The sequence below is a fragment of the Actinotalea soli genome (genome assembly GCF_017565425.1).
In the GTDB taxonomy this organism is placed as follows: domain Bacteria; phylum Actinomycetota; class Actinomycetes; order Actinomycetales; family Cellulomonadaceae; genus Actinotalea; species Actinotalea soli.
In genome coordinates this window covers 111,327-562,874 of the sequence record NZ_JAGEMK010000002.1, presented here as the reverse complement: position 1 = coordinate 562,874, position 451,548 = coordinate 111,327, and the positions used below count along the sequence as shown (strand labels likewise).

Below are 451,548 nucleotides of genomic sequence, written 5' to 3'. Positions count from 1 at the left end.
AGGCCCGAGGCAGGGGCGCGGCTCGGGAGCTCCGCGGCCGGGGCCGGGGGCTGCTCGACGGGGGTGCGGCGGGCCGGCAGCGGGGCTGCGGGCTCGACGACGGGAGGCGTCCAGGCGTCCTCGGCCCGGACCTGGGCCGCGCCGGCCAGGGCGTCGGCCCGCGGGGCGAGCGGGATCGAGGGGGCCGCGGCCGCGTCGTCCTGCTCGCGGTGCTCGCGCCGGGTGCTCGGGGCAGGCGCGTCGGCGTCGGCCCCTCGCGAGCGGCGTCGGGGCAGGCCCAGGCCGGTCTGGCCGTCGGTAAGGGCGTTGAGGTCGACCTCCTGCGCCGGGTTCTCGGCCGAGCCGAGGCTGCCGGGGGCGACGTCCTGCACGCCGGCCGGGACCGGCGCCCAGGCGGGCTCGGGGGCGGCGGCGGGAGCGGGCGGTGCGGCGGGGGCCGCCGGCGGCGCGGCGATCTGCTCCGGGCTCGGAGCGGCAGGCAGGGCGGGGCTCTGCGCGGGGGGCAGGGTCGCCGCGGTGTGGGCCGGCGCCGTGGGCGGGAGGCTCGAGGCGTCGACGAAGAGCGAGACGGGGAACCGGACGGTGGCGAGGGTTCCCGTGCCGGAGGGCCCCTGGGCGAGCTCGACGATCGCCCCGAGTCGGTTGGCGATACGCCCGACGACGAACAGGCCGAGGCGCTGGGCTCCCAGCACGTCACCGGCCGAGGTCGTACGGATCTTGTTGTTCGCGTCGAGGATCTCCTCGGGGGTCATGCCGAGGCCCTGGTCGAGGACCGTGACGAGCACGTGGTGCTCGTCGACCCCGGTCGAGACCTGCACCGGGGTGCCTGGGTCGGAGAAGACCGTGGCGTTCTCGAGCAGCTCGGCCAGGAGGTGGGCGGCCGGCAGGGCCGTGTGGCCGAGCATCGTCGGGTCCACGGGCAGGTCGAGCTGCACCCGCTCGTAGTGCTCGATCTCCGAGGAGGCGGTCCGGATGACGTCCGAGGTCGGCAGGGTCTCGCGGAGCCGGCGACCCGTGTCGATGCCGGCGAGCACGAGGAGGGACTCGGCGTTGCGGCGCATCCGGGTCGCGAGGTGGTCGAGGCGGAAGAGGTCCGCGAGGGTCTTCGGGTCCTCCTCGGAGCGCTCGAGGGCGTCGATGAAGGACAGCTGCCGGTTGAGCAGCACCTGGTCGCGACGGGCCACGTTGACGAACATCTCGGCGATCGACCCACGCAGGGCCGCCTGCTCCTGGGCCACCTGGATGGTCGTGGAGTTGACGTCGTTGAACGCGGTCGCGAGCTGCCCGATCTCGTCCCGCGAGGTCACCGGGATGTGAGCCAGGGTGAGGTCGGGGCCCTGGCCGGGGATGGCCACCTGGTCGACCAGGCGCGGCAGCTCCTCGCGGACCTCGCCCGCGGCCCGGGTCAGGCGGCGCAGCGGGTTGACGATCTGGCGGGCGATGGTGAGCGCCACCGCGATCGAGACGACGACGGCGAGCACGGTCAGCGAGATGGTCAGGACGGCCGTGCGCAGCGCCGCGGCGGCGACCTCGTCGGCCTGGGCCTCCTCGGCCGCGGTCAGCTCGGCGACGACCGGGTCGTACAGGTCGATCTGCGCCTGGGAGGTCGCGGTCCACTGCGCGGGGTCGATGAAGCTGAGGTAGTTCTCCTGGCCCGAGGTCGCGAGGCTGCGGAAGTTGCCGTACGTCTGCAGGCCGGTGACCAGGCCCGGGACCTCGATGCCCAACTGGAGCTGGTTGACGGTCAGGATGGCCGACTCCTGCTGGATGTCCGTCGCGGGGAAGAGCGCGGCGAGGAGCTGCAGGTCGGGGCCCGAGCGCGCGGAGCCCTCGAGGACCTGACCGCCGAAGACCTGCTCCTGCTCGTACTTCTCGGCGAGGCTCGCGACGGCGGTCTGGCTGGTGATGATGGCCGCGAGCTCGCGGTCGTCGAGGGCGTTCGCCACGACGTTCGGGAAGTCGGTGACCCGCTCGACGACCGTCGTGTAGCCGGTGAAGGCGACGCGCATGGTCAGGTCGCCCGAGTCGACCGCTCGGCGCAGGGTGTCGAGCTCGGTCAGCTGGTCGCGCAGGCCGGTCACGGCACGGTCCGTCAGCGCTCCGAGCTCGATCTCGGCCGCCTCACGCGAGGCGGCGCCGATGGCGTCGTTCGTCGTCGCACGGACGCGTCCCAGCTCAGCACTGGCGTCGGCACGTTCCTCGGGCGCAGCGGTCACGACCGCGAGGGTCGCCGCGCGCTCGGCCTGCATGGCCGCCGTGAGCTCGCGGGTGCGGTCGAGGGCGCTGAGGAGCTGGGTGACGGTCCGTGAGGTCTGGACGTCATCGATCGCCTGGAGACTGACGGCGCCGGCGAGGACGAACAGCACGAGGACAGGCACGGAGAGGGCTGCGAGGACCTTTCCTCGGATGCCGAGCCTGCGAAGCATGGTGTCTCCTTCACTGTGCGGAGTGCGCACTGCCGCACGAGGTGCTGGATGACGGCTGGGGACCGGGGTTAGAACCCGCCGTCGCACAGTCATCGGCTCGGAGGGCCCCTGGCATGAGGCCTATTCACAAACTCGTCGACCGCAGCACACCATATCGGGGCATTTTCACCCGGCTGCAAGACTCGCCTCATGAGAGCTGTCGTCATCTCCTCCTCCGGGGGGCCTGAGGTCCTCACCCCGGCCTCCCTGCCCGACCCTGCGGCGGGCCGTGGCGAGATCGTCCTCGACGTGGCGGCCGCCGGGATCAACAACGCTGACCTGCTGCAACGCGCCGGCCACTACCCGCCCCCGGCGGGCGCCCCCGACTGGCCGGGGCTCGAGGTCTCGGGCACCGTCGCCGAGATCGGGCCCGACGGCGGGCCGTGGCGCGTCGGTGATCGCGTGGTCGCCCTGCTGGACGGCGGCGGCTATGCGAGCCGCGTCGTGGTGCCCGCCGCGCAGGTGCTGCCGCTGCCGGACGGGGTCGACCTGGTCGACGGTGCCGCCCTGCCCGAGGCCGCGTGCACCGCGTGGTCGACCCTGCGGGCCGCGCGGCTGGCCCCCGAGGAGTGGCTGCTGGTGCACGGGGGCTCGGGCGGGGTCGGCTCCTTGGCCGTCCAGCTCGGCACGGCCCTGGGTGCTCACGTCGTCACGACGGCAGGCGGGCCCGAACGAGCGGCCCGCTGCCTCGGGCTCGGTGCGGTCGCCGCGGTCGACCACCGCAGCGAGGACTTCGTGGACCGCTGCCGGGAGCTGACCGGCGACCGCGGCGTCGACGTCGTGCTCGACGTCGTCGGGGCCGCCTACCTGGGACGCAACCTCGAGGTGCTGGCGACCGGCGGGCGTCTCGCGGTGATCGGCCTGCAGAAGGGGCGACGGGCCGAGCTCGACCTGGGTGCCCTCCTGGCCCGCCGTGCCACCGTGCTGGGCACGACCCTGCGCTCGCGCCCTCCCGCCGAGAAGGCCGCGATCGTCGCGGAGGTGCTCGAGCACGTGTGGCCGCACGTGCTCAGCGGCGCCGTGCGGCCCGTGGTCCACGAGCGTCTCCCGCTCGAGGACGCCGCGCGCGCCCACGAGCTCATGGCCGCCGGCGAGGTCTTCGGCAAGCTCCTGCTGGTCCCCTGACCTCGGTCGGCCCAGCAGACCGCTGACCCGCCTCGGCCCGGCAGGCCGTCAGCCCAGCAGGCCCCGCGCGAGGGCCGGGGCCAGGGTCGGGGTGAGCGGCAGCCGTGGGATGAGGGTCGCCTGGACCGCGTGGTAGAGGTCGGCCTTGCCGGCCCACGTCGTGGTGGACACCTGGTGGTCGGGGGCGAGCTCGTGCCACCACGAGCCACCCTCCAGGTCGAGGAGGTGCTCGGCCGCGTAGTCCCACCACTGCTGGTACCAGTCGTCGTAGCGCGCGTCCCCGGTGGCGGCGAACAGCGCCGCGGCGGCGCCCAGGGCCTCGCACAGCACCCAGTGCATCCGCTCGCGCACGACCGGGCTCCCCGACCAGTCCACCGTGTAGACGAACCCCGGAGCCCCGTCGACCTGCCAGCCCTCGCGGACGGCGGCGTCGACCAGGCCGACGGCGTCCTCGAGCATCCAGGTGGGCGGGGTGTCCCCCCGGGCCTCGAGGGCGGCGCGCACGTGCAGGGCGAGACGCGCCCACTCGAGCCAGTGCCCGACGGTCGCCCCGTACGGCCGGAAGGGGTGAGCCGGGGAGTCGACGTTGTAGTCGAGCAGCGGCTGCCACGCGGTGTCGAAGTGCTCGGGCAGGCGCCACTGGTTCCCCCGCGCGAACCCGTGGACCACCCGCTCGGTGATCCGCGCCGCGCGGTCCAGCCAGGCCCGGTCCCCCGTGACGTCAGCGGCCGCGAGGTACGCCTCGACCGTGTGCATGCCGGCGTTGACCCCGCGGTAGTCCTCGCAGGTGGTGAAGGTGCGGTCCCAGGACTCGACCACCATCCCGGCCTCCTCGTCCCAGAAGTGCGCGAGCGAGACGGCGAGTGCCTCGTCGAGCAGCCCTCGGGCCCCGGTCCGGCCGGCGGCCGCGGCGCTCGCCGTCGCGAGGACCACGAAGGCGTGCGGGTAGGCCCCCTTGTCCGTCTCGGTGGGCCCCTCCGGCCCGACGGCGGCGAACCAGCCCCCGTGCTGGGTGTCGCGGAACGGACCGTCCAGGGCCGCGAGCCCGTGGTCGGTCAGCGCCCCGGCCCCTGGTCGCCCGAGCAGGGCCGCGAGGGAGTTGACGTAGGTCATCCGGCAGGTGATCCACAGCGCGGTGTCCCGGTCCGTCTCGAGCCGCCCGCGCTGGTCGAGCCAGCCGAAGCCCTGCGGGGTGCGCGCGGCCCTGCCGAAGTCGAGGAGGCGGTCGGTCTCCCCCTCGAGCCAACGGTGGTGCGCGGGGGAGGTCAGCCAGGACATCGCATCTCCTTCGGGGCGGGCGGCCGTCTCAACCTAGCGGGCGCCTGTGGGCGGGGCGGGGACAATGGGGCCATGAGCGACCAGCCCGTGCCCCCGAGCGATCCCGCCGACACCCCGCCCGCACCCGCCGGGTCGGCCGAGGCGGTTGCGGCGGCCGCGGACCCCACCGTCGTCGGGCAGCCCGCGAAGGTGATGCGGATCGGGACCATGATCAAGCAGCTCCTCGAGGAGGTGCGCAGCGCCCCGCTCGACGAGGCCGCCCGGGGGCGCCTGGCCGAGGTCCACGCACGGTCCCTGCGCGAGCTCGAGGACGGCCTCTCCCCCGACCTGGTCGACGAGCTGCGACGCATCAGCCTGCCCTTCCCCGAGGACTCGAGCCCCTCGGAGGCCGAGCTGCGCATCGCCCAGGCCCAGCTCGTCGGCTGGCTCGAGGGCCTGTTCCACGGCCTGCAGGCCGCGCTCGTGGCCCAGCAGATGGCGTCCCAGGCACAGGTCGGTCAGAGGCGTCGGGCACTGCCACCGGGGTCGATGCCGGGGGGCCTCGACGGGCACGGCGCGGGCGCCGGTCCGGGCCAGGCGGGGCCGTCGCACCGGGCCGACGGCGCAGGCCGGGAGGAGCGCCACCCCGGGCAGTACCTCTGACGGCGCTCCTGCCCACCACCCGGGCCCCTGCGCCACGGCTCGGCACCGCTGGTCGGGCCGTGGCTCAGGCGGGAGGTTCGGCGAGCCGTGGGCGGCGCCGCACCGAGGTGAGCGCGATCGCTGCCGAGACGAGGACGAGCCCGACGAGCTCGACCCCGTGCGGCCACTGGCCGAGCACGACCGCGCCGACCACGGCCGCCGTCGCGGGGAGCAGGGCGAGGAGCACCGCGAAGGTCGCCGGGCTCACCGTGCGGAGCACCAGCTGCTCGAGGCCGTAGGGCACCACCGAGGAGAGCACCGCGACCACCACGAGGGCGAGGGCCAACCGCCACGAGGCCAGGGCCGGGGCGGCGGTCGCGGCGAGGAAGGGGGCGAAGGCGAGGGAACCGATGGCCATCGCGACCGCGAGCATCGTCACCCCGTCCCCCCGCACGGCCACCCGGCGTCCCAGCAGGATGTAGCCGGCCCAGCAGGCCGCCGCGATCCCGATCGCCACGAGCCCGATCACCACGCCGTCCCCGCCGAGGGTCAGGGTCACCCCGGCCAGGAGCACCACGCCCACGGCGGCGAGGCCGATACCGACCCGCTCGCGCCACCCGCTGCCCGTGATCGCGGCGACCGCCACCGGCCCGATGAACTCGATGGCCACCGCGGTGCCCAGGGGCAGGTGCTCGATCGCGACGTAGAACGAGATGTTCATCGCGGCCAGCACCACCCCGAAGAGCGCGACCGCGAGCAGGTCGCGCCTGGTCCAGGTCATGCGCCAGGGGCGGCGCCAGAGCAGCAGCACGAGGGCCGCCACCACGAGCCGGGACCAGGCGACCCCGGCGGCAGCCATCTGCGCGAAGAGCCCGACGGCGACCGCAGCCCCGCCGTACTGGGTCAGACCCGAGACGACGAAGAGGGCCGGGGCGGGGACCCGGCCGACGGCCCCTGCCCCTGAGGTGCGCACCCGAGCACTATGCCCGACCGCCTCACCGCCGAGGGCACCCGGCGCCGGCCCGCACGCGACGACGCCCCACCCCTGGTGCCGGGGTGGGGCGTCGTCGTGCCGTCTGGGGTGTGCGCGTCAGCCCTTGACGGACCCCGCGAGCAGCCCGCGCACGAAGTAGCGCTGCAGCGACAGGAAGACGATGACCGGGACGATCATCGAGATGAAGGCGCCGGCCGAGAGCAGGTGCCACGTCTGCCCACGGGTGCCTGCGAGCTCGGCGATGTGCACCGTGAGCGGCCGGATGTCCTGCGAGGAGCCGAAGACCAGAGCCACGAGCAGGTCGTTCCACACCCAGAGGAACTGGAAGATGGCGAAGGCCGCGATGGCCGGCATCAGCAGAGGAAGCAGCACCTGGAAGAAGATCTTCACGTGGCCCGCTCCGTCGACGCGCGCCGCCTCGACCAGCGACTTCGGGATGTCCTTCATGAAGTTGTGCAGCAGGAAGATCGCCAACGGCAGCGCGAAGATCGAGTGCGAGAGCCAGACCGTCCAGAACGACCCGGCCAGGCCCCAGTCGTTGTAGGTGCTGAGCAGCGGGATGAGGGTGATCTGGATCGGCACGATCTGCAGGGCGAAGACCGCGACGAAGAGCAGCTCGCGCCCCTTGAAGTCGATCCACGCGAAGGCGTAGGCCGCGAGCAGAGCGAGGCTGATCGGGATGAACACGGCCGGCAAGGTGATCACCAACGAGTTGATGAAGTAGTCGACCATCCGCGTGGACCCGGTCATGGCGTCCTGGTAGTTCTGCAAGGTGAAGGACGGGCTCGTGACGACGTTCCACCAGCCGTCCTGCCGGATGTCCGCGGACGGGCGGAACGAGGTGACCAGGAGGCCGAAGGTCGGGACGGTCCACATGATCGCGATCACGATCGCGATGCCCGAGGCCCACGGGCTGCTCAGGCGCTCCTTGGCGATCGCGCCGCGGCGGGGGCGCGACACCTTGCCGCGCCCGTTCCCGCCCGGCCCGAGGGACGCGCCGGGGTCCGTCTCGCCGGGGACCCGCGTGGCGATGGTCTGAGGGGGAGGTGGGGTCGTGGTCATCGGATCTCCTCCGAGATGCGCATCTGCCGGACGTTGTAGATCACGATCGGGATCACGAGGACGAACAGGATCACCGCGAGAGCGGCCCCGAGCCCGGCGTTGAGCTGGCGGAAGCTCTGCTCGTAGAACTCGTTGGCCACGACGGAGGTGCCGAAGTTGCCGTTGGTCATGGTGCGGACGATGTCGAACACCTTGAGGGTCGCCATCGCGATCGTGGTGAGCACGACCACCAGTGCGGGGCGGATGCTCGGGATCGTGATGTACCGGAACATCTTGATCCCGGTCAGCCCGTCGAGGCGGGCGGCCTCGACGATGTCGTCGGGGATGGCGCGGATGGCCGCCGCCAGGATCGTCATCGCGAAGCCGGCCTGGATCCAGACCATGACGATGATGAGGAAGAAGTTGTTCTCCGGGCTGTCGAGGAGGAACTGCTTGGTGTCCAGCCCGACCATGACGAGCAGCTGGTTGAGCAGACCGGTCTGCTCGGCGCTCGTCTGCTTGTAGTCGTACATGAACCGCCAGATGATGCCCGCGCCGACCATCGAGATGGACATCGGCAGGAACATCAGCGTCTTCGCGAACTTCTCGAACCGGGTCCGGTCGACGACGACGGCGTAGATCAACCCGATGAGTGTGGCGAGCACGGGGACGAGCAGCACCCACAGCGCGGTGTTGCGCAGCACCAGCTGGAACTGGCTCTGCGTGAACGCCTGGATGTAGTTGTCCATCCCGATGAACTCGCTGCCGTTCCGGTTGAAGAACGACGAGTAGATCGTGCGGAGCGCGGGGTAGATGAGACCGAAGGTGATCGCGGCGAGCGCAGGGCCGACGAACGCCACGGTGACGAGCCAACCGGGTGCGCGCCGGCTGCGGTCGACCAGGGCGAGGATGCCGCCCATCACGCCGACGAAGAGCAGGATCGCCACCACCATCAAGGCGAGCTTGTGCCCGGCACCGTCAGCGTCGAGGAGCCACTCGCGGACCGGCCGCGTGTAGTACTCGATCCACAGCCCGGCGTTGTTCAGGATCTCGTCCACTCAGTCCTCCGTTGGCCCGGGCGCGCACGCGCCGGTCGGGATCGAAGCAGGCGGAGCGGCGGAGCCGCCCCAGGTCGGGGTGTGAGACCGCGGCAGGGGCTGCCCGGTGGGAGCAGCCCCTGCCGCGGACAGCTCATCACGGCCAGGCGGCCTCGATGTCGTCGAGAACGGCGGCGTTGTCCTTGTCGCTCGCGATCCAGTTGACCATCTCGGTCCAGAAGGCCGAGGTGCCGATCTCACCAGGCATGAGGTCGGAGGCGTCGAAGCGGAAGGTCGCGCTCTCGTCGGCCAGCTGCTCAGCCGAGAGCCGGTCGATGGGCGAGGCGTACAGCGTCGTGTCCTGGTCGGAGTTGGCCGAGACCCACCCACCCGTGGTGTGCAGCGGGATCTTGGTGTTCACCCACTCCGGGCTCGTCAGGTAGGCCTGGAAGGCAGCAACCTCAGGACGGTCCGCGAAGGCCACGGTGAACTCGCCGCCACCGAGCACGGGGCGCTCGTCGGTGCTCATCGCGGGGAAGTAGAACGCGAAGACGTCGCCGTCCTCGGCCACGGTCGTGCCCGGCTGGGCGGACTCCCAGTTGGCCGCGTAGAACGAGGCCTGACGGTGCATCCAGCACTCACCGTCGAGGATCGGGAAGCCCGCGTCGGCGAACGGGGTCGAGGCGATGGACTGGACGTCGCCGTACCCGGCGTTGACGTAGTCCGGGTTCTTGAGGATCGAGCCGACCGCCTCGAGGGCCTCGGCGACCTGCGGGTCGTTGAAGGGGATCTCGTGGCTCAGCCACTGGTCGTAGACCTCGGGACCAGCGGTGCGGAGCAGGACGTCCTCGAGCCAGTCGGTGGCCGGCCACCCCGTCGCGTCACCGGACTCGATGCCTGCGCACCAGGGCGTCCCGCCGTCGGCGACGATCTGGTCGGAGAGAGCGATGAGCTCGTCCCAGGTCTGGGGGATCTCGTAGCCCGCGTCACGGAACATGGACGGCGAGTACCAGACGAAGGACTTGACGTTGGCGCCCAGGGGCGTCCCGTAGAACGTCCCGTCGACGCTGCCGTACTCCCGCCAGGACGGGTCGTAGTACTCCGCGACGTTGGACTGGGCGAGCTCGCCCACCTCGACCGCGGCGTCGGGGAAGTCACGGACCAGGCTCGCCATCAGGCCCGGCTGGGGGATGTAGGCGATGTCGGGGGCGTTCCCCGACTGGAGCCTGACCGGGAGCTGAGCCTCGAACTCGCGCGAGCCGTCGTACTCGATGGTCGCGCCGGTGCAGTCCTCGAAGGGCACGTAGGAGTCGATGTGCGGCTGGTCCTCGGGGGCCGTGATCGAGGTGTAGACCGTCACGGTCGTGCCGGAGAGGTCGCCGTACTGCTCGAAGGCCTCGCAGCCCTCGGCGATCTCGCGGTCACCGTCGTCGCCGGCGTTGTTGTCCTCGTCCGACGGCGGCGGGGTGCACGCCGCGAGGGTGAGGGCGAGGGCGGCGAAGCCCCCGACCGCGGCCACGGATGCCCCGCGGCTCCTTCTGCTGATCATGGTGGTCCTCCACGTCGTTGTGGGCGTCCTGCGCCCGCGGGCTGTCCCCACACCGGCGTCGAACAGCACGCGGCGTCGGGCACTCCCGCTATGCAAGCGCTTACAGCGACCTCGAGGCAAGTGGTTCCGGCTACGTACCAGGCACGAGGTCGTAACAATTCGGTCACGAGCCCGGGGCGCCTGCGCTCTGCGGGAGCGCTCCCACCCTAGCGCTTCCGCGAGCCTCCGGGGAACGCCCTGGCCCGCTCGGATGTCAGACGTCGGGCTGCGGCGGGACGGGTGCACCCCGGGGCGACGGGATGCCGGCCCTCCGCGGCGGAGCCGTCGAGCTCCGGACGAGCAGCTCGGTCGGCACCACCAGCTCGCGCGGCGGGACCACCCCGGCGATCATGTCCAGGACCAGCTGGGCCGCCATGGCCCCCTGCTCGGGGGCGGGCTGCACCATCGTCGTCAGCCCGACCAGCTCACCCAGGTCGTGCCCGTCGATCCCGACCACCGAGACGTCGTCGGGGACGCGCAGCCCCAGGTCACGGAGGGCGAGCACCGCGCCCATCGCCATCTCGTCCGAGGCGACGAAGACGGCGGTGACGTCGGGCCGGGCCTCGACCAGCCGGCGCATCGAGGCCCGCCCGCCCTGCACGTCGAAGCCGCCGTGCACCATGAGGTCCTCGCTCACCTCGAGCCCGGCGCCCTCCAGGGCGGCACGCCACCCGGCCTCGCGCCAGATCGGCGGGGACCACGGGGCGACGTCGTCGGGGGAGCCCGTGATGTGACCGATGGTCCGGTGCCCCAGGTCGATGAGGTGCTGCGTGGCCTCGACCGCGGTCGTGTGGTCGTCCAGGCGCACCGTGACCTGACCGAAGCCGCCCCAGCCGATGCAGACCAACGGGTGGCCCAGGGCCAGCAGGGCCTCGACCTCGTCCTCCTCGAGGGGCAGGCCGACCACCAGCACGCCGTCCACACGGCGGCGCAGCACGTCGGCGTCGACCCGCACCCGACCCTCGGCCCCGCGCAGCTCGAAGGTGTAGAGCAGGACGTCGAACCCCTGGGACCGCAGCGCACGCTCGGCCCCCTCGATGACGTTCGAGAAGTACCAGCGGTTGACCATGGGGCTGATCAGACCGATCGTCCGGGTGCGCCCGGAGGCCAGGCTCGCGGCCGACGGCGAGGCGACGTAGCCGAGCTGGGCCGCGACCCGCCGCACCCGCTCACGGGTGTCGTGGTTGACGTTGGGCAGACCTCGCAGGGCGCGCGAGACGGTCGCGGTGGACACGCCAGCGGCGCGGGCAACGTCGTCGATGCCGGAGGCCATGGCGGCTGATTCTGCTCCTGGGCGGGGGGTTCGTCCACCGAGCCCGTGGGGGCGACGCTCGGGGACGGACCGGTGGAGGCGCCCCCGCCTGCTCAGAGCAGCGAGCGCAGCACCGTCGCGGCGCCGTCCTCCTCGATCGAGCCCGTGACCTCGTCCGCGGCGGCCTGGACGGCCTCGCCCGCGTGGCCCATCGCCACCCCCCGGGTGGCCCAGCGGAGCATGTCGAGGTCGTTGCTGCCGTCCCCGACGGCCACCGTGCCGGCCGGGTCGACGTCGAGGGCGCTGCGCACGATCTCCAGCGCGCTGGCCTTGGTCACCCCGGCCGGGGCGACGTCCATCCACGCCGTCCAGCCGATCGCGTAGGTGACCTCCGAGAGGCCCGTCCGGGCGACCAGCTCGTGGAACTCCTCGGGGGTGTGGCCGGGGCTGCGCACCACGAGGCGGGTCACGTGACGGCCCGCGAGGTCCTCGAGATCCACGACCTCCTGCACCCCGGAGAGCTCACCGTCGGGGAAGGGCTTGTTCATCCGGAAGCCGACCCCCACCTCCTCGACCGCGAAGTGCGCCTCGGGCATCTCGCGGGCCATGAGGCGCAGGGCCGGGCCGGGGTCGAAGGTGATCACCTCGTGCACCACGTAGCCCTCGGGCAGTGCCGGGTCCAGGCGCACCGTGACCGACCCGTTCGAGCACACCGCCCAGCCGTGCTCGATGCCGAGCTCGGTGGCGACGGGGACCGTCGCGTGCACCGAGCGCCCCGTGGCCAGCACCACGTGGTGCCCGGCCGCACGCACCGCGGCGACGGCCTCCCGGACCCCGTCCGCGAGATCCCCCTCGTAGGTGAGGAGGGTCCCGTCGATGTCGAGGGCGACGAGCAGCGGGCCGCTCACGCGGCAGGTCCCGGGGTGAGGACCTCGAGGCCGCCCAGGTAGGGCCGCAGCCCCTCGGGCACCCGCACCGAGCCGTCGGCCTGCTGGTGGTTCTCGAGGATCGCCACGATCCAGCGCGTGGTGCCCAGGGTCCCGTTGAGGGTCGCGACCGTCCGGGTCTCCCCCTCGGCCGTCCGCTCGCGCACCCCGAGGCGCCGGGCCTGGTACGTCGTGCAGTTCGAGGTCGAGGTGAGCTCGAGCCACCGCTGCTGGCTCGGCAACCAGGCCTCGCAGTCGATCTTGCGGGCCGCGCTCGAGCCCAGGTCCCCCGCCGCGGTGTCGATCACCCGGTAGGGCAGCTCGACCAGGCCGAGCATCTCCTCCTCGAGGGCCAGCAGTCGGGCGTGCTCGTCCTCGGCGTCCTCGACCGTGGTCCAGCTGAACATCTCGACCTTGTGGAACTGGTGCACCCGGATGATGCCGCGGGTGTCCTTGCCGTACGAGCCCGCCTCGCGCCGGTAGCAGGCCGACCACCCCGCGTAGCGCTGGGGCCCGGCGCCCAGGTCGAGGATCTCGCCCTGGTGGTAGCCCGCGAGCGCGACCTCCGAGGTGCCCACGAGGTAGAGGTCGTCGGCCTCGAGCCGGTACACCTCGTCGGCGTGCGAGCCCAGGAACCCGGTGCCCTGCATCACCTCGGGCTTGACCAGGGTCGGGGTGATCATCGGTGTGAAGCCGTGCGCCAGGGCGCGGTCCATGGCCGCGGTGAGCAGCGCCAGCTCGAGCCGGGCGCCGACCCCGGTCAGGAAGTAGAACCGCGCCCCCGAGACCTTGGCCCCGCGCTCGGTGTCGATCGCCCCGAGCCGCTCACCCAGGTCGAGGTGGTCGCGGACGGTGAACTCCGGGCCCATCTCGGCGGCGAAGTCTCGCGGGGTGCCCACGTGGCGGAGCACGGCGTAGTCCTCCTCGCCGCCCCCCGGCACGCCGTCGATCACCACGTTGCCGATGCGCAGCAGCACCTGGTCGAGCTCGGCCGCGGCGGCCTCCGACTCGGCCTGGGCGGCCTTGACCTGCTCGGCGAGCGCCTTGCCGCGGGCCAGCAGCTCGGCCTTCTCCTCGCCCTGGGCCTTGGCGACCTGCTTGCCCAGGCCCTTCTGCTCGGCGCGCAGCTGCTCGAAGTCCGTCAGCGAGGCACGCCGACGCTGGTCGAGGTCGAGGGCCTGGTCCACCAGGGAGGGGTCGTCACCCCGCAGCCGCTGGCTCGCACGGACGACGTCGGGGGTGTCCCTCAGGAGGCGCAGGTCGATCACCCCCCGAGCGTATCGACCGCGTCCACGCCTGCCGAGCCGATTCACCAGGTGAGGCCGGGGCGCGGGCCGTACGGTGTCGCCATGGAATGGGTCGCCTGGGTGAGCGTCATCGCCGCACTGCTCGCTGTCGTCGCTATCACTCTCGCGATCCTCAACCGTCGGGCCCTGGTGGGGCACGGGGTGCCGGTCAAGCCCTCCGCCGCGGGACCGGGCGCCCCGGGATCGGCCGGGGGCAAGGACGACGCCGCCCACACCCAGGTCGCCTTCGTCGCCAACCCGACCAAGCCGGGCGTCCCTGCCTTGCGCGATGCCGCCGTCCAGGCCTGCGCAGCGCGCTACCTGCCCGAGCCGATGTGGTTCGACACCACGGTCGACGACCCGGGCATCGGCCAGGCGCGGGACGCGGTGGCCGCCGGGGCCCAGGTGGTCATCGCCGTCGGTGGCGACGGGACCGTGCGTGCGGTCGCCGAGGGGCTCACGGGGACGGACGCCGCGATGGGTCTGGTCCCCCAGGGAACGGGCAACCTCCTCGCCCGCAACCTCGACCTGCCGCTCAACGACGTCGACGCGCTGCTGCGGATCGCGCTCACGGGGCACACCCGGGCCATCGACGTCGGATGGATCCGCGTCGTGCGTGACGAGACCGAGGTCGCCGACGACATCGCCGAGGCCGACCCCGCCGCCGTCGTCCCCGAGGAGACCCCGCCCGACGCCGCCGAGCCCTCGCGGGACCACATCTTCCTGGTGATCGCCGGGCTGGGCTTCGACGCCGCGATGGTCGCCGACACCGACGAGGACCTCAAGGCCAGGGTCGGCTGGATCGCGTACTTCGTCGCGGGGATCAAGCACCTGAGCGGTCGACGGATGCGCCTCGAGATGCGGCTCGACGACGGCCCCTGGCGGCCGTTCCGGCTGCGCAGCCTGCTGTTCGGCAACGTGGGGCGGCTGCCCGGCGGCATCACCCTGCTCCCCCAGGCCGTGATCGACGACGGGATCCTCGACATCGGTGCGATCGACACCCGCGGTGGGATCGCCGGCTGGGCCCAGCTGCTCGGCGAGGTGGTGTTCCAGCGCTTCGGCATCAGCAACGACCTGCCCAACAAGATCGGCAAGATCGACCACCTGCAGGCCCGTGAGGTCCGCGTGCGGTCACGCGAGCCGCAGCAGCTCCAGGTCGACGGCGACACGATCGGCTCGGCCCTCGAGGTCTCCGCGCGGGTGGACCAGAGGGCGCTGCAGGTCCGCGTCCCCTGATCGGTGGGCTCAGCCGGTGGTACCGGCCCGCAGCCCCTCGAGCCAGGCCCGCGCCGCGGTGAAGTCGGCGTCGGACGTGCCCGGCCGCAGGTCCCCGTGCGGGGCGTCGACCCGCGGGTAGGAGCCCAGGAAGCGCACGTGCGGGCACATCCGGTGCAGGCCCATGAGCGCCTCGGCGACCCGCTCGTCCTCGACGTGCCCCTCGGCGTCGACCGAGAAGGAGTACCTGCCCAGGGAGTCCCCGATGGGCCGGGACTCGATCCGCGAGAGGTTGACCCCCCGGGTCGCGAGCTGCTCGAGCATCTCGAGCAGGGCGCCGGCCTGGTTGCTCGGCAGGTGCACCACGAAGGTGGTCTTGTCCGCCCCGGTGCGCGCCGGCATGTCCCCCGGGCGCCCGACCACGACGAAGCGGGTCACGGCCCTCTCGTTGTCCGCCACGTGGGTCGCGAGGGTCGCGAGCCCGTAGTGGTCGAGGGCCGACGGCGGCACGAGGGCCGCCTCGAAGGGCAGGGCCTCCGCGGAGCCGCTCAGCAGCGCCGCCGGGGCCGTGTTGGAGGTGGCCGGCACGTGCACGACCTCGGGCAGGTGCGCGGCGAGCCAGCGACGGCACTGGGCCCAGGCGTGCGGGTGGGCCGAGATCCGGCGGACGTCGCTCAGCGCGGTACCGGCCCGGGCCGCGAGGCTGAAGGTCACCGGCACGAGGACCTCGCCCAGCAGGACCAGCCGCTCACCGCTCGCGAGGGTGTCGAGGACCGCGTTGACCCCGCCCTCGATCGAGCTCTCGATCGCGACGACCGCGAAGTCCGCGATGCCGGACCGGACCGCCTCGATGGCCGAGACGACGTCGACCTGGGGCAGGTACTCGGCCTCCTCGGGGGAGGCGACCTGGCGCAGGGCGGCCTCGGTGAAGGTCCCCGCGGGACCGAGGTAGGCGTAGCGCGGGCGCCCGGGGGCCTGCTGGCCGGTCATCGTGCCTCCTCCGCGAGCCCCCGTGCGCGGCCTCGGCCGATCGAGGTGGGCAGGGCGTCGCCGCGCCCGAGACTAGTGCGCCCGTAGGCTTGCCCGATGCCCCGTCCACCCGCGCTGCTCGGCGTTCTCGTGCTGCTGATGGGCATCCTGCTGCCCGCATCGGGCGCGACGGCCGCCCCGGCAGCCACCCCGCTGGCCGTCGACCCCGCCGAGACCCAGGGCCAGCAGGAGGGCCCCGCCGTCGTGCTCGTAGGCACCGCGGGGCTGCGCTGGGACGACGTGCACACCCTGTCGACACCGGCGCTGTGGGACCTCTCGCGGGACGCCTCGATCGGCACCGTGGCCGCGCGCAGCATCCGCTCCTCCGCCTGCCCCGCGGACGGCTGGCTGGCGGTCTCGGCCGGGTCCCGGGCCGGTGACCTGCCCGGCGAGGGCTACGGCGAGTGCCGCACCCTGGTCACCCCCCTCGCCGGTGGCGCCGTCCCCGGGTGGGACTCCTACGAGGCCTCGGCCGCCGAGGAGAGCTACGACCCTGTGCTCGGGCTGCTCGGCCAGACCCTCGACGACGCCGGCGTCCCCGCGACGGGCTTCGGCCCCGGGGCTGCCATCGCGCTCGCCGACCAGCAGGGCCAGGTCGTCGGCGATCACCTGCCCGTGCCGGCCGACGCCGCCGGGCTGACCGACGCGGTCGGCACCGCCCTCGAGACCTCCCGCCTCGTGGTGGTCGACGCCGGGACCGTGCGGGACACCGGCCGCGCGACCATCGCCCGGCGCGACAGCCTCCTGGGCATCGAGACCGAGGACGACCCTGCGCAGGACGAGGCCTCGGCGGACGAGGAACCCCTCGAGCCCGCGCCCACCGGGGAGGAGCCCGCCGGCCCCGACGTCATCAGCGAGCCCACCCGCGCCGAGCAGGTGCAGCCCGTGGACGCACGCGTCGGGGCGGTGCTGGAGGCCGCCCACCGGGCCGACCAGGAGGTCGTCGTCCTCGTGGTCTCCCTCGCCGACTCGGGCACGGTCGCGCGCATGCAGCTCGCGGCGGCCCTCGGCCCGGCCCCGGGGGGCGGCGAGTACCGCGAGTCCCTGCTCGCCTCGAGCTCGACCCGCCAGGACGGCATGCTCCAGACCACCGACGTGACGCCGACCCTGCTGCACCTGCTGGACCTCAGCGACGAGGTGCCCCTGGGGGCGCTCGTCGGTGCGCCCGTGCGGCCGGTCCCGGCCGCCGAGAGCGCCAACGCACGCTTCACGGCCGTGCTCGACATCGACCAGCACTCCCTCGCGGTGCGGCCCCTCACCCCGACCTCGTACACCCTGCTCATCGTCGTGAACCTGGTCTTCTACGCCGTCGTCACCCTCGGGCTCAACGCCCGCGTGATGGGTGCGACACGGCGCCTGGTCGCGCGGCTGCGCCCGGGGCGACCCGCGCGGACCGAAGGCCTCATCAGGCACCCCCGCGCCGTCCTGCACGGGCTGCGCACGGCCGGGGTCGTGGTCGGCTCCTTCCCCGTGGCCACCATGCTCGCGAACCTCTCGCCCTGGTGGCGCGCGCCCTCCCCCGGGTGGGCCCTCACGGGCCTGGTGGCGGGGTGGATGGTCGCGGTCTCGGCCGTGGCCCTGCTGCCCCGCTGGCGGTCGCCCCTGCTGGCCCCCGCCGCCGTGGTCGCGAGCGCGACCGCGCTGGTGCTGCTGATCGACGTGATGCTGGGTGCGCCGCTGCAGATCTCGGCCCCGCTGGGCGTCCAGCCCGTGGTGGCTGGTCGGTTCTACGGCTTCAACAACACCGCCTTCGCCCTGTTCGCGGCCTCGGTGCTGATCTCGGCGGTCGCCGTGGCCGACCCCTTGGTGCGTGCCGGCCGACGCCGCCTCGCGGGGGTGCTGGTCGGGGTGATCGGTGCCGTGGCCACCGTGGTCAACGGCATGCCCGGGCTGGGCAGCGACTTCGGTGGCCCCCCGGCCCTGGTGCCCGCCTTCGCGATCCTCGCCCTCATGGCCGCGGGGGTGCGGTTGTCCTGGTGGCGCGTGGTCGGGGTGCTGGGCGGCGCTGCCGTCGTGGTCATCTCCTTCGCGGTGATCGACTGGCTCCGACCGGCCGCCGAACGCACGCACCTCGGACGCTTCGTCGAGACCGTGCTCGACGGCGGCGTGTGGGGGGTGGTGAGCCGCAAGCTCGCCCAGAACCTGGCGAACCTGGGTGGCACCTGGCTGACCCTGCTCGCCATCGCGGGGATCGCCCTGGTGGTGCTCGTGCTGGTGCGACCGCTGCGCTTCGCGGCGAGCGCCCCCGACGGCGGACCCTTCGGATGGTTGTCCTCGGGGGCTCCGCTGACCTCCTTGGGCACCGAGGCACCGATGCTGCGCCCCGGGGTCATCGCGCTGGCGATCGCCCTCGGCATCGGCTTCGCGGTCAACGACTCGGGGATCGTCATCCCCGCGCTGGGGGTCTCGATCGCGGTCCCGCTGCTGGTCACGATCTGCGCGAGCTGGTTGCTCGAGATGCGCGCCAGGCGCACCGAGCCGGTCGGGGCTGCGGACCCGGCCTAGCCCTTCTTGCGGACCGTGAGGGCGCGACCGGCGCCCCGGGCCACGCCGCGCATCCGCCGGGCGTTCACGGCCATGAAGACGTCGCGGTACTGGGCGGCACGGTGCATCTGGCCGCGGAAGTCCGTCCCGGAGGGCCGGTGGCGCAGGTCGCAGGGCACCTCGACCGCGACGAAACCCTTGGTCAGCAGGTCGATGGTCATGCCGGTCTCGACGCCCCAGCCACGGGCGAGCGGGGTGGCTGCCTCGAAGGCCTCCCGGGTCAGGCACCGCATGCCCGAGAGGGGCTGGGTCGGCGTCCACCCGGTCATCGCCTGGATCGAGCGGCGGGCCAGGCCCACCACGATCCCTCGGCCGCCGGCTCCGGGCTGGGGCGGCAGCACCGCGATGGACACGTCGGCCGTCCCCTCGAGCACGGGCTGCACGAGCGGGGTCGCGTTGACCGCGGACTCCCCCAGGTCGCCGTCGATGAACAGCAGCAGACGCGCCGGGCGGTCGGCCGTGTCCCGCATCGCGACGACGGCGGCCCCGGTCTCCATGGCCGAGGCCTTGCCCCGGTTGTGCGAGTGGCGGACCACCACGGCCCCCGCCTCGCGGGCCACGTGCTGGGTCGCGTCCTCGCTGCCGTCGTCGACCACGAGCACCAGGTCGACGTTGGGGATGGCGCGCGCCGCGCGGACGGTCGGGGCGATCCGGCGGGACTCGTCCTTGGCGGGGATGACGACGGCCACCCGCTGCTTGGGGGCGACGGAACCGCTGCCGCTGGTGCGTCGTCCGCGTGCTGAGGTGGCCACGACCCCACCCTAACGATGCTCCGCGGACTCGTCATCATCACGCCACGTGATGGTCAACGAGGAGTCACCCGGAGGGCATCACCGCAGGGTGAGCTGCCTCGCGACGAGCCCGGCCCGGGCACGCCGCTCGTTGGCGTCGAGCGGCCCCTCGACCGCGAGGGCCTCGGCCAGACGCCCGCCGAGGGCCTGCACCGGCTCCTCGAGCTCGGCCGCCTCGGTGCCGGGGGCGAGGTCCCACACGGGGACCAGCACCCCGCAGGAGCGGAAGGCGCCGATGAACTTGCCGACCGAGCCCTGGTCCCCCAGGCCCGACTCGCGCCGCACGTGCAGCCGGGCGAGGGCGTCGAGGAAGTCCTGCTCGTCGTGGGGCACGGCCCAGCGCAGGTACTCACGCTCCCCCATGCGCGCCCAGTAGGCGGCGTCCACCGACGTGAGGCGGTGCGTGGGGATGATGGTCTCGTTCATCTGCTCGAGGGCGGGGCCGACGTCGGGCCCCAGGTCCGTGCCGCCCTCGGTCCAGAAGTCGAAGCCCTGGTGCACGGTGACCTCGAAGGGCACGTCGAGGTCCAGCACGTCCTGCAGCCGGGGTCCGGGCTCGGGCAGGGGGGCCGAGGTGATCGGGGTGCCGGCGGGGAGCTCGAGGGCCCGCAGCAGCAGGTCGGCGAGGTCCCGCGAGGCGTCGCCCGAGCCGGCGTGCTGCTGCAGGGCGATCATGATCGTGCCGTCCGCGCGGTGCAGGGCGGGCCACGCCATGGGCAGCACCGTCGCCACGACCACCTCGCGCGCGCCGTGCTCCGCGGTGGTGCGGGCGGTCCCGGTCGCTGCCGGCACCACCTCGCGCATCGCCACCCAGTCGGGCTCACCGGGAAGCCCCTCGAAGGGGCGCAGGACGAAGTCGACGGTCGCTCTCTTGGCCATGGCCGCGAGGTTACCCGCAGGGCCCGACCCCGTGCGCGGGGCGCCCCTCTGGTGCGAGGATCGAGCCATGCACCCGCGCGCCGGAACACCTGCCCTGCCCGAGGACCTCATCGACGTCGACGCCGTCGTCGGCGCGTACTACGACCGGCACCCCGACGTCGACGACCCGGCCCAGCAGGTCGCCTTCGGCACCTCGGGCCACCGGGGCGCGAGCCTCGACAGCGCCTTCAACGAGGACCACATCGTCGCGATCACCGCGGCCATCGTGGAGTACCGGCGCGCGCAGGGCACCGACGGCCCGCTGTTCATCGGTCGCGACACCCACGCCCTGTCCGAGCCAGCCTGGCGGACGGCCCTCGAGGTGCTCGCCGCGGCCGAGGTGCAGGTCCACGTCGACGCCCGTGACGGCTACACCCCGACCCCCGCGGTCTCGCACGCGATCCTGCTGCACAACGGCGCCGCGACCTCGGAAGGGGTGCGGACCTCGGGCGGGGCGGGGCTGGCCGACGGCATCGTCGTCACCCCCTCGCACAACCCGCCGCGCGACGGCGGCTTCAAGTACAACCCGCCGCACGGCGGGCCCGCGGGCTCGGAGGCCACCGGGTGGATCGCGGACCGGGCCAACGAGCTGCTGCGCCAGGGCATCGGCTCGGTGCGCCGGGTCAGCGTCGAGACCGCCCTCGCCGCCTCGACCACCCTGCGCCACGACTACACCAGCGCCTACATCGCGGACCTGCCCAACGTGCTGGACCTCGACCTGGTGCGGGCCAGCGGGGTGCGGATCGGCGCCGACCCGCTCGGCGGCGCGGCGGTCGCCTACTGGGGCGAGATCGCCGAGCGTCACGGGCTGGACCTCACGGTCGTGAACCCCGACGTCGACCCGCGCTGGTCCTTCATGACCCTGGACTGGGACGGCAAGATCCGGATGGACTGCTCCTCCCCCTCGGCGATGGCCTCCCTCGTCCAGACGATGGCCGGGACGGCCGGCGCCGGCGCCCCCTTCGACATCGCGACCGGCAACGACGCCGACGCGGACCGGCACGGCATCGTGACCCCCGACGCGGGCCTGATGAACCCCAACCACTACCTCGCGGTCGCGATCAGCTACCTGTACGGCGGCGGCCGCCCGGGCTGGCCCACGAGCGCCGCGATCGGCAAGACCCTCGTCTCCTCCGCCCTGATCGACAAGGTCGCGGCGGACCTCGGCCGGACCCTGCTCGAGGTCCCGGTGGGCTTCAAGTGGTTCGTCCCCGGGCTGCTCGACGGGTCGGTGGGCTTCGGCGGCGAGGAGTCGGCGGGGGCCTCGTTCCTCCGGCACGACGGCAGCGTGTGGACCACCGACAAGGACGGCATCCTGCTGGCCCTGCTGGGGGCCGAGATCACCGCCCGCACCGGCCACTCGCCCTCCCAGCTGCACGCAGGGCTGGTCGAGAAGCACGGCGAGTCCTGGTACGCCCGGGTCGACGCCCCCGCGACCAGGGAGCAGAAGAAGGCCCTGGCCTCGCTGCGCCCCGAGCAGGTCACCGCCTCGACCCTCGCCGGCGAGGAGATCACCGCCCGGCTCACCGAGGCCCCGGGCAACGGGGCGGCCGTCGGCGGCCTCAAGGTCACCACGCCGAACGCCTGGTTCGCGGCCCGCCCCTCGGGCACCGAGGACGTCTACAAGGTCTACGCCGAGTCCTTCGTCTCGGCCGAGCACCTCGGCGAGGTCCAGGCCGCGGCCCAGCAGCTCGTCACCGAGACCCTGGGCTGATCGACGCGGACAGCTCGGCGCGGAACTGCTCGGCCGGGACCGGCCGCGACCACAGGTACCCCTGGCCGGCCTGGCACCCCAGCCGCTTGAGCTCGTCCGCCTGGGCCTGGGTCTCGACGCCCTCGGCCACCAGGTCCAGGCCCAGCGCCTCGCTGAGCCGCAGCAGGGTCGTGACGATCGCGCGGCTGCGGACGTCCTCGAGCATGGTGCTGACGAAGCCGCGGTCGATCTTGACCATCGACAGGGGCAGCTCGATCACCCGGGTCAACGGGCTGTACCCGGTGCCGTAGTCGTCCGCCGCGAGGCCGATACCCGCTCGGCGCAGGCCGGCGAGGTCGGCCAGCAGGGTGTCGCTGACCTCGTCGAGGTAGGTCTCGGTGAACTCGAGCACCAGACGCTCGGGGGCCAGCCCCGTCTCGGTCAGCACGCGACGCACCTCGTCGACGAACCCCGGCTCGTCGAGCTGCCGGGCCGAGACGTTGACGTGCACCGCAGGGGCCGCGCCGTCGCACAGCGTGGGCCAGGTCGCGGCCTCGGTGCAGGACCGCTCGAGGACCCACGCCCCGATGCGCGGCATCAGTCCCGAGCTCTCGGCGACGTCGAGCCACTCCCCCGGGGCGAGCAGGCCGCGCTCGGGGTGGTTCCACCGCACGAGGGCCTCGGCGGCGACCGGGAGACCGTTGTCGAGCTCGATCACGGGCTGCAGGTAGACCTCGAGCTCCTCCCGCTCGAGGGCGGCCCGCAGCTCCTTCTCGACCCGGACGGCCCGGAGCACCCGGGCCCGGTGCTCGTCGGAGAACACCACCACCCGTCGCTTGCCCTCGGCCTTGGCCGCGTACATCGCCGAGTCGGCGTCACGGAGCAGGTCGTCGGGGGAGGTCCCCGTCACGCCCCAGGCGATGCCGATGCTCACACCGAGGCTGAAGGAGTGGCCGCCGACGTGCACGGGGGCCATCAGGGCGTCGAGCACGGCCGTCGCGAGCTCCTCGGCCTCGGCCGGGGTCCCGACCTGCGGCCGCAGGACGACGAACTCGTCCCCGCCGAGCCGCGCCGCGACGTCCTCGGGCCGCAGCAGGGAGGTGAGCCGCTCCGCGACCTCGACGAGCACCGAGTCCCCGCCGGGATGCCCCGTGGAGTCGTTGACGTGCTTGAAGTCGTCGAGGTCGCAGTAGAGCAGCACGGCCCCCGAGCCGTCCGCGGGGAGGGTCCGCAGGGCGAGGTCGATCCGGTCACGCAGCAGGGTGCGGTTGCCCAGCCCGGTGAGGCCGTCCTGCAGGGCCTGGGCCGTCAGCCGCTCCTCGGCGGCCCGCCGTGCCGTGACGTCGACCATCTGGCCGACGAACATGCCCTCGCCGTTGGCATCCGTGAGCGGGGACAGGGCGACCTCGACCCAGCGGGTGCTGGTCTCGACGCCGAGCGCGACCTCGCCGTGCCACCCGGGGAGGTTGCCCGCGTGCATCTCCCGGACGGCGTCGGCCACCACGGTCCGGTCCCCGGCCTCGAGCCGCGCGGTCCACGACTCCCCCACCAGCTCCGGCTCGGTCCCCCCGAGGATCCGCGCGGAGACGGCGTTGAGCTCGACCACCTCGAGGCCGTCGGTCGCGTGCGGCCGTCCCGCCGTCCGGGGCGCCGGGAGGTGCAGGTCCTCGCTCGTCCGGCGCAGCAGCAGCATGCCGAGCAGCGCCTCGGAGAACCCCTCGCGGAACAGCCGTTCGCTGGCCTCGACCCGCTGCAGCACGGCGCGCCGCTGGGCCACCGACACCGCGAGGGGCAGCACCACGAGGGCCGAGACCACCAGGTACGCCTGGACCAACGAGGCGGTCACGGTCGCCCCGCCCCCCAGGTTCCACGCGAACGGCCCCCCGCCGAAGCGGTTGAGGACGCTGACGAGCACGGCGAGGACCACGAGTTGGATGGTCACCGTGCGGGTACCCAGCCGCAGGGCGCCCCACACGAGGAAGGGCATCGTCAGGAACGTGACGGGCAGGGCCTGGTCGGGACGGAAGATCAGCGCGGAGACCCCGAGCAGGGCCACCCACTGCACCAGTCCCTCGGCCCGGCTGCCCGCCGCCCGCGGGGTCAGCACCCGCAGCCCGAGGGGAACGGTCACCAGGATCGCCGCGCCATGGCTCGCCATGACCGTGCGGGCCGTGATCCAGGGATCGCCGTCGGCCAGGATCGCGACGGTGGCCGCTGCACCGAGACCCATGACGAGGCCGCCCAGCAGGGTGCCCGTCATCAGCCGGAAGACGTCCTCGAGGGTCATCAGTCGAGGTCGCGCGCGACCGCGCAGCAGCCATGCCGCGACCACCCAGGCCTCGAGCGCGTTCGACAGGCCGAAGCCCAGGGCGACCGGCCACTCGCGCCCGGCCACGGCGTTGGCGACGCCGCTCGCGACGGCGACCGTCAGCACGACACCGAGCCGTCGCCGACGAGGGGCCCACGCCACCGCGAGCACCGACAGCCCCGCGGCCGGCCACCACGCGGCCACCCGGTTGTCCACCGGGGCGAGGCTCACCGCGACGTAGGCGAGCAGGAAGACCGCCGCCCCGAGGAGCACCATCACGACGGGACCGAAGCCCAGCACCCACCGGGTCAGGCGCGAACCGTGGGAGGTCTCGACGGTCTCGACCACCGGAGCGGCCCGAGGGGCGGGCGCGACGAGGCGACCCTGCCTGCGCCCGATCGCCATCGTTCGGGCCCTCCCTCCCTCGGCCGTCCCCCGCGGGAGACATGCTGGTGGCATCCTTCCACGCGGCACCAGCCCCCGCCCCGGGTGAACCTGCGCCCGCCCGCCGGCCACGCTGCGAGAATGGCCCCGTGCTCCAGCCCTATCGCGAGATCCTCGCGCACCCCGGTGCGCGGGCCTTCTCGTCGGCCGGGGTGCTGGCGCGGCTGCCCATCTCGATGGTCGGGATCGGGATCATCCTCATGGTCTCGGAGGTCTACGGCTCCTACGGGCTGGCCGGCCGGGTCTCGGCGGCCTACGTCGTCGCGCACGCCGTGTGCGCCCCGCAGCTCGCCCGGCTCGTGGACCGGCGGGGGCAGGCCCGGGTGATGCGCCCCGCCCTGGTGGTCGCCTCGGTCGGCCTGACCGGGCTGGTCCTCACCGCCTCGGCCGAGGGCCCGACCCTCGCGCTCTACGCCTGGGCCGTGCTGGCCGGGGCCACGACGGGCTCGATCGGCGCCCTGGTCCGCGCGCGCTGGTCGAACCTCCTCTCCGACCCGCGCGGCCTGCACACCGCCTACTCCCTCGAGTCGGCCCTCGACGAGATGCTCTTCGTCATCGGACCGGTCCTGGCGACATACCTGGCGACCACCGTCGTGCCCAGCGCGGGCCTGCTGGTGCCGCTCGTCGGCCTGCTGGTGGGCGGCATGCTGCTGCTCGCCCAGCGCGGCACCGAGCCACCCCTGGTCGAGCGGGACCCCGCTCAGCCGCACCGGTTCGTCATGCGCTCGGGCGGCATGGTGCTGGTGGCCGTGGTCTTCGTCGCGGTCGGGGCGATGCTCGGCGCGACCGACGTCGCGACCGTCGCCTTCGCCGAGGAGCAGGGGGCCAGGTCCGCCGCCGGGGCCATCCTCGGCACCTTCGCCCTGGGCTCGATGATCTCGGGGCTGGGGTACGGGGCCCGGCACTGGTTGAGCCCGCTGTGGCTGCGCTTCGCGATCGGGGTGGTAGCCCTGGCCGCCGGCGTCTCGCTCTTCCTCCTCGTCACGAGCCTGCCGGTGCTCGCCGCGGTGATGTTCGTGACGGGGTTCGCGATCGCCCCGACCATCATCAACGGCAACGGCCTGGTGCAGCACTTCGTCCCGCGGCGCCAGCTCACCGAGGGGCTGGCGTGGCTCGGCACCTCGCTGGGCCTGGGCCTGTCCGCCGGGGCCTCGACGGCCGGGGCCCTGATCGACCGTCAGGGGGCCCACGGCGGGTTCCTCGTCGTCGTCGGTGCGGGCGGCGCCGCCGTGGTCGCCACCCTCGCCGCCCTGAGCACCCTGCGCAGCGGGACGGCGGTCCAGGACCCCGCCCCCACCACCCTCGAGCCCGGACCGGAGGCCCACCCATGACCAGCGCCGACGACGCGACCAGCCGCCCTCCCCGAGGGGCCGGGGAGGGGACGCCCGCGGACGGACCGGTCGAGCACCTCGTCGTCATGGGGGTCTCGGGCTCGGGGAAGTCGACGGTCGCCCGCCTCCTCGCCGAGCGGCTCGACCGGCCCTTCGCCGAGGGGGACGACCACCACCCGGCCGAGAACATCGCAGCGATGGAGGCCGGGACCCCGCTGACCGACGACCACCGGGCCCCCTGGCTCGTGATCCTGCGCGACTGGCTCGCCGAGCGGACGGCGGCGGGGACCAGCACCGTCATGGCCTGCTCGGCGCTGCGGGTGGCCTACCGGGACGTGCTGCGCCAGGCCCCCGGACGGGTGCGCTTCGTGCACCTGGTGGGCGAGGCCGAGCTGGTGGCCGACCGTCAGGCCGCGCGTACCGACCACTTCATGCCGACCTCCCTCATGGAGTCCCAGGTCGCCGCCCTCCAGCCCCTCGGGCCCGAGGAGGACGGGGTGAGCGTCACGGTCGAGGCGGGGCCCGAGGACGTCGCCGAGGCGGTGCTGCGCGAGCTGGCCGCGGACGACGCGCGCGAGGCCTGACCCCACCTGCGCCCGACCGGGTGACTCCCGTCACGTCCTGAGCGTGGGACCGTCCTGCGCAGGGGGTGATAAGCCGGTGGACACCTCATGTTCGGGTCGTCCGCGTCGTTAAGGGGGTGTCCCCGGGGCCGCCGTCGCCCCGCCCCAGACCGGAGGTATCACCATGACCAACGTCGACGTCGTCCTCAGCGAGACCCTGACGATCGAGGGCGCGGTCGCCGCCGCCCTCGTCGACTACGAGTCCGGGATGAGCCTGGGCCAGGTGGGCCACGGGGTGGACCTCGACATCGCCGCCGCGGGCAACACCGACGTGATCCGCGCCAAGCTCCGCACCATGGAGCACCTGGGGCTGGACGACACCATCGAGGACATCCTCATCACCCTCGGCAAGCAGTACCACCTGATCCGGCTGATCCAGTCGCAGGGCGGGCTCGGCCTGTTCCTCTACGTGGTGCTCACCAAGGGCCAGGCGAACCTCGCCCTCGCCCGTCGCCAGCTCGCCAACATCGAGCGGCGCCTCGAGATCTGACCGGCCCCGTACCGAGCACCACCCGCCACCCATCGACCCACGGACCCCGAGGACCCTGATGCTCGTCCGGCAGCACGCGATGCACCTCTCCGCGGCGATCCGTCATGCCATCGACGGCGTCACCCGCGTGGTCGTGGCACGGACCGACGGCGTGGCCTTCCACGACGACGGCCCCGAGGAGGACCGCGAGAACGCGGCGGACCTCGCGGCGGCCGTCCTGGACCTCGGCCGGGTGGCCGGCCGCGCCTACGGCCTGGGTGGGCCGGTCGCCACGACCCTGCGCGGTCCCGAGGGCTGCCTGGTGGCCTACGAGGTCGACGGCCTGCACGTGCTCGGCGTGGTCACCGAGCCGACGGTCAACCTCGTCCTGCTCGACCGCGTGGTGCGTCGCGAGCTGCTCGTCGTCGCCCCCGGCGTGGCGAGCGCCGCACCGACCCACCGCGCCTGAGCCGGAGGGGCCGCGTCCCGCGCGCTCCTGGCGCGGGCGCGGGGCTCAGCCGAGGGTCGTGCCGAAGATGGTCCCCAGCACGTGGGTCACCCCCGCGGCACCGGCCCCGATCGCGAGCTGACGCAGCGCCCGCTGCACGGGCGGTCCGCCCGAGATGAGCCCGACCACGGCACCTGTCGCGAGGAGCGCGACGCCGACGGCCACCATCGCGACCAGCAGGGCGACCCCACCCTCGAGGCCGAGCAGGAACGGCAGCACCGGGATGACCGCCCCCGAGGCGAAGAAGCAGAAGCTCGAGAGCGCCGCCCCCACGTCGGTCCCCACGGCCTCGTGCTCCTCGACCCTGGTGTCGGCGTGGAACTCACGGCTCGCCGGGCCGAGCAGGGCGATGTCGGCGAGCACCTCGTCGGCCCGCTGCTGCGCGTCCTCGGCGGACATGCCGCGCGCCCGGTACACGAGGGTCAGCTCGTTGGCGTCGACGTCGAGGTGGGGCAGCGCCTCGGCCGCGTCAGGAGAGGGTGTCGAGGCGGCGAGCAGCTCGCGCTGGGACCGCACCGAGATGTACTCCCCGGCCCCCATCGACAGGGCCCCGGCGAGCAGGCCCGCCAAGCCGGTGAGGAGGACCACCGAGGTCGAGGTCCCGGCCGCGGCGACGCCGATCACCAGGGCGAGGTTCGAGACCAGCCCGTCGTTCGCCCCGAAGACGGCGGCCCGGAAGCTCCCCGCGAGGCGGTTGCGTCCCCGGGTGGCCAGCGCCCGGACGACCTCCTCGTGGATCCGCTCGTCCGCGGCCATCGTCGGGGTCGCGTCGACGTCGGCCTCGTAGGTGGCGCGGGCCTCGGCCCGCTGGGCCAGGGCCAGCACGAAGACCGAGCCGAAGTGACGCGCGAGCCACGCGAGGACCCGGAAGCGCACGTCCCCGCGGCGCGGCTCACCGACGTGCTCGCCGAGGAGCTCCTCCCAGTGCGAGGCGTGCCGCCCCTCGGCCTCGGCGAGGGCGAGCAGGATCTCGCGTTCCTCCCCCGTCCGGCGCGAGGCGAGGTCCCGGTAGACGGCGGCCTCGGCACGCTCGTCGGCCAGGTGCCGTCGCCAGCGACGCAGCTCGTCGGAGGTAGGTGCGCTCACGCGGAGGATCCTCCCACGGGCCGTCGCGCGGCCCGTCCTGCGGGCCGGCCCCGGTCAGCCGACCGCGAGGGCCGGTCGGCCGGCCTCCCAGGTGAGGGGCAGGAGGTTCATCCCCCGGTAGGTCTGCTCGCCGTACCAGGAGTGGAAAAGGAGGTGGGGCTCGCCGTCGGGCCCCAGGATGACGTCCTGCCCGCCGGGGCCGACGTACCTCCCGTCGAGGTCCGCCGAGCTGAAGAAGGGGTCGGGGTCCTTGGTCCACGGGCCCTCGAGGGACGGGGCCGTGGCGATGCCGATCGTGTACTCGGGACCGCCGTAGCCGTTGGCCGAGTACAGGAGCGTGAACGTGCCCTCGTGCTCCAGGAGGGTCGGGGCCTCGACGAGGTCCCCCTCCCAGGGCAGGTCCTGCTTGATCAGCCGGACGGGCTCCTCGGCCAGGGCCGTGCCGTCCTCGTCCAGGGCCGCGCGGTAGATCCAGGTGTCGTGCCCGCAGCAGTTGCCGTCGTTCTTCCACAGCAGGTGCAGGGTGTCGTCCTCGGCCCGGAAGGTCGCGGCGTCGATGGCCCCGCCCTCGTCGGGCGGGCAGAGCAGCATCTCGTCGCCGACCACCGTGAACGGGCCCTCGGGGGAGTCTGCGGTCGCCACACCGATGCACTGCAGGGACTCCCGGAAGCTCGTCGCCGTGAAGTACATGACGTACCTCCCCGGCTCGAGCTCGGTGACCTCGGGGGCCCAGGTCTTGCCCGGGATCACCCACGAGGGGAGCTCGGGCAGGGCGTCCGGCAAGGGCTCCCAGGTGACCAGGTCGGTCGAGCTGGCGAGGCGGACGTTCTGGTTGTTCCCGTTGGTCGCGTAGGCGTAGTAGACGCCGTCGACCTCGAGCATGTCGGGGTCGGGGAAGTCGTCGGCGATCACCGGATTGGGCTCGTGGGGGTCGTCGGGGGTCCCGGTCGCTGGTGCAGCGTCCGTGGGAGCCGGGGCTGGGTCGCCGCCCTGCCCCGGTCCTCCGCCGTCGCAGCCGGCCAGGAGCAGGGTGGCGCCGAGGGCCGCGGTGACGAGCGCCGCGCGGGCCCTCATCCCTTGAGCCCCGAGCGCGAGACACCCTCGATGATGAACCGCTGCAGGAAGACGAACAGGACGAGCACCGGGACCGAGGCGATGACCGCACCGGCCATGAGCAGGTCGTACCGCACGGCGTTGGCCGACTGGAGGGTCGACAGCCCGGCGGGCAGGGTCTGCATCTCGGGGCTGAACAGCACGTAGACCGGCCACAGGAAGTCGTTCCAGTTGGCCAGCAGCGCGAGCAGGGCCAGCGTGGCCAGGGCCGGCCGGGACAGCGGCAGCACCACCCGGACGAAGATCTGCAACGGGCTCGCGCCGTCGAGCCGGGCAGCCTCCTCGAGCTCCTCGGGGATGGCGAGGAAGAACTGCCGCAGGAAGAAGACGCCGAAGGCCGAGGCCGCCGTCGGGATGATCACCGCGGCGAGGGTGTTGAGCCAGCCGAGCTCCCCGACGATCAGGTAGTTCGGGATCACCAGGATGACCGGGGGCACGAAGAGGGTCGCGATGATCAGGCCGAAGACGAGGTTGCGCCCGCGGAACTCCATCCGGGCCAGGGCGTAGGCGGCGAGGGCCGCGGTCACCACCACCAGCGCCGCGTTGGCCAGCGCGGCCACGAGGCTGTTGGCGAACCAGCGCAGCACCGGGGTGCCCGGGGCGCTGAGGATCGACTCGTAGGCCTGGGTCGAGAACGGGTTCGGGATCCACGAGGGCGGGAACCCCGTGGCGTCCCCGCGGGTCTTCAACGAGGTGATGAGCATGAACACGAGCGGGCTGATGAACACCAGCCCGAGCACGACCAGCAGGGTGTAGCGCACCGCGGTGCGTGAGGTCCTCATCTCAGCCCTTCCTCTCGCGGAACAGCCAGAAGATCCCGACGCTGAGCACCATGAGGGCCAGGGTCAGGACGTAGCTCATGGCGGCGGCGCTGCCCATCTGGAAGTTGCGCAGCCCGGTCTCGGCGATCTGGTAGATCGCGGTGCGGGTCTCGCGGCCCGGCCCGCCCTGGGTGATGAGGTAGGACTGCCCGAACATGTTGGCCGAGGCGATGATCGTGATCATCGTGACGAAGGCCAGCACGGGCCGCAGCCCCGGCAGGGTCACGTTGACGAACTGCTGCCACGCGCTCGCCCCGTCGACCCGGGCGGCCTCGTAGAGCTCGCGCGGGATGTCCTGCAGGGCGGCGAGGTAGATGACCGAGTTGTAGCCCAGGGTCCACCAGACCGTGACGCCGACCAGGGCCACCCAGGCGGCCGGGGTGGACGTGGTCCAGGCCGTGCCGTCCGGCAGGCCCAGGAGCCCGGCGTAGTAGTTGATCAGACCGATGTTCGCGTCGAGCAGGTAGCGCCAGACGACGGCGACGACGGCGACCCCGAGCACGTACGGGGCGAAGTAGACGGCCCGGAACAGGTTGCGCCCGGGGAAGCGCTGGTTCATCACCAGCGCCACCAGCAGGGGGAGCACCAGCAGCAGCGGCACGCTCGCCACCGTGAAGATGCCGGTGGCCCGCATCGAGCTCCAGAAGGTCTGGTAGATCGTGGAGCCCGGGTCGAACAGCGCCTGGTAGTTGTCCAGCCCGACGAAGGGGCGCCCGGGCAGGGTGTAGTCCCACCGGTGCAGGCTGATCCAGCCGCCGAGGACGATCGGCAGGATGACGAAGGCCCCGAAGAGCAGGAGGTAGGGGCTCAGGAACAGCCACGGCGTGGCCTTCCCGTGCTTGGCGACGCCACGTCGTGGCGTCCGAGGCCCCCGGTCGACGGCGTCAGCGGTGCTGACGGCGTCCCCGGGCGCCACGACAGGCGTCGTCCTCATCTCAGCCTCCGAAGCTCTCGCGGTTCTGCTCGATGAGCTCGGCGCCCTGGGTCTGGGCCCGCTCGAGGGCAGCTCCGGGCTCGAGGGAGCCGAGCACCGCCTCGGCGATCGCCGGCTCGAGGGCGTCTGCGGTCACGGTGCCCAGGCCGGGGACCGAGGGCAGGAACCGCATGTCCTCGATGAGCTCGGCGATGGGCTCCTGGAAGGTGCCCTCGAGGCCACCCTCGTCGCGCACCGACTGGCGGGCCGGGATCATCGCGGCGCCGGCCCACTCGGCCGAGTGCTCGCTCATCCAGGCGATGAAGACCTGGGCCGCGGCGTACTTGTTCTCGTCCTCGCTCGCCTGGCGGGTCATGAAGAACTGGTGCGAGCTGGCCCAGACGGCCGCCTCGTCGAAGATCGTCGGCACGGGGGCGATGCCCCACTCCATGCCCGACCCCTCGAGGTCGTTGATCTGCCAGATGCCGTCCCAGGTGATCGAGGTCTCGCCGTTCTTGAAGGCGACGTACTGCGAGTCGATCGCGACGTCGGAGGGGCTGTAGCCCTCGTCGACGATCATGCGCTGCCACTCGAGGGCCTCGACGGCCTCGGGGGAGCTGAGGGTCGCCTCGCTGCCGTCGGCCCCGTAGGGCGCCCCGCCGTTCTGCCACAGGAGGGTCAGGAACATGAGGTGGCTGGGCCACAGGGAGGGCATCCAGAACGGGTCCTCGTAGCCCGCCTCCTGGAGCGCGTCGAGGGCGGCCATGAAGGAGGCCTCGTCCGTCGGCGGCTCGGTGATCCCGGCCGCCTCGAAGTGCTCGACGTTGTAGTACATCGCCAGGGAGTGGACGTCGAGGGGGATGCCGTAGCGCTGGTCGTCGTAGGTGCCGGCCTCCCAGACCTCCGCGGTGAAGTCGTCCTCGGTCAGCTCGAGGGCCTCGGCGACCTCGTCGAGCGGGACGATGACGTTGCGGGCCGCGTTGGTCGAGAGCTGGTCGACGTGCATGACACCGACGTCCGGGCCCTCCCCCGCGTTCACGGCGGCCGGCACGCGCTGGTAGAAGTCGGCCCACTGGATCGTGTTGGGCGTGATGGTGATGTTTTCGTGCTCGGCGTTGAACTCGTCGACGAGGCTCTGCATGAAGGGCCCGTCACCCCCGGTGAAGCCGTTCCAGTAGGAGAGCTCGACGGCCGGACCGTCGTACTCCCCGGTGAACTCCCCGGCCCCCTCGGGGGCGCCGCCGCCCTGGGCGGCCTCCTCGGGGGTGGTCCCGCCACCGCAGGCCGCGAGGGCCAGGACGGCGGTCAGGGTGGCTGCTCCCGCGGCCAGTCCCCGCCGGGTGCGGTCACGCCGTGGCGCTGTGGTTCTCATCATTGAGCTCCTCGTCAGAGGTCGACCGGGCACTGCCCCCAGCGGACGTCGGTGCCGGCTGGGTAAACCTTGTACCGATGTTCTTACCCCATCCGGGTAAACCTTGTACAGACCTCGTGGTAAACCTTGTACCGCTGGCCGGGACTGGCTAGCGTGAACCCGCCGGGTCGGTCAGCCAGCCGGGCACCCCCATCGGCACGAGGAGGCGACGATGACGCGGATCCGGTTGCAGGACGTCGCCGAGCGCGCCGGGGTGTCGATCAAGACCGTGTCCAACGTCGTCAACGGCAAGGGCGTCATCACCGAGGCGACCAGGCTCCGCGTCGAGGAGGCCCTCGCCGCGCTGCAGTACCGCCCCAACGTCGCCGCCCGGCACCTGCGCCAGGGCCGCAGCGGGATGATCGCCGTCGCCCTGCCCGAGCTGAACCAGCCCTACTTCGCCGAGATCGCCAGCGAGCTCGTGCGCGCGGCCAAGGCCCGCCAGCTGACCGTCCTGCTCAACCAGACCGACGGCGCGGCCGGCTCCGAGCGGGCCATCAGCGACGGCATCGACATGCCCCTCATGGACGGCCTCATCATGAGCCCGCTGGCCCTGACCGCCGAGGACCTGCGGCACCGCGTGGACAGCGCACCCATCGTGCTGCTCGGTGAGCACGTCGGGGACGACTCCCCCTTCCCGCACGTCGCGATCGACAACCGCGCGGCAGCCCGGGCCGCGACCGAGCACCTCCTCGGGCTCGGCCGGGACCGCGTCGCCGCGATCGGCGCCAAGCGTGCGGGCGCGACGGACGCCACCCCGGCCGAGACCGCCGAGCTGCGGCTGGCGGGGTACCGCGAGGCCCTCGAGGCCGCCGGCCAGCCCTGGCGGCACGAGCTGGTCGCCGAGGTCGGCGACTTCCACCGGTCCGACGGCGCCGCGGCCATGCACCGGCTCCTCGACCTGCCCGACCCGCCCGACGCGGTGTTCTGCTTCAACGACCTGCTCGCGCTCGGCGCCCTGCGCGCCCTGCGCGACCGCGGCCTGACCGCCCCCGACGACGTCGCGGTGATCGGCATCGACGACGTCGAGGAGGGCCGCTTCGCCACCCCGAGCCTGAGCACGGTCGCGCCCGACAAGCGCGGGATCGCCGAGACGGCCATCGACCTGCTGCTGGGCACCGGGCACGCACCCCACGACAGCCCCCGCGATGCGCCGCGCACCGCGATCGCCGCCCACCAGCTCATCGCGCGCGAGAGCACGCTCGGCCCCGGAGGACCCCCGTGACCACCACCACCGCTCAGGCGACCACCACGACCCCGGGGACCGCCGCCACCCACGCGGCTCCCCGGGCCAGCACGCAGGACGGCACCTATCCGCGCCCGCAGCTGCTGCGACCCCGGTGGGCCGACCTGGGCGGGCCCTGGCGGTACGCGACCGACCCCGAGGACCTCGGCCTGGACGCGCGCTGGTGGGAGGCCGCGGCGCATGCCCCGTTCACCCGCACCATCCAGGTGCCCTTCCCTCCCGAGTCGGCCGCGTCGGGCATCAGCGAGACGGCTCACCAGCGCGTGGTCTGGTACCGACGCACCCTGTCCGCCGCCGAGCTGGCCGAGGCCGGCCGCGGCTCCCAGGGCGAGCGCGTGCTGCTGCACCTCGGAGCGGTCGACCACCGGGCCGACGTCTGGCTCGACGGGCAGCACCTCGGCAGCCACGAGGGCGGTCAGACGCCCTTCTCCTTCGACGTCACCACCCACGTGGCCCGGCTCGACGTCGACGCCGCAGGCCTCGAGCTCGTGGTGCGCGCCGAGGACGACCCCCTCGACGTCGCCCAGCCCCGCGGCAAGCAGGACTGGCGCCACGAGCCGCACTCCATCTGGTACGACCGCACCACGGGCATCTGGCAGCCCGTGTGGCTCGAGGCCGTCCCGGCGCTCCACCTGGCCGAGATCACCTGGGAGGCGGACCTGCCCGACGGCTCCGTCACGCTGACGGCCCGGCTGAGCTCCCCACCGCCCTCAGGCACCGCCCTCACGGTCAGGCTCGAGCACGACGGCGAGCTCCTCGCCGAGCAGCAGGTCGCCGCCCTGACCCGAGACCTGCGCGTGCGCATCGACCTGCCGCGCCAGGCCAACGGCCAGCAGTACGAGGAGCTGCTGTGGTCCCCCGAGAGGCCGACCCTGGTCGACGCTGTCCTCAGCCTCGAGGCGCCTGGGGAGGAGTCTGCCGACGTCGTCGCCTCCTACCTGGGCCTGCGCAGCGTGGGGGTCGCGCACGGCTGGTTCCTGCTCAACGACCGTCCGTACTACCTGCGCTCGGTGCTCGAGCAGGGGTTCTGGCCCGAGAGCCACCTCGCCGCGCCGAGCGCCGAGGCCCTGCGCACCGAGGTCCAGCTGATCAAGGACCTCGGGTTCAACGCGGCCCGCATCCACCAGAAGGCCGAGGACCCGCGGCTGCTCTTCTGGGCCGACCGGCTCGGACTGGCCCTGTGGGCCGAGACCGCCAACGCCTACGCCTACTCCCCGCGCTCGGTCGAGCTCCTCACCCGGGAGTGGCTCGAGCTGGTCCGTCGGGACCGCTCGCACCCCTCGATCATCACCTGGGTGCCGCTCAACGAGAGCTGGGGGGTGCAGCACGGTGCGCACGACGTCGCCCAGCAGCACTACGGGTTGGGCCTGGCGCACCTGACCCGGGCCGTCGATCCCTCCCGCCCGGTGGTCTCGAACGACGGCTGGGAGCACACCGACTCCGACATCTGGACCGTCCACGACTACGCCGAGCGCGGAGACGAGCTCCGCGAGCGCTACGGCACCCCCGAGGCCGTCACGGGCCTGCTGGCCGGGATCGGTCCGGCCGGGCGTCGCATCCGCCTGACCGACGCTGCGCCCGTCCACGACCGTGGCCAGCCGCTCATGCTCACCGAGTTCGGTGGCGTCAGCTACGCCGGAGGGCGCGACGACGCCTGGGGCTACTCGACGGCGACCGACGACGACGACTTCGCCGAGCGGGTCGGGGACCTGCTCGCCGCGATCCGCGCGTGCCGACCCGTCGCAGGGTTCTGCTGGACCCAGCTGACCGACACCGGCCAGGAGACCAACGGCCTGCTGCGGGCCGACCGCACCCCCAAGCTCCCGGTCGAGGTGCTGCGCCGGCTGGTGACAGGCGAGTCGGGGTCGACAGGGGCCAGGTAACGCCCCCGATCGACCCCGATCGCGGCGCCCCCCTGATCGGGGTCGGTTCGGGTCACATGGCGACCCTGATCGACCCCGATCGCGCGCCCTTCCGGGGCCGCCCCCGGCGCTGAGCGACCCCGAACCCGCCACGCCGGTATCAGTCACGCTCCCAGGGCGGTTCGTCGCCCATCGCGTCGTAGTACTTCGCAAGGTGGCTGCGCACGCGATCGATGTCCCGGGTCGGTAGGTCGATCCCGCCGCGCGAGCCCTGCATGACGGCTCCGGCTGCCATGACGCCTCGCGGCACGGCGTGGAGCTCACCGTCGATCACGTCGGCGATCAGCATCTTGTACGAGCCGAAGTTCTCCTTGGCGTCGACGTCGTACCAGACGTGCGCGTCGCGGTACTTCTCGTTCGGCCCCTCCTCAGCACCGGCCCACGACCGCACGCGACTCTCCGCGGCGCCGCCGTCCCACTCGCGGTCCCGGTCGGCCAGGGGCAGGTCCTGAAACGCGGTGACAGCCATGGCGATCCTCCTTCGTCGCTCGGGGTGGTGGTGACGTGCTCGTGTCAGGCGCTCGGCGTCAGCCCTCGGAGCTTCTCCAGCAGAGGGCCGGCCGCCTCGTCGAGGAACTGCTGCTGCTTCTCGTCGCCGATCTGGACGACGGCGAGGTCCGTGAAGCCCGCGTCGACGTAGGCCTGGGCCGACTCGGCCACCGCGTCGAGGTCCGGCCCGCAGGGGATGGAGCCGGCGACGTCCTCGGGGGTGACGAACTGCGCGGCGGACTCGAAGGCCTCGGTGGTGGGCAGGTCGGCGTTGACCTTCCAGCCCAGGCCGAACCAGCGGAACTGGTCATGGGCCCGCGCGACCGCGGCATCACGGTCCGGGTCCCAGCTGATGGGCATCTGCGCGATCTTGCGTGAGGCCCCCAGGCCCGCCTCGGAGCGCACCGCGTCCCAGCGCTCGATGATCGCGGCGTCGGGCTCGGTGGTCACGAGGTGGTCCACGGCCGCGGCGAACCGCTCGATCGACTGCGGGCCCGAGACCGCGGCGCCGACCTCGATGCGCTCGTCGGGCAGGTCCCACAGCTTCGCCGAGTCGACCCGGAAGTGCGCCCCCTGGAAGGTGAGGCGCTCCCCGGCGAGCAGCGCCCGGATGATCTCGATGGCCTCCTCGAGCATGTCGTGCCGCTCGCCCACGGCGGGCCAGCGCTCACCGATGACGTGCTCGTTGAGGTTCTCCCCCGCGCCGACGTTCAGCAGGAAGCGGCCCTCGCTGAGCACCCCCAGGGTCGCGGCCTGCTGCGCCACGAGGGCCGGGTGGTAGCGCATGATCGGGGCGGTCACGTAGGTCATCAGCTCGATGCTGCTCGTGGCCTGCGCCGCGGCGCCGAGCATCGCCCAGGCGTTCGGGGCGTGGCCCTGGCTGTCGAGCCACGGGAAGTAGTGGTCGCTCGAGACGGCGAAGTCGAAGCCGCTGCGCTCGGCGCCGGTCGCGTAGCGGACCAGCTCGCGCGGGCCGCTCTGCTCGGTCATGAGGGTGTAGCCGAATCGGGTCATGCTCCGAGCCTCACCCCAGGGTGGACGGGGCGCATCTCGAGCGGGCGCCGTGCGGCGCGGGCCCGTGTCGGCCGCTCAGCACCCTGCCGAGTCGTAGCGGCAGAGCCCCTCCCACGCGGCCATCGACTCAGCGACGACGGACTCGCGCACCTCGGCCACATTCCCCTCGCCCCCCTCGGAGGCGACGAGCGCGACGGCGTTCCCGCGACGGAAGGCGACCAGGTAGGTGCCGATCACCCCGTCGAGGTCACCGCCCTCGGCCGTGCCGTAGTAGTCCGTCGCCAGCCCGTACCCCTGAGCACCGACGTCGACGGGCTCGAGGAGGTAGGTGGTGTTGGCCTCGGCGGGAGCGTCGGCGCACTCCTGCATCGCGGCGGCCAGGTCGTCGGCTGCGGCTGTGGCCTGCTCGGCGTCGGCGAAGACCGCGACCTGGTGCACCGCGACGGGGGCCTCGAGCTCCCCCGTCCCCCAGGACACGGTGCGCATCGCCGTCGCGTCCGCGGGGACCTGCTCGCTGCACCCCAGGCGCCAAGCGGTGACCTCGTCGTCCTCCTCGCGGGGCTCGGCCTCGACGGCGAGCCCGCTGGTCGTCGGCAGCACGTCGGCGGGCAGGTCGGTCGGGGTCGCGGCGGCGTCCTCGGTCGGCTCGGGGTCCGGGGCCTCCGTGGTGGGCTCAGGGCCCGGGGTGTCGGTCTCGGGGGTCGTCGCGGCGGGCGTCCCCTCGGGGCCGTCCTGGGCGGTGCACCCCGCGAGCACCACCGTGAGGACGGCCAGGGCGGTCACGGCTCGCGTCGCTCTCATGGGTCCCACCCTGGAACAGCCCGACCGCGGTGTCATCCGCCCGCAGGCCGACCCGCTGGCTCCCGGCCGCCGACGGCACAGACGGTCAACCGGCCCAGGCCTCGCGCTCGGTGGTGATCGGCTGTCCGGTCCCCGCGGCCTCCTCGACCGCGAGGGAGATCAGGTGGTCCTGGCTGCCCTCGGCGAGCGGGTACGGCGGCTCCCCCTGCCCCCGCACCCAGGCCCCGGTCCGGTCGAGCAGGGTCGCGACGGCGATGTCGTCGTCGCTGAGCCGGGCCCCGACGAAGGGGTTGCGGTAGACGACCTGGCCCTCGAAGGACAGGTGCTGCAGGTCGTAGCCGTCGAGGTCCTGGCCGATGCCGCTCTGGCTCCGCACCAGCGGCGAGTCGATCGTCGTCTCGCCGTCGAGCCAGCGGGTGACGCGGTCGTCGAGGAGCTCGCCGTGGCTGCCGCGCACCAGCAGCCGGTCGGCCCGCAGCGGGTTGTGCCACTGGTTGTCGGTGAAGTCGTAGACCGCGCTGCGCCCCTCGCCGAGGTCGAGCAGCGCGAGGATCGTGGAGGCCTCGACGGGGTCCCTGTCCCCCGTCCATCCGGCGCGGGTGCGCGGGTTCATCAGGGGGGCCGCGAAGCGCTGGGCCGTGATGCGCACAGGCTCGAACCCGGCCCCCAGCAGCCGCCGGATCACCGCGACCGCGTGGTACATGTGCGTCGAGGAGATCTGCACCGAGGTCACCTGACCGATCGCCCCGTCCTGGAGCAGCCGGTGGCGAGCGGCGTGGGCGGGCATGACGGGGCTGTGCTCGGCGACCTGCACCAGGCCCGAGGCGCCGACCTGCTCCCACAGGGTGCGCAGGCCCGCCGCGTCCGGAGCCGGTGGGGTCTCGGCCAGCACGGGCGTGCCTGCCTCGACGAGCTCGCGGGTCACCACGGGGGTCACGTCCCACGGCACGGAGACCACGACGAGCTCGGGGTCGGTCGCGGCGAGCAGCTCGCCCACGGTGCGGAAGGTCGGGGTCCCCCACCGGGCGGTCACCTCGGCGCCCCGCTCCGCGGTCCTGGACACCACCCCCACCACGGCGAACCTCTCGGGCATCAGCACGGCCATCCGCAGGAAGAACTCGGCCCGCCACCCGCTGCCCACCACCGCGAAGCGCACCGGCCCCGCGGCGCCCTCCTCGGCGGCGGGGCTGGTCAGGCCGAGGGCTGCCGCCCGCTCGGAGGTGGCGTCGGGGGTGGCGTCGTCGCTCATGGCACCATCCTCGCCCGGTCCACGGCTCGGGGCCCGCCCAGCGGGCTCCCAGGATCTCGACGTAGAGTCGTCGCGTCCGCGCGAGCGGACCATCACCGCGGGGCCACCCGCGTCCGACGACGAAGGAAGTGCCGTGCGCCGACTGGCCGCCGCCCTGATCGCCAGCAGCCTGCTCCTCGCAGCCTGCTCCTCCGACGAGCCCGAGGAGTCCACCGAGACCTCCGAGGAGGCTCCTGAGGAGACCACCGAGGCCACCGCCGAGGACGTCGCCGCCCTCGAGGCCGTCACGGTCGAGGGCGAGGTCGGCGAGGAGCCGACGCTGACCTTCGAGCAGCCCTTCGAGATCACCAACCCGGTCGCCCGGGTCGAGACCGAGGGCACCGGCGAGGAGTTCCCTGCCGACGCGCAGCTCGCGGTCGACGCCGTCACCTACTCGGGGGAGGACGGCACGGTCGTGAACTCCACCTGGGAGAACGGCGCGACCGACTCGCTGCCCCTCGGCGACCCGCAGATCTTCCCGGCGATCATCGACGTGATGGCCGGTCAGTCGGTCGGCTCGCGGGTGCTCTTCGCCTCCCCGGCGATCGAGTCCGAGCAGGGCACCCAGCCCGCCCTGGTCATGGCCATCGAGGTCGTCGGCGTCGTGCCGACCCGCGCCGAGGGCGAGGCCGTCGAGCCCCCCGAGGGCCTGCCGGGCGTGACCCTCGCCGAGGACGGCACCCCCACCATCGAGATCCCCGAGGGCTACGAGGACCCCACCGAGCTCGTCGTCCAGCCCCTGATCGAGGGCTCCGGGGACGCGGTCGAGGCCGGGCAGACCGTGACCTTCCAGTACCACGGCGTCACGACCAGCGACGGCGAGGTCTTCGACTCCTCGTGGGCCAACGGCTCGCCCTTCACGACGACGATCGGCACCGGTGCGGTCATCGCCGGCTGGGACGAGGGCCTGGTCGGCCAGACCGTCGGCAGCCAGGTGCTGCTGGTCATCCCGCCCGAGCAGGCCTACGGCCCGGCCCCCGAGGACGAGGAGGCCGCGGAGACGGCCCACGCCCTCGCCGGCGAGACCCTCGTCTTCGTGGTCGACATCCTCGCGATCAGCTGAGGCGGGCGCATGGACCTGACGCTCTGGTGGGACGGCTGGGACCCGATCATCCGGATCGGTGTGATCGGCACGCTCGGCTACATCTGGCTCGTGCTGCTGCTGCGGACCACCGGCCCGCGCAACATGGCCAAGATGACGCCGTTCGACTTCGTGCTGACGGTCACCCTGGGCTCGGCCTTCGGGCGGGTGCTGACCGCCCGTGAGGTCACGGTCAGCGAGGCCGTCATGGCCTTCACGCTGCTCATCGCACTGCAGTGGCTGCTGGCCTACCTGCGGCGCAGCTCGCGCGGCTTCACCACGCTGGTCGACCCCGGCCCCACCCTGCTGTTCCACGACGGCCAGCCGGTCGAGAAGGCCATGCGTCGGCACCGGTTCACCGAGTCCGACCTGCACTCCGCGGCGCGGGAGAACGGCCTGGGCTCCCTCGAGGACGTCGCGGTGGTGATCCTGCAGGCCGACGGGACCTTCGCCGTCATCCCCGCCTCGGCGATGGGGGACGGCTCGGCGGTCAGGCCCTACCTGGGGTCCTGAGCCCGGCCGGCCCGCGCCCCTGAGGTCTCAGCCCTCGCAGACGGGCAGCTCGCCGGGGGGCTCGACGGCGAACCACGAGGCGAGCTCGACGTCCAGCGTCCGGGTCGTCGTGCCGGCCCAGGAGGTCACGTCGACCTCGACCCCCCGGACGGCACGCTCGACCGTCGTGCCGCCCCATCCGCACTGGCGCTGGCTCAGCCCGAACCAGATCTGCGCGTGCTCCCCCGGCCCGAGGACGACGCTCTCGACGGCGCGCTCCGAGGAGGCCGGACGCAGCTCGACACTCACGTCGAGCCCGTCGTCGACCTCGACCACCCGAGGCCCGCTCAGCTCGATCCTCGTCCGGCCACGGTTCGTGACGTGCACGCCGGTCATGTTGGTCCCGGCGACCTCGTCGGTATCGACGATCTCCTCGTCGGCACTCACGGTGATCCCTCCGAGCACCTGGCGCTCGCCGGCGCCCTCGGCCTCGAGCCGGGGTGCCGCCACCGCCCACGCCGCCACCCCGAGGAGGAAGGCCACGCCGAGGGCGACAGCGACCAGGGCACCGCGGCGCGATCTCAGGGCGGTCCTCACGGTCGTCACGGGTGCACTGTCCCAGGTCCGTCACCCGGGCGCCACGCTCGGTCTCAGCCGGTGGCGAGGGCCAGGCTGATCTCGCCCGAGCGGCTCTCCCCCGGCGCCAGCTCGACCAGACCGTGGCCGGGCACGCCGTCGGCCCGGAGGGTGAACGCGTCGTTGGCGTTGCTGACCGGCTCGACGGCGACGAAGGGCCTGCCGCGCGGGGCGTAGACCACCAGGTGGGAGAACACGTCGTCGGCGTGCATCTGCACCTCCACCCCGGACCGCGGCCACGCCATCCGCACCGGGTCCGCCCCGCGACGCCCGGTCAGGCAGTCGTCGAGGGGCACCTCGCCGAGGGGGCGCAGGCTGCGGTGGTCCAGGGCCGCCGGCAGCGGCCCGGCCGGCCCTGTGGCCATGCCCCGCTCGAGGGGGTAGGCGCTGTCGAAGGGCAGCTCGAGCTCGATCTCGCTGACCTCGGGGTCCAGGAGCCCGCGCCGGAAGAAGGGGTGGTGCCCGAACCCCGCCGGGAAGGTCTCGCCGTCGGCGTTGGTCACCACGGTGCGCACCACGACCCGCGGGCCGACGACGGCGTAGGTCACCTCCGCGCGGAAGGCCCAGGGGAAGTTGACCCCCACCACGGCCGTGGCGTCGAAGGTCAGCGTGACGGACTCGGCGCTCTTGTCGGCGACCTGCCAGGGCCACTCGTGCGCCGCGCCGTGGATCGCCGTCCCGTCCGGGGAGTTGGGCCGCAGCTGCCAGGAACGGTCCCCGTCCCGCAGCAGGCCGTCGCGCACCCGGTTCGAGAAGGGCACCAGCACGTAGCTCGCGCAGCGCGGGTACCGGCGCAGCCCCTCAGGACGGGTCGGGCGCAGCAGGTCCACCCACCGGTCCCCGAGCCGCACCTGCCCGAAGGCCAGCGAGGCCCCCGTCCCGGGCAGCACCCCGAGCCGCCAGTGGTCGTTGCCGACGGTCAGGACCTCGGGGCGGGCCGGCGCCACGGCGTCCTCCCCCTCAGAGCCGCGCGGTCACACGGACCGTGGCCCCAGGTGCGGCGTAGGGGACCTCGTTGCCCTCGATCTCGGTGCCGTCGACCGTCAGGCGGGCCCGGGCGCCGTCGGCCCCCGAGTTCACGACCGTGATCTCGTAGGTCGCGCCCCGGGCCACGCGCCGCACGGTGAACTCCGGGACCTCGGGGCCGATCTGCGGGTCGACCACGAGCCCCTCGTACCCGGGCCGCACCCCCAGCAGGTGCTGGCTCACGGTGACGAAGTTCCACGCCGCGGTGCCGGTGAGCCAGGAGTTCTTGGCCTCCCCGTGCCGCACGGCCTGCTTGCCCGCGATCATCTGGGCGTACACGTACGGCTCGAGGCGGTGGACGTCGCTGATCTCCTCGCGGTAGGCCGGGGTGATCCGCTTGTAGTAGTCGAAGGCCCGCCCCCCGCGGCCCAGCACCGTCTCGCCGATGATGACCCACGGGTTGTTGTGGCAGAAGATCCCGCCGTTCTCCTTGTACCCCGGCGGGTAGGTCGAGACCTCGCCCAGCTCGATCCGGTACGTGGTGTACGCCGGGTACTGCAGCACCATGCCGTGGTCGGTCGCGAGGAGCTCGTTGACCGCGTCCAGGGCCTGCACCGCCGGGCCTGAGGCCACGCCGTCGGCCTGGCCCTCGGGGCGCTCGACGCCGATGCCGGCCATCACCGCGAAGCCCTGGGGCTCGATCCAGATCTTGCCCTCGTCGTGCTCGTCGGTGCCGATCTTGTTGCCGAAGTAGTCGTAGGCCCGCAGGAACCAGCGACCGTCCCAGGCGTGCTCGAGGACCGCGGCGCGCATCTCCTCGACCGCGGCCCGCGCCTCGGCGGCGACCTCGGTCAGTCCGCGACGCTCGGCCAGCTCGGCGTACTCGGCCCCGTAGAGGACGAACTGCGCCGCGATGAACACCGACTCGGCCGCGCCGCCGCCCTTGTTCTCGGTGGTCTGGAAGGACTCGCCCGGCTCGCTCGAGAAGCAGTTGAGGTTGAGGCAGTCGTTCCAGTCCGCGCGCCCGATGAGGGGCAGGCCGTGCGGTCCGCGGTGGTCGACCGTGTAGCGGAAGGAACGCGTCAGGTGCTCGAACAGCGAGTCGGCCAGGGCCGGGTCGTTGTCGAAGGGGACCTGCTCGTCGAGGATCCCCCAGTCGCCGGTCTCCTTGACGTAGCCCGCGACCCCGGCGATCAGCCACAGCGGGTCGTCGTTGAACCCCGAGCCGACGTCGTTGTTCCCGCGCTTGGTCAGCGGCTGGTACTGGTGGTACGCGCTGCCGTCGGGGAACTGGGTGGCCGCGATGTCCAGGATGCGCTCCCGGGCGCGCTCAGGAACCAGGTGCACGAAGCCCAGCAGGTCCTGGTTGGAGTCGCGGAAGCCCATGCCCCGGCCGATGCCCGTCTCGAAGTACGAGGCCGAGCGGGACATGTTGAAGGTCACCATGCACTGGTACTGGTTCCACACGTTGACCATGCGGTCGAGCTTCTCGTCGCTCGAGGAGACCGAGTACGTCGACAGCAGCCCGGCCCAGTGCTCGCCCAGCCGTGCGAAGGCCGCGTCGACCTGCTCGGTGGTCGCGAACCGGCCCAGCAGCGCGTGGGCGCGCTCCTTGTTGACGACCTGGTGCTCGTCGTCGGCCCACTTCTGGTCCTGCGGGTTCTCGAGGTAGCCGAGCACGAAGGTCACCGTGCGGGACTCCCCCGGCGCGAGGTCCACGTGCAGGTGGTGCGAGCCGATCGGGTACCAGCCGCTCGCGACCGAGTTGGCGGCCTTCCCCCGCAGCGGCACCTCAGGGTCGGCCAGCCCGCGGTACACCCCGCCGAGGAAGGTCTCGCGGTCGGTGTCGAAGCCCGCGGCCCGGGTGTTGACCCCGTAGACGGCGTAGTGGTCGCGGCGCTCGCGGTACTCGGTGCGGTGGTAGATCGCGGTGCCGTGCGGGCCCTCGGGCTCGACCTCGACCTCGCCGATCGACAGGTTGCGCTGGTAGTTGGTCTGGTCGTCCTGGGCGTTCCACAGGCAGAACTCGACGTAGCTGAACAGGTCGAGGGACTTGGGCCCGTCGGAGGTGTTGGTGACCGTGACCTTCTGCACCTCGGCGTCCTCGCCCATCGGCACGAAGAACAGCGACTCGACGCGGACCCCGCGCCGCTCGCCCGTGATGCGGGTGTAGCCCAGGCCGTGGCGGGTCTCGAAGTGGTCGAGCTCGGCCTTGACCGGGGTCCAGGACGGGGTCCACAGGTCCCCGCCGTCGTTGACGTAGAGGTAGCGACCGCCCTCGTCGGTGGGCACGTTGTTGTAGCGGTAGCGGGTCAGCCGGCGCATCTTCGCGTCGCGGTAGAACGAGTAGCCCCCGGCCTGGTGGGAGATCAGCGAGAAGAACTGCTCCGAGCCCAGGTAGTTGATCCACGGGTAGGGGGTGTGCGGCGTCGTGATGACGTACTCGCGGGTCTCGTCGTCGAAGTGCCCGTAACGCATGGTGCTGCCTCTCGTGGAACCCCGCGGGGCGGGAGCGCTCCCACGGCCGCTCAACCATACCCGAGCAGGCAGGCGGGACCAAGCATCTTTCACCCGCTGCCGGGTCAAGGGCCGTCCGTCACGTCCCGATAAGGCATGGGATGACCACGACAGACGATGTGCGACGGACCGAGCACCCCGAGGGCACGCACGGGATCATCCCGACCCCGCGCGGTGAGGTCGACCCCGCGACCCTGGGCGGCCCGGCCCCGGCCACCCCGCCCCAGCGCCCGCGCCGGCAGTGGGGGGCCGAGAAGCCCCGGCCGCCGCTGCCCGTGATCGACCGGCCCGCCCGGCCCTCCTCGACCTGGCTCGGCGGCCTGGCCCTGGTGCTCACCGTCACGGCCTGGGCGGTCTACATCGCGCAGACCGTCGTCGGTCACCTCATCGACAACGGCGTCCACGACAGCCGGTTCCTCGGCCAGACCATCGCGTACGTGCTGGTCATGAGCCTGCTGACGTTCTCGGCCTTCAACTACCTGCTCGCCCGTCAGGGCGCCCTGTACCGGTCCCGCGGGCACGTGCGCGTCCCCCGGGCCGAGATCGACGCCTTCATGGCCGAGACCCGGCCGAGCATGACGGTGCTCGTCCCCTCCTACTGCGAGGACCCCGCCGTCGTCCGCTCGACCCTGCTCTCGGCGGTGCTCCAGGAGTACCCGGGCCTGCGCGTCGTGCTGCTGCTGGACGACCCGCCGAACCCCGGGGACGCCGCCGCCGCCGAGAGCCTCGCGGGCTGCCGCGCCCTGCCGGGCGAGATCATGGCCCTGCTGAGCGAGCCCCACGCACGGTTCTCGGCCTCGTTGCGCGTCCACGAGGCCGCCGCGGCCGAGGGAGGCGCCAGCTCGACCGACGACCTGCGCGCCCTCGCCAAGGACTTCGTCTGGGCCGCCCAGTGGCTGCGCGACCAGGCCACCGCCTACCCGCGTGCCTCCCACGCCGACGACTTCCTCGCCGACGAGGTGCTCGGCGGCCTCGCGCTGGACTTCGAGATCACCGCCAAGGCCCTGTTCGGCGCCCTGGACAACGGCGCCATGGTGCCGGCCGAGCGCCTCAGCCAGCTGTGCCGCCGTCTGGTGTGGACCTTCGAGGCCGAGGTGAGCTCCTTCGAGCGCAAGACCTACGCCCACCTGCCGCACGACGCCAACAAGGCGATGAACCTCAACGCCTACATCGGGCTCATGGGCCGCCGGGTCCGTCAGATCGAGACCCGCATGGGCCTGGTGCTGCGCGACACCACCGACGAGGACGGCTGGGAGATCCCCGACAGCGACTACCTGCTGACCCTCGACGCCGACAGCGTGCTGCTGCGCGAGTACTGCCTGCGCCTGGTGCACCACCTCGAGCTGCCCGGCAACGAGCGCATCGCCGTGACCCAGACCCCGTACGCCGCCTTCCGCGGCGCCACCACCCGCCTCGAGCGGATCGCCGGGGCCACGACCGACATCCAGCACATCCTCCACCAGGGGCTCACCTACTTCGGGGCGACCTTCTGGGTGGGCGCCAACGCGGTGATCCGCAAGGTGGCCCTGGACGACATCGTCGAGGTCTCCTACGTGGGTGGCCAGGAGGTGCGGCGCTACGTCCAGGACCGCACCGTCATCGAGGACACCGAGTCGAGCATCGACCTCATCGCCCACGGCTGGACCCTGTTCAACTACCCCGAGCGCCTGAGCTACAGCGCGACCCCGCCGGACTTCGGCTCCCTGGTCGTGCAGCGTGCCCGGTGGGCGAACGGCGGGTTGCTGATCGCCCCCAAGTTCTTCCGGTACGCGCGCCGCGAGCGCAAGGCCGGGCACCGCGTGCCCCGCGCCGCGGTCGCCCTGCGCTTCAACTACATGGCCTCGATCTGCTGGGCGAGCATCGGCCTGGTGTTCCTGCTCGTGTTCCCCTTCGACGACCAGCTGCTCAGCCCGCTGATCGTCGCGGCGGCGGCGCCGTACTTCGTCGCGATGAGCTCGGACTTCAAGCGCCTGGGCTACAAGCGGACCGACGTCTTCCGCGTCTACGCCTTCAACCTGGTGCTGCTGCCGGTCAACCTGGCCGGGACCCTCAAGTCCCTGCAGCAGGCCGCGGCCAAGTCCAAGATCGCCTTCGCGCGGACCCCCAAGGTCAGCAACCGCACGGCCGCCCCCGCGCTGTACGTGCTCGCGGCCTACCTCATCGCCCTGTTCTCCTTCTGGACCCTCGCGAACGACGTGATCGACCGGAACTGGACCAACGGCACCTTCGCCCTGGTCAACGGCGTGCTCACGACCTACGCGATCGTCGCGTTCATCGGGGTGCGCAACTCGATCGTCGACGTCGTGCTCGGGATGGCGCACTGGGTGCGCGTGCCCGCCACGGAGCGCCCGCGCCGCAACAAGGCCGAGGACGCCGCCCCGGAGGGCCCGCCGCCGGTGGACTGGGAGGCGGTGCTGTACTTCGGTCCCGACCACGAGACCGCCCCCGACGCGCGCCCCAAGGTCGCGATCACCTCGGCCCCGCTGCCCCGACGCGGGGACACCCGCGCCCGCCAGCGCACCTGAGGCCGCCCCTCCTCGTCCCCCTGACCTCCCCCTGACAGGACCGGCACCCCCGATGAGCACTCCCGCCCTCGCCCCCCAGCGCCCCCGCACCCGCATCTCCTGGCTGCGCGTGCTCGTCGTCCTGGTCTGCACCGTCGCGGTGAGCTGGGGCGGGTACCGCACGGTCTCGGCCGCGGTCACCCAGCTCGACGAGCCCGACCCCGCCGTCTTCGCGGCCTACGTGGACGTCACCGCCTGGCCGCCCTACCCCTTCGAGACGCCGAGCGGGCCCGAGGAGGCCAACGTCGTCCTGTCCTTCGTGGTCGCCGACCCCGAGCGCGGGTGCGCCCCGAGCTGGGGCGGGTACTACTCCCTCGACGAGGCCGCCTCGGAGATCGAGCTCGACCGTCGCGTCTCCCAGCTGCGGCTGACCGGGGGCCAGGCCCGGGTCTCCTTCGGTGGGCAGCTCGGCACGGAGCTGGGCACGGCCTGCACCGACACCGAGGACCTGGTCGACGCCTACCAGGAGGTCATCGACCGCTACGAGCTCACCAGCATCGACCTCGACCTCGAGGGAGCGACCCTGCAGGACGTCGAGGGGTCCGAGCGCCGCGCCGAGGCCATCCGGCAGATCCAGGAGGAGGCCGCAGCGGCCGACGAGTCCCTCGCGGTGTGGCTCACCCTGCCCGTCGCGCCCACGGGTCTGACGGCGGAGGGCCTCGCAGCCGTGACCACCATGCTCGCGGCAGGGGTCGACGTCGCCGGGGTCAACGGCATGACGATGGACTTCGGCGTCGTGACCAGCGAGTCCGCCCCGTTGTCCGACGTCGTGGTCGAGGCGTCGAAGGCCCTGCACGGCCAGGTGCGGGCCGCGTTCGCCGACGCCGGGCAGAGCCTCAGCGAGAACGACGCGTGGGCCAAGGTCGGCATCACGCCGATGATCGGCCAGAGCGACGTCGCCACCGAGGTGTTCACGGTCGAGGACGCCGAGGTGGTCAACCAGTTCGCGCAGGACGTCGCCGTCGGGCAGGTGGCCATGTGGTCCCTCAACCGCGACTCGACCTGCACGGCCCCGCTGCCCACGGTCCTCACGGTGGTGCAGACCTCGTGCAGCGGGATCGACCAGGGGGCCTCGAGGTTCGCCGAGGTGCTCTCGGCGGACCTCGCCTCGAGGCCCGCCGTGCCCGCCCCCGAGAGCGCGCCGAGCGCGAGCCCCGCCGTCGTGCCGGCGCCGTCGACCGGTCCGGCCGGGGAGGTCGTCGACGACCCGGAGACCAGCCCCTTCCCCATCTGGGACCCGCTGGGCACCTACCCGGGCGGCACCAAGATCGTCTGGCAGAAGCAGGTGTACCAGGCCCGGTACTGGACCTCGGGCGTGACGCCAGGGGCGGCCGGGGCCGGCGGGGACGCACCGTGGACCCTGGTCGGGCCCGTGCTCCCCGGGGACACCCCCGCGCCGCTGCCCACCCTGCCCGAGGGCACCTACCCCGCGTGGGACCCCGAGGAGCCGTACACCGCAGGGACCCGCGTGCTGCTCGACGGCGTGCCCTACGAGGCCAAGTGGTGGTCCCAGGGCCAGGAGCCCGGCACCCCCGTCCAGGGCGGATCCCCCTGGGTCCTCATCCACCCCGGAGCCTGACCCCACCCCACCCCCGCCCCCTCCCCCTCCTCTCGTGTCAGAACCTGGGATACCCCTGGGTACCTGGGCTTCTGACACGAGATGGCGCTCACCTCGTGTCAGAACCTCGGATACCCCTGGGCACCTGAGGGTCTGACACGAGGGTGGGGAGGGGGAACGGTCGTTGGTCCTGTCGGGACGGGCGCCGGGTGGCTAGCCTTCGTCCAAGGGCCACTCCGACGAGGGAGATCCGTCATGGACCAGGCGACGACGCCGAGGATCCGCACCGTGGCCCTGGTCGGCCACAGCGGGGCCGGCAAGACCACGGTGGCCGAGGCGCTGCTGCACCGGGCAGGCGTGATCCCCCGGGCCGGGCGCGTCGAGGACGGCACCACGGTGTGCGACACCGACCCCGAGGAGATCCGCCGGGCCATGTCCCTGACCCCCGCGGTCGCCCCCTTCGACTGGACGGCCACCGACGGCCAGACCTACGCCATCACCCTGATCGACACCCCGGGCTACGCGGACTTCGCCGGCGGGGTCGACGCAGCCCTGGCCGTCGCAGACCTCGCGGTGGTCGTGGTGAGCGCGGTCGACGGCGTCGAGGTGGGCACCGAGGCGGTGTGGCGCCGCTGCGCCGAGGCCGGGGTGCCGCGGCTGGTCTTCATCACCAAGGAGGACAAGCCGCGGGCCGACTTCCACCGCGTGCTCGCGCAGCTGGAGGCCGCCGTCGGGCCTGGCCTGGTCTGCCTCGAGCTGCCCCTGGGGGAGGAGGAGGCCTTCCGCGGGGTGGCCGACGTGCTCTCGGACCAGGGCTTCGCCTACGACGCCGACGGCAGCCACCACGTCGAGCCCCTGCCCGAGGACGTCGCGGTCGAGGAGCGCGCCCTGCACGAGCAGGTCACCGAGGAGATCGTCTCGGGGGACGACGAGCAGCTCGAGCGCTACCTGACCGGGGAGGTGCCCAGCGCGGCAGACCTCGAGCGGACCCTCGCCCACGAGGTGCTCGACGGCGTGGCCTTCCCCGTGCTGGTCGGCTCGGGGACCACCGGCGTGGGGATCGACCGGCTCGCGGACCTCATCGGCGAGCTCGGGCCGGCGCCACGCCCGGTCGAGGTCGAGATGGGCGGCACCTCCCTCGAGGTGGTCCCCGACCCCGACGGCGAGCCGCTCGTGCACGTGTTCCGCACCGTGACCGACCCCTTCGTCGGACAGGTGTCCGTGTTCCGCGTCCTGAGCGGCACCGTGCGTCACGACGACCGGCTGGTCAACACCACCACGGGGCACGAGGAGCGGCTGCACGGCCTGTTCCGGCTGCGCGGCACCGAGCACCTGCCGGTCCAGGTGGTGCCCGCCGGGGAGGTCGCCGCCGTGGCCAAGCTCGCCGACTCGCCGAGCGGGTCGCTGCTCGCCGTGCGTGGACGCCCCGTCCGGCTGCCCGCTCCCCCGCGCCGTCCGGCCTCGTACGCGCTGTCCCTGGTGCCGGTCACCCAGTCCGACGACGACAAGCTCGCCGGTGCCCTGCAGCGGCTGTGCGCCGAGGACCCGACCCTCGTCGTCGACCGGGTCGTGGACGTGCGACCGGTCCAGACCGTGCTGCGCGGGCTCGGCGACCTGCACCTCGCCGTCGCGGTCGAGCGGCTCGCGCGCAAGCTCGGGGTGCAGGTCACGACCGAGCCGGTGCGGGTGGCCTACCGGGAGACGATCGCGGGGGCGGCGCAGGCCGAGGGCAAGGTCAAGAAGCAGTCGGGTGGGCACGGGCAGTTCGCCGTCGTGCAGCTGCGGGTGCGGCCCGCGGAGCCCGGGGCGGGCAACGCTTTCGTGGACTCGGTGGTCGGCGGGGCCGTACCGCGGCACTTCCTGCCGGCCGTCGAGCGCGGGGTCATGGAGGCGCTGGCGGCCGGCGGACCGCACGGCTACCCCGTGGTCGACGTGGTCGTCGAGTGCTACGACGGCAAGCACCACGCGGTGGACTCCTCGGACATGGCCTTCCGGACCGCCGCCGGGAACGGGGTGCGCGAGGCCCTGACCCGGGCCGGCACGGTGCTGCTCGAGCCGGTGCACGAGGTCGAGGTCACGGTGCCGAACGACCTCCAGGGCGAGGTGCTGGGCGACCTGTCGGGACGGCGCGGACGGATCAGCGGCTCGGACCTGCTGCCCGACGGCCGCTGCCGCATCCAGGCCCTGGTCCCCGAGGCCGAGCTCGCGCGCTACGTGCTCGACCTGCGGTCCCTCACCGGCGGCCGCGGTGCCTTCACCGCGACCCCCGCCCACTACGCCCCCGCCCCGACCCCCGCCCTGACCCCCTGACCCCGGCCCCCCACACCCCTCTCGTGTCAGAACCCTGGATACCTCTAGGTACTCCAGCCTCTGACGCGAGATCGCTCAGGCCTCGTGTCAGAACCTCGGATACCCCTGGGTACTCCAGGTTCTGACACGAGGTTCCGGATGCCGATCGGGCGGGCGCGTGGTGTGCTCGGGGCGACGCGTCCCCCGAGCACCCGGAGTCCCCATGCACCGCCGCCTTGCCGCCCTGACCTGCGCCGCCGCCCTGGCGTTGACGGCCTGCAGCGCCGACGCCCCCGACGACGTCGAGATCGACGGCGCGACGGTCGACGGCACCGACACCTCCACCGAGAACCCGACCGAGGGTGATGCCGTCGAGGGTGAGGAGGGCGCCACCGACGACGAGGGCCAGGGCGCCGTGCCCGGTGCTGGACCCAGCCCCGCCCCGGGGGAGTGCGTCACCCTCGAGGTGCCGGAGGACGGCATCTACACCGTGGCCGACGCCGGGACCGCGACCATCGGCGTCGAGGGCGACCGCCTGATCGTGGGCGGCATCAGCCCGGCTGCCGGCTGGGAGCACGAGGTGACCGACGCGGACGGGGACGACGTCGAGGTCGAGTTCCGTCGCGAGGGGGTCGAGCTGGACCTCGAGGTCGAGCTCGAGGACGGGCAGGTCACCGCCGAGCTCTGCCAGGACGACGACTGACCCACCCCCACAACCTCGTGTCAGAACCTGGCATACCCCTAGGTACCCCACCTTCTGACACGAGATCGGGCCCATCTCGTGTCAGAACCTCAGATACCCCTGGGTACCCCAGCTTCTGACACGAGAGCGCTTCTGACAACGAGGTGGGCGGGTCAGCCGGTGCAGACGGCGACGGGGCGGCCGCCGAGCTGGTGCACGACGACCTCGACCTCGTAGACCGCGCGCAGCACCTCGGTGCGGATGATCTCGTCGGGGGTGCCCTGGTAGGCGACCACCCCGTCCCGCATGGCCACCACGTGGTCGGAGTAGCGGGCCGCGAAGTTGATGTCGTGCAGCACGACGACGATCGTCCGCCCCAGCTCGTCGGCGGCCCGGCGCAGCAACCGCATCATGGCCACCGCGTGGCGCAGGTCCAGGTTGTTGAGCGGCTCGTCGAGCAGCACGTAGTCGGTGTCCTGGCACAGCACCATCGCGACGAAGGCCCGCTGCCGCTGCCCGCCCGAGAGCTCGTCGAGGAACCGGTCCGCGAAGGGCGCGAGCTCGAGGAAGTCCAGGGAGCGGGCCACGTGCTCGGCGTCCTCGAGGGTGGGCCGGCCCTTCGACCAGGGGAACCGTCCGAAGGTGACCAGGTCCCGCACGGTCAGCCGGGCGGTGAGGTGGTTGTCCTGCCGCAGGGTCGCCAGGCGTCGGGCCAGCACGTCCCCCGGGGTGCGGGTCACGTCGAGACCGTCGACCGTCGCCGACCCGGCGTCCATCGGCAGCAGCCGGCTCATCATCGACAGCAGGGTCGACTTGCCCGCGCCGTTGGGCCCGATGATCGAGGTGATCCCCCCGCGCGGCAGCCGCAGGTCGACCTCGTCGACCACGCGCACCGTGCCGTAGGCCTTGGTGGCGCCGGTGACCTCGATCATCGTCGCCCCCCTCGCAGCAGCAGGACGATGAGCACGAGCCCTCCGAGGAAGTCGATGATGACGCTGAGCGCGGTGTCCAGGGAGAAGACCCGCTCGAGCACGGTCTGACCACCGACCAGGCACAGCGCGCCGAGCAGGACGGCCACGGGCACGACGGCGCGGTGCCGGTGGGTGCCGGCCAGCAGGTAGGCGAGGTTCGCGACCAGCAGCCCGAAGAAGGTCACCGGACCCACCAGCGCGGTCGAGACCGAGACGAGCACGGCGACGACGACGAGCACCCGGGTCACCACACGCCGGTGGTCCACGCCGAGCATGGTCGCGGTGTCCCGCCCGAGGAGCAGGACGTCGAGCCGTTCCCGGTCCTGCCAGGCGAGCACCGAGACCCCCGCCACCATCACGGTCGCGGCGCCCAGGAGCGTGGGGTCGACGGCGTTGAAGCTCGCGAAGAAGGAGTCCTGCAGGACGGCGAACTCGTTCGGGTCGATGAGCCGCTGCATGAAGCTCGACAGGCTGCGGAACAGCACCCCGAGGATGATCCCGACGAGCAGCAGCAGGTGCAGGCTGCGCCGCTGCCCGGTGAACAGCCAGCGGAACAGCAGCCCCGCGAACCCGACCATGAGCACGACCTCGAGGACGAACCGCAGGTTCGGGTCCACCCCCGCCAGCCGCGCCGACCCCAGGGCGAACAGGAGGGCCGTCTGGAGCAGCACGTAGAGGGCGTCGAAGCCCATGATCGAGGGGGTCAGGATGCGGTTGTCCGTCACGGTCTGGAAGAGCACCGTCGAGACGGCGATCGCGTACGCGACCAGGAGCAGCGCGAGCAGGCGGACGCCGCGGAAGGGCAGCACGAACCCCCACGCCCCGCGCGCCTCGAGGGTCATGAACGCGACGGTCGCGAGCCCGAGGGCGACCACCAGCCCGGCCATGACCCACCGGTGCCGCGGCCAGGTCCGCCAGCCGCGGGGCGCCGTCGTCGGGCCGGGGTCGGGGTCTGGAGCGGGACCGGGGGCCGGGTCCGGGGCGGGGCGGGTCTCGACCAGCTCGACGTCACGCAACGCGGGCCCCCTTGCGCAGCAGCAGGACCAGGAAGATCACGCTGCCGACGACGCCGACGACGACGCCCACGGGCACCTCGTACGGGTAGCGCACCACGCGGCCGAGCAGGTCGCAGACGAGCACGAACCCCGCGCCGAGCACAGCGACCCACGGGGCGGTGCGGCGCATGTTGTCCCCCAGCACCAGGGAGACCACGTTGGGCACGATCAGCCCGAGGAAGGGGATCGCCCCGACGGTCACGACGACGACGGCGCTCACCAGGGAGACGATCACCAGCCCGAGGTTCATCACCGCGCGGTAGGAGAGGCCGAGGTTCGTGGTGAAGGCCTCGCCGAGCCCCGCCACGGTGAACCTGTCGGCGGCGACGTAGGCGACGACGGTCAGGACGAAGGTCAGCCAGAGGAGCTCGTAGCGCCCACGCAGCACCCCGGAGAAGTCCCCGGTCATCCAGGTGCCGAGGGTCTGCAGCAGGTCGAGCCGGTAGGCGACGAAGGTCGTGACCGCGCCGATCACGCCGCCGAGCATCAGGCCGACCAGGGGGACGACGAGCACCGAGCGCAGCGGGATCGCCCGCAGGACGCGCAGGAACAGCGCGGTGCCGGCCAGGGCGAACAGGGCGCTCACGCCCATCTTGCCGATCAGCGGCATGCCCGGGGCGAGGACCGTGACCACCAGGATGCCCAGGGCCGCCGACTCGACGGTCCCCGCGGTCGAGGGCTCGACGAAGCGGTTGCGCACGAGCATCTGCATGAGCATCCCGGCGATGGCCATCGCCGCGCCGGCGAGGAGCACCGCGAGGGTGCGGGGCACCCGCGAGACGACGAGCACCATGGCGGTGCGGCCGTCGTCGTCCGAGGAGGTCAGGGCCGTCCACAGGGTGCGGGGGGTGACCTCGGAGACCCCGACGAAGAGGCTGACCACGCTCAGGGCCAGCACCATCGCGGCGACCAGCACGAGCCACCGCCGCCGGGCCGGGCCGAGGGAGGCCTGGGGGCGCGCCGGGGCGGACCGGGCGCCGTCGTCGGGCCGGAGCGGGTCGTCGGGCTGGGACGCACCGGCACCCCCCGCGACCGGGGAGGACGCGGGGGGTGCTGATCGAGCGGTGAGCGACATGGGGTGGCGGGGTCAGCCCGCGAGCGCGGACGCGACCTCGTCGGTGATGCGCTGGAGGGTGCCCAGGCCGCCGTTGACGATGTACCAGTCGACCGAGTCGACGTAGAGGACGTTGTCCTCGCGCCACGCGGTGGTCTCGGCGACGAGCTCGTTGTCGAGCACCTCGGCGGCAGCGGCTCCGGCGTCACCCGTCGCGGAGTCGCGGTCGACGACGAAGAGCCAGTCGGGGTCGGCCTCGGCGATGAACTCGAAGCTGATGGCCTCGCCGTGGGTGGCCTCCTCGACGTCCTCGACGGCGGGGGTCACGCCGAGCTCGTCGTGCACGAACCCGAAGCGCGAACCGGGTCCGTAGGCGGTGACCTCCCCGCCGCTGGTCAGCACGATGAGGCCCTCGCCGGCGTCGGCCGCGGCCTCGCGGGTGGTCTCGATGTCGGCGTCGAGGGCCGTGATGAGCTCCTCGATCTCGGCCTCGGCGGCGAAGATCTGGCCCAGGGTGCGGGCGTTCTCCTCGATGCTGCCGCGGAAGTCCTCCCAGTCGTTGGAGAGGTCGATGGTCGGGGCGATCGCCGAGAGCTCGGGCAGGGCCTCGGAGGAGCGGCCCGCGACGATGATCAGGTCGGGCTCGGCGGCGTTGACGGCCTCGTAGTCGGGCTCGAAGAGCGTCCCGATGTCGAGGTAGTCCTCGGTGTCGTAGGCGGCGAGGTCACCTGGGAGGTTGGACTTGGGCAGCCCGTCGACCTCGACGCCGATCGCGGCGAGGGTGTCGATGGTCGCGAAGTCGAAGACCAGGACGGTCTCGGGGTCGACCGGGACCGTCGTCTCCCCCTGCGCGTGGGTCACGGTGACCTCGGCGGGTTCGACGTCGGTCTCGGCGGCGGCGGCCTCGGTGGTGGTCTCCTCCGCGTCCCCCGCGCACCCGGCGAGGGCGAGGGCGGCAGCTGCAGCGAGGGCGACGGGGCGCAGGAGGCCGGTCGTCGAGGTGGATCGGGTCCGGGTCGTGGTCATGAGACTCCGTTCGAGCACAGGGGTTGAGGTTAGGCTTACCTTGCTGCAGCGAGGTGAGGTTAACCTAACTTCGCCCCGACCCTGCAAGCCCGTCTCAGCGAGGACCCATGACCGCACCCACGGCTCCCGCCGCCAGCACCGCCCCGGCCGACGCGGCCGCCGAGCCCGCCGTCCGTCGGGTCGGCCACCCTCTCGTCGCCCGCCGCCTCGAGGTGACCCGGGTCGAGGAGCTCAGCCGCTCGATGCGCCGCATCACCCTCGACGGCCCCGACCTCACGGGCTTCGTCGCCCTGGGCCCGGCCGACCACGTCAAGGTCTTCTTCCCCGGCCCGCTCCCCGCCCTGGACGGCCTCGAGGGCCTGGCCCTGCCCGTGGTCGAGGACGGGCGCTGGGTCAACCACGGCGCCCCCGGGCTGCTGCACCGCGACTACACGGTGCGGACCTTCGACCCCGCCGTCGGGCTGGTGATCGACATGGTGGTGCACGCCCACGGGCCGGCCGGTCGGTGGACGGGGCAGGCGCGCCCGGGGCAGACCCTCGGCGTCCTGGGCCCCCGCGGCTCGATGCTCCCGCCGACCGACCGGGAACGCTACGTGCTCGCCGCGGACGAGACCGGGCTGCCCGCCCTGCTCAACTGGCTCGACGTACTTCCCGCCTCGGCGGAGGTCGAGGCCTTCGTCGAGGTCGACCGCCCCGCGGACCACGTCGCCCTCCCGGAGCGTCAGCGCACGCGGGTCACCTGGCTGCACCGCTCGGCCGCCGAGCCCGGCACGACCACCCTGCTGCCGGACGCCGTCGCCCGCGTGCAGGACCTCGAGCCCGGCCGGGTGTGGGCCTGGGCGGGGGCCGAGACCACCGCCGTGCGCGCGATCCGTCGGGACCTGTCGGCTCGGGGCCTGGGGCGCGAGTCCTTCGCGATGACCGGCTACTGGCGCCGGGGCGTGGCGAACTTCGACCACCACTCCGAGGACGCCTGACCCCGAGCCGGCCCTCCGGCGTGACGGCGCGAGACGGGGACCTGACGCGGGGTGAGAGCGAGGGTGAAGACACTCCCGTAGCCTTCCGGGCGTGCCTTCCTCCTCGATCCACCGCATCACCCTGGACGCGCGGCTGCGCCGTCTCACCGTCCGGCGGGTCGTCGACCTCAGCGCGACCATGCGACGCGTCGAGCTGGTCGGCCCGGACCTCGAGGGCTTCGCCTGCCACGGCCCGACCGACCACGCCAAGGTCTTCTTCCCCGTGGAGCCCGACGGCGCGCCCTCCCTGCCCGACCTCGCCGACGGCCGCTTCACCGACCGCTTCGACCCTCGCTACGTCTGCCGCGAGTACACGGTCCGCACCCACACCCCCGGGGACGACGCCATGGTGCTCGACCTGGCCAGCCACCAGCACGGGCCCGCCGGACGATGGGCGGCCGCCGCGGAGCCCGGCCGCGAGCTGGGGGTGTACGGCCCGAAGACCTCGAAGATCCCGCCGATGGACCGGCCCTGGTACCTCCTCGCCGCCGACGAGGCCGGCCTGCCGGCCCTGACCAACTGGCTCGAACGCCTCGCTGAGCGGCCCGGGCAGGTCCACGCGCTCGTCGAGGTCGACGGACCGGCGGACGAGGTCCCGCTGCCCACCCGACCGGGGGTCGAGGTCACCTGGGTGCACCGGGGCGACCTCGAGCGTGGGACGGGCTCACCCCTCGCCGACGCGATCGCCGCAGCGGGGCTGCCCGGCGAGGTCGGCGAGACGGGCGACGTCGGCTGGGTCTGGGCCGGGGCCGAGGCCTCCACCATCCGCGCCGTCCGCGGGCACATGACGGCCCTCGGCATGAGCCGCGACGCGATGAACCTCACCGGCTACTGGCGCCACGGCGTCGCGAACTTCGACCACAAGGCCCCCGAGGCCTGACCGAGGGCGCCCCCGGGCACCCTCCCCGCACCTCTCCCCGCGCCGCCACCCCCCGCGCGTCGAGTGGTCACTTGGTGCCGCATCGCGACGGGCCTGCAGCGACGAGGAGTGACCACTCGTCGGGTGGAGGGGCGCTGGTGGCGCAGACTAAGGGCATGCGTTCGCCGAGCCGTTGGGAAGCCAAGGTCGCTGCCGACCCCGAGCACTCGCACTGGTACGTCGAACGGTTCCGCCGCATGCGGGCCGAGGGCGCCGACCTGGCCGGCGAGGCGCGGCTGATCGATGCGATGGTGCCGCGGGCGTCGCGGGTGCTCGACGCCGGGTGCGGCCCTGGCCGCGTGGGGGCTGAGCTCGCGGCCCGCGGCCACACGGTGGTGGGCGTCGACGTCGACCCGGTGCTGATCGAGGCTGCGGAGGCGGACCACCCGGGCCCGCGCTGGCTGGTGGGAGACCTCGCCGAGCTCGACCTGCCGGCGCGAGGGGTCGAGGAGCCCTTCGACGTGATCGTGTGCGCGGGCAACGTCATGACCTTCCTGGCCGACGGCTCGCAGGAGGAGGTGCTGCGGCGGTTCGCCGCGCACCTGGCCCCGGAGGGCCGTGCGGTCGTGGGCTTCGGCGCGGGGCGCGGCTACGCCTTCGATGCCTTCTTCGCCGACGCGGAGCGCGCGGGCCTGGTGCTCGACGTCGCCCTGTCGACCTGGGACCTGCGCCCGTTCGGGCCGCGCTCGGACTTCCTGGTGGCGGTCCTGCGAGGTCGTAGCTGACGCCTCGGAGTGCGCCCCACCTGAGGCGCGCGCGTCAGGCGGCACGCCGGTCGGGCGAGGCAGGGGTCAGCCGACGGCGGCTGGTTCCCGCTCGTCCGTGTCGCGTCGGCCCAGGTGGCCGCCAGGGATGGCCGTCGGGCCAGCGAGTCCGCGGGCCCGGAGCCACCTCTCCAGCGGGATGGTCGTCAGCGGTGGGACGGCGGCTGCGAGGGCAAGGCCGGTGACCCACCAACCCCAGCGGAGCCGGTACGAAGCGACCAGCGCGACCACGACGTAGACCAAGAACATGATCCCGTGCAGCTGGCCGAAGACCTGGACGCCCAGCTCGGTGGTCCGGGTGACGTGCTTGAGGACCATGCCGATGAGGAGGCCGGCCCAGGTGGCGGCCTCGAGGAGGGCGACCACGCTGAAGGCCCGGCCGAGGCGGCTGGTCGTGACGTCAGGCATCAGGCGGGGGCTCCTTCCGAGAGACCGCGATGGTACCCAGGTCAGGGCAGCGGCTCGTCGACGAGCCTGGCCCGCGCCGACTCCACCGTGACCTCGAAGGCCGGCGACACCGTCGTGGCGGTCCCCCCGACGGGCAACCATGTGCCCGACCCGTCGACCTGGAACTGGCCCGACCACTCCGTGGTCAGCTGCACCACGAAGCTCCCTGTCGAGGGGTATGCGTGGGCCACCGTGTGGTCCGGGTACGCGGCCCCCGGATCGGCCGTCTGCAGGACCGTCCCGTCCCCGAAGTCCCAGCTGAACTGCGCCGGCGTGGCCCGCACCGCGACCGGGACCCCCAGCACCGTCGTGCTCAGCTCCTGCGCCTCACCGGCCGTGAACACGATCAGGTCGGTGTTGATCAACGCCCGCCCATGCCCTGGCTGCACCTCCATCGCCGACGCCACCAACGGCAGCTCCCGGAACTGCTCGACCGTCAGCACCACGGGCTCGGCCACCTCCGGGTCCTCCGGACACCCCTCGTCACCCGGCACCCGCTCCCACCCGCCGATGGGAGATCCCGTTGTCGCGTCGAGCGCGCGTCGGAAGAGAGGGTCCAGAGCGACCGACCCGTCCTCACAGGTCCGCACCCACTGCCCCGACGGTGCACCATCGACACACGGGGCCCCGTTGCTCCAGGCGTCGGCAGTGCCGCAGAAGCGCAGCGGACGACGCGCATACTCGTAAGCGGGACGCGAGGCAGTAGCTGGCTCTGCAACCGCGACGGGGGTCTGACTCGTGCGATCACCTCGCAGAAGCACGGACCCGCCGCCGGAGTTCGCATCGAGCCACGAACCGTCATCGGAGGATGCAGGCTTGGCCTGCGCTGCTGCTCGGTCGAAACCGGCATGTCCCACCGAGCCGACTGGGCCCAAGCCCAACGCCACCGCAAGCACCGCGAACGCGGCGACTGCCACCGAGCCAGTCACGCTTGGCTCTCGTCGTGTGTGCTGCCCTCCAGGATCTGCCAGCCCCGCACCCCTTCGGCAAGATCGAGGACGATCCAGCCGCTCTCCTCAGGGAGCTCGCGAACCACTGTCCCGTCGGCATCCTCTTCGGCGCCTGCCGCAACCCGGTACTGAGCCTCAACCGCGAAGGCGACCAATGTCTCCTCGAACAGGAGAACCTCGATCGACGAAACCTCGACCCCTCCGCCGACGATTCGTCCGCCCTCCGAGTAGGTCGCGTCCACATCCTCGCGAACGTTCGCGCAGAACGAGCACGTCTGACCGCTGACCCGGTCCCACTCCTCGAGGTCTCCCGTCGCCATGACGTAGGCGAAGAGCTCCATGAAGTACTCCGCCGCGGCCATCGCGCCGACCTCGTCGGTGCGTTCCATCTCGGCGGGGCGCTCGGGAGCGGCGAGCTCCTCGGGGGTCTCGCTCGGCGTCGGCGCGGGTGTCGCGGTGACCGGAGGCGGGCTCGGCTCGGGCTCAGCCTCGCTGCACCCGGTCAGCAGCGCGCCCAGCACCGCGGCACCCGCGAGCCACGACGCCGCGCGGCGGCCACCCCGCACCGGCCGGCCCCCGCCCGAAGGCGACAGACCGCCCCAAACCTCCCCCTGCTCCATGGGCACCGGACCCTAGCAATGCCGAGCCGCGCCGTGTGGCCCTGGCCCAGCCCCTGTGGACAGCCCCCTCGCACCCACACCCCCTCCGCACACCCGTCCGACGGTGTCGGCGCGCTGTGGCACCGTACGGGCGTGAGCCGCCCCCGTTCCCGTCGTCGTAGCCCCCGGCGCAGGCACGTCCACGCCCGCCTCTCCTCGATCGCGACGGCGGTCGTCGTCCTGCTCGCGGGTGCACTGCTGAGCGCGACGCAGACGGGCGAGGAGCTGGGCCTGCCCGACGTCCTGGGGGCGCGTCCTCCGGGGTACCTGGTCACGGTGAGCGCCGAGCGCCTCGCCTCTGTCGAGGCTGCGCTCGGCACCATCGAGATCAAGGGCCGCGCACCACGGACGGGGTACGAGCGCGAGCAGTTCGGGCCCGCGTGGGCCGACGTCGACCGCAACGGCTGCGACACCCGCAACGACATCCTGGCGCGGGACCTCACCGACATCACCGTCAAGGACGGCACCCAGGGGTGCGTCGTCCTCACAGGCACGCTCCTGGACCCGTACTCGGGCGAGACCATCGCCTTCGAGCGGGGCGAACGCAGCGCCGAGGTCCAGATCGACCACGTCGTGCCGTTGTCCGACGCGTGGCAGAAGGGCGCCCAGCAGTGGACCGCCGAGGAGCGTCAGGAGTTCGCGAACGACCCCGCGAACCTTCTCGCCGTCGACGGGGACCTGAACCAGCAGAAGGGCGCCTCGGACGCCGCGACGTGGCAGCCCCCCAACCGGGGGTTCCGCTGCGCCTACGCGGTCATCCTCATCGAGGTGAAGGCGGCCCACGGCCTGTGGGCCACCCAGGCCGAGCACGAGGCCCTCGACCGTGAGCTCGGCCGCTGCGAGGTCACCTGAGCGACGACGCGCACACAGGCCTAGGCTCGGACCATGGCCAGGTACTTCGACGTCCACCCCCAGGACCCGCAGCCGCGCAGCATCGGCCAGGTGGTGGCGATGCTGCAGGACGACGCACTCATCGCCTACCCGACTGACTCCTGCTACGCCTTCGGAGCGAGCATGGACAGCCCGACGGCGGTCGAGCGGATCCGGCGCATCCGTCGCCTCGACAGCAAGCACCACTTCACGCTCGTGTGCGCCGACTTCGCCCAGCTCGGGCAGTTCGTGCACCTCGACAACAGTGCCTTCCGCGCGATCAAGGCCGCGACCCCGGGGGCGTACACCTTCATCCTCCCGGCCACCAAGGAGGTACCCCGGCGCCTCTCGCACGAGAAGAAGCGCACCGTCGGGGTCCGCATCCCCGAGCACCCCGTGACGCAGGCCCTGGTCCGCGAGCTCGGCGAACCGCTCCTGTCGAGCACCCTGCTGCTGCCCGACCACGACGAGCCCATGACCGAGGGCTGGCAGATCAAGGAAGAGCTCGACCACCTCGTCGACGCAGTCGTCGACGCCGGGGACTGCGGCACCGACCCGACGACCGTCGTCGACTGGTCCGAGGGGTACGCCGAGGTCGTCCGCGTCGGCGCCGGCGACCCGAGCCGCTTCGAGTAGACCCGCCCTAGCGCTGAGCGGCCAGCAGGTCCTCGAGCTCGGCCACCCGGCGCAGCGCCGCGAGCCGGCTTCCCGCCTGCAGGCACAGGGCCTCGACCGCGTCCACGACGTCGGGGGCCACGAAGGACCGCGCTCCGCTGGTCAGCACCAGCATGTCGGTGAGGTCCCAGCCGTCCCTGATCGGCACGAGCACCACGCCCCGCGCCCCGCGCTCGCGCAGCACGTGGGTCGGCGGCACGGCCAGGCTCAGGTCGGTCCCGCCGCTGTAGCAGGAGGCCAGGTCGGCCACGAGGTCCCGCAGGGCGAGCACCTGCGCGTCGGGCAGGCCGGTGAGCCCGGCAGCCCCGTCGCCGATCGTCCCGGCCACGTCGAGGGCGCCGTCGTCGTCGAAGCTCCACACGCACCCGGCGTCGAAGCCGGTCAGCTCGGCCACCGCCGCGAGGGTCGCGTCGACCAGGGCCTCGGCGGACCCGGCGACGGCGAGGGTCGGCATCAGGCGGCTCAGGTCGTGCAGGATCGCGCTGGGCGAGCCCGAGGCGTCGAGCTCCTCGAGCCGTGCCTCGAGCAACCTGCCGCACAGGCGCACCACCTCGACGTGCCGGGGCAGGATCGGCGCGAGGGCGTCGACGTTCAGCACCCCTACCACCCGGCCCGCCACGGTGAGCGGCACGGCCATCTCGCTGCTCACCCCGGGGACGGCCAGGCGGTACCGCGGGTCGCTCGCGACGTCGGTCGACAGGATCTCGCACCCCTCGGCGAAGGCCGTGCCGCTGATGCCCGCGCCGGGACGGAGCCCGTCCATGACGAGCCACTGACCACGCCGCGACTGGCAGCGCAGCACGCCGCCGCGCTCGAGGTAGACGCTGGGCAGCAGACCGCCCTGGTGCGAGAGGTACCGGCTGACCAGCTCGCACGCCTCGGTGGGCGTCCGCGCGCCGTCGAGGGCCGCCGCGAGCTGCTCGGGCTCGAGGGCCTCGGGCGCACCCGGCTCGGGGAGGAGGACGTTGCGGGCCTGGGCGCTGACCTCGACCCACGGCTCCTGCGGCCGGGCCAGGAGGTAGCCCTGGACGAGGTCGATCCCCGCGGCGCTCAGGGCGCGCAGCTCGGCCTCGGTCTCGACGCCCTCGGCGATGGTGAGGGCGCCGCTCGCCGCGGCGAAGGCCTGCAGGGCCTCGACCAGGGCCCGACGTCGGGGATCCCCGTCGAGGCCGCTGACCAGGGAGCGGTCGAGCTTGATGAAGGAGGGGCTCAGCTGCAGCACGTGGGACATCGACGCGTAGCCGGCACCGACGTCGTCGACGGCGACCAGGGACCCGCCCGCCCGCAGCGCACGCAGGCCCTCGAGGAGCGGCTCGTAGTCCTCGACGGCGACGTGCTCGGTGACCTCGATGACGTGCCGGGGCAGGGCGCCGCAGAGCTCGGCGAAGCGCGGGTCCACCGCGACGTCGGGGCTGGCGTTGAGGAAGATCAGCGCACGGTCCGGCGGGTCCCCCGCGTCGGACACCGCAGCCATGCAGGCCAGCTCGACCTCCAGGCGCCGTCCGACGGCGTCGGCCGCCTCGAGCCAGGCAGCGGGCGACAGGTGGGGCATCGTGGTCGACCGGGAGAGCGCCTCGTAGCCGATGATCACGCCGTCGGCCACGCGCACCACGGGCTGGAAGACCGTCCGGATACCTCCCGGGTGGAGCAGGGAGGCCACGAGGTCCTCGACGTCGGCCGGCAGGTCGAGCACGTCGCATGGGGTGGTCACAGGTATGCATCGGCACGTCCCGGGATAAATTGACCGGCCACCCGAGTGATCGTGTTCACGTCATCACCCGGCGCCCGGCCCGACCTCCGCCATGGCACCGCCACGGTCCGGCCGCAGTCCGGCCACGGTCCGGCCGCAGTCCGGCCGCGGGAACAGGTTCGGCGTCGGACGTGTTGCCCGAGGCATGCCTCTGACTGGTGAGTACGCCCCTAGCCCCTCCGACTGGGCCCGCGAGCAGGCCGAGCGCTTCGAGGCCTCCGGCGGCGCCGAGGCCAACACGCTGCGCGGGGTCCCGATCATCCTGCTCACCTCGGTCGGCGCGAAGAGCGGCAAGCTCCGCAAGACTCCGCTGATGCGCGTCGAGCACGAGGGCGAGTACGCGGTCGTGGCCTCCAAGGGCGGCGCCCCCGAGCACCCCGTCTGGTTCCACAACCTGGTCGCCCACCCGCACGTCGAGCTGCAGGACGGCGCCGTGACGCGCGACTACATGGCACGCGAGCTCAGCGGGGCCGAGCGCGAGACCTGGTGGGAGCGGTCCGTCGCCGTGTGGCCGGACTACGCCGAGTACCAGAAGAGCACCGACCGGCTCATCCCGGTGTTCGTGCTGACCCCGTTCGACCCCTCGTGACCCCGCCCGCGAGCCCCGCCCCGGTGGGCACGACGGAAGCACCCGCGACGGGCGCCTCCACCACGAGCGTCCCGCCGGGCCAGATGACGGGAGCCCCGCGGCAGCGCATCGCGGCGGGCTTCGTGCTGCTCGTCTCGGCTCTGGTCGCCATCGGGCCGCTGACCATCGACCTGTACCTGGCGGCCTTCCCCGACATCACCGCCGAGCTGCAGACCACGTCGGCGCAGGTCCAGCTGACGATCACCGCGACCCTCGCCGGCCTGGCCCTGGGCCAGCTCCTCATCGGGTCGCTCTCGGACACCTACGGGCGCAAGCCGCCGCTCGTCGCGGCGCTGGCCGTGTACGTCCTGGTGTCCGTGGCGATCATGGCGACGCCCTCGGTCGAGGTCCTGACCATCCTGCGGTTCGTGCAGGGGTTGTCCTCGGCGGCCGGCATGGTCGTCTCGATGGCCATCGTGCGGGACTCCTACGAGGGCGTCGCCATGGGCAAGGTCATCGCCCGGCTGATGCTCATCGTCGGAGTGGCGCCGATCCTCGCGCCGACCCTCGGGGCGCAGCTGCTCCTGGTCGGGTCCTGGCGCACGATGTTCGGCTTCCTCGCCGCCTTCGGCGTGCTGCTCCTGGTCCTCGTGCTGACCGTCCTCAAGGAGTCGCTGCCCGTCGAGCGGCGGCGCACCGGGGGCACGCGAGCTGCGCTGGTCTCCTACAAGGGGCTGCTCGGCGACCGGGCCTTCCTCGGGCTGGCCCTGCTCTCGGGCTTCTACATGGCGGCGATGTTCACCTACGTGTCGAGCTCGACCTTCGTCTTCCAGGAGGGCTTCGGCCTCTCGGCCCAGGAGTTCGGCCTGATCTTCGGCGCAGGGGCGATCGCAGTCACCGCGGGCAGCCAGATCAACGGCGCGATGCTCGGCAAGGTCACCCCGCAGCAGATCCTCGCGGTCGCCGTCCCGTCGGGGGTGGTGCTCTCGGCGGGGCTGGTCGTGGTGGCCATGGCCGACGGCGGGCTGTGGATGATGCTGGCGCTGCTGGTCCCGACCCTCGGCACGGTCGGCTTCGTCCTGCCCTCGGTCCCGGCGATCGCCCTCGAGGCCAACGGCCACCGCGCAGGGAGCGCTGCGGCTCTGCTCGGGGCGTTCCAGTTCGGCATCGGCGCGGGCATCGCCCCCGTGACCGGGCTGTTCGGTCAGTCCGCCCTGTCGATGGCTGCGGTGATGTGCGCGGTCATCGTCATCGCCGCGGTGCTCCTGCTCGCGGTGTCACGCGTGTGGCGCCGCGCCGAGGTCGCCCCGGCCGGCTGAGCCCCGCGGGCCGTCCCGCGGAGCGAGTCCCAAAGGTCCCGGGTCGAACTCCCCATCGGTACCTAATCTCTCGGCAAAGACAGTGCCGGGCCTGCACCCCCGCGAGGCCCTCGCACCACGAGCCGTGCAGGGCGGCGAACCCGCCTCCGCGCGCCACGTCACGTCGTCGAGCGAGGAGCACCACCGATGAGCGGGATCCTGACCGGCCCCACCACCAGCCCCACGGGCACCAGCGCCACCACGACCGCTGCACTCGCAGCCCTCGACCTGCCCCCCGCGGTCCGCGCCGCCCTCGAGGCGAGCCCCCGCGTCGTCGTCCCGGCCTCGCGGGAGGAGCTGTACCGGCTGGCGCTCGGGCCCGACGGCGGGCCGACCTTCGCGGTCGAGTACGAGGCGAACGGGAGGACGGTGCGCGAGGCCGACGTCGTGCGGTGCAAGAACGGCGTGGCGGTGAACTACCCCGAGGACTACATGCGCCGCCGGGACCCGGACTGCATGCGCATCGCGGACGACCTGCCGACGGACAAGCCGCGCTACCGCGACGTCTTCGGTGCGCAGTTCGCGCCGGTCAAGGCCGAGACCCTCGACTGGCTGGCCGAGCAGGAGGTGGTCCTCGTCCCGTTCAAGGCCGGTGGCCTGCGGTTCGGCTACCCGTCGGTCGCGATCGTCCCGGTCAACGCGGCCTTCTTCGCCCTGGCCCTGGTGGACCTGCAGGGGTGGGTGACCTTCGAGCAGCTGGCCGCCGAGACCACCGCCGCAGCCCAGGCCACGGCCAGCGACGAGCCCGCGACCTGGGCCCCGCGCTCGATCCTCTACGTGGCCCCGCCCTTCCGGCACACCCACTTCGAGGGGCGCCAGGTCGTGGTGCACGACCGCACCCCCGAGCTGCACGAGGTCTTCGCGTACAACCTGTACCCGGGTCCGAGCGCCAAGAAGGGCGTGTTCTCGGTGCTGCTCGACGTCGGGCAGCAGGAGGGCTGGCTCACGGCGCACGCCTCCTCGGTGCGGGTCACGACCCCGTACGAGAACGAGACGATCGTCATGCACGAGGGCGCCTCGGGCGGGGGCAAGTCCGAGATGTGCCAGGAGATGCGACGTCGCGAGGACGGCCGGATCCTGCTCGGCACCAACGTGGTGACCGAGGAGCCCTACGTCATCACCCTCGGTGAGACCAGCGCCCTGGCCCCGGTGACCGACGACATGACCCTGTGCCACCCCTCGGTCCAGACCGGCAGCGGCAAGCTCGTCGTCGCCGACGCCGAGGACGGCTGGTTCGTCCGGGTCGACAACCTCACCGAGTACGGCGAGGACGTGCACCTCGAGCGCGTCTTCATCCACCCCGCCGAGCCGCTGGTCTTCTTCAACCTCGCGGGCATGCCCGACGCGACGTGCCTGCCCTGGGAGCACACCCTCGACTCGACCGGGAAGCCCTGCCCCAACCCCCGCGTCGTCGTTCCCCGTCGCCTGGTCGGCGGGGTGGTGGACGGGCCCGAGGAGGTCGACGTGCGGACCTTCGGGGTGCGCATGCCGGCCTGCACCAGGGACAACCCGACCTACGGGATCATGGGGATGATGCACCTGGTGCCGCCGGCGCTGGCGTGGCTGTGGCGGTTGATCGCCCCGCGCGGGGACAAGAACCCGTCGATCGGCGAGAGCGCGACGGCGGTCGCGGCCCTCACCCACGGCGGCATGGTCTCCGAGGGGGTCGGGTCCTTCTGGCCCTTCTCGACCGGGACCAAGGTGGCCGGGGCCAACCTCATGCTCCGCCAGCTGGTCGACAACCCGCGCACCCGGTACGTGCTGACCCCCAACCAGCACGTGGGGGCCTACAAGGTGGGCTTCGCCGCGCAGTGGCTGACCCGCGAGTACCTGGCGCGCCGGGGCGGGGGCACCATCCGCCGCGAGCACCTCACCGCCTCGCGCTGCCCCCTGTTCGGCTACACCCTCAACGAGCTCAAGATCGACGGGCAGCTCATCCGGCCCACCTTCCTGCGCACCGACCAGCAGTCCCAGGTGGGCCCCGAGGCCTACGACGTCGGCGCCCGGATCCTCACGGACTTCTTCAAGGCCGAGCTCGCGCAGTACCTCACCGAGGACCTCGACCCCCTGGGCCGGGCCATCATCGAGGTCTGCCTGCGCGACGGCAGCATCGAGGACTACGAGGCCCTCACCCCGATGGTCGGGTGAGGCCGGCCCGGCGTGCTCGATCACGCCGGGCCAGGGCCAGGGCCGCCGTCGTCAACGCCGCCCCGACGGCGTACGCGGCCAGGTCCGGCGCGTGGAAGGTGGTGCCGAGCACGTACCGCACCGGCTCCCAGACCTCGACCAGGGCCGCGGGCACCGGGGTGAGCTGGGCGAGCTCGACCAGCACGCAGACCGCGAGCGCCACGGCCCCGATCACCACGGGCCGACGCCGCGGTGACACGAGCGCGACCAGCAGGGTGACCAGGACGGCGTAGAGGACCCCACCACCGAGGTCGGCAGCGAGGCCGTCGCCCCGCGAGACCACCAGCCCCGCCCCGACGACGGCGACGGCAGCACCCCCGACGGCCACGCGGGGCAAGGGCTCGGGAGGGGCGAGGACGTGGTCCGCGGAGGTCTGGCTCGGCACGCGGCGAGCCTAGGCCTCTCCTGGGCCAGACCTCCCAGGCCTCGCCCAGGACCGTCGGGGATGATGGGGCCTCGAGGGCAGCACGCCCCGCGGACCGGAGGCCTCAGCATGAAGGACGACTCGGCGCGTCAGCACACCATGCCCCTGCCCCCCGGGGCAGCCGTGCGCCTCGCCGGGCTGGACCGAGGCCTGGACGCCGGGACCCTCGACGACCTCACGGCCCTGCGGGTCGAGTTCACGCGCTTCATGCTGCAGTACCAGTTCGGGATCGACGAGGTCTCGACCAAGATCAGCATCCTGCGCGAGGAGTTCCGGCACCTGCACGACTACAACCCGATCGAGCACGTCAGCGCGCGGTTGAAGTCCCCGGACTCGCTCATCGCCAAGGTCGCCCGCAAGGGCTGCGACCCGTCCTTCGCGGCGATCCGCGAGAACATCACCGACATCGCCGGCATCCGCGTGACCTGCAGCTTCACCTCGGACGTCTACCGGGTGCGGGACATGCTCGCCGCGCAGTCGGACATCACGGTCCTCGACGTCAAGGACTACGTCGCCGAACCCAAGCCCAACGGCTACCGCTCGCTGCACGTGCTGCTGGAGATCCCGGTCTTCCTGTCCCGGTCGGTGGTGCCGGTGACCGTGGAGGTGCAGATCCGCACCATCGCGATGGACTTCTGGGCGAGCCTCGAGCACAAGATCTACTACAAGTACGACAAGGAGGTGCCCGACGACGTCCTGGCTGACCTCCGCGAGGCCGCCGAGCAGGCGAACCGGCTCGACGACGCCATGGAGGGACTGCACCGTCGGGTGCACGGCGAGGTCGACCTCAGCCAGCGGGCCGACTACCCCTTGGTCCCGGACGACGACGTCCTGCAACGGTTGCGGTCGATCCGAGCGCTGCGAGACCCGCACGGGCCCACCGGCTGACCCGTCCGCAGGTCACCGTCCTTCGAGCCCCGACCCCAGCGCCGTCGCCGCCTCGATGAGCGCCAGGTGGCTGAGCGCCTGGGGCAGGTTGCCGAGGAACTCCCCCGTGCCCGGGTCGATCATCTCGGTCCAGATGCCGACGTCGTTCGCCGTCTCGAGCAGCTCGTCCATCCACTGGCGCGCCTCCTCGGTGCGGCCCACCTGGGCGAGGGCCGCGACCCCCCAGAACCCGCAGGCCACGAAGGCCCCCTCCTCCTCGCGCATCCCGGTGTAGCGGTACAGGTGCGGGCCGTGGCCGAGCTCGCGGCGCAGGGCGTCGATGGTGGTGCTCATCCGCTCGGTCCGGTCGAACCCGCTGTGCGCGTGCAGCAGGATCGAGGTGTCGAGGGAGTCCGAGCCCGGGTACATCACGTAGGCCTGCAGCTCGGGGGACCAGCACTCCCGCTCGACCCAGGCCCGGATGCGCTCGGCCTCGGCCGCCCACCTGTCAGGGCTCGCGGGCAGGTGCCCCTCCTCGGCCAGGTGCGCCGCGCAGCGCAGGGCCTGCCAGCAGCCAAGCTTCGAGGTCGTGTAGTGCCGCAGCTCGGGCAGCTCCCACATGCCCGAGTCGGGCCTCCGCCAGGCGTCGCAGGCCGCGTCGGCCAGGGCGGCGAGGGTGCGGGCGGTCTCGGCGTCGAGCAGGTGCCCGTGGTCGACGTAGGTCCGGACCACGCCCATGACGTCCCCGTAGACGCCCAGCTGCAGCTGTCGGGCCGCGGGGTTGCCGTCCACCACCGGTCCGACGCCCCGCCATCCCGGCAGGTCCAGCTCGCGGGGCGGTCGGGGCTCGGACCCGTCGAGCTCGTAGAACACCTGCATGTCGGGGTTGCGCAGGGTCCGCAGGGTCCAGCTGATCGCGGCGTGGGTCTCCTCGCGCAGCCCGAAGCCGAAGAGGGCGTCGACGGTGTGCGCGGTGTCCCGGTGCCAGGAGTACCGGTAGTCCCAGTTCTTGCCCCCGGCCCAGCTCTCGGGCAGGGAGGTCGTGGCGGCCGCGGCGACCGACCCGGTCGCGGACTGGATGAGCAGCTTGAGGGCGAGGGCCGAGCGCTGCACCGCCTTGCCCCAGGGGCCGTCGTAGTGGAACTCCCGGCTCCACACCCGCCAGTTCGCGATCGTGCGGTCGATCCCGGCGTCGACGTCCTCGGGGACCGGGACGTGGACGGGCTCGTCGTGGGTCGCGGCGAGGCCCACCAGGTGCCGGGACCCGGGGGAGGTGGTGAAGACGCCGCTGATGTCCTGCTCCTGGGCCACGGTGGTCATCTCGCCCAGGGTCGGCACGGCGACGGTGACGCAGCCCGCACGCAGCACGGGCCCGTGCGGGCTGTGCTCGACCCACGGGGACCGCTCGCCGAACATCGTGCCGGGGGCCACCCGCCAGGCCATCGACACCTCCCCCTCGACCCCCTCGACCCGACGACCGAGCTCGCTCCAGGGCAGCCGCCCGGCCACACCGGTGTTGAGCGAGTCGGTCACCCGGACCGTGCCCGTCGCGGTCACGAAGGTCGTCACCAGCACGTTGGTGCCGACGACGTAAGCCCGCCTCATGCGGTACTCGTCGACCGGCGCCAGGTCGACCTGGCCGCCGTCCTCCTCGTCGAGCACCGCCGCGAAGGCGGGGGGCGAGTGCAGGTCGGGGGTCGGGTACCAGTCGATCCGACCGTCCTCCGCGATCAGGGCGACGGTCCGGCCGTCCCCGATCGCCGCGTAGCTGCGCAGCGGGGCGTAACCGTCCACGCGGGGCGCGGGGGCCCGCAGGTGGTCCTCACCGTCATGACCCGAGCCGGCCGTCGCGTGGTCACGGTCGCCGTCGAGGTTGTCCAGGGGCTGGTCGTTCATGGGGCCTTCCGGTGGGGGCCGACGGGGCGGGAGCGTCGGGCGGAGCCCTCATCCTCGGTCGGCCCGGCCCGCACCGCACCCGCACAACTCGAACGACACCGGCGCGCAACGCCCCGGACACCTGCGGCTCGTACCGTCCGGACATGGACGTCGACCCGTTCATCGGGACCGAGATCACCGACCTGCCCCCACCGACGGGGCTGGCGGCGACGTGGTGGGCGCCCAAGCCCCAGGTCGGCAACACCCACCCGGGGGCCACGTACCCCTTGGGCATGGTCTCGGCCTGCGCCTACTCGGGGGCCTACCCCACCGGTTACGGGCGCTACGACCTGAGCACCGAGGGCCTGCCCACGGCCCTGCACGACCGGCAGGTGGCGTCCGGGTTCACGCACTTCCAGCAGTCGGGCACCGGGGCGATCCGCAAGTACTACAACTACCTGCGCGTCACGCCGATGCTGCAGCCCCTGGACGACCTGGGCCAGCTGTGGGACCTCACCGACGAGGAGGCCGAGCCCGGTTGGTACGCGGCGACCCTCGGCTCGGGGGTGCGCTGCGAGGTGACGGTCGGCCCCAAGAGCGCGATCCACCGCTACACCTTCCCTGCGCACCGCGACGCCCGCGTGGTGATCGACCTGTCCCTGGGTGGGCTGGCGATCCCCTTCGGCCAGACCGTGCCGCTGCGGGCCCACCTGCACACCCTCAAGCCCGGCGTCGCCCAGGGCGAGGTGGTGGTCGAGGGGGCGCCGCTCGCGGTGCACGTCGAGTGCGACGCCCCCTGGCGGCAGATGCTCTGGTACGACCGCCGCCTCATGCCGGGCGGCACCCGCCTGGACTTCGACCACATCCGCCCGACGACGCTGCGTCCCTTCGGCCTCATGTGGGCGGGGCCCAGCGAGCCCGGCCAGGTGGTCGAGGTGAGGCTCGGGTTCTCGCTCCGGGGCGTCGAGCAGGCCCGCGCCAACCTCGAGGCGGACTGCGGCCCGGCCCGGAGCCTGGCTGGTGGGTTCGACGCGCGCCGTGAGGCCACCGCGCAGACCTGGAGCGAGCACCTGGGCACGGTGACCGTGGACTCGCCGTCGGCCGAGCGCAGCACGGTCTTCTCGACGGCGCTCTACCACTCCCTCATCAAGCCCTGCCTGGCCCCGGGGGAGAGCCCCTTCTGGCCCGCCGACGGCGCCTTCGCCTTCGACATCGCGACCATGTGGGACATCTACCGCACGCAGCTGCCGCTGCTGACCCTGCTGATGCCCGAGCGCGCGGTCGAGCTCGCGCAGGCCCTGCTCTACATCTCCGAGGAGGAGGGCAACCTCCCGATCGGGTACCGCATGGCCCGGGGGGCCGACCAGTTCTCCCGACAGGCCAGCGCCCTGGCCCACACCTTCCTGGCCGACCTGTGCGAGCTCGGGCTGCCCGGCATGGACTGGGACTGGGCCCTGGTGCACATGCACAACGACCTGCGGCGCACCTACGGCGAGGACTTCCTGCTGCGCGGGAAGGTGCACCCCATCAGCCACACCCTGGACCTGGCGTTCGGGTACTGGTGCACCGCCAAGGTCGCCGAGCACGTGGGTGACCGCGCCCTGGCCAGCCAGTTCACGCCGCTCGCCGCGCAGTGGGCCAACGCCCTGGACCCGGCCACGGGGCTGCTCCAGGACTCGACCTTCTACGAGGGCGGGCCGTGGAACTACTCCTTCCGCCTGGTGCACGACATGGCCGCACGGATCGGCCTAGCGGGGGGCGAGGGCGCCTTCATCGACCTGCTCGACCGGTTCTTCGGCGTCGGGGCGCCGCCGGTGACCCAGCCCGGGGTGCGGCCCTCGGTCGCGGAGATGGCCGCCGGCTACGCCCTGAGCCGCTTCGAGGGCCTCAACAACGAGCCCGACATGGAGGCCCCGTGGGCCTACCAGTACGCGGGTCGCCCGGACCGCACGGCCGACGTCGTGCACGCGGCCGTGCACCAGCGGTTCGGCACGGGCCGTGGTGGTCTGCCCGGCAACGACGACTCGGGGGGCCTGAGCTCCTGGTACGTGTGGGCCTCGCTGGGCCTCTTCCCGGTCGCGGGGCAGAACCTCGCCCTGATCAATGCGCCGTCGTGGCGCGAGGCGCGGATCGACGTCGGCGGGGCGGGGAGCGACGCGAGCCTGACGATCGAGACCTCGGGGTTCGTCGAGCCCGAGTCCGACGGCCCGGCCCAGTACGTGCGCGCCGCCTCCCTGGACGGCGTCCCGCTGGACCGCACCTGGCTCACCGGGAACGAGCTGCACCGCGGAGGCCGCCTGCACCTCGAGCTCGGTCCCACGCCGACCGGGTGGGGCACGACCACCCGGCCCCCGTCCTCCCCGGGGCCGTCCCGGTCCTCGCGGGAGCCCACCCCACCCAGCGACCCCCTCACCACTCAGCGCACCGGAGGCCCACGATGACCCGACCCACCCGGCGCCTGGTCATCGTGGTGCGCGCCGACCCGGTGATCTGCGGGCACTCGGGCGAGGCCCGCAACCTCGCCGAGGCAGCCCTGGACCGTGGCTTCGACGAGGTGCGCATCGTCACCTGGCCGATCGACCGGCTGGTCGAGACCGGGCTGCCCCTCAAGCCCTTGGACCGGGTGCTCCCCTACAGCGCCGGGATCCACGTGGAACGTCCCGAGCCGGTGGGCGACTACAAGGTGCCCGACGGCCGCTACCTCGCGGGGCTGACCGGGCGACTGGTCGAGCTGTTCACCGACGGGGTGCCGACCGTCGCGATGTCGCTGTACCTGAGCCCTCACGCGATGGCCGTGGCGGACGCGGTGCGCATCGCGAGGGCCACGGGCCTGCCGGTGGACGTCACCACCGTGGCCGAGGCCGTGGGCTCGGACGTGACCAACGTGGTCCGGGCCTGCGTCGAGGAGGGGCGTTGGGGGGCCGCGGCCCACGTGCTGACCAGCTACCTGGAGCACGACGTGTGCCTCGCGGTCTCGGAGTACACCCGCGAGATCATCGTCGCCGAGGCCGAGGCGATCGACGCCCGGCACGGCACCACCTTCGCCGCCCAGTGCCGTGAGCGCGTGGCGATCTCCTACCCGGCGATCGACACGAGCGCCTACCTGGACCTGGACCCCCGGGACGGCCGCGAGGTGCTCGAGAGGCGCGGGCTCGAGCACGACGGCTACCTGCTGTTCCTGTCGCGGCTGAGCGCCGCCAAGGGGGTCGACGACCTCATCGCGGGCTTCGAGCACAGCCAGGCCCACCACGACGTGCGCCTGGTCGTCGCGGGGAACGGCCCCGAGGCCAAGCGGCTGCGGGCGATCGCCTCGACCTCGACCGTCGCGCACCGCATCACCTTCCTCGACGACGTGGACGACGCCGAGAAGCCCCACCTCATGGCCCACGCCGCGGCCTACGTGCTGCCCAGCAAGCCCCTGCCCGAGTTCACCGAGACCTTCGGCATCGCCCTCGTCGAGAAGATGCTCGCGGGCGGGGGCCCCGTCATCACCACCGACACCGGCGGCATCGGCGAGGCCGTCGGGGACTGCGCCGTCATCGTCCCGGTCGAGGACCCGGCCGCCATCGCGAAGGCCCTCGACGAGGTCCTCGCCCTGGGCGCCGAGCAGCGGGCCGAGGCCGAGGCCGCGGCGCGCGAGCACGCCCTCCAGTTCGACCGCGTGGCGATCCTGGACCGGATCCTGGAGCGGCTCTGACGGGTGCCGCTCACCCCTCCGGAAGGATGACGCCCGCGTCGGCGAGGACATCCTCAGCCACCTGCAGCTGCGCCTGCTCCACGGCTCCGCGTTCCTCGAGGTACTCACGCCCGCCGCGCTCGAGGTAGGCGGTCTCCTCGGCGGCGTCGATCTCGGCGAGGCGCCGCACCAGGTCCACACGATCCTTGCAGGCGACGTCGATCAGGCCGATGCGCACCTGCTCCTCGAAGGGCGCACCGAGGGCCCCCTCCGGGACGCCGACGGGGATGCGGTCCCCGTCCTGAGCCGGGGGGTCGACGTCGTTCTCCCGCAGGCATGCCGCCCACTCCTCGACGATCGCACGGGCCTCCTCGGTGTACCCGGTCGGGGTCACGCCGCGGGGGGCGACGGCGTCCCACTCGTCCGCGACGCTCTGGTCGGAGAACAGACCCGCCTCGAGCGGTGCGCGGTGGCAGCCCTCGAGCGCCTCCCGCGCGGGGGCGTCCAGCGGGAGCCCACGTCGCGGGGAGTCCAGCGCGGACCTGGTGCCCTCGTAGCCGTGCTCGCGGACCTCGTCGGCGAGCCAGACCCCGTAAGGGCTGTCGATCCCGTGGTCCTCGGGGCCGGTCGGCATGACCACCCCGGCGAACTCCCAGTACTCCCCGAATCCGGCCTCGGCCATACAGGTCGCGGTGACCAGCTCGGCAGCGGCCTGGATGACGGCCTCGTCCCGCGCTGACCGGGTCAGCTCGTCGAGCGGCAGGGTCACCGTGCCTGTCGCGTGGTCGACGACGACCGGGGGGATCTCGGGGGAGGCGGCCGGAGCCGGGTCGGTCGGCACCGTGGTCCCGGCCGGGACGACGGTCTGGTCACCCTCCGGCGTGGACCCACCGGGCAGGGCCACCACCCCGACCGCGAGACCGCCGACGGCGAGCACCGTGACGACCGTCGTACCACCGGCGCGGAGCACGCGCCGCCGCCGGCCCGAACGGAGGATCGCATCCGGGTCCACCGCGATGGCCGGGACGGGGTCGGCGAGCGACCTCAGGTGCCGCCCGAACTGCTCGTGCTCATTCATCGGTCGTCCTTCCGCGTGCGGCTGGGGGTGGCGTGGTCGGGGTGGGGAGCGACGTCGGCCAGCAGGCCACGCAGCTGCTCGAGACCGCGATGCGCGGTCGACTTGACGGTGCCGAGGGAGATGTTCAGGTCATCGGCGACCTCTCGCTCGGAGAGATCCATGAGGTACCGCAGCACGACGACGCGGCGCCGTTGCGGACTGAGCCGGAGGAGGGCCCGCACCAACGCGTCACGCTCCGCGTGCTGCTGCGCCGACGACGGCGCCAGCCCACCGGGCATCTCCTCGGGTGGCAGCAGCGTCTCCGGGCGGTGCTTGCGCCAGGTGTCGATGCGCAAGTTGCTGAGGGTCCGGCGGGCGTAGGCGAGCGGGTCGCCGCCGCGGGCTCGGGGCCACGCCACGTAGGTGCGGACCAGCGCCTGCTGGACCAGCTCCTCGGCACGGTGGACGTCGCCGCAGAGCAACCACGCCATGCGCGCGAGCAGGGGCTGGGCTTCGGCCATGAAGGTGGTGAACTCGGCATCGCGACCGACCGGTCGGTCCATCACCACGACCGGCACGAACGACGCCGTCGCCGTCGCCGTCGACGGTCCGTCGCCCTGGACCACGGCGCCCTCCCCTGCTGCGGTTCTCATGCATGGAAGACGGGCGAGCGCGGCGCAAGGTTGCTCGGCGCCATCGACGACGTCGCGACCTCAGCCAGCCACGTTGGTGCGCCCGAAGACCCGGTGGACGAGCCGGGTGACCGGCCCCACCGGCACCTCGTCGGGCCACGTGGGCACCGGCTCACCCGGTGCCACCAGGGCGGACAGCACGGCCACCCGCACCCCGTCCGGGTCGATCCCCATCGCCTCGAGCAGCCGCGGCGCGCGAGCGGAGGGCTCGAGCACCGCGAGCCACAGGACGGCGCTGCTCAGCGTGCTCTCCTTGGGCAGGGCGCCGGTCTTGCGCAGGTGACCCCACGTCGCCGTCGCGCGGTTGAGGGCTGCCTGCAGCTCGGGCGCGTGCTTGGTGCGCGGCCTCCTGCCACCGGCCGGCCCCTCGGCGCGCGACGCACCCTCCGGGGCGTGGACGTCGATCCCGAGCCGAGCCAGGTGCGGCGCGTCGTCGAGCCCGCCGTGCACGGCCTCACGGACGGCCGTCGCCGTCAGGTCGGGGAAGGTCCGCGCGACCTGCTGGGTCAGCCCGTCGCCGGCGGCGAGCAAGCCCAGGAGCACGTGCTCGGAGCCGTAGGCGCGCGCACCCAGGGCCGTGGCCTCGTCGCTGGTCGCGGTCATGACAGCGACGAACGAGTCGTCATAGATCAGCATGGTTCCCCCATCTGCGCGGTCCGCGTGGTCGGCTGTGCTTCTTGTGCACCGTCTGGCGCGTGACCTGGAGCTCGACGGCGATGTCCGCCCAGGACATCCCCTGCTCCCGGGCCCGTGCGACGTGCAGGTCCTCCAACCTGTCCGCCAGCCGGTGCAGTGCCAGGACCATCCGCAACCCCTCCTGAGGGTTGTCGGTCGACGCCGCTGCTTCCACCTGTCTCAGGTCCATGAGTGTCAGCCTGGTCTGACATAGGCGCGTTGTCAACCCAATCTGACAACGCGACGCATGCGCAGGCTCAGGCCGCACCGCGCCCAGCAACGAGGGCCCCTCGCCCCGCACCCGGCCCGGTCGCCAGGATCAGCGACGAGCGGCGGCGATCACACCGAGCAGCCCGTCGCGCAGCTGCTCGACCTCCGAGAGGCCCATCCCGAGCGCGGCCATCACCTGCTCGGGGATCTCGACCGCCTTCGCGCGCGCCGCTCTCCCGGCGGGCGTCAGGGTCACCGCGAGGGCCCGGTCGTCGCGGGGGTCCCGCTCACGTGTGACCAGTCCGTGCGCCTCGAGGCGCTTGAGGAGCGGGGAGAGCGTGGCCGGCTCGAGGCTGAGCCGGTCGGCGAGCTCACCGACTCGCATCGGCGCCCGCTCCCACAGGGCGAGCATCACCAGGTACTGGGGGTGGGTGATCCCGAGGGGCTCGAGCAGCGGCTTGTAGAGCGCGATGACCTCTCGCGCCGCGACGGCGAGCGCGAAGCAGACCTGCCGGTCGAGGGCCAAGAGGCCGAGGTCAGAGCTCTCGGAACCCTGGGTCGACATGTGTCCAGCCTACGGGGATGGTCAGGGCGCATATAGTTAGGCCACTAACTACTAGCGTGGCGGAGGTCAGGGATGCGCACACCCCGGAAGACGGGCGGAGCGGGGAGGACCGGCCGTTCGGTCGGCATGAGGTTCACGGAGCGCTTCTTGCTGCCCTTCACCGGCCCGGCAGATGTCGCAGACGCGCGCCGCGCCACGGAACCCACCGAGGAGCAGCGCGCCCGGGGCGCCCAGCTCGAGCGCGAGTTCCGCCGCGCCCCCGGGCCCGGCGGCAGGTCCTACCTCGTCATCGACGACGCCGCGACCGACGCATCCCCCCTGCAGCAACCGCCGGTGCGATCTGACTGATTCGACGACTGCGCAGCGACCCGACGGCATCGCCGTCGTCCCCCTCGGCCTCCTCGCCCCGTAGCCGACCGTTCACCCCTGCGGCTGGCTACCTGCGCCGGTGGTCCTCGATCGCCAGCCGCGGTCCCCGCCTGGGCTCACGCCCCGCCCCGCTGAGCAGCAGGTGCCTCACGGCGCGGTGCCGGTGGCCGCGGTAGGGCTCGAGGAGCTCGAGCATGCCGGCGTCGTCGGTGCGTCGGCCACGCAGGGCGTAGCCGATCTGGTGAGGCAGGTGGTAGTCGCCGACGGTCACGGCGTCGGGGTCACCGAAGGCCCGTTGCGCGGTCTCAGCCGCAGTCCAGGGCCCGACGCCGGGCACCAGCATCAGCCTGGCCAGCGCGTCGGTGGGCTCGAGCCCGGCGGCCTCCTCGAGGCGCCGTGACCACCGGGCCGCCGCCACCACGGTCCGGGCTCGGCGCGGGTCGACGCCGGCACGGTGGAAGTCCCACGAGGGCACTGCGGCCCAGCCCTCGGGCGAGGGCGGCACCCGCATCCCCTCGGGCGCAGGGCCAGGCGCCGGTGACCCGTGGGCGAGCAGCAACCAGCGCCAGGCGTCGGTCGCGGTGCGGGTGATGACCCGCTGCTCGAGGATGCACGGCACCAGGGACTCGAGGACCCGGCCGCTCCGCGTGAGCCGCACGCGGGCCGTGCGTCGGTACGCCTCGCGCACCGGCCCCGCAGGTGGGTCGAACCCCGCGACGTCGTCGTGCTCGCCGAGCAGCCCGGGGGCCAGGGTCACAGCCTCGGCGGCCCCCTCGCCCCAGGCCTGGACCTCGATGGTGAGCGGGTCCCGCTGGGCCAGGCGCATCGTCGTCGGGCCCGTGGCCAGCAGGGTGGCGCGCCAGACGGCGCCGTCCGGGGTGGAGCGGTGCGCGGGGTCCAGTCCGCCGTGGCGCAGGGGCAGAAGGGTGCGGTGCAGGTCCAGCGGGCGGGTGAGGGTCAGGACGGCCTGCTCGGGCTGCACCCCACCATCGTCACACGCGGGTGAAACCTGCCTCGCAACCGGGTGACACCCTTGAGTGAGATCTGCCACGAAAGCCGCGAAAGGGGCGCGGGTCCCACGTCGGACGTGCCATGATCGAGCCCAGATCGGCAGCGCTGCCACGGCTGAGCTTCACACCACCAGGCCTGGGCCCTAGCGCCCCCCTCGGAGGCGGCTGACGACCTTCGTCCCGCACCCCGCGGCCCCCTGAGGGCGATGCTCTGCCTCGCCCAAGGTCGCCACCTCAGACCCACCACAGCGGGAGAAGAATGTCCACGTCCATGCCTCGGCCCAGCTCGTCCCACGTCACGACCCGTACCCGGGCGGTGGTGGGCGCCGGCCTCGTCGCAGCTATCCTCGTCGGGTGCTCGGGGGGTGACGACGCCTCGGAGGAGAACCCTGCCGGCAACGAGGTGTCGGCCTCCGAGACCTCCGTCGACCCGTCGGCCCCCGACGAGCCCCGCGCCCCCGCGGTGGACCTCCTCGACGCCTCGAGCCGCATCGCGGTCATCACCTCCTGCGAGGGCCTGCTGCCGAGCATCGCCCCGGCCCTCACCGCGAACCACACCCTGACCACCGACTCGGTGAGCTCCTACGGGTCGACGACGGACAACGCGTTCAGCTTCACCTGCGTGTTCACCGACTCGACCAACCCGAACGACACCGTCACCCTCGAGGGCGCCGCCGGTCGCAGCACCACCACGCGCGAGGAGGTCATCGAGCTCAACCCCGAGGAGGAGCTCTTCGCGACCGACATCGCGGAGCACACCCCCTACGGCAACGTCACCTTCCTCAAGCCGACCGACAACGGCGAGCTGACGGGCACCTTCGCGGCCCACGTGTGGTCCCCGACCCCGGACCAGTCCTCGATGACCGGCACCGTCCGCCTCACGTACGACTACGCCACCGAGGTCGCCGAGGGCGACGAGTACCAGGTCGAGCCGACCCGCGCGGTCCCGACCGACGACGCCGCCGTGGTCGCCCTCACCGGCGTGCTGCAGGCCGTCGACTGAGCAGCACCCGCCGGCCCGACGGCGCCTGACCTCCCAGCCACCGCTCGTGCTGGCAGCATCTCCTGGGTGACCATCCCACCCGAGGTGCCGCTGGCCGGCGGTGGCATGGGGGGCGCCGTCCGGGTCGGGGACTCGGTGCGCCGCACCGCCGGCCCGTGGACCCCGACCGTCCACCGGCTGCTGACCCACCTGCGCGGCCACGGCCTCACCGAGGTGCCCCAGCCCCTGCGCCTCGACCCGCCCAGCCTCGACGAGCACAGCCTCGACGAGCAGGGCCGTGAGGTCCTCTCGTACGTCGAGGGTCTCGTGCCCCACTACCCCCTGCCCGAGTGGGTCTGGCAGGACGACGCCCTGGTCGACGCCGGTCGGCTGCTCGCGGCCGTGCACCGCGCCTCCGCGAGCTTCGACCTCCGCGGCGCGACCTGGCAGATGCCGGCCCACGAGCCCGTCGAGGTCGTCTGCCACAACGACGCGGCGCCGTACAACATGGTGTTCCGGGACGGCCGGCTGGTCGGGCTGATCGACTGGGACACCGCCTCCCCCGGGCCGAGGGTCTGGGACCTGGCCTACCTCGCGTACCGGCTGGTCCCGTTGACCGACCCCGCCAACCACGACGGTCTGCCCAGCCCGCTGGCCGAGCGTGCCCGCCGGCTGGCCCTGCTCTGCACCGCGTACGACGGCGACCTGACCCCGGGCGAGGTCATCCCGGTGGTGGCCGATCGGCTGCGGGAGCTCGCCGCCTTCAGCCGCGGACGGGCGCCGCAGGACGGAACGCACCTCGAGGACCACGCCCGCCTCTACGAGCAGGACGCCCGGTGGGTGGTCGAGCACGCGGAGCATCTCGCGCGTCGCCCGCAGTGACCGACGGGGACCTTCGTCCCACCGCTTCCGCACCGCGCAGCGAAGCGGCCGACAAGGCCGTGACCTGATCGCGGGTTCGCCCCCGCGGCACCTCCCTGGCCTGCCAGCATCGCCGTCGTGCCTGCCCATCCCCGCGCCGTCCGCTCCGTCCGTCACGACCCGGCCGACCGGCCGCTGCTCGTCATCTGGGAGGCGACGCGGGCCTGCGCCCTGGCCTGCGTGCACTGCCGGGCGGAGGCCCAGCCGGGGCGGCACGCGCGTGAGCTCGACACCGAGGAGGCCACCGAGCTGATGCGGCAGGTGGCGTCCTTCGGCAGGCCGTCGCCGATCTTCATCATCACCGGAGGTGACCCCTTCGAGCGGCCGGACCTGACCGAGCTGGTGCGTCGGGGACGCGCGCTCGGGCTGGCGATGGCGGTCTCGCCGTCGGGTACCGCCAAGCTCGACGGCGCAGCCCTGGCAGGGCTGCAGGAGGCGGGGGTCACGGCCATCTCGCTCTCCCTCGACGGCGCGACCGCCGAGAGCCACGACGGGTTCCGGCGGGTGCCCGGCACCTTCGAGCGCACCATCGACGCGTGGGCGCAGGCCCGGGCCCTGGGGATCCGGGTGCAGGTCAACACGACGATCTCGCGCCGCACGGTCGAGCAGCTGCCGCAGGTCGCGAGCCTGGTCCGGGAGCAGGGGGCGATGACGTGGAGCGCCTTCATGCTCGTGCCCATGGGCCGCGGCGCTGACCTGGGCGCCCTGAGCGCGGCCGAGGCCGAGGACGTCCTCAACTACCTGTACGACCTGGGCCCGCACGTGCCCATCAAGACCACCGAGGGGCACCACTTCCGTCGGGTGGCCCTGCAGCGGGCGGTGCTGGCCCAGCGCGGGGTCGACCACGTCGAGGCCCTCGGGCTGGGCGGGCTGTACGCCGACCTCACGGCCAGGACCGCGGCCCTGGGCTGGGGCCCGGGTGACCGGTCGCGTCGCCCGCCGCTCAACGTCAACGCGGGGTTCGGTTTTGCCTTCGTCAGCCACGTGGGCACCGTGCACCCCAGCGGGTTCCTGCCGGTGGCCGCGGGCGACGTGCGCGAGCAGTCCCTGCCCGAGATCTACCGCACCTCCCCCCTGTTCACCGGTCTGCGCGACCCCCGCCAGCGCACCGGCCGGTGCGGGGCGTGCGAGTTCGCGGCGATCTGCGGCGGCTCACGCTCCCGCGCCTACGCCATGACGGGCGACCCCTACGCCACCGACCCGCTGTGCGGCTACGAGCCCGGCACCTTCCCCTACCCCGAGGACGTCGCGGCGCTGCTGGCGTCCTGAGCGGTCCCGCCCCGGGGCGCCGCGCCGTCGTACAGTGACCGCGATGCGTCTGCCCACCGCCCTCGTCGCTGCCCTGAGCCTGGTCCTCGGGTTCGCCGTCGCGCAGGTGACGGACCTGCGCTGGGCCGGGGGCGTCGTCGTCCTCGCGGGGGCGGGATGGTGCGTCGCGAGAGAGAGACGGCGCACGGCGTGGTGGCGGCTGGTGCTCGTGCTGCTGGTCGGGGCTGCAGCCTTCGTGATCTCCCACCTGCTCGCCGGCGCCCTCGGGGCGTGGGGGGCGGTGCTGGTCGCCGCCGCGGTGCTGGGCGGCGCGACGCACCTGCTGGTCGGGCGAGGGGCACCCGGATCACCGGGCGCACCCGCCGCACGCACCGGCCGCGCCACCCTGACCTCCGGCGACGAGGCCCCTCACCCGTGACCGCCGACGGACGCGTCCCGCCCTGGCAGCGCGGGACGACGCGCCCCCGCCTGGCCCTCGAGGTCGGCGTCGGCAGCGACGCGGCGCTGCGTGCCCTGGCCGAGGCCGGCTCGCGCGGGCGCCTGCGCACCACCCCCGTGGACGACCGGACCCTGCGCCTGCAGGACCGGCTGACCCGCGCGACCCTGTCCGTGAGCGCCACCGAGGACGGCGTGGGGGGCTCGGGCGTCGAGGTCACCCTCGCCGGCCGTGACCTGCCGGGCCTGCGCGCGCGGGCGGCCGAGGCGCTGAACCGCTACGTCGAGGCCCTCGAGTCTGCCGGGACACGGGTGCGTGTGGGGATGTGGCGGGACCTGGGCCCGGAGGGGGGCGAGGAGCCCGTGCCGGACCCCGAGGCGTGGACCGCTGAGGGGGCGCGGCTGGGCGCGATCGCCGCGAGCGAGGGCCTCGACCGTGAGGCCAGCGGCGGCCCCGAGCTCGGTCGGCTGGCCCTGGCGGAGGGCTCGCGCGCCTGGGCCGACGAGCTCGCCACGGCCTGCGGCGTCGAGGACCTCGCCCTGACCGCGGAGACGGCCCGGACGTGGATCGACGGCCTGGTGCGCACCGGCCGTGGCCGGTTCCGGCAGCCGAAGCCGGCGTACGTCGTCGACGCCCTGCTCGACGTCGCCAGGGTGGAGGGGGTGCTGCGGCTGCCCGAGCCCGGGGTGCTCCGCCTGGCCCACACCGAGCGCGACGCCGAGGGGCGCCAGGAGGTCGCCTGGGGGTGGGGGTTCAAGCCCGCGGCGACCTCGGCGCTGACCCTGCACGCCCGGCACGCCTGCACCGCCGAGCAGCTCGAGACCGAGGCCGTCGGCGGCGCGGCCGTGGTGCACGTGCTGGGCGAGGTGCTCGCGAGCCTCGCCCAGGTGCGGCCCGGCCCGGTGGACGAGCTGCGCTGCTGGTGACCCCTGCGCTGCTGCTGGCGCCTCACCCCACGTCGCGGCGGCGGAACACGAGGGTCGCGAGGACCAGGATCACCGCCGCGCCCACCCCGAGGTAGATCGACGCCGCGCCGAGGCTGAGGGTGTGCTCGACGCCCTCGCAGAACACGCCGTCGGCGCTGTCCCGGCACTCGTTGATCCAGTACTCCGTCCCACCCTGGACCCAGGCGAGCAGGTTCGTGGTCAGCAGGTACGGCTGCAGCCGGGGGACGGTGCCCCGGAGGATCTGCTCGACGACGACCGACCACACGAAGACCAGGCCCAGGGCCACCGCGGTGTGCCGGAGCAGCACCCCCAGGGCTGACCCGACGGCTGCGGCCGCGGCGCCCAGACCGACGGTGCGCACCGCGATCCACGCGACCTCGGTCCAGAGCTCGGCCGAGATGGTGCCGGTCGTGCCGTGAAAGGCGTAGACCCCGTAGAAGCCACCGACGACGACGCCCATGATCAACGCGGTCAGAGGGAGGGCGACCAGCGCGGGCGCGGCGATCTTGGAGAGCACCACCCGGGTGCGCCGGGGCACGAAGGTCAGCCAGGTGCTCATGGTGCCGGTGCTGAGCTCGGCGGCCGTGGCCGTCACCCCGATGATCAGCATGAGCAGCACCGGGATGAACGCCACGCTGGCGAGGCTGGAGGTGAAGATCTCCTCCAGGGGCGGGGCGTAGGGCAGAAACCACTCGAGCTGCGGGGCCATCTGGTCGCAGCCGAAGTCCACCTCCTCACCGAGGCGCTCGCTCTCCTGCTCCTCGGACTCGAGGCAGTCGGCGACCATCTGGTCGCCCTCCTGCTCCCAGTACTCGAGCTCCTGCTCGAACATGGTCTGCGCCTCGGCGAGCTGGGCCTCGGTGGGGGGCTGGGCCGTGAACCACGCCCCGACCACGACCAGCGCCACGGCCGCGAGGCCGCCGAGCAGCACGAACCCGATGAGCCGGCGCGCGGCCAGCCTCCGCAGCTCGACACCGAGGAGCCTCATCGCACGTCCCCCTCGGCGCCGAGCGTGCTGCTCCCCGTGAGCTCGAGGAACACCGACTCCAGGCCCACGCGCACGGGGGCGAGCTCGTTGACCCACAGACCGTTGGTGCCGAGCAACCAGGAGATGCGGGCGGGATCCCGTTCGCCGTCGACCATGAGGTGCTGCCCCTCGACGCGCACCAGCAGGCCCGCCGTCTCGAGCACCTGGCGGGCGCGCTCGGGCTCGGCCACGCCCACCCGGACCCCGGCCGTGCGGTCCCCGATGACGTCGGCGACCGGTCCGGTGGCGAGCAGCCGGCCTCGGCCGATGATCGACACCGTGTCGGCGACCTGCTCCACCTCCGCGAGGATGTGGCTGCTGACCAGCACGGTGCGCCCCTCGTCGGCGAGGCGACGCATCGTGCCGCGGATCTCGTGGATGCCGGCCGGGTCCAGGCCGTTGGTGGGCTCGTCGAAGATCAGCAGGTCGGGCTGCTTGAGGAGGGTCGCGGCGATCGCGAGCCGCTGCTTCATGCCCAGGGAGTAGCCGCGGTACCGGTCGGCGCCGCGCTCGCGGAGGCCGGTGGCCTCGAGCACCTCGTCGACCCGGCCGTGCGGGGCGTCGATGGCCCGGGCCAGGAGGTCGAGGTTGGTGCGGCCCGTGAAGGACGGGAAGAACTTGGGTGACTCGACGATCGCCCCGACCCGCCCGACCACCTCGGGCAGCTGCTCGGGCACGTGCTGGCCGAAGATGCGCATGCGACCGGAGTCGGCGCGCACCAGGCCGAGGAGCATCCGGATGGTCGTCGTCTTGCCCGAGCCGTTGGGCCCGAGGAACCCGTGCACCCCGCCGACGGGGACGCGCAGGTCGAGGCGGTCGACCGCGACGTGACGGCCGCGCGCTCCCCGGTAGGTCTTGCGCAGATCGCGCGTGCTGATGGCGTAGTCGGTCTGACCCACGAGCTCCCCCTCGACGTGCCGCGGCTCGTGGGGCGTCGTCGTCGGGCCTGGAGCGCGTGCTGGCGTGCGGTCAGTCTGGCGGATCGAGACCGGTGTGCGCGAGGCCCTTCAGGTTCGCGTCGTGCTGGCCGATGAGTACGGCAGGGCCGACGCCGCGGCCCGGTGAGGGGTAGGGCATGTCAACCGGGTTCGACGTCGAGGACGGGCACCTCCTCACGGCCGCGATCGACGCTCTCAAGCAGCACGGCTGGACCGCTCTGGACGACCTGCAGTGGCCCGGCCAGCCCCTCGCGATCATCGACCACGTGGTCCTCGGGCCGGGTGGGGTGGTCGTCGTCGAGCACAAGCGGTGGTCCGGTCTGGTGACCGCGCAGGACGGTGACCTGCTGCAGGACGGGCAGTCCCGGCACGCCGCCGTCGAGCGGGCCGCCCAGGCTGCTGCCGCACTCACCGCGCCCCTGTCCCCCAAGCACCGCTCGACCGTGTCCGCGGTGATCTGCCTCGACGGCCAGGACCTCGCGCCGACCACCGTCGGACTCGGGGTGTCGGCCGTCGGCGATGCGCAGCTGCCTGGTCACCTCGCCGGGCTGGCGCCCGTGCTGAGCCCCTTCGACGTCGTGGACATCGCGCGGCACTTCATGCGTTCGCTCATCGCGACCCGCACCTCGGTGCAGGCGACGACGGCGGACTTCGTCATCCCCGACAGCTGGCCGGCGCAGCCCCCGCGTCAGCGTCGGCGCCGCGGGGTCCTGGGGTTCGGGGCCTGACGACGCACGGGCTGGCCGCTGGCCGTCCCCACCGCGCCTCGACGGACAGCGCGGCCGCGGGGAGCTCCTCGGCGGGGACGGGTCGGGCCAGCAGGTAGCCCTGGGCGCCGTCCATGCCCAGCTCACGGATCTGCACGAGCTGGGCCTCGCGCTCGACCCCTTCGGCGACGACGGCGAGGCCGAGGGCGTGGGCCGCGTTCACCACACCGGCGAGGAGGTGGCGCTCGGCGGCGTCGGTGTCGACGCGAGCCACGATGCTGCGATCCACCTTGAGGGTGCTGATCGGGAGCTCGCGCAGCATGGACAGGGACGAGTAGCCGGTGCCGAAGTCGTCCAGGTGGATGTGCACGCCCGCGGTCTCGAGGGCGAGGAGCTGAGCGGTGGCGCTGCGGGCGTCGGTCACGGCGACGCCCTCGGTGACCTCGACCTGCAGCAGGTCCGGGGGGACCCCGTGCCGCGCGAGGGTGTCCAGCACCTCCTGGGCGACGTCGGTCGCGGCGAGCTGGGCCGGGGAGACGTTGATCGCGACCCGGAGCGGGGTGCCGTCGTCGAGCCACCGGCGGGCCTGGGCGCAGGCGGCGTCGAGCACCCAGCTGCCGATCGTGGTGATCTGGCCGCTGCGCTCGGCGACGGCGATGAACTCGGCCGGGGCCACGGGGCCGAGCTCCTCGTCCGACCACCGGATCAGCGCCTCGACCGAGGTGATCTGACCGAGCACGAGCTCCAGCTTGGGTTGGTAGTGCAGGGTGAAGGCGCCGCGGTGGGTGGCGTCACGGAGCCGACGGCGGATCGCGGCGTGCCGCGCCGGCTGCACAGCGGCCCCCGGGGCCTGGAGGCGGGCGACGCGGGACTTGCCGGTGTCCTTGGCGTGGAGCATCGCGTCGTCGGCGTGGCGCAGCAGGACGTCGAGAGGGGTGAGCGCGGCCTCGTCGGCGACCTCCTCGGCGAGGGCGAAACCGACGCTCGCCGAGATGTGCACCGAACGGCCGTCGACGACGAAGGGGTCGCTCGCCAGGTGCACGATGCGTTCGGCGAGGGCGACAGCCTCCTCCTCGGTCACATCCACGAGCAGCACGGCGAACTCGTCGCCGCCGAGCCGCGCGGCGAGGTCCTGGGAGCGGATCCCCGCGACGAGGCGGTCGGCGAACTGGACCAGGAGCTGGTCCCCGGCCTGGTGGCCCAGGGTGTCGTTGACCTGCTTGAAGCCGTCGAGGTCGACGTAGAGCATGGCCAGGCGGGTGGCGAGCGCACCGTCTCGCGGGGTGTCTGCGTGCTCCAGGACCTCGGCCCCGCGCTCGTCGAGCATGCGGCGGTTGGGCAGGCCGGTGAGCGGGTCGCGCAGGGCGATCTCGCGGAAGGACGAGGAGAGCTCCTGGAAGATCCGCGCGACGGTCACGACCCCGGGGGTGCCGTCCGCGCCGAGCACGAGGAAGGACTCCTGGCGGCGCTCGGCGGGCAGCCGCAGGACTGCCTGCGCGGCGTCGGTGAGGGGGAGGGCTGCGGTCAGCACGAGCTGGTCGCCGAGGTCGAGGTCGCTCACCGCAGACCGGAAGTGCAGGCTCCGGCCGTAGCCGAAGACCCCGGTGAGCTCGGTGTCGAGGGCGGTGCGGGTGAGGAGCGCAGGCCCGTCCGGACGTGCCACGACGACCGCAGCGAGCCTCTCGTCCCGACGGAACAAGGTGTCGACGTCGGCCACGGGCGTCCAGGCATCGATCACCAGGCAGGGCTCGACCAGGTGAGCGACCGTCACGCTGCGCAGCCTGCGGCCGTTCGAGGGAAGGTCCACCTGGGGTTCATCGACCCGTGGCGCGATTCCATGATCGACACGCAGGGGAACAGGAGATGAACGATCAGAGGTCAGCGCCCAGGACGTCCGACCGGGGTCGAATCGGGTCAGATAGTGACCCCGATCGACCCCGACCCGCGCACCCTGCCCCTGACCTAAGTCGACCCGCGCGCCCCACGACCGACCGGGGCCGATCAGGGTCAGATGGTGCCCCTGATCGACCCCGATCCGCGCGCCCTCGTCGGGAGGAGGGGCGAGGGCTGGGGCTGGGACCCGACCCTCGCCGCCGCGCAAGCCCTAGGCTTCTGATCACACATGCTCGGTGAGGCACGGCAGGCATCACGTGAGGGTGACCATGGGACGACGACCACGCGCAGCAGCACCCGTGACGGCTCCGCCACGATCGCGCGGCGAGCTGCGCCCCTCGCGCCCTCGCCTCCGCACCGTCACGGCCGCCGCCGCAGCCCTCACCGCCACCCTCGCGCTCACGGCCTGCGAGAGCCTCGACCCTGCCGCCCCCGACAACCCGCCGCAGACCCTCTACGCAGCCCCGGCCGACCAGCTCGGCGGCATCGAGCCCTGCGCCGGCGTCACCTCCTTGACCGCCGACCCCGCCCTCTACGCGGACGAGCCCAGCTACGGCAACGCGACCGACCTGGTCGAGGAGGTCCACGCCTGGGCCGATGAGCAGGACGCGTTCGTCGAGCTCTGGCTGGACCGCGAGCGCCACGGCTGGGTGCACGTCGGCGTCGAGGAGGACGCGGCCGACGTCGAGTCCCTGCAGGCCGAGGTCGCCGACCGCTTCCCGGGCGAGGGGGTCGTCGTCGTCCCGGTGCCGTACACCCTGGCCGAGCTGACGACCGTGGCCGACGACGTGATGGCCGCCCTCGACGACGGCGGCGTGGAGTGGGCGGGCGTGGCGCCGAGCCCGCACCTGGGAGTCGTCGTCCTCGACGGCGTGGTCGACTCCCCCGAGGCACGCGAGGCCCTGACGCCCTTCGCCGACCAGCCGGTGTGCGCCGACCCGGTCCCGGCGGAGGACGTGGTGCCCGACGGCGAGCAGCCCCCCGAGGGTGAGGGCTGGCGCCTGCTCGGGCATGCGGAGGGCGCCGGCGAGCCGTACCGCACGGGGGTCGCGACCACCGAGGAGCAGCTCGTGAAGCTGTGGGGCAAGTCCGGGCTCACTCCCCCGGCGCCGCCCGTCGACTGGGAGCAGGAGGTCGTGGTGTGGTTCGGGGCCGTGTGGGGCAGCGGCTGCCCCGTCCGGCTGGACGGCATCGTGACGACGGGCAGCACCCTGCACGGGGAGATCGTCACGCCGGGCGCACCGGGCGCGTGCAACGCGGACGCCAACCCGCACGCCTTCGTCGTCGCCGTCGAGCGCTCGGCCCTGCCCGCGGGGCCCTTCCAGGTCCAGCTCACCGCGCAGGACCCGCCCGAGGGCGCCCCGGAGGAGCGCACCATGGTCGACGTCGACCTGACCGAGCCGGGGTCGACCGCCACCGACGAGCAGATCCACACCGACCCCGAGGCAGGCCCCCAGCTCGGTGCCCTCATCGAGGACGGCCACCCGCAGCTGCCCGAGAACGGCGACCGCTACGCGTGGCACGACCGCCCGGAGTGCGAGGGTGTCGTCATCGGACCGATCGACGGCACCCTGTGGCGGCTGGCCGACGGCGAGGCCGAGTGGACCGAGGCGGAGGGGCAGGAGCTCATCGTGCACCCGGTCGACACCGAGACCCTGGTCCTGGCGAGCGCGTCGATGGACTACCTGTTCGTGCGGGCGACGGACGGGGTCTGCGCCGACTGAGCCCCGCACCGGGCACGGCGCACGGGCTGTTCACCGAGCCTTTCGTTCTCGTATGGCCGGTCTCGGAATTCCTCGTCACCTTGGCGCGGTCGACTGACGGAGTCCTCGCAGACGGCGGGGATCAAGGCTCAGCCTCGACCGAAAGGCCCCACCGTGCGCCTCACCCCCTCGTCAGCGTTCGCTGCCCTCGCGGCCGGCTCCGCCCTGCTCCTGGCGGGCTGCTCCACCGCCAGCTCGGTGGAGACCTCCGCCGAGGAGACCTCCACCGACGGCGGCGCGGCCGACGACGGCATCATCCGCTTCGCGACCCTGCCCCTGACCGACGACCCGACCGCCGAGACTCCCATCGACGCGATCGTCGAGCTGCTCGAGGCCGAGACCGGCTACACGGTCGAGGTGACGGACGTCCCGAACTACTCCGCCGTGATCGAGGCGATCCGCGCCGGGCACGAGGACATCGGCATCATGAGCGGGTTCCCGTCGGCCCTGGCGGTCAACACCGGTGAGGTCGACTCCCTGGTGGCCTGGCCGGGGGACGACGAGCCCGTCTCGACCTGCCTGGTGCTCGACGACTCCCCGCTGCACTCCCTCGAGGACATCACCCCGGACACGACCATCGCCTTCGCGGACCCGTCGTCGAGCTCGGGGTACTTCATGCCCGTGCACATGCTCGACGCCGCCGGCCTCGTCATGGACGAGGACTTCGAGGTGCTCGTCTCGGGCGGCCACGACCGTAGCTTCCTCGCCCTGCAGAACGGTCAGGCGGACGTCGCCTGCACCTCGACGATCTTCCCGTCGATGGCCGGTCAGGGGGACCCGATGTTCCCGTTCGAGGTGGACGAGACGCGGTCCATCGGCGAGAGCATCTCGATGCCCGTCTCCATCTCGGTCCTCGGCAACCAGGGCATGAGCGAGGCCAAGCGGGAAGCCCTGCTCAAGGCACTCCCGGTGGTGTTCTCCGCGGAGAACGAGGAGCGGCTCGGCCTCTACGGCGAGGGCATGACGGCCGGCGTCGACCCCGTCGTCGAGCCGGGGCGTGACCTCTTCCAGCCCTTCGTCGACATCGCGGCCGTCGCCGATGTCGACATCTCCGACCTCGGCTGACCGACCTCGCGCACGCCGAGGACGAGGAGACCTCATGAGCATCATCGCCAAGGCGACCCCCATCACGGCGACGCCACTGCCGGTCGGCCCCTCCCTGGCCCGGCCCGCTCCTCCCCGGATCCACATCCGCGACCTCACGGTCCGCTACACCCCGGACACCCCCGTGGTGCTCGACGGGATCGACCTCGACCTGCACGCCGGCGAGACCGTGGCCCTGCTCGGCTCCTCGGGCTCGGGCAAGTCGACCCTGATGAAGAGCCTCACGGGGTTCGCGCCGATCACCTCGGGCACGGTGCACGTGGGCGAGGTCGACGTCGCACGCGTGCGACCACGCCAGCTGCGGGCGCTGCGGGCCGAGGTCGGCCAGGTGTTCCAGCAGTTCAACCTCATCGGTCGGCTGTCGGTGCTGACGAACGTCCTCGCGGGGTCGTTGCACCGCGCCGGTCCGCTCAACGCGCTGGGCACCTTCCGCGGCGCGGATCGCCGTCGGGCCCTCGAGCTCCTCGACCGGGTGGGGATCGCCCACAAGGCCTCCGACGCCGCCCGCACCCTCTCGGGCGGGCAGCAGCAGCGCGTGGCGATCGCCCGCGCGCTCATGCAGGACCCGACGGTGATCCTCGCCGACGAGCCGGTGGCCTCCCTCGACCCGCGCATGAGCCGGGTGGTGCTCGACCTGCTGCGGTCGATCTCCCGCGACGAGGGGATCCCCGTGCTGGTCAGCCTGCACGTGCTGCCGCTGGCCATGGACCACTCGGACCGCGTGGTCGGGCTGCGGGACGGCCGGGTGGTCGTCGAGGGCCGCACGGCCGACCTCGACGCCGAGGGCCTGGCCACCGTCTACGAGAACGACGACGAGGAGGTGGAGGACTGATGGCCACCCTGCAGGACCGCCGGTCCACCCCGCAGCCCCAGCTCGATCCGCGCGAGCGCGACCGCCTCGAGCGCGCCGTGACGGTGCCCCGCTCCCGCGTCGTCCTGGGGGCGGTGGTCGGCCTCGCCCTGGTCCTCTGGTCGGCTGACGGCGCCCAGTTCGACTTTCTCAAGCTGGGCGAGGGTGCCGCGAACGTGGGCGAGTTCGTGACGCGCTTGTTCCCGCCTGACTTCACCAAGCTGTCCCTGATCGTCGCCCTGCTCGTCGAGACGCTGCAGATGGCGATCGTCGGGACGGTCCTGGGCGCGGGTCTCTCGCTGCTCATGGCCTTCGGGGCGGCGAGCACCATCGCCCCGACCTGGCTGTACTACCCGTGCCGCTGGGCGATGAACATCATCCGCTCGCTGCCCGACCTGGTGATCGCGCTGATGTTCGTCTCTGCCGTGGGGCTGGGCCCGTTCGCGGGGATCCTCGCGATGACCGTGGGGTCCATCGGGTCGATCGGCAAGATCTTCGCCGAGGCGATGGAGTCCGTGGACCGAGGGCCGATCGTCGCGATGGAAGCCGTCGGAGCCTCGAAGCGGCAGGTGGTCCAGTACGGGATCCTGCCGCAGGCCCTGCCCATGCTGACGAGCTACACGCTGCTGCTCTTCGAGGGCAACGTGCGGGGCGCGACCATCCTCGGCCTCGTGGGCGCCGGAGGCATCGGCCTCGAGCTCACCACCGCCATGAACCGCTACGAGTACGGCCACCTCGGCGCCATGGTCCTCTGCATCGTCGTGCTCGTCACGATCATCGACCAGGCCAGCGCCATCATCCGAAAGAAGCTCACATGACTGTCATCGACACCTCCCCCGAGCTGGACCTGTCTCCCCCCGCGAACCTGCGAGACCTGGGGGGGATCGCGGTCGACGGCGGCACGGTGCGCCCGGGCTTCGCGATCCGGGCGGACGACCTCTCCCTGACCGACCCCGCCTCGGCCCAGCAGCTGGTGGCCGAAGGCCTGACGACGATCATCGACCTCAGGTCGGGCGACGAGGTGGCGGTCACGGGCCGCGGGCCCTTCGGCTCCCTGCCCGTCACGTACCACCACGTACCGCTGCTGACGAGCATCGGGCACGCGACCCAGGCCGTCGCGGGCGGCTCCATGACGATCGACCAGTCGCAGTTCGAGTCGCTGTACATCCGCCTCGTCGAAGGGTCGGCCGCGCACATCGTCACGGCCCTGGGTGTGCTCGCGTACTCGCCCGGGACCGTCGCCTTCCACTGCGCCGCAGGCCAGGACCGCACGGGGGTGCTCGCGGCCTCGCTGCTGCTGGCCCTCGGCGCAGACCCTGAGGCCATCGTCGCCGACTACGTCGCGACCGGCCGCAACTCGGCAGCGGTCATGGCGCGGACCCGCCAGGTGGTCGGACCGTTGATCGCACGATACGGGCTCGACCTCGACGAGGCCGCGCAGCAGGCGGCTCGGGCCGAGTTCTCCCCCGCGCCCATGCGCGGGATGCTCGCGCACCTCACCGAGAGCTATGCGGACCCGCTCCAGCCGCTGCGGGAGGCAGGCCTGACCGACGGGCTGGTGCAGCGCCTGCGCGAGAGGGCGGCGGGATGACGACGGACACGGCCGGGACGAGGACGCCCGACCTGCCAGCCGCCCGGCCCGGGCGCCCGCGCACCGAGGGGCACGACGAGAGGATCCTCGACGCGGCCCTCGCGCTGGTCGACCGGGACGAGGCGGTCACCGTGAGCGCCGTGGTCGCGCTGAGCGGCGTCTCGCGAGCGGCGCTCTACCGGCGCTGGCCGAGCATGAACGACCTGATCGCCGCTGCCCTGGACCGGGGCCGCGCCGACATCGTGATCGACACCTCGGGGGACGTGAAGGAGGCGATCGTCGGCGTCATGTTCCACCACCAGGTGGCCAGCCGGGGCGGGGGCTTCAGCGAGCGTCGCTTCCGACGGCGGCTGGCCCTGGTCATGGAGAACCGCGAGCTGCAGCAGGCGTACTGGACCTCGCACGTGAGCCGACGTCGAGTGGCGATCGCGAGCGCGCTGCAGGTCGCGGTGGACCGCGGGCAGCTGCGCGGGGACCTGGACCTCGAGGCCTGCATCGACGCCATCAACGGCGTGTACTACTACCAGGCCGTGGTGCGGGGCAGCAGCCTGGACGACCGCGAGACCCTGCGTCGCTGTCGTGAGGCCTTCGAGGTGGTGTGGCGGGGGATGTCCGCCGGGGAGGGCTAGCGGCCGTCCCCTTCCCCCAAAAGATGGCACCCCCCGGGTTCATCCTTCGGCCCCAAGACCTGGGCCCAGTGCGCTGACCAGCATGGACGCAGGCCGTGAGACCCCGCCCGGAACCTCTCCGGGCACTCGCGGCGATGGAGGTCCCTGTGGTCACCCAGCTGTCCGCGACACCCCGCCGGCGCACCGCGCTCGCAGCCCTCGGCGTGGTCGTCCTCACGGCGCTCGGCGCGTGCGGGGCGGCGGAGCCGTCACCGAGCCCACCCCCCACGCCACCGGTCGCCACCGGGGAGCTGACCCGCGCCGACGTCGACGGGTGGCTCGACCGGACCATCCCGGCGGCGATCGAGACCGGCCGGATCGCGGGGGCGACCGTCTCCGTGGTGCACGACGGCGAGATCCTCACCTCCCGCGGGTTCGGGGAGGCGGACGTCGCCGGCGGCACGGCTGTCGACCCGGAGACCACCCTGTTCCGGGTCGGCTCGGTGTCGAAGGTCGTCACCGCCACGGCCGTGATGCAGCTCGTCGAGCGCGGGGAGGTCGACCTGGACACCGATGTCGAGCAGTACACCGGGCTGGACCTCCCCCACGAGCACCCGGTGACGCTGCGCCACCTGCTCAGCCACACCCCCGGCTACGAGGAGCGCGCCGCGGGCCTCATCGGCGCCCCCGGGGTCGCGGTGGACCTGCGCCAGGCCCTGGTGGAGGACCCACCTGCCCAGGTGTACGAGCCGGGCACCACGCCCGCGTACTCGAACTACGGCAACGCGCTGGCCGGGTACGTCGTCGAGGCCGTGAGCGGGATGCCCTTCGAGGACTACGTCGACCAGAACGTCCTCGCCCCCGCGGGGATGACCTCCTCCACCTTCGCCCAGCCGCTGCCGGACGGCCTGGCGGCGCGCGTCGCCCAGGGGTACCCGACGTCGGACGACGCCCCCATCCCCTTCGAGATGGTCGGCACGCCCCCCGCCGGGGCCCTGAGCTCGACCGCGACGGACATGGCCCGGTTCATGCTCGCCCACCTGGGCCACCCCACCGGGGAGGAGATCCTCAGCGACGCGACCCGTGAGCTCATGCGCGAGCCCGCGCTCGACGCCAGCACCCTGGGGTCCCTGGCCTCCGGTCCGCGGATGGGGCTGGGCTGGTTCGACGAGTCGCGCCACGGGCGGGCCGTCGTCGGGCACGGTGGTGACACCACCGCCTTCCACTCCCACCTCCAGCTGTGGCCCGAGGACGGCACGGGCCTGTACGTGTCCTTCAGCAGCACCGGCGCCGACGGCGCCGCCCACCTGCTGCGCGAGGAGGTGCTCGACGGCTTCGCCGACCGGTACTTCCCCGCCGAGGTCGCCACGCCCAGCACCGTCGACGCCGCCACCCGGGCCGAGCACGCCCAGGCCCTGGCCGGCCGCTACGAGAGCACGCGCGGGTTCCACACCACGTTCCTCACCGTCGCCGGCCCGCTCCAGCCGATCACCGCCGAGGTCGTCGAGGGGGACCGGGTGCGCTTCTCGGCCGGGGTGGGTCTGCTCCCGGCCGTGTACGAGGAGGTCGAGCCGTGGGTGTTCCACGAGGTCGACGGCCACGGCGTCCTGGCGGTGCGGACGGACGCCGAGGGCGAGGTGGAGCTCGTGGGCTTCGACTCGGCCATGTCGCTGATGCCCCTGACCACCGGCCGGGCCGTGGCGGTGCCGGCCCTCGCCGCGGGTGCCGTGGTGCTGCTGCTGACCGCCATCGCGTGGCCGGTCGGAGCCGTCGTCCGGCGGGTGCGGGCACGCCGGGAGCGAGCCCGGGGCGACGTCGTCCCCGCCCGCACGCCCGTCCGCCTGCCGCGCACGCTGACGCGGGTCGCGGCGCTGTCGGCGGTGCTCGGGCTCCTGGTCTGGGGGTACGTGCTCGTCACGGTGCTGAGCACGGCGCCGTTGGCCGAGGCCGTGATCCGGGTGGCGCAGGGGCTCACCGCCCTCGGGGTGCTGGGCTTCCTGGTCGCGGTGTGGCGGCTGACTGCCGAGGTCCGCACCCGCACCGGTTGGTTCCGGGTCACCACCGCCGCCGTGGTGCTGCTCGGGTTCGTCGCGCTCTCGATCGGCGCGAACGAGCTGCTGCTCCTGTCCCCGGACATCACCTACTGACGCCCGGGGCCGGTGCTGCTCAGACCGTGGGGGCGCGCCCCTCGCCGTGCCCCTCGTCCCCGGCCGCACCCACGTGCGCGAGCAGCCTGCGGAGCATCCCGTCGAGGGCGTCGACCTCGCTCGCGGTGAGGGCGTCGAGCAGGCGGCTCTCGTTGCGGGTGTGGTCGGTGACGGCGGCGTCGATCACGGCGAGGCCCTCGGGGGTGAGGCCGACGAGGAGGCTGCGGCGGTCCTCGGGGGCGGCGCGCCGGGTGACGAGGCCGCGGCTCTCGAGGCGGTCGATGCGCTTGGTCATGCCGGCGCGGGTGATGAGCAGGATCTCGGCGAGGTGGGACGGGCTCAGCTCGTAGGGCACCCCGGTGCGGCGCAGACCGGCGAGGACGTCGAACTCCCCGCGGTCCAGCCCGTGGGCGGCGAAGACGGCGTCCACCTGGCGCCCGCCGACGAGGTTCAGGCGGGCGAAGCGCGCGAGCGTCCCCATGGCCCGCAGGTCCAGGTCGGGGCGCTCGCGCTGCCAGTGCACGACGGCGATGTCCGCGAAGTCGGGGGTGTGCTCGGAGCCGGAAACCATGACTCATCTTAACGCGACCGGCTTATAGTCAACCGGGACACTACTCTGGAGGCTCCCGATGAACCCCGTCACCATCCGCTCCTCGATCGACCTGGCCGTCCCGGCGGCCACAGCCTGGGCGTACCTGAGCGACTACTCCCACGACCTGACCTGGCGCGCCGGGCTGGAGCGCATGGCCCAAGACCCACCCGGGCAGGTCCACGACGGCGCCCGGGTGGAGGAGGTGCTCACCGTGCTCGGCCGCCGGGTCGAGAGCCTCGTCGAGGTCTCCGAGGTGCAGGCCGGCCGCTCGTTCCGGTGGCAGGTGGTCGGTGGCGCGACGCCGCAGGGCAGCGCCCCCACGGCACAGGGCACCGCCCCCACCGCACAGGGCAGCCGCACGGTGACGCCGACCGGCGAGGGGTCCTGCCGGGTCGACGTCGTCAAGGAGCTGACCCTGTCCGGGGCCGACCGCCTGCTCCGCCCGCTGATCGCCGTCGTGGTCACGCGCACCGAGCGCGGAGACCTGCGACGCCTCAAGCAGAGGCTCGAGCAGCCCGCGCGCACAGCAGCTCAGTGACGGCCGTCTCGAGGGCTGGCTCGAGGCCCAGGGCCTGCAGGTGGGTGAGCCGGACCGCGAGGGGCCGGTCCGCCGTCGCGACCTCGTAGACCTGGGACTTGGTCGCGTACTCGATCTGGGCGCGGTCGAGGAGGGCGAACAGGCGGGGCGCGACGTCGTTGGGACGCAGGGCCCGCGCAGCGCCCAGGTGGACCCGCAGCACGGCGGCGCGGGGCACGTCCTCGACCGTCACGCTGGTCCGGGTCGCCTCGCGCGTCACGCGGACAGGCACGGCCCGCCCCTCCACCTCGGCGGCGGGCTCTGCCCCGTCCGCGAGCGCGGGGAAGGTCAGGGTCCAGGAGCGCACCTCGGGCACGACGTCGGCCGCTCCCTCGGGCGGGGAGATCTGCACGGTGCCGCTCGCCTGCTCGTAGGCGATGCGGGTGCGCGCCGTCCCTCCCGCGGCGGTGTCGTCGTCCTCGACCAGCTCGAAGCCGCCGTCGGCCCCCACCACCACGAGCACCTCGAGGGCGTCCGGGTTCCGGGGTTCGTTCTGGGGCACCTGCTGGGCGTCGAGGGGCACCACGGCGCCGGCCCGCGCGAGCACGGGGATCGAGGCCAGGTCGCGGTGCAGGTAGGTGAGGCGGTCGCCGTCGTAGACGAGGTCGGTGAGCAGGTCCACCCAGGTGCCCTCGGGGAGCCAGGCGCGCACGCGGCCCAGGCGGGTGCGCGGGTCGGCGGGCTCGGTGATGGGCGCCACGAGCAGCTCGGTGCCGAAGGTGTACTGGTGGGGCACCTGGTAGGCCTCGTCGACCTCGGGGTGGTCGTAGTACATCGGCAGCACGAGGGGGGCGCCGTCGTCGGCCGCGCGGTGGTTCATGGTGTGCAGGTAGGGCAGCAGGCGGTGGCGCAGCCGCAGGAAGCTCGTCATCACCTCGCGGGACTCGGCGCCGAACGTCCACGGCTCCTTGGTGATGAACGGGTCCGCCCCCGAGTGCAGGCGCATGATCGGGGAGAGCACCCCGAGCTGGAGCCAGCGGGTGGCGAGCTCGTCGTCGCGGGTGCCGAAGAAGTGCCCGCCGATGTCGTGGCTCCACCAGCCGTAGCCGATGTTGCTCGCGGCCGCGGTGAAGCCGGGCTGGAAGGCCAGCGACGCCCAGGAGATCACCGTGTCCCCCGAGAACCCGACGGGGTACCGGTGGCTGCCGGGGCCGGCGTAGCGCGAGAAGGTCAGACCGCGGCGGCCCTCGCGGGAGTTGTCGAGGTAGTGGACGTGGTTGAGCATCCACAGCGGGTCGATCCCCGGCACGCGCGAGTGCGGGCCCTGCTGCCAGTCCAGCCACCAGAAGTCCACGCCGTCCTTCTCGAGGCCGCGGTGCAGCACCTCGACGTACGCCTCGAGGAAGGCGCGGTCGGTCACGTCGAAGGCGATGGGCTCGCCGTCCTCCGGGTTGCGGCCCAGGGCGCGGGCCATCGCGGGGTAGGCCTCCTCGTAGGAGCGCACGCCGTCGGCCGGGTGCACGTTGAGGGTGATGCGCAGCCCGTGCTCGTGCAGCCACGCGAGCAGGCCCGCGGGGTCGGGGAACAGGTCGCGGTTCCACGTGTACCCGGTCCAGCCCGAGCCGTGCACCGGGTCGACGTCGACCAGGTGCCAGTCCATGTCGATCACGCTGACCGAGAAGGGCAGGCCCTCCGCCTGGAAGCGCTCGATGAGCTCGCGGTAGCCGTCGGCCGTGTACGGGTAGTAGCGGCTCCACCAGTTGCCCAGGGCGAACCGCGGCAGCACGGGGGTGGGGCCGCTGACCGCGTAGAAGGCCTGCAGGGCCTGGCGGTAGTCGTGCCCGTAGGCGAAGACGTAGAGGTCGTGGGCCGTGCTGGCTGAGGTGCCAGCCGCTGTTCCGGCCCCCGCCCGGGGCGCGACCCAACCGTCCTCCTCGAACAGGAACGACGTCGAGTCGTCGATCACGGCGTACCCGTTGCGGGAGATGACCCCGGGCTCGAGGGGCACCGCGCCGTCGGCCTCGTCGAGGGTGCGGGCCGTGCCGCCGAGGTCCTCGACCTCCTGGCCGAAGCGCCACACCGAGTTGTAGTGGCTGATGCCGCCCAGCACCGCCAGGCTCAGGCCGCTCGCCGTGAACGGGCCCTGGTCGTAGGTGAGCCGGAAGCGCGAGGTGACGATTTCGAGGTGGTCGCCGTCCTCGATCACCCGGAACTCGGGCACCGGCAGCTCACGGTTCAGCGCGAAGGTCGACGCGCGGTCCTCGAAGCTCCCCGACTCCGACCACTCGAGCCGCACCAGGCCGTCGGTCAGGACGGTGATGCGGTACCGGTCACCCTGGACGACGGCGTCGGGGTGGGCAGCGGGACGGGAGGGCAGGCGGGAGGGGAACGTCATGGGGATGATCCTCTCGGGATCGGGGAGCGGATGCACGTGAGCCCCCCTCCCCACCGTCTCAGTTCGCCGACGTCGCACATCTGCATCCAGGACGCACTTGCGCACGTGCGACCTCGCTGCAGATGTGCGACCCGGGCAGCGAGACCGCGGGCACGGGTGGCGAGGGGGCGCGAGCGAGAGCTCGAGCGGCGCGGCCCGACGCTGGCCCCTAGGTTGGGGATGTCCGATTCGTCGGCTTGGGGAGGGCACGTGGCGTCAGTTTCCGGCAGTCCTTGGTGACGCGTTCGTCTGGATGGCCGCAGGCCTGTGGGTGTACGCGATCGTTGTCGGCGTCCTCATGTGGGTGGGGCGCCGCGAGAGGCGGCCCAAGGCAGAGCGCGACGGACTGACCCGGACCCCAGCCGCGGAGCACGGGCACTGGCTCCTCGAGCGCGTCGAGCACCGGGTCGGGGTGGACGACGACGCGCTGCGGGCCGTGCGTGAGCTGATCGACGGCCTCGTGCCGCCCGGGGAGAGCGTCGGCGCGGCTCCGGCGTCGAACGCCGAGGAGGCAGAGCTCCGCAGCATCGGCTTCGACCAAGGGCCAGGGAGCTGGGGCAACCTGCTCCTTGAGCGGTCGGGGAGGCCGCGCGACGTCGCTCTCTGAGTTGAGGCGCCCGCCCCGACGTCTCGCCCGCGCCTACCCCGACTGGAGCGCCACGCGGACCGTGCCGACGTCTCGCGTCTCACCGCGGGGCCCACCCTGGCGGCGGTAGCGGACCAGCAGCATCGCGACCTTCCCGGGGTGTGCGGACATGCCGCCGACGTCGATCCGGACCGCGTCGCCGTCGGTCAGGCCGAGCCGGATGACGCCGTCGCGGAGCACGTCGACCCGCGTCAGCTGGGCCCAGGGCACGGCCTGCCGGCGCGATCCCGCGCGATAGGTGATCGTCTCCTCGTCGAGCTGCAGCTCGCGGACCACGAGACGTCGGGTCGCCACGAGCACGGGGACGACGAGCAACGCGAGGGCGAGGAGCGTGCCGAGCAGCAGGGCCCCCGGCGAGGAGGCGAAGAGAGCCACGGTCGCGACGGTGCCGACGGCCAGGGACGCCAGCGCCACCGCTCCCATCCGCAGCCTGACCGACGAGCAGCGCAGCACCACCCCACCGCGAGGCGTCGTAAGGGCGCCCGGCCCCTCAAGCGCCGCCAGCTCGGGCGGCCGCGGGGAGACCAGCCCGAGGGCGATCGTCGTCAACCCCGCCGCGGCGAACGCACCGAGGGACACCGGGCCCCACGGTCCCGGCTCCCCGAACGCGGAGACCCCCGGGAGCCCGACCAGCAGACCGACCGCCACCCACAGCCTGCCGTTCATCGACTGCTGGACGCCGCGTCGCGCGTGCTCGTCCGCGGACGGCTCCCACAGCGGCAACCACGCGCCGTCGTCGGGGTCGACCGTGGCGTGGTCGTCGTCGGTCGAGGGGCGGTCGACCCCGACGACCCACTGGTCGGCCCGGTGCAGCACGGGTCGGGTGGTCAGGTGGCCCCAGCGGGCCGCGGCGGCGGGCGTGCCGAGCTCGCTGCGCTCGGTCGGGTTCTCGGCGTAGTGCAGGACGAGCCGCCCGACGTCGGTCGCGAGGGTCCCCCAGTCCTGCAGCATCGCCGTGACCACGCCGTCGGGGTGGATGCGCTGGCCCCGCGGCCACGCCCGGTAGCGGTGCTGCGCACTGGTGTCGGGCGCCGGGTGGAGCACGAGCAACCGCTGCCCCTCGAGGACCGTGACGGCCCCCAGGTGCTCCCACGCGATCATGGACTCGAGTCCGAGGTGGCGGTACCGCACGCCCGAACCGGTGAGCGCCACGTTCCCCGGCACGTAGAGTCCGACGGCCGCGAAGGCCAAAGGCCAGGCGAGCCCCAGCCCGACGACGGCGAGCCCCGCCGCGAGCACAGAGCTCCCGGTGGACAAGGCCCCGACGGCGAGGAGCAGAACCGCACCGGCGACCACCCCGAGCACGCTCATGCCTGCCCAGAACCAACCCGCCCGTCGCCGCAGGACGGTAGCCGGGGCGCCGTCCACCTGCTCGGTGCGCAACGGCAGGTCGCGGTTGCGGTGCCGCAGCACCGCCGAGGCCAGGCCCGACACGCCCAGGGCGGCGGCACCCGCACCGGCCAGGCCCATCCCCGCATCGCCGTCGGCGGCGAGCAGGAGGCCCGCACCGAGCACGAGCATCAGCACCGCCCCGGGGATGACCGTGCGCAACCGTTGGCGCCGCACCTCGTCCTCGACACCGGCCAGGAGGGGACGCAGGTCCGCGGGGTGGGCCTGCACGGAGGAGTCGGTCACGACGGGAACGGTAGCGGCCGGGGCGGGTCCGGTCGGGACGATCCACAGGCCCCCGTCCTCGGACCCGGCACACGGTCAGGGCCTAACTCACAGCCCGCTTGGGACCTCCGTCCCGGATCACACGGCACGCGACAGGAGAAACCCGGGCGTCGCGCCCTCGCCCCCGACGGGCCCCCTCACGGCATCTGGGGGGCGGTCGATCCACGAGGTATCCGCCCCGTCGTCCTTGGAGCACCTCCGTGATCACCGCCCTGCAACGCTTCCCCATCGGTCAGCGACTCATCGCCTTGGTCCTGCTTCCGCTCCTCGCGCTGGTCGCGGTCGCAGGCCAGGGGGTGCTCGACCGTGACGCCGAGCGACGCGATGCCGAGACGGTGGTCATGCTCACGGGGCTGGCCGGGATGGCTGGCGACGTCGCTCACGCGCTCCAGCGTGAGCGCGGGGCGACGAGCCTGTACGTGTCCTCCCGGGGTGAGCGGTTCGGTGCTGAGCTGAGCGGCTTTCGAGCCGAGGCCGACGACGCCGTGGCTGCCCTCCTCGCCTACGCCACCGAGCACGCCGACGCCCTCCCCGAGGCGGTCGGCGCGGCCACCTCCGCCGCGACCGACGGGACATCCGCCCTCGACGGGCTGCGGTCCGCGGCCGACGGGTTCTCGCGTCCGGTGACCGAGCTGATCCCCGAGTACACGGTGGTGGTCACGGCCGTGCTGGACGTGCTGCCGCCCGTCGTCGCGGCCACCACCGACGCAGTCGAGGCCCGCCGTCTCGCCGCCCTCGACGCGCTCATGACCGCCAAGGAGCGCGCCGGCGTCGAACGCGCCCAGCTCTCCAACGTGTTCACCAACGACGAGTTCGGCCCAGGTCAGGTCGTTACGGTCGCGAGCCTGGTCGCCGGGCGCGAGCAGAGCCTGGCGACCTTCGCCTCCCTCGCCGACGACGAGGCCCGGGCGAGCCTCACGGTCCTGCTCGGTGATCCCGCCGTCGTCGCGGCCGCCGAGCTCGAGGAGTCGGCTCTCGCCCGCCCCGAGGGTGGCTTCGACGTCGACCCCACGGAGTGGTTCGAGCAGGCGACGGTGCGCATCGACGCGCTCAAGGCCCTCGAGGACGGGTTCGCAGCGCACATCACCGACCGTGCCGCGACCGTGCGGGACGACGCCCGGAACGCCATGCTGCTCGCCGTCGGGACCGCGGTGCTGGCCCTCGTGCTGACGGTGGGGCTCGCCGTGGCGATCATCCTCAGCATCCGGCGGCCGCTGCGCCGCACCGTGGAGGTGCTCGAGGGAGTCGCTCGCGGTGAGCTGGACCACGAGCTCGTGGTGCCGGCCCACGCCCGGGACGAGGTGGCCGAGATGAGTCGGTCGCTCAACACGGCCACGGCCTCGCTGCGGGACACCCTGCGCCGCATGCGGGACACGTCTCACGCCCTGGCCTCAGCCGCGACCGAGCTGGACCAGGTGAGCGCGACCGTCGGGGAGGCCGTGGACGCCTCCGCCGAGCAGGCCCGGGCCGTGAGCGCCTCGGCCGGAGAGGTCTCCGCGAACGTGGACTCGGTGGCTGCGGCGACTGAGCAGATGGGGGCTGCGGTGCACGAGATCGCCCGCCACGCCTCCGAGGCGGCGACCGTGTCCTCGAGCGCGGCCGCGATGGCCCAGACGGCGAACAACTCGGTCTCCGCGCTGGAGGCGTCGAGCTCGCGCATCGAGGAGGTCGTCAAGACCGTCGCGAGCATCGCGAACCAGACGAACCTGCTGGCCCTCAACGCGACCATCGAGGCTGCGCGGGCCGGGGCCTCGGGCAAGGGCTTCGCGGTGGTGGCCGGCGAGGTCAAGGAGCTCGCGCAGGAGACCTCCACCGCCACCGAGGACATCGCCCAACGCATCACTGTGCTGCGTGAGGACGCGCGCGTGGCGGTCGACGCCATCGGCCAGATCACCGCGATCGTGGCCCGCATCGACGAGAGCCAGGCGCAGATCGCGGCCGCCGTCGAGGAGCAGAGCGCGACCACCGCGTCGATCACCGAGCACGCCCTGGGGGCTGCGGGGTCCACCGACCGGATCGCGTCAGGCGCCTCCCGGGTCGCAGAGAACGCGGTGCAGGAGACCGAGAGCCTCGGCGGTCTCAACGACGCCGCCCGCGACCTCGCCGCGATGGCCGTCGAGCTCGACGGGGCGCTGCAGGGCTTCCGCTTCTGAGCGGCCGGCGGGGGTGGGGACGCACGCGACGGCCGCCCCACCCCGCCGGACAAATCCGACGAGGACCTGCGCTAGGTTCGCTGCTCCTACGCCGGCAGCCGACGACGTCCCGCTGCTGGACGCCCCGCTGCTGAAGGAGACGAGCATGACGCAGGTCAAGATCTTCGGTCAGCGCGACGTCCTCGCGCCGCTGCGCGCCGAGATGTCCGACGTCGTGCACGCGGCGGCCGTCGAGGTGCTCGGGCTGCCCGAGTCCAAGCGGTTCCACCGGTTCTTCCCCATGGCGCCGGAGGACTTCCCCGTGCCCGAGGGTCGTACCGAGCGCTACACGATCCTCGAGGTCCTCATGTTCGAGGGCCGGCTGGCCCTGACCAAGAAGGCGTTCTACGCGCGGCTGTACGCCGACTTCGAGGCGCAGCTGGGCATCGGGGCGGTGGACCTCGAGGTCACGATCATGGAGACCCCGCGGCACGACTGGGCGATCCGGGGGACGGCCGGGGACGAGCTCGAGCTCAACTACGAGGTCGAGCAGTAGGGGCCCTGAGCCACGTCCTTCCACTGATCGACGTCTCGCGGCGCATCGGCCGAGGGTGGATCAAGGCTTGACCACTGGTGGCTAGTGGCCGTAGCTTTGCGCTACTAGCATTAGCCACTGGAGGACGCCATGCTCGAGCACTTGACCATCGGCGAAGGCACCATCGCCTTCGACGTCACAGGATCGGGTCCGTTGGTGGTCCTGGCCCACGGGATGGGCGACACCCGCCACTCCTACCGGTTCGTCGTCCCGGAGCTGGTCGCCGCCGGCTATCGCGTGGCGAACGTCGACATCCGCGGGTGCGGGGACTCCAGCGCCACCGGCTGGGCGGGCTACGAGCGGGCGGACATCGCCGGTGACCTGCTTGCGGTCGTGCGTCACCTCGGCGGCCCTGCTGTGATCGTCGGGCAGTCCATCAGCGGAGGTGCGGCCACCATCGCCGCGGCGACGGCGCCTGACCTGGTCGTCGGCATCGTCGAGCTCGCTCCGTTCACCCGCAAGCAGTCCTTCGACCTGCTCGGCGTGCTGCGCACCAAGCGCGTCCGCACCGGGATGACCCAGCTCATGAAGGTCATGCTGAGCAGCAGCCTGAAGGGGTGGATGTCCTACCTCGACATCGCCATCCCGACCAAGCTTGCCGACTGGGCGCAGGAACGCGCCCGCATCGAGACCATGCTGCGCGAGCCCGCTCGGATGGCTGTGCTGAACGCCATGACGAAGACGTCCCCGACCGACGCCGGCGAGCACCTCGCCGGGGTCCGGTGCCCGGTCCTCATCGTGGAGGGCAGCGCCGACCCAGACTGGGCCGACCCGCGCGTCGAGGGCGAGAAGATCATCGCCGAGCTCGCCGACGGTCTCGGCGAGCTCGCGGTCATCGACGGCGCCGGCCACTACCCGCACGCCGAGACGCCGAAGGAAGTCCTCGAGCTGCTGCTGCCCTTCCTCCGCACCACCCTCACGACGGCGGCGACCGGTGCCTAGGGCCGGCCTGGTCCCCGCCACGGTCACCGAAGCCGCAGCGGATATCGCCGATGAGATCGGCTTGTCGCAGCTCAGCATGAGCGTCGTCGCGGAACGCCTCGGCGTGAAGGCGCCATCGCTCTACAAGCACGTCGACGGTCTCGCCGACCTGACCCACCGCATCGCCACCCTCGGGGCCCTCGAGCTCGGAGACGCTCTCCGCGACGCCATGCAAGGTCTCGCCGGTCGGGACGCCCTGGCTACGGCAGCCCAGACCGTTCGTACCTACGTCAAAGAGCACCCCGGTCGGTACGCGGCGACGACGGGCGCCTCGCCCACCGGCCCGGACGACCCCCTGGCCGGCGCGCTGGACCGCGTTCTGGGGTCGTTCGCTGCGGTCCTTCACGGGTACCACCTCGACCCCGGCGAGCAGATCCATGCCGTGCGCATGCTCCGCAGCGCCCTCCACGGCTTCGCCACGCTGGAGACCAGCAACGGGTTCCAGATGGACACCGACATCGACGACAGCTTCGCGTGGATGATCACCTTCATCGATCGCGGCCTCACCGCCGCAGGTGCGCCATGACCCACACGCGGCCGACGGCGATCGCTGCGGGGCCGGATGCGGGCCGCGCTCCGCGAGCACCGCGCCACCAGCCGCCAGGTCACGACTACGTCCGCGGTGGTGCGCGGTTCGCCGCAGAGCTCATCGCCTGGATAGCCACCCCCTGGGCGCTGTGGCAGCACTCGATCCCGCTCGCCATCGTCTCGGTCGCGGTTCTGATCGCGCTTCCTGCGGTCTTCAGCACTCCCGGGGACCGACCTGGCGGAGATGCCCCGGTCTCAGTCCCCGGCGGCGTCACCGTCCTCATCGTGCTCCTCTACCTCGGCGCCGCGACCACCGCCGCGTGGGTGGCCTGGCCGTTCTGGGTCGCCGTCGGCGTGACCGCGCTCTGCATCACAGCGGTCTTCACCGAGCAGACGCGATGGAAGGCCCTCACTCGAAGGCTCACGTAGACGCATCAGCGCGATTGCGCGGATGCCAGCGGGTCAGGGGCGTGTGCGGCCGGTCTGGGTCAGCCCTCGACCAGGACCGGGGCGAGGCCCTCGAGCACCCGCTCGAGGCCGAAGCGGTAGGCGTGCTCGGGGTCGTGGGCACTGCCCTGTGCCTCCCCCGCCGCGGTGCCGATGCGGGTCGCGCGAGGGTAGCGGGCGGGGTCGACGTAGCGGGCGAGCTCCTGCCCGGCCTCCGCCCACCACGCGGCGTCGTCGTGGCCGCTCTCGGCGACCGCGCGCGCAGCGTCCTCGGCGTCGCGCGCGCAGGTCCGGACGAAGCTCAGCAGGTGGGTCAGGCTCGCGTCGACGATCACGTCGGGCGCGGCACAGCCGTCGAAGGCCGCCAGCTCGTACTCGTACTTGGCCAGCGCGCCAGGGCCGAGGGAGGGCCGCAAGGTCGAGACGGCTGCCGCCCACGGGTGCGCGGCGTAGAGCAGGCGGTTGTCCTCGGCGACGGCTCGCAGACGGTCGAGCAGTGCCGGAGACGCGGGCTCGCTGCGCGCCATGGCGGCGTACACGGCGTCGAGCATCAGGTCGAGGAGCTCGGCCTTGCCCGGCACGTAGGTGTAGACGCTCATCGGTGCGACACCGAGCCGGTCGGCGACCCCGCGGATGGTCACCGCCTCGAGTCCCCGCTCATCCGCGAGGGCCACGGCCGCGACGACGACCTGCTCGAGGTCGAAGGCGCGGCGCGGGCCACGCCGCGGGGTCGCGCTCGGATCGCGCCACAGCAGCGCGAGGGTCCGGGCGGGATCACCCGCGCTCGACCGATCAGGGCTCACGGGAACATTCTGCCGTCGAGGTCGTTGAACTCCATACGCCGTACGCCGTACAGCGTATCGAGTTGGAAGGACACCGCCATGAAGATCACCGGAAGTGCCGTCTCCCTCAACGTGGAGGACGTGCCCGCCTCGGCCCAGTTCCTCGTCGACCACCTGGGCTTCACTGTCGCGATGCAGGCCGACGGCTTCGCCAGCCTGACCCGGGAGGACGCCGGGATGAACGTCGTCTACCTGCGGCGCGGCCTCGCCACCCTGCCCGAGGACCAACGCGACGACCATGCTCAGGGGCTCATCCTCGCCTTCGAGGTGGACGCCCTCGAGGCCGAGCTCGAGCGCCTGCAGCGCGAGGGCGTCGCGATCACCATGCCCCTGACGGTCGAGGAGTGGGGCGAGCGGGCCTTCCAGGTGCGCGACCCCAACGGGGTGATCATCCAGCTGGTCGACTGGAAGGGGGCGGAGGGGTGAAAGTCAGTCGCTCCGCGCAGCCAGGCGGCCGTCCCTGCCGATCAGCACGTGGTCGCGGACGTCGGTCGTAGATGCGTCGACCACCCACCGTCGGGTCGGAGGTCGGGCCACCCCGGCCGGCCCTGCCGACGGGGGTCACGGAGTGCCCGGCATGCCGGCACTCCTCGGCGACGTCGCGAACCACCGCACGACAGGCCCCGAGTAGGAGGGCCTCCACCCCCGCTGCCCGGGGGCGCGTACCGCGACGAGACGCGGCGCCCAACGGAACAGCAGTGGGATGGCGCGCGCCATGGGACGCGGCACGACCGGAGCCTTCAACGTGGACAACTCGAAAGGAAGAACTAGGGGCAATAGCCCAAACTCATGCCGGGGTCAGGCTAGGACAACCTCACGGTGCGTCGGCTTGCGTTCGAGATAACCAAGCTGGCTCAGGAGGGCCCTAACCACGGCTTTCCCGAGTTCAAGAGGCACAGCATTTCCGAGCTGACGCTGCACGTCAGAGCGAGCGCCTTCGATCTTGAAGTCATCGGGGAACGACATTAGCCGGAGAATCTCGTCTACCCGGAGACGCCTGGCCCGCATCTCTCCGGTTGGGGCACGGACATTCTCCCAGTGGAACGGTCCAACCCACGGTCCCGGCTGGGCCTGGAGGGTGGTCGAAGGTCGATTGGGATCTAGCCGAAGGAGAAACGTCCAATAACGACTTCTCCACTCGAAGAAGTCGCGGCCTCCATAGCGGTCAGTGTGCCAGAGGTAATTCTGCCCTGGAGGCACCTCAGCAGCGAGGCTTCCGTACTGCCCATCAACGAAATCATCCAGGTCATCGGACAGGCCACGGGCTAGACCCTGGAACGCCTCAGAGGCAGTCACATGAGGAGCCTTGGAGGCATCGATCGTACGGTCCCTCTCACTCCATCCCGAGTGAGAGGGCTCAGGGAAATCAAACTTCTTTCCGTCGCGGCGCCCCACTACGAAAACCCGCCGACGCAGCTGCGGCACGCCATAGTCAGCAGCAAGCAGGACCTTCCATTGCGGATTGTATCCCAGATCACTTAGGCTCCTGAGCAAGCGCTCAAACTGCACCTTGTGCGTCTTATAGGTCAGGCCCTGAACATTTTCTAGGACAAAACCTTCCGGGCGGGCGTCGCTTACAACCCGTACATACTCGTCAAGAAGCGAGGCATTGGGGTCGCGGCTCGCCCGCTTCTCCTCCAACCAAAAGCCCGACTTGGAGAACGGAGTGCACGGAGGCCCCCCAACGACCAATACTGGCTCCTCGGATCTCATGCCCGCCGCGTCGAGGAGGCGCTCGGTCGAGATCCCGCGGATGTCACCCGATACGGTCGCCGCACTCCGAAAGTTCGCCTTCAGAGTCCGCAGAGCCGGCTCGTTGTAGTCCGTAGCCACGGCAACGCGCAACAGCCCGCTTCCCGGGTCACCGGGGACCAGCGGCTCGCCGTCGGCGCGCTCGACGGCAAGGTCGAGCCCTCCAGCACCGGAGAACAGGCTCACGACCGGGAGCTGCTCGCCCATATGCCACCTCGTTCCTATGTGGACGCGCCCGGCCAGCCATCTGACGGCCGTGCGTGTCGGACCAGTATCGTCGACGACAGGATCGCATCAGCCACCGACATGCCACCTGGCCCGGCGCGGGCCCGTGGCGAGCCGAGGGGGAGCACATGCAGCACCCGCCGCTAGCCGCCCGTGCCTTCGGTGAGGTCTACCGCGTACAGGGTAGGTCAGACCTCCACACGTTCCTCGTCGAGGCCGTCGAGGCGTCCGGGGGGCGCGTCCTCTACGCGAGCGACCCTCGGCTCGCGCCGGTCTACCTCGGCGTGCAGCTCGACTCAGACGAACGGATCGGGATGCTCATCTACCCATTCCGTATCACACGGAACTCAATCAAGAACCGTCCGGCAGACGAGGTCCGAGGTCAACTGCGATACGGATCACAGGCCTCATGGAAGCGAGCGCATCCGATCGGACGCGATGTGGCCGGCGTCGACGTAAGCATGATAGTCGGAATCGATACGGCCGGAGGTGTGCTTCTAGGGCTAGACGCGAACCTATGGGACCCATTGCCAATGGGCATTTCATTCTATGCTAAAAGTGCGGAAGTCGACCGAGCCGCCTCATCAGGGTGGCACGTGTGGGAAAAGACCAATAAGCCGGGAGCCAAACGCTCTGAGCCACGTTCCCCGACCAATTTCGAGACAGTCGTCGGATTCACGCAGGACCGACTAATTGACTACGCACGTCTCGAGCGCCGCGCAACCTCACTACGCCTGGACTCGCCCCTCCGGTACTCGGCAGCGGTCGCATTTGCTGGCGGGGAAACAATCGACTCCCTCCCCCACCGCCATGTACTAGAAGAACAGTTCGCACTTACCAGCGAGCAGATTCTCGACATAATCCGAGGTCGCAACCGCCTCTCGGTAGCCGTGCGCGGCGGAGTAGCCGAGCACCATCTCGAGAACTTGCTTAGAAGAACAGTAGGAGTCGCTGCGGTAGACCGCCTAGACACGGACTCGATGCACGACTTTAATGTCAGAATGTCTGACGGGCGGGTCCTGAGGGTCGAGTGCAAGAACGCTAGTCCGAAGATCTCGGCGGACGGAAGGTTCAAGGTAGAGGTACAAAAGACACGAAGCTCCAAGAATGACCCGGCTTCGCGCTTCTACCCACTAAGCGGGTTTGATGTCGTTGCGGCATGCCTCTTCTCGCCTACCGGAAAATGGGAGTTTCGCTACGGCGCGACCTCCCAAATGCGGACCCATGCCGGCTTCCCTGACCGTCTCGCTCCGATCCAGGCCATCACTGACGACTGGGTGGAAAGGCTCGATGATGTCGGGCATCGCGACCCTACGCGATTGTCCTGAGGCAGTGACCGCCTTCAGAACGGCACCCAAATCTACTCGGTCTCGACAGCATCCTCTTCGATGCTAGACGTAAAGAAGACCTCGCCGTCAGACGCGCGATCTAGTACGTCCTGACCGAACTCGGACAGGGGCGCTTCGGCCGCCGAGAGCGGAGCGGGGAGGGCCGGACGCGGCCAGAGTTCGAGCACTCGCGCAGCAACATCTTTTGCGCGTGAGCGAATTGCTGCACTCGCCCAGGCACCGCCATTTTGCTGCGCGAACCGCTTCACATCGCGCGTCATCTTGTAGTCAACCGTTGCGTATATCTCCGCTTTCAAAACGAAGGCCTTAGAACCCAATGCCGAGTTCGTCTCGGGTGCTACCAAGGTGAGATTTGCCAGCGAATGAAGGTAGCGCTCTTGCACGGAATGTAGCTCCTCCCCTACGGCTCGCAGGTCACCGATCCAGTCGTTTGTCCGCGCCTGGGGCAAGATGTGCTCGATGCTTTTGTCGCTTGCGACATAGTTTGGCGGCAGCTCATAGCCGTAGGTCGAATCGAGAGAACGAAGGATCCGCATGCGCTGGGTGGTATCACCGTTGTGATAGAAGTCCTCACTGAGAACAGCGCTTGAGATAGCCTCGTCGTCCGGCCAGTCTTTCGCCGAAATGAGCATGACTCGCTGGAGGCGAGATCGAACTTCCTCTTCCATGAGTGCCTGTTCATTGAGACGAGCCAACATAGTCCCGAACTGACTGTTCAGGTTATTTGGCGCGAGGCCGGCAATGAATCGGCGGACGAGGTAACTCTCAATATCCCGCACGCAGGCCGCGGCGGTGGAATAGTCACAGCGCTCACGATGGATCTGCTCATAGAGCCATAGCACAACTGGACGCGCCGTTCGTCCACCAACGTCGTTGAGGCGAGTGAGCGCGGCGCGGAGGTCGTCGTGCTCTTCGTTCACGGGATGAAGTATCTTGCGAAAATAGAGCGACTTCCGGTGAAGTTCCTTGACATACTCCTCAGCTATCTGTCCAGTACCCCCTTGCTCCCGGAGCTGCGCTTGTACCGTTCGATAAGACCGCTTCTGTAGTACATTGGTACCGCGGCTCACCAGGTCCGCCCACACTAGTTGCTCTACTTCGGCCGGCCTTAGATGGATCGTCTCCATCGGTTCCCAGACATCTCGCAGGACCTCGTGTGCGCGTCCCCGAAGGAGCATGAAGACGTAGTTCCTGAGCAGGTCAAGTTGCCCGAGGGGCTTGCCTTTTGCATTCAATGACTCGAAGATCGCATTTGTATCGTCGAGGCTTTTGGTCTCGATTGCGATGAATGACATCCGGTGAGCTATCACTTGCTCGAGGACGTCAAAGTCCAGAGGAAAAAGGTTGCTGAAACGCGCGAGCTGCGGGTTGGTGCTCGGGTTGACGGCCTTTCTCCGCATTTCAGTGTGGAAGAACTTGTACGCCTGGATCACGCGTTGGGAATGCCCGTCGCTCAACTCGAGCGCTTCCGCGTCGATCTTGCCACTGCCACTATGGTGCACAATGCCACCAAAGGCCTTGCGGTCGATAGTCAGAGGAATTAGCCGGGCGCGCTCGTCGCCCCGAGCCCCGGCGTTGCGCAAGTACGTGTCCGTGAGTACGCGGCGCTGCTCTGCGGAAGCCTCAACATCAGCGACTCTTCCAGGACGCGAGATGGACGTACTCCACGCGTCACGGAGCGCACAGATGGCGAGCATCAGCGTCGTGATGCGCTGTTGACCGTCAATCACGTCGGATCGCGGTACGCCCAGCGCGCTCGGACCGCTCAGAACAATGGTCCCCAGATAGTGGCTGGGCATCGTTGAGATGCGCTCGTCCCGCTCATCGCGCTCGAGGTGCCAGACATCGACGAGCCGCGCGTACTGTGTGAGCATGTCGAGCCAGAGGGTCTCCCGCTCCTCTCGTTCCCATGAGTACGCCCGCTGGAATGGCGGAATCCGGTACTGACGTGGTCCACTGATCAGCCCCAGGAACGTAAGCGTCTTGCTGTCCACGTCGCCCCCTAGGTTTGATAGGTCATACTGACCATATCGTCGGGAGGGACCCGCCGTAACCCCTCAAGCCCATCGCGGTCTGACGCGTCACCCGTCTGGCCTAGCATGCAGGTCCGGCCTGGCGTATCGCTTTCGGGCGCAAGGGAGCGCGACTAGGCTGGGGCGTCCCTTCGATTGGTGCAGTCCTCGGCCTATCGGCAGTGACCACGTCGAAGAGTACGGACGGACTAGAAGCATTGGAGTCAGATATGGCGTGTTGACGAATGGCCTCGTTTGCGCGCAGGAATTCCAAGGGCGAACTTCGTCGGCCTAGAAGCCAGCTCGATGTCCTCAGGTCCCGCAGCGGAGCACAGGGCGGCACCGTCAGGACTGCGCCGGCCAGCACCGCGCCTCGCCCACGGTGGTGCGTTCTCAGTCCCCCAGCCCCAACGTCTCCGTGATCCCCCGCCGGGCCCCGCGCACCTCGGTGTTGTTCGCGCCGCGCATGCGGGAGTTCGAGACGCCCTTGATGGACTTGATGCGGTCGTCGCGCACCTTCAGGTCGTGCATCTCGGCGCGGGTCTCGGACTCGTGGCGGTGGCGCTTGTCGGAGTTGCGGTAGCGCAGGTACATGAGGCCGTAGAAGACCGGCCCGGCCAGCAGGAGCAGCAGACCGAAGTTCGACCCGTCGCCCCCGTCGCTGCCGGTGCCGATCGTGAAGGAGATCCCCGTGGCCGCGTCGGCCAGCACGCTCATGTCCATGATCACCCTCCCAGCACCATGACGACGATGCCGGCGATGGTGCCGACCACCTGGACCACGGCCGAGACGCCCAGGAGCTTGGCCTGGTTGATGGGCACGCTGCCCATCGTCTCGCCGGTGCGGGCGTTGACCGCCACGTAGTGCAGGAACGTCCTGCCGTTGGACTTGGTCTGGTGGTAGCTGTACAGCCACACCGGCAGGTACGCCGACACCCACCGCTGACCGTTCACGCGCACCTGCTCGTGGTCCCACCGCACCCCGCGGTCGTAGAACTGCAGGGTCTCGTTGGCCTTGTGGCGGGCGATGTCCCCCGCCTGGACGTGGGCGATCGGCGTCAGCTGGTCGATGTTGCTGTCCCGGCGCTCGGAGTGGAACCCGGCGAGGTAGTTCGAGTCGTACCGGACGGAGTTCTCGACGTCGAACGGCATGATCGAGTTGATGATGTTGTTCGAGTTCGCCGCCGTCTGGTTGAGGCGCTCGCTCGAGGACTCCACGGTCAGGTCATCGACGTGCAGCTCGAAGTCCCGCACCACGTGGTAGACGTCCGCGTCGTACACCCGACGGTCGTTGTCCCCTTGCTTGACCGTGTAGGAGCGGGTCTGGTGCTCGCCCTGCCCGGTGAGGGTCACGTGGGCGTTGACGTCCACCACCATGTACGGCAGGTACACGCCCATGACGTTCTCGGGGTTGAACTCGGCCGTGAACCGCGGGTGGGCGAAGAACTTCCGCTTCGTGACGAACTCGCGGATCTTCGCGACCGCAGCGTCCTTGGGGAGCTTGAACGGCAGCACGACGTCGGGCACCGCGCCGTTGGGGACCTGCTGGTTCATCGACAGCTTGTTGCGGCACCAGTGGCAGCGCGCCTGCGTGCCGTGGGCCGTGTCGATGACGACCTCAGCCCCGCAGGCCGTGCACTTGAAGGTCAGGACCTCATCCGTCGAGGGGACGATGTCCGCCGACCCCGAGCCCATGACGATCCCGGACAGCTCTCCGATGTCACCGTCGAGGCCGAGGTTCGCCAACCCCGCCTCGCCCTGCCACTCGAACCGGCAGAAGTGGCACCGCAGCTGGCCCGTCGCGACGTTGAGGGAGATCTCCGTGGCGCCGCAGCGCAGGCACTTGACCAGGCCGTCCTTGGCGTCGCCGTCGGTGTGGACGACCCGCGGTCCGGTCGGCTCGGGCTGGAGGGGCCCGGGCTGCTCCGGGGTGGTCGAGTCCTCCGGGTAGGGGTGGCTCACCGTCGCCTCTACAGACCCAGGACCTTGGCCTTGGCCGCCTCGAAGTCCGCCTCGGAGATCAGCCCCTGGTCGAGCATCGCCTTGAACTGCGCGAGCTTGGCGACAGGGTCCTCCGCGGCCGGGGTGGGTGCGGCGGCCGCAGCCGGGGCGGCGGGCTCCTGCGGGGTGGGCACCGGGGCCTGCTGATTGGGCTGCGGCTCGTGCGGCTGCTGCAGACCGCTCGCTGCCCCCGCCGTCGCGTTGACGCCCATGCCGAGGAAGGCCATGCCTGCGCCACCGCCGGCGCCGCCCGGGTTCTCCCCCGCGGCCTGGAAGCCACGGGCCGCGGCCTGCTGCATGAAGGAGTTGCCGCGGGCCCCACCCAGGGCGTCGGCCTTCTTGACGTCCGAGAGCAGCGCGCGGGTGTCCTCGTCGTACTCGATGGCCTGCAGGGCGACCTTCTCGATGGTCAGCCCGCGACCCGTCGTCCACCCGTAGCCGTCCTCGACCGCCTGGGACAGCGACTGGGCGAAGCCGATCGCGTCACCCTGGATGCGGGTGATGCGGTTCCCCTTGCTCGGGTCGTTCGTGTAGTTCGAGAACGCCGCCGACAGGGACCCGACCACCTCGTTGAAGAGCTGGCTCGCGGCGTCGTTGTCGAGGTCGGTGAAGTCGAAGACCCTGGGCGTGGCCCCCAGGTACGTCAGGGGCACGAACTGCTTGACCAGCAGGATCGGGTCGACGATGCGCAGCGTGTACGAGCCGCGGGTGATCGCCCCGACCTGGGCGCCCAGGTACGCGTCATCCCAGTAGATCTCCGACTGGGTGCCGAACCGGTTGTTCGGGATCTCCTTGAGGTTCACGTAGAAGGCCAGCTGCTGGGACCCGGGGCGCCCGCCGAACTTGAAGCGCTCCCAGGACATCTTCACCGTCGGGCTGAGGATCCCGTCCCCGGCGAACAGGGACTGGGAGTTCAGGTCCTCCGAGGTGAAGATGAAGCCGCCCGGCTCGGCGACCAGACCGGTGAGTTCGCCGTCCTGGAAGGTCATCAGGCCGTAGCCCTCGGGCACCACGATGCGGCTGCCGTTGGTGATGATGTGCTGCGAGCCGGAGGTGTTCGACCCACGGCCGGCGTTCTGCCCCTGCGGGACGGCCGGGAAGATCGCGGCGGTCGGCGCGAGACCGGGCGGCGGGGCCAGGAAGTCCTTCCACTGGTCGGCGAGCATCCCGCCGACGGCACCGGAGAAGGCCTTGATGAATCCCATGTTGCGTCCTCTGCTCGACCCGTGATCCAGGCGACGGCATCTTCGCGATCGCGCGGCACACTATCGCGGGCAGCATGCCGGACGACAGGGCCGGGCGGGTGGAGCAGCCCCACGGGCCCACGCGGACGCCGCCGCGCGCGTCCTCAGGGGCGGGTGACAGGCAGGCCTGGCGCACGACGCGCGAGCTCGGCCAGAAGGCTCTGCGGCTCGTCGACCCTCACCTCGTAGGCCATCCCGTCGGACGCGACAACGCGGATGCCCGGGCCTGCGTCGAAGAGGAGACCCATGCGCTGCCCTGGAGCCCGCCGCAGACCCACGCCGCCATAGCTCGTGGGACGGATGCGCTCCACCTCCCCGACCTCGATGATCGCTTCGGGAGCGAGGTGCGCACGCCACAACGGGCGGAACGCCATCTCCAGACCCTCGTCGGACCACGCGAGACGGATCTCGGCTCGCAGGAGGGCGACCCCCAAGGCGACGCCCACCAGCGAGGGCACCGTTGACGAGATGAGCAGGCCCGGGTTGTCCCACGGGACGAGCGCCACGACCAGGCCGACCGCACCGAGGCTCAGGGCGACGACTCCCCACGCGACAGCGCGAAGCCAGCCTGGGGCCGATCGAACGTCCAGGGCGGGTTCTGCCATCAGCGGCTCCTTCGTGCGGTGACATCAGCGCTTAGGCTCGGCGGGGCAGGAGCGCACTCCTGCACTCCGTGCTCGTCGGTCGCGAGCGGTAAGAAGAAGGCAGCGGTGGAGCCGACGGCACTGAGCAAGGACGGCAGCGTCCACGTCACCGATGAGCGGATCAACACCGTCTCCCACCTGGCTGCGACCTGCTTCGCGCTGGTCGGCTCGGCGCTGCTCATCGCGCAAGCCGGGGCCCAGGGCGACCCGTGGAAGATCGTCGGGTTCAGCGTCTACGGGTTCTGCGTCCTCATGCTGTTCGGGTCGAGCACCCTGCACCACGGCCTCGACCGGAGCCCCCGGGTCAACGAGGTGCTGCGCACCCTCGACTACGACTCGGTGTTCCTGCTCATCGCGGGGTCCGTCACGCCCCTGGTGCTCGTGCTGTTCCGCAACACCTACGGCTGGACCATCCTAGGTGCGGTCTGGGCGATCGCCGCGGCGGGGATCGTGCTGCGATCGCTGCGCCGGGACCTGCCCAAGCACCTGACCAACACCCTGTTCATCGTGCTGGGCTGGATCCCCGTGCTGCTCGCCGGCGCGGGGGTGCCGCTGCCCTTCGGCGCCTACGCCCTCATGGCCGCGGGCGGCCTGATGTACAGCGCCGGGTTCGTCATCTTCGTCATCGAGAAGCCCAACCCCGTGCCCGGGGTGTTCGGCTTCCACGAGATCTGGCACATCATCGTGGTGCTCGCGGCCTTCCTGCACTACCTGCTGATGTACCTGTACGTGCTGCCGGCGTAGGTGCCCGACGACACCTCGCTATGCGTCGTACGCAAAGGTTATGCGATCGTCGCATAACCTTTGCGAGTGGATGCAAACCAGGTACGCGCGCTGGCAGCCGCGGGCGAGTCGCTCACCGTCGAGTTCAAGTCAGACCGTGCGCGCCTCTCCGACGGCCACCTCGTCGAAGCAGTCGCATGCATGGCCAACGGCCCGGGCGGGGTCGTCCTGCTCGGCGTTGAGGACGACGGCACGATCACGGGAACCAAGCCGCGGCACAGCCCCAGCACCAAGGCACCGCTGGTGCAGGCCCTCATCAGCAACACCACCGTGCCGCCCTTGAGCACCACGGTCACCATCGTGCCGGTCGACGGACACGAGGTGATCGCCATCGAGGTCGAGCAGGCGCGCACCCCGATCGGGACCTCCCGGGGCGTCTACACGCGCCGGGCGATCAAGACCGACGGAGGACCCGAGTGCGTGCCCTACGCGTTCCACGAGATGTTCGGGCGAGCCGTGGAGGTGGGGCAGACGGACCACGCGCGGCTCCCCGCACGTGGAGCGACGTGGGATGACCTCGACCCACTGGAGTTCGAGCGCCTCCGCTCGCTCACGGCCGCTGGCGGAGACACAACTCTGACGAACCTCGAGGACGTGGACATCGCACGAGCTCTCGGCGTCCTGGGCCCTGATGGCGACGTGCTCTTGGGAGCGTTGCTGCTCTTCGGGAGCCACGCTGCGTTGGCTGACCACATTCCAGGACATGAATCTCAGTTCCAGGTCCTGCGGGGCACCGCCGTGGAGACCAACGTCAGCACCCACGCACCGCTCCTCGCCACAGCGCAGGACCTCTACGCCCGGATCGAGGCCTACAACAGGGAAGAGGAGGTCGACTCGGGCCTCATACGCATCGCCGTCCCACTCATCTCACCCACCGCCGTGCGCGAGGCACTAGCCAACGCGCTCGTCCACCGCGACTACGCACGGCTCGGTGCGGTCCAGCTACAGCTCGACGGCGACGCGTTCACCGTCACGAGCCCAGGGGGCTTCCCCGAGGGCATCACGACGGCCAACTTCCTCAGGACCAACCGCCCGCGAAGCCCCCTCCTGGCTGAGGCCTTCAAGCGAGCCGGCCTCGTCGAGCGATCCGGTCGCGGGATCAACCGCATGTTCGAGACCACGATCCGCCTGGGCCGCCAAGCTCCGGACTACTCGCAGACCACCAACAGCAGCGTCGTCGCGACCTTCGGTCTAGGCCACGCCGACCTTGAGCTCGCGCGCTTCGTCTCCGAACGTGAGCGAGCAGGCGGATCACCCTTCACCTTGGCTGACCTGCAGGTGCTCTCGCGCCTCCGTCAGGGCGGGAGCCTCCGTCTGGTCGATGCGAGCGAGATGCTTCAGAAGACCGAGAACGAGACGCGCATCGCCTTTGCGCGGATGTCCGCGAGCGGCCTTGTCGAGCAACGCGGATCAGGCAGAGGCACGCGCTACCACTTGTCTGCGTCTGTCTACCGTGCGCTAGGCGACAGGGCCGCCTACGTACGGGTCCACGGGTTCTCCCACCTGCAGGCCGAGAGCATGGTCCTCGCCTTCGTCGCCGCACATCGCCAGATCACACGATCCGAGGCGGCGGATCTGTGCTCTCTGACGCCAGCGCAGGCGTCGACACTCCTACGCAGACTCGCCAAGGAGGGGCGGCTCACCATGCATGGCGAGCGACGCGGCGCGCTCTACCGCCTGCCCGATGAGACTGAGGACCCGCCGAGGCCCAACTCCAACGTCTGACGGATCGCTGCCTGGCGACACGAGACACCGCCCCGACAGCTGCGGCATGCTCGAGTCACCGACCACGCCTCGGAGGAACCGTGTCCTGGATCGATTCGCTCTCCCTGATCTTCGCGTTCCTCGGTGCGGGCATCGGCGCGGGCCTCGCCGGGTGGTTCGCCACCCGCACGAGCCGCCACGAGCAGCGCGGGCGACGGTTCGAGGCCGCCCTCGAGCTGCTGGCCTCCCACGAGTCCCGCCAGCGTGCGCTGGGGCGGGCGCGGGTGGTGGAGATCGCCAGTCAGGGAGCCAACTCCGACCCCGAGCGGGAGGAGGCCTTGGCCGTTCTCCGTGAGGACGTCCGGGTCTCCTGCACGAGCGAGGTCCTGTCCCAGCTCTCCGCACAGCTCGCGGGCGGCGCGGGGTCCGTCCGCATCGCCGGCGACGTGACTAACGCCCGGGTCGAAGGAGACGACGTGCTGGTCGGCCCGTCCCTGGTCGACACCGCCCAGGCCTACGTGGACATCGCCGGTGGCTCCGACGCGGCCGGGGACCAGCTCGTGGTGCTCATCGCGCAGGCCGAGCCCCAGCTGGTGCGCTCCGCCTCGGACGAGAGCCCGGTGCGGGCCCGGGTGCAGACCGAGGCCGGCAGCGGGTCGAGCGAGGGGCTCCGGGGCCGGGCCGAGGGTGGTCACCCCCTGCCCACCGACCGCCGCCTGATCCTCGTGAAGCTCAACGCCGAGGCCGAGGGCATGACCCCGGCCGAGCTCAAGGAGCGAGCACGCAAGGCCTGGGTGCTCTCCCTGCCGCGGGTGCAGGGCTTCGCCCCCGAGGCGGTGGTCGCCGTCGTCCGGCAGGAGGTCCGTGGTGCGTGGCGCTTCCGGGACGTCCACCTCAGCGATGAGCCCGGCCGCGTCGAGTTCGACCTCGGTGAGGAGGTCCCCGACCTCATCGGCCGCGAGTTCCTCGACACGGGGCAGAACCCGGTGCGCTACTGGCCCTGAGCGACCGCTCAGCGCAGCGCGTCGATCTCCGGGGGGACGTCGTCGCGGTCCTGCGGGCCGAGGAAGCTCTGGGTCCACCCGTCGCCGTCCGGCTCGATCCGTGAGGTGCCCACGTCGGAGGACAGCACCCACAGCACCTCGCCGGAGTCCTGCCAGGCGATGGCCACCCCGTGCCGGGTGCTGTACGCCTGCTCGGACCGGAACAGCTCGTCACCTGCGTCCCCGCGGATGACGACGTGCAGCATCGCGACGCCGCCGTCCGGCGCGCCCTCGACCAGGGCGGCCTCGAGGGTCCCCGAGGGCGCCGCCACCGACTGCCCGGGGCTGTTCGCCAGCTCCGGGCCCTCACCGCGGCCGCCGCACCCTGCGACGACCATCGCCGCGACGGCGGCCGAGGCCGCGACCAGACCAGCTCGGACCACTGCCCTCATCCTGGGTACCCCTCGATCGAGATCACGCGTCCGCTCCCGTCGACGACCACCGTCGTCGGGGCGGTCCAGCCGATGTGGATGTCATAGGCGTCGGCCTGGCCGAGGGTCAGCACCTCGGCGACCCAGCTCTTCCGCTGGTCCGTCGTGTACTGCGGGTTGGGGTCGATCACGTCGTTCCACCGGTAGCTCGCGTCGATCACCACCTCGAAGGTGCCGTCGGACCGGGGCGTCACCCTCGTGCTGCCGCTGTGCTCGAAGCCGCCCACCTCGGCGTTGGTGCCGTGGAGGTACTGGTAGCCGACGATGCCCTCACCGTTCTCGATCGCCTGCGAGAAGCTCTCGTCGAAGGAGCCCGTCCGCCTGCCGGAGCTGAGGTAGCGCTCGACCGCAGCCACCGCCTCGTCGCCGGTCCGCAGCTGCATGTCCGCCGCGAGGGCGTCGTTGGCCATCATGTACTCGGCCCAGTCCGCGTCGTCCTCGATGACCCAGTCGCCGCCCCCGCGCAGGTAGCGCTCGAGGATCGCCCGGCCGGCCCAGTCGTTGGACAGGTGGCCGTTGCCCGGGTCGTCCCGCCGGGAGAGCTCGTCGGAGCGGATGCGCCGCCCCCCGCGCTCGTCCGGGGTGCGGCGGTCCTCGACCCGATCCCCCAGGGAGGTCGTGACGCCGCCGATCGCGACGACGAAGGCCGCGTGGGCGTCACCCACGGCCACCCTGACCCGGACGATCTCGCCGAGGAGCCGGATCACGTCCGGGGTGCGCTCGGGCTGTGCCGCGAGGAACAGGCCGACCGCCACGGGGTTCGAGGTCAGGGCCGCGCCCCCCAGGCCCATCGCGTTCGCCGAGGCGAGCACGCGCCCGGCGTCGGCCCGCAGCTGCTCGAGGGCGTCCGCGAGCGCGTCGCACGCCTGCGCGGCGGTCCCGGCGAGGGTGCCAGCCGCCTCGAGGGCCTGCTCGTGCACGGCGGCATGCGCTCGGAACCCGTCCCCCGCGGCCCCGGTCCACGACGACCCGGTGGCCCGGGACGCGGCACCCAGGTCCTGACCTGCGGTCCCCACCAGGCGGCGTGCGTCGGCGTGGGCGGTGGCCGCCGCACGCAGCGACACCAGGTCCCCCGGGACGAGGGCCTCGGCACTGCCGTAGAGGGCCATGTCACTCCACCCGCAGCAGGGCGGCGACGCCGGCGTCCACGGACCGGTAGGCCTCGGCGGAGGCGATGAGCTCGGTCGACGCACGGGACAGGACCGACGACAAGCGCTCCAGCTCCTCGGTCAGGGCGCGTGCAGCCGACGCGGCCAGGGCCGTCGTGTCCGGTCGCCCGGTGCTCGGGGCCGACCCCCTCAGCCGCGCGACCGCTGACCCCACGCCGTCGGCGCAGGACCGCACCTGCGCGGCGCACCGGTCGAGGTCCTCGACCATCACCTCGAGCTGGTCCACAGCCCTCCCCCTTCGCCCCCTGCAACGATCCAGGGCCGATGCTAGCGGCCCTGGATCGTGGGGGGTGGGGCGCCGCTCACGCCTCCCGCAGCGCCTCCGTCAGCTTCACGCGCCCACCGAGGCGCAGCAGCGACCGCTCGTAGATCTTCGCCCCCACCGCGATGACGGCCACGGTCGTCACCCCGAGGATGCCCAGGGCCACCAGCGGCTCCCACCACGCGGCCTCCCCGAGGAAGAGCCGCACGGGCATCGCGACCGGGGCGCTCACGGGGAAGAAGGACGCGATGCGCAGCACGGTGTCGTTGTCGTTGAAGAAGATGACGAGGAAGTACGGCGCCATCGTCATCATCATCACGGGGGTCAGCACCGGGCCGGTGTCCTCGATGCGGGAGACCAGCGAGGCGCTCGCGGCGAAGATCGCGGCCAGCAGCACGAACCCGACGACGAAGAACAGGGCGAACCACACCAAGGGGCTGCCGAGGGTCCCGAGCATCTCGTCCTGACCGATGACCATCAGCCCCGCGACGCTCACCGCGGCCAGGGCCGCCGTCTGGGCGAAGGCCAGCACGCTGTTGCCGAGGATCTTGCCCGCGAGCAGCGCCCGCGCCGAGACGCTCGACAGCAGGATCTCCACGATCCGCGACTGCTTCTCCTGGACGGTGTTCTGCGCGATGGTCCCGCCGAAGGTCATCGCGGTCATCATGAACACGAGGCCGAAGGCCAGCGAGACGAGGAAGCGGAGCCCGAAGCCTGGCGCCTCGTCCCCGAGCAGCTCGACCTCGGGGGTCGCCGACAGGGCGGCGAGCACGTCCTCGGGGACGCTGTCGAGGGCCAGCACCCGGATCCCCAGCACCCCGGCCGAGCTGTCCGGGATCACGGCGGCCTCGACCTCCTCGTTCTCGACGAGGGCGCGGGCCGCGGCGTCGTCGGAGGCCGGCACCCCCTCGAGCCCCTCCGACTCGGCGACCATCGAGGCCACCTCCGGCACGACGGCGACACGGGTCGGGTCGGTCTCGCGGCCGGACAGCACCGAGCCCAGCACGATCGCCGCGAGCACCCCGAGCAGCAGCACCGCCGCCGAGATGAGGAAGGACTTGGACCGGAGCTGGGTGACGACCTCCCGTTCGGCGACCAGCATCGTGGCCTGCAGGGTGCCGGGCACCGCGGGCCGGGGTGCCGTGGAGGCGGTCGACGGAGCGGGGGTGCGGGACGGCTGGGTGGTGCTCATCGGACCGGCTCCTCGATGGTCTCGTGCTGCTCGTTCAGGTCAGGTGCTGGGGCCTCGCCCGCAGCGGTCCCGCTCGTCTCGCTCTCGTCGCGGACGATGTCGCGGAAGATCTCGGCCAGGGTCGGGCGCACCGGCGTGAACTCGAGCAGCGGGGCCTGGGAGATCGCGGTGCGCACCACGCGCTGGGCGGTCTCCTCGTCGGCGTCGAACAGGGCCCAGCCGCCCGCGAAGTCGACGACCTGGACCCCGGGCTCGGCGCGCAGCCAGCCCATGTCCCCCGCGGAGCTGATCTCGTAGCGGGGCTCGGCGTATCGCTCGCGCAGCTCCTCGCGCCCCCCTGCGGCGCGAACCTGCCCTCCCGCGATCACCACGACGTCGTCGCACAGCCGCTCGACCACGTCGAGCTGGTGGGAGGAGAACAGCACCGGCACACCGCGCGCGGCCCGCTCGGTCAGCACCCCCACCACGGTGTCCACAGCCATCGGGTCCAGGCCCGAGAACGGCTCGTCGAGGATCAGCACCTCGGGGTCGTGCACCAGGGACGCGGCGATCTGCACGCGCTGCTGGTTGCCGAGGGACAGGTCCTCGAGGTTGTCGTCAGCGCGCTCGCCCAGGTCCAGGCTCTCGAGCAGCTCACGGGCCCTCCGGTCGGCCACCCCCCGGTCGTAGCCGTGCAGCCGCGCCAGGTAGGTGAGCTGCTCGGCCACCCGCATCTTCGGGTAGAGCCCACGCTCCTCGGGCATGTACCCGAAGGCCCGGCGCCCCTCGGCGTCCAGGGGTCGGCCGTCCATGGTGACCTCCCCCGAGTCTGGGGTGAGGACGCCGAGGATGATGCGCATGGTCGTCGTCTTGCCGGCGCCGTTGCCGCCGACGAAGCCCGTGAGGCGGCCCCGCTCGACGCCGAAGTTCACATCGTCGAGCACGAGCCTGTCCCCGTAGGACCGGTGGATGCCGTCGAGCCGCAGCATGGTCACTCCTTGGTGGGTCCGGTGATGGCTCCACGCTAGGCAGCGCCCGGCCTGTGCGGCTCAGGCGCGAGGCTGAACCTGGCGGCCCGCCCGCCTCCGCCTCGAGGGGGAGGCGACGGCGAGGGGTGGGGCGGCTCAGTGCCGGACGAGGCCGTGCTCGTAGGCGAAGACGACGGCCTGCACGCGGTCCCGCAGCCCGAGCTTCATGAGGATGCTCGAGACGTGGGTCTTGACCGTGGCCCGGCCCAGGTACAGCTCGGTGGCGATCTCGTCGTTGGCGAGGCCGCGGGCCACGAGCAGCAGCACCTCGTGCTCCCGCTCGGTCAGCGCTGCGAGCCGGCCGGTGGGCACACCGTCGGGACCCCCCGAGCCCTCGGCGCGGCGACCGGCGACGGCGCGGGAGATCACCGCCCGCGTCACCTCGGGGGCCAGCAGCGCATCCCCCGCGGCCACCGAGCGCACGCCGTCGACCAGCTGCTCGGGGCGGGAGTTCTTCAGCAGGAACCCCGAGGCCCCCGCGTCGAGGGCCTCGACCAGGTAGTCCTCGCGGTGGAAGGTGGTGAGGATCAGCACCCCGGCGTGGATCTCGGGGTCGGCGACCACCAGGCGGGTGGCCTCGAGGCCGTCCATGTCCGGCATCTGCACGTCCATGCAGATGACGTCGGGCTGCAGGGCGCGGGCCTGATCCAGGGCCTGCCGACCGGTGCGGGCCTCGCCCACCACGGTCAGGTCGGGCTGGATGTCGAGGATGGTCCCGATCCCGGCACGCACCAGCTCCTGGTCGTCCACGAGCAGCACCCGGTACGGGCCTGTGCGGGTGGGCTGGTCGTCAGTCGTCACGGTCGCTCCTCAGCGGTACCTGGGCTCGGACGAGGAACCCGCCGCGCTGCCGCGGTCCCGCCTCGAGGGTCCCGCCGTCGGCGGCGACCCGTTCACGCATCCCGACCAGCCCCAGGCCCGAGGAGGGCGTGCTCGCCCGTCGGCCGCCCGCGCCGTCGTCGGCGACCTCGAGCTCGACCGCGCCGGGCAGGTAGCGCAGACGGACATCAGCCCGGGCCCGCACACCGCCGTGCTTGCGGGTGTTGGTCAGCGCCTCCTGGGCGATCCGGTACAGGTTGAGCGACACCAGGGGCGGCAGGGGCACAGGGTCCCCGACCACCTGGTACGTGGCCCCGAGCCCAGCCTCGACCGTGCGCTCGACCAGCTCGGGCAGGCGCTCGACGCTCAGCGACCCGACGCCGTCGGGCGCGTGCCGGCCGACCCGCGCCGTGAGGTCGCCCGCAGGTCCCTCGCCGAGGGCAGGGTCGTCGCCCGTCGCCGGCTCGCGCGCCGTCTCGCGCAGCATGCCGAGCACGCCCTGCAGCTCGTCGATGCTCTGGCGGGCTGAGTCCTCGACCTGCTCGAGCGCACGGGCCGCACGCTCGAGGTCGGTTCCCAGGAGCGTGCGGGCCGCAGCCGCCTGGACCCCCATCATCGACACGTGGTGCGCGACGGCGTCGTGCAGCTCGCGGGCCAGCCGCAGCCGCTCGAGGGTCACGGCCTGCTGCTCGACCACCTGCCGCTCGATCTGCAGCAGCCGGCCGCGGTACGCCGTGCGGGCACGCTCGCGGGCCGAGGCCCAGGCGTGGTCCCCGAACCAGTACGCCCCGGCGAAGTACAGGATGTTGGTGAGCAGCTGGATGAGCATGAAGGCCACCAGCGGCGAGAACACCCCCGCGCGGGACAGGTCGGGCATGGAGTCGGGGTCCGTGACGCTCCGGAAGAGCGAGATGATCAGCCACGCGAACATCACCACGACGATGCCGAGCCGCACCGCGGTGGCCCGACGTCGGTCCGGCTCCCACGCGCCCACCGTGTACAGGGCCATGAACAGCGTGATGTTGATGAACAGCGTCTCGGGGACGAGCAGCTCCGCGGTCACCACGAAGGCCACCGTGATCACCACGGCCACCGCGCTCGGGTACCGGCGCCGCAGGGCCAGGGGAAGCGTCGCGGCGGCCAGGCACAGCAGCGCGACCCACCCCTCGGCGGGCTCCCCGTAGAACCCGGTCGTGCGTTGCAGGACCATGCTCAGCAGGGCGCCGACCAGCAGGGCACCGGCCACCGCGGCGTCGTTGCGGACCTGGTCGGGACCGACGGCCTCCCGCCGCCAGCCGGGCTGGTCCGGGTCCGGCGCGGCGACCACCAGCTCGGACGGTTCGCCCAGGGCCCGGGGCGCGACATCGGCCTCGGTGGTCGTCGGTGAGCGGTCCACGGGCGCAACCGTAGAGGACTTCCGGGTCACCCGCGGGACCCGTCGAGCCAGGTGAGCACCGCCAGCACACGACGGTGGTCCGCGGAGGAGGACGGCAGGTCCAGCTTCATGAACAGGTTGCTGATGTGCTTCTCGACGGCACCCTCGGTCACGACGAGCCGCCGCGCGATCGCGGTGTTCGACCGGCCCTCGGCCATGAGCCCGAGCACCTCGCGCTCCCGCGGGGTGAGCGCCACGAGGGGGTCGGCGGCCTGCCGGGGCACCAGCAGCTGGGCGACGACGTCGGGGTCGAGCACCGAACCGCCGGCCGCGACGCGCTCCACCGCGTCCGACAGGGCGTCCAGGTCCTGGACCCGGTCCTTGAGCAGGTACCCGACCCCGCCGGCACCGCCCCCGCCGTTCCCGCCCGACGGCGTGGCGAGCAGGTCACGGGCGTAGGACTCCTCGACGTACTGCGACAGCACCAGGACGCCCGTGCCGGGCGCCTCCCGGCGGACCGCCACGGCGGCCCGGAGCCCGTCGTCGGTGAAGGTCGGTGGCATGCGGACGTCGACCACGGCGAGGTCCGGTCGGTGCTCGAGGACCGCGGGCAGCACCGCATCGGCGTCACCGACAGCAGCCACGACCCTGTGACCGGCCTCGTCGAGGAGCCGGACGAGGCCCTCGCGCAGCAGCACCGAGTCCTCGGCCAGCACGATCCGCATGGGGTCAGTGTGGTGCACGCGGGCCTCGTCCGGTGCGGACCAGCCGGTCAGGTCCAGGGCAGGGTGGCGGCGATCCGCGTCGGACCGCCGTCGGGGCTGTGCACCGAGAGCTTCCCGCCGAGCCCGTCGACCCGGTCGGCCAGGCCCGCCAGGCCGTGCCCCTTGCTGAGCATCGCGCCACCGGCGCCGTCGTCCTCGACCGTGACCTGGAGGCTCCTGGGCTCGCCCTGGACCGCCCCCGGGCCCTCGGGGCCGTCCACCACCGAGACGGTCACCGCGGCGGTGGAGGCCGACGCGTGCTTGGCGACATTGGTGAGCGCCTCGGTGACCACGTAGTACGCGGCGCTCTCGGTCGCGGCGGCCGGGCGCCGACCCTCGGGCAGGTCCACCCGCACCGAGGTCGGCACGGCCGAGCGGGCGACCACCGCGGTGAGCGCCGCCGCCAGGCCGCGATCGGTGAGGATCGGCGGGGCGATGCCGCGGGAGAGACCACGCAGCTCGGCGAGGGCCTCGGCCGCCTGGGTGCGCGCCTCGGCGATCATCGCGCGGGCCTCGTCAGGGTCGTCGGCCAGGCGGCGCTCGGCCGCCGACAGGTCCATGCCGAGCCGGACCAGACGCTGCTGGGGACCGTCGTGGATGTCACGCTCGAGCCGTCGCAACGAGTGCGACTCAGCCGCCGCTGCGACCGCGCGGCGACTGGTCAGCTCGTCGACCTGGGCCGCGAGCGCCGCCCGCGAGGAGCCGGTCAGGAGCAGCCGGGCCCACCCCACGTGCACCTGGGCGCAGGCCCGGGTCACCGGCACGAGGCTGAGCGCGAAGAGGATCCCAAGGATCAGGTTGAACTGGGCCTCGCTGATCGGCAGACCGAGCAGCTCGACGAGGGTCGTGTTGGTCTCGGGGTTGGGCAACCACCGTTCCCAGAACCAGAAGGTGAGGCCGCCGAGGGTCCCGGCCCACCAGGTCAGCACCACCGAGAAGGTCACGACCGAGAGCGTCAGCCCTCCGATGCCGTGCAGCACCGCCGCCCAGCGGCGGGGGTCGGCGAGCAGGCCGAGCATCCGGCGCAGGCCCGAGCCGCGGCGCGGGGCGTAGCGCACCGGCGCGAGCGTGGTCCCGCGGGCGGCGAGGCGATGGCGTTCGAGCCGCCCGAAGCCCACGGCAGCGGCGAGGGTCCCGGCAGCAACCGGCACCCCGACCACGGTGATCAGCAGGGCGGCCGCGAGGGAGAGCCCGGTGACCAGCACCGTGAAGGAGACCAGGGTGATCGGCAGGCCCCCCAGCACGTAGGCCGTGTCCCGACCGAGGCGTGAGAGCGTGCTGGAAGGCGTCGTCAAGGTCATGTGCTCGATCCTGCCGAGGGAGCAGTCATGTGCACGATCCTGCCTCCCGGTGGACCGGAGGTAGGGCTGGCCCCACCCCCCCGGGTCCCCTCCCTACGGCGTGGGCGGCCTACGCGCCGTCGCGCGCCCCTGCGGCGTCGGCCTCGGGCGGGTCGATCACCGAGGGACGGTCGTAGTCCTCGCCCGGTGTCGTCTCCCACTCGTGGCAGCCGGTCATCACCAGGATGGTCGAGTTGGTGGCGGTACCGAAGTACACGCGCCCCCCGAACTCGTCCTCAGCGACGCGACGCACACCGTCCGGGCGTTCGACAACGGTCGTGACCTCGCTGAACCCGTGTCGAGCACTGACATCCTCGACCACCTCGAGGAAGCGGTCCCGGGCCTCACCCTCGTAGCTGCCCCGGGCCAGGAGCCCACGGAAGGTCGCCGTCTCGGCCGCGGCGGACACCTCCGGACATCCCGAGCGGGTCAGCCCAAAGCCCTCCGCGTCGGGCTCCCAGACCAGGCCGCCCGGGTCAGCCTCCAGCGCCTCGACGATCTCGACCTGCATCGCCTCGTACCTGTCCAGCACCTGCTCCATCGACGGCCGGGCATCCATGGTGACCTCCTCTTCGCTCTGGGACCCCCCCTGCGCTGCACAGGCAGCCAGCACAGCGACCACGACGAGCGGCACAGCCGCCCGCCATCGGCACAACCTCGTCACCGGTCCACCTCGATCATCCTGTCCTCCGCACCGACGACGACCGCCGCGATGTTGTGCTGGCTGGTCGTGTCCTGGGTCAGGTACGCACTGTGCCCTGTCGACCGGTTGAGCGTCGCGCCGTCCATCTGCGACTCGTCGGTGGACAACGAGCGCAACCCGTCCATGCGGCTCGGGTCCCCACCGAACCGGCCGAGGTCCGCAACACCGTCCCAGTCTGCCTCGAGCTGGAACACCTGGCCCGAGGGCACCTGCAGGTCGGTGACGTCACCGGTCGCGATGCCCGGGGAGCCGAAGATCACCGCTGAGTCGACGCCGGTCGACTCCTGGAGGGCCACCCCCGTCGTCGTCGAGCCGTAGGAATGGCCCAGGGCCGTGAGGTTCGGGTTCACCGGGCGCGAGGCGTCGATACCGCGGTAGAAGTCGGCGAGGGCCGCGCCTCCGGTGTTCGCGGAGTCCTGGCTGGTGACGAAGTCACTGCCCGGACGGTGCCACTCGCTCCACTGCGGGGCCTCGTAGCCGAGCCACGAGACGGTCGCGACCGTGCCGCCGTCGCCGTGCCACAGCGACTCGTCCCGGGCCACACGCGCCAACTTCTCCATGTCGCGGTCGTAGCTGGCCATGCTGCCCCCGACGGTCGATGTGAAGCCCGGGGTGAACACAGCCACGTGGTCCGCGCTGTCTACGTCCCCGACAGCGACGGCCGCCATGAGCTGGCGAGCGCCTGTCGGGTCGAGCACGAGGAGCTGTCGACCTCCGCGGGACAGCACCTCCTCGATGGCGTCGAGCCCGGCGAGCTTCTCCTCGACGATCTTCAGTGCAGCGTCGTCGTTGGTGAACGTGCCGCCGAACCAGTTGCTGTCGAGGTTCGCGCGCAGCCGCTCGGCCTCGGCCTCGAGCTCGGAGCGGTAGGTGTCGATGAGCGCCCGGTTGGCCTGGTCGCGGATCCCGGCCGGGATGCCGTCGGTGTTGCCGAGCCACTCCGGGTGCTCGGCCAGCACCCAGGCCTGCTGCTCCTCGGACATGGAGCGCCACCAGGCGTTGGCCTCCCCCGGGCTGGCCCCCTCCGGCATCGGCGGCACCGAGGCGACGTCCGAGGCGGAGACCAGCGGGCCGTCCGACTGCGCGACGCCGTCCAGCGCTGCTGCCAGGGTGGCGTCCGCGTGCTGCGCGGCCCGCACGGCCTGGGCGATGCGGTCGGCGATCTCCGCGATCGCGATGTCCCGGTCCCGGGCGACCTCGGGCTCCCAGCACGCGATGTCGCTCACGGCCCCCGTGCTGCGGTCGACCCGGAAGCCCTGGCCCGAGGCCCACTCGAGGGCCGACTCGAGCTCGGCCTGGGCCGCGCGCAGGGTCGCCGCGGCGTCGTCGGCGGCCGCGGCGACCGACCCGGCCTCGGCCGCCATGCGGGACAGGTCGCGGCCGAGGCGGTCGTGCACGCGGCGGGCCGGTTCGCGCGAGGTGCTGACCCAGGTGGTGGGGGGCTGGCTCCGAGTCAGCTCGTCCTCGGCGACCAGCAGGGAACGTCGGTGCTGCACCAGCGCGTCCGCGATCGCGGCCACGTCGTCCGGCCGCCAGGACAGGACCGTGTCGATGGCACTCATCGGGGCGTGCTGCCCAACCGCGAGGTGAGACGGGAGAGGCTCGCGCCGCTGCGCTGGTCCGTGGCGGCCAGGGCGTCGGCGGACGCCTGGAGGTTCTGGGCGTAGGCGCGTGCGTCCGCCACCCAGGCCTCGGCGGCAGCCGACCACACCGAGGAGAGCCGACGCGCGCTGGCCGCGCTGGTCGACCCGGGCAGGGCCGCCGCGAGGGACGTCGCCTCGCGGTGATGGGGGACCGCAGCAACAGCCTCCGCCCCCTGGTCGGCCTGGCGGGCTGCGTCGCGGACGTCGCCCCCGTCGATCTCGACCCGGTCCCCCACGTTCGCCCCCTCGTCCGTCGTCAGCCCCCCGCGTGACGACCGGCTGATCGTGCCAGGGCCCCGGCGTCGTCGTCCAGACGGACCCTCACTCCCAGCCCCGTGTCGCCTCCTCCAGGCGCTGCCTCCCGAGCCGCGCCGTCGTCCGGCCGCGCTCGAGGAAGGTCGCCGCGAGCACCACGGCCAGGCCGAGCACTGCCACGAGCACCCACATGCCTGCCTGCCCGACGCCGGGCAGCAGCGCGACCAACGGCACGACCACCGCGAGGGCGAGGCCCGCGAGCACCACCATCGCGCCGGTGACCAACCGCCGTCGGACACGGGTGGCGACCCCCCACAGGGCGAGGGCGACGCCGATCGCCGCGGCGACCAGAGCGTGCACCACCGAGTCCGTCAGGGCTGACACGAAGGAGGAGACGACGAGGAACGCCATGCCGGCGAGCTCGAGCCAGGCGATGCCGCCGTCGACCACGGGCTGGTCGCGGTCGCGCCGGTCGGCCCGCCAGACCGCGACGACGACCAGCAGGGCCAGCCCGACAGGGACGGTGAACCAGACGGGGCTCGTGCCCACGGACTGCGCTGCGTACACGGCCCACGCGATCCAGGCGATCACGGGGGCGGCCATGCGCAGCCCGAGCACCCGCCAGGCCACGCCGAGGGCAGCAGCCTGGACCGCGGCGGCCGCGAGGACGGCTGCGCCGAGGATCACGTCCCCGACCGAGGGCAGGGCGAGCAGGGCGAGAGCCACTGTCGCGATGCCCAGGGCGGAGGCGGAGCGGCCCCACGCCGAGCCCGCGCGACGCAGCAGGACGGTGGCGACCGCCGCGGCGACGCTGACCCCGACGAGCACCAGGACCCGCGTACCGCCCGGGGCCTGCGCGGCCGCCAGCCCGGCGAGCAGACCGGCGGTGGCGGTGGCCGCGGCGACCTCGCGCCACCACGTCCACGGCCCCACCCGCACGAGCACCACGGCGGTGACGGTCAGCAGGGCCCAGGCGAGGACGTGCCACCAGCCGAGGACGACGGCCTCACCCATCGGCGCCTCGACGAGCAGATCGGCCCCCGAGGGCTGCGTGGTCGACCCGAGGACCACGGACCCGAGGGCGGTGGACGCCGGTGAGGTCGCGCCGACGGCGGCCCCCACGCTCAGCACCGCGGCCACGGTTCCCCACGGGAGCAGCCATGACCGACCGCGGCCCAGGGCCTGGACCGCGAGCGCCAGGGCGAGCAGGCCCGCGGCCCCCGCGACGGCGGTCGCCTCCGAGGCGAGCTGGGTCGACCAGTCCGCCGCGGTGGGCACGACGCCCCAGGCGGCGGCCGCGGCGACAGCGCCGATCCACTGCCGCACCCGACGGGTGGTCCCGTGCTCCCGCACGACGGCGAGCGCGGTGTGCGCGGCCGCGAGGGCGACCAGGGCCAGCACGGTCCACCACGGGCCGGCGTCGACCGTCGCGCTGAGGACCAGTGCGGTGCCGGCCCAGCCGAGCACCTCGCTCAGCCCTCGACGTCGGCGCAGGCTGACGGCCGCGGCGACCACGGTGGCGCCGATGACCAGGCGGACGAGGACCCGCTCCCCGGGCTCGGCCTCCGCGAGGGCGACGACGGCGGGCAGCACGGCACCGGCGGCAAGGGGCACGTCCCACCGCGCCCAGCGTCGGGTGGGTGTTGCGGGTGGGGTGGGTGTTGCGGGTGGGGTGGTTGCGGGTGGGGTGGTCGCGGGGCGGGGCCAGCGGCGGGCGATCAGCTGCGCCGCGCCCGCCATGGCGAGGACGGTGGCGACGTGCAGCCAGGCCCCCGGGTGGTCGGCGCCCAGCAGCCCGCCGGTGGCGAGCCAGGCGAGCAGCACGGCGATCATCCCGATGGTGCCGACGCCGGTCAGCGCGGACACCCCCGCGACGACGAGGGCAGCACCGGCGATCACGAGCCCGGCGCTCCAGGACCGGCTCGAGCCCAGGGCGACGAGCACCCCGAAGGACACCTGCACCGCACCCACCAAGGCAGGGGGCAGGGCCGCGGCACGGCGCGGCAGCAGGCGGGGGTCCCTGGGCCGGGCGCGGTCGGCGAGGAAGGCACCCAGGGCGAGCAGGCCACCTGTGCCGACGAAGGTCGCGGCCAGGAGAGTCCCCCCGGCGACCTGGTCCTGCGGGGTGAGGAGCAGGACGACGAGGACGAGCGGCGTGACCACGGTCCAGGCCGTCCAGGTCAGCACCGGGTGCCGCCGTCGGGTGAGCAGGGCCTGCGCGATCACCGCCGCGAGGGTGACCGCCTGCGGCGCCCCCCAGACCGAGGTCGCAACGGCCAGCAGCACCAGGCCGTAGCCGAACCACGGCAGCAGCGGGACCACGCGGCCTGCGCGGATCACCCGCGTCAGCGCGGCCAGCACCAGGCCGGCCCCGGCGGGCAGCACGGACCACCACGGGTGCTCCACCGGGAGGACGCCGGTCACGTGCGCGGCGAGCACCGTGGAGGTCACCGCGCTCGCCAGGGCCAGGGCCCAGGGGCCGTGCCGTCCGGCAGCGCCCAGAGCGTCGAGCAGCCTGACCACGGGCGAGCCGCCGGTGGTCGGGATCTCTCCGGGCGCCCCGACGGCCGGTCGGTCCGAGGCGAGGGCTGTCACGAGCCAGCCCGCGGTGGCGGCCAGCGCGGTCGCGGTGAGGGCGACCAGGAAGGCGGGTTCGTCGAAGAGGTGCGGGAGGCGGGCGGGGGGCGCCGGGTCGAGGGCGACCAGCGCGGCCACCACGGCAGTCACGTGGCCCGCGAGGCCCAGGGCCCCGCGCGCGCGGCTCGCGGAGGAGCGGACCTCGGCCCCCGGGGGGACGCGCCGGTTGCCCAGGACCACGGCGAGCAGGCCCAGCACCGCGAGCACCCCGGCGCGGACCACGACGTCGACCTCGAGGGCCGCGGCAGCGGTGAGCCACCCCCACCACACGACCGGGGTGGCCACCCCGACGGTCCAGACCCGCGGGAGCGGGCCGGCGACGAGCGCCCCGAGGAGCAGGAGCACCACGACGGGGACGGCGGCCCGCGGCCACCACTCCCCCTCGGTGAGCCAGCCGTCCGCGGTCCCCGCCACGGTCGCCAGCAGCGTCATCCCGCCGACGGCCCCCCACCACCAGATCCACAGGTCCGGTCCGCCGGGTCGCCGGAGCCAGCCGCGGGCCAGAGGGGTGGCCGCCAGGACCAGGCCCGCGGCGACCAGCAGCGTCGCGGGTCCGTCGAGCAGGTCCGCCACGGCCGCGAGGGCGAGCAGCGGGGCACCAGCCGCAGCGACGTCGAGACCACCACCGAGCCCGCGCACCACCGTGGCCTCGGTGCGACGCCAGGTCGCCCACCCTGCGAGGAGGGCGATCGCCCCGACGGCCCACCACCCGTCGGCCACGGCGAGCAGCGCCACCGTGGGCAGGGCCCAGGCGAGCACCACGCGCCCGGGGCCCTGACCGCGGACCAGCAGACGTTCCGCCAGGACCACGCCGACCACGAGCACCCCGGGCAGCAGCACCGGCAGCAGTGCCGGGCCGGCCGCGGAGGGGTGCTCGGCGGAGAGCAACGGCGTCCCCGCCTCGGTCGCGAGCAGCCGCAGCACGACCACGAGCCAGGCGAGCACGAGCACCAGGTCTGCCGAGGCCGCGGCGATGCGTCCCGAGGCCCGCAGCACCAGCGCCAGGGCGAGCACCGTCACCACGAAGGGCAGCACCGGCCAGCCCTCGACCAGACCCGCGACGACCGCGAGCACGCCCACCACCACGGCCCCGGGCAGGGCAGCGGTCAGCGCCCCCTGACCCAGCCGACCCCGCAGGCCGTCGCGCGCAGCCCAGGCCCGTCCGAGCAACGTCGTCGCGAGGGCGGTGAGGGTGACGACCGCGATCTGTGCGGCCCCGGGGACGGCGACGTCCTCCCCTGCGGGCACCGGGCGCCCGAGGCCGACGGCTCCCATCGCGGCCGCAAGCCACAGCACCGGGGCGACGACGGCGACCAGGGCCGTGGTGGGCCAGCGCCGGGCGAGCAGCACGTAGACCAGGGCCAGGGCTGCGATGCCCAGGCCTGCACCGATCGGCAGAGCTGCGCCGTGGAGGTCGGGCGGGAACGGGGCGCCGTCGACCATGGAGGTCACCAGCATGAGGGCGAGCAGCAACCCACCCAGAGCCACCATGGCCCGCGCGACGAAGGTCGCCCCGCTGCGTCCCAGCAACCAGGCCGCCACGAAGGGCACGACGGCGACCGCGAGCTCGGCCACGGGTCGGATGGTCGGAGCGACGTCACCGAAGGCGAAAGCCACCAACCCGAACACCCCGACGAAGAGCAGCAGCACCCCGAGGTAGGCGAGGCCGTGCACCGTGAGGTCGAGGTCCAGGCGCCGACGGACCGTCGCCCACCAGCGCGCCGCCGGGCCCGGCTCGGCCGGTGGGCGCGGTGCGAGCGGCAGGGCGGGACCCCGCCCGGCGGGCACAGGCGGGAGGGCCTGGGCTGGGGCGGGAGCAGCACCGGAGGCAGCGGGCGCGACCGTACCCGGGAGGGGCAGCGACGGGGCTGGCGCCTGGGCTTGGGGCTGCTGGGCGTGCGAGGGCTGGGCCGGCGCCGTGGGCTGGGCCGGAGGGGTCGGCGGAGCGAACGCGGGCTGGGCCTGCGTGGTCGACGGGTCTGCGGTGGGCGGAGCCGTGGGAGTGGCAAGGCTCGGAGTGGTGGGGCTCGGAGGGGCGGGGGCGGCCGGGGCGGCCATCGGGGCGGCGGCGTGCTCCCCTCCGTGTCGCGCTTCGGTCGCCAGCTCGTCGGTGAACCGCGCCAGGGCGTGCACGACCGCGTCGGTGGCTGCGCCGCGTCGTCGGGCCTCGGGCAGGTAGGTGTCCCGGACGAAGCGCAGGCTCTCCAGGTGCTGAGGGCCGAAGGCCGGAGGGCGACCGTCCCAGACACGGGCGCCGTCCGACTCCCAGGGGGTCCACTGCGCACCGTCCCACCAGCGCATGGCGGTGATGCGGTGCGGATCGGGATACCACCCGGCGTTCCATCGTCCCTGCACGTGCCCTCCTGCGGTCGGCTGGGCGCCATCCTGGCCTACCCGGACCACGAGCGGGGCGCAGGACCACGACGACCTCGGCCGGCGAGCCCGCCGAGGGCCATCCCGATCGTGACGGGCGGGCCCGTGCCCACCGTCCACAGGCCGCTCTTCGCGGCCGTCCTCCACAGGTATGCGGTCCCGCCCCACGGCCCCCTCACCCCCTGGCTAGCTTCGGTCTCCGTCAGACCAGACGGCCAACGACGAGCAGGGGGACCACGTGGATCACGAGATGGCGGTCAGCGCCGACGAGCTCCGGCGGGTCGAGGACCGCGTGGCCACGGGGGCGGACACCCTGCGCGGGGGCATCAGCGACGCGGGGCCCACCATCAGCGGGGTCGGGAGCGAGGAGATCGCGACCCTCCTCGGACTGCACCGCGAGGAAGGCCGAACCCTCGTCGCCGTCCTCGAGGGGACGGTCGAGAAGCTGCAGCAGACCCGGGCCGCCTACTCAGAGACCGACACGAGCGTCTGGACCCGCCTGCTCGACCTCGAGCAGGGCCAGGTGACGGCCTCCTCGCACCGCATGAGCGTGGCATGAGCATCTCCACGGTCCTCGAGGTGGACCTCCCGGGCTGCTCGGCGGCCGCCGAGGAGCTGCACGCCCTCGCCGGCGAGCTCGAGGGGGCGGGCACCGTGGTCGCCACCGCCCGGCAGACCGAGTGGGACGGTGACGCAGGTGACGCCTACCGCAGCCGCATGGCCACGGTCGTGACCCACCTCGACTCGGCCGCCGCCTGGTGCGAGAGCTCCGCGAGCGCGATCGAGACCTTCGGCGACGCGGCCCGGTGCGCTCGTGCCGCGATCGACGGTGCCCGCGACGCGGCCGCGGCGGCGGGCCTCACCGTGACCGCGAGCGCCGTGCTGGCCCCTGCTGCGGCACCGGTCACCGTCGGGGCCCAGCTCGTCGGCGGGCCAGCGGTCGCGACGCTGCTCGAGGCCGCGCACGCGGTCACCCGGGCCGAGGTCGACCGGGCTCGGGGCGACCTCGAGGTGGCGCGGCAGGAGCTCGTCGAGGCCCTCCGCTCGGCGGAGCAGGCCCGGTTGCCCTCGGTGGCCGAGCTGTTGCCCGACGGGGGGACCTCGCTCGCTGCGGGGGTGGTGCGGTCCGACGTGTTCGGGGCCTTCGTGCTCCAGCCCTCGAAGGACGCCCTCGCGCGGTATCGGCGCTTCCCGCTCCTGGTCCCGAGGGCCGACGCCCCCATGATCTCGATCGTCCCGCGGCCCGCGGTGACCACCGAGCTCGGCATCCCGCTCGTCCAGCACCGGTCCGGGCTCTTCCTGCCGCAGTACTCCTCGGCCGACCCGGCGGTCCTCCAGCTCAAGGAGGCCTCCCAGGGGCCGACGTTCCACCGCCTCGACCGACCGACTCTCGTGACCGACGCCGGCCTGGGCCGTCCTCCGACCTGGGCGCGTGTGGGCGGTCGCTCGCTGGGGGCCGCTGGGACCGGCCTCACGGTCTATGACGCCTACGCGAGGCAGTGGGAGGAGGACCGGTTGGCCCACCCCGGATGGACCGAGGACCAACGGGTGCTCAGCGCGACGACGACAGCCGCGGTCGAGGGCGGGGCCACGGCTGGAGGGGCCTGGGTCGGTGCCAAGCTCGGCGCTGCGGCGGGCTCGTTCTTCCCCATCCCCGTGGTCGGCACGGTGGGGGGAGCACTGATCGGGGCTGCCATCGGGGCTTTCGTCGGAGGTCGGCTGGCCGCGGAGGCAACCGCCCAAGGCCGCGAGATCCTCGCTGGCGATGCACCTCCGCGATGATGGCGACATGCTGCCCGCCCTCGCGTCCTCACGAGGGAGGTCTTCATGCTCCGGATGATCCTTGCCTACGCCTTTGCCTTCGGGATGCTGGGCCTGGGGCTGGGCCACTACGCCGGGCGCCTGCGCTTCCTGATGCGCCACGTGCAGATCCATCGCTACGAGTCCCTCTCCTTCGCCTGGATCGGCGGTGGCCTCCTCATCCCCCTCTCGGCCCCCCTGGTCCTCGGGATCGAGGAGCCGTGGGCCGCAGGGGCGGTCGCCGTGATGTTCGGCACCCTCGCGGTGCTGCACGCCTCGACCGTCGCGGTGATGTCCGTCGGCGTGCTCGGGCTCTTCTGGATGCCGCCCTTCCTCCGCCCCGCCTGGATGAAGGAGGCCCGCCGCCCGTCACTCCCCCCACCCCCGGAGGCCCCATGACCACCACCACAGCGATGCCGACCGTGACCTGCCCGACGACGGGCGTGACGCTGCCCGTCCCGCCTGGCTGGGAGCAGGTCGACGCACCCGGCTGCACCCTCGCCCTCGCGGGCCCACCCCGACAGGCGGCGCGGAACGGCACCGAGATGCGCGCGAGCGTCGTGGTGACGGCCCACCCCCACGCCGACGGGACCAGCACCGACGTGCACGCCCTCGGCCACGCCGCCCTCGCCGCTGCCACCCTCGACCCGGGCAGCCTGCCGATCGCCTACGACGTGCTCCCCCTGCCCCGAGCCCTCGGCAGCCGGCGGCTGATCGTGAGCGCGACGCAGGGAACGCTGCCGGTGGAGATCACCCAGGTCCTCGCGGTCACCGACCGCCACGCCCTCAGCATCACCGCGACCCGGCCCGTCGGGGACCTCGGGGACCCCAGCGCGACGACCAGCACCGTCCTCGGCGGCATCGAGCTCGGGGAGGGAGCATGAGCGAGGTCCCCCTCGACACCTACCTCCTGGAGGTCGACGAACCCGTCGAGGACCTCGTCGAGATCCTTCCCGAGCGACCCTTCGCACCGAGCGGGGTCCAGGTCCCGGCCGAGCTCCTCGACCAGCTGGGCCCGACGCTGCGCCTGCGCCGCACCCCACCGGCACTGGTCGAGGCCGGCCTCGCGCAGCGCAGCGGTGCCCTCACCCCGATCGGGCAGCACCTGTCCCGGCTGCACCGCAGCCCCGACCACCGCCTGCGGGTCGACGCGACCACCGCGGACGGCCAGGCCGGACACCTCGAGGCCTCGTTCCGCGAGGGCTACGCCGCAGTGCTCGCCACCCCCTCCCCCCTGGCCCCTCAGCCCAGGGGCCAGCGGTACGACGTCGACCCGTTCGTCGACGTGGTCGACGCCGCGCAGGTGCCCGGGGTGCTCGCAGCGTGGATCGGGCTCCGACCGGCGTGGAGCCTGGCCACCGAGCCGGCGACGTTCCCCCGCCACTACCTCGACGACCGGCTCCGGTCGCCCACGGCCCCGCCACCGCCCGACGCAGACCCGCACCTGCGCCACGTGTGGAACCAGACGTGGACCCGGTGGACGTTGCGCGTCACCGCCGGACCGACCGTCCGGGAGATGCTCCGCACCACCCGCACCGGCATGGTCGAGGTGCGGCCCGCCGAGACCCCCGGCGACATCCACCTCGACGCCGCGCACTCGAGCGTGGTGTGGGCCGAGCTCATCCGCTGCGCCCACGCCTGCACCCTGTGACGACGGCTCTCGTCTCGGCGGCTGGACGAGGGGTTGGGCTCAGCCCGCCACCCTGGTTCCATCGTGCGCATGGCACGTGAGGCGATCGTGAGCGCAGCGCTCACCCCTGCCCGTGCCTCGCTCCGACGCCGAATGCCGTAGGGCGCGCGCCGTCCCACGCCCCACCCCACCGTCCGGCTGCCCGCCGGCCGGTCGGTGCGCGTGGGCATGCTCCCTGAGCCACGGTCGCGCCCGCTCCACGACGGCCGACCCGACGTCGCGCCGTCGACGCCCCCACCCGGCACGGACCACCGTGCGGGGCCCGTCGAACGCAGGAGCACTCCCATGACCACCACCGCATCCACCCCGCAGACCACCCAGACCGCCGCCGCCCTCGCGGAGCACCGTGAGCAGACCCTCGGTGCGATCCTCTCCGCCACGACGAGCGCCGTGGGTGAGGACCCGACCCGCGCCGCCGTCCAGTTCAGCGCGAGCGGTACCGCCACCGGCTCGGTCGCGACCGACGTCCGCACCCGCCAGCACACCTTCGTCGTCGACGAGCCCGCCTCCCTGGGTGGGGACGACTCGGCCACCAACCCGGTCGAGTACGCCCTCGGGGCGCTGATCGGCTGCCAGGTGGTGACCTACCGGTTCTGGGCTACGCGCCTGGGCATCCAGCTCGAGGACGTCCAGATCGAGGCGGTGGGGGACCTCGACGTGCGCGGGTTCTTCGGCCTCGAGGAGGGCGTGCGCCCGGGCTTCGGCGAGATCCGCCTGGACGTGCGGCTGACCGGGCCGGAGAGCGCCGAGCGCTACGCGGAGCTGCACCGCGCCGTCGACGAGCACTGCCCCGTGCTGGACCTGTTCACCGGCACCACGCCGGTGACCACCAGGGTGACCTCGGCCCCCGCCTGATCCCTCGTCCAGCCTCCTCGGCCCGGCCTCGGTCAGTCCGGGGCCGGGCCGTCCGGCGCTGTGCCGTCCCGCGCAGAGCCCGCGCGCCTCGGCCGGAGCACCATCCACCAGAAGGCGACGGGCGACAGCACGACGACGACAGCAAGCCCGCCGAGCATCATCGCGACGGTGACCCGCAAGGACCAGACCCACCCCACGAAGGCATCCTCGACCTGCATGGCGTCCTCACCGAGGAGGACGGCGCTCCAGACGCCCCGCGGCAGGTAGACGGCGTCGTCCCAGGTCAGGACGATGTACGGGACACCGAAGGTCGCCGTGCCGATCAACGAGGTGCCGAGGGCCACGAGCATGGCGCGGAAGACCACGGGGCGGCGCTGGTTCATCTCCTCGGGCGCGGCGGGGACGTCGACGAGCGGCTCGTCCCCGCCCGACCGCGTCGCCATGACCAGCACCATCACCCCGAGCCACAGGATCCCGCCCAGCAGCACCACCAGGGCGGCGACGACCCCTCCGACGGCGGGGAAGAGCGCGAGCGTGCGCCAGCCCTCGTCCCCAGGGAGCGGCATGAGGAGCAGGCCGAGGGCGAGAGACAACCCTGCCTGGGCCAGGCCCCAGGTGATCACCCGCGTCGCGACGTCCGCGGCCACCGATGCGGGCATCACCGGGGTCTCCCCGCGCGGGGCCACCGTGTCGAGCATGCGCTGGTAGCCGGGCTTCGTGCCCGGCGGGGTGCGACGCGCGGCGCGCACCGCGTCGACGACAGCGGCCACCAGGCCCGGAAGCGTGGTCAGCCCGAGGAAGACCAGGAGCACCGTCTCCCCCGACTCACCTGCCGGGTAGTCCTCGTACGCCGCGCGGCCGAGCAGGATCACCAGGGCCGCGGCGAGGGGCTGGACCCAGGTCGGTAGCCAGGAGGTGCGGGTGGACACGGTCGGTCACCGTACCGGCCGGCCCCGGCCGGCCCCCGCCGCGGGTCGGCGAGGGCCCCGCCCTACGATGGTGCCTCGCCCAGCCCGACGAGGAGTCCGATGAGCCCCGACCCCGTGCTGGCCGCCCTCGAGCGCGCCGTGCAGGCCAGCCCCGCCGACGTCGACCTCCGCCTCCACCTGGCTGCGCTGCTGCTCGACGCGAACCGCGCCGAGGAAGCCCGCGACCACCTCACGGAGGCGCGGCACGCCCAGCCCGACCACCCAGACCTCGCGGCCCTGACCGCCCGTCTCGCCGAGCAGACGGCCTTCGACTGGTCGGCGGCCGCAGCCCAGCTCGGGCCCCAGCCCGCCTTCGTCGACGAGGCCCCTGCTGATCCCCCGGCCGAGGTCAGCGAGGAGGATCCCCGCCTGCCCGTCGAGGAGGCGCCCGCCGGCCCGCCCGACCTCGACGCCGAGGCCCCGACCATCACCCTCGCCGACGTCGGCGGCCTGGAGGAGGTCAAGAAGCACCTCATGGCCTCCTTCCTCGCCCCGATGAAGAACCCCGCCCTCACCCGCCTCTACCGCAAGAGCCTCAAGGGCGGGCTGCTGCTGTACGGCCCGCCCGGCTGCGGCAAGACGTACCTCGCCCGCGCGGTGGCCGGCGAGCTGGGCGCCTCCTTCCTCACCGCGACCACGGCCGACCTGCTCGACGTCTACATGGGCGCCTCCGAGAAGCTCATCCACGAGTACTTCCGCAAGGCCCGCGCGGCCGCCCCCTGCGTGCTGTTCCTCGACGAGATCGACGGCCTCGGTGGACGTCGCTCGACGATGCGGCACTCGCCGGGCCTGCGCAACGCCCTCAACCAGCTGCTCGCCGAGCTCGACGGGGTCGGGGCCGAGAACGAGGGCGTCTACGTCCTGGCCGCGACCAACCAGCCCTGGGACGTGGACCCCGCCCTGCGACGGCCCGGGCGCCTGGACCGCACCCTGCTCGTGCTGCCCCCTGACGCCCCCGCCCGAGAGGCGATCTTCGCCGTCCACCTGCGCGACCGCCCCCTCGAGGGAATCCACCTGCCCTCCCTCGCCCAGCGCAGCGACGGGCTCTCCGGCGCGGACATCCAGTACGTGTGCGAGGTCGCCGCCCAGGACGCCCTCCTCGACTCGCTCACCACCGGCCAGGCCCGGCCCATCCGGATGCAGGACCTCTACCAGGCCCTCGACGTCACCACCCCCTCGACCCGGGCGTGGTTCGACACCGCACGCACCGCCGTGACCTACGGCAGCGACGACGGCACCTTCCGCCAGCTCAAGGCCTACCTCAAGAAGAACCGTCTGTGGTGAGTGCGGGCGGACAGCCCGGTGCGGACGCCTCGCCGGTCGAGCGGGCCGCCGCCCTGATCGAGGCCGGCCAGGCCCGCGTCGGGATCGAGATGCTCGAGCGGCACCTCGCGACCGCACCGACCGACACCGACGCCCTCGTGGAGCTGGCCCGAGCGCGGCTCAGCCTCGGCGAGGCACAGGTTGCGAGCGACGTCGTCGGCCGCGCGGTGGGCCTCGCCCCGGACGACCCCGCGATGGCCATCACCTGGGCCCGCTGCCGCTCGGTGCTGGGCGATCACCACGGCGCCGAGGCAGGCGCCCGTCGCGCCGCCGAGCTCGCGCCCGACGACCCCGCCGTGCACTGCCTGCTGGCCGTCGCGCTGGGCGACCTCGGCCGGCTCGACGAGGCCCACGTCGAGCTGGCCGTCGCTGCGGAGGTCGCCGACCCCACCGGGCAGGACCAGGTCACCCTCGAGGTCGCGAGCGCCTCCGTCCTGAGCCACCGACGGTCCGACCGACGCGCGATGCTCCGTGCCGCGCGACGGGCTGCCGCCCTCGCCCCGGGCGACCCGGCGGTGCTGCAGATGCTCGCCGCGCGAGGGACCCAGGCGCACCGCTGGTGGCTGGGGTTCGGCGCGGCGGCCGACGCGATGCGCCTCGACCCCGGCAGGGCGGGGAACCGGCCGATGGCGCTGTTCTGCCTCGGCAGGGCCCATCGGCGTCTGATCTACCTGCAGCTGCTCTCGACGGTCGCCCCGCTCGTCCTCGCCGGGATCGTCCTGGGCGAGTCCCAGGCGACGGCCACCCGGGGCGCCGCGATCGCCAGCCTCGCCGGCCTCGCCCTCGTGCTGCACTCGTGGCACCGGCAGCGCCCGATGGACCGCACGATCCTGCTCCTCGCGTGGCGGACCCTGCGCCGGTTCCCCGGCACCGTCCTCCTCCTCGCCCTCCAGGCCGCCGTCGTCGTGGGCCTGGTGGTCGCCGTCGCCCTGGGTGAGGTCCGCGTCCTGGGGCCCGTGGCGATGTCCACGATGGGCGTCGCGTGGCTCTCGTTCCTGCTGGGGTGGGGGCCGTTGCGCACGGCCAGCCGTGAGCTGGACGGGATCTCCCCGGAAGGGCCGCACGGCACGGCCCGACGGCGGCGTCGGGGCCGCACACCGCCCGCCGCGCCTCCCCCGCCACGCCCCTCCCGTCGCTGACCTGGCGGCCCTGGGCCCCCACGCCTACGCTCATCCCACTGCACTCGAGCGAGCAAAGGGGCCCGCCGTGGAGCTGCACCCGATCGATGCTGGCGCGACACCAGCCGCACCGCCTCTCATGCCTGCGCCGCCGCCGAGCACGCCGCACGGCAGCGTCAGGCTCGAGGTGCAGGACGAACGGGTCCACGTCGTCCTGCGCGGTGAGATCGACACCACCGTCAAGGAGCCGCTCTCTGACGCCCTCGACGGCGCGGCGCACCTCGCCCTGCCCGTCGAGGTGGACTGCACCGGCGTCGCGTTCATCGACTCGAGCGGCCTGAGCGCGCTGCTGTGGTTGGCGAACGTGGCCGCCGAGCCGCCGCGGCTGCTGCACGTGCCCCCGTCCATGCACGACCTGCTCACCCTCACCGGGACCGCGCAGGCCTTCACCCTCGTGCCATGACCGCGGCCGCCGAGCCGGCAGTGCCCGCCTCCGCCGCCTCGCTCGTCGCGCGCTGTGCGCCCCGCCCTCACGGCGAACGGGTGGAATCGGGGGCCGAGCCCTTGATCACCGCCCGCGACGGTCGATGCGCCTCTCGTGCCCACCCACCCCCGCGACATGTCGCGCCGTGATGCCGGACGCCGGTCCGCCGACGCCCAGCCACGACGCACCCCGGGGCGCCTCTCCACCAAGGCCTTCGGGGCGCTCGGCCTGGCCACCGTCGCCGTAGCGACCGCCGGCGCGGCGAGCTCGTGGAGCGTGGAGCGGACCGGGACCGGCCTCGGGATCATGTTCGCGGGCGCTCCCTGGGCCGAGACGATCGAGCAGCCGAGCGTCGTCGTGCCGCCGACCGCCGAGGTGGTCGCCCTCGCCGACGAGGCCCATCTCGCCGCGGAAGGACGCGAGCTGCTGTACCGGGCGCAGCCGCAGGTCCTCGGCGCGGCGGAGTTCGCCGGCCGCTGCGAGCAGCACCGCGCACGGGTCATCACCGGGGCGGTGGGCTGCTTCAACACCGGGACGGGCGAGATCCTCGCCTACGCCCCGACCGACCCGCGCCTGCGCGGGTTCCTCGTCGAGACCGTCGCCCACGAGACCCTGCACGCAGCCTGGGAGGAGCTCGAGGAGGACGCGCAGCAGAAGCTGACGGGCCTGCTCGAGGCCGAGCTGGCCGCGCTGCCGGAGGACGCCCTCATCCACGAGCAGGTCGCGGGGTCGGTGGGCTCCTCCGCCGAGCACCGCCCGACCGAGATGTTCGCCTACGTCGGCACCCAGGTGTGGCGCGACGGCGGGCTCGCCCCCCAGCTCGAGCGCACCTATGCACGGTTCGTCGCCGACCGCGCCGCCCTGGTCGCCGTGCACACCGGGTGGCGCACCACCCTGACCGAGACCACCGAGGAGATCCGCGCCGCCCAGGCGGACCTCGCCGAGCGCCGGCAGGCGGCGGCGCAGCAGCGCGCCGAGCTCGACACCGACCTCGCCGCGGTGGACTACTACCGCCAGGCGCACCAGGAGCAGACGACCGACGTCGCGGCGCTCCCCCATGAGGAGCAGCAGCGGTTGGAGCTGTCCTGGACGTGGTGGGACGGCACCGAGCTGCCCATGGCCCCGGCCGCGACCACCCTCGCCTCGGCCGCCGACCTCCTCGCTCGCGACGAGGCCGCCCTGACCTCCCGCGGGGCCGACCTCGACGTCGAGGACGCGGCCATCGCCGCCGAGCGTGACCGCATCGAGGCCCTCATCGACGACCTCGAGACCCTCCACGAGCAGATGAGCCCGCCCCCGGCGTCGTGACCCCCCGCCCGGGCGGGACGAGGCTGGTCGAGCGCGGTGAGGACCGCCTGCTCACCGACCGCCGCTCACCGACCGCCCGGCGCACCGTCCGCACCGCGACCGGCGAGCCCAAGGACCGAGCGGCGCCGCCGGGAGACGAGCAGGAGCACCGCGCCGACCACGACGAGCCCGCCAGCGAGCCCGCCCACGGGACCGGGGTCCGCGCCTGTCACGGCCAGTGCTCGAGCAGCGGGGACGACCGCGGCGGCGACGAGCGTCGGCAGGGTGGTGACCGCGTCAAGGACGACAGCGGTCGTGTAGGCCGCCCCCGGCTCCAGGGTGAACACGGAGGAGCTCTGCGTGCCGTCGGGCAGCTCGAGGACGTAGGACCCGTTCGGGAGGCCGGCGACCACGAGCCGTCCGTCGACGACCGTCGCGACGACGAGGATGTCGTCGTCGGTCCCGAGGACGCCGTCCACGCCGGCCCACCGCAGCACCACGTCGCCGTTCACGGGCGCACCGCTCGGCAGCCGGACGTCGACCTGCATCGAGCTGTCACCTGCGAGCCCGACGTGGGCCTGCTGGCCGGTGCCCTCGAGCAGCGACAGGTCCGCGGAGGCGTCGGCCGCACCCTCCGAGTCCCAGGTGACGCTCAGTCCTTGCGGCTGGGTGGCGACGACGCGGTACTCGCCCGCGGGCATCGCGCCGAACGAGAACGCACCCGAGGCGTCCGTGGTCCGCGTCGCGATGGCCGTCGGGCGCCCGGAACGCGGCGCCTGGGTCGCGACGCGCCCCAGACCAGCGCCCCCACGAGGAAGGCCCGCCAGGCCGCGGTCGAGCCGGAAGAGCTGCACCCGCACCCCCGGGAAGCCCGGTTCCCGGCCGCCGCGAACCCCGTCACGGTCCAGGTCCAGCCAGACCGAGCCGTCGATGACCTGCGTCACCGCCGGCGCAGGGGGCGGAGTGGGGGTAGGCGTCGGAGGCGACGTGGGGGTCGGGGTCGGCGTGGGGGTCGGGGGTGAGGTCGGCGTCGGGTCCGGAGTCGGGGGCGAGGTCGGGTCCGGGTCGGGGACCGGGGCCGGGTCGGGGACCGGGGCCGGGTCAGGCACCGGGCTCGGGTCAGGCACCGGGGCCGGGTCAGGCACCGGGGCCGGGTCAGGCACCGGGCTCGGCTCGGGCGCCGGGCTCGGGGCCGGGCTCGGGTCCGGGTCAGGCGTGTCCGCGCCGGTCTCCTCGACGACGGTGATGTACCCGTCGTCGGGTCCCAGCGTGGGGTCGTAGGTCATCGCAGCGAGAGCCGTCGAGGGCGGGTCGTCGAGCGTGCCCTGCTCCTGCAGGTCGGCGATGATCTCGGCGTGCGGCACTCCGGCGTCGGCCTCGACGTTGTAGAACTTCTGCGCGGTCATCCCTCGGCAGTGCGTCGGCGCGAGCCCGTTCCCGGCCAGTGCCTGCTCGATGGTCGAGGCCCCTGCCGGCCAGTTGAGACCGGCGTGGCTGATGTTCCCCTGCACCAGCGGTCGGATGATGTCCCCCCACCGCTTGGTGTTCCCGGAGTAGGCGACGGACGGGTTGAACGGTTCACCGGTGTGGTACATGTGGTCACCGTTCTGCCGACCGTCGGCCGCCGACTTCGCCACCGTGATCCGGCGATACGGGTTGCTGACGGAGTGGGTGCGGTGGCAGATCGTCACCTTGTTGCTGGGCGCTGCCGACGCAGGCTGCACCGTCGCGACGGGAACCCCGGACAGGACGAGGGTGGCGAGGGCAGCGAGCGCGACGACGCGACGTGAGACCGGCATGAGGGGTTCCTGAGGTTTCTCCAGGGCCCTACGTCTGGGCCGGTGGCTCTCTATCGGCCGGGGAAGGCTCCCGCATGACAGCCTGACGAGGATTTTCACCCGGGACGGATGCTCCTCCGTCTGCGGAACATCCCCGCGCCCCCGTGACGTTCCCCGAGCATGAGAGCCATCACCTTCTCCCGCTACGGCGGCCCTGACGTCCTCGAGCTGACCGACCTCCCCACCCCCAAGGTCGGCCCCGACTCGGTCCTCGTCCGCGTGCACGCGACCTCCGTGAACCCCGTGGACTGGAAGGTCCGCGAGGGCTACCTCGACCAGATCCTGGAGACCGTCTTCCCGGCGGTCCCCGGCTGGGACGTCGCGGGCGTCGTCGAGCAGGTGGGCCTGGACACCCCCGAGCTGGAGGTCGGCGACGAGGTCTACGGCTACGTGCGGACCGACGTCGTGCACGGCGGGACGACGGCGGAGCTCGTCGCCGCCCCGGTCCGCACCCTGGCGCGCAAGCCCACCACCGTCTCCTTCGAGGAGGCCGCGGCCCTGCCCCTCGCCGGCCTGACCGCCTACCAGGCCCTGGCCCGGCTCGAGGTCGGCACCGGTGACACCGTCCTGGTCCACAACGCCGCCGGGGGCGTCGGTGGCTTCGCGGTGCAGATCACCCGAGCCCTGGGGGCCCGGGTCATCGGCACGGCCTCCCCGGCCCGGCACGAGTACGTGCGCAGCCTCGGCGCCGAGCCCGTCCCCTACGGCGACCCGATGGTCGCTGCCGTCCGCGAGCTGGCCCCCGAGGGGGTCGACGTCGTCCTGGACCTGGTGGGCGGCGGGGTCGTCCGCTCCACGCCCGAGGTGGGCACCGCCGACGTGCGGGTCGCCTCGATCGCCGACCCCGAGGTCGCCGAGCTGGGCGGGGTCAACATGTGGGTGCGACCCGACAGCGCCGACCTCGCGGCCCTCGCCGGCCTGGTCGACCAGGGCAAGGTGCGGGTCGAGATCGCCCAGACCTTCCCCCTCGAGGAGACCGCCGCCGCCCACGCGCTGAGCGCCGAGGGCCACGTGCAGGGCAAGGTCGTCATCCGTGTCTCCTGACGGCGGCGCGTGGCGGCCGCGGACCCCGCCGCCGGGGGGCGTCCCCGCGACGCCCCCCGGTCCGGGCCAGGAGTCGGCGTGGGACTACCCGCGCCCGCCCGCCGTCGAGCCCAGCACCGAGCACGTCGTCGTCCGCCTCGGCACCACCGTGGTGGCCGACACCCGGCGTGCGGTGCGGGTGCTCGAGACCTCCCACCCGCCGACCTACTACCTCCCGCGCGAGGACGTGCCCGACGGCGTCCTGGTGCCGGCCGAGGGCAGCAGCTTCTGCGAGTTCAAGGGCCGGGCGGCGTACTTCGACGTCGTCGGGGTGGACGAGGGCGGTGACCGGGTCGTGGTGCCCGGCGCGGCCTGGACCTACCTCGACCCGACCCCGGCCTTCGCCGCGATCGCCGGCCACATCGCCCTCTACCCGGGTCGCATGACCGAGTGCACCGTCGACGGCGAGGTGGTCCGCCCCCAGGAGGGCGGCTTCTACGGCGGCTGGATCACCGACCGCGTCGTCGGCCCCCTCAAGGGCGCCCCCGGCACCCTCGGCTGGTAGACGCCGAGGCCTGCCCGCCGACGCGCGGAGACCTCGTCACGGATGTCGTGACGAGGTCTCCGCGCCGGCGCGCGTCGGTCAGGCGACCTCTCGGCGGGCGGTGCGCCAGAGGCCGATGGCCAGCGGGAGGGCCACCCAGACCCCGACGGAGGCCGCGAGCCGGGCCCAGTCGCCGTCGCCCATCTCCCCGGCCATGAGGGGCAGCATCGTCATGTTGATGTCGAGCCACTCGGACGGACCGCGCAGACCCTCGACCAGGGCGCTCAGCACCGTCCACGCCGTGGGCAGGGCGAGGTAGGCGACGATCGCCCCCGGGGTGCTCAGCAGGGCGAGCCCGAAAGCCACGCCCTGGGTGACCAGGATCGCCAGGGCCAGGACGGTGCCGCCGACGAGGGCGAGGTCCAGGGTCCACGCGCCGTCGCCGTCGCGGGCCACCAGCCCCACCACGTTGAGCAGGGCCGCGGCCGCGAGGGTCGCGACCATCACGCCGAGCCCGAGCACGACGGCGGCCAGCAGCTTGGCCCCGTTGACCCGGCTCCGCCGCGGCTCGAGGACGAAGGTCGTCACGGCGGTGCGCTGGGACCACTCGCTGGTCGCCGCCATGATCCCGATCAGCGGCAGCAGCATGATCTGGCCGAAGGAGGCCGTCTCGGTCAGGCCCATCCACGTGAGGGCCCCGGGCTCGGCGGTGGTGAGCATCAGCGTGATCAGCGCGGCGTTGACCAGCACGATCACCCCGAGCAGCCAGGCGCCGGCGCGGGTGTCCAGCTGCTTGCGCAGCTCGACACGGGCCAGCCGGAGGAACGGGATCCCCCGACGGGCGTCCGCGGCGCGCGCGGCGTCGTCGGGCCGGGCGCCGGACGGGCGGGTGGGGACGTGGGTGGTGGTCGCGGCGCTCATGCGGCGATCCCCTCTCGCCCGTGCTGGGCGGTCGTGTCGAAGAAGAGCTGTTCGAGGCCCGTGCTGGTCGCCGCGCGCAGCTCGGTCAGGACGACCTGCGCGGCGAGGGCCACCCGGCCCACCTCCTCGGGGGAGGCGGCGGTGGCGAGGGTGCCCTCGTCGGTGCGCTCGACGGTGTGACCCGCCGCGGTCAGGGCGGCCGTGAGCGCACGGTCGTCGACGCTGCGGACCCGGGTGCTCGGGCCGCTGAGCAGCTCGCTCGCAGACCCCTGGGCCAGGATGCGCCCCCCGCCGATGATGACGAGGTCGTCGCACACGGCCTCCATCTCGCGCAGCAGGTGCGAGGACAGCAGCACGGTGCCGCCGTCGGCCGCGAACCCGCGGAGCAGCTCCCGCATCCACCGGATGCCCGCGGGGTCCAGGCCGTTGGCCGGCTCGTCGAGGACGAGCACCGTGGGGTCGCCCAGCAGGGCGTGGGCCAGGCCGAGCCGCTGCCGCATGCCCAGGGAGTAGGAGCGGGTGCGCTTGCGTGACTCGGCGTCGGTCAGCCCGACCGTCTCGAGCACCGCGCCGACCCGCGAGCTGGGCAGGCCCATGAGCTGGGCCGAGAGGCTCAGGACCTCGCGCCCGGTGCGCCCGGCGTGCTGGGCGGAGGCGTCGAGCAGCACCCCCACGGTCCGGCCCGGGTTGGCCATCGACCGCAGCGGCCGGTCCACGACGGTCGCCTGCCCGGTGGTCGGGGCGGTGAGGCCGCAGAGCATCCGCATGGTCGTGGACTTGCCGGCCCCGTTGGGACCGAGGAACCCCGTGACGCGTCCCGGTCGGGCGGTGAAGGACACGTCGTCGACCGCGGCGTGGTCGCCGTAGCGCTTGGTGAGGTGCTGTGCAGTGATCATGGCTCCAGCCTCCGCGCCGCGAGCCGCGAGGGGATCCGCCGTCGGCCTCGACCTGCCTCCACCTTTGGTCGCACGCCGCAGAGCCGTCCGGGGGAGGGCGCGGGGGCCCGCGCGGCCTAGCCTGGACGGCATGCCCGCCCCCGCCCCGCCACCGCTGCGCCCCTGGTCACGGGTGTGGCGCTACCTCGTGGTCATCAGCGTCGGGCTGGCTACGTGGGTCGCGGTGACGGTCGACCTCATGCCGCAGGACGAGCAGGCCCCCGACGACGTCGTCGGGCCGCTCGGCGCCGCGATCATGCTCGACCTCGTGCTGGGCGTGATCGGGGTCGCCCTCCTGCCGCTGCGCCGTCGCTACCCCACGGCCATCGCCTCGGTCACCGGTGCGCTGTCCGCCTTCTCGGGGGCCGCCGTCGGGGCCGCGGCGTTGTCCGCCGTGTCGATGAGCACCCACCGCCGGTGGCGCGGGGTGATCGTGACAGGTGCGGCCTGGCTGGTCGCGGCCATCATCTACGAGGGGCTGTACCGCCCGTCCCTGCCGGGGATCGAGACCTCGACCGGGTACTTCGTCCTCGCCGGCTCCCTGGCCCTGGTCGCGTACGCGGCGTGCGTCTCGACAGGCTTCTACATCGGCGCCCGGCGCGAGCTGCTCGAGACCTTGCGTGAGCGCGCCGAGACCGCCGAGCGCGAGCAGTCCCTCAAGGCCGACGCCGCCCGCGAGGCCGAGCGCACCCGCATCGCCCGCGAGATGCACGACGTCCTCGCCCACCGCATCTCCCTGGTCGCGATGCACGCCGGGGCCCTGGCCTACCGCACCGACCTGACGCCGGCCGAGACCACGCAGACCGCGACGATCATCCAGGACAACGCCCACAGCGCCCTGGCCGAGCTGCGTCAGGTGCTGGGGGTGCTGCGGGCCGACAGCGGTACGGGGTCGGCCGGGACAGGGCCGGCTCGCGCGGGGCTGGGCGGTGCGGGCGCCCACGACCCGGGGCCACCCGAGCCACCCCAGCCGAGCCTGCGCGAGCTGCCCGCTCTCCTGGCCGAGAACGCCGAGGCCGGGACGGTCGTCGACCTCGACCTCCGCGGGCTCGCCCAGGGGGACGTCGACCCGCTGGCCCTGCCGCCGCCGACCCTGTCCCGCACCGCCTTCCGCATCGTCCAGGAGGTCCTGACCAATGCCCGCAAGCACGCCCCCGGCGCCGCGGTGAGCCTCAGCCTGGCCGGGGCCCCCGGTGACGACCTGCGCCTGCGGGCCAGCAACCAGGTGCCCGAGCACACGCCGGCCGGTCCCCCGGGCGCGGGCATGGGGCTCACCGGGCTCGAGGAGCGCGCAGCCCTGGCCGGCGGCGTCCTGGAGCACGGGGTCGACGCCGCGGGTCGGTTCGTTGTCACGGCCGCCCTGCCGTGGAGCGCGCCGTGAGCGGCGCGGTCCGGGTGGTGCTGGTCGACGACGACGCCCTGGTCCGGACCGGCCTGCGGCTGATCCTGGGCGGGGACCCGCTCATCGAGGTGGTGGGCGAGGCCGGGGACGGCGCCCGAGGCATCGAGCTGGTCACCGCGACCGCGCCCGACGTCGTGCTCATGGACATCCGCATGCCCGGCACCGACGGGCTGACCGCGACCCGGCGCCTGACCGAGGCGGGCACCCGGTCCCGGATCATCGTGCTGACCACCTTCGACACCGACGAGATGGTGCTGACCGCCCTGCGGCACGGGGCTGCGGGGTTCCTCCTCAAGGACACCCCAGCCCCCCAGCTCGTCGAGGCCGTGCGCCGGGTCGCCGCCGGCGAGCCGATCCTCTCGCCGAGCGTCACGGCCCAGGTGATCGCGGCTGCCACCCAGGGCGGGCAGGACGACGCCCCGCGGCGCCAGGCCCGCGAGCGCCTCGCCCAGCTCACCCCCCGCGAGCGCGAGATCGCCGTCGCCGTGGCCCGGGGTCTGTCCAACGCGGAGATCGCCCAGCAGCTCTACCTGGGCCTCGCGACGGTCAAGACCCACGTGGGGAACCTGTTCACCAAGCTCCACGCGACGAACCGCGTCCAGATCGCCCGCTGCGTCCACGAGGCCGACCTCGACTGACCAGTCCCGCCCCCACTCCCCCTCCCCCCTCCCCCCTCCCCCCTCCCCGTTGAGATGTCACTTCTTGTCGCCTCGTTTGGGCGGCGTTCCGACAACAAGTGACATCTCGACCGTGGGGCGGAGGGGCGTGGGGCGGTCGGGCGGTGGGGCGTGGTCGTGACCTGTGGCACTCACGGGTCTGCGGGGTGGTGTCTAGCGTCGAGGCGGTCACTTTCCCCGTCGACCGGAGTCCGATCTCGTGGAGCACGCCCTGTCCTTCCCTCGGCGGTTGCCGGAGTCGCCCGTCGACACCCTGCGTTGGGTAGGTCCCGTGCTCGGCGTCGTCGCGGTGGCGGTCGTGGCGGTCGCCGTTGTCGTCGGTCCCGTGGAGGTCGCCTGGTCTGCGGGGATCGACCTTGCCTCCGCCCTGCTCCACCTCGCGCTCCTGGCGCCGCTGGCTCTGATCGCTGCGCGTGGCAAGCCCGGGGCGCGGCGGGCGCTCGTGACAGCTGGTGGGTTGCTGTGCGTCACCTTCGTGGTTCACGGCCTGCCGAGGGTCGGGCCCTTCGCCGACCTGGACTGGAACTGGCAGGGCAAGACCATCGAGCTCGTCTGGCTGACCGTCCTGCTGATGCTCCTGGCGGGATGGGCCCGGGAGGAGGTCGGCGTGCGCAGGCCGCTGCCGGGTACCTCGGCCCGCGTGCTGCCGGTGATCGTCGGGATCTTCCTCGTCCCTGCCGGCCTCGTCGTCCTCGCGCACGTGACAGGCGAGGGCACCACCGGCGAGGTCTCCGCCGAGGGCTTCCTGTACGACTCCGGCCACGCCAACCTCGTCGAGGAGCTGCTGTGGCGGGGGGCGCTCCTCGCCCTGCTCGACCGCGCCCTGGGCACACCGAGGCGGTTCTTCGGCGCCCGCGTCGGATGGGGACTGGTGCTGACCACGCTCAGCTTCGGGTTGGGTCATGGACTACTCGTCACCGCCGACGGCCTGGTGGTCTCCCCCGGCCAGGTCCTGGTCACCGGGGTCCTGGGACTGCTCTTCGGCTGGGTCCGGGCCCGCACGGGCTCCGTGTGGCTCGCCTACCTGGCCCACTGCGCCCCCGAGCTGGGCGTTCACGTCGGCCAGGTGGCATCCAACCTCCTGTGAGACATCCAGCCCAGCCCGCTGTCGAGATGTCACTTCTTGTCGCCTCGTTTCGGCGGCGTTCCGACAACAAGTGACATCTCGACGGATGCCGTCCGCGGTGGAGCGGTGGAGGCGTGGACGGTGGGTGCCCGGTATGGGTGGCGTTCGCTACTCTCCGGGTCGACATCCAGCTGGGGAGCACGCGCATGAGCAACGAGAACGAGAAGCCCACCGACGGCCAGCCTGAGGACGAGCGTCCTGAGCAGGCTCCGGCCGACGGCGCACCCGGCACCGACGCGCCCACCGCTGCGTGGACCCTCGGACCGGGGGTGCACAGCGATGCGCCGTCGGCCACGCCCGACACCTCGCAGCCCTCGGACCAGCCGCAGCACCAGCCCGACACCTCGGCCTCGGCGGCCGAGCCCGCCGCTCCGGCAGACCCGTACGCGCAGCAGGCCTCCGGGCAGCACGACCCCGACCAGCCGCCGCCCCCGCCGCAGGGCTATCCGACCCAGGGCTACCCCCAGCAGCCCCACCCCCAGCCCGGCTACGGCCAGCCAGGTCACCCGCAGCAGGGCTACCCCCAGGCCGGTCCTCCCCAGCAGGGTTACCCCCAGCAGGGCTATCCCCAGGCAGGCTTCGGCCCCCAGTACGGACAGCCCTACGCCGGCACCGCGCCGAGCGGGCCCAGCAGCGCCCTGGCGGTCACCGCCCTCGTCGTCGCCGTGCTCTCGATCCTCGGTGCGTGGGTGCCCTTCATCGGGATCCTGGGCCTGATCGGCGGCATCATCGCCGTGGTCGTGGGCATCGTGGCCCGTCGTCGCGCACGGACCGGACAGGCGGGCAGCCCCGGCATGGCCCTGGCGGGGATCATCGTGGGAGCCGTGGCGATCCTGATCGGGGTCGCCTCGACCGCCTTCGCGTTCTGGGTCATCGAAGAGGCAGGGTCCGCGACCTCGGACTGGACCCTCGACCCCGAGAACTTCGACCTCGAAGACTTCGACTCGGGCTACGACCCCGACGACTACGCGACCGAGATCGACCCCGTCCCCGCCCCCGAAGGCGACGACCTCGAGCGAGAGGACGCCGGCATCCCGCTCTTCAGCTGGGAGCGCGAGGCCTACGAGGCGAGCTCACCCCTCGCGCTGGGTGAGGCGGCCACGCTGGCCCTGGCGACCGTGACCGTCACCGGTGTCGACCTGGACGCCGACGAGGAGCTCGCCGCCACCAGCGAGTACAACCCCGCCCCGGCCTTCGGCTACGTCCTGGTGGACATCGAGAGCCGCTACGACGGCGACGAGTTCGCCCGGGTGGACGAGGGCTACGACGTGCAGCTCGTGACGACCGACGAAGTCGTGTACCGACCCTCCAGCTGCTACGCGACGTATCTGCCGGGCGGGCAGTCCTGGGACCTGCCGGACCTGCGCCCCGGGGAGAGCGCGGCGTACCAGCTCTGCTTCGACGTGCCGGCCGAACGCCTCGACGGCGCCCAGATCATGGTCACCGACTACGACGACTACGACGCGCTGCCCGTGTTCTGGGCGGCGGAGTAGCCGTCCCGCCTCTCGTCCCCGACCCGCGGCTCGGTCCCGGTCTGGCTCCGCCAGCGCTGTCGGAGCACCCCGAGGTTCCGCTCGAAGGAGTCGTCGAACCATGAGGACTTCATGAGGGCGGTGACAGGCTCGCCGCCCTCCGGTACGAGCATCACGACGTCACCGCTCCAGAAGCTGCGTCGCACGACGACGGCCCGGACCTCGCCCCACGGGATCCTCGTGCTGCGCCGGTGCCGCTCGACGACGACCGCCTCCGAGGTCATGCGCACCCGCAGGCTCGCCCGCCGCCAGGTGTTGACGCCGAAAGCGACACCGAGGGCCAGGAACACCCACCCGAGCAGTCCGTCCTCGAGCACGAGCCACGCCAGGCCGATCCCGACGTAGATCAGCGCTGCCGCGAGCTGCGGCCCCCACGTCGTCCCCGGGATGGAGAGCACGGTGCCGACCTCGTCGTTCACCTCGGACGTCATCTCGTCGAGGCTATCGATGCCGGACGAGCACGCAAGGGCGGGCGCAGGGCCGCCGGGCGAGGCTCGCGGTCCGTAGGTAGCCTCGACGAGGTCGTCCAGCAAGGGATCTCGTCGATGAGCACCACGAACCACCCACCCGGCAAGGACCACCCCGCGGGCCCGTACGCACCGCCGTCGTCCGTGCAGCAGCCCGACGTGCCGCGGGCGTACGCCGGCTACGGCGCGACGGCGGAGGCCGGGGGCGACAGGCTCGGCGGCGCGGGGGCCGGGAGCCCCAGCAGCACCCTGGCCGTCGTCTCCCTGGTGGTCGCGGTGCTCTCGCTGCTCGGCGCGTGGGTGCCCTTCGTCGGGATCCTGGGGCTCGTCGGCGGGGTCGTCGCGGTGCTCGTCGGCGTCACCGCCCGACGGCGCGCCCGACGTGGCGAGGCGAGCGGCCCGGGCATGGCCCTCGCCGGGGTCGTCGTCGGCGCCGTGGCCGTCCTCCTTGGCGTCGCCTCGACCGCCCTGGGGGTCTGGTTCGTCAACCAGGGCAGTTTCTCGGTCGACGAGGAGTGGTCCTTCGAGATGGGGCAGGGCGAGCGATCGGTCCCGGCCACGGACCCGGTCCCGCCCCCGACGGACGACGAGCTCGGGCGCCAGGACACCGGGGTCCCCCTCACCCCGGAGGAGCGCGACGCCCTCGCGGCCGCCTCGCCGCTCTCGGTGTGGGACCACGCGACGGTCGGGACCCACGAGGTGACCGTCACCTCGGCGAACCTCGACGCCGACGCGGCGATCCAGGACGCGAGCGAGCACAACGTGGGGGCCGCCTACGGGTACGTCCTCGTGAGCCTGGACGTCCGCAACGACTCGACCGAGCCGGTCGGCCTCCGCGAGGGGCATGAGGTCCACCTCGTGACGAACGAGCAGGTCAGGTACGAGCGATCGAGCTGCCACGCCTCCCTCCTGCCGGGGGACCAGCCCGAGATCACCCTCGACCCCACCGTGGAGACCTTCTACGCGGTCTGCTTCGACGTGCCCGAGGAGCGGCTCAGGCAGGTCCAGGTCGTCGTCACCGACACCCAGGACCCCGACGCCGCTCCGGCCGTCTGGGACGTGAGGTAGCCAGACCCCCGCTCGGCTCGGCCGAGGATCGCCACCCGGAGGCGGTGGGACCGAGCGCCGCACAGCGCCACGGCACGACGACGACGCCCCGGCTTGCGGGTCATCGGGTGCGGTTGTCCCCTGGGGACATGGCATCCACCGAGTTCTCCGACCTGACGGCCCTGTTCATCAACTGCACGCTCAAGCCCTCCCCCGAGCCCTCCAACACCGCGGCGCTCATGGCCGACTCGGTCGCGATCATGCGCTCGAACGGCGTCGTCGTCGACGAGCTGCGTGCGGTCGATCACGCGATCGCCCCCGGGGTCCAGCCGGACATGCGCGAGGCGGGCTTCCCCGACGACGGGTGGCCCGCGCTGCGCGACCGGGTGCTCGGCGCCGACATCCTGGTGCTCGGCTCGCCCATCTGGCTCGGCGAGAAGTCCAGCGTGTGCACCCGTGTGGTCGAGCGCCTCTACGCGCACTCGGCCGAGACCAACGATGCCGGACAGTACGTCTTCTACAACAAGGTCGCCGGCTCGGTGATCACCGGGAACGAGGACGGGTACAAGCACGTCGGCATGAACCTGACCTACTCGCTGCAGCACCTCGGCTACACCGTGCCCCCGCAGTCCAGCGCGGGCTGGGTCGGCGAGGCCGGGCCTGGCCCCTCCTACGCCGACGAGGGCTCCGACGGCCCCGAGAGCGACTTCACCCAGCAGACCCTGACCTTCATGACGTGGAACCTCATGCACATGGCCGCGATGCTCAAGCGCTCCGGGGGCATCCCGGCCCACGGCACCTCGACCACGGCCTGGCAGGACGGCGAGCGGTTCGACCACCCGCGGGGCTGAGGAGCCGAGAGGGCTGGGGACCGCGCCGAGGTCCTCAGCCCTGGTCGGCGAGGATCTCGTCGGCGTTGGCCAGGACCCAGTCCATGAGCGGCAGCAGGCGCTCGGTGAGCTCGCGCCCGCGGTCCGTCAGCGAGTAGTCGACCCGCGGCGGGATCGTGGGCGAGGCCTCGCGGAGCACGATCCCGTCGCGCTCGAGGGTCCGCAGGGTCTGGGCGAGCATCTTCTCGCTGATCCCCTCGACCACCCGCCGCAGCTCGCCCCAGCGCAGGGTGCCGCGGGAGAGCGCCACGAGGACGAGCACCCCCCACTTGCTCGTCACGTGATCCAAGACCACGCGGCTGGGGCACTGGGCCGCCAGCACACCGCCACCGCCGCGGGGCAGGAGCAGATCAACACTGCTCGCCGTCGTCGTACCGTCACTGACCTGGGAACTCACCGTCATGTCAGTACCTTACCCAGAAGTGGGTACCTGCCAGGAGGAAGGGTTGGACGACGGGGCTCGTTGACCCCGTCGAGGCACCACCCGGTGCCCCGCACCTGAAGGAGATCACCCATGACCGTCGTCGTCACCGGAGCCACCGGCCACCTCGGACGCCTCGTCGTCGAGGACCTGCTCGCCCACGGCACCCCGCCCGAGCAGATCCTCGCCACCGGCCGCCGCACTGAGGCCCTCGAGCAGCTCGCCGCCCGTGGCGTACGGACCGCGACCGTCGACTACGCGCGGCCCGAGACCCTCGCCCCGGCGTTCGAGGGCGCCGACACGGTGCTCCTGGTCTCGGGCAGCGAGGTCGGTCAGCGGGTCGCCCAGCACGGCAACGTCATCGAGGCGGCGAAGGCTGCCGGCGTGCGACGCGTCGTCTACACCAGCGCCACCGAGGCCGACACCTCCGCGCTGATCCTGGCCCCCGAGCACAAGGCCACCGAGGAGCTGCTCGCGGCGTCGGGCCTGGTCACCGTCGTCCTGCGCAACGGCTGGTACACCGAGAACTACGTGGCCGCCGCCCAGCAGGCCGCCCAGACCGGCGAGCTGGTCGCGAGCGTGGGCGAGGGCAGGGTCGCGAGCGCCTCGCGCATCGACTACGCCCAGGGCGCCTCGGCCGTGCTGCGCACCGAGGAGCACGACGGCGCCGTCCTCGAGCTCGCCGGCGACACCAGCTGGGACCACCACGAGCTCGCGGCCGCGATCACCGAGGTCACCGGAACCCCGGTGACCTACCGCCCCGTCTCGCCCGAGGAGCACCGGGCCGGGCTGCTGGCTGCGGGCCTCGACGAAGGCACCGCCGGCTTCCTCGTGGCCCTGGACGGCAACATCCGCGACGGGCTCCTCGCCGGGACCGGTGGCGCGCTCTCGACGCTGCTCGGCCGACCGACCACTCCCCTGGTCGACGGGCTCCGCGCAGCGCTCGTCGAGGCCTGAGCCGGGCGTGACAGGCTGGGCTCGTGCCGACTCCCACGAGCCCAGCCACCTGGTCCGCCTTCGAGGAGGAGCTGGCGGTCACGCTGCAAGGCCTCCAGGACGGTGCGTCCGTGGTGATCGAGGCGACCGACGCCGCCCCGGGTACGTCGTGCCGGGCTACCAGCGAGAGTGGGTGCCCGAGCGCGGGGCCACCTATGCCGAGGCCACGCACACGGCCGAGGCTGCGGCGCTGATGGTCCGGACGCTCCGGGAGGCCATGGGCTGCTCCGAGCCGGCCGACGCCCGGGTCGCGACCGTGGCGGGCTGACCGGTGGGCCTCACCCTCTCGCTGTGCGGCCTGGTGCTGCTGGCCCTCACGCTCTGGTGGCGCGCGGCTCCGGCCCCGGGCCGAACTCGCTGGTGGACCGGCATGGACCTCAACGAGCGGAGCGTCCTGCTGGGACTGCCCGGCTTCGCCCTGATGCTGGTGGCCGCCGGCCCCATGGGCACCTACGAGGGCGAGGCCTGGAAGCTGTGGTTCAGCCTGGTCTTCGCGGTCGGCGGGGTGATGGCGATGTGGGCCTGGCTGTTCCTGCCCCTGCCTCGCTGGCTCCTGCCCCGGTGGTTGCGGGCGAGGCGCGGAGGCTGACGAGGGCTGCTCAGCCGTGGCACGAGGTCCGCCAGCCGGGTTCAGCGCCGCCGGTGCGTGGCCGCGCGGACGAGCCGAGAGACCTCGGGAACGCCGAGCACGGCGACCTCCTTCTCGGCGAGCTGCCAGGCGAGGTCGTCGGTGATGTGCCCGTCGGCGCGCTCGACGACGAACTGCGCCCCGGCGGGGCGCCGGCCGGCGCGTGCGGGGACCGTGGGCAGAGGGGTGAGGTGCCAGGTGACCGCGTACCCGCGCAGCGGGTGGATGCCGTAGAGCACGACGGCGGATGCGACCGCACGAGGTTCGTGGCTGAGCGTGGTCATCATGACCTCCCTGGAACCGGGCCCCGCCTCCTGCGTCGCCCTTAGGAAGGACATCGGCACCTCCACCCGCCACGTGACGTGTCGACAGGGTGAGATCGGCCGCGGGCCCGCCAGGCTCAGGTGATCCACCTCGTCCACAGGGACAGGTCCCGCCCCTCGTCCACAGGTGACACGGTCCGCGCGCGGCCGTGCGGCCCCCGGCAGGGTCGGATGGGGGTCATGGCTCAGCATCCCCGTCATCGGTTCCGCCTCCTCGCCACGGTGCTCCTCGTGGCTCTCACGTCGACCGCGTGCTCAGCGGGCGGAGACCCCGCGCCGACACGGCCGACGGGCGAGGCCCGGGCCGACGCGGGGGGCAGCGAGGTCGAGAGGTCCGAGGCCACGACGACGCGTCCGGCCGGGCCTGAGCAGGCCTCCGACGGCAACCCCTCCCCCGACGCCAACGCCCTGGCCCGCGCTGCCGGGTCCCGGCTCGCGGCGGAGCTCGGCGAGGGCATCGACGTGGGGGACGTCCCCCTGACCGCCGAGGAGGTCGCGACCCTGCGCGCCGACCGGACGGACCTCGGTGCCGTCGGTGCGACCTACCTGTTCCTCATGGCGTGGCGCCAGGCCCTCGCCTCCGGGGACCCCGAGCACCTGCGGACCTTGGCCGCACCGGGCTGCAGCTACTGCGTCACCGAGGCGGACCGCACGGACGGCGCCCCGGTCGCCGGGTCCGCCGAGGTCTCGCTGGTCGCGTGGCGGCTGAGCGAGGCGCTCCCCGACGGCACCTACCCGCACCACCGCGTCCAGGTCGGCGTCTCGGTGCTGGTGTGGGAGCCCTCGACCGACGGCTCGACCGCGGCCCGGGTGACGCACCTGGACGACCGCGACCTCACCATCGCCCTCTCCCTCACCGAGGCTGGGTGGCAGGTGGAGGGTGTCGCGAGCGCGCCGTGGGCCGGGTGAGGACCTCGACGGGCGCTCGACGGGCGACGAGCGCGTGGCGGTCGTAGCGTCGCAAGGGTCCACCGACACCGAGCCGAGGGTCCTGACCGTGAGCGACCGCAGCACGACCAGCCCGCACGACACCGACCGCACCTCGACCGGGAGCGACGCCGAGGGCCACCAGAAGCCCCTGATCCTCGTGCTCCACGGCGCCCGGGGCGACCTCTCCCGTCGCCTGGTCTTCCCCGCCCTGGCCACCCTCAACCGTCGCGGCCTGCTCCCCGAGCACTGGGCCCTCCTCGGCACCGGCCGCGGGGCCAAGACGGACGAGGAGATGGCCGAGGTCATCCGCGAGGCCCTCGACGAGTTCGGCGCGGGGGACGACCAGGTCGAGGACGACGCCGAGGTCCTCACCCGCCACACCCGGTACGCCCAGGAGGTCACCGAGGAGGACCCCGGCACCCTGCCCGACGTCCTCGACGAGCTGCACCGCACCCTCGAGGAGGCCGGCAGCGAGGGCGAGGTGAACGTCGTGCACTACCTGGCGATCCCACCGGCGGCCTTCATCCCCGCGACCCGCGCTCTTGCCGCGCACGACCTGACCGACGGTGTGCGCATCGTCTACGAGAAGCCCTACGGGGAGTCCCCCGAGTCCTTCCGCGAGCTCGACGCCGTGGTCCACGAGGCCTTCGACGAGGAGCAGGTCTTCCGCATCGACCACTTCCTCGGCATGGAGGCCACGCAGAACCTGCACGTCCTGCGCTTCGCCAACGACCTCTTCGGCACCGTCTGGGACCGGCACCACGTCGAGCAGGTGCAGATCGACGTCCCCGAGACCCTGGACGTCGCCCAGCGGGCCGAGTTCTACGACGGCACGGGCGCCGCCCTCGACATGGTGGTCAACCACCTGTTCCAGGTCGCCGCGCAGGTCGCGATGGAGCCCCCGCGACACCTCGCCTCGACGGACCTGGTGCGCGCCCGTGAGGAGGTCATCGGCTGCTTCCGGCCGCTGGACCCCACGCAGGACGTGGTCCTCGGGCAGTTCGAGGGCTACCGCGACATCGATGGCGTCGCCGAGGACTCCACCACCGACACGTTCATCGCGGCGCGGCTGTGGATCGACAACCCGCGGTGGCAGGGCGTGCCCTTCCTGCTGCGCACCGGCAAGCAGATGGCGGCGTCAGCCCAACGGGTCAGCCTGGTGCTGCGCCGCGACCCGGAGAAGCTCTTCGGCGACGAGGTGGAGCACGGCGTGATCACCTTGTCCCTCGCCGGGGACGGCGCGATCGAGATCACCACCACGGTCAAGCGTCCCGGGCCGGACCTCGCCCTCGCGACCGGGACGGCGCGGCTGGACCTGCACGATGTCGACGGCGACCCGCTGCCCTCCTACGCCTCGCTCCTGGTCGACGTGCTGCAGGGGGACCGGACCCTCTTCACCACCCCCACCGGGCTCGAGCACGCGTGGCAGGCCTTCGCCCCGCTCCTCGGCGAGGACCGGCCCGAGGTCCACCCGTACCCGCGCGGGAGCTGGGGCCCCGCCGCGGCCGAGGACCTCGCGAGCCCCGTCGGCTGGCTCCTCGGGCGGGACGACGCCTCTTGATACGTTGATCACGCACCACGTTCCCGCGCCTGCGGGCCGTCGGGCGAGGGCGCAGCGCTCTCGCTGACGCGTGGTCCACGACCGACGTCACTGGGGGAACGCGCGTGAACGCGCTCGAGATCGACCACCTGAACAAGGCCTACGGCAGCCTCCGAGCCCTGACCGACCTGACCTTCGACGTCCACGCCGGGGAGATCTTCGGCTTCGTCGGCTCCAACGGTGCGGGCAAGACGACCGCCATGCGGATCATGCTCGGTGTCCTGGCGGCGGACTCGGGGCAGGTCCGGTGGAAGGGCAGCGAGCTCGACCTCGAGGCCCGCCGCCGCGTCGGGTACATGCCTGAGGAGCGAGGCCTCTACCCGAAGATGAAGGTCGGGGAGCAGCTCGAGTTCCTCGCCGGGCTGCACGGCATGAGCCCGACCGCAGCCAAGGGCGCCGTCGAGCACTGGACCGACCGCCTCGGCGTCGGTGAGCGGCGCGGGGACGACGTCGAGAAGCTCTCCCTCGGCAACCAGCAGCGGGTCCAGCTCGCCGCCGCCCTGGTGCACGACCCCGACGTCCTCGTCCTCGACGAGCCGTTCTCGGGGCTGGACCCGGTCGCGGTCGACGTCATGAGCGGGGTGCTCCGCGAGCGCGCCCAGGCGGGGGTCCCGGTGATCTTCTCCTCCCACCAGCTCGAGCTGGTCGAGCGGCTCTGCGACCGGGTGGGCATCGTCCGCGCGGGCCGCATGGAGGCCCTCGGCAGCATCGACGAGCTGCGCGCCACCGACCACCCGACCTGGTTGCTCGACGTCGACGCCGCGCCCGATGCCGTCATGGCCAGCCTCGCGACCCTGCCCGGCCTCACCACGACCCCGGTCACCGAGCACCCGGGCCAGCTCCACGTCGTGGCCACCACCCGCGACGCCGAGGCCCCCCGGGCGATCCTGCGCGCTGCGCTCGAGCTCGGCGCCGTGCGCGAGTTCAGCCCGGTCCGCCCGTCCCTCGCCGACCTCTTCCGTGGGGTCGTCTCGGCCGGGGAGGACCCCGCCGTCGACCCGTCGGCCTCCGACGCGAAGGAGGGCGCGCGATGAGCAGCCCCGTCTGGATGGTCACCAAGCGCGAGTTCCGCACGCGGATGATGACCAAGTCGAACATCATCTCGCTGTCGATCATGCTGGCCGTGATCGTCGTCGGCGCGGTCGTCGCGAGCTTCTTCCTCGACCGTGAGACCGAGGGGCCCAGCTCCTCGGTCGCCGTCGAGCAGGGCGTCACCGACCTGCAGCCCCACCTCGAGCAGGCCGCCTCCGAGCAGGGCCTCGCGCTCGAGCTCAGCACCCTCACCACGGACGAGGCCGAGCAGGCCCTGATCGCGGAGGAGGACCCGCTCGACGCGTACCTGTCGGGCGACCCGTCCGCGCCCCGCATGCTCGTGGCCGAGAACGCCGACCCCGCCGTCGTCGAGCTCGTGACCGATGCGGTCAACGCGTACGTCCTGACCGAGCAGATCGGTGCCCTCGGCGGGGACCCGGCCGACGTCGGGACCGCCCTGGCCACCGCCGCCCCGCAGGTCGAGTCCCTCGTGGCCCCCGAGGAGAGCGAGTTCGACGGCCCGGCCTTCGTGGTCTCCGTCGTGATGATCTCGCTGCTGCTCTTCGCCCTCATCGGTGGGGGGTCGATGATCTCCATGGGCGTGGTCGAGGAGAAGACCTCGCGCGTGGTCGAGCTGCTGCTGTCCACCATCAAGCCCACCCAGCTCCTCGCGGGCAAGATCCTGGGCATCGGCGCGTACGCGCTGTTCCAGATCGTCGTGCTCGGCGGCGCCCTGACCCTCGCCGTCACCGCCCTGGGACTCACCGAGGACATCGCGGTCGACGTCGGCGCGGCCCTCGGCCTGCTCATCGTGTGGTTCCTGCTCGGCTACACGATCTACGCCCTGCTCTTCGGCGGGTTCGCAGCCCTCGTCTCCCGGCAGGAGGAGATCGGCTCGGTCACGACCCCGCTGATGTTCCTCCTCTTCGTCCCCTACTACGTGACGATGTTCGTCGTCGTGAACGACCCCGACAGCACCCTCGCCCGGGTGCTGACCTTCGTCCCGTTCTTCGCACCCTTCGTCGTCCCGGTGCGCGACGCCCTGGGCGGTCTGCCGCTGTGGGAGCTGGGCGTCTCGATCGGGCTGTGCCTGGTCACGATCCCCGTGCTCATCTGGCTCTCCGCGCGGGTCTACCAGCGGGGCGTGCTGCACACCGGCGGCCGGATGAAGCTCACCGAGGCCCTCAAGGGCTGAGCACGACCACGACCCGCCGCTCCGGCAGCCGTCCGGGCCGGCGGGTCGCGTGTCCGGGGTGACCACTAGCGTCGAACCATGTTCCTCCTCGACGACGGCACCGTCGTCCACAGCGCGACCGACCTCGCCGCTGCTGCTGCCTGCGAGCTCGCGCTCCTGCGCACCTTCGACGTGCGGCTCGGACTGATCCCGCCGCTGGACCTGCCCTCCGACGCGATGCTCGAGCGGACCGCGCACCTGGGGGACCGGCACGAGGAGCGCGTGCTGGCCGAGCACCTCGACCGCTACGGGCCGTGGGACCCGACCACCGGTCGAGGGGTGGCCGTCATCGAACGGCCCGAGCGCGCCGTGGGGACCACCCGCGCCGGCCTCGAGGCCAAGCACGCCGAGACCTTGCAGGTGCTGCGCACCGGGGCCGACGTCGTCTTCCAGGCCGGGTTCTTCGACGGGCGCTTCGGGGGCTGGGCCGACTTCCTCGTCCGCGAGGACGACGCCGAGGGCTCGGGCGCGCCCGGGGCCGCCGGCAGCACGGCCAGCCCGGTGTACGCCGTGCACGACACCAAACTCGCGCGGCACGCCAAGGTCACGGCCCTGCTCCAGCTCGCGGCCTACGCCGACCAGCTCATCATGGCCGGGCTGCGACCCGCCCCGCAGGTGCACCTCGTGCTCGGGGACCGCACCACCACGAGCCACCGCCTGGCCGACCTGCTGCCCGTGCTCCGCGACCGCCAGGCCCGGCTGCAGCGCATGCTTGACGAGCACCAGGCCGCTGGCACCCCGGTCGCCTGGGGGGACCCTCGCTACCGGGCCTGCGGACGCTGCGAGGTCTGCGCCCCCGAGGTCGAGGCCCGCCGGGACGTGCTGCTCGTCGCGGGGATGCGCACCACCCAGCGGGCGCGCCTGCTGGCCGCCGGCCTCACGACCGTCGAGGACCTCGCCACGAGCACCGGCCCCGTCGAGGGCATCGGCGGCCACGCCCTGGGCGCCCTGCGCGCCCAGGCCAGGCTCCAGGCCGAGCAGGACGCCACCCTCCCGGCGCGGGACGCGGGACCGGCGGGCTCGAGCCCGGCCGCCGTCGTGCACGAGCTCTTCGCCCCCGAGGTGATCGGCGCCCTGCCCGCCCCGGACCCCGGGGACGTGATCCTCGACTTCGAGGGCGACCCGCTGTGGACCGAGTCCGGCGGCACGGACTGGGGCCTGGAGTACCTCATCGGCCTGGTCGAGGCCCCGTCCACGCCCGGCGCCGCCCCGGTGTTCCGTGCCTTCTGGGCCCACGACCGGGCCCAGGAGCGGCAGGCCCTCCTCGACGTCCTCGCGTACCTGGCCCGTCGTCGTGCCGAGCACCCCGGGATGCACGTCTACCACTACGCCCCGTACGAGAAGACGGCCCTGCTGGGCCTCGCCGGGCGGCACGGCGTGGGCGAGGAGGCGGTCGACGACCTGCTGCGCGACGGCGTGCTGGTCGACCTCTACGCGACGGTGCGGGCGAGCCTGCGCACCGGCCAGCGCTCGTACTCGATCAAGAAGCTCGAGCCCCTCTACATGCCGGCCCGTACCGGGGCCGTGACCACCGCGGGGGACTCGATCGTCGAGTACGCCGAGGCCTGCGCCCTGCGCGACGAGGGCCGCACCGCCGCCTGGGAGCAGCGGCTGCAGCAGATCGCGGACTACAACACCGACGACTGCGTCTCGACCCTGCTGCTGCGGGACTGGCTCCTCGAGGAGGCCGCCCGCCACGGCGTCCACCCGGCGCCCCGCCCGACCACCCTGGACGAGGAGCTGGCCGACGGCGGTCCGGCTCCCGAGGAGGACCCCCTCGTCCCCGCCCTGCTCGAGGCCGCCGCGGGGCTCGAGCCCCGGGACCGGAAGGCCGTCGCCATGGTCGCGGCGGCCCTCGGCTACCACTGGCGTGAGCGCAAGCCCTTCTGGTGGGGGCACTTCGACCGGCTGACGAGCCCGCCGGAGGAGTGGACCGACCCGCGAGGCACCCTCCTCGTCGAGCAGGCGAGCGTGGTCGAGGACTGGCACCGGCGCACCTCCCGCCAGCTCCCGCGACGACACCTGCGCCTGGTGGGCCGGCTCGAGCCCGGCAGCGAGCTGCGCCCCGGGGCAGCGGCCTTCGCGCTCTACGAGGCACCTCTGCCCGCCGGGGCCAAGACCTCGAGCACCGGGACCCGCGGCTGGACCGAACGCATCACCGTGCTCGACGTCCGCACCGAGGCCGGCCCCGACGGACCGCGGGACGTGCTGCTCGTCGAGGACGCCCTGCGGCGCGAGGAGGAGCCGCACGACCACCTGCCCATGGCCCTGTGCCCGGGCCGCCCCCCGGCTACCGCCTCGATCGAGGCGGCCCTGCGCGCCCTCGGCGAACGGACCCTGGCCCACCTCACCGCAGCAGACGGACCCACGCTGCCCGGGCACCCCGCCCTCGACCTCCTCCGACGGGTCCCGCCCCGCACCGCGAGCCCGCTGCCCCGGCCGGAGGACTCCGGGTACGTCGACGCGATCCTCGCCGCCCTGCGCGACCTCGACCGCTCCTACCTCGCGGTCCAGGGACCGCCCGGCACGGGCAAGACCTTCGCCGGGGCGCGGGTCATCGCCCGGCTCGTGGCCGAGGGCTGGCGGATCGGCGTGGTCGCCCAGTCCCACGCCGTCGTCGAGAACCTGCTGCGGGGGGTCGCGGACGCAGGGGTCCCCGAGCACTGCATCGGCAAACGACCCGCAGGCGCCGACCCCGCGCCTGCGCCGTGGACCTGGCTCACCACGCCTGGGCAGTTCGCCGCCTTCCACGAGCAGGACGGCGGCTCGGTGCTGGGCGGCACCGCCTGGGACCTGACCAACCCCGGGCGCCTGCCCACCGCCCCCCTCGACCTGCTCGTGGTCGACGAGGCCGGGCAGTTCTCCCTCGCCGGCACCCTCGCCGTGGCCGAGAGCGCCCGCACCCTGCTGCTGCTCGGCGACCCCCAGCAGCTCCCCCAGGTCAGCCAAGGACGCCACCCCGAACCCGTGGACCGGTCGGCCCTCGGCTGGCTCACCGACGGGCACGACACCCTGCCCCCCGAGCTCGGCTACTTCCTGGACCGCACCTGGCGCATGCACCCTGCGCTGTGCGCCGCGGTCTCGCGCCTGGCCTACGAGGGCCGCCTCGGCAGCGAGCCCCGGACGGCGCAGCGGTCCCTCGAGGGCATCGAGCCCGGCGTCCGCACCGAGCTGGTCCCGCACCAGGGCAACGCGATCGCCTCCCCCGAGGAGGCCCAGGCCGTGGTGCGCCTGACCCGCGACCTGGTCGGCCGGCGCTGGCAGGACCCTGTCGCCGACGTGGACCGCCCGCTCGAGCCCTCCGACGTCATCGTCGTCGCGGCCTACAACGCCCAGGTGTGGACCGTGCGCCAGGCCCTCGACGCCGCGGGGCTGGGCGAGGTGCGGGTCGGCACGGTCGACCGGTTCCAGGGTCAGCAGGCACCCGTGGTCCTGCTCACGACGGCGGCCTCCTCCGCCGAGGACGTCCCCCGGGGCATGGAGTTCCTCCTGGACCGGAACCGCATCAACGTGGCGATCTCCCGGGGCCAGTGGTGCGCCGTCGTCGTGCGCTCCCCCGCCCTGACCGACCACCTCCCCGGGCGCCCCGACCTGCTCGAGGAGCTCGGGGCCTTCCTCGCCCTGGGGCACGGCCCGCCCCGTTCCGGTTGCCGCACCGCCCAGGTCGACGTTGGATCTGTTCATGAGCCGTGAGCCCCAGGACGACCCACCCTCTGAGCCCACCCTGGACGGGCCCGACGCCGCCCACCAGGTCCCCGACGGGGTCGACGAGGAGACGGTCGAGGCCGTCGGCCAGCTGACCGCGGCCCTCGAGGTCGTCGAGCAGGCACGCGGGATGCTCTACGGGTTCCACCGCATGACCGGCCGGGGGGACAACGACCTCGCCGCTGCCCTGGACGCCCTGGCCGAGGCCGGGCACGGGGAGCTCGCGGAGCGGATGCGCGCCGACCTCATGGGCCGCAACGTCCTGGCCAAGCGCTGGACCTTCCAGGTGGTCGAGGACTACGACGACCACTACTGGGAGCCCTTCCGCACCTGGGAGCGGACCGTGCGCGAGGAGCTCATGGCAGGCAGACGCCACGTCTACGAGGCTCAGCTCAAGGAACGCAACCGCACCCACGGGCGCCCGCACCATGAGGCCCGGCCAAAGGAGGACGAGTGACCCGCCGTGGTGAGGTCCTGCACGACAGACAGATCCCTGCTACAACTGCACGGGCCGAACACGGTCCCCGTCCGGAGCAGGTCCCGGGCCATGGCCCGGACCGCCACCCCGACGTCGGACTAGGAGTTGCCGCATGGAAGAGATCCCCTCCTCCCTCCCACCCGAAGACTTCCACCAGGTCGACGAGTGGATCCTCGACAAGCCGGGTGAGCTGACGACCCTGCGCGCCTCGCTCCACCAGGCCCTCACGGGCAAGACCCTCGAGCAGGGCACCGGCCTGGCGCGGATCCCGGAGAAGCTCGTGCTCGTGGCCAGCGAGCTCGCCACGAACGCACTGAAGCACGGCATCCCGCCGACGATCGTGCGGCTCCTGTCAGACGGCACGGACTGGCTGCTCGACGTCGCCGACCACGACGTGGACGGGCGACCCTACATCGCTGGGCAGCGCGCGCCCGGGCAGGGCGGGTTCGGCCTCTTCCTCGCCGACCAGCTCTCCCTGAGCGTCGGCTGGTACCAGACCGAAGACACCAAGAACGTATGGGCACGCTTCGGGACCGAGTCCACCCAGGCCGTCCCCTCGGCCGATCAGGAGCCCAACCCGATCGGGACCGTGCTCGACCCGCGGTCCGACCCCACCCCCTGACGGGTCACCGCGCGGGCTGTCCTCAGCCGGCCGCGAAGGCCGCCAGGCCGTAGGCCACCGAGCGGTCGAAGAGCAGCTCCCTCTCGGCCGCCGACAGGGACGCGTCGGAGAACAGCAGGTCGGAGATCGTGCAGATCGCCAGCGCCTGACCACCCTCGGCGTCAGCCGTCGCGTACAGGCCAGCAGCCTCCATCTCCACGGCGAGGGTGCCGTGCGCGACCAGGGCCTCCATCGTCTGCGGACGGTCGGCGTAGAACGCGTCCGAGGTGAAGACCGGGCCCACGTAGGCCTTGGAGGTCTTGCCCCGCCGACGACGACGGCTCGGGGTCGGCTCGGTGCCCGCCGCGCCGGATGACCCCTTGGTCACGGTGGCGATCGTCGTCCCCGAGGCGCCGCTGCCCGCCGCCTGGGCCCGGGAGCCGGAGTCCTTGGCCCGCGCACGGCCGCTCGCGTCGCGCTTGCCCGCCCCCGCGGCGGTCGCGGCTGCGGCGAGCAGGGAGAAGCTCGGCGCGTGGCTGTAGTGCACCCCCGGCACCCGGTTCGCACTGAGCCCGCTGTCGGTGTGGGCGGCGCTCGCGATGACCACGTCACCGACCTGCAGGTGCGGGGCCATGCCCCCGGCGGTGCCGATGCGCACGATGCGTTGGGCCCCGAACTCACGGAACAGCTCGGTCGCGTAGATCGAGATGGACGGCACCCCCATCCCCGAGGCCAGCACCGAGACGGGTCTGCCGTCGAAGGTCCCCGTGTACCCGAGGATCCCGCGGACCTCGGTCACCAGGCGCGCGTCCTCCAGGACGGTCTCGGCGATGCGGGTCGCGCGCCGGGGGTCACCCGGCATGAGGATGTCCGGGGCGAAGTCTCCGGGCGCGGCGTCGATGTGCGGCGTAGCCATGGGTGGGACCTTAACCCCGACCCGTGACGCCCGCTCTCGCCCCGCGGCCCAGCGTGCGCAGACGGTCCGCGACGGCGAACCATTCGGCCGAGTGCTCGGGGGCGAACGTGTCGACGCCGGCGTGCCGGTGCGCGCGCAGCACGAGGAAGAGCCAGCCGCGCAGCAGGTGCACCCCGGCCCAGGTCGGGACCTGCCCCGTGGCCTGGAACTCCTCGCGGGCCGGGGCCAGCACGGCCGCGAGGTGGGCGGGGTGGGAGGCCAGCAGCTCGTAGCCGTTGTAGCGGCTCGCCCAGTCGACCCACTGCTCCCGGCTCGCCCCTGGCCGCGGGACGTCGGTCCACGCCGCGACCTGGGCGTCCGTCACGGCTGCGGCGCCCCGCCCGGGGGTGGGGCTGAGGGCCCAGGCGTCCCGGCATCGGCGCCGGCGCCGGCGTCGGCGTCGGCGTCGGCGTCGGCGTCGGCGTCGGCGTCGGCGTCCTGCCGGGTGTCGCGACGCAGCCGCCAGATGCTCAGGGCGAGCCCGCCCCACACCACCAGCAGGGACACCACCATCACCAGCACGGCCGTCGTCGTCATCGCTGCTCCCCCTGCTCGGGTGTCCGGTCCCTCGTGACGGGGCTCGGCGGGCCGGCGCTCGTCGCGCGTCGCAGGGCTCTGGGTGACAGCTCCGCGGGGGTGAAGTCGTCCGGGGAGCGTCGCCACCGCAGCGCGGTCATGACGACGGCGACGAGCAGCGCGAGCCCCACCACCCCCCAGCCGAAGGCGTTGAGGAACCACCACGGGTACCCCTCGTAGGGCTCACCCAGCAGGGATCTGATGCCCTGGACCAGCATGAAGGCCAGGACGGCGGGGGCCACCACCCCGACGAGCACCGACCACCAGGCCCCCAGGCGCAGCCCCGGCCGGTCGTTGAGGTGGGCGCGCTGCTCGCCCAACCGACGCAGCACGAGCCCCAGGACGAGGGTCATCACCACGGCCGAGCCGACCACGCCGACCTCGTTGATGTACTTGTCCATGGTGTCGAGCAGGAAGAGCGCCGTGGTGGTCGAGAACAGCGCGATCGACAGGACGGCCGCGACCCCGCCGATCCGCAGCGCGGCCTGACGCGGGGTGATGCCGAGCTTCTCCTGCACAGCGGCTGAGACCACCTGCAAGATCGACAGCAGCGAGGTGAGCCCGGCGAGGGTGAGCGAGCCGAAGAACAGCACGCCGAAGACCGGGCCCCCGGGCATCATCGAGATGATCTGCGGGAAGGCCACGAAGGCCAGGGTCACCCCGGCGATGTTCTCGACCTCGGAGACGTCGACCCCCGTCTGGAAGGCCATGAAACCCAGGGCCGCGAACACCCCGATCCCGGCGAGCAGCTCGAAGGAGGAGTTCGCGAACCCGACGACGAACCCGGTCGAGGTCAGGTTCGCGCGCCGCTTGAGGTACGAGGAGTACGTGATCATGATGCCGAAGGCGATGGACAGCGAGAAGAAGATCTGGCTGTAGGCCGCGATCCACACCCCGGGGTCGCTCAGCGCCGACCAGTCCGGGGTGAAGAAGGCGTTGAGGCCGTCCATCGCGCCGTCGAGGGTCACCGCCCGGATCACCAGGCCCAGGAACATGACGAGCAGCAGCGGGATGAACACCTTGTTGGCGCGCTCGACCCCTTTCTGCACACCCAGGGCGAGGATGGCGATGGTCACGACCCACACGAGCACCAGCGGGACGAGCACCTGGGGCACGACGTCGAGGCTGATGCCGGGCTTGGTGGCCTGGAGGTACTCGGTCTCGAGGAACGCACCCGGGTCATCACCCCAGGCCCGCGTGAAGGAGAACACCAGGTAGCTGGCCGACCAGGCGATGATCACCGTGTAGTACAGGATGATCACGCAGGAGACGCCCACCTGGAACCAGCCCAGGGGCTCGGCGCGGCGGTGCAGGCGTCGGAACGCCGTGGGGGCCGAGCCCCGGAACCGGTGCCCGATCGAGTAGTCGAGCAGCAGGATCGGGATGCCCGCGGTGAGCAGGGCGACGAGGTAGGGGATGAGGAAGGCCCCGCCGCCGTTCTCGTACGCGACCCCAGGGAAGCGCCAGATGTTGCCCAGGCCGACGGCTGAGCCGATCGCGGCGAGCACGAAGCCGAGCTGGCCGGACCACTGCTCGCGCGGGGCGTGGCCCTCGACCGAGCCGCCCTTCCCGGGGTGCACCCCGGCGGGCGTCGGGCTGTCAGACGGGGTGGCGGACATGCGGGGCCTCGATCCTCGGCCGGTGAACGTGCCGAAGGAACATAGCGCCACGACCACCCGGTGGCGAGGCGGGTCTCGCCTGCCGACCCGCGGGCCTGATCAGGCTGTTCCGATCACTCGGTGGTGGGGGCTCGGTGGTGGGCCTCGGCGCGGCTCAGCCGGCGGTCGCCCGCTCGAGCACGACGTCGCTCCCGGTCGCCGTGACCGCGAACCCGTCCCGGTCGACCACCACCTCGGTGAGCTCGATGCCCTCGGGCAGGCCGTCGAGGGGGATGGCGATCGCGTCGAGCTGGTCGCTGATCCCCGCGGGCAGGTCCTCCGCGGCGATGGTCGCCCCGGCGAGGGTGAAGGTCTCGATGTCGATCCCGATCGACCGCCCCTCGGCGCGGGGGACGAGCTCGGCGTCGAGGGGCAGGCCGAAGACCTCGGCCGTGGCGGTGAGGGCCCCGTCGACGATCGCGACCTCGAGCGGCAGGTCGACCGCCTCGAGCAGGCCGGCGAGGGGCACGTGGGCCGTCATGCGGGCGTCCTCGGCGGTGATCGGGCTCTCGGTGGTGACGCCCTCGAGGTCGACGACGACGTCCTGCAGCGACACCCCGTCGACGGTCACCTCCTGGGCGGTGGCGTTGACCGTGCTGATCCGCCCGGCGAGGTACTGGGTGATGAACGGGAAGCCGCCGATGGTGACCTCGGGGCTCTCGTCGAGGCCGTCGAGGCCGGTGCGGAGCTCCTCGGCGACGCGGTCCTCGGCCTCACCCCGGGCGAAGCCGTCGGCGACGTACGCGCCGCCCACGAGCACTCCCACGACGACGACGGTCCCGATGACGGCGCGCGCTCCCATGCGCGCACTGTACGGAGGTTGGCTGACAACGGCCTGTCGGTCGACTGTCGGGGCGGCCGTCCCGGTCGTAGGCTGGAGACCTCGAGGACGAGGTCCGGCCATGGTCATCCAGTCGCTGATGTGGGTCGCCCTGCCGCTGGTGGTCTACGGGGTCCTGGCTGCGTGGTTGCCGGGCCCTGGGCCACCGGCGCGGTGGCGGGTGCGCTGGCGCCGTCGGGCCGCCGAGCGCGAGAAGCGCAAGGCTCCGCCTCCTGCTCCCCCGCCGGACCCTTTTGCGGTGCTGAGGCTGCAGCTGCGTCTGGGGGCCTTGGCAGCACAGCTGCGGGCCTTGGACGCCGATCCGCACCCGTGGGCACGGGGGCGTCGCCAGCTCGCGGTGCAGGCCGCGTACGACGCGCTGCTGGCTGAGGCGTGCCGGTTGGCGGATGTCGAGATCGCCGAGTCGGCGGAGGGGGGCTCGTCGCTGCGCGAGGCGGGGTTGCCGGTGGACGAGGCGGAGCGTTTCCGTGAGGAGCTCGCGCTCACCGAGCGCGGCTGGTCGTGGTGAGCCCTCGTCCGTGAGTGCTTGTCGATGAGCGCTCTTCCGTGAGAGCCGCGCCGGTCGAGGGGCTCAGGCGCGGACGGTGAGGGTGCTGGAGCCGCTGGGCAGGCGCCGCACCTCGATGCGCTCGGCGATGGACTGCTTGAGCTGCTCGACGTGAGAGACGACGCCGACGATGCGCCCGCCGTCGCGGAGCCGTCCGAGCTCGGCGAGCACGACGTCGAGGGTCTCGGGGTCGAGGGAGCCGAATCCCTCGTCGACGAAGAGGGTGCCGAGGTCGATGCCGCCGGCCTCGGCGGTGACGACGTCGGCCAGGCCGAGGGCCAGGCACAGTGAGACGTAGAAGGTCTCGCCGCCGGAGAGGGTGCGGGGGTCTCGCTCGGTCTCGGTGCGGTGGTCGATGACCTTCATGGCGAGGCCGGTGCGCAGGGTGCGGACGGCCTCGCGCTCCTCGCTGCGGACCAGCTCGAACCGCCCGCTCGACATCGCGACGAGGCGCGCGTTGGCGGCGGCGACGACGTCCTCGAAGCGGCGGACGAGCACGAAGGTGCCGAGGGTCAGCCGCTTGGTGTTGTCCCCGCCGTTCGCGGAGGCGAGGTTGGCCATCCGGACCACGGGCTCGGCCTCGAGGGCGACCTCGCGGTAGGCCTCGACGGCGCGGACCAGCTCGGCGAGGGCCCGCGCGGTCGAGGTGGCACGGTCCTCGAGGCGCGCGGCCTCGGCGGCGGCCTGGGTGGCGGCCGTGTCGGCGACCTGGTGGGCCTCGAGCAGGGTGTCGAGGTTGATCTCGAGCTGCTCGGGGAGGTCCTGCACCTCGGGCTCGGCGAGCCCGGTGGTGACCCGCTCGAGGGCTGAGCGGTACCGGCTGACCCCGGCGTCGAGGGCGGTGAGCTCGGCGGCGGGCAGGTGGGCCGCGCGGGCGGCGTCCGCGTCGGTGAAGCCGTGGTCGGCGAGTCCCATGGAGAGCTCGTCGGCCCGGTCGGCCTCCTGGGTGAGCCGGTCCTCGACCTCGGCGAGGGCGTCGATCCAGGCCGTGAGGCTGCGGACGCGATCGTCGAGGGCGGCGACCCGCTCGTGCACGGTGGGGGCGCCCTCGCGGGCGGCGTGCACCTCGGCCTCGTCGGCGGCGATCTGGGTGCTGAGGCTGGCGGCCTCGGCGACGTGGGTCGCGATCTGGGTGCCGAGCTCGTGGACGTGCGCCTCGAGCCGTCGGGTCTCGCCGTCGTGCTCCTGGACCTTCCGTTCGAGGACGACGGTCCGGTCGGTGGCGGCCTGCGCGGTCGCGACCTCGGCGCGGACGGCGTCGAGGGCCGCTTGCGCCTGCTGGACGTCGAGGCCCTCGGCCGCGGCCGAGCGGGCACCGAGCTGCTCGCGCGCCTGGGACCGTGCGGTCGAGGCCGCCTCGAGGTGCTGCTGGGCGGCGAGGCGACGAGCCTCCGCGGCCTCGACGGCCTCGGGGGTGACGTGCTCGGGGTCGAGGGGCGCGGGGGCGGGGTGCTCGGTGCTGCCGCACACCGCGCAGGGTGCGCCGGGCTCGAGGCCGCGGGCGAGCTCTCCGGCGATCCCCGCGATGCGCGCCTGCTGGGTCCGCGCGGCCTTCTCGACGGCTGCGGTGGCCGACGCTGCTGCCTCGGCCACGGCCTGCTCGGCGGTGGCCAGGGTCGCAGCGAGGTCGACGACCTCGCGGGCTGCTCGGAGTCGGCCCTGCGCGAGCTCGATCCGCTGGGTGGCCCCGCCGAGCTGCGCGGCGACGGACCGGGCCTCGGCGAGCTCCTCTTCGAGGGCCTTCCGGAGGGCGGGGCGCGCGGCGACCTGCTGGGCGAGCCGGTCTCGCTCGGCCTCTTGGGCGACCCGGGCGGCGTGGGCGGCGGTGACCTCGGCCCGGCGGGCGGGGAGCCCGTGCTCGATCGTGACGAGCCGGTCGAGGGACCCGCGCAGGGTGGTGCACCGGTCGCGCTCGACGCCGAGGGTCTTGCGTCGCACGCTCGGGTCGGTGACGTCGACGACGAGGGCCTGGAGCTCGGCCTCGGCGCCCAGGGCTGTGGCGCGCTCGGCCTCCTGGGCTGTGGTCAGCGCGCGCCGGGCCTGCTCGAGGCCGGTGATCAGGGGGTGCACGGCCTGGGCTCGGCGTCCGCCGGAGCACCGGTCGGCCTCCTGCTGGTGCTCCTCCGCGCGTGTCTCGAGGCTCGCGAGCTCGGTGCGCAGGACGGTGCGGCGGCGTAGAAGGTCGAGCTGGCGGCGCCCGTCGTCGAGGGCCTGCTGCGTGCCGGCGCACGCGGTCTTCGCCTGGTCCGCGACGGTCCGGGCCCGCCGTGCCCGCTCCTCGAGGGCGTCGGCGTGGGCGCGTCCGAGGGTGAGGAGCCCGCCCTCGCCGTCGGGGTCCTCGAGGGAGCCGCCCGCGGCCTGCAGGGCGGTGGCCTCCTCCTCGACGAGCCCGGCGGCACCGAGGAGGTGGGCGGTGCTGCGCGCGACGGCCTCGCGGCGGTCCTCGACCGCGCGTCCCACCTCGGCCCGCATGCGCACGAGGCGCTGCTCGACCTGCTCGTAGACCGCGGTGCCGAAAACGCGTTGGAGCAGTCCGCGGCGGTCCTCCGGCTTGGCCCGCAGGAACCCGGCGAACTCGCCCTGGGGCAGCACGACTGTCTGGACGAACTGGTGCCTGTCGAGCCCGACGATGCGCTGCAGCTCGAGCCCGGCCTCGTCGAGGCGCGCCGAGAGGAGCTCGCCGTCCTCGGGGGCGTCGGGGCTGCTCAGCCGCCAGAGGCGCACCGAGGCCTGCTGGAGGGTGGTTCCCGAGCCCCGCTGCTTGGGCCGCTGGTAGGCGGGGGTGCGGCGGACCCGGTAGATCCCTGAGCCGCACTCGAACACGAGGTCGACGACCGTCTCGTCGGCGGGGCTCGCATGGGCCGAGCGCAGCCGCTCGTCGCTCGCGTCCTTCGAGGCGACCTTGCCGTAGAGCGCGAAGACGAGGGCGTCGATGAGGGTCGACTTCCCGGCCCCGGTGGGCCCTTCGAGGAGGAAGATCCCCGAGGCGCCGAGCTCGGCGAAGTCGATGGTGTGGGTGCCGGCGAAGGGACCGAGGGCCTGCAAGGTCATGGTGTGCAGGTACATCAGGCGCTCCGCTCCGCGGCGAGGACGTCCTCGTAGGCGCGGCGCAGCACCGCGAGCTCGGCCTCGGTCGGTGCGGTGCCGGTCACGTGCTCGACGAAGTCGGCCGTCACCTCGAGGGGGTCCCGCGCGGCGGTGACGACCGTGGCGCGGTCGCTCACGGCTCCGCCGGCCGGTCGGTGCTCGACCGCGAGCGCGTGCGGGAAGCGGTCCCGCACACGGGCGTAGAGCTCGCTCGGCCGGGACGCGTCGGTCACCACGACGCGTACCCAGTCCTGGACGTGAGCCTCGCCGGTGGCACCGAGGAGCTCCTCGAGGGTCCCGGTGACCTCGGCCAGACGGCGCGGGACCGGAGCGGGGATGAGCTCGGGCTCGCCCACCACGCCGTCGGCGCCGAGCTCGACGAGCACCGAGGCCTTGCGTTGGTTCCGCTCGGAGAAGGAGTAGGCGAGGGGTGAGCCTGAGTACTGCAGCACGGGCCCGCGGTCACCCTCGGCCTGCTGGGGGGAGCGAAGCCGCTGCGGTCCGTGCAGGTGCCCCAGCGCAACGTAGTCCACCCCGGCGAACACGCCCGCGGGCACCGAGTCCACCCCGCCGACGCGGATGTCCCGCTCGGACTCCGAGGCCTCACCCCCCACGACGAAGGCGTGGGCCATGACCACCGAACGTACCGGCCCTGCCGTGCCGGAGCCCGTGCTCCGTGCCGCGCGGTCCGCGCGCACCCGGCGCATCGCGGCCGCCATGACGGCTTCGTGCGAGCGAGGCAGGGGACGCACGGAGCCGTCCTCGTCGTCCTCCTCGGCCAGCTCGCGGCGGACGACGTCGGGGTCGAGGTAGGGCAGGGCGTAGACGAGGGTCGGGGCACCGTCCTCCCCGTGCAGCTCGACCGGGCGCCCGACGTCGGCCACACGGGCCCGCACGTGCACGCCGTCGCGCAAGAGGGAGGAGGCGAAGCCGAGGCGGATCGCGGAGTCATGGTTGCCCGGAGTCACCACGACCTGGGCGTGGGCAGACAGACGGTCCAGCGCATTGGCGAGGAGCTGGACAGCCTCGACCGGGGGCACCGCACGGTCGTACACGTCCCCCGACACCACGACGGCCTCGACCGATTCGCTGCGCACGAGCTCGACGAGGTGGTCGAGGTACTCGGCTTGGTGCCCGAGCAGATCCACGCCGTGCAGCGTGCGACCGAGGTGCCAGTCGCTCGTGTGCAGGATCCGCATGGGGCCGACGGTAGCTCGGACCACCGACACGACCCTGCACCCGTCCCCGTGCGTCGAACCTCCCGGGCGGTCCCCGCGATCCTGGACGCCCCGGATCTGTGCGGGTGACCTCGAGAAGGCGCGGCCGGTCCGGAGCGGGTGCTCGACCCCCGCGCCATCGCCCTGGAGGAACCGCCCTGGTGGTGGAACCCGCTGCCCGACGTCACCGACGAGGGCCGCGCCACACGGCTGGCCGAGGACGGTGGCCGCGGGTTCCGGACAGGCGCTCCTACGTCGGGCCTTGGGCTCGGTCGTACCATGCTCTCTGGTGCCCACGTCGCGGCCAGATCCAGAATCGCTGCTCGCGGCGCGGTGGGAGCCTACGAACTCGGCGTCCTCGCATACTCGGAGTGCAGGTGATGATCCCGATCGACTGGTTCGACTGGGCTCTGACGCTGGTACTTCTCGCCCTGGCTTTCGAGTTCATCGCCGGAGGTATGGTCCGCGGAATCTCGCCGATACCGAGCGACACCACATTCCGGAAGCTGTCTCGGGTCACATGGTGGGTCAGCCCACTGTTGCTCGTGGCTGCCGGCGCTGGCGCAGGTTGGGCGCTACGCACGAACCCTCCGATCGTCACCTTGCTTCTCGTCGTCACCATCATCGAGGCGACACTCTCCTGGCACTGGCGCCCTGCGCGAGCTGAAGACCTCTGGGTGCCCCAGTGGCTGGCGACGATGCGGGCCGCGGTACCCGTACCCATCCGAGACGCGGCAGCGTGGCGGCGTCAGGCGGTCGGGATTCTCGTGGGCATCGCCATCCTCGCCGCTGCCGTGACACACGTCGGCGCCTAGGTTCCGACGGGACCTACCGCCGACCCGTGTCTCATGGCACTCTGCCGTCAGACTTCGTGGCTCATCTCACTGAACTGCCCCGGCTTCCGTAGAGGCTGTGGTGTGTGCCGGTGGCGCCATCTACCCGACCTGTACTCCCACTACGGGTCCCGGGGGATCGTGCTCCTCCTCCCGAGGTGCTGTTCGCCTCGTTCTCAGAGCCATCTGGGTGAAGATCAGCATCGTCACCCCTACAGACCTGGCGTGGGCTCTACGGTCCAAGCGGTCGCACTAGCGACCAGCGGGGGAGCACGACGACGAGCGCGCCTGGTGGCGCGAAGGGCCACGCGGTACTTGACCAGCGCTACGCGCGCTGTAGGAGCCACACAGCACCTGATATCCCGCTCTGGCTGACGCAGGGGGATACGTGTTCGCGATCAACGGTCGAGCCTGGACCGCCCACCTGCTCTCCGCGCTGACCGTCCTGGCGGTGACCCTGGACACGACCAGCATCCCCGCCGACGCGTGGATATGGGGCCTCACCGCACCTTTCACAGCAGTCCAACCTCTTTGCACCCTGCAGGGCAAGTAGATGACACGCCCCTATCACCCCGTCCGTCCGGAGAGTTTCGTCTGGTCTTGTGCGCGCCTCGTCGTCAAACCCTTCTTCCGGCGCAATAGTCAGGTCCGGTCCGGAGAGAAGACCGCGCGAGAGGCGGCCGACGCCGCCCTCACGCGCTCCTTAGGGAACGAACCTGATATGCACCAGCGTGCGGAGCTGCTGGGGATATTGGCAAGTGTGGCTGTTGCTTTCGGTACGGCCATCACGATCATCATCGCGCTCGTCGGAGCTGCGGCGCTCGAAGTCACGGGAGGCGACGCAGTTGTTTCGATCATGCGACTACTTTTTGCCCTAATGACGGCGCCAGTCCTTGCCGTCGGCTGCGTGTGGTCGGTGCGCTGGATCTTGGCCCGCCGCGATCTCCGGCAGCAGCGGCTTGCGCCCTCCCGTGGGTCGCAACCCGGAGCAACCGACTTCGTTCTCGCCGCACCACCCTGCGCTCTCTTCGCCCTCTTCTTCCTGAACGTAGGGCTCTAGTTTCTAGTGAGAACAGATTGTCCACCGGAACTGGTAGCGTCCGGGTCTGCTGCACCGCACCCGGCTGCTGGAGCAGGAGAGTGAGATTCTGCGCCGAGCGGCGGCCTACTGCGCCCAGGCGCATCTGCCGGGAAAGCGATCGGTCCGCTCGTGATGAGCTCGCCGGTGACGGGATCCCCGTCGCGGTGACGTGCCGGGTCCTCAAGCTCGCCAGACAGCCCTACTACCGGTGGCTCGCCGCACCGGTGACCGCCCGCAAGCTCGAGGAGGCATACCTGGCCAACGTGCCGTTCGACGCCCACCTCGACGACCCGGAGCTAGACCTGCAGCAGTCCCCACCTGTCCCGCCACGCCAACGACGCGAGGCGAACGTTCTGGCGGTGACTCGTTGGCGAGGCCGAGACGGCAGTATGGGGGCTCGACCGACTCTGGGACTTCTGCGGCAGGTGGTGAAACGATGATCGAAGCCTTGGTTCTCGTGGGCCTTGCAGCAGCATGGGAGACCGTCACTCACGCAGGCCCCTACGGCGTCACAGGTCCGCCGTTGGTGTACCGCTGGACGTGGTGGTTCTCGCCCCTCGCGCTCGTCATCGCCGGCGCACTTGCCGCGCGCACAGCTGACGAACCGCTGGCATCTACCGTCGCTGCCCTCGTGGCCGCTAGCGTAGTGTTCGTCGCCGTTCGATATCCGCTCAGGCGTATCCGCGGCGACTCCAGCGACGTGTCTCGGCGGAGCGTCAGCAGGGACCCCAACCGGCGTCGAAGGCTCACTGCGCTTCCAATCATCAGCGTGGTCCTAGTCGCAACATTGATCATCAGCAACTAGTTCGCGCGCGCGCTTCTTCCCTCCGGATGATGGTGAGCCCGCACGGTACAAGGCAAGGAGGGGAGCATGAGGTACACCAGGTTGATTAGCGCGCGCCCGAGGGCTGCGAAGACGCTCATCTTTCCCGCCTTCGGTGCCATCGTCCTCGGTATCTTCGTCGGCGCAGTGCCGTGGATTCTCCAGAACCCTGACGCCGCTCGCGCGTACGCCGACCCAACCGCCAAGGCCGTCTTCGTAGTAGTGGGCGCGCTGTGCGCTCTTGCGTTCTTGACCTTCGCGGTAGTCCAGATCGCGGTCGGTCTCGGCCTCATCGCGAGCCTGTACGGGCGCCCCACGGCGCGCGGCAGGGTCGTGCTAGCCAGTCCGTGGGGGATGCTCGGCCACCCGGAGCAGCGAGTCACCTTAGAGCCTGGTGAGATCACTGTTCGGCTCGTCGACGAGCCGCCCGCCTTCCAGGTCTACAGCTACGGCGTCCAGCGGCTGTGCCTCACCCAAGACGCGACGACCCTTCAGATCATGAGCTTCGTCAAGTACAACGCAACCAGCCGTGCCCGCCTGGTCAACTGGCTCACGACCCAAGGGATCACACCTCGATTCGAAGGCGACCAGGCTGTCCTGCCCCTTCAGTAGGAACGAGACCCCGACGACCAGGCAGGGCCGGCGCCGTGGCCCAGGTGCCGCCGGTCAGGAGACCGCGAGCACCAGACCTCCGGCCACCCCCGCCGCGACGAGGGTCGAGCCCGCGCCGAGCACCGCGGCCCGCCCCCCGGTCCGCACCAGCCGCGCAACGTCGACCCCCGTCCCCAGGCCGACCATCGCCGCGGTCAGCAGCGCCGTCGTCACGAGCTGCGCGACGTCCAGCACCCCGGCGGGCACCCAGCCCGTCGAGCGCACCGCGACCATGACGAGGAACCCCGCCACGAACAACGGCACGAGCGGCGGTCGGGACCGCGCTGGCCTCCCGGTCGCTGCGCCCTCGCCCACCTCACCGTTCCCCCTCGAGCCAACCCCAGTCCGCCGTCGGGCCACCCCCACCCCCGCGACGAGTGGAGCGAGCAGCACGACGCGCCCCAGCTTGGTCAGGGTCGCGGCGCTCAGGGCCACGCTCGAGACCAGCCCGCCCGCGGCCACCACCTGGGCGACCTCGTGCACGCTCGCCCCGATCCACAGCCCGGCGGCGCGGTCGTCCATGCCGAGCACCGGGACCAGCAGCGGCAGGGCCACGAGGGTCACGGTGCCGAACAGGGTGACCAGGGCGATCGCCGTCGCGGTGTCCTCCTCGCGCTCGCCGTCGGGGTCGACCACGGCGGACATCGCCGCGACGGCCGCGGCCCCGCAGATCGAGAAGCCGGTCGCGATCAGCAGGGTCATCGGTCCCGGGACGCGCAGCAGCCGGCCCAGCAGGAGGGTCGCGGCGAAGGTCACCGCGACGGTCACGACCACCACGAGCACCCCGCCCACGCCCAGGGCCAGCACCGCGGGGATCGAGAGCTGCAGGCCCAGCAGCACGATGCCGGTGCGCAGCAGCTTCTTGGACCACCACACCACCCCCGGCACGCCGACGGCGGGCAGCAGCCGGGCGTTGCGCAGCACCACCCCGAGCACGATCGCGACCAGCAGGGCCGAGACCGCAGGGAAGGGCGCGGCGACCAGGAGGCTCGCCGCGGCCGCGAGGACCAGGAGCCCGAGGCCGGGCAGGAGGGGGCGCACGACGGTCAGTCTCGCGCACCCACGGCCCTCGCCGAGGTGGCAGGATTCCGGGTGAGATCCAGCGCACGAGGTCAAGGCTGGCCCGTGCGCGCCGATACAGAACGCAGCCCTGCCCGTCGCACACCGGAGGTACAGATGACGTCCACCCACGAGAACGGTCCCGGGCTGCGGCTCGTCCCGGGCACAACCTCGGAGGAGGACGGCACCTTCCCCACCCTCACCACGGCCTTCCACGACCTCGACGAGTACGTGGCCCTGCCGCGGATGTCCGGCCTGGTGCTCTCCCCTGACGGCTCGCGCCTGGTCACCCAGGTGTCGACCGTCAACCACGACGCGACCAAGGTCCACACCGCCCTGTGGGAGGTCTACCCGACCCGCGCCCGGCCGGCCCGCCGTCTGACGCGGAGCGCCCAGGGCGAGTCCGGGGCCGCGTTCACCCCCGACGGCGACCTGCTCTTCACCTCCTCGCGCCCCAACGCCGACGCCCCCGAGGACGCCGAGAAGCCCCTCGACAAGCCGGCCCTGTGGGTGCTGCCCGCGGGCGGTGGCGAGGCGCGCATCGTCGCGACCCGCCCCGGTGGCGTGCAGGGCGTGCGCACCGCGCGCTCCTCGGCCGCGGTGGTCTTCGCGACCGACATGCTGCCCAGCGCGACCGACGGCCCCTCGGACGAGAAGCTCCGCAAGGGCCGCAAGGAGCGCAAGGTCTCGGCGATCCTGCACGACGGCTACCCCGTGCGGTACTGGGACCACGACCTCGGCCCCGACGCCCCGCACCTGCTCGGCTGGCACTTCCGCACCGGGGACGACGTCGCCCGGTCCGTCGAGGTGGCGAGCCAGAGCATCGAGCACCTCAAGGTCACCGACCTGACCCCCGCCCCGGGCCACGCCCTGCGCAACGCCGACTACGACCTGTCCCCCGCGGGCTCCTTCGTCGTCTCGACCTGGCAGGTGCCTGAGGCCAAGGGCGCGCACCGCAGCATCCTGGTGCGCATCGACCTCGACACCCAGCAGCGCACGGTCCTGGTCGACGACCCGTCGGCCGACCTGGGGGACCCGGTCATCTCCCCCGACGGCGCCGCGGTGGTCTTCGTCCGCGAGTCCGTCTCGAGCCCGACCGAGGCTCCGCGCCGCACCCTGCACCTGCTGCCCCTGGACGTCGAGGGCGCCGAGCCGAGCCCTGTCGTCGCGCACTGGGACCGCTGGACCAGCTGCACCCAGTGGCTCCCCGACGGCTCGGGCCTGCTGGTGACCGCCGACCAGGACGGCCGCGGCCCGGTCTTCGCGATCGACCTCGAGGCCGACACCGTCGAGCAGCTCACCCAGGACGACTACACCTACACCGACCTGCAGGTGGCCCCCGACGCCTCGGTGGTCTACGCCATGCGCGCCTCCTACCTGGCCCCCGCGCACCCCGTGCGGATCCACCTGGTCAGCGAGGAGCACCGCCCGCGCGGCACCGTGACCGTGCTGCGCGCACCGGCCCCGCCGCCCACCCTGCCGGGCACCCTGACCGAGGTCCGCACCCTCGTGGGGCCCGACGGCGCCCCGGTGGCGGACGGCGGCGAGGGCACCGAGGTGCGTGGCTGGCTCGCCCTGCCCGACGCCGCCGACGCCGAGCACCCCGCCCCGCTGCTGCTGTGGATCCACGGCGGGCCGCTCGGCTCGTGGAACTCGTGGTCCTGGCGCTGGAACCCGTGGCTGCTGGTCGCCCAGGGCTACGCCGTGCTGCTGCCCGACCCGGCGTTGTCCACCGGGTACGGCCAGGAGTTCATCCAGCGCGGCTGGGGTCGCTGGGGCGCCGAGCCCTACACCGACCTCATGGCCATCACCGACGCCACGGTGGCCCGTCCCGAGATCGACGAGACCCGCACCGCGGCGATGGGCGGCTCCTTCGGCGGGTACATGGCCAACTGGGTCGCGGGGCAGACGGACCGCTTCGAGGCGATCGTCACCCACGCGAGCCTGTGGGCCCTGGACCAGTTCGGCCCCACCACCGACGCCTCGTTCTACTGGGGCCGCGAGATGACCCCCGAGATGGCGGCGAAGTACTCCCCGCACGCCAACGTCGAGAACATCGCCACCCCGATGCTCGTGGTCCACGGCGACAAGGACTACCGCGTCCCGATCGGCGAGGGCCTGCGTCTCTGGTACGAGCTGCTCTCCTCCTCCAAGCTCGCCGCCGACGACGAGGGCCGCACGGCCCACCGGTTCCTGTACTACCCGGACGAGAACCACTGGATCCTCAGCCCCCAGCACGCCAAGGTCTGGTACCAGGTGGTCAGCGGGTTCCTCGCCGAGCACGTGCTGGGCCAGGGCGCCCCGGAGCTTCCCGACTCCCTGGGCTGACCCGCCACGCTCACCCGGCGCGGGCGACCACCCCGGTCGCCCGCGCCGTGAGCGGTCCGGCGACGGGGGCGCTCAGAGCACCCGCGCCACAGCCTCCAGCGCCGCCATCGGGTCGGGCCCGATGGGCACCATGACGACCACGGTGGCCCCGGCCTCGTGGCGGGCGTCGATCTGCCCGCGCACCTCGGCCGGGGTTCCGGCGAGGGCGAGCCGCTGCACCCAGGCGTCGGGCATCGCCGCGACGAACTCCTCGCGGGTCACCGACCGTGCGCGCAGGGCACGGAACTCCTCGGCGAAGGGCAGCGGGTCCAGGTGCGGGGACCAGTCGGTCTCACCAATCCACTCGAGCCCGCCCCGCACTACGTCCCGCGCCGCGGCGCCGTCCTCGTCCACGGCCGCGACGTCGTAGGTCACCACCCGGTGCGGGCCGGGCGCATCGATCTGCGCGATCGCCTGGCGGATGTACTCGGGGGCGCAGGGCTCGGCGAGGACCGTCCCGTCGGCCGCCCGGCCAGCCAGGGCCAGGGAGCGGGGGCCGCGCACGCCGGCGAGCACCCGGGGGGCGACCGCAGGGACGGCGCTCGGTTCGAGGCGCACCCCCTCGGCCTCGACGTACCCGTGGCCGCCCTCGACGGCGTCCCCTCCCAGCAGGGCCCGGACGCTGCGCAGGTGGTCCTCGAGGAGGCGCAGCGGGCTCGCCGGCCAGGCCCCGACCGACCGCATCCAGCCCGGCATGCCGTGACCGATGCCGACGTCGACCCGGCCGGGGAAGAGCTGGGCGAGGGTCGCGACCTCCATCGCGGTGAAGGCGGCGTTGCGCACGGCGGCGGGGAGCACGCCGACGCCGACCCGGATGCGCTCGGTCACGGCGAGCACCGCGGCGGCCTGCGCGACACCCCCGCGGAAGCCGAGGTCCTCGACGACCCAGAGCTCGTCGAACCCGAGGCTCTCGGCGCGGCGGGCGTAGTCGAGCACGACGGCGGCCGGCAGGTCACGGGGCAGCATCACCCCGACGGCACGGGTGTCGGACATGGGTTCTCCCTCGTTCGTGATTCCTCAGTCGTCCTGGAGCGCGAGGCGCAGCGCGTCCGTGGCGATGCCGACCATCGTCGTCACCGGCAGCCCGCCCGCGGGGTCGCGCGAGGCGGACTGGAGGGTGACGACCACCGGGTCGCCCTCCGCGTCCTCGGCGTACCAGGCCCCGGCCATGACGCCCGTGACGCTGCCACCCTTGAAGGCCAGGTAGGCGGGAGCGCCCGCGTCGGCCGGCACCACGCCGGGGTTCAGGGCGAGGATGTCCCGCACGGGCGCGCCCGCCTCGGTGCCGGCGAGCTCGGCGAGAGCGGCATGGGCCAGGCAGAGGTCCTCCGCGGTCGCGAACCAGTCGACGTCGCGGTGCCACACCGTCGCCCGGGTGACCTCGACGACGTCGATGTCGATCTCGCCGTCGGGCAGCTCCTCGAGGAGGGCACGGCGCTCCTCGGTCCCCGCGTCGCGCCACTGGTTGCGCAGCTCGGCACCTCCGCCCCAGCCGAGCTGGAAGAGCTCGCGGGTGCTCGGGAACGGGGTGTTGGCCGCCGGGTCGCTGTGCCCCATGGACGTGAGGGCAGCCTCGACCTGCTCGCGCCCGACGGCGTCGATGAGCAGGTCGGTCGCGGTGTTGTCGCTGATCGAGATCATCGCCTCGGCGGCGGCCTCGACCGTGACCGTGGTGCCCGCGGGCTCCTCCTGGAGCTCCCCGGAGGGCAGGGAGCGCAGGTCGTCGGTCAGCGTGAGGTCCGTGTCCCAAGCCAGGTCACCGGCCTCGACGGCCTCGACCACGGCGCCGAGCACGTACAGCTTGGCGACCGAGCCGACCGGCAGCTGCTCCCCCGCGGCCGAGCCGACAGGACCCGCCGGGCCGCCGTCGAGGGCGACGCAGCCCTGGTCCGCGGGCCGGGCGACCAGCATCGACACCGAGCCCGGCAGGTCCTCGACCTCCTCGACGAGCTCCTCCCAGGAGGCCGCGGGCTCACGGTCCGGGGCCGGGGTGGCGAAGAACAGGCCCTGGATGAGCTCGTCCTCGTCGAGGGAGAGCTGCAGGTCGAAGGACTGCACCCCCTCGATCCGGGCCACGAGCTCGCTCTCGGTGCCCTCGACCGCGGTGACCGTCCACGGCCCGAAGGTCCGCAGCTGGTCGATCACCTCGGCGAGGGCCTCGACGGGCAGCTCCTCGAGGAACTCCGGGGCGAAGCGCTCCTCGGCCTCGGGCAGCGGCGCCCCCGGCTCGTCGTCGAGCAGGCTCATGACCCAGGCGGCGGCCCGCCCGGCGGCGTGGTCCGGGAGGGCGACCTCCTCGGGCCCGGGCTCGGGCTCCGCCGTGCTCGTGGGAGCAGGATCCGTGGGCTCAGGGTCGGGCTCGGTCGAGGTGCACCCGACGAGGAGCGCCAGCCCGACGGCGACCGCCACCCCTCGGAGCGTGGTCGTCGTGCGGTGCGTCATCCCTGGCCCCCTGCTGTGTCTGTGCTGCTGCCGAACCGTCGGGCCGCACCCCTCGACGCGGTCGAGCGGCTGTGCGGTCGAACGGCCGTGCGGTCGAACGGCTATGCGGTCGAACGGCTACGCGGTCGAGGAGGCGAGATCCTCGGCCTCGGCGGCCGCGATGCCCGCCCACGGGTCCTCAGGATCGCCGTCCCCCGGGGTGAAGGCCAGCGGGATCTCCCCGCCGAGCCCGACCATCTCGAGCATCTCCAGGACCAGGTCCGGCGGGTTCAGCAGGGTGCAGGGCTGGGTCTCGTCCTCGACGCCCAGGCGGTGCAGCTGGATGACGAAGGCCAGGCCCGAGGAGTCGATGAAGGTCACGCCGGACATCTCGACCAGGACAGGGCCGCCGTGGGCGAGCACGGCAGCCATGGTGAGACCGGCGTCGTCGCGCAGGGAGGCGTCGACCTCGCCGCGCAACGTGACCACCGAGCCCTGCTCGTCGTGCCGCACCGCGACGCTCCCGGGCAGGGGCTGGTCGGACTGCTGATCGTGGGGGTCCACGGAACCTCTCATCGTCGTGACGGTGGGGCGCAAGATCAGACCCACCTCTGGGTACTACGTGCGGGAGGGCTCGGATGTTCCCGGTCCGGGGCGATCCGCGGGCTCGTCCGGCGGCCCGCCCTCGGAATCGGTCACGTCGGCCACGGTCGCCCCCAGGGCCAGGACCAGCTTGCTGCCGTCGACCGTCGCGGCCACCCCGTGGCCCCCCGCACCGATCGACACCGGGTGCCCGGGGACCCGGGCGTCGGCGACCACCGGCCACGGGTGGGTCGAGCCGAAGGGGGTGATGGTGCCGCGCTCGTAGCCGGTGACGTCCCGGGCGGTCGCGGCGTCGGGCATGGACAGGCGTGAGACGCCCAGGGTCTCGCGCAGCTTGGGCCAGGAGATGGTCCGGTCCCCCGGCACGAGCACGAAGAGGTAGTCCTCCTCGCCGCGACGCACCACGAGGGACTTCACCAGGTGGGCGGGGCTCACCCGACGGGCCTTGGCCGCCTCGGCGAGGCTGCTCACCGGACCGTGCCGCAGGATGCGGTGCCGCAGCCCGCTGGCCTCGAGGGCCGCGAGCGCCCGCGCCTCGGGTTCCGGTACGCCGTCGTCCACGGGTCAACTTCACCCCACCCAGGTCCAGGCCCGCAACCCCGGTGGGGGTGAAGTGACGACGGACACTCGGCGCCCGGCGCTCGGCACTCAACGGATGCGCACCACGGCCACGGGGCACGGCGCGTGCAGCACCACGGTGTGCGCGACCGACCCCAGCAGCATCCGCGCGACGCCGTGCCGACCGTGGGTCCCGACGACGAGGAGCCTGGCCCCCTGAGCCGCCTCGATCAGCGCCGTGGCCGGCTGCCCCTGGACCAGGTGCTGCTCGACGACGAGGTCCGGGTACTGCTCGGCGAGCCCCGCGACGGACTCGGCGAGCACCACCTGCTCGTTCTCGATCATCTGCTCGTCGAACCCCCCGGCGAGGTACTCGACCGACACGTAGACCGCGGGCTGCTCCCAGGTGTGGACCACGTGCAGCTCGGCGCCGGCCCGGTCCGCCTCGGCCGCGGCGAAGGCCACGGCAGCGACGGAGTCGGGCGACCCGTCCACCCCGACCACCACCCGGGTGGCAGATGGGTCGGGCAGGTGCGGGACGACGATCACCGGGCAGAAGGACCCGGCCGCCACCTGGTAGCTCAACGAGCCGATGATCACCCTCTCGAGGGGCGTCAACGGGTGCGAGCCGACGACGACGAGGTCCGCGTCGTGCGAGCGGTCGCACAGGGCGTGGGCCGGACGCCTCGGGTCGAGCACGATCCGCGGGACGATCGGCACCGCCTCGCGCACCCGTTGGGCCTCCTGGGCCAGGAGGTTCCGGGCGCCCTGCTGCACGGCGTCGTCGTACAGCTCGACCGCGATGGTCGGGAACCCGGTGGCGTGGACGAGCACGAGCTCCTCGCCACGGTCGTGTGCGGCGTGGGCCGCCCACAGCACGGCGTCATGGCTCGAGGTGCCCCCCTCGACGCCCACGATGATGGTCCGGGACATGGCCGTCCTCCTCCCGCGCGGGGCGGGCGCACGACCATGTGGGGGTGCGGGGACCCGCACCGACTCGCTGCCCTCCCAGGCTCCTCCTGAGGGGTGGGCCGGGGCCAGGGCCGATGGTCCCCGGCACGACGGCGACCCCGCGCCTCAGGCACCACGGAACGCGTCGGCGTGCTCCTGCGCCCACTGGGCGAAGGTGCGGGCGGCCCGGCCGGTGACCCGTTCGACCGTCGGGTGCACCACGGCGGCCTGCTCGGGTGGCTGGGTGGCGAGCTGGATGCCGAACTCGACGTACTCCTCGGGGTACCCGTAGGCGCGCAGCCGTTCTCGTTCCTGCTCCTCCGTGAGCTGCTCGAAGCCGATGTGCCGCCCTGCGGCTGTGCCGAGGAGACGGGCCCTCTCGGCAGGGGTCAGGGCCTGCGGCCCGGTGATCGGGTAGGTCATGCCGGCGTGCCCGTCCTCGGTGAGGGCCACCCTCGCGACAGCCGCGATGTCGGCCTCGTGCACGACGGCGCTCGCCCACCCGGCCATGAGTCGCACCGCACCGTGCTCCCGGACGGAGCCGACCCACTCCAGGGCACCGGACATGAACTCGACCGGTTCGAGCGACGTCCACCCGAGGTCGCTCGCGCGCAGGGCCGGCTCGACCGTGCTCTCCTCCCACCCCCCGAGCACCGTGACGCGTCGCACCCCGGCCCGGGACGCGAGCCGGACCAGCTCCGCCCCGGTGGTCAACGGAGCCCCGTCGCTTCCACCGAAGGTGATCAGGTGCACCGCGGTGACGCCGTCGAAGGCCAGCGGCAGGGTCGCGGGGTCGGTCAGGTCCCCGGCGACGACCTCGACGCCGGCCGGCAGCTCTGCCGTGGCGGGGTCCCGGGTCAGGGCGCGGACCTCGTGGCCGGCCTCCGTGAGCTGCTGGACGAGGTGGCGGCCGACGGTGCCCGTCGCCCCGGTGATCAGGATGGTCATGTCTGGCTCCTCGGTGTCGTGATGTCCTCCACGATCCAGCGGATTCCGGTCAGTTGATGACCTCAATCCTCGGTAGCGTGACGGGATGTCCACGAGCGCACGGATGCTGCAGCTCCTCGCCCTCCTGCAGAACCACCGGTACTGGCCCGGGCACGAGCTGGCCACCCGGCTCGAGGTCAGCCCTCGGACCCTGCGCCGCGACGTCGACCGGCTGCGGGACCTCGGGTACCCGGTCGACGCCGACCGGGGCGTCGGCGGCGGGTACCAGCTCGCGACGGGGGCGGCCCTGCCTCCGCTGGTCCTCGACGACGAGGAGGCCGTCGCGATCGCCGTCGGCCTGCAGACCGCAGCGCACGGATCGATCGCCGGGATCGAGGAGGCCGCGGTCCAGGCCCTGGCCAAGGTGGTGCAGGTCATGCCTGCGCGGCTGCGGCACCGGGTGGAGGCCCTGCGAGCGGTGACGGTCCGCGGGACATGGGGACCCGGCGCCCCCGGCCCACCCGGGGAGACGATGGTCGACCCCGACCTCCTGGTGACGGTGGCTCAGGCCTGCCGTGACGACGAACGCCTCGACGTGAGCTACGCCGCCAGGTCCGGCGAGAGGACGGTGCGTCAGGTGGAACCGCACCGCCTGGTCTCGCTCGGGCGCCGCTGGTACCTCGTCGCCTACGACCTCACCCGGCACGACTGGCGCAGCTTCCGCCTGGACCGCATCAGCGAACCCCACCGTTCCGGGGTCCGCTTCCGGCCCCGCGAGCTCCCCGCCGAGGACGCCGCAGCCTTCGTCCGCGCAGGGATCGAGACCCTCCCGCAGCGCTACTCGGTCGACGTCCTCGTGCACGCGCCCGGCGCCACCGTGCGGTCGGAGGCCGACCGCTGGGGCACTGTCGAGGACCTCGACGACGACCGCTGCCGGCTGCGGATGAGCACCGACAGCCTCGACTGGCCGGCGATGATGCTCGGAGCCGTCGGTGCCGACTTCGAGGTGGTCGCCCCGCCCGAGCTCGTCGACCTCGTCGCCGACTGGGGACGCCGGTTCACCCGTGCCGCGGAGCTCACGCGGGAGGCTCCGCCGGCGGTGTGAGGGGAGCGGCCTCGAGGGGGTCAGCCCCGCAGGGCCAGGTACGTGCGTGCGCCAACGACGACGTAGGACGCGACGATCGCGAGCAGGATCACCGAGGACGTGAGCCCCCCGCGCTCGAGCAGCGCCACGACCGACAGCACCCCGAGACCCACCGCGACGGCTGGGGCCTGCGGATCCAGGTGGTCGGTCATACGCGCTCCTCTCGCCCGCTCGAACACTAGCGGCGGCCTTCTGCCGAGCAAGGGGCCTCGAAGACGCGGACCAGGGGCGACGCCGGCCCTACCCCAGCCGGCCCGCGGCGTGCCGGGCGGCCGCGTAGCCGAAGGTGATGCCCTGGCCGACGGTCGCCCCGGGCCCGGGGTAGACCCTGCCGAACGCGTTGCCTGCCGCGTTGCCGATCGCGTACAGCCCGTCGATCGGCGAACCGTCCGGGCGTAGCGCTCGGGCGTACCGGTCGGCGCGCACCCCGCCGCAGGTCCCCAGATCACCAGGGACCACCTGCACCGCGTAGAACGGGCCGCGGTCGATCGGCCCCAGGCAGGGGTTGGGTGTCACCGACGGGTCGCCGTAGTAGCGGTCGTAGGCCGAGTCGCCGCGACCGAAGTCGTCGTCACGCCCCGCGTTCGCCAGGAGGTTGAACCGCTCGACGGTCAAGGGCAGGTCAGGCATGCCGAGGGCGGCCGCGAGCCCGTCCATCGAGTCGGCCTTCATGGCGATGCCGGCGTCGTACCACTCCTGGGGCAGGGGTTGCCGGGGGAACAGCCCGCCGCCGTACAGGTACCGGTTGCGGTAGCGCTGGTCGAAGACCTGCCACGCAGGGACGTGCGGATCCTCGGGCCTGTGCTTGGCCGTGATGATCTGCCCGGCACTCATGTAGTTGATCGCTCGTTCATGAACCGGTGGCCGTGGCCGTTCACGATGATCTGGCCGGGCAGGGAACGCTCCGCCAGCAGGACACCGGGCATGGGGCCGGGCACGGGGATCGCGGGGAACCACCATGCCGCGTCCATGAACGCCAGGTCCGCACCGTGACCCTGCGCGATCTGGATGACCTCTCCGGTGTCGCCGGGAGTCCCCAAGCTCCACGAGCCGTCGACGACGTCCGACTGGTACTCCTTGCGCATCGCGGGGTTCCGGTCGAAACCGCCCGAGGCGAGGATCACCCCGCGCCTCGCCCGCACCATCAGGTCGGTGCCGTCCTGGTCCAGCACGACTCCGACCACGCGCCCGTCCTCGAGGCTCAGGTCCTTGAGGGCGGTGCCGGTCCAGATGGGGATGCGACGGGCCAGCAGACCGGCCAGCATCCCCGCGGCGAGGGCCTGGCCACCTGCGACGTACTCCCGCTTGAGGGCCAGCCCGCCGAGACCGAGACCCACCAGAGGCGCGGCCGTGAGGACACCGCGCGGCGAGCGCGCGACTAGGTTGAGCCACTTGTAGCCGCGGGAGGTGATCGGCATCGGGAAGGGCGCGGCGAGCGCCGGGGCGATGATCTTGTCGCGGTGCACACCGAGGGTCTTGGCGTCGAAGGGCTTGGGCTCGCAGGCACGGCCCGTGGCCGACCCGCCCTCGAGCTCGGGGAAGTAGTCGGCGTACTCGGCCATGAACTGAAAGGACAACGGCGTGAGGCGCCGGATCATGTCGACCGCCGCCGGGCCCTCGTCGATGTGCGTCTGCCACCGCTCGTCCTCGACCTCACCGCGGGTCACGGCACGCAGGTAGGCCTGCAACCGCTCGGGGTCCTCGCGCTGTCCGCTCTCCCGCAGGATCGAGTTGCCGGGGATCCAGAACCCACCGCCCGACAAGGCCGTCGAGCCGCCCACCGTCGGCCCCTTCTCCACCAGGAGCACCGACATCCCGGCGTCGACCGCCGCGAGCGCGGCCGCCATCCCCGTCCCCGAACCGACCACGACGACGTCGAACTCATCCATCGGACTCTCTCCTCACCGTTGCGGAGCGATGGGACGCGGCAGACTCGTCCCGACCCCGAGCCTGGCACCGCCGGGGCTGGACGGCGAGGGTCGGTGGTCCTGGGTGTCAGTTGTCCTGGGTGCCAGTGGTGCTCGGCGGGGTCCTCACGTGAGAGTGAGCACTGCGGTCGCCGTGGACCCGTCACGGAACGTCGCCTCGAGCTGGACTCCCTCGGTCGCCCCGTCGCGGAGCTCGTCGCCAGGGAACCAGAGCGCGAAGTGCCCGCCGTTCACGGTCGCGTGCACCTCGCCGTGCGTCGTGCTGCGGTACGCCACCGCGACGACCTCGGCCCCGGCGGTCCCGGCCACCAGGGAGATGTCACCGGCGCTCATGGTCCCCGCACCGAGGTCGGTGGCGACCAGCTCGCGGGGGCCGGGAGGGGCGTCGTCGGCGGGGGTCCCGATGGACCCGATCATCCCGGCGGTGAACAGGCCCGCCGACTCGTCCGTGACGCACAGGGCCGAGAACCCGTCCGGGTCTGCGAGCAGCACGGTGGTCCAGGAGGTGGAGGCGCAGGGCCCGGCGGGCCCGGCTCAGGCGCAGGCGGAACGCGACCGGTGAGATGCCGAGCACGGCAGCGGCGCGCGGCGCGTCGAGCCCGTCGAACACCGCGAGGGCGAGGGCCTCCTGGTGGGTGTCGGGCAGGCGGCGCCACGCCCTGGTCAGATCCACCTGGCTGGCGACCCCGTCGACCTCGTCCGGGGCGGAGAGCGTCGTGACGTCCGCCAGGCGGACCCCCCGGTGCGCGACGACGCTGCTCGCCACGGTGGTCGTTGAGCAGCAGGTTGCGCGTGACACCGAAGACCCACGCGCGGGCGTCGTCCTCGGACCGGGGCAGGTCGTCGAGACGACGCCACACGACGAGGAAGGCCTCGGCGACGACGTCCTCGGCGTGGTCGGGATGGATCCGCCGCTGCACGAAGCGCACGAGGTCCGCGTACACCGCCTCGTACAGCGATCTGAAGGTGCGCTCCCGCTCCGGGGCGCCTGGTCCGTCGCTCATACCTCTACCTGTCCGCCACGGGGTCGAGTGTGTCGGACGCGCTGCGCCAACCGTCGCGTCCGAGGACCGGGGCGCTCAAGTTCACACAGGTGTCACCCGGGGGGCCTACGGTCGGGGGATGGCCGAGATCCGCATCACCACCCCGCGGGGGGTCGCCTTGTCGGGCACCCTCGACGCCGCGGAGGTCAGCGCGGGCACCTCGGCCGACCCCGCCGAGGGTCGCACTGCGACCGCTCCAGCCCGCGCCGTCCTCTTCGCGCACGGGTTCCTCGCCGACCGCTCCTCACGCGGCCGCACCGACGGGCTGGCCAAGGCCTACCGCGCGGCTGGCTACGCGACCCTGGCCTTCGACTTCGGCGGGCACGGCGACTCCGAGGACGACGTCGTCGAGGTGTCGCACGAGGTCGAGGACCTCGAGGCCGCGAGCACCCACCTCGCCGCGGCCGGGTACACCCACCAGGTGGTGCACGCGCACAGCATGGGGGCGCTGGTCGCCCTCCGCGCGGGCTCCCCGCACGTGCGGGCCATGGTCCTGACCGGTGCGGTGTCCGGCCCGATCGAGCACCCCTGGGAGGAGGTGCTGTCCCCCGCCAAGATGGCCGAGCTCACGAGCACGGGCCGCACCACGGTGCTCGACGACGGGCCCTCGGGGCGTGAGGAGCTCGAGATCTCCGAGCAGACCCTCGCGGACTTCACCGAGGTGGACCAGGCCGAGCTGCTCGGCACGGTGGCCTGCCCGGTGCTGCTGCTGCACGGCGGGGCCCTGGTCGACGGCGAGGAGCACCCGCTGCTGACCCAGGCCCGCATCGGCCTGCCCCTGCTGCCCGAGGGCTCCCGGCTCGAGGTGCTCTCGGGCGGGGAGCACGCGTTGCTCGACCGCACCGAGGAGGTCGCGGCCCGGGCCCTGGCGTGGCTCGAGGAGGTGACCCCGTGACCGATGCACCCGCCCTTGCCGTCACCGGGGCGACCGGGAAGGTCGGGGGCTTGGTGGCCCGCGCCGTCGCCGCGGCCGGAGTGCCCCAGCGCCTCCTGGTCCGCGACCCACGCCGCGCCCCCGACCTGCCCGGGGCCGAGGTCCGTCAGGTCGCCTACGGGCAGGACGCGATGCACGCCCTCGAGGGGGTCGAGGTCCTCTTCATGGTCTCGGGCGCGGAGTCCGCCGACCGGGTCGCCGAGCACCGGGCCTTCATCGACGACGCGGCCGAGGCGGGGGTCGACCACGTGGTCTACACGTCCTTCCTCGGCGCGAGCCCCACGTCGACCTTCCTGCTGGGCCGCGACCACGCCGCCACCGAGGAGCACCTGCGCCGCGCGGGCCTGCGCCACACCCTGCTGCGGGACAATCTCTACCTCGACGTGCTCCCCGAGTTCGTCGGGCCCGACGGAGCCCTGCGCGGCCCGGCCGGGGACGGTCGCCTCGGGGCGGTCGCCCGGGCCGACGTCGCCCGCGTCGCGACCACCGTGCTGCTCGACCCTCGACGGCACGCGGGGCGCACCTACGACCTCACCGGCCCCGAGGCCCTGAGCCTCGACGAGGTCGCCGCGACGATCACCGAGGTCACGGGCCGCGAGGTCCGCTACGTCCCGGAGACCCTCGCGGAGGCCTACGCCTCGCGCAGCAGCTACGGCGCCCCCGACTGGCAGGTCGACGCCTGGGTCTCGACCTACACCGCGATCGCCGCCGGCGAGATGGCCGCCGTCACCGACCACGTCGAGCGCGTCACCGGCCAGCCGCCCCTCAGCCTCCGCGCGCTCCTGCGGCCCTGAGCCGGGCCAGGCCCTCGTCGATCGTGACCTCGGGGGTCCAGCGGAGGTCGGCACGGGTGCGGCGCTGGTCGAACCAGTGGGCGGTCGACAGCTGCTCGGCGAGGAACCGGGTCATCGGTGGCTCGTCCTGCCCCGGGCGCACCCGCCACACGGCCTCGACCGCTCCCCCGGCCGCGCGGGCCAGGCCCGCCGGGACGCTCCAGCGCGGGACCGGGGCGCCCGAGGCCGCGCAGATCCCCGCGAGCATCTCGGCCACGGGGCGGGGCTCACCGTTGGTCACCACGTAGGCGTTGCCGTGCACGGCGTCGTCGGCCGCGCGCTCGAGGGCCGCGGCGATCGCGGAGGCGGCGTTGTCCACGTAGGTGGTGTCGATCAGCGCCCGACCACCGTCGAGGAGGGGCAGCCGGCTGGCCCGGGCCCGCGCGACGATGCGGGCGACCAGCTGGGTGTCCCCCGGGCCCCACACCAGGTGGGGGCGGACGGCGACCACCCGCATCGCGTCGCCGTCGGCCGCGAGGGCGAGGAGCTCGGCCTGGGCCTTGGTGCGGGCGTAGTCCCCGCGGGCATGGACGGGGTCGGCGGGCAGGGCGCCGTCGCCGACGATCGAGCTGCCGCTGTGCGCGACCGACGGGGAGGAGACCTGCACGAAGCGCGCGACGCCCTCGCGCGCCGCGGCGGCCACCAGGCGTTCGGTGCCGCCGACGTTGACCCGCTCGAAGTCCGCCGGGTCCCCCGCGAGGGAGACCTTCGCGGCCAGGTGGACCACGGCCTCGACCCCGTCCACGGCCCGCTCGACGTCGGCCGCCACGGTCATCGAGCCGCGCAGGTCCTCGACCCCGGGCACCGTGCTGGGGCTGCGCTGGAAGGTGCGGACCTCGTGGCCCGCGGCCAGCACGCGCGCGGCGACGGCGCGGCCGAGGAGGCCGCTCGCGCCGGTGACCAGGACCTTCACGGTCGCCTCACCCGCCCCCCGGAGAGCACGCCCTCGGCCCAGCGGGCGAGCCGGGTCCGGTCGATCTTGGAGTTGTGCCGCACGTCCGTGGGCAGGTCGGGGACCACGAGGACCGCGGCGAGCGGCCGCCCGACGGCGCCCCGCACCTCCTCGGCGAGCTCGGGGTCGGCGAGGGCCACGCGGCGGGCCGGCGTCGTGGTCTCGACGACGGCGACGAGCAGCTGGGTGCCCTGCGGGCCGATGCCCACCACCCCGGCGCGGACCACGCCGTCCACCTGCTCGACCGCCTGCTCCAGGCCCACCGGGGTGACCACGCCGTCGGCCGTGGTGATCACGTGCGCGAGCCTGCCCTCGACCCACAGCCGACCCTGCTCGTCGAGGTGCCCGACGTCCCCGGTGCGGTGCCAGCGGTCGTCGGGCACGCCACGGGTGGCGGCGCGGTCGGTCAGGTGCAGACGGAAGTAGCCGCGCTTGAGGTGCGGGGCCGTCACGAGGATCTCGCCCGTGCGGCCGGGGTCGGTGGTCGGCTCCCCGGTGGCCGCGCCGTCGGCGTCGAGGGGGCTGATGCGCACCTCGGTGGTCGGGGTGGGGCGTCCGACGCAGACCCCGCCCCGGTCGCCGTCGGGCCGGGTGCTGGTCGCGTCGCGGATGACGTCGAGGGTGACGTCGGTCATAAGCAGACCCTCGGTCATGCCGTAGGGGGTGTGCGGCTCGGCGTTCGGCATGAGGCGGCCCGCGGCAGCCAGCAGGGGCTCGGGGACGGGGGCGCCCGCGGAGAGGAAGATGCGGACCTGGGCGAGGGCCTCGTGGTCAGCGGGGGTCAGCGAGTCGGCGGTCGCGACGACGTTGGCCAGGGCCGCCGGGGAGAGGAAGAGCACCGTCGCGTCGACCGCTGCCGCGGCGGCGGCCACGGCGGGGGCGGTGAGGGTCCGGGGGGAGGTCACGTCCATGTCCGGGGTGACCGACCGTGCGCCGAGGGCCGGGGCCAGCAGGGCGAAGGGGGCGAAGCCGGCGACCAGGCCGGTGCCGACGCCCAGGTCGTACTGGTCGCGCAGGGCCCCGGCGACGGCGGCGAGCTGGCGGTGGGAGTAGACGACTCCCTTGGCCGGTCCGGTGGACCCCGAGGTGAACAGCACCGCGGCGGTCGCGTCCGGGGCGGGCTCGGCCGGGGTGTCGACGCCCTGCCCGAGGTCGACCAGGTCGACCAGCGCGTACCGGACGCCCAGGGCGCGGGCGGTCGCGCGGGGCAGGGGGGTGGTCGAGATGCGCCGCCCAGGCCAGCCCAGGGCCCGTGCCGCCGACAGCCCGGGCAGGGCGCCGATCACGTGCTGGGGCCTCGAGCCGCGGACCGCGCGGGTCAGGCCACGCAGGCCGAGCCCGGCGTCGGCCACCACGACGACGGCACCGATGCGCAGGCACGCGTACAGGACGGCGGTGAGGTCGGCCCCGGGCGGGACGAGCAGGGAAACCCGATCCCCGGGGCGGACGCCCGCAGCGGTCAGCCCCGCGGCGAGCTCGCGGACCCGGCGCGCCAGCAAGGACCACGTGACCACACGCGGGGAGTCACCCCCGGGCGGGGCCATCTCGACCAGGGCGGTCTCGGTGCTGTGGCGCTGCTCGTCGAGCTGGTGCCACAGCGGGTGGTACGTGGGCTGGGCCGGGCGTGGTGAGGCGGAGGCCGCCTCGGCCCCGGCGTCGTCCGACCCCGCGGTCGGCAGGTCTCCCAGCCAGGTCAGGGCGGCGGCGGCGTAGTCGACGTCCTCCGCAACGAGGTGGCTGGCGCCCTCGAAGCGGTGCACGTCGGCGTGGGGCAGCCGGCCGACGAGGTCCTCGAGGTACTGGTCGCCGAACACCGGGTCGCTCGGCCCCCAGAGCATGAGCGCGGGCACCTGCAGCCCGCTCACGGCGGTCGCGATGCGGTCGAGCTCGGCGGCGCTGGGGTGGGCGGCGTCCACGGGGATGTCCGCGACGAAGCCGCCGATGCCCCCACGCCGCGCGGCCTCCCGGTACGGGGCGCGATAGCCCTCCTTGACCGCGGCGGTCAGGCGCGGGCGGCCCAGGGCGAGGGTGGTCTCGAGGAAGGCGGGGGTCGCGACGGTGGCCCGTCCTAGGACGGCGGGCCGCAGGGCCAGGCGCAACGGGGCGGGGATGCGCAGGTGCTCGGGCTGGTGGACGGCGGTGTTGAGCAGCACCACCCCGGCGAGCTGGTCGGGGTGGTCCACGGCCCAGCCGAGGCTGATGACCCCGCCCCAGTCGTGGCCCACCGTGACCACCGGGCCGGTCACGCCCAGGGCCGTCGTCAGGTCGTCGAGGTCGGCGACGCGCCGGGGCAGGCCACGCAGCTCACCGGTGCGTTCGGAGTAGCCCATCTCGAGCTGGTCGACGGCGATCACGCGCCACGCCACGCCGTCGGCCGCGGCCTGGGCGGTCGCCGCGGTGACCAGGCGGCGCCACAGGTAGGACCAGGTGGGGTTGCCGTGCACGCACAGCAGGGTGCCGACGGGCTCGACGCCGAGGCGGGCGAGGTGGTCGGCGTTGTCCAGCAGGTGCCAGGTGCGGCCCGGGTCCCCCGCGGTGACGAGGCGGGAGAAGGTCGGGTCGAGGCCGTCGAGCCCGTCGGGGGGCAGGGAGGCCGGGGCTGTCGAGCCGACTGCGCTCGGCAGGGGGGTGGTCACCAGGCGATCTCCATCATGGCCGTGTTGATGCCTGAGCCCACGCCCATGAGGAGCACCCGGTTGCCGGGCTCGAGGGTGGTGGCCTCCTGCGCGAGGGTCATCGGGATCGACGCCGGGCCCACGTTGCCGTACATCGGGTAGGTGAGCGGCACGCGGGTGCGGTCGAGCTTCGCGGCCTTGATGATCGCGTCGGTGTGCACGTCGGAGACCTGGTGGAGGATGTAGCGGTCCATCGCGGACCAGCTCCAGTCCTCCTTGGCCTCCTTCCAGGCTGACATGACGAGCTCGAGCCCACCCTTGAGCAGGGCCTTGGCGTCGGTGAACATCCCGTTGACGCTGCCCACGCACAGCTCGTTGAACTGGGTGGCGGCCCGCGTGACCCCACCGAGGATGCGGTGGCCCGAGGGGTGGGCGTCGGCCGGGCCGATCACCGCGGCCACGGCCCCCGAGCCGAGGGTCAGGGTCGGGAACTCGCGCATGAAGTCCTTGCGGGTCACGCCCGGGCCGTTGAGCCGGTCGATGGTGGCGTGCTGGATCTCGTCGGCGTCCTCGCCGTCGATGACCACGGCGTAGCGGATCTGCCCGGCGTCGATGAGCTGGGAAGCCAGGGTCATGCCGTTGACGAACCCGAGGCAGGCGTTGGCCAGGTCGAAGTTCACGGCCGAGGGCGGCATGCCGAGCCCGTGGTGCAGCCGGACGGCTACCGAGGGCTCGAGGTGCTTGCGGGTCACCGAGGTGTTGATGACCATGCCCACGTCGCTGCGGTCGATCCCCGCCTCGGCGAGGGCCTTCTCCCCGGCGGAGACCGCGGCGGCGTCGAAGGTCTGCCCCTCGGCCCAGTTCCGGCGCTCGTGGACCCCGGCGATCCGCTGCAGCAGACCCTCGGGCATCCGCAGACGCTCGAGCACCGGGGCCAGCCGACGGTCGATGTCCGCGGAGGTCGTCACCCGGTCGGCCGTCGTGGTCGCCAAGGACAGCAGAGCCGCATTGCGGTGCACCGACGTCGCGTTGCCCTTCACACCACACCCCTCTCGTGAAGCGCTCCGGGCCGCGCCTCGCCCGCTCCGATCGTGCCACCCCGGCGACGGGGGCGCTCCCCGGGCCCAACGGGTGGGAGGGACGGGGCGTTCCCGGTGAAGGGGGAGGGGCCTTGCCGCCGGGCGCCAAGGCGACCCCCTCACATGGTGGTGCGCAGTCTGAACCGAGCGTCAGACACCTTCGCCGGGATGCCTCCGTGTGGCAGGCGTGACCGTGATCGGCAGCCCCTCGACGTCCGTCGGCTCGCAGTTCCCGGACTGCACGACCAGGTCCTCCAGTCGCGGGAGACCGGCGACCACGTCGACCCCACGCAGCCGCGCGGCGCGCCACAGCTCGATCCAGTCCAGCTCACGGCAGTGGCGCAGGTCTCGCAGGTCGAGCACCGGACGCGCGCGGCGCGGGTTCGGGACATCGACGATGAGCGCGCGCAGGGCGGGCGTCTCCACGAAGGCCTCGAGGCCTCCCAAGTACGCCCCATGCAGCGCGAAGTAGTCCAGGGAGGCAGGGAGCGCCCCCGGACCCGCTTGGACGACCTGCCCCCGCCCGTGAGCTTGACGACCTCAAGGTTGTGACACCCCTCGAGTATCGCCAGGCTCTCGTCAGCAAAACTCCCGAGCACAGGCTGGGACAGAGTCGGAAGCTGCGCGAGGCCGCCCTCCAGCGAACGTGCCGTCCGAAGCGCCAGGCACCGCAACCCGGTCACCGATGCGACAGGAAGCATTCCCTTGCACGGGGCGAGGGAGTGCAGCACCTCGAGGTTGTCACCTGCGCCCGCCGGCAAACTCCAGGACTGACGACCAAAGACCTCCAGAAAGCGCAAGGTGATCGCATCTTGCGCAAACTCTCGACCTCTACCCGGGCACCGACGCGCCGACCGCTCCCCGCGCCACCTGGCCGCGACTACACCCTCAACTGGGAAGAGCCCGATAACCTTGCGGCTTTAGCGTGCAGCACGCGGAAGCAGTAGAGCTTGCCCTTACGGATGGGGTGCTCGGTGATTTCGGTGACCCGGAGCTCGTTCGGCCGCACCCGGTGGAACCCGCGGTTGACCAGGTCACCGGCAGTGGCGAGGCCTCCCCCACCTCGGACGCTGTTCGCTGTCCCCTCAAGAGCGGGCGCGATCCCGCCAACAATGGACGGCAGGCTCCTCTACGGCCCTGCATCCTCTTATCAGGAGCCCTGCGCGCGGACCGCCGACAGCCGCAATCGGGCATCGTGACGCACTCTTCGAGTCCCCGAACTGGCGAGCCTTTGCAGGAGCTCCAAGCACGTACTCTCGAGCGCGCATGCTCGTTGAAGAAAGACGCTCATGTCTGAGACTGGTACAGATGAGAGACAATCGCCGGACCTCGCCAGGTCGCGCAGTTCGAGATCGCAAATATGGCGCGAAACGTCTTCATGATCACCCCCCTCTGGGAGGAGACGCAGGGCCCTTCGCCTCAAGCTTGGGATCTCCACAACCTCCCATACGACAGCACGAACCAGAGCCGGTACTGGCTCAACAGCAATAACAGCCAGAACGTGTTCCAGCTCTCCGCCCTTGATTGCTTCGCGGTATATCCGCCAGCGCTCGTGCTCATCCGGCACATAGCTGTCCAAGGGCCTGCTGTCTAGGTCACAGGTCACCAGACGCTGGATCGACCATCCCTGGGATCGATCACCTTTCTCTATCACTACACCGCCCTAAGCGTGCCGATTTGATGCTTTACCGCGTGACGGACAACTCTGATATTTGCCGTGACAACCTCCCGCTGAACTCGCGACAGCTCCGAATTGTTCTTTAGAGGCTTGCCGTTCATGCCTACCCGAACGTGCGCGCCAGAGCCGTGAGTGCCTGGCCCGCTTCGCTGCCTTCCGTGGCGGCGGTCGCGCTCGCTGCCGCCTGCTCGTCGACCGTAGCCGGGACCGCCGCACCCGCCGGTTGTGGAAGTGGTGCACCAGCAACGATCAGCGTCGTCGAGCACAGCGCCGCGACCCCGAGCACACGCCGTCGCCACGCACCAGGGACGCCAGCAAGACCGATGAGAAGCTTCACGAGAGTCCCTTGAACGATCCACACCGGACGCCCATGGAAACTCACGCCCCGCCATCAGTCGCTGACCGACAGGGGGAACCTACTGAGTTCTTGACTGAAGATGATCACGTCAATGACATGTCACTCGTTCGGAGCAACGGGCTCCCGGAGAGTGAGATGAACCTGACGGGCAAGCCTCTGGACTTCCTCCTTACAGAACTGCTACCAGGGGCATCAGTCGATGCCTGAGTGTTCGATAGCCGCCGCGCACTGCCACTCGCCGCTGGCGCGAGTTCGGGCCTCGGTGTTCGGTGTTCGGTGTTCGGTCCGAACCAAACACCGAACAGTTGCCATCTATCCACCTGCCTGCAGACTCAATCGGCTCAGCCGCCTACGACGACCTGGCTCGCGACGAACTCCCGGACGTGATCGACCTCGTCCGCATTGATCCCGTGGGCCAGCCCCGGGTACACGTGGGCGGTCAACGTGGTGTGCTGCGGCAGCCACCTCTCGGTGCGCTCGACCGCCTGCGCGGCGATGACCTGGTCCTCGGCGCCGCGCCCCCAGAAGGCCGCGGGTCGGAGGCGGGCCAGCTCCTCGTCGGCGGGCTGGGGTGCGTCCAGCACGAAGCCGCCGAGCACTACCGCGGCGAGCACCCGCTCGGGCCGGGTGCGCAGCAGCTGGGTGGCCATGAGCCCGCCCTGGGAGAAGCCGACAGGAACCACGGGCGCTGCCGGGTCGAGGTGAGCGTCGACCCACGCCCAGATCGTTTCGGTCGCCTCGAGGACGAGCCCTGGGTCGGGGCGGCCGGGGGTCGTGATCGGGACCCAGGCCGCGCCCCCACCAGGCAGGCCGATCGGCGCGCGCAAGGAGGCCCAGGGCAGGTCGAGGCCGAGCTCCGGGACGAGCGGAGTCAGGTCGTTCTCGTGCGACCCGTACCCGTGCAGCAGGAGCATGACCGGCCCGGGGCCCTCGAGCCCACCGGGTGACCGGACATCACGCAGGGCGCCGCTCACCGACCCATCAGCTCCTCGGTCGACAGGTCGGGCAGCGCGACGGTGACCTGTGTTCCCCACGGGTCGACGACGCCCACGCTCCGCCCGTCGGCGCGGAACGGGATCGACCGGGCGCGCAGCCGCCCCGCGAGGACCTCGAGCTCCTGCGTGTCCGGGACGGTGACCGCGACGTCGCCGAGCCCGAGGCTCGCGGCGCGGGGGCCGGACCCCCGGCTGTTCCACGTGTTCATCGCGATGTGGTGGTGGTAGCCCCCTGCTGAGGCGAACAGCGCCCCCGGGTAGTCGGTCTGGGTGGCCTCGAACCCGAGCGCGTCGACGTAGAACGCCCGCGCGGTCTCGATGTCGCCGACCTGCAGGTGCACGTGGCCCACGCGCCCGGCCGCGGCGGGCCCGGCGTCGAGGGCGTCCTGGCTGAGGTGCCGGTCCAGGTACTGCTGAGGGTCGAGGTAGCGCGTGTCCATCGCGATCTGCCCGCCGCGCCGGACCCACTGGCTGCGGTCGCGGTCGGCGTAGAGCTCGACGCCGTTGCCCTCGGGGTCGGTGAAGTAGAAGGCCTCGCTCACCAGGTGGTCGCTCGAGCCGACGAAGCGGCTGCGCTGGTCCTGCGCGGCGCGGTACACGGTCGCAGCGAGGCTCGCGGGGTCCTCGAGGAGGAACGCGGTGTGGAAGAGGCCCGGCTGGCGCGGGTCGACGCCCGGAAGGTCGGGGGTGTGGATCAGGCGCACCAGCGGCGTGGTTCCGCGGCCGAGCACCCGGTGCACCTCGCGCTGCCGGGCGTCCTCGGCGAGGGGTTCCATGGCGAAGGCCCGCGCGTAGTAGTCGGACATGCCCTCCAGGTCGCCGACCCGCAGGGTCACCGCACTCATGGAGGTCTCGGGGTGGAGGATGCGCTCGTCGACGGCGTCAGTCATGAGGGGCTCCTGGTGAGGCGGGGGTGGGGCTCGTCGAGGGCCCCACCCGTGGGTGGTCAGCGGGCGACGGCGAACCCGCCGGTCCAGGCGATCTTCTCGCCGGCCGCGAGGGTCAGCTGGAGGAAGCCGAGGGCCTCGAGCTCGTGGGCGCGGGCCAGGGCACCGGCGTCGATCGCTGTGACGCCACCGGCCGTGATCGCCGCGGCGAGCGCGTCCTTGGCGGCGGTGTCGTCGCCGGCGATGAGGACTGTCGTCGGGAGGCCGCCGACCTGCTTGCTCGCCAGGGTCCCCGCGAAGGTCGTGTTGAAGGCCTTGAGGACGCTGCTGCTGGGCAGCTTCTCCTGGATCTGCGCGGCGGCCGAGCTGCCAGCGGGCACGACGAGGGAGTCGAAGGTCTCGAAGTTCAGGGGGTTGGTGATGTCGACGACCGTCTTGCCCGCGAGCTGGTCGCCGTAGGCCGCGATGATCCCGTCGACGGCACCGTAGGGCACCGCGAGGACGACGACGTCGCCCGTCAGGGGCGCGGTGCCGGCCTCGGCGTGGGCGATCCGCGTGACGTCGCTCCCGCCGGCAGCGAGGACGCCACCGATCGCGTCGCCCATGTTCCCGGTCCCGATGATGGTGAAGCTCGTCATGGCCTGCCTTCTCTCGTGCGGCGCCAGGGTTGGCGACGGTTAGTTGTAGGCGCAACCATACACCAATTGCTTGTAAGTGCAACTACCTCGTAGGATGGGCCCGTGACGGAGCTGAGGCAGGACGAGCGCGTGGCTGTCGCGCGCCTGCACGCCCTGCTCGAGCTCCTGCCCACGGCCCTGGACCGTCAGCTGGCCGCGACCGGCCTGACCTCCTTCGAGTTCACGCTGCTCGAGGCTTTGCACGAGGCCGACGCCGGCCGGCTGCGTCTCAGCGCCCTCGCCTCACGCACCAACGCGACCCTCCCGCGGCTCTCCCGCGTCGTGACAGGTCTCGAGCGCAAGGGCCTCGTCGCCCGCATGGCCTGCGAGGTGGACGGGCGCGCGACCAACGCCGTCCTGACCGAGGCCGGTGGCCGCGCGTACCGGGACGGCCGCCCGGTCTACGACGACGCCGTGCGCCGGATGGTCCTCGACGGCCTCGACGAGGAGGGGGTCGGCCGCCTGGCCGACCTCGCCTACGCCGTGCTCACCAAGCTCGACCCGGACCGTCGTCTCGCCGTCACGAACGAGGGGCCCGAGGCGCCCTGCTCGGCCGACCCTGCGCCGACGGAGTGCGCCGCCGACCCAGCCCTCCCCGACCCGGCCGCGTGCCCGGCCGATCCCCCTGACTGACTAGAGCCGCCCGTCCCGGACCACGACCTCCTCCCCCACCCACCGCCGTCGCAACCACCGGTCGTGGCTCGCGACCACCACCGCCCCGGGTCCGACCTGCAGGGCGTCCTGAAGCTCGTCGGCCAGGGCCAGGGAGATGTGGTTGGTCGGCTCGTCGAGCAGCAGCAGCCCCGGGCGCCGCGCCACCACCATGGCGAGGACCACCCGCCGTCGTTGCCCGACGCTGAGGGTCCCGACCGGGCGGTCGACATCGCGGGGCGGGATCAGCCCGAGCTCGACCAGGCGCGGGGCGTCAGGCAGCCCAGCCGTGGCCAGGGCGTAGAGCTCGCGCGGCGTGCGCTCCTCGGCCGCGAGGTGGACGTCCTGCTCGAGCAGCGCGACCTCGACCCCGCGACGGCGCTGCACCGTGCCCTGAGCCGGTTCGAGGTCCCCCGCGATCACCGCCAGCAGGGTGGACTTCCCCGAGCCGTTGGGCCCTGTGACGAGCAGCGGCCGCCCCGCAGCGACCTCGAGCCGCGGCGCCACCAGCCGACCCGGGACGACGACGTCCCGCAGCCAGACGACCAGCTCGCCGGCGGCGTCGGGGTTCGGGGCGCCGCCCGTCGGGGACCGGAAGGTCAGCCGCGGTGGAGGCTTGCGGACCTGGGCGGCCTCGAGCTCGTCGAGCCGGCGCTGGGCGTTGCGCACCCGCCGTGAGAGCTGCTGCTGCACGCGGCCCGCCTTGAAGTCGAACTGCATCTTGTCGCCGTCGGTCGGGCCACGACCGGGGGCCACCCGCCGCGCGACGCCGGTCACCGCACGGCGCAGGTCAGCCAGCTCCTCCTGCTCGGCGGCGTGCCGCTGCTCCCACTGCTCACGGCGCACCTGCTGCTCACTCCGGTGGTCGCCGTAGCCGCCGCGGGTCAGCACCGGGCCACCCGGCGTGGGGTCAAGATCCAGGACGCTGGTGCACACCTCGTCGAGGAGCACCCGGTCATGGCTCGCCAGAAGCACCGCACCAGGCAGGGCGCGGACCTGGGCGGCGAGGAACTCCGCGGCCTCGTCGTCGAGGTGGTTGGTGGGCTCGTCGAGGAGCAGTGCCCCCGGGCGCCGGACCAGGAGGGCCGCGAGGGAGATGCGGGTACGCTCGCCGCCCGAGAGCTCGAGCAGGCGGCGGTCCCGGGCGAGGTCCGCGACACCGAGCCCCTCGAGGAGCAGGTCGAGGCGGTGGTCGACGTCCCACGCGTCAGCCAGCTCGGCACGGCGCAGGGCGAGGTCGTAGGCGTGGGTCGCGGCGTCGTCGGCCGTGGGGTCTGCGAGCGCGGGGTCTGCGAGGGCGAGGCCGGCCCGTTCGACCACGCTGACCAGGGCGCGGACCTGGGTGAGGGCGTCGTCAAGCAGGTTCGCCACGGTGGTGCGGGTGGTGAGCGGGACCTCCTGGCGCAGCCAGCCGAGATCCGGCGGGCGGTGCACCTCACCGACGTCGGGGTCGAGGTCCCCCGCGAGGACGCGGAGCAGGGTCGACTTGCCCGAGCCGTTCTCCCCGACCAGGCCGACGCGGTGACCGGGGTCGACAGCGAGGCTCAGGTCGGTCAGGACAGGACGGCCGGCGAAGGACACGCTGATGCCCTCGGCACGGAGGACGGGGCCGGTGGTCGGCGTGAGCGGGTCAGCGCTGTACGGGCCGGTGCTGTGCAGACCGGCGGACGCGGCGGAAGGGAGGGATCGGGGCATGGGACACCTGCGCACGGGAGTCGGGACGGGACTCGGGGCAGGTCAGATCCACATGAGGTCGACCGTAGGTGGGGCGGCACGGTGTGGCTAGGGGTTTTCTCGGGTCTGCTCGTCCTCCCACGCGCGGAACCTGCCGAGCTGCAGGAGGCACAGCCCCGCCGCGAGGAGGAACAGCCCGCCGGCCACGGCGAACGGGGTGCGCAACCCCAGCACGCTGGCGAGCACCCCGCCGACGGCGGCCCCCGCGGTGAGCCCGAGCAGCCCGACGAGGCGGCTGAGCGCGCCGACCCGCCCCATCATCGCGACCGGCGTGGCCCGTTGACGGACCGAGGTCGCCAGGACGTGCCACACGACGGCGTGGGCGATGTAGAGGGCGAGGGCCACCGCGACGACCACGAGGTTCGTCGTCAGGGAGATCACGGCGAAGGAGGCCGCCCCCAGGGTCAGCGCCGCCACGATCGCCCCGCCGTACCCGAGCAGTCGACGCAGGTGTGAGGCGACCACGCTGCCCAGCAGGCCACCGAGGGCCGAGAAGGACAGCAGCAGCCCGTACCCGGCCGCGCTCAGCCCCAGCTCGTCACGAGCCCAGAGCACGAGGTAGGAGAAGGGGATCATGTACGCCACGCTCGCCAGGCCACCGACGACCACGAGGAGCCGCACGACGCGATGCTGGGCCGTCCACGTCGCGCCCTCCCGGATCGCTGCGACCACACCCTCGGGGCGGGCCAGCCTCTCGTCGGGAGGCACCACGTAGGGGCCCTGCAGCCTCCAGTACGCGAAGCCAGCAGCCAGGAAGGCACCCGCGGTGACAGCCGACGGCGCGAAGGCAGCCATCGCGAAGAGGAAGCCGCCGAGCGGGGGCCCGACGAACTCGTCGACGACGGTCTGCGTCCCGGCGATCTGCGCGTTCGCCCGGTCCAGCCGGTGCGCAGGCACCGCTTGGGGCAGGACGGCCACCGCAGCCCCGTCCGAGACCGACTCGAGCATCCCCATCGCTGCGTAGACGACGTAGAGCGCCACCAGCGGTGCGGCCTCGCCAGCACGAGCGCGCTCAGCAGCGCGAACATCGCCGCACGCGAGAAGTTGGCGAGGTGGAGCAGGCGTCGGCGGTCGACCCGGTCGACCAGCACCCCGATGCCCAGGACCGTGAGGACCCGTGGGGCCGAGTAGGCGATCGCCAGGCCGGAGATCGCGAGAGGGTCGTCGGTCAGCGTGGCCGCGAGCAGCGGCAGGGCGATGAAGGTGATCCCGTCGGCCAGGTTCGACGCCGCGTTACCACGCCAGATGCGGCGGTACTCGACTCCCAGCCCCACGCGTGGCCCCCTGCCCTGGCACCGCGCCCACCGGCGGCAGCGCCTGGCGAGGATAGCCGCCGGCTCAGCCCTGCGTGACCTGCAGGACCCAGGTGCCCTGCGCCTCGGTCTGCACGGCGAGGTGCACCCGCTCCCCCCCGGGTACCCGGCGGTGGAAGCCGAGCATCCCTTCGCTGCAGTCCTGCTGCTCGACGACCTCCTCGCCGTCGATGGCGAACGCGATCGTCATCTCAGCGTCCAGGCACCGGATCTGAGCACCCCACGGGCCGTCGGGTGTGAACTCGATGACCTCAGGCCCGCGACCGAGACGCGGTTCGACGACCGGCTCGCCGTGCTCCCCGGTCCGCAGGGTCTCGGCGGCCTCGATCGCGAGGTCGACGGTGGGGTCTGACGAGGCGCATCCCGCGAGCGCGATCGCGACCACAGGAACCGCTGCGAGGACTCGTCGGCGACTCATCGTCCGACCGTAGAAGCGAGGCCGACGGAGAGCAACGGCCGGGAGCGCGCCGCCACGCCTACGCTGCCACCATGCGCCTGGCCCAGCGGCCCCTGACCGACCTGGACGGCGCCCCGGGCGTGGCCATGAGTCTGCTCTCCCGCGGTACCACCGCCGAGCACGTCCGGGTCGACCTCGCCGTCCTGCAGCCCGGGGCGAGCCTGCCCAAGCACCCCGCGGGTCAGGAGCAGGTCTTCTACGTGGTCACGGGCGAGGGGCGCGTGGCGGCGGACGACGGCGTCGAGCACCCGGTCTCGGCCGGGTGGGCCGTGACGTGGGAGCCGGGCGAGCAGCACACCTCCTGGGCCGACACGACCATGACGGTCGTGATCATCCAGCGGCGCGGTGGGAGCTGAGCACCTCGAGGGCAACCTCGGCGGCCTCGGCGACCAGCGCGTCGTCATAGCCAGCGTCGACGCCGTCCCGTGAGGAGAGCACCGCGATGACCACCGGTGCGCCCTCGGGCGGGTGCACGACGGCGAGGTCGTTGCGGGTGCCGTACCCGGCGGCCCCGGACTTGCTGCCGACCACCCAGCCCTCGGGCGCCCCGGCGCGGATGAGGTCGTCGCCGGTGACGCTGCCGCGCAGCCACTCGAGCAGCACGTCGCGCTCGGCCGCGGGCAGGGCGTCGTCGACGGCGTAGGCCCGCAGGGTCTCGACCAGGGCGCGGGGCGTGCTGGTGTCGCGGGCGTCCCCGGGGGTGGCCTCGTTGAGGTCGGGCTCGGTGCGGACCACCTCAGTGGTGGTGTCGCCGAGGTCCGTCAGGTCGTCGTCGAGACCCTGGGGCCCGCCGAGCACCTCGAGGAGGAGGTTCGCCGCCGTGTTGTCGCTCTCCTGGACGGCGGCCCTGGCGAGCTCGCCCACGCTCAGACCCGCGCCGACGTGCAGCTCGGTGACCGGGGACCAGCTGACCAGGTCGTCCTGCCCGTAGGTGATGACCTCGTCGAGCCCGTCCACACCGACCGCAGCCAGGACCGCCCCCGCGGTGAGCGCCTTGTGGGTCGAGGCGTAGGCGAAGCGCTCCTCGGGCCGGTGGCTGATCTCTAGGCCCGTGCCGGTGTCGACCGCGTGCAGGCCGAGCCGCGCGTCGTACCGGTCCTCGAGCTCGGCGAAGGCTGCGGTGAGCTGCCCGGCCTCCGCGTCGGTGAGCTCGGCCGCGGCCGGGGTGGGGCTGGGCTCCGCCGTCGGCTCGAGCGAGGCCTGGGTGGGAGCGGGGGCGACGGGCACGTCCGCGGGGGCACCCCCGCAGGCGGTCAGGCCGACGAGGAGGAGCATGACGGCGGCCGGGCGGAGGGTGGCACGAACGGCGGTGCGGGTCACCGCACGAGGGTAGGACCACCCGCCGTCGGGCCGGTGCCGAGATTCCCGGTGCGCCGCCCGCGCCCCGTCGACGACAATGGTGCCTCGTGACTCCTGGGCCCCCTGAGCAGCAGCCGTCGTCGGACCGACGTCGGCGGTCCTCGCGCGGGCGCGGCCGGGGCGGCACCCGGGGCGCGGGTCAGGGCCGTGGGCCGGACCAGCCGGAGAACGCCAACCGCCAGCGCGGGGCCGAGCGGGGCAGCCGCGCACCGGATCCGCGCCGTGAGGCCGAGCGTCGCGCCCGCCGGGCGGAAGCACGTCACGCCGTCGACCTGCCGCCGATCACCTACCCCGAGCAGCTGCCCGTCTCGGCCCGGCGCGAGGAGATCGCCGAGGCCATCCGCGACCACCAGGTCGTCATCGTCGCGGGCGAGACCGGCTCCGGGAAGACCACCCAGCTGCCCAAGATCCTGCTCGACCTGGGCCGAGGCCGCGACGGGCAGATCGGCCACACCCAGCCCCGCCGGATCGCCGCCCGCACCGTCGCCGAGCGCATCAGCGAGGAGATCACCGGCGGGGCCGGGGCCCTGGGCTCGGTGGTCGGGTACCAGGTGCGGTTCACCGACCAGTCCTCGGAGGACACCCTCGTCAAGGTCATGACCGACGGCATCCTGCTCGCGCAGATCCAGCGTGACCCCGAGCTGTGGGCCTACGACACCCTGATCATCGACGAGGCCCACGAGCGCTCCCTCAACATCGACTTCATCCTCGGGTACCTCACCCAGCTGCTGCCGAAGCGCCCCGACCTCAAGGTCGTCATCACCTCGGCGACCATCGACTCCGAGCGCTTCGCCCAGCACTTCGCCGGCCCGCCCACCGACGAGCACCCCGACGGCGTCCCGGCCCCCGTGGTCGAGGTCACCGGGCGCACCTTCCCCGTCGAGATCCGCTACCGCCCGCTCTCCCCCGACGTCGACCCCGACGCCCCGGCGAAGGCCAAGGGCGAGGAGCGGGACCTCATGACGGCGATCTGCGAGGCCGTCGACGAGCTGTCCGTCGAGGGACCGGGGGACGTCCTCGTGTTCCTCTCCGGGGAGCGGGAGATCCGTGACGCCGAGGACGCGCTGCGCGGGCACCTGGGCGAACGCGCGGTCGGCTCGGGCCGGGCCGTGTCGCCGCGGTCGGTCGAGATCGTGCCGCTGTACTCGCGGTTGTCCTCGGCCGAGCAGCACCGCGTCTTCGAGGCGCACTCGACCCGGCGGGTGGTGCTCGCGACCAACGTCGCCGAGACCTCGCTGACCGTCCCCGGGGTCCGCTACGTCGTCGACCCCGGGACCGCGCGCATCTCGCGGTTCTCCAAGGCCACCAAGGTCCAGCGGCTGCCCATCGAGCCGATCAGCCAGGCCAGCGCCAACCAGCGCTCGGGCCGCTGCGGGCGCGTGGCCGACGGCATCGCGATCCGGCTGTACTCCGAGGAGGACTTCGGCTCGCGGCCCGAGTTCACCGAGCCCGAGATCCTGCGCACCTCGCTGGCCTCGGTGATCCTGCAGATGGTCGCGGTGGGCGTGGCGGGCAGCCCCGACGACGTCGCGCGGTTCCCCTTCGTCGAGCCCCCCGACACCCGCGCCGTGCGCGACGGCGTCCAGCTCCTCACCGAGCTCGGCGCCCTCGAGACCCGCCCCCGCCCCACCAATCTCGTGTCAGAACCTGGGATACCTGGGGCAACCTCAGGTTCTGACACGAGATCCGGACCTGACACGAGGTTGACGGAGGTGGGGCGGGCGCTCGCGCTGCTGCCGATGGACCCGCGGCTGGCGCGGATGATCGTCGAGGGCGGACGGCGTGACGTGGCACGCGAGGTCATGATCATCGCGGCGGCCCTGTCCATCCAGGACCCGCGGGAGCGCCCGGCCGAGCTGCGCGCCCAGGCCGACCAGTCCCACGCGAGGTTCGCCGACCCGACGTCGGACTTCCTCACCTACCTCAACCTCTGGAACTACGTCCGCGAGCAGCAACGCGAGCTGTCCGGCAGCGCGTTCCGGCGCCTGTGCAAGGCCGAGTACCTCAACTACCTGCGCCTGCGCGAGTGGCAGGACGTCGTCACCCAGCTCAAGGAGATGGCCAAGCCCCTGGGCATCACCCTGCGCCCCCCGGCCCGCACCTCGAACCTCGTGTCAGAGGCTCAGGGTGCCCCAGGTACTCAGGCTTCTGACACGAGCTTGAGGTTGGCGTGGGACGCGGACCGGATCCACCAGTCGCTGCTCGCCGGGCTGCTGAGCCAGATCGGGATGCAGGAGGTCACCGAGGTCCGCGTCGGGGCGCGGGGCGGGGCGCCGCAGGCCAAGGGCGGCAAGCCCGCACGCAAGCAGTCCCGCAACGAGTACCTCGGGGCCCGCGGCGCCCGGTTCGCGATCTTCCCCGGCTCGCCGCTGTCCAAGAAGCCCCCCGCCTGGATCATGGCCGGGGAGCTGGTCGAGACCTCGCGGCTGTGGGGCCGGGACGCCGCGCGCATCCAGCCCGAGTGGGCCGAGGAGCTCGCGGGGCACCTGGTCAAGCGCACCTACTCCGAGCCCGCGTGGTCCACCAAGCAGGGCGCGGCCATGGCCTCGGAGAAGGTCCTGCTCTACGGGGTGCCGATCGTCGCCCAGCGCCGCGTGCTGTACGCGAAGGTCGACGCCGAGCACGCCCGCGAGCTGTTCATCCGCCACGCCCTGGTGCAGGGCGAGTGGAGCACCCACCACGCCTTCTTCCACGACAACCGGGCCCTGCTCGACGAGGCCGAGCAGCTCGAGCACCGCACCCGACGCCGCGGCCTGGTGGTCGACGACGACGTCCTGTTCGCCTTCTACGACGAGCGCGTCCCCGCCGACGTCGTCTCCGCCCGCCACTTCGACACCTGGTGGAAGGGCGCCCGACGCCACGAGCCGGACCTGCTGACCTTCACCCTGGCCATGCTCGTGGCCGACGACGAGGCCCACGCCGCCGCGGCCGACCCGCACCAGTTCCCCAGCACCTGGCCCCAGGGCGACCTCGAGCTGCCGCTGACCTACCAGTTCCAGCCCGGCACCGAGGCCGACGGCGTGACCGTCCACGTCCCCGTCGGCGTGCTCAACCGGGTGCGCCCCGAGGGCTTCGACTGGCTGGTGCCCGGCCTGCGCGAGGAGCTCGTCACCGCGACCATCCGCTCCCTGCCCAAGCCCGTGCGCGTGCAGCTGGTCCCCGCCCCCGACGTCGCCCGCGAGGTCACCGCCTGGATCGCCCAGCACATGCCCACCTGGGCCGACGTGGTGCGCGCGGCGGACATGGCGCCCAGCTTCCGCGAGGCCTTCACCCAGGCGGTCCGCGCCCTGCGCGACGTCGAGGTCCCCGAGGACGCCTGGGACGACGAGCGCCTCCCCGCCCACCTGCGCATGACCTACCGGGTCACCGAGGCCCGCGGCGCCTCGACCTCGATGGTCGACGAGGGCACCAACCTCCTGGCCCTGCAGCGCCGCCTCGCCGCCCAGACCCAGCGGGCCGTCAGCTCGGCCGTGCGCGACGCGGTCCGGGCCGCCGTGGCCGAGGCGGGCGGGGCCCGGGGCACCGCCGTCGACCGTTCTGGCGGGGCCACGGCGAGCACCGCGCCCGACGGCGGCGCGGCTGGGCCGAGCGCCCCGGCCGCGCCACCGGCCGCGCCGGCCCTCCCCGAGCAGGCCGCGCTGCGCACCTGGCCGACAGGCCTGCCCGACGGCGCCCTCCCGGCCGTGGTCAGCACGCGGGCCGGCGGGCACACGGTCGAGGCGTACCCGTCGCTCGTGGTCGAGAAGGCCCCGACAGCGGTCGGCAAGGGCAAGAAGCCTGCTCAGGGTCCCCGGCCCGTGGCCCTGCGGGTGCTGGCCGACGCCGCTCAGCAGGCCCGCCAGCACCCGGCGGCGGTGGTCGAGCTGCTGCTCACCGAGCTCGCCCTGCCCACGGCGCGGATCACGAGCCGCTGGTCGGGCACCCAGTCCCTGACCCTCGCCGCGAGCCCCTACCCGAGCACCGACGCGCTGGTCACCGACCTGCAGCGCGCCGCCGTCGCCGCCCTGGTCGCCGAGACCGACGCCCCGACGACCGTCCGCGACGCCACGACGTACGCGCGGCTCCGCGACCGGCTGCGCGACCGCCTCGAGGACCGCACGGCCCAGGTCGCCGCGGACGTCGCCGTCGTGCTCGGGGCAGCGCGCGAGCTCGACGGCGAGGTGCGGGGCTCGAGCAGCCTGGCCCTGCTCAACACCGTGACCGACGTGCGCGACCAGCTGGCCGGACTGGTGCACGACGGGTTCGTCAGCGAGGCCGGGGCCCCACGCCTGCCGCACCTGGCCCGCTACCTGCGGGCCGCGCGGCACCGCCTGACCAAGGCCGCCGAGAACCCGTCCCGCGACGAGGGCCTGGCCTGGCAGGTGCACGAGCTCACGCAGGCCTACGAGGACGCCGTGTCCGCCGCCCGCGCCGGTGCGCCCGACCCGGGCCGCGAGGCGACCCTGGTCGAGGTCCGCTGGCTGCTCGAGGAGCTCCGGGTGAGCCTGTTCGCCCAGCAGATGGGGACCGCGCAGCCGGTCAGCGCGAAGCGGATCCGGACCGCGCTCGGGGTGTGAGGGCCGCGGGCCGACGGCCCCACCGCCCCGGTGACCATCCGGATAATCCCGCGCCTCCCGCGCCCGCTCCGGGCTACGGTCCTTCTCGCTCCGGGTCAGCAGCCGGGCGGCGTCGCCGTCGCGGGTCCTGCGCGTCGACCCGGGGCTCTGCCAGGAGCAGCGCCTCTCACGCGCTCGGGTTCGACTCCCGACGCCGTCCGGCGCGCGGTCACCCGGCGCAGCCGTGGTCTGCGGCCCCCGGTTCGCCGGGAGGTCCCCCGCGGCTGCCCGACCGCGCGTCGGCCGGCACGCGGTCGGCGCGCGCCGCGGCAGGACGGGACCGACCGAGGGACGGCGGACCGGACGGGAAGGAGGGTCGAGCAGTGCGTGTGGTCGTTCGAGAGTGGGAACGGGTCCTGGTGTACCGGGACGGGGGCTTCGAGCGTGAGCTCGACCCCGGCGCGCACCAGGTCCGCCGGTGGCGGCGGAGGGTCGTGCGGGTCACGATCCGCCCGCAGCAGGTCGTGGTGCCTCTGCAGGAGGTCGTGACCGGGGACGGCCTGCAGGTCAGGGTGAGCCTCGCGGCCGTCACCCGCGTCGCCGCGCCGCGCACCTGGCACGAGGCGGTCGAGGGGCCCGAGGGCTTCGTGTACACGGCCCTGCAGGTCGCCCTCCGTGAGGCCGTCACGAGCCGGACCCTCGAGGAGCTGCTCGCCGAGCGCGCGCAGGTCCCCGACGAACTTCTCCCCGCGGTCGCGGCGTCGGCAGCCGGGGTCGGTATGGCCGTCGACGCGGCCGTGCTCCGCGACGTCGTGGTCCCGGCCGAGGTCCGCCGGGCGGCCACCGACCTCGCGACAGCACGGGCGCAGGGCCTGGCGGCCCTCGAGCGTGCGCGGTCCGAGGTCGCCGCCACCCGGGCGCTGGCCAACGCCGCCAAGCTCGTCGACGCGCACCCCGGGCTGCTCCAGCTGCGCACCCTGCAGGCCGTCGAGGCCGGGGGCGCGACGGTGGTCCTGTCCGCCGACCCCTCGGGTCGACGGGTCGGGTCTCAGGCCGGCGAGGTCGGGTAGGTCAGCTCGACCCGCCGGTTCTGGGCGCGCCCACCGGGGTTGTCCGCGCCGTCGGCCTCGTTGGGCGCGACCGGGTCCGCGCTGCCGTGCCCCTCGACCGTGAGCACCAGGTCGGGGCGCGCGGCAGCGATGGCGTCGGCGACGGCCTGGGCCCGGCTCTCCGAGAGCGGGAGGTTGATCTCGTCCCCACCGAGGGAGTCGGTGTAGCCGTCGACCTCGACCGCGGCGTCCTGGGGCACCCCGTCCAGGAGCTCGGCGATCGCGGCGGAGGAGGCCGGTGTCAGGTCAGCCTTCCCGAACGCGAAGAGGAGATCGCTGGTGAGGGTCACGACGGTCTCCTCCTCCGTCTCGACGGTCCGTTCGACGCCGGTCACCGAACCCTCGACGACCAGGGGCAGCACCGCGTCCCGAGCCGTGCCGGCCAGGTCCACGACCGCGTCGTCGAGCATCGCACCGGTGATCTCGGCCTCCTCGAGCCGGTCGAGGTCCGGGTCGGTCGTCGCCGCGGCGGGCATGGCCATCGGGGCGAGCACGAGCACCGCGGCGAGCCCGGGTCCCACGAGGTGTCGCCGCATCAGTCGACCTCGAGCGGGGTCAGGCCTGCGAAGCTGGGCGTCTTCTCCGAGATGGGGAGGTCGAAGGACGCGCCGTCGTCCTGCGGGGCCGCGAAGACGGCCCAGCCCTCGACGACCGCGTGGTTGGGCAGCTCGGCGTAGATCGCGTTCCGCGGCGACACGAGCGCGTTGTAGCCGCACTGCTGGCTGTCGAGCATGCCGCCCTGCCACGAGCCCTTGGTGCACAGAGGCAGGTACTGCTTGAGGTTCACGGTGTCGGTCAGCTGCGGCAGCGCCGACATCCCGAGGTCGTACATGCTCACGGCCGCGTCGTCGGCGGCCTCGTCGTGGTCCCAGCGCATCGCCCAGCGCAGGGTCATCGTCTCCCCGGAGACCTCGAGCGAACGCACCATCGCGGTCACGGTGCCGCCAGGATTGTCCTCCCCCTCACCCTCGGCCCCCGCGTCGAAGGTCTGCTCCGCGAGCACGGCGTCCGTCGTCCCCCGCACGCCAGAGTCCTCGCCCGACCCCTCCTGGCCAGCGTCACCGGCCTCGTCCGGAGCCTCGCCCGACTCCGCGGCGGCGGAGTCGGTGGGCGCCGGGGCCTCGTCGGTGCTGTCCGCGTCGGTGCAGCCGGCGAGACCGACGAGCAGCGCGATCGCAGCCGCGGGGAGGAGGAGGCGATGGCGGGTCACGGTGTCAGCTCCGAGGTCGGCAGGTGAGGCGGGCGGGACACAGGATGCACCACCCGGACACCCCTCCGCGCACTCGCTCCAGCCTGCGGTCCGGACCCGGCCGCTACTCCGCGGGGGTCCGCAGCACGTAGGCGAGGAGCCCGAGGGCGACCACCACCATCACCCCGTTGAAGATCAGCGGGGGCCACACGTACGGCACGTCCTGCGCGAGGTTCCGGTAGACCTGCCACCCGATCCCCGCGAGGCCTAGCAGCAGGATGACGGTGTTCAGCACCACGACCCGGACCCTCTGCCACCGCTTCATGACCGCCACCGTAGGTGACGCCACAAGCCCGACGGTGTCCCGTCCGCGGCGACGGCGTCGGGGGCCACGGGACGAGCGCCACGCCGAGGATCGGACGTGGGGTGCCCTTGACCCCCTCGTGGTGGGTACATTTTGGACATGCTCAGCCATCATCGTCCCCAGACCGGTGACGAGGTTGCGGTCGCCGAGGCCCGCCACGCACTTCGCACGCCCACCGCAGCCCCCGACGCCCGCGTGCTCGGTGCCGTCCACCACGGGCTCCTGGCGGTCGACGCCGACGACGCCCCGGCCGAGGTGACCGTCGAGGACCCCTACCCCCAGATGGCTGTCCGCCGCCGGGACGGGCTCTGACCCCCACCCCCGTGCCCGACGCCCCTCCCGCGGAGGTGACCGGTCGCTGCTTCGGCGACGGTGACCCGCTCTACGCCGAGTACCACGACTCCGAGTGGGGCCTGCCGGTCCGCGGTGAGCAGGAGCTGTACGAACGGGTGTGCCTCGAGGCCTTCCAGTCAGGCCTCGCCTGGATCACGATCCTGCGCAAGCGCCCGGCCTTCCGGTCGGCCTTCGCAGGGTTCGACCCCGAGCAGGTCGCCCGCTTCGACGAGGACGACGTCGCCCGGCTGCTGGCCGACGCAGGGATCGTCCGGAACCGCGCCAAGATCCACGCGACCATCGCCAACGCCCGCGCCCTGCTCGCGCTGTGGGAGGCCGACCGGACCCTGACCGACCTGATGTGGTCCCACGCCCCTGAGCCTCGCACCCACCGGCTCGAGACCTTCGCCGAGCTGCCCGCTCAGACCGAGGAGTCCCGGGCGCTGGCCCGCGAGCTCAAGGCGGTCGGGTTCCGGTTCGTCGGCCCGACCACGGCCTACGCGGCGATGCAGGCCTGCGGGCTCGTCGACGACCACCTGGCGGGGTGCCCGGTGGTCACCGGGGCGAAGCCAGCAGCGCGTCGCGGGTGAGCTCCATCTGACCGTGGTGCTGCGTGAGCTCCTCGAGCACGTGCAGCAGCTCCTGTGCGGTGATCATGGCGACAGTCTGCCGGTCCGCCCTCGCTAGGGTCGGCGCCATGCATCCTCGGGCCGTTCCGCACACCTCCGGGCTCCTCGACGTCGGCGGCGGTCAGTCGGTCTACTGGGAGGAGTCGGGGAACCCCCGGGGCATCCCCGCCCTGTACGTCCACGGCGGCCCGGGTGGGGGGCTGGGCGCGGGCGGCTACACGATGAAGCTCGATCCCGAACGCTTCCGCGTCCTGGCCTTCGAGCAGCGCGGCTGCGGGCGGTCGACGCCACGGGCCGGGGACCCCGCGCACGACCTCGACGCGAACACCACCGCACGCCTGGTCGCGGACATGGAGCTGCTGCGGCGGGACCGGGGGGTCGAGGCCTGGGTGCTCAACGGCGTCTCCTGGGGCTCGACCCTGGCCCTGGCGTACGCCCAGGCCCACCCCGGGCGCACCCTCGGGCTCGTGCTCATGGCGGTGACCACCACCCGCCGGGCTGAGGTCGACTGGATCACCGAGGGTGTGGGCACCCTGTACCCCGAGGCGTGGGACCGGCTAGCCACCCACGCCGAGCTCGCCGCCCCCGGGTACCGTCGCGGCCAGGGTCGGCTCGTCGAGGCCTACGCGGCCCTGATGCGCGACCCGGACCCCGCCGTCCGCCGGGCCGCCGCGAGCGCGTGGGGCGCGTGGGAGGACACGCACGTGTCGATCGGTGCGGGCGGCCTGCACCGGGACCCCAGCTGGCAGGACGAGGCCTGGGCGGTCCCGTTCGCGACCCTGGTCACCCACTACTGGGCCCACGACGGCTTCCTCGAGCCGCCGGTCCTGGACCGCGTCGCCGAGATCGCGCACCTCCCCGCGTGGCTGATCCACGGTCGGCTCGACGTGAGCGGACCCGCGAGCACGCCGTGGCTGCTGCACCAGCGGTGGCCCGCGAGCACCTTGGTGGTGGTCGAGGACGAGGGTCACGGCGGCCCGCGCATGGTCGAGGCCTGGTGCGAGGCGAACGACACCCTCGCCGACCGGGTGGCCTGAGCCCGGCCCTCAGCCGGCGATCAGCTCCCGCAGGGCGTCGAGCCTCGCGGACCAGGAGTCCTTGAGGCCGACCAGCGCCTCGCCGTCAGGCAGGCCGTGGTGGGTCACCGTGACGCGGGTGCGGCCCTGCGGCAGCGGCTGGAAGGAGACGGTGACGCGGGTGCCGTCGGTCCACGTCCAGCGGATCGTGCGGCTCACCCCGCGCAGCTCGGGGACGACGTCGAGCCAGCGGGCGAGTCGCTCCTCCTCGAGGAACCAGGCCTGGCAGGCCTCGGGGGTGGCGTCCATCGCCCGGCTCACGCTCGCCTCGAAGGTGCCGTCGGGGCGCTGCCCGGGCGCCCGCAGGCCCCGGGCCTGCTCGTAGGCGACGGTCACCGACTGGGCCCACCAGCCGTCGACCTCGTGCTCGGTGGTCAACCAGCGGGCGATGGCCGTGTGGCCCCAGGTGCGCGCCCCCGCGGCATCGAGCAGCTCGAACCACTCGGCACGCCCACGGCCCGTGCGCTCGACCACGGCTCGGTCGCCGATCGCGTCGGCCTGGCGGCGCAGCGGGTCCTTGACCATGGTCAGCGCAGCCCTCCCGCGAGCCGGGCCCGCTCGGCGAGGGCCTCGACGATCGCGACGTCGGCGTCCAGCCAGTCGACCGAGAGCCATGCACCCGGCTCGAGCCAGGTCAACGCGTCGTGCTCGACGAGGGGCTGAGGTTCGCCGTCGGTGCGGGCGGCCCACAGACGCAGGCGGTACCGGGTGGAGATGGGCCAGGCGCCGTCCTCCGGTCCGGGCAGCTCGGCACCGAGCTCGACCTCGACCCCGAGCTCCTCACGGATCTCCCGGTGCAGGGCCTCGACCGGGCCCTCACCCGGGTCGACCTTGCCGCCCGGGAACTCCCAGCGGCCTGCCAGGGCGGTCGGGCGGTGACGACGCGCGGCGAGCAGGCGGCGCGGGGCGTCGAGGTCGTCGACGAGGGCGGCGGCGACCACCAGGACGGGGCGGTCTGCGCGGCTCATGGGACCAGTGTGGCTGACGTGCCGCCTCAGCGGGGCAGGTGCCAGGACCCGTGGGCGGCCTCGGCGAGCTCGGCCGCGAGGAGGGTGGGGTCCTCACCGGTGCTGCGCCGCCACCGGCTGACCCGGCCGGTGGCCAGGACGTAGAGGTCGACCGTGCGCCCCGCACGGGCCTCGGCCACCACGAGCCGGTTGAGGCGGCACCGCTCCTCGGCGGTGGCCTGCTGGCAGTCCCGGCGCGAGATGTCCCCCAGACCGTGACGTACGCCGAAGGTTCGTTCCAGGTGCGTCGAGGCCCCGACGTATCGCACCGTCCCGCCCTGCACCAGGGCGAAGACGCCGGCAGCCGCGGGGAGCGCGTGCTCGGGCTCGATCCGTCCGAAGGGCCCCATCGCCCAGGACGGGTAGCGCTGCTCGACCGCCGCCATGCCGGCGAGCGGGGAGTGCTGGAACACGGTGCCGTCGGGCTCGAGCTCGACCAGCAGCCGACCCGCGTAGGTCAGGGTGCGTCGGGCGAGGACCAGGAGGTCCGGCGCCCAGTGCTCATCGCCCGGCGACGGGACGGCCGGACGGTCCACGTTCACCTGCCTCGGACGAGGCCCGTGGCGGGCCGGAGACTGAGCGCTTCGACACTACCCGCGCCGTCGTCGGTCCGCGTGACGGGCCTCGCAGACACGCCTGCAGCCCGCTGTCGCTCCGGCCGTGACGGCCGGTCGCCGGACCGCCAGGCAGCCGATCAGCGGAGGCCGAACTCGCGGGCGCAGGCCACGGCGTCGGCCCGGGTGGAGACGCCGAGCTTCTTGTAGACGCTGCGCACCTGCGACTTCACGGTGTTGCGCGTGACGAAGAGCTTGGAGGCGATCTCCTCGAGGGTGACGTCCTCGTCGAGGTTCGAGAGGATCACGCGCTCACGGCGGGTGAGGGGCTCGGCCGAACGCTGCGTGGGGAGCATGTGCTGCAGTTCCATCGTCATGAGAATCTCCAGGGGGCGGCGGCGCTGGGGGGCTCCGCGAATCGTGCTGACACCTGAAGAGAGCGGTGAGTTCACCCGCCATGACGCGGTTTTCACCCGCGATTTCGCGACTCTGGGGTTGCGGACCATGATCACCGTGAGATTTCAACCCCCCGGACGGGCGTTGCCGCAGGTCACGGGAGCGTGATACATCACCGTATCGAGTGAGAGGTTCACCTGATCGGAGCAGTGGATTTGCCGCGTCCGGGGCGTGCGCGGGGGGCCGGCGACGGCTCGGGGCGCCCCCGCGCGGGGCCTCGGCTCAGGCGTCGAGCAGCGCCGAGTACTCCTCGGCGCTGAGCAGCCCCGTGGCGTCCTCGACGTCGACCCGCAGCAGCCAGCCGGCCGCGTAGGGCTCGTTGTTGACCAGCTGGGGCTCGTCGACCACGGCCTGGTTGACCTCGGCCACGGTGCCGGTGACGGGGGCGTAGATCTCCGAGACGGACTTGGTCGACTCGACCTCGCCGCACACGGTCCCCGCGGTGATGCGGTCGCCCACGGCAGGCAGCTCGATGAAGACCAGCTCGCCGAGGGCCTCGGCGGCGTTCTCGGTGATGCCGATGGTGACGGGGGTGCCCTCACGGACCCACTCGTGCTCGGCGGTGTACTTCAGCTCAGCAGGCACGTTGCTCACGACGATCTCCTCAGATCACTCTCGTGTCAGAAGCTCGTGGTGCCCCAGGCACCCGAGGTTCTGACACGAGATCAGGGCAGGAACGGGTCAGGGACGGCGGTAGAAGGGCAGGGGGACGACGCGGGCGGGCTCGGGCCGGCCGCGCACCTCGACGGCGAGCTCGGTGCCCTCGCCGCTGACCTCGGGGGTCACGTACGCCATGGCGATCGGGTAGCCGAGGGTCGGGGACGGCGCCCCCGAGGTGACCTCGCCGACGACGGGGCCGTCCGGCACGAGCACCGCGTAGCCGTGCCGCGCGGCCCGACGGCCGAGTCCCTGCAGGCCGACCAGCACCCGCGAGGGCTGCGACCCGGCCCGGGCCTCGAGCGGGCCGCGACCGACGAAGTCCAGCGGCTCGCCGTCCTCGTCGACCTTGTCCAGGCGGACGACGCGTCCCATCCCGGCGTCGTGCGGGGTGGTGGTGGTGTCGAGCTCGTTGCCGTAGAGGGGCATGCCCGCCTCGAGGCGCAGGCTGTCGCGGCAGGCCAACCCCGCGGGCACCAGCCCGTCCTCGGCACCGGTCTCGAGCAGAGCCCGCCACAGGGTCGGCGCGTCCTCGGGACTGACGTAGAGCTCGAAGCCGTCCTCCCCCGTGTACCCGGTGCGCGCGACGATCGCCTCGACCCCGGCCACCAGGGCGGCGGTGCACGCGTAGTAGCGCAGGCCGCTCACCCCGCTGCGGCCGTCCTCGCTGATGAGCCTCTCGAGGATCCCTGCGGCGGCCGGCCCCTGGACGGCCACCAGGGCCGTGGTGGCGGACTCGTCGGTCACCTCGACGTCGCTGCACCGCTCCTGCAGCTCGGCCAGGACCGTCTCGACGTTCGAGGCGTTCGCCACGACGAGGTAGCCCTCGGGCCCGGTGCGGTACACGACCAGGTCGTCCAGCACCCCGCCGTCGGGGGCGCACAGCATCGTGTAGCGGGCCCGGCCCACCGCGAGGGAGGAGAGGGTGCCGACCAGGGCGCGGTCCAGGGCACGCCCGGCACCGGGCCCTGCCACGCGGATCTCGCCCATGTGGGACAGGTCGAACAGCCCGGCCGCGGAGCGCACCGCGTGGTGCTCGGTGAGGTCCGAGGTGTAGCGCAGCGGCATCTGCCATCCCGCGAAGGGGGTCAGCGTGGCGCCGAGGGCCAGGTGCTCCTCGTGCAGCGGGGAGCGGCGCGGCTGCTCCTCACCGAGCTCGACGGCGTCGTCGGTGGTGGTCGTCATGCGTACTCCTCGATCGGCGGGCACGAGCACACCAGGTTGCGGTCCCCCGCAGCCTGGTCGATCCGACGCACCGGCGGCCAGTACTTGTCCTGGCGCAGGCCCGCCACGGGGAAGGCGGCGGTCTGCCGGCTGTACGGGGCCGACCACTCCTCACCCGTGACCATCGTGGCCGTGTGCGGCGCGTTCCGCAGCGGGGAGTCGGCGAGGGACCACGTGCCGGCCTCGACCTCGGCGATCTCGGCACGGATCGCGATCATCGCCTCGCAGAAGCGGCCGAGCTCGGCGAGGTCCTCGCTCTCGGTGGGCTCGACCATGAGCGTGCCCGCCACCGGGAAGCTGAGGGTCGGGGCGTGGAAGCCGTAGTCGATGAGCCGCTTGGCGACGTCCTCGGCCGTCACGCCCGTGGCCTTGGTCAGGGCGCGCAGGTCGAGGATGCACTCGTGGGCCACCCGCCCGCCGGGCCCGGTGTAGAGCACGGGGAAGTGCTCGGTGAGGCGGGTCGCGAGGTAGTTGGCGCCCAGCACCGCCATCTCCGTCGCGCGGCGCAGGCCCTCACCCCCCATGAGGGCGACGTAGGCCCAGGAGATCGGCAGGATCCCGGCCGATCCCTGCGGCGCGGCGGAGACCTGGGTGACCCCGCGGCCCGGCAGGAACGGCACCAGGTGCTCGGCCACCGCGACCGGCCCGACGCCGGGGCCTCCACCCCCGTGCGGGATGCAGAAGGTCTTGTGCAGGTTGAGGTGGGAGACGTCGCCGCCCAGCTCACCGGGCTGCGCGAGGCCGACCAGGGCGTTGAGGTTCGCCCCGTCGATGTAGACCTGACCGCCCGCGGCGTGGACGAGCTCGCAGACCTCGCGCACGTGCTCCTCGTAGACCCCGTGGGTCGAGGGATAGGTGATCATGATGGCGGCGACGTCCTGCGCGTGGGCCTCGAGCTGCGAGCGCAGGTCGGCCATGTCCACCTCGCCGTCGGCCGCGGTCTTGACCACGACCACGCGCATCCCGGCGAGCACGGCCGAGGCCGCGTTGGTGCCGTGGGCCGAGGCCGGGATGAGGCAGACGTCCCGCTCGCCGTGGCCGTCGGCCTTGTGGAACTCACGGATGGCCAGCAGGCCCGCGAGCTCGCCCTGGGAGCCAGCGTTGGGCTGCACCGAGACGGCGGCGTAGCCGGTGATCTCCGCGAGCCAGGTCTCGAGCTCGGTGATGAGCTCCTGGTAGCCGCGGGTCTGGTCCGCGGGGGCGAAGGGGTGCAGGTTCGCGAACCCGGGCCAGGAGATCGGCTCCATCTCGACCGCGGCGTTGAGCTTCATGGTGCAGGAGCCCAACGGGATCATCGTCCGGTCGAGCGCCAGGTCCCGGTCCGCGAGCCGTCGCATGTACCGCATGAGCGCCGTCTCCGACCGGTACCGGTGGAAGGTGGGGTGCTCCAGGTAGCTGCTGGTGCGCCGCAGGGCCGCCCCCAGCCCGAGCTCGCCCTCGTCGCGGGCGGGCCGGCCGTCCTGGGAGCTGGTCTCGCCGGCGTGGGCGAGGACGGAGCGGACGGTCTCGATCTGGTTCTCGGTGGTGGTCTCGTCGGTGGTGACCGAGACGTGGTCGGCGTCGACCTGGTGCAGGTTGATGCCGAGCTGCAGCGCGTCGGCCAGGGCCTGGTCGGCCTTGCCGGGGACGCGCACGAGCACGGTGTCGAAGAACTGCTCGTGCACCACCTCGACCCCGGCCGCCCGCACCCCCTCGGCGAGGGTCACGGCACGGGCGTGCACCCGCTCGGCGATGGCGCGCAGCCCGTCGGGCCCGTGGTGCACCGCGTAGAAGGAGGCGACGACGGCGAGCAGGGCCTGAGCGGTGCAGATGTTGCTCGTGGCCTTCTCGCGGCGGATGTGCTGCTCGCGGGTCTGCAGGGCCAGCCGGTAGGCGGGGGCGCCGTCGGCGTCGGTGCTGACCCCGACGAGCCGACCCGGGAGCATGCGCTCGAGGCCTTGCCGCAACGACATGAAGGCCGCGTGCGGGCCGCCGTAGAACATCGGGACCCCGAAGCGCTGGGCCGAGCCGACCGCGACGTCGGCCCCGAGCTCCCCGGGCGGGGTGAGCAGGGTGAGGGAGAGCAGGTCGGCCGCGACCGTGACCAGGGCCCCGCGCTCGTGGGCCTGCTCGACGAGGGGGGCCAGGTCCCGCACGGCCCCCGAGGCGCCGGGCTGCTGGACGACGATGCCGACGACCTCCTCGGGCAGGTCGGCCGGGAGCCCGTCGCTCAGGTCGGTCACCACCAGGGGCAACCCGATGGCCTCGGCGCGGCCGCGCAGCACCGCGAGGGTCTGCGGCAGGGTGTCCGCGTCGACGACGACGACGCCCTCGGGCCGGCCCTTGACCGCGCGGCGCATGAGCAGCACGGCCTCGGTCACCGCCGTGGCCTCGTCGAGCAGCGAGGCACCGGCCACCGGCAGGGCCGTGAGATCGCTGATCACGGTCTGGAAGTTGAGGAGGGCCTCGAGGCGGCCCTGGCTGATCTCGGGCTGGTAGGGGGTGTACGCGGTGTACCAGCCCGGGTTCTCGAGCACGTTGCGCCGGATCACCGGCGGGGTGGTGGTCCCGTGGTAGCCCTGCCCGATCATCGAGGTGAGCACCTCGTTGCGGCCCGCGATGCGCTGCAGCTCGGCCAGCACCTCGCTCTCGCCCCGGGCGGGAGGCAGGTCGAGGGGGCGCGGCTGGCGGATGCTCGCGGGGACGGCCTGGTCGATCAAGACTTCGAGGGACTCGGCGCCCACGGTCGCGAGCATGTGAGCGGTCTCGGCGTCGCGGGGGCCGACGTGGCGGTCCACGAAGCCCTCGGCGGCTGAGGTGTGCGGCAGGTTCACGAACGCTCCGGGGGGACGTGCCCGGCGCGCGCCGGACGGGGTCAGGGACCTCCCCGCTCTGTCATCCACCGGCCCGGAGGCAGGCGACCTGAGAGTTTTGCCGGTCCGCCGTGTGCCTCGTGAGGCACCGGGGCGCGCCGACTTGCACCGTCGGTGAGCCGCACCCGAGGGCACGGCCGCTTTCCAGAGTTGCTTCGCCACGGCGGTACGTGGGCCTGAGAGATTCCCGGGGAGGGTTGCTCCTTCGGCGCCTTGCCGACGTGCGGGAAGGACTCTCCCGCCGTGGTTCGAGCAGCGTGTTCGATTGTGGGGTCGACTATAGGCCCGAAGCACGGGCCAGGGGCAGCGCCGCTCAGCACAAGGGCGCCCGCAGAATCGCACCTCCGTCCAACGTCAGGGCCTGTTCGACGTCTCACCTCGCCACCTGGGTCGAGCAGTGGCTCCTGCCGCACTACAAGCGCGACCTGCGCACCCACCGCTGGGACCCGCGCTGGTGGGAGTACACCGAGATCATCGCCCGCCTGGAGGCCCTGTGGCAGGCCTGGGAGTACCAGCGCACCGACGGCATGACCGGCCTGGCGGTGTTCTTCCGCGACTACCTCGACCCGGCCATGCGCGAGATCACCAGTCCCGAAGGCCCGTTCTGGAGGCTCTCCGACGTCCAGGACCGTGACCTGCCCGAGCAGTGGCCCCACGACCCGCCACCGGCCGGGCTGTTCCGGGCCGCGGACCACCCCGCCGAGCAGTGACCTGAGCGCCAAGGAGAGGATGAAGCGATGAGCATCACCAGCAGTGAGGACGAGGTCGGCCAGGACGTCGACCGCCTGGTGCGGTCCGCGCTCATGGCCGCCGGGCAGATCGGCGAGCAGGCCTCCCGCCACGGCCAGACCAACGCCTGGGCCCAGCAGCAGCAGATGACCGCCGCGGTCGCCGAGCACCGCGAGCACACCCAGCTCGTCTACGACCGGGTCCGCCGCGAGGACTTCTGGCAGCAAGCCAGCCCCCAGCAGATCGCGGACCTGACCACGTTCACCACCGCGATCGCCCCCCACGATGCCCGCGGCCGCGAAGCCCACAACGTGATCCGCGAGCAGCTCGGCTCACGCTTCGGCGTCAACCTCGACGCCCTGAACGCCGCCCACCACGACCCCGCCGACCGGCGCAACGCCCTGGTGCACGCCCTGGACGACCACCGCGCCGCGCTACGCGAAGGGGACTGCTGCAGGCCTGGTTGACACTCCATCTGTGGGACTTGGTCCCGCTGGAAGGATGTCTCTGCGCCCAAGAAGTTCCCTCCCGAGTTCAAGCGTGACGTCGTGCGGGTCACCCGTCGCGGCGACCTGAGCCACCCCGAGGTCGCCGCCGACTTCGACATCTCCGTGGAGTCGGTCAGGCGCTGGGTGCGCCAGGCCGACATCGACGACGGCGTCGTGGACGGCCAGACGACCAGCGAGCAGAACGAGCTGGTCCAACTTCGCCGGGACAAGCGCCGGTTGGAGATGGAGAACGAGATCCTGCGCCGCGCGGCGGCCTACTTCGCCGCTGGATCGCTCCCAAAATGAGCTACCCGCTGGTCCGTGACCTGGCCGCCGAGGGGATCCCGGTGCGGTTGACCTGCGGGGTGCTGGGCCACTCCAGGCAGGCGTTCTACGCCTGGCTGGCCGACCCGATCAGCCAGCGTGAGCTGGAGGACGCCTACCTGACCAACGCCTTGATCGACGCCCACGGCGACGACCCGGAGTTTGGCTACCGGTTCCTGGCCGACGAGCTCGAGCGCGCCGGTCACGAGGTCGGCGAGCGGAGGGTCTGGCGACTGTGCTCGCAGCAGAGGCTGTGGTCAGCGACGGTCCGTAAGGGCCGTCGCGGCGCGGGGAAGTCTCCGGGGCCGGCGGTCCACGACGATCACGTCCAGCGGGACTTCACCGCGCAGCGGCCCGACCAGGTCTGGGCCACCGATATCACCGAGCACCCCACCGGTGAAGGCATGCTCTACTGCTGCGCGATCAAGGACCTGTTCAGCAACCGGATCGTCGGCTACGCGATCGACGAGCGGATGACCGCCCAGCTCGCTGTCACCGCGCTGCGCACGGCCGTCGCCAGGCGCGCCCCGACCGGTGTCGTGGTGGTTCATTCGGATCGAGGGTCGCAATTTCGAGCGCGGACCTTCCGGGCGGTCCTGACCGCAGCAGGGCTGCAGGGCTCGATGGGTCGCGTCGCCTCCGCCGGGGACAACGCCGCCATGGAGTCCTGGAACGCGCTGCTGCAGAAGAACGTCCTGAACCGCCAGCGCTGGCGCACTCGCGAGGAACTGCACCAGGCGATCGTGTTCTGGACCGAGCGCACCTACAACCGCCGCCGACGCCAGCGAGCTCTCGGCAAGCTCACTCCCGTCGAGTTCGAACTAGCATTCACTGCCCAGACCGCAGCCATTGCGGCATGATCACCACTCACCCGGTGTCAACCGACCTTGCAGCAGTCCCGGCCGTACTCCTGCAGAAAGTAGGGGTAGCCACCAGCAGCGGACAAGATCACCGCGAGCCCATCCGGGACGTACTCGGCCCCCAGGCGCTTGGCCGGGTCCACCAGAGCCCGCGCCGCTTCGGTCTCGGGCAGTCGACCGATCGACCGGTAGGTGAACAACCGCTCGGCGTAGGAGCGCGCTTCGGTCAGCACCCGAGGCAGGTTCGGCAAGCCGGCGCCGACGACGTAGAAGGGCCATCCTCGCTGGCCGGCCAGGTGCTGGGCTGCGATCACCGCACCCATGGTCTCGGCGTCCAGGTCCTGCATCTCATCGATGAACAGCCCGAAGGCCTTCCCCTGCTCACCCAGAGCGATCGCGACGTCCTCGACGAGCTCGACCAGGTCCAGCTCGGTGTCACCGGAATCGGCCCGGCCGTCCGCGAGGTCCACGCCCAGGGAGACGCCGGTGGCGCCGATCTTGGCGTTGAAGGCTCCGATGGTCGCCAGGGCTTGACGCATCCGCTCGGTTCGTGAGGTCCGCGTGAGCTTGCGGGCCGCAGCCACCAGGTCGCGGGCCAGGGCACGGCGTACGGCCAGGACCCCGGCCTTGTCTCGGCGGGCCTCGAGGCGCACGGTCAACCAGCCGTACCCGTCGGCCTGGGCGTGCATCTCGTTCAGCAGGACCGTCTTGCCCACACCCCGCAGTCCGGTCAGGACGATCCCCCGGTCGGTGAGCCGGTTGCCCGCACGGGCAAGTAGCGTGTCGAACGCCTCGAGCTCGACCGTGCGACCGACCAGCTCGGGCGGTCGCCGACCAGAGCCTGGGCTGTACGGGTTCAGAGCCGGGTCCGTCTAGCGACGTCTAGTGATGTATTGCAGAAACACCAATACCGCCGTAGATGCCCTAGCCCTGCGTGAACCACACGGCCCGTGGACGTAGAGCAGCTGGTTGGCCGAGTGCGAGCGCAGCATCACCGCTTGACCGGTGGGGTCGTTCTCAACGAACGCGCGCTGAAAGTCGACCTGGACCTGCTCGATCACTGGGCGGCCCACCTGGTCGGTGCGCCCGTAGGTGTAGGTGCAGTCCCCCTCAGGGATGGGCTGATGGACCAACCCTTTCAGCGCCTCCCTACTTCCCCTTTCGCACCAGCCAAATCCAGACACCAATTGCAACAATGAAGAACACTGCCGCGCCAATTCCGCCAAGTGGTGTATTGAAGATGCCAGATATCCCAACCATTCGAAATCCCAACTATGAAGAGCTTGCGAGCGAAGCAATCCCGGTATAGCCGAGATCGACCCCAAATGCCGCCGCGCTACTGACTCCAAGTTGGGATGCTGCCACCCCGAAGCCTGCTGTCGTCGCGCCGATCACGGCAGTCACGGCGGCTCCTTGCGTGTCACCTGCCGCCGCTTGAGAGCCTACGCTGAGGCCGGTGCCAGCGATCGAAAGACCCACACTGACTGCCGCAGGCGCCCCGAACCCCGTCGCCGCGAGGCCCGCTACCGCAACTGCAGTGGCCGCGTAGCCGAGCCCTTCGGCAAGCGTCACGGTTCCCGTGGGGTCGATGTAGTTGATGGGGTTGTTGGCGGCGTAGGCGTACCTGTTGGCGTTGGCGGGGTCTAGGGGTGCGTCGAGGGTGTCGTGCTGGGTCCAGCGGCCTTCGGTGGGGTTGTAGTAGCGGGCCCCGTTCTTGATCCACCCCGTGGACCGGTCGAACGTCCCGGCGGTGAACCGGTGCGGGGCGAACTCATCGGCCGTCCCGCCGGAGTCGCGGATGGACTGGTGGGCACCGAAGGGGTCGTACTTCCACCCGAACGCGTGGAACCGTGAGTCGGCGATCAAGGCGATCGGTGAGCCGAGGTGGTCGTGGACGTAGAGCAGCTGGTTGGCCGAGTGCGAGCGCAGCATCACCGCTTGACCGGTGGGGTCGTTCTCGACGAACGCGCGCTGGAAGTCGACCTGGACCTGCTCGATGATCGGCCGGCCGACCTGGTCGGTGCGTCCGTAGGTGTAGGTGTAGTCACCTTCAGGGGTGGTCTGGTGGACGAGCTCGTTCTGCCCGACCCCGGCGTAGGTGTAGTCGTAGGTGTCCCCGTCGCGGGTGACCGATGCGGTCTGGTCACCGGCGGTGTAGGTGATCGTCCCGGCCTCGGGGTCGGTCAGCTGGTTGCCGGCCCCGTCGTAGCTGAACCCCGTGGTCGTGGTCTGGTTCGCGGCGTTGTGCTCCCGGGTCTGAGTCGAGGTCACCGCCTCGGTCCCGGTGCCGGTGGTGGTCACCGCGGTGGTGCGGTTGCCCCGCGGGTCGTAGGTGTAGGCGTGGGTCACCGCCGGCAGGGGGTTGTTCTCCACGTCCTGCCCGGCGGTGGTGTCCACCCCGGTCAGGCGGTTGGCGCCGTCGTAGGTGTAGGTCGAGATTTGCCCGGTGACCTCATCGGCCATCCACTGCACCAGGGACCGGTCATCGCCGGCCGACATGGAGCAGTCGGGGTAGGTCGATCCGGCGGCGTAGCAGTAGTTGTGGTCCACCACCGTCACCGGCGAGAGCTCACCGTTGCGGATGTACCCGTACTGGCCCAGGACCCGGGTGACGCGCCCCGAGGAGTCGTACTCGGTACCCGAGTGAGCTGACCAGTCGGTGTTGTTCGCGTTGGTGTCCATCCACGTGTTCGTGCGCCGGCCCTTGTCGTCGATCGCGAACCGCGTGGTGCGGGTCTGGCCACCGATCTCGTAGTTCATCGCGACCAACGCCCCGCCCTGGTCGTAGTCGTAGCTCGTGGTCCCCCGGGCGTCGCTGGTCGCGGCCAGGCGCGCGGCCTTGTCGTAGGCGTAGCTGACCGTCACGTCATCCAGGGAGTGGGTGCGGGAGGTGAGGTTGCCCAGGTCGTCATAGGCATACGTCGTGGTGCCCGAGGCATCGGTGCGGGTCGCGGTGCGCCCGGCGGTGTCGTAGGTGAAGGCCACGTCCGGGCTCGCGGTGGTGGTGGAGTAGTCCATCCCGGTGGTGCGGTCCAACGCGTCGTAGGTGTAGGTCGTGGTCACCCCGGCGCCGTTGCTGATCGTGGCCATCCGACCGAACCCGTCATAGGTTGCCTCGCGCACCCCCAGGCTCGAGCCCGACACCGGGGTGACCTGGGTCAGGCGCCCCTCGGCGTAGGAGTAGGCCGTGGCGTTGGTGCCGTTGCCCGGGGCCGTGGCCGTCGCCACGGTCCCGTCGGGGTTGTAGGTCAGGTCCGCCTGGGCGCCCATCGCATCGGCGGTGCTCAGCTGGTTGCCGGCGCCGTTGAACGTGTACAGGCTCTGGTTGCCCGCGTCGTCGGTGCTCGAGGTCGCCAAGAAGCGCGTCGCGTCGTCGGTGTTGTCATACCCGAACGCCGAACCCGCCCCGCCAGGGCTGGTGACGCCCGTCAAGGACTCCCCGTCGTTCGCGCCGTAGGTGCCTGTGGTGGTGGACGCCTCGGTGCCGGTGCCGATCGTGGCGGTCTCGGGGTCGAAGTTCGGGGTGAACGTCGTGGACTGCTCTCGGCCCTCGGCGTCGACCACGTCACTGACCCGCCCGGTCATGTCCTCGGTCAGGGTGTAGGTCGTGCGCGGGCCCGAGGTCGGTGAGTCGGCCTGCTCCTGGGCCCCGTCAGAGACCAATACCTCGGTAGTCGAGGGGTAGGCCAGGCGCGTCCAGGTGTCCCCCGGCGCCCCCGCCGCGGTATTGACCTGACGCACCGAGGTCACCCGCGCCCGATCGTCGTAAGCGAAGTGCGTGGTGATCCCCCCGGGCGCCACGACCTGCACCAGCTGGTGGTCGTCGTAGGTGAACGTCGTGGCCCGTCCGGCCGGGTCGGTCACCGAGACCAGGTCCCCCGCGCCGTCGTACCCGTAGGTCACCGACCGCGACCCGCCACCGGTCGCGCCCTGCGTCAGCTCGGTGATCCGAGACCCGGACTCCGTCGCGGTGATCGCCCGTGCGGCCGCCGGGCCTGCGGTGCCGGTCACCGTCAACGGCGAGGTGCTCACGGTGGTCTGGTTGCCGTTGCGGTCGGCCACCGCGGTCAGGACCGTGTCGGTGAACCCCAACCGCTGCTGGGAGGCGTGATCGGTCAACGTGTACGTCGTGCCCGACACGTGCACCAGGTCCACCGTCATCCCCGCCGGGGCGGTGAACCCGCCCGGGGTCGGCACGAACGTGCCCGAGACCCCACCGGGCCCGATGTAGACCTGGGACCCGTCGTCCTGGGCCAGCAGGCGCACCTGGTCGCTGAACGTGTGCGTCCACCCATGCCCCAACGGGCCCTGGACCTGCGGGTTCTCCCCCCGCAACGCCAACGAGTTGTAGACCGCGCTGACCGGCAGATCACCGTTGACCCCCGGCGCGGACAACCCCGTGGCCACCACCTGCAGGTTCCCCGTGCCCACATCCACCCGGCCCTGCACCCGGTCACCCAGCTCGAACGGCAACCCCGTCGCGCCCTTGCGCTGGCCTGCGCCCAACAGGCCCGAGACCACGTCGCTGCGCTCCGGTGCGGTGTCCGAGCAGCTGACCGTGTCACACGCCTGAACCGTCCACTGCACCTCATCCCCCGCCGAGACCGCCGGCAAGGTGAACCGCGCGACCTGCCCCGAGGCCACCTCCACCTCAGCCCCGTCAGCAAGGCCCCATCCCGACGTGCCGGCCTGGCGGGCGAAGAACTTCGCCGTCACCGCCCCACCATCAGGATCACTGACCACCGCCGCCAGCACCGGCGTGTGCGACACCGCCCGCTCGAACGCCAGATCCGTCGGATCCCCAGGGACCGCGGCCACCGCCGGCAACGCCCCACCGATCAACGACCCCGCAGCAACAGCAGCGATCAAACCCACCCGTGCACGCATCCCTAGCCCCCGAGGAAATGCCGACCACGACGGAGTGCGCGACCGATCAAGCACCATGACTAACAGTCACAGTGTGATCTACAACACCCCCGGAACCCATGATCAGCCAATCGGCCCAATGCGCGACTGTATCGAGCACACCGCCCGTGCCGGCACAACCCCTGTCATGACAAACATTTGGCGAAAGGGAGCTCCGTGGCTGGGCCGTCCTCGGACGTCAGCGGTTGTCGTAGGCGGTGCGGACCTCGCTAGGGATGCAGCCACGGTCGGTGACCTTGTAGCCGTTCGCCCGGGCCCACTCACGCACAGCAGCCGAGTCGTTCGCGCCGCGGCTCGAGGAACTCAGGCTTGGACGGCACACGATCGACCACGACGTTCAGCCCATCGGCCGGCGTCGGTCAGCCCCGCGGGCTCACCGGCCCGGTCGACTCGCGGACCATCAGCTGCGGGCTGATCGCGATGCGGTGCACCGGGCGGTCCGGGTCGGCGATCCGCTTCGCGAGCAGGTCCACCGCGGCGTGCCCGACGGCGGCGCGTGGTGGTCGCACCGCGGTGAGGGCGGGGGTGAACAGGCCCGCGACCTCGTCGTCGTAGGAGACCACCGACAGGTCCCCGGGGACCGACAGGCCACGGTCCTGGGCGAGCTGCACGATCGCGGACGCCTCGGGGTCGGAGTGGGCCAGCAGGGCCGTGGTGCCCGAGCCGAGGGCCGTCTCGAGGACCTCCGCGATCGCGTTGCCGAAGGCCGGCTTGTGGCGGTCGGGGGCGAGCCGTTCGAAGTGCTCCTCGCTGGCCAGGCCGAGCTCGTTGCACGCGGCCCGCCACCCCGCGGCGATCTTCCGCGAGGTCGGGGACCGGCGCGAGAGCACCAGGCCCACCCGCCGGTGGCCCAGGTCGGCGAGGTGGTGCACGGCCATGAGGGCACCCAGGGCGTGGTCGGAGACCACCGACTCGAGGGCCTCACGGTGGGGGGCGAGCGCGGCCTCCCGCTCGACCAGGACGTGCGGGACGTCGAGGGTGCTGAGCCACTGGACGAGGTCCTGGGCGTGCGGTCCGTCGGTGCGGGGGGCCAGGACGAGCCCGCGCAGGTTCTCGGTCTGCACCAGGCGCGCGAGGGCCGGGCGCTCGTCGGCGGCCTCGTAGGAGGAGCCGCGCAGCACGATCCGCATGCCGTGCTGCTGGGCCTCGGCCTCCATGCCCCGGACCACCCCGGGCCAGTAGTAGTCGAGGGAGGGCACGAGCACGCCGATCGCGGCCGTCGGCCCGGACCGCTCGGTGCCAGACCCGGCCGCGTCCCCCGCGGCGGCGACGGCCCCGCCGTGGACCCGGGTGAGCAGGCCCTGCCGCTCGAGCTGGGCGATGTCCCGGCGGATGGTCACCGCGGTGACCCCGAGGCTCTCGGTCAGCTCGGTCACCCGCAGGGCGCCGTCCCGCTCGAGGGCCGCGAGCAGGTGCGCACGCCGCTCGGCCGCGAGGGGCGCGCGCGCGGTCAGGTCCTCGCTCATGCGCGCTCCTCGCGCTCGGGGGTCTGGGTGATCTCGACGGTGAGCTCGCTGCGGTCGTCGGCGTCGATCCTCACCCTGGTGAGGCTCTCACCCCACACGCTCGTCAGCATCGGGTCCTCGAGGGTCCGGTGCTCGAGCGTGACCCGCGCACCCTCGGGCCAGGTGACCCGGACGGGGGTGGCATCGTCGAGGGGCCGCACCGTGGCGCCGTCGGGCGCGAGCTTCACCTGGCCGGCGAGGACGAGGTGGACGCAGGTCCCGGGGCCTGCCGACGGGTCGAGGTCCCAGGAGTCCCGGACCGCGACGCGGGGCGCAGGCGTGTCCCGGTCGAGGCGCACCTCGCGGTGCCAGGCCCGCAGACCGGGGACCGGGTAGGCGGCAGCGAGGTCGAGGGAGACCTGCGGGCCGTCGACGACGACCTCGCGTGCGGCGTACCGGCTCCCGACCCCCTGCGCGACCCCGGCGACCTCGGGCACCGTGTGCCACGAGCTCTGCATCATCCACGCCTCGTACCGGTCGGGGCCGAAGGTCTGGGCGGTGTACGTCGGGCGACCGGCGTCGACGAGCACGGGGACGCCGTCCGAGGCGACGACCACCGAGCCGACGTCGTTGTGGTTGTGGTGCTCGCCGTTGTGCCCGCCCTTGGTCACGACCGTGAGCCCGCGCGGGCTGCCGGCGTGCTCGCGGGCGAGGTGCACCTGGGTCGAGCCGAGCCAGACCTCACGCGGCAGGGGCGGGGCGGCGGGCCCGGCGGCGCACCAGGCCTCGTCGGTCACGGCCCGCAGCAGCCGGCCGAGCCCTTCGCGCTCCTCGGCGACCGGGGTGCCCGGCACCCGGGCGGCAGCCGCGTGCTGCTCGGCCTCGCCCTGCCCCGCCCGCCGCGCGGCCTGGTGCAGGGCGTGCCAGGGCTGGTCGGCCGGGGGGCGGGCGCGGCCGTCGGCGTGGTTCACGTACCAGGGGCCTCCCAGGTGCATGCGGTGCGGGAAGGCCAGGGTGGCCCGCAGGCTCGGGACGGCGGCCTCGGGGGCCAGGGCGTCGAGAGCTCCCCCGGTGGAGTGGGCGAGCAGGTCGAGGGCCTCGACCGCGCGGCACGCCCCGTTCCACCAGTACTCGTACCCCTCGTCGATCGCCCCGTCCTCGGGGAGCACCGCGACGTAGCGGTCCAGCCCCTCCATCACGAGGCCGACGACGACGGCCCGCAGGGCGCGCTCGGCCGGGTCGTCGAGGAGGCGCAGCGCCGCGACGAGCACGTTGCCGTGGATCCAGGGGTTCCAGTTGTGCACGTCCCCGTCCAGGCCGATCCAGTGCCAGTCCCGTCGCTCGCAGAAGGGGTCGAGCACCCGCGAGCGCACCTCAGACCGCACGCGCTCGCGCAGGCCGGGGTAGCGCTCGGCCAGGGCGCCGCCCAGCAGGTGGTCGATCCAGGCCAGCTGGCCGGCGACCTCACCGGCTCCCAGGTCGAGCACGGGCAGGTCCGTCGCGGGGAGCACCCACCCGCGGCGCGCGGCCGCCTCGTCGTGCGCGGGCCAGCACCACGAGCTCTGCTCGCACAGCTGCCACACGCCGTCGGCGACCTCGTCGAGCCATCGGTCCTCGAGGGTCGTGGCCGCGGCGAGGGTCGCGCGCGAGAGCCGGTGCTGGCGGTCGAGGACCAGGGCCTCGTGCTCGGCGCGGTCCCCGTCACGGTGCACCCGTGCCGCGGTGCTGGCCCGCGGCGTCAGCCAGGGCTCGGCGAGGTCCCCCTGCGCCCTCGCCAGCCCTGCCCGGAGGGTCGCCTGGTCGGCGGTGCCCGCCCCCAGCGCCCACACGGCCCGCGTCGTGGCCGGGGGGACGGGCAGGGCGCCGTCGGGCGGCAGCAGGAGGTCTACCAGCGCCTCCGCGGCGCTCTGCTGGCCTCGTCGCCCTCCGAGCCCCAGCCGGCGCGCGAAGGCCCGGGCGAGCGGACCCGTCGCGTCGTCGGACATCTCTCTCCATCGAGAAGGTGGTTCGTCGAGCACGGCGATCCATCCGAGCCATGCGCCAAGAACTTTGGACAAACGATCAGAAGTGATCATAACAGAATGCACATCTGCTTGACGGTGTGGGTTTGTGAGCGCTTGACTCCCTCAGGTCGGGTGAATGGCCACCCGACCCGGGAGCTCCCGACGACGGAGACGGCGCCCCGGCAGATCGCGGAGGAGCACCATGCGCGTCGAGGGCATCGGGTCAGCGTCCTCGCTCCCGGCCGCGTCCACGACGCCGTCCCGGTCGGCGAGCAGCCCGCTGACCGGGTGGGACCGGACCCGCTGGGCCTCCCTCGCGGACGACCTGCTCACCGCGGTGCGCCCCTACGCCTCCCCCGACCACGCACGCATCGAGCTGCCCGGACCGGCCGGCGGGTACGGCCGCGACGTCGACGGGCTCGAGGGCTTCGCCCGCACCTTCCTGCTCGCGGGGTTCCGGATGGCCGGCGAGCGCGGCGCAGACCCGCGCGGCGACGCCCAGTGGTACGCCGAGGGCCTCGCGGCCGGGACGGACCCGCACGCCCCCGGCCGGTGGCCCCGCCTCTCCGAGCACGCGCAGGCCAAGGTCGAGGCCGCCTCCCTGGCCCTGGTGCTCGACCTCACCCGCCCCTGGCTCTGGGACGGGCTGGCCCCGCTGGTCCAGGAGCAGCTCGTCGACTACCTCGCCGTGGCGGTCGGGGACGACACCTACCCGCGGATCAACTGGGTGTGGTTCCGGCTCGTCGTGCAGACGTTCCTGCGCTCGGTGGGCGCACCGCACTCCCTGACGGAGATGCAGGAGGACCTCGCCACCCACGACGGGTTCGTCCGCGAGGACGGTTGGCTGGCCGACGGCGACCAGCGGTCCTTCGACCACTACTCCGGGTGGGCCCTGCACCTGTACCCGACCCTGTGGGCCCGGATGCGTGGCGCCGAGGACCTCGCGGCCCCGCGCCGCGAGCGCGACGTGCAGCTCCTGGACCGCTACCTGCGGGACGCGCTCGCCCTGGTCGGCGCTGACGGCTCACCGCTCCTGCAGGGCCGTTCGCTGACCTACCGGTTCGCCGCCGCGGCGCCGTTCTGGGTCGGCGCGATGGCCCAGGTGCCCTCCTCCTCCCTCGGGGAGCTGCGGCGCGCCGCCTCGGGGGTGCTGTCGCACTTCGTCGAGCACGGAGCCCCCGACCACCGTGGCCTGCTGACCCAGGGCTGGCACCACGAGTGGCCCGCGATCTCGCAGACCTACACCGGCCCCGGCTCCCCCTACTGGGCCAGCAAGGGCCTCCTCGGCCTGGCCCTGCCCGCCGACCACCCCGCGTGGACCGCCGTCGAGGAGCCCTTGCCGGTCGAGCGGGGGGACCAGCTGCGGGCCGTGCGCGCACCGGGCTGGATCGTCAGCGGCACCCGGGCCGACGGCGTGGTGCGCGTGGTCAACCACGGCACCGACCACGCCCAGGAGGGCGACGTGGTGGGCGACGCCCCGCTGTACGCCCGTCTCGGGTACTCGACGGCGACGAGCCCGCTCACCGACCCCGCGAGCAAGGCCTCGCCGTCGGACCAGGGCGCCGTCCTGGTCGACCACGCGGGGCGGGCCACGCACCGCGCGGGGTGGCGGGCCCTGGGCGCCCGCATCGACACGACAGAGGGGCAGGTGCCGGTCGGGGTCGCAGCCTCGACGGCCCAGGCCCGGTGGCTCGCCCCCGGCCCTGAGCCGCGGGACCACGGCTCGGGCCTCGACGGCACCTTCACCGAGGCGGGCACCCTCACGACCGTCTCCCTGGTCCGCGGGCCGTGGGAGGTGCGGCTGTGCCGGGTCGACCAGCTCGCCGCAGGCCTGGACCCCGAGGCGCTGCGCCTGCGCCTGAGCGGATGGCCGACGGTTCCCGGGGACGGGCTGCACTCCGCCGTCCTGCCCCTGCTCGGCGCCGCCCGCGCAGGCAGCGTCCATCGCGCCGAGGCGAGCATGCTCGGCCCCGCCGCGGAGGTGCCCTGGGTCGAGACGGCGGTCCGTCCGGGCACCTGGGTCGCGGCCCTGGTGACCCTCGAACGGCCGAGGCCCGCTCCGGGACCGACGCGGGTCCCGCGGCCCACCGCGACCCTCGAGCTCACGGCAGCAGACCGCACCGCTGCCGTGCACTGGCCGGACGGCGAACGGACCCGCACCGCCCTGCCCTGACCCCCGACCCTGCACGCGCCCTCCGGCCCGTGCCGTGGACCAGGCCCGACGACGGGCCGCCGAACTCGAAGGAGAGTAAGGAATGAAGCGCATCACCCCCGCCACGATCGGTCTCACGGCCGTCGTCGCCCTGACCCTGACAGCATGCGGCGGCACCGACGAGGGCGACAGCCCGGGCACCGACGGCGCGGCCGCCGAGGGCCCGGTCACCCTGACCCTCGCGGGCTGGAGCCTGTCCACGACCCCCGAGTTCCAGACCCTCGCCGATGCGTTCCACGAGGAGAACCCGGACATCACCGTCGAGCTCCAGGAGTACGACGCCACCAACTACGACACCCAGATGACCGCCGACCTCGCCGCGGGCACCGCCCCGGACGTGTACGTGCAGAAGAACCTCAGGAACTTCTACACGTACCAGTCCGGGAACCAGCTCCTCGACGTCTCCGACGTGGTCGCCGAGCTCGACGAGGGCACCGGCGGGGCGGAGTTCTACGAGGTCGACGGTGCGAGCTACGCCGTCCCCTACCGCCAGGACGCGTGGGTCCTCTACTACAACAAGGACCTCTTCGCGGAGGCCGGGGTCGACGAGCCCGACGGCTCGTGGACCTGGGACGACTACGCCACGGCCGCGACCGAGCTCACCGACGGCCTCGAGGCAGCCGGCAGCGAGGCCCTCGGCACCTACCAGCACAACTGGCAGTCCACCCTCCAGGGCTTCGCCCTCGCCCAGACCGAGGGCGCGGACCTGGCGAGCGCCGACTACGGGTTCTACGAGCCGTACTACGAGCGGGTGCTCGACCTGCAGGAGGCCGGGGCGCAGGTGGGCTACGGCACGATCACGACGAACTCGCTCACCTACCAGGCGCAGTTCGGCACCCAGCAGGCCGCGATGATGCCGATGGGGACCTGGTACGTCGCGACCCTCATCGCCCAGCAGGAGTCCGGCGACGCCGAGGAGTTCGCCTGGGGCCTGGCCCCCGCGCCGCAGTCGGACAGCTCGACCACCGGGACCAGCAGCACCCCGGTCACCTTCGGGGACCCGACCGGCCTGGGGATCAACCCGGCCATCGACGAGGAGAAGGCCGCCGCTGCCAAGGAGTTCCTCGCCTTCGCCGCCGGAGAGGGCGGCGCGACGGCCCTCGCCGAGATCGGCATCACCCCGGCCCTGCTCAGCGACACGGTCGTGGAGACCTACTTCGCCCTCGAGGGGGTGCCCGGCGACGACCTCTCCCGGTTCGCCTACTCCACCCATGACACCCGCCCGGAGAACCCGGTCGCGGAGAGCACGGCCACGGTGCAGAACATCCTCAACGACATGCACTCGGCCGTGATGTCGGACTCGGCAGGGATCGCCGCCGCGATCGAGGAGGCCGAGAACCGCGCCGCCTCGGAGGCCGGTCTCGGCTGACCCACCACGGGCCGGGGTGTGCACCCGGCCCCTCCTCCCGGGGTGCCCGCCACGCGGGCACCCCGGGACCCGCCCGTCCTGCGACCACCACGCCCGGTCCTCCGACCCAGCCACCCGGTCCCCCGACCAAGGAGCCCCACGATGTCGACCCTCGCCGCCGACGAGAGGCCGCGGCCCACCGCGCCCGCTCCGGCAGCGCCCGAGCGTCCCCCGGCCCGCCGTCGGCCCGGGAGCAGGCTCGCGCTGCGCAACACCCTGATCGGCTGGAGCTTCATCCTGCCGAACTTCCTCGGCTTCGCCGTGCTCACCCTCGTCCCGGTCGTGACGCTCTTCTACGTCTCCTTCACCGACTGGAACGTCTTCGGGGTCGCGACCTGGGTAGGCCTGGACAACGTCACGCGGCTCGTCGGGGACGCGAGCTTCCACCGCGCCCTGCTCAACACCCTCTACTACGCGGGGGTGCACATCCCGCTGACCCTGGCGGCCTCCCTCGGGCTGGCCCTGCTGCTCAACCGCAAGATGCGCGGGGTGGCCTTCTTCCGCACGGTGGCGTTCTTCCCCTACATCACCTCGGTCGTGGCGATCGCCGTGGTGTGGAACATGCTCTTCAGCCCGGAGTTCGGTCCGATCAACCAGCTGCTGCGGGCGATCGGCCTGGCCGACCCGCCGGGGTGGACGACGAGCTCGACGTGGGCGATGCCGGCGATCATCCTCGTGAGCGTCTGGCGCGAGATGGGCTACTACATGCTGCTGCTCCTCGCGGGCCTGCAGACCGTCCCGGCCCAGCTCTACGAGGCGGCGCGGATGGACGGCGCCAACGCGTGGCAGCGGTTCCTCAACGTCACCCTGCCGGGGCTGCGCCCGACGATGTTCTTCGTCACCGTGATGCTCACGATCCAGAGCTTCAAGGTCTTCGACCTGATCCTCGTGATGACCAACGGCGGGCCCGGTCAGTCGACCCTCGTCCTGAGCCAGTACATCTTCCAGAAGGGCTTCGTCGAGAACCAGTTCGGCTACGCCTCGACCATCTCGGTCGCGCTGTTCCTCCTGTGCATCTCGATCACGGTCGTCCAGTTCCTCGTCAACATGAGGAGGGACGCCTGATGGCCACCCTCGACACCGCCTCCCCCGCAGCGGCGCCGGTGCCCGCGACCATCGCCGACGACCCCCGTCCGCCCCGCCCCGACGCCCAGCGCCTGACGGTCGGACGCGCCCTGGGCTACCTGGTGATGCTGGTGGCAGCGGCCGCGATCCTGCTGCCGTTCGTCTGGATGGTGATCTCCTCCCTCAAGACGAACAACCAGGTCTTCACCGTGCCGGTGCAGTGGATCCCGGACCCTGTGGTCTGGCAGAACTACCTGGACATCTGGTCCCGCTCGCAGATGACCACCTGGCTCAAGAACACCCTGATCCTGTCGGTCGCGGTGACCTCGCTGCAGGTGATCACCGGCAGCTTCGCGGCCTACGGGTTCTCCAAGGTCAGGTTCAAGGGCCGGGACGCGCTCTTCCTGCTCTACATCGGGACGATCGCCGTGCCGTGGCAGTCCTACATGATCCCGCAGTTCATCATGCTGTCCGAGCTGGGCCTGTCGAACACCCTCTGGGCGATCATCGCCCTGCAGACCTTCAGTGCCTTCGGCGTCTTCCTCATGAAGCAGTTCTTCGAGACGGTGCCCGAGGAGCTCAGCGAGGCCGCGCGCATCGACGGGCTGAGCGAGTACGGCATCTGGCGGCGCATCATGATGCCGCTGTCCGTGCCGGCCATCGCGAGCCTGACCCTGCTGACCTTCGTCAACACCTGGAACGACTACCTCGGGCCGCTCATCTACCTGCGCAGCCCCGAGCTGTGGACCATCCAGATCGGTCTCAAGACGTTCATCAGCCAGTACAACGCCGAGCACGCCCTGATCATGACGGGGTCGGTGCTGTCGGTGCTGCCGATCGCGATCGTCTTCCTCCTGGGTCAGCGGTACTTCGTCCAGGGCATCGCGACCACCGGGCTCAAGGGATGAGCGCCGTGACGACGGCCTCGAGCCGCAAGCCGCTCGTCTCGCACGAGACCTACCTGCTCGTCTTCGGCACCGCCTACGCCGGGCTCGCCACGAACCTGCTGCTGGTGATCACGTCCGCCCCGCTCCTCCTGCTGCTGCTCACCACGGACCCGGCGCAGTCCTGGCCCGCGCTCGTGCTCGCCACAGGCCTGAGCGCCCCGGGGGTGGTCGCCGCCTTCGCCGTCTTCGGGGCGTTCTCGGCGAACCCGTCGGCACCGATCGTGCGGACCTTCGTGCGCAGCCTGATCAGGCACGCCCGCCGAGCCCTGGCCATCGGGCTGCTCACCGCCACGGCGGTGCTGGTGCTCGCGGTCGACATCCGCGTGGTGTGGGGGCTGACCGTGGGCGCCGTCGCCATCCCCGTGCTCGCCGTGCTCCTCGTCGTGGTGGCCCTCACGTCCGTCGTGGCGCTGGCCGCGCTCCCCGACCACCCCGAGGTCCGGCTGCGGGCGCTCCTCAAGGCCTCGCTCTTCGCGGCGCTGCGGCGCTGGTACCTGACGCTCGCGGCCCTCGTCGTGCTCGGGACCCTGCTCGCCGTCGTGGCCGAGCACCCTGCCCTCGGGCTGGGGCTCGCCGCGGCCCCGCTGCTCTACGTGGTGTGGGGCGGCTCGAGGCATGCCCTGCACGTGACCCTCACCGCTCCCGGCCCGCCGCGCCCGCGCGCCACCTGACCACCCGGACAGACCACCCGCTCCACCCGCCCCGCACCCGGGCTCACCGGTGCACGGGCAGATCGGAAGACCTTGATGACCCTCGCCACCGGGCTCGCGACCGAGCTCGCCCCTGCCGTGGACGCCGCGATCGCGACCGTCCGCCGGAACATCGCCGCCTTCGGCCGCCGCTACCCCGACGACACCACCACCGACGGCCGGTACCTGCCGCGGCCCGCGACCGACCGCTTCGCCGAGGGCGCGAACCGGGGCTGGACCACGAGCTTCTGGCCCGGGACGCAGTGGCTGGCCTACGAGCTGACCGGCGAGGACGCCTTCCGGGCGGCGGGCCGCGAGCACGTCGTGGACTTCGCCCGGCGCGTCGAGCAGGGCGAGGACCTGCACACCCATGACCTGGGCTTCCTGTACACGTTGTCCGGTGTGGCTCCGTGGCGGCTCACCGGGGACGAGCAGGCCCGGCAGGCGGCCCTCGCCGCGGCCGACCACCTCATGGTCAGGTTCCTCGAGCCCGCGGGGATCCTCCAGGCCTGGGGGGACGTCTCCGACCCGGCCCAGCGCGGCCGCACCATCGTCGACAGCCTGATGAACATGCCGCTGCTGACCTGGGCCGGTGAGCAGACCGGGCAGGAGCGCTACCCCGACGCCGTCCGCCGGCACACGGCCCAGCTGAGCGAGCACGTGCTGCGGCCCGACGGCACCACCTTCCACACCTTCTACTGGGACCCCGTGACCGGCGCGCCCCTGTACGGGGCCACCGAGCAGGGGGCGGGGGACGACTCGTGCTGGGCGCGGGGCCAGGCCTGGGGGATCTACGGCTTCGCCCTCAACCACCAGGCCACCGGGGACCCCGCCCTGCTGCGCTCGGCCGAACGCTGCGCCGACCGCTTCCTCGCCGACCTGCCGCAGGACGGTGTGCCCTACTGGGACCTCGTCTACACCGACGGCAGCGACGCCCCACGGGACAGCTCGGCCGCCGCGATCGCCGCCTGCGGGCTGCACCACCTCGCCGCCGTCGAGACCGACCCCGCCCGACGCGAGCGGTACGCGACCGCGGGCCTGGACATGCTGCGCGCCCTGGTTGCCGGCTACACCCCGGCCGCCGAGGGGGTCGAGAGCGACGCCCTCCTGCTGCACTCGGTCTACGACGCCCCCAAGGGCATCGGCGTCGACGAGGGCAGCCTGTGGGGCGACTACTTCTACCTCGAGGCCCTCGTGCGGCACACGGACCCGGGATGGGTTCCGTACTGGGTGCGGGGCGCGTAGCGGGGGTGACCTCCCTGGACGGAGGCTTTGCGGCCTCAAGTCTGCGCATCGACTGTCGATATGCCTGGAACAGGAGCACATCGACTATCGAGATGGAGACGCCATGGATGCCGCGACACAGGAGGAGCACGCAGCTGCCAAGCAGCTGATCGGCTCAGCGATGGCTGTGGGTACGTTGGTGGTCGTCGCTTGCCTGCTCATCGGGGCCGGGATCGTCGCGGCGCTGATGGTCGCCCGTGGCGGGGCGCCGGTTCCCGTCGAGGTGATGGCACCGGCGCGCCAGGAGGTCGTCCTGCCGTGCGTCGAGGGCTGGTCGATCGACGGCATCAGCGGGTGCGCCCCCGCCGTCTCGGCCGAGGATTGGCCCGGCGGCGAGCCCCTACCGGTCCACCGGTCGGGACCGCTGACGATCTACGGGGACCACCAGTCCCCTGCGATCGGCCTGATGGCGGGCGCAGGCCCGTGGGCAACCTTGCTGGCCAGCGGTCTGGTGATCCTGCTGCTGGTCCCCGTCCTGCGGTCAACCGCAGAGGCCCGCCCCTTCGCTCCGGGCAACGCACGACGCCTCGCCGTCGCCTCGGCCGCGACGGCCACGGCCTGGGCCATGGCCACGGCCCTGCCTGCCCTCGCAGCACCCCGGGCCGTCGCATCCTTCCTCGCAGCCTGGACCACCCCGCCCACCGCGACCGGAGAGACCGCGCCCGTGCCCGCGGGCTGGATCGTGCCTGACCCTCAGGTTGCCTGGTGGCCGCTGCTCGTCGCCCTCCTGCTGGGGGCCCTGGCTGCCGCCGTAGCTCGAGGGACCCGCCTGGCCGACGACGCGGAAGGTCTGGTGTGAGTGCGGAGGACGCCGCGACGCACCGGGTCATCTGTCATCTCGGTCAGCTGCTGGCCGAGCGCGACATGACCCTGGTCGAGCTCTCGACGAGGAGCGGCATCACCGTGGCCAACCTCTCCGTGCTCAAGAACGACCGAGCCCGGGCGGTACGGTTCTCGACCCTGACCGCGGTCTGCGACGCGCTCGGATGCGAGCCGGGGGACCTCTTCACCCTCGTCCCGACCTCGCGCGGCTAGGACCGAGCAGAGGCACAGGGTGGCTGTCAGCCCGCTCAGCGGTCGACCCCGGCGATCCCGAGGACCATCACCGCGGTCATGACGGCCCCCTCGCGGCGGGCCCGCTCGACGACGGTGGTCACCTGGGTGAACGGTCCTTCGACGAGCACGGGGCGCCCGGCCGAGGCGTCCCCCGACCACTCGAGGTCGGCCGCGGGGGCCGGGGAGAACGGCACGCCGTCGGGCATGCGGACCACGCCGGCGGCACGGACCTGCGGGTCCTCGACGGGGCGCGCGACCACCGAACGGACCACCGAGAGGCGTTCGACGGTGCGGGCGAGGAGCCGCGCCCGCCGGCTGGTCGCGCAGAAGGTCACCGCGATGCTGCCGACGTCCCCGTCCACGCCCCCGGTCGCCAGGGACGTGAAGCTGACGCCGCGGGTGGAGAAGACGCTGCTCAGGGCGGTGAGGGTGCCCGGGCGGTCGTCGCCGCGGATCAGGGCCACCCAGCGCTGCTCGGGCTCAGGGCTAGGGCTGGGGCTGGGGCTGGCCTCGGCCGGCACCTCGGGGCCGGGGTTCATGCGGGCACCTCGCGGCCCAGGCCCCACGGCCGGAGCCCGGCGTCGATGTGCTGCTCGCACTCGGTGAGCCGGGCGAGCTCGTCGGGGGCGGGCTCGTCCAGCAGCACCCGGGTCCACCCCTCGGGGCCGAGGACCACGGGGGCGCCGATCACCCCGCGCAGCGGCACCCCGCCGAGGGACACCTCCCCCTCGAGGGCCAGCTGCCCGGCGACGACGATCTCGCGCCCGTCCAAGACCGTGTCGACGAGGTCGACGGTCGCGTTGGCGGTGCCGGTCGCGGTCTTCGCGCCGCTCTGGTGGGTCATCCACGGCCGCGCCACCGCGCGCACGTCGGGCGGCCAGGTGTCGATGAGGTCGAAGGCCGCGCCCACGTCCCGCGCCGCGCGGTCGAGCAGCTCGGTCTGGGCCCGGGCCACCTCGTCGCCGAAGTGCGCGAGGGAGCGTCCGCGCCGCAGCCCGTCCACGGCCCGACGGCGCTCCTCGGGGTCCAGCCCGCTGATGCGCACGGTCGACCACAGCGGGACCAGGTCGGCGCCGTGCTGCCCCGCGACGAACCCACCGATGCGGTGCCGTCGCAGGCCGAGGGAGACGGCGATCTCACGGCGGAAGCGCAGGGTGTCGAGCCAGGCCCCCATGCCGATCACGCGGTGCCGGCCGAGCTCGCGCGCCATGACCGCCACGCCCAGCTCGACCGGGTTGGAGACCACCACCACGACCTCGTGCCCCGACCCGTGCTCGGCCAGGGCCCGCGCGTACGAGGCGAAGACGGCGTGGTTGTCGGCCGCGAGCGCGGCGCGGTCGGTGGGCGCTCCCGTGGTCGCCGGGGCGGTGCGGCCCGCGGTGAGGATCACGACGTCGGCCACGACCTCCTCGGGACTGAGTGCGACGTCGATCAGCGGGGCGTGCTCGTCGAAGGCGTCGACGAGGTCCTCGCGCAGGCCGTAGACCGCGCGGCCCGAGCTGCCGCCGGGACGGCCGACCAGCTGCAGGCGCGAGGCCCGGGGCAGCACCCGCCGCTCGATGAGCTGGGTGCACACCTGCCGTCCGACGTCCCCCGTCGCGCCCAGCACCGCTACGTCCACCTGCTGAGGCTAGCCGCGGCAGGTGTCGGGGAGGTTGCGGGCTGTCAGGTGGCGTCGAGGAGCCCGCGCTGCCACGCCACGATCCGGTCGATCGCCTCGTCGATCTCCTCGGGGGTGCATGCGAAGGACAACCGCACCCAGCGCCCGCCGTCGACCCCGTCGAAGTCCGTCCCGGGGGTCATCGCGACCCCGGCCTCGTCGAGGAGCCGGGCGCACCAGGTGACGGCGTCGAGCCCTGAGGCTGCGATGTCGGCGTAGAGGTAGAAGGCGCCGTCGGGCGGGGCCACGCGACCCCAGCCGAGCTCGGGCAGCCGCTCGAGCAGCACCGCGCGGGTGGCCGCGTACCGGGCGACGTCGGCCTCGGCCGAGGCGTACCCCTCGGGGCTGAAGGCCGCGAGGGCTGCGTGCTGGGCGAGGGCGGGCGGGCACAGGGCCACGTTGCCCGCGAGGGCGTCGACCGGGCCGCGCAGGTCCTCGGGCAGCACGAGCCACCCGAGCCGCCACCCGGTCATCGCCCAGTACTTGGAGAAGGAGGAGACGACGACGGCGCCCCGATCCAGGTGGTGCGCGGCCGTGGCCTGCTGGGTGGCCGCGTCGGGGTAGGTGATGCCGTGGTAGATCTCGTCGCTGATCAGGCGCACGCCGTGGGCCGCGCACCAGTCGGCGAGGGCGGTGAGCCCCGCGGCGTCGACCATGGTCCCGGTCGGGTTGGCGGGGCTGGCCAGGACCAGGCCGGCGAGGGGGGCCTGGGCGTGGGCCCGTTCGAGGTGCTCGACCGTCGGCTGGTAGCGGGACCCGGGGCCGCAGGCCAGCTCGACGACCTCGCAGCCGAGCGAGGCGAGGATGTTCTTGTAGGCCGGGTAGCCGGGCCGGGCGAGGGCCACCCGGTCGCCCGGGTCGAAGGCCGCGAGGAAGGTCAGCAGGAACCCGCCCGAGGAGCCCGTGGTCACAGCCACCTGCTCAGGAGGGAGGTCCACGCCGTACCAGCGGCCGTAGTGCTCGGCGATCCCACGGCGCAGGGCCGGGATGCCGAGGGCCTCGGTGTAGCCGTGGTCCCCCGCGGCGAGGAGCTCCCTGGCCCGCTCGCGCACGACCGTCGAGGCCCCGCCCGAGGGCTGCCCCGCGCACAGGTTAATGATCGACTCCCCCGCGTCCCGCCGGGCGTTGGCGGCCGCGAGGACCTCCATCACCGCGAAGGGCGGGACCTGCGCCCGGGCCGAGACCTTCATCCCCGGGATGCTGCCTGACCGAGAGAGGCACGCACGTGGTCGACGATCGCGTCGGCCGCAGCCTCCACCTCGGCGAGGGTGACGACGAAGCCGTCCTCGTCCCCGTACCAGGGGTCGTCGACGTCGAGCTGGTGCTCGGGGCCGCCCTCCGGGGCTGCGGGGTCGAAGCTCCGGTACATGCGGACCCGGCCCTCGAGCTGGGCGTCCCCACGAGCGAGACGGCGCAGGGCCTGGGCGTGGGTCGCCGTCATCGCCAGGACCAGGTCCCGTGAGGCGAGGTCCACCGCGCTCACCTGCCGGGCGCGATGGTCCCCAGGCACCTCGAAGCCGTGGTCGGCGAGCACCCGCTGGGCACGCCTGTCGATCGGGTTGCCGTGCTCCTCGGCGCTGATGCCCGTCGAGTCGACCACCACCTGGTCCCCCAGGCCTGCGGCCTCGAACCGGGCGCGCAGCACGACCTCGGCCATCGGAGAGCGGCAGATGTTGCCGGTGCAGACGGTCATGACCTTGTACACGGACGGGCCTCCGGGGTGCAGCAGGGTGACGGCGGGCGAGGAAGGAGCGGCGCCCCTCAGGCCAGCATGCTCCGCAACATCCACGCCGCCTTCTCGTGGACCTCGAGCCGGCGGGTGAGCAGGTCGGTCGACACCTGGTCGGGCGCCCCCTCGGCGACGGGCAGCGCCTCGCGGATGGTGCGGGCCGTGGCCTCGTGGGCCGCCACGAGGCGCGAGACCATCTCACGGGCCTCGGGCTGGTCGGTGTCCTCGACGAGCACGGACAGCTCGGTGAACTGTCGGTAGGTACCGGGGGCCGGGGCGCCGAGGGCGCGGATGCGCTCGGCGATCTCGTCGACCGCGAGGGCGAGCTCGGTGTACTCCTCCTCGAACATCGCGTGCAGCGAGTGGAACATCGGGCCGACGACGTTCCAGTGGTAGCTGTGCGTCTTGAGGTAGAGCGTGTACGAGTCGGCCAGCACCCTCGACAGGCCGTGGACGATCTGGACCCGCTGCTCATCAGGGATGCCGATGTCGACAGGGATGCTCATGGGATCTCCTCCGGGCGTGGGGGAGGCGTGGTTCACGCCGTCCTCGCCACCGTACCGGCGCGCGGTGACGCGGGAGGGGCGAGCAGCACCTGATGGTGCCGGGCCGACGCACGGGCACGGCTGCGTCCGGGCATGGAACAGCCCGTGGGCTGCCGGTCAGGAGGATCGGCGTGCCGTGCTGGACGGGGCACGGCGCCCACGGGCTGCGGTGACTGCCGTGGTCTCGCTGCCGCAGGAGCGGTTCGGGACCGGTGCAATCCGTCCGAGCTGATCGGGCGACTAGCGGACAGTCACCTCACGCGTCCAAGAAGAATTCATGTTCTGGACCACCTCCTTTCCCGTGTCCGACGACGGTACGACGACGTCCCCCGCCTGCCAAGGGGTTTTCCGCCGCGTCTCGCGGCTCCTCCCGCAGGCCCACGCCGGGTCGGCCTCCTCGCGGCGGTGCGGAGCGACCACCCGGCTGCGGCCCCAGGAGCACCGGCCTAGGGTTGGGGCCTCCCCGTCCTGCCCTGAAAGGCGTCATGCGTTCCTCGACCACCGGTGCCGCCCTGCTCTGCCTCGCGCTGAGCGGAGGCCTCCTGCTCGGCTGCACGCCCGACCAGGGACCCGACGACGAGACGCCCGACCCCACCCCCACGCCGTCCCCCGAGCCGGTGCGCACCGCCGAGCTGAGCCTGCCCGAGAAGCCCGCCGTGGTCCTCGACGGACCGGGTGCCGACGAGCTGGCCGCCGCCACGAGCACCGCGCTGTACGCCTCGGCCCCGGTCGCGGTCGTCGCCCCCGCCCAGGACGAGGACGCCCAGCTGCGCGCTGCCTCGATCGCCGTCGGGCTGGGGGCCCCGTTGCTCCTGGCGGACGCCGAGGCCGATGGCGCAGGGGCCTCGCCCGCCCAGGCCGAGATCGAGCGGCTCGGGGCGCTCGCCGTCGTCACCGTGGGCGAGGTGCCTGCCGAGGCCCTCGGCGACATCGAGACCGTCGCCGCCCCCGCGGAGGACGCCGAGCTGCGCTCCCTGCTGGGCTGGGAGGCGGCCACCGACGACGAGGGTGCCGCCGCCGAGGACGCCACCGAGGAGAAGGACCCCGAGGACGGCGCCGAAGACCCCACCGACGGCACCGAGGGCGTCGCGACCGTGATCGCCCTCGACCGCGAGGTGCGCACCCTGCTCGGCGGGGAGGGAGGCGCCGAGGACGGACCGACCGACGACGAGCCCTCCCCCAGCGCCGAGCCCACCACGAGCGAGCCCACCCCGGAGGATCCTCCCGGCCCCGAGGACTCCGCACCGGGGGGCCCTCTGCCGCCCACCGAGCTGGCCGAGCCCACCGAGGGCGGCGTCGTCCTCACCACCGGCGAGCCCGCCCAGGTGGCCGCGGTCGCGACCGCCCGCGCCGCCGGCGTCCCCGTGGTGACCGTGCCCGACGGCGACCCGCGTCGCGAGAGCAGCGTGGTCCAGGCCATGGCCGAGATCGCTCCGAGCACGGTGATCGGCCTGAGCGAGACCTTCGTCGGCGCCAGGACCCTCGCCTGGAAGGCTGAGACCGCCGCGACCGGCGTCGAGCTCCCGGGCGGCGGGCAGGTCCTCTTCCCCGGGCGGCGGATGATCGCGATCTACGGCACCCCGGGCACCCCCGCGCTCGGCCTGCTGGGGGAGCAGGACCTGGACCAGAGCATCCGCCGCGTGCAGGACATCGCCGCGCGCTACGAGCCGCTGACCACGGGCACGGTGGTGCCGGCCTTCGAGATCATCGTGACGGTGGCCTCCGCGGAGCCCGGCGAGGACGGCAACTACACGCGTGAGCTTCCCGTCGAGAGCTTCGTCCCGTGGGTCGAGGCGGCGCAGGAGGCCGGCGTCTACGTCGTCATCGACCTCCAGCCGGGGCGGACCGACTTCCTCACCCAGGCACAGCGTTACGAGGAGCTGCTGCGCTACCCGAACGTCGGGCTCGCCCTGGACCCCGAGTGGCGGCTCGAGCCGGACCAGGTGCACCTGCGCCAGATCGGCTCGGTCGAGATCGACGAGGTCAACCAGGTGGTCGACTACCTCGCCGACCTCACCAGGGAGGAGGCGCTGCCGCAGAAGCTGCTGGTCCTGCACCAGTTCCGGCTGTCGATGATCCGCGACCGCGAGCGCCTGGACACCTCCCGCGACGAGGTCGCGGTGCTGATCCACGCGGACGGTCAGGGCAGCCAGCCCGCCAAGCAGGACACCTGGCGGGCGCTGCGGGCCGGCGCCCCGGAAGGGGTCACCTGGGGCTGGAAGAACTTCATCGACGAGGACACCCCGACCCTGACCCCGACCGAGACCTTCCGCGACGTGCAGCCGACCCCACGGTTCGTGAGCTACCAGTAGGTCTGGCCGCCCCGCCGCGCCGGGTTCGCTGCGGCTCGGGCCGCTAGGCCGTCTGCTGCGGGAGGAAGCCCTGGTACGAGCGCTGGCTGGCGAGCGCCGCCCAGCGGGCGAGGATCTGCGGCGGAACGGGAGCCGCGTCCGGCAGGAGGACCGAGCGGTCCTCGTCGAAGGACCGGTAGACGGACTGGCCCAGCGTGTTGTCCTGCATGGCGCACCACTTTCGTTCGGTAGCCCGGCTGACCGCATGGGTCCCGTGGCTTTGCGTCCCCGCCTCTCGACGGGTTTGCCGTTGTCGCTGACGGGACGAGCGTAGGACGGATCGGCCGCGCCACGCCGAGATCGGGCGCCGACCACCCGTTCGGACGAGCCTTTTCACCCACCCACCCCTCACAGCGTCCCGGGACCGGCCGATGGGAGAGAGGTCCGCCCCCCGACAGGAAGGACCCGCGTGGAGGCCATCGCCGGGATCACCAGCCGGATCGCCCAGATCCAGTCGCAGATCGCGACCATCTCCGCCCCCACCGTGCGCGGCGCCCCCGTGCTCGGCACGGTCAGCACCGCGACGACGAGCTCGTCCGCGGGCTCCTTCGGCGCTGCCCTCGAGAAGGCCGTCGCCACCCAGAACAACGTCATCACCCACGCGACCGGTGCGACCGGCGTGGCCGCGACGGCGGGCGCCGCCGGCACGAGCACCACCGGCAGGGTGGACGAGAAGGGCATCCCCCTCGAGCTCAAGCAGTACGGCAACGGCAAGATCCCCGACGAGGCCCTGAGCCAGATCGCGGGCAGCGGCCACAAGCTCTGGTCCCCCGCTGCGCGGTCCTACGAGGCCCTGCAGGCTGCGGCCCAGCGCGACGGCGTGACCATCGGCATGACCGACTCCTACCGGACGTACGCGTCCCAGGTGGACCTGGTCCAGCGCAAGGGCCTGTACTCCCAGGGCGGCCTCGCGGCCGTGCCGGGCACCAGCGACCACGGCTGGGGGATCGCCGTCGACCTCAGGCTCGACGCCAAGGCCCAGGCGTGGATGCGCGCCAACGCCAAGGACTACGGGTTCGTCGAGGACGTCCCGCGCGAGCCCTGGCACTGGGCCTTCAAGCCGCACAAGGTCTGACCCGCAGCACCTCCGCCTGCCCCCGCACCACCCCGGGCACGGGCGAGCCGCACCGGGCACAGCACGAGCCCCCGCCGACCGAGGTCGAGGCGGGGGCTCGTGCGTCCGTGGTGCCCGGCTGCCGGGACGACCGGCCCTCAGGCAGGGGTCAGACGACCAGGACCGAGATGTTGCCCTTGCCGTAGCCGGTCACGTCGAGCTCCATGTCGAGCCGCTGCACGTAGGCCAGGACCCACTTGTCGATGTCGGCCGGCAGGGTCTCGCGCGGGGCGTACGTCTCGTACAGCCGCAGGTGCGGGCAGCCGTCGTGGTTGAACAGCGAGGCGCCCACGTTGAGGATCTCGGTGGTGTTGTCGAACAGCATGGGCGAGATGAGCCCGGCCTCGACCGAGTCCTGGGCGGTGCGGGCCGGGATCAGCGCGATGGCCGCCCCCGTGTACGCCGCAAGGGGCATCTCCATGACGACGATGGCCCGCAGCTTGAGCAGGTCGTCGACGTACACGCCCACCACGGCACCCGGGTCCTTGTGCGGGTCCACCACGGGCGTGCCGACGGTGCCCTCCACGTCGCGCCCCAGCAAGCCCTCGAGCAGCTCGCGGACCTCGAGGGCCGCGGGCAGCGGGGTCGGACGCGTGACCTCGCCGGCGCTCATGCGAGGAAGGGATCGATCGTGTCGCGGAAGATCTCCGCGGTGAAGGGCTTGGCGATGAGGAACAGCGCGCCCGCGGCGTCGGCCTGCTCACGCATCTCGGTGGACCCCTCGGAGGTGACGAAGCCCAGCGGGGTCTCGATGCCCTCGGCGCGCATGCGTCGCAGCATGTCGATGCCGGTCATCTCGGGCATGTTCCAGTCCGAGAGCACGAAGTCGGGCTGCTCGGTCTTGACGTGCTCGAGGGCAGCGGCGCCGTCGGCGACCTCGCTGATCTCCCACCAGTCGTAGCCTGCCTGACGCAGGGTACGGATCACGATCTGCCGCATCACGCGACTGTCGTCAGCGACCAGGACTCTCATCGGTTCCACCTCGTTCGTGCTTCGTGCTGGGAAGGTCGCGGGTTCACGGCAGCTTCCACAGGCTGATGACCAGGGCACTTCCGCGCCAGTCGAGAGCGAGCTCGTAGATCAGGGCGTCCGGCAGCGTCGGCGGGCGGTCCTGGGTGACCTGGGGCAGCGTCAGCACCCCGGGCTCGGGGACCAACGACTTGACGTTACCCCCGACGACGTTCGCCACCTCGCCCAACGCGTCGACGAAGTCCTCCGGGGAGACCGGCTCGTCGGGCGTCATCTGGAGCAGCGCCCGGGCGAGCTTGTCGGCGGTGCCGCGCTCGGTCGTCAGCAGCACCCGACCCGAGGTCGTGCCGTTGACGTCGACCCAGGCGTGCATCGGGTCGACGAACACGGGGTCGGGCCCGTCCCAGTGACGCAGGTAGCCCTCCTCACCGTCGATCATCGCGGTGAACACCTCTTCGGTGATCACGTAGATCGGGTCTGTCCCCGCGAAGGCGGCGAGGTCGATGTCCATGCTCATGCTGACTCCTCGAGGTCGACCAGCCCCAGGAGCTGGAGCTTGTCGCGGACGGCGTCCGGGGTGAACGGCTTGATCAGGTACTCATGGGCCCCGGCCGCGAGGGCGCGGACGATCTGGCCCTGCTCGCTCTCGGTCGTGACCATCATGAGAGTCATGTCCCGCCACTCACGGTTCTGGCGGACCGAGGTCACGAACTCCAGACCGTTCATGACGGGCATGTTCCAGTCGATGCAGGCGAGGTCGATCTCGGTGCCCGACTCGAGGACGTCGAGGGCCTGGCGGCCGTCGCCGGCCTCGACCGTCTCGAAGCCCATGGATCCGAGGACCCCCGAGACGATCCGCCGCATCGTGCGTGAATCGTCGATGACCAGTGCTCTCATGCTGCCCTCCGCGCGGTGCGCCGGTAGACGGAGCCACGACCGACCGGGACACGTTCCCAGCCTTCGTCGACGCCGATGGTGGTCTCAGCCGCGCCGAGCAGGAGGTAGCCGCCGGGGCGCAGGACTCCCTGCACCTTCCGCAGCACGTCACGCTTGGTCGCGATGTCGAAGTAGATGAGGACGTTGCGCAGGAACACCACGTCGAACGGCCCTCCGGACGGCGGCGCGTCGAGCAGGTTGTGCCGCTGGAACGTCACCGCCTGCTTGAGCTGCGGAGCGATCTCCCAGTCCGCGCCGACCCGCACGAAGTGCTTGACGAGCATCGGAGCAGGGAGACCGCGGTTGACCTCGAGCTGGGAGTAGCGGCCCTGACGGCCGCGGGTCAGCATCTTCTCGTTGAGGTCGGTGGCCGTGATCCGCAGCGACTGCGGGGGCACGACGTCGGCGAGGGCCATGGCGATCGAGTACGGCTCCTGCCCGCTCGAGCAGGCCGCCGACCACACCCGCAGGCTCGGGGCGAACCCCGGGAGCCCGCCCTCGAGCAAGGAGGGCACCACGTGCCCGGTGAGGGCCTGGAAGGGCTGGGCGTCACGGAACCAGGAGGTCTCGTTGGTCGTGAGCGCCTCGACCACGGCCTCGAGGGCCGCGGGGCTGGGCGCGGCACGCAACGAGCGCACATAGGCGTCGACGTCGGCCGCTCCGGCCGTCCGGGCCAGGGGCAGCAACCGGCTCTCGACCAGGTACTCCTTGCCGGCCTCGAGCTGGATCGCACTGCGCCGCCGCACGAGGTCGGAGACGAACAAGAAGCTGTCGTTCGCGAGAGTCATCGCACCGTCACCCCCGCCTCGACGCCGCGCACCATGGCGGCAGCCATCTCGTCGAGGGGCAGCACGGCATGCGCGAGCCCCCCGGTTGCCACAGCACCAGGCATGCCCCACACCACGCTCGTAGGCTCGTCCTGGACGAGCATCGTGCCCCCGGCCAGGACCAGGTCCTCGGTGGCGGCGCGACCGTCGGATCCCATGCCCGTGAGCATCACGCCCAAGAGGTCACCGCCGAACACCTTGACCGCCGACCGGAACATGACGTCGACCGAGGGGCGGCAGAAGTTGACCGGCAGGCCCTGGGTGAGGACCGTGCGGGCCCCCGAGGCCGAGGGCTCGAGGGTGAGGTGCAGGTCGCCGGGGGCGATGTAGACGGTGCCCGGGCGCAGGTCCTGGCCCGCGGTGGCCTCGACCACGGTGCTGCCGCCGAGCCGGTCGAGGCGTGCGGCCAGCTGCCGGGTGAACACCGGCGGCATGTGCTGCACGACGACCACCGGCACGGGCAGCGGCGCGGTGATGCCGCGCATCACGTGCGACAGGGCCTCGGGACCGCCGGTCGAGGAGCCGACGACCACCGCGCGGACCTTGCGGACCTCGGGGCGGGGGCGGAGCACCACGGCACGGCGGGCAGGCGGCGCCGGGGCGGTGCGGGGGGCTCCCGCACCGGGGCGCTCGGGGGCGCCGGCGGGGCGGGGCACCAGGGCCTTGATCCGGGGGATCAGCTCGCTGGCGACCCGCTGGAGGGACTCGGTCACGCTGCCGACGTTCGCGGGCTTCGTGACGTAGTCCGTGGCACCGGCCGAGAGGGCGTCGAGGGTGGCCGTCGCCCCACGCTCGGTCAGTGTGGAGAACATGATGATGGGCATGCGGTGGCCCGCGCCGCGCAACGTGCGGACCGCGTCGATGCCGTCCATGACGGGCATCTCGATGTCCATGGTGACCAGGTCGGGGGCCAGCTGGCCGACCTTCGTCTGGGCGATCTGACCGTTGGCCGCGACCCCCACCACGTCGATGACGGGGTCGGAGGAGAGGGCGTCGGTCACGAGCCGGCGGACGACGACCGAGTCGTCGACCACGAGCACCCTGATGCGTGCCATCACACCTCCCGTTCGGCTGAGGGGACCTGCTGAGACCTGCTGTCTGCCGGTCCGCCTACTGATCGACCGCAGGGCGGTGGATGTGAGTGCTCGGCGGGGGTGTCTCAGAACCGAAAACGACCGACCTGCTCACGGAGCTGGGCCGCCATCGTCGCGACGTCGTCGGACCGGCCGCCCATGTGCTCGGCGTGCTCCGAGGAGGCCCTCGCCCCGCCCGCGACCTCGGCGATGGTCCCCGCGATCTCGGTCGATCCGGTGGCCGCCTCGGTGATCGAGCGGGCCATCTCGGCGGTGGTCGCCGTCTGCTCCTCGACCGCGCTGGCGATGGTGGTCTGGTAGTCGCTGATGCGGTTGACCACCTGGGTGATGTCCTCGATGGCGGTGATGGCGGCCTCGGTGCGCTCGGCGTTCCCCGCGATGCGCTGGGCGATGTCCTCCGCGGCGCGGGCGGACTCCTGCGCGAGCTCCTTGACCTCCCCCGCGACGACGGCGAAGCCCTTGCCCGCCTCACCGGCCCGCGCGGCCTCGATGGTCGCGTTGAGGGCGAGGAGGTTCGTCTGACCCGCGATCGAGGTGATGACCTTGACCACGTCGCCGATCTCGGCCGAGCTCGCTCCCAGGTCTGCCACGGTCGTCGAGGCCTTGCCCGAGAGGGCCACCGCCTCGTTCGCGACGGTCGCGGCGTCGTCGGCGCTCTGGGCGATCTCCCGGATCGAGGCGCCCATCTGCTCGGTGCCGGCGGCCACGGACTGGACGTTCCGGCTGACCTCCTCGGCCGACGCGGCCACCATCTCGGTGCGGACCTGCTGGTCGGCCGCCCCCGAGGAGACCTCGTGGGCCGAGGAGGCCATCTCGCGCGAGGTGCCGTCCAGAGCGGCGGCCCGCTCGACGACCCCGGCGAGGGTCGCACGCAACGAGGCCTGGGCGGTCGTGAGGGCCGTGGCCATACGCCCGATCTCGTCGCGGGTGGACACGTCGGCCGGGACCGTCAGGTCACCGTCGGCCATCGCCTCGAGGGAGCGCTGGACGCTGCTGACCGACCGCCGGATCGAGCGGGCGGTGGACACGCCGTAGATGATCACGATGAGCACCGCGATGCCGACCGTGGCGCTGATGATGCGCAGGCTCAGCGCAGCCCGGGCCGCGGCGGCGTCAGCCATGGCGTCCATGCGGACGGTCAGGTCGGCGAGCACCTGGTCCAGGGCGTTCTGGTAGCGCAAGGTGAGCGGCTCGGCCGAGATGCCGAGCACCCGCTCGTAGGCACCCTGGTCGTCGCCGCGGGCGGCAGGCAGCAGCTCGGTGTCGCGCACCTGGACCCACTGGGCACGGGCCTCGACGAACTCTGACCAGCCCTCGAGCTCGGCGCCCCCGGCAGCCTCGACCGCGGCGATCGACTCCTCGACCCGGGCGTCGGTGGTGTCCAGGCGCGCCAGCCAGGGTCCCCGCAGCCCCTCGGACTCGGCGGCCGCGACCTGCGCCACGATGCCGGTGCTGTGCGCCTGGTCCTCACGGATCCGGGTGATGGGCTGGGCGAGCTCCTGCTGCATGCGTGAGAGCTCGGCGGTCCCGCCGGCCAGCTCCTGCATGCCCGAGGCCGCCCGGACCCCGAGCCCGACGCCGACCACGGCGAAGATCGCCACGAGGGCCAGGATCTTGACCAGGATCGACAGGTCGGCGAACCACGAGCCGAGACGGCGCCGCGGCGTGGGCTCGCGGAGCTCGTCACGCGCGCCAGGGTTCTCGGGGGCAGGGTCGACATCGATCCCGCGCGTCCCCGAGCGTCGGCGGCCCTTCATCAGCATGACTACCCCTAGCGTCGTCGCGAGTGCAGCTGAGGGCAGGGCCGGACGCGGAGCGGCCTGGGCCTCCCTCTCCCGTGTGCCATCGACGCCGGGGCTCGGGATGTGACCGTTCTGCGAAGATCAACGGCTGGCGAACGGGTGATCATGCCCGGGGGCGGCCCGCACCGTGCGTGCGGACGCAGGACGGCCCGGCCCCCGGGGGTCGGGGCCGGGCCGTGGTCGCTGCGCGGGGTCGGGAGCCCCGCTGGTCTCAGTAGGTGAAGGCCGAGACCCGGGTCCTCAGGTCGGCGCTCATCTCCGCGAGCTCGGAGATCGCCGAGCCCATCTGCCCCAGGACCTCGGTCGAGGTCTGCGCCGAGGACGCGACGCCGGTGATGTTCGTGGCGATCTCCCCCGACCCGGTCGCTGCCTCGGTGACCCCGCGGGACATCTCGTTCGTCGTGGCGGTCTGCTCCTCGACCGCCGAGGCGATCGTGAGCTGGTAGTCGTTGATGCTGGCGATGATGTCGCTGATCTGACCGATCGCCGCGACCGCCCCCGTGGTGTCGCCCTGGATGGCCTCCACCCGGCGAGCGATGTCCTCGGTCGCCCGCGCGGTCTCCTGCGCCAGCTCCTTCACCTCACCCGCGACGACGGCGAAGCCCTTGCCCGCCTCACCGGCCCGCGCGGCCTCGATCGTGGCGTTCAGGGCCAGCAGGTTCGTCTGCTCGGCGATCGAGGTGATCACCTTCACCACGTTGCCGATCTCCTGGCTGGAGGTGCCCAGCTTGGCGACCGTCTCGTTCGTCGACGCCGCCACACCCGTGGCCTGCGAGGCGACCTTCGCCGCCTCGTTCGCGTTCTGCGCGATCTCCCGGATCGAAGCACCCATCTGCTCAGCACCAGCAGCAACAGCCTGCACGTTCCGCGACACCTGCTCCGCAGCAGCCGCCACCACACCGGCCTGCGCCGAGGTCTCCTGCGACCCGGCAGAGACCTGCGACCCCGAGGCCGACAGCTCCTCCGAGGCAGCAGCGATCGTCTGCGACGCCTCAGCCACCCCCGACAAGATGGCTCGCAGCGAGGTCTGGGCCGTCACCAGACTGTCGGCCATCTGACCGATCTCGTCGCGGCTGCTCACCGCGGGGACCACCGTCAGGTCCCCCTCGGCCAGGGCGTCCAGGGAGTCCTTGACCGTGCTGATGCCGTTGCGGATCGAGCGGGCGAGGAAGAAGCCGAGGAGCACGACACCGATGAACGAGGCGACGAGGAGGCCGATCACCAGGGTGGTCGCCTCGCGGGCCTCGGCGTGCGCACCCTCCGTGACGCTGTCCGTCTCGGTCATGATCTCCTCGGCGATCGCGTCGAGGCCGTCGAGGTAGGCGTTCTTCGCAGGCTCAGCCTCGTTGATCAGCACCTCCTGGAAGGTGGCCGCGTCCCCCGCGAGGGCCGCGGGGACCAGCTTGCTGTCGCGGATGTCGAGCCACTCGGCCCACCCCGTCGTGAAGACCTGCCAGTTCTCCGACATGGCGTCCGCCTGAGCCTCGACGAGGGCGATGTCCCCGGCGATCTCCGCGTCGTTCTCCGCCTGGGAGTCCAGCCAGGACTGCTTCTGGGCGTCGGTGTCCGCCGCGGCGACCTGGGCGATGATCATGCGGGCCTTGAGCTGGTTCTGGTGGACCAGCTGGACCGGGCGTCCTACCTCGCTGTTGATGTAGGCGAGCTCTCCCGTGTACCCGTCCAAGTCCTGAAGGTGGACGATCGACACGACACCGGTCACGGCCGCCGAAGCGGCGAGGATGCCGATGACGCTCAGGATCTTGGTACGGATCTTGAGGTTCCCGAACCACGAACCATGCGTCGCAGGCGCAGCGGGGGCGCCTGCCTGGGCGGCGCTGGTGGTCGTGGTCATGGGAAGCTCCTTCATCACTGGCGCCGGCGAGGGCCCGGCGGACGTGCACTTCCCATCGGCGAGCGCTGCAGGCTTGTGAGCCGAACCCTGCCGCGCACGGGTGAAATGCGACAAGGCGTTCGATACAGGGACGCATGGGATACGGGTGTGTATCGAGAAGTGTCGGCGCGGGTGGGGCCAGGCCTCCCCGGCACGGGGGCCAGGCCCCCACCCGTCCTGCGTCAGTAGGTGAAGGCCGAGACCCGGGTCCTCAGGTCGGCGCTCATCTCCGCGAGCTCGGAGATCGCCGAGCCCATCTGCCCCAGGACCTCGGTCGAGGTCTGCGCCGAGGACGCGACGCCGGTGATGTTCGTGGCGATCTCCCCCGACCCGGTCGCTGCCTCGGTGACCCCGCGGGACATCTCGTTCGTCGTGGCGGTCTGCTCCTCGACCGCCGAGGCGATCGTGAGCTGGTAGTCGTTGATGCTGGCGATGATGTCGCTGATCTGACCGATCGCCGCCACCGCCCCCGTGGTGTCGCCCTGGATGGCCTCCACCCGGCGAGCGATGTCCTCGGTCGCCCGCGCGGTCTCCTGCGCCAGCTCCTTCACCTCACCCGCGACGACGGCGAAGCCCTTGCCCGCCTCACCGGCCCGCGCGGCCTCGATCGTGGCGTTCAGGGCCAGCAGGTTCGTCTGCTCGGCGATCGAGGTGATCACCTTCACCACGTTGCCGATCTCCTGAGACGAGACCCCCAGCTTGGCCACGGTCTCGTTCGTCGTGGCAGCCACACCGGTCGCCTGCGAGGCGACCTTCGCCGCCTCGTTCGCGTTCTGCGCGATCTCCCGGATCGAAGCACCCATCTGCTCAGCACCAGCAGCAACAGCCTGCACGTTCCGCGACACCTGCTCCGCCGCAGCCGCCACCACACCGGCCTGCGCCGAGGTCTCCTGCGAACCCGCCGAGACCTGCGACCCCGAGGCCGACAGCTCCTCCGAGGCAGCAGCGATCGTCTGCGACGCCTCAGCCACCCCCGACAAGATCCCCCGCAGGGAGGTCTGGGCCGTGCGCAGGCTGTCAGCCATCTGACCGATCTCGTCGCGTCCGTCGACCCTCGCCTCGCGGGTCAGGTCACCCTCGCCCAGGGCCTCGAGGGCCTCCTGCATCGGCCGCAGCCGTCCCACGATCCCGCGCGAGAGCGCCAGGCCGAGAACGATCGCGAGGGCAACCCCCACGACGCCGATCCCGATCATCACGGCGGTGGCCTGGGCGACCTCGGCGTCGGACTCGGCGATCACCTCGTCAGCGGCGAGGTCCACCGAGTCGATCACGCCCTGGAGCGCGTCGCCGACCGCGGAGGTGAGCGGACGGACGTCTGCGACGTAGGCGTCGTGGTAGACGGTCGGGCCGTCCTCGACGAGGGGCTGGATGGCCGCGGCGCTCTCCTGGTACTGGGTGTAGGCCTCCTCGAGGGCCGAGTAGGCCACCGCGTCGGTGACGAACGGCTCGTACGCGGCGATGGCCGCGAGAGCGTCGGCGTCGAAGCCGGCCATGTCGTCGAGGATGCCGGCGCGGTCCGCGGGGGCCACGAGCCCGTACTCGAGCACCCGAGCTCGGCTGGCCTGGAACCAGCGCTGGGTGTCGTTCAGGTGCACCTGGGGGGTGATCGCGGTCTCGTTGAGGTTCGCCGCGTTGTCCCCGACCTGACGCATCGACCCCGCTCCGACCGCGGTCACGACCGCCAGGAGGAGGACGAGCATCGCGAAGGACGCGCCGATGCGGCGACCGACGGAGGCGTCGGACAGGCGCCCTCGACGCCGGGTCCCTGCGGACGTGGTGTTCTCGGGCATGCTGCTCCTCACATCGGACGTCCGGCACGAGCCGGGCGGTTGTCATCCCCTCCATCGGTCCGGTGGCCGGGGGGTTGAGCGCCCCGCCGCCCCAGGCGCGTGAGGAGTGCCACAGAGCGCCCCGAGGCGCGCTGCTCGGCGGGCGCACGGCGCAGGGCCCCGCCCTCCGAACGGAGACGCGGGGCCCTGCGGGTGTCAGGGTGCCCGGCACGGGCTCCCTGCGGTGGTCCTGACAGTCGGTGACGGTCCTCAGTAGGTGAAGGCCGAGACCCGGGTCCTCAGGTCGGCGCTCATCTGGGCGAGCTCGGAGATCGCCGAGCCCATCTGCCCCAGGACCTCGGTCGAGGTCTGCGCCGAGGACGCGACGCCGGTGATGTTCGTGGCGATCTCGCCCGAGCCGGTCGCGGCCTCGGTGACCCCGCGGGACATCTCGTTCGTCGTGGCGGTCTGCTCCTCGACCGCGCTGGCGATCGTGAGCTGGTAGTCGTTGATGCTGGCGATGATGTCGCTGATCTGACCGATCGCCGCGACCGCACCGGTGGTGTCGCCCTGGATGGCCTCCACCCGACGAGCGATGTCCTCGGTCGCCCGCGCAGTCTCCTGCGCCAGCTCCTTGACCTCACCCGCGACGACGGCGAAGCCCTTGCCGGCCTCACCGGCGCGGGCGGCCTCGATCGTGGCGTTCAGGGCCAGCAGGTTCGTCTGCTCGGCGATGCTCGTGATCACCTTCACCACGTTCCCGATCTCCTGGGACGAGACCCCCAGCTTGGCCACGGTCTCGTTCGTCGTGGCAGCGACCCCAGTCGCCTGGCTCGCGACCTTGGCCGCCTCGTTCGCGTTCTGCGCGATCTCCCGGATCGAAGCACCCATCTGCTCAGCACCCGCAGCAACAGCCTGCACGTTCCGCGACACCTGCTCCGCCGCAGCCGCCACCACACCGGCCTGCGCCGAGGTCTCCTGCGAACCCGCCGAGACCTGCGACCCCGAGGCCGACAGCTCCTCCGAGGCAGCAGCGATCGTCTGCGACGCCTCAGCCACCCCCGACAGGATCCCCCGCAGGGAGGTCTGGGCCGTCACCAGGCTCTGCGCCATCTGACCGATCTCGTCCTGCGAGTCCACCCCGGGCGCCACGGTCAGGTCCCCCTGAGCGAGGGCGTCCAGCGAGACCTTCACCTTGCCCACCGAGCGGGCGATGCTGCGCGCGACGACGACGCCGAGCGGGATGGCGATCGCGAGGCCGATGAGGATCGCGGCGAGGCTCATGATGCGCGCCTGGGTCGCCGTCGCCTGTGCCTCGGCCGCCACCATGCCGATGTAGCCAGCCAGACCGTCCTCGACGAACTCGAGGTCGGCCACGAAGGCATCGATGAGGGGCTGCCCCTCGGCGAGCCGAACCTCCTCGAAGGTCACCCGGTCCTCCGCGAGCGCGGCGGGAATCATCTGCTGGTCACGGACGGCCTTCCACGCCTCCCAGTTGGCCAGGAAGCTGTCCCACTCGGGCATCCGCGCGTCGGCGGCGTCCAGCGCCGTCGTGACATCGGTGGCGGCGGTCTCGAGGTCGGCATCGGTATCGTCGATGCGGCCGATCCACTCCTGGCGCTGCTGCTCGCTCGCCGCGGCGGCGACCTGGGCGATGAGCATGCGCGCCTTGAGCTCCTCCTGGTGCACGAGAGCGATGTTGGTGCTGAGACCCACCTGGATGTCGGCGAGGCTCTCAGCGTCCGCGGCCACCCCTCGCAGGTTCGTGTCCGCGACCACGCCCGCGACGATCGAGGTCAGCGCGAGCACCCCGACGACGGCGAGCACCTTGGTCGCCACCCCCAGGTCGGTGAGGCGGCGGAACCCACGCCGAGGGGTGCGATCCGCAACGGTGGCGGAAGACGAGGACGTGCTGGACATCGGGGCTCCTTCGAAGCTGTTCGTTGAGGGGGACTGCCTCTCTCATCGGCCCCGGACGGCGGCTTGTGAGATGCGACAAGGCGGTGGTAACCGATGTCACCCGGTTCCACCGCCTCGTCGTCCCTCGGCGCCCCACGGCGCCCGGATCACCTCAGTACGTGAACCCCGAGACGCGTCCGCGCAGGTCGGCCGCCATGCGGGCGAGCTCGCCCATCGCGTCCTGCATCTGGGCCACGACCTCGCTCGAGGTCGAGGCCGAGCTCGCGACCCCGGTGATGTTGATCGCGATCTCCCCCGAGCCGGTCGCGGCCTCGGCGACCCCGCGGCTCATCTCGTTGGTGGTCGCGGTCTGCTCCTCGACCGCCGAGGCGATCGTGAGCTGGTAGTCGTTGATCGCGGCGATGATCGTGGAGATCTCGCCGATGGCCGCGACGGCCGAGGCCGTCTGGTTCTGGTTGGTCGCGATCCGCGCGGCGATGTCCTCCGCAGCGCGGGCGGACTCCTGTGCCAGGTCCTTGACCTCCCCCGCGACGACGGCGAAGCCCTTGCCCGCCTCCCCCGCGCGGGCTGCCTCGATGGTCGCGTTGAGGGCCAGCAGGTTGGTCTGCTCGGCGATCGAGGTGATGACCTTGACCACCGCGCCGATCTCCTTGGCGCTGGCCCCGAGCTCGCTGACCGTCGTCGCCGTCGAGTGCGAGAACTCCACGGCCTGGGCGGCCACCTTCGCGGCCTCGTTGGCGTTCTGCGCGATCTCACGGATCGACGCACCCATCTCCTCGGCGCCCGCGGCGACCGACTGGACGTTGCGGCTGACCTGCTCGGCAGCGGCAGCGACCACCCCGGCCTGGGCGCTCGTCTCCTCCGACCCCGCCGCGACCTGGGCGTTCGAGGCCGAGAGCTCCTCGGAGGCTGCCGCGACCGTCTCGGCGGTCTCGATGACCCCGCCGAGGGTCTCGCGCATCGAGGCGAGGGCCTTCGCGGAGGAGGCGGCCATCTGGCCCAGCTCGTCGCACTCGTGCACCTCGGCGACCACGGTGAGGTCCCCGGTGGCCATGGCGTCGAGGCTCGCGCTCACCGAGCGCAGGCCCCGGGTGATGCGGCGCGTCACCTGCACCGCGAGGAGGGTCGCGGCCACGGCGGCCACCACGAAGCCCACCGAGAGGGCCACGAGGGCCATCGCGATCTCAGCCCGTGCGTCGGCCATGATCTGCTCGACCCGGTTGCTGATCTGGCTGTCGGCCAGGCTCAGCGCCCGGCCCGCGTGGTCCGGGTCGCCCGCGGCCGAGCCACGCAGCGCGGCCTCGAGGCCGGCGAGGTCTCCGTCCATCACGAGGGGCATGACGGTCGTGTCGCGGTAGGCGGTCCAGGCCTCCCACCGGGTCACGAAGTCGGCCCACTGCTGGGTGTCGGACTCCGGGTAGCTGCTGACGGTACCGATGAGGTCGGCGGCCGTGCGGTCGTTCCACGCCGAGGAGGTCAGCACCTGCTCGCGCGAGGCGTCGTCGGGGGCCGAGGCCGCCCGGCGCACCAGGAGGTGGCTCTGGGCCTGCGCGGTGCGCAGCTCGGCCATCGAGGTCTGCAGCTCTCCGGTCAGCCGCTGCATGGTCGCGAGGTTGTCACCCGCACGGACCAGGGCCACGGCCCCGAGACCGCCGACGACGGCGAAGGCCAGGCCGAGCACTGCGACAGCGGCCCCCACCTTGACGGCCACCGGGCGGTTCCAGAACCACGCCGCCCTGACCCGCGGCGTCGTGCCGGTCCCGACGTCCGTGGACGTCTGGTGCTGGTCCTTCTGCTGGGCGCTCACCGGAGCTCCTCCTCGCTGTAGTAGCCGCTCTCGACGAGGACGGGCTGGTAGTTCTCGGCCGTGACGACCTGCGGGGCGAGCAGGTACGAGGGCACGACCATCACGCCGTTGTCGTAGGAGGTCACGTCGTTGGTCTCGGGCTCCTCACCGCGCAGCAGGGCGTCGACCATGGAGACCGCGACCTCGGCGAGCTGGCGGGTGTCCTTGTAGATCGTGGAGTGCTGCTCACCCGCGATGATGGACTTCACGGAGGGGACCTCCGCATCCTGCCCCGGGACCACCGGGTAAGGCTGGGCCGAGGTGCCGTACCCGGCCTCGGCCGTGACGCCGAGCAGGGCCAGGCTGATGCCGTCGTAGGGCGAGAGGATGCCGTCGAGCCGCAGGTCCGCGTAGGCAGGCATCAGGGTCTGCATGCGCTCGGCTGCGGTGTCACCGCTCCAGCCCTGGGTCGCGATCGCCGCGAAGTCGGTTTCCCCCGAGGGGACGACGAGCACCCCCTCGTCGAGGTAGGGCTGCAGGACGCTCATCGCGCCCTCGTAGAAGACGGTCGCGTTGTTGTCGTCCGGGGAGCCGGCGAACAGCTCGACCGCGAACGGGCCGTCCTGGTCGGTGTCCTCACCGTTGGCGTCGACCGCGCCGAGCCCTTCGAGCAGCGAGGTGGCCTGCTGCACACCGACCCGTGCGTTGTCGAAGGTCGCGTAGTAGTCGATGTCCGCCGAGTCGCGGATCAGGCGGTCGTAGGAGATCACCGGGATGTCCGCGGCGCCGGCCTCGGCGAGCACGCCCTTGAGCGCCGTCCCGTCGATCGCACCGATCACCAGGGCGTCGACCCCCGCATCCACCATCGCCTGGACCTGCTCGACCTGGGTCGGCACGTCGTCCTCGGCGTACACGAGGTCCACCTCGTGGCCGAGGGACTCCAGCTGGGCGGTGACGTTCTCCCCGTCGGCGATCCACCGCAGCGAGGTCGTGGTCGGCATGGCGACGCCCACGCGCTGGGTCGCGGTGGACCCCTCGTCCACGCCGGCGACGGCACACCCGCCGAGGGCTGCGGCCAGCCCACCCACGACGACGGCGACGGCCGCGGTCCTTGCTCTGCTCACGGTTCCTCTTCCTTCGACAGCTCGATGGAGGAGCGTTCGAGGACGGGTCAGCGGTGCGACCCACCCTCGGCGGTCCTCGGTGACCACATGCTGGATCGGCCACCGCGACCCCGTGATGAGGGGGACGGCTGGACCCGAGGGTCACGATCGGGTCGCAGGGCACGGGTACGCACCGGGCACTCAGGACCAAGGGCCCGGACGCACGAGCACCCCTGCCCGGTCCGGGCAGGGGCGCTGGTGCGTGCGTCGCCGGCGTCGGGGGGCCGACGCGAGGACCTCAGTAGCGGAAGGTCGAGACCTTGGCCCGCAGGTCGGCGCTCATCTGGGCGAGCTCGGCGATCGAGGTGCCGACCTGGCCGAGCACCTCGCTCGAGCTCGACGCCGAGCTCGCGACGCCGGTGATGTTGACCGCGATCTCCCCCGAGCCGGCGGCAGCCTCGGTCACCCCGCGGGACATCTCGTTGGTGGTCGCCGTCTGCTCCTCGACCGCGCTGGCGATCGTGAGCTGGTAGTCGTTGATCGAGGCGATGATGTCGCTGATCTGACCGATCGCCGCCACCGCCCCCGTGGTGTCGCCCTGGATGGCCTCCACCCGACGAGCGATGTCCTCAGTCGCCCGAGCCGTCTCCTGCGCCAGCTCCTTGACCTCACCCGCGACGACCGCGAAACCCTTGCCGGCCTCACCGGCGCGGGCAGCCTCGATCGTCGCGTTCAGCGCCAGCAGGTTGGTCTGCTCGGCGATCGAGGTGATGACCTTCACCACGTTGCCGATCTCCTGCGAGGAAACACCCAGCTTGGTAACCGTCTCGTTCGTCGTCGCCGCCACACCCGTGGCCTGCGAAGCGACCTTCGCGGCCTCGTTCGCGTTCTGGGCGATCTCCCGGATCGAGGCACCCATCTGCTCCGCACCAGCAGCAACAGCCTGAACGTTCCGCGACACCTGCTCCGCAGCAGCAGCCACCACACCAGCCTGAGACGACGTCTCGTCGACCCCCGCGGCGACCTGCGAGCTCGCGCTCGACATCTGCTCCGAGGCGGCAGCGATGGTGGCCGAAGCCTCACCGACGGAGGACAGGGTCGACCGCAGCGACCCCTGGGCGGCAACGAGGGCCGAGGCCATCCGGCCCACCTCGTCACGGCTGCGGACGTCGAGGTTCGCCGTGAGGTCACCCGCGGCGAGTGCTTCGAGGGCTGCCCCCACCTCGTTGACCGGGCGGACGATCTGGCGCGTGACCAGCAGGGCCACGCCGACACCGACCACGACGCCCACCAGCAGCAGACTCACGAAGACGGTGATTGCCCGGCTCGAGGTGCTGGCGGCCTCGCTGGCGATGCCACCGACGTAGGCATCGAGCCCGGCCTCGGACTCGTCGAGGGCGGCGACAGCAGCATCGATCAAGGGCTGGGCCTCGGCGAGACGAGCGGTCTCGTAGACCCCCACCTGCCCGGCCAGGGCCGGCGGCACGAGCCGGGTGTCGCGGACCTGCTTCCAGGCCTCCCAGTTCTCGACGAAGACGGGCCAGGACGGCTCGGCGTCGCCGACCAACGTGGTCACGCGGGTGATGGCGTCGTCGATCACGGCGTCCTGCTCCGGGATCATGTCCGCCCACTGACGCTTCTGACCGCCGCTGGCAGCGCCGACCACCTGGGCCATGATCAGACGTGCTTCGTTGACCTCGGCCTCGATGAGCGAGAGGTCCTTGCCCACGCTGGACTGCACGTCGACGACGGTCTGCGTCGAGGCAGCAGTCGCCGCCATCGACGTCACCGCTAGCGCTCCTGAGCCCAGGGCGACCACGGCGAGGGTCGCCACCGAGGTCAGGATCTTGGTGCGGATCGAGCGGTTCGAGAACCAGGACCCCCGGGGGGTCGTGGTGGGGCCGTCCTGGCCACCGGTCTGCGCAGTCATCCGTGCTCCTCGCGAGGTCGGGCGCCCTCCTGGCGCCGGAGACGACATCGGCCGGGATGCCCTCGCGATGAGGGCATCCCGGCCGGGCAGACGAGTGATCTTCATCCGGTCCCGTCGGACGCCGAACGGTCAGACGCGGAAGGCGCCGACCTTGGTGCGCAGGTCCTGAGCGATCTGCGCGAGCTCGGCGGTCGCGGCGCCGACCTGGCCGGTGACCTCGCTCGTGGTGCTCGCTGCGGTGGCGACACCGGTGATGTTGACCGCGATCTCCCCCGACCCGGTCGCGGCCTCGGTGACCCCGCGGGACATCTCGTTCGTCGTGGCGGTCTGCTCCTCGACCGCCGAGGCGATCGTGAGCTGGTAGTCGTTGATGCTGGCGATGATGTCGCTGATCTGACCGATCGCGGCGACCGCACCGGTGGTGTCTCCCTGGATGGCCTCCACCCGACGAGCGATGTCCTCGGTCGCCCGCGCAGTCTCCTGGGCGAGCTCCTTGACCTCACCGGCCACGACCGCGAAGCCCTTGCCCGCCTCACCAGCGCGGGCAGCCTCGATCGTGGCGTTCAAGGCCAGCAGGTTCGTCTGCTCGGCGATGCTCGTGATGACCTTCACCACGTTGCCGATCTCCTGCGAGCTCGTGCCCAGCTTGGCGACCGTCTCGTTCGTCGACGCCGCCACACCCGTCGCCTGGCTCGCGACCTTCGCGGCCTCGTTCGCGTTCTGCGCGATCTCGCGGATCGAAGCACCCATCTGCTCCGCACCAGCAGCCACCGCCTGCACGTTGCGGCTCACCTGCTCCGCAGCAGCCGCCACCACACCAGCCTGCGCCGAGGTCTCGGAGGATCCGCTGGCCACCTGCGCGTTCGAGGCCGACAGCTCCTCCGAGGCAGCTGCCACGGTCTGGGCCGTCTCGACCATGTCCGAGACGAGGGTGCGCAGACGCTCCTGGGCCTCGCCGAGGGACTCCGCGAGGCGCCCGAGCTCGTCCCGGCCCGCGACCTCGACCGTGTGGGTGAGGTCGCCGTCGCCCAGGGCGGTCACACCGGCCTGCACGGCGTCCAGGCGCCGGGAGATCGAGCGCGAGACCACGAAGGCCAGGCCGAACGCGATGAGAAGGCCCAGCACCCCCGCGATGACGACCTCGCGGACCACGGAGCTGGCGATGGCGTTGTTGTCAGCACGCCGCTGCGCGGCCTGCTCCTGCTGCGCGACCGTCTCGACCTGGATGGCCTCGACGACCCCTGTGGTCAGAGGCCGGATCGTGGCGTTGAAGTAGCTGGCGAAGGCCTCGTCCTCCCCCGCGTCGGCGAAGGGGAAGAGGTCGTCGTACGCCGCCGCGTAGTAGGCGTCGAGGGCGGCGACGATCGCGTCGACCCCGCCGGGCACGGCCTCACCGGCGCGGTAGGTCTCGATCTGCGCGTCGAGGTCGGCCTCGCGCTCCACGAGCTCGCTGACGAGCTCGGCGCGCGTGGCGTCGTCGGCGATCGCGTACTGGATGACCCGCGCCCGGTCCCCCTGGTAGGAGCGCTGGATCTCGGTCAGCTGCTGCATCGGGACGACGTCGTCGACGTAGAGGTCCTCGGTGCTCGCCGCGAGCTGGGACACGGACGCGACGGACACCGCGCCCACGACCACGGTCGCGACCGCCATCGCCGCGACCGAGGTCAGGATCTTGGTCCGGACGGCGCGGTCGGCCCACCACGTGCGTGGACCGGTCGAGGGGGTAGACATGAAGAGCTCCTAGATGTGCGGCCTCGCGGACGCCGGGGCGACGTCGATCAGCAGATCGGCCGGGGTGCCCTCGATGTGAGGGCACCCCGGCCGCGGCTCGGGACGAAGGACCTGGCGCTGGGTCGGTGCTGCCGACCCGAGCGGGCGCCCGGTCAGAAGGTGAAGGATCCGATGCGGGTGCGCAGGTCCTGGGCCATGCGGGCCAGGTCGTCGGTCGCCGAACCCATCTGCCCGGTGACCTCGCTGGTGGTGCTCGCAGAGCTGGCCACACCGGTGATGTTCGTGGCGATCTCGCCCGAGCCGGTGGCAGCCTCGGTCACCCCGCGGGACATCTCGTTGGTCGTGGCGGTCTGCTCCTCGACGGCCGAGGCGATGGTCAGCTGGTAGTCGTTGATCGAGGCGATGATGTCGCTGATCTGACCGATCGCCGCGACCGCACCGGTGGTGTCGCCCTGGATGGCCTCCACCCGACGCGCGATGTCCTCCGTGGCCCGAGCCGTCTCCTGCGCCAGCTCCTTGACCTCACCGGCCACGACGGCGAAGCCCTTCCCCGCCTCACCAGCGCGGGCGGCCTCGATCGTGGCGTTCAGGGCCAGCAAGTTCGTCTGCTCAGCAATCGTCGTGATGACCTTGACCACGTTGCCGATCTCCTGGGAGGAGACCCCCAGCTTGGCGATCGTGTCGTTGGTCGTGGCAGCCACACCGGTCGCCTGCGAGGCGACCTTGGCCGCCTCGTTCGCGTTCTGAGCGATCTCCCGGATCGAGGCACCCATCTGCTCGGCACCCGCAGCCACCGCCTGCACGTTCCGCGACACCTGCTCCGCAGCAGCCGCCACCACACCAGCCTGCGCCGAGGTCTCCGCCGAGCCGCTCGCCACCTGCGCGTTCGACGCCGACAGCTCCTCCGAGGCAGCCGCAACCGCCTCCGAGGTCTCCCGGACCCCCGACAGGATCGCCCGGAGCCCGACCTGCGCCGTCTCGAGGGAGGCCGCGACATGGCCGATCTCGTCACGACTCGTCACCCCCGGAGCCACGGTCATGTCACCGCGGGCCAAGGCCTCGGCGGTGCGCTGGACCCCGGCGAGGGAGTTCCGCGCCCGACGAGCGGTCACCAGGGCGAGGACGACGACGACCGTGCCGGCAAGCAGCACCACGAGGGCGTTACCCATCATCGCCGCGGTCTGCGACGCCTCGGTGGCTGCGACGAGCGCATCGCTGCGGGCGTCGAGGGAGGCCAAGAGCTCAGTGGTCAGCGCACCGATCTGGTCGTAGATCGGGTAGACGACGTCGATGATCTGCCGGTCGGCCTCCGCGATGCTCGCGTCGGAGTCGAGGGCGTACATGGCCGCGACGTCGTCGTCGGCCACGAAGAAGTCGGCCCAGAGCGTCTCGATCTGCGCCATGGTCTCGGCCTCGGCCGGGGTCAGTACCGAGTGGTCCACCGACGCGAGAGCCGCGCGCAGCCCGTCCGCCGAGGCGAGGTAGCCCGCCCGGTTGAGGTTGTCCGCCGCGACGGCCTCGGCCCCACCGATCTTGTGGGCGTCAGCCGCATAGGCCACCTGCCAGCCGGTGACGTCAGAGTTGTAGACACGCACCTCCTGGACGGCCGCCTGGGCAACGGCGAGGTCCTGGACCTGCTCGACGTTCGCGATGAGGCCCTGGCTCGAGAACGTGGCCCCGATCCCCACCAGGAGCGCCGCGCCGAAGCCCACCGCACCGACCAGGAGGATCCGGCCCCGCAGGCCGAGGCGGACGCCGCGCGCACCGCCCGACGCGCTCATGCCGCGGTGGCGGCGTCGACGTCCAGGGCGAGCAGGAGGCCGCGGTCGAGCTTGTAGGCCCCGACCACGACGTCGCGCAGTCCACCGTCGAGGGTGTCCGGCGGCGTCTCGAACTGCGAGTCCTCGACGTCGATCACGTCACCGATCTCGTCGACCAGGAGGCTCACCGGCTCCCCGTCGACCTGGACCACGACCATCATCGGCTCGGCGTCGGGCGCGAGGGGCTCGAGCCCCAGCCGCACGCGCAGGTCCACGGTCAGGACCACCTGGCCGCGCAGGTTCACCAGGCCCGCGATGCCGGGCGGAGCCACGGGCACGGGGGTACGGACCTGCGAGCGCAGGGCCTCCTGGACGTGCAGCACGTCGACGCCGTAGTGCGCGCCGTCCAGCACGAAGGTCGCCAGCTGTCGACTCATCTCACACCCCTACCAGTGCGCCACGGCCGGCGGCCGGGCTGTTGATGTCGTCCGGGTCGAGGGGCCCGTGCTGGGACGGGACCTCGACGTCGGTGAAGAAGTACGGGTCCACGGCCACGACCGCCGACTGGATGTCGAGCAGCTCGGTGACGCGGTCCTTGAGGACGGTCGAGCCCATAAGCCCGTGGTCGCCCAGGTCGTAGTGCTTGGCGGCGTCGTCGTCCACGATGTCGACGATCTCCTCGACGACGATCGCGACGCTGCGCGCACCGCGGGTGTAGACCACGACGGTGAGCTCGTCGTCCTCGGCCACGGCCATGCCGTAGGAGGAGCCGAGGCGGACCACCGGGGTGATCGAGCCGCGGTACTGGACGACCTCGCGCCCACCGGCGTGCTCGATGGCGGTCGCAGGGATCTTCTCGAGCCGGGTGACGGCCGAGAGGGGGATCGCGACGCGGCGGCCGTCGCCGACCCCGGCCACGAGCACCTGGACCGTCTCGACGGCCTCGACCGTGGCACTGGCCCGCGAGCCACGCTCGGCCTCGCCGATCTCCCCGGCCATGGACCGGCGGGCGATCGCCTGGACGTCGAGGATCAGCGAGACCCTGCCGTCGCCCAGGAGCGTGGCGCCCGCGTAGAGACCGATGGACTTCAGACGCGCGGAGAGCGGCTTGACGACGATCTCCTCGGTGTTGAGGACCCGGTCGACGATCAGGCCGAAGCGCTGGGTGTCGGCCTGGAGGACGGCGATGACGGTGCGCACACCCTCCTCGCGCGGCCCGGAGCCGAAGACCTCACGCAGGTCGACCAGCGGCAGCAGGTCCCCGCGCAGGCGGTAGACCGGCGCGGACCGGATGTACTCGATCGAGCTCTCGTTGGTCTGGGCGTCCAGCGCCACGAGCTCGACCAGGCTGACCTGGGGGATCGCGTAGAGCTGCTCGTCGCAGACGATCGTCAGCGCAGGCATGATCGCGAGGGTCAGGGGGATGCGCAGGCGCCAGGTGGTGCCCTTGCCGACGCTCGAGTCGACGTCGACGGTCCCGCCGATGCCCTCGATCTTGGTGCGCACCACGTCCATGCCCACGCCGCGGCCCGAGACGTTCGTGACGGCCTCAGCCGTGGAGAAGCCGGGCAGGAAGAGCAGCTGCAGCAGCTCGGCCGGGGCCATGGCCGCGACCTGCTGGGGGGTGCGCAGCCCCTTCTCGACGGCCTTGGTGGCGACCCGCTCGTGGTCGATGCCCTTGCCGTCGTCGGTGACCTCGACGACGACCTGGCCGCCCGCGTGGTAGGCGCGCAGGGACAGCAGGCCCTGGGCCGTCTTGCCCGCGGCGGTGCGGTCCACGGCGGACTCGATGCCGTGGTCGATCGCGTTGCGGATGAGGTGGGTCAGCGGGTCCTTGATCGCCTCGAGGAGGCTGCGGTCGAGCTCGGTGTCGCCACCGACCATCTCGAGCCGGACCTGCCGGTCGCAGGCGGCAGCGAGGTCGCGGACCATGCGCGGGACCTTGGACCACACGTGCTCGATGGGCTGCATGCGCGTCTTCATGACGCCCTCCTGCAGCTCCGAGGCGATGAGGCTGAGGCGCTGCGAGGCACGCACGAGGTCGCTGCCGGCGCTGTCGTCGGCGAGGCGGGTGATCGCGTTGCGGGCCAGCACGAGCTCGCCGACCTGACGCATCAGGGCGTCGAGCAGGTCGACGTCCACGCGGATCGAGGCGTCGGCGGCCGAGCGGCTGGGCTCGCCGGCGGACTCGTTGCCCGCAGCCTTGGCCGGGGTGGCCTTGGCGGGGGTCGGCTTGGCGGCCGGGGTCTCGGCGACCGGAGCAGGCTCCGGGGTCGGCGTCGGCTCGGGGGTCGGCTCGACGGTGGCCTCGACCGACGGCGCGGCCGGGGCCTTGGCGGCGGCCGGGCGCTTGACCGCACGGATCTTGCGCGGCGCCTTGGCCTTCGCGGCCGGCTCGGCGGCCGGCTCGGGCGCCGGGGCGGCGACCGGCTCGGCGACGGGCGGGGCGACCTCGGCCACGGGAGTGGGGTCGGCCGGCGCCTCGGGGGCGGGGGTCGGGTCGGGCACGGGGGTCTCCTCTACCTGGTCTCGCTGCTCGAGGACCACGCGGATCCGCTCGACGGTCGGGGCGACGTCGACGTCGCCCTCGGTCGACGTGGACTCGATCGCCTGCAGGATGGAGCGCACGCCGTCGACCATCTCGAGGAGCACGTCCGTCGTCGGCAGGTCCATCGAGCGGCGGCCGTCGCGGAGCTCCACGAGGAGGTTCTCCCCCGCGTGGGTCAGCTTCTCGAGCTTGCCGAAGGCCAGGAACCCGCTGGTGCCCTTGATCGTGTGGATCGTGCGGAACACGCTGCTGAGCAGCTCGCGCGACTCCGGCGAGCCCTCGAGGGCCACCAGGTCCGAGTCGAGCTGGTCGAGGTTCTCGTGGCTCTCCACGAGGAACTCGCGGACGATCTCGTCCAAGTCCTCCACGTCAACCTCCAGGCCGAACGGTGCGACGGTTCTCCGTCACATGCTGGAGGTGTATTCGGCCGTCCCGCGAGGCTTGTGAGTGATCCCGCCGGGTGAGGCCGCGGCACTCCCCAGGCTGCCCCACCCCACCCACCCAGCCCACCCCAGCCACCCTGCCCCGCCCACCCCAACCCCCCTGCCCGGCCCACCCCAGCCGCCGAGGTCGCACCTCTGCACCGAGGACGCACATGCGCAAGGACGACCTCGGTGCAGAGGTGCGACCTCACCGCTCGCGGAGAGGATGCAGCGAAGGGGGCTGGGGCGCCAGGGGAAGAGCCACGATGAGGGGCGGGCAGGAGCTCAGGGGGGCGCTCGGCCCGGGGGTCAGGCCTCGGGGGTGGGGGGGCGCAGGGCGCGCAGCGCGTCGGCGACGGCGTCGTCGGCCGCGGCGGCCTCGGTGTTGGCCTTCTCGACGGCCTCGAGGACCTCGGCGCGGTTGACGCGCACGTCACGGGGGGCGTCGATGCCGATCCGCACCCCGTCGTTGCGCACGTCGATCACGGTGATGACGATGTCGTCACCGATGACCAGGCGCTCTCCGACGCGTCGACTCAGGACCAGCATGCTCGCGAGGGTAGTCGCTCACGTCGCGGGCGGCTCGGTGCGTCCAGGGCGCGGCGCGGTGGATCAGTCCCAGCGGGCGTCGTCGGCCAGTCGTTCGCTGAGCACCGCGGCCCACACGACGGGGGTCGCGGGCAGGCCGTCGAGCCATCCGACCGGGACCCCGAGGGACAGGACCATGCCCGGGGCCTGCGCCTCGAAGGCGGCCACCGCGGCGACGGCGTCGAACCGGCGCCGCAGCCCGACCGAGCGCAGCCACCGTCGCAGGTCGGCCGGCTTGGAGCGAGCGTCGAGGGCTGCCCACGCCTGGTCCGGCGCGAGGGCCTCGAGCATCGAGGCGGACTCACCCCACCGGCTGCGGTCGGTCGGGACCCCCAGGGCGATGACCGTCAGGGCGTCCCCGGGGAGCCGGGACCGCACCCGCTCGACGGCCGAGAGGGTCTGCAGACGGCGGCCGTGGCCGGGCACGGCGTCGATCTCCCCGGCCAGCAGGATCTCGTGGGTGGGCAGGCCTGCGCGGTGGGCCATCTGGGTCGCGGTCCGCAGCGCGGCATCTCCCTCCCCAGCGACGACGAGGACCCCGGAGGAGAGCTGCACCGTCGGCGGGCGCTCGAAGCGACGGACGAGAACAGACAGCGGGGCGGCCGCCGTCGGGTCGGCGAAACCCGAGAGCAGGCGCGTGGGGATGCCCAGCTCGAGCAGGGCCGTGACGCTCGAGCCTCCGGCCTCGACGGGGACCTCGGGCGTCGGGGCCACGGCGGCCGGCGGGTCGAGCCGCTCGGCTGCGACAGCCGCGCCGCTGCCCACGACGGCCGCGAGCTCGGCCCCCTCGACGGGCACGGGAGCCTCGGCCGGGGCGGGCTCAGCCTGCGCACCAGCGGGCGCGGTGACGTCGTCCTCGGCGGCAGGCGTCGCGGCCTCGTCGGGGGCGTCGACGACCGGGGCCGTCGTGACGTCGGCCCCGACCATCTGCCGGACCGAGTCCAGCACGGTCGCGAAGGAGTCGCTCGCGGTCGAGACCGCTGGACCCGGCTCGGGCTCGGGGGCCGTGACCTCGGCCCCGGCCTCCTCGGCCTCGACCGCGTCCGCGGCGGCGAGGAGCGCGTCGAGCCCGACGGCGCCCTCGGTCGCCCGACGAGGACGGGCCCGACGCGCGGGACGCACCTCGGGCACCTCGACGGTCAGCTCGTAGCGCTCCTTGGCGAAGAACCCGGCGATGCCCCCCGAGCGGATGCGCTCGGCCTTGATGATGCGGGCGTCGGGCCCGACCTCCTCGCGGACGCGGAGCATCAACGCGCGCAGGTCCTCACCGTCAAGCAGCAAGCGCGGCGGCATCGCTCACCACCCCCACGGTCTCGATCTGCAGGCCCGCACCGGTCACCTCGCTGTAGGAGAGCACGGGAAGGGTGGGCAGCGCCAGCACCACGGTGCGACGCAGCGCGGCGCGCAGGGCCGGCGCGCACACCAGGACGGCCTCGCGGCCCGACACCTCACCGGCTGCGGCGATCTGCCGCAGGGACCCCAGCACGCGGTCAGCCTTGGTCGGGTCGAGGAGCAGCTGGGCACCGCCGTCGGCCGGGCGCACGGCCTCCATGAGGCTCTGCTCGAGGGTCGGGTCGAGGGTGATGACCCGCAGCACGCCGTCCTGGGCGTACGGGGCCGCGAGCGCGGGACCCAGAGCCGTGCGCGAGGCCTCGATGAGGCCCTCGGTGTCGGTGCTCACCTTGGCGCGCAGGGTCAGGCCCTCGAAGATGCGGCTCAGGTCGCGGATCGGCACCCGCTCGGCGAGCAGACCCTGCAGCACCCGCTGGACCTCACCGAGGGTCAGCAGCCCAGGAACCAGCTCGTCGACCACCGACGGGTTGACCTGCTTGACGCCCTCGGTGAGCACCCGCACGTCCTCCCGGGACAGCAGCCGCGGGGCGTTGGCGTCGATGATGGCGCCGAGGTGGGTGATCAGCACTGAGACCCGGTCCACGACCGTGGCGCCGACCATCTCCGCCGCGTGACGCAGCTCGCTGGGGATCCACTTGCCGGGCAGCCCGAAGACCGGCTCGACGACGGTGGTCCCGCCGAGGCTCTCGAGGTTGTCGCCCAGGGCCAGCAGGCGCCCGCCGGGGGCCTCGCCACGGCCGACCTCGACCCCGGCGATCCGCACCACGTACGTCGAGCGTGGCAGCTCGACCGAGTCACGGGTCCGGACCGGGGGGACGACGATGCCGAGGTCCATGGCGATCTTGCGGCGCAGGCCGCGCACCCGGGCCAGGAGGTCCTGGTCGCTGCCGCTGCCGACCATGTCGACCAGGTCGGGGGCCAGGAGGATCTCGAGGGTGTGCACCCGCATCTGCTCGATGAGGGCCTCGGGGGTGTCGGCCGACGGCGAGGTCGTCGCGGCCGTGGCCTCGATCTCGCCCGCGGCGGCCTCGGCCTTGGCGTGGGCGCCGATGCGCTGCCCGATGATCAGCAGGGTCGCGCCGACGAGGATGAAGGGCAGCTTGGGCAGGCCGGGCACGAGGGCCAGGGCGATCGCGGCGCTGCCGGCGATCATCAGGGCCGTGCGGCTCTGGGTGAGCTGTCCGCTGGCGGCCGCGCCCAGGTCCCCCGAGGCGGTCGCGCGGGTCACGATGAGGCCGGTCGCGACGGACATCAGCAGGGCCGGGATCTGGGTGACCAGGCCGTCACCGATGGTCAGCAGGCTGAAGCGCTCGAGGGACTCCCCGGCGGACATGCCCATGTTCAGCATCCCGACGCCGAACCCGCCGAGCAGGTTGATGACGGTGATGATGATGCCGGCGATCGCGTCGCCCTTGACGAACTTCGAGCCACCGTCCATGGCGCCGTAGAAGTCGGCCTCGGCCGAGATCTCGGCACGGCGGGTGCGCGCGGTGTCCTCGTCGATGAGGCCGGCGTTGAGGTCGGCGTCGATGGCCATCTGCTTGCCGGGCATCGCGTCGAGGGTGAAGCGCGCCCCGACCTCGGCCACACGCCCAGCACCGTTGGTGATCACGACGAACTGGATGACCACGAGGATGAGGAAGATGACCAGGCCGATGATGAGCGAGCCGCCCACCACGATCGTGCCGAAGGCGTCGATGACGTCCCCTGCGTAGCCGTCCCGCAGCACCAGCCGGGTCGAGGCCACGTTCAGACCGAGCCGGAACAGGGTCAGCACGAGCAGCAGCGACGGGAAGACCGAGAAGTCCAGGGGCTTCTTCACGTACATGGCGGTGAGCAGCACCACGAGGGCCATGACGATGTTGATGACGATGAGGAAGTCGAGAAGGGCCGCGGGCAGCGGGACGACGAGCATCATGACGATGCCCACCACGCCGACCGGGACGCCGAGCTGGGTGATCTGCTTGGCCTTCATGCTCGGGCCTCCTCGGGGTGGGTCGTGGTGCTGGCAGTGGTCTGGGGGTGGGGCGGGCGTGCGGGTCGGGATCTCACGCCGCCTCCGGGATCTTGGTGGGCCCGTCCGGCGGCTTGTGCATGCCGGTCGCGGCACCGCGACGGCGGAGCGCCATGACGAAGGCGAGGATCCGCGCGACGGCGGTGTACAGGTGGGCCGGGATCTCCTGGTTGAGCTCGCAGGCGGCGTGCAGGGCCCGGGTCAGCGGGATGTCCTCGACCATGGGGACGTTCTTCTCGGTCGCGACCTCGCGGATCTTCGCCGCGATGTGGCCCGCGCCCTTGGCGACGACCTTGGGGGCACCCGTCCCCGGCTCGTAGCGCAGGGCCACGGCCACGTGGGTGGGGTTCACCAGGACGACGTCGGACTGGGCGACCTCGGCGATCATGCGGTTGCGGCTCATCGCGATCTGCTTGGAGCGGATCGCTCCCTTGAGCAGCGGGTCGCCCTCGGACTGCTTGTGCTCGTCCTTGACCTCCTTCTTGGTCATCTTGGTCTTCTTGCGGTTGGCCTTCCCGATGACCAGGAGGTCGAAGACCGCGAGCACGAGACCGGCGACGACGGCGGTGCGGACGAGGTTGCCGACCCCCGAGCCCGCGGCACCGAGGATCTGGCTGAGCGAGTGCATGCCCGAGCCGAGCAGCAGGGGGATCAGCCCCTGGACCACGACGTACAGGACCGCGCCGATCGCGAAGGCCTTGAGGGCGGCCTTGAGGCCCTGCCACCAGGCCTGCATGCCGAACTTCTGCTTGACGCCCTTGACGAGGTTGAACTGCTTGAAGGTCGGCTTGAGCTTCTTGGTCGAGATGTGGATGCCGCCCTGCAGCGCCGAGCCGATGATCGCCGCCAGCACCACGACGGCGAAGAGCGGCGCCATCGTCCAGATGATCGAGCCCATGCCGTCGAAGAGCGCGGTCACCGCGAGCTCGGGGTCGGGGTTGGCGATGGTCTCCTGCACCAGGCTCATCTGCTCGAGGGCCGCGCCCTGCCCGCTGCTCAGCACGAACGTGAGCATGATCGCGCCGGTGCCGATGCCGATCCAGGCCGAGAGGTCCTGCGAGCGCTGCAGGGAGCCCTCCTTGCGGACCTCCTTCATCCGCTTCGGGGTGGCGTCCTCGGTGCGGTCCTGACCGCTCTGCTCGCTCATCGCCCGACCTCCAGCACGCGGGTCACCGCGGTGTCGCTCAACGCGGCCACGATCTGCGGCAGCGCCAGGTAGGCGGTCGCCCCGAGGGTCAGGGCGAGCAAGATCTTGAGCGGGAAGCCCAGGGCGAAGGCGTTGAGCGCGGGGGCCACACGGGTCAGCAGGCCCAGGCCGGCGTCGGCGAGGAAGAGCACGACGATCAGCGGGCCGGCGACCTGCAGGGCCGAGAGGAACAGGTCGGTGATGCCCTCGGTCACGGCCTGGCTCATGGCCGCGAAGTTCAGGGGGGTGCCGAGCGGCAGCGCGTCGAAGCTGCGCATCAGGCCGGCGAGGATCACGTGGTGCGCGTTCGAGGCGAAGAGCAGCACCAGCGCGGTCATCGTGTAGAGCTTGGAGAACTGCGCCCCGTTGGTCATGCTCATCGGGTCGAAGGCCTGGGCCAGCTGGAAGCCGCCGAAGAGGTCGATCATGTTCCCGGCGGCCTGGACCGCGGCGAAGACCATCGCGACCAGGAAGCCCAGCGCACCACCGATCACCACCTGCATGAGGAGGTCGCCGATCAGCTGGGCCGTGCCCGAGGCGATCGCGGTGCCGACCGTCTCGCCCCCGGCCGCGATCGCGCGCGGCGTGGCCAGCAGCCCCAGCGCCACGGCGAGCATCGCCTTGATCCGCCCGGGCACGGCGCCGTGGGAGAAGGGCGGCGCGATGACCAGGAAGGCAGCGACGCGCACTCCGGCGAGCATCATGACCTCGAGGGTCGCGAGCGGGATGGTCAGGCCCATGTCAGCCCCCCAGCAGGCTGGGGATGCGGGAGAACATCTCCTCGGTGAAGGAGATGGTCTCGGCGATCATCCAGTGGCCCGAGACGAGCAGCGCGATCGCGACCGCGATGGCCTTGGGCACGAAGCTGAGGGTGACCTCCTGGACCTGCGTGATCGACTGCAGCAAGGAGACCGTGAAGCCCACCACGAGCGCGGTGATGAGGATGGGCGCGGCGAGCTTGCCCGCGAGGAGCATGGCCGAGAAGCCGATGTCGAGGACGGCCGTGGTGTCCACTAGACGTAGCTCCCCACGAGTGCCGTGACGATCAGGCCCCAGCCGTCCACGAGGACGAAGAGCAGGAGCTTGAACGGCAGGGAGATCATCACCGGCGGGAGCATCATCATGCCCATGCTCATCAGGGCGGCCGCGACCACCAGGTCGATGACGAGGAACGGCACGAAGATGACGAAGCCGATGATGAAGGCCGAGCGCAGCTCGGAGAGCATGAAGGCCGGGATGAGGGTCGTCATCGCGACGTCCTCGACGGTCTCGGGGTTCTCCATGTCCGCGGCACGCGTGATCAGGGCGAGGTCCTCCTCGCGGGTGTGGGCCAGCATGAACTCGCGCAGCGGGCCCGAGCCGACGTCGACGGCCTCGGAGAAGGTCGCGTCGCCGTTCAGGTAGGGCTGGACGCCGATGTCGTTCACCTCGCCCACGACCGGGGCCATGATGAACAGGCTGAGGAAGAGGGCGAGGCCCGCCAGGATCTGGTTCGGCGGGACGCCCTGGAGGCCCAGGGCGTTCCGGGTGAGGGCCAGCACCACGAAGATCTTCGTGAAGCTCGTCATCATGAGCAGCAGGGCCGGTGCGACCGAGAGCAGCGTGATGGTCAGCAGGACGACGATCGAGCTGTTGGGCGTGCCGTTGACGCCGTTGATGTCGATGGTGACGGCCGGGTCGCCCTCGGGGTCGACGGGCTCGGTCGGCGCGGTGGGCTCGACAGGGTCGATGGGAGCGGCCTGCGCGAGGCCGGCCAGCAGGACGGTCGCCACCAGGGCGACCAGCAGCACCACCAGGGCACGCAGCGCGGTGGCGCGCAGCCGGGCGGCGCGCGGGCCCTCAGGGGCCAGCGGGTCGCGCAGCACTGCGGGCGGGCACGAGGTGCCGCCCGGGAGGCTCACGGGGCTCAACGACGGATGGTCCGTTCCTGCACCGCAACCATCGCCCGGCGCCACAGGGTGGCGTCCAGGATCGATCCCTCGAGAGGGCTGCGCTGCTTGGGGACCGCGGGCATCCGTGCCGCGGGGGTGGACGGGGAGAGCTCCACGCCGTCCGTGGCGTGGGGGGTGAGGCTCGAGACGTCGGAGGGGACCTCGGCGACGAGCCGTTCGATCGCGGCCGGGTCGAGCGGGGTGCGCTCGTGCCCGAGGCCGGTGCCGGCCTCAGCCGGCTCGTCGTCCTCGCTCAGCACGAGGGCGACCGGGGCGGGGGGCTCGACGGGCATGTCGACCTCGGTGAGGAGGTTGACGCCCTGCTCGCTCACGCCGAGCAGCAGGCGACGCCCGCCGACCTCGACGAGGGCCAGACCGGTCTTGCCGCCCAGGGACTGCTTGCCGATCACGGCCAGGTCCGTGGCCCGACGTCGCACCGCCTTGGTCCCGCTGAGCCGGCGCGCGAGGAACCACAGCAGCCCGAGCACCACGGCCAGGGACAGCAGGACCCGCAGGCCGAGCATCAGGGAGGAGGTGTCCATGGTCGATCAGGCGTTCTCGGAGCCGACGATCTCGGTGATCCGGATGCCGTAGTCCTCGTCGACGACGACGACCTCGCCGCGGGCGACGAGCCGGCCGTTGACCATGACGTCGGCCAGGGATCCCGCTGCCCGGTCGAGCTCGAGGACCGTGCCGGGCACGAGCTCGAGGACCTGGCGGACGGGGAGCTTGGTGCGGCCGATCTCGGCCGTGAGGGTCATCTCGACGTCGTGCAGCAGGCGCAGCGGGGAGACCTGCGCGGCGCCGGGCGCCGCGGCACCGCGCTGCTGCGGGACGGCCTCGGGGCGCTGACGCATCCGCAGGCCGAACCACGCCTGGGGCGTGCCGTCGGCACCCGCGAGGGCGAAGGCGATGACGCCCTCCTCCTCGAGGCCGCCGGCGAGAGCTGCCGAGCGGGCCTCGTCGAGCACCCCGGCGCCGAGGGTCGCGGTCGCGGCGTCGAGGGCCGGGCGCAGGGCGTCGGCCACCGAGATGGTCGCGTCCGTCCCGGCGAGGGCCTCGGCCACGGCCTGGTCGGCGACCACGAGGAGGTCGGCGCTGACGGCCCCGACGAAGGCGGCGCGCACAGCCACGGCGTCGTCGGCCGGGCCGGAGGCGGGGTCGTGCTCGACGACGGTCAGAGCATCGGTCGAGGGCAGCAGGCGGGCGAGCTCGGTGGCCGCCGCACGGGCGATCGTGACGGACTCGGCGTCCAGCGTGGGCAGGGCAGGCATCAGTGCTTCTCCTCGGAGGTGACGACCAGGCAGGCGAGCCGGGAGCCGTTGCTCCCGAGCGCGGCACGGGCAAGGACGACGTCGCCGACGACGACGTCGAGGGGCTTGTCGGCGCGGTGCCGCAGGGGCACGAGGTCACCGATCTGGAGCCCGGCGATCTGCGCCGGGGTGGTGGTGTACGGGGTGAACTGCACCGAGACGTCCATGGGGACGTCGTGCACCTGGTCGGCGAGCCGACCGGTCGCGATCGCGTGCTCGAGCAGGGCCTCGGCCGAGCGGCTGTCGGTCTGGTCCCCCGAGTGCAGGGCCGCCATCACGATCTCGGCGGGCAGCATGAAGGTCGCCGTCGTCTCCCGACCGGCGACACCGAGGTCGAAGGTCGCGATGATCACCGGCTCGGAGGCCGCGGTGGCCTGCACGAACTGGGGGTTGTACTGGACCGTCTTGACCATGACGCCGATCTGGCCGACCGACTGGAAGGCGTAGGTCAGGTCGGCGACGGCGTGCTGCAGCAGGTCGCGCAGCAGGTGCCACTCGATCTCGGTGAGCTCACGCTCGGCGTCCTGGGTCGCGATGCCCGGCCCGCCGAGCAGGTAGTCGATCCACAGCATGGTGGAGTCGAGCGGCAGCTGCAGCACCGCGGTCGCGCGGCCCTGGTCGACGTCGCACAGCACCATCGTGGTCATGTCCGGCAGGGAGCGCACGTACTCGTCGTACGAACGCATCTCGACCGTGAGGAGGTTGACGTTCGCCACGACGCGCAGGCGTGAGGTGAGCTGGGTCCCCCACTGCCTGGCGTACGTCTCGAAGGCCATCTCGAGGACCCGCCCGTGCTCACGGGCGAGGGTCATGGGGCGTCGGAAGTCGTACGCCTCGGGCTCTGCTGAGCGCTTGCGGCGCGCGGGGGGCGCCGTCGTGTCCTGGACCGTCACGGGGTGCTCATCGGCGCGCGCGCCAGGGTGATGAGGAGAACCGCGCAGGAAGTACGAGAACCACCCGGGGTGGGACCGCGTACGGCCGGACGTGCTCCGCGGGTCGCTGGGCCCCGCGGCAAGGTGGCGCCCTCCATGGCGCCGCGAACGCACCGGCATCCGTGCCGGCTCAGTGCAGTCCTGAGCGTACCCAGGGACGGCCTGCGGCGGGGTGGTTCACCACCCCGCCACGCCGTCGGGCTACATCACTGGGTGACGTAGTCCGTGAAGTACAGGTCGATCACCTCGCCGTGGTAGGCCTCCTCGAGGTGGGTGAGGAGCTCGGCCTTGAGGGCCTCGCGTCCCTCGGCGCTCGCGACCTCCGACATCGGACGACCCGAGAACAGGTCGATCGCGAGGTCGAGGGCCGGGGCGGGGCTCGGCTTGCCGTGACCGCCGGCGTCGGCGGACATCTGCAGGCCCATGCCGAGGCGCAGGTAGTGGCCCTTGGCCAGGTTGATGGACACAGGCTCGACGGCCAGGATCTCGCCGGGCTCGGGCTTGTGCTCCTTCTCCTCGGCGTGACCCTCCTCGGCGGTGGCGTCGCCTGCGCCCGGCCCCATGAGGAACCAGTAGGCACCGCCACCGCCCAGGACCAGGACGGCCGCGAGGATGATGATGAGCTTCTTCTTGCTCTTGGCGGGAGCTTCCTCGGCGGCGGGCTCGGGGGGCGCACCACCCGTGGGGCGGGCGCCGATCTTGGGCTTGGACGCGATGACGCGCTGCTCGGTAGGCATCAGGTCACTCCTGGGTCGGTGGCGGCGATTCGGGGGAGGAGCTCGCGAACGGTCTCGGGGGCGTCGCTGAGGACCACGAGGTCCACGCGACGGTTGGCCTCGAGGTCGTCGGCCGAGTCCAACGGGCGGGACTCGCCGAAGCCGACGGCCGCGATGCGCTCCCCGGGGACCCGTCCGGTCTCGACCAGGCGCCGCAGCACCTGGGTCGCCCGGTCGGAGGAGAGCTCCCAGTTGGTCGGGTAGCGCGTGCTGGGCAGGACGTTGGCGTGCCCCTCGACCGAGATCTCCTCGTCGAGGCCCACGAGCACCGGGGCGATCGTGTCCACGACCTGCTCGGCCGTGCCGGTCAGACGGGCCGCGTCGGCGCTGAAGAAGACGTCGTCGGCCACCATCCCGATGAACAGACCCCGCTCGGTGATGCGGAACCGCACCCGGTCGGCGAGGCCCTCGTCGTCCAGGGCGTTGGCGATCTGGGTGGCGATGCCCTCGAGCCTGCCGTACTCCTCCTCCGCGAGCCGCATGGTGCGCGCGTCCGCGGCCGTGGTGTCGGCCTCCTCGGGGGCGTCGGGGTCCTCGACCGCCGGGCCCGCCTGGGCAGCGGCGACGTCCTCGCGCAGGGAGGGGGAGATCTCGAAGCGCTCGACCCCGTGCAGCACGCCGACGTTGCCCTCGAGGATCGAGGGCTGGCCGTTGCCGAAGCCCGCGGCCAGGGAGTCGCGGAGCTGCTCGTACTTGACCTGGTCCACGTTGCTCATCGCGTACAGGACGATGAAGAGGCCGACGAGCACGGTCATCATGTCGGCGTAGCTGACCGCCCACCGCTCGTGGTTCTCGTGCTCCTCCTCCTCGTGCTTCTTGGCCCGGCGCCCGCCGTGACCGCCCGAGCCGCGTCCGCTGCTCATGCGGCCTCCTTGACGAGGTCCGGCGGCATGAGGCTGCGCAGGCGCTGGCCGACCAGGCGCGGGTTGGCCCCGGCCTGGATGGCGAGGAGGCCCTCGATGGACATCTCCATGTGAGCGACCTCGAGCTCGGAGACACGGGTCACGCGTGCGCCCAGGGGCAGGAAGATGAAGTTCGCGGTGAGGAGTCCCCACAGGGTCGCGACGAAGGCGGCGGCGATCATGTGCCCGAGCTCGTCGGGCTGCGCCAGGTTCTCGAGGACGTGGGTCAGCGAGACGACGGTGCCGACGATGCCGACGGTCGGGGCGTAGCCGCCCATCGTGTTCCAGTACTTGGCGATGGTCTTGTCGAGGGACTTCTTGCTCGACACCCGGTCCTCGAGCATCTCGCGCAGGTCGTCCGGGTCGGTCCCGTCGATCGCGGCCTGGAGGCCCGACTGCAAGAAGGGGTCGTCGACGTCGCGCGCGGCGTCCTCGAGGGAGAGCAGGCCTTCGCGCCGTGCGCGGTCGGCCAGCCCGACGACGGTCTCGACGGTCTTGTCGAGATCAGGCTTCTTGAAGAAGAGGAACTTCGGCAGGCTGCTGTACGTCCGGATCGCGTCCTTCATGGTGCTGCTGGCCAGACCGATGCCGAGGGTTCCACCGATCACGAGGATCATCGGGGCCGGGAGCACCACGGACATCGGGCTCGCGCCCTCGACCAGGATGCCCATGAGCACCATGCCGAAGGCGATGGCTAGGCCTGCCAGGGTTGCCGGATCCATCAGTCAGCCTCCGGGACGGGGGGCAGCGACCGCAGGGAGGGCCGCTTGAGCTCGGTGACCGCGGAGACGGTGGTGTCGCCCAGGGCGTCGTCTGCCATCTCCATCATCGTGGCGATGACGCGGGCTCTGTAGGCCACGACGAGGGAGGTGATCTCCTCCATCGACTCCGCGACGATGTACTTGGTGCCGTCGATCAGGGTGAGGATCGTGTCCGGCGTCGTCTCGACCCGTTGGAGCAGATCAGGGTTCACCGCGAACTGCGGCCCGTTGAGGCGTGTCACGACGATCACGACTGGTTCCCATCCCTGGTGTGGTGCACGGGCCGGGTCGCGGCCACGCACGGTTCCCGACCCACCAAGGGCCGGCATGACTACCTGATCGGCCGCACGCAGTCCCGACTGAGCCTTTCGGGTAGGCCCGCACCGGTTGTCCCGGTCACAGCCCGGATCGGGGACCCGAGACCCAGCACGCGGTCGTCCGGGGGCGGGCGGGGTCAGCGGGGGCGGGCGGGGTCGACGGCGTCGAGCGGGGTCGGCCGGGGGCGTCCGGGGGCGTCCGGGGTCGAGCGGGGTCGAATAGTGACCCTGATCGACCCCGATGCGTCGCGTGCCCTCGCCCGCGGGCCCCGTCCGCCCGCCCGCCGTCCCATGCCCCGGGGTTGCTGGCGCGGGCGCGGTCGGTACTGGGGTGGGGGGGGGGGGGGGGGGGGCCCCCCCCCCCCCACCCCCGATGAGCGCGACTCCCCGGACCCGCGGGGCTGTCCACCGGGTGCCCTCGGCGTGGTCGGTCCACAGGGGTGGTGGGCAGGCCACGCGGCAGCGCAGCACGAGCACCACAGTCGACGCATGTCGCCACCTCATCCGTCGATCATGCGTCTGGCCGAGCGGCAGCTCGGGGTGGTGACCACGGCGCAGCTGCTGAGACTTGGTGCTGAGCCGTCGTGGATCAAGCGGCAGGTGCGGCACGGACCGTGGAAGCGGCTGCACCGCGGTGTGCTGGTGGTCCACTCGGGGCCCGTCGAGTGGCGGACCCGCGCCCAGGCGGCCCTGCTCCACGCCGGGCGCGGGGCGGTCCTGAGCCACCGGGCCGCGGGGTACCAGCACGGGTTCGCCGACGTCCCGCCCCGGCTGGTCGACGTGAGCGTGCCGCACGGACGCCACGTCGCGGGCAGCCCCGGCATCGTCGTGCACCGACGCCGCCATCTCGGTGCGGAGGGCTGGGCCCACCTGGTGAACCGGCTGCCGACGACCACTCGTCCTGGCACCGTCCTCGACCTGCTCACCCTGGCCCGCTCCGACGACGAGGTGATCAGCCTGCTGTGCGCCGCCGTCCGGGCGCGGACTCTCCCGGCCGAGATCCGCGACGCCGTCACGCAGAGCGCCCGGATGGCCCACCGCAGGCTCGTCCTCGAGATCCTCGAGGACGTCGAGGGAGGGGCAGAGTCTGCGCTGGAGCGCCGTTACCGCCGCGACGTCGAGCGACGTCACCGACTCCCCCGCTCCCGTCGGCAGGTCCAGCATCGCCTCGGGGACGGGCGTCGCATCCGCGCGGACGCCGTGTACGAGAGCCTCGGCGTCCGTGTCGAGCTCGACGGGGAGCTCGCCCACCCCGGCGGCCGGACCGACCAGGACACCTGGCGTGACAACGCGGTGCTCCTGGAGCGAGGCGAGGTGACCCTGCGCTACCGGTGGCGCCACATCCGAGTCACGCCGTGCTCGACGGCGGCCCAGGTCGTCGCAGCACTGCGCAGCCGCGGGTGGCGCGGTACCCCGCGACCCTGCGGCCCGGACTGCCTCGTCACCTGAACGCCCTCCCCGCACCCCCGACACGGTCCCACCGGCCAACGCGTGGCCGGGAGGGCCGAGGGCGGTGACCGACAGCCACCCATCAGGCAGCCCAGCGGCGCGCGGCTGGGTGGGCGCGGCGCGCGGCTGGGGTGGGCGCGGCGGGCAGCTGGGGTGGGCGCGGCGCGCGGTGGGCGCCGGTCGCATGCGGCGGTCGCATGCGGCGGGCGGCGCGCGGCGGCAGTGCCCCGGCAAGATCGGGGTTGATCAGGGTCAGATAGTGACCCCGATCGACCCCGACGATGTGGACCGGGGGTGCGGGGGGCGGTCGGGGTGGGGCGCGCGCCGCGAGAGGGGGCGGTCGGGGTGGGGCGCGCGCGGCGAGAGGTGGCGGGCGGGGCGGGCGTGAACGGGGCGGTCGCCTCGGGCCTGGGCGTGGGGGGGGGGGGGGGGGCCAGGACGGGGTGGGCCAGGGGCCGCACGTCCTGGCGCGAGGGTGGGTCAGCGCTTGAGGTTGACGAGCTCCTGGAGCATCTCGTCCGAGGTGGTGATGACGCGGCTGTTCGCCTGGAAACCGCGCTGGGCGATGATCAGGTTGGTGAACTCGGCCGAGAGGTCGACGTTCGACATCTCGAGGGCTCCACCGGTGAGCGAGCCACGGCCGTCCGTGCCCGCGGCACCGACCTGCGGGTCGCCCGAGTTGATGCTCGTGCGGTACAGCGAGCCGCCGGCCTTCTCGAGGCCCGCGGGGTTGGCGAAGGTCGCGAGGGAGACGCGCCCGATGGCCTGCTTGAGGCCGTTGCTGAAGGAGCCCATCAGGGTGCCGTCCGCGTTGATCGTGAAGGACTGCAGCGAGCCCGCCGCGCGCCCGTCCTGCGTCGCGGCCTTGATGGTGTCGAGCCCCGCGAAGCCGGTGGTGGTGCTCAGGTTGACCGCGATGCCCCCGGCGTTCAGGGTGCCACCCCCGGTCAGCTGCCCCGCGGCGTTGAAGGTCATCGCGCTGGTGCCGACGACGGCGCCGTTGCGGGTCGCCTCGACGTTCCAGCCTGCTGCGGTGCGGGTGAAGGCGAGCTGCAGGGAGGTCATGTTGCCCGCGCCGTCGTAGACGTCGACCTCACGGTTCAGCACGGTGCCCGCAGCCGCCTCGGAGGGCAGGTTGCCCTCGAAGGTCGCCGCCGTTGTGGCCGTCGCGCCCATGAGGGTCGCGATGGGCAGCCGCATGTCGGAGAGCGGCCCGTTGGTGTCGACGTTCCCGTTGGCGTCGGCCGCCCAGCCGCGGACCAGGCCGCCGTCGGGGGTCACGAGCTGACCGGTCGCGTCGAAGCTGAAGGCCCCGGCCCGGGTGTAGAACTGCTCGTTGCCCTTGCGGACCATGAAGAACCCGTCGCCCGAGATCATCATGTCGGTCGAGCGGTTGGTCAGCTGGGCCGCGCCCTGCTGGAAGTTGGTCGTGACGCCGGCGACCTGCACACCGAGGCCGACCTGCGCGGGGTTGGTGCCACCGAGGCCGGGCTGGGCCCCTCCGGCGTTGGTGAGCACCTGGGAGAGGGTGTCCTGGAACTGGGTCTGCGAGGCCTTGAAGCCCGTGGTGTTGACGTTGGCGATGTTGTTGCCGGTGACGTCGAGCATGGTCTGGTGTGCCCGGAGACCGCTGATGCCGGAGAAGAGTGAGCGCAGCATGGGAATTTCCCTTCGAGTGGTGGAGCGGCCTGGTCAGGCAGCGGTTCCGGCGCTGCCGGAGGTGGTGGTCGAGGAGTCGGTGGACGGGGCGGTGGTGCCGGAGGAGCCGGCGGTGGCGCCACCGGCCTGGTTGCCTGCGGCACGCACGAGGGCTACGGCGTCGAGCGGGACGGTCCACTCGCCGACCTTCACCTGAGGCACCTCGTAGGCGAAGGAGACGGACTCGGCGATGCCGGTCTGCGTGACGCCGTCGGCGTCGACGAAGCTGACCTCCTGGCCGACCATCCCGGCGGCCGCGACACGCATCTGGAGGGCGAAGCTCTCCCGCGAGGTGTCCGTCAGGGCGGTCAGCTGCTCCATGGACGCGAGCTGGGTGGACTGGGCCATCATGTCGCTGGTGTCCATGGGGGACGTGGGGTCCTGGTTGCGCAGCTGCGCGACCAGGAGGGCGAGGAAGACCTCGGAGTCCATCTCCTTCTTGGCCGCGGTCGCCGGGGTGGCGGTCGCGTGCAGCGAGGTGGCCTGGACGGTCGTCTCGGTGGGCATGATGCTCATGGGTGGTCTCCCTGTCAGACGATGAGGTCGAGGCCGCGGTGCAGCCCGGTGGGTGCCGAGGCGTCGTCGCCGTCGTCGGTCTCGGTCAGGTCGGTGCCGCCGGCTGCGGCCTTCTTGCCCTGGGCGTCGGCGCCGGTCCCGTCGCCCTTGAGGCCGCCCTTGCCGTCACCGCCCAGGCCGAGGTCGGCGGGGAAGCCGGCAGCGACGAGGTCACGGCGCAGGTCCGGCAGGGCCCCGCGCAGCGCCTCACGGGCCTGCTCGGTCGCCCCGAGCAGCTCGATCCGCACCCCCTCGGGCCCGATGTGCGCGACCACCCGGATCGGTCCGATGCTCTCGGGGTCGACCCGCAGGGTGAGCACGTGCTGCCCCTCGCCCGCACTGCGCAGACCGGCGAGCCGGACGCCGAGCTGGTCGGCCAGCGGCCGGGCCTGGTCGGGGGACGCCGGAGCCGGGGGCGCGGGGGTCGACGACGGCGCGCTGGTCTCGGTCGTCGGTGTCGCCACGGTCGGGACGGGGGTGGGGGCCAGCGCGGTCGAGGTGGTCGTCGTGGGCGTCGGCGCGACGGACGCGGCCTCGACACGCACCGGGGCGACCACCGGCTCCCCGTCGGTCGTGGCAGGGGTGAGCGGACCGGTCGCCGCGGCGGCTGCCTGGGCGGCCTGCTGGGCCTGCGCCCCGCCCGGGACCGCGGCGGCGGGCACCGCGGCGGGGGTGGACGCGGCGTGCTTGCCGGCTGCGTGCTTGCCGGGGGCGTCGGCGTCCGCCTCGGTCCCGGCTCCCTGGGTCGCGGCGGCGAGCGCGGCCTGGACGGCCTCGGCCTGGGTCGCCGATCGCTGGGTGGGCACGGTGCCGGTCCCCTCCTCGGCGGCCAGGGCTGCGGCCAGGCGGGGGGTCAGGTCGAGCACCTGGGCCATGCCGTCCTCGTCTCCGGCAGTCTCGCCGTCGACGGTCCCCTCGACGCCCGGGGCGGGCACGCCGGTGCCGAGCCCGGTGCCGCCGACCTCGGCGAGCAGCCCGGAGGCGGCCTGGACGATCTGCGCGACGGTGACCAGCGCGCCGTCGGCCGCGGCCTGGGCCTCCCCGCCCTCCTGCTGCCCGCGCTGCTGGGTGCCCGGCTTGCGCACGGAGCCCTCGACGACGGCCTCGAGTGCCGCTGCGAAGTCGCCGGGGCCGCCCGAGCCGGAGGCACCCGCGCCGGACGAGCCGCTGCCGCGGCCGCTGGTCGGCACAGGTGCCGGAAGCATGATGATCGTGCTCATCGTTCCCCCTCGATGGGTGGGTTCGTCGTGGTGGTTCGACCACGCAGAGCGGCCTCGTCGAGCACGAGCTGCTCGGCGTGGTCCTCCTCGGTGCGGAGGGCGGCGGAGTGCCGGTCCTCGAGCTTCTCGAGCGCGGTGGCCCGCGCCTTGGCCTCGGCCCAGTGGGCCGTGGCCTGCTGCACGCGCGCCTGGGCGGCGCCGACCGCGGCGACGGACTCCGAGGCGAGGCCCGTGAGCGCGGCCCGGCTCGCGATGGCCGCGCGCCAGGTGAGCTCATCCCCCTCGCGGGGCAGGGCCGCTCCGGCGAGCATCACGGCGGTGTCGTAGCGGCGCTTGTCCGCGGCACGACGCTCGGCGTGGGCGCGGGCGGCCTCTGCCTCGGCCTGCTCCTCCTGGAGCTTGCGCAGGCGCAGCAGGCCACCGAGACGGAAGGCGCGGGCCATCACTGACCCCCGATCGCTCGGACGAGGCTCGCGAGACGAGCCCAGGAGTCCTCGGGCTCGGCGGTGTCGTCGAGGGGCTGCTGGAGGAAGGCGTCGATCGCCCCGGCGTGCTGCACCGCGGCGTCGACCAGGGCGTTGCTGCCGGCCACGTAGGCACCGACGTCGAGCAGGTCCTGGGCACGGCGGCGGGCCGCCATCACCTGGCGCAGCACGACCGCGGCCTCGCGCTGGTCGGCCGAGGTGACCCGGCCGGCCACCCGGGAGACGGAGGCGAGCACGTCGATGCTGGGGAAGTGCCCGGCGACCGCGAGCTCGCGGGTCAGCACGACGTGACCGTCGAGGATGGACCGGGCTGCGTCGGCGATGGGCTCGTTGTGGTCGTCGCCGTCCACGAGCACGGTGTAGATGCCGGTGACCGATCCGCGCTCGGCGGTGCCGGCCCGCTCGAGGAGCCGGGCGAGCAGCGAGAAGGTCGACGGCGGGTAGCCGCGGGTCGCGGGGGGCTCGCCCACCGAGAGGCCGATCTCGCGCTGGGCCATCGCCACGCGGGTGAGCGAGTCCATCATCAGCACGACGTCCCGGCCCTCGGCGCGGAACCCCTCGGCGATGCTGGTCGCGACGAAGGCCGCGCGCAGGCGGACCAGCGGCGGCTCGTCGGAGGTGGCGACCACGACGACGCTGCGGGCCAGGCCCTCGGGGCCGAGGTCGTCCTCGAGGAACTCGCGGACCTCACGGCCACGCTCACCGACCAGGGCGATGACCGAGATCTCGGCGTCGGTGCCCCGGGCGACCATGGAGAGCAGGCTCGACTTGCCGACGCCCGAGCCGGCGAACAGGCCGAGGCGCTGACCGCGGCCTGCGGTGACCATGGTGTCCAGCGCGCGCACGCCCAGGGAGAGGGGGGTGTCGACCCGGGCGCGGCCCAGCGCCGAGGGGGCCGAGCCGTCGACCGAGACCTGGCGGGCGCCGGTGAGCGGGCCCTTGCCGTCGATCGGCCGGCCGAGCCCGTCGAGCACCCGGCCCAGCAGGGCGTTGCCGGTGGGGACCGTGAGCGGCCGACCGGTCGAGCGCACGGGCATGCCGACGTGCAGGCCGGCCACGGCGCCCAGGGGCATGCAGCGGAGCACGGTGGGCGTGGCGGCCACGACCTCGACCGACACCTGCCCCGCGCCGGGCTCGCCGACGAGCAGCAGGTCGCCGACGGCACCGGTCACCCCGGCGACGTCGATCGACAGACCGACCACCGCGTTGACCCGGCCGACGCGCTCGGGGGCCGCGGCACCGAGGGCTCGCCGCAGCACGGCGTCCTGGGAGCCGGGCACCGGGGCGGTGGCGCGCGTGGGCGCGGTGGTCGTGGTCATGCCTGGTCCTCGCTGAGGACCGCGCGGGCGCGGTCGAGGGCGGTCTGGACCTGGGCGTCGAGGAAGCCGTCCGGGTACTCGCTGACGGTGTCCCCCGGGGCGAGCCGTGGGTCGGCGACCAGGCGCGCGCCCTCGGGGAGCCGGGCCTGACCGGCGCGGAGCACGGCCTCGCAGTGGGTGAGGTCGACGGGGTTGACGCGCACGGTGTGCACGCCGAGCTCGACCGGCAGGTCGAGGGCACGCTCGAGCAGCACACGGGCCGAGTCGGGCCCCGGGCGCAGCTCGTGCTGGAGCACGGCGGCGGCGAGGTCGAGGGCGGTCGAGTGCAGGGTGGCGCGTGCCTCCCTGACGATGGGGATGGTCCGGGCCTCGACGGCGTCGACGGCAGCCGAGAGCACCGCGAGGGCGTGCTCGAGGGCTGCCTGACGACGGGCCTGCTCGGCGGCGGCCTGCGCCTCGAGGTGACGGGCCCGCTGGGCAGCGGTCTCGGCAGCCGCACGGGCACCGGCGGTCCATCCCGCGGCGTACCCCGCGGCGCGGGACCGCTCGTCGCGGTCCTCGCTCGCGCGGCTCGACGGCCCGGGCAGGGCTGCGGGCCGGAACGTGGTGACGGTGGACTCAGGCAACGTACTCGTCCTCGCCCTCGCGGCGGATGACGATCTGGCCGCTCTCCTCGAGGCCACGGATGGCCTGGACGACGACCGAGCGCGAGTCCTCGACCAGCGAGAGGCGCACCGGGCCGAGCAGCTCGATCTCCTCCTCGAGGTTCTCGCGGGCACGCTCGGAGAGGTTGCGCAGGATCTTCTCGCGCACCATCTCGTCGGCTCCCTTGAGGGCCGTGGCGAGGACGGACATCTCGACGCCGCGCAGCACGAGCTGGATGGCGCGCTCCTCGAGCAGCGTGATGTCACCGAAGACGAACATGCGGCTGCGGACCTCGTCGGCGAGGGCCTCGTCGCGGGCCGCGAGGCCCTCGAGGATGAGCTTCTCGGTCGACGGGTCGGCCCGGTTGATGATCTCGACGAGGGGCTGCACGCCGCCGACGGCCGAGAGCTCGGTCGGGCTGAGCACGGCGGTGGCCTTGCGCTGCAGGTTCTCGGCGACCACCTGGACGACGTCGGGCGAGGCCCGCTCCATGAGGGCGATGCGGTGCGCGACCTCCCCCTGGGTGGCCGGCGGCAGGCCGGTCATGATCGCCGAGGCGTGCTCGGCGCGCAGGTGGGCCAGCACCAGGGCGATCGTCTGCGGGTGCTCGCCGCTCAGCAGGGAGACGACCTGCCGGGCGTCGGCGTACTGCATGAACTCGAAGGGCTGGCCCTGGAGGGAGGTCTGCAGGCGCTCGAGCATCGCGGCGGCGCGCTCGCGCCCCACCGAGGCCTCGAGGACCTGCTGGGCGTAGGCGAGTCCGCCCCGGCCGCTGAACCTCTGGCCGCCGAGGGTGAGGAGGTGGAACTCCTCGACCACCGTGTCGGCGACGGCGCTGTCGATGCGCTCGAGCCGGGCGATCTCGGTGGTGAGCTCCTCGATCTCGGCGTCGTCGAACTGGGCCATGACCCTGGAGGCCTGCTCGCGGCCCAGCTGGATGAGGACCAGTGCGGCCTTCTGCACCCCGGTCAGCATGGCGGTGGGGGCGTCGGTCGTCGTGACGGTCATCGCCGGCCTCCCACGAGCCAGCCGCGCAGGGCCTCGGCGACCTCGGCCGGCTGCTCGGCAGCCAGGGCCATGAGGTCCTCACGCTTGGCGTCCATCTCGTCGACCTCGGGCTCGACCTCGGGGGCCGGCAGGGCGAGGGTCTCGTCGGGGAGCTCGATGATCTCGGGGACGGTGTCCTCGACGATCTCCAGCCCGCCCAGGTCGATCGCCTCGCGGCGGGCCCGGCGGCTGCGGCGTGCCGCGGTCACCAGGGCCAGGATCACGGCGAGGAGGATGACTCCGGCGATCACACCGTTGCGGATGAGGGCGGCGGTCTGCTCGGCCTCGGCCTCGGCGGCGGCAGCGGCGAGGGCCTCCTGGGCCGCGAGGGCCCCGGCCTCGTCGAAGTTCAGCCGCGTGACCGCGACGACGTCGCCGCGCTCCTCGTCGACCCCGGCGGCGGCCGTGACCATCTCCTCGATGGCGGCGAGGTTGAGCCCACCGCCGGCCTGCTCGGAGATGACGACCGAGACGGACTGGCGGCGCACGGCACCGGGCGCGGTGGTGAGCTGCTCGGTGACCCGGTTGAGGGTGTTGTTCACCGTCTCGGACTCCTTGGTGTACTCCCCCGCCCCGTTCGCGCCGTTGGGGACAGCGATGTTGTCCGGGCCCAGCACGCCTGCAGCGGCGCCGCCGGTGCCGACGTACTCCTCGCTCGTCGTCGCGGAGGACAACGGCGGGAGGTCCTCGGGGGCGTCGTAGGTCTCCGAGGTGCGGGCGGTCTGGTCGAAGTCGAGGTCCGCGGTCACGCTGACCACGGCGTTGCCGTGCCCGACCAGGGGGTCGAGCATCGACTGGATGTTGGCGGCGATCCGCTGCTCGTAGTCGCCGGTCTGGCCGTCCTGGAGGCCCGTGCCCCCGGTGCCGACGGCCGAGAGGACCGTGCCGGCCGCGTCGATCACGGCGACGTCGGTCGGGGACATGCCCTCGATGCCGGCCGAGACGAGGTGGACGATCGACTGGACCTTGTCGTTGCTGAGGTTGGTGCCGCGCTGGGTCTGCACGAACACCGACGCCGTCGGGTCGGCCTGCTCGGAGACGAAGACGCTCTCGGTGGGCAGGGCCAGACGGACCGTCGCGGCCTCGACACCCTCGATCGCACCGATGGTCTTGGCGAGCTCGCCCTCGACGGCGCGCTGGTAGGTGACCTCCTGCTGGAACTCCGAGGAGGTCATGCCCATCTCGTCGAGCAGCGAGTAGCCCGCGCCGTCCGAGGCGGCCGGCAGACCGGCCGAGGCCACCGCGAGGCGCATCGGGTAGAGCTGCCCGGAGGGGACCATGATCGTCGAGCCCCCGTCGGTGAGCTCGTAGGGCACGCCCTCGGCCTCGAGGTGGTCGACGATCGCGCTCGCGTCCGCCGAGGCCAGGCCCGAGAAGAGCGGGCTCATGGTGGGCTTGGTGGCCCAGGTGGACAGGGCCACCAGGCCCAGGACCAGGACGGCCACGCCGATGATGGCGAGGGTGCGCTGGGCGAGGGTGAACTCGCGCACGCGCTCGGAGAGGCGGCCCAGCAGGCCGCTGATCTGGGCGGGCATCAGGCCTGCATCCTCATGATCTCGGTGAAGGCGTCGACGGCCTTGTTACGGATGGCGGCGGTGAGCTCGAGGGCGACGGCGGCCTGGCTCGAGGCGATCGTGTAGTCGTGCACGTCGTCGAGGTCACCGGTCACGGCCCGGACCGCGAGGGCGTCCGAGGTCGCCTGCATCCCCTGCAGGTTGTCGATGGCACCACCGACGTCGAGGCTGAAGGTGCCGGCTCCGGTGGCGGGCGGGGCGGCCTGGACGCCGAGGGCGCCCTGGGCGCCGATCGCGTCCATGACGCCGCCGACGGGGAGGATGCTCATCAGTTGCGTCCGATCTGCAGTGCGGCCTGGTAGGTCTCCTTGGCGCGGTCCACCACGGCGGCGTTCGCCTGGTAGCCGCGCTGGGCCATGATCAGCTGGCTCATCTGGCTCGCCATGTCGATGTCGGGGTACTTGACGTACCCCTCGGCGTCAGCCAGCGGGTTGTCGGGCTCGTACACGATCCGGCCCTCGGCCGAGCCGAGGGCGATGCCCTGGACCTGCACGCCGCCGGTGTCCCCACCCATGGCCTGCGCCACGACGTACCGGGCCTGGAAGGCGTCCTCCCCCGTGGGGCGGACGGTGTTCAGGTTGGCGAGGTTGTCGCTGACCGCGTCGAGCCACTTGCGGTACACGGTCATCCCCGTGCCGGCGACGCCGATCGCACCAAAGGTCGTCATCAGGCGCTCCTCATCGCGCTACGCATCTTGGAGAAGGTGCCGCTGACCGCCTGCGTGGCGAGCTGGTAGCGGAGGTTGGTGTCGACGTTGAGCAGGGTCTCGGTGTCGAGGTTCACGTTGTTGCCGTCCAGGCGCGTGGGCTCGAGGGAGCGGTCGACCTGGGCGGTCGCGGCGCCGGTGCGGCGCGAGCCGCTGCTCACGGCCTCGGCGAGGGATGCCTCGAAAGAGACTCGACCGGCGAGGAAGCCGGGAGTCTGGATGTTCGCGATGTTGTCCGCGATGACGCGCTGGCGCATCGCGAGGCCGTCGAGGGCGCTGTTCATCGCCACGAACGTCACGGAGTCGAACACCTGTGGATACACCCCACCCGTTGAGAAATCCTGCGAGCGGCCTATCCATGGCCTACGTGATGAGCGATCCGTGCTCGGGTTGCTCATCGGCCCTGGTCGGGGGCGCATGAGGAGTTCGGTGGGGGCTTCACCCGCGTTCCCCCATCCGGCCCAACGCCCACACCGATCTCGTGTCAGAACGTGGGATACCCCGGGTATCCCTACGTTCTGACACGAGATCCGGTTCGGGGGACAGCAGAACCCCGCGGCCCTCAGGGCACGCGGGGTTCTGTCGTCGGTCCGGGGGTCTGGGGTCAGGCGGGGGTGTCGAGGTAGACGGGGCTCGACGGCGGGGCGCTGCGCAGGGTCTGGGCCGCTCGGCTGTGCCGGCGGCTCAGGTCGGCGGCCTCGGCGAGCCGGCGACCCACCTCGATCTGACGGTCGAGCACGGCCTTGGCACGCTCGACGAGGGTGACGGGCAGCGGGCCCATGTGGACCGGCGGGGACCACGGGTCGTGGGCCGGGAGGTCCGCGAGATGGTCGAGGGCGAGCATCGCCTCGGCGGCGTCGACGTCGAGCTCGAGGGCCCCGAGGGCCTCTTCCCAGGCCGTGCCCCAGTCCGTCGTGCCGTCGTCGACGGGGCCCGTGGTCTCGGTGGCCATCAGCCCACGCCCAGGTCACCGAGCGAGCGGCCGGGCGCGGCCGTCCCGACGGGCTCGAGGGGTGTGGCGGTCACGGCGATCTCCTGCGCGGCCTGGTGCCATGCCTCGCGCAGCGGCTCGACCATCTCGCGGCAGGCCGCGGTGCGCTCGGCGTCACCGGCGACGTTGGCGCCGATGAGCTCGGTCAACAGGTACGTGTAGACGCTCATGAGCTGCTTGGCGCCGTCCCAGGACCCCACCTCGAGGGTGGCCGCGAGCTCGGAGACGATGTCCTGCGCGTGGGTGAGGTGCGGGCCGGCCGCGACCTTGTCCCCCTCGCGCTGGGCCGCCTCGGCACGCTGCAGGTCCAGCACCAGGCGGTCGTAGAGCATCGTGAGGAGCTTGGCCGGGCTCGCGGTCGCGACGGTGTCGTCGACGTAGCGCGTCCGGAGAGCGGCGTAGTTCATGACGTCCTCAGCTCAGCGGTTCGAGTAGGAGGGCAGGGAGGCCAGCTGGCTCGCGAGCCAGCTCGACTGCGACTGCAGCCCGGAGAGCCTGACCTCGAGGGCCGCGTAGGTGCGCTCGAGCCCGGACCGCCGGTTGTCGAGCCGACGGTCCCAGCTCTCGATCTGGTTGCCCATGTCACGGACCTGGCCCTGCTGACCCTCGATCTTCTTGGTCAGCGTGCCGTCGTACTTGTCCGAGATGCCCTTGGCGGCCGTGGCCACCCGCTCGGCGATCTGGGTGACCATCGACTGCACCTTGGCAGGGTCGGCGGCGAGGGCCGCGGTGAACTTCTCCTCGTTGAAGGTGAAGCTGCCGTCCCGGTTGAGGGTGATCCCGACCTCGGCGGGCGAGACGCCGTCCACCGGCAGGGACATGGCTGAGGTGAGACGGGACTGGATCCCGCGCACCGCGCTGTCGCCCGTGAACACCCCACCCTTGACCGTGGACCTGCCGTCGGTGCCGGGCGTGGTCGAGATGGCGGTCTTCGAGGAGATCTCGGAGAGCACGACGCCGAAGCTGCCGACGATCCCCGACGTGAGCTTGGCCAGGGCCGCGTCGTCGCGGGCCACCGTGACGGTGACCGGCTCGTCCGTGGGCCCGGTGACCTTGGCCACCGTGACGTCGACGCCGCTCATCAGGGCGGTGAAGGTGTTGGTGGACGAGGTGACGGGCACGGCGGCGTCGGTCCCCGGGAAGAGCATGATCGAGGCGTCGGCCGCGGCACGGATCTGCGTGATCCCGGGCTGGGCCGCGGAGTCCTCCGAGGTGATCGTGAAGGCGTTCGCGGCGCCGGTCTGGGCCCCGGTCAGCTGGAGCCGGTACTCGGGGGCGGCGGAGGTGCCGACGTTGATGACCGAGGCGTTGACGCCCGAGCCTGAGCTGTTGACGGCCTTGGCGATGTCGTTGATCGACGTGCTGGAGGCCGTGATGGTGGTGGTCTCACCACCGCGGGTGATGCTGAACGTGGGCGTGGCCGAGGTGTACTCGGTCGGCAGGGTCAGCAGCGAGGACTGCGTGGCCGCGACGCTGGTCACGGTGAAGCTGACGTTCCCGGCCTGGGCGTTCGCGCCGACCTTGGCGGTGGCGGCGTCGCTGCTGCTCGTGGGGGCGTAGGCCTGCCAGGACTCGGCCTTGGCGGCCTTGCTCGCGGCGTCGGCCAGGGAGGCCACGCGGGTGTTCAGGCCCTGGAGGGCCGAGACGAAGGTCTGCGCCGTGGACTGCTTGGCCTTGAGCAGGGTCTGGGGCATGGCCTCGACCTGCATGAGCTTGCTGATCAGAGAAGTCGTGTCGAGGCCGCTGGCGAGGCCGTCGATGCCGAACATGGCCATCAACGTGCTCCTTCCTGATCGGGACGAGAATGGGTCCGGCCGGTGACGGGTGACGGTCCAGGTCACCCCGCCACCGGCCGGAATCGTGCTGGTACTACCTACTGCTGGTCGTGCTGGGTACTGCTACCGCTCAGATCAGCGCAGGAGCGAGAGGACGCCCTGGGGGATCTGGTTGGCCTGCGCGAGCATGGCGGTGCCGGCCTGCGACAGGATCTGCGCGCGGGTGAAGCTGACCATCTCCGAAGCCATGTCCGTGTCGCGGATCCGGCTCTCCGACGCGGACAGGTTCTCCACCGCGACGTTGATGTTCTTGATGGTGTGCTCGAAGCGGTTCTGGACCGAACCGAGCCCGGCACGAGCGGTCGAGACCTCGGCGATGGCGGTGTCGATGGCCTCGATCGAGAGCAGGGCGTTGGCAGCCGAGTCGAACTCGAGCGCACCGATGGTGGCGCCGAGCGCGGAGATGTCGGCCAGCTCGACCGTGATCTGGTTGGTGCCGGCGTCCGAGCCGGCGCCGACCTGGAACGTCATCTCGCCACCCTGGAGCAGGTTGGCACCGTTGAAGTTGGTGGACTCGGCGATCCGGGTCAGCTCCTCGGAGAGGCTGTCCGACTCGGCCTTGATGTTGGCGCGGGCGTCGTCGTTGTTCGAGTCGTTACCGGCCTGCACAGCAAGGTCGCGCTGACGCTGCAGGATGGCGTGGACCTCGGTCATGGCGCCCTCAGCGGTCTGGACCACCGAGATGCCGTCCTGGGCGTTGCGGGCGGCGACCTTGAGGCCACCGACCTGCGAGCGCAGGCCCTCGGAGATCGCGAGACCGGCAGCGTCGTCCGCGGCGCGGTTGATGCGGAAGCCCGAGGAGAGCTTCTCGAGCGACTTGCTCAGGTCGTTCTGCGTGTTGGACAGGTTGCGGTACGAGTTGACGGCCGCGATGTTCTGGTTGATCGAGAGACCCATGGTAGTGCTCCATCCTTGATGTGGGGTCGAAATCGCCGCCCCTCCATGGGCGAGCACCCTGAAGATCGGCCCCCCTGCCGGTGTGATGAGGTTTTCGCAGAACTTTTTCTGCGGGTTCCTGGTCCGGGGTCACAGATCGAGGCCCGCGGACCCTTGACGAGGCCCCTGACCTGCGGCGACACCCCTGAGGCCGGCAGGCGTCCGGTCCGTGCGCCGGCCACCAGGAGGGTGCCCGCGGCGCCAGCACCCGGGTGAGGGAGGCACTCCCCACCCGTGCCGCCGCTGTGCGCCCGCCACCTCGGGACCCCGCGGGGCGCGCCCGTGACCCCCGCCTCGCGCGCGCCCGCGGAGAACACCTGTGAGGAACGACGAACGCCGGCCCTCCTGGAGGAGGACCGGCGTTCGTCGGTGAGTCGAGACAGCTCGGGCTGAGGTCAGCCCACGGCGGAGAGCGGCGCGACCTGCTCGTGCTGCCCGGAGTGCTGCTGGGGCACGGCGACGACCGCGCCGGCCTGGGCGTTCTGCGCTGCCCGTGCCGCGACCTGGGCGAAGTAGGCACGACGGCGGCGCTCGGCGACACCCTCGGGACGGGCGGCGACCGGGACGAGGGAGGGCTCGAGGCTCGCGTTCATGCCGTCCTTGAGCAGGGCGAGGGCCTCGGTACGCAGCTGGCTGATGCGCGACTGCGTGACCCCGAGCTCCTCGGCGAGCTCGACCACCGGGCGGTCCTGGAAGAAGAGCTGCTCGACGACATGGCGCAGGCGCTCGGGGAGGCTGTCGACCCCGGCACGCAGGTACTGGAGCTTCTCGTTCGCGACGAGGCGCTCCTCGGGGCTGAGGTCGTCGTCGACGACGGTCTCGGCGCCGGCGGCCTCGAGACCGTCGATGCTCAGGACGCGCACGTCGGCGTCGCTGCGGGCCGTGTCGACCTCGCTGACCGCGACGCCCATGGCCTCGGCGAGCTCCTCACGCGAGGGCACGCGGCCCATGGTCGCGGTGAGCTGGTCGGAGACCTCGTTGACCTGGCGGACCCGGCGGCGGGCGCCGCGGGAGATCCAGTCCATGCCGCGCAGCTCGTCCACGAGGGCCCCGCGGATGCGGAGCGCGGCGTAGCGGGCGAACGGGACGCCGGTGGACTCGTCGTAGGCGCGGCTGGCCTGGACCAGCGCGAGGTGCCCGGCCGACGCGAGGTCGGAGCGGGAGACGTAGGACGGCACGCGGCTCAGCATGGAGTTCACGTGGTAGCCGACGAGGGCGAGGTGCTCGACGACGAGCTCGTTGGCTGCGGTGGTTGTCTCGTTCACAGACCGGGTTTCGTCGCGGCGGGCCCAGCACTTGAGGACCAGGAGCGGGTGAAGGATGGTGGTTACGCCGAACGGGTCACGGCCCCGTCCTGCGCGCACCGCAGCGTTGTCCGGTTCGTCCCGGATGGCATCGGCGCAGAACGGGCAAGTCCGACTTGGGATGTGAGCCAGGTCACAGTCTGGGAACCAAGACGTTCCCGTACCGAACTGGTCCAGCAGAATCCGTCACAATCACCAGGGCCGGGTCGATGTGCTCTCTGACCGGCGCACGACCGAGGGCCGGCACACGAAGGAGTTGGCGTATGGGCCTGAACGAGCTGTCCGGGGTGCTGTGGCGTGAGCGCCAGCTCCTGGAGCTGCTGCTCTTCAAGCTCGAGGAGGAGCAGCTGATCCTCACGAGCGGACGGACGCAGTGGCTCGGCCACGCCACCCGCGAGGTCGAGAGCGTCCTGGACCAGATCCGTGACGCCGAGCTCGGCCGCGCGGTCGAGGCCGACGACGCCGCTCGTCAGGTGGGCGCCCCCGAGGGCAGCAGCCTGCTGGTCCTCGCCGATGCCGCCCGCCCGCCGTGGGACGACCTGCTCAAGGAGCACCACGAGGCCTTCGTCTCCCTGACCGACCAGATCAATGCGCTGGCCGAGGGCAACCGCGACCTGCTCGCGACCTCGCACCGCGCCGCCCAGGAGACCCTGATGACCCTGCAGGAGAACGTCCAGACCTACGACCCGCGCGGCGCGACCACCGGTTCCACCGGTGGCAGCATGCTGCTCGACCAGGCCCTGTGATCCCCCGATGAGCTTCTCCGGCCTGTCCATGGCCCTCTCCTCGATGATCGCCCAGCGTCAGGCGCTCGAGGTCACCGGGCAGAACATCGCCAACGCCAACACCAAGGGCTACACCCGCCAGCGCGCGGACATGCTGTCCATCGAGGCGCTCTCGGCTCCGTCGATGCACTCGGCCGGCCTGAGCGCCGGCAACGGTGTCAAGGTCAGCGGCATCACGCGGATCGGCGACATCTTCCTCGACGCCCGGGTCCGCTCGGAGACCTCGGGCTCCTCGTTCCAGGCGGCCCAGGCCAAGGCCCTCAACCGCCTCCAGTCGACCCTGACCGAGCCCTCGGACACGAGCGTCGCGGCCCAGCTCGCGAAGTTCTGGGCCGGCTGGCAGGACGTCGCCAACAGCCCCGACGACGCCGCCGCCCGCAACGTGCTGATCGGCCAGGCCAACGCGCTCGTCGGTCAGATCACCACCGGCTACCGTGCGACCGAGACCCAGTGGTCGCAGATGCGCACCGAGGCCTCGACCCTGGTGACCGAGGTCAACACCACCGCCCAGGCGGTCGCGCACCTCAACGAGCAGATCCGCTCGATCACCGTCTCCGGTGGATCGGCCAACGAGCTCGCCGACCAGCGCGACCTGCTCATCACCAAGCTCTCGGGCCTGGTCGGGGCCGAGGCCCGCCACCGCGAGGACGGCACGGTCGACGTCATGGTCGCCGGGAACGCCCTGGTGCGCGGCATCAGCGCCAAGCCCGTCGCCCTCGAGGGCTCGGTGCTCATGGAGGAGGCCACCGTCACTCCCCCGACGGGCGACCAGGTCCGCCTGGTGTGGGCCAACAGCCCCGACGTCCCGCTCAACCCCCAGGGCGGCACCCTCGCGAGCCACCTCGTGAACCTCGCTCCCGGCGGGCTGCTGGCCTCGGCCGCCAACTCCTGGAACGAGCTGGCCACCACCCTCGGCACGATGGTCAACGCCCAGCACGCCACCGGGGTGGACGTCGCCGGGAACCCGGGTGGCGCAGTCTTCGCCTTCGCCCCCGGGGCGGCCGCGGCCGGGATGTCCGTCGCGATCACCAACGCGGACCAGATCGCCGCCGGCTCGCCCGGGCAGGGCGCCTTCGACGGCTCCGCCGCCGACGCGATGTCCCAGCTGGCGAACCTGCCGGGTGGTCCAGACGCCTTCTGGCGGGCCTTCGTCGTCGACATCGGCGTCAAGACCCAGGCTGCGGACCAGCGAGCGACGGTCACGGCCGCCGCCCGCGCCACGGCCGAGAACCTCCAGCTCTCGACCACGAGCGTCGACCTCGACGAGGAGTCGATCAACATGCTCGCGTACCAGCGGGCCTACGAGGGTGCCGCTCGGGTCCTGACGACGATCGACGAGATGCTCGACGTCCTCATCAACCGCACCGGACGGGTGGGCAGGTAGCCATGATCTCTCGCGTCACGCAGCAGACGGTCCAGAAGTCGACCCTCGCGAACCTCCAGCTCAACCTCAGCCGGATGTCCGACCTCCAGGGTCGGCTGTCGGGCGGCAAGCTCATCACCAAGCCCTCCGACGACCCGGGCGGCACGGCCAGCGCCCTGCAGCTGCGCGCGAGCCAGCGCGCCGCGGAGCAGGTCGCACGCAACGTCGACAACGGCATCGGCTGGCTCGGCACGGTCGACTCCGCCCTGCAGACCTCGCTCGACTCGCTGCGCCGGGCCCGGGACCTCACGGTCCAGGGGGCCAACGGCTCGATGAGCGCCCAGGCCCGCGACGCGATCGCCGTCGAGATCGAGGGCATCCGTAGCGCGATGCTCTCCGAGGCGAACACCTCCTTCCTCGGCCGCAGCGTCTTCGCCGGCACCTCGAACACCGGGGTCGCCTTCGCACCGGACTACACCCACCAGGGCGCACCGGGCTCCTCGGTCGAGCGGCGGATCTCCTCCGACGCGACCGTGCGCGTCGACGTCGACGGCTCGGCGGTCTACGGCCAGGGTCCGTGGGACCCGGTCACGGCGACGGGGTCGGTCTTCGGCCTCCTCGACCAGATCGCTGCGGACCTGCGCGCCGGGCTCCCCATCAGCGATCACATCGCCCACCTCGACACCCGGCGCGACAGCATGCTGGGTGAGCTCGGGGCCGTCGGGTCACGATACGGGCGGCTCGAGACCGTCCAGCAGGGGGTGCAGAAGACCATCATGGATCTCAAGGGGCAGGTCTCCGCGATCGAGGACATCGACCTGGCGGAGACGATGGTCGAGCTGCAGTCGCAGGAGGTCGCCTACCAGGCTGCCCTCGGCGCCACGGCACGCGTCCTGCAGCCGAGCCTGCTGGACTTCCTCCGATGAGCGCCACCGTCACCGTCGGGACCACGGCCACGGCCGCCCCCGGGCGACGGTCGGTCACCGCGAACCTCGACTTCGCCGAGGCGATGCCGGGCATGGCGGGGCTGCACAGCTTCGAGCTCGCCCCGCTCGACGACACCGGCTTCCTCTTCGCCCTGCGCAGCACCGAGGACGCCGGCACCCGGCTCTTCGTCGTCCCGCCCCAGGCCTACTTCCCCGAGTACGCACCGGCGCTCTCCGGGGCCCGCCACTCCCTGGGCACCACCGAGGACCCCGTGCTGCTCGTCGTCGTGCACCCCGGTCACGACGGCGCCTCGCCGACCGCCAACCTGCTCGCCCCCATCGCCGTGGACCCGTCCACCGGCCGGGCCGTGCAGACCGTGCTCGACGGCGACGAGTGGCCGCTGCGCGCCCCCCTGGGTGCCGGTTCCTCCGCGGCCTGAATCACCGAATCACCCGTTCGCCGTGCGCCCCGAGCGGGCGAAACCGTCACAACCCGTCCCCGCGTGCCGATGGGTCGGCCAGCTACCCATCCGCTCGAGGAGCACCCGTGAACACTGCCCCGCCGGCCGCCCCTGCCGCCCCGTCCGTCCTCGTCCCCGCGACCACAGGTGCGGTAGCCCCCCGCGTGCAGATCCCCGCGGGTGCGGTGTCGACCGTTCACCGTGACCCGGTGGCCGACCTCAGCGGCCGCGTGATCGGCTACACCGTCGCCGTGAGCGTCGACATGACCCACGTGCCGACCCAGCAGACGGCGCAGCGCCGCACAGGACCGGTCCCGGTCCCTACCGACGTGCTGCACGAGCACTACCTGACCCTCGACCTGCCGAGCCTCGTGGCCGACCGGTACGTGTTCCTCCCCGCGACCCCCCTCATGCTCGACGGGTTCGTCCCCGGACCGGTCACCCCCGGGCGCCTGGTCCTCGAGCTGCCCGCACGCTACGAGCACAGCGACGAGGCCGTCGAGCGCGCCGCTGCCCTGCGTGCGCTGGGCGTGCACCTGAGCCTGCTGCACTACCGCGGCGAGGCCGAGCAGGCCGCGCTGCTGCCGCACCTGAGCTTCGTCGTCGTCGACGCCAACGAGCCCGACCTGCCCCTCGCCCGTCTCGTCCACCAGGCCCACCAGGCCGGGGTGCGCGTGCTCGCGGCCGACGTGCAGACCAGCCGGGTCGAGAACGACTGCCGCGCGGCCGGGGTCGACGGCCTGCGTGGCGGGTACGGCGCCCGCGCCGACGCCCAGGCCGCGGGCGACCCCGAGGGGGACCCGCCCACCGGGCCCCGCGTGCTGCGCGCCGGCGAGCTCCAGTGCCTCGCGCTCATGCACCTGCTCAGCCAGCCCGAGGTGGACTTCGCCGCGGTCTCCCAGGTGGTCGACACCGACCCCGTGCTGACCCTGCGCGTGCTGCACCTGGTCAACTCCGGCGCCTTCGCCCTGGTCAGCCAGATCGACACGGTGCACCAGGCCGTCGTCCTGCTCGGGGTGCGTGAGGTCACGACCCTGGTCTCGGCACTCATGCTCGACGCCCGGCCCGACGCGATGGACTCGCTGTGGTTCATCCTCGCCCGCGCCCTCGCCTGCGAGACCCTCGCCGAGGACTCCGCCGCGTACACCGTCGGCATGCTCTCCGGCCTCGCCGTGCAGCTCGGGGTCCCGGCCGACGTGATCCTCGAGACGGTCGGCGTCTCCGACGCGGTGGCCGACGCGATCCGCGCCGAGGAGGGCCCCTACGGCCCGGTGCTGGCTGCGGTGCGCGCCCACGAGCGTCGCGACGAGCCCGGGGTGCTCGCGACCGGCCTGCAGCCGTCCGACGTCTCCGCCGCCTACGTGCGCGCCGTCGCCGACGCCCTCGAGACCGCCCAGGCCGTCACCCGCGACGGCGGCGCCTGACCCTCCGGGCCGCAGGCCCGCCCTTGCCCAGCCGTCCTCGGCACGCCCTCTTCCTCCCATGCGGGCGCCGTCGCCGTCCTCGGCCGACCGGGGTCGACTGGGGTCACCATGCGACCCTGACCGACCCCGATCCCCGCGGGCGGTCTTCGGCACTTTGTCGACGTCGCACATCTGCACCGCGGACGCACGTGTGCATGGGCGTCCTCGGTGCGAAGGTGCGACCTCGGCGTGAGACGGCGCGCGCCTGGGTGGCAGCTGACGGGTGCGCAGGGTCGGGGTCGATCGGGGTCACCATGTGACCGTGATCGACCCCGGTCTCCGCAAGCCGTCCCTGGCGCTCGCCCGGCGTCGCACATCTGCACCGAGGGCGCACGCACGGCCTCTGGCGCCCGGGTCCTGGGTCTGGGAACGTCAGGGGCATGAGCTCATCGACGGAGTCCCCCCGGGCTGGCGCCCCCGTCATCCAGCGGCACATCGCGCTGGTCGCGCACGACAACATGAAGGTCGAGCTGCTGCGTTGGGCGGATCACAACCGCAGCACCCTCTCCCACCACGTGCTCTACGCGACGGGGACCACGGGCACCATGCTCGAGTACGAGCTCGGCCTGCCCGTGCACCGGTTCTTGTCAGGCCCGGTGGGCGGGGACCAGCAGATCGGCGCGAAGATCGCCGAGGGTGGCATCGACGTCCTGATCTTCTTCTGGGACCCCCTCGAGGCGCAGCCTCACGACCCCGACGTGCGCGCCCTGCTGCGCATCAGCACCGTGTGGAACGTCCCGACCGCGACCAACGTCGCCACAGCCGACCACGTCATCTCTTCCCCCTTGCTGGGCAGCGACTACGAGCGTCGCCGGCCCGACGTCGGCCCGCGGACCTGGGAAGGTGCGTCCCCCACCGAGGGCGACGGGGACGACGCCGAGTAGGCCGCACTGGTTCGCGCCGGGAGTCACCCCGACGACCTGGTCCCGCGGCTCGGGCATCAGCCCAGTGACCGCGTCCCGCCGCTCAGGTCTCGGACCAGACTCCGAGCTCGTTGCCCGCGGGGTCGCGGAAGTGGAAGCGCCGACCGCCGGGGAAGGCGTACGGCTGCTGGACGACGTCGCCCCCAGCCTGCTCGACGGCCTGCACGGTGGCGTCGAGGTCGGTCGAGAACAGCAGGATCAGCGGGCCGACCGTGCCGGACAGGGCCGCGGGGTTCAGGCCCCCCACCTCGCCCTCGCCGTCGGCCGACCGGATGCCCGCGTAGGCGCCGTCGCCGTAGTCGTTGAAGCTCCACCCGAAGGCCTGAGCGTAGAAGGCCGTCGAGGCAGCCAGGTCCGGGGCAGGGAGCTCGACGTAGTCCAGGGCGTGATGGGTGTGCACCATGTGGACCACGCTACGCGCGGGCACCGACATGCTCAGGCCGGGGCGGCGGCACTCCCGGACACCTCAGCGCGGTCGGCGGCTGCCTGCTGCAACCCCTGCTCGAGGACGGCGGGGTCCTGCGCCCCCGAGACCCCGTACCGCCCGTCGATCACGAAGAAGGGCACCCCGGTGATGCCGTAGGCGCGAGCCTGGGCGATGTCGGCGTCGACGTCGGCCTCGTAGGTTCCGGCGCGCAGGGCCTCGAGGGCCTCGGTGCGGTCGAGCCCTGCCTCAGCGGCGAGGTCGGCGAGCTCCTCGTCGTGGCCCAGGTGGCGGCCCTGCTCGAAGTAGGCGCTGAAGAGCTTCTCGACCAACTCGCGCTGCATGCCGCGGGCCTTGGCCAGGTGGGTGAGCTGGTGGGCCTTGCGGGTGTTGGCGTGGTGCAGGGCCGCGAAGTCGTAGCGCAGGCCGACGCCCGCGGCGATCTCGGTGACCTGGGTGAGCATCTGCTGCACCCGGTCGGCGGGGACGCCCTTGTGGTGGGCGAGGAAGTCGATCTCGCTGCCCTCGAAGTCCACCGGGGTGTCCGGGGCGAGCTCGAAGGAGTGGAAGGTGAGCTCGACGTCGAGGGCGTCCTCGGTGAGGGCGTAGCGGCGCAGGGCCTCCTCGAGCTTCCGCTTGCCGATGAAGCACCACGGGCACGCGATGTCGGACCACACGTCTACGGTCAGGGCTGAAGGCATGCCGGTGCCAACATGGCTGGTCGTGGCGGCATTCCGCGGCGATCACGCATCGGGGCACACGTCGCAGCAGAGCGTGCGGAGGTGAGGGTGACCCAGGTGGTGTCGAGCCATGAGCTGTCGCTGCTGCGTCTGGTCGCGCAGGGGTTGGCGGGCCCAGGCCCGTGGGCCGACGACGGCGCGGGGTCTGCCGGTCCGGTCGAGCGGGCGACGGCGGTGGTCGAGCACCTCGCGGCGGTGCAGGCCCAGGATCTCCCCGGCGCGCTGGCCTCGGTCGCGCTCCGCGCGGGCTGCTCGAGGAAGGACGTCGTCGCGGCCCTCGACGCCGGGAGGGTGGTGCGGTCCTGGCCGATGCGCGGCACCCTGCACCTGACACCCGCGCGGGACCTCGCGTGGATGGCGGCGCTGATGACCCCGCGCTCCCTCGCAGCCGCAGCCAAGCGGCGGGCGGAGCTGGGACTCACCGACCAGGACCTGGTCCGTGCGCAGGACGCGCTGGTCGCCGCCCTGAGTGGCGGCGGGGCGATGACCAGGGCGCAGGTCCTCGCCCTCTGGGAGGAGGCCGGCCAAGGCACCACCGGTGGCCGGGGCTACCACCTGATCGTCCGCCTGGCCGAGGGCGGCGTGATCTGCCAGGGCCCGACCGCCGACGGCGAGCCCCAGTTCGTCCTGCTCGAGGAGTGGGTGCCCGAGCCTCGACACCTCGACCGCGAGGAGGCCCTCGCCGAGATCGCGCTGCGGTACTTCCGCAGCCACGGACCCGCGACGATCCAGGACCTGGCCAGGTGGACGAACCTCACCATGGCCGACGCCCGGGCAGGTCTGGCGGCCGTGACCGACCAGCTCACGACCCTCGAGTCCGACGGCCGCACCCACTACGTGGACCCCGCCGTGCCGGACCGCCTGACCGAGCACCGCGCCCAGGCCCGCCGCACCCTGGCCCTTCCGGGCTTCGACGAGGCGGTCCTCGGCTACGCCGACCGCACCTGCCTGGTCGCCCCCGAGCACGCCCAACGTCTGGTCCCCGGCAACAACGGCGTCTTCCGCAACACCATCGTGCACGACGGCGCCGCGGTCGGGCTGTGGAAGTGGACCGGGCGGGGGAAGAAGCGGGAGGTCGAGGTCGAGTGGCTCGCGGAGGTCGGCGCGAGGGTCAGGGGACGCGTGCCAGGGCTGGTGAAAGCGATCGGGCCATAGCACCCCTCGCCAAACAGCATGATGCGAGACAAAGACAAGGCTCATCACAGTCGCGGGTGTAGTTGGGGTGTGGACGCCGCGGCTGACGGAGGCGATGACCGCGGTGATCATCGTCGGGCCCGTGGCGCGGTCGGGACGTGACGGCGCTCGTGATAGCGATCGGCACTGGGCGGGTCCTTCGCGAAGGAAGGCAGGTTCACTCGCGGGCTAGCCACGCGATCTCTCCAATAGTCGGGTCGCGACCCAGAGCATTCCACTCCTGAAGAGCCCGCTCGACTCCGCCTTGTATTGGCCAGGCAGTAAATGAACCGGAGCGCTCGTCGAGGGTCCCGAGCCGTACGGCGGACCCGACGAGACTCTCCAGAACGGCTCTTGCCACCCTCCGTACCTGCTCGTCATCAGCTCCCTCAAGGGCGCGCCTTGTATGCCACCGGACCACCCACAGCCCAACGTAGTCATCGTCGAGTTCACGACAGATCACGTCCCGAACCGCTGCGACGACCGCCGCCTCGGACGGCGTCATGGATTGAACTTCACTTTCCTGATATCAACGCCCGGGATGTCGACGTCGATTGTTGCCGCCGTGTTCGGGCTCTTTGGCGACATAATGGTCCGCAACTGCACGAATCCACCCTCGGGCAACTCGACACGAGTCAGTTTTTGGTTTTGGGCCACGACGACCCCCCCTTGTCTCAATTGCGCGAATGCGGCTTGCGCCTCAGGGAGCCCGCCCGCAACGACGCGGATGCTAGCGTCCGTGCCAGCTCGTCCAATCGGCGATCCGCCTGGCATCAGTAGATCGTCAACGCTACTACTCACTGCAGTGCCACCAGTTGCGCCAGTTGCGCTCCTCAGACGCGACGCGGCAGCGGCTCTGCCGACGGCGCTGGCGATCCCTCGCGCGGCCAGGGCGCCGGCTTGCCCTCCGAGTGCGGTGGCTAGCGCCGTCGCGAGACCCTCGAGCTCGCAGCTGAGTTCGCGGCACGGCGGTGCGCAGTCCTGCTCGCTACAGATCTTCTCGTGCGAGAGGGCGTCGTCGTACAACGTCCAGGCGACCTGCACGTTCGGGTCGTTGGCTAGTTCCCTCTGGACCGCCGGGGTCCAATCCCTGATGACTCCAGCGTAGTCACCGGCGTTGTACTTGATTGCTATGGAGTTGACGGTCGTGCGTGCGGGCTTGCCCACCGTGATGGGTCCACTGCTGGCCTTCGCAGCGGGCGCACCGCCCGCAGACGACTTCTTGGTGGAGTACTTCTTCCACACCGCACCGAACTGGCCGTCGATCATCGCGGATCCCGGGAGGTACCCGGTGGGATCTGTCAGCGTGAGCGGGTTGTTGTTGGCGTAGGAGTACCCGTGCCACTGCTGGGGCTGGCTCAGATCAACGACGGGGTCCACCGAGATGAAACGTCCGACGGCTTCGTCGTAGTACCGCGCCCCCAGCAGGGTCAGTCCTGTGACGTTGTCCCGGACCTTGCCCAGGAACTGCCGATCCCCAGGAACCGACTCAGTCGTCGACTCACCGCGCGCCCCGCCGTACGGGTCGGTGTACATCCGCGTCACGCTCTGGGCGGTCCACACCGTGTTCGGCACCGCTGCCAGCGGTGTGCCGTGATGATCGTTGACCAGAGAGGTCACTCCGCCCAGACCGCGGTCGGTGCGGACCGCGACCGTCTGGCCCGCGAAGGAGTAGTACCTGGTCGCCGAGACACCACCGGTCGGATCGACGTGCAGCTCCTGGCCGCCCGGCAGGTAGACCGTCGTCCCACCGCTGTCCGTCCTGGCGAGCCGGTCGCCGTTCGCGTCGTAAACGAACCTCGCGCGACCATCCTCGAGAGAGTCCTCCCCCTCCGTACCCCCGTCAGGGATGTCGACCTGGGCAGTTCCCCCTCCGCGTCCCAACCCAGCAACTGCAAGGGCACGTCCGGCAGGTCACGCCTGACCTGATTCCCGGCGCCGTCGTAGGTGTACGTCGCCGACTCGCTGCCGTCGGGGCCCACGCTCGAGGTCGAGGGCAACGCGTGCGGGCCGGCCGTTCCGGTGCCGTACTCGTACGCCGTGGTGGTCGCCCCCGTGGTGCCATCAGTCGCGTGCTCCACCAGGCGTGTGCGGTTTCCCAACGGGTCGTACTCGTACTGGGTCCAGTACGGAGCAGCACCACCCACGTGCTCAGGACGGACCTGGCTCTGCGCCATCCCGCAGTTCGCCGCGTCCGCAGCCGTCCACGCCGAAGTCAGCCGCCGCAGACCGTCGTACCCGAAGCACTGGTTGTCCTCGAACTGCGCCCCTGCCAGGACGGCGTTGGTGGGCTTGTCCTTCACGCTCGTGACGTTCCCCACGGCGTCGTACCCATAGCAGACCGCCAGGCCGGTGCCCACCACCTGCTCGCGCTTGAGCGCGACATGGGTGAGGCGGTTGGTCACGTCGTCGTACTGGTAAGAGACGACGGCGCCGTAGCCGTTCCCGACGTCCATGAGCAACGGCTGGCCGTAGGCGGTGTACCGCGACTCCGCGACAAGCGTGCCCCAGCCGCAGGAACTCGCGCTGCCGGGAGACCTCGGCCCCTACCCCAGCACCGCCAAGCCGCCCCTCACTACACCCTCATCTGCGAAGAACCCCACAAGGGTCAAGTGGCCCGAGAGTCCAAGGCGCCAACTCTACGAAAGGTGGGGCAGACCGGAGTCGGATTGCCGGGCCGGTTCGGCGCAGCCGGGCTTCGACGTCGCGAACACGTCGATGACGGCGGCAGGATCGTCGAAACTGCCGCTAATGAAGACGGGCATAACTGACCTGACCAGAAGCTCAGGAATTACACCACCCCAAGAGACCTGGGAGCATTGCCCCGAACACCCGAAGGACCAGTCGAAAATATCGCCCGCAGGAGGAAACTCCGCGGCCGAGTCGGCAATTAGCAGAAATGCAGTACGCGAGCGACGTAGCACTGTCGCGAGCTCGAGCGTATCGCTTGGGTCCAGGGAGACGACATGGGAACGCTTCACTTTTTCTCCGTCGCGACTCAGGTGATGGCTGAGAACTGATTTCCGTGGCACGTCCGGAAGTAAAGTGCGCACAAGCGCCAAACCGTCCGCGTACTCTGCACGGGTAACGCTTGGCTGCCAAGCCGAGTCAGCCACGAAAAGCCCGAGACTCCCCGTGCCCAGACTCCTTTCAGGTGACACGAAGTTCAGCATCCGTCGCGTGGCCTGCACCGCGGCTCGGTCCAGATCGAGGTTGGTACCGACCTGCGTTGAAATCGTCAGAACACCTGCATCTTCAAGCCCGTAGGCCGCCGCGCGCTGATGTGCCTCGGCGAAGATCGGCCAGTCCGAGGTTCGACGGAAGACACCAGGCTGCCACTCGACGCTAGTAGTCATATTGCCCTCCGTCTTCGGTGTTGAAGTGAGGTCCCCGATTCTGGACAGGATTGTCGGGATAGGCATGACCTCCTGCATCGTCGCGGATACTAATACGCCTCGGACCTGCCGGGCCAGGGACCTCGAACTCATAGGTGCGGCCGGGTTGAACCTGGCCTCTGCGGTCGACATTCGGGCCCACTCTCGCGGGCTGCTGCCCTACTGGGATCCCGCTATCCCGCTTCGCCTGACCGAACGCACCGTGCCTGCCCGACCCCGGCGGTGACAAGTTCGCTGGAGGGCTCCCAGCCGTCCCGCAGTTGTGGACTAGCACGGCCTGCGCCGCGCCGGGCGGGCCACGCTGGGGTTCTGCTGTTGCGGGTTGCCCGGTCAGCACATGATAGGTGTGCAGGTCAGCCACTGTCAGCGTGTAAGCCGGGGCGAACACCACATCACTGGTGTCCACCCCATCCACCGTGGCAACCTCACCGGTCGCCGTCAGGACCTGCTCACCGGGCTCAAGGTGATCAGCCCGCTCGAACTGCTGATCAGTCACCGACCAGAACGGGTGATCCTCCGTCGTACGCGCCACACGACCGTCGATCACCAGCGACACCATCACGTCGTCATGGACGTGCACCGCCTCCACATCCCTGGCCCCGACCTCGCCGGTCTCCGGGTCTGCAGCCTGAACCCGGTCCCCCGGCTCCAGCTCACCGATCGGCTTCGAGGACCCATCAGCGAGCAGCACCCCCGTCATTCCCGCGAACGAGCATCCGGACCGAGCCGACACCGCTGGTCGCGAGTTCGTGGAGGGCCTCAGGCGTTGCGCAGCCGACTGCACGCTGGACGCTGCCGACCGCGCGTTCGCTGCGGCGGTCCGCGCGGTCGCGGCCACGGCACCGCTTGCGTTCGGCGCGACCGCTCGCACCGCCGAGGCCACGGCCGAGGCCGCGCCATAGGCCGTCGGGGCGGTGTATCGAAGGACGGTCCCACCCACGGCACCCGCCGCGCCACCGACCGCGCCTGCCGCCGCGCCGAAGACGGTGTCTCGCGCCAGGGACCTCCACGAGAACGGTTGCGTCTTCTGCACCTTCGACTTCCACAGGTTCGACGCTGCGCCACCCACCGCACCCGCGGCGACGGCACAACCGATCGAGCCCGCACCGGCTGTCACCGCCATGCACCCGGCGAAGGTCACGCCGCCGGCGACAAAACCGACGATCTCGCTCTGGTGCTTCTTGACGAACTTCTTTGTCGAGTTCCACGCGCTCTTCAGCCACGACAGCCCAGAGGGGTCACTCCAGGTCAACGGGTTGTTGCCCGAGTACACGTAGGCGTTGAACTGAGCCGGTGTGCCCGGGTCCAGCTGCGGGTCCACCGAGATGAAGCGCCCCACCAGCTCGTCGTAGTAGCGCGCGCCCAACATCGTCAGGCCCGTGGCGTTGTCTCGAGTCTTGCCCAGGAACTGCCGGTCGCCAGCCACAGAGTCCGGCGTCGAGGCACCGCGCGTAGCCCCGAACGGATCGGTGTACAGACGGGTCACGCTCTGGGCCGTCCACACCGTGTTCGGCACCGCGGCAAGCGGCGTGGCATGCGGGTCGTTGACCAACGAGGTCACGCCACCCAGCCCACGGTCGGTGCGCATCGCGACGGTCTGGCCTGCGAAGGAGTAGTACCTGGTCGCCGACACACCACCGGTCGGGTCCACATGGAACTCCTGCCCCCCAGGCAGGTAGACGGTCGTGCCGCCGTTGTCACTCCGGGCCAGGCGGTCACCGTTCGCGTCGTACACGAACCGCGCCTCGCCGTCCTCGAGGGTGTTCTCCCCCTCCGTGCCGGGGCCCGAGGTGTCTACCTGCGCGAGCTCGCCCTCCGCGTCCCAACCGAGGAGCTGCAGAGGCACATCCGGCAGGTCACGGTTCACTTGGTTCCCGGCGGCGTCGTACGCATAGGTCGCCGACTCGCTGCCGTCCGGCCCCACGGTCGAGGTCGACGTGAGCGCATGCGGGCCCGCCTTTCCCGCGCCGTACTCGTACGCCGTGGTGGTCACCTCGGCGGTGCCATCGGTCGCGTGCTCCACCAGGCGCGTGCGGTTTCCCAGCGGGTCGTACTCGTACTGGGTCCAGTACGGCGCAGCACCACCCACGTGCTCTGGACGGACCTGACCCTGCGCCATCCCGCAGTTCGCCGCGTCCGCAGCCGTCCACGCCGAAGTCAGCCGCCGCAGACCGTCGTACCCGAAGCACTGGTTGTCCTCGAACTGCGGCCCTGCCAGGACGGCGTTGGTGGGCTTGTCCTTCACGCTCGTGACATTGCCGGCCGCGTCATACCCGTAGGAGACCGCCAGGTCGGTGCCCACCACCTGCTCGCGCTTGAGCGCGACATGGGTGAGGCGGTTGGTCACGTCGTCGTACTGGTAAGAGACGACGGCGCCGTAGCTGTTCCCCATGTCCATGAGCAGCGGCTGGCCGTAGGCGGTGTACCGCGACTCCGCGACAAGCGTGCCCCAGCCGAACCCACCACCCATCCACCGCGGCATCGACGCAGAGTCGAAGTAGGTCGTGACCTTCTCCTGGCCCAGAACCGTCGCCCCACCCGCAGACCCCGCCTCGGTCACCTTCGGCAGCGTCACCGCAGCAACCTGACCGTCCGCGGTGTACTCGTACTTGGTCGTGAAGGAACGGGACTCGAGCGACGCCAGATCACCGACGGCAGGCAGGCTCACCGTGCTGCTCAGAGGCTTGTAGCTGTCGTCATGCACATTGCGAGACTTCGGGTATGACCAGGAGTAGCATCGCCGGTATGAAGCTCTCGGTCAGCCTCGCGGAGGACGACGTCGCGACCCTGCGCGCGTTCCTCCAGGCCCACCCTGACGTCAAGGGCATGTCCGGCGCGGTGCAGGAGGCCGTGCGTGCGCTTCGCGAGCAGCTCGTCATGGACGACTACGACGCCGCCATGGACGAGTGGGACGACTCCGAAGACGGGGCACTGTGGGACGCCACGGCCGGCGACGGTCTCACGCGCGGAGCGCAGCCTGGCGTGGCCGCGCCGTGAGGGGTGAGATCTGGCGGGTCAACCTCGATCCGGTGATCGGCTCGGAGGCCAGCAAGACTCGCCCAGCGGTCGTCGTCGGGCGTCCGGGGACCGCTCATCGCGCGATGGCTGCGGGCCGCGGCGTCATTCCTGTCGTCCCCGTCACCACCGCCATGTCCCGCGTCTACGCCTTCCAGCTGCTGCTGCCCGCAGGGCGCACAGGACTGCGCGAGGACTCCAAGGCGCAGGCCGAACAGCTGCGTTCTGTCGACGTCGGGAGACTCGTCGAACGGGTGGGCTCCGTCCCAGCCGACCTCTTGGTGGACCTCGACGCGCGGATCAAGATCTGGCTCGACCTACCCTGACGTCAGGGCTGCGCAGGCAGGTCCCGCACCATCACCGCACTCGCATACCGCTTGCCCGGCCAGCAGATCCGCTCGACCTCGGCGAACCCCCACCCCCGGTACAGCTCAACCAGGTGCGTCGCCGGCTCCGCGGTGTCGAGCCCGACGTGCGTCGCCCCGGCCTCCTGAGCCCAGGCTCGACCCTGGGCCCACAGCCGCGAGGCCACGCCCGTCCCGCGCCGTGACGGGTCGACGGCCAGCTGGTTGAGCCAGGCGCGGCCCGGTCGCCGCGCCTCCGCACAGAGACCCTGCAGCTCACCACCCGGCGGCATCGACATCGTCAGGCTCCCGAAGAGCCCTGCCTCGTCCTCGACCACCCACGTCTGACCGGCGGACGCGCGGGCGAGGGTCGTGGCCTCGTCCTGGTCGACGGCCGTGAAGTTCAGGCCACGCTCCCCGAGCTCGGCGTACGCCCGGTGCAGCAGGGCGGTCAATGCCGAGGCGTCCCTTGTCGCGAACCGTCTCAGCACCAGGTCCACGTGCCCCCTCAGCGCCCCCTCGTCGTCGCGAGGAGCATAGCCAGCCCGGTCAGAGCACCGCCCCGGCGACCGGCTCGGGCGCCCGCACGGCCTTGGGCTCACCGAGCTTGACCACCACGACCCCGGCCATGATCAGCAGGCCGCCGAGCAGCTGGATGGTGCGCGGCAGCTCGCCGAGCAGCACCCACGCGAAGCCGATCGCGGCGACCACCTCGAGCAGGGCCACGAAGGAGGTGAGCCGGGACCCGAGGCGTCGTCCGGCTGCGATGCCCGTGGTGTAAGCGATCGCTGCGGTGACGATGCCCAGCACCACCAGCGGCACCCACCACTCGACGGTGCGGCCGTCGTAGACGGCGGGGGCGGTCGAGGCCGTCATGGGGAGCACGCCGACCAGGCCGAGCAGCCCGAGGACCACGCTGCCGACCACGAGCCCGCCCGCGGCGAGGGTCAGGGGCGGAAGGCCGTTGCCCTCGTCGGCCGAGATGATGAAGTAGGCCGTCGCCCCGACCATGGCACCCAGGGCCCACAGCACGCCCACCGGGTTGAGGGCGGCGCCGGTGATGAGGTCGAGCACGAGGACCAGGCCCAGGGCCGCGAGGCCGGCCCCGACCAGCGTCATCAGGCTGGGTCGCTGGTGGTGCCGCAGCCACATCCACACGACCACCGCGGCTGGCGAGGTGTACTCGATCAGCAGCGCGGGCCCGACCTGCATGTACTGCACGGCCGAGAAGTAGCAGAACTGCGCTCCTGCGACCGCGAGCACCCCGTACATGACGATCAGCCCGGTGTTGCGGCGCAGCAGCGACCACCGCCCCCGCAGGGCGATCAGCCCGAAGGGCACGACGACGAGGGCCGCGAGCCCGACCCGCACCAGCACCACTGCCCCGGGGCTCCACCCGGTGTCCAGCAGCCCTCGCGCCCACGCCCCGGACATGCCGAAGGCCGCAGCGGAGGCGACGGCGAAGCCCAGCCCCGCGGCGAGGCGCGAGGGCGGTGCGCTCACCGGGCCGGAGGAGGTCACGTCAGGGGCCACAGTCGTCATGGGTCGTGACGCTAGAGCCGCGTCGAGTAATGTGTCAACATGCTTTTTGCTCATGAGACCGAGCTCGCCCTGCAGGCCGCCGTCGTCCTGGCCAACAGCGCCGAGCCGCCGGACACCATGACCACCGTCGCCGAGCTCGACGCCTTCTTCACCGAGTACCTCTACACGGGCCGTCACGACCACGACGCCGCCGAGCTCGCGGAGGTCCGGGCCCTGCGCCCGGCCCTGCGCCACCTGCTGACCAGCGACGCCGAGGCCGCCGCCGCCCAGGTCAACACGATGCTCTCGACAGCCCGCGCGACCCCACGCCTCGTCCGTCACGACGACTTCGACTGGCACATCCACGCTGTCGACGACGACGAGCCCCTCGCCACCCGCATCGTCGTCGAGACCGCGATGGCGATGATCGACCTGATCCGCGCCGACGAGCTCTCCCGCCTCGGCCTGTGCGCCGACGCCGACTGCGAGGGCATCGTGCTCGACCTGTCCCGCAACCGCTCGCGCCGGTACTGCAGCGTCACCTGCGGCAACCGCAACGCCGCCGCGGCCTACCGGGCCCGCCAGTCCCAGCAGACCCAGCCGGCCCAGGACCGGTAGGCCCCGGTCTCGACGACCGGTAGTCCCCAGGCCCGGGCTACTGTGCCTGCGTGCCCACCCCTCCACCCCGCACGACGACGCCCCCCGAGCCCGTCGTCCCCCACGCCGACGGCTTCGCGGCCCGGCGCGCAGCGACCAGTCAGCAGATCCTCCAGGCGGCGGCCCAGGTCATGGCCGACCGGGGCTACGCGGGCACGTCGCTGGACGCCGTCGCCGAGCTCGCCGGCGTGGCCAAGGGCAGCATCTACAACAACTTCGGCTCCAAGGAGCGACTCTTCGAGGCGCTCATCGCCCACACCATGGATCGCTTCAGCGCGACCCTCGCCGCGGCCCCCGACGGTCGCACCGGTGCAGCGGCCCTCGAGGCCGTGGTCTCGGCCCTGCTGGTCGAGGTGCGGGACAACCCTGCGGGCACCCAGCTCCTAGCGGCCGAGCTGTTCCGCATGGGCCGCACCTGGCAGGAGTCCCTCGAGCCGGTGCGCGAGCGCATCGTCTCGGTGTTCCGGGAGGTCATCGCGCAGGCCAACCCCGCCGCGGACGTCTCCGTCGTCGGGCCGGCGGTGTTCGGGGCGACGCTGATCGCCGGGCTCGAGTGGCGGACCTTCCAACCCGAGCGCACGCTCCCGGACATCACCGGCGTGGTGATGGGGAGCGTGCGCTCGGTGCTCGAGCCCGCGGGCTGAGGGCCCGGCCTACAGCGCGCGGCCCGCAACCCGCCGTCGGCCGCGGCGCTCAGGCCACCGGGACCGGCCCTCGGTCGGCACCGCGCGGGGAGCCGCCCGTGCTGCCGGACCCAGCGCCGGCGTCGGCCTCCTCGACCATCGGCGGGTTGTCGCGCAGCACGCGCTGGTAGGCGGCGAGGTCGGTGAAGAGCTCATCGGTCAGCGGGTTCTTGCGCCGCACCACGATGCGCCGCACCTGGTAGACGACGACCGCGACGTTCGCCACGAGGGCCAGCGCGCTCAGGGTGAACAGCGCGCGGGGGTCGTGGGTGGACTGCACCGCGAAGGTCGAGCTGCCGACGAAGGCCGGCACCGCCATGGTGAACATCATCCAGAAGGCCAGGGTCTGGGCCCGGTGCTGCAGCCACGAGCCCTTGGTGATGAAGAAGGCCGGGATGGTGCAGGAGACGAGCAGCGCGGCACCCGCGTAGAAGGCGTGGTCACCGACGGCGTTGTAGACGTAGGCGAAGTTCCACAGGTCGTAGGCGATGATCCAGAACCAGAGCATGTCCGGCCAGATCATGGTGCGGGCCCCGCGGCGGCTCTGGGCGATGTAGATGCCCGCCCAACCGCAGATCGTGAGGATGTTCAGGATCCCCGCGACCCCGTTCATGATGTTCCACGGCCCGCCGACCATCATCACGCCGTCGTGCATGCCCTGGAGGCCGTACACCTCGAAGTCGCGGATCACGGCCTCGAGGATGTTGATGGCCAGGATCGCCGCCGGGAACATGAGCCAGTAGCGGTTCTTGGCGAACCGCGGGATGTAGCGCAGGGCCATGAAGCCGAGGCAGCCGGCCAGGGCCGAGTACACCTTGACCCAGTGGAACCAGCTGCCGGTGGCCGACCCCCCGGTGGCGGTGTGCGGCCACACGAAGATCGTCAGCACGATCGGCAGGACGACGAACAGCGCGATCCCGGCCTTCTTGCTCACGCGGGTCAGCTCGCTCAGGCCGATGAGGACCGCCACGACCACGACCCACATGAGGGCTGAGTACCAGGGGATGGACTCGAACAGGAACATCGTTCCGCACTCCTTCGGGGGCAAGGAGCCACCTCAGCGTGGCTTTGTGTACTCAACAGTACAAATCTTGCCGCGGGGCGGGACGGGTCGGAGGTCCTAGGGGGGTGAGACCACGGACGGCCCCCCGCAGCAGGTGCGAGGGGCCGTCCGTCCAGCAGGGTCGAGGATCACTCAGCCACAGGGATCGCCTGCGCCTCGAGGGCCGACACGGTCGAGGACTCGGCCGCCGTGAGGGCGTCGGGAAGGGTCCCGCTGCCCGAGATCGCGCCGGCGAAGCCGTCCGAGACGTCGTTGTAGACCTGCGTCATCGTCGGGCCCCACACGAAGTCCGCGGAGACCTGGCCGCTGGCCTCGGCGAAGACGTCGTAGATGGCCTGGTCACCGTAGAACTCGACACCCTCGGACAGCACCGGGAGCTCGAGACCCGCGGTCGTGGCCGGGTAGAGGTTGGCCTCCTCGTTGAGCATGGTCAGCGCCTCCTCGGAGGTGTTGAGCCACAGCGCGAACTGGCTGGCCTCGTACAGGTGCTCCGAGCCCTTGAGGACGGCGATGGTCGACCCGCCCCAGTTGCCTGCGCTCTGCTCACCCTCGCTCCACTGCGGCGACGGCGCGACCGACCAGTTGCCCGCGGTGTCCGGGGCCCCGGTCGCGATCGAGTTGGCGCCCCACACGGCCGAGTTCCAGGTCCACACCTCGCCCGAGTTGTAGGCGTTGTCCCACTCGGTGGTCCAGCCCGGGTAGGTCGAGACCAGGTCACGCTCGATCAGGTCGTCCCAGTACGCCGCGACCTCGGTCGACTCGGCGCTGTCCAGGTCGACCGTCCACGCCTCGCCGTCGTTGGTGAACCAGCTGCCGTTGGCCTGCCACACGAAGCCCGCGAACTGGTTGATGTCCGCCTGGGAGAAGTTCGTGATGTACCCGCCGGTCTCCCGGACCTGCTCGGCCGCCGTGGCGAACTCGTCCCAGGTGGTCGGCACCTCGATGCCGTTCTCCTCGAAGAGGTCCGAGCGGTAGAACATGGCCATGGGGCCGGTGTCCTGCGGGACGCCGTACAGTGCGCCCTCCTCACCGAGGGAGGCCTGGGCCCAGGTCCAGTCGACGAACTGGTCCTGCGCCGCAGCGACGTCCTCGCAGACGCCGATGTTCTCGAGCCCGTCCTGCACGCGGAAGTTGGGCAGGGCGTCGTACTCGATCTGGCCGAGGTCAGGGGCGTTGCCGGCCTCGAGCTGGTTGAAGAAGTTCTGGTAGGTGCCGCCGTTGCCGTTGGGCCCGGTCTGCACCGACACCTGGATGTCGGGGTTCTCCTCGTTCCAGACGTCGACGACGCCCTCGATGCCCGGGATCCAGGAGGTGAAGTCCAGCTCGACGGGGCCGTCGGCGGGCTGGCAGGCGCCGGCGTCGGTGCTGCCGCCCTCGCCCCCGTCGCCCGGGTCGCTGCTCGAGCAGGCGGCCAGGGCCAACGGGGCGAGCAGGGCGACGCTGACCGCTCGTGTGGTGATGCGCATCCTTGATCCTTCTTCCGGTGGGTCGGTGATGGAGATGGTGTGGGGGGTTGCTGGGGGGTGGTGCTGGGGGTGGCTACTTGAGGGCGCCCGAGCCGAGGCCCGTACGCCAGAACCGCTGCAGCAGGAGGAAGACGATGATCAGCGGCACGATCGACAGGAGCGCGCCGGTGAGCACGTACAGCCGCAGCTCGGGGACCTGGTTGACCTGGGTGTTCCAGGTGTAGAGACCGAGGGTCACCGGGAACAGGGACTCGTCCCGCAGCATGATCAGCGGCAGGAAGAAGTTGTTCCAGATCGCGACGAACTGGAACAGGAACACCGTGACCAGCGCGGGGAACATGAGCCGCACCGAGACGGTGAAGAACGTCCGGACCTCCCCCGAGCCGTCGAGCCGTGCGGCCTCGAGCAGCTCCTCGGGGACCGCCGAGGCCGCGAAGATCCGGGCGAGGTACACCCCGAACGGGCTCACGATGCTCGGCAGGAAGACCGACCAGAACGTGTTGGTCGCGCTGACCTGGCTGAACAGCAGGAACAGCGGCAGGGCCAGGGCCGTGGCCGGCACCAGCACGCCGCCGAGCACCACGTTGAACACGAGCTCACGGCCCGGGAACACGTACTTGGCCAGGGCGTAGCCGCACATCCCCGCCAGGACGGTCGCCACGAGGGCACCGACCCCGGCGTAGAGCACGCTGTTGAGGAGCCACCGGGGCAGCACCCCGCCCCCGTAGGAGGCCACCGCCGCGATGTTCTCCCCGAGCTGGATGTCGGAGAACCACAGCGCGTTGGTGGTGGTCAGGTCCCCGCGGCTCTTGGTCGAGGCGACCAGCAGCCACCAGATGGGGGTGAGGAAGTAGACCGTGAAGACACCCATGACGAGCATCGCGGCGGTCCGCGGCAGGAACCCCTCGCGCGGTCCGTTGCGGCCGTTCCCCTTGCGCCCCGTGGTCCGGGCCCTGGCGCGGGCCGACGGCGGGACGGCTGCCGTCGTGGTGCTCACTGGAACGCCTTCCGCTGGGTCACCTTGAGGAAGGTGAAGGACAGGATGAACGTGGCGAGCGCGAGGACCACCGAGTAGGCGGCCGCAAGGCTCACGTTGGGCACCGAGGAGGTCGTGTAGACCAGCAGGTTCGGGGTGAAGGTGCTGCTCACGGCCGAGGTGAAGGTGCGGAACACCTGGGGCTCGGCGAGCAGCTGCAGGGTGCCGATGATCGAGAAGATCGCGGTGAGGATGATCGCCGGCATGACCAGGGGGATCTTGATCGCCCAGGCGATGCGCGCCTGGGAGGCGCCGTCGAGCCGCGCGGCCTCGTAGATCTCGGTGGGGATCGCGAGCAGCGAGGAGTAGATGATCAGCATGTTGTAGCCGACGTAGACCCAGGTCACGACGTTGGCCATGGACCACAGGACGAGGTCCGCCGAGAGGAACCCGACCTCCTGGGTCAGCGGCTTGAAGGGCGACAGGTTGGGCGAGTAGAGGAAGCCCCACATGATCGCCGCGATCACCCCGGGCACCGCGTAGGGGGCGAAGAACGCCAGGCGGAAGAACCGCCGTCCCTTGACCAGAGGCGAGTCGAGGAGCAGCGCGAAGAGCAGCGCCAGGCCCAGCATGACCGGCACCTGCACGACGCCGAAGAGCAGCACCCGGCCCACCGACTCCCAGAAGGGCCCGCTGTCCATGACCTGCGCGTACTGGCTGAGACCGCCGAAGACCTCGCGGGGCTCGCCGTAGGTGCCCTCGCGCTCGATGACGAGCATGGACTGCCACACCGCGTACCCGATCGGGATCAGGTAGAAGAGCGTGAACAGCGTGGCGAAGGGCGCCACGAAGATCGCGATCGCCTTCTTGTGCGGCACTTTGACCCTGGCGCGGTTGCGCGCCTGGACGTCCAGGACTGTCGTGCTCATGACGCCTCCTCCCTGATCACACGGACCGCACCGGCCGGCACCCGCAGGGCCTCGGTACGGACCGCCTGGGTGAGCTCGAACCCGGCCACGGGGAGCTCGACCTCGCCGCCCCCGTGGTTGATGACGAACAGGTAGCTGTGCTCGGCGCCCCGGCGGCGCACCACCTCGACCTCGGCGCCGGCCCCGGGAAGCGACCTCGCCCCGGCCTCACGAGCCACCCGGCCCAGCAGCGCGGCCGCGGGCTCGGCGTCCAGGGCGGTGGCCACGTACCAGGCGACCCCGGCGCCGTGCTCGTTGCGGGTCACGGCCGGGACGCCGGGCAGCGGGCCGTCGGCGTAGCGGGTGATGACCTGGGCCGTGACGGCACGAAGGTCCTCGGTCCACAACCGCGCCGTGCCGCCGTCCTCGAGTCGAACCTGCTCGTGGGCCTGCAAGGGGTGGAACTCCTCGGTCACCACGCCCAGCAGGTCGCGGAAGGCCCCGGGGTAGCCGCCCAGGCGCACCCGGTCCTGCTCGTCGACCACGCCGCTGAAGAAGGTCACGGCTGCGTGCCCACCCGCGGCCACGAAGGCCTCGATCTGCGCCGCGTGCTCGTCCCGCACCAGGTAGAGCTCGGGCACCACGACCATGCGGTAGCCGGTCAGGTCGGCGCCGGGGGGCAGCACGTCGACCGTGAGCCCCTGGGCCCGCAGCGCGAGGTAGGCGCGGTGCACCTGGTCCAGGTACTCGACCTCGGTCGAGGGGCGGTTCTCGGCGTCGGCGGCCCACCAGGTCTCCCAGCTGAACAGCAGGGCGACGTCGGCCTCGACGCGGCTGCCCGCGACCTCCTGCAGCGCGGTGAGGGTGCGGCCCAGCTCGAGGACCTCGCGCCAGGTGCGGCTCTCGGTGCCGGTGTGGGGCAGCAGGGCGGAGTGGAACTTCTCGGCTCCCTGGACCGAGGCCCGCCACTGGAAGAAGCACAGCCCGTCGGCCCCGCGGGCCAGGTGGCCCAGGGAGTTGCGCAGCATCTCGCCCGGCCGCTTGGCCACGTTGACCGGCTGCCAGTTCACGGCGCTGGTCGAGTGCTCCATGAGGATCCAGGGGCCACCCTGGGCCAGGCCACGGGTCGCGTCGGCCGCGAAGGCGAGCTCGGCGGTCGGGTCGGCCAGGCGGTGGTCGAGGTAGTGGTCGTTCGCGATGACGTCCATGTGCGGGGCCCAGGACCAGTAGTCCACGTCCCGCCGGTGCGCGGTGACCATGAAGTTGGTGGTGACGGGCACCGTGCTGTGCCGGCGGAGCACCTCGGCCTCGGCGAGGTAGTGGTCGAGCAGCTCGTCGGAGCTGAACCGCTGGTAGTCGAGCGCCTGGCCCGGGTTGAGGGTCGAGACCGTGAGCCGGGGCGGGAGCACCTCGGCGAAGGAGGAGTACCGCTGGCTCCAGAAGCTGGTGCCCCACGCCGTGTTGAGGGCGTCGACGTCGGTGTAGCGCTTCTCGAGCCACCCGCGGAAGGCCGCGGCCGAGGCGTCGCAGTAGCAGAGCGCGTTGTGGCAGCCGAGCTCGTTGGACACGTGCCACAGGGCGACGGCGGGGTGGGCGGCGTAGCGCTGGGCGACCTGCTCGACCAGGCCCAGGGCGTAGCTGCGGAACACCTCCGAACTGGGGCACCAGGCCTGGCGACCCCCGGGCCAGCGGGTGGTCCCGTCGGCCATGACCGGCAGGATCTCGGGGTGCCGAGTGCTCAACCACGGGGGCGGGGAGGAGGTGCCGGTGCCGAGGTTGGCGCTGATGCCGTGCTCGTGGAGCAGGTCGAGCACCTCGTCCAGGCGGGAGAAGTCGTACTCCCCCGGCCGCGGCTCGACGTCGGCCCAGCCGAAGACGTTGACGGCGACGAGCGAGACGCCGGCCTGCTGCATGAGGACCATGTCCTCGCGCCAGACCTGCGGGTCCCACTGCTCAGGGTTGTAGTCGCACCCGAGCACGAGCCCGTCCGCGGGCCAGTGCCGCGCGGGGACGTCGGGGACTGCGCTGCTCATCGTGCTCCCTTGCTCGTGAGCCCTCGGGAACCGCGATGTCCCAGGGGTTTCTGTGACCGTTCACAGAAGGATCAAACCGACACGAGGTGTGTGCTCTGTGACCGGGCACAGATTAAGTACGGGTTTCTCTCGGTGTCAACACTCTCGTCCTCGAGCGGCGCTGCGGCGAGCGTTCTCCACGCTCATGGGCGATACGATCCCGGCATGTCCACGGCCGGGCCGCGACCCCGTCGCGCCACGATCCGCGACGTCGCGCTCGAGGCCGGCGTCTCGCGGGGGACCGTCTCGCGCGTGCTCAACGGTGAGCCCTACGTCTCGGCCCAGGCCCGTGAGGCCATCGAACGGGCGGTCGCCCGGGTCGGCTACGTGCCCAACTCCGCCGCCCGCAACCTGGCGACCCGCCGCTCCCAGGCCATCGGCTTCATCGTCCACGAGCCCCACGAGCTCTTCCTCGAGGACCCGAACATCGGGGCGATCCTGCTGGGGGCCAACCGGGTGCTCTCCGGCTCGGACCACCAGATGGTGAGCCTGGTCATCGACTCCGAGCGGGACAGCCGGCGCGTGGCCCGCTACCTCAGCGGCGGGTTCGTCGACGGCGCCGTCGTCGTCTCGGCGCGGCAGGACGACACCCTGCTCACCACCATCGCGCGGCTGAGCATCCCCGCGACCCTCGTCGGCCGACCGCCCGCGACCTCCCGCGTGCCATGGGTCGGCATCGACAACAAGGGAGCGGCCCGCGCGATCACCGAGCACCTGGTCGGCACCGGGCGGCGGCGGGTCGGGATGATCGCTGCCGCGCTGGACCGCGACTCCGGGGCCGACCGCCTCGCCGGCTTCCGGGACGCCCTGGGCCCGGCCTTCGACCGTCGGCTCGTCGTCGAGAACCAGCTCTACGAGTACACCGCCGGCCGCACCGGCATGATCGAGCTGCTCGAGCGCGAGCCCGAGGTCGACGGCGTGTTCGCGGCGTCGGACGCGATCGCCGCAGGGGCGCTCGACGCGTTGCGGGCCGCGGGCCGCAGGGTTCCCGAGGACGTCGGCGTGGTGGGCTTCGACGACAGCTCGTGGGCCCTGCGCTGCCAGCCCCTGCTCACCACCGTGCACCAGCCTGCCCGCCAGCTCGGCGAGGCGGCCGCGGCGTCGGTGCTGGCCCAGCTGCGCGGGACGGCGACCGACGAGCCCGCGGGTGGGCTGCTCGAGACCCACGTGGTGGTGCGGGAGTCGACCTGACGAAGGGACGCCGTGCAGGGCGGGCCCGATCGCGTCACGACGGCACTCTGGCGGGTACGGGTCGTTCTACGCTGTCGCCATGGTGGGGAAGGGTGAGGGCATGGCAGCAGGCGGGTGGACCTTCCTCACCAACCACGCCCACGTGCTCCTCGTCGTGCGACGGGACCCGCACGCGCGACTGCAGGACATCTCGGCAGCCGTCGGGATCACCGAACGCGCCGTCCAGCTCATCCTGGGTGACCTCGAGAGCGCGGGATACGTCCGACGCACCCGGGTAGGACGCCGGAACGAGTACCTCGTCCTGGGGGGTCCGTTGCGCCACCCTCTGGACCAGGGCCAGGCGGTGGAGGACGTCCTCGATGCGCTGGACGACAGCCCGGGCTGATACACGTAGCGCGTTACGCGTAGTACAGTTCATATATGCACTCCTTCCTCCTCCCGCGGAGCTGAGGCGCGTCCGTGCAGGCCGCCCTCGACACCGTCACCTCACCTGCCGTCCTCGCCTTCCTCCTGGGCGTCCTCGCAGCACTGCTGCGCAGCGACGTCCGTCTGCCGGACGCCGTCCACACGGCGCTGTCGTCCTACCTCCTGCTGGCGATCGGCCTCAAGGGCGGCGCCGGGTTGCGACAGGCTGGGGTCGGAGAGGTAGCACTGCCGGTGCTCGCCGCCGTGGCGCTCGGCATCGTCACGCCGATGCTCGCCTGGGTGGTGCTACGAGCCCTCACCCGGCTGAGCCCCGTCGACCGGGCCGCCGTCACGGCCCACTACGGCTCGACGTCCCTGGTGACCTTCACCGCAGCCGTCGCCCTCCTGGACAGCAGGGGCGACGCGTACGAGCCCTACGCGGCCACCCTGCTGGCGGTGCTGGAGGTGCCCGGGATCCTCGTCGGACTGCTGCTGGCCGGCGGGGCTGCCGCGGCCGCCGGTGCGGGTCGGGCAGAGGCCGTCCGCGAGGTGCTCACCGGCCGCAGCATCATGCTGCTCACCGGAGGCCTCGCGATCGGCGCCCTCGCCACGCCGTCCTCCTACGACACCGTGGCCCCCCTGTTCGTCACCCTGTTCCCCGGCGTGCTCGTGCTCTTCCTGCTCGATCTCGGCGTCCTGGCAGGGCGCCGGCTCCGCGACGTCCCAGCCGCCGGCCCGGGCCTGGTCGTGGCCGCCGTCGTGATCCCGGTGGTCAACGGCTCCCTGGGAGTGCTGGTGGGCACTGCCGTCGGCCTGTCACCGGGAGGGGCTGGACTGCTGGGAGTCCTCACAGGCAGCGCGTCCTACATCGCCGCGCCGGCCGCCGTCCGACTCGCACTGCCCCAGGCCAACCCCGCCTACTACCTGACCACGAGCCTCGGGGTGACGTTCCCCTTCAACCTCGTCCTGGGTATCCCGTTGTACTTCGCGCTCGCCCGAGCGCTCGGCTGAAAGGCTCACCAGCATGCGCACCGTGCCCGTCGCGTGCCTGACGATCGTCGCCGAAGCCGTCGTCGAGGCGCGCCTGCTCCGTGACCTCGAGACCGCCGGCGTCCGCGGCTGGACCGTCACCTCCGGCCAAGGCAGAGGCACCAGCCACATCGACGCCAGCGACTGGGAGGGGGCCAACGTCCGCATCGAGACGTTGCTGTCGACCACCGCCGCCGACCGGGTGCTGGCGATGCTGTCCCAGGAGTACTTCCCCCGGTTCGCCGTCGTGGCCTGGGTGACCCCCGCGCAGGTGGTCCGGGGCGACAAGTTCCTCTGACGACGACCACCCCGGGACCACGGCGAGCGACCCAGGCGGCGCCGACCCGCGACTCGAGTGACCCCGGCCCTCTCCGCACCGCGCGGCCCGAGCCTCGCCCCTCACCCCCCGACGAGCACCTGCACCAGCAGGATCTTGACGATGATCCCCAGGGCGAACAGCGCCGCGTACCCGGCCTCGACGCGCTCGTCGACCACCCGCGAGCTCGCGTAGGCGAGGATCGCCGGCTGCCCCACCAAGCCCGCGAGCGCGCCCGAGGCGCGAGGTGCGCTCACCCCGAGCCACCGCGCCCCGGCCACGAACAGCCCGCAGGCCAGCCCCACCACCGCGAGCGCCAGCACGACCACCCGCAGCCCTGTCCCGGTGAAGGCCTCGCTCGCGAACGCCTGCCCCGAGGAGAGCCCGACGGCGGCGAGGAAGAGCAGCAGCCCGATCTGCCGGATCGTCAGGTTCGCCGCCTGCGGCATCCCCCACACGAGCGGCCCGGTGCGCTCGACGTGCCCGAGCACCATCCCGACGAGCAACGGCCCGGCGGCCGAGCCCAGCGCGAAGGCGATCCCGCCCGGCAGCGGCAGGGTCACGAGCCCGACGGCCAGGCCCACCGCGAGGCCGATCCCCGCGGTGACGGCGTCGATCTCCGAGACGCGCCGCTCGGAGTCCCCGAAGAACCGGGTGACCTCCTCGAGCCGGTCGCGGGGCACGACGGCGAGCACCCGGTCCCCGAGCTCGAGGGTGAGCTCGTCCCGCGCGAGCAGGTCCAGGTCGCCCCGGCGCACCCGCGTCACCACGCCGTCGAACCGGCCGGGGATGTCGAGCTCGGCGACGGTGCGCCCGGCCACGCGACGGTCCGAGACGACGAAGCGCTGGTGGTCCACGACGGTGCGGTCGTGCGCGAGGTGGGCCTCCACCCGGTGGCCGAGGTGAGCGATCGCGGCGTCGACCTCCTCCCCCGGACCGACGACGACGACCTGGTCCCCCGGGCGCAGCTCCTCACCCTCGTCGACCACCCGCATGCGCCCGTCCCGGGCGAGGTAGGACATCCGGACCTTCTGCTCTCGGTAGCCAGGCACCTCGTCGAGGGCGGTGGGGCGCTCGACCTCGGCCGTGGCCGCGTCGAGGCCGACCCCCGCTGCGGGCTCGGGGTCCTTCCCGGCTGGCCACCGACGCCGGACCGTCGCGGCGACCACGAGGATCGCGACCGTGACACCGACCGGGTAGGCCAACGAGTAGCCGACGGCCGGCTCGGAGCTGTCCGCCGCGGTCTGCGCGGCGGCGAGGGCCGGGGTCGAGGTCAGTGCCCCGGTGAAGGCCCCGGCCTGGAGCGGACCACCCAGGCCGAGGACGTTGCCGAGCATCGCCGTCGTCGCTGCGACCACGAGCAGCACCGCGACCCCGAGGCCCATGAGCGGGAGCTGACGCCGCAGGTCCCGGAAGAAGGTGCTGCCCGCGGCCAGGCCCACCGTGTAGACGAAGAGCGCGAGGCCCAGGGTCTGCACCAGCTCGAGCCCCTCCCCGAGCCGCTCGTCCACGGCGCCGACGGCCAGGCCGACGAACAGCGCCCCCGCCGCCCCGAAGCGCACCGGGCCGAAGGGCACCGCACCCAGGGCCGTGCCGAAGGCCACGACGAGGAAGATGGTCAGCAGCGGCGACCCGGCCAGGACATCCACCACGGGGCTCATGCCCTGACCGTACGGCGGGACAGGCGGTCGCGGGCGCCAGCGGCCCGAGCCGCCCTCCTCGACCGTGCAGGCAACCCTCGACCCGCTGGGGGCAGGCTGGGGGCATGAGCTCCTCGGCAGCCGCCGGACCGGCGCGATGGCACGGGCAGGGTGCCGGGTGAGCCGTCCGCACCTCGACCCACGGCTCGTGGCCCTGGTCGCCGTGGGCGGCATGGTGGGCACGACGGCCCGGTTCCTCCTCAGCACGTCCCTTCCCCACACCGAGGGGGCCTGGCCCACGGCGACGTTCCTCGAGAACCTGGTGGGGGCCTTCCTGCTGGGCCTGCTCCTCGAGACGCTGGTGCGCCGAGGGGCCGAGAGCCCGCGCGGTCGATCCGTGCGGCTCGGGCTCGGGACGGGAGCCCTGGGCGGGTTCACGACCTACTCAAGCCTGGCCCTCGAGCTCGAACGGCTGCTGACCGACGGCGCGTTCGTGATCGCAGCCGCGTACGCGACGGCGACCGTGGTCCTGGGCCTCGCGGCCTGCTTCGCGGGGGTCACCCTGGCCGCTCGGCGGGCGGGGGCAGACCACCCGACCTCCCCTGCGCCGGGAGCAGGGCCGACCGTCGACGGCCCGGGGGCGGTCCGGTGACCCTGCTCCTCGTCGCCCTCCTCGGTGGGCTGGGCGCGGCCACGCGCTTCGTCCTGGACGGTCTGGTGCGCGGCCGGTGGACCCACGTGTTCCCGGTCGCGACGACGGCGATCAACGTGAGCGGCTCGGCCCTGATCGGGCTCCTCACCGGCGGGCTGCTGTTCCACGACCTCGACCCCACCGTCTACCTGGTGCTCGCCGTGGGGTTCTGCGGCGGGTACACGACCTTCTCGACAGCGATGGTCGAGACCGTGCGGCTGCTCCAGACGGGTGAACGTCGCCGCGCCGTCGCGAACCTGCTGGTCTCCCTGCTGGCGAGCCTCGCCGCGGCAGCCGCGGGGGTCGCGGCGCTCTGGCTCATGGCCTGAGCCTGGCCCCGCCCGGGACCCCTGGACACCCTGCCCCCACCGGAGCACAGTGGACGGACCAGGAGGTGTGCCATGGGAGACGTCATCGCCCTGCCGGTACCGGGAGCTGCCTCGCTGCCGGACGTCCGTGGGCAGCACCGCGCCCTGCAGGTCACCTGGCACGACGAGGGCGACGTGGTCGTGCTGAGCACGTGGCGCTTCGGTCGCTGCGTGGGCACCGTTCGCCTGACCGCCGAGGACGCCGCCGCGCTGATCAGCACCCTGGCTCAGGGCCTCGCGCAAGGTCGGGGTCGTGCGCCGAGCGCAGGGACCGGCTGAGCTGCCCTTCCGGTGGAGAGCGGGCCCTGCGCGGGGGAGGATCGCGGCGTGGGCCCCGTCGTCGTGCGGCGTCCTGACCTGACGGACGGATGACGAGGACGCATGAGCTCGACCGACACCAGCCCCGCCGACGCCCTGCCCACGATCGACTGCGCCGACGAGCCGATCCGCATCCCGGGCTCGATCCAGCCGCACGGCGTGCTCCTCGCCGTCGAGCCCTCGACCCTGGCCATCCGCGTGGCTTCGGTGAACGTCGCCGAGCACCTCGGCGCGACGGCTGAGGAGCTGCTCGGGCGGGACGTGCGCGACGTCGTCGGGCCGGAGACGGTTCCTGCCCTGCCGTTGAGCGACGACGCCCTCGAGCCGCGCCGCGTGACCCTCGCCGTGCCCGGGGGCCGGACCCAGACCTACGACGTGCTGGTGCACCTGGCTGACGAGCTGCTGGTGCTCGAGCTCGAGCTGGTGCGGGACGCCCAGGCCGACCGGCCGCGCCGGGCCCGCGTCGCCCTACGGTCCTTGCAGGGAGCTCGGGACCAGGCCGAGCTCGCCGAGATCGTGGCCCGGGAGGTGCGCGCCGTCACGGGCTTCGACCGGGTGATGGTCTACCGCTTCGACGCCGACTGGAACGGCGAGGTGGTTGCTGAGGAGGCCCGTGAGGACCTCGACCCCTACCTGGGTCTGCACTTCCCCGCGTCGGACATCCCCGCCCAGGCTCGCGAGCTGTACACCCACCAGTGGCTGCGGTCGATCCCCGACGCGACGTACACCCCGAGCCCGTTGCTGCCCACCGACGCCCCCACCACGGGACGACCGCTGGACCTGTCGGGCTCGGCCCTGCGCAGCGTCTCCCCCGTGCACCTGGAGTACCTGGCGAACATGGGGGTGCGCGCCTCGATGTCGGTGTCCCTCATCGTGCACGGGCGCCTGTGGGGGCTGGTCGCCTGCCACCAGGTGGACGGACCGCACTACCCGGGCGTCGCGGCGCGGTCCTCGGCCGAGTTCCTGGGGCGTACCGCCTCGCTGCTGCTCCAGGGCAAGGAGGACGAGGCCCGGTACGTCGACAGCCTCACCATCGCGGCCACGGCCGCCGAGCTGCAGCGCGAGCTCACCGCCCAGGCCCGCACCCCCCTGCTCGCGCTGACCGCGGAGGACCGGGTGCTCGACCTGGTGGAGGGCGCGACCGGCGCCGCGGTACGGCTCGACGGCCAGCTGCGGCTGCTCGGCGAGACCCCCGACGCCGAGCAGGTCACGGCCCTCGCCGAGCAGCTCTGGGCCGAGGGCGGCGGCACCGTCGCCAGCCACCGCCTGGCCCACGACCTGCCGGGCAGCGACCTGCCCGCCCAGCTCGCCGGCACCGCCGCCGGGGTGCTGGCGGTGCGCGTGGCTGCCGGGGCGAGCCGGGACGCCCTGATGTGGTTCCGCCCCGAGGTGCTGCGCGAGGTTCACTGGGCCGGTGACCCCGAGGCCAAGGGCACCGAGGCCACCCCGGACGGTCTGCGGCTGACGCCCCGGAACTCCTTCGCGGCCTGGGTCGAGCAGGTGCGGGGCACCTCCGAGCCGTGGACCGCCTCCCAGGTGGCCGCGGTCGAGCAGCTGGCCCTGGACCTGGGTGACCTGCTGGTGCGACGCAAGGCCGAGGAGGAGCGCGTGGCCTCGGCGCTGCGACGGATCGTCCTGACCGAGCGCCCGCCGACTCCCGAGGGCTACACCCTGGCTCAGCGGTTCCTGCCCTCGAACCACGACGCCCTGGGCGGGGACTGGTACGACGTCACAGCCCTGCCCGACGGCCGCGTGGTCTTCATGGTGGGTGACGTGGCCGGCCACGGCATCGCGGTCGCGGCGATCACGGCCCAGATCCGGCACGCCCTGCGCGCCTACCTCATCGACGAGGGCAGTGCGGCCAAGGCGCTGCGCCGGGCGGGGGCGCTCGTGGCCACCCTGCTTCCCGGCGAGCTGGCGACCGTCATCGCGGTCGAGCTCGAGCCCCGCACCGGCCGGGTGCGCGTCAGTCGTGCAGGCCACATGCCGGTGCTGCACCTGACCGCCGAGGGCGAGGCCTTCGTCCAAGGCACCCGCGGCCCGGTGATGGGGGTCGAGGTGCTGGGCGACGCCGCCTTCCAGGAGGCCGAGCTGCAGCTCGAGCGCGGGGAGTGCCTGGCCCTGTTCACCGACGGCCTGGTCGAGGAGCGCGGCACCCGCGTGATGGCCAGCCTCGACGGCCTGCTCACCCGGGCTCAGGGGGTCGAGCGGGAACCTGAGGCCCTGTGCGACGCCCTGGTGGCCAGCGCGCCGGCCGGGGACGACGACGTCACGGTCGTGGTGCTGCGACGGGACTGAGCGCGGGACTGAGCACAGGCCGGTGCACGCCGCCGAGGTCGGCGAAGAGGTCGGTGTTGAGGTCGAAGGCGGTCCGTGCCTCGGCCAGGACCTCCTCGGTCGCGGCCTCGTCGAGGGGGAGCGCGTCCAGACGGCCCCGGTACTCGTCCTTGAAGAGCTTGGGCTTGGGGATCTCCCGGAACCGGTAGAAGCCCAGCCCCTCCTCCGCCACTCCGTACTCGCGCCCGACGGCGACCCGGATCGACTGCCCGCCCGAGAGGTCACCCAGGTACCGGGTGTAGGCGTGAGCCGCGAAGAGCCCGACGTCGTCCCTGGTCAGGGCGTCGAGGCGGGCCGCGTACCGGTCGGTGGCGGGGAGCAGGCGGACCTCGTGGCGCCAGCCGGCGCCGAGCAGGTGGGCGAGGTCGGCCTCGAGGGCCGGCACCCTCAGCAGGCTGTCCACGACCATCCCGCCGCCGACCTCGGTGGCCGCGACGCGGCGGCCGGCCTCCTCGAGGGCGGTGTAGACCCGGTGCAGCTGGGCCTGGAGGTCGGCGTAGGCGGCGACGTCGAGCCGCCCGCCGACGAGGTCCCCGACGAAGGGCATGCTCTCGGCGCGCTCGTGCTGCTCGCGGGTGGCCTCGCGCAGGAGGACGGAGAGGGTCACCGACCCACCTCACCACGCCCGGCGCGGACCGGGGAATCTGCCGCACGGCTCGTGGCGGAAAGTCGACGCATGATGTCTTCTCTGCCACTGGGCGTGCCCACGCGACGGAGCGAGGCTCGAGGCATGGGCACCGTCATCTTCCTCGTCCTCCTGCTGGGGTTCCTGCTCGCTCTCGGACGCGTCCGCACCCCCTGGGTCGACCGTCGCCCGTGGCGCGAGCACACGGCCCGTGACGTCGGACGCACGGTGCTGCTGGGCGCCCGCAGCATGGTCGACCTGCGACAGGGCTGAGCGCCTCGCGACCCCTCAGACGCCGAGCCACCACCGCAGCCGCGGGCTCCCCGCGACGGTGGTGCGCAGGTGCTGCCGGGCCCGGTCGGCGAGCAGGTGCACCGCGGTGCGTGGCCGGCGCGCCACCCCCGCAGCGAGGCCCCCACGCGCGACCTCGGCCGCGGGCCACCTGACCGACGGGGCCTCAGGGTCGGCCTCGCGCAGCTGGGTCCAGGCGTGGACCTCCTCGCGGGTCGGCACGGCCCAGAAGAGGTTGGTGACCTCGTCGACCGGTGCTGAGAGGTCCAGGTGCGCGGTCGGGCTCCACGCCGCGGGGTCCAGGTGGGTCAGGTAGGCGTCCACCGTGCGACGCACCACCTCCCGGTCGCGGGCCGTGTCCCGTGGCCCCCCCTCGGCCAGGCCCGGCGCGCACAGCTCGAGCACGCGGCGCCGGCCCCGGGGCATCGCGGCGTCGTCGAGGCGGGTACCGGGCTCGATGCGCAGGGGCAGGTCCGGCCCGAGCCGCACCGCGAGGCGCATGAGGGTGCGACCGGGGGCGTCGTCGGTGAAGGTCAGCTCGGCGGCCTGGGTGGCCCGGGCGTTGCGCAGCTCGGAGGCCAGGTGGCTGGTCAGCACCGGGGCGAGCACCCCGGCCGCCACCTCGATGAGGGCTCGCTCACGGCTCGTCCACGCGCGCACGTCGAGCCGTGCCAGGCGCGAGGCCCCCGCCATCGCCGCCGAGAGCCCGTCGGTCGTCTCGCGGTGCCGCTGGAGGAGGACCTCGAACCGGCCCGGGTTGCCGTCGGGCAGCAGGACCCCCTGGGCCCCGGCACGGCGGGCCGCGCGGACGTCGGCGTCGTCGTCGTTGCCGTGGTGGCGCAGGTCCCGGGGGCGCACCCCCTCGCTGGCCGCCACCGTCGCGAAGAGGGTGCCCGAGCGCTTGGAGGTGCGGTGCGCGTGGGACACGTAGAGCACGTCGCCCTCGTGCCACGCCCCGTGGCGGCGCAGCTGCTCGGTGATGAACTCGGCCGGCAGGTACATGTCCGAGACGAAGACCACCCGCCCGGCGGCCTTCCGGGCCTCGCGCAGCCGCGGCAGGACGGCGGGCACCGGGTGCAGCAGGTCCGCCTCGGTGGCCATCTCGAGCTCGGCCAGACGCTCCTGGGCCACAGTGGTCAGGCCCAGGGTGGCACCGAGCTCGGCGTGGATCTCGGCGAGGCCCGTGCCCTCGGGGTCGCTGGCCAGGGCGCGCTGCTCGGCCCGGACCCGGGCACGGCTGAAGGCCTGGGGCGAGCAGGTGATCAGGCCCGCCTCGGCGGCACGCGCCCCGAGCACGTCGAAGACCGCCTGGGCAGGGCTCACGGACCGTACCAGGACCGTCTCGAACACGTCGAAGGTCGCCAACGGGTCGGCGCCGTGGCGGTGCGCACCGGCCGCCGCCGCGGACCGGCCACGGGCCTCCGGCTGGGACGCGGGGCCTCGCTCGGTGGTGGTCACCTGACCAGTGTCACCACGGATCGGACCCGATGGCGCGGTCGGGGAGCAGCCGTCGTGAGGACTTCACGTGCCGTTCACCGACGAGCGGACAAACCCGCACAACCGTGGCACCCGGCCCCCGACCCGAGGTCGGAGGGGAAGGGTCAGACGGCGCGGGCGAAGTCCTCGGCGTGCTGGACGGCCGAGGCGACCTCGGGGTCCGCCGGGTCGACGTCGGCCGTGAGGGCTGCCTCGAGCACCGGCATCTCGGCGAGCACGGGCTCCTCACCGTCGGGCATCTCCTCGGGCACCAGTGCCTGCAGGCCCTCGTTGACGATCGCCGCGGTCTGCGAGCGCCGCACCAGGTAGATCGTCAGCAGGATCACCGGCACGTTGATCACGCTCGGGGCACCGAGCCAGAAGGACCCGATGCCGATCGCATGGACGAACCACAGCACGTTCCCGGCCAGCGACAGCACCTGGGTGGGGATCGAGACCCCGGCCAGGCGGGCCGGGTCCTTGCGGTCCCGCCACACGCGCCGGGCCTGGGGGAGCCAGACGAGGAATCCGGTGATCGAGGCCAGGAACCCGCTGGCCTCGGTGATCAGCTGCACGACGTACTCCATGACGAGGGCAGCACCATGAGGGTGCTGCGAGGTGAATGGGGGTGGGCACCGCTCGGGGGGAGCTCGGTGACCGGGTGTCGCGCCCTGGCGGGAGCGTCACGATCTTAGTCGACATCCCGGGGTGGACCTTGATGAGACGTACGTCATGCCACTCGGCCGAACGGGTGCTTCTGGGCAGGTCAGGGGCCGGTGGTGTCCTCGGTCGGCACCCAGAGGTTCGGGTGGACGGCGGTCCAGCCCTCGGGAGGGCTAGGGGCGCCGTCGGGGACGAGGGTGGCCTCGAGGTGGACGCCGCCGCCGCTCGTGCTCGCCCACTGCCCCTCCGGGCTCCGTGCCAGCCGCCACGGCTCTCCGCAGGACGAACCGATCAGCTCCTCGGCCACCAGGATCAGGCACACGTTGCCCTCACGGTCCGCCCCCGCGTACGCCACCCCGTCGGGCAGGTCAGCGAGGTAGTGGTACCCGAGGATCTCCTCAGACAGGTCGACCTGGCTCTCTGGCGGGTCATCAGGGGGCTCGCCGAGGAGTGCCACGACGTCCTCGGCCGTCGGCTCCCCCCACCACCCCGCGACGTCGACGACGGCGGTGTGCGGGGTCAGCACCTCGGCCGTGGCCACCCCACCCACGGCGAGCACGCAGACGGCGCCCAAGCCACGCAGCGCCGTGCGACGACGCCGGCTGCGCCGGGCCGCGGTCAGCACCTGCCCGGCGTCGAGGGACATCGGCGGGCTCATGGCCTGGACACGGGCGCGCAGGGCGGTGGTGCCGAGGTCCTCATGGGTGCCGGTCACGGGTGCCTCCTGACGATGCTCGCCTCGCCGTGCTGGGTCGTGATCGTCTCCTCGGACGACAGGACCTGACCGGCCGCAGAGCGCCGGAAGGCGTCGTCGGGCCCGATCTCGCTGCGCAGGCGGGCCAGTGCCCGGGAGGCGGTGGACTTGACGGTGCCGACGCTCACGCCCAGGTCGTCGGCGACCTCGGTCTCGCTCAGCCCGACCATGTGGCGCAGCACGAGGATGCGTCGCTGGCGCACCGGCAGGGAGCGCAGGGCCCGGACCAGCTGGTCACGGTCACCGACCGTCGCCTCGTGACCGTCGGCCTGCCCCTCGGGCAAGGCGTCCGGAGCAGCCAGCACCTCGCGTCGGCGTCGACGCCAGGTGTCGATCCGGGCGTTGGCGAGGGTGCGCCTCGCGTAGGCCAGCGGGTCGGTCTCGCGGGCCCGGGGCCAGGCGAGGTAGGTGCTCACCAGGGCCTGCTGGGTGAGCTCCTCGGCGCGGTGCGCGTCGCCGCACAGCAACCACGCGGTGTGCAGGAGGGCGCCGGCGTCAGCGCCCATGAAGGCCGCGAACTCCGCATCTCTCTCGTCCCGCACACCACACCTCTCCGTCGGTCTCTCAGTAGTACACGCTCGGGCGGCCCGGAAGGTTGAGTGCGAGCATCGGCCGGTGACGCGCACCCGACAGATCCCCTGGTGGGCCGTGGCCTCGGCCGTGACGGCGCCGATCGCGATGATCGGCGGCTTCCTCCTCGCCGAGTCCCTCCAGGCTGGTTTCGACCCTGTCGAGGAGACCATCAGCGCCCTGGCGGCGACGACGGCGAGCGCCCCCGGGGTGATGACGGCCGGGCTCGCCGTCACGGGGGTGTGCCACGTGATCACGGCGCTCGGACTGCGCGGGGTGCCGCGGGCCGGGCGGGTGGTGCTCGCAGTGGGCGGCGTGGCGACGGCTGCGGTCGCGGCGCTCCCGGTCGACGTCGCGGGCGGGCCGCACGGCCTCGCGGCGGGGGTGGCCTTCGCGGGCCTCTCGCTGTGGCCGCTCGGCGCGTGGCGGCGCGAGGGCACCGGTCCGCTGCGCCGCGAGGTGGCCTGGGGGGCCGCTGCCGTGCTGACCGGGCTGCTCGTGTGGTTCGTCCTCGAGCTGCAGCAGGTCACGTCGACCGGCGGGGCGCTGACCGGGGCGAGCGAGCGGGTGGTCGCCGGGGCGCAGGCCGTGTGGCCGTTGGTGGTGGTGCTCTGGTTGCGGCGTCTGATCACCGGAGGCCGCGCGGCACGTCCACCAGGACGGCGTGGAGCCCGCACCGCGAAGGACGGGTAGACCGTGCTGGCGAGGGGTTCGTCAGCGTCGGAGCTGGGAGGTCGTGACCCAGCCGACGACGCCGTTACCCAGTCGCACCTTCGTTCTGGTACCAGACGCGGTGACGGCGAGGCGGGACACCGTGGCGCCCTCGCGCGCGGTCGTGGCCAGCGACGACGATGGCGAGACTCCTGTCGTCACCCGGGCTGTCGCCGAGGCCACGTGACGGGTCCCGCTCGCGTTCTCGAGCGCGGTCGCCGTGAGGTCGCTCGCCTGGACCCAACCGACCCAGGTGCCCGCCCGGACCTCGACCCAGGATCCGTCGACCGTCTTGGCGCGAAGGGTGACCGACGTCCCCGAGTCGAGCACCGTGAGGCGCCCGGCGCCGGACACCGGTCGTGTGCGGAGTGCTGGGCCCTCCCTCCGTACCCAGCGAGTGCCCGACACGGCCTTCGTCGTGGCGACAGCAGGCGACGTCTTCGTGAGTGTCACAGCTCCGTCCACCACTGCGGACACCCTCACCGTCACGGACCTTCCAACGACGCCCGAGGGGATCGTGTAGCTACTCCGCGTCGCGCCCGCGATCGGCTTGCCGTCAGCGAACCACTGGAACCTCAACGAGCCGACCGTGCGCCAGTCATGTGTCCGGACGCGCAACGGTCTGCCCGGCGCCGCCGTACCGGCGACGGTCACGTACGGTCGCGCGTCGACACCCTTGTGACCGATGGAGACGTCGGCGAACGGCCGGTAGGCGGGATGGGTCAACGCCAGCTGTACGGAGACGTACTTGCCCACGTCAGCCGTCCTCAGGGCGTAGGTAGAGCTCGAGGCTCCTGCGATCGGCACGCCGTCGCGCAGCCACTGATAGGTACGTGCTGCGTCTGCCGGGCGCTGGTTCGTGACTCTCGCGCTTTGGATCGCGCCGATGTAGTCGTCACCGGTGTGGTCGATCATCGCTGACATCTCCCCCGGCTCCACCTTGACGGTCGGGGACGTGGCGACGGCATCGTCGTATCCCTCGAGCGTGTACGTCGTGCGCAGGGAGACCCCGGTCCTGAAGTCTGCGACGGTCAGCTCGTAGGTCTCCAGGGTCGCGCCCGGGATCGGCTGACCGTCCCGGAGCCACTGGTACGTCCGGGATGCCCCCGCGGGACGAGAAAGGGACTGTTGCCTCAACGTCCCGCCGACGAAGGCCCCGTTCTCGACCTGTGAACGCCCGACGATGACTCCGCGCCGGACCGTGAGGCTGTCCGACGTCACCCTCGACGTCGCCGCGCCGGGCGCGTCGAAGGTCGCGCGGACCGCCACCCCGTGGCCGATGTCCGCGAGCTCGGGGACGTAGCTGTCGGAGGTCGCCCCCGCGATCGGCTGGCCATCCCTCAGCCACTGGTAGGTAGCGGTGCTGGTCCGCGGATAGACGTCTACGGCAGCTTCGAGGGAGGATTGATATCTGGGATGGCCCGCGATCCTCACGTCTGCAGAGATCACCGACGGGTCGACGAGACGAGCCGGGGTCGTCACGGTTGCGCTCTCGTACTCCCATGCCCGGAACGTCGCGGACACGCTGATGGCGCGTCCCGTGTCCTCCTCCGTGACCGTGTAGAGCCTCCCTGTCGCTCCGACGATGGCGTCCCCGTCGCGAAGCCACTGGTGCGTGATCGACGCGCCAGAGGGGATGTCGCTCGACCGGGCCTCAAGGCGCTGCCCCACGTACATGTGGCCGTCCATGGCCAATGACGGAGTCATGGTTCCAGGGCCCAGAGTGCCCACCACAAGGTCCGTCGCGGGCGCGCCAGGGATGCTCGGACGGACCCTGACCGCGAGGACCCCGCCAAGACCCCGGTTCACTCTCCAGGTCGCAGACCCGCCGTAGACCTGCGGGCGGCCATCGACGAGCCAGGAGATCTCGTGCCGGAGGTCCGACGGGACGGCTCCGGTGATGGACACGGTCACGGCCTCGCCGATGCGGGGAGCCGCGGTCGACACAGAGAGCTCACCGGGGTACACGGCGATCACCGGTGTCGAGCGAGCCGTCGTGTCCGTGCGGCCGAAAGCCTGAGCGACGACCTCGACGTCGATCGCGTGACCAGCGTCCGCCATCACGAGCGCATACACCGGGCCGTCCGCGGCGTCGATCGTGGCGCCGTCCCGGCTCCACCGGTAGCTGACGTCCGCTCCCTCGGGCGCTTGCGCCACCACAGCCCTGAGGTTCTCACCGACGACTGGAGCACCCTCGACGGTCACCGAGACGGGTGCAGGCATCTCCGCCGCTCGAGCGGTGCCGACCGTCGCGTGAGCTCCCGCGGGCGCGCTCGGGACGACCAGTCCGAGCGCGCACACGGCCGCCGCAGCCAAGCCTGCCCAGGTCCGGAAGAGGGCAGGGGTCCTACGGTGATCGGCCATGTCGGTCCCGCCTCGACGTCTCGTGCTAGGTCACGCCGAGGCGCCTTCGCACGTCGGTGGACGAAGGGTAGCGGGGCCGAGGCGCCCGATCCGCGTCGTCGACCTCGTGCGGAGGGTGAACTTCTGAACCGTCCGAGGTGGTGAGTCTCCTCTGATCCACCATTGATCCAGGATCGGATGACGCCGCACCCATCGTCACCGGGAGCCCTCCGGCGCGTCATCCCACCGACGCAGAAGACCCCCGGCGGACCGAGGTCCGTCCCGGGGGTCTTCCAAGCTCTGACGTCTCCACGAACCCGAGACGCCTCTGTGCGCGAGGGGGGACTTGAACCCCCACGCCCTTTCGGACACTGGCACCTGAAGCCAGCGCGTCTGCCATTCCGCCACTCGCGCGTGGCGGAGCATCATGCTCCGCGACGCAGAAGGCTAGCACGATCCGGCCGCCGGCCCGCAGGCGTGGGGAGGCAGCCCTGAGAGGCTCTGGCGGATACCATCGGCCAGGACCACTGGCCGGTCCTCTTGTTCGCGCGCGACGCGTGGTGCCCTGGGCGCCCCTCGTCCGCAGGGCGAGGCGCCGACCAGCAACGACGTTTCAGCGGGCCCCCTGGCACCGCCGCTGCAGACGGGAGGAGGTGGCATGGGAGTTCTCGACAAGTTCGAGAAGGGCGTCGAGCGCGTGGTGAGCACGGCGTTCGCGAAGGCGTTCCGCAGCGAGGTCAAGCCGGTCGAGCTGGCCAGCGCGCTGCGCCGTGAGGTCGACGACCGTGCCGCCGTCGTCGGGCGGGACCGCACCGTGGTGCCCAACGAGTTCACCATCGAGCTCTCCGAGGCCGACCACGCCCAGGTCGAGAGCTGGGGCGCCGAGCCGCTGGCCGACGAGCTCGCGGCCAACGTCACCGAGCACGCCACCAGCCAGCGGTACGCCTTCGTCGGCCCGGTGACCGTGTCCTTCACCGAGTCCGCCGAGCTCGAGACCGGCCGCTTCCTCATCCGCAGCGCGACCGTGCGCGGCGCCGTCGCCCCCGCCACCGCCGTCGCCGCGAGCGCGCGCCACCCCCTGGTGGACATCGACGGCCAGCGCTACCTGCTCACCGGCCCGGTCACGGTGATCGGTCGCGGCAGCGAGGCGGACATCATCGTCGACGACCCCGGCATCTCCCGGCGGCACCTCGAGATCCGCGTCACCCCCGACGGCGTGGTCGCGACCGACCTGGGCTCGACCAACGGCACCTTCGTCGAGGGGCACCAGGTCCCTGCAGCCACCCTCGTGGACGGCAACACCCTGACCATCGGCCGCACCCGGATCCTGTTCTGGACCGGGGCGGACGAGGACGAGGACCGGTGATCGGCGGGTGAGCGAGCTCACGATCACCCTGCTGCGGCTGGGATACCTCGTCCTGCTGTGGGCCTTCGTCCTCTCGGCCATCGGGGTGCTGCGCCGCGACCTGTACGGCACGCGGATCGTGAACCGCCGTCGGCCCGGCTCGCGCAAGCCCGTCGCGGCGAGCGCCCCCGCGGCGGCGAGCGAGCGGTCGGCCCCCATCCCCCGGCGCGACGTCGGCCCGCGTCGCCTGGTCGTCACGGCCGGCCCGCTGCGCGGCACGACCCTCCCCCTGGGCAGCTCGGCGATCCTCATCGGCCGCGCAGCCTCCTGCACCCTGGTCCTCGACGACGACTACTCCTCCTCGCGCCACGCCCGCGTGTTCCCGCAGGACGGCGAGTGGCTGGTCGAGGACCTCGGCTCGACCAACGGGACGTTCCTGGGCCGCGACAAGGTCGAGCAACCGACCGTCGTGCGCCCCGGGACCCCGATCCGCGTCGGTCAGAGCACCCTCGAGCTGCAGAGGTAGCCGCGCCCCATGACGATCGCCCTGCGCTACGCGGCCCGCTCCGACGTCGGTCTGGTGCGCGCCAACAACCAGGACTCCGCGTACGCCGGGCCCCACCTGCTGGTGGTCGCCGACGGGATGGGTGGGCACGCCGGGGGTGACGTCGCCTCCTCGGTGGCCGTCGCGCACCTGGCCCCCCTCGACGACGAGGCCCACGGGCCCGACGACGCCCTCGACGAGCTCGGCAAGGCCATCAGCACCGCGCACGACGAGCTCCTCCAGCGCGCCGAGGAGAACCCCGAGCTCGCGGGCCTGGGCACCACCGTCACGGCCCTGCTGCGGACCGGCAACAAGCTCGCCATGGCGCACATCGGGGACTCGCGGGCCTACCTGCTGCGCGAGGGCGAGCTGACCCAGGTCACCACCGATCATTCCTTCGTCCAGCACCTGGTCAACACCGGGAAGATCACCCCGGAGGAGGCCGAGCACCACCCGCAGCGCTCGGTGCTGCTGCGGGTGCTGGGTGACTTCGACATGGAGATCGTCCCCGACCTGTCGGTGCGTGAGGCGCGCGCGGGCGACCGGTGGATGCTCTGCTCGGACGGGCTCTCGGGCGTGGTCTCGAACGACACGCTCGCCGAGACCCTGCGCGGGGTGGCGGACGTCGACGCCTGCGCCGACACCCTCGTCGAGCTGGCCCTGCGCGGTGGCGCCCCGGACAACGTGACCCTCGTGGTCGGCGACGTCGTCGAGGTCGACGCCATGCGCGACGGCGCGGGGCCGGCGACCACCTCGAGCGTCGTCGGGGCCGCAGCCCTGGACCGCAACCGGCCCACCCTCGGCGGGTCGAGCGCCGCCGCCCGTGCCGCCCAGCACTCGGCACGCTCCCGCGCCGACCAGCCGCCGCTGCCCGAGGAGGAGGACGACGAGCCGCCCCGCCGCACCGGGCGCCGCATCCTCACCGCCCTGGGTGTGCTGCTGGTGCTGGCCGCCGTCGGGGCGGGGGTCTACCTGGGCTACGGCTGGACCCAGGACCAGTACTACCTCGGGGTCGACGACGACCGGGTCGCGATCTTCCAGGGGATCCCCCAGTCCGTGGGCCCGCTCGAGCTGTCCTCGGTGGTCGAGACCGGCACCACCGAGCTCGCCGACCTGCCCGGGTTCGTGCAGGACCGCGTCGAGCAGACGATCCCCGCGAGCAGCCTCGACGACGCACGGGACCGGCTCGAGACCATCGAGTCCGAGGCAGCGGGGGACTCATGAGCCCCGCCGGCGCACCTGCGGCGGCCAGCACCTGCCGGGGGGTGCTGTGATGGCCACCGTCCTGACCCACCGCGAGCGCAACGGCCGCACCCTCGAGCTCGGCCTCCTCGCCATCGCCCTGGCCATCGGCGTGGGCGCCTACGCCCTGGTGGGCCTCGCGACCGCGGACACCCTCCCGGTGGACATCGTCGGCTACAGCCTGGGCCTGGTGGGGCTCAGCCTCGGCCTGCACCTGATCATGCGGTGGCGGGCGCCCTACGCGGACCCCGTGATCGTGCCCGTGGTGATCGCGCTCAACGGCATCGGCCTGGCGATGATCTACCGGATCGACATGGCGTACGTCGACCGCGGGCGGGACAGCGCCTTCGCCGAGCGACAGCTGGGCTGGACCGCCCTGGGCATCATCCTGGCCGCGGTCGTGCTGGTGCTCCTACGCGACCACCGCACGCTGCGCCGGTACACGTACACGGCGATGGTCGCGGGGCTCGTCCTGCTGATGCTGCCCCTGGTCCCCGGGCTGGGCGCGGAGATCAACGGTGCGCGGATCTGGATCCGCGTGGCGGGGAACTCCTTCCAGCCCGCCGAGCTCGGCAAGATCTGCCTGGCGATCTTCTTCGCCGGCTACCTGGTCACCACGCGCGACACCCTGGCCCTGGCCGGGCCCAAGGTGCTGGGCCTGCAGCTGCCCCGTCCGCGCGACCTCGGGCCGATCATCCTGGCGTGGGCGGTCTCCCTGGGGGTGCTGGTCTTCGAGCGGGACCTGGGCACCTCGCTGCTGTTCTTCGGGCTGTTCGTCGGGATGCTCTACCTCGCGACCGAACGGATCAGCTGGGTCGTCATCGGCATGGTGCTGTTCGTCGGCGGGGCGGTGCTCGCCGCCCAGGTGTTCTCCCACGTGGCGGCACGGTTCGAGGGCTGGCTCAACGCCTTCGACGACGACGTCTTCAACGCCTCCCCCGGCGGCTCGGGCCAGCTGGTCCGGGGCCTGTTCGGCATGGCCAACGGTGGGCTCTTCGGCACCGGCTGGGGGCAGGGGCGTCCCGACCTGGTGCCCTTCGCCGAGTCCGACTTCATCATCGCCTCGATCGGTGAGGAGCTCGGCCTGACCGGGCTGCTCGCCGTGCTGGTCTGCTACCTCGTCCTCGCCGAGCGGGGCATGCGCACCGCCATCGGCGTGCGCGACGGCTTCGGCAAGCTCTTCGCCGGGGGCATGGCCTTCGTGGTGGCCTTCCAGTGCTTCGTCGTCGTCGGCGGGGTGACCCGGCTGATCCCGCTCACCGGGCTGACCATGCCCTTCCTCGCGTACGGCGGCTCCTCCCTGCTGGCCAACTGGATCATCGTGGCCCTGCTGCTGCGGATCTCCGACAGCGCGCGCCGACCGGCGGCCCCGGCGGGCGGCCCCGTCTCCCCCGAGCCCGAGGTCCCGGGTGACGAGGCCGAGCCGGGTGACACCCAGGGCTTCAGCACCGGGCAGGGTGGGGGCTCGGACCACCAGACCGAGGTCATCGGGGTGGGTGAGCTGCGCCGATGAACACGCCCCTGCGACGGCTCGCGAACGTCACCATCGTCATGTTCCTGGCCCTCATGATGACCAGCACCTGGGTCCAGTTCGTCCGGGCCCCCGACCTGAACAGCGACGGACGCAACGTGCGGACCCTGTACCGGGAGTACGACAACTCCCGCGGACCGATCGTCGTCGGGGGGGACTCGATCGCCTCCTCGGCCCCGGTCGACACCCCCTTCGGGTACCAGCGCAGCTACACCCAGGCCGAGCTCTACGCGCACGTGACGGGCTACTACTCGGTCATCTACGGCCGGTCCGGCATCGAGCAGGCGATGAACACCGAGCTCAACGGCTCGGCCGACTCGCTGTTCTACTCGCGCCTCCAGGACCTCATCACCGGCCGCCAGCCCCAGGGAGCGGCGGTCGAGCTCACCATCGACCCGGCGGCCCAGCAGGCCGCCTGGGACGCCCTCGGGGACCAGCGCGGCGCCGTCGTCGCCCTCGACCCGACCACGGGGGCCATCCTCGCGATGGTCTCCAAGCCCAGCTACGACCCGAACCTGCTCGCGGGGCACACCACGAGCGAGGTGACCGAGAACTGGACCGCCCTCAACGAGGCCGACGGCCAGCCGCTGGCGAACCGGGCCATCGCCGGCAACACCTACCCGCCGGGCTCGGTGTTCAAGCTCGTCACGGCCGCGGCGGCCCTCGAGGACGGGTTGGCCGTCGACGAGCAGATCCCCGCCCCCGACGAGCTGCCCCTGCCGCTGAGCTCGGCGGTGCTCGGCAACTTCGGCGGGGCCAGCTGCTCGAGCAGCGGCACCCAGACCCTGGGCGACGCCCTGCGCGTCTCGTGCAACACGGCCTTCGCCCAGCTCGGGCTCGACCTCGGAGCCGAGCTCATCGGGGAGCAGGCCGAGGCGTTCGGCTTCGGAACCCGCTTCACCGTGCCGATGGAGTCAGCAGAGAGCTACTTCCCCCCTGACCCCGACGCGCCGTCCACCGCTCTCTCGGCGATCGGGCAGTACGAGGTGCGCGTGACCCCCCTCCAGGTGGCGATGGTCTCGGCCGCGATCGCCAACGGGGGCACCCAGATGTCCCCGTACCTGGTGGACTCGGTGCGCAGCCAGGACCTCGACGTCGTCACCGAGACCTCGCCGAGCGAGCTCGGGCAGCCCATCTCCCCCGAGACGGCCGCCGCCCTCCAGGAGATGATGCTCGGCGTCGTCGCCGACGGCACCGGCCGGGCCGCGCAGATCCCGGGGGTCCAGGTGGCCGGCAAGACCGGCACCGCCGAGACCTCCTCCGACGTGCCCCCGCACGCCTGGTTCACCAGCTTCGCCCCGGCCGACGACCCGCAGATCGCCGTCGCCGTCATCGTCGAGAACGGCGGGACCCTGGGCAGCGAGGCCACCGGGGGGGCCGTCGCGGCGCCCATCGCCCGGGCCGTCATGCAGGCGGTGCTCGAGTGAAGCCGGTCGCCGGGATCGCCCTGGGCGGCCGCTACCGCCTCGAGTCCCGCATCGCCATCGGCGGGATGGGTGAGGTGTGGGTCGGCCACGACGAGTCCCTCGCGCGGGACGTCGCCGTCAAGGTGCTGCGCGAGGAGTTCGCGGGGGACGCCGGGTTCCTCGAGCGGTTCCGCACCGAGGCCCGCAACAGCGCGGGCCTGTCCCACCCCAACATCGCCCAGCTCTACGACTACGGCGAGCAGGAGGGATCGGGGTTCCTCGTCATGGAGCTCGTGCTCGGCGAGCCGATGTCCGACCTGCTCGACCGTGAGCCGGTGCTCCCCACACGGCGGCTGCTGCCGATCCTCGCCCAGACCGCCCGCGCCCTGCACGCTGCCCACGCGGGCGGCGTCGTGCACCGGGACGTCAAGCCCGGCAACATCCTGCTGGCCCGCTCGGGCCGGGTGAAGATCACCGACTTCGGCATCTCGACGGCCACCAACCAGGTGCCCATGACGGCCTCGGGCATGGTGATGGGCACCGCGCAGTACCTGTCCCCCGAGCAGGCCATCGGCAAGGCCGCGACCCCCGCCTCGGACATCTACTCCCTGGGGATCGTCGCCTACGAGGGCCTGGTCGGGAACCGCCCGTTCACCGGCCCGACGGCGGTGGACATCGCCGTCGCGCACGTCAACACCGCGGTGCCGCCCCTGCCGGACCAGATCGACCCCGAGCTCGCTGCCCTCGTGATGCGCATGCTCGCCAAGGAGCCCGAGGAGCGCCCCCGGTCGGCAGCCTCCCTGGCCCGCACCCTCGACGAGCTGCTCGACGGCACCCCGCCCGGTGGGATCCCGGTCACCGCCACCCGCCACACCCGCGCGGTCGACGTGCTGCACGACGACATCACCACGAGCTCCCAGCGTGCCGTCCCCGTGCCCGGCTCGGAGGCCACCCCCGGCGCCGCCCCGGCCGAGCCCCCGCCGCCCACCATCGCCCCCACGGACCCCCCGGGGGACCCGGCGCGAGCGACCGGCACCGCGCCGGGCCCCTCCCCCTCGGCCGAGCCGCCCGCCCCCGGTCGCACCTCGGGACGACGTCGGGCCGTGACCGCCCCAGGGCCCACCCGCACCTCGACGACCACGGGCCTGCGCTGGGGCCAGATCTCCCGGCCGCTGCTCGCGCTCATCCTCATGGTGCTCTTCGCGCTCCTCGGCGCGGCGTTCGCCGATACCCTCTGGGGACCGTCGCGCTCCGCGCCACCTCCGGTGGGGTCCGACCCGGTCAGCATCGCGATGGTCACCTCCCCCGGTGCCGAGCGGACAAGTGGGATGATCGGCCCACGCCCCGGCAGTGACCAGGCACTTCACACGACGACAGCGAGGGACCAGTAGTGGTGGACAGCGCACCTCGGATCCTCGGCGGCCGCTACGAGGTCGGCGAGCTCATCGGGCGCGGCGGGATGGCCGAGGTCCACATCGGCCACGACACCCGCCTCGGCCGCACCGTGGCGATCAAGATCCTTCGCTCCGACCTCGCCCGCGACCCGTCCTTCCAGGCACGGTTCCGCCGCGAGGCCCAGGCCGCCGCGAGCCTGAACCACCCGGCGATCGTCGCCGTCTACGACACCGGTGAGGACGTCTTCACCGAGGCCGGCGGCAGCGTCGCCCACGTGCCCTTCATCGTCATGGAGTACGTCGAGGGCCACACCGTGCGGGACATCCTGCGGGACGGCTCGGCCGTGCCGATCGAGGAGGCCGTCGAGATCGCCGCCGGGGTGCTCTCGGCCCTCGAGTACTCCCACCACGCGGGCATCGTGCACCGCGACATCAAGCCCGCGAACGTCATGCTCACCCCCACGGGCGCGGTCAAGGTCATGGACTTCGGCATCGCCCGGGCGATGGCCGACTCCGCCGGGACCATGACCCAGACCCAGGCCGTGATCGGCACCGCGCAGTACCTCTCCCCCGAGCAGGCCCGCGGCGAGCAGGTCGACTCGCGCAGCGACCTCTACTCGACAGGGTGCCTGCTCTTCGAGCTGCTCACCGGTCGGCCGCCCTTCATCGGTGACTCACCCGTGGCCGTGGCCTACCAGCACGCCCGCGAGGAGGCTCAGCCGCCGAGCACCTACGCCTCGGACGTGCCCGAGAGCCTCGACCGCATCACCATGAAGTCCCTCGCGAAGAACCGCGACGACCGCTACAGCAGCGCCGCCGAGTTCCGCACCGACCTCGAGGCGGCCGTGCGCGGGGGCAACGTCACCGCACCGATGCTCGGACTTCTCGGCGCCGCGGGCCTCGGCGCGCAGCCGGCCGACGCGACCCAGGTCATGGGTGCGGCCAGCTCGCCCACGCAGGTCATGCCCTGGCAGCAGACCGGATCCACGCCGGCGGTCGGCGACCCCGACCCCGAGGCCGAGGAGGACGAGGAGAAGCCCAAGCGGCGGTGGGTGCTGTGGGTCCTCATCGCCATCGCCGTCGCCGCGATCGTCGGCATCATCCTCGTGCTGACCTCCGGGGGTGAGACCGAGCCCGAGACCGTGGCCGTGCCCGACGTGGTCAACATGGAGGAGGCCCTCGCCCGCGAGGAGATCGAGGACGCCGGGCTCGAGTTCGAGCCCGTGGCCGAGGCGAGCACCGAGGTCGAGGAAGGGCGCGTCATCAGCACCGACCCGGGCGCCGACGAGGAGGTCGAGGTCGGCAGCACTGTCCGCGTCGCGATCTCCCAGGGGCCGGACGCCGTCGAGGTGCCCACCGTCGAGAACTTCACCGAGTCCCAGGCCCGGGCCGAGCTCGCCGAGCTGGGCTTCGAGAACATCAGCATCCAGACCGAGAACCACCGGACCATCGAACGGGACCGTGTCACCCGCACGGACCCCGCCGCCGGGGAGAGCGTCGCGCCCAGCGCCCAGATCACGATCTACCTCTCGACCGGGCAGGTCACCCTGCCGGACCTGGTCGGCATGACCGAGGACCAGGCTCGGACCGCCCTGAGCGACCTCAGCCTCTCGATCGACCTCAGCCGCGAGGAGAGCGACGCCGAGACCGGGACCGTGATCCGTCAGGGCCGCTCCCCCGGACCCGTCGAGCAGCGGGCCACCATCTCGATCGTCATCGCCGAGGAGGCCGGGCCCGAGGAGGTCCAGGTCCCGGACGTGTACAACCTGCTCCAGGACGATGCTGAGGCCCGCATGGGCAACAACAGCCTCAACTCGACGATCGTCGAGCAGTTCGACGAGGACGTCGTCCGGGGCCGGGTCTTCCGCACCGAGCCCGCGGCCGGGGCCTCGGTCCCCGAGGGGTCGACCGTGACGATCTACGTCTCCCGCGGCCCCGAGGAGTCGCAGGACAACAGCAACAACGGGAACGGCAACAACAACGGCGAGGGTGACGGGGACTGACCCGCTCGTCCCGAGGACGGAGAACGCCCCCGGCCGGGGAGATCCTGGCCGGGGGCGTTCTGCGTTCAGGGGGCGCTGCCGGTGCCTCGCGTCGCACGCGGCCCGCGGCTACGGGTGGGCGCTCTCCCGCACCAGCGGGGCCATCCCCGCCGAGGCCGCGACGGCCCCCTCGAGGCCGCACAGCTCGAGCCAGTTGGCCAGCAGCCGGTGACCGCCCTCGGTGAGCACCGACTCGGGGTGGAACTGCACCCCGTGCAGGGGCAGGTCACGGTGCTGGAGCCCCATGATCACCCCGGGGCCGTCCGCGGTGTGGGTGCGGGCGGTGACGACCAGCTCCCGGGGCACCGTCCCGTCGACCACGGCGAGGGAGTGGTACCGGGTGGCGGTGAAGGGCGTGCCGAGCCCGGCCAGCACCCCCGCGCCCTCGTGCTCGACGGCGCTCGTCTTGCCGTGCATGAGCTCGGTCGCGTGGGTCACGGTGGCCCCGAAGGCCTCGGCGAGGGCCTGGTGCCCGAGGCAGACGCCCAGCATGGGCGTGCCCGACTCGGCGCAGGCCTCGATCACCTCGAGGCTGCTGCCCGCGGCGCGCGGGGTGCCCGGCCCGGGGGAGATGAGCACCCCGTCGTACTCGGCGCGCTCGGCGGCCGAGGGCACGGCGTCGTTGCGGACCACGACCGTCTCGGCCCCGAGCTGGTCGAGGTAGCCGACGATCGTGTAGACGAACGAGTCGTAGTTGTCCACGACGAGGATGCGGGTCATCTCAGTCCACCGTGATGTCGTTGAAGGGCATGAGCGGGGCGATCGCGGGGAACACCCAGGTGAAGCAGGCGGCGACCACCCCGAGCGCGAGCACCGCGACGAGCAGGGCTCGCACCGGCGTCGGGCCGGGCAGAGCACGCCACAACCATCCGTACATCATGCGCCTCCGTCCAGCGCGGCGGGGGTGCCGTCCGCGACAGGCATCCAGTGGTCGAGCTCGGCGTGCACGATGAAGCGCTCCTCGGCCGAGAACATCGGGTGGCAGGTGGTCAGGGTCATCCGGCGCTCGGTCGGCACCGCCTCGGGTTCCCCCGGCACCGGGGCGATCACCTCGACCTGGTGGGGCAGGACGATCTCGGTCGAGGTGACCCGGTACACGTACCAGGTGTCCTCGGTGCGGACCACGAGCGGGTCCCCGAGCTCGAGCTCGGCCACCCGGTTGAAGGGCTTGCCGTACGTCACCCGGTGCGCGGCGACCGCGTGGTTGCCCACCCCGCCCGGCATCGCCGTCCCCGGGTAGTGCCCGACGCCCAGGTGGTCGAGCACGTCCTGGCCGACCCCCTGGGTGATCGGCTGGACGTAGTCCTCCCCCCACCGCGGAACCTGGAGGGTCGCGAAGGTGGTGAGCTCCTCGGGCTCCTCGAGCACCGGTGGCGCGTCGGTGCGCTCGACCGGTTCGGGGACGGTGACCGGCTCCTCCCACCCGAGATCCGCGACGGCCTGGGCCTGCTCCTGCCCCGCGGCGACGTCGGTCCACCACAGCTGCCAGACGACGAACAGGCCGATCAGCACGCCGAGGGTCATCAAGACCTCCCCGAGCACACCGAAGGCGGCCCAGCCCACGGCGCTCGCACCGCGCGGCCTGGCCCGCTGGTCTCGTCGGGAAGGCACCGACGTCTCGGTCCGGGTCACGGGACGCGAACGGTCCCGCTGTCGACCCCTTCGAGGGGGAAGACGGCGGTGCCCTCGGGCAGGCTCGCGTGACGCAGCTCGAGGCTGCCCTCGAAGGCAGGGACGGCGACGGCCTCGAGGGCCTCGACCGACCAGCCCAGGCCCACGTTCTCGACGTAGTCGAGGTACACCTGGATGCTTCGCGAGGCATACAGGGCCGCCTCGAGCCGCTCGGGGTCACCGATGGCCCGCACCACGTAGGGCGGTGAGTAGTGCCGGCCGTGCAGCAGGAGCACGTTGCCCACGCACCGGAACGCCGTGGTCGAGATGACGCGCTGGTCCTGCAGGGTCATGGCCTCGGCCCCACCAGCCCACAGGGCGTTGATCACGGCCTGGAGGTCCTGCTGGTGGATGACGAGGTCGTCGTTGACCACCCAGTCGGGCTGAGGTCGGTTGGTCGGGGCGTCGGTGAGCTCGACCGTGAGGCCAGGGCCGGTCAACGGGGTGCGCCCCGCCGCGATCTCGACCAGGGCCTGCTGGTCGCTCGCCTGGATCGGGTTCTGCATGGTCGCCGCATCGGTGAGCTCGTCGACCTCCGCGCGGAGCCCGTCCACCTCGGTCGCGAGCTCGTCGGCCCGGTCGAGCTCGACCTGCACGAGACTCGGCAGGTCCGCGGCGTGGCGGGCGTCGTCGCCGCCCTGCAGACGAGCGTTCGCGACGAAGAGGACCCCGGCGAGGACGAGCACGAGCACCACGCCCAGCGCCCCGGCGGTCGGCGTGCGGCGTCGCGGCGCGGCGACGGCGTCGTCCGTCGGCGGGCCCTGGCCCTCGTCGGCCTCCGGGACCGCGGGGTCGTCAGCCGCTGACGCCTCCGTGGGCTCGCTCATGTCTCTCCTCTGCGTCGCGCCGGACCGGGCGGACGGTGCAGCGCTGTTGCGCGTACGGTGGCCACTACGCTAGTTGACGAACGACGGGCACGGATCGTGCCCGCAGCCCGCCTGCCTTGGAGACGGACCGTGCCCGAGTCGAAGTCGCGCAAGAAGCCCAGCTACGAGCCGCCCCCCTCGGGCAAGCCCAGTCAGGCGAACCCGGCCTGGCTCGTTCCCACGATGCTCACCCTCCTGCTGCTGGGCCTCGCCTGGGTGGTGGTGACCTACATCTCGCGCACCGCGTTCCCCGTCCCGGGGATCGGCAACTGGAACCTGGCGATCGGCTTCGTCTTCATGATCGCGGGCTTCGCGCTCACCACGCGCTGGCGCTGAGCCAGCACAGCCTCCGCGGGGAGGGTCCGGGTCGTCACGGCGACCACGGGCCCTCCCCGTCGTCGTCCCTGTCCACCTCGCTGTCCACGGGTTTGTCCACAGGTGGGAGCAACCGTGGTGGCGGCCGCGGCGAGCGTGCACGGGGGCAGAGTTCTCCCCAGCGGTGGACATCTCTGTGGATAACTACACGGGTGTAGTTCCACAGCTGTGAGCAACCCTGGGGACAGCCGCTGCGAACCACAACCTCGTGTCAGAACCTGGGGGTGCCAGGGGTATCCGAGGTTCTGACACGAGGTGGGGCGTCAGCCGACGGCGGCCCACCAGGCGGCGACGCTCGCGTACTTCAGCGCCGCGAGAACCACCAGAAGGACGGCGACGCCGACCGTCGCTGCCACCGCGACCTGGCCGCGGCGTGGTCGGGGGGCGTAGGCGTAAGCCACCCCGAGCACGAGGCCCACGAGGAACCCGCCCAGGTGCGCCTGCCAGGAGATCCCGGGGACCACGAAGCCGAGCACGGCGTTGATCCCGAGGATGACGACGATCTGCCGGGCGTCCCGGCCCAGACGTCGCAGAACGATGAGGATCGCGCCGAAGAGACCGAAGACCGCCCCCGAGGCGCCGACGAGGCCGCGGCCCCACTCGACCGTGGCCGGGCTGGCGAGCAGGGTGACCATGAGGCTCCCGCCGATCGCGGCCAGCACGTAGAGGCTGATGAACCGCCACCGACCGAGGGCCTGCTCGAGGGAGGGCCCGATGATCCACAGGGCGAACATGTTGAACCCGATGTGCAGGAAGCCCGGGCTGTGCAGGAAGGCCGCCGTGAGGAAGCGCCAGGGCTCGGTCTCGCCGAGGAAGGGCGCGAAGATCAGCGCGTCGGTCCATGCGCGACCCAAGGTCTGCTGCAGCACGAAGCTGAGCACGCTGAGGCCGATCAACGTGAGGGTGACCACGGGACGGCCGTCGCGCAGGGTGGCGCCGAAGACGGTCCGCGCCTGCGGGGCGTTGCGGCTGGCCTCGCGCACGCAGTCCACGCAGTGCACGCCGACGGCGGCCTGGACCTGGCACTCGGGGCAGGCTGGGCGGCCGCAGCGCTGGCACCGCACGTAGGAGACGCGGTCGGTGTGCCGGGGGCAGACCGGGACCTCGCCCGGCTCGGGCCCCGCTCCGGGCGCGGACGAGGGCGGCGGGGGCGTGGTCATGCGGCTCCAGCGGGTCGAGGGCATGACGCCCGGCCCGAGGGACCGGGCGTCATGCCGGGGAGTCAGTCCTCGACCGTGACCGAGGTGATGGTGATGTCCTCGACGGGGCGGTCGGCCGCACCGGTCCGGGTGGTGGCGATCGCGTCGACCACGGCCTTGCTCTCGTCGTCGGCCACCGAGCCGAAGATCGTGTGCTTGCCGTTGAGGTGGGGCGTGGGCGTGACCGAGATGAAGAACTGCGATCCGTTGGTCCCACCGACCTCGCCGGTGACGGGGTCGCGGCGCTTGCCGGCGTTGGCCATGGCGAGCAGGTAGGGCTTGTCGAAGACGAGCTCGGGGTGGATCTCGTCGTCGAAGGTGTAGCCCGGGCCGCCCGTGCCGGTGCCCAGGGGGTCACCGCCCTGGATCATGAAGCCCGAGATGACGCGGTGGAAGACCGTGCCGTCGTACAGCGACTCGGTGCGCTCGGCGCCCGAGGACGGGTCCTTCCAGGCCTGGGTCCCCTGGGCCAGGCCCACGAAGTTGCGCACCGTCTTGGGTGCGTGGTTGGGGAAGAGCTCGATACGGATGTCACCAGCGGTGGTGTGCAGGGTCGCGAACATGCTGTCATCCTCGCACGCACCCCTGACGCGCACGTGTCGGGGCGGGAACCCTCGCGCGCGCCGAGCCCAACGGTGGCAACATGGGGAAGAAGTACCTGAGGGACCTGCACGCCGTCCGACCACCGACAGGGAGTCGAAGATGCACATCCGCCGTTCCAGCCGTTCCAAGCAGGCGCGCCTGAAGAAGAAGGCCGCCGGGACAGGCGCCGTCCTCGCCGCGACCTCGGCGCACGCGGGCAAGCAGGCCGGCAAGACGGCGTCGCAGGTGGCCGACCAGGCCAAGGACGCCGCCGTGCACGCCAAGGACTGGGCCACCCCGCACGTGGGTGCGGCCGTCGACTGGGCCTCGCCCCGCGTCGAGAAGGCCTGGCGCGAGAGCGTCAAGGCCGCGGCCCCCCGTGTGGAGAAGGCCGCCGAGCGCGCCGTGCCCGTCGTGGACACCGCCCACGACCGCCTCGTCGACGACGTGCTGCCGAAGCTGGTCGCGGCGCTCAACGCCGCAGCGGCCTCCGCCGCTCTCGGTGCGGACAAGGCCCGCGACGTGACCTCGGCGAAGCTCAACGACCTGGCCCACATCGAGGTGCCGAAGAAGAAGAGCCACAAGGGCGCCAAGGTCTTCTGGTTCCTCACCAGCGTCGCCGCCGTGGCTGCCGCCGTGGCGGCCTGGCGCGCGAGCCGGCCCACCACCGACCCGTGGGCCGAGCAGCCCTGGGACCAGGCAGGACGCCACGAGGCCGGCGGGCGTGACCGCTTCAAGGCCGCGGCGGCGGAGGCCCGCGACGAGCTCGGCGAGGCAGCCGAGGCCGTCGGGGAGGCAGCCGGCGTGAGCGTCGCCAAGACCCGCGAGGCCACCGAGAAGGCGCGCGAGGCGACCGAGAAGGCCGCCGAGAAGGCTCGTGAGGCCACCAGCAAGGCGGCGCCGCGGCGCAAGTCCTCGACCGAGGCCGACGCGACGACCACCTCCGCGGTGCCCACCGCCTCGGACACGGGCAGCACCGAGACGCCCGGCGCGGCTGCCACCAGCACCTCGACCGCAGCCAAGCCGCAGGGTGGCTCGGGCACCAGCGCCGCCAAGACCGGTCGCAGCTCGTCGACCACCTCGGCCGCGTCCAAGCCCACGCCGAAGACGGCGAACCCGAAGGGCACGGGCGGCTCGAGCTCCTGAGGCCGCGGCCGTCCTGGCCGGGACCCACGCTCGCGGGGCTCGCGGTCCGGGCCGACGCACCAGGTCATGACGAGAAGGGCCCCACCCCGTCCAGGGGTGGGGCCCTTCCGCGTGCCCGGAGGCGGCGTCACTCAGGCGGCGTCGCTCAGGCGGCGAGGCGCTCCGCGATCCGGATGGCGCGCTCGGCCAGGTGGTCGAGGGCCGCCGTCGTGCTGTCCTCGAGCGGCAGGTCGCCCTCAGCCCCGGAGACGTGCGAGGCCCCGTAGGGGTTGCCGTCGACGAACTTGAGCGGGTCGGTGTACCCCGGGGGGACGATGATCCCGCCGAAGTGCGCGACCATCGTGTAGATCTGCTGGATGGTGCCCTCCTGGCCGCCGTGCGTGGTCTGCGTGGAGGTGAAGCCCGCGTAGACCTTGTCGGCCAGCCGGCCCTCGGCCCACAGCGGCCCGAGGGTGTCGATGAACTGCTGGAACTGGCTCGTGACGTTCCCGTACCGGGTGGGCGAGCCGAGCAGCACGACGTCGGCCCAGGCGATGTCCTCCGGGCTGGCCTTCGGCTCGTCCCGGATGGCCTCGACGTGCTCGGCCCACGCCGGGTTGCCGTCGATGGCTGCCTGCGGGGCGATCTCCTCGACGTGGCGCCGGCGGACGGTGGCCCCCGTCCCGGTGGCGGCCTTCTCGAGCTGCTCGGCCATGGACTGGAGGTTGCCGGTCGAGGAGTAGTAGATGATCGCGACGTTCGTCATGGGCTGGGCTCCCAGCTGTCGGGGACACGGTCGTCCCACGATCGTGCGGTGCGCAGCGGCCCCCCGCATCTGGGGGCTCAGCCGACGGGCAGCTCCACGGGCAGCCCGAAGGCACGGAACAGGGCGACCCCGAACCAGACCGTCACGTGCGAGACGCCGTCGGGGGAGCCGACCAGGTGCTGGAGCTGGAAGGCCCGGTGCACCCCGTCAGGCTCACGCATGTAGATGGCGACCACCGGTTGACCGTTGGCCGAGCTGCGGATCGCACGCATGTCCCCCGCCCCGCGAGCCGGGCAGCGCGTGGCGATGAGGCGGCCGATGTCCTCGGCGCCGCGGTACCACTCGACGAAGGGCGGCATCTCCCAGACGGCGTCCGCGGTCAGCAGGGTGACGATCCGCGCGACGTCGTACTCCTCGAAGGCCTGGACGTAGCTGTCCAGCAGCTCGCGGGTGCGGGGGTCGGCCTCGTCGAGGGTCGGCTGCTCCGCGACCTGGGCCACGTGCGCCCGGGCGCGCTGCAAGGTGCTGTTGACCGCGGCCACCGAGATCTCCAGAGCCCCGGCCACCTCGGCAGCCCGCCACTTGAGCACGTCACGGAGCAGCAGGACGGCGCGCTGCTGGGCGGTGAGGTGCTGCAGCGCGGCGACGAAGGCCAGGCGCACCGAGTCCCGGTCGACGACGACGCTCGCGGGGTCGGGGGAGGGGGAGCTCCACAGCAGCGAGTCGGGGGCCGGCTCGAGCCACGGGGTCTCCCGGCTCTCGCGCAGCTCGGCGGTGGGATCGGCGGGGGGCTGACCCAGGCCGGTGGGCAGCGGACGGCGGGTACGGCCCTCGAGGGCGGTCAGGCAGGTGTTGGTCGCGATCCGGTACATCCAGGTGCGCAGGGAGGACCGGTTCTCGAAGCCGTGGAAGGCCCGCCACGCGCGCAGGTAGGTCTCCTGGACGAGGTCCTCGGCGTCGTGGACGGACCCGACCATGCGGTAGCAGTGCGCGAGGAGCTCGCGCCGGAGCGGCTCGACCTGGGCGAGGAAGGTCGCCTCGTCGAGCGGGGGTGTCACCTCGGTGGTGGTCACCCGATGAAGGTAACCCGATGAGTCCTGGCCCTGGCAAGGGTCTTCTTGGACAGGTCTCGCGCACTGCGAGCCACCACGAGCGGAGGAGCACCCATGAATCGCATGATCTTCGTCAACCTGCCGGTCAAGGACGTCGGGACGTCGCGCAGCTTCTACACCGGCCTCGGGTTCGGCGTGAACGAGGACTTCTCGGACGACCGCTGCGCCTGCGTCGTCGTCTCCGAGAGCATCTACGTGATGCTCCTGGACCGGGGCCGCTTCGCCGACTTCGTCGACGGGGAGATCGGGGACGCCACCCAAGCCACCTCGGTGATCAACTGCCTCTCCGCGTCCAGCCGTGCCGAGGTCGACGAGCTCGTGCTCGCCGCCGTGGCCCACGGCGGCGCCGAGGGACGCCAGACCGAGGAGGGCCCCATGTACGGGCGCAGCTTCGCCGACCCCGACGGCCACGCGTGGGAGGTCGTCTTCATGGAGATGCCCGACGCCGGGTAGCCGGCCGTGCGGTCCTCCCCGCGCGAGGGCGTCACTGCCAGCGGAAGAACCGCGCCCCCACGGCCGAGCAGACGAGAGTCGTCGCGGCGAGGGCGAGGACCGGGGTCGCGTCGATCCCTCCGCCCGCCCAGGCCGTGCCGAGCACCTCGACCGTCGCCCCGAAGGGCAGCACCTCCCCGACGCGGGCCACCCCGTCGGGGAGGTTGGTCGTCGGCCCGAACATGCCTCCCGTCGCCCCCATCCCGAAGAACAGGACCAGGCCCATGGCCACCGCGGCGTTGCCGCTCGGGGCGACGGCCGCCACGAGCACCCCGAGGGCGTACATCGCCGCCGCGGCGAGCAGTCCGAGGGCGAGGGCGACCCCCGGACGGGCCGGGAGGTTCGCCCCGAACCCGACCACGGCCACCGTCAGGGCCAGTCCGATGCCCACGGCCGCCTGGAGCAGGCTGGTCAGCACCTGGGCGACGAGCACCATGCTCGGGTGGGCAGGGGTGACGGCAAGGCGGCGCAGGACCCCGGTACGGCGGTAGTACGCCAAAAAGCTCGGCATGTTCACGACCCCGATGACGGCGATGACCATCGTGAGCACCAGGGGCAGCACATAGATGTCGAGCACGGTGCGTCCCCCGGTCCCGGGAAGCACGTGGTCGGTCTCGCCCAAGGCGTTCATCACGAGGATGAGCAAGGGCAATCCGACCGGGATGAGGAGCCCGGCCGTGTCACGCACGACCATGCGCACCTCGGCACCGGTCAGGGTCATCCAGGCACGCAGGCCCGGGGCCCGCAGGTGCGCCTCGGTGGTCGGGCTCATCGGTCCACCTCCGTGTCAGGTCCGGCCTGGCGGCCGGTCAGTGCGAGAAAGGCGTCCTCGAGGGTGGGGCGCTCGACGCTCGCTCCCGTGACGACCACCCCGTGCCTGGTCAGGGAGGTGCTGACCGCTCGCTCGAGATCGCCTCGGCCGCGCACCACGACCCCGCGGCCTCGCACCTCGACCTCCTCGACCTCGGGCAGGGCCCGCAGCAGGGCCGCGTCGAGGCCGTGCTCCGCGTCGAAGCGCACCCGTTGCGGGAGCGCCGCCCGGGCCACAATCGTGGCGGGGCTGCCGGTCGAGGCCACCCTCCCGGCGTCGAGCAGGGCCACCTGGTCGCAGAGCCGCTCGACCTCGTCCATGTGGTGACTCACCAGGAGGACCGTGACCCCGTCCGCCCGGAGCCCGTCGACCAGGCCCCACACCTCACGGCGCGCCTCGGGGTCCAGCCCGGTGGTGAGCTCGTCGAGGATCACCACCCGGGGACGGCCGATGATCGCGAGGGCGATCGACAGTCGTTGCTGCTGACCGCCGGAGAGCTTCTCGAACCGTGTCCCCGCGCTGCGGCCCAGCCCGACGGCCTCGAGAGCTGCCGCCGGGCCGAGGCCCGACCGGTACAAGCTGCGGTAGAGGGTCACGAGCTCGAGGGCGGTCAGGGCGCTGTGCAGCTGACTCTCCTGGAGCTGCACCCCGAGCACCTGCCGCACCGCGCGGCGGTCCCGCCGCGGGTCCAGGCCGAGCACGCTGACCCTGCCGCGGTCGGGCTCGCGCAGCCCCGCGGTGATCTCGACCGTGGTGGTCTTGCCGGCGCCGTTACGCCCGACCAGCCCCATGATCGAGCCCTCGGGCACCGTCAGGCTCACCCCGGCCACGGCCGTGGTGGACCGGTACGTCTTGTGCAGGTCGTGCATCTCGATCGCGGACATGTGCCCTCCTTCGCTCCGGACCGACGCTAGGCGCGGGCAGTGCCGCGCCACCGGTGCCGGGGGTCACCTCCGCGGGGCATGACTTCTGGCAGGGTCGCGGTCTGGAGCTCGCGCCGTAGGGTGCGGGGATGGCGCGGTTCGACGCGGATGTCTGGTCGGGGATCCTCGGCACCGTCATCTGCGCGGCCGTGGGCGTCCCCGTGGTGGTCCTCGTGGCACAGGGCACCGAGATCACCGTGGGCCCTCCGGCGCTGTGGTTCGTGGTCTTCGGCGGGTTCCTCGCGGCCCTCGTGACGGGCACCTGGTTCGAGGGAGGGCTCCACCGCTGGCGCGCCCGGGCGATCTTCGGGGTGCAGGTAATCCTCGGCGCCGCCGCCGTGCTTCTCGCGCCGCGGGCGGGGTTCTTGCCCATCGTGCTCGTCTTCACCTCGGCCCTGAGCTGCTACGTGCTGACTCGCCGGGAGACCACCGGTCTGGTGGTGCTCAACACCGCGGTGGTGGCTCTGGCCGTCTCGACGGGGCCCGCCGGGCCGCTCGAGGTCGTGCTCTCCGCTGGCCTCTACCTCCTGCTCCAGAGCGCGAGCGTGCTCAGCGTGCTGGCCTTCCAGCGCGAGGAGCGGTCCCGACGCGAGCTGGCCGAGGCGCACGTCGAGCTGCGGGCGGCGACAGCGCTGCTCGAGGAGTCCTCCCGCGCCGCCGAGCGCCTACGGATCTCCCGGGACCTGCACGACCTGCTCGGGCACCAGCTGACCGCCCTGACCCTCGAGCTCGAGGTGGCGAGCCACCAGAGCACACCGCCCGCGAGCGAGCACGTGACCCGTGCGAGCCGGATCGCCCGCGAGCTCCTCGCCGACGTGCGCACGACCGTCGGCGAGCTCCGACGCCGGACCCCCGACCTGACGGCCGCCCTCGAGGCCCTGGTCGCCGACCTGCACGAGCCGACCGTCCACCTCTCCGTCGAGAGCCCGCCCGCCCTCGACGAGGAGACCACGACCGTGCTGCTGCGGTGCGCCCAGGAGGTCGTCACCAACGCGATCCGCCACTCCGAGGCCACGAACCTGTGGATCGAGATCGCCCAGGACGAGCAGGGCGGCACGCTGCTGACGGCCTGGGACGACGGGCGAGGGGCGCACCCGGTTCTGCTCGGTCACGGTCTGCGCGGCCTCACCGAGCGCATCGAGGGCCTGGGCGGCCGCGTCGTCCTCACCGGCGACCATGGCTTCCGGGTCAGCGCCGTGGTGCCGACGGCATGATCCGCGTCGGGCTCGTCGACGACCAGACGCTGGTCCGCCAGGGGATCCGCAGCCTCCTCGAGCTCGCTGAGGGGGTCGAGGTCGTCGCCGAGGCCGAGGACGGGCACGCCGCGCTGGTCCTGGTCGCCGAGCACACCCCAGACGTCCTGCTGCTGGACCTGCGGATGCCCGGCCTGGACGGCATCGGCACCCTCGAGGCCCTCCGTGACCAGGGCGAGGACCTCCCCGTACTCATCCTGACCACCTTCGACGACGACGAGCTCACCCTCCGTGCCCTGCGCGCCGGGGCCAGGGGGTACCTGCTCAAGGACGTGACCCTCGACCAGCTCGTCGGCGCCATCCGGCAGCTCGCGGCGGGTGGGACGCTCATCCAGCCCGCGGTGACCGACCGGCTGCTGCGGGCCGTCGGTCGCGGCGAGGTCCCCGCCGCCGCGGAGGACGGCTCTGCCGGGCTGGTGCAGCCCCTCACCGATCGCGAGGTGGACGTGCTGCGGATGATGGCCGGGGGCTACAGCAACCGGGAGATCGCCGAGGCGCTCTTCCTCGCCGAGGGGACCGTGAAGAACTACGTCTCGAGCGTGCTCCTCAAGCTCGGCACCAGGGATCGGACGCGTGCGGTGCTGCGTGCCCTGCACCTCGGCCTCCTCGCTCCCTGAGCGCGGCTCGCCAGGTCGTGATGCTCAGGGCAGCTGCACCTGCTGCGGCTCGCCGTCGAGGACGAGGGGCACGAACTCACCGCGGGCGCTGACCTCGTAGTCCCCGCGCCACCCGCTCACGGTGACACGTCCGGCGTCGTCGGTGCGCAGCGGGGTGGGGGAGAACCACCACTCGTCCTTGATGAGCCGGCGCAGCACCTCGTAGGCGGGCTTGGGGGTGCCGTCCTGGCGGACGAGGCCCGCCGGGGCGCCCAGCCACGCGCCGTCGTCGGTGATGCCCCAGTAGGTGATGGACTCGACCGACGGGTGGGAGAGCAGGGTGCGGTAGTGCCGCTCGATCTCCTGGGCCTGACGTTCCTCGCCGGCCGGGGTCGAGGGCCAGTGGTCGACCTGGTGGTCGTTGAGGTCCTCGATCTCGGGGGGCATCAGCTCACCGGAGAGCAGGGTCGACTCGGTGAGGTGCAGGGGCAGGCCGTAGCGCGAGAACCGCTCGAGGATCGCGAGGGTCTTCTCCTCGCCCCAGTAGCCCTGGTGCATGTGGCTCTGCAGGCCCAGGACGTCGACCTGCACCCCGGCCTCGAGGACTCCTTCGAGTAGGCACTCGTAGGCGGTCGAGAGGTCGAAGTCGTTGAGCAGCAGGGTCGCATCAGGGTTGGCAGCACGCGCCTCCTCGAAGGCGAGGCGGACCGTCTCGATGCGTCCCTTCTCTCGGCACAGGCGGGTGATGCCGTTGTCCTCCTTGTCGAAGACCGGCATGATCACCGCCTCGTTGATCGCGTCCCAGGTGTCGATCAGGCCGGCGAAGTCCGTGACCTCGCGCCGGATGCGCTCCCGCTGCACCTGCTCGATCTCGCTGGTGCTCAGCTCGAGGAGCCACGGCGCCGTGACGGTGTGCCACAGCAACGGGTGGCCCTTGACCGTGACCCCGCGGTCGACGAACCACTGCGCCGCACGCAGCAGACGTCCGGTGGCCGGCCTGCCGCGCACCGGCTCGAAGGTGCCCCAGTAGAAGGGCAGGGTCGCGGTGCTGAACACGTCGAGCCAGAGCAAGGCGAGGTGCTCGAGCTCGGCGGTGCGGGCCGCGTCATGACCTGGTGCGCCCGCAGCGCTCGGCGCCGGCCCTCCGTCGGCGAGGTCCACGAGGTCGAACCCGATGTTGCCGAAGCCGAAGGCATGGCGATGCTGGGTGACTGTGACCTCGGTCTGCGGCAGGGGCTGGCCGTCGGGGCCCAGCACGGTGACCGTGCTGCGCAGGGTGCGGTGGCTCAGGGACGGGTCCGGGCTGACGGTGACCGGTGCGCGCATGGTGTCCTCCTCGTCGAGTGGCGCCCATGATGCCACGTTCCTCGAATCGATTCGAAGGAGTCGAGCCCTTAGCCTCGACCCATGGACCGCATCCCGCTGACCGACCACGACGACAGGTCCCCCCGGTGAACCGGGCTCTCCTCTTCACGGCCACCACGGGCTACCGTCACGACTCGATCGAGCGCGGAGCAGCGGTGCTGTCGGCGCTCCTGACCGACCTGGGCCTCGAGGTGGACCACACCGAGGACCCGGACGTCTTCACCCCGATCGACCTGACCCGCTACCGACTCGTCCTGTGGCTCTCGGTCTCCGGGGACGTGCTCAGCCCCGCCCAACGCTCCTGCCTGGCGAGGTGGCTGGCCGACGGCGGGGCGTGGCTCGGCGTGCACGCGGCGGCCACGGCTGAGCCCACCTGGCCCGAGTTCGAGCGCATCGCCGGGGCACGATTCCTCCAGCACCCCGAGATCCAGGACGCGACGGTCGACGTCGTGGAACCGACCCACCCGTCGACCGCCCACCTGCCGGCGCGGTGGTCCTGGACGGACGAGTGGTACGACTTCGTCGCGCACCCCTCCGAGGACCACACGGTGCTGCTCACGGTCGACGAGTCGACCTACGAGGGCGGGACCATGGGGGAGAAGCACCCGATCGCCTGGTCGGGCCGCTACGGCACCGGTCGCACCTGGTACACCGCGCTGGGCCACGCCGCCGAGAGCTACGAGGACGAGGCCTTCGTCGCGCACCTGCGCGGCGGGGTGGACAGCGTGCTCGAGCCCTAGCCGTCCAGGGTGGCGTGCCGTGCCTGCTGCATGCGCGCGGCGGTGACCGCCGCGTCGTCGTCCGTCCAGCTGCGCTGGACGCTGCCCTCCAGGACGCGCAGCATCGGCACCCAGCCGGCCCAGCCGGGGGCTGACCATCCGGGCGCGGGGCTGAGGTGCGTGATCGCGTCATACCTGTCGATCCGGACGCGGTCCCAGGCGTGGATCACCAGACCGTCGCCCAGGCTCAACCCGACGTGGCCCCAGTTCCGACGCCGACCGGCGAGGGTGCCGTCGCAGTCGTAGAAGGCGAGCACGCCCCTGGGTGGCTCATCCTGCCGGTCCGAGCAGTGGTACAGCACGGCTGACGCATGGGCATCATCACCGCCGAACACCTCGAGGTCGTTCGAGCGTTCGATGGCGTCCTCGACGAAGGCGAGGCACCGCGTGCCGTACGCGGTCGAGCCGAGTCGTTGCGTGGCCCAGGCGATGGCGTTCTCCACCACGCCATCGAGATCGTTTCGCATCTCGGCGAGGCTAGCTCGGCCCTGCGCCACCCGACACGTGTATTTCCCGACGCTCGTGCGCTACGCCGAACCCTCGACGGCGTACACGAGCCTGGCGAACTGCCCGACGGCCGTCGCGGAGACGAGCCGCAACCGGGACGAGGTGATGCGCCGAGGGAGCAGAGGTGCCCCGCCGGTCAACGCCACGGGCGCCACCGAGAGCGCGATCTCGTCGAGGGCGCCGATGTCGAGGAACTGGCCGGCGAGGTCACCACCACCGACCACCCAGACGTCCCGCGCTCCCGCTGCCGCACGGATGGCCGGCAGTGCGTCGGCCACCGCACCGGACACGAAGCGGACGTCGGCTCCCGCAGGCACCGGGAGCTCACGGGTGGTGAAGACGAAGGTCGGCTTCTGCCCGTGGAACTCAACCCAGCGCTCCGGGTTGGCGAGGACGTCCTGCTCGGCGAGGATCCACTCGTAGGTGGTCGATCCCTCGACGAGCACCCCGGCGTCCGAGGGAAACAGACCCTCGTCCGGAGCGTCCCCGTTCTCGACCTCGAAGAGCCAGGCCAGGGAGTTCTGCTCGTCGGCGATCCACCCGTTGATCGTCGTCGCGGTGTCGAACACGATGCGTCCCATGGTGGCGACGCTACGCCCGGGGACCGACACTCCTGCGGGTTCTCCCCGGGTCCTCAGGGCAGGTCGATGGTCCAGCGACCACGGTGGTTGACACTCACCATGGACGGTCCCGGGGAGAGCTCGCCGGCGAAGTCCGCCTCGGCCACCTTCTCGGCGATGGTCTCGCGCGTCCCGCTGTCCCCGGTCCGGCCACCGCCCGAGGCGATCTCCGTGATGGACATGCCCACCTCGGTGTCGGGCTTGCTGCCCACGTACGGCCCACCGGGCCCGCTGTAGAGGTAGATGCGCGTACCCTCGCCCTCGCTGGGCAGCGGATCGGCCGCGGCCGCGGGAAGCACGGTGATCTCCCACCGGCCGTCCGCCTCGATGCGCAGGCTGGAGGGCGGATCGTTGATCCCGGACCACCCCGTCTCACCGTCGAACTCGCCCGGATCGGCCGTGAGCAGCTGCGCCCACGTGTCCAGCAGGATCATGTAGCCCTCGCCGGCGTCGTCCTGGGCCCACACCACGATCGGCTCGGACCCTCCCGTATAGGTCACACGAATGATCCCGAAGGACGCCGCGGTGACCTCTGCGGGAAGCTCGACCTGGCCGTCCCCTTCTCCCTCGGCATCGACCGGCGCGAACGTCCCGTAGCTCTCCTCGGCCCAGGCCGTCGCCGCCTCCTGCTGGGAGGCCCCGTCGCCCGAGGCCTCCGTCGAGCCCGAGGCCGCGGGGTCGACAGGATCGGCGGGGGTGGCTGCGGGCTCTCCGGAGGTCGACGGCGAGGAGGTCTCTCCGCGCGCCCCTCCGCAGGCGGCCATGAGGACGACGGCGAGCAGGACTCCCACGGTCTGGGCCGCGCGGCGGTTCACCGTGAGCGACCGACCTGCGGATCGGGGACCGGGCATGGTCGCGACTCCTTGCGTCCCGCGGCACCCTCGAGGCGCCGACCGTGGGTGGAGCCAAGGGGACTCGAACCCCTAACCCCCTGCTTGCAAAGCAGGTGCGCTACCAATTGCGCCATGGCCCCGTGCGGCCGGGGCCGCGGGTCTCCGAGCCACAGGCCCGGAGCGATCTGAGGTCACGCGATGTCGTCGGTGACCTCGGTCCAGAGGTCGCGCTCGTCGCGGTCCTCCGCGTAGGTGCGCCACACGACGTAACCGGCCGCGCTGGCGAGCAGCACGATCAGGAGCTTCTTCATCGTTCCTCCGGATCCATCGTCAGGAGTGGGCCTAAGAGGACTTGAACCTCTGACCTCTTCCTTATCAGGGAAGCGCTCTAACCGTCTGAGCTATAGGCCCCTGCGCACGATGATGCTGCGCGCGCCGCACGAGACTACCCCAGTGATGGGGTCGCCCCCAAACCGTCAGTCGTCGGTCAGGGTGAGGTGGATGCCCCCGACCAGGGCCGCGACGATGTTGTAGAGGAAGGCCCCGATGGTCGACAACGCCGTCAGGAGGACGATGTCGACCACCGCGATGAGCATCGCCAGGGCGATCACGCGGTCGAAGGCGACGTACTCGAGCAGGTTGAAGAAGTCCGGAGACCCGGTGACCTCGGCGATGGTGTCGTTGACCTGGGAGAAGATCGCCAGCTCGTCGAGGGTGAACCAGACGACCGCGGAGGCGACCACGATCATGATGCCGATCGCGAAGGACAGCAGGAACGACAGCTTCATGACCGACCACGGGTCGATGCGGGAGACCGCGAGGCGCACCCGACGCGGTCCGCCAGCGGCCTGCGGCTCCTCCTCGACCGTCGTCGTGCGGACCGTGCGCGCGGTCGTCGCCGAGGTCGCCGTCCGCGCGGTGCTCTCCGAGGAGGGCAGGGCGCTGCGAGCCGACTCCGCGGCGCTCCGTGCAGCGTTCTTGACCCGATCGCCGACCGACGGACCGGTCGACGTGGTGCTGCCCGTGCTCTGCTCGCCGGTGGGCTCTGCCGGAGCCTTCGGCCCGGCGGCCTTGCCTGCGGCCGGCCCGCCTGCTCCGGACGTCGCACCGGTCGACGGTGCCTTGGCCCCGGCAACAGGGGCGGACGCCGGACGGGCACGAGGGGCGTCGGTCTTGCCGGTCGAGGCCTCCTTCGGCTTGGTCGACGGGCGACCGCTGGGCCCTGCTGGCTTCTTGGGGGCGATCGAGGGTGGCTTGGGCCCGTCCGTGCTCATCGCTCTCCCTCGTTCGCTTCCGGCTCGACGGCCTCGTCCTGCTGATCGATCTGCTGCTCGTCCGTGGTCTCCGCGTCCACGGTAGCCGCATCGGGCGCGAGGTTCCGCTCCACGTTGCGTGCCACCGCGAGGATGCGGTCGCCGTTGTCGGGCTTCGCGAGGATCACGCCGGTGGCGTCGCGCCCGTGCACAGGGATCTCGCCCACCTGGGACCGGACCACCTTGCCGCGTTCCATGACCACCAGGACCTCGTCGTTCTCCGCTGCCATGAGCGCCCCGACCAAGGACCCGCGGTCGTCGGGGAGCCGCGCCGCACGCACCCCGAGCCCACCGCGCTTGGTACGGCGGTAGTCGAGGTTGCCGTCGGCGTTGACCCGGTGCATGTCGGAGCGCTTGGCCGTGCCGCCGTCGGTCACGGTCACCAGGTAGGAGTCCGGGCTGATGACGTCCATGGCGAGGAGCTCGTCCTCCTCGCGGAACTTCATGCCGGTGACCCCGGAGGTCGCACGGCCCATGGGGCGGAGCTGATCGGCGGTCGCGTGGAAGCGCACGGCCTGACCCTTGCGCGAGACCAGGACCAGCTCGGAGTCCTCGTGGACCAGCGCCGCGGAGACCAGCTCGTCGGCCAGGCCCTCCTCGTCCTCGCGGAGGTTGATCGCGATGAGGCCGCCCGTGCGGTTCGAGTCGTACTCGGAGAGTCGGGTCTTCTTGACCAGACCGCGGCGCGTGGCCAGCACCAGGTAGTCCGCGACCTCGTAGTCCCGCAGGTCGAGGACCTGCGCGATCTGCTCCCCGGGCTGGAAGGCCATGAGGTTGGCGACGTGCTGGCCCTTGGAGTCACGGCCGCCCTCGGGCAGCTCGTAGGCCTTGGCCCGGTAGACGCGACCGAAGTTGGTGAAGAACAGCAGCCAGTGGTGGGTCGTGGTGACGAAGAAGTGCTCGACCACGTCGTCGGCCCGCAGCTGGGCGCCGCGCACCCCCTTGCCGCCACGCTTCTGCACCCGGTAGCTGTCGCTGCGGGTGCGCTTGGCGTACCCGCTGCGGGTGATGGTGACGACGACCTCCTCCTCGGCGATGAGGTCCTCCATCGAGACCTCGCCGTCGAAGGGCAGGATCTCCGTGCGACGCTCGTCGCCGTACTTCGCGACGATCTCCTCGAGCTCGTCACCGACGATGTCCCGTTGACGCTGGGGGCTGGCGAGGATGTCCTTGTAGTCGGCGATCTTGACCATCAGACCGTCGTACTCGTCGGTGATCTTCTGCCGCTCGAGGGCCGCGAGCTGGCGCAGCTGCAGGTTGAGGATGGCTCGGGCCTGGATCTCGTCGACCTCGAGCAGGTCCATGAGCCCGTCGCGGGCCTCCTCGACGGTGTTCGACGCGCGGATCAGCGCGATGACCTCGTCCAGGGCGTCGAGGGCCTTGAGGTACCCGCGCAGGATGTGGGCGCGCTCCTCGGCCTGGCGCAGCCGGTAGGTGGTGCGTCGCACGATGACGTCGAGCTGGTGGGTGACCCAGTGCCGCACGAAGGCGTCGATGCTCAGGGTCCGCGGCACGTCGTCGACGAGGGCGAGCATGTTCGCCCCGAAGGTGTCCTGCAGCTGGGTGTGCTTGTAGAGGTTGTTCAGCACGACCTTCGCGACGGCATCCCGCTTGAGGACGACGACGAGGCGCTGGCCGGTGCGGCCCGAGGTCTCGTCGCGGATGTCCGCGATGCCCTGGACCCGACCCTCCTTGACCAGGTCGGCGATCTTGGCCGCGAGGTTGTCGGGGTTGACCTGGTAGGGCAGCTCGGTGACGACCAGGCAGATGCGGTTCTGGATCTCCTCGACGGTGACCACCGCGCGCATGGTGATCGAGCCGCGCCCCGTGCGGTACGCGTCCTCGATGCCACGCCGGCCCAGGATCGTCGCCCCGGTGGGGAAGTCCGGCCCGGGGATCCGCTGGATGAGAGCCTCGAGGAGCTCTTCCTTCGTGGCGTCCGGGTTCTCGAGGTGCCACTTCACGCCGGCCGCGACCTCGCGCAGGTTGTGCGGCGGGATGTTGGTCGCCATGCCGACGGCGATACCCGCGCTGCCGTTGACCAGCAGGTTCGGGAAGCGCGAGGGCAGGACCGAGGGCTCCTGCGTGCGGCCGTCGTAGTTGTCGCGGAAGTCGACGGTCTCCTCGTCGATGTCCCGCACCATCTCCATGGCCAGGGGCGCCATCTTGCACTCGGTGTACCGAGGGGCGGCGGCGGGGTCGTTGCCGGGGGAGCCGAAGTTCCCCTGCCCGGAGACGAGCGGGTAGCGCAGGGACCAGTCCTGCACCAGGCGCACCAGGGCGTCGTAGATCGCCGTGTCACCGTGCGGGTGGTACTTGCCCATGACGTCGCCCACGACGCGGCTGCACTTGGAGAACTGACGATCGGGCCGGTAGCCGCCGTCGTACATCGCGTACAGGACACGGCGGTGCACGGGCTTGAGGCCGTCCCGGACGTCGGGCAGTGCCCGGCCCACGATGACGGACATCGCGTAGTCCAGGTAGGACCGCTGCATCTCGAGCTGCAGGTCCACAGGGCTGATCCGGTCGGTGATGACACCCACCGGGATCTCGCCGGGGATCTCGCCCTCGGGAGGAGTCTGCTCGGTCACGCTGGTCTACCTCGTTCTGTCGGGGGGTGCTGCTGGGAGGACCGTGCTCGCGCCTCAGATGTCGAGGAAGCGGACGTCCTTGGCGTTGCGCTGGATGAAGGAGCGGCGGGACTCGACGTCCTCGCCCATGAGGACCGAGAAGATCTCGTCGGCCGCGGCGGCGTCGTCCAGGGTGACCTGGAGGAGCGTGCGCTCGTCGGGGTCCATGGTGGTCTCCCACAGCTCCTTGTAGTCCATCTCGCCCAGGCCCTTGTAGCGCTGGATCCCGTTCTCCTTGGGGATCCGCTTGCCCGTGGCCTGGCCCTCGGCGAGGAAGGCGTCCCGCTCGCGGTCGGTGTAGACGTAGTTGTGCGGGGCGTTGGACCACTTGAGCTTGTAGAGAGGCGGCTGCGCCAGGTAGACGTGGCCCTTCTCGATGAGCGGCCGCATGTACCGGAAGAGCAGGGTCAGCAGCAGGGTCGAGATGTGCTGGCCGTCGACGTCGGCATCGGCCATCAGCACGATCTTGTGGTACCTGAGCTTGGCGAGGTCGAAGTCCTCGCCGATACCCGTCCCGAAGGCGGTGATCAGCGCCTGGACCTCCTGGTTGCCCAGCGCACGGTCCAGCCGGGCCCGCTCGACGTTGAGGATCTTGCCGCGGATCGGGAGGATCGCCTGGGTGCGGGGGTTGCGCCCACGGACAGCCGAGCCGCCGGCCGAGTCACCCTCGACGACGAAGACCTCGCACTCGACGGGGTTGTTCGACTGGCAGTCGCGCAGCTTGCCGGGCATGCCCCCGGACTCGAGCAGTCCCTTGCGCCGCGTGGCCTCGCGAGCCTTCCGCGCGGCCAGGCGGGCCTGGGAGGCCTGGATCGCCTTGCGGATGATGTCCCGCGCCTCGTTCGGGTGCGCGTCGAGCCAGTCGCCGAGCTGCTCGTGGACCACCTTCTGCACGAAAGTCTTGGCCACGGTGTTGCCGAGCTTGGTCTTGGTCTGACCCTCGAACTGCGGCTCACCGAGCTTGACCGAGATGACGGCGGTCAGGCCCTCGCGGACGTCGTCCCCGGTCAGGGCGTCGTCCTTCTCCTTCAGGAGGTTCTTCGCCCGGGCGTACCTGTTGACCAAGGTGGTCATCGCCGCGCGGAAGCCCTCCTCGTGGGTGCCTCCCTCGGTGGTCGAGATCGTGTTGGCGTAGGTGTGCACCGACTCGGAGTAGGCACCGGTCCACTGCAGCGCGATCTCGACCGAGATCTTGCGCTCGGTGTCCTCGGCCTCGACGTCGATGACGTCCGGGTGGATCAGCTCGACCTTCTTGGCGCTGTTGAGGTGCTTGACGTAGTCGACCAGGCCGCCGTCGTACCGGTAGGTCACCGAGCGCGCGGTCCCGCCCGAGGGCGCCGTCGTCTCGGCGACCTCGTCCTCGGCGTCGTGGGAGTGGTCGGGCTCGGTGACCTCGTCCTCGGTGCCCGTGTGCTCGGGACGCTCGTCGGTCAGCGTGATCTGCAGGCCCTTGTTGAGGAAGGCCATCTGCTGGAAACGAGCCCGGAGGGTCTCGAAGTCGAAGTCGACGGTCTCGAAGATCGAGTCGTCGGGGTAGAAGGTCTGCGTGGTGCCGGTCTCCTGGGTCGCCGCGCCACGCTCGAGCTCACCCACGGGCTTGCCGCCGTCGGCGAACCGCTGGGTCCAGACGTGCCCGTCACGCTTCACGACCGTCTCGACCCGCGTGGACAACGCGTTCACGACCGAGATGCCCACGCCGTGCAGGCCGCCCGAGACCGCGTACCCGCTGCCGCCGAACTTGCCGCCAGCGTGCAGGATCGTCATGACGACCTCGACGGTCGGGCGCCCCTCGGTGGGGTGGATCGCGACCGGGATCCCGCGACCGTCGTCGCTGGTGCGCACACCGCCGTCGGCCTGGAGGGTGACCTCGATGTGGCTGCAGTACCCGGCGAGGGCCTCGTCGACCGAGTTGTCGACCACCTCGTAGACCAGGTGGTGCAACCCGCGCGGTCCGGTCGAGCCGATGTACATGCCAGGACGCTTGCGCACCGCCTCGAGCCCCTCGAGGACCGTGATCGCGCTGGCGTCGTAGCTGTTGCTCGAGCCGTTCGCCGCGGGGGTCGGAGGAGTGCTTCCGGACGGTGTCGAGCTCTGGTCAACCACGGGCGCGGGTGCTCCTTCAGGTGTCGCGCGCGCGGACGCGAGGCCGGGACCGACCCTGCCGCACGCACAGGTGTTCCCGGCGGCGTCGGAGACGGGCACGCGGATGATGGGCGCGCTCGTCGTTCGGGCGTCCCACCCCCCGCACGTCTCCGAGCGCCAGGAATGACAACCGTCAGTCTACCCCGTGACGCCGCTCAGAGCGGCGTCCACGCCCATCCGGCGCGCTAGGGATGCGCGAGGGTGATCCGGAGGTATCGAGGATCGCGCGGGAGGCTCCCAGGGGCCTTCCCGCCGATGGGCGATCTTCGTCCACCCGTGACCGGGCGCGGTCAGCTCAGCCGTAGGTGTCGCGGGGTCCCCGCCCCGGGACCCGACGCTGGCCGCGCTTCCAGCTCGGCCCCGACGGACCCAGCACCTGGACCTCGACGACGACGTCGGGCCCGACCTCCTCGGCGAGCCGGCTCAGCAGGGTGGGACCCAGCAGACGCAGGTTGGTGGCCCACGTCGTCGAGTCGGTTCGCACCACCAGCACCCCGTCCTCGAAGGTCTCGGGCGTGCAGTGGTCGGCGACCTGGTCGCCCACCACCTCCCGCCACCTCCCGACCACGCTGCCCACCGAGAGCTCGGTGCGCCAGCCACGCTCGGCCGCCAGCCGCGAGAGGGTGTCGCCCAGCAGGGCGGGGTCACGCCCGTCTCGCCCGGCCCCCGAACGCTGGTCGGCCACGGGATGGCGTCGTCCCGGCTGACCCGGGCGGAAGCCCCTCGCCCGAGCCGCTGCCTTGGCACGGTTGAGGGAGGCCCGGGCCACCTCGGAGGCAGGGGTCAGACCGAGCTGCTCGGCGACGGGACGTGCCGGGTCCCAGTGGTCGGTCGTCGATCCCACGTGCTCGTCCCGATCTGCCGGCCCCTCACCGGGGCCGCTGCTCGGCGGGTTCGCCGGGTCGGTCGGGTCGGTGGGCGGACCACCCTCACCGGACACGGGTCACCTGCCCACCCATGACGTCGATCCGCGCCCCGTCGAGCTGCTCGGGCACGTCCTCCGCGACGGCCGCCGTGACGAGCACCTGCTCGGCCTTGGCCACGAGGGTCGCGAGCCGGCCTCGGCGCCGGGAGTCCAGCTCGGCGAAGACGTCGTCGAGGATGAGGACGGGCTCGGCACCATCCCCCCAGCCCGAGATCCCCGTCTCGTCCTCGGGGGTCCCGTGGGTCAGCAGCTCGTAGGAGGCGAGGCGGAGCGCGAGGGCGTAGGACCACGACTCCCCGTGGCTCGCATAACCCTTGGCGGGCATCCCACCCAGGTGGAGCAGCAGGTCGTCACGGTGCGGGCCGACGAGGTTGACCCCGCGCTCGATCTCCTGACGCCGCATCCTGCTCATCGCCTCGAGCAGCTGTGCCTCGAGCAGCTCGATGCTCACGTCCAGGTGGGGGACCCCGGGCTCGTCGAGGGGGGAGGGGGCGGGACGACCGTCGTCCACACTGGCCTCGAGGGAGGACCGGTACCCCAGGACCGCGGCGCCCTGACCGTCACTGACCTGCTCGTATGCCCGCGCCACGTGCGGGCGCAGCTGGTCGACGAGCCGGACACGGTTCCGCAGGATCTGGGCACCGATCTGCGCGAGCTTGGCATCCCACACGTCGAGGGTGCGCAGGTCGGGTGCGGAGTCCTCGGCTGATCCTCCGCGGCGGCCCCCACGCCGGGCCGCGCCGGCGGACTTGAGCAGGGCACCTCGCTGACGGAGCACCCGGTCGTAGTCGCTCAGCACGGCCACGATGCGTGGTGAGACCTGCACCGCGAGTTCGTCGAGGAGGCGACGCCTCCCCTCAGGGTCCCCCTTGACCAGGGCGAGGTCTTCGGGGGCGAAGAGCACCGTCCGCAGGATGCCGAGGACGTCACGGGGGCGGCGCACGGGGGAGCGGTTCACCTGCGCCCTGTTGGCCTTCCCCGGGTTCAGCTCGAGCTCGACCAGGGTCGACCTGTCGTTCCGGTCCGCCCGGAGCCTGACGACGGCGCGCGACGCGCCGGCCCGCACGAGGGCGGCGTCCGAGGAGACGCGGTGGCTGCCCAGCGTGGCGACGTAGCCGACCGCCTCGACGAGGTTGGTCTTGCCCTGCCCGTTGGGACCGACCAGGGCGCTGACCCCGGGCTCGAGCGGGAGCTCGACCTGCTCGTAGGACCGGTAGTCGGTCAGGGAGAGATGGCTGACGTGCACTACGCGTCGCCCGCGGGGCGGACCGCGTGACCTCCGAACTGCTGGCGCAGCGCGGCCACGGCCTTCATCGCCGGGGAGTCGACCTGGCGCGAGGAGAAGCGCGCGAACAGGGCGGCCGAGATCACCGGGAGCGGAACGGCCTGGTCGATCGCCTCGTCGACGGTCCACCGGCCCTCACCCGAGTCCTCGACGTAGTCGTCGATGGACCCCAGCTGCGGGTCCTCCTCGAGGGCTGCGACGAGAAGGTCGAGCAACCAGGAGCGGACGACGGTCCCCTGGGTCCAGGCCTTGAGGGTGCCCGTGACATCGGTGACGATCTCCTGGGCCTCGAGCAGCTCGTACCCCTCGGCATAGGCCTGCATCAGCCCGTACTCGATGCCGTTGTGGACCATCTTGGCGTAGTGACCTGCACCGATGGCCCCGGCGTGCACGAACCCGTTGGCCCTCTCCCCGGGCGGGCGCAAGGCGTCGAAGACGGGCATCAGGTGCTCGACGTCGTCCTTCTCGCCGCCCGCCATGAGTCCGTAGCCGTTCTCGAGGCCCCACACCCCGCCCGAGACGCCGACGTCGACGTAGCGGATGCCGCGCTCGGCGAGCTGCTCGGCGTGCTTGCGGTCGTCCAGGAAGTGCGAGTTCCCACCCTCGATGACGATGTCGCCCTCGGCGAGGAGATCCGCGAGCTCGGTCACGACCCCCCGGGTGACGTCACCCGCGGGCACCATCACCCACACGGCGCGCCGACCAGCGGGCAGCGTCTCGACGAGGGCGGCGAGGCTGGCGACGTCCGAGACCTCAGGGTTGGGGTCGTAGCCGGTGACCTCGAGGTCGTGGTTGCGCAGTCGCTGACGCATGTTTGCGCCCATGCGACCCAGTCCGACGATTCCGATGTGCATGCGGGGCACCTCCTGGTGCGCGGCTGCTGGTGCCGGTTGGCGCGGGAGCGCTCAGCTGGCGAAACGGATGGGCACCAGCAGGTAGCGGTAGCTCGAGTCGTCATCCCCGTCGAGGGCGGCCTGCCCGGTGAACTCGACAGGCTTGTTGGGATGGGTGAAGGACATCCGGACGAACTCGGTGCTCAGGGCACCGAGCCCGTCGAGCAGGAACTGGGGGTTGAAGGCCACCGTGATGTCCTCGCCGGTGAGAGCCGCCTCGAGGGCCTCCGAGGCCTGGGCGTCGTCGCCCTGCCCGGCGTTCAGGACGACCTGACCCTCGGAGAACGCGAGCCTGATCGAGGTGTTGCGCTCGGCCACCAGGGCCACGCGCCGAGAGGCTTCGGTGAGCGCCTGCCGGGAGACGACGGCGTGGATCGGCGTCTCGTCGGGGAAGAGACGCCGCACAGCGGGGTAGTCCCCGTCGACCAGCAGCGAGGTGGTGTGACGTCCTCCGGCCTCGAAGCCGATGAGGTCGACCCCGGCACCGGTCGAGAGGGCAACGGTGACCTGCTCCGAGCTGCCGAGGGACTTCGCGGCGTCGGACAGGGTGCGGGCCCGGACGAGGGCGATCGACTCGTGCCCGGGGGTGGCCGGGGTCCAGCTCAGCTCGCGCAGGGCGAGGCGGTACCGGTCGGTGGCGAGGAGGGTGATCTTCTCCCCCTCGATCTCCATCCTGACCCCGGTCAGGAGCGGGAGGGTGTCGTCCCGGCTCGCGGCGACGGTGACCTGCGCGACGGCCTCGGTGAGCTCGGGCCCGGCGATCGTCCCGACCACCGCGGGCATCGCCGGCAGGGCCGGGTAGTCCTCGACGGGCATGGTCAGCAGGGTGAAGCGGCTGGCGCCGCAGGTGACGGTGACCTTCGAGCCCTCGAGGACCACGTCGACGGGCTTGGCCGGCAGCGCCCGGGAGATCTCGGCGAGGAGCCGACCGGAGACCAGCACCGTGCCGGCCTCGACGACGTCAGCAGCGATCTCCGACCTGGCGGAGACCTCGTAGTCGAAGCTCGAGAGCTGGACGAGCCCGTTGGCGTCGGCCTCGAGCCGGACGCCGGCCAGGACCGGGACGGGAGGCCGGGTCGGCAGCGACCGGGCGGTCCAGGTGACGGCCTCCGCCAGGACGTCACGATCGACCCTGAACCTCATGTCGCATCCCTCTCGCCCAGCTGGTACGGCTCCTGGCAGCGCAGCACGACACGTGCGGGCCTGCCGAGCCCTGATCTGTGAGCACAGTACGCGAGACCGGTGTTCTGCGGGTACGGCGCAGGACGACCGTAGCGGGCGCAGGGATCTGGTGCGTGGGGACCGGAGTCCGGGTTCGCGCCCCGTCCCCATGAAGGCGCTGTGGATCTCCATGGATAACAAGATTCGTCGTTGTCATCGGTGGTGTGGAGTGTGTGGACATCCTGTCCGCGTGCAGGTCACCAGGCCCGGCGGACTGTGGAGCGCTTGAGGACGGCGCTGTCGACAGGACGCTCGGTCGGTGGATCGTGTGATTCCGTTCATCGGCCGTCCACCGAAATGCCAAGTTCTGTCCACAGCAGGCTGTGGGGCGGTCCACCGACGTCCACAGGGATGTCCACAGGTGTGAACAGTCGTCCTATGGGTGGGTTTCACCCACGGTGCTGCTGCTTGATCCGGTTCGTGAGCTCGGTCACCTGGTTGTAGATCGACCGCCGCTCCGCCATCAGCTCGCGGATCTTGCGGTTCGCGTGCATGACCGTGGTGTGGTCGCGGCCACCGAACTGCTGGCCGATCTTGGGCAGGCTCATGTCGGTCAGCTCGCGGCACAGGTACATCGCGATCTGACGCCCGGTGACCAGGACACGGGACCGTGAGGACCCGCAGAGGTCGTCGATGGTCAGGCCGAAGTAGTTGGCGGTCTGGGCGATGATCGCGGCTGCGGTGATCTCGGCGGTGTCCTCGTCGGTGATGAGGTCCTTGAGGACGATCTCCGCCAGGGCGAGGTCCACGTGCTGACGGTTGAGGTTGGCGAAGGCAGTCACCCGGATGAGAGCGCCCTCGAGCTCGCGGATGTTCGTCGAGATCTTCGAGGCGATGTACTCCAGCACGTCGTCCGGGGCCTGGAGCCTCTCGTTGCCGGCCTTCTTGCGAAGGATCGCGATGCGCGTCTCGAGGTCGGGCGGCTGCACGTCGGTGATGAGACCCCACTCGAAGCGTGACCTCATCCGGTCCTCGAAGCCGTTCAGCTGCTTGGGCGGCAGGTCGGAGGTGATCACGACCTGCTTGTTCGTGTTGTGCAGCGTGTTGAAGGTGTGGAAGAACTCCTCCATCGTCTGCTCTTTGCCCTGCAGGAACTGGATGTCGTCGATGAGGAGCAGGTCGACGTCGCGGTACCGGCGCTGGAACGCCCCGGCCTTGCCCTCGCTGATCGAGTTGATGAAGTCGTTGGTGAACTCCTCGGAGTTCACGTAGCGCACCCGGACCCCTGGGTACAGCGAGAAGGCGTAGTGGCCGATGGCGTGCAGCAGGTGGGTCTTGCCCAGGCCGGAGTCCCCGTAGATGAACAGCGGGTTGTAGGCCTTGGCGGGTGCCTCGGCCACCGCGACGGCTGCAGCGTGGGCGAAGCGGTTGGAGGATCCGATGACGAAGGTCTCGAAGAGGTACTTCGGGTTGAGGCGAGCCGGCTCGACCGGCGGCCGCTGCGACGAGGACCTGCCGTGGGGTGCTTCGTCGAAGGGGGTCCGCTCAGCCGAGGAGCGACGACGGGGGCGGTCCTCCTCGTCGTCGTCGAAGGCGCTGTCCCGGCGGGATCGCCGGTCATGGTCGCGGTCGTCGCGGTGGTCGCGCTCCTCGTCGTGGCGGCGACGCGAGCTCTCGCGGTCGGAGCGGTCTCCGGGACCTGGCTCGGTGTCGCGAGGATCACCATGGGTCGATGCGGTCTGGGCGGACGGGGTCCGGCTGTCGGCATCCTCGAGGGACGGGTCGACGGTCACCGCGAAGCGGGCGTCGACACCGAGGACGTCGCTCAACGCCGTGGTCAGCTCGTTGCGCACCCTGGACTCGAGGTAGTCCTTGGTGAAGTCGTTGCCGACGGCGAGGAGGACGGTGTCGTCCAGCAGACCGACGGGCCGGACCAACCTGATGAAGGCCAGCTGCTGTGCGCTGGTCGAGGGATCGGTGGCGATCTGTCCTACTGCTCGGTCCCACACCTGGGCGATCGAGACGTCCTGTGCTGGCACGGGGGAGCTCCATAGGTCTGCGCGGCGGGCGGGGATCCGCCTCGCACCCTGGCATGGTGCGGCACGATCCACATAGTTGTCCACAAGCTGTGGGCTCGCGCGATACCAGATCCGCGGACGGAGGACGAGGGGGCCGTCGTGGTGTCCCTGCGCACGGCGAGCCGATCCTCGTCAGAACCGTCCGGGGAGCTCCTCGGTAGTCTCGGAGTGTCGGACCACGACGAGGACGGATCCCGATGGATGATCAGGGGTTCGCCCACGGAAGGGTCCTTCTGCCGCCGGCGGCTGGTCGCAGGTTTGACCGGCGCGCCGGTCGCGCGTACCGTTGCACAGCCGTTCGTGACGGCCTCAGTCTGCGTGCCCACAGGCGGCCACGACACCGTGATGACGGATGTCGTGACCGTGTGCAGGTCACGATCCCGGGCCGAGGACGACGGGCGCAACCTCGTGTCCGTCCTCCGACGGCGACCTGAACCAACCTTTGTGGAGTCTGACGTGTCGAAGCGCACCTTCCAGCCGAACAACCGGCGCCGGGCCAAGACCCACGGCTTCCGTCTGCGCATGCGCACCCGGGCCGGCCGCGCGATCCTCGCCGCTCGTCGGCGCAAGGGTCGCTCCGAGCTCTCCGCCTGATAACCCCAGGTGCTGCCCGCCCCGCTGCGGATGCGCCGGTCCGAGGACTTCGCGCAGACGATCAGACGGGGCACCCGGGCCGGACGTGACACGCTCGTCGTGCACTGCCGCCTGGTCGAGGGCGGTGCCGAGCGACGGGTCGGGCTCGTCGTCGCCAAGACGGTGGGTAACGCCGTCGTCCGGAACCGGGTCAGACGGAGGTTGCGCGCCGTGGTCGTCGAGCAGGTGGATGTCGTTCCGCCGGGCACCGACCTCGTGCTGCGCGCTCTGCCGCCGGCGCACCGAGCGAGCTACAGCGTGCTGCGCGACGAATACGTCGGTGCGCTGAGCAGCGCGGTGCGACGAGCGAGCTCCCGGGCCCGAGCATGACCTCGGCGACCGCCACGGGGTCCGAGGTCCCGCGGGTGTCCGGCCTGATCGCCGGAGTCCGATCGGTTCCACGGCTGGTGCTGGTCGCTGCGCTGAGGGTCTACCAGAGCGTGATCTCCCCGATGACGGGGCCGACCTGCCGGTACTACCCGAGCTGTTCCTCCTACGCGCTCATCGCGGTGCAGCGTCACGGCGCAGTACGCGGGACCTGGCTGGCGGCTCGTCGCTTGCTGCGATGCCACCCGTGGGCGGCCGGTGGTGTGGACGACGTCCCCCCGGTCCGCAACGACCCTCAGACCACCCGTCATGACGGGAACGACGAACGACCCTCGAGGAGCACCGCAGCATGAGCTGGTTCGACACCATCCTCTGGCCCCTCAAGGTGGCCGTGGCCTGGATCATGGTCCAGTTCCACTCCCTGTTCGTGGCCCTCGGCGTCCCCTCGGAGTCCGGTCTGGCCTGGGCAGGGTCGATCGTCGGCCTGGTGGTCGTGATCCGCATCCTGCTGATCCCCTTGTTCGTGAAGCAGATCAAGGCGTCCCGAGGGATGCAACTGCTCGCCCCGGACATGCAGAAGATCCAGAAGAAGTACAAGGGCAAGAGCGACCCGGCCTCCCGGGAAGCCATGAGCCGCGAGACGATGGAGCTCTACCGCAAGCACGGGACGAACCCCTTCGCCTCGTGCCTGCCGATCCTCGCCCAGTCCCCCATCTTCTTCGCCCTCTTCCGGGTGCTGTACTCCCTGGGCGACGTGGCTCGCGGTGAGTATCAAGGGGGCGACCGGCTGCAGATCGGTCCGCTGACGCAGGATCTTGCTGCTGAGGCGAACGCGGCGACGATCTTCGGCGCGCCGATCTCCTCGTTCTTCCTCGAGACAGGGGCCACGGGGGCGACCCGTGTCGTCACCGTCCTGCTCATCATCGCGATGTCGGCGACGACCTTCCTCACCCAGCGTCAGCTGACGCAGAAGAACATGCCGGCCTCGGCCCTGCAGGGGCCGATGGCTCAGCAGCAGAAGATGCTGCTCTACCTGCTGCCGGTGATCTTCGCGGTGACGGGCGTGAACTTCCCGATCGGTGTGCTCATCTACTGGACCACGACCAACCTCTGGTCGATGGGACAGCAGTTCTACGTCATCCGTCGGAACCCCACCCCGGGGTCGGAGGCGGAGCGTCAGCTCAAGGAGCGCCGGGCACGCAAGGCGGCAGCCAAGGGCATCGTGCTCGAGGAGGAGAAGCCGGCCGTCGAGGAGAAGCCCCGTGGCCAGCGTCAGCAGCCGAAGCGCAAGCACCGTACGAAGCCGGTGACGGGCGGCGCTGCTGCCGGTGCGGCGGCCTCTGGCGATGGTCCGGATGCGAGCTCGTCCTCCGAGGATGGCGAGTCTGTCTCTGGGGACACCGCCGCTCCAGGAAAGACCAAGGCCGGAGGCGGAGCGCCAGGCTCGAGGACGACAGGGGCGAAGTCCCCGGGATCGAAGTCCGCAGGTGCCAAGACCCCTGGGTCGAAGACCTCGGGGACCAGGGCCGGCGGGACCAAGTCTTCGGGGGCGACGACAGGCGGCGCTCGGCCGAGCGGAGCCAAGCCGGGACGGACCAAGCCCAGCGGGACCAAGCCCGACGGCGCCACGGGCAAGCCGGGTACCTCGTCCCCCAGCGGACGGGCCAAGGGCAAGGGCACCCCCGACAAGGGGACACCTGAGAACCCCACGACGTGAGCAGCAACAGGGCTGCGCAGTTCCTGATCAGGAGATCGTCATGACCGAGAGCAGTGCTCCCACGGAGCAGAACGACGTATCTGTCACGCGACGCCTCGAGGAGGAGGGCGAGATCGCCGCGGACTACCTCGAAGAGCTGCTGGACATCGCGGACCTGGATGGCGACATCGACATCGACGTGGACCACGGCCGCGCCGCGGTGGAGATCGTGGCCGAAGCAGGGTCCGAGCGGGCCCTCCGGCGGCTCGTGGGGACCGAGGGGGAGGTACTCGACGCGGTCCAGGAGCTGACACGCCTCGCCGTGCAGACCAAGACGGGGGAGCGGAGTCGGTTGATGCTCGACATCGCCGGGTACCGCGCGGCTCGACGGGCGGAGCTGACGGAGGTCGCCAAGAAGGCCGTCGCCGAGGTGCGGTCCTCCGGTGAGGCCGTGGCCCTCGAACCCATGAACCCCTTCGAGCGCAAGGTCGTCCACGACGTCGTGGCCGAGTCTGGGCTCGTCAGCGACAGCGATGGGGTCGAGCCGGCTCGACACGTCGTGATCAAGCCTGCCTGAGCACGTTCAGCGAGGCCCCCGTGACACCTGGTCACGGGGGCCTCGTGCATTCCGGAGCCATTCACTTCTCCTTGTGGCATCCCGCGCCGGAGGGTGTGCGACAGCGAGGCCTTCGCAGCCCAGCAGCACGCAAGTATCAGCGCTTCCGGATCCGGACAGAGGCGCGCGTCTGCATGGGTTCGTCTCAGGTGGTGTCACGACTGCACCCCACGGGATGGACCCGCGTGACGGAGCCAGTGGATGCGTCCCATGACCTGTCGGCGCCGGTGCGACCGTCGGTGCACTCTCGTGGCAGGGACTTCCTCCGTGGCAGGTTCGACGGTCGCCGCCGTTGTTCCACGTGAAACCCGCATCACGTCGCCAGGGGCCAGGAGCGACCGTCCGCTTGATCGTGGCTCACGGCCTGTAGCTGGTCCGTGGCGTTACCTCTTCCGGATCGAGCGGAGGCGTTACGGGCCGGGTCAGGGGCACACACATCTGAAGGGTTCGTCCCCTGCGCCCCCCGTGTTTCACGTGGAACGTCGAGATGTAGCGCGAGGCTGGTCATCTGCCGGCGCTGGGGGAGAGCCGTCCTGCCGCGGATTCCCCGCGACACGTGACGTGGGTGCGCAGGTCGAGTCCCGCGAACGCACCCGCGTAGGTCACCGCCACTGCAGCGCTCGCGTGAGCTCGGGAACGAGGGCGGGTCCCCGGGGGCCGTGGATCGCGGCTGGCGACGATGTGCATGCTGCGACGGGGGCCATCGCGCACCAGCGGCCTCACGCGTCGCGTGCGATCTCCCGCGATAGGTTCCCATGGACGCAGGGCTGGCACGGAGAGGCAGTGAATAGGAGGTAGCCCACCCGCACGTCCGTGCCCGGAGTACCGTCGACTGACCTGTACAGACGCCGCCTGTCGCTGGCTAGCATGTCAGCGCTTCGCGGTGGCTCCACCGAGACGAGAACGCCTCGTGCGAGGAACCGGCCGAGGGGGCGGTGGACGGGACCAGGGCTCGAGAGCGTCGGAGCAGGGGTGCCGGTGTGGATGACACGCGGTTGGGCAGGGCGACAGGACCGACGGCGTACGTCCCCGACCCCGGGCGTGGGGTGCACGACGCCTCTGGCGAGACCGTCGACGGGCGCTAGGGCTCCGTTCCACGTGAAACACGCCTGGGTGTCCGCGACGGTCAACGACACCGCACCGAGCTGAGGGCGGAGATCGTGGGGACCTCCCGCCGGCAGAACGGCCAACGGTACGAGGCGGTCCCGGGGCACGTCCACGTCCGGGTGCGGTGTCACGAGCAGTGCATGCACGACTCGGTTTCACGTGGAACACGATCCCTCGTACGGTGGTGCCCTGTCCGTGACTATCAACCGTAGGGAGCGTTCGTGGCCGACGACGATGGCCAAGCGGTAGCGCTCGATCAGGACACCCCCGCCGTTGCTGAGCTCTTCGGACCAGCGCTTCCGCAGATGGTCGCGTTCCACGCTCTGTTGGCCGACGAGGGCGTGACCCGTGGGCTCATCGGTCCACGGGAGGTTCCTCGCCTGTGGGAGCGGCATCTGGTCAACTCCGCGGCGGTGGCCACGTTCCTCCCGTCGGAAGGCGTCGTGGTGGATGTCGGTAGCGGGGCGGGACTTCCTGGGGTCGTCCTGGCGGCGATGCGGCCCGACCTCGACATCGTCCTCCTCGAGCCGATGCAGCGCCGGGTCACCTGGCTCACGGACGTGATCGCTCGACTGGACCTCACGAACGCACGAGTAGTTCGCGGTCGGGCCGAGGACCTCGTCGGTGCGATCGTCGCTGACGCGGTCACGGCCCGCGCCGTTGCCCCCATGGACCGCCTGGGCGCGTGGACGATCCCCCTGCTCAGGCAGGGTGGTGTGCTGTTGGCGCTCAAGGGTTCACGTGCGAACGACGAGCTGACGCAGGCGCGGGACTCCATCGCAGAGCTCGGTGGGGACTCCGGCGAGGTGCTCGAGGCCGCGACGGTCACGGGAGGGGAACCGACGACCGTGGTTCGCGTGCGCCGACTGGCCCCGGCGCTTCCGGTGCGGCCGGAGGCACCGCGCGGAGAGGGCGCACCGACGAGCACCACACGCCCCGCGCCAGGTCGGGGACGCCGCCCGCAGGGGGGTGCGGGTGGACGATCCGCTCCTCGGCGGAAGCGTGGGGGAGCGGGCGCCCCGAGCTGACGGCGGACGCCGTCGACCAGCAGCGGCGTGCCCTGGCGTCGAGGTCCAGACCGATCTCCCTCCCAGTCGCGATCGGACACTGCCGGGACCGTCGCGGCTCTCCGGGCGGCTCGACGACCCATGGCGGTCGGCGATGTCGCTGGACGATGGCAGGATGTGACCACGCAAGGACAGGAGATCTGGTGGAGCAGCAGGACCCGACGCCTGGCCCCGGCGTTTCACGTGAAACGGAGGGGTGGAACGACGAACATCGACGGGCGGCCCTGATCCAGAGCCTTCCGGCCGTGGACGACTCGACCCCCCTCGCAGCCCAGCTCGCGGCTGATGCCCGCCGTCGGATCGACCTCTCAGGCCGACGCTTCCCGCGCCCCGAGGCGACCCGGATCCTGACGATCGCCAACCAGAAGGGCGGCGTGGGCAAGACCACCACCACGGTGAACCTCGCCGCGGCGCTCTCCCAGGCCGGCCTGAACGTGCTGGTCATCGACAACGACCCGCAGGGCAACGCGTCGACGGCCCTCGGGATCGATCACCGCGCGGGAACCCCCTCGGTCTACGAGGTCCTCGTCGAGGACGAGGAGCTCGCTGCAGTCGTGCAGCAGACCCCGCAGCTCCCGCGCCTGTGGTGCGCGCCGGCCACGATCGACCTCTCGGGTGCCGAGATCGAGCTCGTCTCCCTGGTCGCTCGGGAGAACCGGCTGCGCAACGCCATCGATGCGTACCTCGAGCACCGTGCTCATCAGGGGCTCGACCGGCTCGACTACATCTTCATCGACTGCCCCCCGAGCCTCGGGCTCCTCACGGTCAACGCCTTCGTCGCGGCCCGTGAGGTGCTGATCCCGATCCAGTGCGAGTACTACGCCCTGGAAGGTCTGAGCCAGCTCCTCAAGAACGTCCAGCTCATCAAGAACCACCTCAACCCGGCCCTGCACGTGTCGACGATCCTGCTCACCATGTACGACTCCCGCACCAACCTCGCCCAGCAGGTGGCCGCCGAGGTGCGCGAGCACTTCCCCGAGCAGACGCTCCGCACCACAGTGCCGCGGTCGGTCCGCATCTCCGAGGCACCCAGCTACGCCCAGACAGTCATGACCTACGACCCGGGATCGACCGGAGCGTTGTCCTACCTGGCAGCGGCGCGGGAGCTCGCCGACAGGGGCGTCCTCGCGGCAGCCTCGTCCCGTGACGGGGTCGAACCCCAGGGCGCCCAGCCCGAGAACGCCCCCTTGCAGCCGAGCACGACGACGGAGGACAACTGATGGCGGAGAAGCGTCGCGGCCTGGGCCGCGGACTCGGAGCTCTCATCCCCAGTGCGCCGACGGGTGATGCGCGTCCCGTCGACGTGTTCTTCCCCGGGGGCCCGGCGGCCAAGGTCAGCCCCGAGGAGGCCGACGTCCCACCGACGCAGGACGACACTGCAGGTGAGGACCACACCGCCGCGGAGCCGACGCGCGATACAGCCTCGGCTGCTGCCATCACCACACCGGAGGGTCAGCCGACCGCGCCGTCGGCTGATGGCGAGACGGACGAGGGAACGGCAGATGACGGGCCGTCGACCACCAGCTCTACCGACTCGTCTCCGGCGACCGGGGCAACAGCTCCGACCTCCAGCGACGACGGTGCCGGGGGACCGGCCGTCGCCGGGTCTGCTGATGGTCCTGCAGCGGAGCTGCCCGAAGGCCTCGTCCCGGTCCCCGGCGTGCACTTCGCGGAGGTCCCGGTCGGGTCGATCCGACCGAACCCCCGCCAGCCCCGCACCGTGTTCGACGAGGACGCACTGAGTGAGCTGGTCAGCTCCATCCGCGAGATCGGAGTGCTCCAGCCGATCGTCGTGCGTCCCCTGCGGGAGGACGGAGCCGAGCACGACGGGTTCACCTACGAGCTCATCATGGGCGAGCGTCGGTGGCGGGCCACGCAGGAAGCCGGCCTGGAGACGGTGCCGGCGATCGTCCGGGAGACCGATGACGCCGACCTGCTGCGGGACGCGCTGCTCGAGAACCTGCACCGCAGCCAGCTGAACCCCCTCGAGGAGGCAGCGGCCTACCAGCAGCTGCTCGACGACTTCGGTTGCACCCACGACGACCTCGCGCGACGCATCCACCGGTCACGCCCGCAGATCAGCAACACCCTGCGACTGCTCCGGCTCCCACCCCTGGTGCAGCGTCGCGTGGCTGCCGGTGTGCTCTCCGCCGGTCACGCACGGGCCCTGCTCGGCCTGCCGGATGCCGCTGCCATGGAGCGGTTGGCGCAGCGCATCGTGGCCGAAGGACTCTCGGTCCGCGCCACCGAGGAGATCGTGACCCTCGGAGGGGACCCCGAGAAGCCCGCGGTCCAGCGCCGACCGCGAGCGGGGGATCGGAACGCTGCCCTCGACGACCTCGCCGGGCGGCTCTCCGACAGGTTCGACACCCGGGTCAAGATCGCCCTGGGCAAGAGCAAGGGCAGGCTCACCGTGGAGTTCGCCTCGGTCCAGGACCTCAACCGCATCCTGGAGACGCTCTCCCCGGAGGACCCAGGCCTGCTGCGCTGACCTCGGTGCCGCCGCAGGCTCAGCCTGCGGCGGCGTTCTCCACGATCGCGCGGTAGAGCGTGCCGAGGTCGTGCCCCGCGGCCGTCGCAGCCTGGGGGAGCAGGGAGGTCTCGGTCATCCCCGGCGCGGTGTTGAGGTCGAGGAACTGCGGGACCCCGTCACGATCGAGGATGAGGTCGGTGCGTGACAGGTGCCGGAGCCCCAGTGCCTCGTGCACGGCGACAGCGGCGGCACGGACCCGCGCAGAGTCCTCGTCGGAGAGGCGTGCCGGGGTGAAGTACTCGGTGCGGCCAGGGACGTACCGCGCGTCGTAGTCGTAGGGACCATCGGTCACCAGCTCGACGGGTGGGAGGGCCTGCGGGCCGTCCCCGGTGTCGACCACGCTCACGGCGAGCTCGATGCCGTCCACGGCCTGCTCGATCAGGGCGGTGTCGCCGTAGGCGAAGCAGTCGACCATCGCCCGTGGGAGCTGCTCGGCCTCCCGGACGACCGTGACGCCCAGGGCTGAGCCACCCCGTGAGGGCTTCACGGCGAGCGGCAGCCCGAGGCTGGCGAGCACCGTCTCGAGAACCTTGCCGGCGCCGAGCTCGCGGAAGAGACTCTGGGGGAGGGTCACGAAGCGCGGGGTGCTGAGCCCAGCCGCTGCGACGATGGTCTTCGTCACGGGCTTGCTCCACGCGCAGCGGCTCGCTCGGGGATCCGCGCCGACGTAGGGGAGACCCATCATCTCGAGGATGTCGCGGACCGAGCCGTCCTCGCCGCTCGCCCCGTGCAGCAGCGGCCACACGATGCTCGGCTCCACCTGGCGCAGGGCAGGGATGAGATCGGCGTCGACGTCGTGCACCGCGACCTCGAGCCCTGCTCCTCGCAGGGCTTCGGCGACGCGACGCCCCGAGCGCAACGACACGTCCCGCTCGTGGGAGAGCCCTCCGGCGAGGACAAGGACGTTCGGGGCGCTCATGCGAGGTCCGGGGAGGGGGACTCGACGATGCGACCCTCGCGGGTGGCGGCGGTGCCGAAGATCTCGACGAGCTCACGCTCGCCGTCCACCACCGTGGACAGCCGGCGCACACCCTCGCGGATGCGCTCCGGGGTCGGGTAGCAGAAGGACAGGCGCATGTGATCGGCTCCTTGACCGTCGGCGTAGAAGGCGGTCCCCGAGACGTAGGCGACCAGGGCCGTGATGGCCCGCGGGAGCATGGCCTGGGCGTCGAGACCGTCCGGGAGCCTGACCCAGGTGTAGAAACCGCCGTCGGGCACGGTCCAGGATGCCTCGGGGATGTGCTCGCTCAGGGCACTGACCATGGCGTCGCGCCGCTCGCGGTACATCTCCCGGAAGGCCTTGATCTGCCCCTTCCAGTCGTGCTCGGCGAGGTAGGTCGAGATGGCCAGCTGCGAGGCGTTCGAGGGGCACAGGATCGCGGACTCGCTCGCCAGGACCAGCTTCTCGCGGACGGCGTGCGGGGCCACGGCCCATCCCACCCGGTAGCCCGGGGCGAAGGTCTTGGAGAAGGACCCGAGGTAGATGACCCCCTCGTCGTCGAGGGAGCGCATCGCCGGCAGGGGCTCTCCCGAGAAGCCGAGGAGCCCGTACGGGTTGTCCTCCACGAGGAGGACGCCGTGACGCTGCGCGATCTCGAGGACGCGAGGGCGCCGCTCGAGGCTCAGCGTGACCCCGGCGGGGTTGTGGAAGTTGGGCACGGTGTAGATGAGCTTGACGGTGCGGCCCTCGGCGGCGAGCCGGGTGAGGGCCTCGTCGAGAGCCTCGGGGACCAGGCCGTGCTCGTCGAGCGGCACGTGCACGACCTCGGCCTGGTAGGCGCGGAAGACGCCGAGGGCCCCGACATAGCTCGGTGCCTCGGCGACGATGACGTCACCGGGGTTGATGAAGAGTCTCGTCACCAGGTCCAAGGCTTGTTGCGAGCCGGTGGTGACCACCACGTCGTCAGGGTGGGCGTCGATGCCCTCCAGGCGCATCACCTCGAGGATCTGCTCGCGCAGGGTCTGGTCGCCCTGCCCCGAGCCGTACTGCAGGGCGGTGGCGCCCCTGGTCGCGATGAGTCGCTGCGCAGACTCGGCGAGGGAGTCGAGGGGGAGTCCGGCGAGGTTCGGCATGCCACCCGCGAGGGACACGACCTCGGGCCGGCTGGCGACGGCGAAGAGGGCTCGGATCTCCGAGGCCCGCATGCCGTGGGTACGGTCGGCGTAGGAGTCGATCCACGGGTCGAGGCGGGTCCCGGTCGACGGGCGGGCGTGGGGGGCGGCGCTGCGAGGGGCAGGAGTCACCTGCCCCATCGGCTCGCCGTTCGCGGGTGTCATGGGCCGAGTCTGCCACGGGCCCCTGCGGGCCGGGCGGAGGTGTCCGTGCCCGGCCTCACGGTGCTCCGGCAGACCTCAGGACGGCTCCACGGTCGTGCCCGGGCCGCAGCACCCACCTCCAGGACCGTACTGAGCGCACCCGTGGGCGTCGTCGGCGAGCTCGGTGGTCTCGGGGCCGAGGAGGGCGACGGGGGAGCAGCAGGTGTCCCCTCGCAGAGCCTTGATGCCCTCCCGGACGGCCACCGCGGCGATCACGAGGGCCGCGACAGGATCGGCCCAGACCCATCCCAGGGCCGACGTGGCGACCAGCCCGCCGAGGAGCACGGCACTCAGGGCCGAGCACACGAGCAGCTGGGCGCTGTCGGCGACGACGCTGGCAGAACCCAGCTCCCGGCCGGTCCGCCGCTCCCACCAGGCCAGTCCCGGCATGACCACCAGGCTCACGGCGGCGAGCACGATCCCCACCGTGCTGTGGTCGGCCTCGGCGCCGCCGAGCAGCGCCCGCACGGCGTGGAAGCCGACCAGGGCGGCCAGGGCGAAGAAGGAGAAGGCCACGACCCGCAGCGCCCGGTGCTCACGCTCCTCGTGGTCGCCCCCGCCCGCGAACTGCCAGGCGATCGCCGTTGCGGAGAGCACCTCGACGGCGGAGTCGAGGCCGAAGCCGATCAGGGCGGTCGACGAGGCCGCGGCACCCGCGCCGATCGCCACCACGGCCTCGACCACGTTGTAGCCGATGGTGGCCGCGACGATCAGGCGCACCCGACGACGGAGGAGGTCCCGCCGGGACGGTGCCGGGACCGCCGCGGTGAGCGTGACGGCCCCGCTCATGCCGGTGCCTGCGTCCCGTAGCGGGGGCACAGACGGACGGTCTCGCCCGCGAGACCGAGCAGGCGTTCGGCGGCGGCGAGCAGGTCGAGCACCTCGGGCCCGGCGAGGGAGTAGAGGGTCGAGCGTCCCTCAGGGCGTGAGGTCACCAGTCCGCAGTCCGCGAGGCACAGGCAGTGGGCGGAGACCGTGCTCTGCGCGAGCCCGAGATGCTCGGTGAGGTCCCGGACCCGGTGCTCGCCCAGGGTCAGGTGCTGCAGGATCGCCAACCGGTTGACGTCACCCAGGCCGCGGAAGAGGCAGGCAGCCGTCGCGAGGTGAGCAGGGTCGTGGGGCAACACATCGGTATCCACCGCTAGCATCGTCACTCGGCGATGTTAGCCCTCCTGAGCGGGCACGCCAAGAGCCCTGGACCCCTCGGGATCCAGGGCTCTCGATCGAGGCTCAGGCCAGGATGGCGTCGATCTCGGTGACCAGGGCCGGCTTGGGCCGGGCGCCGACGATCTGCTTGACCAGCTCGCCCCCCGAGTAGATGTTGATCGTCGGGATCGAGGTGATCCCGTAGGCGGCCGTGACCTCGGGGTTCTCGTCGGTGTTGACCTTCGCGATGGTCAGCCGACCCTCGTAGACCCCGGAGAGCTCCTCGAGGACCGGGGCGACCTGGCGGCAGGGACCGCACCACGGGGCCCAGAAGTCGACCAGCACGGGGACCGAGGACTCGAGGACCTCGGACTTGAAGGTGGCGTCGGTGACGGGGACGGTGCTCACAGGGTCTCCTCGATCTTCTCAGGCAGGCTCTCAGGGGCGGGCGGCGCGACGGCGCCGACCAGGTCCGCCAGGTAGTGCTGGGCGTCCAGCGCGGCAGCGCACCCGGTGCCAGCCGCGGTGATGGCCTGCCGGTAGACGTGGTCGACCAGGTCGCCGCAGGCGAAGACACCTTCGACGTTGGTCTGGGTACCGCGGGCGTCGGGACCGCCGACGAGCACGTAGCCGTTGTCGTCGAGGTCGACCTGGCCGATCAGCAGCTCGTTGCGCGGGATGTGCCCGATGGCCACGAACAGCCCGGTGGCCGCGTGCTCGCGCAGCTCGCCGGTGACCGTGTCCCGCAGGGTGAGGCCGGAGAGCTTGTCCTCGCCGTGGATCGCGACGACCTCGCTGTTCCAGGCGAACTCGATCTTCGGGTCGTTGTGCGCACGGTCCGCCATGATCTTGGAGGCCCGCAGCTCGTCCCGACGGTGGACCATCGTCACCTTGTTGGCGAAGCGGGTGAGGAAGGTGGCCTCCTCGACGGCCGAGTCCCCACCACCCACGACGACGACGTCCTGGCCGCGGAAGAAGAAGCCGTCACAGGTCGCGCACCAGGAGACGCCATGGCCCGAGAGCCGCTTCTCGTCCGGCAGGCCCAGCTCGCGGTACGCCGAGCCGGTCGCGAGGATCACGGAACGTGCGACGAAGGTGTCCCCGTTGCCGGTACGGACCGTCTTGAGCGGCCCGGTGAGGTCTGCCTCGATCACGTCGTCGTAGAGGACCTCGGCCCCGAAGCGCTCGGCCTGCTTCTGCATGTTCTCCATGAGCTCAGGGCCCATGATGCCGTCGACGAAACCGGGGAAGTTCTCGACCTCGGTGGTGTTCATCAGGGCGCCACCGGCGGTCACCGCCCCGGCGACGACGACGGGCGCGAGGCCGGCGCGTGCGGCGTAGACGGCGGCGGTGTATCCGGCCGGGCCTGAGCCGATGATGACCAGGTCACGGGTCTGGGTCACGTGCATCCCTCTGTCTGTCGTGGATCTGCCGCAGGAGGTTCGCCTGCGACCACGTCAACAGATCCTAGGGCTCCCGTGTTCCTGCCACCGGCGGTCCTCAGCGAGTTCAGCGCGTGTTCACCTCGGCCGGTCCACCCGGTCGCCGGTGCCCCGCGTCAGGAGAGCGAGATCTCGTAGAGCTCGACGCGGTTGAGCCCGTCCGGGGTCTGCGGGAGCTCGGGGAACCAGAGCACGATGTGCTCGGCCTGGGTCGGCTCGGGCAGCTGCAGCACCATGTCAGGGCCCAGCGGGCTCTCGACGAGCACGGGTCCCTCGGTCGGCGTGCTCGGATCGGTCGCACGGACCTCGACCCGCCCGCCCGCGCCGTTGAAGGCGAGGTTCACGGCGCTGACCAGCGCGGGCTCCTCGAGGGTCACGGCGAAGCCGACCCCGTCCTTCAAGCCGTAGGTGGGGGACACGTAGGTCCGGGTGAACCAGAAGGTGGTCGGGTCCCCGTCGATCGCGCGGTCCACGGCCTCGGGGTGCTCGTTGTTGTCGCCGTCCGGGGGCGGGTCGATCTGCTGCGCCGAGGCGATTACGGGGGCGGCGACCTCCGGGGCCTCCTCCTCCTCGACGGGAGCCTCGCCCTCGCCCTCACCGCCGTCCTCCTCGGGGGGCGCCTCGCCCTCCTCGGTCTCCTCGGCCTGGACGTCGCCGAAGCCGTCCGAGCCGCCGATCGGGGGCAGGGGGGCCGTCAGCCGGTTGTAGGCCATGACCACGCCGACCACCACGACGAGGGCGATGAGGACCAGGACGAACGGGGTGGGGTCGAAGCGGCGGCGGGTCAGCACGGCAGGAGACCGTCCGATCAGGGAGTCGAAGTCCTGCCGGTCCGGCGCAGGAGAGGGGGCAGCCGACGAGCGCGCCGGGCTTCCCGAGGCGGGCGCACGGCCGTGGACGGGCTGGGCAGTGGGGTTGGACGCGGACTGGGCGGCGGGACGCGACGCACGCGCCGGCCCGACGGGAGGCACGGCCGGCGGGGGGGTCCCGGGAGGAGCCGGGGGAGCCTGACCGACCACGGCGCTGCGGACGGACTGCCGCGCGACCACCGAGGCCGTGCTCGCGCTGACCACCTCGACACCGGCGGACGGGGTCGCGTCGTCGGCGCCGCCCGCATCCTCGCTGTCGTCATCGGCACCGTCGTCGACGGCAGCGTCCTCACCGCCCGGCCCGACGGAGGGCTCGGGCGGGCTCTCCGCCACCACCTCCGAGGAGGCGGCGGGGGTCGGCCGGATGACGGCGAGGGGGGCGACAGCGGGCATCACGCTGGTCGGCGGGCCCGCGGCGTCCAGGCGACGGAGCAGCTCGGCGGCCGCGACCTGGTCCCAGGGCTCGAGCTCACGCACGAGCTCACCGGGGCTGTGCGGGCCGTCGTCGTGCGGGCCGAGGGTCACCGAGCACAGGGTGTCGAGGTCGTTCGGGACGCCCGGGGACAGCTCGGCGGGGGCGACGGGGCTGCCGCCGACGACGGGGGCGGCCGTGACCTGCGCCGGGCCGGTGCCGCCGTGCGGGGCGGGCCAGCGACCGGTCAGGGCCAGGTAGAGCAGGGCCACGAGGCCGACCGTGTCCGCCCGGGTGGTCGAGCGGGCGTCACCGATGCCTCGGCCCATGACCTCGCCGTCGATCCCGAGGCCCGTGACGACCACGCGACCGTCCTCGGTCACCCGCACGCTCGAGGGGCGCAGGGCCAGGTGGTGCACCCCGCGGCGTCGCGCGACCTCGAGGGCCACGGCAGCCTCGCCGATGATCGCCCGGGCCTGGTCTCCGGGGATCGGGCCGTGCTGGGTGAGCTCGCCCAGGTCCCGACCCTCGACACGCTCGGTGACGGTGTAGGGCACACCCTCGTGGTCGCCCACGTCGAGCACTCTCAGCAGGCGCGGGTCGGTCACCAGCGCGGCCCGGCGGGCGGCGTCCTGGGCCTCGACGATCCGTCCCTCGCGCAGCACCATGGCGCGCACCGGACGGTCGAGGATCTGGTCCTGCGCGCTCCACGCCTCGACGCCGGGCAGGTCGCTGGGCACCGGCTGGTCGAGGCGGTAGCGCCCAGCCAGCAAGGTGCCGTGCCCGATCACCACGCCGTCCAGACGATCACCTCCGCGCAGGCTCTGGCCCGCTCCCTGGTCGCGACGGTCGTCGTCCCCGGGTCCGGGCCTGCCCATGCTACGTGCCACGCGGGCCATCGCAGGAGCCAGCAGGTCCGCGACCTCGCGTACCCGCAGCACCCGCAGCATCCCGAGGTACGCACCGAGCATCACCAGCCCCACCACCACGCACACCACGGCCGCCAGGCCGAAGCCAGCCCGCGAGAGGTCCCCGAAGAGCAGGCTCACGGGCCAGCCCACCGCGGCCGAGACGAGCGCCGCCAGCCCGGCGCGCACGTGCAGCTGCAGCACCCGTCGCCCGGAGCCCCCCAGCCGGCGGCGGACCGCGAGCACCCCCCGCACCGCCCCGAGCACGTACGAGGCCGCGATCGAGGCCCCCGCGGCGAGGGTCCACCGCTCGGGGGCGAGCAGCAGGGACCCCGCGAAGGTGCCCGCGGCGACCAGCACGGACATCGGCAGCTGCAGCCAGAACAGCGAGCGGGCGTCCTCGTAGGCGTAGTGCACGCGCTGCACGAGGGACCAGATGCCCAGGGCCACCAGCCCCGCGACCAGGGCCACGATCACCGGGGCCAGGGCCGCGACCTCCGTCGCGGTGACCGACGGTGCGACGAGGCGGGCGACCGGCAGGGCCAGGACCGCGAGCACCGCCGTCGCGAAGATCGTGAAGACCCCGATGGTGCGCATCCCGTAGGAGGTGTCGCGGCGGACCGCCTCGACGTCCTGGGCGACGGCGTGGCCCGAGAGCCGCGTGAAGAGCGCCGTCAGGAGGGAGACCGTGACCAGCGAGTGCGGCAGCATGAAGACGAGGAAGGCGTAGTTGTACGCGTTGTTCCCGGCGATCTCGAGGCCGCCGTCCCCGGCCGTGCTCGCCGACGAGGTGATCCGGGTGACCGTGAGGATGCCGAGCTGGCCGACGGCGAGGGCCGCGAAGGTCCATCCGGCCACGCGGCCCGCGCTCGACAGGCCCGTGCCGCGCCAGGCGAAGCGGGGGCGGTAGCGGAAGCCGCTGCGCCACAGCGGGACCACGAGCACCGTCGCCTGCACGATCACGCCGAGGGTCGCGGTCCCCGCGAGCAGCGCCACCCTCGAGGTGTCCCACCCCGAGAGGTTTGCCGGCGCGTCGGGGTCGTAGCTGCCGAACACCGCGATGAACACGGCGAGACCGGCGATGGCCACGACGTTGTTGGCCACCGGGGCCCACATGAACGGGCCGAAGCTGCCGCGGGCGTTGAGCACCTGGCCGAGCAGCGTGTAGACGCCGTAGAAGAAGATCTGCGGCAGGCACCAGACCGCGAAGGTCGTCGCGAGGGAGACGAACTCGGGGTCGCTCGAGTTCGTGGCCACCCGGATCACGAGCGGGGCGGCGATGGTCACGGTGACCGCGACGCCCAGCAGGATGGCGGCGGCCAGGGTGAGCAGCCGGTCGACGAACTCCTGGCCCTGGTCGCTCTTGTAGGCCTTGACCACCTGCGGCACGAGCACCGCGTTGAGGACGCCGCCCGCGAGCAGCATGTAGATCATGTTGGGCAGCCAGTTCGCGACCGCGAAGGCGTTCGCCGCCCCGATGTTGAGGCCGATGGCCCCGGCGAGGACCGCTCCGCGCACCAGCCCCAGCACCCGGGAGGTCGCGGTGCCCGCCGCCATGACCGCGGTGCTGCGGCCGAGGCCAGCCCCGCCCGGGCTCATGCCTGGTGCTCCTCGGGGGAGAGGTCGTCCGGACCCGAGTCGGCACGGGGCTCGGCGCGCGTGCCGGTGCGGCGCCCGCGGCGCACGGTCCGGATCACGCCGATCACGACGCCGACAGCCAGCAGGGCGCCGATGATCGCCGTGCCGATGCTCTCCCACTCGGCCCGCACGCGGACCGTGAGCACGGTGCTGTCGTCGACCACGACCCCCTCGGGGGTGCGGACCTCGACAGCGGCCGTCACGTCGGCACTCTGGATGCCGTGCACCGGGATCGCGACCGTGACCTCGCTGTCGGCGGCGATGGTGACGTCGACGTCGTCGTCGGAGCGCAGGCGGGAGTCGCCAGGGCGTAGCCCGATCCGCACCTCGACGGCCTGGTCGAGGGTGTTGGCCACCCGGATCGGCAGCTCCCCCGAGGTCGAGATGAGGTTGACGTCACCGCCCGGGACCACCGCCACGGCGCTGCGGAGCGTCGCGGTGACCGCCTCGACCCCCGCGATCGAGGCCTGGCGCCCCTCAGGGTCCGAGCGCCATGCCGCCGAGGCCGCGCTCAGCAGCTCGAGCTCGGGGTCGCCGAGGACCGACTCGGGGTCCTCGAGCATCGTCGAGATCGCCTCGCGCTCCTCGATGGCCGCCCGCACCCGAGCGAGCTCGCTCGCGGCGACCTCGGCGCCGGACTCGAGGTCCAGGGGCAGCGAGCCGCGGTCCAGCCCGGGGTCCGGGGCCCCGACCAGGGCCGAGATCGGCGAGGTCTCGACCCACGGCGCCGTCTCGAGGGCCTCGAGCTGGGCCGAGGCCACGGCGGGGTCGGGATCCCAGTCCCGGGGGACGGTCAGCAGCATGTGCCGGCCGTCGCTGGGCCGCTCGCGGGTGATGACCGCGAGCTCGGCGAGGAGGTCCTGCGCCGCCTCGGCCGGCGAGAGCGTCGCGAGCTCGAGGTTCTCGGCGGGGCTGAGGTCGAGCGCGCCGGCCTCGACCCCGCCCTCGGTGCTCGCGGGGTCCGCGGTGGGCAGGGGCAGGGCCATGCCGCCCGTGCGCAGGGCCGTCGAGAGGCGCTCGTCGGGGACCAGCACCGTCGCGTCGCCGTTCGCGGTCGTGACCGTGGTCCGGCCCGTGGGGGTGTAGGTCAGGACGGCCGGCGCGGGCAGCGTCCCGGGGCCGACGACGAGGGCGCCACGGTCCGCGACCAGCGCTGCGGTCGTCAGGTCGGGGGACTCCTCGAGGGGCCAGGCCACGGAGGACGCCGCGCCGTCGGGCAGCGGGCCGTCGACCGCGCGGGACTGGGAGCGCGCCACGCCCAGATCCAGGAGGTCCTCGTCCTGGGTGTGTGCGAGGGCCGCGAGGTCGAGGTCCGTGTAGGGCAGCAGCTGCACGTCACGGTTGGTGGTGTCCTCGACGAGGTCCGCCGCCCAGGCCTCGGCCGTGGTCGAGGGGACGTCACCGCCCTCCTCGGGACCGGCCTCCGCGTCGTCGGGGTCGGTGGTGGCGCCGTTCGAGGAACCCTGCTCGGTCTCCTCGGTCCCTGCGCCCCCGGCCTCGGGGTCCTCGGGTGCTGCGGTGCTGGTCGCGCCGTCCAGGTCCTGGTCGGCCGTGCCCCCGTCCTCGCCGAGGCTCGGGTCCTGGGCGCTCGTGCCGCCGAGCGCCCCCGACGCCGCGTCCACCAGCCAGGGGTCGACGGCCCAGGTCACCTGGCGGTGCTCACCGGTGGCCTTGAGCAGGGCGGTGAGACGCCCGTCGGGGGCCGTGAGCTCGTCGAGCTCGTCCGTCCAGCCCTCCTCGCTCTGGTCCGGTGCAGGGCCGACGACGGGGACCAGCACGCTGACCCGGGTCGCCGTCACCTCCTCGACGGGGAACCACAGCGCGAAGGTGCGGGTCACGCCCTGGGTGCGCCGGGCCGCGTCGTCGACGTCGACGACCTGGACCGAGACGCCCCGGGCGCCCCACGCGGTCGCGCTCGGGCTGAGACCGTGGGAGTCGGCGGGGACCGTGAGGGTCTGGGAGGTGCTCGACCCGGCCCGCAGCGGTGCCTCGAGGTCCACCTGGAGCACGACGGTGCCCAGGGAGTCCTCGGAGCCGGCCGTGCGCCAGCGGTCCAGGGAGGTGCGCGAGATGAAGGAGCGGGGGTCGAGGCGGACCAGGACGCGGGGCTCGGCGACCGTGGTGCCGCCGAGGTTGTCCAGGGTCACCCGCAGGCGCAGGTCCTCGCCAGGGGTGAGGACCTGGGGGGTGATGGCGTCGACCGTCACCGAGACCGGGAGGCCGCCACCCTCGACCGTGGCCGGCAGGGTGCTCGGGGTGCCCGCGCTGCCCGGCGTGCCCGAGGTGCCCGCTGCCGCGGGCCCCGCGGTGAGCACGGCGACGGCGGCGAGGGGCCCCAGGGTCAGGGCCGAGGTCAGCGCGAGGCCCGCCAGGACGGCAGCCCGGCGGGAGCGACCCGCAGGTGCTCTCATGCGCGACGGGAGAGCACCGCGGAGGCGGCGATGGCCAGTCGGCGCTCGTTGGGGTAGGCCAGCCTGTCGGGCAGGTCAAGGATCGCGATCCACGCCACGTCCTCGGCCTCGCCGTCGGGGTCTCCCTCGACCGTGAGCTCGCCGCCCTGGGCGTCGAGCAGGAAGTGGTGCACCACCTTGTGCACGCGCCGGTCGTCCCCGGTGAACCAGTAGTCGATCGTCCCGAGGGCCTGGACCACCTCGCCGTGGATGCCGGTCTCCTCGGCGATCTCCCGGACGGCTGCCTGCTCGGGGGTCTCCGGACCCTCGAGGTGCCCCTTGGGCAGGCACCACTCGAGGCGACCCGCACGGTTGCGGCGAGCGATCACCGCGGCATGGGGCAGCCCGCGCGCGTGCTCGATGACCAGGCCGCCGGCGGAGGTCTCCTCGACCACGGGCAGGGCGCGGGCGCTCGGGCGCCGGGAGCCCTGAGGGTCGATGCGCAGCGCGTGCCCACCCGGCGGCGAGGGCACGGGGCCCGGCCTGGGACGAGGAGCGGCGCTGGACATGCCGACACTGTAACGACCGCCACTGCGCCCTCCTCACCGCGCGGGGTTCTCGGGTGGGGCCGGAGGCGGGGTGTCTGGCAGGCTCGTGGTCGTGTCCACCTCCTCGTCCTCCCCGGGTTCCGACCTGCTCACGCTGCAGCGTCGTGCCCTGCAGGTCCTCGCCGACCTGGCCCCCGCAGCCCTCGAGCTCGGCGAGGTCTTCGCGGCAGCGGGGCACGAGCTCGCCCTCGTCGGCGGGCCCGTGCGCGATGCCTTCCTCGGACGCGTCAGCGCCGACCTCGACTTCGCGACCTCGGCCTCCCCGGACCAGACCGAGCAGCTCCTCGCGCGCTGGGGCGACGCCCACTGGGACATCGGCAAGGCCTTCGGCACGATCGGCGCCCGCCGTCACGCCCGACCGGCCGGCCCCGGGGCGGAGCCGAGGCCCGACGTCGTCGTCGAGGTCACGACCTACCGCACCGACGCCTACGAGGCCGGCTCCCGCAAGCCCGACGTCGTCTTCGGGGACACCCTCGAGGGCGACCTCTCGCGGCGGGACTTCACCGTCAACGCCATGGCCGTGCGGCTGCCCTCGCTGACCTTCGTCGACCCGTTCGACGGGCTCGCGGACCTCGCCGGGCGCCGCCTGCGCACCCCCGTCACCGCCGAGCAGTCCTTCGACGACGACCCGCTGCGGATGATGCGCGCCGCCCGGTTCGCCGCCCAGCTCGGGTTCGACCTCACGCCGGACGTGCGCGCCGCCGTCGAGGCCATGGCCGCGCGGATCGAGATCGTCTCGGCCGAGCGGGTGCGTGACGAGCTGGTCAAGCTGATGCTCGCGACCGACCCGCGCCCCGGGCTCGAGGTGCTGGTCCAGACGGGCCTCGCCGAGCACGTGCTGCCCGAGCTGCCGGCCCTGCGGCTCGAGATCGACGAGCACCACCGGCACAAGGACGTCTACCAGCACTCGCTCACCGTCCTGGCCCAGGCCATCGACCTCGAGACCGGCACCCACGAGCAGCCCACCGGCCCCGTGCCCGGCCCCGACCTGGTGCTGCGCCTGGCTGCCCTGCTGCACGACATCGGCAAGCCCCCGACCCGACGCTTCGAGCCCGGTGGCGGCGTGAGCTTCCACCACCACGAGGTGGTCGGCGCCAAGATGGCCGCCCGCCGGCTCAAGGCCCTGCGCTTCGACAAGGAGACGGTCCAGGCCGTCGCCCGGCTCACCGAGCTGCACCTGCGCTTCCACGGCTACGGCGACGGGGCCTGGACCGACTCGGCCGTGCGCCGCTACGTCACCGACGCCGGGCCTCACCTCGAGCGCCTGCACCGGCTGACCCGCTCGGACTGCACCACCCGCAACCGGCGCAAGGCCGATCGCCTGTCCTTCGCCTACGACGACCTCGAGCACCGCATCGCCGAGCTCCGTGAGAAGGAGTCCCTCGCCGCGATCCGCCCCGACCTCGACGGTCAGCAGATCATGGAGATCCTCGGCCTGAGCCCTGGGCCTCTGGTCGGGCAGGCGTACAAGCACCTGCTCGAGCTGCGCATGGAGCTCGGGCCGCGGACCCCCGAGGAGGCCGAGGCCGACCTGCGCGCCTGGTGGGCCGAGCAGCAGGGCTGAGGGCCATCGGGTGCGCGCGCCCGGCCCGCGGTGACGGCGAGGCTCAGCGCGAGCGGGCGCCGTCGTCGGGCTCGGGCTCCGGGGTGAAGGTCCCCGCCGCGGCCCCCGAGCGGACCGTGCCCACGCGGTAGCCCACGGCCGCGAGCACGTAGGCCACGGCGATCCCGGCGAACACCCCCCGTGACCAGCCCGTGTCCGGCAGCGCCACCGCTGCGAGGGCAGCGGCCGCGACGAAGGCCGCGTTGTAGAGCATGTCGTACAGGGAGAAGGCGCGGCCCCGGTAGTCGTCGTGGGTGTCGCGCTGGACGATCGTGTCCACCGCGATCTTGGCCCCCTGCACCGCGAGGCCCAGCAGCACCGCGCTCGCAGCGACCACGCCGAAGGTCGGGGTGGTGGTGAGCACCACCTGGCTCACCGCCCCCAGGCTCAGGCACACGAGGATCCACGTCGCCGGGGTCATCCGCTCGTGGGCCACAGGGGTCAGCAGGATCGCGAGGCCGTTCCCGGCGAAGGAGATCCCGGTGAGGAGCCCGAACATCGCCAGCCCTGCGTCGGCGTCGGCCGGGTCCGCGAGCAGGTTGCGGGAGATGAGGATCAGCGCGATGAAGTTCGCGCCGTAGAGGAAGCGGTGCACGGCCATGACCCCGAGACCCAGCCCGGGGGTGCGGCGCCGGACGAGGTAGCGGGCGCCGTCGACCAGGTCGGTGACGGTGGCGCGCAGCTCGCTCGCCAGCGGCGCGGCCCGGCCGACCGGTCCGAGCTGGTCCCGACCGAGGCGCAGGGCGAGGGCCGAGGCCCCGCCGAAGAGCAGCGCCGCGGCGACCAGGACCGCGCCGTCCTCGCCGCCCCCCGACGGGACGAGCCACCCGATGAGGAGGCCGAGCCCTGCGCCCACCACCGCTGAGACGGCGCCCAGGGTCGGGGTCAGGGCATTGGCGATGAGCAGCTGCTCGCGCGGGACGACGCGCGGCAGGCTCGCCGAGAGGGCAGCCAGGAGGAAGCGGTTCACGCCGAGGGTCACCAGGGCCAGCACGTACACGGCGGGTCCGACGCCCACCGTCACGAGCAGCCACGCGAGGCTCAGCGCGAGCACCACCCGCAGGGCGTTCCCCAGCAGCAGCACCTGACGGCGCCGCCACCGGTCCAGCAACGGCCCGGCGAAGGGACCGACGATCGTGAAGGGCAGCAGCAGGACCGCGAAGGCGATCGCGACGTCGGAGGCCGTGGCCATCCGCTCGGGGGAGAAGAAGAACAGGGTCGCGAGCCCGATCTGGAACATGCCGTCCCCGCACTGCGAGACGAGCCGCACCGCGAACAGCTTGCGGAAGTCCCGATGGACCGCGACGACCCGCAGGTCACCCAGGACGCTCACGACGCACTCACCCCCGCAGGCTATCCGCCGGTCACCTCGGCCGGTGCCGCGGCCGGGTGCCGCCCGCGGCGGAGGGGCTGGAGGGGACGAGGGCTGGGTATGGCGAAGGCCCCGGGTGGCGTGCGCCCGGGGCCTTCGTCGTGCACTGCTGGGGGGACTAGCGCTCGGCGTCCCCGGCGATGAACGCCTCGAGCTGGCGACGGCCCTTCGAGTCCTCCATCTGGACCGGGGGGGACTTCATGAAGTACGTCGACGCGGACAGGATGGGCCCGCCGATGCCGCGGTCCTTGGCGATCTTCGCGGCGCGCAGGGCGTCGATGATGATGCCGGCCGAGTTGGGCGAGTCCCAGACCTCGAGCTTGTACTCGAGGTTCAGGGGGACCTCGCCGAAGGCGCGGCCCTCGAGGCGGACGTAGGCCCACTTGCGGTCGTCGAGCCACTGGACGTAGTCCGACGGGCCGATGTGGACGTTGCGGTCCTCGGTCTTGCCTGCGAGCGAGCCCTCGAGGTTCGAGGTCACCGACTGCGTCTTGGAGATCTTCTTGGACTGCAGACGGTCCCGCTCGAGCATGTTCTTGAAGTCCATGTTGCCGCCGACGTTCAGCTGGTACGTGCGGTCCAGCGCGACGCCGCGGTCCTCGAAGAGCTTGGCCATGACGCGGTGCGTGATGGTCGCGCCCACCTGGGACTTGATGTCGTCGCCGACGATCGGGACGCCGGCGTCCTCGAACTTCTTGGCCCACTCGGGGTCCGAGGCGATGAACACGGGCAGCGCGTTGACGAAGGCCACACCCGCGTCGATCGCGCACTGCGCGTAGAACTTGGCGGCGTCCTCCGAGCCCACGGGGAGGTAGCAGACCAGGACGTCGACCTGGGCCTCCTTGAGGGCCGCGACGACGTCGACCGGCTCGGCGTCGGACTGCTCGATGGTCTCGGCGTAGTACTTGCCGATGCCGTCGAGGGTCGGGCCACGCTGCACGGTCACGCCGAGCGGCGGGACGTCGGCGATCTTGATGGTGTTGTTCTCGCTGGCGCCGATGGCCTCGGAGAGGTCGAAGCCGACCTTCTTCGCGTCGACGTCGAAGGCTGCGACGAACTCGACGTCAGAGATGTGGTACTGGCCGAACTGGACGTGCATCAGGCCTGGCACCGTGCTCTGCGGGTCGGCGTCCGCGTAGAAGTGGACGCCCTGGACCAGCGATGCGGCGCAGTTGCCGACGCCCACGATGGCGACGCGGATCGAACTCATCCTCGCTCCTCAGATCTCTCTCAGTGCCGTGACGCGTCTGCGTCGTCGGCGGGGACAGGACCGGTCGGCTGACCGGTCCCGCGGTGCTCGGCGCGGCGGTTGCCACGCTCGTCGTCGATCAGTCCGTCGAGCCAGCGGACCTCGCGCTCGACCTGCTCGAGGCCGTGACGCTGCAGCTCGAGGGTGTAGTCGTCAAGACGCTCACGGGTCCGGGTGGCCGACTGCCGTACCTGCTCGAGCCGCTCGGTGAGCCGGGTGCGGCGCCCTTCGAGGATCCGCAGCCGGGTCTCGGCGTCGGTCTGGCCGAAGAGCGTGAACCGCACGTCGAAGTGCTCGTCCTCCCACGCCGCCGGGCCGGAGCTGGCCAGGATCCCCGAGAGGTGCTCCTTGCCGTCAGCGGTGAGCTCGTACACGATCCGGGCCCGCTTGCCGCTCAGCGCGTGCGGCGGAGGCGAGCCGACGGTCGAGCTGCCCACGATGAGCCCGCGCTGCACGAGGCTCTTGAGGCAGGGGTAGAGCGAGCCGTAGGAGAACGCCCGGAACGAGCCGAGGGTCATGTTGAGCCGCTTGCGAAGCTCGTACCCGTGCATCGGCGCCTCGTGGAGCAGGCCGAGGATGGCGAGCTCGAGGACGTCGGAACGGCTTCGCACCCTCGGCCTCCTCGTTCCTCGTGCTCGGTCCAGGTGCCTGCGCACGGCCGATGGTCATGATCGGGATCAGGCGGTACCTTCGGACCCGATGTATCGAACTGATACATCGGAACAGTAGGACGCGATCCGGGCTCTCGCAACCAACGCCTCGATCTCCCCCGTTCCTGCACCGTGACGCACACGGCCTTCACCGACGGATCCGCATACTGGGGCGGGTCTGACCGGCGTCGGTCGGCCCCCCGCATCCGTACCCTGGGCGAGGGTCGCCCCCTGCGACCCCGCACTTCCGTCGTCGAAAGGCACAGCGTGGCACCGGGCAACCCCCCTCCCCACGGACCCGCGAGCACAGGCGGTCCCGCCGGGCCGCAGCGCCGCAGCGTCATCAGCGGGGCGCAGGGCGGCAACGCCGCGCGCACCGGGCCGGGGACGCCCCCGGCGGCCGGACGGCCCCAGTGGGCACCCACCAGCCCCCAGGCCGGCGCCGCCGCGTCGGGCTCGGCAGCGGCACGGTCAGGCGGGTCTGGCCCGGCTCGCGCGCGCACGGCCACAGGTGCGTCGACGCGCACGACGGCGGCCTCGGGCGGCACGGGCGGGCGTGGCGGCCGCGGCTCGGGCGGGGGTCGGGGCGGCTCGGGCGGTGGACGGTCGGGCGGCGGACGCTCGGGCGGGGCGGCAGGGGCCGGCAAGGGGTCGCGCCGTCGTCTCATCGACTACCCGCGGGCGGGCAAGACCGGGATCCGCCGCTGGCTGCCCTCGTGGCGCCTCGTGCTCGGGGTCATCCTCTTCTTCGTGCTGCTGCTGGTCGGCTTCGTGGTGTGGGCCTACGCCTCGACCGAGGTGCCGCAGCCGGACGACTTCGCCGAGGCGCAGACCACGACGGTCTACTACGCCGACGACGCGACCGAGATGGGCACCTTCGGCGTCCAGAACCGCGTGCTCGTCAGCGGCGAGCAGATCCCCGACCACATGCGCGAGGCGATCGTCGCGGCCGAGGACCGCACCTTCTACGAGAACCCGGGCATCAACCCGACGGGCCTGGTCCGTGCGGTGTGGAACAACGTGCGGGGCGGGGCCACCCAGGGTGGGTCCTCGATCACCCAGCAGTACGCCGAGCGCTACTACTTCGGCACCACGGTCGACGACTACCGCGGCAAGGCCCAGGAGGCCCTGCTCGCCGTCAAGCTCGCGCGGCAGCAGGACAAGGACGAGATCCTCGAGAACTACCTCAACACGATCTACTTCGGCCGGGACTCCTACGGCATCGAGGTCGCGGCGCAGTCGTACTTCGGCGTCGGGGTGGCGGACCTCACCCGCGCCCAGGCCGCCCTGATCGCCGGGATCGTCCCCTCGCCCAACAACTGGGACCCGCACGTGAACCCCGAGCGGGCCGAGCAGCGCTGGGACTACGTCATGGACGGCATGGTCGAGACCGGCGCCATCACCCAGGCCGAGCGCGACGCCGAGACCTTCCCGATCGACGAGGTGGTGGAGTACTCGCGCTCGGACACCATGGCCGGCCCGCAGGGCTACCTGCTCTCGATGGTCGAGAGCGAGCTGACGACCAGGTCCTCGATCAGCTCGGACGAGCTGCGTCAGCGGGGCTACCGGATCACCACGAGCATCGACCCGGCCATGCAGCAGGCCGCCGTCGACTCCGTGGCCGAGCTGCCCGAGGACGCCCCCGAGAACCTGCGCACCGCGATGGTGACCCTGGACCCGCAGACCGGAGCCATCCGTGCGCTGTACGGCGGTCCGGACTACCTCGAGGTCTCCCGCAACGCCGTGACCCAGGACGAGGCCCAGGCCGGCTCGACCTTCAAGCCCTTCACCCTGGTGGCGTACCTCGAGGCGGGCAACGCCCTGACCTCGCGGTACGACGGCAACAACCGGGTGCGGGTCGAGGGCTTCGGTGAGGAGGGGGTCCGCAACTTCGGGGACAGCAGCTTCGGCAACGTCGACGTGGTCCGGGCGACCGCCGACTCGATCAACTCCGTGTACGCGCAGATGAACGTCGAGGTCGGACCGGAGGCGACCCTCGAGGCCGCGGTCCGGGCAGGCGTGCCCGAGGACGCGAGCGGCATGGACCCGGTGCCCGCCAACGTGCTCGGCACGGCCTCCCCGCACCCGCTCGACATGGCCCACGCCTACAACACCTTCGCCGCCCAGGGCATCCGCACCGAGCCGTACATCGTCGAGACGGTCGAGTACCTCGACGGCGGCCAGGTCTACGAGGGCGCCGAGCTCCCGGAGCGGGTGTTCGAGGAGGGGGTCATGGCGGACACCACGTACGCCATGACGCAGGTGGTGCAGCGCGGGTCCGGCACCGCGGCCCAGGCGCTCGGGCGGCCCGTGGCCGGCAAGACCGGCACCTCGAACGACAACCGCTCGGCCTGGTTCGTGGGCTACACGCCCCAGCTGACCACCGCCGTCGCGATGTACCAGGTCAGCGAGGACGGGAGGACGGCCGAGACCATCACCCCGTTCGGCGGCTACAGCCAGATCACCGGTGGCTCGGTCCCGATCAACCTGTGGACGAGCTACATGACCCGGGCCATGGACGGCATGGAGGTGCTGCAGTTCCCGCCGCGGGCCGACGTCGGCGAGCCCAACGTGCCCCCGATGGTCCCCGTCCCCAACGTGGTCGGGATGCACGTGGACGAGGCGCGGGCTGCCCTCGAGGGAGCCGGCTTCGCCGTGGCCGGGACCGAGGTGGCCGACGCGGCCGCCCCGGGCACCGTGATCTCGCAGAGCCCGACGGGCGAGGCGCAGGCCGGCAGCGCGATCTCGATCTCGGTCTCCACGGGTCCGAGCACCGCGGAGGTCCCGGACGTCACCGGGCTGCCCGAGGCCGACGCCGTCGCGCGGCTCGAGGCCGCCGGCTTCTCGGTGTCGGTCTCCCGGCAGGAGAGCACCTCCGTCGCGGAGGGTCGTGTGATCAGCGCGAGCCCCAGCGGTGGCGAGGCCGAGCCGGGCAGCACCGTCAGCATCGTGGTCTCGAGCGGGCCGCCGGAGGTCGTCGAGCGGCCGTCGCCGGAGCCGGAGCCGGAGCCCGCCCCCGAGGAGCCGGAGCCGGACCCAGAACCGGAACCCGTCCCGCCGGCCGAGCCGAACCCGAACTCCTGACCCACCGTCCCTGACCACGGGGCCGGGGAGGCCCACCCCTCCCCGGCCCCGTGGTCGTGGCGGTCCGTCTGAGCCGATAGACTGCGCCGTTGCTGCGTGGAGACGGCGGTGCCATCACCGCACGGGCCGCGCAGCAGACGCGCAACACCCTCCTGTCACGGAGAGACCGTGACCGCTGAGTCCACAGGAGGTGGGTACTCGCATGCGTCAGTACGAGATGATGATCATCCTCGACCCCGAGATCGAGGAGCGCACCGTCGCCCCTTCGCTCGACAAGTACCTCTCGGTGGTCACCACCTCCGGTGGGACCGTCGACAAGGTCGACATCTGGGGCCGTCGCCGCCTCGCCTACGAGATCAACAAGAAGGCCGAGGGCATCTACGCGGTGGTCGACTTCACCGCCACCCCGGCCACCGCCAAGGAGCTCGACCGGCAGCTCGGCCTCAACGAGGCCGTGGTGCGCACGAAGGTCATGCGCCCCGACGCCCACTGAGCGTCGTCCCACGGCACTGATCCACCCCCACGATCCGAGCACGAGGAGCTGGCATGGCTGGTGACACCATCATCACGGTGGTCGGGAACCTGACCGGAGACCCCGAGCTGCGCTTCACCCCGTCGGGTGCGGCGGTCGCGAACTTCACGATCGCGTCGACCCCCCGGCAGTTCGACCGTCAGAGCAACGAGTGGAAGGACGGCGACACGCTGTTCATGCGCTGCTCGATCTGGCGCGAGGCTGCCGAGAACGTCGCGGAGTCCCTGACCAAGGGCATGCGCGTGGTCGCCCAGGGTCGTCTCGTCCAGCGGTCCTACGAGACCCGCGAGGGCGAGAAGCGGACCGTCGTCGAGCTCCAGGTCGACGAGGTCGGCCCGTCGCTGCGTTACGCCTCGGCCAAGGTCACCCGCGCCCAGCGCTCGGGTGGCGGCGGCGGTGGCGGGTTCAGCGGTGGTGGCGGTGGCGGTGGCTACGGCGGCCAGGGTGGCCAGGGCGGGTCGTCGTCCTTCGACAACGACCCGTGGGCCACACCGGGACCCTCGGCGGGTGGCGCGTCCTCGGACGAGCCCCCGTTCTGATCTGACCCCAGACACGTACCTGTCCCGCGGCGCGACGGTGAGAGAACCGACGCGAGCGGGGTGAAGACCGAAGGAGCATCACGATGGCGAAGCCCGTCGTCCGTAAGCCCAAGAAGAAGCAGAACCCTCTCAAGGCCGCCAAGATCGACGTGGTCGACTACAAGGACACCGCGCTGCTGCGCAAGTTCATCTCCGACCGCGGCAAGATCCGCGCTCGCCGGGTGACCGGTGTCACCGTCCAGGAGCAGCGCGCGATCGCACGGGCCGTCAAGAACGCCCGTGAGATGGCCCTGCTGCCGTACTCGAGCTCGGCTCGCTGAGAAAGGCTGATCGAGATGGCAAAGCTCATCCTGACCCATGAGGTGACCGGCCTCGGTGCCCCCGGTGACGTGGTCGAGGTGAAGGACGGGTACGCCCGGAACTTCCTCCTGCCGCGCAACCTGGCGACCCCGTGGTCCAAGGGCGCCGAGAAGCAGATCGCCGGGATCCGCAAGGCCCGCAAGGCCCGCGAGATCGCGACCCTCGACGAGGCGCGCGCCGTGCGTGACTCGCTCCAGGCCAAGCCCGTGACGGTCACCGTCCGGGCTGGTGCCTCGGGCCGCCTCTTCGGCGCCGTCACCACGACCGACATCGCCGAGGCCGTCACGGCCCAGGGCGGTCCCTCGATCGACAAGCGGAAGGTCGAGATCGGTCAGCCGATCAAGGCCCTCGGCGAGTTCCAGGTGCAGGTCCGCCTGCACGAGGACGTCTCGGCGCAGATCGACGTCCGCGTGGTCCCCGAGGCCTGAGCCTCGACCCGCGCAGCACCCTGACGCCCCGGCGTCACGCAGCACCGACGAGGCCCGGCCCCCACCACGGGGGCCGGGCCTCGTCGCACGTTCAGGAGGGGGAGGCCGGCAGCTGGTCGGGCGAGATCGTCGCGGCGAGGCAGCGCCGCAGCGAGGTGATGATCGTGGCGACCACGAAGGCCTCGGCGTCGGTCCCGCCGTCGCTCTGCCGGCGACGGAGCGCGTGCGTGAGATCGGCGATGGCCTCGTCCACCTCCTTCTGCAGGTCCTCGGAGGGCGGCTCGACGCCGACCTGCTCGATCGTGGGCACCAGGGCGCGCAGCGCACGGGTGACCGGCTCTCGCAGGTCCTCAGGGGATGCGCTGAGGTCGTGCCCCCAGGGCTGGTCCTCCAGGAGGTCGTAGAGGTCGTCGATGAGGAGGACCACACGCTCGAGGCTGCGGAAGGCTTCGTAGTCCTCGTCGACCGACCGCCGGCCACTGCGTCTGGCGCGCAGGTTCCCTCGCGTCGCGAGCTGGGCGTGCTGTATCGCCTCGCGGGCGGCGGCGGTGGGCACGTCGAGGTCCGGGCGTCCCAGGGCAGCACGCTCGACGTGCCCGTCGTCGTCCTCCGCCAGCTCGTCGAACTGCTCGGCGAGGTGCTCGAGGTGCGCCGTCACCGCGGCCCGTAGACCGGCGAGAGCACCATCGAGCTGCCTGAACGGCAGGCTGGGGAACGCGGCGTTGATGAGGATCGACAACGCGGCGCCCATGGCGAAGAGCCCCGCGTAGGCGGCCGCGTACTCGAACTCGTCACCCTGCCCGAGCAGCAGGATGAAGACGGCAGCCATCGGCACGTACACGGCGTGCTCTCCGAGCATCCGCAGACCGCCCAGGAGCATCCCCAGCAGCACGACGATCGTCACGACGGGGAACCCCGACCCCACGGCCGCGTCCGCGCCGACGGCGATGAGCCCACCGACCGCCACGGCGGCGAGGGCGCGCAGGGCCTGGTTGGTCGAGCCCGCGACGGTCGGGTACATCATCGCGATCGCGCCGAAGGGGGCGTAGAAGGAGTACTCGGCGAAGGGCTCGGGGAGACGCAGGGCGATCTCCCACGCGATGCTCGCGGCCAGCGCCGCCTTGAGGGCCAGGCCCATCCGGGGGTGGCGGAGCAGGGCTGCCAGGCGCCGCGGCCGGTGCGAGGGGGGCGCAGGGGGCATGGCCCTAGTTCAGCGCAGGGGGCCCGGGGTCACCACCGGAGGGCGCCCTCAGCCCCCGGTGACCATCCACGCCTCGCCGCGGGCCCGCAGGCCGGTGGTGACCGCGCGGGCGAGCATGAAGATCCCGGCGAAGGCCGCCCAGGACCACGCCAGCCCGCTCGCGCCGTCCTCGGCCCACGCCCGGACCGCGAGGGCGGCCGGCAGGTACACGGCCAGCGTGAGGAGCCCGACGACGGCGAGGTAGCGCCCGTCCCCGGCCCCGATGAGCACGCCGTCGAGCACGAAGACCCACCCGGCCACGGGCATGGTCACCGCCACGACGACCAGGGCGAGGGCGACCGCGCGTCTCACGTCGGGGTCGGCGCTGAACAGGGGTCCGATCCACCACCCGGCCGCACCCACCACGAGCCCCAGCACGGCCCCGGCACCGGTACCCCACTGCAGGGTGCGTCGGAGCACCGCGCGGGTGGTCGAGATGTCGGCCGCTCCGAGTCCTCGCCCGACGAGGGCCTGGGCGGCGATCGCGAGGGCGTCCAGGGCGAAGGCCATCAGTCCCCACACGGCCATCACCACCTGGTGGCCGGCGAGGGTGACGGTGCCGAGGCCGGCCGCGACCCAGACGGCGAGGAGGATCGCGATGCGCAACGAGACGGTGCGGACCAGCAGCGGTGCGCCGGTCCGAGCCCCGGCCAGGAGCCCGCTGCGGGTCGGCCGCATCGAGACGCGCTCGGCCCGGGCGCCACGGGCCACGACCGCGGCGAGGGTGACCCCCATGGCGAGCTGGGCGATCGTCGTCCCCAGGCCTGAGCCCGCGACCCCCATCCCCAGGCCCAGGACCAGCACGACCGAGAGGATCGCGTTGAGGACCGCCCCCGAGGCCGCGACCCACAGGGGCGTGCGGGTGTCGAGCATGCCTCGCAGCACCCCCGTGGCGGCCAGGACCACGAGCATCCCCGGCAGGCCCGGGGCGGACCACCGGAGGTACGCGACCGCGTGCGGCACGACGTCGGGCGGGGCGCCGAGGGCCTGCACGACGGTGGGACCCGCGAGCCACAGGGCCGCCGCGAGCAGGACGCCCAGCCCGAGGGCCAGCCACATGCCGTCGATCCCGGCGCCCAGGGCCCGACGGCGGTCCCCGGCGCCCAGGGTGCGGGCCACGCTCGCGGTGGTCGCGTAGGCGAGGAACACGCACAGGCCGACGACGGTGGTGAGCACGGTGCCGGCGAGGGCGAGCCCGGCGAGCTGGGAGGTGCCGAGGCGCCCGACGACCGCAGAGTCGACCAGCACGAAGAGCGGCTCGGCGACCAGGGCCCCGAGCGCGGGGACCGCGAGGGACAGGATCTGACGGTCGAGGGACGGCGCGCCAGACGGGACGGGCTGTCCATCAGGTGAACGGTTCGACAACGGGTTCCTATCCACAGCAGGTGTACGGCGAACACGGTGCTCAGCGCGTGTTCCCACGAGTTCTCCCACGCTATCCACAGTGTTGTCCCCGGCCTGTGCACAACTTCGGGGCACGCTGTCCACAGCTCGTCCCCAGGGTCGTGCACAGGACCGAGGTCCCGCCGCTTGGGGCATCGCCAGCTTGCCCGTAGCCTCGCGCAGGAAGCACGACGGAGTTCGTCGTCGGCGGCGCAGGCAGTGTGTCAGCGGCGTGCGATAGAACGTCAGTTCGACACGTACGCAAGCGCTGGTGGAGGGTGATCGGTGAGCATCGACGAGCTCGAGCAGGGTCTGAGCGCACGTCGCCCCGAGGCAAGCTTCGACCGCACCCCCCCGCAGGACGTGGGTGCCGAGCAGAGCGTGCTCGGCGGCATGATGCTGTCGAAGGACGCGATCGCCGACGTCGTCGAGCAGATCAAGGGCACCGACTTCTACAAGCCGGCCCACGAGCTCGTCTACGACGCGATCCTCGACCTCTACGGGCGCGGCGAGCCGGCCGACGCCGTCACCGTCTCGGCCGAGCTCACCAAGCGCGGCGAGATCGGGCGCATCGGTGGGGCGCCCTACCTGCACACCCTCATCTCGACCGTGCCCACCGCGGCCAACGCCGGCTACTACGCCCGCATCGTCCGCGAGCGGGCCGTGCTGCGCCGCCTGGTCGAGGCCGGGACCCGCATCGTCCAGCTCGGCTACGCGACCGAGGGCGGCGACGTCGACGACCTCGTCAACAACGCCCAGGCCGAGATCTACGCCGTCACCGAGCAGCGCACCAGCGAGGACTACCTTCCCCTCGCCGAGATCATCAACGGCACCATGGAGGAGATCGAGGCCGCCGGCCAGCGCGGCGAGGGCATGATCGGCGTGCCCACCGGCTTCATCGAGCTCGACAAGCTCACCAACGGCCTCCACCCGGGCCAGATGGTCGTCATCGCCGCGCGCCCTGCTATGGGCAAGTCGACGATCGGGCTCGACATCGTCCGGTCGGCGTCGATCAAGCACGGCCTCACGTCGGTGGTCTTCTCCCTGGAGATGAGCCGCAACGAGATCACCATGCGCATGCTCTCCGCCGAGGCCCGCGTGCCCCTGCAGAACATGCGCAAGGGCACCATGCGCGACGAGGACTGGCAGAAGCTCGCCTCGACCATGGGCAAGCTCTCCCAGGCCCCGCTGTTCATCGACGACTCACCGAACATGTCGCTCATGGAGATCCGTGCCAAGTGCCGGCGGCTCAAGCAGCGCCACGACCTCAAGCTCGTGGTGATCGACTACCTGCAGCTGATGAGCTCGGGCAAGCGCGTCGAGTCCCGCCAGCAGGAGGTCTCGGAGTTCTCCCGCGCCCTCAAGCTCCTGGCCAAGGAGCTCGAGGTCCCCGTGATCGCCATCTCCCAGCTGAACCGTGGCGCCGAGCAGCGCACCGACAAGAAGCCCCAGATGAGCGACCTGCGTGAGTCCGGCTCCATCGAGCAGGACGCCGACATCGTCATGCTGCTGCACCGCGAGGACGCCTACGAGCGCGAGTCCCCGCGTGCGGGCGAGGCCGACATCATCGTCGCCAAGCACCGCAACGGCCCCACCGACACCATCGTCGTGGCCTTCCAGGGCCACTACGCCCGCTTCGTCGACATGGCTCCGTCGGGGATGTAGTGCCGGGCTTCGTCGAGTTCGGGAACGGGGTTTCGGGAACCGACAGAGACGCGGGTCGCTGGCCTCGGGATCTCGTGGCGGAGTCTCGCCGGGTCGACGTCGTCGGGCACGGGGGCGCGTGAGTCGAGAGAGCTCCTCGTGGCGTCGCGCAGGTCTCACCTGACTCGACCAGGCCCCGCTGGAGCCGTTGATCTCAGCCCGCGAGGGACGCGGTTGCCGATCGAGCGCTCCGACGTCGCCCCTCGGCCCGGGTGCGGCCCCCGCACCGAGGGTCCGGGGGCCGCATCCCGCATCACGGGTGGCGAGGATCAGGTGCCGTAGCGGATCTCCACGCGCCTGTTCTTCGCGCGCGCGGACACGTCGACGCTGTCGCCGACCACCTCGGTCGCGACCGGCTCGGTCTCGCCACGTCCGGCGACCGTCAGGACGAGGTCGGGCCGGGCCGCCGCGATCGCGTTCGCCACGGCCTGGGCACGTTCCTCGGACAACGTCTGGTTGCTCGCGTCGTCGCCGACCGAGTCGGTGTGCCCCGTGACGCTCACCTCGGCGGCTCGCGGGACGTCGCGCAGGACCGGTTCGAGGTTGTCCGGGGCCGTGTCCGGGAGCTCGGCCCTCTCCGGCTCGAACAAGATGTCCGAGGACAGCGTGATGAGGGTGTCCCCGTCCACGCGGCGGACCTGCTCCTTGACGACCTGCACCGAGTCGTTCGGCGTGAACGCCCGCACGGCGTCCCGCACGTCGAAGACCCGCACGGCATCCGCGACCATCTGGTTGCTCGCCTCGGGCAAGTCCTCCGGGTCGCGGAAGTCCTCCGCCTGCGCGGGCCCGGTCGCGAGGGTGGTCACCAGGACGGCAGTCACCGCGATGGCGGCCACCCGGTTCCTAGGCTGCACAGTCGCGGTCATCGCGTGATCGGTACGTCGAGAATCTCCGGCCAGTCCTGCTGGACCAAGAGGTCGATCGACTCGGACAGGTGGTTCCGTGCGCGTCGCGGATCGTCGCGCCCGATGAACACCTCACCCGCTGCTGCGTCTCGGGCTGGGGTCGGTGGGCGGCGATGAGCCAGGCCGCCTCGTCAGCGTCCCAGGACGTCCGGAGCCCGCAGTCCCCGCTCGGCGTGCCACCCGCGGTACACCCCGGTGCGGAGCTCCACGGCGTAGGCCTCCAGCGACGGCATCCCCACCCCCCGGGCCACCGCGATCTCGGCCTCGACGTCGAAGGGGACGCGCACCATCTGCAGGCTGAAGACGTCCGTCGCGCTGCCCCCCGGAACCCCTTCGAGCACCACGTAGGAGGCCGCGGTCTCGTCGAGCGGGTTGCCTGCGCTCCCGGCGTTGACCAGGGTGCGGCCGTCGCGGACCTTGACGAACGCGTCGTGGATGTCGCCGTAGACGACCATCGTGGGCTCGGGCCCCTCGCCCGTGAGTGGCGTGGTCGCGAACATGCCGTCGAACTGCTCGTCGGTGTGCCGGGCGTGGACGCGCACGTGGACGCTCTCGGCCGAGGCGTGCAGCAGCCGGATGCGGCGACCGCTCAGCTCGAGGTGGTGCACCAGAGGAAGCTCGGCGAGCCAGGTGCGGTCGGCGTCGGTGAGCTCCTCCTTCCACCAGGTCATCGGGTCTCCGGGCGGGAACTCCTTGGTGGGCAGCAGGTCGTCCCAGTTGCCGCGCACCGTGACCGCGCAGCGCTCGCGGGTCCGGGCCACGGCCGCCGACCCCCGCGGACCCTTGCCGGCCACGTCCCCCAGGTTGATGACCGTGCGGATGCCCCGCGCGTCGATGTCGGCGAGCACCGCGTCGTAGGCGGTCATGTTGCCGTGCACGTCGGAGACGACGGCGATCCGCTCGACCACGCTCGCGGTTCCGGTGCTGTCCACGCTCAGGGTCCCCTCGATGCTGGTCCGCCCAGGGTAGCCAGCAGCTGAGCGCCGCCCAGGCGGCTCGTCGTCATCAGGCACAGCCCGACCCTTGTTCACCTGGCCACTGACATGTTAGATGTCAACCATGCATCACCTGCCCCCCGTCCGCCGCGTCCTGCTGCGCGACCAGGCCGCCGCGCGCATCCGGTCCGCGATCGTCGACGGGGACCTCGCCCCGGGCCACGTCATCAAGGACACCGCCCTCGCGGCCCAGCTGGGCCTCTCGGTCGCCCCCGTCCGCGCCGCCCTGGTGACCCTCGGGGACGAGGGCCTGGTCGAGACCAAGCCCCAGAGCCACACCCGCGTCACCCCGCTCGACGCCGAGGCCGTGCGCGGGGCCGCCGTCGTGGTCCGGTCGATGCACGAGGTCGCGACCCGCGAGGCCGCCCCGCACCTGACCGCCGAGGACCTCGACCGCATGCGCGCCGCCAACGAGCGTTTCGCCGCGGCGGTCCGCTCGGGGGACACCGAGGCGGCCCTCGCGGCCGACGACGACCTGCACCAGGTGCTCCTCGACCGCGCGGCCAACGCCGCGGCCCAGGCCACCGTCACCCGCTTCACCCCGATGATCCGGCGGCTCGAGCGCCAGCGCTTCGCCGCCCCCCACGGTCACGACTCCGTGGACCTGCACGCGCGCCTCATCGAGGCGTGCTCGACCGACGTCGACGCCGCCGTCGCCCTGACCACCGCGATCTGGACCACGCTCGTGCTCGAGCTGGACCGCGCCCACCCGGAGGCGACATGACCACCCTCGACGACCACCCCCGCTACCCGCTGCTCTTCGGCCCCTCCCCGGTGCACCGCCTCGACCGGCTCACCGCCGAGCTCGGCGGCGCCGAGGTGTGGGCCAAGCGTGAGGACTGCAACTCAGGCATCGCCTACGGCGGCAACAAGACCCGCAAGCTCGAGTACCTCGTGGCCGACGCCCTCGTCCAGGGCTGCGACACCCTCGTCTCGATCGGGGGCGTGCAGTCCAACCACACGCGCCAGGTCGCCGCGGTCGCCGCCCGGGCCGGCCTGCGCTGCGTCCTGGTCCAGGAGAGCTGGGTCGACTGGCCGGACCCGGTCTACGACAAGGTCGGCAACATCCTCATCTCCCGTCTGGCCGGGGCCGAGGTGCACCTGGTCCGCGCCGGGTTCGACATCGGCTTCCGCGAGAGCTGGGAGCGCGCCCTGGCCCAGATCGAGGCCGACGGCGGCAGGCCCTACGCGATCCCCGCGGGGGCCTCGGACCACCCGCTCGGCGGCCTGGGGTTCGCCGGGTGGGCCCGCGAGGTCGCCCAGCAGGAGGAGGAGCTCGGCGTCTTCTTCGACACCGTGGTGGTCTGCTCGGTCACCGGATCCACCCAGGCCGGGATGGTCGCCGGCTTCGCCCTCGCCGAGGAGCAGGGCGCCCGGCCCCGACGGGTGCTCGGCGTCGACGCCTCGGCCGACCCGGCGAAGACCCGTGACCAGGTGCTGCGCATCGCGCAGAGCACGGGTCGGCGGATCGGCCTCGAGCGCGGGCTGACCCTCGAGGACGTCGAGCTCGACGAGCGCTTCCACGCCGGCACCTACGGCATCCCTGACGAGGTGACGCTCGACGCGATGCGCCTCGCGGCCCGCACCGAGGGCATGGTCACCGACCCCGTCTACGAAGGGAAGTCGATGGCCGCGACCATCCAGCTGGTGCGCGACGGCGAGATCCCCGCCGGGTCGACGGTCCTCTACGCCCACCTCGGCGGTCAGCCCGCGCTCAACGGGTACAGCGCGCTGTTCAGCTGAACGGTCGGTGGGTCGCCCTCGATCGACTGGCCCGCCGTCACGCCTGCCCGGTGACGACCCCCAGCATCCCGACGTCGACCTCCCGGTCGGCGTAGACCAGCCGGACGGCGTCGGGGTCGGGGTTGCCGACGTCGGGCCCGCGCCACACCTGCTGCAGCCCCGCGCGCTCGGCCGCCCGCCGTGACCCGTCGTTGTGCTCGAGGAGGTAGGCGACGACGGGGACCTCGGGGTGCTGCGCGGCGGCGGCTGCGCGGGCAGCGGCGATGAGCTCCTGGGCCAGGCCCTGGCCCCAGACCGTCGGGGCGAGGCGGTAGTAGAGGTTCCACACGGGACCGCGGTGCAGGCGGCACCCGCCCATCCCGACCAGGGCGCCGGGCCCTTCGTCGAGCCGGGCGCGCACAGTCCAGAAGTCCAGGCCGCGCTCCTCCCACCCGGCGATGGTCTCGGTGAGGATCCGCGCGGTGGCCTCGACCGTGGCGTGCCGCCCGGAGGGGAAGTGCGCCCACACCCCGGGGTCGGCGTGCAGGGCATGGAGCTCGGCGAGGTCGGCCTGCCTGGGTGGGGAGAGGACGAGCCGCGGCGTCGTCGTGGTCCCGGTAACCATGCCCGGAGTCTGCCACCGGCGCGCGGACCGAGCCCTGGTCCCCCCTTCGGGTGAAGCCGCGCTCCGGGGGGCGCGGCGGTGGCCCGGTGCCCCGTATGGTCGTTTTGTGACCCCGGAGCAGCAGCAAGGCATCGCCCGCGCACTGCTCGACGCCCTCACGGCCCTGGACCCGGACGATCGGGTCGCCTCGCGCCAGGCGGTGCCCCTCGCGATGGCTCAGCTCGAGGGTCTCGTCGCCGGCGCGGAGGACAGGGCCACGCCCGTGGCCTACGGCGCCCTGACCCTCGCCAACGTGTGCGTGGCCCTGGTCGCGCAGATCAAGGACGTGGACCGGCTCGACGTCATCGCGGCCCTGCGCCCGCTGTTCGCCGAGGAGGCCGGCCGCGAGGCCGCCTGAGCCCGCGGACCTGGACGCGGTCGCTGCGGTGCAGCGGCTGGGCGTGGACTACTGCCGCGGCGCTGACGAGCGTGACCTGGCCAGGCACTGGACCACGGGCCTCGAGGTCGAGGTCGACGGCGACTCCGCGTCGGGGCGCAGCGTCGCCCACGCGCTGACCCGTGGTGCCGACGGCACATGGCGGCTGAGCGTGGGGGAGTACGACGATCTCTACGCGCGGCGTGACGGTCGGTGGGCGATCCTGCGCCGCACGGCGACGGTCAGCTCGAGCACGGTGCTCGCTCCGCGCCCCGAGACGGGCTTCCCGACTCGGGGCGGCGGGGCCGAGGACGGCTGAGGGTCAGCGCACCTGGGTCGGGAGCCCCGACAGGAGGGCGCGCGCGTCGGCGGCCGAGCCGAGGGCCCCGGTCCCGCCGTTGATGACCTGGAGCCCGTCGCGGACCCAGCGGGCCGTGACGGTCGTGGGGGTGGTGGCCGCCTGGGCGGCGAGCACTGCGGGGAGGGGTGCTACGGGGTTCATGTCCATGTCCGCTCGTTCGGTGGCTGGGCGGCCCCTGAGGGGGCCCCTGGCTTTGCGTCCCCGCCTCTCGGCGGGTTTGCCCTTCTCGTGACGTGAGTCCCGGTGATCCCCCGTCCGTGACTCCTTCTTCTCATCGTCTGACAATTCGGACACCTTGAGCGATCACATTAGTGATCTATGTCACACGCCGCGCCGGCCGTATCCTCACCTGGCGGCGAGGTCTGGCGGAGCCCTCACGCCGGCCGCCGCCCGGCCGATGGGTCCGGTGACCGCATCCGGCACGGACAGGGGGCTCATGGACGGCATCGCCGCGATCAGTGCACGCATCGCGACCCTCCAGGGCACCCTCAACACCCTCGGCGGGACCGCTCGGACGACCCAGGCCGCCCCCTCCACCTCCGCCGTGGACTTCGCCTCGGTGCTCGCCGCGCAGACCGCCGCGACGCAGACCGCGCCGACGCAGACGGTGGCGATGCCGACCGCCGCGACGCAGACCGCCCCCGTCCAGGCGGCCGCTGCGCCGACGACCCCGGCGAATCTCCCGACCGTCCCCGGCTACACGGCCGAGCAGGTGGGCAACGCGGCCGCCGTCGTCGAGACCGGCCGCACCATGGGTCTGTCCCTGCGCGACCAGGCCCTCGCCGTGATGACCGCGATGGGGGAGTCCTCGCTGCGGGTCCTCGACCACGGGGACACGGCCGGCCCGGACAGCCGCGGGCTCTTCCAGCAGCGGGACAACGGCGCCTGGGGCACCCTCGCCGAGCGCATGGACCCCGCGGCGAGCTCGCGCAGCTTCTACTCGGCCCTGGCCCGCGTCGAGGGCCGCGAGACCATGGCCCCGACCCTCGTCGCGCACACCGTGCAGCGCAACGCCGATCCCCAGCACTACGCCCGCTACTGGGAGGGCGCCGTCTCCCTCGTCGCCCGGATCACGGGCACCACCCCCGCGCAGGTCACCGCAGGCTGACGGCGCCCCCCACCCGGCGCAGCGTCCTCTTCCTGGTCTCAGGTCGAGCCGCGCCGCGGGTCGTGAGAGCCTCGTCCGCGGCAGGGGTGGAGCTGAGGAGACACGCATGACGGAGCAGGTGCCCCACGACGGGACGAACCGGACCCACGAGGGCCTCGCGCCGTCGGCCGTCCGGCACCGCCCCTGGACGGGGCCTCTGACCCGCCCGGCCATGGCCAACGAGCAGGACCAGCGCCCCGGCCTGGGCCTGACCAACCGCTACCTCGAGCGCGACGGCGCCCCCGTGATCCCCGTCTCGGGGGAGATCCACTACTCGCGGGTCCCGCGCGACCGCTGGGCCGAGCGACTGCGGCTCATGCGCTCGGGCGGCATCACCGTGGTGGCGACCTACGTCTTCTGGATCCACCACGTCGAGGAGCGCGGCCGCCCCCGCTTCGAGGGCGAGCTGGACCTCGGGGCCTTCGTCGACCTGTGCGCCGAGACCGGCCTCGACGTCGTGCTGCGGATCGGGCCCTGGTGCCACGGTGAGGTGCGCAACGGCGGCTTCCCCGACTGGGTGCAGCAGGCCGACGTCGCGCACCGCACCGACGACCCCGCCTACCTCGAGCTCGTGCGCGAGTGGTTCAGCCAGGTGGCCACCGCGGTGGCCGACCGGTGCGGGCCCGACGGCCCGGTGATCGGCATCCAGATCGAGAACGAGATCTACGACCAGCCCACGCACGTCGCGACCCTCAAGGGGCTCGCCCGCGAGGCCGGTCTCGTCGCTCCGCTGTGGACGGCGACCGCCTGGGGCGGGGCGCAGCTGCCCGTCGGCGAGGTGCTGCCCCTCTTCGGTGGCTACGGCGACGGGTTCTGGGTCGACGCCGACCAGCCGTGGGACCCGACCTTCCGCGAGCACCACCTGTTCTCCCACGTCTGGGACGACCCGGGCATCGGGGCGGACCTGCGCAGCGCGGCAGCCCAGGCGCGCCTCGCGCCCGCCGACCGCACCCCCTCGCCCGACCTCCCGGCGGCGACCTGCGAGCTCGGCGGCGGGATGGCCACGGCCTACCACCGGCGCCCGTGGCCCCGGGCCCTCGACGTCGCGACCGTCGCCCACGTCAAGATCGGCAACGGCTCGGCCTGGCAGGGCTACTACATGTACGCGGGGGGCACGAACCCCTGGGGCCTGGCCGGTCCCGAGGGCCCCGGCCTGCAGGAGTCCCAGGCCACCGGCTACCCCAACGACCTGCCGCGCCGCAGCTACGACTTCCACGCCCCCGTGGGCGAGGCCGGGGACCTCGCGCCGAGCCACGCCGAGCTGCGCCGCCAGCACGCCTTCCTGGCGGCCTTCGGCCCCGCCCTCGCGGACATGCCCTCGACCCTCCCCGAGGAGATGCCCACGGGAGTCGAGGACGTGACCACCCTGCGTTGGGCCCTGCGGTCGGACGGTCGCAGCGGTGTGCTGTTCCTCGCCTGGCACCAGCCCCACGTGCCCCTCGACCCCTACGTCGACGCGCGCTTCGAGGTCACCCTCGACGACGAGGTGCTGACCCTGCCCTCGCGGCCGGTCACCATCCCGCCCGGCACCCTCGCCCGGTGGCCCGTCGCGTGGTCGGTCGGGGGCCTGCGCATCGCCTGGGCCACCGCCTCGCTCCTCACGGTCCTCGACCCGGCCCCCGGGACGGACAGCGACGGCGACGGCGAGACGCGCGCCGTGCCGACCCTCGTGCTGACCGCCGAGCCCGGGATCGACGTCGAGGTCGCCCTCGCCCCCGACGACGTGCTCCACCTCGAGCCCTCGCTCACCCCGCACCGGATCACCCGGGGAGAGGGCGCCGTGGATCTGCTCGTGCTGGATGCCGAGACCGCGCGGACCGCGTGGGTCCGCGAGCCGGGCGGCCGGGCCCTGCTGCTCAGCGCCGACGCGCTGACCTGGGGGGCCGACGGCGCGGTGCAGGTCCGGTCGGCCTCCGGGGCGCCCCAGGTGCGGCGCTACGACCCGTCACGGCGCAGCGTCGTGGAGCTCGCGCTCGCAGGACCCCTCGAGCCGGGGCCGCAGGACACGGTCGAGCCCTCCGACGCACCGTCGTCGGACCGGCCGGTCGAGCCGACCGAGCGCCCGGGCCCTGGACGGGAGGACGTCGCCCTCACCGAGGTCAGGGCCGCAGGGCAGGTCCCGACCGACCACGGCTGGCACGAGGGTCGGCAGTCCGCCCCGGGCCGGGAGGCCGTCGACGCGCTCGCCGCGGTGCACGAGCTCGCCGTGCCCGCGTGGGCGCTGGCTGCGCCCCGCGACGTGTGGCTGCACGTCGACTGGGCCGGGGACGTCGCCGAGATCCGGGTCGACGGGGTCACCGTGGCCGACCGCTTCTGGGACGGCTCGCGATGGACCCTCGACCTGGGTGATCTCGGCGTCGGCCCCGAGAGCACCGTGACCCTGCACCTGCTGCCGCTCGCGACGGCCTCGACCATCGCCCTGCCGACCGAGGCCGCCGTCCGCCTGGCCGGGGCGAGCGATCAGCTCGGGGTCGTGGACCGCGTCGAGGTCATCGCTCGCCGGTGGTGGACGGTCGTCTGAGGGCGGCGCGCCAGTCTGCCGCCCGCGGGAACCACGGGACGGCCGACGCGGTCTCCTTGTTCGAGCCGTAGACCAGCAGCGTCAGGAACACCCCGTAGACGGGCAGGTGCCCGATCACCTCGGTGGTGCCGAAGATGAACAGCGTCAGGTTGAAGGGCACGAGGGCCACCAGGACGGCGATCTGGGGCAGTGCCCCGGAGAGCACCAGCAGGCCGAAGAGCAGCTCGATCGTCCCCGCGATCACGATGAACACCTCGTCGGTGACCGGGAGGCCGATCAGGGCGAAGAGGTTGAGCTCGGGGTAGTTCTCGAGCAGGTTCCGGGCGAGCTCGGGGTTGGTGAACTTCTCGCTGAAGGCCAGCGTGATGAGGGCCACCGCGACGAAGAGCCGGAGCCAGAACAGCGCCCACCGCAGCTTCTCCGGGCTGGGCGTCACCCGGCCGAAGGCCCCGTCGGAGGGCGGCAGCACCGCGAGGAACAGGGCCACCGCAAGGGTGTCGGCGGTCTCGAGGAGGGCCACCGGGCCCGCCGCGAGCAGCGCGGGCGGACCGAGCAGCACCACGCCGAGGGCCGGGATGCGCAGCCGGATGCCCGTGATGAGCCAGACGCCGATCGCCGCCTGGACCACCCCGGCGAAGTCGCCGCCGGGGACGTCGTCGAGGGGCAGCGAGGGCGTGAGGAAGCCGCCGGTCACCGAGAAGGCCAGCAGCGAGACACCCATGTGGATCGCGAGCAGCCGCGGGATGTAGGGGGCGATCCGCCCCAGCGGGCTCAGGACGGCGAGCTCGGGCCGGGGCAGACGTCGCGCGACCAGCCGCCACACCACGGTCACCGCGATCACCGCGGCGGTGAGGGCCAGGGGGAGCGGGGAGAAGAAGAATCCCCAGTCACCGCCGCCGTCGTGCTCGGCGAACCACTTGCCGTGGGCAGCGGCCGGGCCCGCGGTCGCGAGCAGGGCCGTGACGGTCAGGGCGAGGGTCGCCAGCTGGCGAGCGCTCGGGGTGCGCCTCCGGGGTCCGGGGGCTCGGGTGGTCAGGTCGTCGACCATGGGTGGCCTCACGTCGTCGTCGGGCGGGCAGGCGGGCGTTCGGTCGTGGCCAAGGCTAGAGGGCTCAGGCCCGGGGTGTCGTCGCGGCGATGAGGTCCTCGAGCGGCAGGGGGCGGGAGAAGAGGTAGCCCTGCACCGTGTCGCAGCCCACCGCGGCGAGGGCGGCGAGCTGCTCCTCGGTCTCGACGCCCTCGACCGTGACGCTCATGTCCAGGTCGTGGGCGATCTGCACGAGGGCGCCCACCAGGCGCTGGGCCCGGGTCGAGGTCGCGATCTCGGTGACGAAGGACCGGTCCAGCTTGACCACGTCGAAGGGCAGGCGCACCAGGTAGGACAGCGACGAGTAGCCCGTGCCGAAGTCGTCCAGGGCCAGGCCCAGCCCCGCGGTGTGGGCCTCGGTCAGGGCCGAGATCGTCGCCTCGGGGTCGACCAGCAGCAGGGACTCGGTCAGCTCGAGGACCACCGAGCGTGGCTCGAGGCCCGAGGAGCGCAGCAGGTCGGCCGCCGAGCCGAGGAACAGGGGGTCGGTCAGCTGCTCGGCCGAGACGTTGACGTTGACCCGGGGCGTCAGACCGGTGCGGGCGCGCAGCACAGCGAGGTCGGCCACCGCCCGCTCGAGGACCCAGGCGCCGATCCGTCTGATCTGACCGGACTCCTCGGCCAGGGGGATGAACTCCGAGGGCGGGACAACGCCGTCGGGGGCGTTCCACCGGACCAGCGCCTCGACCGTCGCCCAGGTACGGTCGGCCACCCGCAGGATCGGCTGGTAGTACACCTCGAGCTCGCCGCGGCCCTCGGCCCCCTCGAGCCGCTCGGCGAGCCGCGTGCGCAGCGCGAGACGCTGGGTCGCGTCCTCGTCCCGCACCGCGACGCGTCCCGGCCCCTCACGCTTGGCCTGGTGCATGGCGTCGTCGGCGATCCGCAGCACCTGGTGCCCGCGGATGTCCTGGTGGAGGGGACCGGTGGCCACCCCGATGCTCGCGCTCAGCGTCACCGGGACCGAGCCGACCAGCCAGGGGCGGGCGAGCTCGGTCTGCAGCCGGGACACCAGGAGGCCGAGCCCGGCGGGTCCCTTGGCCTCCGCGCCGAGCAGGGCGAACTCGTCACCGCCCAGGTGGAAGGCCCGCAGGCCCTCGTAGCCCGCGAGCCGCGAGCCGATGGCACGCAGCACGGCGTCCCCGGTCTCGGCGCCGCGGGCGTCGTTGATCGCGCGGAAGTCGTCCACGTCGAGCACCACGACGGTCATCGACGCCGCAGCCGACTCGAGGCGCGTCATCTCCTGCTCGAGGCTGAGCCGGTTGGGCAGGCCGGTGAGGCGGTCGCGGAACACCGAGCGCTCGACCTCGTTGACCGGCAGCGGACCCGTCGTGGTGGGCGGGGTGGTGGGGCCGATCCGGGCGCGGGCGTCGTCGAGCAGGTCGGCGATCCGCGTCGCGCGCGGCCGCCGCGGCGGCCGGGGCGTCTCAGCGGCGCTGGGCTGCTCGGGCGCCATGGCAGTGCCTCTCTCGGGACGGGCTGCTCCTGTGATCGGCCGGAGCGCCCACGGGATGAGTGCTCCGTGCACGATCGTCGCGGTGCGGCGCCCTCCGTTCAAGCACCTCACCCCACGCACCCGTGGCGGTCGGCCCCGCGCGGAGGTGCGAGGCTGGGCCCATGGAGCCCCCCGCGAACGACTTCTCCTTCGACGACCTGCGCCGTTGGCCCGACGTCGAGTCCCGCGAGCTGGTGGCCGTCGATGCGACCGACCGTCTGCTGCTCGACGACGCCGCCGAGGCCCTCGTGGCCGCGCCGGCCGGCAGCGTCGTGGTGATCGAGGACCGCTACGGGGCGATCACCCTCGGTGCCGCCGCCCTGCACGGGCAGACCGGGCTGCGTGTGCACCAGGACGCCCGCAGCGGCCGACGCGCCCTCGAGGCGAACTCGGCCCGCGCGGGGCTCGACGAGGCGTGGACCTCGGTCGAGCTCGACCAGGCCGGGCTCGAGGGAGCGCGCGTGGTGCTCCTGCAGCTGCCGCGGGCCCTGGACTCCCTCGAGGAGACCGCCGAGCTCGTCGCCCGGTGGGCGCACCCCGAGGTGCAGGTCTTCGCCGGGGGTCGGATCAAGCACATGACCCGCTCGATGAACGAGGTGCTCGGCCGGTCCTTCGGTCAGGTCGAGGCGCGGCTCGCGCGGCAGAAGTCCCGCGTGCTGGTCGCGTCCCAGCCGCAGGCGAGCACCCGCAGCGCCACCGCCGGTGACAGCACAGGCGGCACCGAGGGGGAGTCCGCGCCCCGGTGGCCGGCGCGCGAGCACCACGCGGACCTCGACCTCACCGTCTGCGCCCACGGCGGGGTCTTCGCCGGGACGCGCATCGACATCGGCACCCGCCAGCTGCTCGCGCACCTCGACGCCATGGCCCCGCGCGCCGAGCGGGCCGTCGACCTGGGCTGCGGCTCCGGCGTGGTCGCGACCCTCCTCGCCCGCAGCCGCCCGGACCTGCACGTCCTCGCGACGGACGACTCGGCCGCGGCGGCCGCCTCGGCCCGCGCCACCGCCGCGGCCAACGGCCTCGGTGACCGCATCACCGTGACCCACGACGACGCCCTGGGCCGGGTCGAGGACGCGAGCGTGGACCTGGTCGTGCTCAACCCGCCCTTCCACACCGGGACCGCGGTGCACACGGGCGTGGCACGCCGGCTCTTCGGTGAGGCGGCGCGGGTGCTGCGCCCCGGCGGGGAGCTGTGGGCCGTGTGGAACTCGCACCTCGTGTACCGGCCCGTGCTCGAGCGGGCCGTGGGCAGGACCCGGCAGCTCAGCCGCGATCCCAAGTTCACGGTCACGGCCTCGACCAAGGGCTGAGCGGCCCGAGCAGACGTCGCGGGAGGCCTTGGCCCCAGAGCTCCCACCCCGCGCGCAGGCCCCCGGTCCCGGACGCCCGACGGCCCCGCCCCCCGGGTGGGGGACGGGGCCGTCGAGCCCTGGGAGGTTCTCAGGCGCTGGCGCCGGCCTTCACGACCGGGGTGTTGGCGGTGGTGACGGGGGCGGTGTCGACCAGCTTGCGCAGGGCCCATCCGACGAGGATGAACAGGATGCCCATGCCGGCGGCGAAGGCTGCGATGCCGAAGGCGATGATCGAGGTGAACAGCGAGGCCCGCAGGAAGGAGCCGTTCATGACGGTCGCGCGGATGGGGTCCTCGCGGTCGAGCTCGGCGTAGGTCTGGCCGCCGGCCATCTCCCGGGCGTGCATGTCGATGACCTCGGCCTGGAGGTAGGCGTCGATCGGGCCGTCGACGACGTTGCCCTGGAACATCGCGGCGTCCTCGCCGAGGGTGATGTTCTCGGCGACGAGCTGGTCGCGGACGACGAGGGCGGTGGCGGCGCCGGCGATGATCAGGACGGCGCCGGCGATCATGGCGATGAGGCCGATGATCTTGACGGGCTTGGCGTTCGAGACGGTGGCGTTCATGGTGGTGAACCCTTCCCAGGATGCGAGGCCGGGATCGCGCCGGTGGTCCTCGGTGAGAGCGTCTCTCGCCCTCTGGTGAATACTCTGCCGCCCCCGCAGGCCCATTTTGTGGGCCCAAGGTCCGGGAGTAACCCAGGACGAACGTCCTGATCAGAGCCGTTTTCGGGGCCTCGGCGCTGCCGATCAGCCCCGGGCGGCCTCGTAGCGGCGCAAGGCCTCGGTCCGCTCGGCACCGTGGTCGACGATCTGCTCGGGGTACCCGTGGGCGTAGCCGTCGGTGGCCTTCCACGGCTGGTGCGCCGCCTTGCCTCTCAGGTGCCGCAGCTCGGGCACGTACCGGCGCACGTACTCGCCGTCGGGGTCGAAGCGCTCGCCCTGGGTCACCGGGTTGAACACCCGGAAGTAGGGCGACGCGTCGGTCCCGGTACCTGCGACCCACTGCCAGCCGTGGTTGTTCGAGGCGATGTCCCCGTCGCGCAGGTGCGTCAGGAAGTGCCGGGCACCGTGCGGCCACCACACGTGCAGGTCCTTGACCAGGAAGCTCGCGACCACCATGCGCACCCGGTTGTGCACCCACCCCTCCTGGAGGAGCTGGCGCATCCCGGCGTCGACGAAGGGGAACCCGGTGCGGCCCGCCTGCCAGGCCGCGAAGGCCTCGGCGGCCGGCCCCGTGGCGTCGTCGTAGGCCATGGCGGCCAGGCCGGGGCGCAGGTCGGACCACGCCGAGGCGGGGTCGTGCCACAGGACGTCGGCGTAGAACTCGCGCCAGGCCAGCTCGGTGACGAAGGTGCGGGCGCCGTCGGTGCGGCCGTCCCGGTGGTTCGCGACGTCGGCGAGCAGGGTGCGGGGGTGGATCGTCCCGTACTTGAGGTGCACCGAGAGCTCGGAGGTCGCGCGCAGGTCGGGGCGGTCCCGGGCTGAGCCGTACTCGGCGAGGTCGTCCTCGCAGAACTCGTGCCACCGGTCCAGGGCGGCCTGCTCCCCCACGGGCGGGAGGTCGGGGGGCAGGTCGCCGTCGGGGGCGTCCGGGAGGGGCTCGGAGTCCACGGTGCGGCGCCACCGCAGCTCTGCGGGCTCCTCGGCAGGGCGACGCCAGCCGTGGTCGCGCCACGCCCTGGAGAAGGGGGTGAACACCTTGTATGGGTCGCCGCTGCCGTTGAGCACCCGGCCGGGGGTGACCGCGTACGGGCTGCCCGTCGCGACCAGGGGGACGCCGTCGCCCACCTCCGCCAGGGCCGCCTCGACCCGGGCGTCGCGGCGGCGGCCGTAGGGGGTGGTCTCGGCGCTGATGTGCACGCCCGTCGCGCCGATCTCGCGGGCCAGGGCCGGGATGACGTCCTCGGGGCGGCCGTGCCGGATCACGAGCGCACCGTCGAGGGCGGCGTCGAGCTCGGTCAGCGCGTCGCGCAGGGAAGCGGTGCGGGCGGGCCCCGAGGAGCCGAGCAGGGTCGGGTCGGCGACGAACACCGGGAGGACGGTGCTGTCCCCCGCCGCCTCGGCCGCGGCACCGAGGGCCGGGTGGTCCCGTCGTCGCAGATCACGGCGCAGCCACAGGATGCTCGTCACGCCCCCGACGCTACGGCCTCCCCGCAGGGCGCGCTCCCGCTGCGCCAGCCCGCCCGCCCGCTGGCCGGTCGCCCCGCCCGCCGGTCGCCGCCTCCTCTGGCCCGCGAGTCGCTGCCGCGGATGGCCCCTGCCCTCGGCCCCCGACCAGCGGCCTGGGGCAGCCACCTGCGGGAGGGGGGCGAGGGGTCAGGGGGTCACGACGAGGTTCTCGACGACGTGGGCGAGGACGGCGCGAGCCTCGGCGAGGGGGGTCCTCACTCCGGGCGTGAGCATCGCGAGGCAGAGGCCGTCCACGACCGCCAGGAGGGCGGTGCGGTGCCGGTCGGCAGGCCCTGACCGGAGCACTCCCTCCGCCTCCAGGGTCGCCAGCCAGCTGTCGACCCGTGACCGGGCGTGGGTCGTGAGGGAGACGAGGAGCCGGACCACGTGCTCGTTGCGGTCGGGCTCGAGGGTCGCGGCGTAGGTCCGCAGCCACGTCCCGAGGGCGGGGAGGGCGGACTCGTCCTCGGGCATGAACTGCAGCAGGCACTCGGTGAGGCGCGCGGCGGGGGCGACGGTCTCGTCGGTGATGCGGAGGTCCTCGACCTTGGTGTCGAAGGAGCGGCCGACGACGGCGTCGTAGAGGTCCTGCTGGGTGGGGAAGTAGTGGCGCAGGGTGCTCGGTCCGATGCCGGCTCTCGCGGCCACGCCGCGGACGCTCAGGGCGGGGAACCCGCGCTCGGAGACGATCGCGTCGGCGGCGGCGAGGATCTGCTGCCGTCGGTCTGTGGTCACGGGGTCTCCTGTCGTCGCAGCCCACCCTAGTACGGTGTGCTAGCGTTGGGTCCAGCACACCGTACTAGCACGCAGTACTACGCACGGAGCAGCATCCCGACGAGAACGACGAACGGGTCCTGAGCGGACCGGAACCGGGGGTCACCATGATCGAGAGCCTGCAGGAGTTCACCGCCACCCTGCCGACCCTGCTGCAGTGGGTCGGGGTGATGCTCGCGGGGGCCATCCCGTTCGTCGAGTCCTACTTCGGTTCCGTCATCGGGGTCGTCGCCGGGCTCAACCCCGTGGTCGCGATCGCCGCAGCCGTCGTCGGCAACATCCTCTCGATGGTCGCGCTGGTGCTCGGGGCCAGCACGGTCCGCGGCAAGGTCGCTCGGCAGCGCGAGAGCTCCCCGCGACGCGAGAAGCTGCGCAGGGCCTTCGACAAGTACGGGGTCGCGGGGGTGAGCCTGCTCGGCCAGTCCGTCCTGCCCAGCCAGATCACCTCGATGGCGATGGTCTCCTTCGGGGCCTCCAAGGACGCCGTCATCCGCTGGCAGATCCTCTCGATCATCTTGTGGGGCACGGCCTTCGGCGTCCTCGCCGCGATCGGCGTCGACCTCATCGCCTGAGCCCGTCAGGCGAGGCCGTGGTCACGGGCGGCGATCGCGGCCTGCATGCGGGAGGCGCAGCCGGTCTTCGCCAGCACCCGCGAGACGTGGGTCTTCGCGGTGGCCTCGGAGACGGAGAGCTCGAGGGCGAGCTCGGCGTTGGACAGGCCCCGGCCCAGGCAGCCCAGCACCTCCCGCTCACGCTCGGTGAGCTCGGTCAACCACGCGGGGGCGGACGGCGGGGCCGGGCTGGCGGCGAAGGCGGAGAGCAGCCGCCGCGTCACCTCGGGGGCCACGACTCCTTCGCCCGCAGCCACCCGCCGCACCGCGTCCACGAGGGCCGCCGCACCGACGGTCTTGAGCAGGAACCCCGCCGCGCCCGCGCGCAGCGCCCCGAAGACGTACTCGTCGACGTCGAAGGTGGTCAGGACGAGCACGTCAGCCAGCCCTGCGTCGACGATCGTGCGGGTCGCGGCGATCCCGTCGGTGCCGGGCATCCGGATGTCCATGAGGACGACGTCGGGCTGCAGTGCGCGGGCGTTGGCCACGGCCGCGGCGCCGTCGGCCGCCTCGCCCACCACGAGGACGTCCTCGTGCGGGCTGAGCATGGCCCGCAGCCCTGACCTGATGGCCGCGTGGTCGTCGGCCAGCAGCACCCGGATCATGAGGGGTGCCCCGCGGAGGCGATGAGCGGCAGGCGGGCGTCGACGACCCAACCGTTGACCTCCACCGGCCCGGCCTCGAGGCTCCCGCCGAGGGCCTCGGCCCGCTCGCGCATCGTCACCAACCCCCATCCTGTCCCGCGCTCACCGCCACCCCCGGTGCTGGTGATGCGGAGGTGGAGCATCTCGTCGTCGTGCTCCACGGTGACCTCGACCCCCGCGCCGTCCCCGTGCTTGACCGCGTTGGTCAGGGCCTCCTGCAGCACGCGGTAGGCGGCCTGGTCCACGACGGCCGGCAGCTCGGGCAGGTCGTCGAGGGAGCAGCCGCTGTGCGTCAGGTCGAGGCCCTGGGCCGCGACCGCGGCGAGCAGGGAGCGTGCCTCGCCCAGCCGCGGGGGTGAGGTCGCGTCGTCGGGCACGGCCTGACCGGTGGCCCCCGTCGCGCCGACGGTGCCGGTCGTTCCGGGGGGTCCCGCAGCCCGCAGCAGCATGATCATGGAACGCATCTCCTGCAGGGACTGCACGCTCGCGGCCCGGATCGCCTCGAGGGAGGACCGGCCGGAGGGGGCCGGCGCGGCGGTCAGGGCGGCCTCGGCGTGGATCGCGATCGCCGAGAGGTTCCCGGCGACGGCGTCGTGCAGGTCACGGGCCATGCGGGTGCGCTCCTCGGCGAGGACCTCGCGCTCGCGCAGCTCGGCGAGCCGCTCGAGGTCCGCCGCCCGCTCCTCGGCCAGGGCGGTGAGCTCGGCCTGCTTGCGGACGGTGAGCCCCCACCACAGGGGTGTGCCCAGCACGGCGAAGGCCTGCAGGGCGAACAGCACCGTCCCCGCGACGGTCCGTTCGGTCACGAGGCCCGCGACGGCGGCCGCGCCTATGGTCAGGCCGACCCCCACGGTGAGGCGCCGGAAGGCCGCGGGCCCGGTGCGCAGCGCGGCCGAGTAGATCAGGTCGATCAGCACCACCAGGACCCCGACGCTGCCACCCAGGGCCGCGTCGACCCCGAGCACCAGCCCACCGGCGGCCAGGGCCCCTAGCGGGTACCGGTTCTTGGCGAGCATCACCAGGCAGCCGACGGCCAGGGGAGCCAGGTGCACCCAGCTGTTCTCGACCGGCCCGGGGCCGGAGGTCCAGATCCCCACCATGCCCAACCACAGCAGCGCCACGCCGACGAGGAAGGTCACCGCGGCGTCGCTCACGACCCGCCGTCGCGCGGTGCCCCGGGCCTCGCGCCGCCACCACCCCACCGGCCCGTCCATCCCGCCATCCCAGCACAGCGCCCGCTCGGGCAGGTCAGCCGAAGGATGTACGCACGAGCACGGCCTTCGCCCGACGACGACGCCGCCCCGCTCGCCCCAGGCTCGACGTATGACCCTCGAGCTCCTCGGGCCGCTGGCCGTCCTCGCCCTCATCGACAGCACGAGCTTCGGCACGCTGCTGATCCCGCTCTGGCTCATGCTCGCCCCCACCGGGCTGCGGGCGGGCCGGGTGCTGGCCTTCCTCGGCACCGTCGCGGCGTTCTACCTGGCGGTGGGTGTCGCGCTCCTCGCCGGAGCCGACGCCGTGCTCGACGGCGCCCAGGGTGCGCTCGAGACCCCGGGCGGCACTGTGGGGCAGCTGCTCATCGGCGCGGCTCTGCTGGTGTGGAGCTTCTTCATCGGCAGGAAGCCCGTTGGCGGGAAGGCCGCCGGTGCAGGGCCCGGGAGGGGGCAGGGCCGGCTGATGCGGTGGCGAGAGCGGGCCATGAGCGGGCAGGGCGGGGGCGGTGCGCTGCTTGCCCTCGCGCTGGGGGCCGCTGCCGCGGAGGTCGCGACGATGCTCCCGTACCTCGGCGCGATCGGGCTGCTCTCGACCTCGGGCCTGGGCGTCGTCGAGCAGGTCGGGGTGCTGGCCGCCTACTGCGTGGTCATGGTGCTGCCGGCCCTCGCCCTGCTCCTGGCGCGACTGGTGGCCCGCCGGCTGGTGGAGGCTCCGCTGCTGCGCCTGCAGGGGTGGATGGAGCGCACCGGGGCGGAGACGACGGCGTGGATCGTGGGCATCGTCGGGTTTCTGCTGGCCCGCGACGCCTTGGGTCGGCTGCCGGAGGTCGGGGACCTGCTGGGCGGGCTGGGTGGCTGACGCCGGCTCGTTGCCGAGCGCTACGCGGCGCTGCCCGACGCATCCTCCGTGGGGTCGGGGAGGAGGGCGACCCCGGCGGCCAGCACGCCGTAGAGCAGGGCGGGGCCGGTGTGCGGGAGGGTCTTGCCGGCTGCGGCCCGGGACTCGCCCCGCCGGAACACCCAGCGCTCGCCGAGCACCATGAGCGCGACCGAGGACGCGACGGCCCCGACGGTGACCCCGGCGACGACGGCCTTGCCCCGGGTGTTCATGCCCTGCCACGCCTCGGTCAGGTCGACCGGCACGACGGGGTCGTCGAGGCGGTTGTCCGGCAGGTCGCCGGGCTCGACGGCAACGGTGGCCAGCTGCTCGGCGGCCTCCGCGGCACTGGCCCGCTTCTCGCGCCAGGTCTCTCGCGCGGCCACGACCTCGGGGGCCGAGCTGGCGAGGAGCACGGCGCCGATCCCAGCCTTCGCCCAGACGCGCGCCGCGCGGGACGCGAAGACGTCGGGGGTCGCGTAGAAGGCGGTGGTCGCCACCCCGGCGGAGAGAGCGGCGAGGACGCGGGCGGGTGTCGGCGTGGTCGTCATCCCCCCATCCTGACGCGGGGCGCTGACACCCTCTACAGCACCGGGGGGCTGCTAGCGTCCAGCTCCTGTTCCGACCCCCGCCACGGGGCGTGGGCCAGACCCGTTCGCGATCACGTGTTGGGCAGCATCGGTTGAGGGGATGGCGAGATGCAGAGTCGTTGGTCGGGAGTCCTGCTCACCTTCGGGAGTGATGTCCCCGAAGATCTCTTGAGTGAGTCCATCCACACCTTGATGATGCCCATCAACGAGATGGTCGGGAAGCTTGGCCTGGTCATGGAGGTCAGGGGCAGCGCAGAGGCCGGACAGGGCCTTCAGGTCTATGTGACGCCGAGCGCCTCGCCCGGCTCCGCCGACCTCCCCGACGACGAGGGGGTGCCCTCATCGACGAGGCCGAGCTCGACGAACTGGGAGGTCCAGCTGCGGTTCGACGTCGATCGTCACGCGATCAGTGACGACGTGATCGCAGCGCTCCATCAGTTCCTCGATGACGACAACGACCTCGTCGATGACGTCGAGGAGGAGGGCAGTGAGATGTGTTGCTACCTCTATGGGCCGGACCCTGTTCGACTGGTTCGGGCAGCCCGTAGAGCCGCAGCTCTCGTGGCCCTCGGCTCCGACGCCTACCTCATCAGGCGCGACCTGCATGACGAGAGCGATGCGGGAGAGCGGATACCGCTCGCGGTCGGTCCGACCAGCGAGCAGTAGGGCATCTGCGACTGGTCCCGAGCTCAGAGCCGGCTGTGCAGGTCCTCGACCCGCGAGCGGATGTCGTCGCGCACGAGCCGCATCCGTTCCATCCCGGTGATGCCGCGCTCGGACGGCTCGTCGGTGATCCACGTCTCGATCCGCGTGCCCGGGGTCGCCTCGACCTGAGCCTCGGCGCCGAGCACGACGACGAGGTCAGAGGCCTCGATCATCTCGGCGGTCAGTGCCTTGGGGTGCTCGTCCCCCACCCCCACCCCGATCTCCTCGAGGGCCTCCACCGACTGCGCGTTCAACGAGGCGCCCGGCGCGGTCCCCGCAGACGTCACGACGACGTCGTCCCCCGCCAGGTGACGCATCAGGGCCGCAGCCATCTGAGACTTGCCGCCGTTCTTCTGGCAGACGAACGTGACGTGGGGGGTGCTCTGGGGCATCGCGGGATCCGATCAGGTCGGCGTCTGACGACGCGGTGGAGAAGGCACGCTCGGCCGCACGCTACTCCGAGGAGATGACGCCGCGGAGGCCTCGGCGTGACGCGCGTTCACCCCACGGCCACCTCGGCGCCGAGCGCTGCGCCTACGGTCGGCGCCATGCGATCGACCCGCCTCCCTGTCGTCAGCCTGGCCCTTGTGACAGGGCTCGTCGGGTGCGCGTCCGGTGCGGCGTCGACAGCCGACGGCGAGGACTGGCCTGGCATCCACGGCTTGGACGCGTCCCTGCCCGAGGGCTACATCGCCGAGTCGGACGAGGCCTACCCCGACGTCGTCACCCTCGAGGGCTCTGGCGATCGGCCGACCGCGCACCTCGTGGTGGCCACGAGCACGACACCTCCGGCGGAGACCGCCATGCACCTGTGCGAGCTGGCCGAGGGGCAGGGCCGCACCTGCACGGCTGAGCCGGAGGCACACGGCGACCTCGGTGACCCGTGGTACTTGACCCACACCGACGGCACGGTGACCACGCACCAGTACATGGGCGCCGTCGCGTCCTCCGAGCTCGTGGTCCGCTTCTACTACGACGCGGACTCCCGCCAGCCCGAGCTCGAGGAGTTCCTCGACGACCTCACCACGGGCGCGGTGCCCGGCCACTAGGGAGAATCGCGGTCGTCGGCGGCTGCGCCGGGGCTCGGAACCGGGCTGGAGGACTCGACGGTCGTCGGGTCATCCGGCCGCTGGCGAGGCCGAGCTCGGTCCAAGCCCCCGATGTCGACACCCGACGGGTCGAACCTACCGACGCCGAGGTCAGGTCACGCCAGGCCACACCGGCAGCTCCACGCGCTCGGTGCGCACCGCCGTCGCGGACCGGACGCCGTCGAGGACGGCGAGCTCCACCGCCCGGGCGGCCGCCGCCTGGATCTCGACCAGGGCGCCGACCCGCGCCGCGCGATCGTCCGGCGCAGGCAGCGCGACCTGGCCCGTGGCGAGGGCGAAGACGGTGTCGCCGTCGGCCAGGGTGTGCACGGGATCCAGGGCGCGGGCCATGCCGTCGTGGGCGGTGGTCGCGGTGCGGGAGGTCTCGGCCGGGTCGAGGGCCGCGTTCGTCGCGACGACGGCGAGGGTCGTGTTGAGCGGCGGGGCAGGCATCGCCCCGCCGGGTGGCCCGGTGACCGTGGAGCCGGCGTCGGGCCCTGCGCTCGGTCGGCCGCTCGTCGGGGCACCCGCGGCGTTGACCACGACGATCGCACCCACCACGACGTCCGACCACGGCCCGCTCAGCCGTACCGACGCCGTCCCCACCCCGCCCTTGTGGCTCTGCCGCGCGATGGCCGCCCCGGTCCCGGCCCCGACGTTGCCCCGCTCGACGACGGCGTGCTCGGGCGACGCCCCGGCGGCGGCTGCGGCGTCGTACCCCATCTGCTCGTCGGGTCGGGCGTCGAAGCGACCTCCGCGGCCCAGGTCGAAGATCGCCGCGGCGGGCACGATGGGCACCACCTCGCCGGGCACCTCCGAGACCGGGAACCCGCGCCCCTGCTCGGCGCACCAGCGCTGCGCTCCGTGCGCGGCGACCAGGCCGTAGGCGCTGCCCCCGGTGAGGACCACGGCGTCAGCGGTCGGGACCAGGGTGCGCGGGTCCAGGGCGTCGGTCTCGTGCGTGCCTGGCCCGCCGCCGCGCACGTCGACCCCCGCGACGGTGCCCGGCGGGGGCAGCACCACGGTCACCCCGGTGAGCCAGCCGTCGCCGGTGCGGTGGACCTGGCCGACGCGCAGGCCCGGGACGTCGGTGATCGACGAGGACATGCCCCTCACGCTGCCACAGGTGTGCCGCTCGCCACGTCCGGAATGCCGCCCCGGGGGCCCCGGTTGCCACCGAGGTGAGCACCGAGAACCCCACCCTGCCCCTGGCCGTCCTGGACTTCGTCGGGATCGAGCACGGCGAGACCCCCGCCCAGGCCCTCGAGGGGGCGGCCGAGGTCGCTCAGGCCGTCGAGCGCGCCGGGTTCGGCAGGTACTGGGTGAGCGAGCACCACAACATGCGGTCCCTGGCCTGCAGCGCCCCCGAGATCCTCATCGCCGCCCTCGCGGGCCGCACCGAGCGCATCCGGGTGGGGGCCGCGGGGATCATGCTGCCCAACCACTCGCCCTTCAAGGTCGCCGAGGTGTTCCGCACCCTGCTGGCCCTGCACCCCGGACGCATCGACCTGGGCCTGGGCCGTGCCCCCGGCACCGACCCGCTGACCGCGCACGTGCTGCGCCGCGGCGCCTCGGTCGACGTCGCGAGCGACTTCCCCGGTCAGGTCGCCGAGCTGCTGTCCTTCCTGGGGGAGGGGTTCGCCGACGGCCACCCGTACGCCCCGCTGGTAGCAGCCCCCGTGGTCGAGGACCGCCCCGAGGTGTTCATGCTCGGCTCGAGCGGCTACGGCCCTCAGTTCGCCGCGGCCAACGGCCTGGCCGCCGTCTTCGCCCACCACATGAGCCCCGAGATCGCCGTCGAGGTGCTGCAGCGGTACCGCCGCGAGTTCCAGCCCGGCGAGGGCATGGCCGGCATGCGCGCCGAGCCCCACTCGGCGATCTCCGTGCTGACCTACGCGAGCGACAACCCCGACGACGTCCTCGAGTTCGAGGCCGGCTGGGCCCTGACCATGCGCAACCTCGGCCGCGGCATCCGCGAGCCCATCCGCCCCGAGGAGGTCACCACCTTCGCGCGCTCACCGGAGTTCGCCGCCATGCGCCGCGCGGGGGAGCACCTCGACCCGCGCATGGTCACCGGCACCGCAACGGACGTCGTCGCCGGGCTGCGGGACCTGCAGGAGCGCGCCCAGGCCGACGAGGTGGTGCTGGTGACCCCGTCGTTGGACCGGACGCGGCGTATCGCGAGTTTGGCCGCCGTGGCCGAGGAGTGGCGGGCGGTGGCCTGAAGGTCGGAGGAGACCCACGCCGGCCTCCTGGCTCGCGCCTTCCAGCACGTCGCCCCTGACGCCCAGCGGGCGCGTCTCAGCCCAAGCCCAGCACCGGGGCAGGCGGCATGCCCGGTCGCGCTCGCCACCCGAAGGGCGCGCCCGGGCTCCGGTGGGAGCCGGGGGCATCCAGCACGGTTCACGGCGGGGCAGGTCGCGCCGATATGGTGGAAGTTGTCAACGCGGCACTCTTGGAGTTTTCTTTTGACCTATGTTTAACGATTCCAGTCGTTGTTCTGTCGAGTGCGGTGGCCACCAGTGATGGAATAGCCATTACCCTGCAGTCCGGTGGTGCCTACCAGTATGAACGAGAAGCCTACTAGTGCGGCGCAACACTGCGGTGAGCGTGAAGAGTCTAGAATGCAGTGTTGCGCCGCGATCCGTGATCTTCTGCGCGTGAGAATTGTGTCCGCTCGTCGGTGCCCTATGGTCACACTTCGAGCGCACTAGTTGTGAGCCCGAGTAGAGTACCAATGGCGCAGCTTGCTGCGCCTATAAGTCTCGCTCCTAACGCCCGGGCGGGAGGCTGCTCAGGCCTGGATGTGACTCAGTACAACTGCACTCGGTGCACCATGATGTTCTGGTCATAGTTCATCGAGAACCGGTACCAGTTGCTATCATTTGGGCCACGCGTCGTCGACCAGTAGTAGGTGCTGCTAATGTCATAGTAGACCCTACCCTTTCTGGATGGCTGCAGTCGAATGGTGGTTGAGCCGTAATCCCGCCCGAACTTATTTGTGAGGGTGTAGGTTCCTGCCGCTCCAGCAAAGCACTGCATTGCCTGGTTGTCCGAGTTAATCTTGTAGTACGTGTGAAGGTAGGCTCCTCCACACGTCTGTGGTGAAACCATGATTGTCACGGGCGATGGTTCCACGATATTGTCAAAAGCCGCCGCCGCGAGCTCTCGTTCACTTGCGTTGAGCGCGAGTTGGGCCCTTGCTACGTCCTCCGGGAGTCGCTTCCAGGCCGCAGCCTGGTGTGCAACGTCTCGGGCGGTGCCCCCCATTTCGGCGACTTCTTGTGGGGTGGCAAGAACGGAGCCGGCTTCCACGTACGTGTCGTTGGCCGTGGTTCCGGCATTAGCTGGGACGGGAAGTAGTAGGGCTAGCGCAAGAGCGCCAACTACTGCCGCATAACTCGCGTACGCCTAGACATCGTGTTCCGTTTCTGTTGGTGTGCCGTAGTGGTCGATCTGCCAGTTGAGCGGTGTGGTTCTCGTGCGCTTGGACAGGGCTGAAGCTGCGCGCCAGGGCGTGGGTTCTCAAGGGGGCTGTGTGAAAAGCCTCTAGTTTGATGACGCCGCGTCTTCGAGATTGTGAATCTCGATCGTCTCACCGCTGTCCATGTCGACTATGGCCAAGGATTCCGGTGGCCATTCGGAGGAACTGGTCGGATCGAAGGTTTCGTCCGGTCCACAAACTATCCGGTCCCAAGTGGAGACAACTTCGAGCGTGTCCGTGTTGACGAGTGCAACTCGCGGGTGCTGACGCTGCTGTTCTGGCCATTCCGTGGGGTCGTCAAGTGTGTGGCCGTCAGCGTCTGCAGGTGTCGCGCTCCACCAGCCCTCGAAGTCTGGCCCAGTTGCTTCGCGAGCAGGGAACTCAGCGCATGGTGCTTCGATCTCACTCTCTGCTGAGTCCTCGTCAGTCGGTGCCTCGGCGATAGGGGCTGGCTCGTCAGCGTCTGGTCCTGGATCCGGATCGGCTGAACAGCCAGTGATCAGGAAGGCAACGCTCGCGGAAACGGCTAGGAGCCTACGGTAGTGAGAATCTCGTGCTTTTGCTTCGTTCACTGTTACTCCCCGTCTGGATCGTCGCTGTTCGACCCTGTCGTTGCCGAGCTGTGTGTTGAACCGGCTGCTGCGCGTCGGGAAGACAAGCGGAGAGTGGCGTCCCTGCTTGGATTCCTCCGGCGGAGTGGTCTGGTGTGTAGGGCCCGATGGTTGCGACGATGCAAGGGCTAGCTCCATGCCGCGAAGGCGGCCGTAGGCGTCAGGTTCACGAAAGTTATATCAGCGCGTGACTCGGGTGTATAGAGCCGAAACCGCCGGGATTTAGCCCATCTGGGTGAAGGTTGCGGTGTCGGCAGGCGCCCGCTTGCTACGGACCCTAGAGGAGCCACGGCTCACGGGGCCGGGTGTTCAAGGCCGATCCTGGAAGATGCCAGGTGGGGGTGGGACGTACGGAAGAGGCTCACCGCGCTTGCAGACGTTCTCTTCGCCGTCGGTGGCCCGGGCGAAGGGGCCCTCGGGGTCCATGAGTACCGCCATGTGGTGGTCGGCGTGGTCGCGGAACCAGACGCTCATGCCGGTGGCGGGGTCGTGGCGTAGGTGTTCCCAGGCGCGCCAGAGGGCTTCGAGGCGGATGACGGCTTCGTCGTAGCGCCACCACTCCCCGGCCCAGCAGCGGTGGCGGCCGTCGATGCGGCGCTTGTAGACGTGGCGCAGGTACTCGCGCACGAACTCATCCACCGACCCGTAGTAGAGCTCCGGTTCCTCGCCAGCCGCTTCGTCGACACCCTCGGTGGTGTCTGGGTCGTTGTAGTCGTCCTGGCCCCAGTCGCTCACAGTGCCCCCTCCCCCGCCGGGCTGGCCTGGACGGTGACCAGGTCGGTCTGGGCTTGGTGGATGGTGCGTGCGGCCTGGGGGTCGTGGGCGGCGATCGATGCCTTCACCGTGGCGGCGTGAGGGCCGGCCATCCAGGGGGTGGTGCGGATCAGGGTGGGCCGTGATCCGGAGGCCAGGACTACGGCGCGGCCTTTGGGTAGGGCTGCGAGGTCGGCGATGTCGAGGATGCGTTCGCGGTGCAGCTGCTGGGACACGGTGCGCTGCCCTCGCCCGGTGGAGGTGGAAGAGGAGAGGCGGTCGAAGTCGCCGATCATGCGCGAGAGGTCCTCAAGGAAGGCAGCTTCGCTGACCCCGCCGCCGTAGAACTTGATGTTGGCCGCCGACCAGAGCTTGCGCATGCCGGCCTCGCCCCAGACCTCGGTGCCTTGGGACCAGGACTGCAGGATCGTCATGAGCACGATCCCGCGGGACCCGTAGTGGGAGTACAGGTTCGGTAGCTCGCGCCACCGGCACACGTTCGCCGCCTCCTCGAGCACCCCCACCAACGGCGTACCCAGCCGCCCACCGGCCGACCGGGCGGCGAGCTCCTCCGCGGCCTCGACCACGGCCACGGTCAACGCGGTGACCAGCGGCCCGGCGGTCCCGCGGCCTTCCTTGGACAGGGAGTACAGGGTCCCGCCGTCGGCGCGCACGAAGTCCTCGGGGGAGAACTGGGGGCGGGGGTCAGCTGGGCTGCTGGGGGTGATCCAGGTGGCGACTTGGCGGTTGGTCAGGCAGGAGGCCATCTGCTGGGCGGTGCCGAACACCCCGCCGCGCTGCTTGTCCGGGGCCGCGACGACGCCGGCGACCTGGTCGGCGGTCAGGGGGAACCCGTGCTCGCGCAGGATGTCCACGGCTGTTTCGTCGGTGGGGCGTGTCAGCCAGGTGTAGACCGCGGTGATCGGGCGGGAGTCCAGGGCGGCGGCGAGCAGGAGGCCGGCGAGGAGGTCTTGGCCGGCGGGGTCGACCACCCATGCCGGGCCAGCTCCGGCGCGGACGTCGCGGATGGCGTCCACGACGTCGCGCTTGTTCGAGGTCACCAGCACCGATTCGGGGGCGTCCAGGATCGCGGGGACCGCCCGGGAGGTGGTCTTGCCGGTGCGAGGCCCGAAAATGCCGATGACGTGTACTACTTCAGCCACGAGCACCCCACCCGCGACAGGGTCGGCAACTTCGCCTACAAGCCACGAGTTGAGCTGCGACCCGAGACGCCGAGGAGGCGAGCAGAGTGACCAACACGAGCAAGCGCGGCTACGCAGTCGCTCCCGCGCTGATCGCTGTCGCTGCTCTAGCGGGATGTGACATGTTCAGCCCACCGCCTGCAGCCGAGGTGATGAACCGATCCGACCGCTCAGTCACCCTCACCATCACGGGTACCGAGATCGAACCGGAGGAGTTCCCCCCAGCATGGGGCTGTCTGTGCTGGCAAGCCCATCGACGGCAGAGGGGTGTGCGAGGGCGACGGGTACGTCCTGACCGACACTGCCACGAGCGAGGTTCTGGACACCTCGGATGAGCCGGTCTGCGGCGAGACCTTCATCGAGGTCAAGGAAGACGGCAGCATTGACTGAGTGCTGGTCCCACCCGCGTCCAGCGCCCCGCCCGATCAGTAGGCCCGCGACCGCGCCCTTCGCCCCGGCAGCGCCCGCGCAAACGCAGCAGCCAGCTCCGGCGCCTCCTCCTCGGTGAGCGTGGCGACAGCGACCCTCAGGAACGGCTCGCTGCGCAGCCGGAAGGACTCGCCTGACCGCACGGCCCAGCCCTGGGTGAGCAGGTAGGAGGCGAGGGCTGACTCCTCGGGCACGGGCACCAGCACGTTGAGCCCGGACCTCCCCGTGCTGGGGATCCCGTGCTCGGCGAGCCCGGAGACCAGGGCCTCACGACGCCGGGTGTAGGTCCGTTCGGCTTCGGCGACCTGCTGGCGCGCGCCCGGGTCGTTGAGCACCGTCGCGACCAGGCGCTGCGCGAGGTGGCTGACCCAGCCCGGGCCCAGCATGAGCCGCCCCTGCACGCGGTCCGCTGTCTCGTCGTCGCTGGCCATGATCGCGACGCGCAGGTCGGGGCCCAGCGCCTTGCTCATCGACCGGATGACGGCCCACTGCTCGCGTCCCGTGGTGAGGGTGGTGGGTGGTGCGCCCGCGATGAGGCTCGCGTGGTCGTCCTCGATGACCATGAGCTCGGGGGCCGTGGCGAGCACGCGGCGAAGGTCCTCGGCGCGCTCGGTGGTGAAGGCCGAGCCGTACGGGTTCTGGGCCCGGGGGGTCACCACGATGGCCGAGCAGTGCCGGGACCGGATCGCCTCGGCGAGGGCCTCGGGGCGCATGCCCCGCTCGTCGACGGCAACGGGCACCACCTCGAGGCCGAGCACGCGGAACAGGGCCAGGGAGGAGACCCACTGCGGGTCCTCCACGAGAACAGCGTCCCCCGGGCGCAGCCGGGCGGCGAGCACCCGCTCGAGCCCGTCGAGGGCTCCGTTGACCGCGCTGAGCTCGCCGTGGATGCCGTCGGCGGCGAACTGCGCAGCCATGACGGTACGGAAGGAGGCCTCGACGGGCTCGGTGTCGTAGAGCGTGTCCCCGTACACCTCGCGGCTCAGGAACCCCCCGACGTCGGGCAGCAGGCCGGGGTCGGGGGAGGAGGTCGAGAGGTCGTGGACCCCCGGGGGGAGGGGCAGTCGCACCTGCCGGGGGAGCGGGGGACGGTCGGCCACGCGGCTGCGGCGGCCGTGGCCTGAGGTGATGATCCCGCGCTCGCGGAGCGACCGGTAGGCCAGGGCTGCGGTGCCCGGGCTCACGCCGCACGTGTCCGCGATGTTGCGGATCGAGGGGAGGGGGTCGCCGTGCGTTAACTCCCCGTTACTGACCGCCCGGGCTATTGCCTCGGCGATCTGTTGTGACGATAGTGAACCCTTCAGGTCATCCGCTAACACGGTCACCAACTGTACTAGGACACTCAATGTGGGTCAACCCCCTTTTTGCGACCGAGGCCCGAGCGGCCGTGGCCGCCCTGGTGCGCTCGCACTCGCTGGCGACGATCGTCACCGCCGAGCCGCTGCGCGCCGCACACGTCCCCCTGATGCTCGAGGACGTCGACGGGCGGATGACCCTCACCGGCCACATCCCGCGGGTCGACCCCGTGGCTGAGGTGATCGCCGCCGGGGAGCGGGTGCTGTGCGTGCTGCACGGCCCGCGGGCCTACGTGAGCGCCGGTTGGTACGGCGACCCCGGCCTCTCGACCTACAACTTCAGCGTCGCCCACCTGAGCGGCACCGCGAGCCCCATGACCGAACCCACCGAGCTCCGGGCCCACCTCGTCGAGCTCGTCGCCGAGCACGAGCAGACCAAGGCCCCGGTCGACGACGGCCCGTGGGAGCTCGACGAGGTGGCCCACGCCCGCATCGACCAGCTGCTGCCCGCGGTGCTGGGCTTCCGTGTCGAGGTCGACGAGGCCCAGGCCAAGGTCAAGCTCGGCCAGAACCGCACCCACGAGGACCGCGCTTCGACCCGCGAGCACCTGCAGGCATCCCCCCGCGAGGAGGAGCGCGCGGTGGCCGACCTCATGGCCACCGCGGAGGACGCCCCAGAGCCGAGGAGGCCCGGTCACTGATGCACATCGACCTCATCATCGAGCAGGCCGACGTCCTGACCATGGACCCGTCGCGGCCCAGCGCCAGCCGCGTGGGCGTGCTGGCCGGGCGGGTGGTCGGCCTGGACGAGGAGCTCGACGGGGTGACCGCTGAGCAGACGGTCGACGCCCAGGGCGCCACGCTGCTGCCCGGGTTCATCGATGCCCACACCCACCTGCAGTTCACCGGCCAGGGCATGTCCGCCGTGGACCTCGCCGGCCAGGGCAGCGTCGAGGCCGCCCTGGGCACCATCGCCGCCGCCGCTCAGCACGCCGGTCCGGAGGCCTGGATCGAGGTGGTCGGGTACGACCAGCGCGTGCTCGGCCGGCACCTCACGGCCCAGGAGCTCGACCGCGCGGGCGGCGGACGGCGCGTGTGGGCCCGGCACATCTCGAGCCACGCGGCCGTCGTCTCGACCTCGGTGCTCGACGGCATCACCGACCGCGCCGTGCTCGCCATCCCAGGGGTCGCCGAGGGGCTGCTGCTCGAGTCCGCCCAGGAGCACGTGCGTGCCCAGCGCATCCCCTACCCGGTCCAGGACGTCGCGGGCTTCGTCGAGCGGGCGGGTCGCGCTGCCCGGGCCGAGGGCATCACCTTCTGCATGGAGGCGGGCAACGGCGGGTTCCTCAGCCTGAGCGGGATCGACCTCGCCTCCTACATCACCCTCGTCGAGCAGGGGCGGATGCCCGTGCGGATGCAGGTGATGCCCACCTCGGACGTGCTGCACCCCGTCGCCACCAACGCGCAGGACACCTTCAGCCGCGGGCTCGACCTGGGCCTGCGCACCGGGTTCGGCGGGGACCTGCTCACCCTGGGCGCCCAGAAGGTGATGCTCGACGGCGGGATGATGGTCCAGGCCGCGCGGCTCACCGAGCCCTACGTCGGCTCCGGCGGCGCCGGGCGCTGGCAGGACGACCCCGAGGCCATGCGCCACGCGATCGTCGACGGCCACGCCGCCGGCTGGCAGATGGCCGTCCACGCGATCGGGGACCTCGCCGTCGACCTCGCGATCGAGGCCTTCCGCGAGGCCCAGCAGCGCCACCCCCGCCCCGGCGCCCGGCACCGCATCGAGCACGGCGGGGCGATCCGCCCCGACCAGATCCCCGCCCTGGCCGAGCTCGGCCTCGCGGTGGTGACCCAGCCCTCCTTCATCTACGACTCGGTCTCGGACTTCGCCGACATGCTCGGCCCGGACCGCGCCCCCTGGCTCTACCGGGGGAGGTCCCTGCTCGATGCCGGGGTCCGCCTGGTCGGCAGCACCGACCGCCCCCTGCCGGGCTCCCCGCTGCGGGCGATCCAGTCGTTCGTGGACCGCACCAGCAAGAACGGCCGGGTGCTCGGCGCCGACGAGGCGATCACCGTGCGCGAGGCCCTCGAGCTGTTCACCGTGCACGGCGCGTGGGTCGCGGGCCTCGAGAACTGCCTCGGCAGGGTCTCCCGCGGCTACCTCGCCGACCTGTGCCTGCTGGGGGCCAACCCGCTGACCGTCCCCACCGAGCAGATCGCCGAGATCCCCGTGCTGGCCACGGCCGTAGGAGGTGAGCTTGCATGGAGCTGAACCACGCGAGCCCCCTGACGGTCTCGGTCCCCTACCCCTACTACCTGGACCCTCTGCGTGAGCGGGCCGCCCGGGGCGAGCTGGGCGACGTCAGGCTGGTCGGCTGGGACGCGGTGGGCGAGCCGACCGAGGGCGTGGCCGTGGACGAGCTCGACGTCGTCGTGCTGCCCTTCCACTCGACCAGCCTGACCCCCTCCCACGACTACGTCAGCACCCACGTGCTGCGCGAGACCCTGCCCGCCGCGACCCGGGCCCGCCTGGTCCAGGCGCCCTCGATCGGCGTCGAGGGCCTGGTCGAGTGCCTGCCCCCCGGCGCGGTGCTGAGCAACGCGGTCGGCGTCATGGAGCAGCCCACCGCCGAGCTCGCGGTGACCCTGCTGCTCGCCGTGCGCCGAGAGATCCCGGGGTTCGTCCAGGCCGACCGGTGGACCAACCACCGCACCCCCGGGCTGCTCGGGTCACGCGTGATGCTGGTCGGCTACGGCGGCATCGGCCAGGCGATCGAGGCCCGCCTCGCCGGGTTCGGCGTCGAGGTGGTCCGGGTCGCGAGCCGGGCCCGCACCACCGAGGACGGCGGCACGGTGCACGCGATCGCCGACGCCACGGCCCTGCTGCCGGGGGTCGACGCCGTCCTCTGCTCGGTGCCCCTGAACGGGGCCACCCGCGGCCTGGTCGACGCCGAGTTCCTCGCGGCGATGCCCGACGGCGCCGTCCTGGTGAACGTCGGGCGGGGACCGGTCGTGGACACCGAGGCCCTGGTCGCCGAGCTCCGCCAGGGCCGCCTCCTCGCGGCCCTCGATGTGACCGACCCCGAGCCGCTGCCCCCGGGGCACGAGCTGTTCAGCACGCCGGGCCTGCTCGTCACCCCGCACGTCGGCGGCAACACCCACGCCTCCCTCCGCCTGCAGGTGGACCTGCTCGCCGATCAGGTGCTGCGGGTGGCCGCAGGCCGCAGGCCACGCAACGTCGTGGGTCCGGTGGGCGCCATGACCTGACCCCGCGACCACCCTTGCACCGCACCGCACCGCGCCTCCGCACCCTCCCTCGCACGACCAGGCCCCACCACCCGGCACCACCGACCGACCGACCCCTGATCCCCCGAAGTGACTGGAGACCTGACATGACCCGCACCCGCGCACACCTCTCACGTCGACCGCACCGCGCCCTCAGCGCCGCCGGCGTCGGCATCCTCATGCTGGGCCTCGCGGCCTGCTCGGACGCCGACGGCTCGTCCGCCGACGCCGACGGGGGCTCCGACGTCGAGGCCGAGGCCGACGACTTCCCCACCCAGCAGATCGAGATCATCATCCCGTGGGCCGCTGGTGGTGGCACCGACGTCATGACCCGCCAGCTCGCCACCCTCGCTGAGGACACCTGCGGCACCCGGTTCATTGTCAGCAACCGCGACGGCGCCGCAGGGGCCACCGGGCACCAGGCCATCGCCGACGCCGAGCCCGACGGCTACACCCTGGGCACCCTGACCACCGAGGCTGCGATCCTCGACCACCTCGGCACGGGCGACTTCACCCCCGAGGACTTCCAGGGCCTCGCCCAGCTCGCGGCCAACCCGGCCCTGCTCGCCGTCAGCGCCGACTCCCCGTGGGAGAGCTTCGAGGACCTGCAGGCTGACCTCGAGGCCGGGGAGACCATCCGTGCGGCGACCAACGGGCGCGGCGGCACCTGGGACATGGCCGCAGCCGGTCTGGGCCTCGAGCTCGACGCCCCGTTCACCGAGTACGTGCCCTTCAACGGTGCGGCCGAGATGATCCCGGCCGTGCTCGGCGGGCAGGTCGAGGCGCTCTCACCCTCGGCCGGTGAGGTGCTCCAGCAGATCGAGGCCGGCGAGCTGCGCGGCTTGGCCGTCATGGCCGAGGAGCGGTTCCCGGCCCTGCCCGACGTCCCGACCCTCAACGAGCTCGACGTCGACTGGACCATGGGCAGCTGGATCGGCGTCGCCGCCCCGGCCGGCACCCCCGAGAACCGGATCGAGGTCCTCGACGCGTGCCTCGGCGAGGCCGTGGCGAGCGAGGAGTTCCAGTCCTTCATGGAGGAGGCCGGGTTCCCGACCGCCAGCCGGGACGCCGCCGAGTTCGAGGCCTTCATGGACGAGGAGTACGCCCGCTTCGACGACGTCATCAGCGCGATCTACGAGTGACCCGCCGCCGGCCCCGGGCACACCACCCGGGGCCGGCGCCCAGGCGCACCGGTACCGAGGGGTGGAGCGATGGAGACAGCCACGATGGAGACAGCACGGACGGATGGCCGCCGGGGCAACCTGGTCGCCGCG

The 451,548-nt window shown here is 72.4% G+C and carries 424 protein-coding genes, 3 tRNA genes, 2 pseudogenes and 3 riboswitches (1 of these 432 cut by a window edge); of the genes and pseudogenes, 179 read left to right on the top strand and 250 right to left on the bottom strand.

Going from position 1 to position 451,548, the window contains the following annotated elements; translation table 11 throughout:
* Positions 1 to 2,426, bottom strand: a 2,426-nt coding sequence (locus J4G33_RS06895) for a sensor histidine kinase (RefSeq protein WP_208055176.1), incomplete at its 3' end; no start/stop codon positions are given.
* 189 nt (positions 2,427 to 2,615) lie between these two features.
* On the opposite strand from J4G33_RS06895, the gene J4G33_RS06890 reads away from it, so the two are divergent.
* Positions 2,616 to 3,590: an NAD(P)H-quinone oxidoreductase gene (locus J4G33_RS06890; RefSeq protein WP_208055175.1), complete on the top strand. Its 975-nt coding sequence runs from the start codon at positions 2,616 to 2,618 to the stop codon at positions 3,588 to 3,590.
* Positions 3,591 to 3,638: 48 nt separating this feature from the next.
* On the opposite strand, the gene J4G33_RS06885 is transcribed toward J4G33_RS06890, so the two are convergent.
* Complete coding sequence (locus J4G33_RS06885) at positions 3,639 to 4,868, bottom strand: AGE family epimerase/isomerase (RefSeq protein WP_208055174.1); 1,230 nt, start codon at positions 4,866 to 4,868, stop codon at positions 3,639 to 3,641.
* 72 nt (positions 4,869 to 4,940) lie between these two features.
* On the opposite strand from J4G33_RS06885, the gene J4G33_RS06880 reads away from it, so the two are divergent.
* Positions 4,941 to 5,510, top strand: coding sequence for a bacterial proteasome activator family protein (locus tag J4G33_RS06880; RefSeq protein WP_208055173.1), 570 nt, complete (start codon positions 4,941 to 4,943; stop codon positions 5,508 to 5,510).
* A gap of 64 nt (positions 5,511 to 5,574) precedes the next feature.
* Here the strand turns inward: J4G33_RS06880 and J4G33_RS06875 are convergent, their stop codons facing one another.
* The 7 genes from J4G33_RS06875 to serS form a co-directional block, all read right to left on the bottom strand.
* On the bottom strand, positions 5,575 to 6,462 hold the full coding sequence (locus tag J4G33_RS06875) for an EamA family transporter (RefSeq protein ID WP_307793781.1): 888 nt from the start codon (positions 6,460 to 6,462) through the stop codon (positions 5,575 to 5,577).
* 117 nt (positions 6,463 to 6,579) lie between these two features.
* On the bottom strand, positions 6,580 to 7,545 hold the full coding sequence (locus tag J4G33_RS06870; protein ID WP_208055172.1) for a carbohydrate ABC transporter permease: 966 nt from the start codon (positions 7,543 to 7,545) through the stop codon (positions 6,580 to 6,582).
* Positions 7,542 to 8,477 (bottom strand): carbohydrate ABC transporter permease, encoded by a 936-nt coding sequence (locus J4G33_RS06865; RefSeq protein ID WP_208055224.1) that lies wholly within the window; start codon positions 8,475 to 8,477, stop codon positions 7,542 to 7,544. Before J4G33_RS06865 ends, J4G33_RS06870 begins: the two co-directional genes overlap by 4 nt.
* A 241-nt stretch (positions 8,478 to 8,718) precedes the next feature.
* The gene (locus tag J4G33_RS06860; protein ID WP_208055171.1) at positions 8,719 to 10,110 is read right to left on the bottom strand and encodes an ABC transporter substrate-binding protein; all 1,392 of its coding nucleotides are present in this window, start codon (positions 10,108 to 10,110) and stop codon (positions 8,719 to 8,721) included.
* A 253-nt stretch (positions 10,111 to 10,363) separates the two neighbouring features.
* The gene (locus J4G33_RS06855) at positions 10,364 to 11,422 is read right to left on the bottom strand and encodes a LacI family DNA-binding transcriptional regulator (RefSeq protein WP_208055170.1); all 1,059 of its coding nucleotides are present in this window, start codon (positions 11,420 to 11,422) and stop codon (positions 10,364 to 10,366) included.
* A gap of 92 nt (positions 11,423 to 11,514) precedes the next feature.
* Positions 11,515 to 12,309 carry an HAD family hydrolase gene (locus J4G33_RS06850; protein ID WP_208055169.1) on the bottom strand — a complete coding sequence of 265 codons (795 nt, stop codon included), beginning with the start codon at positions 12,307 to 12,309 and terminating at the stop codon, positions 11,515 to 11,517.
* Positions 12,306 to 13,595, bottom strand: a complete 1,290-nt coding sequence (gene serS / locus J4G33_RS06845; protein ID WP_208055168.1) for a serine--tRNA ligase — start codon at positions 13,593 to 13,595, stop codon at positions 12,306 to 12,308. Before serS ends, J4G33_RS06850 begins: the two co-directional genes overlap by 4 nt.
* An 81-nt stretch (positions 13,596 to 13,676) precedes the next feature.
* On the opposite strand from serS, the gene J4G33_RS06840 reads away from it, so the two are divergent.
* A complete protein-coding gene (locus J4G33_RS06840; RefSeq protein ID WP_208055167.1) occupies positions 13,677 to 14,849 on the top strand; it encodes a diacylglycerol/lipid kinase family protein in 1,173 nt (390 codons plus the stop codon).
* 9 nt (positions 14,850 to 14,858) lie between these two features.
* Here the strand turns inward: J4G33_RS06840 and pheA are convergent, their stop codons facing one another.
* Positions 14,859 to 15,818, bottom strand: coding sequence for a prephenate dehydratase (gene pheA / locus J4G33_RS06835; RefSeq protein ID WP_208055166.1), 960 nt, complete (start codon positions 15,816 to 15,818; stop codon positions 14,859 to 14,861).
* A 96-nt stretch (positions 15,819 to 15,914) separates the two neighbouring features.
* On the opposite strand from pheA, the gene J4G33_RS06830 reads away from it, so the two are divergent.
* Positions 15,915 to 18,362 carry a hypothetical protein gene (locus tag J4G33_RS06830; RefSeq protein WP_208055165.1) on the top strand — a complete coding sequence of 816 codons (2,448 nt, stop codon included), beginning with the start codon at positions 15,915 to 15,917 and terminating at the stop codon, positions 18,360 to 18,362.
* Here the strand turns inward: J4G33_RS06830 and J4G33_RS06825 are convergent.
* Both J4G33_RS06825 and J4G33_RS06820 read right to left on the bottom strand, forming a co-directional pair.
* Entirely contained in the window at positions 18,359 to 19,153 is a 795-nt protein-coding gene (locus tag J4G33_RS06825; RefSeq protein ID WP_307793780.1) for a glycosyltransferase family 2 protein, read from the bottom strand. The two genes, J4G33_RS06830 and J4G33_RS06825, sit on opposite strands and share 4 nt — an antisense overlap.
* 78 nt (positions 19,154 to 19,231) lie before the next feature.
* A complete protein-coding gene (locus tag J4G33_RS06820) occupies positions 19,232 to 20,071 on the bottom strand; it encodes a DUF5926 family protein (RefSeq protein ID WP_208055164.1) in 840 nt (279 codons plus the stop codon).
* Positions 20,072 to 20,138: 67 nt separating this feature from the next.
* Between J4G33_RS06820 and pgm the strand changes: the two genes are divergently transcribed.
* Positions 20,139 to 21,824, top strand: a complete 1,686-nt coding sequence (pgm, locus tag J4G33_RS06815) for a phosphoglucomutase (alpha-D-glucose-1,6-bisphosphate-dependent) (RefSeq protein WP_208055163.1) — start codon at positions 20,139 to 20,141, stop codon at positions 21,822 to 21,824.
* Here the strand turns inward: pgm and J4G33_RS06810 are convergent.
* The gene (locus J4G33_RS06810) at positions 21,805 to 24,516 is read right to left on the bottom strand and encodes a bifunctional diguanylate cyclase/phosphodiesterase (protein ID WP_208055162.1); all 2,712 of its coding nucleotides are present in this window, start codon (positions 24,514 to 24,516) and stop codon (positions 21,805 to 21,807) included. The genes pgm and J4G33_RS06810 overlap by 20 nt on opposite strands.
* Before the next feature lie 128 nt (positions 24,517 to 24,644).
* On the opposite strand from J4G33_RS06810, the gene J4G33_RS06805 reads away from it, so the two are divergent.
* The 4 genes from J4G33_RS06805 (at position 24,645) to J4G33_RS06790 (ending at position 27,447) form a co-directional block, all read left to right on the top strand.
* A complete protein-coding gene (locus J4G33_RS06805; RefSeq protein ID WP_208055161.1) occupies positions 24,645 to 25,886 on the top strand; it encodes an MFS transporter in 1,242 nt (413 codons plus the stop codon).
* Complete coding sequence (locus tag J4G33_RS06800) at positions 25,883 to 26,470, top strand: gluconokinase (protein WP_208055160.1); 588 nt, start codon at positions 25,883 to 25,885, stop codon at positions 26,468 to 26,470. The genes J4G33_RS06805 and J4G33_RS06800 overlap by 4 nt, the downstream gene beginning before the upstream one ends.
* A gap of 163 nt (positions 26,471 to 26,633) precedes the next feature.
* Positions 26,634 to 26,999, top strand: coding sequence for a hypothetical protein (locus J4G33_RS06795; protein ID WP_208055159.1), 366 nt, complete (start codon positions 26,634 to 26,636; stop codon positions 26,997 to 26,999).
* Positions 27,000 to 27,057: 58 nt separating this feature from the next.
* Complete coding sequence (locus J4G33_RS06790; RefSeq protein WP_208055158.1) at positions 27,058 to 27,447, top strand: roadblock/LC7 domain-containing protein; 390 nt, start codon at positions 27,058 to 27,060, stop codon at positions 27,445 to 27,447.
* Positions 27,448 to 27,492: 45 nt separating this feature from the next.
* Here J4G33_RS06790 and J4G33_RS06785 read toward each other — a convergent pair whose 3' ends face one another.
* From J4G33_RS06785 to J4G33_RS06765, 5 genes are read right to left on the bottom strand one after another with little or no spacing between them, the layout of a single operon-like run.
* Positions 27,493 to 28,572, bottom strand: coding sequence for a VIT1/CCC1 transporter family protein (locus tag J4G33_RS06785; protein ID WP_307793779.1), 1,080 nt, complete (start codon positions 28,570 to 28,572; stop codon positions 27,493 to 27,495).
* Between the two features lie 54 nt (positions 28,573 to 28,626).
* On the bottom strand, positions 28,627 to 29,646 hold the full coding sequence (locus J4G33_RS06780; protein ID WP_208055157.1) for a glycoside hydrolase family 43 protein: 1,020 nt from the start codon (positions 29,644 to 29,646) through the stop codon (positions 28,627 to 28,629).
* A complete protein-coding gene (locus J4G33_RS06775) occupies positions 29,643 to 30,467 on the bottom strand; it encodes a carbohydrate ABC transporter permease (RefSeq protein ID WP_208055156.1) in 825 nt (274 codons plus the stop codon). Before J4G33_RS06775 ends, J4G33_RS06780 begins: the two co-directional genes overlap by 4 nt.
* A 1-nt stretch (position 30,468) precedes the next feature.
* Positions 30,469 to 31,440 (bottom strand): carbohydrate ABC transporter permease, encoded by a 972-nt coding sequence (locus J4G33_RS06770; protein WP_208055155.1) that lies wholly within the window; start codon positions 31,438 to 31,440, stop codon positions 30,469 to 30,471.
* Between the two features lies 1 nt (position 31,441).
* Positions 31,442 to 32,791: an ABC transporter substrate-binding protein gene (locus J4G33_RS06765; protein ID WP_208055154.1), complete on the bottom strand. Its 1,350-nt coding sequence runs from the start codon at positions 32,789 to 32,791 to the stop codon at positions 31,442 to 31,444.
* Positions 32,792 to 33,002: 211 nt separating this feature from the next.
* On the opposite strand from J4G33_RS06765, the gene J4G33_RS06760 reads away from it, so the two are divergent.
* Together J4G33_RS06760 and J4G33_RS06755 are read left to right on the top strand one after the other, a co-directional pair.
* Positions 33,003 to 34,055, top strand: a complete 1,053-nt coding sequence (locus J4G33_RS06760) for a LacI family DNA-binding transcriptional regulator (RefSeq protein ID WP_208055153.1) — start codon at positions 33,003 to 33,005, stop codon at positions 34,053 to 34,055.
* The gene (locus J4G33_RS06755; protein WP_208055152.1) at positions 34,052 to 35,959 is read left to right on the top strand and encodes a glycoside hydrolase family 2 protein; all 1,908 of its coding nucleotides are present in this window, start codon (positions 34,052 to 34,054) and stop codon (positions 35,957 to 35,959) included. The genes J4G33_RS06760 and J4G33_RS06755 overlap by 4 nt, the downstream gene beginning before the upstream one ends.
* Positions 35,960 to 36,098: 139 nt before the next feature.
* On the opposite strand, the gene J4G33_RS06750 is transcribed toward J4G33_RS06755, so the two are convergent.
* The 4 genes from J4G33_RS06750 to J4G33_RS06735 form a co-directional block, all read right to left on the bottom strand.
* Positions 36,099 to 36,467 (bottom strand): hypothetical protein, encoded by a 369-nt coding sequence (locus tag J4G33_RS06750; RefSeq protein WP_208055151.1) that lies wholly within the window; start codon positions 36,465 to 36,467, stop codon positions 36,099 to 36,101.
* 44 nt (positions 36,468 to 36,511) lie between these two features.
* On the bottom strand, positions 36,512 to 37,501 hold the full coding sequence (locus J4G33_RS06745) for a TIGR03557 family F420-dependent LLM class oxidoreductase (protein WP_208055150.1): 990 nt from the start codon (positions 37,499 to 37,501) through the stop codon (positions 36,512 to 36,514).
* A gap of 75 nt (positions 37,502 to 37,576) precedes the next feature.
* Positions 37,577 to 38,302 carry a hypothetical protein gene (locus tag J4G33_RS06740; protein ID WP_208055149.1) on the bottom strand — a complete coding sequence of 242 codons (726 nt, stop codon included), beginning with the start codon at positions 38,300 to 38,302 and terminating at the stop codon, positions 37,577 to 37,579.
* A gap of 85 nt (positions 38,303 to 38,387) precedes the next feature.
* Positions 38,388 to 39,551, bottom strand: coding sequence for a Gfo/Idh/MocA family protein (locus tag J4G33_RS06735; protein ID WP_208055148.1), 1,164 nt, complete (start codon positions 39,549 to 39,551; stop codon positions 38,388 to 38,390).
* A 133-nt stretch (positions 39,552 to 39,684) separates the two neighbouring features.
* On the opposite strand from J4G33_RS06735, the gene J4G33_RS06730 reads away from it, so the two are divergent.
* A complete protein-coding gene (locus J4G33_RS06730) occupies positions 39,685 to 40,653 on the top strand; it encodes an FKBP-type peptidyl-prolyl cis-trans isomerase (protein ID WP_208055147.1) in 969 nt (322 codons plus the stop codon).
* Between the two features lie 9 nt (positions 40,654 to 40,662).
* Entirely contained in the window at positions 40,663 to 41,184 is a 522-nt protein-coding gene (locus J4G33_RS06725; protein ID WP_208055146.1) for a DUF421 domain-containing protein, read from the top strand.
* 27 nt (positions 41,185 to 41,211) lie between these two features.
* On the opposite strand, the gene J4G33_RS17065 is transcribed toward J4G33_RS06725, so the two are convergent.
* The 3 genes from J4G33_RS17065 to J4G33_RS06710 are packed head-to-tail and all read right to left on the bottom strand — an operon-like array spanning position 41,212 to position 45,243.
* Complete coding sequence (locus J4G33_RS17065) at positions 41,212 to 41,769, bottom strand: DUF4232 domain-containing protein (RefSeq protein WP_208055145.1); 558 nt, start codon at positions 41,767 to 41,769, stop codon at positions 41,212 to 41,214.
* A gap of 44 nt (positions 41,770 to 41,813) precedes the next feature.
* The gene (locus tag J4G33_RS06715) at positions 41,814 to 42,746 is read right to left on the bottom strand and encodes an aldose epimerase family protein (protein ID WP_208055144.1); all 933 of its coding nucleotides are present in this window, start codon (positions 42,744 to 42,746) and stop codon (positions 41,814 to 41,816) included.
* A gap of 13 nt (positions 42,747 to 42,759) precedes the next feature.
* Entirely contained in the window at positions 42,760 to 45,243 is a 2,484-nt protein-coding gene (locus J4G33_RS06710; RefSeq protein ID WP_208055143.1) for a glycoside hydrolase family 94 protein, read from the bottom strand.
* Positions 45,244 to 45,383: 140 nt separating this feature from the next.
* Here J4G33_RS06710 and J4G33_RS06705 point away from each other — a divergent pair, with 140 nt between their 5' ends.
* The 4 genes from J4G33_RS06705 (at position 45,384) to J4G33_RS06690 (ending at position 52,396) form a co-directional block, all read left to right on the top strand.
* Positions 45,384 to 47,807, top strand: a complete 2,424-nt coding sequence (locus J4G33_RS06705) for a glycosyltransferase family 2 protein (protein ID WP_208055142.1) — start codon at positions 45,384 to 45,386, stop codon at positions 47,805 to 47,807.
* Between the two features lie 52 nt (positions 47,808 to 47,859).
* On the top strand, positions 47,860 to 49,425 hold the full coding sequence (locus tag J4G33_RS06700; protein ID WP_208055141.1) for a chitinase: 1,566 nt from the start codon (positions 47,860 to 47,862) through the stop codon (positions 49,423 to 49,425).
* Between the two features lie 234 nt (positions 49,426 to 49,659).
* Complete coding sequence (locus J4G33_RS06695; protein WP_208055140.1) at positions 49,660 to 51,714, top strand: elongation factor G; 2,055 nt, start codon at positions 49,660 to 49,662, stop codon at positions 51,712 to 51,714.
* Positions 51,715 to 51,916: 202 nt separating this feature from the next.
* Positions 51,917 to 52,396 carry a hypothetical protein gene (locus J4G33_RS06690; RefSeq protein WP_208055139.1) on the top strand — a complete coding sequence of 160 codons (480 nt, stop codon included), beginning with the start codon at positions 51,917 to 51,919 and terminating at the stop codon, positions 52,394 to 52,396.
* 152 nt (positions 52,397 to 52,548) lie between these two features.
* Here the strand turns inward: J4G33_RS06690 and J4G33_RS06685 are convergent, their stop codons facing one another.
* Genes J4G33_RS06685 through J4G33_RS06670 form a run of 4 tightly spaced genes read right to left on the bottom strand, consistent with a single transcriptional unit; the run spans position 52,549 to position 56,481 of the window.
* Entirely contained in the window at positions 52,549 to 53,307 is a 759-nt protein-coding gene (locus J4G33_RS06685) for an iron ABC transporter ATP-binding protein (RefSeq protein ID WP_208055138.1), read from the bottom strand.
* On the bottom strand, positions 53,304 to 54,362 hold the full coding sequence (locus J4G33_RS06680) for an iron chelate uptake ABC transporter family permease subunit (protein ID WP_243758645.1): 1,059 nt from the start codon (positions 54,360 to 54,362) through the stop codon (positions 53,304 to 53,306). The genes J4G33_RS06685 and J4G33_RS06680 overlap by 4 nt, the downstream gene beginning before the upstream one ends.
* Positions 54,355 to 55,476, bottom strand: a complete 1,122-nt coding sequence (locus tag J4G33_RS06675; protein WP_208055137.1) for an ABC transporter permease — start codon at positions 55,474 to 55,476, stop codon at positions 54,355 to 54,357. Before J4G33_RS06675 ends, J4G33_RS06680 begins: the two co-directional genes overlap by 8 nt.
* Positions 55,477 to 55,488: 12 nt before the next feature.
* Positions 55,489 to 56,481 (bottom strand): siderophore ABC transporter substrate-binding protein, encoded by a 993-nt coding sequence (locus J4G33_RS06670; protein ID WP_208055136.1) that lies wholly within the window; start codon positions 56,479 to 56,481, stop codon positions 55,489 to 55,491.
* Between the two features lie 107 nt (positions 56,482 to 56,588).
* On the opposite strand from J4G33_RS06670, the gene J4G33_RS06665 reads away from it, so the two are divergent.
* The 3 genes from J4G33_RS06665 to J4G33_RS06655 all read left to right on the top strand — a co-directional run bounded on the left by J4G33_RS06665 (position 56,589) and on the right by J4G33_RS06655 (position 59,141).
* Positions 56,589 to 57,458 carry a siderophore-interacting protein gene (locus J4G33_RS06665; protein ID WP_208055135.1) on the top strand — a complete coding sequence of 290 codons (870 nt, stop codon included), beginning with the start codon at positions 56,589 to 56,591 and terminating at the stop codon, positions 57,456 to 57,458.
* 91 nt (positions 57,459 to 57,549) lie between these two features.
* The gene (locus J4G33_RS06660) at positions 57,550 to 58,377 is read left to right on the top strand and encodes a siderophore-interacting protein (RefSeq protein ID WP_208055134.1); all 828 of its coding nucleotides are present in this window, start codon (positions 57,550 to 57,552) and stop codon (positions 58,375 to 58,377) included.
* Between the two features lie 155 nt (positions 58,378 to 58,532).
* Positions 58,533 to 59,141, top strand: coding sequence for a class I SAM-dependent methyltransferase (locus tag J4G33_RS06655; protein WP_208055133.1), 609 nt, complete (start codon positions 58,533 to 58,535; stop codon positions 59,139 to 59,141).
* A 66-nt stretch (positions 59,142 to 59,207) separates the two neighbouring features.
* On the opposite strand, the gene J4G33_RS06650 is transcribed toward J4G33_RS06655, so the two are convergent.
* The 3 genes from J4G33_RS06650 to J4G33_RS06640 all read right to left on the bottom strand — a co-directional run bounded on the left by J4G33_RS06650 (position 59,208) and on the right by J4G33_RS06640 (position 61,197).
* The gene (locus J4G33_RS06650) at positions 59,208 to 59,588 is read right to left on the bottom strand and encodes a DUF3817 domain-containing protein (RefSeq protein WP_208055132.1); all 381 of its coding nucleotides are present in this window, start codon (positions 59,586 to 59,588) and stop codon (positions 59,208 to 59,210) included.
* A gap of 41 nt (positions 59,589 to 59,629) precedes the next feature.
* The gene (locus J4G33_RS06645) at positions 59,630 to 60,085 is read right to left on the bottom strand and encodes a PKD domain-containing protein (RefSeq protein ID WP_208055131.1); all 456 of its coding nucleotides are present in this window, start codon (positions 60,083 to 60,085) and stop codon (positions 59,630 to 59,632) included.
* 467 nt (positions 60,086 to 60,552) lie between these two features.
* On the bottom strand, positions 60,553 to 61,197 hold the full coding sequence (locus J4G33_RS06640) for a DUF6318 family protein (RefSeq protein WP_208055130.1): 645 nt from the start codon (positions 61,195 to 61,197) through the stop codon (positions 60,553 to 60,555).
* A gap of 132 nt (positions 61,198 to 61,329) precedes the next feature.
* Between J4G33_RS06640 and J4G33_RS06635 the strand changes: the two genes are divergently transcribed.
* Together J4G33_RS06635 and J4G33_RS06630 are read left to right on the top strand one after the other, a co-directional pair.
* Entirely contained in the window at positions 61,330 to 62,088 is a 759-nt protein-coding gene (locus tag J4G33_RS06635; RefSeq protein WP_307793778.1) for an HNH endonuclease family protein, read from the top strand.
* 33 nt (positions 62,089 to 62,121) lie between these two features.
* Positions 62,122 to 62,742: an L-threonylcarbamoyladenylate synthase gene (locus tag J4G33_RS06630; protein ID WP_208055128.1), complete on the top strand. Its 621-nt coding sequence runs from the start codon at positions 62,122 to 62,124 to the stop codon at positions 62,740 to 62,742.
* A gap of 7 nt (positions 62,743 to 62,749) precedes the next feature.
* Here J4G33_RS06630 and J4G33_RS06625 read toward each other — a convergent pair whose 3' ends face one another.
* Complete coding sequence (locus J4G33_RS06625; RefSeq protein ID WP_208055127.1) at positions 62,750 to 64,492, bottom strand: EAL domain-containing protein; 1,743 nt, start codon at positions 64,490 to 64,492, stop codon at positions 62,750 to 62,752.
* Positions 64,493 to 64,676: 184 nt separating this feature from the next.
* On the opposite strand from J4G33_RS06625, the gene J4G33_RS06620 reads away from it, so the two are divergent.
* The 3 genes from J4G33_RS06620 (at position 64,677) to J4G33_RS06610 (ending at position 68,605) form a co-directional block, all read left to right on the top strand.
* On the top strand, positions 64,677 to 65,120 hold the full coding sequence (locus J4G33_RS06620) for a nitroreductase family deazaflavin-dependent oxidoreductase (RefSeq protein WP_208055126.1): 444 nt from the start codon (positions 64,677 to 64,679) through the stop codon (positions 65,118 to 65,120).
* A gap of 83 nt (positions 65,121 to 65,203) precedes the next feature.
* Entirely contained in the window at positions 65,204 to 66,418 is a 1,215-nt protein-coding gene (locus J4G33_RS06615; RefSeq protein ID WP_208055125.1) for a multidrug effflux MFS transporter, read from the top strand.
* Between the two features lie 186 nt (positions 66,419 to 66,604).
* Positions 66,605 to 68,605, top strand: coding sequence for a DUF4914 family protein (locus J4G33_RS06610; RefSeq protein WP_208055124.1), 2,001 nt, complete (start codon positions 66,605 to 66,607; stop codon positions 68,603 to 68,605).
* On the opposite strand, the gene J4G33_RS06605 is transcribed toward J4G33_RS06610, so the two are convergent.
* Positions 68,586 to 69,029 (bottom strand): ribosomal maturation YjgA family protein, encoded by a 444-nt coding sequence (locus tag J4G33_RS06605; RefSeq protein WP_208055123.1) that lies wholly within the window; start codon positions 69,027 to 69,029, stop codon positions 68,586 to 68,588. The two genes, J4G33_RS06610 and J4G33_RS06605, sit on opposite strands and share 20 nt — an antisense overlap.
* A gap of 246 nt (positions 69,030 to 69,275) precedes the next feature.
* Here J4G33_RS06605 and J4G33_RS06600 point away from each other — a divergent pair, with 246 nt between their 5' ends.
* On the top strand, positions 69,276 to 69,956 hold the full coding sequence (locus tag J4G33_RS06600) for a GTP pyrophosphokinase (RefSeq protein WP_243758749.1): 681 nt from the start codon (positions 69,276 to 69,278) through the stop codon (positions 69,954 to 69,956).
* A gap of 12 nt (positions 69,957 to 69,968) precedes the next feature.
* Here the strand turns inward: J4G33_RS06600 and J4G33_RS06595 are convergent, their stop codons facing one another.
* Positions 69,969 to 71,831, bottom strand: coding sequence for a glycoside hydrolase family 15 protein (locus J4G33_RS06595; protein WP_208055122.1), 1,863 nt, complete (start codon positions 71,829 to 71,831; stop codon positions 69,969 to 69,971).
* 143 nt (positions 71,832 to 71,974) lie between these two features.
* Here J4G33_RS06595 and J4G33_RS06590 point away from each other — a divergent pair, with 143 nt between their 5' ends.
* Positions 71,975 to 74,251 (top strand): glycoside hydrolase domain-containing protein, encoded by a 2,277-nt coding sequence (locus tag J4G33_RS06590; RefSeq protein WP_208055121.1) that lies wholly within the window; start codon positions 71,975 to 71,977, stop codon positions 74,249 to 74,251.
* Positions 74,248 to 75,507 (top strand): glycosyltransferase, encoded by a 1,260-nt coding sequence (locus tag J4G33_RS06585; RefSeq protein WP_208055120.1) that lies wholly within the window; start codon positions 74,248 to 74,250, stop codon positions 75,505 to 75,507. The genes J4G33_RS06590 and J4G33_RS06585 overlap by 4 nt, the downstream gene beginning before the upstream one ends.
* 10 nt (positions 75,508 to 75,517) lie before the next feature.
* Here J4G33_RS06585 and J4G33_RS06580 read toward each other — a convergent pair whose 3' ends face one another.
* The 5 genes from J4G33_RS06580 to J4G33_RS06560 form a co-directional block, all read right to left on the bottom strand.
* Positions 75,518 to 76,564 (bottom strand): hypothetical protein, encoded by a 1,047-nt coding sequence (locus tag J4G33_RS06580; RefSeq protein ID WP_208055119.1) that lies wholly within the window; start codon positions 76,562 to 76,564, stop codon positions 75,518 to 75,520.
* Positions 76,561 to 77,196: a SigE family RNA polymerase sigma factor gene (locus J4G33_RS06575; RefSeq protein ID WP_243758644.1), complete on the bottom strand. Its 636-nt coding sequence runs from the start codon at positions 77,194 to 77,196 to the stop codon at positions 76,561 to 76,563. Before J4G33_RS06575 ends, J4G33_RS06580 begins: the two co-directional genes overlap by 4 nt.
* Positions 77,197 to 77,256: 60 nt before the next feature.
* Complete coding sequence (locus tag J4G33_RS06570; RefSeq protein ID WP_208055118.1) at positions 77,257 to 77,871, bottom strand: Clp protease N-terminal domain-containing protein; 615 nt, start codon at positions 77,869 to 77,871, stop codon at positions 77,257 to 77,259.
* Entirely contained in the window at positions 77,858 to 78,100 is a 243-nt protein-coding gene (locus J4G33_RS06565; RefSeq protein WP_208055117.1) for a helix-turn-helix domain-containing protein, read from the bottom strand. The genes J4G33_RS06570 and J4G33_RS06565 overlap by 14 nt, the downstream gene beginning before the upstream one ends.
* Positions 78,101 to 78,229: 129 nt before the next feature.
* A complete protein-coding gene (locus J4G33_RS06560; RefSeq protein WP_208055116.1) occupies positions 78,230 to 78,685 on the bottom strand; it encodes a MarR family winged helix-turn-helix transcriptional regulator in 456 nt (151 codons plus the stop codon).
* Between the two features lie 126 nt (positions 78,686 to 78,811).
* Here J4G33_RS06560 and J4G33_RS06555 point away from each other — a divergent pair, with 126 nt between their 5' ends.
* On the top strand, positions 78,812 to 79,033 hold the full coding sequence (locus J4G33_RS06555; protein ID WP_208055115.1) for a hypothetical protein: 222 nt from the start codon (positions 78,812 to 78,814) through the stop codon (positions 79,031 to 79,033).
* Between the two features lie 88 nt (positions 79,034 to 79,121).
* Here J4G33_RS06555 and J4G33_RS06550 read toward each other — a convergent pair whose 3' ends face one another.
* The gene (locus J4G33_RS06550; RefSeq protein WP_307793777.1) at positions 79,122 to 80,036 is read right to left on the bottom strand and encodes a DNA-3-methyladenine glycosylase family protein; all 915 of its coding nucleotides are present in this window, start codon (positions 80,034 to 80,036) and stop codon (positions 79,122 to 79,124) included.
* A 299-nt stretch (positions 80,037 to 80,335) separates the two neighbouring features.
* Here J4G33_RS06550 and J4G33_RS06545 point away from each other — a divergent pair, with 299 nt between their 5' ends.
* The 5 genes from J4G33_RS06545 (at position 80,336) to J4G33_RS06525 (ending at position 84,598) form a co-directional block, all read left to right on the top strand.
* The gene (locus J4G33_RS06545) at positions 80,336 to 81,067 is read left to right on the top strand and encodes a hypothetical protein (RefSeq protein WP_208055114.1); all 732 of its coding nucleotides are present in this window, start codon (positions 80,336 to 80,338) and stop codon (positions 81,065 to 81,067) included.
* 66 nt (positions 81,068 to 81,133) lie between these two features.
* Complete coding sequence (locus J4G33_RS06540; protein ID WP_307793776.1) at positions 81,134 to 81,928, top strand: phosphotransferase enzyme family protein; 795 nt, start codon at positions 81,134 to 81,136, stop codon at positions 81,926 to 81,928.
* A 117-nt stretch (positions 81,929 to 82,045) separates the two neighbouring features.
* Positions 82,046 to 83,236 (top strand): TIGR04053 family radical SAM/SPASM domain-containing protein, encoded by a 1,191-nt coding sequence (locus J4G33_RS06535; protein ID WP_307793775.1) that lies wholly within the window; start codon positions 82,046 to 82,048, stop codon positions 83,234 to 83,236.
* Between the two features lie 43 nt (positions 83,237 to 83,279).
* Complete coding sequence (locus J4G33_RS06530) at positions 83,280 to 83,654, top strand: hypothetical protein (RefSeq protein WP_208055113.1); 375 nt, start codon at positions 83,280 to 83,282, stop codon at positions 83,652 to 83,654.
* Positions 83,651 to 84,598 carry a hypothetical protein gene (locus tag J4G33_RS06525; protein WP_208055112.1) on the top strand — a complete coding sequence of 316 codons (948 nt, stop codon included), beginning with the start codon at positions 83,651 to 83,653 and terminating at the stop codon, positions 84,596 to 84,598. Before J4G33_RS06530 ends, J4G33_RS06525 begins: the two co-directional genes overlap by 4 nt.
* A gap of 22 nt (positions 84,599 to 84,620) precedes the next feature.
* Here J4G33_RS06525 and J4G33_RS06520 read toward each other — a convergent pair whose 3' ends face one another.
* Together J4G33_RS06520 and J4G33_RS06515 are read right to left on the bottom strand one after the other, a co-directional pair.
* Positions 84,621 to 85,607, bottom strand: a complete 987-nt coding sequence (locus J4G33_RS06520) for a DUF2705 family protein (protein WP_208055111.1) — start codon at positions 85,605 to 85,607, stop codon at positions 84,621 to 84,623.
* Positions 85,604 to 86,545, bottom strand: a complete 942-nt coding sequence (locus J4G33_RS06515; protein WP_208055110.1) for an ABC transporter ATP-binding protein — start codon at positions 86,543 to 86,545, stop codon at positions 85,604 to 85,606. Before J4G33_RS06515 ends, J4G33_RS06520 begins: the two co-directional genes overlap by 4 nt.
* A 176-nt stretch (positions 86,546 to 86,721) precedes the next feature.
* Here J4G33_RS06515 and J4G33_RS06510 point away from each other — a divergent pair, with 176 nt between their 5' ends.
* Positions 86,722 to 87,312 carry an NERD domain-containing protein gene (locus J4G33_RS06510; protein WP_208055109.1) on the top strand — a complete coding sequence of 197 codons (591 nt, stop codon included), beginning with the start codon at positions 86,722 to 86,724 and terminating at the stop codon, positions 87,310 to 87,312.
* Here J4G33_RS06510 and J4G33_RS06505 read toward each other — a convergent pair.
* The gene (locus J4G33_RS06505) at positions 87,239 to 89,062 is read right to left on the bottom strand and encodes a putative bifunctional diguanylate cyclase/phosphodiesterase (protein ID WP_208055108.1); all 1,824 of its coding nucleotides are present in this window, start codon (positions 89,060 to 89,062) and stop codon (positions 87,239 to 87,241) included. The two genes, J4G33_RS06510 and J4G33_RS06505, sit on opposite strands and share 74 nt — an antisense overlap.
* 421 nt (positions 89,063 to 89,483) lie before the next feature.
* Between J4G33_RS06505 and J4G33_RS06500 the strand changes: the two genes are divergently transcribed.
* From J4G33_RS06500 to J4G33_RS06470, 7 genes are all read left to right on the top strand, one after another.
* The gene (locus J4G33_RS06500; RefSeq protein ID WP_208055107.1) at positions 89,484 to 90,908 is read left to right on the top strand and encodes a hypothetical protein; all 1,425 of its coding nucleotides are present in this window, start codon (positions 89,484 to 89,486) and stop codon (positions 90,906 to 90,908) included.
* A 153-nt stretch (positions 90,909 to 91,061) separates the two neighbouring features.
* A complete protein-coding gene (locus J4G33_RS06495) occupies positions 91,062 to 92,012 on the top strand; it encodes a phosphate/phosphite/phosphonate ABC transporter substrate-binding protein (protein ID WP_307793774.1) in 951 nt (316 codons plus the stop codon).
* A gap of 34 nt (positions 92,013 to 92,046) precedes the next feature.
* Positions 92,047 to 92,883, top strand: a complete 837-nt coding sequence (phnC, locus tag J4G33_RS06490) for a phosphonate ABC transporter ATP-binding protein (protein ID WP_208055106.1) — start codon at positions 92,047 to 92,049, stop codon at positions 92,881 to 92,883.
* Positions 92,883 to 93,719, top strand: a complete 837-nt coding sequence (gene phnE / locus J4G33_RS06485) for a phosphonate ABC transporter, permease protein PhnE (protein WP_208055105.1) — start codon at positions 92,883 to 92,885, stop codon at positions 93,717 to 93,719. The genes phnC and phnE overlap by 1 nt, the downstream gene beginning before the upstream one ends.
* Positions 93,716 to 94,492, top strand: a complete 777-nt coding sequence (locus tag J4G33_RS06480; RefSeq protein WP_208055104.1) for a tyrosine-protein phosphatase — start codon at positions 93,716 to 93,718, stop codon at positions 94,490 to 94,492. Before phnE ends, J4G33_RS06480 begins: the two co-directional genes overlap by 4 nt.
* A complete protein-coding gene (locus tag J4G33_RS06475; RefSeq protein WP_208055103.1) occupies positions 94,489 to 95,121 on the top strand; it encodes a TetR/AcrR family transcriptional regulator in 633 nt (210 codons plus the stop codon). Before J4G33_RS06480 ends, J4G33_RS06475 begins: the two co-directional genes overlap by 4 nt.
* 146 nt (positions 95,122 to 95,267) lie before the next feature.
* Positions 95,268 to 97,247, top strand: a complete 1,980-nt coding sequence (locus J4G33_RS06470; RefSeq protein ID WP_307793773.1) for a serine hydrolase domain-containing protein — start codon at positions 95,268 to 95,270, stop codon at positions 97,245 to 97,247.
* Between the two features lie 19 nt (positions 97,248 to 97,266).
* On the opposite strand, the gene J4G33_RS06465 is transcribed toward J4G33_RS06470, so the two are convergent.
* Complete coding sequence (locus tag J4G33_RS06465) at positions 97,267 to 97,818, bottom strand: MarR family winged helix-turn-helix transcriptional regulator (protein ID WP_208055101.1); 552 nt, start codon at positions 97,816 to 97,818, stop codon at positions 97,267 to 97,269.
* Positions 97,819 to 97,876: 58 nt separating this feature from the next.
* On the opposite strand from J4G33_RS06465, the gene J4G33_RS06460 reads away from it, so the two are divergent.
* A complete protein-coding gene (locus J4G33_RS06460; RefSeq protein WP_208055100.1) occupies positions 97,877 to 98,377 on the top strand; it encodes an SRPBCC family protein in 501 nt (166 codons plus the stop codon).
* Here J4G33_RS06460 and J4G33_RS06455 read toward each other — a convergent pair.
* Positions 98,334 to 100,751, bottom strand: a complete 2,418-nt coding sequence (locus J4G33_RS06455) for a glycoside hydrolase family 31 protein (RefSeq protein WP_208055099.1) — start codon at positions 100,749 to 100,751, stop codon at positions 98,334 to 98,336. The genes J4G33_RS06460 and J4G33_RS06455 overlap by 44 nt on opposite strands.
* A 292-nt stretch (positions 100,752 to 101,043) precedes the next feature.
* Between J4G33_RS06455 and J4G33_RS06450 the strand changes: the two genes are divergently transcribed.
* Positions 101,044 to 101,397: a hypothetical protein gene (locus J4G33_RS06450; protein WP_208055098.1), complete on the top strand. Its 354-nt coding sequence runs from the start codon at positions 101,044 to 101,046 to the stop codon at positions 101,395 to 101,397.
* Between the two features lie 33 nt (positions 101,398 to 101,430).
* Here J4G33_RS06450 and J4G33_RS06445 read toward each other — a convergent pair whose 3' ends face one another.
* Positions 101,431 to 103,071, bottom strand: a complete 1,641-nt coding sequence (locus J4G33_RS06445) for a hypothetical protein (RefSeq protein WP_208055097.1) — start codon at positions 103,069 to 103,071, stop codon at positions 101,431 to 101,433.
* 239 nt (positions 103,072 to 103,310) lie between these two features.
* On the opposite strand from J4G33_RS06445, the gene J4G33_RS06440 reads away from it, so the two are divergent.
* The 5 genes from J4G33_RS06440 to J4G33_RS06420 all read left to right on the top strand — a co-directional run bounded on the left by J4G33_RS06440 (position 103,311) and on the right by J4G33_RS06420 (position 107,775).
* Positions 103,311 to 105,263: a methyl-accepting chemotaxis protein gene (locus J4G33_RS06440; RefSeq protein WP_208055096.1), complete on the top strand. Its 1,953-nt coding sequence runs from the start codon at positions 103,311 to 103,313 to the stop codon at positions 105,261 to 105,263.
* Positions 105,264 to 105,408: 145 nt separating this feature from the next.
* Positions 105,409 to 105,798, top strand: coding sequence for a tautomerase family protein (locus J4G33_RS06435; protein WP_208055095.1), 390 nt, complete (start codon positions 105,409 to 105,411; stop codon positions 105,796 to 105,798).
* 129 nt (positions 105,799 to 105,927) lie between these two features.
* Positions 105,928 to 106,779, top strand: a complete 852-nt coding sequence (locus J4G33_RS06430; protein WP_208055094.1) for an alpha/beta fold hydrolase — start codon at positions 105,928 to 105,930, stop codon at positions 106,777 to 106,779.
* Positions 106,772 to 107,344: a TetR/AcrR family transcriptional regulator gene (locus J4G33_RS06425; protein WP_208055093.1), complete on the top strand. Its 573-nt coding sequence runs from the start codon at positions 106,772 to 106,774 to the stop codon at positions 107,342 to 107,344. Before J4G33_RS06430 ends, J4G33_RS06425 begins: the two co-directional genes overlap by 8 nt.
* Positions 107,341 to 107,775, top strand: a complete 435-nt coding sequence (locus J4G33_RS06420) for a hypothetical protein (RefSeq protein WP_243758643.1) — start codon at positions 107,341 to 107,343, stop codon at positions 107,773 to 107,775. Before J4G33_RS06425 ends, J4G33_RS06420 begins: the two co-directional genes overlap by 4 nt.
* Before the next feature lie 59 nt (positions 107,776 to 107,834).
* On the opposite strand, the gene J4G33_RS06415 is transcribed toward J4G33_RS06420, so the two are convergent.
* The gene (locus tag J4G33_RS06415; RefSeq protein ID WP_208055092.1) at positions 107,835 to 108,596 is read right to left on the bottom strand and encodes a TetR/AcrR family transcriptional regulator; all 762 of its coding nucleotides are present in this window, start codon (positions 108,594 to 108,596) and stop codon (positions 107,835 to 107,837) included.
* Positions 108,597 to 108,674: 78 nt separating this feature from the next.
* Between J4G33_RS06415 and J4G33_RS06410 the strand changes: the two genes are divergently transcribed.
* Positions 108,675 to 109,061: a VOC family protein gene (locus J4G33_RS06410; protein ID WP_208055091.1), complete on the top strand. Its 387-nt coding sequence runs from the start codon at positions 108,675 to 108,677 to the stop codon at positions 109,059 to 109,061.
* 372 nt (positions 109,062 to 109,433) lie between these two features.
* On the opposite strand, the gene J4G33_RS06405 is transcribed toward J4G33_RS06410, so the two are convergent.
* Complete coding sequence (locus J4G33_RS06405) at positions 109,434 to 110,594, bottom strand: DNA cytosine methyltransferase (RefSeq protein WP_208055090.1); 1,161 nt, start codon at positions 110,592 to 110,594, stop codon at positions 109,434 to 109,436.
* Between the two features lie 146 nt (positions 110,595 to 110,740).
* On the opposite strand from J4G33_RS06405, the gene J4G33_RS06400 reads away from it, so the two are divergent.
* Entirely contained in the window at positions 110,741 to 111,940 is a 1,200-nt protein-coding gene (locus J4G33_RS06400) for a hypothetical protein (RefSeq protein ID WP_208055089.1), read from the top strand.
* Between the two features lie 32 nt (positions 111,941 to 111,972).
* Here J4G33_RS06400 and J4G33_RS06395 read toward each other — a convergent pair whose 3' ends face one another.
* The 5 genes from J4G33_RS06395 to J4G33_RS06375 form a co-directional block, all read right to left on the bottom strand.
* Positions 111,973 to 113,955 carry a DUF262 domain-containing protein gene (locus tag J4G33_RS06395; RefSeq protein ID WP_208055088.1) on the bottom strand — a complete coding sequence of 661 codons (1,983 nt, stop codon included), beginning with the start codon at positions 113,953 to 113,955 and terminating at the stop codon, positions 111,973 to 111,975.
* A gap of 411 nt (positions 113,956 to 114,366) precedes the next feature.
* On the bottom strand, positions 114,367 to 114,696 hold the full coding sequence (locus tag J4G33_RS06390) for a hypothetical protein (protein WP_208055087.1): 330 nt from the start codon (positions 114,694 to 114,696) through the stop codon (positions 114,367 to 114,369).
* Positions 114,697 to 114,698: 2 nt separating this feature from the next.
* On the bottom strand, positions 114,699 to 115,934 hold the full coding sequence (locus J4G33_RS06385) for a TFIIB-type zinc ribbon-containing protein (protein ID WP_208055086.1): 1,236 nt from the start codon (positions 115,932 to 115,934) through the stop codon (positions 114,699 to 114,701).
* Positions 115,935 to 115,942: 8 nt separating this feature from the next.
* Positions 115,943 to 117,178: an SHOCT domain-containing protein gene (locus J4G33_RS06380; RefSeq protein WP_208055085.1), complete on the bottom strand. Its 1,236-nt coding sequence runs from the start codon at positions 117,176 to 117,178 to the stop codon at positions 115,943 to 115,945.
* A 143-nt stretch (positions 117,179 to 117,321) separates the two neighbouring features.
* The gene (locus J4G33_RS06375) at positions 117,322 to 117,822 is read right to left on the bottom strand and encodes a hypothetical protein (protein WP_208055084.1); all 501 of its coding nucleotides are present in this window, start codon (positions 117,820 to 117,822) and stop codon (positions 117,322 to 117,324) included.
* A 105-nt stretch (positions 117,823 to 117,927) separates the two neighbouring features.
* Between J4G33_RS06375 and trhA the strand changes: the two genes are divergently transcribed.
* From trhA to J4G33_RS06360, 3 genes are all read left to right on the top strand, one after another.
* Complete coding sequence (gene trhA / locus J4G33_RS06370; protein WP_208055083.1) at positions 117,928 to 118,605, top strand: PAQR family membrane homeostasis protein TrhA; 678 nt, start codon at positions 117,928 to 117,930, stop codon at positions 118,603 to 118,605.
* Between the two features lie 66 nt (positions 118,606 to 118,671).
* Positions 118,672 to 120,369 (top strand): RNA/DNA-binding domain-containing protein, encoded by a 1,698-nt coding sequence (locus tag J4G33_RS06365; protein WP_208055082.1) that lies wholly within the window; start codon positions 118,672 to 118,674, stop codon positions 120,367 to 120,369.
* Between the two features lie 80 nt (positions 120,370 to 120,449).
* Positions 120,450 to 121,352, top strand: a complete 903-nt coding sequence (locus J4G33_RS06360) for a hypothetical protein (protein ID WP_208055081.1) — start codon at positions 120,450 to 120,452, stop codon at positions 121,350 to 121,352.
* Between the two features lie 8 nt (positions 121,353 to 121,360).
* Here J4G33_RS06360 and J4G33_RS06355 read toward each other — a convergent pair whose 3' ends face one another.
* The 13 genes from J4G33_RS06355 to J4G33_RS06295 all read right to left on the bottom strand — a co-directional run bounded on the left by J4G33_RS06355 (position 121,361) and on the right by J4G33_RS06295 (position 137,343).
* Complete coding sequence (locus J4G33_RS06355; protein WP_208055080.1) at positions 121,361 to 121,774, bottom strand: hypothetical protein; 414 nt, start codon at positions 121,772 to 121,774, stop codon at positions 121,361 to 121,363.
* Positions 121,775 to 121,779: 5 nt separating this feature from the next.
* Positions 121,780 to 122,931: a hypothetical protein gene (locus tag J4G33_RS06350; protein WP_208055079.1), complete on the bottom strand. Its 1,152-nt coding sequence runs from the start codon at positions 122,929 to 122,931 to the stop codon at positions 121,780 to 121,782.
* Position 122,932: 1 nt separating this feature from the next.
* Positions 122,933 to 123,217, bottom strand: coding sequence for a hypothetical protein (locus tag J4G33_RS06345; RefSeq protein WP_208055078.1), 285 nt, complete (start codon positions 123,215 to 123,217; stop codon positions 122,933 to 122,935).
* A gap of 76 nt (positions 123,218 to 123,293) precedes the next feature.
* The gene (locus J4G33_RS06340) at positions 123,294 to 124,445 is read right to left on the bottom strand and encodes an ABC transporter permease (RefSeq protein WP_208055077.1); all 1,152 of its coding nucleotides are present in this window, start codon (positions 124,443 to 124,445) and stop codon (positions 123,294 to 123,296) included.
* A complete protein-coding gene (locus tag J4G33_RS06335; protein ID WP_208055076.1) occupies positions 124,442 to 125,413 on the bottom strand; it encodes an ABC transporter ATP-binding protein in 972 nt (323 codons plus the stop codon). Before J4G33_RS06335 ends, J4G33_RS06340 begins: the two co-directional genes overlap by 4 nt.
* Before the next feature lie 135 nt (positions 125,414 to 125,548).
* The gene (locus tag J4G33_RS06330) at positions 125,549 to 126,253 is read right to left on the bottom strand and encodes a response regulator (protein WP_208055075.1); all 705 of its coding nucleotides are present in this window, start codon (positions 126,251 to 126,253) and stop codon (positions 125,549 to 125,551) included.
* Positions 126,243 to 127,667 (bottom strand): sensor histidine kinase, encoded by a 1,425-nt coding sequence (locus tag J4G33_RS06325; RefSeq protein ID WP_307793772.1) that lies wholly within the window; start codon positions 127,665 to 127,667, stop codon positions 126,243 to 126,245. Before J4G33_RS06325 ends, J4G33_RS06330 begins: the two co-directional genes overlap by 11 nt.
* A gap of 26 nt (positions 127,668 to 127,693) precedes the next feature.
* Positions 127,694 to 128,371, bottom strand: a complete 678-nt coding sequence (locus J4G33_RS06320) for a LuxR C-terminal-related transcriptional regulator (protein ID WP_208055074.1) — start codon at positions 128,369 to 128,371, stop codon at positions 127,694 to 127,696.
* A gap of 47 nt (positions 128,372 to 128,418) precedes the next feature.
* Complete coding sequence (locus J4G33_RS06315) at positions 128,419 to 129,711, bottom strand: sensor histidine kinase (protein WP_208055073.1); 1,293 nt, start codon at positions 129,709 to 129,711, stop codon at positions 128,419 to 128,421.
* Positions 129,712 to 129,820: 109 nt separating this feature from the next.
* Entirely contained in the window at positions 129,821 to 130,363 is a 543-nt protein-coding gene (locus tag J4G33_RS06310) for an LppA family lipoprotein (RefSeq protein WP_307793786.1), read from the bottom strand.
* Positions 130,364 to 130,410: 47 nt separating this feature from the next.
* Positions 130,411 to 132,015, bottom strand: coding sequence for an alpha/beta hydrolase (locus J4G33_RS17600; protein ID WP_208055071.1), 1,605 nt, complete (start codon positions 132,013 to 132,015; stop codon positions 130,411 to 130,413).
* Entirely contained in the window at positions 132,012 to 132,332 is a 321-nt protein-coding gene (locus J4G33_RS06300) for a hypothetical protein (protein WP_208055070.1), read from the bottom strand. The genes J4G33_RS17600 and J4G33_RS06300 overlap by 4 nt, the downstream gene beginning before the upstream one ends.
* A gap of 85 nt (positions 132,333 to 132,417) precedes the next feature.
* Complete coding sequence (locus tag J4G33_RS06295) at positions 132,418 to 137,343, bottom strand: DUF2510 domain-containing protein (protein WP_208055069.1); 4,926 nt, start codon at positions 137,341 to 137,343, stop codon at positions 132,418 to 132,420.
* 268 nt (positions 137,344 to 137,611) lie between these two features.
* Here J4G33_RS06295 and J4G33_RS06290 point away from each other — a divergent pair, with 268 nt between their 5' ends.
* The 6 genes from J4G33_RS06290 (at position 137,612) to J4G33_RS06265 (ending at position 141,706) form a co-directional block, all read left to right on the top strand.
* Positions 137,612 to 137,920: a hypothetical protein gene (locus J4G33_RS06290; protein WP_208055068.1), complete on the top strand. Its 309-nt coding sequence runs from the start codon at positions 137,612 to 137,614 to the stop codon at positions 137,918 to 137,920.
* On the top strand, positions 137,917 to 139,143 hold the full coding sequence (locus tag J4G33_RS06285; protein WP_208055067.1) for a hypothetical protein: 1,227 nt from the start codon (positions 137,917 to 137,919) through the stop codon (positions 139,141 to 139,143). Before J4G33_RS06290 ends, J4G33_RS06285 begins: the two co-directional genes overlap by 4 nt.
* A 45-nt stretch (positions 139,144 to 139,188) precedes the next feature.
* Complete coding sequence (locus tag J4G33_RS06280) at positions 139,189 to 139,560, top strand: hypothetical protein (RefSeq protein ID WP_208055066.1); 372 nt, start codon at positions 139,189 to 139,191, stop codon at positions 139,558 to 139,560.
* Entirely contained in the window at positions 139,557 to 140,045 is a 489-nt protein-coding gene (locus J4G33_RS06275; RefSeq protein WP_208055065.1) for a hypothetical protein, read from the top strand. The genes J4G33_RS06280 and J4G33_RS06275 overlap by 4 nt, the downstream gene beginning before the upstream one ends.
* Positions 140,042 to 140,812, top strand: a complete 771-nt coding sequence (locus tag J4G33_RS06270) for a hypothetical protein (RefSeq protein ID WP_208055064.1) — start codon at positions 140,042 to 140,044, stop codon at positions 140,810 to 140,812. Before J4G33_RS06275 ends, J4G33_RS06270 begins: the two co-directional genes overlap by 4 nt.
* Before the next feature lie 324 nt (positions 140,813 to 141,136).
* A complete protein-coding gene (locus J4G33_RS06265) occupies positions 141,137 to 141,706 on the top strand; it encodes an OsmC family protein (protein ID WP_208055063.1) in 570 nt (189 codons plus the stop codon).
* A 32-nt stretch (positions 141,707 to 141,738) separates the two neighbouring features.
* Here the strand turns inward: J4G33_RS06265 and J4G33_RS06260 are convergent, their stop codons facing one another.
* Entirely contained in the window at positions 141,739 to 142,635 is an 897-nt protein-coding gene (locus J4G33_RS06260) for a hypothetical protein (RefSeq protein ID WP_208055062.1), read from the bottom strand.
* Between the two features lie 99 nt (positions 142,636 to 142,734).
* On the opposite strand from J4G33_RS06260, the gene J4G33_RS06255 reads away from it, so the two are divergent.
* From J4G33_RS06255 to J4G33_RS06240, 4 genes are all read left to right on the top strand, one after another.
* Positions 142,735 to 143,958 carry an ATP-binding protein gene (locus J4G33_RS06255; protein ID WP_208055061.1) on the top strand — a complete coding sequence of 408 codons (1,224 nt, stop codon included), beginning with the start codon at positions 142,735 to 142,737 and terminating at the stop codon, positions 143,956 to 143,958.
* On the top strand, positions 143,955 to 145,136 hold the full coding sequence (locus J4G33_RS06250; protein ID WP_208055060.1) for a tetratricopeptide repeat protein: 1,182 nt from the start codon (positions 143,955 to 143,957) through the stop codon (positions 145,134 to 145,136). The genes J4G33_RS06255 and J4G33_RS06250 overlap by 4 nt, the downstream gene beginning before the upstream one ends.
* A 67-nt stretch (positions 145,137 to 145,203) precedes the next feature.
* Complete coding sequence (locus tag J4G33_RS06245) at positions 145,204 to 145,578, top strand: STAS domain-containing protein (RefSeq protein WP_208055059.1); 375 nt, start codon at positions 145,204 to 145,206, stop codon at positions 145,576 to 145,578.
* A gap of 135 nt (positions 145,579 to 145,713) precedes the next feature.
* Positions 145,714 to 146,907 (top strand): hypothetical protein, encoded by a 1,194-nt coding sequence (locus J4G33_RS06240; RefSeq protein WP_208055058.1) that lies wholly within the window; start codon positions 145,714 to 145,716, stop codon positions 146,905 to 146,907.
* A 65-nt stretch (positions 146,908 to 146,972) separates the two neighbouring features.
* Here J4G33_RS06240 and J4G33_RS06235 read toward each other — a convergent pair whose 3' ends face one another.
* Positions 146,973 to 148,685 carry an SdrD B-like domain-containing protein gene (locus J4G33_RS06235; protein WP_208055057.1) on the bottom strand — a complete coding sequence of 571 codons (1,713 nt, stop codon included), beginning with the start codon at positions 148,683 to 148,685 and terminating at the stop codon, positions 146,973 to 146,975.
* Positions 148,686 to 148,844: 159 nt separating this feature from the next.
* Here J4G33_RS06235 and J4G33_RS06230 point away from each other — a divergent pair, with 159 nt between their 5' ends.
* Together J4G33_RS06230 and J4G33_RS06225 are read left to right on the top strand one after the other, a co-directional pair.
* Positions 148,845 to 149,768 carry an NADP-dependent oxidoreductase gene (locus J4G33_RS06230; RefSeq protein ID WP_208055056.1) on the top strand — a complete coding sequence of 308 codons (924 nt, stop codon included), beginning with the start codon at positions 148,845 to 148,847 and terminating at the stop codon, positions 149,766 to 149,768.
* Entirely contained in the window at positions 149,758 to 150,312 is a 555-nt protein-coding gene (locus tag J4G33_RS06225; RefSeq protein WP_208055055.1) for a DUF427 domain-containing protein, read from the top strand. The genes J4G33_RS06230 and J4G33_RS06225 overlap by 11 nt, the downstream gene beginning before the upstream one ends.
* 78 nt (positions 150,313 to 150,390) lie before the next feature.
* Here the strand turns inward: J4G33_RS06225 and J4G33_RS06220 are convergent, their stop codons facing one another.
* Both J4G33_RS06220 and J4G33_RS06215 read right to left on the bottom strand, forming a co-directional pair.
* Positions 150,391 to 151,212, bottom strand: a complete 822-nt coding sequence (locus J4G33_RS06220; RefSeq protein WP_208055054.1) for an ABC transporter permease — start codon at positions 151,210 to 151,212, stop codon at positions 150,391 to 150,393.
* Positions 151,209 to 152,108 (bottom strand): ABC transporter ATP-binding protein, encoded by a 900-nt coding sequence (locus tag J4G33_RS06215; protein ID WP_208055053.1) that lies wholly within the window; start codon positions 152,106 to 152,108, stop codon positions 151,209 to 151,211. Before J4G33_RS06215 ends, J4G33_RS06220 begins: the two co-directional genes overlap by 4 nt.
* A gap of 130 nt (positions 152,109 to 152,238) precedes the next feature.
* On the opposite strand from J4G33_RS06215, the gene J4G33_RS06210 reads away from it, so the two are divergent.
* The 4 genes from J4G33_RS06210 to J4G33_RS06195 all read left to right on the top strand — a co-directional run bounded on the left by J4G33_RS06210 (position 152,239) and on the right by J4G33_RS06195 (position 156,845).
* Complete coding sequence (locus J4G33_RS06210; RefSeq protein ID WP_208055052.1) at positions 152,239 to 153,528, top strand: sensor histidine kinase; 1,290 nt, start codon at positions 152,239 to 152,241, stop codon at positions 153,526 to 153,528.
* A complete protein-coding gene (locus tag J4G33_RS06205; RefSeq protein WP_208055051.1) occupies positions 153,525 to 154,187 on the top strand; it encodes a response regulator in 663 nt (220 codons plus the stop codon). The genes J4G33_RS06210 and J4G33_RS06205 overlap by 4 nt, the downstream gene beginning before the upstream one ends.
* A gap of 310 nt (positions 154,188 to 154,497) precedes the next feature.
* Complete coding sequence (locus J4G33_RS17745; RefSeq protein WP_208055050.1) at positions 154,498 to 155,313, top strand: CPBP family intramembrane glutamic endopeptidase; 816 nt, start codon at positions 154,498 to 154,500, stop codon at positions 155,311 to 155,313.
* Positions 155,314 to 155,498: 185 nt separating this feature from the next.
* Positions 155,499 to 156,845, top strand: coding sequence for a DUF4190 domain-containing protein (locus J4G33_RS06195; RefSeq protein WP_208055049.1), 1,347 nt, complete (start codon positions 155,499 to 155,501; stop codon positions 156,843 to 156,845).
* On the opposite strand, the gene J4G33_RS06190 is transcribed toward J4G33_RS06195, so the two are convergent.
* Positions 156,809 to 157,315, bottom strand: coding sequence for a hypothetical protein (locus tag J4G33_RS06190; RefSeq protein WP_208055048.1), 507 nt, complete (start codon positions 157,313 to 157,315; stop codon positions 156,809 to 156,811). The genes J4G33_RS06195 and J4G33_RS06190 overlap by 37 nt on opposite strands.
* Positions 157,316 to 157,429: 114 nt before the next feature.
* Here J4G33_RS06190 and J4G33_RS06185 point away from each other — a divergent pair, with 114 nt between their 5' ends.
* Together J4G33_RS06185 and J4G33_RS06180 are read left to right on the top strand one after the other, a co-directional pair.
* Complete coding sequence (locus J4G33_RS06185) at positions 157,430 to 158,419, top strand: DUF4190 domain-containing protein (protein WP_208055047.1); 990 nt, start codon at positions 157,430 to 157,432, stop codon at positions 158,417 to 158,419.
* A 128-nt stretch (positions 158,420 to 158,547) separates the two neighbouring features.
* Positions 158,548 to 159,249: a flavodoxin family protein gene (locus J4G33_RS06180; RefSeq protein WP_208055046.1), complete on the top strand. Its 702-nt coding sequence runs from the start codon at positions 158,548 to 158,550 to the stop codon at positions 159,247 to 159,249.
* 34 nt (positions 159,250 to 159,283) lie between these two features.
* Here the strand turns inward: J4G33_RS06180 and J4G33_RS06175 are convergent, their stop codons facing one another.
* Complete coding sequence (locus J4G33_RS06175; protein ID WP_208055045.1) at positions 159,284 to 159,691, bottom strand: winged helix-turn-helix transcriptional regulator; 408 nt, start codon at positions 159,689 to 159,691, stop codon at positions 159,284 to 159,286.
* A 111-nt stretch (positions 159,692 to 159,802) separates the two neighbouring features.
* On the opposite strand from J4G33_RS06175, the gene J4G33_RS06170 reads away from it, so the two are divergent.
* The 3 genes from J4G33_RS06170 (at position 159,803) to J4G33_RS06165 (ending at position 161,294) form a co-directional block, all read left to right on the top strand.
* Positions 159,803 to 160,666 carry an SDR family oxidoreductase gene (locus J4G33_RS06170; protein WP_208055044.1) on the top strand — a complete coding sequence of 288 codons (864 nt, stop codon included), beginning with the start codon at positions 159,803 to 159,805 and terminating at the stop codon, positions 160,664 to 160,666.
* 172 nt (positions 160,667 to 160,838) lie between these two features.
* Positions 160,839 to 160,973, top strand: coding sequence for a hypothetical protein (locus J4G33_RS17425; RefSeq protein WP_256436064.1), 135 nt, complete (start codon positions 160,839 to 160,841; stop codon positions 160,971 to 160,973).
* 3 nt (positions 160,974 to 160,976) lie between these two features.
* On the top strand, positions 160,977 to 161,294 hold the full coding sequence (locus tag J4G33_RS06165) for a hypothetical protein (RefSeq protein ID WP_208055043.1): 318 nt from the start codon (positions 160,977 to 160,979) through the stop codon (positions 161,292 to 161,294).
* 41 nt (positions 161,295 to 161,335) lie between these two features.
* Here the strand turns inward: J4G33_RS06165 and J4G33_RS06160 are convergent, their stop codons facing one another.
* On the bottom strand, positions 161,336 to 161,617 hold the full coding sequence (locus J4G33_RS06160) for a hypothetical protein (protein ID WP_208055042.1): 282 nt from the start codon (positions 161,615 to 161,617) through the stop codon (positions 161,336 to 161,338).
* A 219-nt stretch (positions 161,618 to 161,836) separates the two neighbouring features.
* Between J4G33_RS06160 and J4G33_RS06155 the strand changes: the two genes are divergently transcribed.
* From J4G33_RS06155 to J4G33_RS06125, 7 genes are all read left to right on the top strand, one after another.
* Positions 161,837 to 162,565: a hypothetical protein gene (locus J4G33_RS06155; RefSeq protein ID WP_208055041.1), complete on the top strand. Its 729-nt coding sequence runs from the start codon at positions 161,837 to 161,839 to the stop codon at positions 162,563 to 162,565.
* Positions 162,566 to 162,653: 88 nt separating this feature from the next.
* Positions 162,654 to 164,147, top strand: a complete 1,494-nt coding sequence (locus J4G33_RS06150) for a glucose-6-phosphate dehydrogenase (protein WP_208055040.1) — start codon at positions 162,654 to 162,656, stop codon at positions 164,145 to 164,147.
* A 104-nt stretch (positions 164,148 to 164,251) separates the two neighbouring features.
* The gene (locus J4G33_RS06145; protein WP_208055039.1) at positions 164,252 to 165,220 is read left to right on the top strand and encodes an ABC transporter ATP-binding protein; all 969 of its coding nucleotides are present in this window, start codon (positions 164,252 to 164,254) and stop codon (positions 165,218 to 165,220) included.
* Positions 165,217 to 166,413: an ABC transporter permease gene (locus J4G33_RS06140; protein WP_208055038.1), complete on the top strand. Its 1,197-nt coding sequence runs from the start codon at positions 165,217 to 165,219 to the stop codon at positions 166,411 to 166,413. Before J4G33_RS06145 ends, J4G33_RS06140 begins: the two co-directional genes overlap by 4 nt.
* 78 nt (positions 166,414 to 166,491) lie before the next feature.
* On the top strand, positions 166,492 to 170,145 hold the full coding sequence (locus J4G33_RS06135) for a TM0106 family RecB-like putative nuclease (protein WP_208055037.1): 3,654 nt from the start codon (positions 166,492 to 166,494) through the stop codon (positions 170,143 to 170,145).
* A complete protein-coding gene (locus J4G33_RS06130) occupies positions 170,135 to 170,614 on the top strand; it encodes a hypothetical protein (RefSeq protein ID WP_208055036.1) in 480 nt (159 codons plus the stop codon). The genes J4G33_RS06135 and J4G33_RS06130 overlap by 11 nt, the downstream gene beginning before the upstream one ends.
* 133 nt (positions 170,615 to 170,747) lie before the next feature.
* Positions 170,748 to 171,257 (top strand): ATP-binding protein, encoded by a 510-nt coding sequence (locus J4G33_RS06125; RefSeq protein WP_208055035.1) that lies wholly within the window; start codon positions 170,748 to 170,750, stop codon positions 171,255 to 171,257.
* A gap of 22 nt (positions 171,258 to 171,279) precedes the next feature.
* On the opposite strand, the gene J4G33_RS06120 is transcribed toward J4G33_RS06125, so the two are convergent.
* From J4G33_RS06120 to J4G33_RS06100, 5 genes are all read right to left on the bottom strand, one after another.
* Complete coding sequence (locus tag J4G33_RS06120) at positions 171,280 to 172,152, bottom strand: purine-nucleoside phosphorylase (protein WP_208055034.1); 873 nt, start codon at positions 172,150 to 172,152, stop codon at positions 171,280 to 171,282.
* A 10-nt stretch (positions 172,153 to 172,162) separates the two neighbouring features.
* Positions 172,163 to 172,516 carry a hypothetical protein gene (locus J4G33_RS06115; protein WP_208055033.1) on the bottom strand — a complete coding sequence of 118 codons (354 nt, stop codon included), beginning with the start codon at positions 172,514 to 172,516 and terminating at the stop codon, positions 172,163 to 172,165.
* Positions 172,513 to 172,728 carry a methionine/alanine import family NSS transporter small subunit gene (locus tag J4G33_RS06110; RefSeq protein ID WP_208055032.1) on the bottom strand — a complete coding sequence of 72 codons (216 nt, stop codon included), beginning with the start codon at positions 172,726 to 172,728 and terminating at the stop codon, positions 172,513 to 172,515. Before J4G33_RS06110 ends, J4G33_RS06115 begins: the two co-directional genes overlap by 4 nt.
* Entirely contained in the window at positions 172,725 to 174,386 is a 1,662-nt protein-coding gene (locus J4G33_RS06105; RefSeq protein WP_208055031.1) for a sodium-dependent transporter, read from the bottom strand. Before J4G33_RS06105 ends, J4G33_RS06110 begins: the two co-directional genes overlap by 4 nt.
* A gap of 154 nt (positions 174,387 to 174,540) precedes the next feature.
* Positions 174,541 to 175,227, bottom strand: a complete 687-nt coding sequence (locus J4G33_RS06100) for an LmeA family phospholipid-binding protein (protein WP_208055030.1) — start codon at positions 175,225 to 175,227, stop codon at positions 174,541 to 174,543.
* A gap of 100 nt (positions 175,228 to 175,327) precedes the next feature.
* On the opposite strand from J4G33_RS06100, the gene J4G33_RS06095 reads away from it, so the two are divergent.
* Complete coding sequence (locus tag J4G33_RS06095; RefSeq protein ID WP_243758641.1) at positions 175,328 to 175,774, top strand: hypothetical protein; 447 nt, start codon at positions 175,328 to 175,330, stop codon at positions 175,772 to 175,774.
* 63 nt (positions 175,775 to 175,837) lie between these two features.
* Here J4G33_RS06095 and J4G33_RS06090 read toward each other — a convergent pair whose 3' ends face one another.
* Together J4G33_RS06090 and J4G33_RS06085 are read right to left on the bottom strand one after the other, a co-directional pair.
* Complete coding sequence (locus J4G33_RS06090; protein WP_208055029.1) at positions 175,838 to 178,879, bottom strand: AAA family ATPase; 3,042 nt, start codon at positions 178,877 to 178,879, stop codon at positions 175,838 to 175,840.
* Positions 178,879 to 180,099, bottom strand: a complete 1,221-nt coding sequence (locus tag J4G33_RS06085) for an exonuclease SbcCD subunit D (protein ID WP_208055028.1) — start codon at positions 180,097 to 180,099, stop codon at positions 178,879 to 178,881. The genes J4G33_RS06090 and J4G33_RS06085 overlap by 1 nt, the downstream gene beginning before the upstream one ends.
* Before the next feature lie 398 nt (positions 180,100 to 180,497).
* Between J4G33_RS06085 and J4G33_RS06080 the strand changes: the two genes are divergently transcribed.
* The 5 genes and pseudogenes from J4G33_RS06080 to J4G33_RS06065 all read left to right on the top strand — a co-directional run bounded on the left by J4G33_RS06080 (position 180,498) and on the right by J4G33_RS06065 (position 183,466).
* Entirely contained in the window at positions 180,498 to 180,932 is a 435-nt protein-coding gene (locus tag J4G33_RS06080; protein WP_208055027.1) for a hypothetical protein, read from the top strand.
* Between the two features lie 406 nt (positions 180,933 to 181,338).
* Entirely contained in the window at positions 181,339 to 181,503 is a 165-nt protein-coding gene (locus tag J4G33_RS06075; protein ID WP_208055026.1) for a hypothetical protein, read from the top strand.
* Positions 181,504 to 182,010 carry a hypothetical protein gene (locus J4G33_RS06070; protein WP_208055025.1) on the top strand — a complete coding sequence of 169 codons (507 nt, stop codon included), beginning with the start codon at positions 181,504 to 181,506 and terminating at the stop codon, positions 182,008 to 182,010.
* A gap of 46 nt (positions 182,011 to 182,056) precedes the next feature.
* Positions 182,057 to 182,324: pseudogene (locus J4G33_RS17920) on the top strand (IS3 family transposase); the annotation flags it as partial.
* Between the two features lie 578 nt (positions 182,325 to 182,902).
* Entirely contained in the window at positions 182,903 to 183,466 is a 564-nt protein-coding gene (locus J4G33_RS06065) for a hypothetical protein (protein WP_208055024.1), read from the top strand.
* 54 nt (positions 183,467 to 183,520) lie between these two features.
* Here J4G33_RS06065 and J4G33_RS06060 read toward each other — a convergent pair whose 3' ends face one another.
* Positions 183,521 to 184,546, bottom strand: a complete 1,026-nt coding sequence (locus J4G33_RS06060; RefSeq protein WP_307793771.1) for a YeiH family protein — start codon at positions 184,544 to 184,546, stop codon at positions 183,521 to 183,523.
* Positions 184,547 to 184,681: 135 nt separating this feature from the next.
* Between J4G33_RS06060 and J4G33_RS06055 the strand changes: the two genes are divergently transcribed.
* Positions 184,682 to 186,892 carry a S9 family peptidase gene (locus J4G33_RS06055; protein ID WP_208055023.1) on the top strand — a complete coding sequence of 737 codons (2,211 nt, stop codon included), beginning with the start codon at positions 184,682 to 184,684 and terminating at the stop codon, positions 186,890 to 186,892.
* 72 nt (positions 186,893 to 186,964) lie between these two features.
* On the opposite strand, the gene J4G33_RS06050 is transcribed toward J4G33_RS06055, so the two are convergent.
* The 6 genes from J4G33_RS06050 to J4G33_RS06025 form a co-directional block, all read right to left on the bottom strand.
* The gene (locus tag J4G33_RS06050) at positions 186,965 to 187,924 is read right to left on the bottom strand and encodes an LLM class flavin-dependent oxidoreductase (RefSeq protein WP_208055022.1); all 960 of its coding nucleotides are present in this window, start codon (positions 187,922 to 187,924) and stop codon (positions 186,965 to 186,967) included.
* 24 nt (positions 187,925 to 187,948) lie between these two features.
* Positions 187,949 to 189,373, bottom strand: coding sequence for a serine hydrolase (locus tag J4G33_RS06045; RefSeq protein ID WP_208055021.1), 1,425 nt, complete (start codon positions 189,371 to 189,373; stop codon positions 187,949 to 187,951).
* A gap of 117 nt (positions 189,374 to 189,490) precedes the next feature.
* Positions 189,491 to 189,916, bottom strand: coding sequence for an STAS domain-containing protein (locus J4G33_RS06040; protein WP_307793770.1), 426 nt, complete (start codon positions 189,914 to 189,916; stop codon positions 189,491 to 189,493).
* A gap of 54 nt (positions 189,917 to 189,970) precedes the next feature.
* Positions 189,971 to 190,516: an aminoacyl-tRNA deacylase gene (locus J4G33_RS06035; RefSeq protein ID WP_208055019.1), complete on the bottom strand. Its 546-nt coding sequence runs from the start codon at positions 190,514 to 190,516 to the stop codon at positions 189,971 to 189,973.
* 87 nt (positions 190,517 to 190,603) lie between these two features.
* Positions 190,604 to 191,446: a universal stress protein gene (locus J4G33_RS06030; protein ID WP_208055018.1), complete on the bottom strand. Its 843-nt coding sequence runs from the start codon at positions 191,444 to 191,446 to the stop codon at positions 190,604 to 190,606.
* 144 nt (positions 191,447 to 191,590) lie between these two features.
* Entirely contained in the window at positions 191,591 to 192,412 is an 822-nt protein-coding gene (locus tag J4G33_RS06025; protein ID WP_208055017.1) for an NAD(P)H-binding protein, read from the bottom strand.
* Positions 192,413 to 192,497: 85 nt separating this feature from the next.
* Between J4G33_RS06025 and J4G33_RS06020 the strand changes: the two genes are divergently transcribed.
* Positions 192,498 to 193,496: a helix-turn-helix transcriptional regulator gene (locus J4G33_RS06020; RefSeq protein WP_208055016.1), complete on the top strand. Its 999-nt coding sequence runs from the start codon at positions 192,498 to 192,500 to the stop codon at positions 193,494 to 193,496.
* A gap of 20 nt (positions 193,497 to 193,516) precedes the next feature.
* Here the strand turns inward: J4G33_RS06020 and J4G33_RS06015 are convergent, their stop codons facing one another.
* The 5 genes and pseudogenes from J4G33_RS06015 to J4G33_RS17035 form a co-directional block, all read right to left on the bottom strand.
* Positions 193,517 to 193,687 carry a hypothetical protein gene (locus tag J4G33_RS06015; protein ID WP_208055015.1) on the bottom strand — a complete coding sequence of 57 codons (171 nt, stop codon included), beginning with the start codon at positions 193,685 to 193,687 and terminating at the stop codon, positions 193,517 to 193,519.
* Positions 193,688 to 193,775: 88 nt separating this feature from the next.
* Entirely contained in the window at positions 193,776 to 194,369 is a 594-nt protein-coding gene (locus J4G33_RS17420; RefSeq protein ID WP_208055014.1) for an FAD-binding protein, read from the bottom strand.
* Positions 194,366 to 195,424 carry an FAD-dependent oxidoreductase gene (locus tag J4G33_RS17415; RefSeq protein WP_208055013.1) on the bottom strand — a complete coding sequence of 353 codons (1,059 nt, stop codon included), beginning with the start codon at positions 195,422 to 195,424 and terminating at the stop codon, positions 194,366 to 194,368. The genes J4G33_RS17420 and J4G33_RS17415 overlap by 4 nt, the downstream gene beginning before the upstream one ends.
* Positions 195,425 to 195,568: 144 nt before the next feature.
* Complete coding sequence (locus J4G33_RS17045) at positions 195,569 to 195,955, bottom strand: hypothetical protein (RefSeq protein ID WP_243758763.1); 387 nt, start codon at positions 195,953 to 195,955, stop codon at positions 195,569 to 195,571.
* 317 nt (positions 195,956 to 196,272) lie between these two features.
* Positions 196,273 to 196,467 (bottom strand): annotated as a pseudogene (locus tag J4G33_RS17035) (RNA polymerase subunit sigma-70); the annotation flags it as partial.
* Between the two features lie 118 nt (positions 196,468 to 196,585).
* On the opposite strand from J4G33_RS17035, the gene J4G33_RS05990 reads away from it, so the two are divergent.
* Positions 196,586 to 197,401: an alpha/beta hydrolase gene (locus J4G33_RS05990; protein WP_208055011.1), complete on the top strand. Its 816-nt coding sequence runs from the start codon at positions 196,586 to 196,588 to the stop codon at positions 197,399 to 197,401.
* Positions 197,398 to 198,234 carry an SDR family oxidoreductase gene (locus J4G33_RS05985; RefSeq protein ID WP_208055010.1) on the top strand — a complete coding sequence of 279 codons (837 nt, stop codon included), beginning with the start codon at positions 197,398 to 197,400 and terminating at the stop codon, positions 198,232 to 198,234. The genes J4G33_RS05990 and J4G33_RS05985 overlap by 4 nt, the downstream gene beginning before the upstream one ends.
* Here the strand turns inward: J4G33_RS05985 and J4G33_RS05980 are convergent.
* The 7 genes from J4G33_RS05980 to J4G33_RS05950 all read right to left on the bottom strand — a co-directional run bounded on the left by J4G33_RS05980 (position 198,206) and on the right by J4G33_RS05950 (position 207,475).
* Positions 198,206 to 199,186, bottom strand: a complete 981-nt coding sequence (locus J4G33_RS05980) for an NAD-dependent epimerase/dehydratase family protein (RefSeq protein ID WP_208055009.1) — start codon at positions 199,184 to 199,186, stop codon at positions 198,206 to 198,208. The two genes, J4G33_RS05985 and J4G33_RS05980, sit on opposite strands and share 29 nt — an antisense overlap.
* Positions 199,183 to 201,861 carry an alpha/beta fold hydrolase gene (locus tag J4G33_RS05975; protein ID WP_208055008.1) on the bottom strand — a complete coding sequence of 893 codons (2,679 nt, stop codon included), beginning with the start codon at positions 201,859 to 201,861 and terminating at the stop codon, positions 199,183 to 199,185. Before J4G33_RS05975 ends, J4G33_RS05980 begins: the two co-directional genes overlap by 4 nt.
* Complete coding sequence (locus J4G33_RS05970; RefSeq protein ID WP_208055007.1) at positions 201,858 to 202,880, bottom strand: 3-oxoacyl-ACP synthase III; 1,023 nt, start codon at positions 202,878 to 202,880, stop codon at positions 201,858 to 201,860. Before J4G33_RS05970 ends, J4G33_RS05975 begins: the two co-directional genes overlap by 4 nt.
* 189 nt (positions 202,881 to 203,069) lie before the next feature.
* A complete protein-coding gene (locus tag J4G33_RS05965) occupies positions 203,070 to 203,366 on the bottom strand; it encodes a hypothetical protein (RefSeq protein ID WP_208055006.1) in 297 nt (98 codons plus the stop codon).
* Between the two features lie 1,930 nt (positions 203,367 to 205,296).
* The gene (locus tag J4G33_RS05960; protein WP_208055005.1) at positions 205,297 to 205,929 is read right to left on the bottom strand and encodes an alpha/beta hydrolase; all 633 of its coding nucleotides are present in this window, start codon (positions 205,927 to 205,929) and stop codon (positions 205,297 to 205,299) included.
* Positions 205,926 to 206,840 carry a VOC family protein gene (locus J4G33_RS05955; protein ID WP_208055004.1) on the bottom strand — a complete coding sequence of 305 codons (915 nt, stop codon included), beginning with the start codon at positions 206,838 to 206,840 and terminating at the stop codon, positions 205,926 to 205,928. The genes J4G33_RS05960 and J4G33_RS05955 overlap by 4 nt, the downstream gene beginning before the upstream one ends.
* A 56-nt stretch (positions 206,841 to 206,896) precedes the next feature.
* A complete protein-coding gene (locus J4G33_RS05950; RefSeq protein ID WP_208055003.1) occupies positions 206,897 to 207,475 on the bottom strand; it encodes an NADPH-dependent F420 reductase in 579 nt (192 codons plus the stop codon).
* Between the two features lie 102 nt (positions 207,476 to 207,577).
* On the opposite strand from J4G33_RS05950, the gene J4G33_RS05945 reads away from it, so the two are divergent.
* Entirely contained in the window at positions 207,578 to 208,147 is a 570-nt protein-coding gene (locus tag J4G33_RS05945) for a MarR family winged helix-turn-helix transcriptional regulator (RefSeq protein WP_208055002.1), read from the top strand.
* On the opposite strand, the gene J4G33_RS05940 is transcribed toward J4G33_RS05945, so the two are convergent.
* The 3 genes from J4G33_RS05940 to J4G33_RS05930 form a co-directional block, all read right to left on the bottom strand.
* Complete coding sequence (locus tag J4G33_RS05940) at positions 208,148 to 209,860, bottom strand: ABC-F family ATP-binding cassette domain-containing protein (RefSeq protein ID WP_208055001.1); 1,713 nt, start codon at positions 209,858 to 209,860, stop codon at positions 208,148 to 208,150.
* Positions 209,861 to 209,947: 87 nt separating this feature from the next.
* Positions 209,948 to 210,880: an MFS transporter gene (locus J4G33_RS05935; RefSeq protein WP_208055000.1), complete on the bottom strand. Its 933-nt coding sequence runs from the start codon at positions 210,878 to 210,880 to the stop codon at positions 209,948 to 209,950.
* A gap of 357 nt (positions 210,881 to 211,237) precedes the next feature.
* The gene (locus J4G33_RS05930) at positions 211,238 to 211,630 is read right to left on the bottom strand and encodes a hypothetical protein (protein WP_208054999.1); all 393 of its coding nucleotides are present in this window, start codon (positions 211,628 to 211,630) and stop codon (positions 211,238 to 211,240) included.
* 71 nt (positions 211,631 to 211,701) lie between these two features.
* Here J4G33_RS05930 and J4G33_RS05925 point away from each other — a divergent pair, with 71 nt between their 5' ends.
* A complete protein-coding gene (locus J4G33_RS05925) occupies positions 211,702 to 212,025 on the top strand; it encodes a cupin domain-containing protein (RefSeq protein ID WP_208054998.1) in 324 nt (107 codons plus the stop codon).
* Here J4G33_RS05925 and bla read toward each other — a convergent pair.
* The gene (bla, locus tag J4G33_RS05920; RefSeq protein ID WP_208055210.1) at positions 212,000 to 212,944 is read right to left on the bottom strand and encodes a class A beta-lactamase; all 945 of its coding nucleotides are present in this window, start codon (positions 212,942 to 212,944) and stop codon (positions 212,000 to 212,002) included. The two genes, J4G33_RS05925 and bla, sit on opposite strands and share 26 nt — an antisense overlap.
* A gap of 131 nt (positions 212,945 to 213,075) precedes the next feature.
* Here bla and hrpA point away from each other — a divergent pair, with 131 nt between their 5' ends.
* Positions 213,076 to 217,584: an ATP-dependent RNA helicase HrpA gene (gene hrpA, locus J4G33_RS05915; RefSeq protein WP_208054997.1), complete on the top strand. Its 4,509-nt coding sequence runs from the start codon at positions 213,076 to 213,078 to the stop codon at positions 217,582 to 217,584.
* A 368-nt stretch (positions 217,585 to 217,952) separates the two neighbouring features.
* Positions 217,953 to 218,633, top strand: a complete 681-nt coding sequence (locus J4G33_RS05910) for an SPFH domain-containing protein (protein ID WP_307793768.1) — start codon at positions 217,953 to 217,955, stop codon at positions 218,631 to 218,633.
* On the opposite strand, the gene J4G33_RS05905 is transcribed toward J4G33_RS05910, so the two are convergent.
* From J4G33_RS05905 to J4G33_RS05895, 3 genes are all read right to left on the bottom strand, one after another.
* Complete coding sequence (locus tag J4G33_RS05905) at positions 218,612 to 219,208, bottom strand: OmpA family protein (protein WP_243758640.1); 597 nt, start codon at positions 219,206 to 219,208, stop codon at positions 218,612 to 218,614. The two genes, J4G33_RS05910 and J4G33_RS05905, sit on opposite strands and share 22 nt — an antisense overlap.
* Complete coding sequence (locus tag J4G33_RS05900; RefSeq protein WP_208054995.1) at positions 219,208 to 219,882, bottom strand: hypothetical protein; 675 nt, start codon at positions 219,880 to 219,882, stop codon at positions 219,208 to 219,210. Before J4G33_RS05900 ends, J4G33_RS05905 begins: the two co-directional genes overlap by 1 nt.
* Positions 219,883 to 219,985: 103 nt before the next feature.
* The gene (locus tag J4G33_RS05895; protein ID WP_208054994.1) at positions 219,986 to 220,186 is read right to left on the bottom strand and encodes a hypothetical protein; all 201 of its coding nucleotides are present in this window, start codon (positions 220,184 to 220,186) and stop codon (positions 219,986 to 219,988) included.
* Between the two features lie 138 nt (positions 220,187 to 220,324).
* Between J4G33_RS05895 and J4G33_RS05890 the strand changes: the two genes are divergently transcribed.
* From J4G33_RS05890 to J4G33_RS05880, 3 genes are all read left to right on the top strand, one after another.
* The gene (locus J4G33_RS05890; RefSeq protein ID WP_208054993.1) at positions 220,325 to 220,537 is read left to right on the top strand and encodes a hypothetical protein; all 213 of its coding nucleotides are present in this window, start codon (positions 220,325 to 220,327) and stop codon (positions 220,535 to 220,537) included.
* A gap of 11 nt (positions 220,538 to 220,548) precedes the next feature.
* Positions 220,549 to 221,148 (top strand): DNA-3-methyladenine glycosylase I, encoded by a 600-nt coding sequence (locus tag J4G33_RS05885; RefSeq protein ID WP_307793767.1) that lies wholly within the window; start codon positions 220,549 to 220,551, stop codon positions 221,146 to 221,148.
* 107 nt (positions 221,149 to 221,255) lie between these two features.
* Positions 221,256 to 222,224, top strand: coding sequence for an alpha/beta fold hydrolase (locus J4G33_RS05880; protein ID WP_208054992.1), 969 nt, complete (start codon positions 221,256 to 221,258; stop codon positions 222,222 to 222,224).
* 9 nt (positions 222,225 to 222,233) lie between these two features.
* On the opposite strand, the gene J4G33_RS05875 is transcribed toward J4G33_RS05880, so the two are convergent.
* From J4G33_RS05875 to gcvP, 7 genes are all read right to left on the bottom strand, one after another.
* Positions 222,234 to 222,788, bottom strand: coding sequence for an SRPBCC domain-containing protein (locus J4G33_RS05875; protein WP_208054991.1), 555 nt, complete (start codon positions 222,786 to 222,788; stop codon positions 222,234 to 222,236).
* A 2-nt stretch (positions 222,789 to 222,790) separates the two neighbouring features.
* Entirely contained in the window at positions 222,791 to 223,231 is a 441-nt protein-coding gene (locus J4G33_RS05870; protein WP_208054990.1) for an NUDIX domain-containing protein, read from the bottom strand.
* 26 nt (positions 223,232 to 223,257) lie between these two features.
* Complete coding sequence (locus tag J4G33_RS05865) at positions 223,258 to 223,806, bottom strand: GIY-YIG nuclease family protein (RefSeq protein ID WP_208054989.1); 549 nt, start codon at positions 223,804 to 223,806, stop codon at positions 223,258 to 223,260.
* A 158-nt stretch (positions 223,807 to 223,964) separates the two neighbouring features.
* On the bottom strand, positions 223,965 to 224,201 hold the full coding sequence (locus J4G33_RS05860) for a LuxR C-terminal-related transcriptional regulator (protein ID WP_243758639.1): 237 nt from the start codon (positions 224,199 to 224,201) through the stop codon (positions 223,965 to 223,967).
* A 301-nt stretch (positions 224,202 to 224,502) separates the two neighbouring features.
* Positions 224,503 to 224,874 carry a glycine cleavage system protein GcvH gene (gene gcvH / locus J4G33_RS05855; protein WP_208054988.1) on the bottom strand — a complete coding sequence of 124 codons (372 nt, stop codon included), beginning with the start codon at positions 224,872 to 224,874 and terminating at the stop codon, positions 224,503 to 224,505.
* Positions 224,875 to 224,961: 87 nt separating this feature from the next.
* Positions 224,962 to 226,122 carry a glycine cleavage system aminomethyltransferase GcvT gene (gene gcvT, locus J4G33_RS05850; protein WP_208054987.1) on the bottom strand — a complete coding sequence of 387 codons (1,161 nt, stop codon included), beginning with the start codon at positions 226,120 to 226,122 and terminating at the stop codon, positions 224,962 to 224,964.
* On the bottom strand, positions 226,119 to 228,974 hold the full coding sequence (gene gcvP / locus J4G33_RS05845) for an aminomethyl-transferring glycine dehydrogenase (RefSeq protein ID WP_208054986.1): 2,856 nt from the start codon (positions 228,972 to 228,974) through the stop codon (positions 226,119 to 226,121). Before gcvP ends, gcvT begins: the two co-directional genes overlap by 4 nt.
* A 193-nt stretch (positions 228,975 to 229,167) precedes the next feature.
* Positions 229,168 to 229,264, bottom strand: a riboswitch (glycine riboswitch).
* 6 nt (positions 229,265 to 229,270) lie between these two features.
* Between gcvP and J4G33_RS17025 the strand changes: the two genes are divergently transcribed.
* From J4G33_RS17025 to J4G33_RS05830, 3 genes are all read left to right on the top strand, one after another.
* A complete protein-coding gene (locus J4G33_RS17025; RefSeq protein WP_208054985.1) occupies positions 229,271 to 229,723 on the top strand; it encodes a DUF4913 domain-containing protein in 453 nt (150 codons plus the stop codon).
* 27 nt (positions 229,724 to 229,750) lie between these two features.
* Positions 229,751 to 230,209, top strand: coding sequence for a hypothetical protein (locus J4G33_RS05835; RefSeq protein WP_208054984.1), 459 nt, complete (start codon positions 229,751 to 229,753; stop codon positions 230,207 to 230,209).
* Positions 230,210 to 230,215: 6 nt separating this feature from the next.
* Positions 230,216 to 231,414, top strand: a protein-coding gene (locus tag J4G33_RS05830; protein WP_372435029.1) for an IS3 family transposase whose coding sequence is annotated in 2 segments (ribosomal slippage) — positions 230,216 to 230,525 and positions 230,525 to 231,414 — 1,200 coding nt in all. Because the reading frame shifts where the segments join, the coding sequence is not laid out codon by codon here.
* Positions 231,415 to 231,431: 17 nt separating this feature from the next.
* Here J4G33_RS05830 and J4G33_RS05825 read toward each other — a convergent pair.
* The 5 genes from J4G33_RS05825 to J4G33_RS05805 form a co-directional block, all read right to left on the bottom strand.
* The gene (locus J4G33_RS05825) at positions 231,432 to 232,232 is read right to left on the bottom strand and encodes an ATP-binding protein (protein WP_243758710.1); all 801 of its coding nucleotides are present in this window, start codon (positions 232,230 to 232,232) and stop codon (positions 231,432 to 231,434) included.
* A 454-nt stretch (positions 232,233 to 232,686) separates the two neighbouring features.
* A complete protein-coding gene (locus J4G33_RS05820; RefSeq protein WP_208054983.1) occupies positions 232,687 to 236,184 on the bottom strand; it encodes an RHS repeat-associated core domain-containing protein in 3,498 nt (1,165 codons plus the stop codon).
* A 334-nt stretch (positions 236,185 to 236,518) separates the two neighbouring features.
* A complete protein-coding gene (locus J4G33_RS05815; RefSeq protein WP_307793766.1) occupies positions 236,519 to 236,662 on the bottom strand; it encodes an Lsr2 family DNA-binding protein in 144 nt (47 codons plus the stop codon).
* A 37-nt stretch (positions 236,663 to 236,699) separates the two neighbouring features.
* Positions 236,700 to 237,806, bottom strand: coding sequence for a substrate-binding domain-containing protein (locus tag J4G33_RS05810; RefSeq protein ID WP_208054982.1), 1,107 nt, complete (start codon positions 237,804 to 237,806; stop codon positions 236,700 to 236,702).
* Positions 237,803 to 239,770, bottom strand: coding sequence for a heparinase II/III domain-containing protein (locus J4G33_RS05805; protein WP_208054981.1), 1,968 nt, complete (start codon positions 239,768 to 239,770; stop codon positions 237,803 to 237,805). Before J4G33_RS05805 ends, J4G33_RS05810 begins: the two co-directional genes overlap by 4 nt.
* A gap of 220 nt (positions 239,771 to 239,990) precedes the next feature.
* Between J4G33_RS05805 and J4G33_RS05800 the strand changes: the two genes are divergently transcribed.
* From J4G33_RS05800 to J4G33_RS05765, 8 genes are all read left to right on the top strand, one after another.
* On the top strand, positions 239,991 to 241,961 hold the full coding sequence (locus tag J4G33_RS05800; protein WP_208054980.1) for a DUF2264 domain-containing protein: 1,971 nt from the start codon (positions 239,991 to 239,993) through the stop codon (positions 241,959 to 241,961).
* An 82-nt stretch (positions 241,962 to 242,043) separates the two neighbouring features.
* Complete coding sequence (locus J4G33_RS05795) at positions 242,044 to 243,369, top strand: ABC transporter substrate-binding protein (protein ID WP_208054979.1); 1,326 nt, start codon at positions 242,044 to 242,046, stop codon at positions 243,367 to 243,369.
* Positions 243,370 to 243,510: 141 nt separating this feature from the next.
* Entirely contained in the window at positions 243,511 to 244,473 is a 963-nt protein-coding gene (locus tag J4G33_RS05790; protein ID WP_208054978.1) for a carbohydrate ABC transporter permease, read from the top strand.
* Positions 244,473 to 245,381 carry a carbohydrate ABC transporter permease gene (locus J4G33_RS05785; RefSeq protein WP_208054977.1) on the top strand — a complete coding sequence of 303 codons (909 nt, stop codon included), beginning with the start codon at positions 244,473 to 244,475 and terminating at the stop codon, positions 245,379 to 245,381. Before J4G33_RS05790 ends, J4G33_RS05785 begins: the two co-directional genes overlap by 1 nt.
* On the top strand, positions 245,378 to 246,091 hold the full coding sequence (locus J4G33_RS05780; RefSeq protein ID WP_208054976.1) for a YesL family protein: 714 nt from the start codon (positions 245,378 to 245,380) through the stop codon (positions 246,089 to 246,091). The genes J4G33_RS05785 and J4G33_RS05780 overlap by 4 nt, the downstream gene beginning before the upstream one ends.
* A gap of 75 nt (positions 246,092 to 246,166) precedes the next feature.
* Entirely contained in the window at positions 246,167 to 247,354 is a 1,188-nt protein-coding gene (locus J4G33_RS05775; RefSeq protein ID WP_208054975.1) for a glycoside hydrolase family 88 protein, read from the top strand.
* A gap of 103 nt (positions 247,355 to 247,457) precedes the next feature.
* Entirely contained in the window at positions 247,458 to 248,192 is a 735-nt protein-coding gene (locus J4G33_RS05770; RefSeq protein WP_208054974.1) for a hypothetical protein, read from the top strand.
* On the top strand, positions 248,189 to 248,428 hold the full coding sequence (locus J4G33_RS05765; RefSeq protein ID WP_208054973.1) for a helix-turn-helix domain-containing protein: 240 nt from the start codon (positions 248,189 to 248,191) through the stop codon (positions 248,426 to 248,428). The genes J4G33_RS05770 and J4G33_RS05765 overlap by 4 nt, the downstream gene beginning before the upstream one ends.
* 35 nt (positions 248,429 to 248,463) lie before the next feature.
* Here the strand turns inward: J4G33_RS05765 and J4G33_RS05760 are convergent, their stop codons facing one another.
* The 5 genes from J4G33_RS05760 to J4G33_RS05740 form a co-directional block, all read right to left on the bottom strand.
* Complete coding sequence (locus tag J4G33_RS05760; RefSeq protein WP_208054972.1) at positions 248,464 to 248,988, bottom strand: hypothetical protein; 525 nt, start codon at positions 248,986 to 248,988, stop codon at positions 248,464 to 248,466.
* The gene (locus J4G33_RS05755) at positions 248,985 to 250,070 is read right to left on the bottom strand and encodes a lactate/malate family dehydrogenase (protein WP_208054971.1); all 1,086 of its coding nucleotides are present in this window, start codon (positions 250,068 to 250,070) and stop codon (positions 248,985 to 248,987) included. The genes J4G33_RS05760 and J4G33_RS05755 overlap by 4 nt, the downstream gene beginning before the upstream one ends.
* 44 nt (positions 250,071 to 250,114) lie before the next feature.
* Positions 250,115 to 251,299 (bottom strand): pyridoxal phosphate-dependent aminotransferase, encoded by a 1,185-nt coding sequence (locus tag J4G33_RS05750; protein ID WP_208054970.1) that lies wholly within the window; start codon positions 251,297 to 251,299, stop codon positions 250,115 to 250,117.
* Positions 251,296 to 251,802: a low molecular weight protein-tyrosine-phosphatase gene (locus tag J4G33_RS05745; protein WP_208055204.1), complete on the bottom strand. Its 507-nt coding sequence runs from the start codon at positions 251,800 to 251,802 to the stop codon at positions 251,296 to 251,298. The genes J4G33_RS05750 and J4G33_RS05745 overlap by 4 nt, the downstream gene beginning before the upstream one ends.
* Before the next feature lie 68 nt (positions 251,803 to 251,870).
* A complete protein-coding gene (locus tag J4G33_RS05740; protein WP_208054969.1) occupies positions 251,871 to 252,344 on the bottom strand; it encodes a Dps family protein in 474 nt (157 codons plus the stop codon).
* 524 nt (positions 252,345 to 252,868) lie between these two features.
* On the opposite strand from J4G33_RS05740, the gene J4G33_RS05735 reads away from it, so the two are divergent.
* Positions 252,869 to 254,695 carry an ICP22 family protein gene (locus J4G33_RS05735; RefSeq protein WP_208054968.1) on the top strand — a complete coding sequence of 609 codons (1,827 nt, stop codon included), beginning with the start codon at positions 252,869 to 252,871 and terminating at the stop codon, positions 254,693 to 254,695.
* 43 nt (positions 254,696 to 254,738) lie between these two features.
* On the opposite strand, the gene J4G33_RS05730 is transcribed toward J4G33_RS05735, so the two are convergent.
* Positions 254,739 to 254,903: a hypothetical protein gene (locus J4G33_RS05730; RefSeq protein ID WP_208054967.1), complete on the bottom strand. Its 165-nt coding sequence runs from the start codon at positions 254,901 to 254,903 to the stop codon at positions 254,739 to 254,741.
* Positions 254,904 to 254,918: 15 nt separating this feature from the next.
* Positions 254,919 to 254,993, bottom strand: a riboswitch (cyclic di-GMP riboswitch).
* Positions 254,994 to 255,143: 150 nt separating this feature from the next.
* On the opposite strand from J4G33_RS05730, the gene J4G33_RS17740 reads away from it, so the two are divergent.
* Positions 255,144 to 255,809, top strand: coding sequence for a M15 family metallopeptidase (locus J4G33_RS17740; RefSeq protein ID WP_208054966.1), 666 nt, complete (start codon positions 255,144 to 255,146; stop codon positions 255,807 to 255,809).
* Positions 255,810 to 255,957: 148 nt separating this feature from the next.
* Here J4G33_RS17740 and J4G33_RS05720 read toward each other — a convergent pair whose 3' ends face one another.
* The 31 genes from J4G33_RS05720 to J4G33_RS05570 all read right to left on the bottom strand — a co-directional run bounded on the left by J4G33_RS05720 (position 255,958) and on the right by J4G33_RS05570 (position 290,343).
* Positions 255,958 to 256,461, bottom strand: a complete 504-nt coding sequence (locus J4G33_RS05720; protein ID WP_208054965.1) for a hypothetical protein — start codon at positions 256,459 to 256,461, stop codon at positions 255,958 to 255,960.
* Positions 256,458 to 256,820 carry a response regulator gene (locus J4G33_RS05715; RefSeq protein ID WP_208054964.1) on the bottom strand — a complete coding sequence of 121 codons (363 nt, stop codon included), beginning with the start codon at positions 256,818 to 256,820 and terminating at the stop codon, positions 256,458 to 256,460. Before J4G33_RS05715 ends, J4G33_RS05720 begins: the two co-directional genes overlap by 4 nt.
* A gap of 43 nt (positions 256,821 to 256,863) precedes the next feature.
* Complete coding sequence (locus tag J4G33_RS05710; protein ID WP_243758636.1) at positions 256,864 to 257,334, bottom strand: chemotaxis protein CheX; 471 nt, start codon at positions 257,332 to 257,334, stop codon at positions 256,864 to 256,866.
* Positions 257,331 to 257,714 (bottom strand): response regulator, encoded by a 384-nt coding sequence (locus J4G33_RS05705; protein WP_208054963.1) that lies wholly within the window; start codon positions 257,712 to 257,714, stop codon positions 257,331 to 257,333. Before J4G33_RS05705 ends, J4G33_RS05710 begins: the two co-directional genes overlap by 4 nt.
* On the bottom strand, positions 257,711 to 258,541 hold the full coding sequence (locus J4G33_RS05700; RefSeq protein ID WP_208054962.1) for a CheR family methyltransferase: 831 nt from the start codon (positions 258,539 to 258,541) through the stop codon (positions 257,711 to 257,713). Before J4G33_RS05700 ends, J4G33_RS05705 begins: the two co-directional genes overlap by 4 nt.
* A complete protein-coding gene (gene cheB, locus J4G33_RS05695; RefSeq protein ID WP_208054961.1) occupies positions 258,538 to 259,635 on the bottom strand; it encodes a chemotaxis-specific protein-glutamate methyltransferase CheB in 1,098 nt (365 codons plus the stop codon). Before cheB ends, J4G33_RS05700 begins: the two co-directional genes overlap by 4 nt.
* 104 nt (positions 259,636 to 259,739) lie before the next feature.
* A complete protein-coding gene (locus tag J4G33_RS05690) occupies positions 259,740 to 261,437 on the bottom strand; it encodes a methyl-accepting chemotaxis protein (RefSeq protein WP_208054960.1) in 1,698 nt (565 codons plus the stop codon).
* Between the two features lie 250 nt (positions 261,438 to 261,687).
* On the bottom strand, positions 261,688 to 263,328 hold the full coding sequence (locus J4G33_RS05685; RefSeq protein WP_208054959.1) for a methyl-accepting chemotaxis protein: 1,641 nt from the start codon (positions 263,326 to 263,328) through the stop codon (positions 261,688 to 261,690).
* A gap of 221 nt (positions 263,329 to 263,549) precedes the next feature.
* Positions 263,550 to 265,157 (bottom strand): methyl-accepting chemotaxis protein, encoded by a 1,608-nt coding sequence (locus tag J4G33_RS05680; RefSeq protein ID WP_208054958.1) that lies wholly within the window; start codon positions 265,155 to 265,157, stop codon positions 263,550 to 263,552.
* A gap of 249 nt (positions 265,158 to 265,406) precedes the next feature.
* Positions 265,407 to 267,056: a methyl-accepting chemotaxis protein gene (locus J4G33_RS05675; protein WP_208054957.1), complete on the bottom strand. Its 1,650-nt coding sequence runs from the start codon at positions 267,054 to 267,056 to the stop codon at positions 265,407 to 265,409.
* Between the two features lie 151 nt (positions 267,057 to 267,207).
* Entirely contained in the window at positions 267,208 to 268,863 is a 1,656-nt protein-coding gene (locus J4G33_RS05670) for a methyl-accepting chemotaxis protein (protein WP_208054956.1), read from the bottom strand.
* Positions 268,860 to 269,966 carry a multiple monosaccharide ABC transporter substrate-binding protein gene (gene chvE / locus J4G33_RS05665; RefSeq protein ID WP_307793765.1) on the bottom strand — a complete coding sequence of 369 codons (1,107 nt, stop codon included), beginning with the start codon at positions 269,964 to 269,966 and terminating at the stop codon, positions 268,860 to 268,862. Before chvE ends, J4G33_RS05670 begins: the two co-directional genes overlap by 4 nt.
* 277 nt (positions 269,967 to 270,243) lie before the next feature.
* The gene (locus tag J4G33_RS05660; RefSeq protein ID WP_208054955.1) at positions 270,244 to 271,875 is read right to left on the bottom strand and encodes a methyl-accepting chemotaxis protein; all 1,632 of its coding nucleotides are present in this window, start codon (positions 271,873 to 271,875) and stop codon (positions 270,244 to 270,246) included.
* Positions 271,876 to 272,004: 129 nt separating this feature from the next.
* A complete protein-coding gene (locus J4G33_RS05655) occupies positions 272,005 to 273,606 on the bottom strand; it encodes a methyl-accepting chemotaxis protein (RefSeq protein WP_208054954.1) in 1,602 nt (533 codons plus the stop codon).
* 152 nt (positions 273,607 to 273,758) lie between these two features.
* Positions 273,759 to 275,387 (bottom strand): methyl-accepting chemotaxis protein, encoded by a 1,629-nt coding sequence (locus J4G33_RS05650; protein ID WP_208054953.1) that lies wholly within the window; start codon positions 275,385 to 275,387, stop codon positions 273,759 to 273,761.
* Positions 275,384 to 275,803 carry a chemotaxis protein CheW gene (locus J4G33_RS05645; protein ID WP_208054952.1) on the bottom strand — a complete coding sequence of 140 codons (420 nt, stop codon included), beginning with the start codon at positions 275,801 to 275,803 and terminating at the stop codon, positions 275,384 to 275,386. Before J4G33_RS05645 ends, J4G33_RS05650 begins: the two co-directional genes overlap by 4 nt.
* Before the next feature lies 1 nt (position 275,804).
* On the bottom strand, positions 275,805 to 278,282 hold the full coding sequence (locus tag J4G33_RS05640; protein WP_208054951.1) for a chemotaxis protein CheA: 2,478 nt from the start codon (positions 278,280 to 278,282) through the stop codon (positions 275,805 to 275,807).
* Positions 278,283 to 278,645: 363 nt separating this feature from the next.
* Positions 278,646 to 278,885 (bottom strand): carbon storage regulator CsrA, encoded by a 240-nt coding sequence (csrA, locus tag J4G33_RS05635; protein ID WP_208054950.1) that lies wholly within the window; start codon positions 278,883 to 278,885, stop codon positions 278,646 to 278,648.
* Positions 278,886 to 278,948: 63 nt separating this feature from the next.
* The gene (locus J4G33_RS05630) at positions 278,949 to 280,205 is read right to left on the bottom strand and encodes a hypothetical protein (RefSeq protein ID WP_208054949.1); all 1,257 of its coding nucleotides are present in this window, start codon (positions 280,203 to 280,205) and stop codon (positions 278,949 to 278,951) included.
* Positions 280,195 to 282,252 (bottom strand): flagellar biosynthesis protein FlhA, encoded by a 2,058-nt coding sequence (locus tag J4G33_RS05625; RefSeq protein WP_208054948.1) that lies wholly within the window; start codon positions 282,250 to 282,252, stop codon positions 280,195 to 280,197. The genes J4G33_RS05630 and J4G33_RS05625 overlap by 11 nt, the downstream gene beginning before the upstream one ends.
* A gap of 73 nt (positions 282,253 to 282,325) precedes the next feature.
* Entirely contained in the window at positions 282,326 to 283,438 is a 1,113-nt protein-coding gene (locus J4G33_RS05620; RefSeq protein ID WP_208054947.1) for an EscU/YscU/HrcU family type III secretion system export apparatus switch protein, read from the bottom strand.
* On the bottom strand, positions 283,435 to 284,217 hold the full coding sequence (locus J4G33_RS05615) for a flagellar biosynthetic protein FliR (protein ID WP_208054946.1): 783 nt from the start codon (positions 284,215 to 284,217) through the stop codon (positions 283,435 to 283,437). The genes J4G33_RS05620 and J4G33_RS05615 overlap by 4 nt, the downstream gene beginning before the upstream one ends.
* Position 284,218: 1 nt before the next feature.
* The gene (locus tag J4G33_RS05610) at positions 284,219 to 284,491 is read right to left on the bottom strand and encodes a flagellar biosynthetic protein FliQ (protein WP_208054945.1); all 273 of its coding nucleotides are present in this window, start codon (positions 284,489 to 284,491) and stop codon (positions 284,219 to 284,221) included.
* On the bottom strand, positions 284,491 to 285,327 hold the full coding sequence (gene fliP / locus J4G33_RS05605; protein ID WP_243758702.1) for a flagellar type III secretion system pore protein FliP: 837 nt from the start codon (positions 285,325 to 285,327) through the stop codon (positions 284,491 to 284,493). The genes J4G33_RS05610 and fliP overlap by 1 nt, the downstream gene beginning before the upstream one ends.
* Before the next feature lie 56 nt (positions 285,328 to 285,383).
* On the bottom strand, positions 285,384 to 285,950 hold the full coding sequence (gene fliO, locus J4G33_RS05600; RefSeq protein WP_208054944.1) for a flagellar biosynthetic protein FliO: 567 nt from the start codon (positions 285,948 to 285,950) through the stop codon (positions 285,384 to 285,386).
* A 6-nt stretch (positions 285,951 to 285,956) separates the two neighbouring features.
* Positions 285,957 to 286,682: a flagellar motor switch protein FliN gene (gene fliN, locus J4G33_RS05595; protein WP_208054943.1), complete on the bottom strand. Its 726-nt coding sequence runs from the start codon at positions 286,680 to 286,682 to the stop codon at positions 285,957 to 285,959.
* Positions 286,682 to 287,614 carry a flagellar motor switch protein FliM gene (locus J4G33_RS05590; protein WP_307793764.1) on the bottom strand — a complete coding sequence of 311 codons (933 nt, stop codon included), beginning with the start codon at positions 287,612 to 287,614 and terminating at the stop codon, positions 286,682 to 286,684. Before J4G33_RS05590 ends, fliN begins: the two co-directional genes overlap by 1 nt.
* A gap of 245 nt (positions 287,615 to 287,859) precedes the next feature.
* Positions 287,860 to 288,390, bottom strand: a complete 531-nt coding sequence (locus tag J4G33_RS05585; protein ID WP_208054941.1) for a flagellar basal body-associated FliL family protein — start codon at positions 288,388 to 288,390, stop codon at positions 287,860 to 287,862.
* Positions 288,390 to 289,292, bottom strand: a complete 903-nt coding sequence (locus J4G33_RS05580; RefSeq protein ID WP_208054940.1) for a flagellar motor protein MotB — start codon at positions 289,290 to 289,292, stop codon at positions 288,390 to 288,392. Before J4G33_RS05580 ends, J4G33_RS05585 begins: the two co-directional genes overlap by 1 nt.
* Positions 289,289 to 290,053, bottom strand: a complete 765-nt coding sequence (locus tag J4G33_RS05575; protein WP_208054939.1) for a motility protein A — start codon at positions 290,051 to 290,053, stop codon at positions 289,289 to 289,291. The genes J4G33_RS05580 and J4G33_RS05575 overlap by 4 nt, the downstream gene beginning before the upstream one ends.
* Complete coding sequence (locus tag J4G33_RS05570; RefSeq protein WP_208054938.1) at positions 290,053 to 290,343, bottom strand: flagellar FlbD family protein; 291 nt, start codon at positions 290,341 to 290,343, stop codon at positions 290,053 to 290,055. Before J4G33_RS05570 ends, J4G33_RS05575 begins: the two co-directional genes overlap by 1 nt.
* Before the next feature lie 555 nt (positions 290,344 to 290,898).
* Here J4G33_RS05570 and J4G33_RS05565 point away from each other — a divergent pair.
* On the top strand, positions 290,899 to 291,858 hold the full coding sequence (locus J4G33_RS05565; protein WP_208054937.1) for a type IV toxin-antitoxin system AbiEi family antitoxin domain-containing protein: 960 nt from the start codon (positions 290,899 to 290,901) through the stop codon (positions 291,856 to 291,858).
* A gap of 480 nt (positions 291,859 to 292,338) precedes the next feature.
* Here the strand turns inward: J4G33_RS05565 and J4G33_RS05560 are convergent, their stop codons facing one another.
* The 16 genes from J4G33_RS05560 to J4G33_RS05485 form a co-directional block, all read right to left on the bottom strand.
* Positions 292,339 to 293,517 carry a flagellar hook protein FlgE gene (locus J4G33_RS05560; protein ID WP_208054936.1) on the bottom strand — a complete coding sequence of 393 codons (1,179 nt, stop codon included), beginning with the start codon at positions 293,515 to 293,517 and terminating at the stop codon, positions 292,339 to 292,341.
* 33 nt (positions 293,518 to 293,550) lie between these two features.
* Positions 293,551 to 294,072: a flagellar hook assembly protein FlgD gene (locus J4G33_RS05555; protein ID WP_243758635.1), complete on the bottom strand. Its 522-nt coding sequence runs from the start codon at positions 294,070 to 294,072 to the stop codon at positions 293,551 to 293,553.
* Positions 294,073 to 294,086: 14 nt separating this feature from the next.
* Positions 294,087 to 295,331: a flagellar hook-length control protein FliK gene (locus tag J4G33_RS05550; protein ID WP_208054935.1), complete on the bottom strand. Its 1,245-nt coding sequence runs from the start codon at positions 295,329 to 295,331 to the stop codon at positions 294,087 to 294,089.
* Positions 295,328 to 295,774, bottom strand: a complete 447-nt coding sequence (locus J4G33_RS05545) for a flagellar FliJ family protein (protein ID WP_208054934.1) — start codon at positions 295,772 to 295,774, stop codon at positions 295,328 to 295,330. The genes J4G33_RS05550 and J4G33_RS05545 overlap by 4 nt, the downstream gene beginning before the upstream one ends.
* Positions 295,774 to 297,135 (bottom strand): FliI/YscN family ATPase, encoded by a 1,362-nt coding sequence (locus J4G33_RS05540; RefSeq protein ID WP_208054933.1) that lies wholly within the window; start codon positions 297,133 to 297,135, stop codon positions 295,774 to 295,776. The genes J4G33_RS05545 and J4G33_RS05540 overlap by 1 nt, the downstream gene beginning before the upstream one ends.
* Positions 297,132 to 297,761 carry a FliH/SctL family protein gene (locus tag J4G33_RS05535; RefSeq protein ID WP_208054932.1) on the bottom strand — a complete coding sequence of 210 codons (630 nt, stop codon included), beginning with the start codon at positions 297,759 to 297,761 and terminating at the stop codon, positions 297,132 to 297,134. Before J4G33_RS05535 ends, J4G33_RS05540 begins: the two co-directional genes overlap by 4 nt.
* Entirely contained in the window at positions 297,754 to 298,788 is a 1,035-nt protein-coding gene (gene fliG, locus J4G33_RS05530; RefSeq protein ID WP_208054931.1) for a flagellar motor switch protein FliG, read from the bottom strand. The genes J4G33_RS05535 and fliG overlap by 8 nt, the downstream gene beginning before the upstream one ends.
* Entirely contained in the window at positions 298,785 to 300,362 is a 1,578-nt protein-coding gene (gene fliF, locus J4G33_RS05525) for a flagellar basal-body MS-ring/collar protein FliF (RefSeq protein ID WP_208054930.1), read from the bottom strand. Before fliF ends, fliG begins: the two co-directional genes overlap by 4 nt.
* Positions 300,362 to 300,670, bottom strand: coding sequence for a flagellar hook-basal body complex protein FliE (gene fliE / locus J4G33_RS05520; RefSeq protein WP_208054929.1), 309 nt, complete (start codon positions 300,668 to 300,670; stop codon positions 300,362 to 300,364). Before fliE ends, fliF begins: the two co-directional genes overlap by 1 nt.
* Positions 300,670 to 301,068, bottom strand: a complete 399-nt coding sequence (flgC, locus tag J4G33_RS05515) for a flagellar basal body rod protein FlgC (RefSeq protein ID WP_208054928.1) — start codon at positions 301,066 to 301,068, stop codon at positions 300,670 to 300,672. The genes fliE and flgC overlap by 1 nt, the downstream gene beginning before the upstream one ends.
* Positions 301,068 to 301,418, bottom strand: a complete 351-nt coding sequence (gene flgB / locus J4G33_RS05510) for a flagellar basal body rod protein FlgB (RefSeq protein WP_208054927.1) — start codon at positions 301,416 to 301,418, stop codon at positions 301,068 to 301,070. The genes flgC and flgB overlap by 1 nt, the downstream gene beginning before the upstream one ends.
* Before the next feature lie 293 nt (positions 301,419 to 301,711).
* On the bottom strand, positions 301,712 to 302,059 hold the full coding sequence (locus tag J4G33_RS05505; RefSeq protein ID WP_208054926.1) for a hypothetical protein: 348 nt from the start codon (positions 302,057 to 302,059) through the stop codon (positions 301,712 to 301,714).
* Entirely contained in the window at positions 302,059 to 302,505 is a 447-nt protein-coding gene (gene fliS / locus J4G33_RS05500; protein ID WP_208054925.1) for a flagellar export chaperone FliS, read from the bottom strand. The genes J4G33_RS05505 and fliS overlap by 1 nt, the downstream gene beginning before the upstream one ends.
* A 12-nt stretch (positions 302,506 to 302,517) precedes the next feature.
* A complete protein-coding gene (fliD, locus tag J4G33_RS05495) occupies positions 302,518 to 303,873 on the bottom strand; it encodes a flagellar filament capping protein FliD (RefSeq protein WP_243758634.1) in 1,356 nt (451 codons plus the stop codon).
* A gap of 135 nt (positions 303,874 to 304,008) precedes the next feature.
* Entirely contained in the window at positions 304,009 to 304,830 is an 822-nt protein-coding gene (locus J4G33_RS05490; protein ID WP_208054924.1) for a flagellin N-terminal helical domain-containing protein, read from the bottom strand.
* A 434-nt stretch (positions 304,831 to 305,264) separates the two neighbouring features.
* Complete coding sequence (locus J4G33_RS05485; protein WP_208054923.1) at positions 305,265 to 306,134, bottom strand: sigma-70 family RNA polymerase sigma factor; 870 nt, start codon at positions 306,132 to 306,134, stop codon at positions 305,265 to 305,267.
* A gap of 302 nt (positions 306,135 to 306,436) precedes the next feature.
* Between J4G33_RS05485 and flgN the strand changes: the two genes are divergently transcribed.
* The 6 genes from flgN (at position 306,437) to J4G33_RS05455 (ending at position 312,055) form a co-directional block, all read left to right on the top strand.
* Positions 306,437 to 306,919 (top strand): flagellar export chaperone FlgN, encoded by a 483-nt coding sequence (flgN, locus tag J4G33_RS05480; RefSeq protein WP_208054922.1) that lies wholly within the window; start codon positions 306,437 to 306,439, stop codon positions 306,917 to 306,919.
* 7 nt (positions 306,920 to 306,926) lie between these two features.
* Entirely contained in the window at positions 306,927 to 308,342 is a 1,416-nt protein-coding gene (gene flgK / locus J4G33_RS05475) for a flagellar hook-associated protein FlgK (protein ID WP_208054921.1), read from the top strand.
* Between the two features lie 2 nt (positions 308,343 to 308,344).
* Positions 308,345 to 309,247, top strand: coding sequence for a flagellar hook-associated protein FlgL (flgL, locus tag J4G33_RS05470; RefSeq protein WP_208054920.1), 903 nt, complete (start codon positions 308,345 to 308,347; stop codon positions 309,245 to 309,247).
* The gene (gene fliW / locus J4G33_RS05465) at positions 309,244 to 309,687 is read left to right on the top strand and encodes a flagellar assembly protein FliW (RefSeq protein WP_208054919.1); all 444 of its coding nucleotides are present in this window, start codon (positions 309,244 to 309,246) and stop codon (positions 309,685 to 309,687) included. The genes flgL and fliW overlap by 4 nt, the downstream gene beginning before the upstream one ends.
* Before the next feature lie 107 nt (positions 309,688 to 309,794).
* Complete coding sequence (locus J4G33_RS17735; protein ID WP_208054918.1) at positions 309,795 to 311,132, top strand: EAL and HDOD domain-containing protein; 1,338 nt, start codon at positions 309,795 to 309,797, stop codon at positions 311,130 to 311,132.
* A gap of 419 nt (positions 311,133 to 311,551) precedes the next feature.
* Positions 311,552 to 312,055 (top strand): methylglyoxal synthase, encoded by a 504-nt coding sequence (locus tag J4G33_RS05455; RefSeq protein WP_208054917.1) that lies wholly within the window; start codon positions 311,552 to 311,554, stop codon positions 312,053 to 312,055.
* Between the two features lie 82 nt (positions 312,056 to 312,137).
* On the opposite strand, the gene J4G33_RS05450 is transcribed toward J4G33_RS05455, so the two are convergent.
* On the bottom strand, positions 312,138 to 312,497 hold the full coding sequence (locus tag J4G33_RS05450) for a VOC family protein (protein WP_208054916.1): 360 nt from the start codon (positions 312,495 to 312,497) through the stop codon (positions 312,138 to 312,140).
* A 32-nt stretch (positions 312,498 to 312,529) separates the two neighbouring features.
* Complete coding sequence (locus J4G33_RS05445; protein WP_208054915.1) at positions 312,530 to 313,219, bottom strand: DsbA family oxidoreductase; 690 nt, start codon at positions 313,217 to 313,219, stop codon at positions 312,530 to 312,532.
* A gap of 81 nt (positions 313,220 to 313,300) precedes the next feature.
* Between J4G33_RS05445 and J4G33_RS05440 the strand changes: the two genes are divergently transcribed.
* Entirely contained in the window at positions 313,301 to 314,413 is a 1,113-nt protein-coding gene (locus J4G33_RS05440; RefSeq protein WP_208054914.1) for a winged helix DNA-binding domain-containing protein, read from the top strand.
* Positions 314,414 to 314,932: 519 nt separating this feature from the next.
* On the opposite strand, the gene J4G33_RS05435 is transcribed toward J4G33_RS05440, so the two are convergent.
* The 4 genes from J4G33_RS05435 to J4G33_RS17730 all read right to left on the bottom strand — a co-directional run bounded on the left by J4G33_RS05435 (position 314,933) and on the right by J4G33_RS17730 (position 320,530).
* Positions 314,933 to 316,051, bottom strand: a complete 1,119-nt coding sequence (locus J4G33_RS05435; RefSeq protein ID WP_504740310.1) for an RHS repeat-associated core domain-containing protein — start codon at positions 316,049 to 316,051, stop codon at positions 314,933 to 314,935.
* Positions 316,048 to 316,887: a hypothetical protein gene (locus J4G33_RS05430; protein ID WP_208054912.1), complete on the bottom strand. Its 840-nt coding sequence runs from the start codon at positions 316,885 to 316,887 to the stop codon at positions 316,048 to 316,050. The genes J4G33_RS05435 and J4G33_RS05430 overlap by 4 nt, the downstream gene beginning before the upstream one ends.
* A gap of 183 nt (positions 316,888 to 317,070) precedes the next feature.
* Positions 317,071 to 317,787, bottom strand: a complete 717-nt coding sequence (locus J4G33_RS05425) for a hypothetical protein (protein WP_208054911.1) — start codon at positions 317,785 to 317,787, stop codon at positions 317,071 to 317,073.
* Positions 317,777 to 320,530, bottom strand: a complete 2,754-nt coding sequence (locus tag J4G33_RS17730; protein ID WP_208054910.1) for an RHS repeat-associated core domain-containing protein — start codon at positions 320,528 to 320,530, stop codon at positions 317,777 to 317,779. The genes J4G33_RS05425 and J4G33_RS17730 overlap by 11 nt, the downstream gene beginning before the upstream one ends.
* 41 nt (positions 320,531 to 320,571) lie before the next feature.
* On the opposite strand from J4G33_RS17730, the gene J4G33_RS05415 reads away from it, so the two are divergent.
* Together J4G33_RS05415 and J4G33_RS05410 are read left to right on the top strand one after the other, a co-directional pair.
* Entirely contained in the window at positions 320,572 to 320,823 is a 252-nt protein-coding gene (locus J4G33_RS05415; protein WP_208054909.1) for an antitoxin, read from the top strand.
* On the top strand, positions 320,820 to 321,167 hold the full coding sequence (locus tag J4G33_RS05410) for a type II toxin-antitoxin system PemK/MazF family toxin (protein ID WP_208054908.1): 348 nt from the start codon (positions 320,820 to 320,822) through the stop codon (positions 321,165 to 321,167). Before J4G33_RS05415 ends, J4G33_RS05410 begins: the two co-directional genes overlap by 4 nt.
* A gap of 2 nt (positions 321,168 to 321,169) precedes the next feature.
* Here J4G33_RS05410 and J4G33_RS05405 read toward each other — a convergent pair whose 3' ends face one another.
* Entirely contained in the window at positions 321,170 to 321,685 is a 516-nt protein-coding gene (locus J4G33_RS05405; RefSeq protein ID WP_208054907.1) for a GNAT family N-acetyltransferase, read from the bottom strand.
* Between the two features lie 49 nt (positions 321,686 to 321,734).
* The gene (locus J4G33_RS05400) at positions 321,735 to 322,727 is read right to left on the bottom strand and encodes an EamA family transporter (RefSeq protein ID WP_208054906.1); all 993 of its coding nucleotides are present in this window, start codon (positions 322,725 to 322,727) and stop codon (positions 321,735 to 321,737) included.
* Positions 322,728 to 322,766: 39 nt separating this feature from the next.
* On the opposite strand from J4G33_RS05400, the gene J4G33_RS05395 reads away from it, so the two are divergent.
* Both J4G33_RS05395 and J4G33_RS05390 read left to right on the top strand, forming a co-directional pair.
* Positions 322,767 to 323,324 (top strand): CGNR zinc finger domain-containing protein, encoded by a 558-nt coding sequence (locus J4G33_RS05395; RefSeq protein ID WP_208054905.1) that lies wholly within the window; start codon positions 322,767 to 322,769, stop codon positions 323,322 to 323,324.
* A gap of 50 nt (positions 323,325 to 323,374) precedes the next feature.
* Positions 323,375 to 324,007 (top strand): TetR/AcrR family transcriptional regulator, encoded by a 633-nt coding sequence (locus tag J4G33_RS05390; RefSeq protein ID WP_208054904.1) that lies wholly within the window; start codon positions 323,375 to 323,377, stop codon positions 324,005 to 324,007.
* 49 nt (positions 324,008 to 324,056) lie between these two features.
* Here the strand turns inward: J4G33_RS05390 and J4G33_RS05385 are convergent, their stop codons facing one another.
* The 5 genes from J4G33_RS05385 to J4G33_RS05365 all read right to left on the bottom strand — a co-directional run bounded on the left by J4G33_RS05385 (position 324,057) and on the right by J4G33_RS05365 (position 330,492).
* Positions 324,057 to 325,070 carry a DUF5692 family protein gene (locus J4G33_RS05385; protein WP_243758632.1) on the bottom strand — a complete coding sequence of 338 codons (1,014 nt, stop codon included), beginning with the start codon at positions 325,068 to 325,070 and terminating at the stop codon, positions 324,057 to 324,059.
* Between the two features lie 167 nt (positions 325,071 to 325,237).
* Complete coding sequence (locus J4G33_RS05380) at positions 325,238 to 326,575, bottom strand: ABC transporter substrate-binding protein (protein WP_208054903.1); 1,338 nt, start codon at positions 326,573 to 326,575, stop codon at positions 325,238 to 325,240.
* 73 nt (positions 326,576 to 326,648) lie between these two features.
* Positions 326,649 to 327,572 (bottom strand): carbohydrate ABC transporter permease, encoded by a 924-nt coding sequence (locus J4G33_RS05375; protein WP_372434997.1) that lies wholly within the window; start codon positions 327,570 to 327,572, stop codon positions 326,649 to 326,651.
* Complete coding sequence (locus J4G33_RS05370; protein ID WP_208054902.1) at positions 327,569 to 328,480, bottom strand: carbohydrate ABC transporter permease; 912 nt, start codon at positions 328,478 to 328,480, stop codon at positions 327,569 to 327,571. The genes J4G33_RS05375 and J4G33_RS05370 overlap by 4 nt, the downstream gene beginning before the upstream one ends.
* The gene (locus J4G33_RS05365) at positions 328,477 to 330,492 is read right to left on the bottom strand and encodes a beta-galactosidase (protein WP_208054901.1); all 2,016 of its coding nucleotides are present in this window, start codon (positions 330,490 to 330,492) and stop codon (positions 328,477 to 328,479) included. Before J4G33_RS05365 ends, J4G33_RS05370 begins: the two co-directional genes overlap by 4 nt.
* 204 nt (positions 330,493 to 330,696) lie before the next feature.
* On the opposite strand from J4G33_RS05365, the gene J4G33_RS05360 reads away from it, so the two are divergent.
* The 4 genes from J4G33_RS05360 to J4G33_RS05345 all read left to right on the top strand — a co-directional run bounded on the left by J4G33_RS05360 (position 330,697) and on the right by J4G33_RS05345 (position 333,454).
* A complete protein-coding gene (locus J4G33_RS05360) occupies positions 330,697 to 331,722 on the top strand; it encodes a LacI family DNA-binding transcriptional regulator (RefSeq protein WP_208054900.1) in 1,026 nt (341 codons plus the stop codon).
* A 79-nt stretch (positions 331,723 to 331,801) separates the two neighbouring features.
* Positions 331,802 to 332,107 (top strand): helix-turn-helix transcriptional regulator, encoded by a 306-nt coding sequence (locus J4G33_RS05355; protein WP_243758631.1) that lies wholly within the window; start codon positions 331,802 to 331,804, stop codon positions 332,105 to 332,107.
* Between the two features lie 74 nt (positions 332,108 to 332,181).
* The gene (locus J4G33_RS05350) at positions 332,182 to 333,138 is read left to right on the top strand and encodes a sodium-dependent bicarbonate transport family permease (protein WP_208054899.1); all 957 of its coding nucleotides are present in this window, start codon (positions 332,182 to 332,184) and stop codon (positions 333,136 to 333,138) included.
* Positions 333,139 to 333,151: 13 nt separating this feature from the next.
* A complete protein-coding gene (locus J4G33_RS05345) occupies positions 333,152 to 333,454 on the top strand; it encodes a P-II family nitrogen regulator (RefSeq protein WP_208054898.1) in 303 nt (100 codons plus the stop codon).
* Between the two features lie 101 nt (positions 333,455 to 333,555).
* Here J4G33_RS05345 and J4G33_RS05340 read toward each other — a convergent pair whose 3' ends face one another.
* Entirely contained in the window at positions 333,556 to 335,133 is a 1,578-nt protein-coding gene (locus J4G33_RS05340) for an aspartate:alanine exchanger family transporter (protein ID WP_243758630.1), read from the bottom strand.
* Between the two features lie 157 nt (positions 335,134 to 335,290).
* Here J4G33_RS05340 and J4G33_RS05335 point away from each other — a divergent pair, with 157 nt between their 5' ends.
* The 4 genes from J4G33_RS05335 to J4G33_RS05320 all read left to right on the top strand — a co-directional run bounded on the left by J4G33_RS05335 (position 335,291) and on the right by J4G33_RS05320 (position 338,787).
* Positions 335,291 to 335,764: a fluoride efflux transporter FluC gene (locus J4G33_RS05335; protein ID WP_307793763.1), complete on the top strand. Its 474-nt coding sequence runs from the start codon at positions 335,291 to 335,293 to the stop codon at positions 335,762 to 335,764.
* Positions 335,761 to 336,132: a fluoride efflux transporter FluC gene (locus J4G33_RS05330; RefSeq protein WP_208054896.1), complete on the top strand. Its 372-nt coding sequence runs from the start codon at positions 335,761 to 335,763 to the stop codon at positions 336,130 to 336,132. The genes J4G33_RS05335 and J4G33_RS05330 overlap by 4 nt, the downstream gene beginning before the upstream one ends.
* A 72-nt stretch (positions 336,133 to 336,204) precedes the next feature.
* Positions 336,205 to 336,450, top strand: a complete 246-nt coding sequence (locus tag J4G33_RS05325) for a hypothetical protein (protein WP_208054895.1) — start codon at positions 336,205 to 336,207, stop codon at positions 336,448 to 336,450.
* Positions 336,451 to 336,552: 102 nt separating this feature from the next.
* Entirely contained in the window at positions 336,553 to 338,787 is a 2,235-nt protein-coding gene (locus tag J4G33_RS05320; protein WP_208054894.1) for a SpoIIE family protein phosphatase, read from the top strand.
* Here the strand turns inward: J4G33_RS05320 and J4G33_RS05315 are convergent.
* Complete coding sequence (locus J4G33_RS05315) at positions 338,759 to 339,433, bottom strand: biliverdin-producing heme oxygenase (protein ID WP_208054893.1); 675 nt, start codon at positions 339,431 to 339,433, stop codon at positions 338,759 to 338,761. The two genes, J4G33_RS05320 and J4G33_RS05315, sit on opposite strands and share 29 nt — an antisense overlap.
* A gap of 123 nt (positions 339,434 to 339,556) precedes the next feature.
* Here J4G33_RS05315 and J4G33_RS05310 point away from each other — a divergent pair, with 123 nt between their 5' ends.
* On the top strand, positions 339,557 to 339,724 hold the full coding sequence (locus J4G33_RS05310; RefSeq protein WP_208054892.1) for a hypothetical protein: 168 nt from the start codon (positions 339,557 to 339,559) through the stop codon (positions 339,722 to 339,724).
* Positions 339,725 to 339,739: 15 nt separating this feature from the next.
* On the opposite strand, the gene J4G33_RS05305 is transcribed toward J4G33_RS05310, so the two are convergent.
* From J4G33_RS05305 to J4G33_RS05290, 4 genes are all read right to left on the bottom strand, one after another.
* Positions 339,740 to 341,200, bottom strand: coding sequence for a hypothetical protein (locus J4G33_RS05305; protein WP_208054891.1), 1,461 nt, complete (start codon positions 341,198 to 341,200; stop codon positions 339,740 to 339,742).
* 143 nt (positions 341,201 to 341,343) lie between these two features.
* Positions 341,344 to 341,805: a PQ-loop repeat-containing protein gene (locus J4G33_RS05300; protein WP_208054890.1), complete on the bottom strand. Its 462-nt coding sequence runs from the start codon at positions 341,803 to 341,805 to the stop codon at positions 341,344 to 341,346.
* A 179-nt stretch (positions 341,806 to 341,984) separates the two neighbouring features.
* The gene (locus J4G33_RS05295; RefSeq protein ID WP_208054889.1) at positions 341,985 to 342,596 is read right to left on the bottom strand and encodes a hypothetical protein; all 612 of its coding nucleotides are present in this window, start codon (positions 342,594 to 342,596) and stop codon (positions 341,985 to 341,987) included.
* A complete protein-coding gene (locus J4G33_RS05290) occupies positions 342,593 to 343,177 on the bottom strand; it encodes a SigE family RNA polymerase sigma factor (RefSeq protein ID WP_307793762.1) in 585 nt (194 codons plus the stop codon). The genes J4G33_RS05295 and J4G33_RS05290 overlap by 4 nt, the downstream gene beginning before the upstream one ends.
* A 73-nt stretch (positions 343,178 to 343,250) precedes the next feature.
* Between J4G33_RS05290 and J4G33_RS05285 the strand changes: the two genes are divergently transcribed.
* On the top strand, positions 343,251 to 343,898 hold the full coding sequence (locus J4G33_RS05285) for a DUF998 domain-containing protein (RefSeq protein ID WP_307793761.1): 648 nt from the start codon (positions 343,251 to 343,253) through the stop codon (positions 343,896 to 343,898).
* A 21-nt stretch (positions 343,899 to 343,919) separates the two neighbouring features.
* Here the strand turns inward: J4G33_RS05285 and J4G33_RS05280 are convergent, their stop codons facing one another.
* Positions 343,920 to 346,121 carry a GW dipeptide domain-containing protein gene (locus tag J4G33_RS05280; protein WP_208054886.1) on the bottom strand — a complete coding sequence of 734 codons (2,202 nt, stop codon included), beginning with the start codon at positions 346,119 to 346,121 and terminating at the stop codon, positions 343,920 to 343,922.
* A 469-nt stretch (positions 346,122 to 346,590) separates the two neighbouring features.
* A tRNA-Leu gene (locus J4G33_RS05275) sits at positions 346,591 to 346,673 on the bottom strand.
* A gap of 244 nt (positions 346,674 to 346,917) precedes the next feature.
* On the opposite strand from J4G33_RS05275, the gene J4G33_RS05270 reads away from it, so the two are divergent.
* Genes J4G33_RS05270 through pknB form a run of 7 tightly spaced genes read left to right on the top strand, consistent with a single transcriptional unit; the run spans position 346,918 to position 355,724 of the window.
* Positions 346,918 to 347,625, top strand: a complete 708-nt coding sequence (locus J4G33_RS05270) for an FHA domain-containing protein (RefSeq protein ID WP_208054885.1) — start codon at positions 346,918 to 346,920, stop codon at positions 347,623 to 347,625.
* Between the two features lie 7 nt (positions 347,626 to 347,632).
* Positions 347,633 to 348,130, top strand: coding sequence for an FHA domain-containing protein FhaB/FipA (locus J4G33_RS05265; protein WP_208054884.1), 498 nt, complete (start codon positions 347,633 to 347,635; stop codon positions 348,128 to 348,130).
* A gap of 9 nt (positions 348,131 to 348,139) precedes the next feature.
* The gene (locus J4G33_RS05260) at positions 348,140 to 349,372 is read left to right on the top strand and encodes a Stp1/IreP family PP2C-type Ser/Thr phosphatase (protein ID WP_208054883.1); all 1,233 of its coding nucleotides are present in this window, start codon (positions 348,140 to 348,142) and stop codon (positions 349,370 to 349,372) included.
* 49 nt (positions 349,373 to 349,421) lie between these two features.
* Positions 349,422 to 350,903, top strand: a complete 1,482-nt coding sequence (locus J4G33_RS05255; RefSeq protein ID WP_208054882.1) for an FtsW/RodA/SpoVE family cell cycle protein — start codon at positions 349,422 to 349,424, stop codon at positions 350,901 to 350,903.
* On the top strand, positions 350,900 to 352,348 hold the full coding sequence (locus J4G33_RS05250; protein ID WP_208054881.1) for a peptidoglycan D,D-transpeptidase FtsI family protein: 1,449 nt from the start codon (positions 350,900 to 350,902) through the stop codon (positions 352,346 to 352,348). The genes J4G33_RS05255 and J4G33_RS05250 overlap by 4 nt, the downstream gene beginning before the upstream one ends.
* Positions 352,345 to 353,718: a serine/threonine-protein kinase gene (locus tag J4G33_RS05245; RefSeq protein ID WP_208054880.1), complete on the top strand. Its 1,374-nt coding sequence runs from the start codon at positions 352,345 to 352,347 to the stop codon at positions 353,716 to 353,718. Before J4G33_RS05250 ends, J4G33_RS05245 begins: the two co-directional genes overlap by 4 nt.
* A complete protein-coding gene (gene pknB / locus J4G33_RS05240; RefSeq protein WP_208054879.1) occupies positions 353,718 to 355,724 on the top strand; it encodes a Stk1 family PASTA domain-containing Ser/Thr kinase in 2,007 nt (668 codons plus the stop codon). The genes J4G33_RS05245 and pknB overlap by 1 nt, the downstream gene beginning before the upstream one ends.
* A gap of 108 nt (positions 355,725 to 355,832) precedes the next feature.
* Here pknB and J4G33_RS05235 read toward each other — a convergent pair whose 3' ends face one another.
* The 4 genes from J4G33_RS05235 to J4G33_RS05220 are packed head-to-tail and all read right to left on the bottom strand — an operon-like array spanning position 355,833 to position 358,261.
* Complete coding sequence (locus tag J4G33_RS05235; protein WP_208054878.1) at positions 355,833 to 356,483, bottom strand: aminodeoxychorismate/anthranilate synthase component II; 651 nt, start codon at positions 356,481 to 356,483, stop codon at positions 355,833 to 355,835.
* 1 nt (position 356,484) lies between these two features.
* Positions 356,485 to 356,643, bottom strand: a complete 159-nt coding sequence (locus tag J4G33_RS05230; RefSeq protein ID WP_208055226.1) for a hypothetical protein — start codon at positions 356,641 to 356,643, stop codon at positions 356,485 to 356,487.
* Complete coding sequence (locus tag J4G33_RS05225; RefSeq protein WP_307793759.1) at positions 356,640 to 357,374, bottom strand: class E sortase; 735 nt, start codon at positions 357,372 to 357,374, stop codon at positions 356,640 to 356,642. Before J4G33_RS05225 ends, J4G33_RS05230 begins: the two co-directional genes overlap by 4 nt.
* Positions 357,375 to 357,391: 17 nt before the next feature.
* Positions 357,392 to 358,261, bottom strand: a complete 870-nt coding sequence (locus J4G33_RS05220) for a DUF881 domain-containing protein (RefSeq protein ID WP_208054877.1) — start codon at positions 358,259 to 358,261, stop codon at positions 357,392 to 357,394.
* A 129-nt stretch (positions 358,262 to 358,390) separates the two neighbouring features.
* On the opposite strand from J4G33_RS05220, the gene J4G33_RS05215 reads away from it, so the two are divergent.
* On the top strand, positions 358,391 to 358,636 hold the full coding sequence (locus tag J4G33_RS05215) for a cell division protein CrgA (protein WP_208054876.1): 246 nt from the start codon (positions 358,391 to 358,393) through the stop codon (positions 358,634 to 358,636).
* A 302-nt stretch (positions 358,637 to 358,938) separates the two neighbouring features.
* Here J4G33_RS05215 and J4G33_RS05210 read toward each other — a convergent pair whose 3' ends face one another.
* Complete coding sequence (locus tag J4G33_RS05210; RefSeq protein WP_208054875.1) at positions 358,939 to 359,835, bottom strand: rhomboid family intramembrane serine protease; 897 nt, start codon at positions 359,833 to 359,835, stop codon at positions 358,939 to 358,941.
* A gap of 62 nt (positions 359,836 to 359,897) precedes the next feature.
* The gene (locus J4G33_RS05205; protein ID WP_208054874.1) at positions 359,898 to 360,437 is read right to left on the bottom strand and encodes a peptidylprolyl isomerase; all 540 of its coding nucleotides are present in this window, start codon (positions 360,435 to 360,437) and stop codon (positions 359,898 to 359,900) included.
* Between the two features lie 139 nt (positions 360,438 to 360,576).
* Here J4G33_RS05205 and J4G33_RS05200 point away from each other — a divergent pair, with 139 nt between their 5' ends.
* Positions 360,577 to 361,602 carry a hypothetical protein gene (locus J4G33_RS05200; RefSeq protein ID WP_208054873.1) on the top strand — a complete coding sequence of 342 codons (1,026 nt, stop codon included), beginning with the start codon at positions 360,577 to 360,579 and terminating at the stop codon, positions 361,600 to 361,602.
* A 145-nt stretch (positions 361,603 to 361,747) separates the two neighbouring features.
* Here J4G33_RS05200 and J4G33_RS05195 read toward each other — a convergent pair whose 3' ends face one another.
* Positions 361,748 to 362,347 (bottom strand): flavodoxin family protein, encoded by a 600-nt coding sequence (locus J4G33_RS05195; protein ID WP_208054872.1) that lies wholly within the window; start codon positions 362,345 to 362,347, stop codon positions 361,748 to 361,750.
* Positions 362,348 to 362,424: 77 nt separating this feature from the next.
* Positions 362,425 to 363,420 (bottom strand): sigma-70 family RNA polymerase sigma factor, encoded by a 996-nt coding sequence (locus tag J4G33_RS05190; RefSeq protein WP_307793758.1) that lies wholly within the window; start codon positions 363,418 to 363,420, stop codon positions 362,425 to 362,427.
* Between the two features lie 93 nt (positions 363,421 to 363,513).
* On the opposite strand from J4G33_RS05190, the gene J4G33_RS05185 reads away from it, so the two are divergent.
* Entirely contained in the window at positions 363,514 to 363,912 is a 399-nt protein-coding gene (locus J4G33_RS05185) for a VOC family protein (protein ID WP_208054871.1), read from the top strand.
* Between the two features lie 31 nt (positions 363,913 to 363,943).
* On the opposite strand, the gene J4G33_RS05180 is transcribed toward J4G33_RS05185, so the two are convergent.
* Together J4G33_RS05180 and J4G33_RS05175 are read right to left on the bottom strand one after the other, a co-directional pair.
* Complete coding sequence (locus tag J4G33_RS05180) at positions 363,944 to 364,723, bottom strand: ABC transporter permease (protein WP_208054870.1); 780 nt, start codon at positions 364,721 to 364,723, stop codon at positions 363,944 to 363,946.
* Positions 364,720 to 365,646, bottom strand: a complete 927-nt coding sequence (locus tag J4G33_RS05175; RefSeq protein ID WP_208054869.1) for an ABC transporter ATP-binding protein — start codon at positions 365,644 to 365,646, stop codon at positions 364,720 to 364,722. Before J4G33_RS05175 ends, J4G33_RS05180 begins: the two co-directional genes overlap by 4 nt.
* Before the next feature lie 128 nt (positions 365,647 to 365,774).
* Here J4G33_RS05175 and J4G33_RS05170 point away from each other — a divergent pair, with 128 nt between their 5' ends.
* On the top strand, positions 365,775 to 366,899 hold the full coding sequence (locus J4G33_RS05170) for a sensor histidine kinase (RefSeq protein WP_208054868.1): 1,125 nt from the start codon (positions 365,775 to 365,777) through the stop codon (positions 366,897 to 366,899).
* Entirely contained in the window at positions 366,896 to 367,555 is a 660-nt protein-coding gene (locus tag J4G33_RS05165; RefSeq protein ID WP_208054867.1) for a response regulator, read from the top strand. Before J4G33_RS05170 ends, J4G33_RS05165 begins: the two co-directional genes overlap by 4 nt.
* A 24-nt stretch (positions 367,556 to 367,579) precedes the next feature.
* Here J4G33_RS05165 and J4G33_RS05160 read toward each other — a convergent pair whose 3' ends face one another.
* Positions 367,580 to 368,860, bottom strand: a complete 1,281-nt coding sequence (locus J4G33_RS05160; protein ID WP_208054866.1) for an endo-1,4-beta-xylanase — start codon at positions 368,858 to 368,860, stop codon at positions 367,580 to 367,582.
* A 125-nt stretch (positions 368,861 to 368,985) separates the two neighbouring features.
* On the opposite strand from J4G33_RS05160, the gene J4G33_RS05155 reads away from it, so the two are divergent.
* Positions 368,986 to 369,639 (top strand): ThuA domain-containing protein, encoded by a 654-nt coding sequence (locus J4G33_RS05155; RefSeq protein ID WP_208054865.1) that lies wholly within the window; start codon positions 368,986 to 368,988, stop codon positions 369,637 to 369,639.
* On the opposite strand, the gene J4G33_RS05150 is transcribed toward J4G33_RS05155, so the two are convergent.
* The 14 genes from J4G33_RS05150 to dnaA form a co-directional block, all read right to left on the bottom strand.
* Positions 369,636 to 370,145 carry a C40 family peptidase gene (locus J4G33_RS05150; protein ID WP_208054864.1) on the bottom strand — a complete coding sequence of 170 codons (510 nt, stop codon included), beginning with the start codon at positions 370,143 to 370,145 and terminating at the stop codon, positions 369,636 to 369,638. The genes J4G33_RS05155 and J4G33_RS05150 overlap by 4 nt on opposite strands.
* A 60-nt stretch (positions 370,146 to 370,205) precedes the next feature.
* Positions 370,206 to 370,766, bottom strand: coding sequence for a dihydrofolate reductase family protein (locus tag J4G33_RS05145; protein WP_208054863.1), 561 nt, complete (start codon positions 370,764 to 370,766; stop codon positions 370,206 to 370,208).
* A gap of 53 nt (positions 370,767 to 370,819) precedes the next feature.
* Positions 370,820 to 371,656: a hypothetical protein gene (locus J4G33_RS05140; protein WP_208054862.1), complete on the bottom strand. Its 837-nt coding sequence runs from the start codon at positions 371,654 to 371,656 to the stop codon at positions 370,820 to 370,822.
* A 49-nt stretch (positions 371,657 to 371,705) separates the two neighbouring features.
* Positions 371,706 to 371,778 (bottom strand) — tRNA-Ala (locus J4G33_RS05135).
* A gap of 51 nt (positions 371,779 to 371,829) precedes the next feature.
* Positions 371,830 to 371,949, bottom strand: coding sequence for a DLW-39 family protein (locus J4G33_RS17005; protein WP_243758629.1), 120 nt, complete (start codon positions 371,947 to 371,949; stop codon positions 371,830 to 371,832).
* Between the two features lie 26 nt (positions 371,950 to 371,975).
* Positions 371,976 to 372,049, bottom strand: a tRNA-Ile gene (locus tag J4G33_RS05130).
* A 65-nt stretch (positions 372,050 to 372,114) separates the two neighbouring features.
* Entirely contained in the window at positions 372,115 to 372,912 is a 798-nt protein-coding gene (locus tag J4G33_RS05125; protein ID WP_208054861.1) for a DUF3566 domain-containing protein, read from the bottom strand.
* Complete coding sequence (gene gyrA / locus J4G33_RS05120) at positions 372,909 to 375,542, bottom strand: DNA gyrase subunit A (protein ID WP_372434987.1); 2,634 nt, start codon at positions 375,540 to 375,542, stop codon at positions 372,909 to 372,911. Before gyrA ends, J4G33_RS05125 begins: the two co-directional genes overlap by 4 nt.
* Positions 375,543 to 375,596: 54 nt before the next feature.
* Positions 375,597 to 377,597, bottom strand: coding sequence for a DNA topoisomerase (ATP-hydrolyzing) subunit B (gyrB, locus tag J4G33_RS05115; RefSeq protein ID WP_372435028.1), 2,001 nt, complete (start codon positions 377,595 to 377,597; stop codon positions 375,597 to 375,599).
* A 421-nt stretch (positions 377,598 to 378,018) separates the two neighbouring features.
* Entirely contained in the window at positions 378,019 to 378,567 is a 549-nt protein-coding gene (locus J4G33_RS05110; RefSeq protein ID WP_307793757.1) for a DciA family protein, read from the bottom strand.
* Between the two features lie 85 nt (positions 378,568 to 378,652).
* Entirely contained in the window at positions 378,653 to 379,894 is a 1,242-nt protein-coding gene (recF, locus tag J4G33_RS05105) for a DNA replication/repair protein RecF (protein ID WP_208054859.1), read from the bottom strand.
* Positions 379,894 to 380,796, bottom strand: a complete 903-nt coding sequence (gnd, locus tag J4G33_RS05100; RefSeq protein ID WP_208054858.1) for a phosphogluconate dehydrogenase (NAD(+)-dependent, decarboxylating) — start codon at positions 380,794 to 380,796, stop codon at positions 379,894 to 379,896. Before gnd ends, recF begins: the two co-directional genes overlap by 1 nt.
* Before the next feature lie 42 nt (positions 380,797 to 380,838).
* A complete protein-coding gene (dnaN, locus tag J4G33_RS05095; protein WP_208054857.1) occupies positions 380,839 to 381,969 on the bottom strand; it encodes a DNA polymerase III subunit beta in 1,131 nt (376 codons plus the stop codon).
* A gap of 467 nt (positions 381,970 to 382,436) precedes the next feature.
* Positions 382,437 to 384,026 carry a chromosomal replication initiator protein DnaA gene (gene dnaA, locus J4G33_RS05090; protein ID WP_372434986.1) on the bottom strand — a complete coding sequence of 530 codons (1,590 nt, stop codon included), beginning with the start codon at positions 384,024 to 384,026 and terminating at the stop codon, positions 382,437 to 382,439.
* A 495-nt stretch (positions 384,027 to 384,521) separates the two neighbouring features.
* On the opposite strand from dnaA, the gene rpmH reads away from it, so the two are divergent.
* From rpmH to J4G33_RS05050, 8 genes are all read left to right on the top strand, one after another.
* Positions 384,522 to 384,659: a 50S ribosomal protein L34 gene (rpmH, locus tag J4G33_RS05085; RefSeq protein ID WP_013885212.1), complete on the top strand. Its 138-nt coding sequence runs from the start codon at positions 384,522 to 384,524 to the stop codon at positions 384,657 to 384,659.
* 9 nt (positions 384,660 to 384,668) lie between these two features.
* A complete protein-coding gene (gene rnpA / locus J4G33_RS05080) occupies positions 384,669 to 385,028 on the top strand; it encodes a ribonuclease P protein component (RefSeq protein WP_208054856.1) in 360 nt (119 codons plus the stop codon).
* A complete protein-coding gene (gene yidD, locus J4G33_RS05075; RefSeq protein WP_208054855.1) occupies positions 385,025 to 385,378 on the top strand; it encodes a membrane protein insertion efficiency factor YidD in 354 nt (117 codons plus the stop codon). The genes rnpA and yidD overlap by 4 nt, the downstream gene beginning before the upstream one ends.
* Positions 385,375 to 386,742, top strand: coding sequence for a membrane protein insertase YidC (yidC, locus tag J4G33_RS05070; protein WP_208054854.1), 1,368 nt, complete (start codon positions 385,375 to 385,377; stop codon positions 386,740 to 386,742). The genes yidD and yidC overlap by 4 nt, the downstream gene beginning before the upstream one ends.
* Before the next feature lie 40 nt (positions 386,743 to 386,782).
* A complete protein-coding gene (locus J4G33_RS05065; protein WP_208054853.1) occupies positions 386,783 to 387,298 on the top strand; it encodes a Jag family protein in 516 nt (171 codons plus the stop codon).
* 1,451 nt (positions 387,299 to 388,749) lie between these two features.
* Positions 388,750 to 389,472: a 16S rRNA (guanine(527)-N(7))-methyltransferase RsmG gene (gene rsmG / locus J4G33_RS05060; RefSeq protein ID WP_208055190.1), complete on the top strand. Its 723-nt coding sequence runs from the start codon at positions 388,750 to 388,752 to the stop codon at positions 389,470 to 389,472.
* A gap of 284 nt (positions 389,473 to 389,756) precedes the next feature.
* A complete protein-coding gene (locus tag J4G33_RS05055) occupies positions 389,757 to 390,731 on the top strand; it encodes a ParA family protein (RefSeq protein ID WP_307793756.1) in 975 nt (324 codons plus the stop codon).
* On the top strand, positions 390,731 to 392,002 hold the full coding sequence (locus J4G33_RS05050; protein WP_208054851.1) for a ParB/RepB/Spo0J family partition protein: 1,272 nt from the start codon (positions 390,731 to 390,733) through the stop codon (positions 392,000 to 392,002). The genes J4G33_RS05055 and J4G33_RS05050 overlap by 1 nt, the downstream gene beginning before the upstream one ends.
* A gap of 19 nt (positions 392,003 to 392,021) precedes the next feature.
* On the opposite strand, the gene J4G33_RS05045 is transcribed toward J4G33_RS05050, so the two are convergent.
* The 9 genes from J4G33_RS05045 to J4G33_RS05005 form a co-directional block, all read right to left on the bottom strand.
* Positions 392,022 to 392,963, bottom strand: a complete 942-nt coding sequence (locus tag J4G33_RS05045; RefSeq protein WP_208054850.1) for a D-alanine--D-alanine ligase family protein — start codon at positions 392,961 to 392,963, stop codon at positions 392,022 to 392,024.
* On the bottom strand, positions 392,960 to 394,297 hold the full coding sequence (locus J4G33_RS05040; protein ID WP_208055189.1) for an aminotransferase-like domain-containing protein: 1,338 nt from the start codon (positions 394,295 to 394,297) through the stop codon (positions 392,960 to 392,962). The genes J4G33_RS05045 and J4G33_RS05040 overlap by 4 nt, the downstream gene beginning before the upstream one ends.
* A 99-nt stretch (positions 394,298 to 394,396) precedes the next feature.
* Entirely contained in the window at positions 394,397 to 395,149 is a 753-nt protein-coding gene (locus J4G33_RS05035) for a cation efflux transmembrane domain-containing protein (RefSeq protein ID WP_208054849.1), read from the bottom strand.
* Entirely contained in the window at positions 395,146 to 395,508 is a 363-nt protein-coding gene (locus tag J4G33_RS05030; protein WP_208055188.1) for an ArsR/SmtB family transcription factor, read from the bottom strand. Before J4G33_RS05030 ends, J4G33_RS05035 begins: the two co-directional genes overlap by 4 nt.
* A gap of 82 nt (positions 395,509 to 395,590) precedes the next feature.
* Positions 395,591 to 395,914, bottom strand: a complete 324-nt coding sequence (gene trxA / locus J4G33_RS05025; protein WP_208054848.1) for a thioredoxin — start codon at positions 395,912 to 395,914, stop codon at positions 395,591 to 395,593.
* Positions 395,911 to 396,909: a thioredoxin-disulfide reductase gene (gene trxB / locus J4G33_RS05020; RefSeq protein ID WP_372434981.1), complete on the bottom strand. Its 999-nt coding sequence runs from the start codon at positions 396,907 to 396,909 to the stop codon at positions 395,911 to 395,913. The genes trxA and trxB overlap by 4 nt, the downstream gene beginning before the upstream one ends.
* A gap of 155 nt (positions 396,910 to 397,064) precedes the next feature.
* Positions 397,065 to 400,736, bottom strand: a complete 3,672-nt coding sequence (locus J4G33_RS05015; protein ID WP_208054846.1) for a murein biosynthesis integral membrane protein MurJ — start codon at positions 400,734 to 400,736, stop codon at positions 397,065 to 397,067.
* A complete protein-coding gene (locus J4G33_RS05010) occupies positions 400,733 to 403,186 on the bottom strand; it encodes a DUF6049 family protein (protein WP_208054845.1) in 2,454 nt (817 codons plus the stop codon). The genes J4G33_RS05015 and J4G33_RS05010 overlap by 4 nt, the downstream gene beginning before the upstream one ends.
* The gene (locus tag J4G33_RS05005; protein WP_208054844.1) at positions 403,183 to 403,734 is read right to left on the bottom strand and encodes an NUDIX hydrolase; all 552 of its coding nucleotides are present in this window, start codon (positions 403,732 to 403,734) and stop codon (positions 403,183 to 403,185) included. The genes J4G33_RS05010 and J4G33_RS05005 overlap by 4 nt, the downstream gene beginning before the upstream one ends.
* 91 nt (positions 403,735 to 403,825) lie before the next feature.
* Here J4G33_RS05005 and J4G33_RS05000 point away from each other — a divergent pair, with 91 nt between their 5' ends.
* A complete protein-coding gene (locus J4G33_RS05000) occupies positions 403,826 to 405,337 on the top strand; it encodes a CCA tRNA nucleotidyltransferase (protein WP_208054843.1) in 1,512 nt (503 codons plus the stop codon).
* A 43-nt stretch (positions 405,338 to 405,380) separates the two neighbouring features.
* Here the strand turns inward: J4G33_RS05000 and J4G33_RS04995 are convergent, their stop codons facing one another.
* The 3 genes from J4G33_RS04995 to J4G33_RS04985 all read right to left on the bottom strand — a co-directional run bounded on the left by J4G33_RS04995 (position 405,381) and on the right by J4G33_RS04985 (position 408,608).
* On the bottom strand, positions 405,381 to 406,709 hold the full coding sequence (locus tag J4G33_RS04995; protein ID WP_208054842.1) for an MFS transporter: 1,329 nt from the start codon (positions 406,707 to 406,709) through the stop codon (positions 405,381 to 405,383).
* 157 nt (positions 406,710 to 406,866) lie between these two features.
* A complete protein-coding gene (locus tag J4G33_RS04990; protein WP_208054841.1) occupies positions 406,867 to 407,958 on the bottom strand; it encodes an inositol-3-phosphate synthase in 1,092 nt (363 codons plus the stop codon).
* Positions 407,959 to 407,978: 20 nt separating this feature from the next.
* Positions 407,979 to 408,608: a PadR family transcriptional regulator gene (locus tag J4G33_RS04985; protein ID WP_208054840.1), complete on the bottom strand. Its 630-nt coding sequence runs from the start codon at positions 408,606 to 408,608 to the stop codon at positions 407,979 to 407,981.
* Positions 408,609 to 408,914: 306 nt separating this feature from the next.
* Here J4G33_RS04985 and J4G33_RS04980 point away from each other — a divergent pair, with 306 nt between their 5' ends.
* From J4G33_RS04980 to rplI, 5 genes are all read left to right on the top strand, one after another.
* The gene (locus tag J4G33_RS04980; protein WP_208054839.1) at positions 408,915 to 411,731 is read left to right on the top strand and encodes a transglycosylase domain-containing protein; all 2,817 of its coding nucleotides are present in this window, start codon (positions 408,915 to 408,917) and stop codon (positions 411,729 to 411,731) included.
* 202 nt (positions 411,732 to 411,933) lie between these two features.
* The gene (gene rpsF, locus J4G33_RS04975; RefSeq protein WP_208054838.1) at positions 411,934 to 412,224 is read left to right on the top strand and encodes a 30S ribosomal protein S6; all 291 of its coding nucleotides are present in this window, start codon (positions 411,934 to 411,936) and stop codon (positions 412,222 to 412,224) included.
* A 53-nt stretch (positions 412,225 to 412,277) separates the two neighbouring features.
* Complete coding sequence (locus tag J4G33_RS04970; RefSeq protein WP_208054837.1) at positions 412,278 to 412,802, top strand: single-stranded DNA-binding protein; 525 nt, start codon at positions 412,278 to 412,280, stop codon at positions 412,800 to 412,802.
* An 83-nt stretch (positions 412,803 to 412,885) separates the two neighbouring features.
* Positions 412,886 to 413,122, top strand: a complete 237-nt coding sequence (rpsR, locus tag J4G33_RS04965; protein ID WP_208054836.1) for a 30S ribosomal protein S18 — start codon at positions 412,886 to 412,888, stop codon at positions 413,120 to 413,122.
* A 15-nt stretch (positions 413,123 to 413,137) separates the two neighbouring features.
* A complete protein-coding gene (gene rplI, locus J4G33_RS04960) occupies positions 413,138 to 413,590 on the top strand; it encodes a 50S ribosomal protein L9 (protein WP_208054835.1) in 453 nt (150 codons plus the stop codon).
* 91 nt (positions 413,591 to 413,681) lie between these two features.
* Here the strand turns inward: rplI and J4G33_RS04955 are convergent, their stop codons facing one another.
* Complete coding sequence (locus J4G33_RS04955) at positions 413,682 to 414,791, bottom strand: aromatic acid exporter family protein (protein ID WP_208054834.1); 1,110 nt, start codon at positions 414,789 to 414,791, stop codon at positions 413,682 to 413,684.
* Positions 414,792 to 414,839: 48 nt separating this feature from the next.
* Positions 414,840 to 416,195 carry an MATE family efflux transporter gene (locus J4G33_RS04950; protein ID WP_243758627.1) on the bottom strand — a complete coding sequence of 452 codons (1,356 nt, stop codon included), beginning with the start codon at positions 416,193 to 416,195 and terminating at the stop codon, positions 414,840 to 414,842.
* 303 nt (positions 416,196 to 416,498) lie between these two features.
* Between J4G33_RS04950 and dnaB the strand changes: the two genes are divergently transcribed.
* On the top strand, positions 416,499 to 417,878 hold the full coding sequence (gene dnaB, locus J4G33_RS04945) for a replicative DNA helicase (RefSeq protein WP_208054832.1): 1,380 nt from the start codon (positions 416,499 to 416,501) through the stop codon (positions 417,876 to 417,878).
* 308 nt (positions 417,879 to 418,186) lie between these two features.
* Here dnaB and J4G33_RS04940 read toward each other — a convergent pair whose 3' ends face one another.
* Complete coding sequence (locus J4G33_RS04940; protein ID WP_208054831.1) at positions 418,187 to 418,783, bottom strand: OmpA family protein; 597 nt, start codon at positions 418,781 to 418,783, stop codon at positions 418,187 to 418,189.
* A gap of 170 nt (positions 418,784 to 418,953) precedes the next feature.
* Complete coding sequence (locus J4G33_RS04935) at positions 418,954 to 419,754, bottom strand: metallophosphoesterase family protein (RefSeq protein WP_307793754.1); 801 nt, start codon at positions 419,752 to 419,754, stop codon at positions 418,954 to 418,956.
* A 127-nt stretch (positions 419,755 to 419,881) separates the two neighbouring features.
* Here J4G33_RS04935 and J4G33_RS04930 point away from each other — a divergent pair, with 127 nt between their 5' ends.
* Positions 419,882 to 420,541, top strand: a complete 660-nt coding sequence (locus J4G33_RS04930; protein WP_208054830.1) for a GntR family transcriptional regulator — start codon at positions 419,882 to 419,884, stop codon at positions 420,539 to 420,541.
* Positions 420,538 to 421,560 carry a 1-aminocyclopropane-1-carboxylate deaminase gene (locus J4G33_RS04925; protein ID WP_208054829.1) on the top strand — a complete coding sequence of 341 codons (1,023 nt, stop codon included), beginning with the start codon at positions 420,538 to 420,540 and terminating at the stop codon, positions 421,558 to 421,560. The genes J4G33_RS04930 and J4G33_RS04925 overlap by 4 nt, the downstream gene beginning before the upstream one ends.
* 37 nt (positions 421,561 to 421,597) lie before the next feature.
* Here J4G33_RS04925 and J4G33_RS04920 read toward each other — a convergent pair whose 3' ends face one another.
* A complete protein-coding gene (locus tag J4G33_RS04920) occupies positions 421,598 to 422,164 on the bottom strand; it encodes a GNAT family N-acetyltransferase (RefSeq protein ID WP_208054828.1) in 567 nt (188 codons plus the stop codon).
* Positions 422,165 to 422,270: 106 nt separating this feature from the next.
* Here J4G33_RS04920 and J4G33_RS04915 point away from each other — a divergent pair, with 106 nt between their 5' ends.
* Positions 422,271 to 422,561: a hypothetical protein gene (locus J4G33_RS04915; RefSeq protein WP_208054827.1), complete on the top strand. Its 291-nt coding sequence runs from the start codon at positions 422,271 to 422,273 to the stop codon at positions 422,559 to 422,561.
* Between the two features lie 28 nt (positions 422,562 to 422,589).
* Positions 422,590 to 422,898, top strand: coding sequence for a nuclear transport factor 2 family protein (locus J4G33_RS04910; RefSeq protein ID WP_208054826.1), 309 nt, complete (start codon positions 422,590 to 422,592; stop codon positions 422,896 to 422,898).
* 3 nt (positions 422,899 to 422,901) lie between these two features.
* Here the strand turns inward: J4G33_RS04910 and J4G33_RS04905 are convergent, their stop codons facing one another.
* Positions 422,902 to 423,087, bottom strand: a complete 186-nt coding sequence (locus J4G33_RS04905) for a hypothetical protein (RefSeq protein ID WP_208054825.1) — start codon at positions 423,085 to 423,087, stop codon at positions 422,902 to 422,904.
* Between the two features lie 9 nt (positions 423,088 to 423,096).
* Positions 423,097 to 423,172: riboswitch (cyclic di-GMP riboswitch) on the bottom strand.
* Between the two features lie 204 nt (positions 423,173 to 423,376).
* On the opposite strand from J4G33_RS04905, the gene J4G33_RS04900 reads away from it, so the two are divergent.
* A complete protein-coding gene (locus J4G33_RS04900; protein WP_208054824.1) occupies positions 423,377 to 424,048 on the top strand; it encodes a hypothetical protein in 672 nt (223 codons plus the stop codon).
* 106 nt (positions 424,049 to 424,154) lie between these two features.
* Positions 424,155 to 426,608 (top strand): beta-galactosidase, encoded by a 2,454-nt coding sequence (locus J4G33_RS04895; protein WP_208054823.1) that lies wholly within the window; start codon positions 424,155 to 424,157, stop codon positions 426,606 to 426,608.
* Here J4G33_RS04895 and J4G33_RS04890 read toward each other — a convergent pair.
* Both J4G33_RS04890 and J4G33_RS04885 read right to left on the bottom strand, forming a co-directional pair.
* Entirely contained in the window at positions 426,577 to 427,656 is a 1,080-nt protein-coding gene (locus tag J4G33_RS04890; RefSeq protein ID WP_208054822.1) for a hypothetical protein, read from the bottom strand. The genes J4G33_RS04895 and J4G33_RS04890 overlap by 32 nt on opposite strands.
* 64 nt (positions 427,657 to 427,720) lie before the next feature.
* Positions 427,721 to 429,148, bottom strand: coding sequence for a putative bifunctional diguanylate cyclase/phosphodiesterase (locus J4G33_RS04885; RefSeq protein ID WP_208054821.1), 1,428 nt, complete (start codon positions 429,146 to 429,148; stop codon positions 427,721 to 427,723).
* Between the two features lie 161 nt (positions 429,149 to 429,309).
* Here J4G33_RS04885 and J4G33_RS04880 point away from each other — a divergent pair, with 161 nt between their 5' ends.
* The gene (locus tag J4G33_RS04880) at positions 429,310 to 430,494 is read left to right on the top strand and encodes a class I SAM-dependent methyltransferase (protein WP_208054820.1); all 1,185 of its coding nucleotides are present in this window, start codon (positions 429,310 to 429,312) and stop codon (positions 430,492 to 430,494) included.
* Between the two features lie 130 nt (positions 430,495 to 430,624).
* On the opposite strand, the gene J4G33_RS04875 is transcribed toward J4G33_RS04880, so the two are convergent.
* The 3 genes from J4G33_RS04875 to J4G33_RS04865 all read right to left on the bottom strand — a co-directional run bounded on the left by J4G33_RS04875 (position 430,625) and on the right by J4G33_RS04865 (position 433,441).
* A complete protein-coding gene (locus J4G33_RS04875; protein WP_208054819.1) occupies positions 430,625 to 431,101 on the bottom strand; it encodes an aromatic ring-opening dioxygenase LigA in 477 nt (158 codons plus the stop codon).
* Positions 431,102 to 431,284: 183 nt separating this feature from the next.
* A complete protein-coding gene (locus tag J4G33_RS04870) occupies positions 431,285 to 432,667 on the bottom strand; it encodes a cryptochrome/photolyase family protein (protein WP_208054818.1) in 1,383 nt (460 codons plus the stop codon).
* A gap of 186 nt (positions 432,668 to 432,853) precedes the next feature.
* Positions 432,854 to 433,441 (bottom strand): TetR/AcrR family transcriptional regulator, encoded by a 588-nt coding sequence (locus J4G33_RS04865; protein ID WP_208054817.1) that lies wholly within the window; start codon positions 433,439 to 433,441, stop codon positions 432,854 to 432,856.
* A 146-nt stretch (positions 433,442 to 433,587) separates the two neighbouring features.
* Between J4G33_RS04865 and J4G33_RS04860 the strand changes: the two genes are divergently transcribed.
* On the top strand, positions 433,588 to 434,052 hold the full coding sequence (locus tag J4G33_RS04860) for a hypothetical protein (protein ID WP_208054816.1): 465 nt from the start codon (positions 433,588 to 433,590) through the stop codon (positions 434,050 to 434,052).
* A 5-nt stretch (positions 434,053 to 434,057) separates the two neighbouring features.
* Here the strand turns inward: J4G33_RS04860 and J4G33_RS04855 are convergent, their stop codons facing one another.
* Together J4G33_RS04855 and J4G33_RS04850 are read right to left on the bottom strand one after the other, a co-directional pair.
* The gene (locus J4G33_RS04855; protein WP_208054815.1) at positions 434,058 to 434,696 is read right to left on the bottom strand and encodes a response regulator; all 639 of its coding nucleotides are present in this window, start codon (positions 434,694 to 434,696) and stop codon (positions 434,058 to 434,060) included.
* Positions 434,693 to 435,949, bottom strand: coding sequence for a sensor histidine kinase (locus J4G33_RS04850; RefSeq protein WP_208054814.1), 1,257 nt, complete (start codon positions 435,947 to 435,949; stop codon positions 434,693 to 434,695). Before J4G33_RS04850 ends, J4G33_RS04855 begins: the two co-directional genes overlap by 4 nt.
* A 109-nt stretch (positions 435,950 to 436,058) precedes the next feature.
* On the opposite strand from J4G33_RS04850, the gene J4G33_RS04845 reads away from it, so the two are divergent.
* A complete protein-coding gene (locus J4G33_RS04845; RefSeq protein WP_208054813.1) occupies positions 436,059 to 436,808 on the top strand; it encodes a GAP family protein in 750 nt (249 codons plus the stop codon).
* A 20-nt stretch (positions 436,809 to 436,828) separates the two neighbouring features.
* On the opposite strand, the gene J4G33_RS04840 is transcribed toward J4G33_RS04845, so the two are convergent.
* Positions 436,829 to 437,377 (bottom strand): hypothetical protein, encoded by a 549-nt coding sequence (locus tag J4G33_RS04840; protein WP_208054812.1) that lies wholly within the window; start codon positions 437,375 to 437,377, stop codon positions 436,829 to 436,831.
* A gap of 234 nt (positions 437,378 to 437,611) precedes the next feature.
* Here J4G33_RS04840 and J4G33_RS04835 point away from each other — a divergent pair, with 234 nt between their 5' ends.
* Positions 437,612 to 438,082: a hypothetical protein gene (locus J4G33_RS04835; RefSeq protein ID WP_208054811.1), complete on the top strand. Its 471-nt coding sequence runs from the start codon at positions 437,612 to 437,614 to the stop codon at positions 438,080 to 438,082.
* A 23-nt stretch (positions 438,083 to 438,105) separates the two neighbouring features.
* Here the strand turns inward: J4G33_RS04835 and J4G33_RS04830 are convergent, their stop codons facing one another.
* Positions 438,106 to 438,513, bottom strand: coding sequence for an arsenate-mycothiol transferase ArsC (locus tag J4G33_RS04830; protein WP_208054810.1), 408 nt, complete (start codon positions 438,511 to 438,513; stop codon positions 438,106 to 438,108).
* Between the two features lie 156 nt (positions 438,514 to 438,669).
* On the opposite strand from J4G33_RS04830, the gene J4G33_RS04825 reads away from it, so the two are divergent.
* On the top strand, positions 438,670 to 439,170 hold the full coding sequence (locus tag J4G33_RS04825; protein ID WP_208054809.1) for a hypothetical protein: 501 nt from the start codon (positions 438,670 to 438,672) through the stop codon (positions 439,168 to 439,170).
* A 150-nt stretch (positions 439,171 to 439,320) separates the two neighbouring features.
* Here J4G33_RS04825 and J4G33_RS04820 read toward each other — a convergent pair whose 3' ends face one another.
* Positions 439,321 to 440,316, bottom strand: a complete 996-nt coding sequence (locus J4G33_RS04820; protein ID WP_208054808.1) for a P1 family peptidase — start codon at positions 440,314 to 440,316, stop codon at positions 439,321 to 439,323.
* A 74-nt stretch (positions 440,317 to 440,390) separates the two neighbouring features.
* Between J4G33_RS04820 and J4G33_RS04815 the strand changes: the two genes are divergently transcribed.
* Entirely contained in the window at positions 440,391 to 441,434 is a 1,044-nt protein-coding gene (locus tag J4G33_RS04815; protein ID WP_208054807.1) for an LLM class flavin-dependent oxidoreductase, read from the top strand.
* 586 nt (positions 441,435 to 442,020) lie between these two features.
* Here J4G33_RS04815 and J4G33_RS04810 read toward each other — a convergent pair.
* From J4G33_RS04810 to J4G33_RS04795, 4 genes are all read right to left on the bottom strand, one after another.
* The gene (locus J4G33_RS04810; RefSeq protein WP_208054806.1) at positions 442,021 to 442,524 is read right to left on the bottom strand and encodes a hypothetical protein; all 504 of its coding nucleotides are present in this window, start codon (positions 442,522 to 442,524) and stop codon (positions 442,021 to 442,023) included.
* Between the two features lie 1,089 nt (positions 442,525 to 443,613).
* Entirely contained in the window at positions 443,614 to 444,039 is a 426-nt protein-coding gene (locus tag J4G33_RS17410; protein ID WP_208054805.1) for a DUF4913 domain-containing protein, read from the bottom strand.
* On the bottom strand, positions 444,036 to 445,220 hold the full coding sequence (locus J4G33_RS17725; RefSeq protein ID WP_307793753.1) for a type IV secretory system conjugative DNA transfer family protein: 1,185 nt from the start codon (positions 445,218 to 445,220) through the stop codon (positions 444,036 to 444,038). The genes J4G33_RS17410 and J4G33_RS17725 overlap by 4 nt, the downstream gene beginning before the upstream one ends.
* A gap of 464 nt (positions 445,221 to 445,684) precedes the next feature.
* Positions 445,685 to 447,007 carry an aminotransferase class I/II-fold pyridoxal phosphate-dependent enzyme gene (locus J4G33_RS04795; RefSeq protein ID WP_208054804.1) on the bottom strand — a complete coding sequence of 441 codons (1,323 nt, stop codon included), beginning with the start codon at positions 447,005 to 447,007 and terminating at the stop codon, positions 445,685 to 445,687.
* Between the two features lie 26 nt (positions 447,008 to 447,033).
* Here J4G33_RS04795 and J4G33_RS04790 point away from each other — a divergent pair, with 26 nt between their 5' ends.
* The 5 genes from J4G33_RS04790 to J4G33_RS04770 all read left to right on the top strand — a co-directional run.
* A complete protein-coding gene (locus tag J4G33_RS04790) occupies positions 447,034 to 447,684 on the top strand; it encodes an FMN-binding negative transcriptional regulator (protein WP_208054803.1) in 651 nt (216 codons plus the stop codon).
* Positions 447,684 to 449,261 carry an amidohydrolase gene (locus J4G33_RS04785; RefSeq protein ID WP_208054802.1) on the top strand — a complete coding sequence of 526 codons (1,578 nt, stop codon included), beginning with the start codon at positions 447,684 to 447,686 and terminating at the stop codon, positions 449,259 to 449,261. The genes J4G33_RS04790 and J4G33_RS04785 overlap by 1 nt, the downstream gene beginning before the upstream one ends.
* Complete coding sequence (locus J4G33_RS04780; RefSeq protein ID WP_208054801.1) at positions 449,252 to 450,256, top strand: NAD(P)-dependent oxidoreductase; 1,005 nt, start codon at positions 449,252 to 449,254, stop codon at positions 450,254 to 450,256. The genes J4G33_RS04785 and J4G33_RS04780 overlap by 10 nt, the downstream gene beginning before the upstream one ends.
* A 125-nt stretch (positions 450,257 to 450,381) precedes the next feature.
* Complete coding sequence (locus tag J4G33_RS04775; protein WP_208054800.1) at positions 450,382 to 451,416, top strand: tripartite tricarboxylate transporter substrate binding protein; 1,035 nt, start codon at positions 450,382 to 450,384, stop codon at positions 451,414 to 451,416.
* A 69-nt stretch (positions 451,417 to 451,485) separates the two neighbouring features.
* Positions 451,486 to 451,548 carry the 5' portion of a tripartite tricarboxylate transporter TctB family protein gene (locus J4G33_RS04770; protein WP_208054799.1) on the top strand. It continues 423 nt past the right edge of the window, so the window shows 63 of its 486 coding nt (coding positions 1–63); the start codon lies at positions 451,486 to 451,488; the stop codon falls past the right edge of the window.

Excerpts from the sequence above, each read along its gene's own strand:
- J4G33_RS06890 (WP_208055175.1), top strand. The coding sequence starts at position 2,616 with ATGAGAGCTGTCGTCATCTCCTCCTCCGGGGGGCCTGAGGTCCTCACC.
- J4G33_RS06885 (WP_208055174.1), bottom strand. The coding sequence starts at position 4,868 with ATGTCCTGGCTGACCTCCCCCGCGCACCACCGTTGGCTCGAGGGGGAG.
- J4G33_RS06880 (WP_208055173.1), top strand. The coding sequence starts at position 4,941 with ATGAGCGACCAGCCCGTGCCCCCGAGCGATCCCGCCGACACCCCGCCC.
- J4G33_RS06870 (WP_208055172.1), bottom strand. The coding sequence starts at position 7,545 with ATGACCACGACCCCACCTCCCCCTCAGACCATCGCCACGCGGGTCCCC.
- J4G33_RS06865 (WP_208055224.1), bottom strand. The coding sequence starts at position 8,477 with ATGGTGGTGGCGATCCTGCTCTTCGTCGGCGTGATGGGCGGCATCCTC.
- J4G33_RS06860 (WP_208055171.1), bottom strand. The coding sequence starts at position 10,110 with ATGATCAGCAGAAGGAGCCGCGGGGCATCCGTGGCCGCGGTCGGGGGC.
- J4G33_RS06855 (WP_208055170.1), bottom strand. The coding sequence starts at position 11,422 with ATGGCCTCCGGCATCGACGACGTTGCCCGCGCCGCTGGCGTGTCCACC.
- J4G33_RS06840 (WP_208055167.1), top strand. The coding sequence starts at position 13,677 with ATGGAATGGGTCGCCTGGGTGAGCGTCATCGCCGCACTGCTCGCTGTC.
- pheA (WP_208055166.1), bottom strand. The coding sequence starts at position 15,818 with ATGACCGGCCAGCAGGCCCCCGGGCGCCCGCGCTACGCCTACCTCGGT.
- J4G33_RS06830 (WP_208055165.1), top strand. The coding sequence starts at position 15,915 with ATGCCCCGTCCACCCGCGCTGCTCGGCGTTCTCGTGCTGCTGATGGGC.
- J4G33_RS06820 (WP_208055164.1), bottom strand. The coding sequence starts at position 20,071 with ATGGCCAAGAGAGCGACCGTCGACTTCGTCCTGCGCCCCTTCGAGGGG.
- pgm (WP_208055163.1), top strand. The coding sequence starts at position 20,139 with ATGCACCCGCGCGCCGGAACACCTGCCCTGCCCGAGGACCTCATCGAC.
- J4G33_RS06810 (WP_208055162.1), bottom strand. The coding sequence starts at position 24,516 with ATGGCGATCGGGCGCAGGCAGGGTCGCCTCGTCGCGCCCGCCCCTCGG.
- J4G33_RS06800 (WP_208055160.1), top strand. The coding sequence starts at position 25,883 with ATGACCAGCGCCGACGACGCGACCAGCCGCCCTCCCCGAGGGGCCGGG.
- J4G33_RS06795 (WP_208055159.1), top strand. The coding sequence starts at position 26,634 with ATGACCAACGTCGACGTCGTCCTCAGCGAGACCCTGACGATCGAGGGC.
- J4G33_RS06790 (WP_208055158.1), top strand. The coding sequence starts at position 27,058 with ATGCTCGTCCGGCAGCACGCGATGCACCTCTCCGCGGCGATCCGTCAT.
- J4G33_RS06780 (WP_208055157.1), bottom strand. The coding sequence starts at position 29,646 with ATGAGGGCCCGCGCGGCGCTCGTCACCGCGGCCCTCGGCGCCACCCTG.
- J4G33_RS06775 (WP_208055156.1), bottom strand. The coding sequence starts at position 30,467 with ATGAGGACCTCACGCACCGCGGTGCGCTACACCCTGCTGGTCGTGCTC.
- J4G33_RS06770 (WP_208055155.1), bottom strand. The coding sequence starts at position 31,440 with ATGAGGACGACGCCTGTCGTGGCGCCCGGGGACGCCGTCAGCACCGCT.
- J4G33_RS06765 (WP_208055154.1), bottom strand. The coding sequence starts at position 32,791 with ATGAGAACCACAGCGCCACGGCGTGACCGCACCCGGCGGGGACTGGCC.
- J4G33_RS06760 (WP_208055153.1), top strand. The coding sequence starts at position 33,003 with ATGACGCGGATCCGGTTGCAGGACGTCGCCGAGCGCGCCGGGGTGTCG.
- J4G33_RS06750 (WP_208055151.1), bottom strand. The coding sequence starts at position 36,467 with ATGGCTGTCACCGCGTTTCAGGACCTGCCCCTGGCCGACCGGGACCGC.
- J4G33_RS06745 (WP_208055150.1), bottom strand. The coding sequence starts at position 37,501 with ATGACCCGATTCGGCTACACCCTCATGACCGAGCAGAGCGGCCCGCGC.
- J4G33_RS06740 (WP_208055149.1), bottom strand. The coding sequence starts at position 38,302 with ATGAGAGCGACGCGAGCCGTGACCGCCCTGGCCGTCCTCACGGTGGTG.
- J4G33_RS06735 (WP_208055148.1), bottom strand. The coding sequence starts at position 39,551 with ATGAGCGACGACGCCACCCCCGACGCCACCTCCGAGCGGGCGGCAGCC.
- J4G33_RS06725 (WP_208055146.1), top strand. The coding sequence starts at position 40,663 with ATGGACCTGACGCTCTGGTGGGACGGCTGGGACCCGATCATCCGGATC.
- J4G33_RS06710 (WP_208055143.1), bottom strand. The coding sequence starts at position 45,243 with ATGCGTTACGGGCACTTCGACGACGAGACCCGCGAGTACGTCATCACG.
- J4G33_RS06705 (WP_208055142.1), top strand. The coding sequence starts at position 45,384 with ATGACCACGACAGACGATGTGCGACGGACCGAGCACCCCGAGGGCACG.
- J4G33_RS06700 (WP_208055141.1), top strand. The coding sequence starts at position 47,860 with ATGAGCACTCCCGCCCTCGCCCCCCAGCGCCCCCGCACCCGCATCTCC.
- J4G33_RS06695 (WP_208055140.1), top strand. The coding sequence starts at position 49,660 with ATGGACCAGGCGACGACGCCGAGGATCCGCACCGTGGCCCTGGTCGGC.
- J4G33_RS06690 (WP_208055139.1), top strand. The coding sequence starts at position 51,917 with ATGCACCGCCGCCTTGCCGCCCTGACCTGCGCCGCCGCCCTGGCGTTG.
- J4G33_RS06685 (WP_208055138.1), bottom strand. The coding sequence starts at position 53,307 with ATGATCGAGGTCACCGGCGCCACCAAGGCCTACGGCACGGTGCGCGTG.
- J4G33_RS06675 (WP_208055137.1), bottom strand. The coding sequence starts at position 55,476 with ATGTCGCTCACCGCTCGATCAGCACCCCCCGCGTCCTCCCCGGTCGCG.
- J4G33_RS06670 (WP_208055136.1), bottom strand. The coding sequence starts at position 56,481 with ATGACCACGACCCGGACCCGATCCACCTCGACGACCGGCCTCCTGCGC.
- J4G33_RS06665 (WP_208055135.1), top strand. The coding sequence starts at position 56,589 with ATGACCGCACCCACGGCTCCCGCCGCCAGCACCGCCCCGGCCGACGCG.
- J4G33_RS06655 (WP_208055133.1), top strand. The coding sequence starts at position 58,533 with ATGCGTTCGCCGAGCCGTTGGGAAGCCAAGGTCGCTGCCGACCCCGAG.
- J4G33_RS06650 (WP_208055132.1), bottom strand. The coding sequence starts at position 59,588 with ATGCCTGACGTCACGACCAGCCGCCTCGGCCGGGCCTTCAGCGTGGTC.
- J4G33_RS06640 (WP_208055130.1), bottom strand. The coding sequence starts at position 61,197 with ATGGAGCAGGGGGAGGTTTGGGGCGGTCTGTCGCCTTCGGGCGGGGGC.
- J4G33_RS06630 (WP_208055128.1), top strand. The coding sequence starts at position 62,122 with ATGGCCAGGTACTTCGACGTCCACCCCCAGGACCCGCAGCCGCGCAGC.
- J4G33_RS06620 (WP_208055126.1), top strand. The coding sequence starts at position 64,677 with ATGCCTCTGACTGGTGAGTACGCCCCTAGCCCCTCCGACTGGGCCCGC.
- J4G33_RS06615 (WP_208055125.1), top strand. The coding sequence starts at position 65,204 with ATGACGGGAGCCCCGCGGCAGCGCATCGCGGCGGGCTTCGTGCTGCTC.
- J4G33_RS06610 (WP_208055124.1), top strand. The coding sequence starts at position 66,605 with ATGAGCGGGATCCTGACCGGCCCCACCACCAGCCCCACGGGCACCAGC.
- J4G33_RS06600 (WP_243758749.1), top strand. The coding sequence starts at position 69,276 with ATGCTGCAGTACCAGTTCGGGATCGACGAGGTCTCGACCAAGATCAGC.
- J4G33_RS06595 (WP_208055122.1), bottom strand. The coding sequence starts at position 71,831 with ATGAACGACCAGCCCCTGGACAACCTCGACGGCGACCGTGACCACGCG.
- J4G33_RS06590 (WP_208055121.1), top strand. The coding sequence starts at position 71,975 with ATGGACGTCGACCCGTTCATCGGGACCGAGATCACCGACCTGCCCCCA.
- J4G33_RS06585 (WP_208055120.1), top strand. The coding sequence starts at position 74,248 with ATGACCCGACCCACCCGGCGCCTGGTCATCGTGGTGCGCGCCGACCCG.
- J4G33_RS06580 (WP_208055119.1), bottom strand. The coding sequence starts at position 76,564 with ATGAATGAGCACGAGCAGTTCGGGCGGCACCTGAGGTCGCTCGCCGAC.
- J4G33_RS06575 (WP_243758644.1), bottom strand. The coding sequence starts at position 77,196 with ATGAGAACCGCAGCAGGGGAGGGCGCCGTGGTCCAGGGCGACGGACCG.
- J4G33_RS06570 (WP_208055118.1), bottom strand. The coding sequence starts at position 77,871 with ATGCTGATCTATGACGACTCGTTCGTCGCTGTCATGACCGCGACCAGC.
- J4G33_RS06565 (WP_208055117.1), bottom strand. The coding sequence starts at position 78,100 with ATGGACCTGAGACAGGTGGAAGCAGCGGCGTCGACCGACAACCCTCAG.
- J4G33_RS06560 (WP_208055116.1), bottom strand. The coding sequence starts at position 78,685 with ATGTCGACCCAGGGTTCCGAGAGCTCTGACCTCGGCCTCTTGGCCCTC.
- J4G33_RS06555 (WP_208055115.1), top strand. The coding sequence starts at position 78,812 with ATGAGGTTCACGGAGCGCTTCTTGCTGCCCTTCACCGGCCCGGCAGAT.
- J4G33_RS06545 (WP_208055114.1), top strand. The coding sequence starts at position 80,336 with ATGCCTCGGCCCAGCTCGTCCCACGTCACGACCCGTACCCGGGCGGTG.
- J4G33_RS06530 (WP_208055113.1), top strand. The coding sequence starts at position 83,280 with ATGCGTCTGCCCACCGCCCTCGTCGCTGCCCTGAGCCTGGTCCTCGGG.
- J4G33_RS06520 (WP_208055111.1), bottom strand. The coding sequence starts at position 85,607 with ATGAGGCTCCTCGGTGTCGAGCTGCGGAGGCTGGCCGCGCGCCGGCTC.
- J4G33_RS06510 (WP_208055109.1), top strand. The coding sequence starts at position 86,722 with ATGTCAACCGGGTTCGACGTCGAGGACGGGCACCTCCTCACGGCCGCG.
- phnC (WP_208055106.1), top strand. The coding sequence starts at position 92,047 with ATGAGCATCATCGCCAAGGCGACCCCCATCACGGCGACGCCACTGCCG.
- phnE (WP_208055105.1), top strand. The coding sequence starts at position 92,883 with ATGGCCACCCTGCAGGACCGCCGGTCCACCCCGCAGCCCCAGCTCGAT.
- J4G33_RS06480 (WP_208055104.1), top strand. The coding sequence starts at position 93,716 with ATGACTGTCATCGACACCTCCCCCGAGCTGGACCTGTCTCCCCCCGCG.
- J4G33_RS06475 (WP_208055103.1), top strand. The coding sequence starts at position 94,489 with ATGACGACGGACACGGCCGGGACGAGGACGCCCGACCTGCCAGCCGCC.
- J4G33_RS06465 (WP_208055101.1), bottom strand. The coding sequence starts at position 97,818 with ATGGTTTCCGGCTCCGAGCACACCCCCGACTTCGCGGACATCGCCGTC.
- J4G33_RS06460 (WP_208055100.1), top strand. The coding sequence starts at position 97,877 with ATGAACCCCGTCACCATCCGCTCCTCGATCGACCTGGCCGTCCCGGCG.
- J4G33_RS06455 (WP_208055099.1), bottom strand. The coding sequence starts at position 100,751 with ATGACGTTCCCCTCCCGCCTGCCCTCCCGTCCCGCTGCCCACCCCGAC.
- J4G33_RS06450 (WP_208055098.1), top strand. The coding sequence starts at position 101,044 with ATGGCCGCAGGCCTGTGGGTGTACGCGATCGTTGTCGGCGTCCTCATG.
- J4G33_RS06435 (WP_208055095.1), top strand. The coding sequence starts at position 105,409 with ATGACGCAGGTCAAGATCTTCGGTCAGCGCGACGTCCTCGCGCCGCTG.
- J4G33_RS06430 (WP_208055094.1), top strand. The coding sequence starts at position 105,928 with ATGCTCGAGCACTTGACCATCGGCGAAGGCACCATCGCCTTCGACGTC.
- J4G33_RS06420 (WP_243758643.1), top strand. The coding sequence starts at position 107,341 with ATGACCCACACGCGGCCGACGGCGATCGCTGCGGGGCCGGATGCGGGC.
- J4G33_RS06410 (WP_208055091.1), top strand. The coding sequence starts at position 108,675 with ATGAAGATCACCGGAAGTGCCGTCTCCCTCAACGTGGAGGACGTGCCC.
- J4G33_RS06405 (WP_208055090.1), bottom strand. The coding sequence starts at position 110,594 with ATGGGCGAGCAGCTCCCGGTCGTGAGCCTGTTCTCCGGTGCTGGAGGG.
- J4G33_RS06400 (WP_208055089.1), top strand. The coding sequence starts at position 110,741 with ATGCAGCACCCGCCGCTAGCCGCCCGTGCCTTCGGTGAGGTCTACCGC.
- J4G33_RS06390 (WP_208055087.1), bottom strand. The coding sequence starts at position 114,696 with ATGGACATGAGCGTGCTGGCCGACGCGGCCACGGGGATCTCCTTCACG.
- J4G33_RS06380 (WP_208055085.1), bottom strand. The coding sequence starts at position 117,178 with ATGGGATTCATCAAGGCCTTCTCCGGTGCCGTCGGCGGGATGCTCGCC.
- J4G33_RS06375 (WP_208055084.1), bottom strand. The coding sequence starts at position 117,822 with ATGGCAGAACCCGCCCTGGACGTTCGATCGGCCCCAGGCTGGCTTCGC.
- J4G33_RS06350 (WP_208055079.1), bottom strand. The coding sequence starts at position 122,931 with ATGGCCCTCTACGGCAGTGCCGAGGCCCTCGTCCCGGGGGACCTGGTG.
- J4G33_RS06340 (WP_208055077.1), bottom strand. The coding sequence starts at position 124,445 with ATGAGCACCACCCAGCCGTCCCGCACCCCCGCTCCGTCGACCGCCTCC.
- J4G33_RS06335 (WP_208055076.1), bottom strand. The coding sequence starts at position 125,413 with ATGCTGCGGCTCGACGGCATCCACCGGTCCTACGGGGACAGGCTCGTG.
- J4G33_RS06320 (WP_208055074.1), bottom strand. The coding sequence starts at position 128,371 with ATGCGGATCGTGCTGGCCGAGGACTCGGTGCTGCTGCGCGAGGGCCTC.
- J4G33_RS06315 (WP_208055073.1), bottom strand. The coding sequence starts at position 129,711 with ATGACCTTGACGACGCCTTCCAGCACGCTCTCACGCCTCGGTCGGGAC.
- J4G33_RS17600 (WP_208055071.1), bottom strand. The coding sequence starts at position 132,015 with ATGAGTGCCATCGACACGGTCCTGTCCTGGCGGCCGGACGACGTGGCC.
- J4G33_RS06290 (WP_208055068.1), top strand. The coding sequence starts at position 137,612 with ATGGCGGTCAGCGCCGACGAGCTCCGGCGGGTCGAGGACCGCGTGGCC.
- J4G33_RS06285 (WP_208055067.1), top strand. The coding sequence starts at position 137,917 with ATGAGCATCTCCACGGTCCTCGAGGTGGACCTCCCGGGCTGCTCGGCG.
- J4G33_RS06280 (WP_208055066.1), top strand. The coding sequence starts at position 139,189 with ATGCTCCGGATGATCCTTGCCTACGCCTTTGCCTTCGGGATGCTGGGC.
- J4G33_RS06275 (WP_208055065.1), top strand. The coding sequence starts at position 139,557 with ATGACCACCACCACAGCGATGCCGACCGTGACCTGCCCGACGACGGGC.
- J4G33_RS06270 (WP_208055064.1), top strand. The coding sequence starts at position 140,042 with ATGAGCGAGGTCCCCCTCGACACCTACCTCCTGGAGGTCGACGAACCC.
- J4G33_RS06265 (WP_208055063.1), top strand. The coding sequence starts at position 141,137 with ATGACCACCACCGCATCCACCCCGCAGACCACCCAGACCGCCGCCGCC.
- J4G33_RS06255 (WP_208055061.1), top strand. The coding sequence starts at position 142,735 with ATGAGCCCCGACCCCGTGCTGGCCGCCCTCGAGCGCGCCGTGCAGGCC.
- J4G33_RS06235 (WP_208055057.1), bottom strand. The coding sequence starts at position 148,685 with ATGCCGGTCTCACGTCGCGTCGTCGCGCTCGCTGCCCTCGCCACCCTC.
- J4G33_RS06230 (WP_208055056.1), top strand. The coding sequence starts at position 148,845 with ATGAGAGCCATCACCTTCTCCCGCTACGGCGGCCCTGACGTCCTCGAG.
- J4G33_RS06220 (WP_208055054.1), bottom strand. The coding sequence starts at position 151,212 with ATGAGCGCCGCGACCACCACCCACGTCCCCACCCGCCCGTCCGGCGCC.
- J4G33_RS06215 (WP_208055053.1), bottom strand. The coding sequence starts at position 152,108 with ATGATCACTGCACAGCACCTCACCAAGCGCTACGGCGACCACGCCGCG.
- J4G33_RS06210 (WP_208055052.1), top strand. The coding sequence starts at position 152,239 with ATGCCCGCCCCCGCCCCGCCACCGCTGCGCCCCTGGTCACGGGTGTGG.
- J4G33_RS06195 (WP_208055049.1), top strand. The coding sequence starts at position 155,499 with ATGAGCAACGAGAACGAGAAGCCCACCGACGGCCAGCCTGAGGACGAG.
- J4G33_RS06190 (WP_208055048.1), bottom strand. The coding sequence starts at position 157,315 with ATGACGTCCGAGGTGAACGACGAGGTCGGCACCGTGCTCTCCATCCCG.
- J4G33_RS06185 (WP_208055047.1), top strand. The coding sequence starts at position 157,430 with ATGAGCACCACGAACCACCCACCCGGCAAGGACCACCCCGCGGGCCCG.
- J4G33_RS06180 (WP_208055046.1), top strand. The coding sequence starts at position 158,548 with ATGGCATCCACCGAGTTCTCCGACCTGACGGCCCTGTTCATCAACTGC.
- J4G33_RS06175 (WP_208055045.1), bottom strand. The coding sequence starts at position 159,691 with ATGACGGTGAGTTCCCAGGTCAGTGACGGTACGACGACGGCGAGCAGT.
- J4G33_RS06170 (WP_208055044.1), top strand. The coding sequence starts at position 159,803 with ATGACCGTCGTCGTCACCGGAGCCACCGGCCACCTCGGACGCCTCGTC.
- J4G33_RS06160 (WP_208055042.1), bottom strand. The coding sequence starts at position 161,617 with ATGACCACGCTCAGCCACGAACCTCGTGCGGTCGCATCCGCCGTCGTG.
- J4G33_RS06155 (WP_208055041.1), top strand. The coding sequence starts at position 161,837 with ATGGCTCAGCATCCCCGTCATCGGTTCCGCCTCCTCGCCACGGTGCTC.
- J4G33_RS06140 (WP_208055038.1), top strand. The coding sequence starts at position 165,217 with ATGAGCAGCCCCGTCTGGATGGTCACCAAGCGCGAGTTCCGCACGCGG.
- J4G33_RS06135 (WP_208055037.1), top strand. The coding sequence starts at position 166,492 with ATGTTCCTCCTCGACGACGGCACCGTCGTCCACAGCGCGACCGACCTC.
- J4G33_RS06130 (WP_208055036.1), top strand. The coding sequence starts at position 170,135 with ATGAGCCGTGAGCCCCAGGACGACCCACCCTCTGAGCCCACCCTGGAC.
- J4G33_RS06125 (WP_208055035.1), top strand. The coding sequence starts at position 170,748 with ATGGAAGAGATCCCCTCCTCCCTCCCACCCGAAGACTTCCACCAGGTC.
- J4G33_RS06120 (WP_208055034.1), bottom strand. The coding sequence starts at position 172,152 with ATGGCTACGCCGCACATCGACGCCGCGCCCGGAGACTTCGCCCCGGAC.
- J4G33_RS06110 (WP_208055032.1), bottom strand. The coding sequence starts at position 172,728 with ATGACGACGACGGCCGTGCTGGTGATGGTGGTGTCCCTGCTGGTGGTG.
- J4G33_RS06105 (WP_208055031.1), bottom strand. The coding sequence starts at position 174,386 with ATGTCCGCCACCCCGTCTGACAGCCCGACGCCCGCCGGGGTGCACCCC.
- J4G33_RS06100 (WP_208055030.1), bottom strand. The coding sequence starts at position 175,227 with ATGGGAGCGCGCGCCGTCATCGGGACCGTCGTCGTCGTGGGAGTGCTC.
- J4G33_RS06095 (WP_243758641.1), top strand. The coding sequence starts at position 175,328 with ATGGTCATCCAGTCGCTGATGTGGGTCGCCCTGCCGCTGGTGGTCTAC.
- J4G33_RS06090 (WP_208055029.1), bottom strand. The coding sequence starts at position 178,879 with ATGTACCTGCACACCATGACCTTGCAGGCCCTCGGTCCCTTCGCCGGC.
- J4G33_RS06085 (WP_208055028.1), bottom strand. The coding sequence starts at position 180,099 with ATGCGGATCCTGCACACGAGCGACTGGCACCTCGGTCGCACGCTGCAC.
- J4G33_RS06080 (WP_208055027.1), top strand. The coding sequence starts at position 180,498 with ATGATCCCGATCGACTGGTTCGACTGGGCTCTGACGCTGGTACTTCTC.
- J4G33_RS06070 (WP_208055025.1), top strand. The coding sequence starts at position 181,504 with ATGACACGCCCCTATCACCCCGTCCGTCCGGAGAGTTTCGTCTGGTCT.
- J4G33_RS06065 (WP_208055024.1), top strand. The coding sequence starts at position 182,903 with ATGAGGTACACCAGGTTGATTAGCGCGCGCCCGAGGGCTGCGAAGACG.
- J4G33_RS06055 (WP_208055023.1), top strand. The coding sequence starts at position 184,682 with ATGACGTCCACCCACGAGAACGGTCCCGGGCTGCGGCTCGTCCCGGGC.
- J4G33_RS06050 (WP_208055022.1), bottom strand. The coding sequence starts at position 187,924 with ATGTCCGACACCCGTGCCGTCGGGGTGATGCTGCCCCGTGACCTGCCG.
- J4G33_RS06045 (WP_208055021.1), bottom strand. The coding sequence starts at position 189,373 with ATGACGCACCGCACGACGACCACGCTCCGAGGGGTGGCGGTCGCCGTC.
- J4G33_RS06030 (WP_208055018.1), bottom strand. The coding sequence starts at position 191,446 with ATGTCCCGGACCATCATCGTGGGCGTCGAGGGGGGCACCTCGAGCCAT.
- J4G33_RS06025 (WP_208055017.1), bottom strand. The coding sequence starts at position 192,412 with ATGACCATCCTGATCACCGGGGCGACGGGCACCGTCGGCCGCCACCTC.
- J4G33_RS06020 (WP_208055016.1), top strand. The coding sequence starts at position 192,498 with ATGTCCACGAGCGCACGGATGCTGCAGCTCCTCGCCCTCCTGCAGAAC.
- J4G33_RS06015 (WP_208055015.1), bottom strand. The coding sequence starts at position 193,687 with ATGACCGACCACCTGGATCCGCAGGCCCCAGCCGTCGCGGTGGGTCTC.
- J4G33_RS17420 (WP_208055014.1), bottom strand. The coding sequence starts at position 194,369 with ATGAGTGCCGGGCAGATCATCACGGCCAAGCACAGGCCCGAGGATCCG.
- J4G33_RS17415 (WP_208055013.1), bottom strand. The coding sequence starts at position 195,424 with ATGGATGAGTTCGACGTCGTCGTGGTCGGTTCGGGGACGGGGATGGCG.
- J4G33_RS05990 (WP_208055011.1), top strand. The coding sequence starts at position 196,586 with ATGGCCGAGATCCGCATCACCACCCCGCGGGGGGTCGCCTTGTCGGGC.
- J4G33_RS05955 (WP_208055004.1), bottom strand. The coding sequence starts at position 206,840 with ATGACTGACGCCGTCGACGAGCGCATCCTCCACCCCGAGACCTCCATG.
- J4G33_RS05950 (WP_208055003.1), bottom strand. The coding sequence starts at position 207,475 with ATGACGAGCTTCACCATCATCGGGACCGGGAACATGGGCGACGCGATC.
- J4G33_RS05940 (WP_208055001.1), bottom strand. The coding sequence starts at position 209,860 with ATGCCCCGATCCCTCCCTTCCGCCGCGTCCGCCGGTCTGCACAGCACC.
- J4G33_RS05930 (WP_208054999.1), bottom strand. The coding sequence starts at position 211,630 with ATGAGTCGCCGACGAGTCCTCGCAGCGGTTCCTGTGGTCGCGATCGCG.
- J4G33_RS05925 (WP_208054998.1), top strand. The coding sequence starts at position 211,702 with ATGCGCCTGGCCCAGCGGCCCCTGACCGACCTGGACGGCGCCCCGGGC.
- bla (WP_208055210.1), bottom strand. The coding sequence starts at position 212,944 with ATGCTCCTCCTCGTCGGCCTGACCGCCTGCGGGGGTGCCCCCGCGGAC.
- J4G33_RS05905 (WP_243758640.1), bottom strand. The coding sequence starts at position 219,208 with ATGCGGCGACACCTCGTGGGACCCGGGCTCGCCGCGGTGCTCGTGCTC.
- J4G33_RS05895 (WP_208054994.1), bottom strand. The coding sequence starts at position 220,186 with ATGAAGCGGTGGCAGAGGGTCCGGGTCGTGGTGCTGAACACCGTCATC.
- J4G33_RS05890 (WP_208054993.1), top strand. The coding sequence starts at position 220,325 with ATGCTCAGCCATCATCGTCCCCAGACCGGTGACGAGGTTGCGGTCGCC.
- J4G33_RS05880 (WP_208054992.1), top strand. The coding sequence starts at position 221,256 with ATGCATCCTCGGGCCGTTCCGCACACCTCCGGGCTCCTCGACGTCGGC.
- J4G33_RS05875 (WP_208054991.1), bottom strand. The coding sequence starts at position 222,788 with ATGGTCAAGGACCCGCTGCGCCGCCAGGCCGACGCGATCGGCGACCGA.
- J4G33_RS05870 (WP_208054990.1), bottom strand. The coding sequence starts at position 223,231 with ATGAGCCGCGCAGACCGCCCCGTCCTGGTGGTCGCCGCCGCCCTCGTC.
- J4G33_RS05860 (WP_243758639.1), bottom strand. The coding sequence starts at position 224,201 with ATGACGATGGAACTGCAGCACATGCTCCCCACGCAGCGTTCGGCCGAG.
- gcvT (WP_208054987.1), bottom strand. The coding sequence starts at position 226,122 with ATGACGACCACCACCGACGACGCCGTCGAGCTCGGTGAGGAGCAGCCG.
- J4G33_RS05835 (WP_208054984.1), top strand. The coding sequence starts at position 229,751 with ATGAGCATCACCAGCAGTGAGGACGAGGTCGGCCAGGACGTCGACCGC.
- J4G33_RS05810 (WP_208054982.1), bottom strand. The coding sequence starts at position 237,806 with ATGAGCGAGGACCTGACCGCGCGCGCGCCCCTCGCGGCCGAGCGGCGT.
- J4G33_RS05805 (WP_208054981.1), bottom strand. The coding sequence starts at position 239,770 with ATGTCCGACGACGCGACGGGTCCGCTCGCCCGGGCCTTCGCGCGCCGG.
- J4G33_RS05800 (WP_208054980.1), top strand. The coding sequence starts at position 239,991 with ATGCGCGTCGAGGGCATCGGGTCAGCGTCCTCGCTCCCGGCCGCGTCC.
- J4G33_RS05795 (WP_208054979.1), top strand. The coding sequence starts at position 242,044 with ATGAAGCGCATCACCCCCGCCACGATCGGTCTCACGGCCGTCGTCGCC.
- J4G33_RS05790 (WP_208054978.1), top strand. The coding sequence starts at position 243,511 with ATGTCGACCCTCGCCGCCGACGAGAGGCCGCGGCCCACCGCGCCCGCT.
- J4G33_RS05785 (WP_208054977.1), top strand. The coding sequence starts at position 244,473 with ATGGCCACCCTCGACACCGCCTCCCCCGCAGCGGCGCCGGTGCCCGCG.
- J4G33_RS05780 (WP_208054976.1), top strand. The coding sequence starts at position 245,378 with ATGAGCGCCGTGACGACGGCCTCGAGCCGCAAGCCGCTCGTCTCGCAC.
- J4G33_RS05775 (WP_208054975.1), top strand. The coding sequence starts at position 246,167 with ATGACCCTCGCCACCGGGCTCGCGACCGAGCTCGCCCCTGCCGTGGAC.
- J4G33_RS05770 (WP_208054974.1), top strand. The coding sequence starts at position 247,458 with ATGGATGCCGCGACACAGGAGGAGCACGCAGCTGCCAAGCAGCTGATC.
- J4G33_RS05760 (WP_208054972.1), bottom strand. The coding sequence starts at position 248,988 with ATGAACCCCGGCCCCGAGGTGCCGGCCGAGGCCAGCCCCAGCCCCAGC.
- J4G33_RS05750 (WP_208054970.1), bottom strand. The coding sequence starts at position 251,299 with ATGAAGGTCTCGGCCCGGGCGCAGGTCCCGCCCTTCGCGGTGATGGAG.
- J4G33_RS05745 (WP_208055204.1), bottom strand. The coding sequence starts at position 251,802 with ATGACCGTCTGCACCGGCAACATCTGCCGCTCTCCGATGGCCGAGGTC.
- J4G33_RS05740 (WP_208054969.1), bottom strand. The coding sequence starts at position 252,344 with ATGAGCATCCCTGTCGACATCGGCATCCCTGATGAGCAGCGGGTCCAG.
- J4G33_RS05735 (WP_208054968.1), top strand. The coding sequence starts at position 252,869 with ATGCGTTCCTCGACCACCGGTGCCGCCCTGCTCTGCCTCGCGCTGAGC.
- J4G33_RS05730 (WP_208054967.1), bottom strand. The coding sequence starts at position 254,903 with ATGCAGGACAACACGCTGGGCCAGTCCGTCTACCGGTCCTTCGACGAG.
- J4G33_RS05720 (WP_208054965.1), bottom strand. The coding sequence starts at position 256,461 with ATGAGCGCCGGCGAGGTCACGCGTCCGACCCCGCTGCCCGCGGCCCTC.
- J4G33_RS05715 (WP_208054964.1), bottom strand. The coding sequence starts at position 256,820 with ATGAGAGTCCTGGTCGCTGACGACAGTCGCGTGATGCGGCAGATCGTG.
- J4G33_RS05710 (WP_243758636.1), bottom strand. The coding sequence starts at position 257,334 with ATGAGCATGGACATCGACCTCGCCGCCTTCGCGGGGACAGACCCGATC.
- J4G33_RS05705 (WP_208054963.1), bottom strand. The coding sequence starts at position 257,714 with ATGAGAGCACTGGTCATCGACGATTCACGCACGATGCGGCGGATCGTC.
- J4G33_RS05700 (WP_208054962.1), bottom strand. The coding sequence starts at position 258,541 with ATGACTCTCGCGAACGACAGCTTCTTGTTCGTCTCCGACCTCGTGCGG.
- cheB (WP_208054961.1), bottom strand. The coding sequence starts at position 259,635 with ATGGCACGCATCAGGGTGCTCGTGGTCGACGACTCGGTCGTCGTCCGC.
- J4G33_RS05690 (WP_208054960.1), bottom strand. The coding sequence starts at position 261,437 with ATGCTGATGAAGGGCCGCCGACGCTCGGGGACGCGCGGGATCGATGTC.
- J4G33_RS05685 (WP_208054959.1), bottom strand. The coding sequence starts at position 263,328 with ATGACCACGACCACCAGCGCCGCCCAGGCAGGCGCCCCCGCTGCGCCT.
- J4G33_RS05680 (WP_208054958.1), bottom strand. The coding sequence starts at position 265,157 with ATGCCCGAGAACACCACGTCCGCAGGGACCCGGCGTCGAGGGCGCCTG.
- J4G33_RS05675 (WP_208054957.1), bottom strand. The coding sequence starts at position 267,056 with ATGTCCAGCACGTCCTCGTCTTCCGCCACCGTTGCGGATCGCACCCCT.
- J4G33_RS05660 (WP_208054955.1), bottom strand. The coding sequence starts at position 271,875 with ATGACTGCGCAGACCGGTGGCCAGGACGGCCCCACCACGACCCCCCGG.
- J4G33_RS05655 (WP_208054954.1), bottom strand. The coding sequence starts at position 273,606 with ATGTCTACCCCCTCGACCGGTCCACGCACGTGGTGGGCCGACCGCGCC.
- J4G33_RS05650 (WP_208054953.1), bottom strand. The coding sequence starts at position 275,387 with ATGAGCGCGTCGGGCGGTGCGCGCGGCGTCCGCCTCGGCCTGCGGGGC.
- J4G33_RS05645 (WP_208054952.1), bottom strand. The coding sequence starts at position 275,803 with ATGAGTCGACAGCTGGCGACCTTCGTGCTGGACGGCGCGCACTACGGC.
- csrA (WP_208054950.1), bottom strand. The coding sequence starts at position 278,885 with ATGCTGGTCCTGAGTCGACGCGTCGGAGAGCGCCTGGTCATCGGTGAC.
- J4G33_RS05625 (WP_208054948.1), bottom strand. The coding sequence starts at position 282,252 with ATGAAGGCCAAGCAGATCACCCAGCTCGGCGTCCCGGTCGGCGTGGTG.
- J4G33_RS05620 (WP_208054947.1), bottom strand. The coding sequence starts at position 283,438 with ATGAGCGAGCAGAGCGGTCAGGACCGCACCGAGGACGCCACCCCGAAG.
- J4G33_RS05615 (WP_208054946.1), bottom strand. The coding sequence starts at position 284,217 with ATGGGCCTGACCATCCCGCTCGCGACCCTCGAGGTCATGATGCTCGCC.
- fliO (WP_208054944.1), bottom strand. The coding sequence starts at position 285,950 with ATGGACACCTCCTCCCTGATGCTCGGCCTGCGGGTCCTGCTGTCCCTG.
- fliN (WP_208054943.1), bottom strand. The coding sequence starts at position 286,682 with ATGCCTGCCCTGCCCACGCTGGACGCCGAGTCCGTCACGATCGCCCGT.
- J4G33_RS05585 (WP_208054941.1), bottom strand. The coding sequence starts at position 288,390 with ATGCCTACCGAGCAGCGCGTCATCGCGTCCAAGCCCAAGATCGGCGCC.
- J4G33_RS05580 (WP_208054940.1), bottom strand. The coding sequence starts at position 289,292 with ATGAGCAGCGGACGCGGCTCGGGCGGTCACGGCGGGCGCCGGGCCAAG.
- J4G33_RS05575 (WP_208054939.1), bottom strand. The coding sequence starts at position 290,053 with ATGGATCCGGCAACCCTGGCAGGCCTAGCCATCGCCTTCGGCATGGTG.
- J4G33_RS05565 (WP_208054937.1), top strand. The coding sequence starts at position 290,899 with ATGTCGCCACCTCATCCGTCGATCATGCGTCTGGCCGAGCGGCAGCTC.
- J4G33_RS05560 (WP_208054936.1), bottom strand. The coding sequence starts at position 293,517 with ATGCTGCGCTCACTCTTCTCCGGCATCAGCGGTCTCCGGGCACACCAG.
- J4G33_RS05555 (WP_243758635.1), bottom strand. The coding sequence starts at position 294,072 with ATGAGCATCATGCCCACCGAGACGACCGTCCAGGCCACCTCGCTGCAC.
- J4G33_RS05550 (WP_208054935.1), bottom strand. The coding sequence starts at position 295,331 with ATGAGCACGATCATCATGCTTCCGGCACCTGTGCCGACCAGCGGCCGC.
- J4G33_RS05545 (WP_208054934.1), bottom strand. The coding sequence starts at position 295,774 with ATGGCCCGCGCCTTCCGTCTCGGTGGCCTGCTGCGCCTGCGCAAGCTC.
- J4G33_RS05540 (WP_208054933.1), bottom strand. The coding sequence starts at position 297,135 with ATGACCACGACCACCGCGCCCACGCGCGCCACCGCCCCGGTGCCCGGC.
- fliG (WP_208054931.1), bottom strand. The coding sequence starts at position 298,788 with ATGACCGTCACGACGACCGACGCCCCCACCGCCATGCTGACCGGGGTG.
- fliF (WP_208054930.1), bottom strand. The coding sequence starts at position 300,362 with ATGCCCGCCCAGATCAGCGGCCTGCTGGGCCGCCTCTCCGAGCGCGTG.
- fliE (WP_208054929.1), bottom strand. The coding sequence starts at position 300,670 with ATGAGCATCCTCCCCGTCGGCGGCGTCATGGACGCGATCGGCGCCCAG.
- flgC (WP_208054928.1), bottom strand. The coding sequence starts at position 301,068 with ATGACGACCTTTGGTGCGATCGGCGTCGCCGGCACGGGGATGACCGTG.
- J4G33_RS05505 (WP_208054926.1), bottom strand. The coding sequence starts at position 302,059 with ATGGCCACCGAGACCACGGGCCCCGTCGACGACGGCACGACGGACTGG.
- fliS (WP_208054925.1), bottom strand. The coding sequence starts at position 302,505 with ATGAACTACGCCGCTCTCCGGACGCGCTACGTCGACGACACCGTCGCG.
- fliD (WP_243758634.1), bottom strand. The coding sequence starts at position 303,873 with ATGGCCATGTTCGGCATCGACGGCCTCGCCAGCGGCCTCGACACGACT.
- J4G33_RS05490 (WP_208054924.1), bottom strand. The coding sequence starts at position 304,830 with ATGGGTCTCTCGATCAACCAGAACATCGCGGCCGTCAACTCGTACCGC.
- flgN (WP_208054922.1), top strand. The coding sequence starts at position 306,437 with ATGGGCCTGAACGAGCTGTCCGGGGTGCTGTGGCGTGAGCGCCAGCTC.
- flgK (WP_208054921.1), top strand. The coding sequence starts at position 306,927 with ATGAGCTTCTCCGGCCTGTCCATGGCCCTCTCCTCGATGATCGCCCAG.
- flgL (WP_208054920.1), top strand. The coding sequence starts at position 308,345 with ATGATCTCTCGCGTCACGCAGCAGACGGTCCAGAAGTCGACCCTCGCG.
- fliW (WP_208054919.1), top strand. The coding sequence starts at position 309,244 with ATGAGCGCCACCGTCACCGTCGGGACCACGGCCACGGCCGCCCCCGGG.
- J4G33_RS05455 (WP_208054917.1), top strand. The coding sequence starts at position 311,552 with ATGAGCTCATCGACGGAGTCCCCCCGGGCTGGCGCCCCCGTCATCCAG.
- J4G33_RS05450 (WP_208054916.1), bottom strand. The coding sequence starts at position 312,497 with ATGGTGCACACCCATCACGCCCTGGACTACGTCGAGCTCCCTGCCCCG.
- J4G33_RS05445 (WP_208054915.1), bottom strand. The coding sequence starts at position 313,219 with ATGCCTTCAGCCCTGACCGTAGACGTGTGGTCCGACATCGCGTGCCCG.
- J4G33_RS05430 (WP_208054912.1), bottom strand. The coding sequence starts at position 316,887 with ATGGACGTCGGGAACGGCTACGGCGCCGTCGTCTCTTACCAGTACGAC.
- J4G33_RS05425 (WP_208054911.1), bottom strand. The coding sequence starts at position 317,787 with ATGACTACTAGCGTCGAGTGGCAGCCTGGTGTCTTCCGTCGAACCTCG.
- J4G33_RS05415 (WP_208054909.1), top strand. The coding sequence starts at position 320,572 with ATGAAGCTCTCGGTCAGCCTCGCGGAGGACGACGTCGCGACCCTGCGC.
- J4G33_RS05400 (WP_208054906.1), bottom strand. The coding sequence starts at position 322,727 with ATGACGACTGTGGCCCCTGACGTGACCTCCTCCGGCCCGGTGAGCGCA.
- J4G33_RS05395 (WP_208054905.1), top strand. The coding sequence starts at position 322,767 with ATGCTTTTTGCTCATGAGACCGAGCTCGCCCTGCAGGCCGCCGTCGTC.
- J4G33_RS05385 (WP_243758632.1), bottom strand. The coding sequence starts at position 325,070 with ATGTTCCTGTTCGAGTCCATCCCCTGGTACTCAGCCCTCATGTGGGTC.
- J4G33_RS05380 (WP_208054903.1), bottom strand. The coding sequence starts at position 326,575 with ATGCGCATCACCACACGAGCGGTCAGCGTCGCCCTGCTCGCCCCGTTG.
- J4G33_RS05370 (WP_208054902.1), bottom strand. The coding sequence starts at position 328,480 with ATGAGCACGACAGTCCTGGACGTCCAGGCGCGCAACCGCGCCAGGGTC.
- J4G33_RS05365 (WP_208054901.1), bottom strand. The coding sequence starts at position 330,492 with ATGAGCAGCGCAGTCCCCGACGTCCCCGCGCGGCACTGGCCCGCGGAC.
- J4G33_RS05360 (WP_208054900.1), top strand. The coding sequence starts at position 330,697 with ATGTCCACGGCCGGGCCGCGACCCCGTCGCGCCACGATCCGCGACGTC.
- J4G33_RS05355 (WP_243758631.1), top strand. The coding sequence starts at position 331,802 with ATGGTGGGGAAGGGTGAGGGCATGGCAGCAGGCGGGTGGACCTTCCTC.
- J4G33_RS05345 (WP_208054898.1), top strand. The coding sequence starts at position 333,152 with ATGCGCACCGTGCCCGTCGCGTGCCTGACGATCGTCGCCGAAGCCGTC.
- J4G33_RS05340 (WP_243758630.1), bottom strand. The coding sequence starts at position 335,133 with ATGAGCCCCGTGGTGGATGTCCTGGCCGGGTCGCCGCTGCTGACCATC.
- J4G33_RS05325 (WP_208054895.1), top strand. The coding sequence starts at position 336,205 with ATGGGAGACGTCATCGCCCTGCCGGTACCGGGAGCTGCCTCGCTGCCG.
- J4G33_RS05320 (WP_208054894.1), top strand. The coding sequence starts at position 336,553 with ATGAGCTCGACCGACACCAGCCCCGCCGACGCCCTGCCCACGATCGAC.
- J4G33_RS05310 (WP_208054892.1), top strand. The coding sequence starts at position 339,557 with ATGGGCACCGTCATCTTCCTCGTCCTCCTGCTGGGGTTCCTGCTCGCT.
- J4G33_RS05300 (WP_208054890.1), bottom strand. The coding sequence starts at position 341,805 with ATGGAGTACGTCGTGCAGCTGATCACCGAGGCCAGCGGGTTCCTGGCC.
- J4G33_RS05270 (WP_208054885.1), top strand. The coding sequence starts at position 346,918 with ATGGGAGTTCTCGACAAGTTCGAGAAGGGCGTCGAGCGCGTGGTGAGC.
- J4G33_RS05260 (WP_208054883.1), top strand. The coding sequence starts at position 348,140 with ATGACGATCGCCCTGCGCTACGCGGCCCGCTCCGACGTCGGTCTGGTG.
- J4G33_RS05255 (WP_208054882.1), top strand. The coding sequence starts at position 349,422 with ATGGCCACCGTCCTGACCCACCGCGAGCGCAACGGCCGCACCCTCGAG.
- J4G33_RS05250 (WP_208054881.1), top strand. The coding sequence starts at position 350,900 with ATGAACACGCCCCTGCGACGGCTCGCGAACGTCACCATCGTCATGTTC.
- J4G33_RS05235 (WP_208054878.1), bottom strand. The coding sequence starts at position 356,483 with ATGACCCGCATCCTCGTCGTGGACAACTACGACTCGTTCGTCTACACG.
- J4G33_RS05230 (WP_208055226.1), bottom strand. The coding sequence starts at position 356,643 with ATGATGTACGGATGGTTGTGGCGTGCTCTGCCCGGCCCGACGCCGGTG.
- J4G33_RS05220 (WP_208054877.1), bottom strand. The coding sequence starts at position 358,261 with ATGAGCGAGCCCACGGAGGCGTCAGCGGCTGACGACCCCGCGGTCCCG.
- J4G33_RS05210 (WP_208054875.1), bottom strand. The coding sequence starts at position 359,835 with ATGACCACGCCCCCGCCGCCCTCGTCCGCGCCCGGAGCGGGGCCCGAG.
- J4G33_RS05205 (WP_208054874.1), bottom strand. The coding sequence starts at position 360,437 with ATGTTCGCGACCCTGCACACCACCGCTGGTGACATCCGTATCGAGCTC.
- J4G33_RS05200 (WP_208054873.1), top strand. The coding sequence starts at position 360,577 with ATGCACATCCGCCGTTCCAGCCGTTCCAAGCAGGCGCGCCTGAAGAAG.
- J4G33_RS05195 (WP_208054872.1), bottom strand. The coding sequence starts at position 362,347 with ATGACGAACGTCGCGATCATCTACTACTCCTCGACCGGCAACCTCCAG.
- J4G33_RS05185 (WP_208054871.1), top strand. The coding sequence starts at position 363,514 with ATGAATCGCATGATCTTCGTCAACCTGCCGGTCAAGGACGTCGGGACG.
- J4G33_RS05180 (WP_208054870.1), bottom strand. The coding sequence starts at position 364,723 with ATGAGCCCGACCACCGAGGCGCACCTGCGGGCCCCGGGCCTGCGTGCC.
- J4G33_RS05175 (WP_208054869.1), bottom strand. The coding sequence starts at position 365,646 with ATGTCCGCGATCGAGATGCACGACCTGCACAAGACGTACCGGTCCACC.
- J4G33_RS05170 (WP_208054868.1), top strand. The coding sequence starts at position 365,775 with ATGGCGCGGTTCGACGCGGATGTCTGGTCGGGGATCCTCGGCACCGTC.
- J4G33_RS05165 (WP_208054867.1), top strand. The coding sequence starts at position 366,896 with ATGATCCGCGTCGGGCTCGTCGACGACCAGACGCTGGTCCGCCAGGGG.
- J4G33_RS05160 (WP_208054866.1), bottom strand. The coding sequence starts at position 368,860 with ATGCGCGCACCGGTCACCGTCAGCCCGGACCCGTCCCTGAGCCACCGC.
- J4G33_RS05150 (WP_208054864.1), bottom strand. The coding sequence starts at position 370,145 with ATGCGAAACGATCTCGATGGCGTGGTGGAGAACGCCATCGCCTGGGCC.
- J4G33_RS05145 (WP_208054863.1), bottom strand. The coding sequence starts at position 370,766 with ATGGGACGCATCGTGTTCGACACCGCGACGACGATCAACGGGTGGATC.
- J4G33_RS05140 (WP_208054862.1), bottom strand. The coding sequence starts at position 371,656 with ATGCCCGGTCCCCGATCCGCAGGTCGGTCGCTCACGGTGAACCGCCGC.
- J4G33_RS17005 (WP_243758629.1), bottom strand. The coding sequence starts at position 371,949 with ATGAAGAAGCTCCTGATCGTGCTGCTCGCCAGCGCGGCCGGTTACGTC.
- J4G33_RS05125 (WP_208054861.1), bottom strand. The coding sequence starts at position 372,912 with ATGAGCACGGACGGGCCCAAGCCACCCTCGATCGCCCCCAAGAAGCCA.
- dnaN (WP_208054857.1), bottom strand. The coding sequence starts at position 381,969 with ATGAGGTTCAGGGTCGATCGTGACGTCCTGGCGGAGGCCGTCACCTGG.
- yidD (WP_208054855.1), top strand. The coding sequence starts at position 385,025 with ATGACCTCGGCGACCGCCACGGGGTCCGAGGTCCCGCGGGTGTCCGGC.
- yidC (WP_208054854.1), top strand. The coding sequence starts at position 385,375 with ATGAGCTGGTTCGACACCATCCTCTGGCCCCTCAAGGTGGCCGTGGCC.
- J4G33_RS05065 (WP_208054853.1), top strand. The coding sequence starts at position 386,783 with ATGACCGAGAGCAGTGCTCCCACGGAGCAGAACGACGTATCTGTCACG.
- rsmG (WP_208055190.1), top strand. The coding sequence starts at position 388,750 with ATGGTCGCGTTCCACGCTCTGTTGGCCGACGAGGGCGTGACCCGTGGG.
- J4G33_RS05050 (WP_208054851.1), top strand. The coding sequence starts at position 390,731 with ATGGCGGAGAAGCGTCGCGGCCTGGGCCGCGGACTCGGAGCTCTCATC.
- J4G33_RS05045 (WP_208054850.1), bottom strand. The coding sequence starts at position 392,963 with ATGAGCGCCCCGAACGTCCTTGTCCTCGCCGGAGGGCTCTCCCACGAG.
- J4G33_RS05040 (WP_208055189.1), bottom strand. The coding sequence starts at position 394,297 with ATGGGGCAGGTGACTCCTGCCCCTCGCAGCGCCGCCCCCCACGCCCGC.
- J4G33_RS05035 (WP_208054849.1), bottom strand. The coding sequence starts at position 395,149 with ATGAGCGGGGCCGTCACGCTCACCGCGGCGGTCCCGGCACCGTCCCGG.
- J4G33_RS05030 (WP_208055188.1), bottom strand. The coding sequence starts at position 395,508 with ATGCTAGCGGTGGATACCGATGTGTTGCCCCACGACCCTGCTCACCTC.
- J4G33_RS05015 (WP_208054846.1), bottom strand. The coding sequence starts at position 400,736 with ATGAGCCCGGGCGGGGCTGGCCTCGGCCGCAGCACCGCGGTCATGGCG.
- J4G33_RS05010 (WP_208054845.1), bottom strand. The coding sequence starts at position 403,186 with ATGAGAGCACCTGCGGGTCGCTCCCGCCGGGCTGCCGTCCTGGCGGGC.
- J4G33_RS05005 (WP_208054844.1), bottom strand. The coding sequence starts at position 403,734 with ATGTCCAGCGCCGCTCCTCGTCCCAGGCCGGGCCCCGTGCCCTCGCCG.
- J4G33_RS04990 (WP_208054841.1), bottom strand. The coding sequence starts at position 407,958 with ATGAGTTCGATCCGCGTCGCCATCGTGGGCGTCGGCAACTGCGCCGCA.
- rpsF (WP_208054838.1), top strand. The coding sequence starts at position 411,934 with ATGCGTCAGTACGAGATGATGATCATCCTCGACCCCGAGATCGAGGAG.
- J4G33_RS04970 (WP_208054837.1), top strand. The coding sequence starts at position 412,278 with ATGGCTGGTGACACCATCATCACGGTGGTCGGGAACCTGACCGGAGAC.
- rpsR (WP_208054836.1), top strand. The coding sequence starts at position 412,886 with ATGGCGAAGCCCGTCGTCCGTAAGCCCAAGAAGAAGCAGAACCCTCTC.
- rplI (WP_208054835.1), top strand. The coding sequence starts at position 413,138 with ATGGCAAAGCTCATCCTGACCCATGAGGTGACCGGCCTCGGTGCCCCC.
- J4G33_RS04955 (WP_208054834.1), bottom strand. The coding sequence starts at position 414,791 with ATGCCCCCTGCGCCCCCCTCGCACCGGCCGCGGCGCCTGGCAGCCCTG.
- J4G33_RS04940 (WP_208054831.1), bottom strand. The coding sequence starts at position 418,783 with ATGACCGCGACTGTGCAGCCTAGGAACCGGGTGGCCGCCATCGCGGTG.
- J4G33_RS04930 (WP_208054830.1), top strand. The coding sequence starts at position 419,882 with ATGCATCACCTGCCCCCCGTCCGCCGCGTCCTGCTGCGCGACCAGGCC.
- J4G33_RS04925 (WP_208054829.1), top strand. The coding sequence starts at position 420,538 with ATGACCACCCTCGACGACCACCCCCGCTACCCGCTGCTCTTCGGCCCC.
- J4G33_RS04920 (WP_208054828.1), bottom strand. The coding sequence starts at position 422,164 with ATGGTTACCGGGACCACGACGACGCCGCGGCTCGTCCTCTCCCCACCC.
- J4G33_RS04905 (WP_208054825.1), bottom strand. The coding sequence starts at position 423,087 with ATGGACATGAACCCCGTAGCACCCCTCCCCGCAGTGCTCGCCGCCCAG.
- J4G33_RS04900 (WP_208054824.1), top strand. The coding sequence starts at position 423,377 with ATGGACGGCATCGCCGCGATCAGTGCACGCATCGCGACCCTCCAGGGC.
- J4G33_RS04895 (WP_208054823.1), top strand. The coding sequence starts at position 424,155 with ATGACGGAGCAGGTGCCCCACGACGGGACGAACCGGACCCACGAGGGC.
- J4G33_RS04890 (WP_208054822.1), bottom strand. The coding sequence starts at position 427,656 with ATGGTCGACGACCTGACCACCCGAGCCCCCGGACCCCGGAGGCGCACC.
- J4G33_RS04885 (WP_208054821.1), bottom strand. The coding sequence starts at position 429,148 with ATGGCGCCCGAGCAGCCCAGCGCCGCTGAGACGCCCCGGCCGCCGCGG.
- J4G33_RS04880 (WP_208054820.1), top strand. The coding sequence starts at position 429,310 with ATGGAGCCCCCCGCGAACGACTTCTCCTTCGACGACCTGCGCCGTTGG.
- J4G33_RS04875 (WP_208054819.1), bottom strand. The coding sequence starts at position 431,101 with ATGAACGCCACCGTCTCGAACGCCAAGCCCGTCAAGATCATCGGCCTC.
- J4G33_RS04860 (WP_208054816.1), top strand. The coding sequence starts at position 433,588 with ATGATCGAGAGCCTGCAGGAGTTCACCGCCACCCTGCCGACCCTGCTG.
- J4G33_RS04855 (WP_208054815.1), bottom strand. The coding sequence starts at position 434,696 with ATGATCCGGGTGCTGCTGGCCGACGACCACGCGGCCATCAGGTCAGGG.
- J4G33_RS04850 (WP_208054814.1), bottom strand. The coding sequence starts at position 435,949 with ATGGACGGGCCGGTGGGGTGGTGGCGGCGCGAGGCCCGGGGCACCGCG.
- J4G33_RS04845 (WP_208054813.1), top strand. The coding sequence starts at position 436,059 with ATGACCCTCGAGCTCCTCGGGCCGCTGGCCGTCCTCGCCCTCATCGAC.
- J4G33_RS04840 (WP_208054812.1), bottom strand. The coding sequence starts at position 437,377 with ATGACGACCACGCCGACACCCGCCCGCGTCCTCGCCGCTCTCTCCGCC.
- J4G33_RS04835 (WP_208054811.1), top strand. The coding sequence starts at position 437,612 with ATGCCCATCAACGAGATGGTCGGGAAGCTTGGCCTGGTCATGGAGGTC.
- J4G33_RS04830 (WP_208054810.1), bottom strand. The coding sequence starts at position 438,513 with ATGCCCCAGAGCACCCCCCACGTCACGTTCGTCTGCCAGAAGAACGGC.
- J4G33_RS04825 (WP_208054809.1), top strand. The coding sequence starts at position 438,670 with ATGCGATCGACCCGCCTCCCTGTCGTCAGCCTGGCCCTTGTGACAGGG.
- J4G33_RS04820 (WP_208054808.1), bottom strand. The coding sequence starts at position 440,316 with ATGTCCTCGTCGATCACCGACGTCCCGGGCCTGCGCGTCGGCCAGGTC.
- J4G33_RS04790 (WP_208054803.1), top strand. The coding sequence starts at position 447,034 with ATGTGGGTCAACCCCCTTTTTGCGACCGAGGCCCGAGCGGCCGTGGCC.
- J4G33_RS04785 (WP_208054802.1), top strand. The coding sequence starts at position 447,684 with ATGCACATCGACCTCATCATCGAGCAGGCCGACGTCCTGACCATGGAC.
- J4G33_RS04780 (WP_208054801.1), top strand. The coding sequence starts at position 449,252 with ATGGAGCTGAACCACGCGAGCCCCCTGACGGTCTCGGTCCCCTACCCC.
- J4G33_RS04775 (WP_208054800.1), top strand. The coding sequence starts at position 450,382 with ATGACCCGCACCCGCGCACACCTCTCACGTCGACCGCACCGCGCCCTC.